At 32.4% G+C, this 461,373-nt stretch carries 407 protein-coding genes, 11 tRNA genes and 1 riboswitch (2 of these 419 running past the window's edge); of the genes, 225 read left to right on the top strand and 193 right to left on the bottom strand.

The annotated features are described in order from the left end of the window. Positions 1-453, top strand: partial view of an AraC family transcriptional regulator gene (locus tag H8K90_RS04620; RefSeq protein WP_186844752.1) — the 3' portion only. It extends 426 nt beyond the left edge of the window; only the last 453 of its 879 coding nucleotides appear in the window; its start codon lies off the left edge, out of view; its stop codon occupies positions 451-453. 15 nt (positions 454-468) lie between these two features. Continuing rightward, a complete protein-coding gene (locus H8K90_RS04615; protein ID WP_186844751.1) occupies positions 469-642 on the top strand; it encodes a hypothetical protein in 174 nt (57 codons plus the stop codon). 1 nt (position 643) lies between these two features. Here the strand turns inward: H8K90_RS04615 and H8K90_RS04610 are convergent, their stop codons facing one another. The 4 genes from H8K90_RS04610 to H8K90_RS04595 all read right to left on the bottom strand — a co-directional run bounded on the left by H8K90_RS04610 (position 644) and on the right by H8K90_RS04595 (position 3,601). Next, positions 644-1,306, bottom strand: coding sequence for an HD domain-containing protein (locus H8K90_RS04610; protein WP_186844750.1), 663 nt, complete (start codon positions 1,304-1,306; stop codon positions 644-646). A 9-nt stretch (positions 1,307-1,315) separates the two neighbouring features. Beyond that, positions 1,316-2,296 (bottom strand): acyl-ACP desaturase, encoded by a 981-nt coding sequence (locus H8K90_RS04605; RefSeq protein WP_186844749.1) that lies wholly within the window; start codon positions 2,294-2,296, stop codon positions 1,316-1,318. Positions 2,297-2,315: 19 nt separating this feature from the next. After that, positions 2,316-3,053 (bottom strand): lysophospholipid acyltransferase family protein, encoded by a 738-nt coding sequence (locus tag H8K90_RS04600; RefSeq protein WP_186844748.1) that lies wholly within the window; start codon positions 3,051-3,053, stop codon positions 2,316-2,318. Positions 3,054-3,190: 137 nt separating this feature from the next. Then, complete coding sequence (locus tag H8K90_RS04595) at positions 3,191-3,601, bottom strand: BrxA/BrxB family bacilliredoxin (RefSeq protein WP_186844747.1); 411 nt, start codon at positions 3,599-3,601, stop codon at positions 3,191-3,193. A gap of 203 nt (positions 3,602-3,804) precedes the next feature. On the opposite strand from H8K90_RS04595, the gene H8K90_RS04590 reads away from it, so the two are divergent. From H8K90_RS04590 to H8K90_RS04580, 3 genes are all read left to right on the top strand, one after another. Next, complete coding sequence (locus H8K90_RS04590; protein WP_186844746.1) at positions 3,805-4,590, top strand: TerB family tellurite resistance protein; 786 nt, start codon at positions 3,805-3,807, stop codon at positions 4,588-4,590. A 70-nt stretch (positions 4,591-4,660) separates the two neighbouring features. Then, a complete protein-coding gene (locus H8K90_RS04585; protein ID WP_186844745.1) occupies positions 4,661-5,203 on the top strand; it encodes an RNA polymerase sigma factor in 543 nt (180 codons plus the stop codon). Positions 5,204-5,214: 11 nt separating this feature from the next. Then, the gene (locus H8K90_RS04580) at positions 5,215-6,972 is read left to right on the top strand and encodes a hypothetical protein (RefSeq protein WP_186844744.1); all 1,758 of its coding nucleotides are present in this window, start codon (positions 5,215-5,217) and stop codon (positions 6,970-6,972) included. A gap of 103 nt (positions 6,973-7,075) precedes the next feature. Here the strand turns inward: H8K90_RS04580 and H8K90_RS04575 are convergent, their stop codons facing one another. The 6 genes from H8K90_RS04575 to H8K90_RS04550 form a co-directional block, all read right to left on the bottom strand. Continuing rightward, on the bottom strand, positions 7,076-8,236 hold the full coding sequence (locus tag H8K90_RS04575) for a metal ABC transporter permease (protein WP_186844743.1): 1,161 nt from the start codon (positions 8,234-8,236) through the stop codon (positions 7,076-7,078). Further along, positions 8,229-9,356: a metal ABC transporter permease gene (locus H8K90_RS04570; RefSeq protein ID WP_186845260.1), complete on the bottom strand. Its 1,128-nt coding sequence runs from the start codon at positions 9,354-9,356 to the stop codon at positions 8,229-8,231. The genes H8K90_RS04575 and H8K90_RS04570 overlap by 8 nt, the downstream gene beginning before the upstream one ends. Positions 9,357-9,676: 320 nt before the next feature. Beyond that, entirely contained in the window at positions 9,677-10,474 is a 798-nt protein-coding gene (locus tag H8K90_RS04565) for a metal ABC transporter ATP-binding protein (RefSeq protein ID WP_222611307.1), read from the bottom strand. 45 nt (positions 10,475-10,519) lie between these two features. Further along, the gene (locus H8K90_RS04560) at positions 10,520-11,425 is read right to left on the bottom strand and encodes a metal ABC transporter solute-binding protein, Zn/Mn family (protein ID WP_186844742.1); all 906 of its coding nucleotides are present in this window, start codon (positions 11,423-11,425) and stop codon (positions 10,520-10,522) included. Positions 11,426-11,428: 3 nt separating this feature from the next. Then, complete coding sequence (locus H8K90_RS04555; protein WP_186844741.1) at positions 11,429-12,235, bottom strand: transporter; 807 nt, start codon at positions 12,233-12,235, stop codon at positions 11,429-11,431. 71 nt (positions 12,236-12,306) lie between these two features. Then, a complete protein-coding gene (locus tag H8K90_RS04550) occupies positions 12,307-12,882 on the bottom strand; it encodes a metal-dependent transcriptional regulator (RefSeq protein WP_315970265.1) in 576 nt (191 codons plus the stop codon). Between the two features lie 167 nt (positions 12,883-13,049). On the opposite strand from H8K90_RS04550, the gene H8K90_RS04545 reads away from it, so the two are divergent. Next, complete coding sequence (locus tag H8K90_RS04545) at positions 13,050-13,487, top strand: hypothetical protein (protein WP_186844740.1); 438 nt, start codon at positions 13,050-13,052, stop codon at positions 13,485-13,487. Between the two features lie 179 nt (positions 13,488-13,666). On the opposite strand, the gene feoB is transcribed toward H8K90_RS04545, so the two are convergent. The 3 genes from feoB to H8K90_RS04530 all read right to left on the bottom strand — a co-directional run bounded on the left by feoB (position 13,667) and on the right by H8K90_RS04530 (position 16,741). Beyond that, positions 13,667-15,766 (bottom strand): ferrous iron transport protein B, encoded by a 2,100-nt coding sequence (gene feoB / locus H8K90_RS04540; protein ID WP_186844739.1) that lies wholly within the window; start codon positions 15,764-15,766, stop codon positions 13,667-13,669. Continuing rightward, on the bottom strand, positions 15,759-15,992 hold the full coding sequence (locus H8K90_RS04535; protein ID WP_186845258.1) for a FeoA family protein: 234 nt from the start codon (positions 15,990-15,992) through the stop codon (positions 15,759-15,761). Before H8K90_RS04535 ends, feoB begins: the two co-directional genes overlap by 8 nt. A gap of 74 nt (positions 15,993-16,066) precedes the next feature. Beyond that, positions 16,067-16,741: an SCO family protein gene (locus tag H8K90_RS04530; RefSeq protein ID WP_186844738.1), complete on the bottom strand. Its 675-nt coding sequence runs from the start codon at positions 16,739-16,741 to the stop codon at positions 16,067-16,069. A gap of 193 nt (positions 16,742-16,934) precedes the next feature. On the opposite strand from H8K90_RS04530, the gene rseP reads away from it, so the two are divergent. Together rseP and H8K90_RS04520 are read left to right on the top strand one after the other, a co-directional pair. Further along, positions 16,935-18,278, top strand: a complete 1,344-nt coding sequence (gene rseP, locus H8K90_RS04525) for an RIP metalloprotease RseP (RefSeq protein WP_186844737.1) — start codon at positions 16,935-16,937, stop codon at positions 18,276-18,278. Between the two features lie 95 nt (positions 18,279-18,373). Further along, positions 18,374-18,447 (top strand) — tRNA-Asn (locus H8K90_RS04520). 47 nt (positions 18,448-18,494) lie between these two features. Here H8K90_RS04520 and H8K90_RS04515 read toward each other — a convergent pair. Genes H8K90_RS04515 through H8K90_RS04505 form a run of 3 tightly spaced genes read right to left on the bottom strand, consistent with a single transcriptional unit; the run spans position 18,495 to position 22,457 of the window. Continuing rightward, a complete protein-coding gene (locus tag H8K90_RS04515; protein WP_186844736.1) occupies positions 18,495-20,996 on the bottom strand; it encodes a TonB-dependent receptor in 2,502 nt (833 codons plus the stop codon). Next, positions 20,980-21,885, bottom strand: coding sequence for a FecR family protein (locus tag H8K90_RS04510; RefSeq protein WP_186844735.1), 906 nt, complete (start codon positions 21,883-21,885; stop codon positions 20,980-20,982). The genes H8K90_RS04515 and H8K90_RS04510 overlap by 17 nt, the downstream gene beginning before the upstream one ends. 53 nt (positions 21,886-21,938) lie before the next feature. Then, on the bottom strand, positions 21,939-22,457 hold the full coding sequence (locus H8K90_RS04505) for an RNA polymerase sigma factor (RefSeq protein ID WP_186844734.1): 519 nt from the start codon (positions 22,455-22,457) through the stop codon (positions 21,939-21,941). Between the two features lie 116 nt (positions 22,458-22,573). On the opposite strand from H8K90_RS04505, the gene H8K90_RS04500 reads away from it, so the two are divergent. The 3 genes from H8K90_RS04500 to H8K90_RS04490 all read left to right on the top strand — a co-directional run bounded on the left by H8K90_RS04500 (position 22,574) and on the right by H8K90_RS04490 (position 25,565). After that, complete coding sequence (locus H8K90_RS04500; RefSeq protein ID WP_186844733.1) at positions 22,574-22,801, top strand: hypothetical protein; 228 nt, start codon at positions 22,574-22,576, stop codon at positions 22,799-22,801. Between the two features lie 263 nt (positions 22,802-23,064). Then, positions 23,065-23,244, top strand: coding sequence for a hypothetical protein (locus tag H8K90_RS04495; protein ID WP_186844732.1), 180 nt, complete (start codon positions 23,065-23,067; stop codon positions 23,242-23,244). A 371-nt stretch (positions 23,245-23,615) separates the two neighbouring features. Next, positions 23,616-25,565, top strand: coding sequence for a hypothetical protein (locus H8K90_RS04490; protein ID WP_186844731.1), 1,950 nt, complete (start codon positions 23,616-23,618; stop codon positions 25,563-25,565). A 65-nt stretch (positions 25,566-25,630) separates the two neighbouring features. Here the strand turns inward: H8K90_RS04490 and H8K90_RS04485 are convergent, their stop codons facing one another. Beyond that, the gene (locus tag H8K90_RS04485; protein WP_186844730.1) at positions 25,631-26,584 is read right to left on the bottom strand and encodes an NAD-dependent epimerase/dehydratase family protein; all 954 of its coding nucleotides are present in this window, start codon (positions 26,582-26,584) and stop codon (positions 25,631-25,633) included. A 158-nt stretch (positions 26,585-26,742) separates the two neighbouring features. On the opposite strand from H8K90_RS04485, the gene H8K90_RS04480 reads away from it, so the two are divergent. Both H8K90_RS04480 and H8K90_RS04475 read left to right on the top strand, forming a co-directional pair. Beyond that, positions 26,743-27,267: a hypothetical protein gene (locus H8K90_RS04480; protein WP_186844729.1), complete on the top strand. Its 525-nt coding sequence runs from the start codon at positions 26,743-26,745 to the stop codon at positions 27,265-27,267. A 103-nt stretch (positions 27,268-27,370) separates the two neighbouring features. Further along, on the top strand, positions 27,371-29,440 hold the full coding sequence (locus tag H8K90_RS04475; protein ID WP_186844728.1) for a M13 family metallopeptidase: 2,070 nt from the start codon (positions 27,371-27,373) through the stop codon (positions 29,438-29,440). A gap of 70 nt (positions 29,441-29,510) precedes the next feature. Here H8K90_RS04475 and H8K90_RS04470 read toward each other — a convergent pair whose 3' ends face one another. Next, on the bottom strand, positions 29,511-30,218 hold the full coding sequence (locus tag H8K90_RS04470; protein ID WP_186845257.1) for a hypothetical protein: 708 nt from the start codon (positions 30,216-30,218) through the stop codon (positions 29,511-29,513). 183 nt (positions 30,219-30,401) lie between these two features. After that, positions 30,402-31,211 carry an NAD(P)H-binding protein gene (locus H8K90_RS04465; protein ID WP_186844727.1) on the bottom strand — a complete coding sequence of 270 codons (810 nt, stop codon included), beginning with the start codon at positions 31,209-31,211 and terminating at the stop codon, positions 30,402-30,404. 114 nt (positions 31,212-31,325) lie between these two features. Between H8K90_RS04465 and H8K90_RS04460 the strand changes: the two genes are divergently transcribed. Continuing rightward, positions 31,326-31,811 (top strand): CBS domain-containing protein, encoded by a 486-nt coding sequence (locus H8K90_RS04460; protein WP_186844726.1) that lies wholly within the window; start codon positions 31,326-31,328, stop codon positions 31,809-31,811. Here the strand turns inward: H8K90_RS04460 and H8K90_RS04455 are convergent. Continuing rightward, on the bottom strand, positions 31,808-32,158 hold the full coding sequence (locus tag H8K90_RS04455; protein WP_186844725.1) for a hypothetical protein: 351 nt from the start codon (positions 32,156-32,158) through the stop codon (positions 31,808-31,810). The two genes, H8K90_RS04460 and H8K90_RS04455, sit on opposite strands and share 4 nt — an antisense overlap. A 133-nt stretch (positions 32,159-32,291) precedes the next feature. Then, positions 32,292-32,747, bottom strand: a complete 456-nt coding sequence (locus H8K90_RS04450; RefSeq protein WP_186844724.1) for a DinB family protein — start codon at positions 32,745-32,747, stop codon at positions 32,292-32,294. An 83-nt stretch (positions 32,748-32,830) separates the two neighbouring features. On the opposite strand from H8K90_RS04450, the gene H8K90_RS04445 reads away from it, so the two are divergent. The 3 genes from H8K90_RS04445 to H8K90_RS04435 are packed head-to-tail and all read left to right on the top strand — an operon-like array spanning position 32,831 to position 35,205. After that, entirely contained in the window at positions 32,831-33,187 is a 357-nt protein-coding gene (locus H8K90_RS04445; RefSeq protein ID WP_186844723.1) for an arsenate reductase family protein, read from the top strand. Continuing rightward, complete coding sequence (locus H8K90_RS04440; protein ID WP_186844722.1) at positions 33,177-34,070, top strand: DMT family transporter; 894 nt, start codon at positions 33,177-33,179, stop codon at positions 34,068-34,070. The genes H8K90_RS04445 and H8K90_RS04440 overlap by 11 nt, the downstream gene beginning before the upstream one ends. A 1-nt stretch (position 34,071) precedes the next feature. Beyond that, positions 34,072-35,205: a peptidogalycan biosysnthesis protein gene (locus H8K90_RS04435; protein ID WP_186844721.1), complete on the top strand. Its 1,134-nt coding sequence runs from the start codon at positions 34,072-34,074 to the stop codon at positions 35,203-35,205. A gap of 3 nt (positions 35,206-35,208) precedes the next feature. Here the strand turns inward: H8K90_RS04435 and H8K90_RS04430 are convergent, their stop codons facing one another. After that, positions 35,209-35,688 (bottom strand): acyl-CoA thioesterase, encoded by a 480-nt coding sequence (locus tag H8K90_RS04430; protein ID WP_186844720.1) that lies wholly within the window; start codon positions 35,686-35,688, stop codon positions 35,209-35,211. A 133-nt stretch (positions 35,689-35,821) separates the two neighbouring features. Here H8K90_RS04430 and H8K90_RS04425 point away from each other — a divergent pair, with 133 nt between their 5' ends. From H8K90_RS04425 to nadD, 3 genes are all read left to right on the top strand, one after another. Then, on the top strand, positions 35,822-36,679 hold the full coding sequence (locus H8K90_RS04425; RefSeq protein WP_186844719.1) for a YicC/YloC family endoribonuclease: 858 nt from the start codon (positions 35,822-35,824) through the stop codon (positions 36,677-36,679). Between the two features lie 38 nt (positions 36,680-36,717). Further along, positions 36,718-37,308 carry a guanylate kinase gene (gmk, locus tag H8K90_RS04420; protein ID WP_186844718.1) on the top strand — a complete coding sequence of 197 codons (591 nt, stop codon included), beginning with the start codon at positions 36,718-36,720 and terminating at the stop codon, positions 37,306-37,308. 96 nt (positions 37,309-37,404) lie between these two features. After that, the gene (gene nadD, locus H8K90_RS04415) at positions 37,405-37,983 is read left to right on the top strand and encodes a nicotinate (nicotinamide) nucleotide adenylyltransferase (protein ID WP_186844717.1); all 579 of its coding nucleotides are present in this window, start codon (positions 37,405-37,407) and stop codon (positions 37,981-37,983) included. Between the two features lie 125 nt (positions 37,984-38,108). Here the strand turns inward: nadD and H8K90_RS04410 are convergent, their stop codons facing one another. Genes H8K90_RS04410 through H8K90_RS04400 form a run of 3 tightly spaced genes read right to left on the bottom strand, consistent with a single transcriptional unit; the run spans position 38,109 to position 40,312 of the window. Next, positions 38,109-38,468, bottom strand: a complete 360-nt coding sequence (locus H8K90_RS04410) for a YraN family protein (protein ID WP_186844716.1) — start codon at positions 38,466-38,468, stop codon at positions 38,109-38,111. Between the two features lie 55 nt (positions 38,469-38,523). Next, complete coding sequence (locus H8K90_RS04405) at positions 38,524-39,285, bottom strand: HEAT repeat domain-containing protein (RefSeq protein ID WP_186844715.1); 762 nt, start codon at positions 39,283-39,285, stop codon at positions 38,524-38,526. A gap of 1 nt (position 39,286) precedes the next feature. Then, entirely contained in the window at positions 39,287-40,312 is a 1,026-nt protein-coding gene (locus H8K90_RS04400) for a S66 peptidase family protein (protein ID WP_186844714.1), read from the bottom strand. Positions 40,313-40,394: 82 nt separating this feature from the next. On the opposite strand from H8K90_RS04400, the gene metG reads away from it, so the two are divergent. The 5 genes from metG (at position 40,395) to H8K90_RS04375 (ending at position 51,422) form a co-directional block, all read left to right on the top strand. Beyond that, the gene (gene metG, locus H8K90_RS04395) at positions 40,395-42,479 is read left to right on the top strand and encodes a methionine--tRNA ligase (protein WP_186844713.1); all 2,085 of its coding nucleotides are present in this window, start codon (positions 40,395-40,397) and stop codon (positions 42,477-42,479) included. 1 nt (position 42,480) lies between these two features. Beyond that, positions 42,481-43,920, top strand: coding sequence for a hypothetical protein (locus H8K90_RS04390; protein WP_186844712.1), 1,440 nt, complete (start codon positions 42,481-42,483; stop codon positions 43,918-43,920). A 104-nt stretch (positions 43,921-44,024) separates the two neighbouring features. Further along, positions 44,025-46,460 carry a hypothetical protein gene (locus tag H8K90_RS04385; RefSeq protein ID WP_186844711.1) on the top strand — a complete coding sequence of 812 codons (2,436 nt, stop codon included), beginning with the start codon at positions 44,025-44,027 and terminating at the stop codon, positions 46,458-46,460. A gap of 78 nt (positions 46,461-46,538) precedes the next feature. Further along, positions 46,539-48,986, top strand: a complete 2,448-nt coding sequence (locus tag H8K90_RS04380) for a hypothetical protein (RefSeq protein WP_186844710.1) — start codon at positions 46,539-46,541, stop codon at positions 48,984-48,986. A gap of 57 nt (positions 48,987-49,043) precedes the next feature. Continuing rightward, positions 49,044-51,422, top strand: coding sequence for a hypothetical protein (locus H8K90_RS04375; RefSeq protein ID WP_186844709.1), 2,379 nt, complete (start codon positions 49,044-49,046; stop codon positions 51,420-51,422). Positions 51,423-51,429: 7 nt separating this feature from the next. On the opposite strand, the gene H8K90_RS04370 is transcribed toward H8K90_RS04375, so the two are convergent. Genes H8K90_RS04370 through H8K90_RS04360 form a run of 3 tightly spaced genes read right to left on the bottom strand, consistent with a single transcriptional unit; the run spans position 51,430 to position 55,176 of the window. After that, positions 51,430-53,712: a TonB-dependent receptor plug domain-containing protein gene (locus H8K90_RS04370; RefSeq protein ID WP_186844708.1), complete on the bottom strand. Its 2,283-nt coding sequence runs from the start codon at positions 53,710-53,712 to the stop codon at positions 51,430-51,432. Next, positions 53,696-54,604: a FecR family protein gene (locus H8K90_RS04365; protein WP_186844707.1), complete on the bottom strand. Its 909-nt coding sequence runs from the start codon at positions 54,602-54,604 to the stop codon at positions 53,696-53,698. Before H8K90_RS04365 ends, H8K90_RS04370 begins: the two co-directional genes overlap by 17 nt. 47 nt (positions 54,605-54,651) lie before the next feature. Continuing rightward, positions 54,652-55,176, bottom strand: a complete 525-nt coding sequence (locus H8K90_RS04360) for an RNA polymerase sigma factor (RefSeq protein ID WP_186844706.1) — start codon at positions 55,174-55,176, stop codon at positions 54,652-54,654. A 104-nt stretch (positions 55,177-55,280) separates the two neighbouring features. Between H8K90_RS04360 and H8K90_RS04355 the strand changes: the two genes are divergently transcribed. The 6 genes from H8K90_RS04355 to H8K90_RS04330 all read left to right on the top strand — a co-directional run bounded on the left by H8K90_RS04355 (position 55,281) and on the right by H8K90_RS04330 (position 59,107). After that, the gene (locus H8K90_RS04355) at positions 55,281-56,351 is read left to right on the top strand and encodes a hypothetical protein (protein ID WP_186844705.1); all 1,071 of its coding nucleotides are present in this window, start codon (positions 55,281-55,283) and stop codon (positions 56,349-56,351) included. A 27-nt stretch (positions 56,352-56,378) separates the two neighbouring features. Next, positions 56,379-56,864, top strand: coding sequence for a hypothetical protein (locus H8K90_RS04350; protein WP_246457510.1), 486 nt, complete (start codon positions 56,379-56,381; stop codon positions 56,862-56,864). Positions 56,865-56,945: 81 nt separating this feature from the next. Further along, positions 56,946-57,326, top strand: coding sequence for an OB-fold protein (locus H8K90_RS04345; RefSeq protein WP_186844704.1), 381 nt, complete (start codon positions 56,946-56,948; stop codon positions 57,324-57,326). Between the two features lie 2 nt (positions 57,327-57,328). Next, positions 57,329-58,180, top strand: coding sequence for a DUF5777 family beta-barrel protein (locus H8K90_RS04340; protein ID WP_186844703.1), 852 nt, complete (start codon positions 57,329-57,331; stop codon positions 58,178-58,180). A 12-nt stretch (positions 58,181-58,192) separates the two neighbouring features. Then, a complete protein-coding gene (locus H8K90_RS04335) occupies positions 58,193-58,552 on the top strand; it encodes a hypothetical protein (protein WP_186844702.1) in 360 nt (119 codons plus the stop codon). A 6-nt stretch (positions 58,553-58,558) separates the two neighbouring features. After that, on the top strand, positions 58,559-59,107 hold the full coding sequence (locus H8K90_RS04330; protein ID WP_186844701.1) for a YceI family protein: 549 nt from the start codon (positions 58,559-58,561) through the stop codon (positions 59,105-59,107). 57 nt (positions 59,108-59,164) lie between these two features. Here H8K90_RS04330 and H8K90_RS04325 read toward each other — a convergent pair whose 3' ends face one another. From H8K90_RS04325 to H8K90_RS04280, 10 genes are all read right to left on the bottom strand, one after another. Beyond that, positions 59,165-60,262 carry a slipin family protein gene (locus H8K90_RS04325; protein ID WP_186844700.1) on the bottom strand — a complete coding sequence of 366 codons (1,098 nt, stop codon included), beginning with the start codon at positions 60,260-60,262 and terminating at the stop codon, positions 59,165-59,167. Positions 60,263-61,115: 853 nt separating this feature from the next. Further along, positions 61,116-61,188 (bottom strand) — tRNA-Phe (locus H8K90_RS04320). 132 nt (positions 61,189-61,320) lie between these two features. Next, positions 61,321-61,391: transfer RNA gene (locus tag H8K90_RS04315), tRNA-Gln, on the bottom strand. An 83-nt stretch (positions 61,392-61,474) separates the two neighbouring features. Then, a tRNA-Leu gene (locus tag H8K90_RS04310) sits at positions 61,475-61,548 on the bottom strand. Between the two features lie 4 nt (positions 61,549-61,552). Continuing rightward, positions 61,553-61,625, bottom strand: a tRNA-Leu gene (locus H8K90_RS04305). Positions 61,626-61,631: 6 nt separating this feature from the next. Then, positions 61,632-61,704 (bottom strand) — tRNA-Lys (locus tag H8K90_RS04300). Between the two features lie 5 nt (positions 61,705-61,709). Continuing rightward, positions 61,710-61,781: transfer RNA gene (locus tag H8K90_RS04295), tRNA-Val, on the bottom strand. A 5-nt stretch (positions 61,782-61,786) separates the two neighbouring features. Continuing rightward, positions 61,787-61,858, bottom strand: a tRNA-Glu gene (locus H8K90_RS04290). 6 nt (positions 61,859-61,864) lie between these two features. After that, a tRNA-Asp gene (locus H8K90_RS04285) sits at positions 61,865-61,937 on the bottom strand. Between the two features lie 211 nt (positions 61,938-62,148). Next, a complete protein-coding gene (locus H8K90_RS04280; protein WP_186844699.1) occupies positions 62,149-62,733 on the bottom strand; it encodes a tetratricopeptide repeat protein in 585 nt (194 codons plus the stop codon). A gap of 840 nt (positions 62,734-63,573) precedes the next feature. Between H8K90_RS04280 and H8K90_RS04275 the strand changes: the two genes are divergently transcribed. The 13 genes from H8K90_RS04275 (at position 63,574) to H8K90_RS04215 (ending at position 78,095) form a co-directional block, all read left to right on the top strand. After that, positions 63,574-64,098 carry a ferritin gene (locus H8K90_RS04275; RefSeq protein ID WP_186844698.1) on the top strand — a complete coding sequence of 175 codons (525 nt, stop codon included), beginning with the start codon at positions 63,574-63,576 and terminating at the stop codon, positions 64,096-64,098. Between the two features lie 81 nt (positions 64,099-64,179). Further along, positions 64,180-64,356 carry a hypothetical protein gene (locus H8K90_RS04270; RefSeq protein ID WP_186844697.1) on the top strand — a complete coding sequence of 59 codons (177 nt, stop codon included), beginning with the start codon at positions 64,180-64,182 and terminating at the stop codon, positions 64,354-64,356. Between the two features lie 384 nt (positions 64,357-64,740). Then, a complete protein-coding gene (locus H8K90_RS04265) occupies positions 64,741-66,234 on the top strand; it encodes a sodium/pantothenate symporter (protein ID WP_186844696.1) in 1,494 nt (497 codons plus the stop codon). Continuing rightward, positions 66,227-67,732, top strand: a complete 1,506-nt coding sequence (locus H8K90_RS04260; RefSeq protein WP_186844695.1) for a class I adenylate-forming enzyme family protein — start codon at positions 66,227-66,229, stop codon at positions 67,730-67,732. The genes H8K90_RS04265 and H8K90_RS04260 overlap by 8 nt, the downstream gene beginning before the upstream one ends. After that, a complete protein-coding gene (locus tag H8K90_RS04255; RefSeq protein ID WP_186844694.1) occupies positions 67,729-68,673 on the top strand; it encodes an alpha/beta fold hydrolase in 945 nt (314 codons plus the stop codon). Before H8K90_RS04260 ends, H8K90_RS04255 begins: the two co-directional genes overlap by 4 nt. After that, positions 68,670-70,085: a hypothetical protein gene (locus H8K90_RS04250; RefSeq protein WP_186844693.1), complete on the top strand. Its 1,416-nt coding sequence runs from the start codon at positions 68,670-68,672 to the stop codon at positions 70,083-70,085. The genes H8K90_RS04255 and H8K90_RS04250 overlap by 4 nt, the downstream gene beginning before the upstream one ends. A 171-nt stretch (positions 70,086-70,256) precedes the next feature. Then, the gene (locus H8K90_RS04245) at positions 70,257-72,752 is read left to right on the top strand and encodes a TonB-dependent receptor (RefSeq protein WP_186844692.1); all 2,496 of its coding nucleotides are present in this window, start codon (positions 70,257-70,259) and stop codon (positions 72,750-72,752) included. Positions 72,753-72,763: 11 nt separating this feature from the next. After that, complete coding sequence (locus H8K90_RS04240; protein ID WP_186844691.1) at positions 72,764-73,546, top strand: alpha/beta fold hydrolase; 783 nt, start codon at positions 72,764-72,766, stop codon at positions 73,544-73,546. Continuing rightward, positions 73,539-74,309 (top strand): 3-hydroxybutyrate dehydrogenase, encoded by a 771-nt coding sequence (locus H8K90_RS04235; protein WP_186844690.1) that lies wholly within the window; start codon positions 73,539-73,541, stop codon positions 74,307-74,309. The genes H8K90_RS04240 and H8K90_RS04235 overlap by 8 nt, the downstream gene beginning before the upstream one ends. 124 nt (positions 74,310-74,433) lie before the next feature. Continuing rightward, positions 74,434-75,276, top strand: a complete 843-nt coding sequence (locus H8K90_RS04230) for a helix-turn-helix domain-containing protein (protein WP_186844689.1) — start codon at positions 74,434-74,436, stop codon at positions 75,274-75,276. Positions 75,277-75,655: 379 nt separating this feature from the next. After that, positions 75,656-76,204, top strand: coding sequence for a carboxymuconolactone decarboxylase family protein (locus H8K90_RS04225; RefSeq protein ID WP_186844688.1), 549 nt, complete (start codon positions 75,656-75,658; stop codon positions 76,202-76,204). A 28-nt stretch (positions 76,205-76,232) separates the two neighbouring features. Further along, positions 76,233-76,616 (top strand): cupredoxin domain-containing protein, encoded by a 384-nt coding sequence (locus H8K90_RS04220; protein WP_186844687.1) that lies wholly within the window; start codon positions 76,233-76,235, stop codon positions 76,614-76,616. 147 nt (positions 76,617-76,763) lie between these two features. After that, positions 76,764-78,095, top strand: a complete 1,332-nt coding sequence (locus H8K90_RS04215; protein WP_186844686.1) for a T9SS type A sorting domain-containing protein — start codon at positions 76,764-76,766, stop codon at positions 78,093-78,095. Positions 78,096-78,200: 105 nt separating this feature from the next. Here H8K90_RS04215 and H8K90_RS04210 read toward each other — a convergent pair whose 3' ends face one another. The 13 genes from H8K90_RS04210 to H8K90_RS04150 form a co-directional block, all read right to left on the bottom strand. Further along, positions 78,201-78,860, bottom strand: coding sequence for a methyltransferase (locus H8K90_RS04210; protein WP_186844685.1), 660 nt, complete (start codon positions 78,858-78,860; stop codon positions 78,201-78,203). Then, entirely contained in the window at positions 78,857-80,377 is a 1,521-nt protein-coding gene (locus H8K90_RS04205; RefSeq protein WP_186844684.1) for a B12-binding domain-containing radical SAM protein, read from the bottom strand. The genes H8K90_RS04210 and H8K90_RS04205 overlap by 4 nt, the downstream gene beginning before the upstream one ends. Further along, positions 80,377-81,051 (bottom strand): FkbM family methyltransferase, encoded by a 675-nt coding sequence (locus tag H8K90_RS04200; RefSeq protein ID WP_186844683.1) that lies wholly within the window; start codon positions 81,049-81,051, stop codon positions 80,377-80,379. Before H8K90_RS04200 ends, H8K90_RS04205 begins: the two co-directional genes overlap by 1 nt. Before the next feature lie 9 nt (positions 81,052-81,060). Beyond that, positions 81,061-81,888, bottom strand: a complete 828-nt coding sequence (locus H8K90_RS04195) for a class I SAM-dependent methyltransferase (RefSeq protein WP_186844682.1) — start codon at positions 81,886-81,888, stop codon at positions 81,061-81,063. Then, positions 81,885-83,021 (bottom strand): lipopolysaccharide biosynthesis protein, encoded by a 1,137-nt coding sequence (locus H8K90_RS04190; RefSeq protein ID WP_186844681.1) that lies wholly within the window; start codon positions 83,019-83,021, stop codon positions 81,885-81,887. Before H8K90_RS04190 ends, H8K90_RS04195 begins: the two co-directional genes overlap by 4 nt. Continuing rightward, a complete protein-coding gene (locus tag H8K90_RS04185; RefSeq protein ID WP_186844680.1) occupies positions 83,014-84,063 on the bottom strand; it encodes a glycosyltransferase family 4 protein in 1,050 nt (349 codons plus the stop codon). Before H8K90_RS04185 ends, H8K90_RS04190 begins: the two co-directional genes overlap by 8 nt. Before the next feature lie 17 nt (positions 84,064-84,080). Continuing rightward, positions 84,081-85,520: an ArnT family glycosyltransferase gene (locus H8K90_RS04180; RefSeq protein WP_186844679.1), complete on the bottom strand. Its 1,440-nt coding sequence runs from the start codon at positions 85,518-85,520 to the stop codon at positions 84,081-84,083. 4 nt (positions 85,521-85,524) lie between these two features. Continuing rightward, positions 85,525-86,271, bottom strand: coding sequence for a class I SAM-dependent methyltransferase (locus H8K90_RS04175; protein WP_186844678.1), 747 nt, complete (start codon positions 86,269-86,271; stop codon positions 85,525-85,527). After that, on the bottom strand, positions 86,271-87,659 hold the full coding sequence (locus H8K90_RS04170) for a B12-binding domain-containing radical SAM protein (protein ID WP_186844677.1): 1,389 nt from the start codon (positions 87,657-87,659) through the stop codon (positions 86,271-86,273). The genes H8K90_RS04175 and H8K90_RS04170 overlap by 1 nt, the downstream gene beginning before the upstream one ends. A gap of 3 nt (positions 87,660-87,662) precedes the next feature. Continuing rightward, entirely contained in the window at positions 87,663-88,445 is a 783-nt protein-coding gene (locus tag H8K90_RS04165) for a class I SAM-dependent methyltransferase (RefSeq protein ID WP_186844676.1), read from the bottom strand. Next, positions 88,438-89,901 carry a B12-binding domain-containing radical SAM protein gene (locus H8K90_RS04160; RefSeq protein WP_186844675.1) on the bottom strand — a complete coding sequence of 488 codons (1,464 nt, stop codon included), beginning with the start codon at positions 89,899-89,901 and terminating at the stop codon, positions 88,438-88,440. Before H8K90_RS04160 ends, H8K90_RS04165 begins: the two co-directional genes overlap by 8 nt. Then, the gene (locus H8K90_RS04155; RefSeq protein ID WP_186844674.1) at positions 89,894-90,799 is read right to left on the bottom strand and encodes a nucleotidyltransferase domain-containing protein; all 906 of its coding nucleotides are present in this window, start codon (positions 90,797-90,799) and stop codon (positions 89,894-89,896) included. The genes H8K90_RS04160 and H8K90_RS04155 overlap by 8 nt, the downstream gene beginning before the upstream one ends. Positions 90,800-91,027: 228 nt before the next feature. Continuing rightward, positions 91,028-91,360 carry a single-stranded DNA-binding protein gene (locus tag H8K90_RS04150; protein ID WP_186844673.1) on the bottom strand — a complete coding sequence of 111 codons (333 nt, stop codon included), beginning with the start codon at positions 91,358-91,360 and terminating at the stop codon, positions 91,028-91,030. Between the two features lie 334 nt (positions 91,361-91,694). Between H8K90_RS04150 and H8K90_RS04145 the strand changes: the two genes are divergently transcribed. The 5 genes from H8K90_RS04145 (at position 91,695) to H8K90_RS04125 (ending at position 95,972) form a co-directional block, all read left to right on the top strand. Next, positions 91,695-92,645, top strand: a complete 951-nt coding sequence (locus tag H8K90_RS04145; RefSeq protein ID WP_186844672.1) for an SDR family oxidoreductase — start codon at positions 91,695-91,697, stop codon at positions 92,643-92,645. Positions 92,646-92,672: 27 nt separating this feature from the next. After that, positions 92,673-93,185 (top strand): hypothetical protein, encoded by a 513-nt coding sequence (locus H8K90_RS04140; RefSeq protein ID WP_186844671.1) that lies wholly within the window; start codon positions 92,673-92,675, stop codon positions 93,183-93,185. Between the two features lies 1 nt (position 93,186). Next, entirely contained in the window at positions 93,187-94,098 is a 912-nt protein-coding gene (locus H8K90_RS04135) for a helix-turn-helix domain-containing protein (RefSeq protein WP_186844670.1), read from the top strand. A gap of 128 nt (positions 94,099-94,226) precedes the next feature. Next, positions 94,227-94,604 carry a DUF2200 domain-containing protein gene (locus tag H8K90_RS04130; protein WP_186844669.1) on the top strand — a complete coding sequence of 126 codons (378 nt, stop codon included), beginning with the start codon at positions 94,227-94,229 and terminating at the stop codon, positions 94,602-94,604. A 120-nt stretch (positions 94,605-94,724) separates the two neighbouring features. Continuing rightward, positions 94,725-95,972, top strand: a complete 1,248-nt coding sequence (locus H8K90_RS04125; protein ID WP_186844668.1) for a cation:proton antiporter — start codon at positions 94,725-94,727, stop codon at positions 95,970-95,972. Here H8K90_RS04125 and H8K90_RS04120 read toward each other — a convergent pair. Continuing rightward, positions 95,969-96,688, bottom strand: a complete 720-nt coding sequence (locus H8K90_RS04120) for a DUF3298 and DUF4163 domain-containing protein (protein ID WP_186844667.1) — start codon at positions 96,686-96,688, stop codon at positions 95,969-95,971. The genes H8K90_RS04125 and H8K90_RS04120 overlap by 4 nt on opposite strands. Positions 96,689-96,807: 119 nt before the next feature. Here H8K90_RS04120 and H8K90_RS04115 point away from each other — a divergent pair, with 119 nt between their 5' ends. After that, a complete protein-coding gene (locus H8K90_RS04115) occupies positions 96,808-97,947 on the top strand; it encodes a cystathionine gamma-synthase (protein ID WP_186844666.1) in 1,140 nt (379 codons plus the stop codon). Between the two features lie 87 nt (positions 97,948-98,034). Here H8K90_RS04115 and H8K90_RS04110 read toward each other — a convergent pair whose 3' ends face one another. Next, positions 98,035-98,850 carry a THC0290_0291 family protein gene (locus H8K90_RS04110; protein WP_186844665.1) on the bottom strand — a complete coding sequence of 272 codons (816 nt, stop codon included), beginning with the start codon at positions 98,848-98,850 and terminating at the stop codon, positions 98,035-98,037. 221 nt (positions 98,851-99,071) lie between these two features. Here H8K90_RS04110 and gdhA point away from each other — a divergent pair, with 221 nt between their 5' ends. The 4 genes from gdhA (at position 99,072) to H8K90_RS04090 (ending at position 106,111) form a co-directional block, all read left to right on the top strand. Beyond that, positions 99,072-100,415 (top strand): NADP-specific glutamate dehydrogenase, encoded by a 1,344-nt coding sequence (gdhA, locus tag H8K90_RS04105; protein ID WP_186844664.1) that lies wholly within the window; start codon positions 99,072-99,074, stop codon positions 100,413-100,415. A gap of 125 nt (positions 100,416-100,540) precedes the next feature. Then, positions 100,541-102,928 carry a type IX secretion system anionic LPS delivery protein PorZ gene (gene porZ, locus H8K90_RS04100; protein ID WP_186844663.1) on the top strand — a complete coding sequence of 796 codons (2,388 nt, stop codon included), beginning with the start codon at positions 100,541-100,543 and terminating at the stop codon, positions 102,926-102,928. A 3-nt stretch (positions 102,929-102,931) separates the two neighbouring features. Continuing rightward, a complete protein-coding gene (gene recO, locus H8K90_RS04095) occupies positions 102,932-103,651 on the top strand; it encodes a DNA repair protein RecO (RefSeq protein ID WP_186844662.1) in 720 nt (239 codons plus the stop codon). A gap of 24 nt (positions 103,652-103,675) precedes the next feature. Next, positions 103,676-106,111, top strand: a complete 2,436-nt coding sequence (locus H8K90_RS04090; RefSeq protein ID WP_186844661.1) for a TonB-dependent receptor — start codon at positions 103,676-103,678, stop codon at positions 106,109-106,111. Positions 106,112-106,188: 77 nt separating this feature from the next. Here H8K90_RS04090 and H8K90_RS04085 read toward each other — a convergent pair whose 3' ends face one another. Beyond that, a complete protein-coding gene (locus H8K90_RS04085; RefSeq protein ID WP_186844660.1) occupies positions 106,189-111,762 on the bottom strand; it encodes a choice-of-anchor D domain-containing protein in 5,574 nt (1,857 codons plus the stop codon). Between the two features lie 210 nt (positions 111,763-111,972). On the opposite strand from H8K90_RS04085, the gene H8K90_RS04080 reads away from it, so the two are divergent. Beyond that, positions 111,973-112,443: a regulatory protein RecX gene (locus tag H8K90_RS04080; RefSeq protein ID WP_186844659.1), complete on the top strand. Its 471-nt coding sequence runs from the start codon at positions 111,973-111,975 to the stop codon at positions 112,441-112,443. 173 nt (positions 112,444-112,616) lie between these two features. On the opposite strand, the gene H8K90_RS04075 is transcribed toward H8K90_RS04080, so the two are convergent. The 6 genes from H8K90_RS04075 to H8K90_RS04050 form a co-directional block, all read right to left on the bottom strand. Next, positions 112,617-113,108, bottom strand: coding sequence for a DUF6646 family protein (locus tag H8K90_RS04075; protein WP_186844658.1), 492 nt, complete (start codon positions 113,106-113,108; stop codon positions 112,617-112,619). 156 nt (positions 113,109-113,264) lie between these two features. After that, positions 113,265-114,125: a cupin-like domain-containing protein gene (locus tag H8K90_RS04070; RefSeq protein ID WP_186844657.1), complete on the bottom strand. Its 861-nt coding sequence runs from the start codon at positions 114,123-114,125 to the stop codon at positions 113,265-113,267. A 74-nt stretch (positions 114,126-114,199) separates the two neighbouring features. Beyond that, positions 114,200-114,673, bottom strand: a complete 474-nt coding sequence (locus tag H8K90_RS04065; protein WP_186844656.1) for a hypothetical protein — start codon at positions 114,671-114,673, stop codon at positions 114,200-114,202. A 146-nt stretch (positions 114,674-114,819) separates the two neighbouring features. Further along, positions 114,820-116,253 (bottom strand): flotillin family protein, encoded by a 1,434-nt coding sequence (locus H8K90_RS04060; protein ID WP_186844655.1) that lies wholly within the window; start codon positions 116,251-116,253, stop codon positions 114,820-114,822. A gap of 43 nt (positions 116,254-116,296) precedes the next feature. Then, positions 116,297-116,932, bottom strand: a complete 636-nt coding sequence (locus tag H8K90_RS04055) for a hypothetical protein (RefSeq protein ID WP_186844654.1) — start codon at positions 116,930-116,932, stop codon at positions 116,297-116,299. A gap of 397 nt (positions 116,933-117,329) precedes the next feature. Then, entirely contained in the window at positions 117,330-119,150 is a 1,821-nt protein-coding gene (locus H8K90_RS04050; RefSeq protein WP_186844653.1) for a TonB-dependent receptor plug domain-containing protein, read from the bottom strand. A 70-nt stretch (positions 119,151-119,220) separates the two neighbouring features. On the opposite strand from H8K90_RS04050, the gene H8K90_RS04045 reads away from it, so the two are divergent. Continuing rightward, the gene (locus tag H8K90_RS04045) at positions 119,221-120,717 is read left to right on the top strand and encodes an aminotransferase-like domain-containing protein (protein WP_186844652.1); all 1,497 of its coding nucleotides are present in this window, start codon (positions 119,221-119,223) and stop codon (positions 120,715-120,717) included. Here the strand turns inward: H8K90_RS04045 and H8K90_RS04040 are convergent. Beyond that, the gene (locus tag H8K90_RS04040) at positions 120,707-121,123 is read right to left on the bottom strand and encodes a putative signal transducing protein (RefSeq protein WP_186844651.1); all 417 of its coding nucleotides are present in this window, start codon (positions 121,121-121,123) and stop codon (positions 120,707-120,709) included. The two genes, H8K90_RS04045 and H8K90_RS04040, sit on opposite strands and share 11 nt — an antisense overlap. A 129-nt stretch (positions 121,124-121,252) precedes the next feature. Here H8K90_RS04040 and H8K90_RS04035 point away from each other — a divergent pair, with 129 nt between their 5' ends. From H8K90_RS04035 to H8K90_RS04015, 5 genes are read left to right on the top strand one after another with little or no spacing between them, the layout of a single operon-like run. Further along, positions 121,253-121,762, top strand: a complete 510-nt coding sequence (locus H8K90_RS04035) for a DUF2975 domain-containing protein (protein ID WP_186844650.1) — start codon at positions 121,253-121,255, stop codon at positions 121,760-121,762. 31 nt (positions 121,763-121,793) lie between these two features. Further along, complete coding sequence (locus tag H8K90_RS04030; protein WP_186844649.1) at positions 121,794-122,354, top strand: DUF2975 domain-containing protein; 561 nt, start codon at positions 121,794-121,796, stop codon at positions 122,352-122,354. A gap of 3 nt (positions 122,355-122,357) precedes the next feature. Then, a complete protein-coding gene (locus tag H8K90_RS04025) occupies positions 122,358-122,882 on the top strand; it encodes a DUF2975 domain-containing protein (RefSeq protein WP_186844648.1) in 525 nt (174 codons plus the stop codon). A gap of 2 nt (positions 122,883-122,884) precedes the next feature. Then, entirely contained in the window at positions 122,885-123,472 is a 588-nt protein-coding gene (locus tag H8K90_RS04020) for a DUF2975 domain-containing protein (protein ID WP_186844647.1), read from the top strand. A gap of 2 nt (positions 123,473-123,474) precedes the next feature. Next, entirely contained in the window at positions 123,475-123,681 is a 207-nt protein-coding gene (locus H8K90_RS04015) for a helix-turn-helix domain-containing protein (RefSeq protein ID WP_186844646.1), read from the top strand. A gap of 11 nt (positions 123,682-123,692) precedes the next feature. Here H8K90_RS04015 and H8K90_RS04010 read toward each other — a convergent pair whose 3' ends face one another. The 3 genes from H8K90_RS04010 to H8K90_RS04000 are packed head-to-tail and all read right to left on the bottom strand — an operon-like array spanning position 123,693 to position 128,690. Continuing rightward, entirely contained in the window at positions 123,693-124,424 is a 732-nt protein-coding gene (locus H8K90_RS04010) for an SOS response-associated peptidase (protein WP_186844645.1), read from the bottom strand. Between the two features lie 24 nt (positions 124,425-124,448). Next, complete coding sequence (dinB, locus tag H8K90_RS04005; RefSeq protein WP_186844644.1) at positions 124,449-125,666, bottom strand: DNA polymerase IV; 1,218 nt, start codon at positions 125,664-125,666, stop codon at positions 124,449-124,451. A gap of 3 nt (positions 125,667-125,669) precedes the next feature. Next, positions 125,670-128,690: a DNA polymerase III subunit alpha gene (locus H8K90_RS04000; RefSeq protein ID WP_186844643.1), complete on the bottom strand. Its 3,021-nt coding sequence runs from the start codon at positions 128,688-128,690 to the stop codon at positions 125,670-125,672. Between the two features lie 76 nt (positions 128,691-128,766). Here H8K90_RS04000 and H8K90_RS03995 point away from each other — a divergent pair, with 76 nt between their 5' ends. Then, positions 128,767-129,537 (top strand): XRE family transcriptional regulator, encoded by a 771-nt coding sequence (locus H8K90_RS03995; RefSeq protein ID WP_186844642.1) that lies wholly within the window; start codon positions 128,767-128,769, stop codon positions 129,535-129,537. Between the two features lie 136 nt (positions 129,538-129,673). Here H8K90_RS03995 and H8K90_RS03990 read toward each other — a convergent pair whose 3' ends face one another. Together H8K90_RS03990 and H8K90_RS03985 are read right to left on the bottom strand one after the other, a co-directional pair. After that, positions 129,674-130,633: an OmpA family protein gene (locus tag H8K90_RS03990; RefSeq protein WP_186844641.1), complete on the bottom strand. Its 960-nt coding sequence runs from the start codon at positions 130,631-130,633 to the stop codon at positions 129,674-129,676. A gap of 10 nt (positions 130,634-130,643) precedes the next feature. Continuing rightward, positions 130,644-131,405 (bottom strand): exodeoxyribonuclease III, encoded by a 762-nt coding sequence (locus H8K90_RS03985; protein WP_186844640.1) that lies wholly within the window; start codon positions 131,403-131,405, stop codon positions 130,644-130,646. A 201-nt stretch (positions 131,406-131,606) separates the two neighbouring features. Here H8K90_RS03985 and H8K90_RS03980 point away from each other — a divergent pair, with 201 nt between their 5' ends. Both H8K90_RS03980 and H8K90_RS03975 read left to right on the top strand, forming a co-directional pair. Then, on the top strand, positions 131,607-135,035 hold the full coding sequence (locus tag H8K90_RS03980; protein ID WP_186844639.1) for a hypothetical protein: 3,429 nt from the start codon (positions 131,607-131,609) through the stop codon (positions 135,033-135,035). A 125-nt stretch (positions 135,036-135,160) separates the two neighbouring features. Next, positions 135,161-135,694 (top strand): DUF3575 domain-containing protein, encoded by a 534-nt coding sequence (locus H8K90_RS03975; protein ID WP_186844638.1) that lies wholly within the window; start codon positions 135,161-135,163, stop codon positions 135,692-135,694. A gap of 84 nt (positions 135,695-135,778) precedes the next feature. On the opposite strand, the gene H8K90_RS03970 is transcribed toward H8K90_RS03975, so the two are convergent. Together H8K90_RS03970 and H8K90_RS03965 are read right to left on the bottom strand one after the other, a co-directional pair. Beyond that, the gene (locus H8K90_RS03970; protein ID WP_186844637.1) at positions 135,779-137,317 is read right to left on the bottom strand and encodes a glycine--tRNA ligase; all 1,539 of its coding nucleotides are present in this window, start codon (positions 137,315-137,317) and stop codon (positions 135,779-135,781) included. Positions 137,318-137,379: 62 nt separating this feature from the next. Next, the gene (locus tag H8K90_RS03965) at positions 137,380-138,264 is read right to left on the bottom strand and encodes a hypothetical protein (RefSeq protein ID WP_186844636.1); all 885 of its coding nucleotides are present in this window, start codon (positions 138,262-138,264) and stop codon (positions 137,380-137,382) included. A gap of 79 nt (positions 138,265-138,343) precedes the next feature. On the opposite strand from H8K90_RS03965, the gene H8K90_RS03960 reads away from it, so the two are divergent. Then, positions 138,344-139,012, top strand: a complete 669-nt coding sequence (locus H8K90_RS03960; RefSeq protein WP_222611305.1) for a ComF family protein — start codon at positions 138,344-138,346, stop codon at positions 139,010-139,012. A gap of 55 nt (positions 139,013-139,067) precedes the next feature. After that, positions 139,068-140,684 carry an Ig-like domain-containing protein gene (locus H8K90_RS03955; protein ID WP_186844634.1) on the top strand — a complete coding sequence of 539 codons (1,617 nt, stop codon included), beginning with the start codon at positions 139,068-139,070 and terminating at the stop codon, positions 140,682-140,684. Here H8K90_RS03955 and H8K90_RS03950 read toward each other — a convergent pair. The 3 genes from H8K90_RS03950 to H8K90_RS03940 are packed head-to-tail and all read right to left on the bottom strand — an operon-like array spanning position 140,668 to position 143,138. Then, positions 140,668-141,450 carry an amidohydrolase gene (locus H8K90_RS03950; RefSeq protein WP_186844633.1) on the bottom strand — a complete coding sequence of 261 codons (783 nt, stop codon included), beginning with the start codon at positions 141,448-141,450 and terminating at the stop codon, positions 140,668-140,670. The genes H8K90_RS03955 and H8K90_RS03950 overlap by 17 nt on opposite strands. Before the next feature lie 4 nt (positions 141,451-141,454). Then, positions 141,455-141,943 carry a hypothetical protein gene (locus H8K90_RS03945; protein WP_186844632.1) on the bottom strand — a complete coding sequence of 163 codons (489 nt, stop codon included), beginning with the start codon at positions 141,941-141,943 and terminating at the stop codon, positions 141,455-141,457. A gap of 52 nt (positions 141,944-141,995) precedes the next feature. Further along, positions 141,996-143,138, bottom strand: a complete 1,143-nt coding sequence (locus H8K90_RS03940) for a methionine aminotransferase (RefSeq protein WP_186844631.1) — start codon at positions 143,136-143,138, stop codon at positions 141,996-141,998. A 44-nt stretch (positions 143,139-143,182) separates the two neighbouring features. Here H8K90_RS03940 and H8K90_RS03935 point away from each other — a divergent pair, with 44 nt between their 5' ends. Beyond that, positions 143,183-143,944 carry a hypothetical protein gene (locus H8K90_RS03935; protein WP_186844630.1) on the top strand — a complete coding sequence of 254 codons (762 nt, stop codon included), beginning with the start codon at positions 143,183-143,185 and terminating at the stop codon, positions 143,942-143,944. A 12-nt stretch (positions 143,945-143,956) separates the two neighbouring features. Here H8K90_RS03935 and H8K90_RS03930 read toward each other — a convergent pair whose 3' ends face one another. Both H8K90_RS03930 and ahcY read right to left on the bottom strand, forming a co-directional pair. Beyond that, on the bottom strand, positions 143,957-144,460 hold the full coding sequence (locus tag H8K90_RS03930; RefSeq protein WP_246457507.1) for a DUF1569 domain-containing protein: 504 nt from the start codon (positions 144,458-144,460) through the stop codon (positions 143,957-143,959). A gap of 73 nt (positions 144,461-144,533) precedes the next feature. Continuing rightward, positions 144,534-145,850 carry an adenosylhomocysteinase gene (ahcY, locus tag H8K90_RS03925; RefSeq protein ID WP_186844629.1) on the bottom strand — a complete coding sequence of 439 codons (1,317 nt, stop codon included), beginning with the start codon at positions 145,848-145,850 and terminating at the stop codon, positions 144,534-144,536. Between the two features lie 130 nt (positions 145,851-145,980). Here ahcY and H8K90_RS03920 point away from each other — a divergent pair, with 130 nt between their 5' ends. The 8 genes from H8K90_RS03920 (at position 145,981) to H8K90_RS03885 (ending at position 153,454) form a co-directional block, all read left to right on the top strand. After that, positions 145,981-146,607, top strand: coding sequence for a 4'-phosphopantetheinyl transferase family protein (locus tag H8K90_RS03920; protein WP_186844628.1), 627 nt, complete (start codon positions 145,981-145,983; stop codon positions 146,605-146,607). A 118-nt stretch (positions 146,608-146,725) separates the two neighbouring features. After that, positions 146,726-147,463, top strand: a complete 738-nt coding sequence (locus H8K90_RS03915; RefSeq protein ID WP_186844627.1) for a geranylgeranylglyceryl/heptaprenylglyceryl phosphate synthase — start codon at positions 146,726-146,728, stop codon at positions 147,461-147,463. Positions 147,464-147,506: 43 nt separating this feature from the next. Then, positions 147,507-147,767 carry a hypothetical protein gene (locus H8K90_RS03910; protein WP_186844626.1) on the top strand — a complete coding sequence of 87 codons (261 nt, stop codon included), beginning with the start codon at positions 147,507-147,509 and terminating at the stop codon, positions 147,765-147,767. After that, positions 147,751-148,383: a nicotinamide riboside transporter PnuC gene (gene pnuC / locus H8K90_RS03905; protein WP_186844625.1), complete on the top strand. Its 633-nt coding sequence runs from the start codon at positions 147,751-147,753 to the stop codon at positions 148,381-148,383. Before H8K90_RS03910 ends, pnuC begins: the two co-directional genes overlap by 17 nt. Beyond that, the gene (locus H8K90_RS03900; protein WP_186844624.1) at positions 148,344-148,904 is read left to right on the top strand and encodes an AAA family ATPase; all 561 of its coding nucleotides are present in this window, start codon (positions 148,344-148,346) and stop codon (positions 148,902-148,904) included. The genes pnuC and H8K90_RS03900 overlap by 40 nt, the downstream gene beginning before the upstream one ends. A 5-nt stretch (positions 148,905-148,909) precedes the next feature. Further along, positions 148,910-150,466: a DUF4301 family protein gene (locus H8K90_RS03895; protein WP_186844623.1), complete on the top strand. Its 1,557-nt coding sequence runs from the start codon at positions 148,910-148,912 to the stop codon at positions 150,464-150,466. A 2-nt stretch (positions 150,467-150,468) separates the two neighbouring features. Then, positions 150,469-150,873, top strand: a complete 405-nt coding sequence (gene arfB, locus H8K90_RS03890; RefSeq protein WP_186844622.1) for an alternative ribosome rescue aminoacyl-tRNA hydrolase ArfB — start codon at positions 150,469-150,471, stop codon at positions 150,871-150,873. 346 nt (positions 150,874-151,219) lie between these two features. Further along, positions 151,220-153,454: a TonB-dependent receptor gene (locus H8K90_RS03885; protein ID WP_186844621.1), complete on the top strand. Its 2,235-nt coding sequence runs from the start codon at positions 151,220-151,222 to the stop codon at positions 153,452-153,454. Here H8K90_RS03885 and H8K90_RS03880 read toward each other — a convergent pair. Further along, entirely contained in the window at positions 153,451-153,888 is a 438-nt protein-coding gene (locus tag H8K90_RS03880) for a hypothetical protein (RefSeq protein WP_186844620.1), read from the bottom strand. The two genes, H8K90_RS03885 and H8K90_RS03880, sit on opposite strands and share 4 nt — an antisense overlap. Positions 153,889-154,028: 140 nt before the next feature. Here H8K90_RS03880 and greA point away from each other — a divergent pair, with 140 nt between their 5' ends. Continuing rightward, the gene (greA, locus tag H8K90_RS03875; protein WP_186844619.1) at positions 154,029-154,502 is read left to right on the top strand and encodes a transcription elongation factor GreA; all 474 of its coding nucleotides are present in this window, start codon (positions 154,029-154,031) and stop codon (positions 154,500-154,502) included. Positions 154,503-154,618: 116 nt separating this feature from the next. Then, positions 154,619-155,011, top strand: coding sequence for an HIT family protein (locus H8K90_RS03870; RefSeq protein WP_186844618.1), 393 nt, complete (start codon positions 154,619-154,621; stop codon positions 155,009-155,011). On the opposite strand, the gene H8K90_RS03865 is transcribed toward H8K90_RS03870, so the two are convergent. Next, the gene (locus tag H8K90_RS03865; RefSeq protein WP_186844617.1) at positions 155,008-155,364 is read right to left on the bottom strand and encodes a hypothetical protein; all 357 of its coding nucleotides are present in this window, start codon (positions 155,362-155,364) and stop codon (positions 155,008-155,010) included. The genes H8K90_RS03870 and H8K90_RS03865 overlap by 4 nt on opposite strands. Positions 155,365-155,399: 35 nt before the next feature. Next, positions 155,400-156,560 carry a sensor histidine kinase gene (locus tag H8K90_RS03860; RefSeq protein ID WP_186844616.1) on the bottom strand — a complete coding sequence of 387 codons (1,161 nt, stop codon included), beginning with the start codon at positions 156,558-156,560 and terminating at the stop codon, positions 155,400-155,402. Between the two features lie 280 nt (positions 156,561-156,840). Here H8K90_RS03860 and H8K90_RS03855 point away from each other — a divergent pair, with 280 nt between their 5' ends. The 3 genes from H8K90_RS03855 (at position 156,841) to aat (ending at position 159,039) form a co-directional block, all read left to right on the top strand. Continuing rightward, the gene (locus H8K90_RS03855) at positions 156,841-157,710 is read left to right on the top strand and encodes a flavin reductase family protein (protein WP_186844615.1); all 870 of its coding nucleotides are present in this window, start codon (positions 156,841-156,843) and stop codon (positions 157,708-157,710) included. A gap of 44 nt (positions 157,711-157,754) precedes the next feature. Continuing rightward, positions 157,755-158,132, top strand: a complete 378-nt coding sequence (locus tag H8K90_RS03850) for a DUF3127 domain-containing protein (protein WP_186844614.1) — start codon at positions 157,755-157,757, stop codon at positions 158,130-158,132. Positions 158,133-158,415: 283 nt separating this feature from the next. Further along, positions 158,416-159,039 (top strand): leucyl/phenylalanyl-tRNA--protein transferase, encoded by a 624-nt coding sequence (gene aat, locus H8K90_RS03845; protein WP_186844613.1) that lies wholly within the window; start codon positions 158,416-158,418, stop codon positions 159,037-159,039. A gap of 16 nt (positions 159,040-159,055) precedes the next feature. On the opposite strand, the gene H8K90_RS03840 is transcribed toward aat, so the two are convergent. Then, on the bottom strand, positions 159,056-159,625 hold the full coding sequence (locus H8K90_RS03840) for a DNA-3-methyladenine glycosylase I (RefSeq protein ID WP_186844612.1): 570 nt from the start codon (positions 159,623-159,625) through the stop codon (positions 159,056-159,058). A gap of 79 nt (positions 159,626-159,704) precedes the next feature. Here H8K90_RS03840 and H8K90_RS03835 point away from each other — a divergent pair, with 79 nt between their 5' ends. Continuing rightward, positions 159,705-160,322 carry a thioredoxin family protein gene (locus tag H8K90_RS03835; RefSeq protein WP_186844611.1) on the top strand — a complete coding sequence of 206 codons (618 nt, stop codon included), beginning with the start codon at positions 159,705-159,707 and terminating at the stop codon, positions 160,320-160,322. A 46-nt stretch (positions 160,323-160,368) separates the two neighbouring features. Here the strand turns inward: H8K90_RS03835 and H8K90_RS03830 are convergent, their stop codons facing one another. The 6 genes from H8K90_RS03830 to H8K90_RS03805 form a co-directional block, all read right to left on the bottom strand. Next, entirely contained in the window at positions 160,369-161,145 is a 777-nt protein-coding gene (locus tag H8K90_RS03830) for a hypothetical protein (protein ID WP_186844610.1), read from the bottom strand. 41 nt (positions 161,146-161,186) lie between these two features. Further along, positions 161,187-161,882, bottom strand: coding sequence for a tRNA pseudouridine(55) synthase TruB (truB, locus tag H8K90_RS03825; protein WP_186844609.1), 696 nt, complete (start codon positions 161,880-161,882; stop codon positions 161,187-161,189). A 71-nt stretch (positions 161,883-161,953) separates the two neighbouring features. Next, complete coding sequence (locus H8K90_RS03820) at positions 161,954-162,745, bottom strand: undecaprenyl-diphosphate phosphatase (protein ID WP_186844608.1); 792 nt, start codon at positions 162,743-162,745, stop codon at positions 161,954-161,956. Positions 162,746-162,798: 53 nt separating this feature from the next. Then, entirely contained in the window at positions 162,799-163,062 is a 264-nt protein-coding gene (locus H8K90_RS03815) for a DUF3098 domain-containing protein (protein ID WP_186844607.1), read from the bottom strand. Positions 163,063-163,106: 44 nt separating this feature from the next. Beyond that, positions 163,107-163,466 (bottom strand): hypothetical protein, encoded by a 360-nt coding sequence (locus H8K90_RS03810; RefSeq protein ID WP_186844606.1) that lies wholly within the window; start codon positions 163,464-163,466, stop codon positions 163,107-163,109. 158 nt (positions 163,467-163,624) lie between these two features. Then, positions 163,625-164,503, bottom strand: a complete 879-nt coding sequence (locus H8K90_RS03805) for a cell division protein FtsX (protein WP_186844605.1) — start codon at positions 164,501-164,503, stop codon at positions 163,625-163,627. A 236-nt stretch (positions 164,504-164,739) separates the two neighbouring features. Between H8K90_RS03805 and H8K90_RS03800 the strand changes: the two genes are divergently transcribed. The 7 genes from H8K90_RS03800 (at position 164,740) to H8K90_RS03770 (ending at position 171,943) form a co-directional block, all read left to right on the top strand. Then, complete coding sequence (locus H8K90_RS03800; protein ID WP_186844604.1) at positions 164,740-165,294, top strand: porin family protein; 555 nt, start codon at positions 164,740-164,742, stop codon at positions 165,292-165,294. 131 nt (positions 165,295-165,425) lie between these two features. Then, positions 165,426-168,281 carry a leucine--tRNA ligase gene (leuS, locus tag H8K90_RS03795; RefSeq protein ID WP_186844603.1) on the top strand — a complete coding sequence of 952 codons (2,856 nt, stop codon included), beginning with the start codon at positions 165,426-165,428 and terminating at the stop codon, positions 168,279-168,281. Between the two features lie 76 nt (positions 168,282-168,357). Then, positions 168,358-168,648, top strand: coding sequence for an outer membrane protein assembly factor BamE domain-containing protein (gene bamE / locus H8K90_RS03790; protein WP_186844602.1), 291 nt, complete (start codon positions 168,358-168,360; stop codon positions 168,646-168,648). A gap of 26 nt (positions 168,649-168,674) precedes the next feature. Next, positions 168,675-168,977 carry a DUF6370 family protein gene (locus H8K90_RS03785; RefSeq protein WP_186844601.1) on the top strand — a complete coding sequence of 101 codons (303 nt, stop codon included), beginning with the start codon at positions 168,675-168,677 and terminating at the stop codon, positions 168,975-168,977. A gap of 220 nt (positions 168,978-169,197) precedes the next feature. After that, the gene (gene ald / locus H8K90_RS03780) at positions 169,198-170,298 is read left to right on the top strand and encodes an alanine dehydrogenase (protein WP_186844600.1); all 1,101 of its coding nucleotides are present in this window, start codon (positions 169,198-169,200) and stop codon (positions 170,296-170,298) included. Between the two features lie 110 nt (positions 170,299-170,408). Beyond that, the gene (locus tag H8K90_RS03775; RefSeq protein ID WP_186844599.1) at positions 170,409-171,098 is read left to right on the top strand and encodes a zinc metallopeptidase; all 690 of its coding nucleotides are present in this window, start codon (positions 170,409-170,411) and stop codon (positions 171,096-171,098) included. Between the two features lie 119 nt (positions 171,099-171,217). Beyond that, positions 171,218-171,943: a Bax inhibitor-1/YccA family protein gene (locus H8K90_RS03770; RefSeq protein ID WP_186844598.1), complete on the top strand. Its 726-nt coding sequence runs from the start codon at positions 171,218-171,220 to the stop codon at positions 171,941-171,943. A gap of 64 nt (positions 171,944-172,007) precedes the next feature. Here H8K90_RS03770 and H8K90_RS03765 read toward each other — a convergent pair whose 3' ends face one another. Both H8K90_RS03765 and H8K90_RS03760 read right to left on the bottom strand, forming a co-directional pair. Further along, complete coding sequence (locus H8K90_RS03765) at positions 172,008-173,552, bottom strand: Rne/Rng family ribonuclease (RefSeq protein ID WP_186844597.1); 1,545 nt, start codon at positions 173,550-173,552, stop codon at positions 172,008-172,010. Between the two features lie 318 nt (positions 173,553-173,870). Continuing rightward, positions 173,871-174,161, bottom strand: coding sequence for an HU family DNA-binding protein (locus H8K90_RS03760; protein ID WP_008270198.1), 291 nt, complete (start codon positions 174,159-174,161; stop codon positions 173,871-173,873). A 134-nt stretch (positions 174,162-174,295) separates the two neighbouring features. On the opposite strand from H8K90_RS03760, the gene mutY reads away from it, so the two are divergent. The 4 genes from mutY to gldD all read left to right on the top strand — a co-directional run bounded on the left by mutY (position 174,296) and on the right by gldD (position 177,850). Beyond that, the gene (gene mutY, locus H8K90_RS03755; RefSeq protein ID WP_186844596.1) at positions 174,296-175,336 is read left to right on the top strand and encodes an A/G-specific adenine glycosylase; all 1,041 of its coding nucleotides are present in this window, start codon (positions 174,296-174,298) and stop codon (positions 175,334-175,336) included. A gap of 80 nt (positions 175,337-175,416) precedes the next feature. Beyond that, positions 175,417-175,863: a single-stranded DNA-binding protein gene (locus H8K90_RS03750; RefSeq protein WP_186844595.1), complete on the top strand. Its 447-nt coding sequence runs from the start codon at positions 175,417-175,419 to the stop codon at positions 175,861-175,863. 21 nt (positions 175,864-175,884) lie between these two features. Then, complete coding sequence (locus H8K90_RS03745; RefSeq protein WP_186844594.1) at positions 175,885-177,198, top strand: gliding motility-associated protein GldE; 1,314 nt, start codon at positions 175,885-175,887, stop codon at positions 177,196-177,198. Between the two features lie 82 nt (positions 177,199-177,280). Beyond that, positions 177,281-177,850: a gliding motility lipoprotein GldD gene (gene gldD, locus H8K90_RS03740; protein WP_186844593.1), complete on the top strand. Its 570-nt coding sequence runs from the start codon at positions 177,281-177,283 to the stop codon at positions 177,848-177,850. A 72-nt stretch (positions 177,851-177,922) separates the two neighbouring features. Here gldD and H8K90_RS03735 read toward each other — a convergent pair whose 3' ends face one another. The 8 genes from H8K90_RS03735 to H8K90_RS03700 all read right to left on the bottom strand — a co-directional run bounded on the left by H8K90_RS03735 (position 177,923) and on the right by H8K90_RS03700 (position 189,659). Next, on the bottom strand, positions 177,923-179,596 hold the full coding sequence (locus H8K90_RS03735; RefSeq protein ID WP_186844592.1) for a choice-of-anchor J domain-containing protein: 1,674 nt from the start codon (positions 179,594-179,596) through the stop codon (positions 177,923-177,925). An 11-nt stretch (positions 179,597-179,607) separates the two neighbouring features. Next, positions 179,608-182,184, bottom strand: coding sequence for a TonB-dependent receptor (locus tag H8K90_RS03730; protein ID WP_186844591.1), 2,577 nt, complete (start codon positions 182,182-182,184; stop codon positions 179,608-179,610). A gap of 162 nt (positions 182,185-182,346) precedes the next feature. Then, entirely contained in the window at positions 182,347-183,993 is a 1,647-nt protein-coding gene (pgi, locus tag H8K90_RS03725) for a glucose-6-phosphate isomerase (protein ID WP_186844590.1), read from the bottom strand. Next, the gene (locus H8K90_RS03720; RefSeq protein ID WP_186844589.1) at positions 183,993-185,309 is read right to left on the bottom strand and encodes a peptidoglycan DD-metalloendopeptidase family protein; all 1,317 of its coding nucleotides are present in this window, start codon (positions 185,307-185,309) and stop codon (positions 183,993-183,995) included. Before H8K90_RS03720 ends, pgi begins: the two co-directional genes overlap by 1 nt. Before the next feature lie 12 nt (positions 185,310-185,321). Beyond that, entirely contained in the window at positions 185,322-186,254 is a 933-nt protein-coding gene (locus tag H8K90_RS03715) for a tryptophan 2,3-dioxygenase family protein (RefSeq protein ID WP_186844588.1), read from the bottom strand. Between the two features lie 3 nt (positions 186,255-186,257). Continuing rightward, a complete protein-coding gene (locus H8K90_RS03710; protein WP_186844587.1) occupies positions 186,258-187,052 on the bottom strand; it encodes a DUF3108 domain-containing protein in 795 nt (264 codons plus the stop codon). A gap of 196 nt (positions 187,053-187,248) precedes the next feature. Continuing rightward, positions 187,249-188,409, bottom strand: coding sequence for a 4-hydroxyphenylpyruvate dioxygenase (gene hppD / locus H8K90_RS03705; protein WP_186844586.1), 1,161 nt, complete (start codon positions 188,407-188,409; stop codon positions 187,249-187,251). A 92-nt stretch (positions 188,410-188,501) separates the two neighbouring features. Then, on the bottom strand, positions 188,502-189,659 hold the full coding sequence (locus tag H8K90_RS03700; RefSeq protein ID WP_186844585.1) for a homogentisate 1,2-dioxygenase: 1,158 nt from the start codon (positions 189,657-189,659) through the stop codon (positions 188,502-188,504). Positions 189,660-190,374: 715 nt separating this feature from the next. Here H8K90_RS03700 and H8K90_RS03695 point away from each other — a divergent pair. From H8K90_RS03695 to H8K90_RS03685, 3 genes are all read left to right on the top strand, one after another. Beyond that, positions 190,375-190,611 carry a hypothetical protein gene (locus tag H8K90_RS03695; RefSeq protein WP_186844584.1) on the top strand — a complete coding sequence of 79 codons (237 nt, stop codon included), beginning with the start codon at positions 190,375-190,377 and terminating at the stop codon, positions 190,609-190,611. A gap of 99 nt (positions 190,612-190,710) precedes the next feature. Then, entirely contained in the window at positions 190,711-191,442 is a 732-nt protein-coding gene (locus tag H8K90_RS03690; RefSeq protein ID WP_186844583.1) for a GLPGLI family protein, read from the top strand. Positions 191,443-191,468: 26 nt separating this feature from the next. Beyond that, positions 191,469-194,192 carry a TonB-dependent receptor gene (locus H8K90_RS03685; protein ID WP_186844582.1) on the top strand — a complete coding sequence of 908 codons (2,724 nt, stop codon included), beginning with the start codon at positions 191,469-191,471 and terminating at the stop codon, positions 194,190-194,192. Between the two features lie 57 nt (positions 194,193-194,249). Here the strand turns inward: H8K90_RS03685 and H8K90_RS03680 are convergent, their stop codons facing one another. Continuing rightward, positions 194,250-196,487: a patatin-like phospholipase family protein gene (locus tag H8K90_RS03680; RefSeq protein ID WP_186844581.1), complete on the bottom strand. Its 2,238-nt coding sequence runs from the start codon at positions 196,485-196,487 to the stop codon at positions 194,250-194,252. Positions 196,488-196,509: 22 nt separating this feature from the next. Further along, positions 196,510-198,309 carry an excinuclease ABC subunit UvrC gene (uvrC, locus tag H8K90_RS03675; RefSeq protein ID WP_186844580.1) on the bottom strand — a complete coding sequence of 600 codons (1,800 nt, stop codon included), beginning with the start codon at positions 198,307-198,309 and terminating at the stop codon, positions 196,510-196,512. Between the two features lie 85 nt (positions 198,310-198,394). On the opposite strand from uvrC, the gene rimK reads away from it, so the two are divergent. From rimK to H8K90_RS03660, 3 genes are all read left to right on the top strand, one after another. Next, positions 198,395-199,270, top strand: coding sequence for a 30S ribosomal protein S6--L-glutamate ligase (rimK, locus tag H8K90_RS03670; protein ID WP_186844579.1), 876 nt, complete (start codon positions 198,395-198,397; stop codon positions 199,268-199,270). A gap of 61 nt (positions 199,271-199,331) precedes the next feature. Next, complete coding sequence (locus H8K90_RS03665; protein ID WP_186844578.1) at positions 199,332-200,300, top strand: succinylglutamate desuccinylase/aspartoacylase family protein; 969 nt, start codon at positions 199,332-199,334, stop codon at positions 200,298-200,300. Next, a complete protein-coding gene (locus H8K90_RS03660) occupies positions 200,297-200,860 on the top strand; it encodes a 5-formyltetrahydrofolate cyclo-ligase (RefSeq protein ID WP_186844577.1) in 564 nt (187 codons plus the stop codon). Before H8K90_RS03665 ends, H8K90_RS03660 begins: the two co-directional genes overlap by 4 nt. Here the strand turns inward: H8K90_RS03660 and H8K90_RS03655 are convergent. The 12 genes from H8K90_RS03655 to panC all read right to left on the bottom strand — a co-directional run bounded on the left by H8K90_RS03655 (position 200,814) and on the right by panC (position 213,170). Then, positions 200,814-201,479, bottom strand: coding sequence for a lipoprotein signal peptidase (locus H8K90_RS03655; protein WP_186844576.1), 666 nt, complete (start codon positions 201,477-201,479; stop codon positions 200,814-200,816). The genes H8K90_RS03660 and H8K90_RS03655 overlap by 47 nt on opposite strands. 62 nt (positions 201,480-201,541) lie before the next feature. Continuing rightward, on the bottom strand, positions 201,542-202,219 hold the full coding sequence (locus H8K90_RS03650; RefSeq protein WP_186844575.1) for a DUF4097 family beta strand repeat-containing protein: 678 nt from the start codon (positions 202,217-202,219) through the stop codon (positions 201,542-201,544). A 50-nt stretch (positions 202,220-202,269) separates the two neighbouring features. Beyond that, positions 202,270-202,653, bottom strand: a complete 384-nt coding sequence (locus H8K90_RS03645; RefSeq protein WP_186844574.1) for a TraR/DksA family transcriptional regulator — start codon at positions 202,651-202,653, stop codon at positions 202,270-202,272. Positions 202,654-202,658: 5 nt separating this feature from the next. After that, on the bottom strand, positions 202,659-206,063 hold the full coding sequence (gene ileS, locus H8K90_RS03640; RefSeq protein ID WP_186844573.1) for an isoleucine--tRNA ligase: 3,405 nt from the start codon (positions 206,061-206,063) through the stop codon (positions 202,659-202,661). A 190-nt stretch (positions 206,064-206,253) separates the two neighbouring features. Continuing rightward, positions 206,254-206,832 carry a Crp/Fnr family transcriptional regulator gene (locus tag H8K90_RS03635; RefSeq protein ID WP_186844572.1) on the bottom strand — a complete coding sequence of 193 codons (579 nt, stop codon included), beginning with the start codon at positions 206,830-206,832 and terminating at the stop codon, positions 206,254-206,256. Between the two features lie 115 nt (positions 206,833-206,947). Continuing rightward, positions 206,948-208,306: a DNA repair protein RadA gene (radA, locus tag H8K90_RS03630; RefSeq protein WP_186844571.1), complete on the bottom strand. Its 1,359-nt coding sequence runs from the start codon at positions 208,304-208,306 to the stop codon at positions 206,948-206,950. 61 nt (positions 208,307-208,367) lie between these two features. After that, complete coding sequence (locus tag H8K90_RS03625; RefSeq protein WP_186844570.1) at positions 208,368-208,520, bottom strand: hypothetical protein; 153 nt, start codon at positions 208,518-208,520, stop codon at positions 208,368-208,370. Next, positions 208,507-209,718 (bottom strand): alpha/beta hydrolase, encoded by a 1,212-nt coding sequence (locus H8K90_RS03620; RefSeq protein ID WP_186844569.1) that lies wholly within the window; start codon positions 209,716-209,718, stop codon positions 208,507-208,509. Before H8K90_RS03620 ends, H8K90_RS03625 begins: the two co-directional genes overlap by 14 nt. Positions 209,719-209,796: 78 nt before the next feature. Continuing rightward, a complete protein-coding gene (locus H8K90_RS03615; RefSeq protein ID WP_186844568.1) occupies positions 209,797-210,945 on the bottom strand; it encodes an alpha/beta hydrolase in 1,149 nt (382 codons plus the stop codon). A gap of 44 nt (positions 210,946-210,989) precedes the next feature. Continuing rightward, on the bottom strand, positions 210,990-211,949 hold the full coding sequence (locus H8K90_RS03610; protein WP_186844567.1) for a lysylphosphatidylglycerol synthase transmembrane domain-containing protein: 960 nt from the start codon (positions 211,947-211,949) through the stop codon (positions 210,990-210,992). Between the two features lie 5 nt (positions 211,950-211,954). After that, complete coding sequence (panD, locus tag H8K90_RS03605) at positions 211,955-212,305, bottom strand: aspartate 1-decarboxylase (RefSeq protein ID WP_186844566.1); 351 nt, start codon at positions 212,303-212,305, stop codon at positions 211,955-211,957. A 13-nt stretch (positions 212,306-212,318) separates the two neighbouring features. Next, positions 212,319-213,170, bottom strand: coding sequence for a pantoate--beta-alanine ligase (gene panC / locus H8K90_RS03600; protein ID WP_186844565.1), 852 nt, complete (start codon positions 213,168-213,170; stop codon positions 212,319-212,321). Positions 213,171-213,280: 110 nt separating this feature from the next. Here panC and H8K90_RS03595 point away from each other — a divergent pair, with 110 nt between their 5' ends. The 9 genes from H8K90_RS03595 to H8K90_RS03555 all read left to right on the top strand — a co-directional run bounded on the left by H8K90_RS03595 (position 213,281) and on the right by H8K90_RS03555 (position 226,249). Then, positions 213,281-214,093, top strand: a complete 813-nt coding sequence (locus H8K90_RS03595; protein ID WP_186844564.1) for a glycogen/starch synthase — start codon at positions 213,281-213,283, stop codon at positions 214,091-214,093. A gap of 8 nt (positions 214,094-214,101) precedes the next feature. Next, positions 214,102-215,817: a DUF4270 domain-containing protein gene (locus H8K90_RS03590; protein ID WP_186844563.1), complete on the top strand. Its 1,716-nt coding sequence runs from the start codon at positions 214,102-214,104 to the stop codon at positions 215,815-215,817. 10 nt (positions 215,818-215,827) lie between these two features. Continuing rightward, positions 215,828-217,675 carry a glutamine--fructose-6-phosphate transaminase (isomerizing) gene (gene glmS, locus H8K90_RS03585; protein WP_186844562.1) on the top strand — a complete coding sequence of 616 codons (1,848 nt, stop codon included), beginning with the start codon at positions 215,828-215,830 and terminating at the stop codon, positions 217,673-217,675. Positions 217,676-217,849: 174 nt separating this feature from the next. Beyond that, positions 217,850-220,666 (top strand): TonB-dependent receptor domain-containing protein, encoded by a 2,817-nt coding sequence (locus H8K90_RS03580; RefSeq protein WP_186844561.1) that lies wholly within the window; start codon positions 217,850-217,852, stop codon positions 220,664-220,666. A 23-nt stretch (positions 220,667-220,689) separates the two neighbouring features. Next, positions 220,690-222,255 (top strand): SGNH/GDSL hydrolase family protein, encoded by a 1,566-nt coding sequence (locus H8K90_RS03575; protein WP_186844560.1) that lies wholly within the window; start codon positions 220,690-220,692, stop codon positions 222,253-222,255. 191 nt (positions 222,256-222,446) lie between these two features. After that, positions 222,447-223,955 carry a F0F1 ATP synthase subunit beta gene (atpD, locus tag H8K90_RS03570; protein ID WP_186844559.1) on the top strand — a complete coding sequence of 503 codons (1,509 nt, stop codon included), beginning with the start codon at positions 222,447-222,449 and terminating at the stop codon, positions 223,953-223,955. A 107-nt stretch (positions 223,956-224,062) separates the two neighbouring features. Then, positions 224,063-224,356, top strand: a complete 294-nt coding sequence (locus H8K90_RS03565; protein ID WP_186844558.1) for a F0F1 ATP synthase subunit epsilon — start codon at positions 224,063-224,065, stop codon at positions 224,354-224,356. A 347-nt stretch (positions 224,357-224,703) separates the two neighbouring features. Then, positions 224,704-225,741: an aldo/keto reductase gene (locus H8K90_RS03560; protein WP_186844557.1), complete on the top strand. Its 1,038-nt coding sequence runs from the start codon at positions 224,704-224,706 to the stop codon at positions 225,739-225,741. A gap of 13 nt (positions 225,742-225,754) precedes the next feature. Further along, the gene (locus H8K90_RS03555) at positions 225,755-226,249 is read left to right on the top strand and encodes a hypothetical protein (protein WP_186844556.1); all 495 of its coding nucleotides are present in this window, start codon (positions 225,755-225,757) and stop codon (positions 226,247-226,249) included. A gap of 2 nt (positions 226,250-226,251) precedes the next feature. Here the strand turns inward: H8K90_RS03555 and H8K90_RS03550 are convergent, their stop codons facing one another. Next, positions 226,252-226,722, bottom strand: a complete 471-nt coding sequence (locus H8K90_RS03550; protein WP_186844555.1) for an Lrp/AsnC ligand binding domain-containing protein — start codon at positions 226,720-226,722, stop codon at positions 226,252-226,254. A 63-nt stretch (positions 226,723-226,785) separates the two neighbouring features. Then, positions 226,786-228,150, bottom strand: a complete 1,365-nt coding sequence (locus H8K90_RS03545) for a saccharopine dehydrogenase family protein (protein WP_186844554.1) — start codon at positions 228,148-228,150, stop codon at positions 226,786-226,788. Between the two features lie 70 nt (positions 228,151-228,220). Between H8K90_RS03545 and H8K90_RS03540 the strand changes: the two genes are divergently transcribed. Together H8K90_RS03540 and pckA are read left to right on the top strand one after the other, a co-directional pair. Beyond that, on the top strand, positions 228,221-228,610 hold the full coding sequence (locus H8K90_RS03540) for a DUF423 domain-containing protein (RefSeq protein ID WP_186844553.1): 390 nt from the start codon (positions 228,221-228,223) through the stop codon (positions 228,608-228,610). A 65-nt stretch (positions 228,611-228,675) separates the two neighbouring features. Beyond that, positions 228,676-230,292 (top strand): phosphoenolpyruvate carboxykinase (ATP), encoded by a 1,617-nt coding sequence (gene pckA, locus H8K90_RS03535; RefSeq protein ID WP_186844552.1) that lies wholly within the window; start codon positions 228,676-228,678, stop codon positions 230,290-230,292. Between the two features lie 73 nt (positions 230,293-230,365). On the opposite strand, the gene H8K90_RS03530 is transcribed toward pckA, so the two are convergent. Both H8K90_RS03530 and H8K90_RS03525 read right to left on the bottom strand, forming a co-directional pair. Next, positions 230,366-231,115 carry a uroporphyrinogen-III synthase gene (locus H8K90_RS03530; protein ID WP_186844551.1) on the bottom strand — a complete coding sequence of 250 codons (750 nt, stop codon included), beginning with the start codon at positions 231,113-231,115 and terminating at the stop codon, positions 230,366-230,368. Positions 231,116-231,131: 16 nt separating this feature from the next. Further along, on the bottom strand, positions 231,132-231,782 hold the full coding sequence (locus H8K90_RS03525; protein ID WP_186844550.1) for a DUF4271 domain-containing protein: 651 nt from the start codon (positions 231,780-231,782) through the stop codon (positions 231,132-231,134). Positions 231,783-231,930: 148 nt separating this feature from the next. Here H8K90_RS03525 and H8K90_RS03520 point away from each other — a divergent pair, with 148 nt between their 5' ends. From H8K90_RS03520 to H8K90_RS03510, 3 genes are read left to right on the top strand one after another with little or no spacing between them, the layout of a single operon-like run. After that, positions 231,931-232,653: a polyprenol monophosphomannose synthase gene (locus H8K90_RS03520; protein ID WP_186844549.1), complete on the top strand. Its 723-nt coding sequence runs from the start codon at positions 231,931-231,933 to the stop codon at positions 232,651-232,653. Between the two features lie 8 nt (positions 232,654-232,661). Beyond that, positions 232,662-234,005: a dihydroorotase gene (locus H8K90_RS03515; protein ID WP_186844548.1), complete on the top strand. Its 1,344-nt coding sequence runs from the start codon at positions 232,662-232,664 to the stop codon at positions 234,003-234,005. 1 nt (position 234,006) lies between these two features. Then, positions 234,007-234,483 carry a DUF4296 domain-containing protein gene (locus tag H8K90_RS03510; RefSeq protein WP_186844547.1) on the top strand — a complete coding sequence of 159 codons (477 nt, stop codon included), beginning with the start codon at positions 234,007-234,009 and terminating at the stop codon, positions 234,481-234,483. Here H8K90_RS03510 and H8K90_RS03505 read toward each other — a convergent pair. Further along, positions 234,449-235,468: an NAD-dependent epimerase/dehydratase family protein gene (locus H8K90_RS03505; protein ID WP_186844546.1), complete on the bottom strand. Its 1,020-nt coding sequence runs from the start codon at positions 235,466-235,468 to the stop codon at positions 234,449-234,451. The two genes, H8K90_RS03510 and H8K90_RS03505, sit on opposite strands and share 35 nt — an antisense overlap. A gap of 139 nt (positions 235,469-235,607) precedes the next feature. Here H8K90_RS03505 and tyrS point away from each other — a divergent pair, with 139 nt between their 5' ends. Continuing rightward, positions 235,608-236,918 carry a tyrosine--tRNA ligase gene (tyrS, locus tag H8K90_RS03500; RefSeq protein WP_186844545.1) on the top strand — a complete coding sequence of 437 codons (1,311 nt, stop codon included), beginning with the start codon at positions 235,608-235,610 and terminating at the stop codon, positions 236,916-236,918. 168 nt (positions 236,919-237,086) lie between these two features. On the opposite strand, the gene H8K90_RS03495 is transcribed toward tyrS, so the two are convergent. Both H8K90_RS03495 and H8K90_RS03490 read right to left on the bottom strand, forming a co-directional pair. Further along, positions 237,087-238,067, bottom strand: a complete 981-nt coding sequence (locus tag H8K90_RS03495; protein WP_186844544.1) for a LuxE/PaaK family acyltransferase — start codon at positions 238,065-238,067, stop codon at positions 237,087-237,089. Positions 238,068-238,211: 144 nt separating this feature from the next. Continuing rightward, the gene (locus H8K90_RS03490) at positions 238,212-239,954 is read right to left on the bottom strand and encodes a T9SS type A sorting domain-containing protein (protein ID WP_186844543.1); all 1,743 of its coding nucleotides are present in this window, start codon (positions 239,952-239,954) and stop codon (positions 238,212-238,214) included. A 230-nt stretch (positions 239,955-240,184) separates the two neighbouring features. Between H8K90_RS03490 and H8K90_RS03485 the strand changes: the two genes are divergently transcribed. After that, positions 240,185-240,871 carry a response regulator transcription factor gene (locus tag H8K90_RS03485; RefSeq protein WP_186844542.1) on the top strand — a complete coding sequence of 229 codons (687 nt, stop codon included), beginning with the start codon at positions 240,185-240,187 and terminating at the stop codon, positions 240,869-240,871. Next, positions 240,871-241,914: a sensor histidine kinase gene (locus H8K90_RS03480; RefSeq protein ID WP_186844541.1), complete on the top strand. Its 1,044-nt coding sequence runs from the start codon at positions 240,871-240,873 to the stop codon at positions 241,912-241,914. Before H8K90_RS03485 ends, H8K90_RS03480 begins: the two co-directional genes overlap by 1 nt. Here H8K90_RS03480 and H8K90_RS03475 read toward each other — a convergent pair. After that, entirely contained in the window at positions 241,897-242,655 is a 759-nt protein-coding gene (locus tag H8K90_RS03475) for a glycosyltransferase (protein WP_246457503.1), read from the bottom strand. The genes H8K90_RS03480 and H8K90_RS03475 overlap by 18 nt on opposite strands. 405 nt (positions 242,656-243,060) lie before the next feature. Between H8K90_RS03475 and trmB the strand changes: the two genes are divergently transcribed. From trmB to H8K90_RS03440, 7 genes are all read left to right on the top strand, one after another. Continuing rightward, positions 243,061-243,735, top strand: a complete 675-nt coding sequence (gene trmB, locus H8K90_RS03470) for a tRNA (guanosine(46)-N7)-methyltransferase TrmB (RefSeq protein ID WP_186844540.1) — start codon at positions 243,061-243,063, stop codon at positions 243,733-243,735. Between the two features lie 3 nt (positions 243,736-243,738). Next, the gene (locus H8K90_RS03465; RefSeq protein ID WP_186844539.1) at positions 243,739-244,368 is read left to right on the top strand and encodes a LysE family transporter; all 630 of its coding nucleotides are present in this window, start codon (positions 243,739-243,741) and stop codon (positions 244,366-244,368) included. Positions 244,369-244,451: 83 nt separating this feature from the next. Beyond that, positions 244,452-244,781: an MGMT family protein gene (locus H8K90_RS03460; protein ID WP_186844538.1), complete on the top strand. Its 330-nt coding sequence runs from the start codon at positions 244,452-244,454 to the stop codon at positions 244,779-244,781. Between the two features lie 241 nt (positions 244,782-245,022). Further along, on the top strand, positions 245,023-246,162 hold the full coding sequence (locus H8K90_RS03455; protein ID WP_186844537.1) for an Mrp/NBP35 family ATP-binding protein: 1,140 nt from the start codon (positions 245,023-245,025) through the stop codon (positions 246,160-246,162). Next, entirely contained in the window at positions 246,163-246,402 is a 240-nt protein-coding gene (locus H8K90_RS03450; protein WP_186844536.1) for a NifU family protein, read from the top strand. Between the two features lie 66 nt (positions 246,403-246,468). Beyond that, complete coding sequence (locus tag H8K90_RS03445) at positions 246,469-247,524, top strand: NAD(P)/FAD-dependent oxidoreductase (RefSeq protein WP_186844535.1); 1,056 nt, start codon at positions 246,469-246,471, stop codon at positions 247,522-247,524. Next, positions 247,524-247,859, top strand: coding sequence for a 2Fe-2S iron-sulfur cluster-binding family protein (locus H8K90_RS03440; RefSeq protein WP_186844534.1), 336 nt, complete (start codon positions 247,524-247,526; stop codon positions 247,857-247,859). The genes H8K90_RS03445 and H8K90_RS03440 overlap by 1 nt, the downstream gene beginning before the upstream one ends. 1 nt (position 247,860) lies before the next feature. Here the strand turns inward: H8K90_RS03440 and H8K90_RS03435 are convergent, their stop codons facing one another. The 5 genes from H8K90_RS03435 to H8K90_RS03415 all read right to left on the bottom strand — a co-directional run bounded on the left by H8K90_RS03435 (position 247,861) and on the right by H8K90_RS03415 (position 252,151). Next, positions 247,861-248,757: a metallophosphoesterase family protein gene (locus H8K90_RS03435; RefSeq protein ID WP_186844533.1), complete on the bottom strand. Its 897-nt coding sequence runs from the start codon at positions 248,755-248,757 to the stop codon at positions 247,861-247,863. 105 nt (positions 248,758-248,862) lie between these two features. Further along, complete coding sequence (locus H8K90_RS03430; RefSeq protein ID WP_186844532.1) at positions 248,863-250,041, bottom strand: acyl-CoA dehydrogenase family protein; 1,179 nt, start codon at positions 250,039-250,041, stop codon at positions 248,863-248,865. A gap of 113 nt (positions 250,042-250,154) precedes the next feature. Beyond that, the gene (locus H8K90_RS03425; protein WP_186844531.1) at positions 250,155-250,868 is read right to left on the bottom strand and encodes a tRNA1(Val) (adenine(37)-N6)-methyltransferase; all 714 of its coding nucleotides are present in this window, start codon (positions 250,866-250,868) and stop codon (positions 250,155-250,157) included. A 97-nt stretch (positions 250,869-250,965) separates the two neighbouring features. Beyond that, a complete protein-coding gene (gene rimM, locus H8K90_RS03420) occupies positions 250,966-251,490 on the bottom strand; it encodes a ribosome maturation factor RimM (protein WP_186844530.1) in 525 nt (174 codons plus the stop codon). Between the two features lie 145 nt (positions 251,491-251,635). Further along, positions 251,636-252,151 carry a 30S ribosomal protein S16 gene (locus H8K90_RS03415; RefSeq protein WP_186844529.1) on the bottom strand — a complete coding sequence of 172 codons (516 nt, stop codon included), beginning with the start codon at positions 252,149-252,151 and terminating at the stop codon, positions 251,636-251,638. A gap of 313 nt (positions 252,152-252,464) precedes the next feature. Between H8K90_RS03415 and H8K90_RS03410 the strand changes: the two genes are divergently transcribed. The 5 genes from H8K90_RS03410 to H8K90_RS03390 all read left to right on the top strand — a co-directional run bounded on the left by H8K90_RS03410 (position 252,465) and on the right by H8K90_RS03390 (position 260,167). Next, entirely contained in the window at positions 252,465-253,754 is a 1,290-nt protein-coding gene (locus H8K90_RS03410) for a DUF6252 family protein (protein WP_186844528.1), read from the top strand. Between the two features lie 196 nt (positions 253,755-253,950). Next, positions 253,951-254,400 (top strand): ferritin-like domain-containing protein, encoded by a 450-nt coding sequence (locus H8K90_RS03405; RefSeq protein ID WP_186844527.1) that lies wholly within the window; start codon positions 253,951-253,953, stop codon positions 254,398-254,400. A 116-nt stretch (positions 254,401-254,516) separates the two neighbouring features. Beyond that, positions 254,517-254,966: a ferritin-like domain-containing protein gene (locus H8K90_RS03400; protein WP_186844526.1), complete on the top strand. Its 450-nt coding sequence runs from the start codon at positions 254,517-254,519 to the stop codon at positions 254,964-254,966. A gap of 174 nt (positions 254,967-255,140) precedes the next feature. After that, positions 255,141-259,526, top strand: coding sequence for a DNA polymerase III subunit alpha (gene dnaE, locus H8K90_RS03395; protein ID WP_186844525.1), 4,386 nt, complete (start codon positions 255,141-255,143; stop codon positions 259,524-259,526). Between the two features lie 62 nt (positions 259,527-259,588). Continuing rightward, positions 259,589-260,167, top strand: coding sequence for a hypothetical protein (locus tag H8K90_RS03390; protein ID WP_186844524.1), 579 nt, complete (start codon positions 259,589-259,591; stop codon positions 260,165-260,167). 292 nt (positions 260,168-260,459) lie between these two features. On the opposite strand, the gene H8K90_RS03385 is transcribed toward H8K90_RS03390, so the two are convergent. From H8K90_RS03385 to H8K90_RS03375, 3 genes are read right to left on the bottom strand one after another with little or no spacing between them, the layout of a single operon-like run. After that, entirely contained in the window at positions 260,460-260,894 is a 435-nt protein-coding gene (locus H8K90_RS03385) for an SRPBCC family protein (RefSeq protein ID WP_186844523.1), read from the bottom strand. After that, positions 260,887-261,216 carry an ArsR/SmtB family transcription factor gene (locus H8K90_RS03380; protein WP_186844522.1) on the bottom strand — a complete coding sequence of 110 codons (330 nt, stop codon included), beginning with the start codon at positions 261,214-261,216 and terminating at the stop codon, positions 260,887-260,889. The genes H8K90_RS03385 and H8K90_RS03380 overlap by 8 nt, the downstream gene beginning before the upstream one ends. Then, a complete protein-coding gene (locus H8K90_RS03375) occupies positions 261,206-261,631 on the bottom strand; it encodes an SRPBCC family protein (protein WP_186844521.1) in 426 nt (141 codons plus the stop codon). Before H8K90_RS03375 ends, H8K90_RS03380 begins: the two co-directional genes overlap by 11 nt. A 283-nt stretch (positions 261,632-261,914) precedes the next feature. Here H8K90_RS03375 and trxA point away from each other — a divergent pair, with 283 nt between their 5' ends. The 8 genes from trxA (at position 261,915) to H8K90_RS03335 (ending at position 268,166) form a co-directional block, all read left to right on the top strand. Next, positions 261,915-262,232, top strand: coding sequence for a thioredoxin (gene trxA / locus H8K90_RS03370; protein WP_186844520.1), 318 nt, complete (start codon positions 261,915-261,917; stop codon positions 262,230-262,232). Between the two features lie 68 nt (positions 262,233-262,300). Next, positions 262,301-263,230, top strand: coding sequence for a DUF58 domain-containing protein (locus tag H8K90_RS03365; protein ID WP_186844519.1), 930 nt, complete (start codon positions 262,301-262,303; stop codon positions 263,228-263,230). Between the two features lie 75 nt (positions 263,231-263,305). Next, positions 263,306-263,379: transfer RNA gene (locus H8K90_RS03360), tRNA-Asp, on the top strand. A gap of 269 nt (positions 263,380-263,648) precedes the next feature. Continuing rightward, a complete protein-coding gene (locus tag H8K90_RS03355) occupies positions 263,649-263,966 on the top strand; it encodes a hypothetical protein (protein ID WP_186844518.1) in 318 nt (105 codons plus the stop codon). Between the two features lie 109 nt (positions 263,967-264,075). Next, the gene (locus tag H8K90_RS03350; protein ID WP_186844517.1) at positions 264,076-264,624 is read left to right on the top strand and encodes a hypothetical protein; all 549 of its coding nucleotides are present in this window, start codon (positions 264,076-264,078) and stop codon (positions 264,622-264,624) included. A gap of 458 nt (positions 264,625-265,082) precedes the next feature. Next, the gene (locus tag H8K90_RS03345; RefSeq protein ID WP_186844516.1) at positions 265,083-265,250 is read left to right on the top strand and encodes a hypothetical protein; all 168 of its coding nucleotides are present in this window, start codon (positions 265,083-265,085) and stop codon (positions 265,248-265,250) included. Positions 265,251-265,442: 192 nt separating this feature from the next. Then, the gene (locus H8K90_RS03340; RefSeq protein ID WP_186844515.1) at positions 265,443-267,404 is read left to right on the top strand and encodes a tetratricopeptide repeat-containing sensor histidine kinase; all 1,962 of its coding nucleotides are present in this window, start codon (positions 265,443-265,445) and stop codon (positions 267,402-267,404) included. 93 nt (positions 267,405-267,497) lie between these two features. Next, the gene (locus H8K90_RS03335; RefSeq protein WP_186844514.1) at positions 267,498-268,166 is read left to right on the top strand and encodes a response regulator; all 669 of its coding nucleotides are present in this window, start codon (positions 267,498-267,500) and stop codon (positions 268,164-268,166) included. Positions 268,167-268,420: 254 nt separating this feature from the next. On the opposite strand, the gene H8K90_RS03330 is transcribed toward H8K90_RS03335, so the two are convergent. After that, positions 268,421-268,918, bottom strand: coding sequence for a DUF456 domain-containing protein (locus H8K90_RS03330; protein WP_186844513.1), 498 nt, complete (start codon positions 268,916-268,918; stop codon positions 268,421-268,423). Positions 268,919-269,142: 224 nt separating this feature from the next. On the opposite strand from H8K90_RS03330, the gene H8K90_RS03325 reads away from it, so the two are divergent. The 4 genes from H8K90_RS03325 (at position 269,143) to H8K90_RS03310 (ending at position 272,844) form a co-directional block, all read left to right on the top strand. Then, on the top strand, positions 269,143-269,499 hold the full coding sequence (locus H8K90_RS03325; RefSeq protein WP_186844512.1) for a BlaI/MecI/CopY family transcriptional regulator: 357 nt from the start codon (positions 269,143-269,145) through the stop codon (positions 269,497-269,499). Between the two features lie 2 nt (positions 269,500-269,501). After that, the gene (locus tag H8K90_RS03320; protein WP_186844511.1) at positions 269,502-271,097 is read left to right on the top strand and encodes a M56 family metallopeptidase; all 1,596 of its coding nucleotides are present in this window, start codon (positions 269,502-269,504) and stop codon (positions 271,095-271,097) included. Positions 271,098-271,116: 19 nt separating this feature from the next. Beyond that, positions 271,117-272,250: a tetratricopeptide repeat protein gene (locus H8K90_RS03315; RefSeq protein ID WP_186844510.1), complete on the top strand. Its 1,134-nt coding sequence runs from the start codon at positions 271,117-271,119 to the stop codon at positions 272,248-272,250. 117 nt (positions 272,251-272,367) lie between these two features. Further along, entirely contained in the window at positions 272,368-272,844 is a 477-nt protein-coding gene (locus H8K90_RS03310) for a hypothetical protein (protein WP_186844509.1), read from the top strand. Between the two features lie 44 nt (positions 272,845-272,888). Here the strand turns inward: H8K90_RS03310 and H8K90_RS03305 are convergent, their stop codons facing one another. Genes H8K90_RS03305 through H8K90_RS03290 form a run of 4 tightly spaced genes read right to left on the bottom strand, consistent with a single transcriptional unit; the run spans position 272,889 to position 276,676 of the window. Further along, positions 272,889-273,626 carry a Bax inhibitor-1/YccA family protein gene (locus H8K90_RS03305; RefSeq protein ID WP_186844508.1) on the bottom strand — a complete coding sequence of 246 codons (738 nt, stop codon included), beginning with the start codon at positions 273,624-273,626 and terminating at the stop codon, positions 272,889-272,891. A gap of 13 nt (positions 273,627-273,639) precedes the next feature. Continuing rightward, entirely contained in the window at positions 273,640-274,503 is an 864-nt protein-coding gene (locus tag H8K90_RS03300) for a hypothetical protein (RefSeq protein WP_186844507.1), read from the bottom strand. A gap of 53 nt (positions 274,504-274,556) precedes the next feature. Further along, on the bottom strand, positions 274,557-275,708 hold the full coding sequence (locus H8K90_RS03295; RefSeq protein ID WP_186844506.1) for a glycosyltransferase family 2 protein: 1,152 nt from the start codon (positions 275,706-275,708) through the stop codon (positions 274,557-274,559). Continuing rightward, entirely contained in the window at positions 275,708-276,676 is a 969-nt protein-coding gene (locus H8K90_RS03290) for a lysylphosphatidylglycerol synthase domain-containing protein (protein ID WP_186844505.1), read from the bottom strand. Before H8K90_RS03290 ends, H8K90_RS03295 begins: the two co-directional genes overlap by 1 nt. A 189-nt stretch (positions 276,677-276,865) precedes the next feature. Here H8K90_RS03290 and H8K90_RS03285 point away from each other — a divergent pair, with 189 nt between their 5' ends. From H8K90_RS03285 to H8K90_RS03180, 22 genes are all read left to right on the top strand, one after another. Next, positions 276,866-277,504, top strand: coding sequence for a cell envelope biogenesis protein OmpA (locus H8K90_RS03285; RefSeq protein WP_186844504.1), 639 nt, complete (start codon positions 276,866-276,868; stop codon positions 277,502-277,504). A 4-nt stretch (positions 277,505-277,508) separates the two neighbouring features. Continuing rightward, a complete protein-coding gene (ruvC, locus tag H8K90_RS03280) occupies positions 277,509-278,063 on the top strand; it encodes a crossover junction endodeoxyribonuclease RuvC (protein WP_186844503.1) in 555 nt (184 codons plus the stop codon). A gap of 64 nt (positions 278,064-278,127) precedes the next feature. Beyond that, positions 278,128-279,852, top strand: coding sequence for a leucine-rich repeat domain-containing protein (locus H8K90_RS03275; RefSeq protein WP_186844502.1), 1,725 nt, complete (start codon positions 278,128-278,130; stop codon positions 279,850-279,852). Beyond that, entirely contained in the window at positions 279,853-280,986 is a 1,134-nt protein-coding gene (gene hemW, locus H8K90_RS03270; RefSeq protein WP_186844501.1) for a radical SAM family heme chaperone HemW, read from the top strand. After that, positions 280,983-281,732: a cyclase family protein gene (locus H8K90_RS03265; RefSeq protein ID WP_186844500.1), complete on the top strand. Its 750-nt coding sequence runs from the start codon at positions 280,983-280,985 to the stop codon at positions 281,730-281,732. The genes hemW and H8K90_RS03265 overlap by 4 nt, the downstream gene beginning before the upstream one ends. Before the next feature lie 47 nt (positions 281,733-281,779). Then, complete coding sequence (locus tag H8K90_RS03260; RefSeq protein ID WP_186844499.1) at positions 281,780-282,388, top strand: DUF4230 domain-containing protein; 609 nt, start codon at positions 281,780-281,782, stop codon at positions 282,386-282,388. Then, positions 282,385-282,744 (top strand): MmcQ/YjbR family DNA-binding protein, encoded by a 360-nt coding sequence (locus H8K90_RS03255; RefSeq protein ID WP_186844498.1) that lies wholly within the window; start codon positions 282,385-282,387, stop codon positions 282,742-282,744. The genes H8K90_RS03260 and H8K90_RS03255 overlap by 4 nt, the downstream gene beginning before the upstream one ends. Positions 282,745-282,879: 135 nt before the next feature. Further along, on the top strand, positions 282,880-283,254 hold the full coding sequence (locus H8K90_RS03250; RefSeq protein WP_186844497.1) for a hypothetical protein: 375 nt from the start codon (positions 282,880-282,882) through the stop codon (positions 283,252-283,254). 134 nt (positions 283,255-283,388) lie between these two features. Then, a complete protein-coding gene (locus H8K90_RS03245; RefSeq protein WP_186844496.1) occupies positions 283,389-283,799 on the top strand; it encodes a response regulator in 411 nt (136 codons plus the stop codon). Next, the gene (locus tag H8K90_RS03240) at positions 283,799-284,338 is read left to right on the top strand and encodes a heme NO-binding domain-containing protein (RefSeq protein WP_186844495.1); all 540 of its coding nucleotides are present in this window, start codon (positions 283,799-283,801) and stop codon (positions 284,336-284,338) included. The genes H8K90_RS03245 and H8K90_RS03240 overlap by 1 nt, the downstream gene beginning before the upstream one ends. Then, a complete protein-coding gene (locus tag H8K90_RS03235; RefSeq protein WP_186844494.1) occupies positions 284,338-286,296 on the top strand; it encodes a PAS domain-containing sensor histidine kinase in 1,959 nt (652 codons plus the stop codon). Before H8K90_RS03240 ends, H8K90_RS03235 begins: the two co-directional genes overlap by 1 nt. Before the next feature lie 2 nt (positions 286,297-286,298). Further along, positions 286,299-287,432, top strand: a complete 1,134-nt coding sequence (locus H8K90_RS03230) for an FIST signal transduction protein (RefSeq protein WP_186844493.1) — start codon at positions 286,299-286,301, stop codon at positions 287,430-287,432. After that, on the top strand, positions 287,432-288,496 hold the full coding sequence (locus H8K90_RS03225; RefSeq protein WP_186844492.1) for a sensor histidine kinase: 1,065 nt from the start codon (positions 287,432-287,434) through the stop codon (positions 288,494-288,496). Before H8K90_RS03230 ends, H8K90_RS03225 begins: the two co-directional genes overlap by 1 nt. Further along, complete coding sequence (locus H8K90_RS03220) at positions 288,483-288,800, top strand: Hpt domain-containing protein (protein ID WP_186844491.1); 318 nt, start codon at positions 288,483-288,485, stop codon at positions 288,798-288,800. Before H8K90_RS03225 ends, H8K90_RS03220 begins: the two co-directional genes overlap by 14 nt. Positions 288,801-288,809: 9 nt before the next feature. Next, complete coding sequence (locus tag H8K90_RS03215; protein WP_186844490.1) at positions 288,810-289,520, top strand: LytR/AlgR family response regulator transcription factor; 711 nt, start codon at positions 288,810-288,812, stop codon at positions 289,518-289,520. A gap of 313 nt (positions 289,521-289,833) precedes the next feature. Further along, positions 289,834-290,331 (top strand): CAP domain-containing protein, encoded by a 498-nt coding sequence (locus H8K90_RS03210; protein ID WP_186844489.1) that lies wholly within the window; start codon positions 289,834-289,836, stop codon positions 290,329-290,331. Positions 290,332-290,541: 210 nt separating this feature from the next. Beyond that, on the top strand, positions 290,542-293,142 hold the full coding sequence (locus H8K90_RS03205) for a DUF6923 family protein (protein ID WP_186844488.1): 2,601 nt from the start codon (positions 290,542-290,544) through the stop codon (positions 293,140-293,142). Positions 293,143-293,338: 196 nt separating this feature from the next. Further along, positions 293,339-293,848, top strand: a complete 510-nt coding sequence (locus tag H8K90_RS03200; RefSeq protein WP_186844487.1) for a hypothetical protein — start codon at positions 293,339-293,341, stop codon at positions 293,846-293,848. A gap of 193 nt (positions 293,849-294,041) precedes the next feature. Next, entirely contained in the window at positions 294,042-294,428 is a 387-nt protein-coding gene (locus tag H8K90_RS03195; RefSeq protein ID WP_246457499.1) for a DUF6326 family protein, read from the top strand. A gap of 208 nt (positions 294,429-294,636) precedes the next feature. Next, entirely contained in the window at positions 294,637-295,110 is a 474-nt protein-coding gene (locus tag H8K90_RS03190) for a Crp/Fnr family transcriptional regulator (RefSeq protein WP_186844485.1), read from the top strand. An 82-nt stretch (positions 295,111-295,192) separates the two neighbouring features. Beyond that, positions 295,193-295,603: a DoxX family protein gene (locus H8K90_RS03185; RefSeq protein WP_186844484.1), complete on the top strand. Its 411-nt coding sequence runs from the start codon at positions 295,193-295,195 to the stop codon at positions 295,601-295,603. Positions 295,604-295,803: 200 nt separating this feature from the next. Next, positions 295,804-296,949 (top strand): tetratricopeptide repeat protein, encoded by a 1,146-nt coding sequence (locus H8K90_RS03180; RefSeq protein ID WP_186845282.1) that lies wholly within the window; start codon positions 295,804-295,806, stop codon positions 296,947-296,949. 144 nt (positions 296,950-297,093) lie between these two features. Here the strand turns inward: H8K90_RS03180 and H8K90_RS03175 are convergent, their stop codons facing one another. Then, positions 297,094-299,154 carry a tetratricopeptide repeat protein gene (locus tag H8K90_RS03175; RefSeq protein WP_186844483.1) on the bottom strand — a complete coding sequence of 687 codons (2,061 nt, stop codon included), beginning with the start codon at positions 299,152-299,154 and terminating at the stop codon, positions 297,094-297,096. Between the two features lie 227 nt (positions 299,155-299,381). On the opposite strand from H8K90_RS03175, the gene H8K90_RS03170 reads away from it, so the two are divergent. The 3 genes from H8K90_RS03170 (at position 299,382) to H8K90_RS03160 (ending at position 302,270) form a co-directional block, all read left to right on the top strand. Next, a complete protein-coding gene (locus H8K90_RS03170; RefSeq protein WP_186844482.1) occupies positions 299,382-299,663 on the top strand; it encodes an STAS domain-containing protein in 282 nt (93 codons plus the stop codon). A gap of 30 nt (positions 299,664-299,693) precedes the next feature. Continuing rightward, positions 299,694-300,953, top strand: coding sequence for an oligosaccharide flippase family protein (locus tag H8K90_RS03165; RefSeq protein WP_186844481.1), 1,260 nt, complete (start codon positions 299,694-299,696; stop codon positions 300,951-300,953). Between the two features lie 111 nt (positions 300,954-301,064). Beyond that, positions 301,065-302,270, top strand: a complete 1,206-nt coding sequence (locus tag H8K90_RS03160; RefSeq protein ID WP_186844480.1) for a glycosyltransferase — start codon at positions 301,065-301,067, stop codon at positions 302,268-302,270. A 232-nt stretch (positions 302,271-302,502) separates the two neighbouring features. Here H8K90_RS03160 and H8K90_RS03155 read toward each other — a convergent pair whose 3' ends face one another. The 3 genes from H8K90_RS03155 to H8K90_RS03145 are packed head-to-tail and all read right to left on the bottom strand — an operon-like array spanning position 302,503 to position 308,317. Continuing rightward, on the bottom strand, positions 302,503-304,017 hold the full coding sequence (locus H8K90_RS03155; RefSeq protein ID WP_186844479.1) for a glycoside hydrolase family 2 TIM barrel-domain containing protein: 1,515 nt from the start codon (positions 304,015-304,017) through the stop codon (positions 302,503-302,505). Beyond that, positions 304,011-305,228 (bottom strand): hypothetical protein, encoded by a 1,218-nt coding sequence (locus tag H8K90_RS03150; protein WP_186844478.1) that lies wholly within the window; start codon positions 305,226-305,228, stop codon positions 304,011-304,013. Before H8K90_RS03150 ends, H8K90_RS03155 begins: the two co-directional genes overlap by 7 nt. Beyond that, the gene (locus H8K90_RS03145) at positions 305,228-308,317 is read right to left on the bottom strand and encodes a hypothetical protein (protein WP_186844477.1); all 3,090 of its coding nucleotides are present in this window, start codon (positions 308,315-308,317) and stop codon (positions 305,228-305,230) included. Before H8K90_RS03145 ends, H8K90_RS03150 begins: the two co-directional genes overlap by 1 nt. Before the next feature lie 182 nt (positions 308,318-308,499). On the opposite strand from H8K90_RS03145, the gene H8K90_RS03140 reads away from it, so the two are divergent. The 5 genes from H8K90_RS03140 to H8K90_RS03120 all read left to right on the top strand — a co-directional run bounded on the left by H8K90_RS03140 (position 308,500) and on the right by H8K90_RS03120 (position 312,677). After that, positions 308,500-309,684 (top strand): response regulator, encoded by a 1,185-nt coding sequence (locus tag H8K90_RS03140; protein WP_186844476.1) that lies wholly within the window; start codon positions 308,500-308,502, stop codon positions 309,682-309,684. A 42-nt stretch (positions 309,685-309,726) separates the two neighbouring features. Next, a complete protein-coding gene (locus tag H8K90_RS03135) occupies positions 309,727-310,212 on the top strand; it encodes a glycosyltransferase (protein WP_186844475.1) in 486 nt (161 codons plus the stop codon). A 9-nt stretch (positions 310,213-310,221) separates the two neighbouring features. After that, positions 310,222-311,187, top strand: coding sequence for a type I phosphomannose isomerase catalytic subunit (locus tag H8K90_RS03130; RefSeq protein ID WP_186844474.1), 966 nt, complete (start codon positions 310,222-310,224; stop codon positions 311,185-311,187). An 87-nt stretch (positions 311,188-311,274) separates the two neighbouring features. Further along, positions 311,275-311,850 (top strand): PhnA domain-containing protein, encoded by a 576-nt coding sequence (locus H8K90_RS03125; protein WP_186844473.1) that lies wholly within the window; start codon positions 311,275-311,277, stop codon positions 311,848-311,850. Positions 311,851-312,350: 500 nt separating this feature from the next. Next, a complete protein-coding gene (locus H8K90_RS03120) occupies positions 312,351-312,677 on the top strand; it encodes a hypothetical protein (RefSeq protein ID WP_186844472.1) in 327 nt (108 codons plus the stop codon). A 107-nt stretch (positions 312,678-312,784) separates the two neighbouring features. On the opposite strand, the gene H8K90_RS03115 is transcribed toward H8K90_RS03120, so the two are convergent. From H8K90_RS03115 to H8K90_RS03090, 6 genes are all read right to left on the bottom strand, one after another. Continuing rightward, the gene (locus tag H8K90_RS03115; RefSeq protein ID WP_186844471.1) at positions 312,785-313,255 is read right to left on the bottom strand and encodes a YybH family protein; all 471 of its coding nucleotides are present in this window, start codon (positions 313,253-313,255) and stop codon (positions 312,785-312,787) included. Positions 313,256-313,297: 42 nt separating this feature from the next. Next, a complete protein-coding gene (locus H8K90_RS03110; protein WP_186844470.1) occupies positions 313,298-314,398 on the bottom strand; it encodes a DUF4407 domain-containing protein in 1,101 nt (366 codons plus the stop codon). Positions 314,399-314,513: 115 nt separating this feature from the next. Continuing rightward, entirely contained in the window at positions 314,514-318,059 is a 3,546-nt protein-coding gene (locus H8K90_RS03105; RefSeq protein WP_186844469.1) for a M56 family metallopeptidase, read from the bottom strand. 2 nt (positions 318,060-318,061) lie between these two features. Then, positions 318,062-318,427: a BlaI/MecI/CopY family transcriptional regulator gene (locus tag H8K90_RS03100; RefSeq protein WP_186844468.1), complete on the bottom strand. Its 366-nt coding sequence runs from the start codon at positions 318,425-318,427 to the stop codon at positions 318,062-318,064. A gap of 92 nt (positions 318,428-318,519) precedes the next feature. Beyond that, on the bottom strand, positions 318,520-319,674 hold the full coding sequence (locus H8K90_RS03095) for a hypothetical protein (RefSeq protein WP_186844467.1): 1,155 nt from the start codon (positions 319,672-319,674) through the stop codon (positions 318,520-318,522). A gap of 96 nt (positions 319,675-319,770) precedes the next feature. Continuing rightward, positions 319,771-321,159 carry a dipeptidase gene (locus H8K90_RS03090; RefSeq protein WP_186844466.1) on the bottom strand — a complete coding sequence of 463 codons (1,389 nt, stop codon included), beginning with the start codon at positions 321,157-321,159 and terminating at the stop codon, positions 319,771-319,773. Positions 321,160-321,267: 108 nt separating this feature from the next. Between H8K90_RS03090 and H8K90_RS03085 the strand changes: the two genes are divergently transcribed. Further along, positions 321,268-321,349 (top strand) — tRNA-Leu (locus H8K90_RS03085). A 215-nt stretch (positions 321,350-321,564) separates the two neighbouring features. Then, a complete protein-coding gene (locus tag H8K90_RS03080; protein WP_186844465.1) occupies positions 321,565-321,747 on the top strand; it encodes a hypothetical protein in 183 nt (60 codons plus the stop codon). Here H8K90_RS03080 and H8K90_RS03075 read toward each other — a convergent pair. From H8K90_RS03075 to H8K90_RS03065, 3 genes are read right to left on the bottom strand one after another with little or no spacing between them, the layout of a single operon-like run. Then, positions 321,733-322,005 (bottom strand): hypothetical protein, encoded by a 273-nt coding sequence (locus H8K90_RS03075; protein ID WP_186844464.1) that lies wholly within the window; start codon positions 322,003-322,005, stop codon positions 321,733-321,735. The two genes, H8K90_RS03080 and H8K90_RS03075, sit on opposite strands and share 15 nt — an antisense overlap. Before the next feature lie 16 nt (positions 322,006-322,021). Next, positions 322,022-324,463, bottom strand: coding sequence for a DUF4982 domain-containing protein (locus H8K90_RS03070; RefSeq protein ID WP_186844463.1), 2,442 nt, complete (start codon positions 324,461-324,463; stop codon positions 322,022-322,024). Continuing rightward, positions 324,456-325,616, bottom strand: a complete 1,161-nt coding sequence (locus tag H8K90_RS03065) for a glycoside hydrolase family 53 protein (RefSeq protein ID WP_222611304.1) — start codon at positions 325,614-325,616, stop codon at positions 324,456-324,458. Before H8K90_RS03065 ends, H8K90_RS03070 begins: the two co-directional genes overlap by 8 nt. Before the next feature lie 84 nt (positions 325,617-325,700). Here H8K90_RS03065 and H8K90_RS03060 point away from each other — a divergent pair, with 84 nt between their 5' ends. Genes H8K90_RS03060 through H8K90_RS03040 form a run of 5 tightly spaced genes read left to right on the top strand, consistent with a single transcriptional unit; the run spans position 325,701 to position 331,445 of the window. After that, on the top strand, positions 325,701-326,699 hold the full coding sequence (locus H8K90_RS03060) for a GntR family transcriptional regulator (RefSeq protein WP_186844462.1): 999 nt from the start codon (positions 325,701-325,703) through the stop codon (positions 326,697-326,699). A 3-nt stretch (positions 326,700-326,702) separates the two neighbouring features. Further along, positions 326,703-327,605 carry an aldose 1-epimerase gene (locus tag H8K90_RS03055; RefSeq protein WP_186844461.1) on the top strand — a complete coding sequence of 301 codons (903 nt, stop codon included), beginning with the start codon at positions 326,703-326,705 and terminating at the stop codon, positions 327,603-327,605. Between the two features lie 3 nt (positions 327,606-327,608). Beyond that, on the top strand, positions 327,609-329,255 hold the full coding sequence (locus H8K90_RS03050) for a solute:sodium symporter family transporter (protein WP_186844460.1): 1,647 nt from the start codon (positions 327,609-327,611) through the stop codon (positions 329,253-329,255). A 2-nt stretch (positions 329,256-329,257) separates the two neighbouring features. Further along, positions 329,258-330,406, top strand: coding sequence for a galactokinase (galK, locus tag H8K90_RS03045; RefSeq protein WP_186844459.1), 1,149 nt, complete (start codon positions 329,258-329,260; stop codon positions 330,404-330,406). Between the two features lie 7 nt (positions 330,407-330,413). Next, complete coding sequence (locus H8K90_RS03040; RefSeq protein ID WP_186844458.1) at positions 330,414-331,445, top strand: UDP-glucose--hexose-1-phosphate uridylyltransferase; 1,032 nt, start codon at positions 330,414-330,416, stop codon at positions 331,443-331,445. A gap of 84 nt (positions 331,446-331,529) precedes the next feature. Here the strand turns inward: H8K90_RS03040 and H8K90_RS03035 are convergent, their stop codons facing one another. From H8K90_RS03035 to H8K90_RS03020, 4 genes are all read right to left on the bottom strand, one after another. Next, positions 331,530-334,403 (bottom strand): alpha-amylase family glycosyl hydrolase, encoded by a 2,874-nt coding sequence (locus H8K90_RS03035; RefSeq protein ID WP_186844457.1) that lies wholly within the window; start codon positions 334,401-334,403, stop codon positions 331,530-331,532. A 70-nt stretch (positions 334,404-334,473) separates the two neighbouring features. Continuing rightward, positions 334,474-335,862, bottom strand: coding sequence for a SusE domain-containing protein (locus H8K90_RS03030; RefSeq protein WP_246457497.1), 1,389 nt, complete (start codon positions 335,860-335,862; stop codon positions 334,474-334,476). Positions 335,863-335,879: 17 nt separating this feature from the next. After that, entirely contained in the window at positions 335,880-337,436 is a 1,557-nt protein-coding gene (locus tag H8K90_RS03025; RefSeq protein WP_186844456.1) for a RagB/SusD family nutrient uptake outer membrane protein, read from the bottom strand. A gap of 10 nt (positions 337,437-337,446) precedes the next feature. After that, positions 337,447-340,524, bottom strand: a complete 3,078-nt coding sequence (locus H8K90_RS03020; protein WP_186844455.1) for a SusC/RagA family TonB-linked outer membrane protein — start codon at positions 340,522-340,524, stop codon at positions 337,447-337,449. Positions 340,525-340,795: 271 nt separating this feature from the next. Here H8K90_RS03020 and H8K90_RS03015 point away from each other — a divergent pair, with 271 nt between their 5' ends. From H8K90_RS03015 to H8K90_RS02965, 11 genes are all read left to right on the top strand, one after another. Beyond that, on the top strand, positions 340,796-341,842 hold the full coding sequence (locus H8K90_RS03015; RefSeq protein WP_186844454.1) for a LacI family DNA-binding transcriptional regulator: 1,047 nt from the start codon (positions 340,796-340,798) through the stop codon (positions 341,840-341,842). Between the two features lie 131 nt (positions 341,843-341,973). Next, a complete protein-coding gene (locus H8K90_RS03010) occupies positions 341,974-343,344 on the top strand; it encodes an MFS transporter (RefSeq protein ID WP_186844453.1) in 1,371 nt (456 codons plus the stop codon). Positions 343,345-343,350: 6 nt separating this feature from the next. Continuing rightward, positions 343,351-344,007 (top strand): beta-phosphoglucomutase, encoded by a 657-nt coding sequence (pgmB, locus tag H8K90_RS03005; RefSeq protein ID WP_186844452.1) that lies wholly within the window; start codon positions 343,351-343,353, stop codon positions 344,005-344,007. Between the two features lie 42 nt (positions 344,008-344,049). Further along, entirely contained in the window at positions 344,050-346,356 is a 2,307-nt protein-coding gene (locus H8K90_RS03000; protein ID WP_186844451.1) for a glycoside hydrolase family 65 protein, read from the top strand. Positions 346,357-346,397: 41 nt separating this feature from the next. Further along, positions 346,398-348,365: a glycoside hydrolase family 13 protein gene (locus H8K90_RS02995; RefSeq protein ID WP_186844450.1), complete on the top strand. Its 1,968-nt coding sequence runs from the start codon at positions 346,398-346,400 to the stop codon at positions 348,363-348,365. Beyond that, positions 348,365-349,336, top strand: a complete 972-nt coding sequence (locus H8K90_RS02990; protein WP_246457495.1) for an alpha/beta hydrolase — start codon at positions 348,365-348,367, stop codon at positions 349,334-349,336. The genes H8K90_RS02995 and H8K90_RS02990 overlap by 1 nt, the downstream gene beginning before the upstream one ends. Before the next feature lie 44 nt (positions 349,337-349,380). Beyond that, positions 349,381-351,813, top strand: coding sequence for a TIM-barrel domain-containing protein (locus H8K90_RS02985; protein WP_186844449.1), 2,433 nt, complete (start codon positions 349,381-349,383; stop codon positions 351,811-351,813). A gap of 5 nt (positions 351,814-351,818) precedes the next feature. Beyond that, a complete protein-coding gene (locus H8K90_RS02980) occupies positions 351,819-353,702 on the top strand; it encodes an alpha-amylase family glycosyl hydrolase (RefSeq protein WP_186844448.1) in 1,884 nt (627 codons plus the stop codon). Between the two features lie 5 nt (positions 353,703-353,707). Then, positions 353,708-355,378 carry an alpha-amylase family glycosyl hydrolase gene (locus H8K90_RS02975; protein ID WP_186844447.1) on the top strand — a complete coding sequence of 557 codons (1,671 nt, stop codon included), beginning with the start codon at positions 353,708-353,710 and terminating at the stop codon, positions 355,376-355,378. Continuing rightward, positions 355,375-357,495, top strand: coding sequence for a glycoside hydrolase family 97 protein (locus H8K90_RS02970; protein WP_186844446.1), 2,121 nt, complete (start codon positions 355,375-355,377; stop codon positions 357,493-357,495). Before H8K90_RS02975 ends, H8K90_RS02970 begins: the two co-directional genes overlap by 4 nt. Positions 357,496-357,602: 107 nt before the next feature. After that, on the top strand, positions 357,603-359,981 hold the full coding sequence (locus H8K90_RS02965) for a GAF domain-containing protein (protein ID WP_186844445.1): 2,379 nt from the start codon (positions 357,603-357,605) through the stop codon (positions 359,979-359,981). Here H8K90_RS02965 and H8K90_RS02960 read toward each other — a convergent pair. Beyond that, positions 359,971-361,242: a Pycsar system effector family protein gene (locus H8K90_RS02960; protein ID WP_186844444.1), complete on the bottom strand. Its 1,272-nt coding sequence runs from the start codon at positions 361,240-361,242 to the stop codon at positions 359,971-359,973. The genes H8K90_RS02965 and H8K90_RS02960 overlap by 11 nt on opposite strands. Before the next feature lie 182 nt (positions 361,243-361,424). On the opposite strand from H8K90_RS02960, the gene H8K90_RS02955 reads away from it, so the two are divergent. The 8 genes from H8K90_RS02955 to H8K90_RS02920 all read left to right on the top strand — a co-directional run bounded on the left by H8K90_RS02955 (position 361,425) and on the right by H8K90_RS02920 (position 372,443). Then, positions 361,425-362,987 (top strand): protein adenylyltransferase SelO, encoded by a 1,563-nt coding sequence (locus H8K90_RS02955; RefSeq protein ID WP_186844443.1) that lies wholly within the window; start codon positions 361,425-361,427, stop codon positions 362,985-362,987. Between the two features lie 23 nt (positions 362,988-363,010). Further along, on the top strand, positions 363,011-363,736 hold the full coding sequence (locus H8K90_RS02950) for a flavodoxin family protein (RefSeq protein WP_186844442.1): 726 nt from the start codon (positions 363,011-363,013) through the stop codon (positions 363,734-363,736). Between the two features lie 11 nt (positions 363,737-363,747). Beyond that, entirely contained in the window at positions 363,748-364,029 is a 282-nt protein-coding gene (locus H8K90_RS02945) for a DUF427 domain-containing protein (RefSeq protein WP_186844441.1), read from the top strand. A 3-nt stretch (positions 364,030-364,032) separates the two neighbouring features. Further along, on the top strand, positions 364,033-365,253 hold the full coding sequence (locus H8K90_RS02940) for a bifunctional alpha/beta hydrolase/OsmC family protein (RefSeq protein WP_186844440.1): 1,221 nt from the start codon (positions 364,033-364,035) through the stop codon (positions 365,251-365,253). A 2-nt stretch (positions 365,254-365,255) separates the two neighbouring features. Then, positions 365,256-366,422 (top strand): ergothioneine biosynthesis protein EgtB, encoded by a 1,167-nt coding sequence (gene egtB / locus H8K90_RS02935; protein WP_186844439.1) that lies wholly within the window; start codon positions 365,256-365,258, stop codon positions 366,420-366,422. After that, positions 366,423-367,364 carry an L-histidine N(alpha)-methyltransferase gene (locus tag H8K90_RS02930; RefSeq protein WP_186844438.1) on the top strand — a complete coding sequence of 314 codons (942 nt, stop codon included), beginning with the start codon at positions 366,423-366,425 and terminating at the stop codon, positions 367,362-367,364. It abuts the gene before it with no gap. 75 nt (positions 367,365-367,439) lie between these two features. Further along, on the top strand, positions 367,440-371,144 hold the full coding sequence (locus H8K90_RS02925) for a metallophosphoesterase (RefSeq protein ID WP_186844437.1): 3,705 nt from the start codon (positions 367,440-367,442) through the stop codon (positions 371,142-371,144). 9 nt (positions 371,145-371,153) lie between these two features. After that, entirely contained in the window at positions 371,154-372,443 is a 1,290-nt protein-coding gene (locus tag H8K90_RS02920) for a DUF2254 domain-containing protein (RefSeq protein ID WP_186844436.1), read from the top strand. Here H8K90_RS02920 and H8K90_RS02915 read toward each other — a convergent pair whose 3' ends face one another. After that, positions 372,444-373,253 carry a hypothetical protein gene (locus H8K90_RS02915; RefSeq protein ID WP_186844435.1) on the bottom strand — a complete coding sequence of 270 codons (810 nt, stop codon included), beginning with the start codon at positions 373,251-373,253 and terminating at the stop codon, positions 372,444-372,446. It lies immediately after the preceding gene. Positions 373,254-373,336: 83 nt separating this feature from the next. On the opposite strand from H8K90_RS02915, the gene H8K90_RS02910 reads away from it, so the two are divergent. Then, positions 373,337-374,554, top strand: coding sequence for a BaiN/RdsA family NAD(P)/FAD-dependent oxidoreductase (locus H8K90_RS02910; RefSeq protein ID WP_186844434.1), 1,218 nt, complete (start codon positions 373,337-373,339; stop codon positions 374,552-374,554). On the opposite strand, the gene H8K90_RS02905 is transcribed toward H8K90_RS02910, so the two are convergent. Then, positions 374,521-376,809 (bottom strand): response regulator, encoded by a 2,289-nt coding sequence (locus tag H8K90_RS02905; RefSeq protein ID WP_186844433.1) that lies wholly within the window; start codon positions 376,807-376,809, stop codon positions 374,521-374,523. The two genes, H8K90_RS02910 and H8K90_RS02905, sit on opposite strands and share 34 nt — an antisense overlap. 116 nt (positions 376,810-376,925) lie before the next feature. Between H8K90_RS02905 and H8K90_RS02900 the strand changes: the two genes are divergently transcribed. The 7 genes from H8K90_RS02900 to H8K90_RS02870 all read left to right on the top strand — a co-directional run bounded on the left by H8K90_RS02900 (position 376,926) and on the right by H8K90_RS02870 (position 382,994). Continuing rightward, complete coding sequence (locus H8K90_RS02900) at positions 376,926-377,468, top strand: DUF1697 domain-containing protein (RefSeq protein WP_186844432.1); 543 nt, start codon at positions 376,926-376,928, stop codon at positions 377,466-377,468. A 5-nt stretch (positions 377,469-377,473) separates the two neighbouring features. After that, positions 377,474-378,574 (top strand): diphosphomevalonate/mevalonate 3,5-bisphosphate decarboxylase family protein, encoded by a 1,101-nt coding sequence (locus H8K90_RS02895; protein WP_186844431.1) that lies wholly within the window; start codon positions 377,474-377,476, stop codon positions 378,572-378,574. A 34-nt stretch (positions 378,575-378,608) separates the two neighbouring features. Then, positions 378,609-379,538: a mevalonate kinase family protein gene (locus tag H8K90_RS02890; RefSeq protein WP_186844430.1), complete on the top strand. Its 930-nt coding sequence runs from the start codon at positions 378,609-378,611 to the stop codon at positions 379,536-379,538. Between the two features lie 211 nt (positions 379,539-379,749). After that, positions 379,750-380,652 (top strand): geranylgeranylglycerol-phosphate geranylgeranyltransferase, encoded by a 903-nt coding sequence (locus H8K90_RS02885; RefSeq protein WP_186844429.1) that lies wholly within the window; start codon positions 379,750-379,752, stop codon positions 380,650-380,652. A gap of 1 nt (position 380,653) precedes the next feature. After that, positions 380,654-381,601: a carbon-nitrogen hydrolase family protein gene (locus tag H8K90_RS02880; protein WP_186844428.1), complete on the top strand. Its 948-nt coding sequence runs from the start codon at positions 380,654-380,656 to the stop codon at positions 381,599-381,601. 42 nt (positions 381,602-381,643) lie between these two features. Next, positions 381,644-382,483 carry a pseudouridine synthase gene (locus H8K90_RS02875; protein ID WP_186844427.1) on the top strand — a complete coding sequence of 280 codons (840 nt, stop codon included), beginning with the start codon at positions 381,644-381,646 and terminating at the stop codon, positions 382,481-382,483. 130 nt (positions 382,484-382,613) lie between these two features. After that, positions 382,614-382,994: a hypothetical protein gene (locus H8K90_RS02870; protein ID WP_186844426.1), complete on the top strand. Its 381-nt coding sequence runs from the start codon at positions 382,614-382,616 to the stop codon at positions 382,992-382,994. Between the two features lie 29 nt (positions 382,995-383,023). Here the strand turns inward: H8K90_RS02870 and H8K90_RS02865 are convergent, their stop codons facing one another. Then, positions 383,024-384,037 (bottom strand): transglutaminase domain-containing protein, encoded by a 1,014-nt coding sequence (locus tag H8K90_RS02865; RefSeq protein WP_186844425.1) that lies wholly within the window; start codon positions 384,035-384,037, stop codon positions 383,024-383,026. A 91-nt stretch (positions 384,038-384,128) separates the two neighbouring features. Continuing rightward, entirely contained in the window at positions 384,129-384,566 is a 438-nt protein-coding gene (locus tag H8K90_RS02860) for a carboxypeptidase-like regulatory domain-containing protein (protein WP_186844424.1), read from the bottom strand. Positions 384,567-385,026: 460 nt separating this feature from the next. Here H8K90_RS02860 and H8K90_RS02855 point away from each other — a divergent pair, with 460 nt between their 5' ends. From H8K90_RS02855 to H8K90_RS02825, 7 genes are all read left to right on the top strand, one after another. Further along, entirely contained in the window at positions 385,027-386,496 is a 1,470-nt protein-coding gene (locus H8K90_RS02855) for an arginine decarboxylase (protein ID WP_186844423.1), read from the top strand. An 8-nt stretch (positions 386,497-386,504) separates the two neighbouring features. Continuing rightward, positions 386,505-387,446, top strand: coding sequence for an agmatinase (speB, locus tag H8K90_RS02850; protein ID WP_186844422.1), 942 nt, complete (start codon positions 386,505-386,507; stop codon positions 387,444-387,446). Further along, a complete protein-coding gene (locus H8K90_RS02845; protein ID WP_186844421.1) occupies positions 387,436-388,410 on the top strand; it encodes a deoxyhypusine synthase family protein in 975 nt (324 codons plus the stop codon). Before speB ends, H8K90_RS02845 begins: the two co-directional genes overlap by 11 nt. After that, positions 388,410-389,939 carry a bifunctional GNAT family N-acetyltransferase/carbon-nitrogen hydrolase family protein gene (locus tag H8K90_RS02840; RefSeq protein WP_186844420.1) on the top strand — a complete coding sequence of 510 codons (1,530 nt, stop codon included), beginning with the start codon at positions 388,410-388,412 and terminating at the stop codon, positions 389,937-389,939. Before H8K90_RS02845 ends, H8K90_RS02840 begins: the two co-directional genes overlap by 1 nt. A 43-nt stretch (positions 389,940-389,982) precedes the next feature. Next, positions 389,983-390,309: a hypothetical protein gene (locus H8K90_RS02835; protein WP_186844419.1), complete on the top strand. Its 327-nt coding sequence runs from the start codon at positions 389,983-389,985 to the stop codon at positions 390,307-390,309. Between the two features lie 74 nt (positions 390,310-390,383). Next, positions 390,384-390,797 (top strand): VOC family protein, encoded by a 414-nt coding sequence (locus H8K90_RS02830; RefSeq protein ID WP_186844418.1) that lies wholly within the window; start codon positions 390,384-390,386, stop codon positions 390,795-390,797. Positions 390,798-390,949: 152 nt separating this feature from the next. Then, the gene (locus H8K90_RS02825; RefSeq protein WP_186844417.1) at positions 390,950-391,294 is read left to right on the top strand and encodes a hypothetical protein; all 345 of its coding nucleotides are present in this window, start codon (positions 390,950-390,952) and stop codon (positions 391,292-391,294) included. Positions 391,295-391,309: 15 nt separating this feature from the next. On the opposite strand, the gene H8K90_RS02820 is transcribed toward H8K90_RS02825, so the two are convergent. Next, the gene (locus tag H8K90_RS02820; RefSeq protein ID WP_186844416.1) at positions 391,310-392,722 is read right to left on the bottom strand and encodes a mannosyltransferase; all 1,413 of its coding nucleotides are present in this window, start codon (positions 392,720-392,722) and stop codon (positions 391,310-391,312) included. Between the two features lie 83 nt (positions 392,723-392,805). On the opposite strand from H8K90_RS02820, the gene H8K90_RS02815 reads away from it, so the two are divergent. Next, the gene (locus H8K90_RS02815; protein WP_186844415.1) at positions 392,806-393,234 is read left to right on the top strand and encodes an SRPBCC family protein; all 429 of its coding nucleotides are present in this window, start codon (positions 392,806-392,808) and stop codon (positions 393,232-393,234) included. A 91-nt stretch (positions 393,235-393,325) separates the two neighbouring features. On the opposite strand, the gene H8K90_RS02810 is transcribed toward H8K90_RS02815, so the two are convergent. The 4 genes from H8K90_RS02810 to H8K90_RS02795 are packed head-to-tail and all read right to left on the bottom strand — an operon-like array spanning position 393,326 to position 398,481. Continuing rightward, on the bottom strand, positions 393,326-394,759 hold the full coding sequence (locus H8K90_RS02810; protein ID WP_222611325.1) for a cellulose synthase family protein: 1,434 nt from the start codon (positions 394,757-394,759) through the stop codon (positions 393,326-393,328). Positions 394,760-394,815: 56 nt separating this feature from the next. Further along, entirely contained in the window at positions 394,816-395,505 is a 690-nt protein-coding gene (locus H8K90_RS02805; protein WP_186844414.1) for a glycosyltransferase family 2 protein, read from the bottom strand. A 32-nt stretch (positions 395,506-395,537) separates the two neighbouring features. Beyond that, positions 395,538-397,118, bottom strand: a complete 1,581-nt coding sequence (locus H8K90_RS02800; RefSeq protein WP_186844413.1) for a 4Fe-4S binding protein — start codon at positions 397,116-397,118, stop codon at positions 395,538-395,540. A gap of 13 nt (positions 397,119-397,131) precedes the next feature. Further along, positions 397,132-398,481 (bottom strand): NAD(P)/FAD-dependent oxidoreductase, encoded by a 1,350-nt coding sequence (locus H8K90_RS02795; RefSeq protein ID WP_186844412.1) that lies wholly within the window; start codon positions 398,479-398,481, stop codon positions 397,132-397,134. A gap of 93 nt (positions 398,482-398,574) precedes the next feature. On the opposite strand from H8K90_RS02795, the gene H8K90_RS02790 reads away from it, so the two are divergent. The 4 genes from H8K90_RS02790 to H8K90_RS02775 all read left to right on the top strand — a co-directional run bounded on the left by H8K90_RS02790 (position 398,575) and on the right by H8K90_RS02775 (position 402,264). Further along, complete coding sequence (locus H8K90_RS02790) at positions 398,575-399,582, top strand: glycoside hydrolase family 113 (RefSeq protein ID WP_186844411.1); 1,008 nt, start codon at positions 398,575-398,577, stop codon at positions 399,580-399,582. A 204-nt stretch (positions 399,583-399,786) separates the two neighbouring features. Beyond that, entirely contained in the window at positions 399,787-400,992 is a 1,206-nt protein-coding gene (locus tag H8K90_RS02785; protein ID WP_186845249.1) for a POTRA domain-containing protein, read from the top strand. Between the two features lie 78 nt (positions 400,993-401,070). Beyond that, complete coding sequence (locus H8K90_RS02780) at positions 401,071-401,802, top strand: metallophosphoesterase family protein (protein WP_186844410.1); 732 nt, start codon at positions 401,071-401,073, stop codon at positions 401,800-401,802. A gap of 3 nt (positions 401,803-401,805) precedes the next feature. Further along, positions 401,806-402,264, top strand: a complete 459-nt coding sequence (locus H8K90_RS02775; RefSeq protein ID WP_186844409.1) for a hypothetical protein — start codon at positions 401,806-401,808, stop codon at positions 402,262-402,264. Here H8K90_RS02775 and H8K90_RS02770 read toward each other — a convergent pair whose 3' ends face one another. The 9 genes from H8K90_RS02770 to H8K90_RS02730 form a co-directional block, all read right to left on the bottom strand. Next, positions 402,265-403,056 (bottom strand): TIGR04283 family arsenosugar biosynthesis glycosyltransferase, encoded by a 792-nt coding sequence (locus tag H8K90_RS02770; protein WP_186844408.1) that lies wholly within the window; start codon positions 403,054-403,056, stop codon positions 402,265-402,267. Between the two features lie 97 nt (positions 403,057-403,153). Continuing rightward, entirely contained in the window at positions 403,154-404,080 is a 927-nt protein-coding gene (locus H8K90_RS02765) for a DUF547 domain-containing protein (protein ID WP_186844407.1), read from the bottom strand. A gap of 5 nt (positions 404,081-404,085) precedes the next feature. Next, the gene (locus H8K90_RS02760; protein ID WP_186844406.1) at positions 404,086-404,994 is read right to left on the bottom strand and encodes a sterol desaturase family protein; all 909 of its coding nucleotides are present in this window, start codon (positions 404,992-404,994) and stop codon (positions 404,086-404,088) included. A gap of 205 nt (positions 404,995-405,199) precedes the next feature. Next, positions 405,200-406,168 carry an arsenosugar biosynthesis arsenite methyltransferase ArsM gene (arsM, locus tag H8K90_RS02755; protein WP_186844405.1) on the bottom strand — a complete coding sequence of 323 codons (969 nt, stop codon included), beginning with the start codon at positions 406,166-406,168 and terminating at the stop codon, positions 405,200-405,202. Between the two features lie 76 nt (positions 406,169-406,244). Further along, a complete protein-coding gene (locus tag H8K90_RS02750; RefSeq protein WP_186844404.1) occupies positions 406,245-407,057 on the bottom strand; it encodes a purine-nucleoside phosphorylase in 813 nt (270 codons plus the stop codon). A gap of 13 nt (positions 407,058-407,070) precedes the next feature. After that, positions 407,071-407,679: a TIGR04282 family arsenosugar biosynthesis glycosyltransferase gene (locus H8K90_RS02745; protein ID WP_186844403.1), complete on the bottom strand. Its 609-nt coding sequence runs from the start codon at positions 407,677-407,679 to the stop codon at positions 407,071-407,073. Then, positions 407,672-408,163, bottom strand: a complete 492-nt coding sequence (locus H8K90_RS02740) for a rhodanese-like domain-containing protein (RefSeq protein ID WP_186844402.1) — start codon at positions 408,161-408,163, stop codon at positions 407,672-407,674. Before H8K90_RS02740 ends, H8K90_RS02745 begins: the two co-directional genes overlap by 8 nt. 38 nt (positions 408,164-408,201) lie before the next feature. Further along, positions 408,202-409,263, bottom strand: a complete 1,062-nt coding sequence (gene arsS / locus H8K90_RS02735) for an arsenosugar biosynthesis radical SAM (seleno)protein ArsS (RefSeq protein ID WP_186844401.1) — start codon at positions 409,261-409,263, stop codon at positions 408,202-408,204. 84 nt (positions 409,264-409,347) lie between these two features. Beyond that, positions 409,348-409,683: an arsenosugar biosynthesis-associated peroxidase-like protein gene (locus H8K90_RS02730; protein ID WP_186844400.1), complete on the bottom strand. Its 336-nt coding sequence runs from the start codon at positions 409,681-409,683 to the stop codon at positions 409,348-409,350. A gap of 186 nt (positions 409,684-409,869) precedes the next feature. Here H8K90_RS02730 and xdhC point away from each other — a divergent pair, with 186 nt between their 5' ends. The 3 genes from xdhC (at position 409,870) to H8K90_RS02715 (ending at position 412,234) form a co-directional block, all read left to right on the top strand. Further along, positions 409,870-410,649 carry a xanthine dehydrogenase accessory protein XdhC gene (xdhC, locus tag H8K90_RS02725; RefSeq protein WP_186844399.1) on the top strand — a complete coding sequence of 260 codons (780 nt, stop codon included), beginning with the start codon at positions 409,870-409,872 and terminating at the stop codon, positions 410,647-410,649. An 86-nt stretch (positions 410,650-410,735) separates the two neighbouring features. Beyond that, on the top strand, positions 410,736-411,743 hold the full coding sequence (locus H8K90_RS02720) for a hypothetical protein (RefSeq protein ID WP_186844398.1): 1,008 nt from the start codon (positions 410,736-410,738) through the stop codon (positions 411,741-411,743). Then, positions 411,740-412,234 carry a nucleoside-triphosphatase gene (locus H8K90_RS02715; RefSeq protein ID WP_186844397.1) on the top strand — a complete coding sequence of 165 codons (495 nt, stop codon included), beginning with the start codon at positions 411,740-411,742 and terminating at the stop codon, positions 412,232-412,234. Before H8K90_RS02720 ends, H8K90_RS02715 begins: the two co-directional genes overlap by 4 nt. A 51-nt stretch (positions 412,235-412,285) precedes the next feature. On the opposite strand, the gene H8K90_RS02710 is transcribed toward H8K90_RS02715, so the two are convergent. From H8K90_RS02710 to H8K90_RS02665, 10 genes are all read right to left on the bottom strand, one after another. Further along, the gene (locus H8K90_RS02710) at positions 412,286-412,804 is read right to left on the bottom strand and encodes a hypothetical protein (RefSeq protein WP_222611303.1); all 519 of its coding nucleotides are present in this window, start codon (positions 412,802-412,804) and stop codon (positions 412,286-412,288) included. Beyond that, entirely contained in the window at positions 412,782-413,198 is a 417-nt protein-coding gene (locus H8K90_RS02705) for a hypothetical protein (RefSeq protein WP_186844396.1), read from the bottom strand. Before H8K90_RS02705 ends, H8K90_RS02710 begins: the two co-directional genes overlap by 23 nt. 21 nt (positions 413,199-413,219) lie before the next feature. Next, positions 413,220-415,553 carry a xanthine dehydrogenase molybdopterin binding subunit gene (locus tag H8K90_RS02700; protein ID WP_222611302.1) on the bottom strand — a complete coding sequence of 778 codons (2,334 nt, stop codon included), beginning with the start codon at positions 415,551-415,553 and terminating at the stop codon, positions 413,220-413,222. Then, positions 415,546-416,955, bottom strand: coding sequence for an FAD binding domain-containing protein (locus H8K90_RS02695; RefSeq protein WP_186844395.1), 1,410 nt, complete (start codon positions 416,953-416,955; stop codon positions 415,546-415,548). Before H8K90_RS02695 ends, H8K90_RS02700 begins: the two co-directional genes overlap by 8 nt. A 238-nt stretch (positions 416,956-417,193) precedes the next feature. Next, the gene (locus H8K90_RS02690) at positions 417,194-417,667 is read right to left on the bottom strand and encodes a nucleoside deaminase (protein WP_186844394.1); all 474 of its coding nucleotides are present in this window, start codon (positions 417,665-417,667) and stop codon (positions 417,194-417,196) included. 93 nt (positions 417,668-417,760) lie between these two features. After that, positions 417,761-419,215: a membrane dipeptidase gene (locus tag H8K90_RS02685; RefSeq protein WP_186844393.1), complete on the bottom strand. Its 1,455-nt coding sequence runs from the start codon at positions 419,213-419,215 to the stop codon at positions 417,761-417,763. Between the two features lie 41 nt (positions 419,216-419,256). Beyond that, positions 419,257-420,504, bottom strand: a complete 1,248-nt coding sequence (locus H8K90_RS02680) for an NAD(P)/FAD-dependent oxidoreductase (protein ID WP_186844392.1) — start codon at positions 420,502-420,504, stop codon at positions 419,257-419,259. A 69-nt stretch (positions 420,505-420,573) separates the two neighbouring features. Continuing rightward, on the bottom strand, positions 420,574-421,581 hold the full coding sequence (locus H8K90_RS02675) for an alpha/beta fold hydrolase (protein WP_186844391.1): 1,008 nt from the start codon (positions 421,579-421,581) through the stop codon (positions 420,574-420,576). Positions 421,582-421,654: 73 nt separating this feature from the next. After that, on the bottom strand, positions 421,655-422,953 hold the full coding sequence (locus H8K90_RS02670) for an O-acetylhomoserine aminocarboxypropyltransferase/cysteine synthase family protein (protein WP_186844390.1): 1,299 nt from the start codon (positions 422,951-422,953) through the stop codon (positions 421,655-421,657). Between the two features lie 121 nt (positions 422,954-423,074). After that, a riboswitch (SAM riboswitch) is annotated at positions 423,075-423,198 on the bottom strand. A 139-nt stretch (positions 423,199-423,337) separates the two neighbouring features. Next, on the bottom strand, positions 423,338-424,888 hold the full coding sequence (locus H8K90_RS02665; RefSeq protein ID WP_186844389.1) for a hypothetical protein: 1,551 nt from the start codon (positions 424,886-424,888) through the stop codon (positions 423,338-423,340). A 145-nt stretch (positions 424,889-425,033) separates the two neighbouring features. On the opposite strand from H8K90_RS02665, the gene H8K90_RS02660 reads away from it, so the two are divergent. From H8K90_RS02660 to H8K90_RS02640, 5 genes are read left to right on the top strand one after another with little or no spacing between them, the layout of a single operon-like run. Then, positions 425,034-426,209: a 2-isopropylmalate synthase gene (locus H8K90_RS02660; RefSeq protein WP_186844388.1), complete on the top strand. Its 1,176-nt coding sequence runs from the start codon at positions 425,034-425,036 to the stop codon at positions 426,207-426,209. Beyond that, positions 426,210-427,595 carry a 3-isopropylmalate dehydratase large subunit gene (gene leuC, locus H8K90_RS02655; protein ID WP_186844387.1) on the top strand — a complete coding sequence of 462 codons (1,386 nt, stop codon included), beginning with the start codon at positions 426,210-426,212 and terminating at the stop codon, positions 427,593-427,595. It abuts the gene before it with no gap. Next, a complete protein-coding gene (leuD, locus tag H8K90_RS02650) occupies positions 427,595-428,185 on the top strand; it encodes a 3-isopropylmalate dehydratase small subunit (RefSeq protein ID WP_186844386.1) in 591 nt (196 codons plus the stop codon). The genes leuC and leuD overlap by 1 nt, the downstream gene beginning before the upstream one ends. 9 nt (positions 428,186-428,194) lie before the next feature. Then, a complete protein-coding gene (gene leuB / locus H8K90_RS02645) occupies positions 428,195-429,313 on the top strand; it encodes a 3-isopropylmalate dehydrogenase (protein ID WP_186844385.1) in 1,119 nt (372 codons plus the stop codon). 5 nt (positions 429,314-429,318) lie between these two features. Beyond that, complete coding sequence (locus H8K90_RS02640; RefSeq protein WP_186844384.1) at positions 429,319-431,901, top strand: phosphoenolpyruvate carboxylase; 2,583 nt, start codon at positions 429,319-429,321, stop codon at positions 431,899-431,901. Positions 431,902-432,011: 110 nt separating this feature from the next. On the opposite strand, the gene H8K90_RS02635 is transcribed toward H8K90_RS02640, so the two are convergent. The 4 genes from H8K90_RS02635 to H8K90_RS02620 all read right to left on the bottom strand — a co-directional run bounded on the left by H8K90_RS02635 (position 432,012) and on the right by H8K90_RS02620 (position 436,246). Beyond that, positions 432,012-433,250, bottom strand: a complete 1,239-nt coding sequence (locus H8K90_RS02635) for an ammonium transporter (RefSeq protein WP_186844383.1) — start codon at positions 433,248-433,250, stop codon at positions 432,012-432,014. Between the two features lie 4 nt (positions 433,251-433,254). Then, entirely contained in the window at positions 433,255-433,593 is a 339-nt protein-coding gene (locus H8K90_RS02630; RefSeq protein ID WP_186844382.1) for a P-II family nitrogen regulator, read from the bottom strand. A gap of 297 nt (positions 433,594-433,890) precedes the next feature. Next, positions 433,891-435,198: an ammonium transporter gene (locus H8K90_RS02625; protein ID WP_186844381.1), complete on the bottom strand. Its 1,308-nt coding sequence runs from the start codon at positions 435,196-435,198 to the stop codon at positions 433,891-433,893. 28 nt (positions 435,199-435,226) lie between these two features. Continuing rightward, entirely contained in the window at positions 435,227-436,246 is a 1,020-nt protein-coding gene (locus H8K90_RS02620) for an outer membrane beta-barrel protein (RefSeq protein WP_186844380.1), read from the bottom strand. Positions 436,247-436,688: 442 nt separating this feature from the next. Between H8K90_RS02620 and gltB the strand changes: the two genes are divergently transcribed. Both gltB and H8K90_RS02610 read left to right on the top strand, forming a co-directional pair. After that, positions 436,689-441,203, top strand: a complete 4,515-nt coding sequence (gene gltB / locus H8K90_RS02615) for a glutamate synthase large subunit (protein WP_186844379.1) — start codon at positions 436,689-436,691, stop codon at positions 441,201-441,203. A 4-nt stretch (positions 441,204-441,207) separates the two neighbouring features. Continuing rightward, positions 441,208-442,671, top strand: a complete 1,464-nt coding sequence (locus H8K90_RS02610) for a glutamate synthase subunit beta (protein ID WP_186844378.1) — start codon at positions 441,208-441,210, stop codon at positions 442,669-442,671. Between the two features lie 56 nt (positions 442,672-442,727). On the opposite strand, the gene argH is transcribed toward H8K90_RS02610, so the two are convergent. From argH to ilvC, 15 genes are all read right to left on the bottom strand, one after another. Next, a complete protein-coding gene (argH, locus tag H8K90_RS02605; protein ID WP_186844377.1) occupies positions 442,728-444,002 on the bottom strand; it encodes an argininosuccinate lyase in 1,275 nt (424 codons plus the stop codon). A gap of 95 nt (positions 444,003-444,097) precedes the next feature. After that, entirely contained in the window at positions 444,098-445,159 is a 1,062-nt protein-coding gene (locus H8K90_RS02600) for a M20 family metallo-hydrolase (RefSeq protein WP_186844376.1), read from the bottom strand. Continuing rightward, a complete protein-coding gene (gene argB, locus H8K90_RS02595; RefSeq protein ID WP_186844375.1) occupies positions 445,156-445,932 on the bottom strand; it encodes an acetylglutamate kinase in 777 nt (258 codons plus the stop codon). The genes H8K90_RS02600 and argB overlap by 4 nt, the downstream gene beginning before the upstream one ends. A 74-nt stretch (positions 445,933-446,006) precedes the next feature. Next, the gene (locus H8K90_RS02590) at positions 446,007-446,942 is read right to left on the bottom strand and encodes an N-acetylornithine carbamoyltransferase (RefSeq protein WP_186844374.1); all 936 of its coding nucleotides are present in this window, start codon (positions 446,940-446,942) and stop codon (positions 446,007-446,009) included. Between the two features lies 1 nt (position 446,943). Then, positions 446,944-448,071, bottom strand: a complete 1,128-nt coding sequence (locus H8K90_RS02585; RefSeq protein WP_186844373.1) for an aspartate aminotransferase family protein — start codon at positions 448,069-448,071, stop codon at positions 446,944-446,946. Continuing rightward, positions 448,068-448,868, bottom strand: a complete 801-nt coding sequence (proC, locus tag H8K90_RS02580; RefSeq protein ID WP_186844372.1) for a pyrroline-5-carboxylate reductase — start codon at positions 448,866-448,868, stop codon at positions 448,068-448,070. The genes H8K90_RS02585 and proC overlap by 4 nt, the downstream gene beginning before the upstream one ends. A 116-nt stretch (positions 448,869-448,984) precedes the next feature. Further along, positions 448,985-449,968: an N-acetyl-gamma-glutamyl-phosphate reductase gene (argC, locus tag H8K90_RS02575; RefSeq protein ID WP_186844371.1), complete on the bottom strand. Its 984-nt coding sequence runs from the start codon at positions 449,966-449,968 to the stop codon at positions 448,985-448,987. Between the two features lie 50 nt (positions 449,969-450,018). Continuing rightward, a complete protein-coding gene (locus tag H8K90_RS02570) occupies positions 450,019-451,200 on the bottom strand; it encodes an argininosuccinate synthase (RefSeq protein ID WP_186844370.1) in 1,182 nt (393 codons plus the stop codon). Continuing rightward, a complete protein-coding gene (locus tag H8K90_RS02565) occupies positions 451,193-451,822 on the bottom strand; it encodes a GNAT family N-acetyltransferase (RefSeq protein WP_186844369.1) in 630 nt (209 codons plus the stop codon). Before H8K90_RS02565 ends, H8K90_RS02570 begins: the two co-directional genes overlap by 8 nt. Positions 451,823-452,249: 427 nt before the next feature. Then, the gene (locus tag H8K90_RS02560) at positions 452,250-453,842 is read right to left on the bottom strand and encodes an NADP-dependent glyceraldehyde-3-phosphate dehydrogenase (RefSeq protein ID WP_186844368.1); all 1,593 of its coding nucleotides are present in this window, start codon (positions 453,840-453,842) and stop codon (positions 452,250-452,252) included. An 11-nt stretch (positions 453,843-453,853) separates the two neighbouring features. Beyond that, positions 453,854-455,152 (bottom strand): threonine synthase, encoded by a 1,299-nt coding sequence (gene thrC, locus H8K90_RS02555; RefSeq protein WP_186844367.1) that lies wholly within the window; start codon positions 455,150-455,152, stop codon positions 453,854-453,856. A 9-nt stretch (positions 455,153-455,161) separates the two neighbouring features. Then, the gene (locus H8K90_RS02550) at positions 455,162-456,082 is read right to left on the bottom strand and encodes a homoserine kinase (RefSeq protein WP_186844366.1); all 921 of its coding nucleotides are present in this window, start codon (positions 456,080-456,082) and stop codon (positions 455,162-455,164) included. A 3-nt stretch (positions 456,083-456,085) separates the two neighbouring features. Continuing rightward, positions 456,086-458,533: a bifunctional aspartate kinase/homoserine dehydrogenase I gene (gene thrA / locus H8K90_RS02545; protein ID WP_186844365.1), complete on the bottom strand. Its 2,448-nt coding sequence runs from the start codon at positions 458,531-458,533 to the stop codon at positions 456,086-456,088. 17 nt (positions 458,534-458,550) lie between these two features. Further along, positions 458,551-459,819, bottom strand: coding sequence for a threonine ammonia-lyase IlvA (gene ilvA / locus H8K90_RS02540; RefSeq protein ID WP_186844364.1), 1,269 nt, complete (start codon positions 459,817-459,819; stop codon positions 458,551-458,553). A gap of 80 nt (positions 459,820-459,899) precedes the next feature. After that, positions 459,900-461,373: the 3' portion of a ketol-acid reductoisomerase gene (gene ilvC / locus H8K90_RS02535; protein ID WP_186844363.1), read on the bottom strand. The gene runs 26 nt beyond the window's last position; only the last 1,474 of its 1,500 coding nucleotides appear in the window; its start codon lies off the right edge, out of view — the gene reads right to left on this strand; its stop codon occupies positions 459,900-459,902.

The raw sequence follows: 461,373 nt of genomic DNA, 5'->3' as shown, positions 1-461,373 counted from the left end.
AATGAAAAAGAAGGCTTTAAAAAGATATTAATTTTATTAGAAGTGTTACATAGTTTAGCAAAAGCAGAGGATTACACACTTTTAAATGCAGATGGTTTTGCTTTTGAAACTGAACCACAAGACAGTGCTAAAATTGACATTGTTTTTAAGCATGTTAACGAAAATTTTAAAGAGCATATAAGTTTAGATGAAATAGCAAACAAGGTAAGTATGACGGTTCCGGCGTTTTGTCGTTACTTTAAGAAGGTAACAGGTAAAACATTTACAAAGCTTGTTAATGAGTATCGTATTGTACATGCAACCAAATTACTTTCAGAAAGCCACATGAGTATTGCAGATGTTAGTTTTGAATGTGGTTTTAATAATTTTTCGCATTTCAACAAACTGTTTAAAGAATTCACAGGTAAAAGCGCTTCTAAATATAGAGGTGAGTTAATGAAAATGGTACAATAATTAATTTTGGTACATATGGAAGATAAAATTGAAATAACAATTGCGTATTACACCCAAAAAGGTAAAAATATAATAGATACTGTAAATACTAAGAACAATTTAACTCCCGATGAAATTATTCATTATGGAGAAGAAATGGCTGCAATAGAGTATAAATTAACAGCTCTAGAAATAGCGAAAGAAAATTAGTCTATTTCTTACCTTCCCATTCTGCAAAAAATTGCTTTAAAAAACCTTCCATATACTTATGTCTATCTAAGGCAATACGCTTACCAGTTTTAGTGTTCATTTGGTCTTTAAGAAGTAACAATTTTTCATAAAAATGATTAATTGTTGGTGCTTTAGCCGTTTTATACTCGGCTTTTGTCATATTGAGGTTTGGCTCTATTTCAGGATCGTACAAGGTTCTGTTTTTAAAACCACCATAATTAAAACAACGTGCAATACCAATAGCTCCAATAGCATCTAATCGGTCTGCATCTTGTACCACTTCCATTTCCTTGGATGTAAAAGAAGGACTTAGATCAAAGGAATTTTTAAAAGACATGTTTTCAATAATTTGAGTTACATGTTCTATGATTTCGCTATCCACATTCTGCTTTAAAAGAAACGCGCTAGCCTTTCTTGGGCCAACAGATTCGTCTCCATTATAAAATTTTGGGTCTGCAATATCGTGCAACAGTGCTGCTAAAGAAACCACAGTAAGGTCAACAGATTCGTTTTTAGCAATTAGTAAAGTATTCTTATAAACACGCTCTATATGAAACCAATCATGGCCACCTTCGGCATTTTTAAGTTCAGTTTTTACATAGCTGATGGTCGCTTCTATGAGTTGAGATTCTGGGGCTTTCATTTTAAATAGTTATGCAGGATCTACCCATTTAAATTGAAACGAATTTTCAGGAATTTTAATACGTTCAGATAAGCGATACATCCTTGGAGGTAATTTCATTAAATACTCTCTAGCTTTTTCAGCTTCTTCATTTAAACCAGTTATGTTACCAATATCCCAACGCTCAATTAATTTTTGAAGAATATCTACATAGTCGGTAGACGTATAGACACCAATACGTTGTGCCGTATTAGAAAATTCTTCGAAAGCAGTGCCAATTTTATCGCCAGATTCTCTTAAAAAGTGTGCTGGCATAGCGATTTTTCGTTTCATCATATCATGAAAAGCCATCATCATTTGGCTTGGATCTACAGCAAAAATGCGCTCAACAAACTCCGAATAAGCATGATGGTGACGCATCTCATCTCCAGAAATAATTTTACACATTTTAGCCAATCGTTTATTTCCTTTATTCTTAGCAATTTTAGCAACACGATTATGAGAAATATAAGTAGCTAATTCTTGAAAGCTTGTGTAAACAAAGTTTTTATATGGATCTCTATCTGTACCAATATCATGTCCATCTGCAATAAGATATTGAGTGGTTTTTTCAATTTCTTTCATGTTAACACGTCCAGAGAGGTATAAGTACTTATTGAGTACATCTCCATGTCGGTTTTCTTCACCAGTCCAATGTCTTACCCATTTAGACCAACCATTTGGTTCTACTTGGTCAACACCTTCTACATCCATAAGCCAAGATTCGTAACTAGGCAGAGCTTCTTCTGTAATCATATCACCAACCAAAACCACCCAAAAATCGTAATCTAATTCTTTAGAGAGCTCTCTAATTTCACGTACATCTTCAAAAAAAGACTCTTTTGTAGAATCTGGTAAGAAATCGGTAGGTTGCCAAATGGTATCAATAGGAATTAGGTATTTTTCTATAAGAGATTCTACATCCTTTTCAAGATGTTTCATCACTTCTAATCTTACATTTTTCAATGACATGCTGATGGTGTTATAATGGTTAAACCTGAATAGCTTCTACTATTGTATTTTCAACCTGTTGAAGTAATTCAGTTTTATCAGTAAAGTTAGCTAATTCTAAAGGTTTATGTACTGTAAATTTAATATGATTTCCTATTCCCATAGGAAATTTGCCATAGCGTAGCGTTTTCCAAGAATTATTTACTGTTATCGGTACTATTAATGCTGAAGGAATTTTTTTCATTAATACCTGAAGTCCTTTAGTTTTAAAAGGTCTAGGTTTACCATCTTTACTTCGTGTACCCTCTGGGAAAATAACTGCAGCCCTATTTGTTGATTCAATGTATTCACCAAACTCCATCATAGCAGGTAAGGCTTGTCTCGGATTTTTTCTATCTATTAAAACAGAGCCTCCATGACGTAAGTTATAAGACACACTAGGGAAACCTTTCCCTAATTCTTTTTTTGCAACAAACTTAACATGATGTTTACGCATGTACCACATAATTGGTGAGATGTCGTACATACTTTGGTGATTTGATACTATAATTAATGGCTTATTAGTAGGTATGTTATGCGTATTGTTAAACGAAATACGCGTACCTAAAATATTAAGGCATTTCATTAAACAAAACTGCAAAGCATCTACACTTATCTTATGCGCTTTGTATCCAAACACATTAAAGCAAAACCATTGTATAGGATGAAATATTACCAATGTTAGGCCAAAGCAAATGAAATAGAGGACTGTAAGAGGATAAGCTAATAGTTTTCTCATTTTGTAAAAATATGAAAAGTGAAAACATAAAAAAACTGTCACTTTGAGCGTAGTCGAAATGTCTTAAAAATGTTTCTCGACTTTGCTCAAAATGACAGTGAGGTTTAATTAAAGTAGATTATTTTAACCTAAATTTTTTAGCAATGTTCATTATAAGCGTCCATAAGGTTTTCTGAAATTAATTCAGCCGGACGACCTTCAATATGGTGACGCTCTAACATGTGTACTAATTCTCCATCCTTAAATAAAGCCATACATGGCGAACTTGGAGGAAAAGGAATCATATATTCTCTTGCTTTATCTGTAGCTTCTCTATCTACACCTGCAAAAACAGTCACTAAATTTGTTGGACGTTTTGCATTTTGTAAACTCATACGAGCTCCAGGTCTAGCGTTTGCTGCTGCACAACCACATACTGAATTTACAACTACTAAAGTCGTTCCTTCTTTTGCTATAGCATTATCTACAGCATCTGCTGTATGTAATTCTTCAAAACCTACGTTGGTTAAATCCTCACGCATTGGTTTTACTAATTCTGCTGGATACATATTTTTTCTTTTTAATTAATCTTTATTGCTCCGATAGTTATCGAAATGCAAAGATAAGGGAAAAAAGTAAGCCATTATTGGTATTTAGTAAGCAGTTTGAATTGTACTATCTCTATTTTCTATAGTTTGAATTGAAACAAATCATAGATTTTATCTACTAACAAATAGTATATTTGAATTTCAATACATAATTAAGAGAATACATGAGTTTTGCAAAATGGGTAGGAGGTGCAATTGGATGGTCTTTTGGAGGCCCAATAGGTGCCATAATTGGATTAGCAATTGGGAGTTTTGTTGATAATTTATCTGGTAACGGAACACCTTTGCTAGGTGAACGCCAAACAGGAAGACAACGACGAGATCCATATCGTCAAAGACCAAGACAAACAAGACAACGACCACAAACACAATCTGGAGATTTTGAAGTGAGTTTACTCATTTTAGCATCTATAATTATAAAAGCAGATGGCAAACAAGATCAGCGCGAATTAGATTTTGTACGTCAGCAGTTTACAAATATGTATGGCAAACAAAGGGCTAATAATGCTTTTGAACTGTTTAAACGCGTTAGTAAACAAAACGTTTCAATGCGACAAGTCTGTTTGCAGATTAAGCAGATGATGGATCATGCCTCACGCTTACAATTACTTCACTTTTTATTTGGTATAGCAAAGTCAGATGGCCATGTGGCAGAATCAGAATTACGTCAAATATATACCATGTCTGGGTATTTAGGCATTAGTAATAAAGATTATGAAAGTATTAAGGCAATGTTTTACGACAGTACTAATAATGCCTATAAAGTTTTAGAAATTAACAAGTCTGTTTCAGATGATGCCGTAAAAAAGGCCTACAGAAAAATGGCTAAAAAATACCATCCAGATCGTGTTGGGCATTTGGGTAAAGAGCATCAAGAAGGTGCAGAAGAAAAGTTTAGACAAGTACAAGCTGCGTATGAACTTATTCAGAAGGAGCGTGGGTTTAAGTAGAAAACTAAAATTATTTTTAAAATTTAGGTGACCTTTTTGTAAAACAACCATTAATAAGTAAACCACTCTTATGAGCGACGACAAAATAATGGGACTTTTTAAAAATGGTCAACGTGATAAAGCGTTTAGAGAGTTGTATAAACTCTATCCACGCATAGAAAAACTTATTCTTTCTAAAGGAGGCACAAAAGCAGACGCCAATGATGTGTTTCAAGAAGCACTAATTATCCTTATTAGAAATCTCGAAAAAATAGATTTTAAATTAACGGCTTCATTTTATACCTATCTCTATTCGGTATCTAGATTTGTATGGAAGGACACTCAAAAACAATTTTCAAAGCAAGAATTACAAAACTTACAAAGTGAAGACGTTTCCATACTTGATGCTATTTTAGAAGAAAAGAAATACAAATTAGCAGAACATGCGTTTCGCAAATTAGGAGAACGATGTCAACAACTACTACAACGATTTTACCTTAAGAAAATGACCTTTAAGGTCATTGCTGAGGAGATGCAATTTAAAAGCGAAAAAGTTGCAAAAAATCAGAAGTATAAATGCTTACAAAAAGCAAAGGACATCTACAGAAATCAATTAACAACGGTTCAATCTTAATTTAGGAAATCATGGAAAATTATATAGATTTAATAAACGCGTATTTAAATAAAACACTTTCGCAAGCTGAAGTATTAGAGTTTGAGAAGAGACTTCAAATTGATTCTGAATTCACATCTATTTACAAAGAACATATCGTTTTTTTAAACGGAATTGAACGTGTCAACATAATTGAAGAAATTAGCAAGGCTAAACAAAACTATATTAGAGCTAAATGGCTGAAATATTTTGGAATCACAATAGGAATCCTATTAATTTCAATTTTGGCATATAGCATAATTACAAAATCTAAAAATGTAGAAAATTCAATTCTTCCTGCCAATAATATTATTGAGTTTGTTTCTGATTCAATTGAAACAGAAAGTGAGGATAAAGTGAAAATTCCTATAGATACAATTTCAATAGAAAATGTAATATCTAAACCCAAAGTAAATATTGTATCAAAAAAAGAAGTGGTGGATACAATTTTAATAAAAGATGATTTTGAGTCTGTTAATTCTACAGAAATGGATATAATTTCTTTTCTAAAATCAGTTGAGCAAGCACCTCAAAGTATTTCAATAAACAGCGAAGAAAATTTTGAAATGACCCTAAAAGAAGGTACAAAAATTTCTATTCCTAAGGATGCTTTTATTGATGTAAAAACAGGGAAATCAGTCTCTGGAGAAATAGATTTAAAGATTAAAGAATACTATAAACTATCAGATATATTGTTGGCAAATTTAAGTACAAAATCTGATGATAGATTACTAGAAACTGGAGGAATGCTTTATATAGAAGCTAATAAAAATGGTTCAAAATTAAAGTTGAAACCAGAAAAGGAGTTACGTATCGTTTTCAACAATAGAGGAAAGGAAAATATGCAACTTTTTGAAGGCGAAAAAATAGACGATAATATTAATTGGGTCTTAAGTAATGAAGTAGAAACTAATGTGACAGATGAATTAATAGGGGAGTTTGAAGAAGTTAATCCTGTTGCAGTATCATTAACAGAAGTTCCATTTCAGATTAAAGATATACCGACATATAAAGGATGTGAAGAAAAAACCAACGATTGTACACTCAATAAAATTAGAGAACATGTGTCTAGAAAATTTGATACAGATATCATTGAAGAATTAAATATCTCAGGTCGAAAACGTATAAGTACAATTATTAAGTTTGATGAAAAAGGTAATGTATTTGAAGTAGTGACTTCAAATCTAGAGCCATTACTAGAAGAAGAAGTCAATAGAGTTTTAATGGATTTGCCTCAAATGATACCTGCAAAAAAGAATGGTAAAGCTATTGCTTCACAACTTTTATTACCAATAACTTTAAGTGACGGAATTGATGAGTTAATTGGTGTTAAATCTGATAGTGCAACAATAGTTTTGAATTCAAAATTAGGAGCCGTTGACAATGGTTACACGCTTAATTCACCAAAATTAGGCTGGATAAATTGCGACCGTTTTGTGAGGAGCAAAAAGAGAAAAATTAAGTACAAACTAAAGATTAAAGATGCTGAAGGCGCAAATGTGAAAATGATCTTTAAGTCAATTAGTTCTGTTCTGCCTAGTAAAAGAATTAATGAAGACTATAGTTTTGGTGAAATTCCTTTAGATGAAGATGTTATTCTATTGGCAATTAAAAAGAAAGGTGAAAAACTTTTTATAGGAATGAAGGATGTAACAACTAAACAAATATCTGGAATAGATTTAGATTTTAAAGAAGTTACAGCAGAAGAACTAAAGAATGAATTGATAAAACTAAACAAAGCGTTTGAATAAGATTCTTCACTTCGTTCTGAATGACATCAGCTTCATGTTTTGTCATTCAGAACGAGGAACGAGTGAAGATTCTATCATCATATTCATCAATCAAAAAATACGCTTACCCTCTAAATAAAAAGAAATCATCTTTCATATCCTCAATCTGCCCATCTTCGTTGGTGATGATATAATCAATAGCTTTTGACGTAAATTCATCACCTTTTTCTGTGAGTGACACAATGTTGTTGTCAATATAAATCATATTGTTCTTCTGTGCTAAATCGAGAACTGTTTTTGCACGTACTTTTTGCCAATTAATGTGCTCTCTAAGGTGATTGACGTGGCGTTCTTCAACTTCATCATGATTTTTTAAGTGTAATAAAAAGGTCAATAAAGACACTTCTATACGTTGTTGACGTTCTCTATACATCACAGCGATAATGCCCTTTGTTGGCGCAAATAAATAGACCAATAAAAACACAAGACCAAGTACAGTTGTAATTGAACCAGCTATTGATGCATCTAGCAAATGTGCAACCCAATACCCAGAAATGGCGCTAAAAATTCCGAAACCGATAGCAAACCCAAGCATTTTCTTTAAATCTGTAGTTAAGAGATAAGCTGCTGCTGCTGGTGCAATCATTAGCGCTACAACAAGAATAGCTCCTACAGCATCAAAAGCTCCCACAGTTGTAACCGAAGACACAGACATTAAGCCATAATGAATAATGGCTGGTGAAAACCCTAAGGAAGCCGCAAGCCCTTTATCGAACGTACTGACTTTTAATTCTTTAAAAAACGCGATTAATAAGGTTATTGTAATGAGTAAAATAGTACCAACAATCCATAATGATTTTGGACCAACATCAGTTCCGCCAATCAGTAATCTATCAAAAGGAGCAAAAGCGAGTTCACCAAGTAAAACCGCATCGACATCTAAGTGTATATCATTGGCATTTTTAGCAATCATAATTACACCAATACTAAATAGCGCAGGAAACACCAAGCCAATTGCAGTATCTTCTTTAACCAACCCTGTTTTTTGAATATATTCAACTAAAACCACAGTGATGATACCAGTTAAAGCCGCTAAAAGAATTAGTAAAGGTGAATTTAAATCGTGCGTAATAAAAAAACCAACGACAATGCCTGGTAAAATGGAATGACTAATGGCATCGCTAATCATAGCCATTTTCCGTAGTACTAAAAATGTACCAGGAATAGCACAAGCAACGGCTACCAAACTAGCAATAAGTTGTATTTCAAATTGTGCATTACTCATCTTCAGTACTTTGTTTTGTATATAAATTTGCAGCCGTATCGAAACCAACTTTAGTTAAACTCCACATATTACCTTGAAGTTTTACATAATCTTTCTCCACTAATTTTTGAAGTGTAGATTTTGTGTAGCCTTGAAAATTATTGAGAAGTTTTATAGCATGAGGATGCGAAATATCTTCATGAGTTTCTGCAATATGATGCATAAACGCTAATGTTTTATGTAATTGTAGATCGCGTCGGTTTTTGATAAAACGAATTTGTTTAAATAACAATCCTCGACTTGGTGAAAATATAAATGAAAAAACAACGAAGACTCCAGCAACAAGCACAATGACAGGACCTGTAGATAAGTTGTTTTGAGTGGCACTAATAGCAGTACCAAAAACACCAGAAAACGCTCCAAATATCGCAGCCAAAAAGACCATAACAGCCAAACTATTTGTCCATTGTCGTGCGGCTGCAGCAGGTGCTAATAGCATGGCGCTCATAAGTACAACACCAACAGTTTGAAGCCCTAAAACAATAGCCAAAACAATAAAACTTGTGATAAGAATATCAATGGTTTTGGTATTAAATCCAAGGGTTTTAGTGTAGTCAGCATCAAATAAGAGGATTTTAAATTCTTTCCAGAACGTTAACATTACGATGAGACAGATTCCAGTAACTATTGCCATCATCCAAACATCACTTTCTACTAAAGTTGCAGCTTGTCCGAATAAATACTTATCTAATCCAGCTTGATTAGCATTTGGCAGTTTTTGAATAAAGGTTAGTAAAAGCATTCCAAATCCAAAAAACAAGGACAAAATGAGACCAAGTGCTGTGTCTGATTTTAAATGCGTTTTTGTAATGATTCCTCTTATCCAGAAAGTGCCTATTAAACCACTTACTAATGCACCTAAGAGTAACGTATTACTGTCTTTAGCTCCAGTAATTAAAAAGGCTATAGCAATGCCTGGTAAAGCAGCATGAGAAATAGCATCACCTAGTAAACTTTGTTTTCTAAGTACTGCAAAACTGCCAAGCATACCACAAACGGCACCTAAAATAGCAGTGCCTAAAGTGATAGTTCTTAGTGTGTAGTCTGTGAAGACGAGTTTTATGTATTCTGTTATGTCTATAATACTCTAATTTATGTCATTGCGAAGCTAACTTTTTTGTTAGCTGTAGCAGTCTGTTATATATTATTACGTTCATTTTGTCTTGATACAAAACGAACCAAAAAATCACTATCAAAATTAGGAAATTGCTAAAGCAACATTCACTTTCAGAACTTCGTGCTTAAGGCTTCGCCTTGCATCTTCGTTCTTTCGTTCATTATTTCTGAATTTTGATGATTTGCGACTATGTCGAAATTTGGGACTCGCATTTTTACTAACTATATTGATTTTTTATTTAACTGAGTAAGCTCTGCTAACTGTGACTGAACACTGCCAACTATTTACTCTTGTATACTCACTTTATAATTAATACCGTAAGTTTTAGTTAAGTTATCATCATTAAAAATATCTTTAACTGGTCCTGTGGCAATTTTTTTCACGTTTAAAAAGGTAACCCAATCAAAATATTCTGGTACGGTTTGTAAATCGTGATGCACAACTATTACTGTTTTACCAGCTTTTCTGAGTTCCTTTAATATATTAATGATGGCAATTTCAGTGGTGGCATCTACACCTTGAAACGGTTCATCCATAAAATAGATAGATGCATTTTGAACCAACGCTCTTGCTAAAAAAATACGCTGTTGCTGGCCACCTGAAAGCTGACTGATTTGTCGGCTTTTAAAAGCTAACATGCCTACTTTTTCTAAGGCTTCTAATGCTGCTTTTTTCTCTTTTTGTCCTGGTCGTTTTATCCAACCGAGACTACCATAAGTTCCCATCATAACGACATCTAATGCTGTAGTAGGAAAATCCCAATCCACACTTCCTTTTTGAGGTACGTAAGCCACTAATTGGCGTTGTTTTTCGTAAGGTTTGTCATAGATAGTTACGCTTCCAGCAATAGGTTTTAAAATACCTAAAATAGCTTTTATAAGGGTTGATTTCCCTGCTCCGTTAGGTCCAACAATAGCCATTAGGACTCCTTCTGGAATTTCTAAATCAATATCCCAAAGTACTGGTTTGTAGTTGTAAGCTACGGTTAAATCGTCAACCTTTACTGCTATCACTCCTGCGGAAGCAGGAGTTCCATGAGCTGAATTATTATTTCTTATATTTTCCTTTAATTCTTTTTCCATTTAAGATTAAACTCTTTTTGGTGAGATTCCTGCCTACGCAAGAATTTATTGCAAAGCACTAACTATAGTCTTGATATTATAACGATACATACCGACATAAGTACCTTCTGCCGTACCAGCATTACCAAGTGCATCTGAATAAAGTGTACCTCCAATAACCACATCATGACCTTTAGATTTTACAGCTGCTTGTAAAGCTTCAATGGTACGTTTTGGGACTGAACTTTCAATAAAAATCGCTTTAATTTTTTTGTCTATAATAAATGCTGCCAGTTTTTGAACGTCTTGTACTCCTGCTTCAGTAGCAGTAGATAATCCCTGTAACCCTACAACTTCAAAATCGTAAGCCTTTCCAAAATAATTAAAAGCATCATGCGCTGTTACTAGTATTCTTTTTTCTTTTGGCAGTACATCAACGACACCTTGCACATCTTCGTCTAATTTATTTAAATCTGCTAAGTAACGTTTTTCATTTTCTCTATACTTTTCAGCGTTTATAGGATCTTTTTCAGATAAGACTATAGTAACTTTTTCTACAAATTGCTTGAAGAAGTTAATATCAAACCATACATGTGGATCATAGTTTGAAGCAAAATATTCTGAGACAATAAGTTGCTTTTTATTAATTTCGTCGGCCAGTGCAATAGTTTCTTTATCGCTATCCATTTTTTCAAAAATTTCTACAAGTTTTCCTTCTAGATGTAAACCGTTGTAAAAAATAACATCTGCATTTACTAGTTTGGTTACATCTCCCTCACTGGCTTTATATAAATGCGGATCTACGCCACTACCCATTAAGCCTTCTACATTGATATAATCACCACCAATATTTTTAACTAAATCTGTAATCATTGTAGTTGAAGTTACTACATTAAGTTTGCCGTTGCTTTTAGTTTCATTTTTACAACTAAAAACAAATAATATAGCTAATAATAGTATTCCTTTTTTCATCTTTTAAATTTGTTTTCTTTTCATTCTATAACTTAATCCCATTCCTAATAATAAATCCTGACCTTCGGTTATACTTGTTCCGAAGTAAACATCAAATTGTAAATCGTTACAAGTTAGGTATGTGAAACCAGCATCCCAATAATGATTAGCAGAATTATCTTCTGGTAAATCACCATATAACTCGGCATAAAAGCCGAACTTATCTGTAATGCTATAACCATAAGCTAATGTATAAATTGCTGCTGCTTCTGGTGAATCATTTCCCCATTGTGCGCCAATATTGTAGCCTAAACTCGATTTTTCACTTAATGTATGAGATAAAGAAAATCTAAAATCTACAGCAGTAGTTTCTGGTCTAAAATCTGTAGAAGCACTAAATACAGGAAACACATGACCAATAAGTGCGATTTCTGGCATACCATCTTTTTCTTCCGCGATATCAATTTTTACACCAAAAAGAAGAGGTGAAAGTCCACTTGCCACGTTATCTAATTTATTACCATTTACTTTTGTTGTGCCTTCTACAAAATCCCATCCTAAGCGTAATTCGAGGTTATCTAGGATTCCATAACGAATAAGCATAGTGTTATAAGTATAGTTTTCAGATTTTATATTATTCTTTTCAAATGATTCGTATAGTCCACCAGTTTCAAATTGAAGTGTACCTTTTCCAACAGTTGAAGAAGCTTCAGTTGCATCTGGCCTATCTGTAACTATAATGTCATTATTATCCGTCTCTTGCGCAAAAGAGAACATTACTGAAGTAATTAGTACGATACTAAATACTATTGGTTTGTTATTTAACTTCATTGACATAAATTAAGGTTGTAAAATCTTCGTTTAATAATATGGTATTATTGTTTACTGAAAGCTCAGTCATTTTATTTTTTTTTGAATTGCTTAGAGATTTTTACTTCATGACCATATTTTAGTTTGTGATGCGCACAGAACTCAAAGAATTCTTTATCGTCACTCATTAATCTTGATATAATATATGTTTTACCTTCTATAGCATTAGAAAGTGAAACAGAGGTATCTTTAGTTGTAATTTCTCCTTCTGCATTTGGAATTGGATCTCCATGAGGATCAAATTTAGGATGCCCTAAATAAGCGCTTATTTTATCAGCTAAAAGGTCTGATGTTTGATGTTCCAAAAGCTCTGCTTCTCTATGAATATCGTGAAGGGACATATCGAACATTTTAAATAAAAAAGCTTCCCATAGACGATGTTTCCTTACAATATTCATAGCCATCTTTCGACCTTTATCCGTAAGCTGTAATTCTTGATACTTTTGGTAATGCAATAGATCCTTTACGGCTAACTTTTTTGCCATGTCTGTTGCTGCTGCATTAGATATACCAAGTTTTTTAGCAATATTTCCTGGCTTTGTATCTTTAGCATCGTGAGAATTATTGTTGTAAATAGCTTTTACGAAGTTTTCAATAGCAACTGACATTTTTAATAGCTTTAATTAGATTTTAAGTATACTTAAAAATTTTTCAAATGTAACTAAAAAAATTAATACTCAATTCATTGAATTGTATTTTTGTAACATTGGCATTTATTTGGCGTCCTTAAAAAGTAGATGAATTAGCTTTATACAGATATTAAAAAACAACTATTATGAAATTTAACTTATTAGTGTTAATGTTCTTTTTCGCATCGCTTTTATATTCATTGAATGCGCAAGCTCAAGTAATAAAAGATTCTTTAAGTATTACTAAGGTTGTTGGTTACCAACAAAAAGTTGATTTTAAAGATTATGAAGTTAAGTTTAAAAAAGTAATTACGGATTCACGTTGCCCTAAAAATGTAATGTGTGTAAGAGCAGGTGAGGCAGATGTATTAGTTTCAATATATAAAAACGGTAAGTTTTTAGAAGACAAAACAATAAGAATTGATGCTAGCGGATATGTTATGGAATCTAACAATTTAGCCTTTAATGCCAAAGATTTTAAAATTTATGGCTTTGCTTTATCACCTTATCCAGAAGGTGTGAACGATATTATAGTTGAAGAGTATCGGTTAGAAGTAGTTTTTAAGTCGAAACGGTTAGAATAATTAGAATGAGATTCCTTTTTTTTCAAAGGAATTAATTAGTGACAACCACATCCATCATCACTTTCGCAGGCGCTGGATGATTTTACTTTTTTAGGTTTCCAGACAAATTTTCTTACTAAGAAAAGTAAGGCTATAGCCAAGGCAGAAAAAACTAATATGTTTTGAATAATTGTATTCATCTATTTTAATACTTGAAAAGCTATTAATGCTACAATATAAGCAAAACCACTCATAATTACCAATTGATACATTGGCCATTTCCAAGAGTTGGTTTCGCGTTTTACAATTGCTAATGTACTCATACATTGCATAGCAAATGCGTAAAATAATAATAATGAGATTCCGGAAGCAAAATTAAATAGTGGTCCTCCTAAAATTGGATTTACTTCACCAGCCATTCGGTTTTTAATCGTTTCTTCTTCGTCGCTACCAACACTATAGATGGTTGCCAAAGTACCAACAAAAACTTCGCGGGCTGCAAAAGAACTTACTATGGCAATACCGATTTTCCAATCGTAGCCTAAAGGCCTTATTGCAGGTTCAATGGCGTGTCCAGCAATTCCTATAAACGAATGCTCTAATTTATGAGATTCTATTTTTTGGTTTAACTCATCTTCGCTTAAATTTTCTGTTGCGTATTGCTCAGTTACAATTGCTTCTGCATTATTAAAATTTTCACCAGGTCCATAAGATGCTAAAAACCATAGTACAATTGAGATAGCCAGAATAATTTTACCAGCTCCAAATACAAATGATTTTGTTTTTTCGAGTACCGTAATTGCCACATTTTTAAACATTGGAAGTTTATAATTAGGCATTTCTACAACAAAGAATGTTTTGCTTTTTATTTTAAGAATCTTATTTAAAATCCAAGCAGAACCCACTGCTGCACCAAAACCAATGAGGTATAGTAACATTAATGTTAATGCTTGATAGCTAAGACCATAAAATCGACCTTCTGGAATAACTAAGGCGATAATAATTAAATAAACAGGTAATCTAGCAGAACAGGTTGTAAACGGTGTTACTAAAATGGTAATGAGGCGTTCTTTCCAACTTTCTATATTACGTGTAGCCATAATAGCTGGTATGGCACAAGCAGTACCAGAAATTAAAGGGACTACACTTTTACCACTAAGTCCAAATCGTCGCATTATTCTATCCATAAGAAATACCACACGACTCATATAGCCACTTTCTTCTAGAATAGAAATAAACAAGAATAGAAAAGCAATTTGAGGTATAAAAATAACAATACCACCAAGGCCAGGAATAATACCTTCGGCTAAAAGACTTGTAAATGCACCTTCTGGCATTACACTTTTTGTCCACTCACTTAATGACGCAAATGTGCTATCTATAAAATCCATTGGCACACTAGACCAATCGTATATAGCTTGAAAAATGGTTAATAAAATGACGCCAAATATTAGGTAACCCCAAACTTTGTGTGTTAGGATTCTATCGAGTTTTATTCTTAAATCTTTAGCAGTTTTTAGATCTATAGTTTGCCCTTTTTTTAGAGTGTCATTGATAAACTGATAACGTTTTATTGTTTCTTTTTGTTGAAGACGTTTTAAATCGCGTTCAGATTTTGTTTTAAAATCTGATACGGCATCAATGGTTTTTCTATCTGTTTTTCCAAAATTTACATCTTGTGTTATAACCAACCAAAGTTTATATAATAATTGATTAGGAAATGCTTTTCTTAAGTTATCAAAGTAGGCTTCATCAATAGTAGATGCATTTAAGCAAGGTGTTGTTGAAAGTTCCTTGTAATTGGTAATAAGTTCTTTTAACTCATTTATACCATTATTCTTTCTTGTGCTTATTAGTGCAATTTTAGTTTCGAGTTGTTGCTCTAAATATTCAATATCTAACGAAATACCTTTATAAGCCATTCGATCAGACATATTAATTACTAAAATAGTAGGAATCTCTAGATCCTTAATTTGTGTAAAGAGTAGAAGGTTTCGCTTTAAGTTTTCAACGTCACTAACTACTACAGCTACATCTGGGAAATCTTTATCATTTTTATTAAGAAGTAATTCAATGACTACATTTTCATCTAGAGAAGAGGCATTTAAACTATAAGTACCTGGTAAATCAATAATATGTGCTTTTAGACCTCGAGGTAATTTGCAAATTCCTTCTTTCTTTTCAACCGTAATACCAGGATAATTACCAACTTTTTGATTTAATCCAGTAAGAGCATTAAATACAGAGGTTTTTCCGGTATTTGGGTTTCCTATTAAAGCAACATTAATTTGCTTACTCATCTATAGTTTCTATTAATATATGAATAGCAGTCTCTTTTCTAATTGCTAAATGCGACCCATTAATGTTGAGGTACATAGGATCTGCAAAAGGAGCAACTTGTACAAGCTCTACAGAGTTTCCTGGTAAACAGCCCATTTCTAGGAGTTTTAATGGTATAAGATTTGAAGACACATCTTTAATAATGCCTTGTTGTCCGCGTTTTAAATCTGCAAGTGTCAAGCCTATTCTTATTTAGATTGATTTTAAAGAAGCAAAAGTAAGCTAAAATTTTAAGTGGTTAAAACCATTTTTAGAAGAATTTAATATTCTTCTTTTAAAGTTTCAATATCATCAAGGAGTTTATCGATATCTTCTGGTTTTGTGCCATCGTAAAACCCTCTAATTTGACGTTTTTTGTCAATAAGCATAAAGTTTTCGGTATGTATCATATCGTATTTATCACCATTACCATCTGTTTTTACTGCTAAGTAACTTTTTCTTGCTAATTGATAGATTTGTTTTTTGTCTCCTGTTACTAAATTCCATTTTTTGTCTATTACCCCTTTTTCTAGGGCATACTTTTTTAGTTGAGCCACACTGTCAATTTTAGGAGTCACAGAGTGAGAAAGTAACATTACATCATCATCATTAATTATTTCTTTTTGAATTTGATGCATATGATCTGTCATTATGGGACAAATAGTTTGGCATGTTGTAAAAAAGAAATCAGCAACATATATTTTATTTTTGTAAGTGTCTTGCGTTACGGTTTCACCATTTTGATTCACTAAACTAAAATCTGCAATCTTGTGATATTTTTTTTGATACTGAATGGTACTATCTACCAATTCTTCGCTTACCATTGCAGGCTGATAAATTGGCAAAGGCTTCTTAACGTTTAAAATATTGTAAATTATAGCAATGATTACAATACACAAAATTGAAAAGAAAATTCCGAAGTTTTTATAACCTTTAAAAAATGAAAGAAATGACATTATTTAGGTGTTTTACAATTGAATTGCAAAGGTACGATTCAGGCCTATTTTCTATTGCATTTTTAACACAAATATGAAGGTTTTGCCTTAAGTTTTATAAAACCATGTTAAAAATAAATCGATTAGAAATACAATTATTTTCTAAATGCCTTTAAAAGGTTACTTTTGCGAATTGAAATTTGAAAATGATTACATGGAATTTATTATAAAAATATCTCAATTCTTACTTAGCTTATCCTTACTAATTGTACTGCATGAACTAGGTCACTTTATACCTGCAAAGCTTTTTAAAACTAAAGTTGAAAAATTTTACCTCTTTTTTGATGTAAAATATTCTCTCTTTAAAAAGAAAATAGGAGATACTGTATATGGTATTGGTTGGTTACCTCTTGGTGGTTATGTAAAGATTGCAGGAATGATTGATGAGAGTATGGATAAGGAGCAAATGGCACAGCCTCCACAACCTTGGGAATTTCGTTCTAAACCAGCTTGGCAACGTTTAATTATTATGCTTGGTGGTGTAACTGTAAACTTTATTTTGGCATACGTTATCTATGTAGCAATATCTTTTGCATATGGCGACTCTGATGTAAAGGTAGAGAGCTTAAAAGATGGTTACTGGATAGACAATCCTGCATTATTAGATATAGGTTTTAAAACAGGAGATAAGGTTTTAGCCATTAATGACACGCCTATTATAAATGATTCTGATATTGGTTTTAATCTAATAAATGCCGAGTCTATTACTATTAACAGAAATGGTGAAGAAAAAATTATTGATTTACCAGAAGATTTTTTAGGGCAATATTCAGCAAGTAAAAGTAAAAGGAATTTTGAATATAGAATCCCTTTTATGGTCGGCGAAGTAGCGGATACATCATTAAATGTAAAGAAAGGGTTAAAACAAGGAGATGTTATATCTAGTATTAATGGTAAGCCGTTAAAATATTTTGATCAGTTAGATGAAGTTATCGATGGGGCAAAAAACACCACAGTTTCTGTAGAAATTTTAAGAGAAGATAATTCTAAAGTGACTAAAGAACTTTTACTTGATGATGAAGGTAATTTTGGAATAAGACCTTATAATAATCCATCTCGATTTGAAGAGTTAGGTTACTATAATATTTTTAGAAAGGAATATACTTTTGGAGAAAGTTTTGGGGCAGGAGGTCGAAAATTTACTAAAACGATTACTAATTATTTTGATCAGCTGAAAGCAATTTTTAGTCCAAGCACAGGAGCTTACAAAGGTTTAGGTGGTTTTAAAGCTATATACGATCAATTTTCACCAACATGGAGTTGGCCATATTTTTGGGGCTTAACAGCATTTTTATCTATTATGTTAGCCATTTTAAACTTACTTCCTATACCAGCTTTAGATGGTGGTCATGTAATGTTTTTACTTTATGAAATGATTTCTGGACGTAAACCAAGCGAAAAGTTTTTAGAGCGTGCTCAAGTGGTAGGATTCTTTATTTTAATTGCGCTAGTGCTATTTGCAAATGGTAATGATATTTTTAAAGCGATTACTAATTAAATAAATTTATAATTGAAATCTCAAAAAAATTAATTTTCATATTGTAGAGATTAAAAAATAATTTATATTTGCGCTCGCTAATGCGAAAATAACCTTCCTCTTTAGCTCAGTTGGTTAGAGCATCTGACTGTTAATCAGAGGGTCCTTGGTTCGAGCCCAAGAAGAGGAGCAAACAAAAGTTCAACAGAGATGTTGGACTTTTTTTGTTTAAGCTATTTAAAAATATAGTCTAAAGACAATATTAGAAGTAATACCTAGAGAATATCTCGAAAACTGAGTGGCACTAATGTTATTTACTCTATAATAGTTGTTTATAGTATTCTCTCTATCTTCAATATTCCAAACAGAGGCACCAATTTCTGATCTAAATGTTTTATTAATCATAAATTTATATAAAGCTGAAGCATCAATACGCATATAATCAACCAAACGTTCATTGTTAGCTTCGTCATAATTTACTTCATTGTCTATTACTTCATTATCTGCTAATGGTATAGAAGTAGGTTTTCCAAGTCTATAGTTTAAACCTGCAGATATATTCCAACGATTATTACTATAAGTTGTACCAAAGGTGAAAGAATGTGTAATGTCGAAATTACTTGGAAACTCAATTTCTTCAAGATTTTCAAAAGTATACGTATTGTTAATGTAAGAATAGCTTAACCAACTGCTTAGGTTTTTAAATTGTTTTCTAAATAACAACTCAAAACCATAAACGTCGTAGCTGCCTTTTTCTCTAGCCGATTCGTATTTAGTAGTAAAACTTTGGCTTTGTGTTGTAATGCCATCTACAGTCTTATAATATGCCTTAGCATCAAATAACCAGCCTTTATTTTTATATAAAAGCCCAATGGATGCTTGTTTACTTCTTATAATTGGTATTGTATCATTATCGGTTAGTTGCCAGCGCCTTTTTTCAATACCTAAAAAATCGTTTTGAAAATTAATAATCTGTGATGTATTTTGATGTTTATACTCACCAAGTGCTTCAATTTCAAAGTTTTCACTTATGGCTTTACGTATGCTAAATCTTGGTTCTATTAATAGTTTTTCATATTTGGTGATATAATTGGCGCGTATTCCGCCTCTAATTGAAAAACTATTATTATTAAACCACGTTTGTAAAAAAGCTCCATGCTCTCTTAAAACTTCTTCGTCGCGCCTAACAAATCTTGGTTGGTCAATATCATTGAGATTAATAACTTCAGTTTCGGTAAAACTGTATCCTAGTTTATGTTGCCATAAGTCAGTTTTAAATACATTTTCAAGCTTTAGACTTGTTTCTGAAACCCTGTTTTTTTGCAGAAAAAGTTGTCCGGCTAAAATGTCTACATTTTTTGCTTGTAACTCGTAGTCGCTGTTGTAAATATTAAAAGTAGAATTGAATTTATTAGACCATTGTCTTTTGTAATTAAATCCAAAGGCAAGGCTATTTTGAGAGACGCTACTTTGTCTTGTTCGCGATATATCTTCAACATTAGCAGTTTCATTAAAACTTAGATCATTACTGGCTAAGGTAAAATTGAGTCTTATTAATTCCTTGTCTGAGAGTTTATGTAGCCATCTTAATGAGGCATCATAGAAATTAAAATCTTGATTAGAATTTGTAACTTCCGAAGTGTTTTCTTCTGCTTCAGTATTTTGTGTAATTCTATTAAAATAGACATCGTATGTTGGTGTTCTTACAAATTCGTCTAATGATTTTCTAGAGGCAACTTGGAGAGAAGATTTTTTACCCAAAGGGATATTAGAAAACAATTCTGCATTTAAGAAATTGGCACCTATAATACCTTCAAAATCAGTATTTAATTTACTTTCGGTTTTCATATGAATTGTTCCTGAAACACCATCATTTAAAGACACATCAGACCCGTTATTAATAATACTAGCAGTTTGGGTCATTTGAGGATTAAAACTAGATATGAGACCAAAAAAATGACCAGTTTGGTACATCTTTATGTCGTCCCAAAGTATAAGATTTTGATCGTTAGAACCACCTCTAATATTTATGTTAGACACGGTTTCATCTACACTTAAAATGCTTGGCAATGCTTGTACGGTTTGTAGTACATCAGATTCTATTAAACCAGGAAGAAGACTAAATTTATCATAATCTACAGATGTGGTCCAGTCTTGCTCAATGTCAATACCTTTTACTAAATAAGCATCAATTAAAACAGCACTTATTTGCTCGTGTTGCTCTAACATATATAAGGATCCGCACTGTTCTAAATTAAAGTATTTTACTTCTCTTTTAATGGTTTTAAAACCTAAATGTTTTACAGTTAATAATTCTTCTAAGGAATTTAATTCGAGTTCAAAATAGCCATTATCATCTGTAATGCTATATGCTGAAATGCCATTTATTGTTGCGCCTGGTATAGGTTGCTGTAAAGATGCGTCTTTAATATAGCCACATAGCTTTATAGGCTTAGAAATTGTTATAACTAGATTACTAACTCTTTTAAAAACTAAATTGGTTTGCTTTTCTAAGTTTGCAATTTTTGAGGATAGCTTTAATTCTGTAGGCGGAGGAAATACTTTTATATCACTTATATAGCTACTTTCATAATTAAAAGTAATAATATGTAAAGTGCTTATTTCATCTAATACCTGCTTTAAAGGTAATTTTTTATCAGTTTCTTGTCCATGTATAGAAATGCTTGATAATAGCAGTATTAATAAAATAGGTATGTAACACTTAATTTTTATTTGCATTCCTTATAATGACTTCCTTTTCGGATAGTTTGAAAGTCAAATTAAGGGGTTGTGTTACGGATTTCAAAGCATTTTCAAGATTATTATGTTCAAAAGCGCCATTAAAGTATAATTTTACATCAGAATTATAGATAACTTTAATGTTATATCGCTTTTCTAACTCACTGAAAACATCAGTTATTATAACATTATCAAAAACACTCATGTTTTTTATCCAATAAGGTTCTGCAATTACGATATCAGTTTTTGTAGATTTTCCTGCTTTTAAAACAAATTCAGTTCCTGCAGGTACTTTTATCTCTGTATTATCATAATTTACACTTACTAACCCTTCGTAACAAGTAACTTTAAATAAACTATCTCTTGATACTACATTAAACTCTGTGCCTAAAACACTTACAGTACCTTGATCAGTTTTAACATCAAAACGTTTTCCTTTTTCTACATCAAAATAAGCTTCTCCACTAAGGTTTAGTGTTCTGGCTTCATCCCATTTAGAGGAGTTATATTCTAATTGAGAAAACTGATTTAAGTTTACAATTGAATTATCTGGAAGTGTTATAATTTTATTTTGGGCATATTCTGTACCAAATGTCTCAATCGTATCTTTGTTTAAAATTGAAAAAACAGCAAAACCTACTAGCAGTGCGGCTGCAATACTAGAAATGGTTTTCATCCAATTAATAGAGATCACTTTCTTTTCTGTAGTTAATAAACTTTCTAATTCATTAAAAGGTGCAACTTTAGCATTTTTATTTCCGCTATAAAGTTGAGCCTCTTCAATTATTTCGTTATATAAATTAGCGTCATCTAAAGCTTCAAAGGATTTTGCCTCTGCTTCAGATAAATCATTATTTAACCACTTTTTTACTAAATATTCTTTTTCCATTATATACTATTCTATACTTAAAACAATTGAAATTAGAAATGTCCCAAACTTTTTTAATTTAATTCTTCTAATTCGTTTTTAAGCTTGTTGAAAGCCGCATAAATTCTATGTTCAGCTACTTTTTTTGTAATACCTAAAATTTCAGCAACTTCTTTATGAGTTTTACCGTCTACCTTATTGAGAAGAAAAGCAGCACGTTCTTCTTCTTTTAATTTTGATAATACAAGTTCAAATCGTTTTGAGAATTCTTTTTTGCGTAAAACAAACTCTGGTGACTCATTAGTATAATCTTTTGGTTTTACTCCTCGATGTTTAAAAACTACTTTTTGATGTTTCACTTCATTCAACATTAAATTGTTTGCGATAGTGTATAAATAAGATTTTGTAGTCTCAGGAGTCACTTTTGCACAGTTTTCCCAAAGTTTAATGAAAGCTTCTTGGGCTTTGTCTGCCGGATTTAATAAATCACCGTACTTATATAAAAGGATATTACTTAAAGTCTGTGCATACTTTTCATAAAGTTTTGAAAACAGCACTTTATCACAGATGTTTTTGTGCAGGGATTGCGACATTGATTTGGGCTTTTTTATTTCTAAAACGTAAGATAAATAAAAAAACAATAATTTTCTTGGGACATTTTAAATTTCGGTTGTTTTAATAATATAACCTCAAATTAATCCTACCTATTATGGAAACAAGTTTAAATATTGCGTTAATCGAATTAAAATTGAGCCAAACTAAATTTCGTCCAAGCCTAAGCGAAGTTTTAAACGAATTAAAAAAGAAAGAAGCTAGATGTTACCAAACTAAGGTAATTTCGATTTCAGAAACTATAATTAATAAGTCTTCTAAAAAAATTAAAAAATTAAAAACTAACTCTTCTACTGGTTTATTGGGAAGACTTCTTACAGCATAGATCTATTTAATATAAAAGCATAATTAATCCAACCCCTCAATTAATGCTTATAGTTATACATCTTATTAATAAATTTTATAAAGCTGTGTAAAATGCATCATTATGAAAATTAGATAGACTACTTAATTTATAAGCATTATTTTAAAAATAATGTCTCAAGAGTGCAATTGTTGTGTAGGGTGTAAATAAAAAGACAATTAATTCTTGGGACATTTTTATTTTAAGTTGTTTTAATAATATAACCTCAAATTAATCCTACTATTATGGAAACAAGTTTAAATATTGCGTTAATCGAATTAAAATTAAGCCAAGTTAAATTTCGTCCTAACCTAAGCGAAGTTTTAAATGCTTTAAAAAAGAAGGAAGCTCATTGTTACCGCTCCAAGGTAATTTCAATTTCTGAGGCTTTGCCTAAAACCCAACTATTAACAATTAGGATTTAGGTAGCCATCTTTGGATCAAATAGATCAAATTCTTACATCATAATTGCTACTTATAAACAAGTTTCACTTAAATCCCCAAACCAATGACCTACAGCTTAGAAATACAAAAAACGACAGATTTATTACTTTCGCTAACATCGATCAAGCAAAAGGAAATTAATTTATACAAGCATAAATTAATAGAATTACAGGAGCAGATGCTTAATGACAACGGTAATTCTATCATCGAATACAGGTATAATTTAACTAAGATGCGCTTTGATCAACTTACTAAAACAACAAAAGGTTTGAGAAGACTGGAGCAAAAAATCGAACGATTTAAATATTAAAATAGAAGATTAAAACTTACATTGTCAACAATATTAGTGATTATGAAAATTAAATTTAATGGTTACATTCTTATTTTTTGCATTCTACTTTTAACATTAATGTTTTCATGTAGAACGGAAGACGATTTAAGTATTGATCCTCCAGAAGAAGCAACGATTGTTCCAAATTCTACAATTGCTAACTTAATGGCTCGAGTGGCTGCTAATGATGGTTCTCAGGATAATATTATAGACCACGCAAGTAATTTATTAATACAGCTACCAATAGCTGTAGAAGCCAATGGCGTTGAGCTAGAAATTATAGATGCTAATTCTTATAATGAAATAGAAAATATATTTAGTTTAAGTACTGAAGATATTGATGAGGTCGTTATATCATATCCAATTACTGTTATACTTCCAGATTACTCAACAGTAGTTGTTAACTCAGATACTGAGTTAGATAATCTTAGAGATTTAGATTACGAAAATGATGAAGATATAGAATGTATAGATTTTATATACCCTATAATCATCGCAACATATGATGAAGAAAACGAAGCAATAGATTCAATAATTCTCAATAATGATATTGAGATGTACGCTTTTATTGAAGATTTAGAGACACTAGCCGTAGTTTCTCTAAATTTTCCGGTTACTATGTTATTTGCAAATGAAACCACACAAGTAGTAAACGGTCTTCAAGAACTAGAGGATGTTATTTTAGCTGCCGATAATACTTGTGATGAGGATGACGAAATATACGATGAATGTGGTTCTAATAATTATACAATAACCGAGCTCGAAACTATTTTCGAGGAATGCTCAGACTGGACTATAGATGTATTAGAAATAGATTACGATGACGTTGTAAGTACAGTTGTTGGTTATGTATTTACTTTCAACAACGACGGAACGATAACAGTTGTTGAAGGTGTAAATATGTTCAATGGAACTTGGTCGGCTTCTGGCAACGAGGGTGAAGTAACTGTAATGGTTAATATAGATGGTTTACCAATTGTAAACGATACTTGGGATTTATGTTTCATAGGTACAGAACCTAATGACATAAAAGTTGAATTAAGATCAGGAGCAAATAGAATGAATTTTGTAAGTGATTGTGAAGATATTATTGAGTTTTGCGATAATCCACAAGTCATAGCATTACCATATAGAATGGTTGATGTAGCAGGAGAGTTTTGCCTAGAAATATCAGAGACAGTCCTGTATTTTAATTCTTGGGGAATAGATGTTATGGAAATTAATGGTGTGGATTTTACGAATCAATGGGTACACACTTCTCATCCAAACTTCCCAGAGCCTGTAAATGGTAAATATTATGTAAGCTATACAGCATCCAATGTAACCGAATCTGGAGTAGATATAGGTACAGTTTTACCAAATCATATATCCTGTGTTAATCCTACTGAAATTAGTATACCATTTAGTTTTGATGGTGCTGGAGATTTCTGTTGGGTAACAAGTGAAGATATTGTATCTATAATTTCATCAGATGCAACTATTGTTGAGGTAAATGGTGTAGATATTACTAATGAAATGTTAGATATCAACTCAGTTAATTTTCCAGAAAAAATAGATGGTAAGTACTTTATAAGATATGAATCTTCTTTAGCTTCAGGTCATTTTGAAGCAGGCTTAGATCTCATAGTGACTCCAAGCGACCTTGAGCTAGCTTTTGAACAATGCCAGACATGGAGAGTAAACCAGATATCTATAAACCTGCTCGACCTTTTAAGTATTTATGTAGGACATGAGTTTACATTTAATAATGATGGTACAGTTGAGGTTACAAGTTTGTTATTCAATTATAATGGAACATGGGAAATAACTGGAACACAAGACACCGAGCAGTTTTTAACAATTGCTATTCCTGGATTACCTGATTTTAGCGATACATGGACTGTAGATAGTGTAGGTTTAGGGTCAGACCCAATGACTATTGCATTAAGCTCTGGAACTAACACCTTGGTTTTTGAAAGTGATTGTAATTAGTTAATAGCAAGCCAACGTTTTAAAAGCGTTGGCTTTTTTTATATTTTAAATAGCGGCTAAAATAATTACGAATTATATTTCTTTCTCAATTGTTTTAACATCTCAAAAGTCATGTCTTTGAGATTATAATCATGTTGCCAATTCCAATCGTTTCTAGCCACACTATCGTCAATAGAAGACGGCCAACTATCTGCAATATCTTGTCTAAAGTCGGGCTTATATGTAATTGAAAACTCAGGCATTTCTGTTTTAATACTTTTATAAATGTCTTCTGGTGTAAAGCTAATAGCAGATAAATTATAAGAAGATCTAATAGATAAATTTTCAGATGGAGCTTGCATTAAATCCGTTGTCGCTTTAATAGCATCCTCCATAAACATCATGGGCAAACTTGTATTTTCAGATAAAAAGCATTCGTAATTACCTGTTTTAATAGCTTCATGATAAATTTCTACAGCATAATCTGTTGTGCCTCCTCCTGGCATAGCCTTGTAACTTATAATACCAGGATAGCGAATACTGCGCACATCTACATCATATTTTTCATAATAATATTCGCACCAACGTTCACCAACTTGTTTGGTAATTCCATAAACTGTTGTTGGCTCACAAATGGTATGTTGAGGTGTGTTTTCTCTTGGAGTAGTTGGGCCAAATACGGCAATACTACTTGGCCAAAAAACTTTATCAATAGTTTTTTGCTTCGCTAAATTGAGCACATGGAATAAGGAATTCATATTTAAATCCCACGCTTCCATTGGGTATTTTTCGCCGGTAGCACTTAATAAAGCGGCCATTAAATAGACCGTTTTTACATTATTAATTTTACAACAATCCTTTATAGCATTATAGTTTTTAGCATCAATAATTTCAAAAGGGCCAGAATTTACGAGCTCAAGATTTCTAGTATTAATATCGCTAGCTATGACATTATTAACACCGTAAATATCTCTTAATTTGGTTGTAAGTTCAGTGCCAATTTGCCCACAGGCTCCGATAACTAATATTTTTGAAGACATATATTAAAATTAAAATATCCTCAAAAGTAGTGAGAAATTAGTCATACTAATATTAAAATTTTTAGAAAATGTTATAACAAATTTTAGTCATTTTTTAGGAAATAGAAAATGTTTTGCTACGTTCTTTAAAGTATATTTACAGTCAAATTAAGTAACCCATGAAGATTGGATTATACGTTTTAAGTATTGTTTGTTTATTGCTTATAGGTTGTGGAGATGAAAAAGACTCAACACCATTGGTAGAAACAACAAATAAAAATCAAAAGCCAGCTATTACTTCAAAAGCGATTGAGGATTTTGATTATACAGATTATGCGCTCAGTCCAGAAAGTGAAGAGGCACTGGCAAATTGGGAAAAGTACCAAGAATTAGCAATTCAAATCGGCTATTTAAAGAAGGCAGATTTATCATTTTTTAATGGTGAAATTGAAGATTTAAAAAAGTTTATTGACCAATTTAAAACAGAAACCCCAAAACAATTACTTACAAACTCAATTATATCTAGAACAGCAATTTTAGAAACTATGCTTTTAAAATTAAATGAAAATCTAACGCTAGAAAACATAGATGATAAGTTAAAACTGCTTAGTGTTAGAGAATTGTTAGTGGCATTTTCTAATCTTAACTATCAGATAAACAAAAAGTTAGAAAGTGATATTTTTAATGAAATTCAGCCAGAATAATCGTTTTAACAGCGTCTTAAAGTTTTGTTAAGATGTAACATTAATAAGAATACACAGTCTTATTAATAATTACATTTAATTCGAATTAATCAAAAACCACATTATGAAAACCAATCTTAGTCGCGTACTAGCGATATCAGGTTTGGCTTTCTTTACTATTGTAGGATGTAAAGATGAAGCCAAAAAAGACACTGCCATGGCAGAAGAAAAAATTCCAGGAATTATATTGGAAAACATGGATACCACAGTAGATCCAAAACAAGATTTTTACAATTATGTTAATGGTAGTTGGATGAAGACTACTAAAATTCCAGACGACGAATCTGGTTGGGGAGGTTTTAATGTACTTCGTAAATCAACTCGGAATGATGTGTTAGATATTGTTAGAACTTCAAAAGAATTAGGAGTTTATGAAGAAGGAAGTGATCAAAAAAAAGCACTTCTATTTTTTGAATCAGAATTAGATACCATAACAAGAAACGAGCTAGGAACTAAACCCTTGGAGCCTTTATTAAATGCAATAGATGGTATTAAAAACCTTGGAGATATGCAAACTGTGTATGCTAAAACTATAGGTGTGGATGCTCCGTTTTTTGGACTTCAAGTATTCCCAGACATAAACAATAGTAGTATTTATGCGCCATACATTACACAAGGAGGTTTAGGGTTACCAGATCGAGATTATTATGTATTACAAGACCAAAAATCTAAAGAACGTCGTCAGCAATATGTGGATCATATTACGAGAATGATGCAGTTTATAGATTACAATGAAACTGAAGCAAAAGAGGCTGCTGAGATGATTTTAGAAGTTGAAACAAAATTAGCAGAACCACAATTAGACAAAGCAGAAAGAAGAGATTTCAGCAATCTTAATAACCCTCGAACGATTGAAGAATTATCAGAGCTTACACCTGCGATAAACTGGAACAAATTTATCTCAGAAATGGGTGTTGAACAAAAACTAGATACGGTTTATGTTATTGAGTTAAAGTATATGGAAGCGCTACAAGATATATTAACTTCAACACCAATAGAAGATATTAAAACCATGATGAAGTGGAATACGCTAAATGGTAACGCGAGCTTTTTAACTACAGAAATTGAAACAGCAAACTGGGAATTTTATAGTAAAGCATTAAGAGGAACTGAGACACAAAGACCAGCGCAGGATAGAGCCATGGATAACGTAACAGGAAGAGTAGGTGAGGCTATTGGTAAACTGTATGTAGATGCAAAATTTCCTCCAGAAGCTAAAGAAAAAGCCGAAAAGATGATTGCTAATGTTATTACTGCATTTAAAGCAAGAATTGATAAGCTAGATTGGATGACACCAGAAACTAAGAAAGAAGCAATTAAAAAGCTAGACAAATTTACTGTTAAGATAGCATATCCAGACGAGTGGGAAGATTACTCTGAATTAATGATTAAAGAAGGAAATAGCTACGCAGAAAACATGTTGGCTTATGCTGATTGGGGTTTAAAAGAATCACTGGCAGATCTCGGCCAACCTGTAGATAAAAAAGAATGGGGAATGCCTCCACAGATGGTAAATGCTTATTTTAATCCATTAAACAATGAGATCGTTTTTCCTGCGGCAATTTTGCAACCACCTTTTTACAACTATACAGCAGATGAAGCTGTAAATTACGGAGGAATAGGTGCGGTTATTGGTCATGAAATTTCACATGCTTTTGATGATCAAGGTTCACAATTTGATAGTGATGGAAATTTAGTTAATTGGTGGACTCCTGAGGATTTAAAAGAATTTAAGAAAAGAGGTGATAAGCTTGTAGAGCAATATTCAGCTATTGAAGTATCTGATAGTTTGTATATAGATGGTCGTAACACATTAGGTGAAAATATTGGAGACCTAGGAGGTGTTTTAGGAGCCTATGATGGTTTGCAATTATATTTTGAAGAGAACGGAAGGCCAGATGACATAGATGGTTTTACTGCAGAGCAACGTTTCTTCATGTCTTGGGCTACAGTTTGGAGAACTTTAAGCAGACCAGACGCATTAGAAACTCAAATTAAGACAGATCCGCATTCTCCAGGAATTTACAGAGCAACACAACCACTTAAAAATATTGATGCTTTTTACGAAGCCTTTGATATTAAAGAAGGTGATGCCATGTATTTAGCACCAGAGAAACGTGTTAGAATATGGTAAATCAAGAATTTACATAAATAAAAAAGCAGCTCAAAGAGCTGCTTTTTTTATACTTAAAAATAAGTTTTTATTAATTCTTTTTTGCGGCTGCAGCTTGTTGTGCTTTTTGAGACTCTAAAGCTTGTCGGCTTACTTTTGCTAAATTAAAATTAGGGTCTATAGCTAAAGCATCATTCATTAATTTTAAAGCAGCATCGATATTAGCTGTTTTATTTTCAGAAAATGTTAGCAAACCTTTTAAGTAAAAAAGAGCAGCTTTCATTGATGTTTCATAAGGCTGTTGTGTTTCATAAAATGCACGTTTCATGTCATCTTTTACATTAGCCATGGCGTAATCAATATTTAGTTTAGCTCCTGGCAAATCGTTGGTCTGAATTTTCATATCAGCCATTTCGTATGCTAAATACACATTTGGTGTACGAGAATATAATACTTCGTAATGCTCTAACGCCATTTTTGGTTGATTAAGGTTTTTTAATGCTAAAGCTTTTACTTCTACATTCATATCAGAATCTGTAGCATTTTTTTCTACACCAATAGTGTTAAGAGCCTGCATATATTGCCCTTCTGAAAGGTACATATATGCTAAAGTATCTTTTCGTGCTACTGAAGGTTCTAAAACATCGAGATGAGTCATGGCATTAATAACACCTTGTACATCACCTTGCTTTTTCATTTGTTTATAATAAGCTTCGTAGTGTTTTTTTAATTCTGCATTTGTCTGAGCAAAAACACTAACTGAAAATAGCATAAGAACTGCAATTGTAATCTGTTTCATTTCTTTTAATTTATTGTTTTTCATTTGTAAAATGGTGTTTTCGTGCAAGCTATAGTATGTATTAAATAACCTTTATAACGAAATGTTCATTTTGTTTTATTCTTACTTAATTGATATTTCAAAAAAAATTGATGGGCTAAGCTATAAAAATTAATAGATAATGGTGTTAAAATCTATTAATTTCTATGGTACTTGCTTAAAAGTGTAATTCAAAAGCTGTACCAAATTGTTACTATCTATTACTTTTCCTTTGCTTTTTTCTTTAATATTGAACTCTACCAATTGTAAATTATGGAGTTTACAAAAGTTAGAATAATAAGTTTTTTTATCTGGATGAATTGGGTAAACAGCATTTAACTCAATTCCCCATAAGTTGTTTTGAATAAGTAAACCAATGATATTAATACAATCTACTTTATGTATTAAATTAATAGGTGCATTAGCATTTAAAACATTTGTTTTACCAGCTAAATACCTAGCTGGATGACGCTCATCATCAAACAAACCACCAAAACGTAATATTGTTGTATTAAAGTTAGGATTACTTTTTAGTAACTGTTCAATTTCGATTAATTGTTTAGCATTATCTGAGCTGGCATTAGGTAGTACTGTATTAGTAATAATAGGAAAATGATATTCATCTTTAAAAACAGATGTAGAACTAATATAAAGTATATTTTTTACGTTTTCATTTTCTAAAGCTGTTACTAAATGTTTTATTTCTTTAACATGATTTTTTGATGGGTTTTTTCTTAATCCAGGCGGAATATTAATAATAACAGTGTCACTTTTAGCTAAAAAATCTCGATAATTACCAGAAATACCTTTTTCATTTAAAAGAATTAAGTATCCTTCTATTTTATGTTTTTTTAGAGATTCTAATTTGGTTTTAGATGTTGTAGAACCTTTAATAGCATAATTATTTGCTATTAAAAACTTGACTAAGGGTAGGCCTAACCAGCCACAACCAATAATACTAATTTGTTTAATCAATTTAAAAGGTAAAATATTCTCGTTAAAAATACGGAATATAAAGACTATCTAATATTTCATTTTGTTAAGCAATTAATTTTCAGTAACTTTAAGATTAACTCTAAATTTAATGCTATGGGAATAAAAAGTTTTCAAGGTGCACGTAAGCAACAAAATGTAGCGTCATCGACATCGCTAAAAGTTAAAGATTATATGACAACTGAACTTATAACGTTTAAGGCTAACCAGTCTATTCAAGAAGTTGTAGAATCATTAATTAAAAATAAAATATCTGGTGGACCTGTAGTAAATGATAAGCAAGAGTTAGTTGGCATTATATCTGAAGGTGATTGTCTAAAACAGTTAAGTGAAAGCCGTTATTATAACATGCCATTAGACCATGATAATGTAGAAAAACGAATGGTTACAAATGTGGAAACTATTGATGGAAATATGGATGTTTTTGATGCTGCAAACAAGTTTTTACAATCTAAAAGACGTCGTTTTCCAATTGTAGAAAATGGAAAACTTGTTGGGCAAATTAGCCAAAAGGATATTTTAAAAGCAGCGCTTCAGCTGAAAGGTGAAAATTGGAATAGCACAACCAAAGGTGGTGCTTAATCATCTCGTTTTACCAATGCATAGTAGTCTCCTTCTAAGGGTAAATAACCTTGGTCGTATACAAAATAGTATATTGTGCCAGCCTTGGTGGTATATATGCTTGTAAAGTAATTAAAGTCAAAACCTTTTTCTATCAATTTTGCTCTAGAGCATTTGGTTTTTTTATTAGGATTTAGTTGTTCTAAGATTCTATAATTTTTTCTAAGTCTGTTATTGGTATTTCTAATAAGGTTTTTAGAATCCTTATTTATACGATTATTGTAGGCATTTCTACAACTGTCACTGCAGAATTTTTTATCAATTCTACCTCTAATTTTCTCACCACATTCTGGGCATTGTCTATTCATAATTAAACGTTTAAAATAGGAAGATAATTAGCCCAATAAACCAACATGTGCCTATTGGTTCTATTTTTTTAATGCTTTATAGAGGCTTTACTTCATGAGAAGTACAAGTTACAAAATATACGTTTACAAACGCTTACAGTGACTTTCTAATTGCTAAAATATATCCTAAATGAATCCCTTCATGAAAATTATTAAAATCAATAGCTTCTTCAACATTACTTAGAATACTTTTTGTAGTAACTGTATACTGATTGTAAATCTGAAAAATTTTATTGTCGTAATCTTCTTTTGTTTTTTCTATTGTAGAGAATAACAAACCTTTTATTGTATCAACTTCGGCTTCAGACAGATCGCGTTCAGTTTTGGTACCTTTTCTAAAAGCGGCCACCATTTCATCAGAAACAATCATAGGTAAACCAGATAAATTATAAACTAGTAATTGTTGAGTTACAATAGTGTGAGCAATATTCCAGATGATGTTGTTGCTAAACCCTTCAGGCACTTTATTTAATTCTTCTAAAGTGTGATTTTCAATAAAACTCTTTAATAATTTTCTGTTTTTAATAGCAATGTCAAACGACCAATCCATAAGATGATATTTTTAATAAATGTATCCAAAAATCTTTTTAAATACGGTTACTTTGTAATTTCAAAAATATATAGATTTCTAATATGAAAAAAATATTCTATTTAAGTACTTGTAATACATGTATGCGTATTATAAATGAATTGAATTTACCGAGTGATTTTGAACTTCAAGATATAAAAACCAGTATAATTACCGAAGCTCAAATAGACGAAATGAGAGGTTTAACTGATAGTTACGAAAACTTGTTTAGTAAACGAGCAAGATTGTATAAAGAGCTTGGTCTTAAAGACAAATCACTGACTGAAGATGATTATAAAAATTTTATATTAGAACATTATACGTTTTTAAAGCGACCAGTAATAATATACAACAGTAAAATTTTTATTGGTAATGCAAAGAAAATAGTTGAAGCTGCTAAACTTGCTATACATGAAAAGTAGAAGTTTCGCCATTTTTGCCGTTTTTATGGTTCAACTTTTATATGGACTAAATTACACTATTGCAAAAACGGTAATGAATGAAAATTACATTAAACCATTTGGTTTTGTTTTATTGAGAGTGGCTGGTGCAACAGTATTATTTTGGGTTTTGAGTTTATTTTTACCAAAACAAAAAATTGAAAAGAAAGACTTTTTACGACTTTTCATTGCAGCACTTTTTGGTGTTGTCATTAATATGCTTTTCTTCTTTAAAGGATTAGAATTTACATCGCCAATACATGCTTCTGCTATAATGACTATAACTCCAATTATTATTTTGGTTTTATCTGCGTTCTTATTAAAAGAAAGGGTAACCAACCTTAAGATAGTTGGTGTAACATTAGGTTTAATAGGAGCATTAATTTTAACCATATATGGTAAATCTGCTAGAACAGGTGATAATGTTCCTTTAGGAAACTTAATGATTTTTTTAAATGCTATTTCTTATAGTATATACATTATAATGATAAAGAAATTAACTGCGAAATATCACCCTTTTACTTTTATTAAATGGTTGTTTTTGTTTGGCTTAATTATACTTGCCCCATTTGGTTACAACGAATTACAAGAGGTGCAGTGGCATACTTTTACCCCTTATATTAGTTATTCTGTTTTATTTGTAGTTATTGGTGCAACTTTCGGTACTTATCTTTTAAATCCATTAGCATTAAGTAGATTGAAAGCATCAACTGTTGGTATATTTATCTATCTTCAACCTGTAATTGCAGGACTTTTTGCTCTATATGTTGGAGCAGATTTTATAGACGTACTTAAAATTTGTGCTATGCTCTTAATTTTTGTTGGTGTATATCTTGTGACTTTAAAACCCAGAAAAACAAGCTAATTTGTTTTTAAGCTCTAAAATATTTAAAACCGTAGATGCTATACCGCAATCTTATTGGAATAGTGTAAGTTGTTGTACAAATGTTTATTATTCTCCAGAGTTTTTAAAAGCCTTTGAATTGGCAAATACTGATATAGAATTTAACTACATTTTTATACTTAAAGGCAAAGAAGCAGTAGCTTTTGCAAATACGCAAATTGTAACTATTGGAGTCGAAACTATTACCAAAAATATTAGAATGTCGGCTAAGCTAAAACGGATTGTAAACAATATGTTTTGTAATAATCAAATCCGTGTACTTTTTTGTGGCAACGTATTTTTAAGTGGAGAATATGGTACGTTCTTAAAAGATGGTGAGCCCAAAGTTGAAACGTTTAGAGCAATAGCGGAAGCTGTAAAACAGCTATATAAATCTACTAATCGACTAAAAACAATTTTCGTTAAAGATTTTAAAAACAAATCACTTCATATTACAGATCATTTAAAGTCTTATGATTATGCCTCTATGCAAGTAGAGCCCAATATGATTATTACGTTAAAGCCAGAGTGGCAATCTTTCATGGATTATACAGATGCTTTAAAATCTAAATATAGAGTAAAAGCCAATAGAGCTGATGCAAAAAGTGAAGCTTTAGAAACTAAATTCTTTACTGTAGCAGATATTAAAACACACAGAGATGAACTTCAAGAGTTATATCAAAACACAATTGATAATGCCGATTTTAATGCACAAGTATTAAACCTGGACACTTATGTGCATCTTAAAAATACGTTTATAGATAAGTTTATTGTTAAAGGTTATTTTTTGGATGGTAAACTAGTAGGTTTTTTGTCTGCAATGCAAAATGAAACGAACTTAGATGCTCATTTTATTGGTATTGATTATTCAAATAATAAAGAGTTTGCCATCTATCCTAGAATATTAAATGACTATGTTAGACTTGGTATTGAAGCAAAATCTGCTCGGATTAATTTAGGAAGAACCGCTTCTGAAATAAAAAGTACGCTTGGTGCAGAGCCCGAAGCATTAACGTGTTATTGTAAACACAAAAGGTATATTCCAAATCAGATATTAAAACCTTTTATAAAGAACGTTAAGATTAAAACTTTTAAACAGCACAAGCCGTTTAGATAGAGATTAAACCGTCAATGGCTTGGGTCTTACTCCATGTTTTCTAGTATCTTCTTTTGTAAGTGTTTTAAAACTTTCAGATTTTGGAAATTTTTGAGCCAATTCTAATAATGGTTCTGGTAAACTAGTTAGTTTTCTTGTCTTTAAATCTATCCAAGCACCTTGCATTTCGCAATAGGCTAAATTTTCACCTTTTTGGTTATAAAAATTATGTTCAAACATAAAAAGCATTCCATCTTCACTTAAACCAGAAACCTCAATAGTTACAGTTATTGGTGCTCCAATAAAAGATTCTTTAAAATAATACATGTGTTCGTAAAACACCACAGGACCAACATTATGCTTTCTAATTTCTGGCATAGAAAACCCTTGGTCTCCAAAGAAAGACATCCTTGCATGGCTCATAAAATTAGTATATGCAGAATTTGCTAAATGACCATTAGCATCAACATCACTCCAACGAATTTCAAACTGTTTTTTATACATCGTATTTCTTTAAAATTTTCTTGGCAAAGTTAAGAAAGAACTTTAGGCGTGCATATTAGTTTGAAAAAAGTTTATTACAGATTTAAAACCGTTCATTTTTGTACCTTTGCGCAACTTTAAAAGTTACATTTTAATGATACAATCCATGACAGGATATGGGAAATCTGTACTTCAGCTCCCAACAAAAAAGATATCCATAGAATTAAAATCACTGAATAGCAAAAGTCTAGACCTTAATGCACGTATGCCATCAATGTATCGTGCTAAAGAACTAGAGGTTCGTAAGCTTATTGCAAAACATCTTAGAAGAGGTAAAGTGGATTTTTCGCTTTATGTAGAAATAACAGGAGAAGACACCAGTTCCAAGATCAACAAAACAGTGGTTAATGAGTACATTAAACAGCTTAAAGATGTAGTAGATGGTGATGCAACAGAGTTGTTAAAAATGGCAATTCGTTTACCAGATGCTGTTACCACTGAGCGTGATGAAATAGACGAGGAAGAGTGGGCAGCAATTAGTAAAGAAATTAATGATGCCATAACTAATATTGTTGCTTACAGAAAAGATGAAGGAGCTACGTTAAAACAAGATTTTACAGATAGAATTGCTACATTAAGACGGTTATTACAAGAAGTAATAACAATGGACCCAGATCGTATTGACGGTGTAAGAGCACGTTTAGAAAAAGGTATAGCGGATATTAAGGAAAAGGTAGATGAAAATCGTTTTGAGCAAGAATTGGTTTACTACATAGAAAAGTTTGATATTACCGAAGAAAAAGTAAGACTAGATAATCACTTAGATTATTTTATTAAGAGTTTAAATTCGGATGATTCTAATGGAAAAAAACTTGGTTTCATTTCTCAAGAAATCGGAAGAGAAATCAACACAATTGGCTCTAAATCTAACTATGCACCAATGCAAAAACTCGTTGTACAAATGAAAGACGAGCTCGAAAAAATTAAGGAACAGTTATTGAATGTACTCTAATTAGTACAAATTATTCAGTAAATAGTAAAAAAGTAATTGTGTCAGAAATAACAAATAAAAAACAAGGCAAACTTATTGTGTTTTCAGCACCTTCTGGTTCTGGTAAAACAACTATTGTTCGTCATTTACTCAAGCAGTCAGAGCTTAATTTAGAATTTTCTATTTCTGCTACGTCTCGCGAAAAACGTGGTAATGAAGTAGATGGTAAAGATTATTATTATTTATCATTAAAAGAATTTAAAAACAAAATTAAAAACGACGAGTTTTTAGAATGGGAAGAAGTTTATAGAGACAATTTCTACGGTACTCTAAAAACTGAAATTGAGCGCATTTGGGCTAAAGGGAAACATGTTATTTTTGATATTGATGTTTCAGGCGGATTACGAATAAAACGAAAATTCCCAGAACAAACTATAGCTATTTTTGTAAAACCTCCAGATTTAAATGAATTGGTGAGACGCCTTAAAGATAGAGGTGAAGAAAGTGAAGAGAAAATAAGTATGCGTGTAGCAAAAGCACCAGCAGAATTGGCAACAGCACCGCTATTTGATGAAATTGTATTGAATGCAAATTTAGATGAGGCATTAGAGAATGCTTATAGATTGGTATCAGAATTTATCAAAGAATAAAATAAACTTGTTATTCCTGCGGAAGTAGGAATCTAAAAGTGATTTTATAGCAAATATTAAATAGATTCCTGCCTCCATAGGAATGACTAAAACAAAATGAAAATAGGTCTTTATTTCGGAACATTTAATCCCATACATGTTGGGCATTTAACTATTGCCAATCATTTGGCTGAGCATAGCGATTTAGACCAAGTTTGGTTTGTAGTAACACCACAAAGTCCTTTTAAGAAAAAAAGTAGCTTATTAGATAATTATCAACGTCTAGAGATGGTGTATCGTGCAACTAAGGATTATGCTAAGCTAAAATCTAGTGATATAGAATTTGGTTTAAAACAACCTAATTACACTATAGATACTTTAACTTATTTATTTGAGAAATTTCCTGAGCATGAGTTTGCTTTAATTATGGGTGAAGACAACCTAAAAAGTTTTCATAAATGGAAAAATTATGAGCTTATTTTAGAAAATCATAGTATCTATGTTTACCCAAGAATTTCTGAAGGAACAATTGAAACTCAATTTGATAATCATCCAAAAATTCATAAGGTAGATGCACCTATTATGCAGTTGTCATCCACCTTTATAAGAAAAGAAATTAAAGACGGAAAAAACATTAAACCCATGTTGCCAGAACATGTTTGGGAGTATTTGGATGAAATGAATTTTTATAGGTAACATTCTTGCGAAGGCAGGAATCTCATGTTTGTTTACTATAATTCTAAATTGAAATTGTTTTTTAAGTTAATGAGATTCCCATTTTGTACCTCCGCTAAAGCTTCGGCGACACGTGGACATGGGAATTAAAAATGATAAAACGCATTTTCTAAATGCTCAATTTCATATCCTTTTCCTTGTTTTACAATGGCAATGATATCAAATCTAACCTCGATGTCTAAGTCATTCTCAGTTACGTACTCATCTACTGCTTTTACTAAGTTTTTAATTTGCTTAGGCTTTACAAAATCTTGTGGGTTTCCAAAGTCTACGGATGATCGTGTTTTTACTTCAATAATAGCAAGAATATCATTCTTTTGAGCTATAATATCAACTTCGGCTTTATCAAAACGATAATTACGTTCAACTATGTCGTAGTTCTTCTCAATAAGAAAATCTACAGCGAGTTGCTCGCCTTTTTTACCAAGTTCATTATGTTGTGCCATCTTGTTCCTACAAAAGCAGGAATCTTATTCATCCTGCATAAAATATTTAACTTAGTTAAGCTTTATAATTAGCATCAATATAAGCAATTGCTTCTTGTTGTGTTAAAACCGCAAACTTTTTATAACGGTTATGTACATCTACAATTTCATCTAATGCGTTTTGCACTAACTCTTTATTTTGCCATTTATTAAGATGCGTAACTACAGTTTTTAAACAACCACGTTTATAGGCTATTTGACCAAGAACGTGAATAAGTGTATCAGAAACACGTTTAGCGTTATCAACTTCGAGCTCTTTTAAAAGTGGTAAAATATCCTGAGGATGAGTTCGTCCTCTTAGTTCAATACCATGGCAAATCTCTCTCCTAATTTCTTTATTTTCATGATTAAGATAGGTTTTTACCCAAGCTAAAACTGGTACAGGATTTCGCTCTCCCATTTTTTTAATAGAACCAATTACAGCATTTCTGACACGATGATGGCTATCAAACAAACCAATATCCATAAATGTTTGAATCTTATCAAAATGAAATTTACCAATTTCACCGGCTGCATTAACTACAGTTTGCCTAATTAATTCGTCTTCAGATTTAAATAGACGCGTTAATACTGAAAGAATCTTATTTTGCAAATGTGGTTGCGCGTAGAAAATTTTGCCAATAGCTAAATAACCTGTTTTTCTAATATAAGTGTCATCGTCTGAAAAGTATTTTAGAATATTATCTGAAGTATTATTCTCTAAATCATTTTCAATTCGTTGATTAATTTTTTCAACAAGTTGGTTGCGTTCTTCTTTCGTAAGGTCGTAGAACGCCATTTTAATCTTTAAAGATCACTGAAGAACCTTCTTTTTTAACTGATAATTCAACAGTTTTACCTAAAAACAAAGCTCTGTTATCTTTCTCATGTCCTGCAGGCATATTGAATGCAATTGGGAAATCATATTCGGACAAAGCATCTAAAACAAGTTGTTCTATTGAGGTGCCCCAAAGGGTAGTATTTTTTCGCATTTTACTCATGCCACCAACAATAACCCCTTTACAGTTTTCAAAGTAACCAGCACGTTTTAAACTTTGTATCATTCGATCTATATGATATTTGTACTCACCTATTTCTTCAATAAAGAGAATTTTACCAGATAAATCTATACTAGTTTCTGAGCCTAACATAGTATGTAATAATGTTAAATTTCCACCAACCAATTGCCCTGTTGCGTTACCCTCTCTATTAAAAGAAGAGCCTTCTATTTCGTAGTTTGTAGCACCATTAAACAATGCATTTTTAAAAGTTTCTACAGGTTCTTTAATTTCTTCTAAGTCATCCGTTAAACTCAAACACATTATAGCGTGTATGGATTCAAAACCTTTATTATGTAGTTGATTGTGTAATGCTGTAATATCAGAATAACCAATTACCCATTTAGGGTGTTCTTTAAATTTTGTGTAGTCTAATTTATCTAAAACTCTAACGGTTCCGTAACCTCCTCTTGCGCACCAAATAGCACTAATCGATGGGTCGTCCATGGCTTCTTGAAAATCTTCAGCACGCTCTTCATCAGTACCTGCAAAATGATTGTTATCATTAAATACATTTTTACCAACAACAACATGCAATCCCCAACTTTTCAACAATTCTGTAGCCTGTTCAACACCATGTTCTTTGTTTTTTAATCTTCCGGAAGGTGCAACAATGGCAACTGTATCTCCTGCTTTTAAATATGGTGGTTGAATTAATTTAGATGTCATTTCTGAAGTATTATCTGTGTCTTTTTGAGCGATTACTTGTTTGCATGCAGCTAAGCTAATTGCAAAAATTAAAGTAAATATAGAATGTTTTAAAATCATAAAAAGCCTTTTTGTAAATGTACATTTTTTTTCTAAATCGCCTTTATATTGCGTACTTTTGTCCCCTTAAAAAACCGAAGCCATGTCGAAAAGATATACCATAACAGCAGCATTACCATACACAAACGGGCCAATTCACATTGGTCATTTAGCTGGTGTATATGTGCCTGCAGATATTTATGCACGTTATTTAAGACTAACAGGTAATGATGTTGCTTTTATCTGTGGTAGTGACGAACATGGAGTACCTATTACAATTAAGGCGAAAAAAGAAGGTGTTACACCGCAAGATATTGTAGATAAATACCATGCGATTATAAAAAAATCGTTTGAAGATTTTGGAATTACTTTTGATAATTACTCGCGTACCTCTGCAAAAATTCATCACGATACAGCCCAAGAGTTTTTTAAAACACTTTATAACAAAAATGAGTTTGTAGAAGAAGTAACAGAGCAACTTTACGATGCTGAAGCCAATCAGTTTTTAGCAGACCGATTTGTAATTGGAACTTGCCCTAAATGTAGCTACGAAGAAGCTTATGGAGATCAGTGCGAAAACTGCGGAAGTAGTTTAAATGCCACAGATTTAATAAATCCTAAATCAGCCATAACAGGAAATGTTCCAACCTTAAAAGAAACAAAACACTGGTTTTTACCTTTAAATAAACACGAAGATTTTCTTAAAGAATGGATACTAAAAGGGCATAAAAAAGATTGGAAACCTAATGTTTACGGACAGGTAAAATCTTGGATAGATGATGGTTTGCGACCAAGAGCAGTAACTAGAGATTTAGATTGGGGAATTCCGGTACCAGTAGAAGGAGGAGAAGGCAAAGTACTTTATGTTTGGTTTGATGCTCCTATTGGTTACATCTCAGCAACAAAAGAGTGGGCTGCAAGAGAAGGAAAAAATTGGGAAGACTATTGGAAAGATGAGGACACCACTTTAGTGCATTTTATTGGTAAGGATAATATTGTATTTCACTGTATTATATTTCCGTCAATGTTAAAGGCGGAAGGGTCTTATATTTTACCAGAAAATGTACCTGCCAATGAGTTTTTAAATCTTGAAGGCAATAAATTATCAACCTCCAAAAATTGGGCAGTTTGGTTACCAGATTATTTAATCGATTTTCCTAATCAGCAAGATGTATTGCGTTACGCATTAACTGCAAACGCACCAGAAACTAAGGATAACGATTTTACATGGAAAGATTTCCAGGCCAGAAATAATAATGAATTGGTAGCTATTTTCGGAAACTTTATTAATCGTGTTGTGGTGTTAACCAACAAATATTATGATGGAGTAGCGCCGAGTCCATCAGACTATTCAGCTATTGATGAAGAAACTTTAGCTGCTGTAAAGGCTTATCCTGCTGTAATTTCTAGTTCTATTGAGCGTTACCGTTTTAGAGAAGCCTCTCAAGAATTAATGAATTTGGCTAGACTTGGTAATAAGTATTTAGCAGACGAAGAACCCTGGAAAACTATAAAAACGGATGAAGCTCGTACAAAAACAGTAATGTTTGTAGCGTTACAAATAGCCTCAGCTTTAGCTGTCTTATCCGAGCCATTTTTACCATTTACATCGAAGAAACTAAAGTCAATTCTTTGTCATTCTGAACTTGATTCAGAATCAACTTGGGATGATATCTCTACAAAAGAAGTGTTACTACCTAAGTCTCACCAAATAGGAAAAGGAGAATTATTATTTTCTAAAATTGAAGATTCTGAAATCCAGAAGCAACTAGATAAACTAGAAGCGAGTAAAAGAGCCAATGAAGCTGCAAAAAAGGTGGTGGAACCTCAAAAGGAAGAAATCACATTTGAAGATTTCACAAAACTAGATATTAGAGTCGGTACAATTTTAGAAGCCGAAAAAATGCCAAAAACCAAAAAACTTTTAGTCTTAAAAGTAGATACTGGTATTGATACACGTACTATTGTTTCTGGTATTGCAGAAAGTTTTAAGCCTGAAGATGTTATTGGTAAACGCGTTACAGTCTTAGTCAATTTAGCACCAAGAAAGTTACGTGGTGTAGAAAGCCAAGGGATGATTTTAATGACTGAAGATGAAGGTGGTAATTTGGTGTTTGTAAATCCAGATACTTCGACTTCGCTCAACACAGATATTGATGGTGTTTCTAATGGGTTGCAGATAAGTTAAGATGAGGTTAATTCTACGCATTGTTTTATTAATTTGTAGTTTTTCACAGCCTTTATTTGCTCAATCCGAATGGTTTTCAATTAACACAAATGAACGTTCAGCTGAAAGGAATTTCCAACAAGTTTTTCAAATTGTAAATGAGGAAGCCAATGAGTTTGTTACTTTTTTTCAATATTCTAACTTCTTTGTAGCCTATTTACACAATACAGAAGGTGAGTTGTTAAATACCTTTAGTGCTAAAGCACTTCCAAAATACAAGAATAATTATATCGGAGCTTCAATCAATGGAGGTGCATATACCATGTTTTTTCAAAATGATTATGGCAATAGGTTTAGCGCTCTAACTATTGACTTTTCGACTTCAGGTTTTGTGTTTGAAAACAAAATTGATATCCTATCTAATATTGAATCGGTTATTGGTACATTTGAGTATAAGGCTCATATCTATATTCTTACTTCAGTAAAACGCTCTTCTATTTTAAAGCTCCATAAGCTCAACAATCATAAAGATTATACTGTAGAAACATATGATTTTTCAAATGAAAAAATTGTATCTCCAAGAGGTTTTGATATTTCGCTTAATCATCTTTTAGATAGCGGGTATGATAGGCACAAAGCTTCATTAATTGAGAATAATGAACCAGGTTCGTTAGAAGAATCTTCTAAAAAAAACAAGTTATTTTTAGATAATAACAAACTAATACTAACAAATGACTTTTATAATACCTCAACAAGTTACATCTCTATAAACCTAGAAAATGGTAATTCTGAGCTCATAGATTTCCCCAAACCATCTTTTGATAAGAAAGACAGAGGAAGCGAATCAAATTCTTTTGTTTTAGACAATCACTTATTTAGTTTATATGTTACTAAGGAAAAACTAGATTTTTCGATTTATGATATTGATTCTAAATCTATATTAAAGTCATTAACCGTAACAGAAAACGATTCTATTACATTTAAAAATTCACCAATAATATTAGAAAGAGGAGAATTTGATAATTATAGAGAATTAGATAAAACAAAGCAATTTCTTAGAAAAGTATCTAACTCTAATGCAGGACTCTTTATTTATAAACAAGAGAATAAGTTCATAATAACTTTAGGTTGTAGTGAAACAAAAGAATCCTCTAGCCAATTTACATTTGTTGGTGGTTTTTTTGGAGGCTTAGCTTTTGGTATTACAACTGCAATTTTAACACCTTCATATTACTCTTATACTCGTACAAAATCTACCAGAATAGAGTGTTTATTTGACAATGAATTTAATAGTATTAATGGCACTATTCCGGATAATAGTTTTGATAGAATAAAAACTTATATCGATGAACTTAATGATATCAAATTAAGGTTTAAGTCAATATTTAAAATTGATGGCAAATATATTTTAGGTTATTTTGATAAAGAAAAAGGTTTCTATAATTACATTTTAATCGATTAATAATAAATATTTTCGAGTTAAATTCTAGTATTCTTTACTAAACCAAAGTTAAATTAGTATGTTTTTTACCTGATTTTTGCTAAGTTTATAGTAAATCAGCAATTATGAAAACTATCTACTCACCACGTTATTACCGATTTACTTTCATTATTTTTTTATTAAGCACGTTCCTTATTAGTGCGCAAGAAGATTCAGAAATATTAGAATATTACGAAGAGTATACAGATGCTGCTAGAGAGGTTGTGTATATGCACTTAAACAAGTCCACGTACATTTCTGGAGAATCTATTGGTTTTACAGCTTATGTGATGGATAAGAAAGATAAAAAACCATCACTACTTACCACCAACCTTTATGTAAGTATTGAGGATGAAAATAAAAATATACTTAAGCAAAAATTAATTAAAGTAACGGACGGAGTGGCTTCAAATACATTTGAAGTTGATTCTGTTTTTGCTTCAGGATATTATAATATTAAAGCCTACACCAATTGGATGCTTAATTTTAATGAACAAAATTTTTATGCCGAATCTATAAGAATTATCAATCCCGAAAATGAAGCCTATGTAGAAGAAACTGTTATAGATAATGCCATTGACGCACAGTTTTTACCAGAGAGTGGGCATTTGCTTAATGGAGTTATAAATAACATAGGTGTAGTTATAAAAGATAATCTTGGTTTTGGAATTTCTAATGCTAAAGGAGAGGTCATAGATAAAAATAATGAAGTATTATCCTCTTTTGAAACCAATCAATTTGGTATTGGCAAATTTCAGTTATTAGCAGACAAGGAGAATGCATATAAAGTAAACATCAAAAAGGCAAACAAGGGTTTTAGTATAGACTTAAACCAAACCATAGAAGAAAAAGGCATAATTATGTCAGTTAAAAGTTTAAAGTCCAAGATTTTTGTGTCTTTAACAACTAATACAGAAACCTTAGAAAGCGTAAGGAATAGAAGACATACTTTAATGATTCATAATGGTGAAAATTACGATATTATGGATATCTATTTTACAGATGAAACTGTTGTTACAAAAGCAATTGATTACAGTAATAGTGCATCTGGAGTAAATATTCTTACACTATTTAATGAAAATGATGAGCCTATAGCGGAACGATTATTTTTCAATTATGAAGGTATTAATGTCTTAACTTCTAGTGATATTTCTGCAACCCGAAGTCGAGATTCTGTGACTGTAAAACTTAACTTTAAAGACATAGACCCAACGATTAACAACTCATTGAGCGTTTCTGTTTTACCAAATGAAACGGAATCCTACAATAAGCATAATAATATTGTCTCTTATACATTTTTGCAGCCATATATAAAGGGAACAATAGAACAAGCTAAATACTATTTTACAGATGTTAGTGCTAAAAAGCAATACGAGTTAGATAACTTATTATTAACTCAGGGTTGGAGTAGTTACGACTGGAATCAGATTTTTAACGATGAATACAATCAAACTCACAATTTTGAGCAAGGTATTAGACTCAAAGCAAATTTACCTAGTAATGTTGCAAAGGGTCCTGAAAATAATTATTTAATGCATGCTATTAGTGCTGAGGAACCAAGAATATTTGAACTTAAAGAAGGTGAAAATAGTTTTATAGTAGAAAACTTATTTCCTGTTGGACAAGACCAAATTAGTATGTCTAAAATGACAAAGGTAAACGGACTTATTCCTGCTGCTCTTTACTTTCAATCTTTTCCGAATTCTATTCCTACTTTAACAACAGATTTTAAAGTATTAAAACCTAAACTCGATTATAAAATTTCGGAAAGCCTTACTAGAGGAAATAAAATTTTAGAAAATAGAACGGGTGAAGTACAAAGATTAGACGAAGTTGTAGTAAAGACAAGATTAGATAGAAAAAGACAACGTATTGAAAAATTAAGCCAAGGACGTTATGGAAAAGTAGATATTGTAGAAGAAGAAGATCGGTTACTCTTTAATACTTTAGGCAGTTATCTAAATTACAAAGGCTATAATGTAAATGAAAGTGGAGGGCAGTTTATTATAACAGATCGTTTAAGTGCTTCTGGAGGTAGACCTGGATTTGGTGAAGGAGAAGCCAAAGTGCTTAGTCCAACTATTTACCTTGATGATATGCAATTAGTTGATACCGCAATTTTATCTCAATATTCTTTAACTAATATAGATTACATTGAAATAAACAGACAGGGTCTTGGTGAAGGTCTTAGAGGAAATAATGGATCAATTCGTATTTATTCTAATCCAGCAATATCAGGTAGTTATAATAATCAAGATAGTGTGCAACAATTTAAATTGCCTTTAGTTTTTAGTGTAGATAAAAAATATTATGCACCTAAATATAGAAATACTGGTGATGATTTTTTCAAAGCTTACGGGGTTTTAGATTGGAAACCAGAATGTTCTGTTGATAAAAATGGCGATATCGTTATTAAGTTTTCTCAACCAAGAATTCCAGTTACATTATATATAGAGGGTGTTGCCAATGATGGTTCGTTCGTTTTTGAAGAGAAGACCATATCATTGAATAAGAGTTTCTAAAATTGTAAAGAATGGTTTTGGTATAAATTTTGATGCTTACTTATAAGCTATCAATTATTAATCTCAAAACCATTAATTATGAAAAACTCTACTCTTTTTTCAGTTTCAAAATTAGTTTTCTTTATTACTTTCTTAAGTTTTAATCTATTAACTGCCCAAGAAGACCCAATTGATATATTAGACAGTTACGAAGATTACACTTCAGACGCAAGAGAAGTTGTCTATGTTCACCTTAATAAATCGACTTATATAAAAGGTGAAAGTATTGGATTTACAGCCTATGTGCTCGATAAAAAAGATAAAAAACCTTCATTGGTCACTACCAATCTTTATGTAAGTATAGAAGATGAAAAGAATAATGTTCTACAAAAAAAGCTACTCAAGGTAGAAAATGGTGTCGCCTCTAATATTATTGAGTTAGATTCTAGTTTTACTTCTGGTTACTACACGTTTAAGGCTTACACAAATTGGATGCGGAATTTTAACGAGCAAAATTATTTTATAGAATCTGTAAGGATAATTGATCCAAAAGCCGAAGAATATTTAGAAACTGCAAATGTAGAAAATGCTATTGACGCACAATTCTTGCCAGAAGGTGGTCATTTACTTAATGGTGTAATTAACAATGTTGGTGTGGTTTTAAAAGACTCTAAAGGATATGGAGTGGCTTCTGTAAAAGGTGAAGTAAGAGATCAAAAGGATAACCTTGTTACACAATTTGAGGTCAACCAATTTGGTATAGGTAAGTTCCCTTTATTGGCAGAGATAGGGAATAGCTACAAAGTAAATCTAAGCTATCTTAACAAGGATTACAGCTTTACATTAAATGAAAAGATAGAATCTATTGGTGTTACCATGTCTCTTGTAAATCATAAAAACAAAGCTATTGTTTCTTTAACAACTAATAAAGAGAGCTTAAAGCATATTAAAAACAAACCTTACAGCCTTACAGTACATAATGGTGAAAAAATTGAAGTTTTAGATATCGTATTTAATAATCAATTGGATATTCTAACTGTATTTGATTTAGAAATGTTAACTCCTGGAGTTAATATTCTTACATTATTTAATGAAAAAAATCAGCCTATCATAGAACGTTTGTTTTTTAATTATAATGGTATTGACGTAATAACATCTAGTAATTTATCGGCATCTAAGGCAGGTGATTCTATTACAATGAAACTGAATTTTAAAGATATCAGTGCTCAACAATTTAATAATCTTAGTGTTTCTGTTTTACCTCAAGAAACGAAATCTTATGGTAGGCATCATAATATCTTATCATATACTTATTTGCAACCTTATGTAAACGGTACGATAGAACAGGCCAAATATTATTTTACAGATATAAGCCAAGAAAAGCAGATGGAATTAGACAATCTTTTAATCACGCAAGGATGGAGTAGTTATGATTGGCAACATATTTTTAAACCGGCAGAATACCTTACTTACCCATTTGAGCAAGGATTTACGTTAAGAGCAAATGTTAATAAAGAGGTAAGAGGACCAAGCAGTAAATATATGTTACATGCCATTGCTGATCAAGAACCTAAGTTGTTTGAAGCTAGCGAAACAGATAAAACGTTTATTTTAGAAAACATTTTTATTTCTGAAAAAGATAGTATGTTTTTATCAGAAGTAAAGGCTAAAGATTTGCTTTCTCCTGCTAAGCTGTATTTACAATCATATCCTAATGAGATTCCTTTTCTTAATACAACTAAAAAAGTATTAAATCCAAAGGCAGATTATGCAACTTTAACGGGTTTAAAAAATAAAGTGATATTTGAAAACTTAAATAACATTCACGAATTAGATGAGGTAGTTGTAGAAACTGAATTAGATAAAATTAGGGTAAGAATGTTAGAACTTGGCCAACATAGCTATGGTAGAATTAAGATACCTACTCAATTAGATAGGCTTAATTACTATACTCTTGGGGCGTATTTAGCACAGTCTAACCTGAGTGTTTCGGATGGACTTGGATCTTTTTCTGCCAGCTTTAGGAGGAATGATAGAGGATCATTTGGAGGTAATGGAGTCGAAGGTGAAGCAGAAAATGGTAGATTATCTAATACGGGAGCTTTAATGTTTTTGGATGGCATGCAGATTATGGATACTTCTATATTTTCACAAATGCCAATGAGTAATATAGATTATGTAGAATTAGACCCTTCAGGTTTTGGTATGGGTATAAGAGGTAATCAAGGTGTTATAAAAATTTATACACTACAAGGCAGTGCATATAAATCTGTAAACAGAGAGACTGCCCAAAAATATAGCCTTCCTTTAACATTTAGCGGAAAGAAAAAGTTCTACGTACCAAAGTACAGATACTATAATGATGATTTCTACAAAGGTTATGGAACAATATCGTGGAAGCCAGAACTTGTAACAGATGCTAATGGAGATATTAGTATTAAAATAAAACAACCAGAAGTACCAGTAACCTTATATATTGAAGGTATAGCTAATGATGGATCCTTTATTTTTGAAGAAAAGACGATATCATTGAATAAGAGTTTCTAAAATTGTAAAGGGTGTTTATTTACATGCAATCAATTATTAATCTCAAAACCATCAATTATGAAAAACTCTACTCTTTTTTCAGTTTCAAAATTAGTTTTCTTTATTACTTTCTTAAGTTTTAATCTATTAACTGCCCAAGAAGACCCAATTGATATATTAGACAGTTACGAAGATTACACTTCAGGCGCAAGAGAAGTTGTCTATGTTCACCTTAATAAATCGACTTATATAAAAGGTGAAAGTATTGGATTTACAGCCTATGTGCTCGATAAAAAAGATAAAAAACCTTCATTGGTCACTACCAATCTTTATGTAAGTATAGAAGATGAAAAGAATAATGTTCTACAAAAAAAACTACTCAAGGTAGAAAATGGTGTCGCCTCTAATATTATTGAGTTAGATTCTAGTTTTACTTCTGGTTACTACACGTTTAAGGCTTACACAAACTGGATGCGGAATTTTAACGAGCAAAACTATTTTATAGAATCTGTAAGGATAATTGATCCAAAAGCCGAAGAATATTTAGAAACTACAACTGTAGAAAATACTATTGACGCACAATTCTTGCCAGAAGGTGGTCATTTACTTAATGGTGTAATTAACAATGTTGGTGTGGTTTTAAAAGACTCTAAAGGATATGGAGTGGCTTCTGTAAAAGGTGAAGTAAGAGATCAAAAGGATAACCTTGTTACACAATTTGAGGTCAACCAATTTGGTATAGGTAAGTTCCCTTTATTGGCAGAGATAGGGAATAGCTACAAAGTAAATCTAAGCTATCTTAACAAGGATTACAGCTTTACATTAAATGAAAAGATAGAATCTATTGGTGTTACCATGTCTCTTGTAAATCATAAAAACAAAGCTATTGTTTCTTTAACAACTAATAAAGAGAGCTTAAAGCATATTAAAAACAAACCTTACAGCCTTACAGTACATAATGGTGAAAAAATTGAAGTTTTAGATATCGTATTTAATAATCAATTGGATATTCTAACTGTATTTGATTTAGAAATGTTAACTCCTGGAGTTAATATTCTTACATTATTTAATGAAAAAAATCAGCCTATCATAGAACGTTTGTTTTTTAATTATAATGGTATTGACGTAATAACATCTAGTAATTTATCGGCATCTAAGGCAGGTGATTCTATTACAATGAAACTGAATTTTAAAGATATCAGTGCTCAACAATTTAATAATCTTAGTGTTTCTGTTTTACCTCAAGAAACGAAATCTTATGGTAGGCATCATAATATCTTATCATATACTTACTTGCAACCTTATGTAAACGGTACGATAGAACAAGCCAAATACTATTTTACAGATATAAGCCAAGAAAAGCAAATGGAATTAGACAATCTTTTAATCACGCAAGGATGGAGTAGTTACGATTGGCAACATATTTTTAATACAAATCCATCTTTAAATTATCCTTTTGAGCAAGGTATAACGTTAAAAGCTAATATTCATTCTGAAAATAAAGCATCAGAATCAATATACATGATGCATACTTCAAATATAACTCAGCCTCGTTTTTTTAAAGTTGAAAATCTAGAATATAATTATTTCTATATTGACAGTCTATTTCCCGTGAAATCAGAAAGACTGTATTTATCAACATTTGATAAAAAAGAGATCATTCAGCCACCAAAATTATATCTACAATCAACACCGAATGAAATACCTCATTTGTTTTCTCTAAGATATGGTCTTAATCCAAAAGATAACTATACGATAGCTACAGATTTGAACAAAAATGTAATGCAATTTGAAAAGATTAATAGAGTAGAAGAATTAGATGAAGTTATAGTTAAAGGGGAGTTAGATAAGAAAAAAATACGATTAAAGGAACTAAGCGAAAATGCTTTTGGAAGAATAACGATTATAGATGAAAATGAAATAACACAACATATGTTTTTATCTCGCTTCCTACAATCAAAAGGCTATATAGCAATAGACGTTCATGACGCTTCAGTACTTTTTGTTACAAATCGTAGTTCTTTTAATCCACCACCAGCAATATTTGTAGATAATTTTCGTGCAAATATGAATGAACTCTACTTGTATTCTATGGACCATATTGATTATATTGAGATTGAAAAAAATGGTACTTACGGGAGAAATTATGGAGCTATAAAAATTTTTACTTATCCTGGCTCTAGAAGAGAAAATAATAGAAATAAGAAATTAGAGTTTAAGTTCCCTTTGACATTTACTCCAGAAAAAAAGTTCTACGTACCAAAGTACAGATATTATAATGATGATTTTTATAAAGGTTATGGAACAATAGCGTGGAAGCCAGAACTTGTAACAGATGCTAATGGATATATTAGTATTAAAATAAAACAACCTGAAGTACCAGTAACCTTATATATTGAAGGCATAGCAAATGATGGGTCCTTTATTTTTGAAGAAAAGACCATATCATTGAATTAATTGAGCTTTAAAAATTAACTCTAAATATTACATTAGGAGTAAGCCCCAGAGACTGTTGCTTTATCTCATTAACAACACCATCATTAAGTCTATAGAAATTATTGATGGTGTTTTTTTTATCTAAAAGATTCCAAATTGAAATACCAAGGTTAGCATTAGTGGTTTTAGATAATTTAAAATCATACAAAGCAGAGACATCAATCCTTAAGTAATCCTCTAATTTTTCTGAATTAGTAGCATTGTAATTGATTTCATCATTATTAATTTCAATACCATTAATAGGGCTGGTTTTAGGTCTGCCAGAATTCCAGTTTATACCTGTGGATATTTTAAGTTTTTCTGCAGTATAATTGGTTCCAAGTGTAATGGCGTGTGTAACATCAAAATTGCTAGGAAAAGAATGTTCTGGTAAAGACTTAAAGGTGTATTTGTTATCCATATAAGAATAACTTAACCACGTATTAAAATTATTCAACTGTTTTCTAATTATAAAGTCTAAGCCTTTTACGTTGTATTCACCATCAGTTTTTACAAACTCATATTGGTTTTGAAACCCTTGGCTTTGCGTTGTAATACCTTTTACTTTTTTATAATAACTCTCTGCGCTTACTAACCATCCACTTTTATTAAATGAAACACCAACTGAAGCTTGTTTACTTTGTATTACAGGTATATCATTATTGTTAGATAATTGCCACCTACGTTTTTCAATACCTAAAAAATCATTTTGAAAATTGATAATTTGAGACGTATTTTGGTGTTTAAACTCGCCTAATATTTCAAACGAAAAATTTTGAAGAAATTTATGAGAAAAACTCAATCTAGGTTCAAATAAATGCTTTTTAAATTTATCAATATAATTATATCTTAATCCAGTAATTAAATTCGTATTTCTGTCTTTAGATTTATAAGAAATTTGGGAAAATACACCATGTGTTCTCACCACTTCAGATACTAATAATCTAAAAAGAGGATTATCTACATCATCTAAATTTGTGACTTGAGTTTCAACAAAATGATAACCATTTAATAGACTTAATCTGTTATTAATGTTATAATATATCTTTAGTTTTAGGCTAGTTTCAGATACCTTATTTTCTTGAAGAAATCGCTGCGCATCCAAAACATTAGCATTAATGGATTTTAGTTTATAATCTGTTTCATAACCTTCAAAAGTGGTTTGCCATTTACTATTCCATAGTTTAGAATAATAAATAGCACCAGCAATACTATTTTGCTTTAAACTACTCTCTCTAGATTCTTCATTTATACTTTCGTTAAAGACTAATTCGTTAGCAGCATTAATAAAGTTTATTCTTAATTCTTCTTTATCATTTATTATATAAATCCAACGTAAGGAAGCATCGTAAAAATCAAATTGTTTATTAGAATTAACAATGTCCATTGCATTGTTTTCTACTTCGGTATTTTGAGATATGCGTTCAAAATAATTGTTATAGGTTGGTGTTTCAGTAAAATCACTAATCGATTTTCGGGTTGCAATCTGTAGTGAAGATTTTTTGCTAATTGGTACATCAACAAATCCATTAGCATCTATAAAATTAATACCTATATTTCCTTTAAAGTCTTTATTAATGAATTTTTCTGTTTCCATAGCAATGGTACCAGAAACTCCATCTGTAAATTCTGTAGTAGTTCCATTTTTTGTTAATGAAACGCGTTGTGTTATTTGTGGATTAAACATAGAGATAAGACCAAAAAAGTGACCAGATTGATACATTTTAATGTTATCCCACAAAATTAGATTTTGGTCGTGTGTGCCGCCTCTTATGTTAATATTTGAAACGGTTTCGTTAATACTTTGTATGCCTGGAAATGCTTGTACTGCCTGTAATACATCCGTATCTATTAATCCTGGTAAAATATCAAAATCTGAAATATCTATTTCAAAAGAACCATTGTTCAACTTATTAATTCCTTTAACAATATAGCCTGCAACTGTAACCTCAGAGAGTGTTTGAAGCTTTAAATTGTTTGAATTAGAGATTATCAAAACTACATTATCATTTGCTAAAATAAATTCTAAACCCGTTTTTGCTTCTAGGTATCTTAATGCTTTTTTTAGTGTGTAATCTTTTGATGGTGCTATAATATCTGTGTTAAGAATCGCTTCCTCAGCATAATTAAATTGAACATTAAACTGTCCTTCTAAAGACTTTAAAATTTGAGACAAGGATGTTTTTTTATCAGTCTCTTGGGCATTTACTTTAAGAGAAAAGATGAAGCTTATAAGGATTATAAATAGATAATGCCTAATTTTTATTGCCATGAATTAGAACTTGCTTTGGTGAACTAATTTCAAAAGTTAAATTCATTGGTTTTGTAATAGATATAAGAGCATTTTCTATATTGTCATTTACAAACACACCTGTAAAAACCCTAGACAGGTCTGTATTTTTAAATAACACTTTAATGTTGTACTGACGCTCTAACTCATCAAAGACTTTTTTTAGAGGAACTGATTTAAAGCTACTTCTGTTATTGGTCCATTGAGGTTCTAAATCTATTGTTTTACTTTGAGTAAACTTTTTGTTTAAGATACGAAAAGTTTCACCAGCTACTAATTGCTCAGTAATTGTATCTGAAGTTACCTTTACAATCCCTTCAAAACACATAATTTCAAAATAAGCTTTTCGAGCTTTTACATTAAATTCAGTACCTATAACAGTTACAGTTCCGTTTGGTGTAACCACATCAAATGTTTTTCCTTTTGCTACTTTAAAGTACGCTTCTCCCTCAAGATTTAAACGTCTTGTAGTATTCCATGTATCAGAATCATAGGTTATTTTAGAATCAGCATTTAAAATCACTGTAGATTGGTCTGGTAAACTAGTTGTTGTTTGCTGTGCAATCAATGTTTTTACTTCAACAATATCTGAATTGAAAAAGGTAAAATAAACACCAAAGCCTATAATCAAAGCTGCGGCAATACTAATAAATGGTTGTAGCCAAGTTAAACGTTTAACAGGTGTTTTATTTTGGTAATTGGCTTTAAAGGTTTTAAAATCTTCTGCTTTAGAAAATTGAGAGGCTTTAAAATGTTTGGCTTTGTCAATAATATTTTGATTTATTGCATAGTCTGGTTGCTTACTAAATGCATCTTTTTCTGCATCTGTAAGTTCATCATTTAACCATTTTTTTAATAAATCGTTTTCAGTCATATATAGTTTACCTAGTTATATAACAACTAAGGTCTTAATTCTCCTTATTATTTTATTTTAAAGCCTTCGAGTTCTTTTTTAAGAATATTAAACGCACTGTAAATTCTATATTCTACAACCTTTTGAGTGACACCTAAAAGTTCTGCTATTTCACTGTGTTTCTTTCCTTCAACTTTACTCAATAAAAACGCCACGCGTTGTTCTTCTTTTAAATTAGAGAGTATTTTATTGTATTTTTCTAGGTATTGTTCTTGCTCTAAAATAAATTCTGGGGTTTCATTATTATGATTCTTAGGATTTATTTTCCGATGTTGTAATACAACTTTCTGGTGTTTAATCTCATTTAGCATCATATTATTAGCAACAGTAAACAAAAATGATTTGGCTTTAGTTAAAGTTATTTTTTTACAATTATCCCATAGCTTTATAAAGGCATCTTGTACTTTATCTCTAGGATTAAATTGTGCACCGTATTTGTAGTATAGAAAATCATGAACATCGTCAGCATGCTTGTTATAGATGCGCTCAAATGTTGCTGCTTCGCAAATATTTTCGCTTAATTTTTTTGGCAAGAGTTAATTGTTTGGTTAAAGATATTGAAATATTTTTTTTAAAAATATCAGTAGTTTTAAAAACTAAGTTGTTATATATTAAATGGCAACAAATTAAAGCTATTATGACTCTTAGAACTTATTTATTACTGTCTCTTTTCATTGGTCTTACTTTTACGTCATGTAGAAAAGAGGAAAGAGAATTTGTTCAAGCTCCAGAAGATGAAATTCTAGGGCCAGATTCTAGTATTTCATTGTTAATACAAAGAACAGTATCTAATGATGGTTCGCTAGATAATATAGTGGATAGAGCTAATTGTTTTGATATTCTTTTTCCTTATTCTGTTAATGTAAATCAACAGTTTTTAACTATAAATTCTTTTAACGATTTAGAGACAGTTGAGTGTATACTAGATGAAGATGAAGACAATACAGATACCTTAGATATTGTATTTCCAATAACCATAATACTATCCGATTTTTCAGAAGTAAACATTGCTAGTACAAGTGAGCTAAATAATTATATAAATAATTGTAATGGCGAAAATGTATATGACGATGATATTGAATGCATAGATTTTCAGTATCCAATAATAGCCTCTATATTTAATACAAACAATGAATTAATTGATACTATTACTATAAATGGTGACAATGAACTCTATGAATTTTTAAACGATATAGACGAAAATGATATTGTAACAATAGAGTTTCCTATAACTGTTATTCTATCAGACAATTCTGAAATTATAATAAATAATCTTATTGAGTTAGAGACAGCAATAGAAAATGCTGAAGATGCTTGTGATGAAGATGATGATTACGATTATAATGATGATGATTGCGATAATTGTACAATTACTCAAGTAGAAGATTTACTTGTAAGCTGCACTAATTGGGAGGTAGATAAACTAAAACGTAATGATATCGATTACGATGATACTTATGATGGGTATGTTTTTAACTTCTTTAATAACGGCACTATGTCAGTTAATTGGAACACTACAACTGTTAGCGGAACATGGGTTGCTAGTGGCTCCGGAAATAATTTAGAAGTAGTAATAAATGTGCCAAGCCTACCTTTATGTAATGCCAATTGGATTTTACATGAAGTTGAAAATTGCTCTGCCGAAACCAAAATAGATTTAAGAGTAGGTGACGATGATCGTATTCGATATGAAAATAATTGTAATTAAATATTTATAAACCTAAAATACGTAATAATGAAAAAATCAATTTTTTATAGCATTTTATTAATGGTTAGTTTTTCACTAATGTCTTTTACCTGCTCATCAGACGATGATGGAAGTAACCAAAATGATAATTCGGAAGAAATTAATCTAATTGAAAACAATGTTGAAACTGGAACTTGGAGAATTACGAGTTATATAGATTCAGGTCAAGATGAAACCAACGATTTTAATGGTTATAATTTTTCATTTAATACGGACGGAACTGTAGTAGCTACTAACGGAACAACAACTTACACAGGTAGTTGGTCTGTAACTAATAGCAGTAATAGTAATGATGATAGTAATAACGACGACGATATTGATTTTAATATTTCATTCCCAGTACCAGACACCAATAATTTTGAAGATTTAAATGACGATTGGGATATAACTTCCCATAGTGAAACGACTTTAAGTCTAATTGACATCAGTGGAGGAAATGGAGGAACCGACACTTTAGTTTTTCAAAAAAACTAAATAAAGAAGAAAACCTACTCATAAATGGCTTTACTAAATAGAATTTTAGCACATTTTAATATTAACTAAAAGCGAAACTAAATGCGTAAAAAACTAATCATTCTTAGTGCTATAATAGTAGCAGCAATCATTAGCTACAATTACATCTATCAAGATCATAGAGATATTGAAAGTGAAAGTGCTGAGTTTGTAATATCTACAGCAGAAATTTCAAATCAATTTTCTGAAGATGCTTTAGCTTCAGAGCAAAAATATTTGAATAAAACCATTGAAGTTTCTGGCACAATTTCAGAATTAAACACCAATGAAATTACTATAGACGACAAAGTCTTTTGTCAATTCTCAAACCCAATTTTAAATTCCATTAATGTAAACTCGAAAATAAAAGTTAAGGGTCGTGTTATTGGATACGATGATTTATTAGAACAAATAAAGTTAGACCAATGCACAATTATAAAATAAAAATGAAACACCAATTGTTATTTATAGCATTCTTATTTTGCGCATTTACACATGCTCAAGAGGACTTATTAGATGAAATAGATACAGATTCTGTTATAGATAATTACGCTACAGCTGCCTTTAAAGGTTTAAAAATCGTGAATTTTGAATCCACAAAACTCGTTGCAAAAAAAGAATTAACTTTTATCGTTTCGCACCGTTTTGGAAGCATAGAAAATGGTTTTGATAGTTTTTTTGGACTTGATGATGCCGTAACACGACTCAATTTTGTTTACGGTTTAACAGATGCTATAAATGTTGGAGTATCTCGCAGTTCGTTTCAAAAAATATATGAAGCTTCTGCAAAATACAGACTAGCAAGACAGCAAGAAAACGGCTTTCCATTTACCATAGTTGGATATAATTCTATTTTAATAAATACAGCATTAGAAAAAGAAAATTTACCAAAGTTAGAATTTAGGGATCGTCTAGGATATACAGTTCAACTACTGATTTCCAAAAAAGTAAGCACAAATTTGTCGTTGGAACTTGCTCCCACATTTTTTCACGACAATTTTGTGGCTTATGACGAGCAACACAACTCACAATATGCTATTGGATTTGGTGGTAGACAAAAACTAGGAAAGCGATGGTCTATAAACTTAGATTATGGTTGGCATCTTAATAGAGCTGACGATTCACCTTTTAAAAACCCCTTGTCTATTGGTTTTGATTTTGAAACGGGAGGTCATGTTTTTCAGATGCATTTTTCTAATGCTCAGGCTATGAATACTAATGGGTTTTTAGGACAAGCTACTGGTGACTGGAGTGATGGTAATATCTATTTTGGCTTTAACTTAAGTCGTGTATTTTAAAATCTAAAAATTATGAAACGTATATACCTAATATTCCTTTTAATTATAAGTTTTTTTTACAGTTGTTCTTATAATAGCGAAGATGATTTAACAAAAGATATAATTGTTGACGTTGTTAATTATGAAGACAACATTAAAGCAATAATAGATACCAATTGTATTGGTTGCCATAGTAATCCACCAGTAAATGGTGCGCCAATGTCACTAACAATTTATAATGATGTAAAAAACGCAGTAGAGAATAGAGGCTTAATAAGTCGTATAGAATCAACCGATTCTGGATTTGGTATGCCTTTTGGAGGACCAAGATTACCGCAAAATTTAATTGACCTTGTTATTCAATGGGATGCAGAAGGTCTAATAGAAAATTAAACTATTATGAAAAAGATCACATTTTTATTACTTGTATTATTCAGTTTAAGTGCTATAGGACAAACCAAGTATCTAACTAAAACTGGAACACTTTCATTCGAAGCTTCAGTGCCTTCATTTGAAGAAGTTGCGGCAAAAAATGAATCGGTTACTGCAATATTAAATACCGAAAATGGTGAGTTTGCAGCGCTTGCTTTTGTAAAAGCGTTTCGTTTTAAAAATGCCTTAATGGAAGAGCATTTTAATGAAAACTATGCGGAATCAGATAAGTATCCCAAAGCCACATTTAAAGGTAAAATAGTAAGCTTTGATTTTGATACTTTAAGTGAAACTGATAGTTATTCACATATTGATGGCTCACTGACCTTTCATGGCGTTACAAAACAATTTAATGGCATTCCACTAACTATTAAAGTTAAAGACAACAACATTGTTATAACTGGAAGTTTTAAGGTATTAGTATCGGACTTTGATATTGAGGTACCCAAGATTGTTGCTAATAAATTGTCTAATGAGGTTGAAATAGATTTTAATTTTGAATTGGTTAAAAAATAGAATTTTATTCTAAAATTAAAAGCGCAAGTCAATAACTTGCGCTTTTTTTACACCCACTTATTTTCCAGAGAAAATCTCCTTTAATTGTGTTACCATATTTCCATTACCTGAGACTGTAATCTCGCCAATTTTCTCAGCTATTTTTTCCACATATTCCATCTCCTTTAGCTTGTACAGCATGTCATTCTCTTCCATCAACTTTGCCGTATTTAGCAAGCTACGTGTAGAAGCTGTTTCCTCACGTCTCATAATAACATTAGCTTGTGCTTTCTTTTGAGCGACTAAAACTTGGTTCATGATATCTTTCATTTCACCAGTTAAAATCACATCTCTTATACCGCAGTTTAGTACGGTTACACCTAATTTAGTTGCACTTGCCTTTACGTCTTCAAATACGGCCTCAGCAATATTTTCTTTACGTTCTAACAATTCATCTAAAGTGTATGCACCAACATAAGCACGCAAAACTAATTGCATAGTGATGTATAATTGCTTTTCGTAATCCTTGTTATCTAAAAGCGCTTTTTCTACATCTGTAACTTTGTACTGTGTGTAAAAGTTGATACGGATAGCTGCCTTATCTTTAGTTAACAATTCTTGTCCTGCAATTTCTAATTGTAACTGACGTAAATCTGCTTTTGCAATTTTAATAGAAGTGTCATTTCTCCAGAAACGGTATGTACCACCTTCTAAAGTTTTGGTATATACATCATCTACTAAAAGCACTGCTTTTTCGTAAGTTGCGACTTCAAATGTTCTGATGTATTTATTCACTTCTAATTTGCTAAATAGCGATTTGTCTAATTTTTCTGTAATGTAAATTTTACTTAAATCTACACGCACATAATCGCGTTCAATTAGTCCTTTCCAGTACACATAACGATCAGCGGTTAGAATAGATTTAAAATTTCCTTTTTCGTATAGAAAAACGATTTCTCCGTCCTTTACCTCAATAACATCTAGCATATTAGCTAAAACCTCATCTTTCAATAAGATTTCTAATGCTACTGGTGCTGTGAAAATTGCACTCAAATCATACGTTAAAACACGCTTATTGAGCCCTAGCCAGTGTAATCCTTGAGTAATTACCTTCACGTAATCTCCTCTTTTGAATACTAAACCTACTTTTCCTGCATTAATTCTTACTCGTAACATTGTTTTTGTTTTTAAAATTAAACATTAGTGTTTGCCAATTAAGGCGGATTGGTAATTCTTGTAACGGACGGATTACCAGCTTCAAAAATCACTGACGAGCTCAATAATTTTTGAAGTATATTTTTTATTCTATTTTCTTTTTAAAAAATAGCAGATTGCAAATCATCTCTTCCGTACGGAAATACTCATAGTAAAACCATCCACAATTAGTGCAATGACATTTTGCTGAAAAAGGTATCTTATCGATGTGTCTTTCAAACTTTATATCAAAGCAGTAACTACTTTTAAGATTACAAATCAGTAGTTCTGGAACATCTAAAATTGCTCTTTTACTGTCATTCCTGCCTTTCGTCTTAGCTCAAGACAGGCTTCAACAGGAATCTAAAGCCAATTCACAATCCACCATTTTTGTCATTTTTATTGAGCAGTGTGACGGACTGCTTGGCTATCAGTTTTACAAGATGATAAGCTTTGGTGTTGATGGATTATAAGTCCATAACCTACGTTAAAAGCGTAGTGCTCTAACCTAACTGAGCTACAATAGCCATGGATATTATCCAAGCTAGAGATCGGATTCGAACCGACGACAGCTACGATCTATTGCTTCACCGCTAAGCTACTTCCCCATTTTTTTATTATCTTTTGAGGGGAAGGTGGGATTCGAACCCACGTACATAGAACTGGTGACTATTTTTTGGTTAATAGTCAAAACCTTCAAGTCTAGTTGTATATAAAACCATAATGCATCTCTGCAACGAATTATACAATAGTGCTATACCGAAACACCCAACAAGACCAGCTTGATATCATTTCCTGCGTAGGCAGAAATATTTTCAACGAACTATTTCATTTGTGGAACAGACAGGATTCGAACCTATATCGCCAGATCTTCAATCTGGTGCATTGACCAACTTTGCTACTGTTCCGGTTTTAGTGTCTATTAAGATTAGTTCGTTTCATTTCTACTTAAATAAATAAGTACTCATGAATGCTTTGCATTTCGAACTTGATCCTAGAGGATATACCTCTTGTGCTAGCCATTACACTATAGACACCAGATAACCTGATAGGATTCGAACCTATAATACAAGAATCAAAATCTTGAGTGTTACCATTACACCACAGGTTATTATTGTAAGCTTAATAAGATTTGAACTCATACCTCAAAGTCCGTAGCTTTGAATGCTATCCATTACACTATAAGCTTATTCGTACTCCACCCAAGATTCGAACTTGGACTTTTCGGCGTTTAAGACCGTTGCCTCTCCCAATTGGGCTAGTGGAGCATTGTACAGGAAGAGAGATTCGAACTCCCAGTTTCTCGATTCTAAGTCGAGTGCGTTTGCCGTTTCGCCATTCCTGCAAATTGTTGAGGTATTAGGACTTGAACCTAAATCACCCGAGTTAAAAGCTCGGTGCTTTAACAATTAAGCTACACCTCAATTAGTTGAGATAATAGGAATCGAACCTATGACATTCACGATGTAAGCGTGACGCTCTTCCACTGAGCTATACCTCATTTTGTACTCCGTAAGGGAATTGAACCCTTAATTCCTGATAGAAAGTCAGGCGTCTTAACCATTTGACCAACGGAGCATTTCGCAGTACCGACGAGATTCGAACTCGCAACTTCTCGGGAGACAACCGAGCACTCTAGCCATTGAGCTACGATACTATTTGTGGGAATTGAAAGATTCGAACTTACTCAACCAGAGGTAACAGATTTACAGTCTGTCTCAGCTCTCCAACGCTGACGAATTCCCATTAAAAAGGTCATCTATTCACTGTCATTTCGAGCGAAGTCGAGAAAATGCATTTTTTTGTTTTTAATACATTTCGACTACGCTCAATGTGACAGTTTTTATATAAATTCTCCTTTCTTTTTATTACAATAAATTATTTAACCGATTCTGAAACCAACTGTTTTTAACTTCAGTTTCAGCTTCTTTTTTAACCTGATTTTCTATGATTCTATTTTCATTGGCTTGAATCTTTCTCTTCTTTTTAACTCGAGATAAAACAGTATCAACAAAACTTATAAAATCATCATTTAAGGCTAATTGCTTTGCGTCTTTAAGGACTTTTTCAGCATCTTCATATTTAGCGATACTTTCGTATAACTGTCCTTGAGTTAAAGCGATACTTGCTCTATCAATTCCTTTTACGGTTTTGGCAAAATCAATTAATCTTTGCGCTTCTTTAAAATCGTGATTATTAATTAATAACCGTATGTAATCCGGATACACATCTGGTATATTCAATCGACTCGCTAAAGCTGTTTCAAAGTACTTTTTTGCCGTTTCATTATCACCCAATTGCTCGTAGTGCACTTTTGCCATTAAATGCAAGGCTTTTACATTTTCTGGGTCGTAAGACAAAGCGTAATTTAATGCCTCAACTGCTCTTTCTAATTCCCATGGATAGGCTTCAATGGCTCTAAACAAATGGATGTTATGTAAATTATTTTCCATGATATATTAATTCAATTGATTATTACTGTTTTAAAATGCAACACCATTTGGTGGTGCTCTTAAAACTGTTCAGATTGATGTATTCTTAAATTTTTTGAAATAAAAAATCCGAAACAGTTTGTTTGCTTCGGATTTTTCTCTGGGAAATAAATTATCTACAGAAAATACCGAAGCCTTGTAAATGACTCGAGGTCATAACTTAAATTTTGAAATGCTACTATATGCTTTAGCATGGCTTCTTGTTTTTTTATTAATTATGTTATTGCGAATTGTTTAATTCTGCGATGCAAATATAAAATGTAATTTTTGAAAATTCCAAATAAAAAAACAATTTAATTAATTGATTTTTAGTTAGTTATATTGTTTTTAAGCAAGGAAATTCCTGTCCGCTTTATGCAGATGTTTGAAGGTTTTTGGCAAGCGTCTGTCTCCCAATTGCTTAGTCTTCAATACGTGTTATTTTAGTTTTTAAAGTCTAGTTTCAAATTTTTCTAATTTTTTTCATAAAAAAAGCGCCCAACTTCTTGGACGCTTGTACTATTTATAGTTTTTGTGTTTAAATCATATACAATTAATGATTAAAAATAGATACATAACGTCCTTGTCGTTGAAATAATTCAATGCTATTTCCACGATAATCCCACTGACACATCAGTGATTTTGGTGCTCTATGTACCATTGTTTTTCTCATTAGTGTTGCAAATATGCTATAAAATATGGGTAAAATCAAAATTCTAACTCAAATTAGATTAAATCTGAATTACGCTCCATAGGCAACATCGCGCTTTGAATAGTTTTAGAATAAAGCTGATTGTCTGTATCTTTGGTAAAAAAGGAATTATGTTATCAAAATCAATAGAAGCTGCATTAAACAAGCAGATACGTATAGAAGCCGAATCGTCTCAGGTATATCTTGCCATGGCAGTTTGGGCAGAAGTAAAAGGATTAGAAGGTATTTCTAACTTTATGTACGACCAATCTGATGAAGAACGTGAGCATATGCTAAAATTGGTAAAGTTTATTAACGAACGTGGTGGACATGCACAAATATCTGAGCTTAATGCACCAAATGTTACGTTTAAGTCTTTCAAAGAAATGTTTAAAAAACTATTAGAGCACGAGGTTTTTGTATCCGAAAGCATTAATGAGCTTGTTCATATTTCACTTGAGGAAAGAGACTATGCTACACACAATTTCTTGCAATGGTATGTTGCCGAGCAAATTGAAGAAGAAGCTATGGCAAGAACGATCCTTGATAAAATAAATATGATTGGAGATGACAAAGGTGGCTTGTATTTGTTTGATAGAGATATACAACAACTTACAGTAAGCTCTGCTGCTCAGACACCTGGCGCTGGAATTTAAGTGTTAAAGTTTATTTAGAATTAATAAAAATAACTATTTTTGTTGCCGAATTTAAAGATCCCAATCCATAGGGAACTGCAAATGGGCAAAAAAAAGAAAAACAAAAAACTAAAAGAAGAACGAATTAAAGTTCTTCAAACTTCTGGTTTTGATGCTTTAGGTAAAGTAAAATCCAAGTGCTGTAAAAAGTACAAAAAGGCAGAAAATAAGCGCTGTAAAAAATGCCCTTGCTTTGATCTTCTTAAAAAAGTTGCCTAAAGTTTTTAGACTTGTTTTAGAAATTTCCATCGTTTTAAGCCTATTCGTTTAGATTTTATTCAACATTCAAATATAGTATATGTAATAGCGAAACTATTTCTAAGAACGGTTAGTTACTCTTTTAATTTTGGCCAATTTGATATCTCATTTAACCTTCTTAATAGATACAAACCAATGTAATGAACGAAGCATCATAAAAGTATTATAAAAACTATCCCAATTAATTTACGTAACAATAAGTCGCACTTCTATTTTATTTATATAAATTAGTATTTACTATAAAATAAACTCAATATAACTCAAAAGTCACACCTGTATAAAATAAAATAGTAAGGACTAGAATTATTTAAAGTTTGTTATTTGTTTTAAAGACTAATAAAAACAATGATAGCATCAGACAAGTTAGTGACGTATATGTGGATTTTATTAGCAGTTTATGCTGCTGTAATATTATTTTTCGTCATTAGAGGCGCTCGTAAAAACACGAACATAAAAGATTATGCCGTTGGCAATATTGGCTTTCCATCTTGGGTTGTTGGTTTGTCCTTAGCAGCTTCCATGACAAGTGCTGCCACCTTTATTATAAATCCTGGATTTATTGCACTTTATGGTATTTCTGGAGTTATTTCTTTTGCTATTGTATTGCCAACTGCGGCATTTATTTCCCTAATTGTTTTTACAAAAGGCTTTGTTAAACAAGGGAATGCAGTAAAGGCTACAACTATGGCACAATGGATAGGCAAACGATATAAAAGTAAAAGTTATGCCTTCTTCTTTGGTTTTATTGCACTGTTATTAATTACATTTATTGTACTTATTAATGTAGGACTAACACAAGTAATTTCAAAATCACTAAACGCAGAACCGTTTTACGTACTTATGGCAATTACTGCTTTTGTATTTGGGTATATGATGTTTGGTGGTGCAAATTCTATGGTTTACACCAATACCATCCAAGCAATAATAATGTGTATTGTAGCTCTAATATTAATAGGATCTGGTTCGGAATATTTTGCAAATGGTGTTACTGGTTTTATGGATAAACTAAACGCAATTGATCCTAATTTAACAAAATCTACGAACCCATCGAGTTTCTTGTTTAGAGATTATTTTGAAATTATATTAACCCAAATTGTTATTGGTGTTGCGATTGTTTGTCAACCACATATTATTACCAAATCCCTATTACTAAAGGATTCCAGTAAAATTAATTCCTATCTATTTAGTGGTATTGCTTTTATGATTGTTTTCTTTTTAGTTGTTATTGTTGGCCTTTATGCTCGTATCAGTTTTCCAGATTTTATGGTAAATGGTGAGAAACTACGAATGGATGAAATTATTCCAACCTATGTAGTCACAAAGTTCTCGGTGGCTGTTGGTTTAGTTATTGTGGTGGGTTTAATTTCCGCAGGTTTATCTACTTTAGAAAGTTTAATTCAATCTTTATCTATAACTATTACTTCAGATATAATTAATCCTCTATTTAATGATAAATTTACTGAAAAGACCATAACCATAAATAAAGTGGTTATAATAGTTTTAGGTATTGTAAGCTTTTTATTAAGCTGGGAACAGATAAAAAACCCTAACGTTAGTGTGGCAATTTTCGCCCAAAATGGGGTCTATGCCTACTTCGCCGCTGCTTTTGTACCTGTTTTATTTGGCACATTTTTAAAACATGTTTCAACCCGATCTGTATTTATTGCTAGTATTACTGCTATTGTAGTGCATTTTGGAATTTATTATGGCAGATTGACGCCCTACATGCAAGAACCAGTAAATAATCCTGGTGTTTCAGCTGCAATAGGAATTATCACATCTTTAATTGTTGGTTATATTATATTTAAAATAGATTCAAAAAAAGTAGAACGTGGATAGGTTAGATTGGACAGCTAAATGGGCAGATTACACTCCCGATAAAGTCGCTATTACTTCGTATGATGCTAATAAAAGCTATACTTATAGCGAATTACATATCTATGCCAATCGTTTAGTTAAAAAATTTACAGAATTCCATCTCGAAGAAGGTGATAGAATAGCAGTTTTAGCAGATCATGGTTTAGAGTACATGGTTCTGTTTGTTACATGCCAGCGAATGGGACTTGTTTTGGTACCATTAAATTACAGACAGTCTGTTAATGAAATATCTAAATTGGTTGTTGATTGCACACCAAGTTTATTTATTTATAATAACAATCACAAAGACAAAGCAGAACAATTACCAATTCAGAATTTAAACATTTCAACTTTTGAAAGATTATCTAATTATTATGAAACTTCTGGATATTTAACAACTCAAACTTTTCAGATTAAAGAAGATAACCCGTTATTCATTTTCTATACATCTGGCACAACTGGTACACCAAAGGGTGTTGTTTACACCAATAAAATGTTATTTTGGAACAGCCTAAATACTTCCATGCAACTCGGCATTACATTCAGAGATTCTACCATAAATACATTACCGCCTTACCATACCTCTGGCTGGCATGTTTTCGTAACACCATTATTACATAAAGGAGCACATATAGGCATGTTAGAGAAATTTGATGCCGAAAAAATATTGTGTCTCTTAGAGCTCAATAAGACCACTTTATTTATGGCATTGCCAACTATGTTATTGATGATGCAAAAAACACCTGTTTTTAAAGATGTAAATCTTAGAAAGTTGCGTTATATTATTTCTGGTGGCGAAAAAGTGCCATCAGAACTGGTTAGTTTTTGGAAAAAAGAGAAAAACATTTTTATTAGACCAGGTTATGGATTGACAGAAGCAGGACCAAGCATTACGTCATTACACCATGAAATGACAGAGCTTAAACCTAATTCTATTGGAAAACCTAATTTTTATTTAGATATAAAAATTGTGAATACTAATGGAGAAACTGTAAAGCCATATGAAGTTGGCGAACTCTGTATAAAAGGAGATATCGTTACTCCAGGATATTGGAATAACTCAGTTAAAACAAGTAATAAAATTAAGAAAGGCTGGTTATTCACAGGCGATTTTGCCTACAGTGATAATGAAGGCTTTTTATACATAAAAGGTCGTAAAAATGACATGTATATTTCTGGAGGTGAAAATATCTATCCTCAAGAAATTGAAACACAATTAGAACAGATAGAAGCCATAAAAAAAGCGGTTGTTTTAAGTGTTAAAGACGACAAATGGGGAGAATGTGGTATAGCCTTTGTAACCTCAACAAATAAAGACCTTTCGGTTACTGAAATACGTGAAGAATTAAAAAATAATTTGGTAGCTTTTAAACACCCAAAGTACATTTTTATACTAGACGAAATTCCAATAACCAGTGTCGGGAAAGTATCTCGAAAAAAACTCAATAAATATTTTAACGCTTTAAAATCCCAACAATGAAACGATTTGGAATAGTATTATTAATTCTTTTTTTTAACGCTACACTATTTTCTCAAAACACTAAAAAACCAATGAAAGAATTACTTTCAGATTATAATTTTAAAACCCATGCCATAACTATTGACAGCTTGGAAATAAACTATATAAAAGAAGGCAACAATAAAATCACACTTTTATTTGTGCATGGTTTAAGTAGTAATTCTGATGCTTGGTCTAAAAATATCGCCTCACTAAAAGATCAATATACATGCATTGCTTTAGATCTGCCTGGATACGGAAAATCATCTAAACCTGATGCTGTGTATACACCTTCCTTTTTTGCTGAAGTTTTGTACAAATTTATAGAAAAACTTCAGCTTAAAAATGTCGTCTTAGTTGGTCATTCCATGGGAGGCCAAGCCAGTATAAAATTTGCTGCAGCTTATCCTAATACTATTGAAAAATTAATTTTAGTTGCTCCTGCAGGTTTAGAGCAATTTACAGCAACTAATGCAACATTTATGAAGGGTTATTTTTCGCCAGAAATGGTTAAAAACACAACCGATGCACAAATTGAAAAAAACTACGCACTTAATTTTCATACCATACCAGAATCGGTTTCAAAAATGATTGAAGACCGAAAAAAAATAAAAGAAGCTTCAGATTTTGAAGCACATTGTGATGCTATAGCAAACAGTATTTCGGGCATGTTAGATGAACCTGTTATTAAAGATTTAGAAGCCATTTCTCAACCAACCTTAGTAGTGTTTGGTGATATGGATGCACTGATTCCTAACCGTTATTTTAATCCAAAGCTAAGTGTTGAAGATGTTGGTAATGTAGCTAAAAAGTATATAAAATCTGTAAAGGTGAAGTACATAAAAGATGCTGGACATTTTGTTCAATATGAAAAACCTTCAGAAATTAATATGCTCATTCAGCAATTTGTCGATGCAGAATGAAAACAAAGCTTAAAAAATTTACAGAGTTTAGTAAAACCATTTTACCTAATGAAGCCAAATATCTAGAAAATAGATATCAGTTTACGGACTCTGAAAAACGCAATATAATTTCATTAGTTATTGCTAATGCTTTATCTCAAAACAAACCTGTAGTTTTTGATTCTACAATTGATAAACGAAAATATTCCTATATAAAAGATTGGATTGAGAAAAAACTTGCAAGCATAGATGTAGATGCTACAATTGCATGGATTATGTCTTTAAATAAAAAAATCCTAACAGATGCTATTGCTTCAAACGAAGAAAAAGACTTTTTAAATTATATTTCATCCTATAAAAATATTGAGTTCAATTTTCAGAATTTATATGAGCTTGCTAAGGAATATAAGTCTTATCTATTAGTAAGAATGCGCTACAAAGACCATGATGTCGTAGCAGATTTTATAGAAACATACAAAACTAAGTACGCAGAAGCCAAAGAGATAAAAGATAAACTCTACAAGGCAACTACAGAAATTACTAATCAATACACCCGAAATAATAACGAAACAAAACATTTAGAAACGTGGTTACTCGACGTTTTTAATGATAAAAATATAGATGGCAAAAACAGATATCAGGCATTTGTTTTACTCGCTTTTATGTACACCAATTATAACGAGAACGATAAGCTAAAAGTTATTTTTAACCAAATTGATTATTATTTCAGTGAAGGTGAAATGTACTCTAGACGTTTATTATCTAATTATTATGCAAGCCGAGTATTGCTTCACTCTAAACAAGATGAGTTTGAAGAAGCTGAATTTTATGGTTATTTATCTATAAGGCAAAAGAATAATGATGCTCTAATGTATCTAAATAATTTGGTTGCCATTTTATTGAGAAATAATAAACCAGAAGGTGCTTTTACTTTATTAGAACAGCATCACGATCTATATAAGGAGACTCATAATTACCATCAAAAAATAGGCTATTGTTCGTATCGCGTGCGTGTTCTGTCTGAACTTCAAAAACATAAACTTGCTGAATCTACTGCAAAAACCTTTTTAAAAAAATATAAAAATGAAGTCTTAAACCATCGCTGGCATCATTTTTTTACCTCATATATTAATGTATTGATAATTCTTGAAAAATATGAGGAAGTTTTAAAGCTAGCCTCAAAGTTTAACCTAATTGAAAAGGAAAGTGAACGGCAAAAACAAAACAACTATGTTCCAAATATTTTTTGGAGTATTTCACTTTCAAGATATATGGAAGGACAAATAAATTCTAATCGTTTATTAGAAGAAATTAAGGCACCACTTAAAGCGATTCATCCTACAAAAAACCAAAAACAATTAATGATTAAGGTCATCGATAGACTTTCAAACAATTTACCCGAAGCCTTTTTAGAGCTAAAGTCGCACATCTAATAAAGTATAGCAAAATCGACCCTTTTCAGCTATTAAACTTCAAATTATATCTTAAAAATTTAAGAAAGTCACACTTAAAAGCTTTTCCTTTTAATTGTCTTTATTTTCAATTTCATAATAGATTGCTCTACAAACTAATAAATAAACTAACTTAATCAATTGTCTTATATTATGAAAAAACTATTCTTTTTACTTACCCTCATTAGTTCTTTTAATATTTACGCTCAAGATACCGGAAGTATTAAAGGAATTATTACCGAAGTAAACGGTATGCCTTTATCTGGCGCTACGGTTTATATTAAAGCCTTAGACAAAGGAACTGTAACAGATTTTGATGGCAATTATATTATTGAGAACATAGCTCCAGGCACCTATGATGTCTCAGTGTCTTACCTTGGTTACGAAACTTCTATACAAAGCGTAACAGTTACAGCTGGGAGTGCTACTACGCTCAACACTTCTATAAAGGAATCTGATACGGTTTTAAACCAAGTTATTATTACGGCAAATAAGCAACCGCAAAAAATAACCGATGTACCTGCCACTGTAAATGTAATTAGTGCAAGAGATATTGAAGAATTTTCGAGTTTTAATATTGGAGAATTAGCCTCTAGACAAAAAGGTGTTGACTTTGTAAGAAGTGGTGTTTTAGGTACTGGTATTAATATAAGAGGATTTAATTCTGCTTTTAATTCTAAGAATTTACAAGTTACAGATGATAGGCTTTCAACCTTAATAGCTACGGGTTTACCAATGGGTTCATTTTCTACTGTTACTAAAGATGATATTGCGCGTGTGGAAATATTACTAGGTCCTAATGGAACGCTTTATGGCCCAAATGCTCATAACGGACTTGTTAGTACCATAACTAAAAATCCGAGACGTTCAGAAGGAACAACATTTGCAGTTGGAGCAGGAAACCAAAATGTTATTACAGCTAGATTAAGACATGCACAAGTTATAGATGAAAAGTTTGCTTATAAATTTCATTTTGAAAGATCTCAAGGAACAGAGTTTAATTATGTAGATAGTGTTTATGTGGGCACAAACGCTTATAAAGAATTAGATTTAGATCGCGATTTTGATTCACAAAAATATGGTGCTTCATTATTCTACAAACCAACATCGAGTTCAGAAATTTCTGGATATTATGGACATAGTAACAACAACAATATAGGTATTACTAGTGCAGGTAGAAATCAGATAAAAGATTGGAGCATCGATGTAGCACAATTAAAATATGTGTCTAAGCATTTCTTTGCAAATACGTATTACACATGGAGTAAAACAGACAAAACCTATGCAATGAACCAAAGAACTCAAAACTATGTTTCGTTTATAGAAAATGGATTTTCAGAAGAAGAAGCAAGAGAACGTTCTTTCACCGAACAATGGTTTCAAACTGGTGCAAACCAAGGAGAAGGTATTGCATTACAAAGAGGTGCTCTGTTCAAAGACGACTCGCAACGATTTAATGCAGAAGCTCAGTACAATAATAATTGGGGAAATTTTTATGCAACCGTTGGTGCTCAGTATCAGTTAGACATGGCAGACTCAAAAGGCACTTATTTACTAGATGAGGATGGCATAGACTTAGACCAAACAGGTATCTATACACAGTTAGAATATAAAATGGAAGATTCTGGATGGGGCTTTTTATTTGGAGGACGTGTAGACAATCATGAGTTATATGGCTCTAACTTTATTCCAAAGGTGGCAATAACTAAAAAAATGAATAATGGAACCTTTAGAGTAACCTATGGTAAAGGTATTGCCGTACCATCGATTCTTAATCTTAAAGGTAATTTATTTGGAGGTTTAGTTCTCGGTAATGGTGAAGGTTTTACATTAACTGATGGTACAAAAATTCAGAAGTTAGATGTAGAGACTATTAACTCGTACGAAATAGGTTATAAAGGTCAGTTATCTGATAAATTATTCATAGATGCTAATGCTTATTATAATCAATCCGATAATTTTATTAGTCCACTACGTAATGTAGCTGATGCCGCAAATGGTAACTTTGTAACACATGTTGGTGACAAACCAATAGGCGATGTTGTTCCAGGTTCAGACGGCTCATTTGTACTAACCTATTTAAACTTTGGACATGTAGATACTTATGGTCTAGATATTGGACTTAACTATTACTTTAATAACAATTTAAGAACATCGTTTAACTACTCTTACTTTGATCGCGATTTAGATAAAAATGATCTTGATAATGATGGAAATTTAGATGGCCAAGTACTAGAAAGTGAATTGCCAATTAATACACCAAATCATAAATTTAGCTTAGGATTTCATTACAATAAAGGAAAATTTTATGGAGCAATTTACGGAAGATATGTACAAAAGTATGATTTCTTCTCTGGTATAAATGTAGCTGCTGAAACACAAGATCAAGATGGTGACGGAGTTAACGAAATTGTTGAAAATGCCCAAGTTGGAAGAACATGGAACTACGGTCAGTTAGGTGGATTTACAGTAGATGCAAACGCAGGTTATAATTTTTCGGACAGCTTATCTTTAGGTCTTAATATTACAAATTTATTTAACGCAGAAGTTAGAGAATTTGTTGCTTCTCCAGTAATAGAAACTTTAGTGTCTTTTGAATTGAAGTATAAAATCAACTTCTTTAAAAACAAAGCTCCAGAAAATAACTAAGCGTCTTAACCATGCCAATATTACAAGTTAATACTATAGAACTTGATTATGAAGCTTATGGAGAAGGACAAGTACTTCTATTGCTTCATGGATTAGGATCAACAAAAAAAGATTGGGACGCACAAGTTCCATTCTTTTCAAAAAATTACAAAGTCATCGCTTTAGACCTCAGAGGACATGGTAATTCTACTAAACCAAAGTCAGATTACGGTGTAGAATTAATGACTGAAGATGTCAAACAGTTTTTAGACCAACTTAATATTAAAAAGGCAACTATTGTTGGTTTTTCCATGGGAGGAGCAGTCGCTTTTGAAATGGCAGCTAAACATCCTGAATATTTAGACAACCTAGTTATTGTAAATAGTGGACCAGATTTTAACAATATGGGAGAAATAGGTGAAGAACTTTTACAGAGTAGAACACATTATTTAGAAACTAAAGGTTTAGCTCAATTAGCTAAAGAAATTTCGTTTAATATGTTTCCTGAAGATCACCAAATAGAATTAAGAAATCAATTTGAAGAGCGTTGTAAAAACAACGATTATAATGCCTATTACAATTCTTTTGTAACCTTAATGGCTTGGGGTTTGGGAGATCGAATAAAAGAAATTTCTACTAGAACACTTGTTGTAGCATCAGACATGGATTATACACCTGTATCATTTAAAGAAGACTATGTACAAAAATTGCCAAATGCTAGTTTAAGTGTTATTAAAAACTCAAGACACGGAGTGGTTATAGATCAACCAGAGGCATTTAATCTCGAACTTCAAAAATTTTTAAACCATGAATAAAACCGTTCTTATTACAGGAAGCACAAGTGGTATTGGTCTAGGAATTGCAAAGCAATTTGCTAAAGAAGGCTATAATATTATGTTTCATGGCTTAGAGAAAAATGGACCTGAAATAGCCGAGGAAATTGGAGATAAGCATCGGATAAAAGTTGCCTTTTCTAATGCAAATTTATTACAATCCAAAGCTATTGAAGCATTAATAAAAAAAACCATTGAAACTTTTGGTGCGCTTCATGTATTAGTAAATAATGCTGGCATTCAATATGTTTCACCAATAGAAGATTTTCCAAATCAGAAATACGAAAATATTATAGCCATTAATATGAATGCTGTGTTCTACGCTTCAAAAGCCGCTTGGAAACAAATGAAATCTCAAGAGTTCGGAAGGATAATTAATGTGTCTTCTGTACATGGCATTAGAGCTTCAGAATTTAAATCGGCATATGTTACGGCTAAACATGGAGTAATAGGTATGACGAAAGTACTAGCTTTAGAAGGAGCTCCATTCAATATTACTTGTAATGCTATTTGTCCTGGATATGTAAAAACTCCATTGGTTGAAGGCCAAATAAAAGATCAGGCCAAAGCACATCAAATGACTGAAGAAGAGGTGGTTGAAAAAGTGATGCTAAAAAAACAAGCCGTAAAACAATTTGTACCTGTGCAAGCCATTGCAGATATGGCAATATTTCTTGCTAAAGAAAGCTCTACAACTATAACAGGTACTTCATTTGCTCTTGATGGTGGTTGGAGCGCTCAATAATTATATGTTTTTAAAATCAGGCGTCAGAAAAAATTAAGTGTTAGTCAAAGTTTTCTGGCGCCTTTTAAATTATAAAATTTAAATTTATTTGTAATGTCTATGCCATAAATGAGACTTAGTGGCTATGATTTATACATTTAAAGAGTTTTCTACCAACGCCATTTTTAGTATTGGTAATGAAGGGGATTTAAAGTCGTTTAGTAAAGCTAAACAGACCGAATTTTATACTTTTATTTGGTCTAATTCTGATGCTATTGAAATCATTATAGATAGTATTCCTTTTACAATTAAACCTCATAGTATTTTAGCACTTACTCCAATTCAGTACTTAGAATATATAAAAGGTAATGATGCCATTGTTTATCAATTTAATAGAGAATTTTATTGTATTAAAGACCACGACCAAGAAGTAAGCTGTGCTGGTATTTTGTTTTTTGGAAATACTAATATTCCTGTAATTCATTTAAATGACACTGAGCGATATAAATTTAAAACGCTTCATGATGTGTTTATAGATGAATTAGAAACCGAAGACAATATACAAGCAGAAATGCTTAGAATGTTAATGGCAAGATTTATTATTAAATGTACACGGTTATTAAAGACTAAAGAAGGTATAGTTGAAACTCCTAAAAGCTCTAAAGTAGATTTACTGCGTGAGTTTAATTTTTTGGTAGAACAGCATTTTAAAACTGAGCATAGTGTAGCTTTTTATGCTGAAAAATTGTTTAGATCACCAAAAACATTATCTAATAATTTTGCTAAACTTAATAGAAGTCCTTTACAAATTATACACGAGCGTATTGTTTTGGAAGCAAAACGATTATTAACCTATACAAATAAGACGGCAAAAGAAATTGCCTTTGAAATTGGTTTTGAAGACCCTTCGCATTTAAGTCGTTTATTTAAAAAACATACATCTTTAACTCCATCTAACTATAAAAAAGGTCTTAAAACTAATGGTTAGGAAAAATTGACAAGCTCTTGGGCAATTTTACTATTCTTTAACTTTATCTCTTGCGTCATCTTTGCATTGTAATATTAAAACAATAACAAGATGAAACTTAAACACAAATCAATATTCAATCTCATTGAAATATTTAGAAGAAGCCCTAAACCAATAACAAACACAATTGTTACTAAAACATATTGCGAGCATAAATACATCCATGATTTTTATTGTGATGCTGAAAGGCCGCATATAAGCTAAAAAATTGCAAAGGGAAAAAATGACAAGCCTAAGGGAAATATAATCATTCCATAAGTTTCTTATCTGTCGCAACTTTGTATCAACAAAAAATAATAACAAAACGCTGAATAAAAATTCAGAATAAAAATTTAAAATTATGAACACATTTAATGTACCAACAAGAGAAGACGTAAGCACAAACAATCAAGCAATTTTTGACAACCTTAATAAAGGTTTAGGTTTTGTGCCAAATTTATATGCAACTTATGCGCATAGTGATACAGCATTAGAAAACTACTTAAACTTTGCAAATGCTAAAACATCTTTGTCTGCTAAAGAGAAAGAAGTAGTAAACTTAGCTGTTAGTCAAGTAAATGATTGTATTTACTGCCTTTCTGCTCACACTGCAATTGGAAAAATGAATGGTTTTAGTGATGAACAAATCTTAGAATTTAGAGCTGGTTTTTCTTCAGATAATGCAAAACTTAATGCTTTAGCAAAATTGGCAAAAAACATTACTGAAAATAGAGGAAAGACAGATGAAGCGGTATTAGAAAACTTTTTTAATGCTGGTTATACCAAAGGAAATTTAATAGATACTATTTCTTTAGTAGGTGATAAAACTATTTCTAACTATGTACATAGTACAACTAAAGTTCCTGTAGATTTTCCAGTAGCTCAACCGTTAGAAACTGAAACAGTATAATAATAAATAAACTATAAATTTTAACATTATGAAAAAAATCATTTCAATATTAGTAATTGCATTAACCTTTACATTAATTGGTAATGCACAAGACAAAATGAAAGCTAAAGCTACAGTTGTAACTTTAGAGCAAACTAAAGGAGAGTTTACTCAAAAAGAAATTACGTTAAAAGAGGGTAACTACATTTTTGAAATCTCAAATAACAATGTAGGTCATAAAGTAGGATTTGTTTTAGTACCAAAAGGCAAAGATGCCTCTAAACCAGAAAATCATATATCAACAGCTTATGTTACCAAAGCTGTAGAGAATAACACCAAAGAGACTAGTAAAGTAACAACATTAGCAAAAGGTGAATATGTGTATTTCTGCCCATTAAATCCTACGCCTCAATATACGTTAATTGTAGAGTAGCTGTTTTATAAATTATAGAATAATAGATTGTAGTAGAAGAGCGACATAAATTTTATGTCGCTCTTTTTTATGCATAAAATAGTAAGTTTATGAGATTTTGTAGACTAAGAACATTAACTTTAAGTCCTAACTAAACACTAATATATAATGAAGAAAAATTACAAGTTTAAATTTTTTAACAAAAAGAGGATAACCGTTTTTGGGTTATCCTTATTATTTGTTCTGTCATCTTTTATACAAGCTCAAAACTCTGAAATTGAAGTGATTGATTTAGATTGGGACGTTTGTAGATATTATCCAAGTCCTAACAGTCATAAATCTTCTATTAAAGTCCCTAACTATATTAGACAAAAAGTCATTAATGGTGGAGGTGGTTGCTCTACTTTTATTGTAAACTATAATGGATTTACACCGCAAGCACAAGCTGCTTTTCAACAAGCTGTAGATATTTGGTCTAATTTATTAGAATCGCCTGTGCCTATTAGAGTATTTGCTAATTTTGGACCCTTAGGTGATGGCGTACTGGGTGGTGCTGGTCCTGATGGATTTATAATTAATGTTCCAGGATTTCCAACAAATATGGCTTTTGCTTCTGCGCTTGGAGAGCAACTTATAGGTGAAGATTCCGATGGTCCTTCAGGGACTTCTAATGATATTGTAGCAACTTTTAGTAGTACTGCAAATTTTTATTTTGGTTTAGATGCTAACCCTCCTGGAGGGCAGGTAGATTTTGTATCGGTTGTATTACACGAACTTGGTCATGGTCTAGGTATTCTTGGATTTGGCAGAGTACCAACTGATGTTGACGGTAATCCAGATCCAGATCCACCAGTAGTTGGAGCCCTTAGAAACAGTGGTTTTATAACTCCTTGGGACCAATTTATTGAAAATGGAACACCAGCTCCAATAACAAGTTTTACAGATCCATCTGCGGCTCTACTTTCTGAATTTACAGGGAATAACTTATTTTGTAATGGACCAATTGCTACCTCTCAAAATGGAGGTGTAAAACCATCTACTTATGCACCATCAACATTTAATGGTGGTTCTAGCTATAGTCATTGGGATGAATCTACATATTTTGCAGGTCATCCTAATTCTTTAATGACTCCTTTTATTGCGCCAGGTGAAGCTATACACAACCCTGGATTAGTTACCCTTGGTTTTATGGAAGATATGGGTTGGTCAATTTGTGGTGGTTCGCTTAGTACAGAAGAATTAACATTAGAGTCAATTGAAATAAGTCCTAATCCTTTCAGTTCGTCTTTAACGATTAAATTTATTAATGGTAATAACGACGATTATAATATTAGTATAATTGACATAAAGGGAAGAGTTATTTTAAATGAGATAAAAAACTCAATGGATGGTTCAATAGTTATTTCTAATTTAGATCAATTAGAAAATGCCATTTACTTTTTAGAAATTACCAATAAGAATAACGGAGCTAGTATTACAAAACGAGTAATTAAAGATTAGTGTATCTGAATGGTCTAGTTTCTTACAAACTAAAAAGAGCAACCAAATTTGGTCGCTCTTTTATTTTTCATTGATGTATCGTTAAAGATCAGTTTAATTAAAAATTTAGATTGTAATAATTCTATAAATAAAATTCTTTTCAGCTATGGTTGTTCTTTCTAATTCTATTTCTAATTTTAAATGATTTTTAAAAGCTATGTCTTTAATCTTATCTATGTTACAGTCTTGAGACAAGATCATTATTACATTTTTGTCTTTTCTTTGAGATAACTGTTTAAAAAGATCTTCAAAATATTCGAAATATTCCCCACAAAACCATGCTTTTTCTTTAACATCCTGTGGTGATTTTGGATAATATGGCGGATTAATAAAAATGTAATCGAAATTAGAATTTGTTATTGCTTTAAACAAATTTGAATTAATAATTTCTATTACTAAATTGTTTTTAATTGAAGCTTCTTTTAATGCAGTTAATGCACTTTCATTAATGTCTGATGCTGTTACTATAGCTTCTTTTTTTGAAGTATATAAAGAAATAATCCCAGAGCCACAACCTAATTCTAAAACTGTTTTACCTTTCAGTTCAATTTGACTTATATAGTCTAAAAGTATTTTGGTGCTAAAGGTGTAATGAGGTGGAAAAACACCTGGCATCACCAAAACTTCAACACCTTCGTAACTAAATGGCCTAGGTTTTGAGAAATACTTTTCTGTTCCGAATTTTAGTAATGGGTGCGATATCTTTTTTAGTAGCTTTCTAATCATTCTGAATAAAATCCTTCAATTTCTGGTTGTCTATATTTCCAAATTTTATGTAATGCTTTAATCTCATAAGGGTATTTGTAAATTCCTGATTTATAGCGTATTTTAGAGATGACTCTTAGTAATTTTTTCTTAACCCCTTTAATTCTAAAATCTGAAGCTGTTGGGTAATAACCATTTAATACCGTTTCAAAATTCATAATGCGATCTACCATTTTTGGTGTTAGCCATGGTGTTAATGGATTTTTTCGTAAATCGAAATTTTCCCAAGCAGGATCTAACCAATCATCTAATTTTTTAGGAAAACTAAAACCCGCCTTTTGAATTTGCTCATAAAGCTCTGAACCTTCCGTGGCTACAGGACTGTATAAATAAATAATGATTTCAGCATTTGGATTTATCTCCTTTATTTCTTTTATAAACTTGATGTCCCACTCAATTTGTGCCATCACTTGTTCTGGTGTATCTGCTGGCATTCCTAATACAAAAGAAAACTCAGGAATAATACCAATTGGATATAAACGCGCTGCAAAATCTTTTATCCCTTGCCCTGTCTGCGTACCTCCTTTATTCATTTGTTTAAGGATCTCGTCGTTTCCAGTTTCTGCACCGAGAAAAATCATTTTACAACCGGCTTCTTTCATTAGTTTTAGGTCGTCATCCGAGTACTTATTAATAGTATCTATACGACCTTCGCCCCACCAAGTTATTCCGTCGTTTTTTATTAGTTCGGAAAAAGCAACAACGCGTTTTCTTGATGTAAAGAAGTTGTTGTCATGAAACTCTATAGCATCTATGCCATAGTTGTCTTTAAAGTATTTGACATCATTGTAAACTGTTTTGGCTGATTTAGCTTTCCAACGCCCATCATAAATAGGCACCACTGCACAAAATGAACAGGTAAATGGACAACCTAAACTAGAATGATAAGAAAGCGTTTTATTACCTAAAAATGTGCGGCTTAAATAACCTTCTAAATCGTAAAATGAGTTGAGATGTTTATAAGGTAGCTTAGGCAGACTATCTTGTTCTAGAAGTTTTTCTTTTTTGGTACGTATAATGGTGCCATCAGCTTCTAAATAAATTAGATTCATAATGTTTGTTAATTCTTCTAAATTACCTGTTTCTAAGGTGTCTAATAAATGAGGAAACGTAACGTCTCCTGGGCCATTAACAATAAAATCTACATAAGGTGCTTCTATAGAAACCTTATACTGATTTGAAGCAAAATAACCACCCCAAATGGTTATTGCATTTGTATAGTTATCTTTTATTTTTTTTGTAAATGGAATAGCTTGTTTCAGTTGAGGTCCTGGCATCACAGTAGAACAAAAGTATTTAAACTCGCCTGTATTAAAATAATTAGAGATGGTTTGCCATGGGTCTTTTTCTAAATTACCATCTACAAATACATAATCGTATTTGCCATGTATAGAGGCACCAACTTGTAAAATAGAATTGGGTATTCTATGTTTACCGTTTGCACTTTTAGGATTGAAAATGATGATTTTATTGGCCATTAATTATTCAATTTTGCAAAAATATTGCCATGAAGATTTTTAATGTTCATTGCATTAAGTTGTGTTGTTATTTCTTTAGCTGACATCCATTTTTTGGAGCTCATTTTTATTTTTTCATTGAGTACATAGTTAAAAGTATAAACTCCTAAATTTTGTATCTTAGATATGCATAGTATTGTTTCCTCTATAAATCCACCAGTAAACTCAAATTCAATAATTGGAATCTTATAATTTAGATTTATTAAAATCTCGTATTCGTAGCCTTCTGCATCAATTTTGCAGAAATCCGGAATTCCATACTTTTCGATTTGCGAATTTAAAGTTACAACTTTAACGGTCTCTTTTTTATCCCAATAGCTATTTTCGGAAGTAAAATAGGTTTTAAATTTATTAGATAATGTTGCTATTTCAATATGGTTACCTACGTGTAAATCTAATTCACCTTTTTTAGACCCAATTGCTATTTTATTTAATTTAAAATTGCGGTGTGTTATTTTTTGTAATGCTTCATGGCATTTAGTTTGAGGCTCAAAGGCTATAACTTTAGCTCCTAAGGATAAAAATAATTTACTCTTAATTCCTAGATTTGCTCCAACATCAAAACATAGGTTGTTTTTACCAATTAGTTTTCGGTAAAAAAGCAGACTTTTATATGATTTAATGAATTGTAGCATATAGTCTAATTAAAGATTTGAGTTAAAGTATATCCCAAAATAAATTTTAGGTCTTTTAGGAAAATAATGCTTTAAAATATTTTTTAACCGATTATAAGGATTGAGTTTTATATCACTTTTTTTTAACCATTTTTTATCTTTATAATCTAAAAACCCTTTAGATTGATTATAGAATAAAGGAATATTATAACGTTTTTTAAACTCTAAATTTTTTGATTCAAAATGTTGCTTAATTAAAGTTGGATTTTTGTAAATAGCTAATCCTGTAAAAATGATTAGACCATTAGTACTTAATAATTTTTTTGCATCATTAAATACAGTGTCATGATTTTGAAAGAATGCCCAATTTCTATTAAAGATAATGAGGTCAAATTTCTTTTCAATTCTATATAATTCATCAGCTTGCATTTGCAATAATGTGAATTTTGTATTGTAATGGATGTTAGTTTTTAAGCCATCAAACGCGTCATCAAAAAAATTAATTCCAGTTAGGTTATGGCCTTTTTTTGTAAGGTAATTACATAACCACCCATTCCAAGAACCAACATCTAGAATCTCTAAATTTTGTTTGTTGCCGATGGTTGCATCAATTATTTTTACATCTTTTTGCCTCTCTTTCCATTCAGTTGTATGTATAGAAAACGGAAGATTTTTATACAAAGTGTTATCTGTAATTATTAGATTTTTCGTTTTTCTGTAATCTTGAAAGGCATTCAAAAAATAATTTAATTTTTCTTTTTCGTCATCCGATATAATGGAATAATAACCATTAGAGTAATAGTTTTTCAATTCATCTAGTGAACAATATTGATCATTATTTGGATGGAGTATTTTCATTTAATTAACTTTAATTTATAAAAACACAAAAAGCTACATTGGTTTATAAACACGCTTATTATAGCTCCCATTATTCCCATTTCTTGAATTAAGATATACGTAAGAATTAAGTTTAATATAGCGTTTATAAAATTGATTTTTAGAATAGAACTTTCTTTTTTATTTCTGTAATACATTATAATATCTACAATAAAAAAATAAGTAGGAATTGAAGCTAAACCACCTAAGATATAAAATTTAATAGGTAAGTTTAGAAGTGCTATTTTTTCTAAAATAAGCCATAGAGCAAAAGTACATATGGCTACTATCGGAAATGAAATTAAAGCCAACATTCTTTTAATTTCAGCAATTGATTTTGCAGGAAGTCTATACAAATGCTTATTAAAAGGTAAAATAATTAAGTAGGATAATGATTGAATTAATAAGAAAGCCGTAATTGCAATTTGGTATTCTGAAATTTGAGCTTTTGTCATTGTAAAATTAACGATATACAAGTCAATTTTTGAAGCAACCCAACCACTCAAACCAAGCATGAAAAACCAAAATGAAGCTTTAAATTCGATGGATGAAATTTTAAAATAAAAATCCTCGTTCCATAACTTTAGAGCAATAATTACCCATAAAAACTTAAATAAAAAAGTGATACAATACAGCTTTAAAAATGTTTCTAAGCTAAAACTTTTAAAGTAAAAAATACTACTTAAAATTAGTGAGAAAGCAATTAATTCTGCTATAAACTGTGCACCAAATTTTTGATGGTATATCACCAAACTTTCTAAGGCGTTATACGAATGCATAAGTACTACTAGGATAATACTCCAACAAGCAATGTTTAATGGAAAAAATAATAATAGTAATAATGCTAAAGGTAATAAAAGGCTTCTGCTAAAAAAATTAGAATAAAAAGCGTTATAGACTTTAGAGGGTTGTTGACTATATTTTCTAATTAAATAATCTTTGTTTCCCCAACTAATAATAAACACAATTAAAAAGACGGATAATAAAACGTTAATCATCGTTCCCCAATCTTCTTTTCCATAATATTTAATAGCAAAAAGAGCAATTAAAAAATTGAACACAGGGCCAGAAAATCCTCGTATTGTATTTATTCCTATTAGTAATAATCTATTCATTATACAGTTTTAAATAGGATTGAATACAATTGTTCTTCTCGGTTAAGTAAACACGTTTTTTATCATTTATTGGTTCATTGAAAAAGGATTTTAAAGTCCCTAACATCTCTTTGTTTGAGGTGCAAATTTTCCATTCGGGCAAGGGTTCTGCGATACCAACATTAAAAGAAACAACCTGCAAGCCTGAGTGTAAAGCTTCTAAAAACACAAACCCAAAAGACTCATAAGTACTAGTATGCAATAAAACTTTTGCTTGTGCCATTTTTTTAAGAACGTCTTGTCTTGGTAGTTTACCAGTAAGGTTAATAATGGCATTTAGCTCTAACGTTTCAATTTGTTTCTCTAGGGCAGCACGCATGGTTCCTTCTCCAATGATTTCAACTTTAAGATTGGGATTTGTTTTAGCTAAATCGGCAATAATTTTAACAAAAAGTGAATAGTTTTTAACCTCATTTAATGAACCAACACCCAAAATATCAATGGTACTTTCTTGTATAACTGGAAAAGATGTGGTGTCTAATTCCCAAGGAATAATCTTAGATTGTAACTTATAATTATTAAACAATGTTGCCTTATGATTTTCAGAAAGTGTCACAATTTCTACATTAGTTTTCATTAAGGCTTTTACATATTTATTGCCAAGATTGGCATCTTGTCCCATCACTGTAGAAATATGCTTAATATTATGCTTTTTTGAGAATTTAGAACCAATTAGAGAACATTCTCCAATCCAAAAACTATGTATAACTGTTATAGGATTTTCTATATGAAGTTTTAAAAGAGTCCGCATGGCTTTTCGCCAGATTAAGAGTTTTTTTAAATGTTTGTTTTTACCATTTAGCGGAATAACATCTATACCATTCCAATGATAAGTGTTATTAGAAAATGGAAATTGAAATGCTAATAAACTCATTTTAGTATTTGGTAGCGTAGCTTTTAGACTTTTTAGATACACTTGTAGCGCTGGTATTGTAGTGCTATCAGTTTTAGATTCTGCAAAGCCTGGAGTTAAAAAAACGATATGTGTAATTTTCGATTTCAATGCTGTTTGTAACTTATTTAATTCTTGTTTTTTAGTTCATAAAGCTTCCAACCTTCTGGACCTTCTTTTATTAATTTTAATCTATAGTTATCTTCCATGTTTTTCCAATTTAGCATTGGGTTTTTATCTTTCCACTGAATCCTAAATTTATTAGGATTAAACAAAACCATAGCATTAGAGTTAAAGTTACTATAGCGTTCAATCCACATGTTTTTGTAGTCAAAATTTAATGCTCTGCCTTTTAAGGCAATATCAATATCAAAACTGTAAAGTGTTTTGTTTTGGTAAGGTTTCATTAGAGTTACAATTCGTTTTTCTAATTGATTTCTATGATAAAAAGGTCGAAAAACGTAAATGCAAAGTGTAATTTGAATTAATAAAATAAATAGAAAAGTACTATTTCTAATTTTTTTTCGTGCTGAGAATTTATGGAGTAAAGACTGAAAAACAGGAAATAATAAAATTAAAATTAAACCAAAATTTAGAACTAAAAAACGAGAGTTCTGAAAAGGAATTCCAGCTAAAAACAAACTGTATAATAGGTACGAAATCAGTATTGTTTTATTTGGTTTAAATTTCAATTTTTTAAAAGCTATGGCAGCTAATAATACAATACCAATAATTAAAAATTTTGGATGATAGGCATTGTAAAAGGCATAGAAAATGTTGGGTAACTTGTTATAAGATGTGCCATCAACGGTATTAAATTCTGACTTAAAAAAGTTTAAAAACGACCATTGCTGCAGCCAATCGTGATTTAAAAATCCAGAAACATTATCACTTCTAATATAAAAATGAGGAATACTTAATATACCTAAGATGATTAAAATAGGAAGAAGATGTACAAGTTGACGTTTATGTTTTAATAATTTAAAAAGTATTAAAAACCCAAAAGGAACGAGAACAACAAAACTTGCATAACGTGTCATAATTGCTGATAGCGCAAATACAGCTGCATAATATAAACTCCTAGTTACACTTTGTTTATTAAATTTTAAGGCATGATAGATTGCTAAAATTATAAAACAAGTGGATAATAGATCTGACATTATAACCACGCCAAAAACAAAGATGGAAGGAGATAAAATAAAAAACAGAATAATAAAATGAAGTGCATATTCTGTATTGTCATAGAGGAGTCTTATGATTTTAAAAAGATAAATTGAGCTAATTATTGAGGCAATAAGGGTTATAGAACTTAATGTTATGGTTATATTTCCAAACACAAAATTTGCAATTGCTCCAAATAAAGGGTAGTACAATGGCCAAAAATAATCGCCCGCAGATTCACCACCATTTAACGCATTATATAGCGCATTAGAGTATCTTAAATATTCGTAAGAATCTTGTCCATATAGACCATCAAAACCTAAAGCTCTAGTAAACATCAATAATAGAAAAGGTACTAAGGTTAGTACCATATAAGGAGATATTATATTGTTCGTTTTTAAATTCAAATGATTATTGTTTTATAAAGCGTATCCAAGGAAAAGGTGAGTCCTTTTTATTCAAAATTTTATTTAATAGTTTGTGTTTATTAGTGTATAAATGTTCAAATTCATCAAGGTTATCAATCGAGTGATGAAAATAGTGTGATGCCATTTCTGGGAAACCAAGTTTATTATAGTAATTTAATGTTCTTTGTTTGGCTTCAGTAATTTGTGATGCCTTATAAAATGGACTATCTATGATATGAATTTCTCCATTAGGTTTTAAAAACATTTTTAAAGTTGAAATTAACTTCCTAAAATCTGGAAAATATTGAACACAACTGTTTAGGGTAATAATATCGAACTGCTGTTTAAAGCCAGATTCTTTTTTAAAAATATCACAATAAACATACTGTAAGTTTTGTCTTTTAAAAACACGAGCTGCTTGTTCTAATTCATTTCTATTAACATCTAACCCAATAACTTTATTTTTTTCAGATACATTAGAGATTGCATTAGTAAACCAACCATTTCCACAGCCAACATCGAGTATGTTTAGAGCTTCTTTTTTTGAATCTATATAATTTATAAATCGTTCAGTAGATTTAACTCTAAATTCCCACTCGTTTCGCTTTAATTTTGGCAATAATGCAACTTCTTTATCTGTAAGAATACGCTGTTCCTTTTGTCTAACAGCGATGTAAACATCTGAAAAAGAGTTAGTCTCTTCAGTGATATATACAACATTGTTTTTTATATGTAATTGACTGAAATCCATTATCCTTTATATAATTTCATCCCAGTTTGTGCTATAATAGATTTTGTTTTTAACTTAAAAGAGGTCAATAAATTTTTGTTTCTCCCTTTTAGAATTTCTTTATTAAAATTCACCTCATTCACAATTCGCCTCACCGCATAATCATAAAATTTACGAGAATAGGTTCTGGTAAAGTCAATATCTCTATCTGTTGAGGTGTCCCAGTTTGGTTTAACAGTTATTTGGTCTTCAATTTCATTATAAAGAGATGTACCTTTTATAGGATAAGCCACAGTAATTGTAAAATGTGTTGGATTTGCTGCCTTTAGATAGGTAATGGTTTCATTAATATCTTGTTCATCTTCACCAGGATAGCCAACCATTATAAAGGTGCCAGTTTCCATACCAATTTCGTTGGTTTTCTTAATGGCAGATTTTACAACATCAACATCGACACGTCTATCCATAGCATCGATAATTTTTTGAGATCCACTTTCTGCTCCAATCCAAATTCTGAAACATCCAGCTTCTTTTAATAGTTGTAAAACTTCATCAGTTAAACGCTCTGCTCTTGTAATGCATTCAAAAGGAATAGTTGCATTTTGTTTTAAGACTTCCTCATGGAATTCTTTTATCCACTTATGACTTACGGTAAAAACATCATCTACAAACCAAATGCTATCCGTATTATAGGTTTGTTTTAACATCAACATTTCAGCGGCAACCATTTTTGCAGGTCGTCTTCTGTAGCTTTGTCCATAAACTGCTGTGCTGCACCATTTACAAGTATAAGGACAACCTCTTTGAGTGCTAATTGTCATTGAACTTTTACCATGATGCGTTTTCCATGTACTTAAATATTTATCTACCGGAATTGCAGCTCTATTAGGCAAAGGCAATTCCGAAAGATCTTTCATTTTAATTCTAGGTGGTGTTTTTACAACGCTGCCATTTTCTAAATATGCAATACCTGTAATTTTGCTAAAATCGTTATTTTCTTTAATAGCATTATAGAGCTCTAAAGTCGTTTGTTCTCCTTCGCCAATGATTAGAAAATCTACTCCAGTATTGAGATAGTTTTCACAATTGTAAGTAATATCTGGACCACCTAAAATCAGTTTTGGGAAACCGTATTTCTTTTCTGTTTTTAGAATTTTAACCAGTTTAATAACATTAATTTTTGTCATTAAGTTGGTATAAATAGCAACAACTTTGGGTTGTTTTTCTTCTATAAAAATCAGTTGTTCTTCTTTTGAATAAAATGTAGAATCATAGAGATGATTTTCTACGTTATTTTCATTTAAATAACCAGAAATATAAAGTAAACCTAGCGGAGCATAAGGCTTCATTACAGCCTGTTCTTTGGCATCTTCGTACAGATAATATGCATGTGTAAGTACAATGCTCATTAGTTATTTTTTTGTCAGTTCTATTAAATAATGATCTGCATATTTAGCCCAAAAAGCGCTAGTAAATGTATTATCTAATGCTTTAAAAACGGATATTATTGGTTGTTTTGATAAAAATGAATTTTCAAGATAAGACGGAGGAATTGATAATCCTATTGGTTTCACCTTTACAGTATTGAAATGTGATTTCGCTAAATCTATAATGTCGTTAGGATTATGATACCAAGTTTCTACATTAACACCGTCAACATTGGCAAATACACGTCCTGATGTGTTTCTTCTTTTGGCATTTTTTAAATCACCTTTTAGCGTATAGTAAGTTTGTTCCCAAAGGCAATGCTTAGGCATAATTACTAAAATAATTTTACCATTAGCGTGAAGTAATTGCGAAGCTGAATAAAAAAATGTCTTTAATTCAATTTGAGACAAGCAGTTTAAACCACCAAAATTTGAAAATATAAGGTCAAACTTTCTGTTAAAAGAGGTTTCATCAATGGTATTAATATCTTGAATTTTAAAACTCAAGTTTTTTGAATGTGTCTTTGCTTTTGCCACTTTAATCATACCTTCAGAAATGTCTGTAGCTAAGATATGATGCCCTAATTTGGCAAATTGAATAGCATCTTCTCCAGTTCCACAATTGAGCTCTAAAATAGAAAGCTTCTCTTTTTGATTAAGAAGAGGATTTAGATATTTATATACCATACGACGCTGTGCTTTACCAATGTTAGAAAAGGTAAATGCAGAATCGTATTCTACAGAAGCTATATCAAAACCATTAACCATTAGAGAGTTCCATATTTTTAAGTTGCAGTTTATCTAAAAAAGCAGAAGGTAAATAATAACCTAATAATACTATAGATCTCAGTTGTTGCTTAGATAATTTAAATGGATGTTTAATACCATTTTTTAAGTTTTCAAATGCTTGACTTTTTCTATATTCTTTATGCACATAACGCTGAAGTTTTTTATAAAATGCAGAGCTGTATGTACCTTTAAAAAGCATTGCTAAATCGTCAGAGTCTGTCCAATTGGCTTTTAGTTTTAAATCATCTTTTACTTTATCATAAAACTTTGTTCCAGGTAGAGGATAAGACACGGAAACACCAATATTATCTGGCACCAATTCTTTAATCATAGCAATGGTTTTAGAAATATCTTCTTTGGTTTCTCCTAAATATCCAAACTGAATAAAGAAAGCGACTCTAACGTTTTTTTCTTTTAGTAATCGTGTGGCTTCATAAATCTGTTCAATGGTTGTGTCTTTATCCATTGCATCTAAAATGGCTTGTGAGCCACTTTCTGCACCAACCCACACTTCTTCTAATCCGCTTTCTGCTAAAGCATCAATAGTGTCTTCTTTTAATAATAAATCAACACGACTTTGAATGTAATAAGAGATTGAAAGCTCTTCTTTTTTAAGTTCTTTATTAAAATCCTGAACCCAATTTGGTTTCAATCCAAATATGTCATCACACATCCAAAAACGATTGACTCCATAAGTTTCTGAGAGGTATTTTATATGTTTTGTAATGTATTTTGGTGAATGCGAATTATAACGGTTGCCGTAAATTGGTTTTGCACACCAATTGCATTTAAAAGGGCAACCACGAGTAGTGGCAATATTTAATGTAAACTTATTTCCGCCACTAGTCCAAATGGCTTTATAAGCATTAATATCTATCAAATCCCATGCTGGTATTGGAAGCTCGTCTAAATCTCGTAAAACAGGTCGTTGCGGATTTTTTTTTATACTTCCGTTTTGATAAAAAACAAGTCCTTTAATTTCAGAGGTATTAGTATTATTTTCTAGCGCGTCAACCAATTCTTTTAAAGCTATTTCACCTTCTCCTTGTATTATAAAATCTGCACCAGCATTTAAATACTTTTCATAATGATCAGTAGAATCTGAGCTGCAAACAATCACCTTACAGTTAAGTTGTTTGGCAATTTTAATCATCTCAAAAGCAGCATCGCGCATTGTTGTTAAACACATTTTAGTGAGGTAATTAAAACCATCGTCATAAAGCACAAATGTTTTAGGCTTCTGAGCTTCTAAATAAGGTTGTACAGCTTGTGGATTGTCTAATAGGTTAGCATCAAAAACACCAACTTTATATCCGTTTTCTCTTAAATACGAAGCAGCATATAAAGTGCCTAGTGGAGGATATGGAGTTTTATTGTTCCATTGTTTAGGATCAAATTTGTAGTAATATGAGTGTGAGAATACAACATCAAGCATTTTCCATAGTTAAGTTAAGATTATATGCTTTGTTTTTGTCGTCGTAACGTTCATTTAGTTTACCAATAACTTTGGTTTGAAAATCCTGAGGATGATGTTTTGAGACATCATTCGTCGATTTTAGAGCAATTTCAAATTCTTTTTTTCTGAGGTGCTTAAATTTAGATTTCCACTTTTTTAAAGTCAGTTTTTTGAGATAAAGATTTAATTTATAACCCAATTTATTTGTAAATAAGAATTCTAAAGATCGACTCCAAATTGGTTTTTTAAAACTTTCTGAAAGTAGCTGAATATTAATGGTTCTGTTAGGGTAGAAATCTAGAGCCCATTTATTTTGGGCAACAAAGACATTAAAAACAGTTTTACCATAAATAGGAATCAGCGTTATTAACTCTGTAGCAGTAAATTTATTTTGTTCAGCTATTTTTAGATGGTCAGAGCTTATAAAATAATTGACGCAAAAATATTTTTTAGAATTAAATAAAAACAACTTTTTAAACAAGATTAGAAGCGTCCTTGCCAACCATAAATATTTTGGTTTCGTGATAATGAAGAAGTCAATATCACCATCATCATCATAATACCCTTTTGATAATGCACCAGAAACAGAAACAGATTCTATAAATGGAAAAGACATAATCAGTTTTCCTCGTTTTAAGGCTTTTGGCATTATATGTTCTGCCATTATATTACCGTTTAATCGCCTTTGCACTAAAGAAGCATCATTGACATCGGAATAGTAATTGCCAAACTTAAAAACGATATTATTATTAATTAAATCTTGTAGTTGGTTTTTTATATCTTCTATGTTTTTTTCGGAAGAGAATGAAAACACTTCTTCTAAAGTTAGAGGATATTTAAAGATTGAAAAGTATATTATGACTTTTAGGGCGTTCATATATAAGTAGTAATTTTCAATAAAAATAAGTTTTAATTATTATACGATGAAGTTAAAATAAGACTTACTTTAGACTGTTTTAGTTTTTTTTGATTCTTTTATATAGAACAACTCAACTTTAAAAACTACTGAATAATAAAATAAAAATCATCAATTTATTTATCTAAAACAAAAAGAGCAACCTGTAAATTAGGTTGCTCTTTATATTTACTTAAGAAAAGTATACATCTACTTTCCTAACATTAAAAGCTCACTACAAACCACTTCCGTAATATAACGTTTTATACCATCTTTATCTTCCCAAGAGCGAGTGGTTAACTTTCCTTCAATAGCAACTTCTTTACCTTTAGTAATATATTTTTCTACGATTTGGGCTGTTTTTCCCCAAGCTACAATATTGTGCCATTGGGTGTCCGTTACTTTTTCGCCTTGTGCATTTTTATAGCTTTCGTTTGTTGCTATTGCAAATTTTGCTAAAGTTTTGCCCGATTCAAAATTGGTGATTTCTGGATCATTACCTAAGTTACCAATCAACTGTACTTTGTTTCTTAATGTGTTCATGTTTTCTAAATTTTATGTGTTAAACAGTTAATACTATTGAACCTTCATTGATTCAACACTGCAAAGATGTGGCAGCATTCAAATTTTATTCGGTAGTTACCTATTTAAATTCGTTTGTAAATATTTGTAGTCGTTTGTACATGAATAAAGTGTTGTGTTTATTGGCTTTTATTAAGTTGCTGTATTTTTTGTTAAATGTTTATAAAATCAATTGATGTAAAATTATAACCGACTAAAAAGTATATAACATTCGAAAATCTGTGTAAGATATAATCAAGCCTTCACTTCTATCTTTGTCCTATTCTTTTTGAAAATTTAAAATAAATAAGCAATTATGAGTACAAATCAATTCGGTAAAAATGGGTGGACACCTAATAGAATTAAAAACTTAAACGGTAAAACCTTCGTTTTAACTGGTACAACAAGTGGTACGGGTTTTGAAGCCGCAAAAATTTTGTTGGCTAAGGGTGGAAAAGTGGTGATGCTTAATCGTAATCCAAAAAAATCCGAAGCTACAATAGCAACATTGCAACAAGAACTTGGTAGTGCAATTAATGTTGTTAATATCCAAATGGATTTAGCATCTCAAGCTTCGATAAAAATTGCTGCACAAAAAGTACTTAAAACTGTATCGCAAATTGATGCTTTAATATTAAATGCTGCAATTGCACAAGTACCTAAACAAACATTTACGGTAGATGGTTTTGAAAGCCAAATGGGTGTTAATCATTATGGTAATTTTTTATTACAAGCATTACTATTCCCTAAAATTGAAGCCTCAAACGGACGAATTGTTACTGTAGGAAGTATGGGATATAACTTAGGTATTAAAACCATTCAGTTTAATGATTTAAACTGGGATAAAAACTACAATCCTAACGGTGTGTATAGTCAAAGTAAATTGGCACAAATAATGATAGCTTACAAGCTACAAGACAAACTAAAAAAGGCAGGTAAAAATAATGTAAAAACTTATGCATGTCATCCTGGTGCTTCTAGTACGTCTCTAATAAAAACTAACGGTAGCTTATTAACACGATTTGTTTGGCAAATTATGAAACTAACGCCAATGGTACAATCAGCCGAAAAAGGTGCGTATCCAGAATTAATGTGTGCTACAGAACCAGATTTAGATCAGTCAGGTTTTTACGGTCCAACAGGACGAAATTATTGGACAGGACCAGTAGGCGAATGTAAATTAGAGCCACATGCCAAAGACCAAGCCGTAATGGATAAACTTTGGACTGTTTCTGAAGAAGCAGTAGGTATAAAATGGAATGTTTAAATTTGAATAAACCAACACGTTAATACAATGGATATACTTAAAATAGCAACCGATTGGGCAAAAGCCGAAGTTTTTTCAACACGATTCTTCATTATTTTTGCTATTGGATTTTTAATAGCAAGTGCAGGATTTTGGCAATTAGGAAAAACCGAAATAGCGAAAGCCTATATATTTCCTACTTTAATAGCAGGAGCTATGCTTTTAACTATTGGCCTTGGGTTATTTTACACCAACAAATCGAGAATAAAACAATTTGAAACAGCATATAACAATAACGCTGTTTCTTTCGTAGAAGCAGAACTTAAACGTGCCGACAGTACTTTAAATGAATACAAAACCATAGTATTTAAGGCCATTCCAATAATTATTGCTGTTTGTGCCTTAGTTATAATTTTTTTGAATACACCCATTTGGCGAGCAAGTATGATTACAACTATTGCAATGTTAGTCGTTATTTTATTAGTTGATGGTACAGCACACGGTAGAATAGATGCTTATAATAAACAATTACTATTAATAAAAAACGAATTGAAAAAGTAACATGCAACATTTTAAAACACTATCAGCGTATATAGATTACCTAAACCTTCCAGGTTCAGAACATCCAATGCTAAGTGTGTTTTCTGCTATTGGTGAAGGATTTTTGCCTTGTCCAAAAGAAAGTTCACCACCTATTACTAACGACTGCTATTCTATAAGCTTGAAGAAGATTGTAAAAGGCGATTTAAATTACGGTCGAACAAAATATGATTTCGCCAATGGTTCTTTAATTTTTATAGCTCCAAGGCAAGTATTGCAATGGGATAATGCTGTGGTGTATAAACAGAAAGGTTTTTCAATAAACTTCCACGAAGATTTTATCAAAGGAACAGAATTAGCACAACAAATTAAGAAATATAGTTTCTTTTCCTATTCAGCAAATGAAGCTCTACATCTATCTCCAAAAGAAGAAAAACAGATAGAATCTATTGTAAAAAATATTGAAATAGAATATCAAAACAATCAAGACGAATTTAGTAAAGATATCATCATTTCACAGTTAAGCACACTTTTTAAATATGCTAATCGTTTTTATGAGAGACAATTTTTAAACAGAAAAGAGCTTTCTAATAATTTGTTGGAGCAATTTAATCTTCAATTATCTGAATATTTTGAATCAGGGCAATTAAAAGAAAAAGGTATTCCGAGTATTGAACACATTGCTAATAAACTATCGGTTTCTCAACGTTATCTTAGTGAAACACTAAAGAAAGAAACAGGGAAAACTACAACCGAGCATTTGCAATTACATTTAATTAATGAAGCCAAAAACATTTTATTGCAACCAAGTAAAAGTATTTCGGAAGTGGCATATGAGTTAGGGTTTGAGTATCCACCTTATTTTTCAAGATTATTTAAAAAGAGAGAAGGTATTAGCCCTACGGAATATAGGGAAAAGTATCGAATGAATTAAATAAGTAGAAATCTTCACTTTAAGTTTTTTCAATTTTTAACTATCTTTCCGTAAAGTCAAAAAAATATCTTTTAGAAATTTTCTGTGAAAGTTATATTTCTGGACGAGACAATTAAAGTCAATTAGTGATGAAAGTTACAGCCAAGAAAAATGAGCAAGTTGCAAAAATGATATTTGCATCTATTTACCCACATTATCTTAACAGAATAGTGAAAAATGGAAGGACTAAGGAAGAGCTTAACCAAGTAATAGAATGGCTAACCGGATTTAATGAAGAGAAATTACAAGAGCTTATTGACAAAAAGGTAACATTTCAAACATTTTTTCAAAAGGCCAAAATGCATCCCAACGCTCACATGATTAAAGGAGTTGTTTGTGGATATAGAATTGAAGACATCGAGGATGAATTTATTTTATATAAGCAATGCAGACAGATGGAAAAGCTGATTGATGAATTGGCAAAAGGTCGAAAAATGGAGAAAATTTTACGAGTTGAGAAGAAATAATATTTCTGTAGTCACTCTAAATTTTAAATGTAAGAAGCCAATAATAATTAATAATAAAATCTAATAAAGTATATATTAAGGTTATATTTTTGTCATCTTAAAATCATTACTATAATTAAAATGGATTACTACTCAATAGCAACTATATTAATTGTTTTATCAGCGCTCTTTGGTTATATAAACGTTCGGTTTTTAAAACTGCCAATAACTATTGGTCTTATGCTAATTACTATTGTTTTTACAGTAGTTTTAGTTGGCATAGCACAATTTGATGACACCTTACTTATTAGAGAACGAGAATTTATTAGCATGATAGATTTTGAAACCGTTCTACTAGATATAATGCTTAGTTTTTTGCTGTTTGCTGGTGCCTTACACACCAATTTTAATCAACTAAAAATTCAAAGAGGACCAATTTTAGCGTTTGCTACTTTGGGTGTATTAGTGTCTACTTTTTTAGTAGGTATTGTAATGTTTTATGTTTTACAATGGATGAGCTTAGAGGTTAATTTTATCTATTGTCTATTATTTGGTGCTTTAATTTCACCAACAGATCCTATTGCGGTACTCGGAATTCTTAAAAAAGCAGGAGCTCCCAAAAAACTAGAAACTAAAATTGTTGGTGAATCTTTATTTAATGATGGTGTAGGTGTGGTAGTATTCTTAACCATTTTTGCAATTGCAGCAAAGCCAGATGCTGCTATTGAGTTTTCGGATATAGCTACATTATTTGGGCAAGAAGTTATAGGCGGAATTGTCCTAGGACTTTTATTAGGTTGGATAACCTATCGTCTTATGAAATCTATAGACAATTACGAAATTGAGGTCATTTTAACCCTAGCAACAGTTATGGGAGGTACTATGTTGGCGCATGAGTTACATTTGTCTGCACCTTTAGCCATGGTAACAGCAGGACTTATTGTTGGTAACGATACAGTGAGAAATACAGCAATGTCTGAAACCACAGAAGCATACGTTGATAAATTTTGGGAACTCATAGATGTACTGTTAAACACTATTCTTTTTGTAATGATTGGTATGGAAATGTTAGTGCTTACTTTAGAAGGAAAATTTATTTATGCAGGTCTGTTAGCAATACCAATAATCTTAATGTGTCGTTATATCTCACTTTGGCTACCAATAAAGTTCTTTTCTAAACGCCTAGATTTTGTGCCTAAAACAAATTTAATAATGACTTGGGGAGGTTTACGAGGTGGCATTTCTATAGCATTAGCACTTAGTCTAACTCAAGAAATGCATAGAGAACTATTTTTAGTTATTACATATGTAGTTGTAGTAGTATCTATTGTAGGGCAAGGTTTAACGGTTGGACCTATTATTAAAAAATTGACAAAAAAAATAGATTAATTAACCTTTAAGTAGGATTCTATTTCTGTATACGGAATGGCAAATTCGGTATAACCTTGATCATAAGAAGCCACCTCATAAACATTATATAACATTACAAGACCTTCGTCGCTAAACCCAATATTTTCAGGTAATTGAAAAGGTTTTCCAAAAAAGAAATCTTCCATTTTCATATTTTCATCTTCGGTTTCTAGCGATTTTATAAAATGAGCTTTAGCTATTGTTTTAAAAGCAGCTATATCTTCAATAATATTATTTAAATTTAGAATTTCACCAGTTTTAGCATTTAGGTTGAGAAATCTTATTTTGTCATTACCATGTGCGCCACCTTTAAACTCGTATGTGCTAACAGCTAAAGTAATTACATCTTCAGATTGATAGGTTTTTTCAGTTTCAATATGGAGTTCCCAAATAGGTTCATTAGAATCCGGAAAATCTTTTTTAAAGTTGATATATTCTAAGTTAAAGTCTTCTAAAACTGCTTTGAGATTTGTTTTTTTAGAAGCATCGCTCAGTGTCGTAAGTATGGTTTTTTCAATATTAAAATTTATGGTTTTACCTAATTCATTAGTTTCAATAGCATTGTCGTAGGTAGCAGATATATCTGCCTCAAATTTTGAGTCTATTGAGGTGGTTTCAAAAGTTACTGGCTTAAATTCTGTACTGCATGAATTTAAAACCAAGATAAGAACTATAAAAGTGATTATTTGCTTCAATTTTAATGAGGTTTTGTTAAACATTCAATAAAGGTATTGTATAGATTTGAATAGAACGAATTATCCGTTAAATTAGTTGTTCTTAAAATTCATTTAGGGCACTTTAATTTTTAATTAACATGAAATTCAATACAAAAACCATACATGGAGGTCAAGAGCACGATCCGGCTTATAGATCTGTAATGCCTCCAATTTATCAAACCTCTACGTATGCACAATCAACACCTGGTGGACATAAAGGGTACGAATATTCTAGAACACACAACCCAACACGTAACGCTTTGGAAAATGCTTTTGCAAGTATAGAAAATGGCAATTATGGTATGGCTTTTGGTTCTGGTTTGGCAGCAATCGATGCCATTTTAAAATTACTAAAAACTGGTGATGAGGTCATTTCTACAAACGATTTATATGGAGGCACCTATCGATTATTCACCAAAATTTACGAAGATTTTGGTATTAAGTTTCATTTTATAGGAATGGAAAATGCAGAGCGTATAGAAGATTATATTAACGACCGCACAAAACTGATTTGGGTTGAGACGCCAACTAACCCAATGCTAAATATAATAGATATCGTAACTACATCTAAAATTGCTAAAAAACATAAGGTTCTTTTAGCAGTTGATAATACGTTTGCCACTCCATATTTACAACAGCCTTTAGACTTAGGAGCAGATATTGTAATGCATTCTGCTACTAAATACCTTGGTGGTCATAGCGATTTGGTTATGGGTGCTTTAATTGTAAATGATAAGGAAATAGCAGAACGTTTATTTTTTATTCAGAATGCAAGTGGAGCTATTTGTGGACCTCAAGATTCGTTTTTAGCACTAAGAGGTATAAAGACCTTACATATACGTATGCAAAGACATTGCGAAAACGGTAAGACTGTAGCAGAATATTTAAAAAATCATCCTAAAATTGAAAATGTATATTGGCCAGGTTTTAAAAATCATCCAAATCATGAGATTGCAAAATCTCAAATGACTGATTTTGGTGGTATGGTTTCTTTTACAACTAAGGGAAACAATTATGATGAAGCTATAAAAATAGTAGAAAACCTTAAAATATTCACTTTAGCTGAATCTTTAGGTGGTGTAGAATCTTTAGCTGGTCATCCAGCAAGTATGACACATGCTAGTATACCTAAAGAAGAACGTGAAAAAACAGGGGTTGTAGATTCGCTAATTAGATTAAGTGTTGGAATTGAAGATGAGGCAGATTTAATTGCAGATTTAAAACAAGCCATCGGATGATTTATTTTAATAAATGATGGAACAAAAAAGACCAAATCTTGTCGATTTGATCTTTTTTTGTATGTTTTATTTTAAAGTTTTCTAATCCTAATCTAAGTAGTAAATGTAACCAAGATTAAGCCACACTAACCAGTCTTTAGACTTATTTGAGGCCAATTGGTGGTTTAGACCATCTGTCCAATCACTAAAAAAGTATTGAAACCTTAAATCTATCATTAAATCAGAAAGTATATTTAGCTTATATCTTGTACCAATACTACTTACAATAGACCAAGTAGAACCATTGGCATCATCTATAGAGCCTGGTTCCCATCTTGAATAAAAATTATTTGGGTCTTCAATGTTACCAACATCATTAGGATTTAGAGGATCGCTGCTTACATAGTTTGTATATACGTTTGGACGGTATGATACATAATGTGCGCCTAAACTTACAAATGGGGAAAAAGAATATACACCTGCAGAAAAGGCTCTAATACTTAATGGATAATATTCTAATTGCATACCAATATCCCAGTTTTCTGCCTCACCAGTATGTCCTCTTAATTTATCTGCCTCTGCACTAGTTTCACTAGGGTCCACAAATTCTCCAAAATGTTCAAGTTTAGTTTTATTCCACGAGATTTCAGTCCTTAATTTAAAATGATCATTAAAGTATTTGTCGGTAGTATAACAGTTACAATCTGCACGATACGCAAAGTTTATATAGTGCACAATCCCAATACCAATACCTGCGTTTCCAGAATTAGTTTCAAAATCTGAGCGAACACCAAAATCAGATTGGTATGCCACAGGTCCAAAAATAACACCCACCTCATGAGAAAAGCCTAATTGTGAGTAGCTATGTTGCATTGATAGTAGCAATGCAGAAGCAATGAATAATCTCTTTATGTTTATTACCATCTAAATTCTAAATTAATTGATATGCTTACCGAGCAAATATATAAAAACTCGACGAACTACCAAATAAAACGGATAAAATGCACATTTTATTATTTTTTTAATTTTTAAGGAATTTTAGTCATGAAAAAAATTTATTGAGAATATATAAAAAATAAATGGTTATTTTTATAGATAATGTATCTTTGTACCCAATAAATCACAATTTCTTAACAATAATATATATGAAAGATAAAATTGACGCTTTTTTAGATCTTGTAAAGGAACGAAATGGTCATGAACCAGAATTTTTACAAGCCGTTCAAGAAGTGGCGGAAACGGTTATTCCTTATATCGTAAAACACGATATATATCATGGAAAGAACATTTTATTACGAATGGTTGAGCCAGAACGCTTAATTTCTTTTCGTGTTTCATGGGTAGATGATAGTGGTGAGATACAGGTTAATAGAGGTTATAGAGTTCAAATGAATTCTGCTATCGGACCTTATAAAGGCGGATTAAGATTTCATCCAACTGTAAATGCAAGTATTTTAAAGTTTTTGGCGTTTGAGCAAGTGTTTAAAAACTCTTTAACAACATTGCCAATGGGTGGTGGTAAAGGTGGTTCTGATTTTGATCCTAAAGGCAAATCAGATAACGAGATTATGCGTTTTTGCCATGCTTTTATGACAGAACTATATAGACATATTGGCCATAATACAGATGTTCCTGCAGGAGATATTGGAGTAGGAGCACGAGAAATTGGATTTATGTTTGGTATGTATAAGAAGCTAAACAACACATTTACAGGGGTTTTAACAGGAAAAGGACAATCTTGGGGTGGATCTTTAATTAGACCTGAAGCTACAGGATACGGAAACGTGTACTTTGCCGAAAACATGTTAAAAACTAAAAACGACTCTTTTAATGGAAAACGAGTTGTAATTTCTGGTTCTGGTAATGTTGCACAATTCGCTGCTGAGAAAGCTATAGAATTAGGTGCAACTGTTTTAACTTTATCAGATTCAGGAGGTTATATTGTTGATGAAGATGGAATTAATACTGAGAAGTTGGAGTATGTAATGGATCTAAAAAACAATAGAAGAGGTAGAATTAGTGAGTATGTAACTAAATATCCATCGGCTAAATATGTAGAAGGAGAAAGACCTTGGTCAGTTAAATGCGACATAGCATTACCATGTGCTACTCAAAATGAGTTGAATGGAGATGAAGCAAAAATGTTAATTGACAATGGTTGTATTTGTGTATCTGAAGGAGCAAATATGCCTTCAACACCAGAAGCAATGCATGCATTTCAAAAGGCAGGTATTTTATTTGCACCAGGAAAAGCATCTAATGCAGGTGGTGTAGCTACTTCTGGTTTAGAAATGAGTCAAAACTCATTACGCCTTAGCTGGTCTAGAAAAGAAGTTGATGAAAGATTAAAAGATATTATGGAAGATATTCATGATTCTTGTGTAAAATACGGTAAAAACGATGACGGCTCTATAGATTACGTTAAAGGTGCAAATATTGCAGGTTTTGTTAAAGTAGCTGACGCTATGTTGGCACAGGGAGTTATCTAGTAGATTAACTTCAATATATTAAAAAGCTTCCGGAATTTTTTCGGAAGCTTTTTTTTATGACATAATATATGAATCCCTTAATATTATCGTTACTATTAAATATCTTTGAACAAACAAATTTATTAATGCATAAAACTGTTTTTAAAACTTTTATACTTGTTTTTAGCTTGTCTATTTCTTGCTATAGTCAAGAAGTTTCATCTCTCTGGCAAGGTCATTTTTCTTATAATAATATTGTTGACGTAGTTAAAGGCGAAAATAAAATTTATGCAGCTGCTGAAAATGCCGTTTTTGAATATAATGTATTAACATCCGAGTTAAATACTATTTCTACTGTTGAAGGATTGTCTGGTGAAGAAATTACTACCATTTATTACAGCGACGTATATCAATATCTACTTATTGGCTACGAAACGGGTTTAATTGATGTGTATTCTGAAACCGACGAATCTGTTTTAACCGTTGTAGATATTATTGAAAAACAGAATATTCCACCTACAAATAAACGTATTAATCATTTCTATGAGCATGAAGGTTTGATTTACATATCAACAGACTATGGTATTTCGGTCTATAGTTTAGATGGATTAGAATTTGGGGATACTTATTTTTTAGGTAATGGAGGGTCTCAAATTACAGTTAATCAGGTATCTATTTTAAATAATGAAATTTACGCTGCCTGTTTAAATAGTAATGGAATAAAAAAAGCGGATTTAAATAATCCTAATTTAATAGATTTTATGCAATGGCAGACGGTTATTGATGGTGACTATTATACAATGAGTACAATAAACAATAGAGTGTACTCTGTAAGGTCTAATAGAGCACTTTATCAAATTGATGGAGCTTCAATAAGTGTATTATTTTCATTACCACTATTACCACTAGACGCCGAATTAACCGATTCTAATTTAATTTTTTCAACATCAAATACGGTTTATGTCTATAACGAAAACATACAATTAATTAATAGCTTTCAACCAACTGCAGATTTTAACACCAACTTCACTTCAGCTGTTGTATTAGATGAGTTCATATATATTGGTACTGAAGATTTTGGTGTGTTAAGTACTCAGATTACTGATAACAGTTCTTATATAGACATTAAACCTAATGGTCCTTTATTTAATAGTGCCTATAGAGTTAATACAGATTCTGAAACTGTTTGGGTCTCTTATGGTGATTACTCAGCCTCTATTAATCCAGATCCACTCAGAAGCCGAGGATTGAGTTATTTTAAAAATGAAGAATGGGAAAACATACCATTTGATAGCGTTTTAGGAGCTAGAAATTTATCAGAGATTTCAGTAAATCCCTTTAATTTTAATCAAGTATTTATTAGTGCGGTAAATGATGGTATTTTAGAGATTAATGATTTTGAGCCAACGGTTCTGTATAATCAAGACAATAGTGGATTAGAGTCTTTGTTTAATCCAAGTGTACCAAATACAGTTAGTATTAGAGTCACAGATTCTGAGTTCGATACCAATGGGTTGCTTTGGTCCGTAACAAGTAGAGTAGATAGAGCGTTAAAATCTTATGATCCAAATACGGGTAATTGGCAAGGTTATAGCTTTTCAAGTTTAATAGAAAATCCTTTATTGGACGAAATTGGTTTTTTTGAAATTGAAATAGACAATAATGGAACAAAATGGATTGGATCTTATTCTAATGGCTTATTAGCTTATAATGAAAATATTGCAACCGACCCATTACGGAATATTAGCACAGAGGCACAGAATATACTACCATTTACAAGATTTACAGCTTTAGCATTAGATGATAGGAACCAACTTTGGATTGGTACTACAAAGGGATTGAGAGTATTATTCAATACTTCTGGTTTTTATGATGATCCTAACCCAAGTCTTAATCAAATTATTATCTTAGAAGATGGTATTCCTAAGGAGTTATTAGAAGGCCAATCTATTACAGATATTGAAGTAGATGGCTCTAATAATAAATGGGTAGCTACTGTAGATTCTGGTGCGTTTTATTTTTCTTCAGATGGTCAAAATACAATCTATCATTTTACAGCAGATAATTCGCCATTACCATCTAACCGAATAAATGATATTGCTTTAGATCCAAATAATGGATTTGTCTATATCGCCACAACAAGAGGTTTAATGTCATTTAAAGCAGGTGGCTCTAAACCAGAAGACACTTTAGAAAACGCTTTTGTGTATCCCAATCCTGTACGACCAGAATATAATATACTTGGGTTTACGGATTTAAACGATATTAATAAAGGTGTTAAAGTTAGTGGTTTAACAGATCGTGTAAATATTAAAATAACTGATATTGAAGGTAACCTAGTTGCCGAAGCGCAATCTAATGTTAACCAACGCTCCTCTAATGTCAATTATAATTTTGCTATTGATGGAGGTACAGCAATATGGAATGGCAAAAATTTAGCGAATTCTGTTGTTAGAAGTGGTGTATATCTTATTATGATTTCAGATTTAGATTCTTTTGAAACTAAAGTATTAAAGGTTTTAATCGTTAGATAAAAGATGCTGACAACCAATAATAGTATCGTTCTTTCTAAGTTAAAATACAGAGACTACGACCTTATTGTTAAGTGTTATACCCAACAAAGAGGAGTAGTTAGTTATATTTTAAGAGGTGTTCTAAAATCTAAAAGAGGAAAAACAAAAACGGTTTATTTTCAGGTTTTATCTCAACTTCAAATTGAGGAGAATTATAAACCCAATCAATCACTTCATTCCATAAAAGAAGTAAAGCTAAATTATATTTATAAAAGCCTTCATACTAATATTTTTAAAAGTGCCATTGTTTTATTTTTATCCGAAATTCTTTCAAATGTGCTTAAAGAGGAAGAGAAAAACGAAGATTTATTTAATTACATAGAAACAGCCCTTCAATATTTAGACAATGAAGATGATTTTTCAAACTTTCATTTACTATTTCTTTTAAAGCTAACACGTTATTTAGGATTTCAGCCCGAAAACTTAAATGATAGCTATCCATATTTTAATTTAGAATCTGGAGTTTTTGAAACTGTAAATCAAGGAATCTATTCTGTTTCTGGCGTAAATTTAACACTGTTAAAACGCCTGTTGGGCACAAATTTTGATGCATTAAATTCTATAAAGATTAATGCAAAACAACGACAAGAGTTTTTAAATATGTTATTGCATTATTTTGAATTACATTTGGGCAGTTTTAAAAAACCTAAATCATTACAAGTGCTTAACGATGTTTTTCATTAAGCCAACTTTTAAGAAACGATTTTAATGACGATTAGCATAAAAGTGAAGTACAATATCATTTTAAGTATTTTTTTATTCCTCTTTTTGCAGTTAAGTTTTGCACAAACCGTTACTGTTTTAGATGAAGAAACTAATGAGCCAATTCCTGGTGTAGCGTTATATAATTTAAAAAAAAATAAATCTTTAGTAACAGATATAAACGGAAAAGCACCTTTAGATATTTTTAAAACTAATGAAACAATATTTTTTCAGAATTTTCTTTATGAAAAATATCAACTTAAAAAATCTAAACTTGCAAAGCACAACTATATTGTTTATCTCAAACTTAAAGTAGAAGGCTTAAACCAAATCGTAATTTCTGCCTCTAAATTTGAACAAAGTAAACGCGATATACCTCAAACCATAGTTAGTTTTGATGCTAAACAAATTGCCTTGTCTAATCCGCAAACTAGTGCAGATTTATTAGAAAACTCAGGTAATATTTATGTTCAAAAAAGCCAATTGGGTGGTGGAAGTCCAATGATTAGAGGTTTCTCAACAAACCGACTTTTATTATCAGTAGATGGTGTGCGCATGAACAATGCCATCTTTAGAGGAGGTAACCTTCAAAATGTAATTTCCATAGACCCTTTTGCCATAAAAAATACCGAAGTTACTTTAGGTGCAGGTTCTGTAGTATATGGTAGCGATGCTATAGGAGGTGTAATGAGTTTTTATACAAAAAAACCACAGTTATCATATAAAGATGAAATATATCTAAGCGGAAATGCATTGGTAAGATATGCTTTAGCAAATAAGGAAAAAACAGGTCATTTCGATGTTAATCTTGGTTATAAAAAATGGGCTTTTTTAACAAGTGTTAGTTATACAGATTTTGATGATTTAAGAATGGGCAGCAATGGTCCTGTAGATTATATAAGACCAGAATACGTAGTTAGAGAAAGTGGTGAAGATGTTATTGTTAAAAATCCTAACCCTTTGGTACAAACGCCTACAGGTTACGATCAGATAAACCTAATGCAAAAGGTTAGATATGAACCGTCAGACAACCTTAATTTTGATTTAGGATTACATTATTCTACAACCTCAGATTATTCGCGCTATGATAGATTAATAAGATATAGAGATGATAACCTACGTTCTGCAGAATGGAATTATGGACCACAGAAATGGTTTATGGGAAACTTACAGTTAACCAAGTTAAGTAGTAATTCTAATCTTTATGATAAGATAAAAGCAACCTTAGCTTATCAGAATTTTAAAGAGAGTAGAGAGGATAGAGATTTTCAATCTGTAATAAGAGCTGTTAGAGCAGAATCTGTAGATGCCATTTCGTTTAATGTAGATTTAGAAAAGGGTTTTAATACTAATACAAGTCTTTTTTATGGTATAGAATATTTGCATAATACAGTAAGTTCAGAAGGGCATGATGAGAATATTGATACGAATGATAATACCTTAACTGTAACCAGATATCCAGATGGTTCTACTTGGCAATCTATAGCAGCATATGCGAGCTTAAAGCATAAACCAAATTCTAAATTTGTATTTCAGTCCGGACTTCGTTTTAATCAGGTTATTGCAAAAGCAGATTTTACAGCTAATAATGTGTTTTTAAATCTTCCTTTTGATAATGCTGAGGTCAATACAGGAGCACTAACTGGTACAGCCGGTATTACTTGGTCGCCAAGTGATATGATGCAGTGGAAACTAAATGCTTCAACAGCATTTAGAGCGCCAAATATAGATGATATAGGAAAAGTATTTGATAGCGAACCTGGTTCTGTAGTTGTACCTAATAAAGATCTTAAAGCAGAGTATGCTTATAGTGGTGAGTTGGGTTTAAAACTAAATTTTAATAATAAAGTTATTTTAGACTTAGCAACGTATTATACTTTTTTAGATAATGCCTTAATCCGAAGAGATTACGAGTTAAATGGTGAAACAGAAATGATGTACGATGGAGAACTAAGTAATATACAGGCGATACAAAACGCTTCTAAGGCATGGATTTATGGATTTGAAACTGGTTTAGAAATCAACTTTTCTGAACACTTAAAATTACGTTCTCAGTATAATATTATTGGTGGTACGGAGGATAATAATGGAGTAGAAGAACCTGTAAGACATGTCGCTCCGAGTTTTGGACGTACCCACTTTATCTGGGAAAACCATAAGCTATTATTAGATGCTTTTGTAGTTTATAACAACGAGCTTTCTTTTAATCAGATGGCTCCATCAGAAGCCTCAAAAGATTACATCTACGCATTAGATAGCAATGGAAATCCTTATGCACCATCATGGCATACGCTAAATTTAAGAACACAATATAAGTGGAATGATAATTTAAGTGTAACAGCCAGTTTAGAAAACATAACAGACCAGCGTTATAGACCGTATTCTTCTGGGATATCAGCGGCAGGTAGAAATTTAATACTTGCTTTAACTTATACCTTATAAACGCCATTAAAGAGTTTAAAAAATGCCAATTCATTTTACACTTATAAAAATCTTTTCAGAATCTTAAACTCTAAAACTTAACGCTGTTTTATAGCTTTTTTGGTAATCACTTGTCCATTAGATAATGCTACATTAGCAATATAGGCTGCGTTACTAAGTCTAGATAAATTATAAACTTCAGTTGAATTATTACCTCGTAAATTATATATCTGTCTTCCTGTAATATCTATAATCTCTACGTTAGTTATTGTAAGGTTAGCGCTTACTTTAAACAGTACATCGCCATTTGCTTGCTCAATTATAGTTAGCTCATTTGCGTCTATTAGATTATCATCAATGGAAAGTGCAGATGGAGTAAATACAATTTCGAAACGATCATTAAATTCTCCCGTTTCAGAAGTGAACGTGTAATTATTTAGAGTAAGATTTTGTGTTATGTTAAGAAGATCATCTCTTAAGTATATTGTGTTTTCTGTCATAAATGCTCCTTCGATTTCATGAATTGAAATTGAATAAATAGTAGGTACATCTATGGTTGTATTAAATCCAAGGGGAATAACTTCTTCAAGGGTTAAACTATTTGGGTCTTTACCTTGTATAGCAAATTTCTTATCTATAGAATCATCTATTAGAGAATAAATACCAGAGTAAAGTTCAGAAGACAAGTTTTTATACGCATCGTAATAAGCACCATCATCACTATCAGTAGCGCCATCAACATAAGCAACTAAAATTTGATTGAAAATGCCATTATCGGAAGTTAAATCTAACCAAAGTCTGTTAGCTTCATTGGTGTTGGTACCTCTAAAGAATTGATTGTTATTAGCTGTAACACGCATGCTGTTATTAAAAACCACATTGGCTGTATGTATGTTACCACCAATTGGAGTAGCTGTTGCTCCATCGTCCATAGAGACAAAGAAACCTTGCCCAGAAGGAATAAATCTATTTGGAGTAACGCCATCTCCTCCTGCAGTTTGCCCAGAACCATTAATAATGGCATAATCACTTTGTGCGAAGTTGAAATTTTCGTTTCCATTAGCATTTCCATCGGCAGCAGTGTTATGCGACCATAAGAATATTGCTCCATTAATAGGACTACCAGATACATTATTATCTATCGTAGAAGCATTCTGAGATAAAAATCCATCTGTACCATCAATTGCTATGGCTGAAGGATATGGGTTGCCAATAAAATTCCAATTATTATCATTGAGTTCATTATCATTTCTATAAATAGGAATGTTATAAACACCATTATGAAATGGACCTTCAAATGTGTATATATAACGTGCAGGTATAAATCCAGTTGGGTTATGAGTTGCTGCATAACCAACACCAGACTCCATTACAGTAGAGCCATTTACATACTGCCAATCATTAGCATCATCATCAATATCATCTTGTCCTAAAACTGTGGTGTTATCGTTATTAGTTTCTTCGGTAGAATCTCTAAAATTTTGTCCACTAAAAGAAAATATTCGAGTAGCGTTTGCTTCAAATAAACCTTCATTAATTACTTCATCAACAACAGGAGAACTCCAATAGGTATATTCTAAATGCGATGCTAAAGGAGCCGTTTCTTTTTCAACACTAATTTTAGTTTTGTCTGTTAAAACATCACCAAGTATAGACGCGCTATCGTCAATCTGAACAAATGATCCATCTGTTTTTACTACAATATTGCCATTTACTGTAAGATCGTTATCTACTAATACATAGGTGTTATTTTCGATAGTTAAAGTGCTCCCATTATTTACAATACATTGGCAAGCTTCAAAACTGGTTTCACCATTGGTGCCCACGCTAGTATCATAATTTGCATCTATTATAGCAACCTTATCTAATGCTGGTAGAGAAGACCAGTTAGTGCCATCCCAAACAGTTGTAGTTACTTCAAGTTTTACAGCATTACTGGCTTGGTAGCAAGTTGCAGAATTTTCTCTTACTTGACAGTAAAATTGATACCCATTATAAGCAATAGGATTTATAATATCTAATGTTGTACTTGTTACATTATTAAAATCTACATTATTAGGTACAACAACAAAAGTTGAAGCATTAGGTGCCAAATAGTACCACTGATAAGCAAGAGAAAAACCGTTTGCAACTCCTTCGGTAGCAGTTATAGATAATTGAATGGCCGAAGTACAATCAAAAACTGGTGCATTTAACACAGATACAGTTGGCGGTACACCAAGCGAAAAATCATAAACACCAAAATCACTATAATCAGAATCACCACAAGTAGTCCAATCAATCTCATCCCATTGAGATAAATCAAAAGTTGTAGATGGTAATGGAGTGGCTGTATTTTGTCTTCTATAATTAACACCATCGCCATTTATACCAAGTCCATTTGCCCATGTACTACTGCCTAATTCTCCAAAGACATCAATTGATGTTGCTGTAGTGCTATTATAAAGTTCAAAAGCATCAGAACTATTATTATCAAAGTTAATACCACCTGCACTGTTAAAAGATTGGTGAGGTAATCCTCCAGCTAACCCGTTACCCGATAGGTCACAACTGGTTGTACCAACACTAATTACATGAATTCCACCAGGTGCTAAAACACCGGTTAAATTCGCTGTGGTAGAAGGAGTTCCACTTCCGTTATTAAATATTCTTATACTGTAGTCGCTTAAATCTATATTTGAGGCAGTACCATTAAAGATCTCAATTATAGAAGAACTACCACTGGTTGCATCAGATACTTCACTTATAAATAAATCGGAAGGCACAGTTGCAGCAGCAGCAGTTTCGCATCCGCTAATAACGGTATCAATAACATCAAAAGAGCTATTAGAAGAACAACCTGTTGAAAAATCAACTACAATATTAGCGTCAATAGCTCCAGCAGGCACTAACACCACTAATTCTGTTGCGTTAGAAGACACTACAGGCATTGCTAAGCCGTTAATGGTTGCAGTAGCACCAGTTAAGTCTGTAGCAGAAGTAATGGTGACTTCGGTATTTTCTGGTCCTTCTGTTGGCCAAATAGTACTGGTAAGTACAGTAGAACACACTGCAGTTCCTTCAATATCAAATTCGTATGGGTTTTCGTCACTATCATTGTTTACAATACGTACTGTGGCTGTACGTGTACCATCAGCGGTTGGTGAAAATTCAATTCTAAATTCTGAATCGGCTAAAGACCCAACAGTTGCACTTGGTTGTAATGTAATATTAAAATCACCAGGATGCGCACCAACGAGTTCTACTCTAGGTGCACCTGATAACGTAAGTGTTGAGGCTCCAATATTTTCTACAAAATAAGATTTTTCAGGTGAAGTAGCTCCCACATTAGTTGAACCAAATAATGTATTGTTTAGACCATAAGGTGCATTAAAACCATCTTCAATAGTAATATTGTTACCCTTTATATTAATCTCAGCATTTGCAGGTTGTGTAATAATTATGTTGTAATCCTCAACTTCTCCATCATGTCCTGTTTCACAAGGAGTTGGTGGGTCAATTGGAAAGTCTGTATCGTAATATTTTGTAGAAATACGCATTCTAGTAACTGCAATTGCAGCGTTGGTTGGTATTTCAATTGCTAAAGGACTCGCATCTGTAGAACCATTTACTGCGTTATAAGCAAGACCCAAATCATAAGCTTCGTTTGAATCTGAAAAATCACCATCGTTATTCCAGTCAATCCATGCCATAGTTGTAGTTGTAAATGCACCATCTGTGTTTACACGAACATCCAAATTATAAGTTTCCCCTAGCGTTACTGTTGTTGAAATTGATGTATAATCTGAATAATCATTATCAGCATTTGAAGAAGGATTGTCTATAGTGTTAAATTCTACATTATTTATTAATGTTAAATAGCCATCTGTTCCATCTCCACTAGATGCACAATAGGTCAATGAAGGTACAGCACATACTTCTACGCCAGTTGTCCACGTTGTACCTCTTCTTATAAAAGCTCTAAAACAATAGTTAGTGCCATTGGTTAAACCCGTCACAGCTACCACATTTCCCGTCCCTTTATAAACGACTTGGTTAGCTCCAGCATAATTAGGATTTGCAGTATAAGCAGATCCATCGCCAGTTGGTGTAAATGCAACCGCACCTTGATTTGCTACAATAAGTATTTCATCCCAGCAAGAAATTGGCGTTGGGTTGAGCCAGTTTAAAGTCACTTGATTGGTAAGAGGTGTAGGCACAAAATTTCTAATGTCTCCTTGTGCAATTCCTTCTTCATTGCTTCCTGCAGAAGCACCATTAGACCAGCCTGTAAGCGATTCTCCATTATAGGCAAAAATTCTAAATGAATAGGTAAGATCTTCAGTTAAACCAGTTACGGTAGCAGTTGTGCCATTTCCTTTGTAAACTACTTTTCCTAAAGATGCAAGAGTTTCAAAAGGTGCAGCATTATAATTGGCATTAGCGGTAAACGTACTTGCATCATTTGTTGGTGCTGATGGATCAGTAGTACCTTCTAGTGCAAATATTATATAACCACCTGTTGGCGGAGTTGCAGGATTATTCCAAGATAAAATTACCGAAGTATCTTCAAAACAACCTTCTAAATTTTGAGCGTTAGAGGGTGAACTATTTGTAACATTTAAAGTCGCAGAATTAGAATTTGTAGAACCACAAGCATTGGTTAAAATACATCTGTATAAGTTACCATCCATAGCTGCAGACGTTGCACCTGTGGTATAAGAATCTGTCGTTGCACCAGTACCTCCTGTAACATTATTCCAGATGGTACCTCCATCCGTTGAAACTTGCCATTGGTAAGAAGAGGTATCACCAGATGTAACATTAAAAGTAGCTGTATTTGGTATTTGTTCTGTTTGGTTTGTTGGTTGCGTTGAGATTGTTGGAATATTAATACCTGTACCATCTAAATCCATTGTAGAACCAGTTGCGTTGTCACTGGTAACAGTTAATGTTGCAGTTTGTGCACCAGTTGCAGTAGGTGTAAATGTAACATCGAAGGTTGCTGTAGCTCCAGGTAAAATAGTTGTGTTAGAGAGAGGGCCAACTACAAATTGAGCATCATCTGAGGAAACAGCTACATTTAAAGCTGTAGTAAGAGCAGTTGTATTGGTTATGGTATAAGTTTGTGAAGTTGTCGCAACAGAAATACAGCTTGAACCATGATCTGTTGTACCAGATATTGTTAGATCTGGTGTAGTTGCTGGAGTCCAAGAAACGTCATCTATTACTATTTGCCTTGTGCCCACTGATCTGAATTCAATTAAAACAGCTCCAGTTTCGTTTACAGTAACAGTTCTAGAATAGTCAGGTCCTTCAGCAACAAGTGTATGAGTTTCATATAAATTACCACCAACATAGATTTCTATTGTTCTATCAGCAGCAGTTCCACCTGTAAAATATGAAGATATTGTATAATTTAAATCTCCAACACCATTTGCATCTGAAGTAGCTGAAACATTTCTTGTCCCACTACTACTAAAACCGATTGTTCTTCCAGTTATATTATATGTAGTAGTAACTGACCTTGCTCCATTATATGTCCAAGTGACACCATTATCACCAGTATATGTACCGTTTCCATAACCTCCACCAGGAGCATTTAAATTAGAAAAACTTTCTGAGCCTTGCCCATAGCCAGACACAACAAAGCATAGGAATATTATAAAAATGAGGGAGTATTTCTTTTTCATATAGGATTAATTAGCTATTAATCTATTACAAAGATATGTTAATATCTCTGTAAATCAAGGCCTTGTAAGATACGTTTTTATTAACAAAACGTTATGATTTGGTCTAAGTTTTCCACAAAACTCAAAATATTTCGTTGAAGTGTAAAATGACTTTTTAAGTGATTAAAAAAAACGTCTTTTACTCTGAGATTCTATTGTATTTTTGAAATCATGGATTTTAGCAAAACATACACGGTTGAGGAAGCGCAAAAAAAACTTGAAAATTATTGTGCTTATCAAGAACGTTGTCATAAAGAGGTACGGACAAAGCTAAGAGATATGAAGATGATTCCTGAGGCCATAGATAATATTATGGTACACTTAATTGAAAATAACTACCTCAATGAAGAACGGTTTGCTAAAGCTTTTGTAAGTGGAAAATTCAGAATTAAAAAATGGGGAAAAAACCGAATAATAAGAGAACTAAAATTTAGAGAAATTTCTAAATACAGTATTGATGTTGCTCTTAAAGAAATAGACCAAGAGGCTTATTATACAACCTTAGATGAGTTAACGAAAAAACGTATAGACCAAGTGAAAGAAAAGAACAGCTTTAAGAAGAAAAAGAAGGTAGCAGATTACTTACTTTATAGAGGTTGGGAAAGTCATTTGGTATATGAAAAACTTAATGAGTATCTATAAAAAAAGCCTTTCCAACTTCTTGAAAAGGCTTTTTTAAATATTATAATTTCTGTACTGTCGCTATTTTTGTTTTGTCGTCCTGAACTTGTTTCAGGATCTAAAAGACAAAAAGCGTTAATGACATATATTTTATACTCAATATGCGCTTTGTTACAGTGAGTTTTATTAGGCAATTACAAATTAAAAACAGCACCTATGTTTAATACAAACTGGTTGTATAGGTAATATCCAATATCTGTTTTGTCGTTACTATATTTTGCTAAAGGAAAAGTAGCTTCAGAGTATATACCAAATCCTTCAGAAAAGAAATAACGTGCGCCAACATGACCTCCAAAATTCTTTAAGCTTAAGCTAAGACCAGGATAAAAATCGAAGTTTTCGTCTATATTTAAAACATTTCCTAGGTTAGCATTAAAACGTGCTTTTAAGTCAAAACGATCACCAAAATCTGCATCAACATCTCCATTAATTCCTAAGGCGTAAGATGAAGAGATACCAACAGACATATTTTCACCTAATCCGTAATCGTAACTTACATTTATACCTGTAGCACCATCTTGAAAGTTTGCTCCAACCTGAAATTTAGTATCATCTTTACCCTCAAAGGCTTGTGCATTTACTAAAGACATTGAAATTAGTGCTATAACTAAAAATAAATTTTTCATGTGTTTGTATTTATTGTTTTATTAAAGACACATGCTGTTAGCTATTAGTCACTTTCTTATGTGATATTGCTTTTAACATGCTCGTGTCATTATTTTTTATGTTCTAAAATTTGAGATGGCAAATATATTATAAGTTTTTAAAACACAGTAACTTTCCTAAAAAGTCTTATGTGTATTGGTTATGGCTTTTTCGTTTTTCCAATCTATCCATTTTTGACCTTTTATACGACGCATTAAATTATCGTAATTACGCATTAAAAACAGGTTATATATTGCTTTACTTAAATTTTTTGGATTTCTGGCAATAGCTCTAAGACTCATTGAAAAACCAGGTGTAATATAGCGCATATAATGCCAATAGCCTTCTGGCATATATAGTATTTCTCCATGGTTGAGGTTACAAACCCAACCTTTGGCTTGTTTTAAGGCAGGCCATTTTTTTAAATCTGGATTATTAAAATCGATATCTTCTCTAGTAATGAGAGAATGAGGCACTTTATATAAATATTTACTTTGTTTTTGATCGAAGAGAATACATTGTTTTTTTCCTTCAAAATGAAAATGAAAAATATTAGCCAAATCGATATCGTAATGCATAAAGGTGTGCGAATTTGTGCCACCAAAAAATAGCATTGGTAACCCTTTCATTAACCTTAGTCCAAAATCTGGAAATTTATAATCGTTTTGAAGTTGCGGAACTTCCTTTAAAATATTCCAAAGAAAAATACGGTATTTAGTAGGCTCGCGTTTTAATAAATCTACATATTCGCTCATTTTCATTGAGGCATGCGCTTCATTAAAACCATCTTTATAATCTACAGGTCTATCATCGTAAAGCGGAACGGTTTTATCACCAGCCACTTCTTTCATATAGTCTAAGCTCCATTTAGTATACGCAGGCCAGTCTTCTATATAACGTTCTATCACCACAGGCTTTTGCGGTTTAAAATAGTGCTTTATAAAATCGCCTTTCGTGATAGTTTTAACACGAGGTATATCTTGAAGATTTAATTGCAATATCCAAATGTTTATTTGGTCAAAGTTAATAAAACGTTACTAAAAGTTGATTATTGTAACTCAGTAATTTTAGGTTAGAGCCATTTAGTTTCCCGTTCTGTAGCGTCTAAAATATCAACATTTAAAATAGATGCTATTTCTTTAGCTTTCTCAAATGCCTTGTCAATATTATAAGTGTTAAAGGCTTCTATTTTTTGATTGGTGTTGTAAAATAAGTTGAGCTTAATAATTTCGTTAGTAACATTAGCTTCAGCTGATAATTGCCTTAAGGTTGTAGTTTCATTGGTTTTAAATACCGACACATATTCTATTTCCGGAATGGGTTTCCATGTTCCAAAATTAAACCCTAAAATAGATTTTACTTCTCGGTATTTTTGATGTTTAAAATCGAATTCTGAGCCTTCTATTAAAAGAAGAAATATGCCAACACCTATAGAAATAAAGCCTTTAAAACTTGAAAAAATTGAAACGATTCCTACACCAATGGCAATAGATCCTAAGATTATTTTCCAAATAGGAAGTTTTCTTTTGAAGGTGAATTTTTCCATTGAATATTATGAAGAAGTGTTTATTTATAATTGAAATTTTATAGCCTGTCATTTTGAGCGTAATCGAGAAACCGTTAGATTCAATGTAGCTAAATCTTATATTTAAAATAAGACATTTCGACTACGCTCAATGTGACAGAAGAGGTTTATTTCTCCTCAGACTTTTCAATCTTAGCATCTTCTGCTTCAATCTCCTTTTTGTCTTTACCTTTTAAGTACTCAGGTAAATCCATACCAGCCATATTAAACATTTCTTGTAATGGTGGTACTGATTTGTACATGCCAGATAAGAAGTTAGCGGTTGACGATTTTCCGTCTTCTCCATTACTTCCATTATCCCAAACCGTTACTTTATCAATTTTAATGTTCTTAATAGCATCAGATTGTATTTGAACAAGCTCTGGTAATTTATCAGCAATCAGTAACAATACAGCATCTCTACTGTCGTTGCCAGCAGCTTTTACTATTTCTTGTAAACCAGCAGCTTGTTTTGTTAATACTTCAAACTGACCTTGTGCTTCGGCTTGTGCCTTAAATAATATTGCATCTGCTTCACCTTTTGCTTTTCTTCTAATGCGCTCCGCTTCTGCTTCTGCATCAATTTCTACTTTACGTTTATCAATTTCCGCAGGTACAATAACATCGGCCATTTGAGACGAACGCTCACGTTCTGCTCTTGCCGTTTCTGCTTCTTGTTCTGCAGCATAAGACTCTTGCAAAGCTTTAGCACTTTGTACTTTTTCTGCTGCAATTGCCACACGCTCAGCTTCGGCTTCTCTTTGACGACGCAACGAATCTGAATTAGCAACAGCAATCTTAGCTGTGTTTTCTCCTTCTACGGCTTGTGCGTTTGCCGCAGCAACTTGTGTTCTTTCATCTTGTACAGCATTAGCCTCACCAATAGATCCATCTCTGGTTTTTTCGGCAACCGATTTACGCGCTGCGTTGATTGCATGTGCAGCAGCTTCTTTACCTAGTGCTTCAATATAACCAGACTCATCAACAATATCTGTAATGTTTACGTTGATTAGTTTTAAACCAACTTTCTTTAATTCTGATTCTACACTTGCAGAAATATTAGTTAAGAATTTATCTCTATCGTTATTAATTTCTTCAATATCCATCGAAGCAACTACCAAACGTAATTGACCAAAAATAATTTCTTGTGCTAATTCTTGTATTTCGTTTTGTCCTAATCCCAATAAACGCTCAGCAGCATTCTGCATAATACCTGGTTCTGTAGAAACACCAATGGTAAAACGCGATGGTACATTAACACGAATGTTTTGTTTAGATAAGGCATTTACCAAGTTTACTTCGATAGAAATTGGCGTTAAATCCAAAAACTCATAATCTTGAATCACTGGAATAATAAATGCGGCACCACCATGAATACACTTGGCAGATTGACCTCCTCCAACTTTTCCGTAGACTACTAATATTCTATCGGAAGGACAACGTTTATAGCGTTTTATTAGGATGATTAAGGTTACAATTATAAATAGAGCAACGAAGATAAATAGCATTGGGCCTCCAATGCCTTCTACGCTAAAACCGTCTTGTATACTGAGTAATTTCATAGTGTAAATTTTTAAGGTTAGTATTTAGTTATATATATGTTTATTAGTTATTTAAAAGGTGGTTATCACCAGATTCTAATTGCTCGTGTTGAGCATTAGACGCTTCTATGGGTTTTCGGGTTTGGTCAACAATGAGAATTCCATTAGAAGTGACATCGACGACTTTTATGATGGTTCCAGATTTTAATTCGGTTAACGAATCCGTTAATGCATCTAGCTCTCGCATAGTTCCTTGCACACTAACACTTACTTTCCCCATTCTTGAGCGATCTGCTCCAATAGTTAAATAGACTTCGCCAACTGCATCAATAGCATTTTTATAATTTAATGTACCACTATCAGCTAGTTTACTAATAAAGTAAAATAATGCCGCCATAATAACCATCATTAACAAACCACAAATTATAGATATAATTATGGTTATTGGTGTAGAAAGGCCTGCATCAATACAAGCAATACCACTCCAGCCAAAAATGGTAAAAAAGCCAACAAGGTTTTTAAAAGAAATAAATTGAAATCCAGCACTAGCATCCATATCAGTATCTAGATCTTCAATGCCATCCGCATCTCCACCAGTAAAAGCCATTATCATAACTACAGTAAATATTAGCGAACCAATGATGGCAACTAGCCAATATACTTTGGAAAGAAATTCTAAATTTGAATACCAATCTGCCATAACTTTTAGATTTAAAATGCGTTAATAAATATACAACCATTGTAAGATAAATCAATCTTATTTTTGAAAGTAAATCGGACACAGAATCATCACCAATAAAGACGTAATTATCTTGGTTTTTATGAATTCTTTTTTGGACGTGAATTATCCAAATTAGGAATGTCAATGTATTGTGATGGTTGGTTTAAGTACGGTCGTTTATATACTTTGTATCCTCAAAAAGATTTTTGAGTTGAGACCCACTTTCAATATATCAGTAGCAAATGAAGGAAATTTGTTACAATATTTATAAAAATTATTTTTGTTGAATAGGCTCGTCATTCCTGCGAAGGCAGGAATCTGTTATTCTTTATACAGACAACTATAAAGTGGATTCCTGCCTTCGCAGGAATGACAACTATTTAAAACTATAACGCAATCCAAATAATACATTACTTGGTGGCATTGCTGTAAAACCAGACTCTATATAGTCTGCATCAAAAATATTGCTAGCCGTTATTGTGAATTCCATTTGTTTTAATCGATATACCAGCGAAGCATCCCAAACATTGTAAGTTTGTCCTGTAGTACGTTCTGCGTATTTGTAAACAATGTTTTGGCGCATGTTTTTAAATAATTGAGTACTCAATCTTGTTGTGTACTGATGTTTTAAAGTATTTAACGAATAGCGCGATAACTCTTCATTCTGTTCTAAAATATTGTCATCTAAATTGGCATAACCAAATGCTAAAGTTTGTGTATAACCACTTATTTTAAAATTATAGGCAGCATCAAATTCGAAACCTTGTGTGTTAACTTCAGTGATATTGGTCGCAGTAAATACAGTTTCTGTTGTATTTGGTCTTATATAATCTATTAGGTTTTTAGCATCTCTATTAAAAATCGCTAAACTTGCTCTAAGTTTTGGAGAGGTGTATTTTATACCTATTTCTTGTGCAAATGCTTCTTCTGGTTCTAAATCTGAATTACCATTTGTACGAGGATCGCTATAATATAAATCTGTGTACGTCGGTATTCTATAAGTGTAACCAATATTTCCGTAGGCTTTTAAATTGTTTGTAATGTCATAACCAATATCTAAACCAGGAAATGCATGAAATTTAAAATCTGAAAAATAAGTAACTGCAACACCAGGAGTAATATCTAATGTATTATCTAAAAATGAAAAGCGATGCTCTAAAAATAGATTGGTCATAAAGCGATTGCGGTTTCCTAAGTTGTTACTTCTTAAATATATTTTTGATACGTCTATTCCAAATCCTGTAATTCCTAATTCGGATGTGTAAGAAGCATTTGTTTCTGCGCCTATTTTATCTGAAATATGAAAGTTTCTAAAGAAATTAGGTTCAAAACGTTTTAACAAGAACATATCTTGATTACGTTTCCAATACACTCTAGGCTGTATTTTTAACTTATTCTTTCTAAATGTTGTTGTAAAAGCGATAAGACTATTTTGAGTTTCTTCGTATTCATTCCAATCTGGATTGGTAGTGTAGAAGTTTTCTGCTCCAAACTTACGTTCAGAAAAGGTTGTAATCATTTCAATGGGTTGTTGTTTTTTATTGAAAACACTTTTTATAAAATAATTAGAATTGTCGTAGTCTGAATTGTTTCGATAACCATTAGAAGTAACTTTACCAATATGTATTATATGAGAAGAGTTCTCTAGTTCTGTTCCGGCAGTAACATTACCATTTAATTGTCCAAAAGAACCAGTTTCAATATTGGCAGAAAGGCTATTATTTAAATGCTTTTTAGTCACAATATTAATGGCTCCTGTAAAGGCATTTTGCCCAAAAACTCTTGCTGCAGGACCTTTTATTATTTCTATGCGTTCTATAACTTCAATTGGTAATGCAGCATTCATAGTATGATGTCCAGTTTGTGCATCATCCATTTTAATACCATCTATTAATAGAAGTGTTTGATCAAATCCACCACCTCTTATATATAAATCTGCTTGACTACCACCAGTTCCACGACGTCTTATATCTACGCCTGCGACTTGTTGTAATAAATCGGCAACATTTACAGCAGCACTATTTTTTATATCTGTAGCAGTAATAATATTTATCGTTCTAGAATTCTCTTTAAATGGTAGATCTATACGTGTCGATGTAATTGTAACAGAGTCTAACTTTTGCTGCGGTGCATCTTGTGCATTTAGTTGTAAAGCAAAAACTAATATAAAAGCAATAAGGCTGTGTATTTTTTTCATTGTATAATTAAATATGAAGTTGCAAAAATCGTAACTTTCCGGACGATTATAATAGTCCACTTTTAAAACAATGAATAGTCCGGTTAATGATATATTAAAACAGCTTATAACATTTGACAAAACGTTAGTGCAACCTGTGTACATTCAAGTAGCGCAACAAATTATAAATGCCATTCAGCGTAGATATCTATCTAAAGGAAATAAGTTACCAGGAACAAGGACTTTAAGTCATTTATTACATATACATAGAAATACTGCAGTAGCTATTTATGACGAGTTAGCATCACAAGGTTGGGTAGATATTATTGCCAATAAAGGAACTTTTGTTATTGTGCCAGAACAAACCACAGCAAAGATAAAGGCGACCGGTAAGTCCATGAACGATGCTTATACATATCCTAAAGAAGCGGGTTTTCCATTTCAAAACTCATTTCATTTGGCATCAACACTACAAGAAACTACTGCAAAGTATATTATAAATGATGGTAAGCCAGATTTAAGATTACATCCTACACATCAATTTTCTAGATGGTACACAGCAGCTATGAAACGTAAGTCATTAGTGCATCATTGGAATAGGTCTTCTAGTTCAACCACTTCAAATTTTAAAAGTCAGCTTTGTAATTACTTAAATGCAACTCGAGGTTTTCATATAAATCCAAATAATATACTTAGTACTCGAAGCACAGAAATGAGTCTTTATATTGTGTCTCAACTTTTAATAAAACAAAATGATGTGGTCTTGGTGGCGCAATTAAGTCATTATGCATCTAACACCATTTTTCAAGAAGCAGGTGCTACTATAAAAACAATTCCTGCAGATGATGAGGGACTAGATGTAGATTACATAAAAAAACACTTTATTAAAAATAGCATTAGATGCGTTTACGTTTGTGCAAATAGACACTACCCAACCACTAAGACTTTGAGTGTAGAAAGGCGTTTGCAACTTTTGCAATTAGCAAAAACCTATGGCTTTGCTATTATTGAAGATGATTTTGATTATGATTTTCAGTTTGAAGGCTCGGCAATGTTACCTATGGCCACAGCAGATGCTGATGGTATGGTTATTTATTTAGGTAAAATGGGACAGTCCTTATTTACAAGTTTTCAAATGGGAATAGTGGTAGCACCCGAAAACTTAATTTCTGAAGCTAATAACTATTTAAACTTACTCGATGAACACGGAGACATTATACAAGAGCAAATGTTATCTGAATTAATTTCTGAAGGTGAAATTTATAGGCTACTTAAAAAGAACAACTTAATTTATAGACAGCGTCTCAATTACATCTGTAAACAATTAGAGCAATATTTTGATGGAATTATTAACTACGAAAGGCCTTCTGGTGGTTTGGCTATTTGGTTGCAGTTTTGTGAAACAATTTCTTTGGTAAGACTTGCCGAAGAGGCCGAGAAGTTAGATGTCTTTCTGCCAAAAACAATTCTTTACCAAGATAAAAACACTTGTGCTATTCGTTTTGGTTTTGCGCATCTAAACTTAGAGGAAATAAAAAATGTAGTCATTAAATTAAAAAGTGCTTATAACCATGTTTCTATGCTTTAGTAGTAATTACGGTATCGCAATTATCACATTTGTATTGATAACGTGCACTAATTGGTAAAGTACCTGTAATGAAACCTATTATAAAAGAGAAAAAAGATTTAAAGCCCGTTATTGTAGAATAAAGATTGACGTGGTTTTGTTTGCAGTTAGGGCAAGTTATTGCGTTTCCATTATCATCTACAGCATAGGCTTTAATAGATTGTAATATAGATCTGGCTTTTTCTTCGTCTTTAGCTAGCACCTTTAATTTTACACCACCAATAGCTTGACTAACCAAAGGATCTGTATCTATTGTAATGTTATCTCTAAGAAAAACTTCTATACCATCTGCTTCTAATCGTCCTTTTACAATTTGAGCTTCGGTGGAATAGGGGAATCTGGCTATGGTAACAAAAGTGTCTTGCATATATCAAAGATAATTAGAGCTATTGAGTTTTAAAAACGTAATAACACAGATTGTAAAATTACTCTTTTTCAATAAAAAATTATTGTTTATCAATAATTTTTATATATTTGTTATCGTAAAACGATAATTATGAACTCTGCAAAGACACTTTATGCGATACTAAATGTTATTATTTTTCTTTTACTAATCGGTATTGGTTTGGGAATTTTTGTTTTAGCAATGGTTCTATTTGGGGTAGAACAGGATTTGATTGGTTTAAAACACAATGCATTAGTTTTTAAAACTGAGAGAATGCTGTATGTTTTTACCTTTTTAGAGCTTGGGGTTTATGCTGCTTTTGTTGTGGCACTTTGGAGATTAAGAAAGGCGACAAAATTGTTATTAAAAAATGATTTTTATAATGGTGAACTTATAAAAAGCATGTTTAATTCTGGCAAACTCATGGTGCTGTCTTCAATAGCTTTATGGCTTATTGATGAGATCGGCAATATGTTTTATAAACGGCAAGTTGTGCTTGGGTTAAGTGAAAAAACATTGGTCTATCTGTTAATAATTGCAATGGGATTGTTTTTAATGCTAATGAGTACAGTTCTTAGAGAGACCAAGGTTATAAAAGAAGAAAATGATTTAACGATATAATCACATCTCAATTCCATAAAACAATAATTATATGACTACAATTAGACTATTAAAAAACTTAATAAACATACTTTTCTGGGGAATGATTGTGTTTTCTGTGTTAAGCTTTATTCTATTTATAATGCTTCTATTTTTCCCAGAATCACTTCCTAGAATTTTTCAACCTTTTGGGATGTTCTTTAACGGTAATTTTCCTTGGCAATTATGGATTGTTCAATTCTCTAATATTTTAGGCTTTTTACTTTTTATAGTTTCTATTTATTATCTAAAAAAATGTATTAATCCATTGGAAGAGCAGAGGTTTTATTCTGATGAAGTTATAGTGAACCTAAAAAAGACTGGACGATTATTTATAATAATTACTATTGTCACTACTCTGTTGAGAATAATAGGATTATTTGTATTTAATGATTTAACCAACAACATGATGGTTGGTTCTAAATTAGGTACTTGGGCAATGTTAAGTTCAATTGCTTCTGCTATAGGTTATGTTAACTTTTTTCTTCTAATTATTGGATTATTTCTATTAGTATTTAGTACTGTTTTTAATAATGGAAAGCTATTGAAAGAAGAAAATGACTTAACGATTTAAATTATGAAAGACAATACAAAAATTCTAACCATTATAACTTATGCTATTTTGTTAGGTGCAGTTTCTGTGCTTCTAAATGACTTACGCGAGTTTGATTTTAATCAATTTGAAAAATTTCAGAATTGGGCAAAAACAGCAGACAAACGTGAAAACTGGTTCACTTCAAAAAATGCTATTGAATGGAGTTATTATACTATTAGTGCTGGGCTTTTCTTCTGGAGAGGTTATTTAATATATGGTTGTAGTTATTTTTTGTCCATTTTAAAAGAAGTTGAAAACGGTAATTATTTTAGCGATAAGAATATTAAATACTTTAAAAAAATTGGAAACATCTTTATCAGTTATACAGTAGGTGTTTTAATTCTTAGATTTTTATTGACAACAATTAATGGCTCAACGTATAAGTTTTTTAATGAACTCAAAGGAGAGTTTACTTTTTTAATTCCTGCAGGATTGGCTTTTTACATTTTGGCAGAAATTTTTGAAAAAGGGAAACAAGTAGAAGAGGAAAACGAATTAACTATATAATTATGACTAAAAACACATTACTCAACATCGCCATTTTACTGTCAAGATTATTAAAAGCCATTGTAATTATTGCTGCTGTGGCTATTACTAGCTTATTCGTATATGCTCAAATCGATAAAGAAACTTTTGCGGAAAAAGAGATTGAATTAAGTGCTAATCCAAGTATTATGCGTGTTTCATATATAGAATCAAATGTTTGGAAAGATGATACTACAGATACTGAATTTGATCTGAAACCTTATACTTTTACGAAACTAAATACAGTATCGTTGTATATAAACTATTTTAAAATTCTTGTTGTTGCGGTTTTACTGTTTCTAATAATTAGGGCTTTCGAAACTATTATACTATCTGTAAAAACTTTAAATACCTTTAGTAGAAGTAATGCGAAACTATTCAGGCAGATTGGTTTATATGTTGTTTTTGTGACAATTCTGACGAGTTATACGGTTCTTCGATTCGAAAATGGAGATCAAACATTGACACATTTATCATTAACTCCAGTAATTTATACGCTTTTGTCATTTATAATGGCGGAGATTTTTAAAGAAGGTGAAAACTTGAGAGAAGAAAACGACCTAACGATATAACCATGCCAATAGTAGTTAACTTAGACATAATGTTGGTGAAACGAGGCATGAAAAGCAAAGAACTTGCTGAAATCATTGGTATAACCACGGCTAATTTGTCGATTTTAAAATCTGGGAAAGCTAAAGCGATGCGGTTTTCTACTCTAGAAGCCATTTGCAAAGCCTTAGACTGTCAGCCTAGTGATATTTTAGAGTATGTAGAGGACTAACTTTTATAGAATTAGAAGAGTGTATTCTTTTGTACTTCTTCAATAATATAAGGTTTGTTAGTGTCAATACCTTTTTTGTAAAAATCATTACTAACTGGGTGTGCACTAAATTGTTTTTTGCTTATACCTGTAGCCATTAGTTCATTTATTTGTTGATTGCTCATGCCTTCGTCTAACCAATCTTCAAAATAATGAGGGTCTAAAATTAAAGGCATTCGCTTACCTTTATTATGTACTTCCATAAAAAAGTCATTAGCTTCTGTAGTTAAAATTGTAGCACTTAATGTTTTATCATCAATTTCGTTATAAAGCCCAGCAAATAAAAACACCTCGCCTTTAGGATTGGATTTTGATGGTTGATAACAGAAATAGGGAATCGCTTTTCCGTTTTCGTGATGTGGTTCAAAAAAACCATCGGCTAAGATTAAACATCTCTTGTTTTCTGCACTATCGCGATAAGTTGGTTTTTCAAAAATACTTTCTGACCTGGCATTTAGTGTATTACTTTTTTTTCTAAAAACCTCGGGATTGTGTATGGCCCAATCTGGTATTAATCCCCAACTTGCATCCGTGATAATATCGGGTTGATCCATCTTTATAATCTGTAGATTACCATGTGTAAATCCATTGAGATGAAAATAAGGTTGGTATGTAGATTGAGCGTCAAACTTTACATTAATTTGATTGCGCAGTTCTTTTTCAATTTTTTCGCGTTCTTTTCGTAATGCTGTAGAATAACACATACCTCTAATTTAGTAAAACAATTTTTATTGACGTCTATTTGCTAATAAAGGAGGTGGTTCTCCAGTAAAAGGATTCCAACGACTTATAGATTTAGCTTCCATACCAGCAGCACTCATTACAGCTCTATCTCCATAACGTTCGCGCATTTTGTCCATAGCATTGCTGAGGTTAAGGTGCATTTCGTCATCCTCAAATAAGTTGATTTGATGTCCTCCTTCTACCAAATGGCTAAACCTTACGCCTACAAGACGTACTAATAATCTACGGTTATATAGTTTTTTAAATAAACCTAATACCACAGGAATGATAGTATGATCCATGGAGCTATAAGGAATGCGTTGCTGTTGTGTGTAAGTCTGAAAATCCGAATAACGAATCTTAAACGTTACGCAAGCTGTTAATTTATTGCCACGACGTAATTGATATGCCAAATTCTCTGTCATAGCAATTACTAAACCTTTAAGTTTGGTAACATCTGTGGTGTCTTGTCCAAAGGTACGTTCGGTAGAAATAGATTTGCGTTCGTGATACTGAATCACAGGACTGTTATCTATACCATTTGCTTTTTTCCAGATGACTAAACCATTTTTTCCAAGAACTTTGTGCATTAATTCCATGGGCATTTCTTGTACTGTTTTTATGCGTTTAACTCCCAAATCGCATAACGATTTATAAGTTACATTACCAACCATAGGAATTTTTTTTACCGAAAGCGGAGCTAAAAATGTTTTTTCGGTGCCAGAGAGAATTCTAATTTCATTGTTGGGTTTAGCTTCTCCTGTCGCAATTTTTGAAACCGTTTTATTTAGCGACAAACCAAAAGAAATAGGTAAACCTGTTTCTTTAATAATACGTTGACGTAGTTCTGAAGCTAGTTTATGGCAGCCAAAAAACTTATCCATTCCGGTGAGATCTATATAAAACTCGTCAATAGATGTTTTTTCATATAAGGGTACACTCTCTTTTATAACGTCTGTAACATTATTAGAAAACTTGCTGTAAATACCAGAGTTTCCTCGTAAAATAATAGCCTCAGGACATAATTGTTTGGCCATACGCATTGGCATGGCAGAATGAATACCAAAAGTTCTGGCTTCGTAACTACAAGACGCTACAACACCTCTGTCGCTTGTGCCACCAATGAGTACAGGTTTTCCGATAAGACGACTATCTAGTAGACGTTCGCAAGACACAAAAAAAGTGTCTAAATCCATATGTACTATTGAGCGATTAGTATTCATTTTTTATACATGCGTCTTTTTAAGATCATTAAAACTTCTTTTCTTCTGAAATGTTGGATTTAAGGATTTTATGGAATAACGAGGGTCTTCGATAATTGCTAATCTTTCAAATTTTGAAACTTCTATACTAACACAATCAAACTCTACCATTACTTTACCTGTAATTTCATAAATACCTTTTCCTCTAAATGGATATTTAGCAGCAATAGGAGGGAAGTGTACTGTGTCTAAAAAGTCACCATCGCGATCTAAAAATGTTCCGAAATACATGCGTTTGCCATTAGAGGTACTAGTAGGCTTAGTTGTAATTAGGTACCCTTCAATTTTTATATATTTCCCTTTTAATTGTGCTAAATGCTTTGCGCGTAATTGGCTAGTAGATTCTTTTTCTAATAAATGAAACGGATTGCATAACGGAAAGCCTAATAATTCAATCTCATCGAATGCATTTTCTAAAGCTGTGCTTGGCAACTCTGGTGTATTATAATTAATACGCTCTGTTTTAAATAAGGTTACTATATCCTCTAAAACTACAGTTTTACTAATTTTTAAATGCGCTTCCCATAGTAGTTCACGTTTATTAATTAAGGTAAAACGAAAGGCATTAATTTTTATAAGAATTGAAATTTGCTCAATAGATATTGGTACACGTTCTATAAAGTCATCTAGCGATTTAAAAGCACCATTATTGTTACGCTCATTAAGAATACGTTGCGTGGTATTAGACTCAAAAGATTGTAAAAACATAAAACCTAGATAAATGGTTTTACCTTTAATTATTGCATGATTATATGAGTTATTAATACAAGGCGCTTCAATAATGCCATTATGCATTCTGGCTTCATGGATATAGAGTTCTGTGCTATAAAAGCCGCCAAAATTATTAATGGTAGCAGTCATATATTCCAATGGGTAATACGCTTTTAAAAATAAGCTTTGATAGCTCTCTACAGCATAAGATGCAGAGTGTCCTTTTGCGAAGGCATAGCCAGCGAAACTTTCAATCTGTCTCCATATTTCTGCAACCAAATCAAAAGGTTTTCCATCTTTTTTACAATTATCAAAAAATTGTTGTTTTACTTTTAAAAACTCTTCGCGAGATCTAAACTTGCCAGACATACCTCGACGTAACATGTCTGCTTCGCCAAGTGTGAGTCCGCCAAAATAGTGTGCCACCTTAATCACATCTTCTTGGTATACCATAACACCATAAGTTTCTGGCATAATACGCTGTAACACAGGGTGTGCTTCTTTACGTCTTTCGGGATAACGATAACGCAAAATATACTGACGCATCATACCACTTTTAGCAACACCTGGTCTAATAACAGAACTTGCTGCTACTAAACCTAGATAGTTATCTACCTGAAGTTTTTTTAATAACATACGCATAGCAGGAGATTCTACATAGAAGCAGCCAATCGCTTTTGCATTTCTTAACAGGTCTTTTATACGTTCATCTTCCTTAAAACGCTTAATATTATGAATATCGACTGGTAGCTGGTTAGTATAGTTTTTATTAATGATATCTACAGTATCTTTAATTTTTCCTAAACCACGTTGACTTAAAATGTCGAATTTATATAAGCCAATATCTTCTGCAACCACCATATCAAACTGTGTTGTTGCAAATCCTTTTGGAGGCATAAATGTGGCACAGTAATAATGAATGGGTTTCTCGGAAATTAAAATACCACCTGCATGAATCCCTAAATAGTTAGGAAAACCTTCAATATATTGGCTGTACTTAAGCACAAGTTGCGAGAGTCTATCTAGCTGTTGCACATTAAACTTACCTTTAGTTAGCAGATCTATTTCAGATTTAGGCAAACCAAATACTTTACCCAATTCGCGTACAGATGCTTTAAACTTAAAGGTGTTATAAACTGTGATGAGTGCTGTATGCTTAAAGGTTTTAAAGATAAACTTGGTGATATCATCTCTATCTTTCCATGAGAAATCAATATCAAAATCTGGTGGATTTTGACGAAATAGATTAATAAAGCGTTCAAAATATAAATCGAGTTCTATTGGGTCTACATCAGTAATTCTCAGTAAGTAAGCAATAATGCTATTAGCACCACTACCACGACCTACGTAGTAATAATCTTTACTACGTGCATATTCTAAAATTTTCCAATTGATTAAAAAGTAGGATACAAAGTTTTTTTGTTTAATAATATCTAGTTCTTTTTCAATACGCTTATAGATTTTCTCTTCAACATTTTCGCCGTAGCGATAATTGATACCATCATAGGTTAATTTTTCTAACAATTGATAGTCCGAAGTTTCGTTTTCGGTTAAGCATTTCTGGTTTTTAGGTTGAATGTTTTTAAAGTCAAAGTCTATAGAGCAATGGTCTAAGAGTTGCTCAGTATTATTTATAAGTTTTGGAAAATCAGAATACGTTTCGCACAGTTGGTTATATGGTAACATTATGTCATCTTCATACCCTTCTTCAGATTTTGACAGTTTGCTTAACAGGGTGTTATTATCAATAGCACGTAATAAGCGATGTGTGTTAAACCCTTTTTTATTTTGAAATGAGACCGTTTTTAGTACTACTAATTTTTCTCTAAATCGATTCCATTTTGAAAATTTTAAATGGTTGAGGTCTTTTGGAGAAATGCCTAAAAATTCATTGGGTTTTAATTTGAAATCTTTCCCTTTTTGATAAGGGTAAATAACAAAACAATCATTTAAAATAACATCTGGTCGCTCAGGAATTTTTAAATCGTTATTATGAAGAAATGTAGATAGGTAACTATTTATATTTTCAAATCCGTAATTGTTTTTGGCAATGAGAATAAATTCTTGCTGTGCTTTGTTTCTAAAGTCAACACCAAGAACAGGTTTTATCTTGTACTTTTCTGATAGACGCACAACATCTAAGCATGCTGAGGTTGTATTAATATCCGTTAGTGCTAAAGTTTGCACACCATTTTCTGAAGCAATGGCAAGCAATTGCTCTGGTTTTATAGTACCATAGCGAAGGCTGTAATATGTGTGACAATTTAAATACATAGGATTAACAAAATTAGCTACTATATGTAGTTTTAATTGCTTACATTTGTAGTAAATATTGTTAAAATTAATTTCATTGAAACCTATACAAGCTAATATAAAGCACCTCAGATCTTTAAAGAAAATATCGCAAGAGCGTTTTGCAGACGAACTTAATTGGACACGTTCTGTCGTTGGATCTTACGAAGAAGGAAGAAGTGAACCACCAATTGAGCGTCTTATAGATTTATCTAATTATTTTGATATTCCTATTGATATTTTGGTTAGAAAAGATTTACGAAAAGCAAAAGACACCTCGTTTATAGAAGTAGGGAATAAGCGCGTACTTTTCCCTGTAACTGTTAATGAAGATAATGAAGATTTAATAGAAATTGTACCAGCTAAAGCTTCTGCTGGGTATTTATCTGGTTACGATGATCCGGAATATATAGAGCAGCTTCAAAAAATAAAACTACCCTTTCTACCAACTGGTACACATAGAGCGTTTCCTATAAAAGGAGATTCTATGTTACCTGTAAAAGATGGTGCCTTTATAGTGGCAAAATTTATGGAAGACATTGTTGATGTAAGAAATGGGCGCACTTATATTATCTTAACTAAAGATGATGGTTTGGTTTATAAGCGGGTTTATATTCCTGAAGGAGACACTACAAGTTTATTGTTAAGTTCTGATAATAAGTCTTATCAACCATATTTAGTTAAGCGTGAAAATATTTTGGAACTTTGGGAATTTACGTGTTGCATCAACACCCAAGAATACGATGAAAAGGAATTGAAACTAAGTAGTATTATGATGCTGTTTCAGGAGTTGAAAGTAGAGTTGGAAGCGGTAAAGCAAATACAATAAAAAAACGAAAAGCAGTGTCACACAATTACCTATATAAGTTTTAAGTAAACTGCGGATTCTTCCCTGCTAATCGTAATTAAAATATAAATACTGTAAAAAAGTATAAAACAAGTATTTAAAAAAGTGTAATACTTTTTTAAATATCATTTAACAACTTAGAAATTTCATCTAATTTAGGCGTTAATATCACCTCAATACGTCTATTTTTTGCTTTACCTTCTACTGTATTATTAGATGCTATTGGTGCATATTCTCCACGACCAGCAGCAGTTAAATTTTCAGGATTTATAGAATTATTTTCTCTAAGAATATTTACAATGGCTGTAGCTCGTTTTGTAGATAAATCCCAATTACCACTTAGTTGTCCATTACCTGTGTAAGGATCGTTATCTGTATGTCCTTCAATTAAAATGGCAATATCCGGATTTTCAGCAAGGACACTTCCTAGTTGTTGCACCGCTTTACGGCCTTCTGATCCAACAGACCAACTTCCAGACTGAAATAACAATTTATTTTCCATTGACACATACACTTTTCCATCGCGCTGTTCAACAGTTAAACCTTTACCTTCAAAGTTAGTTAAGGCTTTAGAAATAGCATTTTTTAACGCTCTCATGTTGGCATCTTTTGCAGCAATAACATTTTCTAATTCTGCAACACGTTGAGAACGATTTTCTAGTTCTTTCTTTAAAGTATTAAGGCGTTCATTTTCTGTAGCAAGTGCTTGTTCTTTTGCTTCTAGTTGTGCTAATAACTCTCTATTCTTTTTAGAATTTGCAGCAATAGAAGCAGAACTATTTTCTTCTAAAGCTTTGTAAGAGGCTTTTAAAGCATCTAAATTAGATTTAGCAGCAGCATAATCACCTTGTAATTTGTCGCGTTGTGCAACAGCGTCATCATAAGCAGATTGTAGCTGGTTTAAATCGTTATTTAGTTTGATTTTGTCGTTTGAAAGTGTTTCAACTTCATCAGATAAACTACGATTTTCTTTTTTTAGATTGGCATATTTATCTTCAAGGTCTGTGTATATTTTTTTAGAAACACAAGAGGTTAATATAGTAAGAGATAATACTATTAATGAAATTTTTTTAATCATGATTTAGGTTTTAAAATTTGAGTTCTAATAAAATTGGACAATGATCACTGTGCACAGCTTCAGTGAGTATAACGCTTCGTTTTATTTTTTCTTGTAAAGGTTCACTAACCATTGCATAATCTAATCGCCAACCTTTATTGTTTGCTCTAGAGTTTGCTCTGTAACTCCACCAAGAGAATTCTTGTTTTTCTGGATGTAAATATCTGAAACTATCAATAAATCCGCTATCTATAAAATTACCTAGCCATTCGCGTTCTTCTGGTAAAAACCCTGATACTCCTTTCATTTTCGGATTATGAATATCTATCGCTTCATGACAAATATTATAATCACCACAAACGACTAAGTTTGGTTTTTCCTTTTGCAAGTTGTTAAGATAATCGTGGATTAAATCCATATATTCAAACTTATGAGACAATCTAGCATCATTTGTTCCAGAAGGTAAATACATACTCATAATAGAAACATCATTGTAATCTACTCTTAGGTTTCTACCTTCAAAATCCATAGATTCTATGCCTGTACCAAATTCTATATGATTAGGTTCTGTTTTACACAAAATGGCAACTCCACTATAACCTTTTTTTTGAGCACTAAACCAATAATTGTATTTGTAACCGGCTTCAGTAAACAAACTAAGGTCTAGTTGCGCTTCCATAGCTTTAATTTCTTGAAGACAAATTACATCGGGATTTGTAGCTTTTAACCAATCAATAAACCCTTTGTTTATAGCGGCTCTAATACCATTTACGTTGTAAGAAACAATTTTCATATCGTCATTTTCGGATTAACTGCTAAATTAAATAATACTGTACTTTTACACTATAATTTTATACTGCTTTTAACGATAAAATATTTAAAGCTTAAAACAGTTATTATTCTACATGAAACATCAAGTAAAAATTTTGAATTTTATATCCAATTATATTATGGATGTTCCATCTGTTCGATTTAAAAAAATAAAAATCATCAGATGAAAAATACACTACTTTTTCTATTATTTATATGTTCCTTTTTGGGCTTTTCTCAAAAGCAGCATAGTAATATTAGACACAAAAAAGTAGTTGTTAAAGATTCTATTACAATTGATTCTGTAAGTATTAATCCATTTAGATTTGTTGTTAAAACCAAAGATAATAAGGTTATAGACTCTACATTATATACTGTTGATTTTGCAAAAGCACTTTTACGTTTTAAGCAACCAATAGAAATTGATACTATAAAAATTGAATATTTACGCTACCCTAATTTTTTAACCAAAGTATACAAACAGTTAGATGATAAGGTTATTGTTAATAGATCATCAACAGAATTGCAGCAATTGTATAAACTCGAAAACTCAAACAAACAAAATACATTTACACCTTTTGATGGTTTAACCACATCAGGAAGCATCTCTAGAGGAGTCACAATAGGCAATAATCAAAACTCGGTTTTAAATAGCGAATTAGATTTACAAATTTCAGGTAAGTTAAGCGATAAGGTTTCGCTAAGAGCCTCTATACAAGATGCTAATATTCCCTTGCAAGAAAGTGGCTATTCTCAACGATTAGATGAGTTTGATCAAGTATTTATTGAACTATTTAGTGACGATTGGAATATAAGAGCTGGTGATATAGATCTAGTCAACACTAATAGTTACTTCGCTAATTTTTCTAAACGTGTGCAAGGGCTTTCGGTTAATGCTAAATTAAGCGAAAAAATGTCTGTTTTTGCATCTGGTGCTTTGGTAAGAGGTCAGTTTACAACCACTCAATTTACAGCACAAGAAGGTAATCAAGGACCCTACAAATTACGAGGTCCGAATAACGAATTGTTTGTACTCATCGTTTCTGGTAGTGAAACTGTTTATGTAAATGGTGTGCCTTTAGAGCGTGGTGAGAATAATGATTACATCATAGATTATAACGCAGGTGAAATTATATTTAACTCCACATTTCCTATTACTTCCGAAATGCGAATTACTATAGATTACCAATTTAGTGAGCGTAATTATTCTCGATTTACAATTTTTGGTGGAGGAAGTTATAACACAGAAAAATTAAACTTAAATGTTTCTGTGTATTCTGAAAGTGATGCAAAAAACCAACCATTGCAACAAAATTTATCTACCGAGCAGACTCAGATTTTGGCAGATGCTGGTGACGATACGAGTTTAATGGTTGCCCCATCTGCAACTGCAGAGTCGTATTCTGAAAACCGAATTTTATATCGAAAAGAAATTTTAGGAGCAGAAGAAATTTTTGTGTTTTCCCAAAACCCAGAAGATGATTTATTTAGTGTGCGTTTTACGCTGGTTGGTACAAATCAAGGAAATTATGTGTTGAGTAATGATAATGCGGTTTCAAACATTTTTGAATATGTAGCACCAATTGCTGGCGTGCCTCAAGGAAACTACGAACCAATTACACAATTAGTTGCTCCAGAACGATTGCAAATAGCAGTACTAAATGGTCGTTATAAACCAACTGAAAAAACAAACCTGTTTTTTGAATTGGCAGGAAGCAAAAATGATGCTAACCTATTTTCAAATATTGATGATGATGACAATGACGGTTTTGCAGGAAAATTAACGTTAAAACAAAACCTAATTAAATCGGACAGCTTATGGAATTTATCTGCATTAGTAGATGCCGATTTTATTCAAGAAAATTTTAGAACCATTCAACGTTTATATAGAGCAGAATTTAATCGCGATTGGAATCTAGATACACAACAAACCAATCAAATGAATCTCAATTTTGGCGACCAGTTGCTATTAACTTCTGGTTTGCAATTATCGCATTTAAAAAAAGGAACAGCAACTTACAATTTTGAACATCTTAATTATTCTGAAGATTTTAATGGAAATAGACATAATGTGTCTACAAACCTGCGATTAGGTAATTTTAGTATTTTTTCTAATTCAAGTTTTTTAGATAGTAAAAGCACTATAAATCGTTCAACATTTTTACGATCTTTTAATCGCCTAGTTTATGGTAAAAACAATAAATGGGCTGGTGTAAAATTTACAACTGAAGATAATGAACAACGTGCAATAGCAACCGATTCTTTAACACCTTTAAGTCAAAAATTTAAAGCTTATGAGGCTTTTGTTGGTATAGGAGATAGCACCAAAGTATTTACAGAAGTTGGTTATATCAAACGGTTTAATGATAGTTTAAGAGCTAATACAATAAAACGTGTAAATAGCTCAAACACATATTATTTAAAATCACGACTGATTCAAAATAAAAACACCAATCTTCAATTATTTGTTAACTACAGAGATTTAAAATCTGAGGACGAAACATTACAAGATGAGCAAAGTTTAAATAGCAGGTTAAGTTACAATCAGAAATTATTTAATAATCTCATCCTATGGAATACTAATTTTGAAACCAATTCTGGGACCTTACCACAACAAGATTTTACGTATGTTGAGGTAGAAGCCGGACAAGGAGCATATACATGGATTGATTATAACGAAAACAGTATACAAGAGCTTAACGAATTTGAAATAGCTCAATTTGCAGATCAAGGTAATTATATAAGAGTGCTTTTACCAAATCAGATTTTTGTGCGTACACATCAAAATCGATTAAGCCAAACGTTGACGATTAATCCACAGCAATGGAGTACCTCAGAAAACAAGACTAAAAAGTTCTTTTCGCATTTCTATAATCAAACATCATATTTAATTGATAGAAAGATTAAACGCGAGGGTAATAATTTTAATCTTAACCCATTTAATGACGATGAAGAAAATCAATTAGCACTAAATAATAGTGTACGTAATGTACTATTTTTTAATAGAGGAAAACAAGGCTACACAACATCCTACACCTTTTTAACAAACACCAGTCGTAATCTTCTCTCAATTGGTTTTCAAGAAAATAAATTAACCAATCACCAACTTAATTTTAATCATAAGTTTGCAGTTAATTGGTTAGCAAATGCCTTAGCTAGTTTTGGGAGTGATAAAAGCTTAAGTGAAAACTTTGCTAACAGAAATTATAACATTGATGAAACTAGATTTCAACCAAAATTATCTTATCTATTTAATGAAAACGCACAGTTTGATGTGTTTTATCAATTCACTTCAAAAGAAAATACCATAGATAGCTTAGAGTCATTAACTCAGAATAATTATGGTGTATCATTTACTTATAATAATGCACAAAAAATCGCCTTAACAGGTGAGTTCAACTTTTTTGAAAACACCTACGAAGGCAATCCTAATACACCTGTAGCATATCAAATGCTAGAAGGGCTTCAGCCAGGAAAAAACTTTACGTGGAGTTTGTTAGCACAAAAGAAACTAACCAAATTTTTAGATTTAAACCTTAATTATTTTGGGCGAAAAACAGAAACTTCAAAGACAATTCATACAGGTACTGTTCAACTAAAGGCTTATTTTTAAATACTCACTCAAACGAGCGAAATAGACAAATTAAGTTAATTCTTACGCAACCTTTATGTTTTTATCACATCTATGTGGTATAATTGTTGTGTCAATTAAAATCTTAATCAATTAAACAATCTATTATGAAAAATTTCTTTTTAGCACTTTTTATGTTTTGTTCAATTTTTACGCTTACAGCTCAAGAACAAGACTCTAGAGATCATTTAAATATTAAAAAAAATGAACTTAAAGCCAATGGGTTATTCTTAGTGATTGGAGCTTTAGATTTTAGTTATGAGCGTCTCATTAATGAGGAGTCTGGGTTTGGATTAAATGTGGTAGTGCCTTATGATGAAGATATTAAAGAGAGTTTAGAATATTTTATATCTCCTTATTATAGATTCTATTTTGGTGATAAATATGCAGCAGGATTTTTCTTAGAAGGATTTGGAATGTTAAATTCTACAGAAAGAGATTTCGATTTCTTCATTGAAGAGGATGAAAGAGAATATGTAACGGATTTTGCTCTAGGAATTGGCTTGGGAGGAAAATGGATAACTAAAAGCGGATTTATTGGAGAAATAAATTTTGGAGTTGGTAGAAACATATTTAAATCTGAAGAAACAGATATTGACTTTGTAAGTAAGTTTGCAATTACAGCAGGCTATAGATTCTAAGGATATTTTACTAAATTAAAAAATCCCAAACTTAAAAAGTTTGGGATTTTGTTTTTATAATATTTTTTTCGAAAGAAATGTTTATTACATCTTCATCAGCCAATGTTTAACATCAACTTCTGCTTTTATAATAGCTTTTAAATCTTCAATCTTTACACGTTTTTGATCCATTGTATCTCTATGACGAATGGTAACGGTGTTATCCTCTAATGTATCGTGATCTACTGTTATACAAAAAGGTGTTCCGGCAGCATCTTGTCTTCTGTAGCGCTTACCAACAGTATCTTTTTCTTCATAAATTACATTAAAATCCCACTTTAAATCATCTACAATTTCTTTTGCGACTTCTGGTAACCCATCCTTTTTAACTAAAGGAAATATGGCTGCTTTTGCAGGCGCTAATACAGCAGGTAATTTTAATACAGTACGAGTTTTACCATCCTCAAGTTCTTCTTCTTCAAGAGAGTTTGAGAATACAGCCAAGAACATACGATCTAGACCAATAGATGTTTCTAAAACATAAGGAGTATAACTTGCATTTTCTTCGTGATCAAAATACTGTAACTTCTTTCCAGAATACTCTTCGTGTTGTTTTAAATCAAAATCTGTACGAGAATGGATACCTTCTAATTCTTTAAATCCAAATGGAAAATTAAATTCTATATCTGTAGCGGCATCAGCATAATGTGCTAATTTTTCATGGTCGTGGAAACGGTAGTTATCCTCTCCTAAACCAAGGGATTTGTGCCATTTAAGACGTGTTTCTTTCCAATAATCAAACCATTCTTTCTGTGTACCAGGTTTAATAAAGAATTGCATTTCCATTTGTTCAAACTCGCGCATTCTAAAAATAAATTGTCTTGCAACAATTTCGTTTCTAAAAGCTTTACCAGTTTGTGCAATTCCAAAAGGAATTTTCATTCGTCCTGTTTTCTGTACATTTAAGAAATTAACAAATATACCTTGAGCCGTTTCTGGTCTTAAGTACAGGTCCATTGCAGACTCTGCTGATGCACCTAATTTAGTACCAAACATTAGATTGAATTGTTTTACATCTGTCCAGTTTTTACTTCCTGAAACAGGGCAAACAATCTCTAGGTCTAGAATAAGTTGCTTAAAACCTGCTAAATCATTTTCTTCTTGTACTCGAGTTAACTCAGTAGTTATATCATCTATTTGCTTTTGGCGACGCAGTACGTTGCCATTTGTAGCTCTAAATTCTTCTTCATTAAAAGCATCGCCAAATCGTTTTTGTGCTTTAGCGATATCTTTATTTATTTTCTGAAGAATTTTTTCTCTATGCTCTTCAACCAAAACATCTGCTCTGTATCGTTTTTTAGAATCCTTGTTATCAATTAAAGGATCATTAAAAGCATCGACGTGGCCAGAAGCTTTCCAAGTGGTTGGGTGCATAAATATAGCAGCATCAATACCTACAATATTATCATGCATTTGCACCATGGCTTTCCACCAATAGTCGCGTATGTTTTTCTTTAATTCTGCTCCGTTTTGTGCATAATCATACACTGCACTTAGTCCATCGTAGATTTCACTACTCTGAAATACGTAACCATACTCCTTAGCGTGAGAGATTACTTTTTTGAATTTGTCTTCGTTTGCCATGCTGCAAAAATAAAAAACCGCTCTAATTAACAGAGCGGTTTGTTGAAAATTATGTTATAAGTCTATTTTAATTTTATACTTGTACTACCAAGCTTAATGTTTTTATGAAAAACATTGACAAAATAATAACCTTTTAAAAAGGGTTTATCTTCATCTTCTGCTACAACTGCAGTACAGATTTCTAAATTTTCATTATTATAATTAATAACTTCTTTTTTACTATAGATTAATGAAGAATTACCGAATGTAACCTCTCCTTTATCTGAAACCACATTGCCATCTGGACTCAATATCTGTATGTAAATATCTTTTTTACCTTTTTCTGTTAAAGGATTTTCAGAAAGCGTAATACATACATCTATGGCATTGGCACGCCTTGCTTTTTCCGTAAATCGTTTTTTACCAGATTTTAATTTGTAAGCCTGTGCTTTTAAATTACTGGCTTTTAATATTGCAGCTATGTCTATTGTTTTATTTAAGGAATCGTTTGCTTCTTCCAACTCATTTATAGCAATAGTTTTCTTTTGTATAGTGTTTTGAGCATAGCGCTTTTCTCTCTGTAATTTTAAATTGGCAGAATTTAAAGAATCAATAGTATTAAGTAATAATTCTCCTTTAGATTTTAAAATTATAAGATGATTTTTATATTTAGTGATAATAGATAAATCACTTTTTAGCATGCGTAAGGAATCTAAAGTATTCTTAGTTTCAAGTTTTGCTGCTTGAAGCTGAGAATCCATAAAATCATAATCTTCATTAAGTTCGTCGTAACTAACCAACATCTCAGATAGTTCATTTTCTATCAAAGATTTTTCTTGTTTTAGAAACTCTTCGTAAGATTTAATCGATTTATAATTTGTAAAACTATAAATACCTAAACAAGTTAAAACGACCAACAAAGAACCTATAATTAATCTGTAGTTAAATATGTGAGGACTAACTATCATTATTAATTTTCTTAATTTAATGCGAAATTAGAGCTATTTAAAGTGTAATTTTATTTTAATCGATTAAGTGATAATAAATTTGTTAAACATATTCTTTCCTGCAGTTTGTGAGGCATGTAGCACTGTTTTAAGCGATAATGAGACAGTAGTTTGTACGTCTTGCAGACATCAATTACCAGTCACCAATTTTCATTTTAATGATTCTGAAACGGTAAAGAAAATAGTTTATGGACGTGTGCAGCTCGAAAATGCAACAGCATTATTACACTTTTCTAAAAAAGGAATTGTACAGCAATTATTACACAATTTAAAATATAGAGGTCATGAACAAATCAGTGCATTCTTAGGAAAATGGCTAGGTGCTGAGCTTAGCACAATTAAGGCTTATAAAGATGTAGATGTCGTTATACCAGTACCACTATATAAAACCAAATTGCGACAACGAGGGTACAACCAAGTTTCTAAATTTGGAAAAGAAGTTGCTAATGCACTTAATGCCAATTATAATGATACTGTTTTAGTAAAGACTAAATCGACTAAAACACAAGTTTTTAAAGGACGATTAACCCGTTGGAATGATGATGGTGCGCTATTTTCTATTACTGAAAAACAATCCTTAAAAGGAAAACATATTTTGCTTGTTGATGATATTATTACAACTGGTGCAACAGTAGAATCTTGTGCTTCTGTTTTGTTAAAAATTGATAATATTAAGTTAAGTCTTGTTACAATGGCAATTGCAGATTGATTTTTTCGTTTCTTACAAAGAAAATTGTTTCTTTGTGCTAAATCATTTAGAGTAGATGCGTTTATCTTTAATGCGAAATTTAAGTTTTGTTTTTATTGCCCTAATTATTGTGAGCTGTGCTAATCGTGGTACACCAACTGGTGGTGAAATAGACGAAGTTCCACCAGTAATACTAAAAGAAGTTCCTGAAAATTTTTCTACTAATTTTAAGGGTGATGAAATTACAATATATTTTGATGAGTATGTTAAAATAAAGGACTTACGAAAGCAACTTATTATTTCACCTCCTATGGATACAGATCCTATTGTAACTCCTATGAGTGTTGCTAGTAAGTACATTTCAATAAAAATTAAGGATACTTTAGAAGCTAACACGACTTATGCTTTTAATTTCGGTGAAAGTATCGTAGATAATAATGAAGAAAACCCTTATCCTTATTACCGTTATGTGTTTTCTACTGGAGATACCATTGATTCTTTATCCGTAAAAGGTTTTGTGGCAGATGCCTTGCTAGAAGAACCAGATACGTTTATTTCTGTGATGTTATATGATGTAGATTCTACTTATACAGATTCTATTGTCTACAAAGAAAAACCGAGATATATTACTAATACACTAGACAGTCTTACAAGTTTTAGTATTGAAAATATAAAAGCAGGAACCTATAAATTGGTTGCATTAAAAGATAAAAACGGTAATTACAAATTTGACCAAAAAGCAGATAAAATAGGTTTTAATGAAAGTTATATAACAGTGCCAACAGACTCAACTTATAAATTGACGTTGTTTAATGAAGATATAATTTTTAAGGCATTTAAGCCTAAGCAAGATGGTGAAAAAAGACTTATATTTCCTTATGAAGGCGATTACAAATCTATGCGCATTAAAGTGTTGGGTGATACTCCTGAAGGCTATCAGACTAGAATTATTAAGGATAAAACAACCGATACTTTATATTATTGGTACAAACCAAAATTTGAAATTGATACCACATTTTTCATCGTCAGTAACCAAAAATATGTAGATACTTTTAAACATCGCTTTAGGTCTTTAGAAGGAGATTCTTTAAAAATTAAAGCTATAGCAACAGGAACCTTAAATTTTGATCAAGACTTTACTATTGAGGCTAATATACCTTTAACTAAGATTGACACCTCAAAAATTAAATTGATGGATAAAGATTCACTGGCTGTAGCATATACTGTAGAATACGATTCGATTTTTAATCGTTACAAATTTCCTATTGAGAAGGAAGAAGGTCAAAAATATTTTTTTGAGATGCTTCCTGGAACATTTACTGACTTTTATGAAGGAACTAACATAGATACCCTTAGTTATGCTTTACGGACAAAAATGAAATCGGAGTACGGTAATCTTAGAGTGAATCTTAGAAACGCTACATTTCCATTAATTGTGCAATTAGTTAACGACAAAGGTGTGGTGATATATGAAAAGTACACCACTGAATCTACAGTTATAGATTTTACAGATATTTCGCCTAGACAATATGGATTACGTGTTATTTTCGATGAGAATGGAAATGGAAAATATGATACAGGTAATTATCTTTTAGGTATTCAACCAGAACGTGTAAGCTACGCACCATCTGCTAATGTTCCGGAGATAAGATCGAATTTCGATCAGGTTATTGAATTTACGCTTCTAGATTAAAACGATCTTTATCATTCAAAAAATTAAGTTTTTCTCTATATTTTTTGATGTGTTCTTTTTCTAAAATAACAATTTCAGTGGTTTCTTGGTTTTCTACTATAGTATCTATGCGATGTCCTAAAACATCATAGGCTGCAGAATGTCCGGAATATTCATATTTGTTTCCATCTAAACCAACACGGTTTACACCAACACAATAAGACATATTTTCTATTGCTCTCGCTTTCAAAAGTGCATTCCAAGCACTAACTCTCACCTTAGGCCAATTAGCAACATAGAGCAATAAATCATAGTTTTCTACATTTCTTGCCCAAACCGGAAATCGTAAATCGTAACAAATTAATGGGCAAATTTTCCAGCCTTTATAATCAACAATAACCTTTTCTGTTCCGGCTGTATAAACTTTATGTTCACCTGCTAATGTAAACGTATGGCGTTTATCATATTTAATAATATTACCAGAGGGTTCTACAAAAACTAAACGATTATAAAAGATGTCGTTTTCAGAGATTACCAAACTTCCTACTATAGCAGTTTGCTTTTCTTTGGCTTTAATCTTTAACCAGCTTATGGTTTCACCATCCATAGTTTCAGCAACTTCAGATGCATTCATGGTAAAACCAGAGGTAAACATTTCTGGTAAAATAATAAGATCAACACTAGTTGTAATAGCATTGATCTTATCATTGAGTAAGCGTCTATTTTCTGTTGGGTTTTCCCAACTTAAATGTGTTTGTATTAAAGCAATGGTTAGGGAGTTGCTCATGTATCTACATTTTACGTTTAGCCTTTTCTAACTTTTCAGTCATTTTTTCAAGTTTTTCAAGCCACTTTCTTTCATCTTCTGGAGATAATTTTCCTTTCTTTTTTAGCTTTTCGTACTTTTTTTGATTTTTCTTTAGGTTGCTCTGTGCTTTCTCAAAATTCTTCTGAAGTTTTTCTTTCTTCTTTAATTCCTTCTCTGCTTTCTTTTGAGCTTTTTCAGCCTTTTTTTGAGCTTTTTCTGCTTTTTTCGCCTCTTTTTCAAGCTTTTTCGCCTCTTTTTCTGCTTTTTCTGCAGTTTTTAGTTTGGCCGTAATTGCAGATGCTTCTTTTAAAATAGCTTCTTTTTCTTCAATATTTAAAGCTTCAGTAACGTCTTCTCCGTTAAGAAAGATTTTCTCTTTTTTAACCTCGTAAGTTTTTCCATCTTTTTTTACTTCTTGAGCAAATGATGTTAGGGAAAAAGCTAGTAATAAAAGTATAATATAATTTTTCATTGTTTTTGTTTTAACGTTCTCTTATAAGACACAGAAATGTACAAAAAGTAACTTAAATTTTACATAATATTTCGGAAGCTTTAACTAATGTCTCATCAGTTTTTGCAAAACAAAAGCGCAAAACTTTATCATCTTTATCGTTCTCATTAAATATTGAAAGTGGAATAGAGGCTATTTTAAATTCTCTAGTTAAGCGTTTGGCGAAATCCAGATCATATTCATCAGTAATATTAGAGTAATCTAATACCTGAAAATAAGTCCCTTTTGAAGGTGTAAACATGAATCTTGATTCCGAAATCAAGCTTAAAAACAAATCGCGTTTTTTCTGAAAAAACCTATTAAGACCTAAATAAGTATCTGAATCTTGCATATAATCTGCAATGCCTTTTTGAGCAGGATGATTAACAGAAAACACATTAAACTGATGTACTTTTCTAAACTCAATCATTAAATCTTCAGGAGCACAACAGTATCCAATTTTCCAACCTGTATTATGAAATGTTTTTCCGAAGGACGCGGTAATGAAACTGCGTTGTTTTAAATCTTTAAATAAGCATGCACTCTGATGCTTTTCTCCATCAAATATTATATGTTCATAAACTTCGTCACTCAACACTATAATATTAGTGTCTTTGGTTAAGTTTTGAAGTTGGAGCATATCATCCTTAGACCAAATCGTTCCGCTTGGATTATGAGGCGAGTTAATCATAATCATTTTGGTCTTGCTCGTTATTTTAGAGGCCACTTCTTCCCAATTGACTTTATAACCGGGAGCAGATAATTGAATTGGGATTGTTTTTCCACCATTAACTTCAACAGCAGGTTGGTAACAATCGTAAGCAGGTTTAAAAATTATAACCTCGTCATTAGGTCTAATAAAAGCTGAAACGATCGAGTAAATGGCTTGTGTTGCGCCAGCTGTAACTGTAATCTCTTTTTCTGGATGATAGGTAGATTTGTACAGCAATTCATATTTGTTAGATATAGCGATACGTAAATCTAAATTACCAGCCATTGGTGCATATTGGTTGTAGCCATTATTCATCGCATCAGTAACCAAATCATTTAGTTTTTGAGAACTCGGATAATTAGGAAACCCTTGAGACAAATTCAGAGCTTTATATTCATTCGCTAAAGCACTCATAACGGTAAAAATTGTAGTGCCTACGTTGGGTAATTTAGATTGGTGTTGCATAGATTTAAAGATACTAAATCCTTGGAAGTTTCGTTAAGGTTAATATGTCAAAAATTTCTTTTCTAATTATACTGCTTTTTGTTTTTGGATGTCATTCTGAAAAAGAAAAGGAAATTGTCTCTATTAAAGTTGAAGCAGAAAAAACAGTAGAGGAACCTGAAAAGTTTAAAATGGATTCTACAAAATTAGATATCAATTTTAAGCCTAAAGGGAATTACCAATCTCTAAAGTCTGAAATAAAAACGGATAAGGTTTATTTTAAGAATTTGTATCAAACGAATAAAGTGAAGGCTATTGATAGTGTTTCAAAATATTTGTATTCAAAATTATTAAATGATATTGTACCACATTGGTATGAAACACCTTGGGATTTTAATGGTCATACCAATAGACCTAATAATGGAGAAATTGCATGTGGATATTTTGTGTCAACTACGCTAAAACATTTGGGATTTAATCTCAATAGATATAAAATGGCGCAAGCTGCTGGTTTAGATGAAGCAAAACTTTTGCAATCTAAAGCTGAACTTAAAATATATTCGAGTGTTTCGTTTAAGGAGTTAAAAGCGAAAGTAAATAAAGTATACTTAGACGGAATTTACTTTGTTGGTTTAGATAACCACGTTGGTTATGTATTAATAAAAGATAAAGAGCTTTACTTTTTACATTCTAGTTATTGTGATAATAAAGTAGTTATTGAGCTTGCAGAAGATTCACCTTGTTTTAGGTCTAACCTTTATGTGTTTGCTGAGGTTACAACGAATAGAGGATTGATTAAGAGTTGGGTTTTTAGTGAGCAACTATAAATTCCTTAGAGGTTAAGGTTTTAAAATATCATCAATAATTTTTAAATGATGATGAGTATGCAGCTCTAAAAAACGATGCACTCTTTTTGTGTTAATGTTTCCAAATAAAGGGTGTTTAAAAAATGCGTTTTTATCTAAATCTTGCAGTGTTTCAATATTAGACTTAGCAAGCAGAACCTGTGATCTTAAATCTTCTTCTAAAACAACTTCTGGCGGTTTTACATGCTTTGGTGCTTTTGCTTTTCCACGTGGAAAAAAGCCTATTGTAAAAAAGAATTTTCCTAAAAAACTGAAATTATTTTTATACAATTCAGGGTCTGAAGTTTGTAGTGCTTTAGCAACATTATTAATCACTTTAAGACTGTGATCTACTTGCCAACCAATTGTACTTTTAGATACTTTTGGATTAGCAGTTTCATGTTTAGGTATATGATTTTCTAATTGATTAATATAACTGGTAATACGTTTATTTTTCTCCATTGCATCTAAATTGATACGTAAAATAAGTAATCCCAAACATTTCTGCTTGGGATTTGATATTTAATTTTTGGAATTTAGACTAAGAGATTCCTTTTTTCAAAGGAATTTGTTAGTATCTATAATGCTCAGGCTTATAAGGACCTTCTACAGTTACTCCAATATATTCTGCTTGGTAAGGAGCAAGTTCAGTAAGCTCAACACCAATTTTTTCTAAGTGTAATTTAGCTACTTTTTCATCTAAATGCTTAGGTAACATATAAACGTCGTTTCCGTAAGCATCAGCATTATTCCAAAGTTCAATTTGTGCCAAAGTTTGGTTTGTGAATGAGTTACTCATTACAAAACTTGGGTGACCAGTTGCACAACCTAAATTAACTAAACGACCTTCAGCTAAAATGATAATATCTTTACCATCAATAGTATACTTATCAACTTGTGGCTTAATAGTATTCTTAGTATCACCATAATTGTCATTTAACCAAGCCATTTGGATTTCGTTATCAAAATGCCCAATGTTACATACTATTGTTTTGTCTTTCATTGCTTTAAAATGCTCTGCTCTAACAATATCTTTATTACCTGTAGTTGTAATAACAATATCAGAATTTGCAACTACTGTTTCTAGTTTCTTAACTTCAAAACCATCCATTGCTGCTTGTAAAGCACAAATTGGATCAATTTCGGTAACTGTTACAATACTACCAGCTCCTTTAAAAGACGCTGCAGTTCCTTTACCAACATCACCATAACCACAAACCGTTACACGTTTACCAGCTAGCATAATATCTGTTGCACGACGAATAGCATCTACTGCAGATTCTTTACAACCGTATTTGTTATCGAACTTAGACTTAGTAACAGAATCGTTTACATTAATTGCTGGCATTGGTAATGTTCCATTTTTTACACGTTCGTAAAGTCTGTGAACACCTGTAGTCGTCTCTTCAGAAAGTCCGTTAATACCTTCAGCTAAATGAGGATATTTATCTAAAACCATATTTGTTAAATCACCACCATCATCTAAAATCATGTTTAATGGCTTGCGATCTTCACCAAAGAATAAGGTTTGCTCAATACACCAATCAAACTCTTCTTCAGTCATATCTTTCCATGCATACACAGCAGTACCAGCAGCAGCAATTGCAGCAGCAGCCTGATCTTGCGTTGAAAAAATATTACAAGAACTCCAAGTTACTTTAGCACCTAAAGCTTGTAATGTTTCAATAAGAACAGCTGTTTGTATAGTCATGTGCAAACATCCTGCAATACGAGCACCTTTTAAAGGTTGTTCGTTTTTATATTCTTCACGTAAACTCATTAAACCTGGCATCTCTGCTTCGGCTAATTCTATTTCTTTTCTTCCCCAAGCCGCAAGCGACATATCCTTTACCTTATTTGGTACGTAAGCAATTGTTTTTGAACTCATATTCTTTTTTATCTTTTTTTAATTTATTCACCTTTGGGTTTATGGCTTAAATAACTAAATTCGCTATATTAAAAAATGCCAAATTCGCCTTAGGCGATGCAAAGATAATCAATAGGATTCAGAATATTAAATGCCACTGTATAAATCCATTAGTGTAAACTCACAAACTACTGTTAAAATCTGGAAGATCGACGAATCTTATGATGATTTAATAGCACCTTTAGATTTAAAACCACAAAGTTTAGAACGTGTTTTAGGCATGAAAAGCGAATTGCACCAACGCGGATTTTTGAGTGTGCGTCATTTACTCCATGAATTTGGTTATACAGACCAAGATCTATATTATGATGATAACGGTAAACCGCATCTTAAAGATGGTAAGTATATCTCTATAACGCATTCGTTTACCTTCTCTGGCGTAATTGTAAGTGACAATGAAGTTGGTATTGATATTGAAAAACAACGTGATAAAATCAGTATTATAGCTCACAAATTTGTGGATTACGAATTTAATTATTTAAACAAAAATGCTGAAGATTATATTCGTAACCTCACTGTAATTTGGGGAGTTAAAGAATCACTTTATAAGCTATTTGCCACACCTGGTATGTTGTTTAGAGAACATTTTTTAGTGATTCCTTTTATGTTACAAGACGGCGAAACTGTAGCATGGATTGATTACAAAGGCAAAAAATATAGATACAATACAGGTTTTTTGGAGTTTGAAGGATTTACTTGTGCTTATGTGATTCCGTGAATTACAATTGAGAATAAAGAGTAGAGAAAATAGACGTAAAAGTTGGTTAGATTATTGAAGAGGAATTTGAATTTGGGTTTTTATACTTGGAATTTAATATCATAGGTTAATAAATAAAGTGAAGTTAAAGAAAGTTAACATATTAAAATCAATAAAGACTACAAACAGAAATTTGGCTGTTTTAATAGATCCAGATAAGATGAACATTGAATCTGTTTCTAGTTTCGTTCCAAAAATTAATCAATCCATAGCAACACATATTTTTGTTGGTGGCAGTGAAGTAGATGAAGGGCTTACTGAAACTTTAGTGATTGAAATAAAAAAGCATACAAAATTACCAGTGGTTTTATTTCCTGGTGATGTGATTCAGATTACAGATAAAGCCGATGGGATTTTGTTTTTGTCTTTAATTTCTGGGAGAAACCCTGATTATTTAATAGGTAAACATGTTGAGGCTGTTTCAAAATTAAAAGGTTCAAATCTGGAGGTGATTCCTACAGGCTATATTTTAATAGAAAATGGAAAGGAAACTTCGGTAGAACGCGTAAGCCAAACCAGACCATTGAAGCGAAATAACATAAAGGCTATTATAGATACAGCAAAAGCTGGTGAATTATTAGGTGTGCAACTCATCTATCTCGAAGCAGGTAGTGGAGCAACACATGCTATTGAACCTAAAATAATTCAAAAAGTAAAAGAAGATCTCAATATCCCACTAATTGTTGGAGGAGGAATTAGGTCAAAGACGGAAATTGAATTAGCCTACAACTCAGGAGCAGATTTAGTAGTAATAGGAACTGCTTTTGAAGAGAATAAAAACTTCTTTAGAGATATAACAAAGGATCAAAATAATTAAGTATAACAGTTTCTTCCCTCTAGGAAGATTAAGATGGGCTTTTATGAAAATATCAATAGAACTAACACTTACACCACTTAAAGACGATTACGAACCGCACATTATCGACTTTATAAAAGCATTAAGAGCTTCAGAATTTACGGTGTTAGAAAATCCCTTAAGTACCCAAATTTATGGTGATTATGATAAGTTAATGCCATTTTTAACTCAAGAAATCAAAAAGTCATTTACAGATATAGACATTGCAGTATTACAAATGAAACTCGTAAAAACAGACCGAAGCGACTATGAACCTCATTTTTGATTTTCTTTTTGGTCAATATGCAGAATACCAAACAGTAGATATTGTTTTAGAAATTATAGCTGTAATTTTCGGTTTTCTATCCGTTTGGTTTTCTAAGCAAAACAAAATTTGGGTGTTTCCCACAGGTATGATAAGTACCGTAATCTTTGTGTACCTTTTGTTAAAATGGGAATTGCTTGGTGACATGATGATAAACGGCTACTACTTTATTATGAGTGTTTATGGTTGGTTTGTTTGGACCAGAAAAGTAGATGAATCTCATGTAACTCCCATTTCTAAAACTACACTCAAAGAGAAGCAAATAAGTATTTTAATCTTTATAGCTACGCTCCTATTTGTATTTGTTGTTTATAAAACTTTTGATAAATGGACCGGTTGGGTTGCCTATGCAGATACACTTACAACAGCAATATTTTTTGTAGGTATGTGGCTTATGGCGAGACGTAAAATTGAAAATTGGATATTTTGGATTATTGGAGATATCATATCAGTACCTTTATATTTATATAAAGGATTCACTTTTACAAGTTTTCAGTATTTTGGATTTACAATAATTGCCATTTTTGGATATTTAGCATGGAAAAAGCACTTAAACAACAGCCAAGTAACTGTATAAAAGTAGTATTGTTTGGTCCAGAATCTACTGGAAAAACAACATTATCTCGTCAGTTGGCAAGACATTACAATTCGGTTTGGGTGCCAGAATATGCAAGAGAATATCTTCAAAATAAATGGAATAATGAGCGCAAAACCTGTGAACCAAAAGATTTATTGCCAATAGCAGTCGGACAGATGAAACTCGAAAATGAATTGGCTCAAAAAACGGACTCCGTTTTGATTTGTGATACGGACTTGCTTGAAACTAAAGTATATAGCGAAGCCTACTACTCAGGTACATGTGACCCGATTTTAAATGCACATGCTCTAAAAAATACCTACGACCTTTATTTTTTAACCTATATTGACACGCCTTGGGAAGCTGATGACCTCAGAGATAAACCCAATGAAAGAGAACGCATGTTCAAAGCTTTTGAGTCGGCATTAAAAACTAATAATAGACCTTATGTTTTATTAAAAGGGAATAAGCAAGAGCGACTTAAATTAGCTATAGAGCATATTGATAACCTACTACAATAAAAGAAATGAGTTTTACTAAAAAAGACCTAGATCAAATTAAAAGAAAAGGGTTAACTGTACAAGACGTCGAATCCCAAATCGAACTTTTTAAAAACGGAATACCTTTTACAAACATTGCAGAAGCAGCGACTATCAATAATGGTATTACCGCTTTAGATGATAATCTTATAAGGGAAGCTACAGAGCATTTTGAAGCCCATAGAAACGAAAAAAAGCTTATAAAATTTGTGCCTGCATCTGGTGCAGCAACAAGAATGTTTAAGTTTTTGTTTCAATTTATAAAAGAGTATAATCCTCAAAATGAATCTATAAACTCATATATTAATAAAAACAAACTTAGAGATATGTCTTTGTTTTTAGTGGGTTTAGAAAAGTTGCCATTTTATGATTTGGTATTAGATCATTTAAAATCTAAGCATATAGATTTTAGTACACTTTCTAATAGTGAAAAAATATGGCATTTTGCGCAAGCAATGTTGGATGAAAATGGATTAAATTATGGGAATTCGCCTAAAGGATTATTACCATTTCATAGATATAGAAGTAGTCACATTTCAACAGCTTTTGAAGAGCATTTATATGAGGCAGCTTTGTATGCCTCTGTAAACAATAAGGCGGAACTTCATTTTACAATTTCAGAACGTTTTAAAGATAAATTTGACGAAGAGTTTAAACGTATTGAAGAATATGTAGAAAGTGGAACAGGAGTTTCTTTTAATATTTCATTTTCTTACCAACAAGAATCAACGGATACTATTGCTGTAACGATTAAAGATGAGCCATTTAGAGAAAGTGATAATTCTTTATTGTTTAGGCCATCTGGTCATGGAGCTTTGTTAAAAAACCTTAATGCTTTAGATGCAGATATTATTTTTGTGAAAAACATAGATAATGTTGTTGTTAAATATTATAAAGAAGAAGTTGCTAAGTACAAACAAGTTTTAGCAGGTATTTTATTAAAACTGCAAGCCAAAACCTTTGAGTTTTTACATTTTTTAGATGCAAACAATCCTAAAGAAGTCGATTTTAAGGCCATTGAGGATTTTCTAAGTGAAGAAATGAGCATAAAAATATCGAGTGAGTATAAAAAATATACAGATTATTATAAGATTGAGTACTTGCGAGAAAAACTAAATCGCCCAATTCGTATTTGCGGAATGGTTAAAAACGAAGGTGAGCCCGGAGGTGGACCTTTTTGGGTAAAGAATAAATATTCTAATCAATCACTTCAGATTGTTGAATCTGCTCAAATTAATTTAAAAGATAAAAAACAAAAAGAGCTACTTAAAAACGCTACACATTTTAATCCGGTAGATTTAGTTTGTGGAGTAAAGAATTATAAAGGTGAGAAATTTGATTTAGAGAAATACGTAGATCGTAATGCAGCGTTTATTACAATGAAAACTAAAACAGGAAAAGATCTTAAAGCTTTAGAATTACCAGGACTTTGGAATGGTAGTATGGCTTTTTGGAATACTATTTTTGTTGAAGTGCCTATCATAACATTTAATCCTGTAAAAACGGTTAACGATTTACTAAAAGCACCACATCAAATTAAATAGTTGTGGATGTAAAACTGCTTAAATCAGAATTGACTTATAAATATGTGCGAAGCTCTGGCAGTGGTGGGCAAAACGTAAATAAAGTATCCTCTAAAGCTGAACTTTATTTTAATGTTGAGACTTCTCAAGTCTTTAATGATGACGAAAAGCTAAAACTAACCGAATTTTTTAATAACCGATTAAATAAAGATGGTGTATTGGTATTAGCTTGCGATGAAAGTCGCAGTCAGTTTAGAAACAAAGCTATAGTAACTCAGCGTTTTTTAGAATTAATAGATGAAGGTTTAAAGGAAGAAAAAGAAAGAAAATCCACTAAAGTTCCTAAGGCTGTGAAGCGCAAACGCCTAGCTAGCAAGCGAAAAAACTCAGAAAAAAAAGCCAATCGTAAAAAACCAGATATTGATTAAATAATTCATCAATTTTCATTTGCCATTCTTTATTTGTAGACTATCTTTGCAGCGTTCTCAAAAAAGGGGTGCCTATTATCGGCTGAGATCATACCCATTGAACCTAGAACAGGTAATGCTGTTTAGGAAGCGAGCGTAAAGAAAATGTCCACTGGACATTTTTAGCGAGTGCGATAAGATAATCAATGTTGGTTTTTTCACTTCTGAATCTTGATATGTGTAATTATACATTTAAGATTTTAAATTGAAAAACAACATTTCCTTTTAGTACAAGCATTAGGCTCAAAAAATTAATTATTAACCAAGAATAATTACCTCTTTTTATTCGATTATAAACAATAGTCGTATGAAAATTTTATTCAGCAATCTCTCAAAAACAAAACGAAGGAGATTACCATTTTTCATTTTATTATTAAGTATTTGTTCAACTTATGGACAAGAAAAACAACAAGACTCAACAAAAGTTGAAAAACTAGACGAAGTCTTAGTAAAAGCAGTTCGTGTAGATGCTAAATCACCAATTACACACTCTAACGTTACTAAAAAGCAAATTGCAAAACGTAATTTAGGGCAAGACATTCCTATATTACTTAATTTTTTACCATCAGTAGTTACCACAACAGACGCAGGTGCAGGAGTAGGTTATACAGGTATTAGAGTAAGAGGTGTGAGCTCACAATCTACAAATGTAACCATTAACGGTATTCCTTATAACGATGCAGAATCATTAGGCACATTTTGGGTTAATTTAGGAGATTTTGCTTCTTCTGTTGAAAGTTTACAATTGCAACGTGGTGTAGGAACTTCAACAAACGGTTCTGGTGCATTTGGTGCAAGTATTAATGTGTTAACAGATGCTGTTTCTACGGATGCGTCAGGTGAAATTTCTAATTCTTTTGGAAGTTTTAACACTAGAAAACATACGGTAAAATTTAGTACTGGTTTAATGAACAATCATTTTGAGATCGCTGGCCGATTATCTAATATTGTTTCAGATGGTTATATTGATAGAGCCTCTTCGGATTTAAAGTCGTATTTCTTGCAAGGATCTTATATAGATGACAATACCTTAATCAAAGCGATAACATTTAGCGGAAAAGAAGTGACGTACCAGTCTTGGAACGGTTTAGAAGATTTAGATAAATTAGAAAATGACCGCACTTTTAATACTGCAGGAATGTATGAGGATGATGAAGGAAATATTCAATTTTATGACAACGAAGTAGATAATTACAGTCAAGACCATTACCAATTACACTGGAATCAGCGTTACAACAATAATTGGTCAACAACACTCGGCTTAAACTATACGTATGGTCGTGGTTATTTTGAACAATACAAGGAAGATGAAGACTTTGCAGAATATAATTTAGAAGAGATTACGATTGGTGGAGAAACTATTAATACTACCGATTTAATTCGTCGTCGTTGGTTAGATAACGATTTTTATGTGTTTAATGCTAATGCTAACTATAAAGACGATAATCTAAATTTAATATTTGGCGGTTCTTATAGTCATTACGACGGAGATCATTTTGGTGAAGTAATTTGGGCAGAATATGCTAGCCAGACAGAAATTAGAGATCGTTATTATGACGGAAATAGTAAAAAGAATGATTTGTCTTTTTTCAGTAAAGCAAACTATAGATTAAATGATAAAGTAAGTCTTTATGGTGATTTACAAGTTAGAAACGTTACATACAAAACTAAAGGAACAACATCAGATCTTGTAGAATTTGTTGTAGATAAAGATTTTACATTCTTTAATCCAAAAGCTGGTATAACGTATGATTTAAATACGGATAACAGTTTATATTTCTCTTATGCCAGAGCGAATAGAGAACCAAATAGAACCGAGTTTGAAGAAAATGTAAATATAAAACCAGAACAACTTAATGATTTTGAGTTAGGATGGAGACACAGAAAAGGCAATTTTTCATTTAATGCAAATGTTTACTATATGCTTTATAATGAGCAATTAGTGCTTTCTGGAAGACTTGATGATGTCGGTAACCCAATACGTATTAATAGTGGTGAAAGCTACCGTTTAGGTTTAGAGTTAGAAGCTATAATCCCTGTGACACCTCAATTAACATTTCAGCCAAATATGACGATAAGCTCTAATAAAAATAAAGAAACCTTTAGAGAATTTGATGGTGAGTTGCAAAATTTGGGTAAAACAGATATTTCTTTTTCACCAAATTTGGTTGCTGCCAATGCTATTGTTTTTGAGCCAATTGAAGACTTACAAATGGCATTATTAAGTAAATATGTTGGCGAACAGTTTATGGGTAACACTGAAGCAAAAGCCTCAAAGTTAGATAGTTATTTTATTAACGATTTTAACGTGAGTTACACGTTGTCTTTTCGAGGGAGCGAGGAATCTCAACCAGTTTTCGATTCTATAGTATTTACAGGTTTAGTCAATAACATTTTAAATGAAAAATATATTTCAAATGGATATTACTACACCTATGATGATACTTGGTCTAATCCTGGTGAAGTTTCAACTATAGAAGGAGCTGGTTTTTATCCGCAAGCAACTACTAATTTTTTAGTAGGTGTGACGTTAAAGTTTTAATTACTAACCAAAAAAGTATTGTTTCCTATATCCTCAACCCTGTATGGCTGTAACGTACAGGGTTGTGTGTTTCCTTCAAAACCAAAACCTGTAATGAGGCTATATTCATTAGCATCTTCGCAACCGCAAACCACGATATCGCCAGTGCCAGAATCTGTTAACGTAGAGCATGCAGTGGGTTGGTGGCTAGGATCTGCTGCGTCCCAAGCATATAGTGTAGATTGGTTTGCGCGCCATAACCAAATTCCATTATTTCCTTGCCCTGATACATAGACTCCATTACCAGTAAATTGTAGTTGGCTAAACTGTGGTAAATTGGTGTTTACAGTTAAGTTAACACCAGCATCAAATAGGAAGTTGCAATTAGTACCATCGTCACTTTTATTACAAGTTAGTAGCAGCAAAGAAATTAATAGAATAAGTGTTTTTTTCATCTTCAAATTTTGAGTTGCAATTTACAATTAATTCAACTATACCGTAAATAATTTGTATATTTGCATAGTAATCTCGTCAGCGCGAGATTTTTTTTATGCTGAACTTACTTCGGCATCTTTTGATAATAAACGAACGAATTATGAGTAAAGTATCTTATTACACAGCTGAAGGTTTAAAAAAGCTTAGAGAAGAACTAAGTCAATTAAAAGATATAGAACGTCCAAAGGCGTCACAGGCTATTGCAGAAGCAAGAGATAAAGGGGATTTAAGTGAAAATGCAGAATACGATGCCGCTAAAGAAGCGCAAGGTATGTTAGAAATGAAAATTTCTAAAATGGAAGAAACTTTAGCCAATGCTCGTGTTATAGACGAATCTCAATTAGATACCTCTAAAGTTTTAGCTTTATCGATAGTAAAAATAAAAAACCAAATGAATGGTATGGAAATGACCTATACTTTGGTTGCAGAAAGCGAGGCTGATTTAGCTTCTGGTAAAATTTCTGTTAATTCACCAATTGGTAAAGGCTTGTTAGGTAAATCTGTTGGAGATACTGCAGAAATACAAGTGCCTAATGGAACAATGAAATTTGATATTTTAGAAATTTCTAGATAAAAATTACTGGTCGCTGAGCGTAGTCGAAGTAACCAATTACTATAAAACATTTTTAGTAAACTAAAAGATTCCTTTCTCAAGGAATCTTTTTATCTTTATGAGATATTCTTCAACCTATGGCTACACTTTTTACAAAAATTATTAATGGGGAAATTCCTTCCTACAAAGTAGCAGAAACAGAAGATTTCTATGCCTTTTTAGATATCAATCCAAATTCTAAAGGGCACACGCTTTGTATTCCTAAAAAAGAGGTTAATAAAATTTTCGATTTAGACGAGGCAACATATTTGGCATTAATGCAATTTTCTAGACGAGTAGCTTTAGCTATAGAAAAATCTGTGCCATGTGAGCGTATTGGGATGTCTGTTATTGGTTTAGAAGTGCCGCATGTACATGTTCATTTAATTCCATTGCACACTATGGAGAATGCCCGTTTTACGCATAAAGAAAAACTAGAAAAGGAAGAGTTTGAAGCTCTGGCTCATAAAATAGCTTCAAATTTCAACTAAAATGAGAGTACTCCAGTTGAAAACAATATAATACCAACTAATAACAGTACATCTACTATTATAATTAACCAGGCTAAGGGTTTTAATTTAATGGATTTTGGTTTAGGTTGTAAGGCACGTTTTTGATACTCAACAACACTTTCTATATCATCAGTCCACTGAATTGGGAAAATTTCAGTATTACAATTAATACATTGCATTTCATTAATTATATCTGCTGTAATAGCTTTGTAAAATGAATTTTCTGTAAGCTTTTGTTTAAACGTGAGTTCTATACCATCGTTAGAATAACATTCTGGACAGTTGTTACTTATTCTGGTTTCTTTTAAAGTGAAATATCTAGACGAACTCATGCTCAAATTTAAAATAAATTTTTGATAGTTGAATTTTATGCCTGTTTCAAAGCAATCTGAATGGTTGTTCCTTTCCCAATTTCAGAAGTTAAGACTTTTATTTTACCGTCATGATAGTCTTCAATAATTCGTCTAGCTAAAGATAAACCAAGTCCCCAACCACGTTTTTTAGTCGTGAAACCAGGTTCAAAAATTTTAGTGAAGGATGATTTAGGAATCCCTTTTCCGGTATCAGAGATGTTAATAAAAACTTGCTTTTCTTTTTGCGTGAGCTCTAGCTTTAAATCGCCTTTACCTTTCATGGCATCTATAGCATTTTTAACCAAGTTTTCAATGGTCCAACTATAAAGTTGCTCATTAAGATTAATGTCTATTTTATTTTCAGGTAAAATTATTTCAAAATTAATAAGTCTAGATGATCTCGATTTTAAATAATCGTAAGATGATTTTGTTGCTTCAACTATATCAACTTTCGCTAATGTTGGAGTAGAACCAATTTTACTAAAACGTTCCGTTATGGTTTGTAAACGGTCTATGTCTTTTTCAATTTCTACAATATAATCTGGATTAATTTTTTCGGACTTTAATATTTCTGTCCAGCCAACGAGTGATGATAATGGAGTACCAATTTGGTGAGCAGTTTCCTTTGCCATACCTGTCCAAAGTTTATTTTGTTCGGCATTTTTAGAGCTTCTATAAAAGAAATAAACAACTGCTGCAAATAGTAGAATTATTAGTAATAAAGCTAATGGGTAGTATTTTAATTTGTTTAAAACTGGTGAGTTTCCGTAATATATAGTTTGGGTAATTTTTTTATTAAGTTCAACTTTTATGGGTGTATTCTCATTAGAATATTTGTTAATGAGTTTATTTATTTTAACAGGATCTTTTAATAATTCTTCATCAATATTTATCGAAGTATTTACCGATCCATCAAAATCAATTATTAGCATTGGTGTACTCGTAGTCATAGCTGTTAAAACATGAGATGTTACACTGTTTACATCTTTGTCCAAGTCATCAATATTTCTTAACACATCTTTCTGAGCTACAGAGAATGTTTCAATTTTAATACGTTCTTCGGCTTTAAACTTTTGGAAAAATACATACGTATTCCATAGAATAAGCGAGACAATAATAAATGAAGAAACAATAATAATCCAACGGATTACATTTCGGTTTAAACTCATGGTCATTGGTCAGTGCAATTTCTTTTAAATATACTAAAACGTATAGATTAATGGGATTTACAAGTAGTAATTTTTTTCTTAATGAAGGCGAAATTTTCAAGCATAGCATTAGCTATGATTTAAAATTTAAACGTACAGAAAGAAGAAAAGAACAAGTGTAAAAACTGAAAAGCTATTCGTTTTAGTATACAATGCAAAACTGTTAATAATATTGTACGCTAATGTTCATAAAATAGTTTCGCTAGCGACCTAATATAATTATATTTGTTGAAAATCAGTTGACTACATGATTTCATTAGATCCAAAAGACCTTTCTACAGGCAAATTACATGGCTATTTATTAAGTGCTATAGCACCAAGACCCATTGCTTTTGCGAGTACTATAGGTGCTGATGGTAGTCCTAATTTATCACCTTTTAGCTTTTTTAATGTCTTTAGTGCTAATCCACCCATACTCATATTTTCTCCAGCGAGACGTGTTAGAGATAATACAACAAAACACACTTTAGAAAATGTAGAAGTGATAAAAGAAGTGGTAATTAATGTAGTAAATTATGATATAGTGCACCAAATGTCTCTGAGTAGTACAGAATATCCCAAAGGAGTTAATGAGTTTGAAAAGGCGGGATTAACGATGTTGCCTTCGGATAAAATAAAGCCATTTAGAGTTGCAGAATCTCCCGTACAATTTGAATGTAAGGTTAATGAAATTGTACACTTAGGTAACGAAGGTGGCGCAGGAAATTTAGTGATATGTGAAGTCGTTAAATTGCACATAGCTAATGAGGTAATGAATGCAGATGATACTATAAATCAAGAAACATTAGATCTTGTAGCAAGAGCTGGAGGTAGTTATTACAGTAGAGCAAATAAAGGCTTTTTTGAAATACCTAAGCCTTTAAAAACTAATGGAATAGGCGTAGATAATATGCCAGATCATGTAAAAAATAGCATGATTTTAACAGGAAATAATCTCGGAATGTTAGCAAATGTTGAGTCGTTACCAAACGAGGACGATGTAAATAAATTTGTTTTAGATATTAGTGAACGCTATCCTGATATTAAAACGGCATCGCATAGAGAAAAACATAAATTAGCTCGAAATTATTTGAGCTATGGAGACGTAGAAAGTGCATGGAAGTTATTACTTTCGTAGTCTCAAAAAAACACAAATATTTAATAATTATAGATTAAGCAAAAATGGAAGTACAAGGACGTATTAAAATGGTAGGTGAGACGCAAACCTTTGGTAGTAATGGGTTTAGAAAAAGAGAAATTGTAGTTACTACAGAAGAGCAATACCCTCAGCATATTATGGTTGAGTTTGTTCAGGATAAAACAGATTTATTAAACAATTACCAAGTAGGACAACAGGTTAAAATTAATATTAACCTAAGAGGAAGAGAATGGGTAAACCCACAAGGTGAAACTAAATATTTTAATTCTATTCAAGGATGGAGAATTGAAGCTTTACAGCCAGAAGCTGCAAGTGGAGATATGCCACCTGTACCACCAACAGAAGCTTTTGAACCTGTTAGTGATTTAAAAGAAGGAGATCACGATGATTTACCATTTTAAGGGTAAGCTCTAAACGATATTAAAAAGACTTGTTTTATTTAAAACAGGTCTTTTTTATGTTTTGTGATAAGCTAATAAATAAAAAAAGTCCTGATGGTTAATCAGGACTTAGTATTGTGGTTTTAGGTTTGACCTTCACTAATAAACTTAAAAAAAAGCAATGATGAACAAAAATTTATTTCATAAAGGCCAAGTCAAATATCAATAAAATTATTATACTATCAAAATAGAAACTCGTATTTAACAGCAAAAATGTTAAAAAAATGTTAGAGCAACTTAATTTATGCACTTCTTAACTCAAAAAATAGAATTTCCTGATGTCTCAGAAGCCTCTGTTGACGGACTTTTAGCAGTTGGTGGTGATTTATCCGCAGAGCGTTTGCTATATGCCTACCAAAATGGCATCTTTCCGTGGTTTGAAGCTACTGAACCTATCCTTTGGTGGTCTCCAGACCCTAGATTTGTATTATTTCCTGAAGATTTAAAGATTTCTAAGAGTATGAAACAAGTACTTAATAAGAAATTATTTAAAGTTACAGAAAACAAGGCATTTGCAGAGGTTATAGAAAATTGTGCCAATGCAAAGCGCGAAGGCCAGTTAGGTACTTGGATTACTGATGAAATGATTATTGCATATATCAAACTACACAAGTTAGGCTACGCCAAGTCAATAGAAGTTTGGTTAGATAAAGAATTGGTTGGTGGTTTGTACGGTGTAACTATAAATGATACTATTTTTTGCGGTGAAAGTATGTTTGCTAAAGTAAGTAATGCGAGCAAAGTTGGTTTTATAACCTTAGTACAGAATTCTAATTACAAATTAATCGATTGTCAATTACATACAAATCATCTTGAAAGTTTAGGTGCCAAACATATTTCGCGATCTGAATTTTTAAAATATTTATAAGTATCTTTTTTCAAATTCACACTTCATTATATCTAAAGCAAGACACTTCGTGGTCATTAACCATACCTGTCGCTTGCATGTGCGCATAAACTACGGTTGAACCTACAAACTTAAAACCTCGTTTTTTTAAATCCTTACTTATAGCATCACTCAATGGAGTATTTGCTGGAGCCTCTTTATAATTTTTAAGTTTGTTTCTAATAGGTTTTCCATCGACAAAATTCCATATATATTTTGAAAACGATCCAAATTCCTCTTGAATTTTCATAAACGCCTGAGCATTGGTAATGGTTGCTTTTACTTTGAGTTTATTTCTAATAATGCCAGTATCTTGCAGTAAATTGTCAACTTTAGCTTGTTGATATTTGGCAATTTTTTTATAGTTGAAATCATTAAAAGCGTTTCTAAAATTTTCGCGTTTTCTTAAAACTGTAATCCAACTTAAACCTGCTTGAAACGTTTCAAGTATTAAAAATTCAAATAGTGTATCATCATCAAAAACAGGAACTCCCCATTCTTCATCATGGTAGGCTTCGTAAAGTGGATCACCAACACACCAACCACATCTATGCTTTTCGTCTTTCACTATGTAAGTTTTTCAAATTTATTCTACTAAGGTAACAATTGTCATAAAATTAGTGACCATTCAACTTTAAATTTGCATTATGGAAGTATTAGAAAAACATATGATAAACGATATAATTTTAACCAGCTTACAGAAAAGTATTAATTACCAAGATTACCGTAAACTAGTTGCGCAATTAGTGGAAGAACATTCCACCACAGGAAATGAAAAAACTGAAGCTTTAGTCAATTATACAATGCTCAGCGATAGACGTATGAAGCGTTGGGATAAGACGGTTAAAATTTCTGATGAGATAAAGGCAAAAGTTGAAAGCTTTTCTAAAAAAGTAACCTGGTTAGTTATTACTGAGAGTTGGTGTGGTGATGCGGCTCATATAATGCCAGTAATTAATAAAGTAGCTGAGCTTAACGACCATATTGATTATAAAATTGTAATGCGCGATGAAAATGACGCGCTTATGAATCAGTTTTTAACTAATGGTGGTAAAGCGATTCCTAAATTAATTATGATTGATAATGAAACTAATACTGTTGTTAATACATTTGGTCCAAGACCAACTGTAGCGACGAATTTAGTAAATGCTTATAAGGCCGAACATGGTCAGCTAACACTAGAGTTTAAAGAAGATTTACAGCGTTGGTATAATAAGGACAAAGGACAATCTACGATTGAAGATTTAGTAAATTTATTGTTTTAAAGTACTTTTTGAATTGGTTACTGAGCCAAGTCGAAGTGAGTTGAGGTTAACTTTTTCCCCTAAACAAAAAGGTAATCGTACCTATTTGATCTTTTTTATCTGAAGTACTAAACTGCACATTTTTAGCATATTCAATAGCATGGTCTATTAAACATTGATTGTCTGAATTTGAAGAGCCATTTATATAAGCATCATAGACATTACCAGAGCCTTTCACTTTAATGGTAACTACAATTTTACCACCATATTCACATAAATAACGTGGTGTTTTGTAATAGGTCAGTGTTCGTCCTTTTAAAGAATAGGTTAATGTACTTTTAGACTTAGCATGCTCATCGGCTTGTTTTTTGTTTTCTAAACGCTTATTTAACTCGTCTTGTAGCTTTTTATAAGACTTCGTTTCATCAGAATTTAAAGCATAGGCGTTACTATTGGCATAAGATTTATTAAGGCTTGTTTCTTCTTGTACATCATTTGCTTTTGCTTCTTCCAAGGCTTTTGTAGTACGTTCAAAGTCATTTGAGCTAACGGTTTTAAAGTTACGCATCATGTTTTTGTATTCCTGGTCTTCGTTAAACGCTTTATTTGTAGAAGGTCCAGTTAAATCTTCAAATTTCTGAAGTTCCTCTTCGGTTAGCTCAGGCTCAGGTTCTAGGAGGTAATAACTTTCTGTGATTAGTTTTCCTTTCTGCTTTAGCTGAATACTAAACAGGCTAAAAACTACAATTCCGGTGAGAAGAAAAGTAATGATTAGGGCTTTATGTCGTTCAATAAAATGCAATAAAAAACTGTTTTCGTTACCTAAGATATACGAATATAACAACGAAATAGTTTAAAAAACAATATTAAACCCCTGTTAAATGATTATTTTGAAGGTAATTTTTCTATAAAAACTTCAGGAGTTAAGGCATTATCCACGCTAAAATCGCCAATACGTGTACGACGTAATTCTGATAAGTGTGCACCAGAATTTAAGGCTTTCCCGAAGTCGTGAGCTAGTGATCGAATATAGGTTCCTTTACTGCAAACCACTCTAAATTTTAATTCTAAATCAGAAATTTCAGTAATTTCAAATTCAGTAATTTCTACTTGTCTCGATTTTATTTCTACCTCTTCACCTGCTCTTGCAAATTCGTATAAACGTTTACCGTCTTTTTTAATAGCAGAAAATACAGGAGGAAATTGATCTATTTTACCAATGAATTGTTCGGTAGTTTTATGAATTAACGCTTCTGTAATATGTTCTGTTGAAAAGGTTTGGTCAATTTCGGTTTCTAAATCAAATGATGGAGTAGTGCTACCTAAAACAAAAGTCCCAGTATATTCCTTTTCTTGACCTTGAAAGGTATTGATTTGTTTAGTCATCTTACCAGTGCAAATCACTAATAAACCAGTAGCTAAAGGATCTAACGTACCAGCATGCCCAACTTTAATTTTCTTTATAGAATAGGCCTGTCTTATAGCCCAACGTAATTTGTTTACCGCCTGAAAAGAAGTCCAAGTAAGGGGTTTATCTATTAAGAGAACTTGTCCGTTTTTATAATCTTCTTCGGTTTTCATTGTACTCATTTATACGTTTAGAATTTTAGTGAAAATTAATTTTTTAACGCATTGAAAACGTATAAAGTGCATTATAAAAATGACCAAATTATAGCAGTAATACCAACAATTACGCAGTAAATAGCAAAATAAGATAGCTTACTCTTTTTTACTAAGGATATCATCCAAGTACATGCAAACAGACCAGCGACAAAGGCAGCAATAAATCCAATACTTAATGAAGTAAAATTAGAAGCATCATACGTGAGTTCTCCACCCAAAACATCTTTCGCTATTTTACCGAAGATTAAGGGTACAACCATTAAAAACGAAAAACGAGCCGCTTTAGTTTTATCATTTCCAAGTAAAACAGAAGTGGATATTGTAGCACCAGAGCGCGAGATGCCAGGTAACATGGCGATAGCCTGAGATATGCCTATTATAAAAGCATTAGAAAAAGACACTTTTTTTTGAGTGTCTTTGGCTTTATCGGCTAAAAATAATAGTACAGCGGTTACAATTAGCATACAACCTACAAGCATAATATTACCTCCAAAAAGCTGTTCTAATTGTTCTTCAAAAAAGACTCCTATAATAACTGCAGGAAGCATAGAAAGTGCAATTTTAGAAACAAATTGTAGGTCTTCATTCCATTCAAATTTTAAAATTCCTTTTAAGATTAAGAGAATATCTTTTCTAAAGACAACCATAGTACTTAATGCAGTGGCAAAATGTAAGACCACAGTAAACATTAAGCTTTCTTTAGGTACAGAATTGTCACCGAGTATAGCTTTTCCTAGTTCTAAATGACCACTCGAGGATACAGGTAAAAATTCTGTAAGACCTTGAATAATTCCTAAAATAACAGCATCTAAAATTTCCATGAGACAGTATCAATTAAGTTTTTGATACGTTGCAAAAATAAGTAAAATGAGATTTATTTTTTTGAATCTTTATTAGGGTTTAAAAGAATGGCATATACTTGAATACCAAAACCTATAAGAACAAGCGTTGGAGCTAAACGAATACGTCTCCAGCTAAAAATAGATTCATCAAAAACATTTGGGTCGTCACTTCCGCCTCCTGCCATAAGAATAAAGCCAATAGCAATGAATGCTAAACCAATAAACAACCATTTGTAATTCTTCTTACCGAAAATAAATTCTGCCTTGTTGTCTTCTTTACGTTTTTGTTCTCCCACGATAATTTAAATTATAAGTCCTACTAAGCATTTGCGAAGTAGGATCAATTAAATTCTGTATAAATAATCTCATCACCTAAAGCTAATTGCGAAATATGCTTAGAAGTAATTCCGCCTAAAACTTTAGCTAAATGCAAAGTAACGGTTTTATTTAAAACTTTTGCGTTAAGGGAATCTAAATTTAAGCCTTGTTCTAAACCTCTGTTAATGTAATAAAACTCAGTACTGTCTTTATAAAACACAATATCCTTGACTCCTCCTTCTTTGATTTTGGTCACCTTAATAGCCAAAACAGTACACTTTTCTGGTTTTGTATTTTGTATGATGCAAGATTTTAACATCAAAAAGATTAGTATAATTACTATAATGGTAATACCAGCAATTATTGTGGTTGATTTTTTCATGCTTGGCGGTTTGCTTTGAAAACGAATTTTAAAGAGAAATTATTGTATTTAATTTTAATCAATAATTTATCATACTGTCTTCAATTTTTAAGCACGATTTTAGTATTTAATGGAATTGCTGAAGTCCTAAGAAGATAAGGGTGACATTTCGCTTATATCTAATAATACAACTGATCTGTCTTTAAATTTAAGAAGCGTTGTGTTGCAATAAACGTGCTAATCCAGGTAATAACAATCCCTAAAAGAAAAATACCAACGAACAAAGCAATTATCATTATTGTATTTCTTAGTAATTCTAGCTCAGGGAATGTAATATCTAAGTAATATAATACTACTGCCATACCTATTAGAGCAACAAGAGCTCCTATAATACCTAGTTGCACACTTTTCCAAACAAAAGGCCTACGGATAAATGTTTTAGTAGCGCCAACCATTTGCATGGTTTTTATAATGAATCGCTTAGAATAAACAGCCAAACGAATAGAACTATTAATCAATAAAACGGCAATAAGGGTAAATAAGCCACTGATGATTAACACCCAAAACGAAATCTTTTTAACATTGTCATTCATCAATTCCACCAAATCATTATCATAACGGATTTCTTCAATAAAGGCTTTGTTAGTTAGACTTTCGGTAATTTCTGTTAACTTTTCGGTAGTAACAAAATCAGCTTTCAAATGCACGTCAATTGAATTTTTTAAAGGATTATACCCCACAAAATCCATAAAGTCCTCACCTGTATCGGCTTTCATAATATCAGCAGCTTCTTCCTTAGAAACATAAAGTGCTTCCTTGGTGTAATCTGCCATGGCCAAACTCTTTTTCAATTGGTTGACTTCGACTTCTTTTGCCGTATCATTTAAATAAATCGTCATTACAACTTGTTCTTTAAAGTGATCCGCTACTTTTTTAGAGTTAATAACTAACAAGCCTAAACAACCTAAAAGAAATAAAACTAAAGCAATACTTATTACTACAGAGACATAAGATGATATAAGTTTTCGTTTTTGATACTTGTCAAAAGATGATGCCATGAATAAATGCTAATTTGTGCTGTAAAAATATAAAAGAATTTGCTTATCTAGAGTATAACAACGTCTAAGTTTTAATAGTGTTGTGATAGTTTTAAAATTAGGCCTTTAAAATTAATTTTAATCATAATATTTAACAATAAGATTAGACCGTTATAATTAATTTAGTTGTTTTTAAAAAAAAGTTGGCATAGCTTTTGAATAACTCATCGAATATCAATTTATAAAACCTAACAATTATGAAAAAATTTTTATTTACAATCGTAGCAATTTTTGGATTTTCAACATTATTAATAGCTCAAGATGTTGATTTTGGTGTAAAAGCCGGACTTAATATTTCTAACTTTACAGGTGGAGATGCCGACAGAAATAGTCTTACCAGTTTCCATGTTGGTGCGATTGCAGAAGTTAAACTAAGTGACAAATTTTCGCTTCAGCCAGAATTATTATATTCAAGACAAGGCTCTGAAGCAAATGATGCTGTAAAAGTGAAAGTTGATTATTTAGCCATACCTCTTATGGCAAAATATTATTTGTCTGAAAAATTTAGTTTAGAATTTGGACCTCAAATGTCATTTTTAATAGATGACAAAGCAGAGTTTAACGATAGCTCAATTCCGGATGCTGAAACAGATGCTGCTAGTTTCGATTTTGGTTTAAATGCTGGTGTTGGCTTCAATATTACTGATAATCTATTTGCTCAGGCAAGATATAATTACGGAATTACTACTGTAGTTGAAAATCCCGATATTAAGAATAGTGTATTTCAGTTATCATTAGGCTACAAGTTCTAATTACAAATTAACATATTTAAAAAAGCACCTTAAATCTAAGGTGCTTTTTCAGTTTAATAACTTCTGCAAGTTATAGGCTATTTAACTAGTAAAGTTTAAATTTGTGCCATTATTACAAGGAAAAACAAACAATGAGGTACGATTTCAATCAAATTGAAAAAAAGTGGCAAGACTACTGGGCAAAAAACCAAACGTTTAAAGCATCTAATACAAGCGACAAACCAAAATATTATGTTTTGGATATGTTCCCTTATCCATCTGGTGCAGGTTTACACGTTGGGCATCCATTAGGTTATATAGCAAGTGATATTTATGCACGTTATAAGCGTCACAAAGGTTTTAATGTGTTACATCCTCAAGGTTATGATTCTTTTGGTTTACCTGCTGAGCAGTATGCGATACAAACAGGTCAGCATCCTGCGGTAACGACAGAAGCTAATATAAAAACCTATCGTCGTCAATTAGATCAAATCGGTTTTTCTTTCGATTGGAGTCGCGAAGTACGTACTTCAAATCCTGAATATTACAAATGGACGCAGTGGATCTTCATTCAATTGTTTGAATCTTGGTATAACAATGATGCTGATAAAGCTGAAGACATTAAAACTTTAGTTTCAAAATTTGAAACTGAAGGAAATGCTACTGTAAATGCTGCTTGTGATGATGATATAGAAATCTTTACAGCAGAAGAATGGAAAGCGTTTTCGGATGTTGAAAAGCAAGAAATTCTTTTAAAATACAGATTAACGTATTTAGCAGAAACAGAAGTCAATTGGTGTCCTGCACTAGGAACTGTTTTAGCTAACGACGAAATTGTAAATGGTGTTTCTGAGCGTGGAGGTCATCCTGTGGTTAGAAAAAAAATGACCCAATGGAGCATGCGTATATCTGCTTATGCAGAACGTTTATTGCAAGGTTTAGATACTATTGATTGGACAGATGCTTTAAAGGATATTCAGAAAAACTGGATTGGTAAATCTGTTGGAGCAAGTGTGACTTTTAATGTAAATGGACACGAAGAGGTTATAGACGTTTTCACCACAAGACCAGATACTATTTACGGAGTCTCATTTATGACGCTAGCTCCAGAGCATGAGTTAGTATCACAAATTACAACCGAAGCCCAAAAAGCAGAAGTCAAAGCTTATATTGAAAAAACAGCCAAACGAAGCGAACGTGATCGAATGGCAGATGTAAAAACCATTTCGGGTGTCTTTACAGGCGCTTATGCTGAGCATCCATTTTCTAAAGAACCAATACCAATCTGGATTGGCGATTATGTACTAGCAAGCTACGGAACAGGTGCTGTAATGGCAGTACCATGTGGTGACCAGCGCGATTATGATTTTGCGAAGCACTTTAATATTCCGATTCCAAATATTTTTGAAGGCGTAGATATTTCTGAAGAGGCCTATGCCTCAAAAGACAACGTAAAGATTGCTAATAGCGATTTCCTTAACGGTATGAACTATAAAAAAGCATCTAAACGTGCTATTTACGAACTTGAACAATTAGGACAAGGAGAAGGCAAAACCAATTACCGTTTGCGTGATGCTGTATTTTCTCGTCAGCGTTATTGGGGAGAACCATTCCCTGTATATTATGTTAATGGTATGCCGCAAATGATTGATAAAGCACATTTGCCAATTGTTTTACCAGAAGTAGAAAAATATCTACCAACCGAAGAAGGAGAACCACCTTTAGGACGTGCTGATGTTTGGGCTTGGGACACAAATACAAACAAAGTTGTAAGCAATGACCTTTGTCATTCCGCCATTGATGAGGAATCCACTGAGGACAACGGAATTTACCCTTTAGAACTCAACACCATGCCAGGTTGGGCAGGCAGTTCTTGGTACTTTTTCCGTTATATGGAAGAAGCAGCCAATAGAGATGGCGTTTTTGCTAGTGAAGAGGCTTTGAAGTATTGGGAAAATGTAGATTTATATATTGGAGGAAGCGAACACGCTACAGGTCACTTACTCTATTCTCGTTTTTGGGTAAAGCTTTTAAAAGATAGAGGTTTTGTAAATGTTGAAGAACCTTTTAAAAAGCTGATTAACCAAGGGATGATTTTGGGAACTAGTGCTTTTGTTTATCGAGAAGAAAATTCAAATGCATATTATTCAAAAGGACTTATTGATGGGAAGGATGTTCTACCACTTCACGTAAAAGTACAATATATCAATGCTTCTGATGAGTTAGATATTGAAGGTTTAAAAAGTGATGGAGAATTTGGTGAAGATTTTAAAGAAGCAGAATTTATTTTAGAAGATGGTGTTTATAAAGTAGGTAGAGACGTTGAAAAAATGTCCAAATCCAAATACAACGTGGTTAATCCAGACCAAATTGTAGAAGATTACGGAGCAGACAGCCTAAGACTCTACGAAATGTTCCTTGGTCCTTTAGAGCAATACAAACCATGGAATACAGCTGGTATTACAGGTGTACATAATTTTCTTAAAAAACTTTGGAAGCTTTATGCAGATGATAATGGCCTAAAAGTAGATGATGCCGAGCCAACAAAAGATAACTTAAAGACGTTACACAAAACTATTAAGAAAGTACAAGAAGATATTGAGAATTTTTCATTCAACACCTCAGTTTCAACCTTTATGATTGCAGTTAATGAGTTAACAGCACAGAAATGCACTAGTAAAGCTATTTTAGAACCTTTATTGGTTTTAATATCCCCTTACGCTCCTCATATTGCAGAAGAGTTATGGGAACAGTTAGGGAATAACCAATCTATATCTACGGCTCCTTTTCCAATATTTGATGAAAGTCATTTAGTAGAAAGTAGTAAAAACTACCCGATATCTTTTAATGGTAAAATGCGTTTTACACTAGAGTTACCAATGGATATGAGTAAGGATGATATTGAAAAAACAGTCATGGCACACGAGAAAACCATTGCACAATTAGATGGTAGAACACCAAAGAAAATTATTGTTGTTCCTGGTAAGATTGTAAATATTGTAGGATAAGCGTATGAGGTTAAAGCTAAAGAGAAATGATAAAATAGGGTTATTTTTCTTTGTAGCTTTTATAATAAGTTCCTCATTGCTCTGGCTATTCGAAGAACGATTTAGTAAAGAACAATGGAGAAGCCAGCCTACAACACGATATAAGATGGTCGATGATATCATTGAAAGTCAACTGCTCATAGGTAAAACCAAGGATGAAGTTATTGTGCTTTTAGGAAAACCAAATACCAGTTCTACAAATCAGCAAGATGTTTTTGTGTATAGAATAGGTAAATCACCAAGTTTTTTTGAATCTAAAAGAGAACAACTACTTATTGTTTTTGAGAATCAACTTGTAACTAAAGTAACGACAGCAATAGAAGAATAATTAAGACTATTAAAAATAAGTATAAAATGAAGCATCTAATTTTGGCATGTACGTTATTGTTAGTCGTAGCATGTGCAAATCTTAAAAAAACACAAATTGTTGAAGTGTCTTGTGGACAATGTCAATTTGGTTTAACGTCTCAAGAAGGCTGTGATTTAGCAGTTCGTATAGAAGATAACGCTTATTTTGTTGATGGGGCAGATATTGATGATTTCGGTGATGCGCACGATAAAGAAAGTGGGTTTTGCGAGGTTATTAGAAAAGGCGAAGTAGAAGGAGAAGTGGTGAATAATCGTTTTAAAGTTAGTGCTTTAAAAATGTTAGATTGATTCGTCTAAGAGTCAATTTCAAAATCATTTTATCGAAATAATTTTACATTCGTCTAATATCATATTGACCTGAAAATCAATACTATTTTCAATAATTTTTAAAATAAAGTCTTCAAAATATTAATTCCGCAAAAATGACTTCAAATTAGCCATCAAATTTGGAACAACAGATTTATTAATAGTAATTTCCGACTGCTATTAACCTTTAAATCTATTTTACATGCAAATTGGAGTCCCAAAAGAAATCAAGAATAACGAAAGTCGAGTAGGTATGACACCTGCTGGAGTATTCGAACTTATTAAAAACAATCATACGGTTTACGTACAAAAAGACGCTGGTTTTGGCAGTGGTTTTTTCGATGAAGATTATAAAGATGTTGGTGCAACGGTTTTAGACACTATTGAAGAGGTCTATGCTGCTGCAGATATGATTGTAAAAGTAAAAGAACCTATTGCTGAAGAATATCCTTTAATTAAGTCGCATCATGTAGTGTTTACTTATTTTCATTTTGCTTCTAGCGAAGTTTTAACTAAGGCGATGTTAAAGAGTGAAGCGGTTTGTATTGCTTACGAAACTGTAGAAGATAAAGATGGTTCTCTGCCACTATTAACACCAATGTCTGAAGTTGCTGGTAGAATGGCCATTCAGCAAGGCGCAAAATATTTAGAAAAACCTATTAAAGGTCGTGGAGTATTGTTAGGTGGTGTTCCTGGTGTACCTCCTGGTAAAGTTTTAGTACTTGGAGCAGGAATTGTTGGTATTCAGGCAGCAAAAATGGCTGCTGGTTTAGGGGCACATGTTACCATTATGGATATTAATATGAAACAATTGCGCTATGTAAATGATGTAATGCCAAGTCATGTAGTTACAGAGTTTTCTAGCGAATATAATATTAGAAAACGTATTAAAGATCACGATTTAATTATTGGAGGAGTCTTAGTAAAAGGAGCAAAAGCACCAAAATTAATTACTAGAGATATGCTCAAAGACATGCGACCAGGAACTGTTTTGGTTGATGTAGCGGTAGATCAAGGTGGTTGTATCGAAACTACCAAAGCAACAACGCACGAAGATCCGACATTTATTATCGATGATGTGGTACATTATTGTGTGGCTAATATGCCAGGAGCTGTACCTTATACCTCTACGTTAGCTTTAACTAATGTGACTTTACCTTATGTATTACGTTTAGCAAATGAAGGCTGGGAAAATGCCTGTGCAAAAGATGAAACCTTAGCAAAAGGACTCAATGTTGTAAAGGGTAAAATAGTCTATGAAGAAATTGCTGAAGCCTTTAATTGGTCTGTTGATGCCATGTAAACTGCATATGTGACATATAAAATATGACATAAGCCAAATTTTAGTTCTCAACTTTAATTTGGCTTACTATTTGCTATCTTTATAGTAATAAATATTAAATTTTTATTGATATGATGGGATATTATATTATTGCAGGAGCAATCTTCTTAGTAAGTTCTTTTGTAAGTAATAAGTTAAAAAGCAAATTCGATTATTACTCTAAGCTTAATCTTAGAAATGGGATGAGTGGTAGAGAGATTGCTGAGAAAATGTTAGCAGATAATGGTATAACAGATGTTGAGGTCATCTCTACACCTGGTCAATTAACGGATCATTATAATCCAGCAAATAAAACGGTAAACCTTAGTGAAGTGGTGTATAATCAACGTAATGCTGCGGCTGCTGCAGTAGCAGCACACGAGGTTGGACATGCCGTACAGCACGCACAAGCATATTCTTGGTTAAAAATGAGATCTGCTATTGTACCAGCAGTTGGTATAAGTAGCAAACTGTCTAATATTGTAATTATGGTAGGTTTAGCGTTGTCTGTTGGTGGCTCTGTATTGGGTTCTAATATATTCTTAATAGGTATTGCATTGTTTGCAATGACAACACTATTTACCTTTATTACATTACCTGTAGAATATGATGCGAGTAATAGAGCATTAGCTTGGTTAGAAAACAAGAATATGGTAACGCAAGAAGAACAAGCAGGTGCAAAAGATGCATTAAAATGGGCTGCAAGAACGTATTTAGTTGCCGCATTAGGCTCTTTAGCGACCTTACTTTACTTTATTAGTATCTTTTTAAATCGAAGATAATTCTAATAAAATATTTTAAAATAAACTCATTAAGAATACAAAAAGCTCTGATTAGTCAGAGCTTTTTTTGTTTAGTATAAAGAAATTACTTACTTTGAAATAACTAAATCAATCTAATTATGGAAAATCAATTACCTGATCAACCAGATCAGTTCCCAGGAAAAGTTATGGTAGGAAGCCTTTCAGATGTTGAACGTGCTGCTTTTTACAGAAAAACCTATTCGCATGTAGCAGGTGGAGTGCTTGTATTTATTCTTTTTGAATATCTTTTATTACAGAGCGATACTATAGTAGAATTTATGCTTTCAATGACTGAAGGTTATAAGTGGTTACTTATGCTAGGTGGTTTTATGTTTGCCACTAACTATGCCGAAGGTATGGCATTACGAACATCGGATAAAAATATGCAGTATCTAGCTTATGGTATTTATATCTTTTTTGAAGCTTTAATTTTTGTTCCACTTATAGCCATAGCTGCTTTTTATATGGAAACTGGACCAGAAATTCTAAACCAGGCTGCAATAGTTACTTTAGCACTATTTACGGGATTATCTGCTGCTGTTTTAATTACTAAAACAGACTTTTCGTTCTTAAAGACAGGTTTAACCATTGGTTTCTTTATTGCTATAGGTTTAATAATAGCAGGAACTTTATTTGGTTTTAATCTTGGTTTATGGTTTTCAATGGCAATGTGCCTATTGGCAGGTGGTTCTATTTTATACCAAACCTCTAATTTGGTAAGAAAATATGGAGTTGAAGATTATATACCTGCTGCACTTGGATTATTTGCATCTTTAATGTTATTATTCTGGTATATTCTAAGAATATTTATGTCTAGGGATTAAGACTAAAAAATTATAAAAAACAAAAAGCCCAACTGAAATTTCAGTTGGGCTTTTTTAATAGATATTATTTGATTTTGTTACCATCTTTATCAAAAAAATGGTATTCAAGATAAGTGTAAGCATCTCTAGGTAAAACTTTTACCCATTTTTTGTGTTCAAAAAACCATTTTGAACGTGGTGATGGAAACCCTTTGGTTAAAAAGGCTGCTATAAAAGGATGTGCATTTAGAGTTACCTTTTTATAGTCTTTTTTGAAAATTCGTTGTAGATCTTGATTAATGCGCTCGACCACTTTAATTGGTGCTTCGATTTCATCTCCTCCTACGAGATTAGGATTTTCTTCTTTTGTTTTAATATTGCGTTCTGGCCTAACGCGCTGTCTGGTTATTTGTACTAAACCAAATTTACTCGGCGGCAATATTTTGTGTTTTGCTTTGTCGTCTTTCATCTCATCTCTGAGAAAATTGTAAAGCTTTTTTCTGTTTTCAGCACGGCCCATATCGATAAAATCGATAACGATAATGCCTCCCATATCACGTAAACGTAATTGTCTGGCAATTTCTGCGGCTGAAATCATATTAACTTCTAAGGCAGTGTCTTCTTGGCTCTTTTCTTTATTAGAACGGTTACCACTATTTACATCTACAACATGTAGTGCTTCGGTGTGTTCTATAACTAAATAAGCGCCTTTTGCCATAGAAACGGTACGACCAAATGATGTTTTTATTTGGCGTTCTATACCAAATTTTTCAAAAATTGGTACTCCGTTTTTATAATGCTTTACTATAGACTCTTTTTTCGGTGCAATTTGTTGCACGTAATCTTTTACTTGTATGTATAATTCTTCATCATCTACAACAATACCAGAGAATGAATCATTAAAAATATCTCTCAAAATAGAGGATGCTTTGTTCATTTCTCCCAATACTTTTGTTGGGTGATGTGCTTTATACAATTTTTTACACATTGCTGTCCATCGATCCAGCAAATTCTGTAAATCACTATCTAGCTCGGCAACTTTTTTGCCTTCTGCTACAGTACGAATAATAACTCCAAATCCTTTTGGTGTAATACTTTTAACAAGTCTTTTTAAACGGTCTTTTTCTTCTTGCGATTCAATTTTTTGAGAAATTGAAATACGATTAGAAAAAGGTACCAAGACAATGTATCTACCAGCAATAGATAATTCTGAACTAATGCGTGGTCCTTTTGTAGAAATTGGTTCTTTTACTACTTGTACTAAAATGGATTGATTAGACTTAATCGCATGCGCAATTTTGCCATGCTTGTCTAAATCTTTTTCCTTTGGAAAGTCTTTGAGTGTATAATCTCTTAATTTCCCTGTGCTTACACGTTTAATGAATTTTAAAAGAGAAGGCAATTGCGGTCCTAGATCATGATAGTGTAAAAAACCATCTTTCTCGTACCCTACGTTAACAAACGCAGCGTTAAGACCAGGCATAACTTTGCGAATTTTAGCAATAAAAATATCGCCTACCGCAAAGTCATTATCCTCTTCATCTTTATGTAATTCAATAAGTTTTCCATCTTTTAATAAGGCAAAATCAACAATATCTGAACTCGATCTTACGATTAATTCTTTGTTCATAATGTTAATTTAAATCTAGCTCTTCATTGAGTTAGATGGATTTTACTAAATTATTTGACACAGGATGTCCCGATTATTATCGGGATTCCAGCAAATCCTGATATACTCTATTAAATACATCGGATTCTATATCAAAGAACGTTTTTTTAAAACTGAAAAAAGTAGTTATAAAACTACTTTTAACAATTTATTTCTTTTTGTGACGATTAGCGCGTCTACGTTTTTTACGCTTATGCGTCGCTACCTTGTGTCTTTTTCTTTTTTTACCACTTGGCATAATAAATAATGCTTTTTAATTAATATTTTCTTTTAAATGCTTTAGTTTACTTCAACATTAGATTTTACTCCTTCTAAAAATACTTTAGCAGGCTTAAAAGCAGGTATGTTGTGAGCAGGTATTTTTATTGTAGTATTTTTTGAAATATTACGACCAGTTTTCTCTGCTCTTGTTTTAATAATAAAACTTCCGAAACCTCTTAAATATACGTTATCTCCGCTCTCTAAAGATGTTTTTACTTCTTCCATAAAGGTTTCTACTGTAGCTTGTACATCTCCTTTCTCAATACCTAACTTGTCAGATATTTTAGCTACTAAATCAGCTTTTGTCATTGTTATTAGTTTTAGGGTTACTATAAATTCTAAGGGATGCAAATATATGTAATTTAATTACAATAAATCAAACGTAATTAATTAAAATTTAACACGATAAAGATTTAATTTTGTTTCATCATTTAAAAAACGCAATGAATTTTAAAAAAGAACTAATTAACTGGTACTCAATTAATAAGCGCGAATTACCTTGGAGAGCTACGCAAAATCCATATTATATTTGGCTTTCAGAAATCATATTACAGCAAACACAAGTTAAGCAAGGTTTACCATATTATAACGCATTTGTTAAGCAATATCCTTCTGTTTTTGACCTTGCAAATGCATCTGAAGAGGCTGTTTTAAAACTTTGGCAAGGGCTTGGTTATTATTCTAGGGCACGTAATTTACATACCTCAGCAAAATATATAGCTAATGAGCTTAATGGTGTATTTCCTAATACATATAAAGATTTACTAAAATTAAAAGGAGTAGGTGATTATACAGCTAGTGCCATTGCTTCTATTTCTTTTAATGAAGTTGCCGCTGTTGTTGATGGAAATGTTTACCGTGTATTGTCTCGTTATTTTGGAATAAATACTCCTATAAACTCAACGGAAGGAATAAAAGAGTTTAAAGCTTTAGCTTCTTCTTTAATAGATACAGAACAACCTGCATCTTATAATCAGGCTATAATGGAATTTGGCGCGAGGCAATGCAAACCTCAAAGTCCGGACTGTAATATTTGCCCAATTAATGATGGATGTATTGCACTTCAAAAGAATTTAGTGAATGCGCTTCCTGTAAAATTGAAGAAAACTAAAGTAACAACTAAATATTTTAACTTTTTGGTTTGCATTGATAAGGATAAAAATATCCTTTTTGAAAAACGAAAACAAAAAGGTATCTGGCAAAATCTATATCAATTTCCATTAATAGAATCTAAAAAAAGCTTAGCTGCAGAGGATTTTCACCTACTAAATTTAGAAAGCACAGTTTTAGATTCAGTTGATTTTGATTATGCACTATATAATGAAGCTGATAAAGTGCATAAGCTTTCTCACCAACACCTTTATACAAAGTTTTGGATTATTGAAGTAGAACAGCTTCCTGAAACAGCAATATCTATAAAGTCTCTTAAAAAGTATCCGGCTCCTGTACTTATTAGTAGCTTTATAGAAGAATTCAACTTTTGAGTCCTAAAGAAATCACATTTTTTTATTACTTTTAATGGAGTACTTTCAAAAAGACTAACTTTACCAAAAATTAAATAATTATGTCGGGAACATTAAATAAAGTAATGCTAATTGGGCATTTGGGTGATGAAGTGAAAATGCATTATTTTGATGATAAAAATTGTGTTGGTCGTTTTCCATTGGCAACTAATGAGACTTATACAAATAAACAAACCAACGAACGTGTCTCTAATACCGAATGGCATAATATTGTGGTGAGAAATAAAGCGGCCGAAATCTGTGAAAAGTACCTTACTAAAGGGGATAAAGTTTATATTGAAGGAAGGATAAAAACAAGAAAATGGACCGATGACAAGGGTATGGATCGTTATTCTACAGAAATACAGTGCACAGATTTTACATTTTTAACTAATAAAAATGAACAGCCTAATACGCCACAAGCTATTCCACCTCAGAATAAAGCGGAATCACAACAACCAGCACCAAATACTGCTGTGCCAGATGGTGATGATGATTTACCATTCTAAATAATTTAATCTAATTGCATCTTGGATCCAGAACCCACGATTTTATTTTCTTATCTAATAGTTACTAATACATCGTTTATTGCAAGTATTATATTGCTTATTATATTACTTGTATGTTCTGCTTTAATTTCTGGTGCCGAAGTCGCGTTGTTTTCTCTAACTAAATCTAATATTGATGAAGGGTTAGATAACAAATCGGTAACCATACAAATCATTGCTAAACTCTTAGAGCGTCCAAAAAAGTTATTAGCGACCATATTAGTGGCAAATAATTTTATCAATATCGCTATTGTTTTATTGTTTGCTTATATAGGTGAAACATTGTTTAAGGATGTTACAAATACCTTACTAAGATTTTTATTAGAAGTTGTTTCTGCGACATTTCTTATTTTACTTTTTGGAGAAATTATTCCAAAAATTTATGCGAGTAGAAATAGTGTTAAGTTTTCTTCATTTATGGCAAGGCCATTAAAAGTGTTAGATGTATTATTTTCCCCTCTAAGTTTACCAATGCGATATGTAACTATTCAAATTCAGAATAAGTTTGGAAAACAGCGGTCAAATCTAAGTGTAGATCAATTGTCTCAGGCTTTAGAACTCACCAATGACCAAGATACCACGCAAGAGGAACAGAAATTATTACAAGGTATTGTATCCTTTGGGAATACAGATACTAAACAAGTAATGCGACCTCGTATGGATTTATTTGCATTAAACATTGATACTCCTTTTGAAACTATTATTAAAGACATTATTGATAATGGGTATTCTAGAATTCCTGTATATGAAGAAAGTATTGACACTATTAAAGGTGTACTTTATGTAAAAGATTTATTACCTCATCTTAATAAGAAAAAGTTTAATTGGACATCTATATTACGCGAACCCTTTTTTGTACCAGAAAATAAAAAGTTAGACGATTTAATGGTAGAGTTTCAAACAAAAAAGGTGCATTTGGCTGTTGTAGTAGATGAGTATGGTGGTACATCTGGTTTGGTGTCTTTAGAAGATATTATTGAAGAAATTGTAGGAGATATTAGTGACGAATATGATGATGAAGATTTAATATTTACAAAAATTGACGACAATAATTATAGCTTCGATGGCAAAACTCCTCTAAAAGATGTTTATAAAATAGTAGGCTTAGAAGAAGAAGCAGAAGATTTTGAAAGCAGAAAAGGTGAAGCCGAAACATTGGCCGGTTTTGTTTTAGAAATTTCTGGGGGTTTTCCAAGAATTGGCAGTAAAATAAATTTTAAAAATTACGTTTTCACAATAGAAGCCTTAGAACGTAAGCGCATTAAACAAATTAAATTAACATTATTAGATTTGTAAACTCTTACTATAGATAGAAATCTAATGATAATGGTATTTCTTCTGTTGCAGGGAATAAACACTGAGATAAATTCAGCATAAAATGAAAAAAATAGTTTTACCAATATTAAGCCTCTTTTTATTAGGATGTGGTGATGATCCATTGCCAAAGCCAAAAGGCTATTTAAGATTAGATTATCCGGATGCTAAATACGAAGCAGCGAGTATTCCGTTACCTTTTTCTTTTGAGAAAAACACATTAGCTGCTCCTATAAGTTCTGTAAAATCCACTTCTGAAGCTAAAGGAATTGATATTAAGTATCCTTCTTTAAAGGCTACTATTTTTCTTACCTATAAAGATGTTAAGGCTAATAATTTAGATAATCTTTTGCGAGATACACAAAACTTAACGCAAAAACACACCATGAAAGCCGATGAAATTTCTCAAAAAGAATTTTTACGCCCTAATGATAACGTATATGGTATGTTATATGAAATTGGAGGTGATGCGGCATCACAGTCGCAATTCTATGTAACGGATAGTATAAGTCACTTTGTAAGTGGTTCTTTATACTTTTATGCTAAACCTAATTATGATTCTATTTATCCAGCATCAGAATATCTAAAAAACGATATCAAACGTATTATGGAAACCATTAAGTGGAAGAATTAAATATAATTATTAAGAAAAAAAATGCTCATCAATTTTGATGAGCATTTTTTTTATAACGTGGTTATAGTTTGCTTAGTTAGCAACCCATTCTCCACCAGTTTTTATAACACTTAAATCTTCAGTAGCGCTACTTCCAATATAGACATCGTAAGTAACAATATACTTTTGATCTTCTGCTGCGGTTGGATCTAAATTGTCTAAAACGATTCCAATTGCAGTTAACATCATATCATCATCCCAGTTAGTACTACCACCAGTTCTGTTAAAATTACCGAAGCTGTCTAAGTTTCCTGCTGCTGCTTCAAAACCTGGTTCAGTTAATAAAGTCGCTGCAACCAAACTGTAGTCAGAACCTACTAAAGTATATCTTATAGTATTGTCTGGTACCCAAACGCCAGCTTCCTTACCAAACTGCAATGTAGTAGCTATTGTAGATTCATAAGCATCCCAAGCACCATTAACCGAAGTGTATAGATTACCTCTTCTTTGTGCTCCTGAAGAACTAGAGAAGTAATCATAGATTACTAATAACTCTTCATCTTCTTGACCATAAGGGAATGTTAATTCTAAAAATGTTGGTAAGTAGTTGTTTGGTGAAACCGAACTACTAAAGTTGTTATACTGACCTGGTTGACCAGAACCTTCTCCCATTGAATCAAAATCTGCAGAGCTTAAGTAATAAACACCTTCTACTGCTTCCCATGATCCACCAGAATACATAAAATATTCACCTTTAGAGTTTGTATCTCCAGTAGCACCTAAAGTTTTAATAGCCATACTTTCGATTCTCCATCTTGCAGCATCACCTTCATCAACACCTACAGTTGCAGGATCGTCACCTATTGACGTGTATTTAAAAGCAATATTAATCATTTGACCATCATATGCAGAAAAATCGTAATCTTCAGATGTTGTCATATCTCCTGTTGAGGAATTAGCAAGTATAATTTCATTCCAAGTTGCTGCTAAAACATCATCGGTGTAATCTGTAGATACTAAAATTTTAACTAATGAAGCATCTCCAGCAAATTGTATTTGCTGAGTGATTTGAAATTTTAAATTACTTTCACCATCTAAATCAATAGAAGGAGAAACTAACCACTCTACATTTGAAAATTGGTCACCAAAATAACCGTTACCTTGAACATATCCAGATTGTGAAGTCCAAACATCATCAGCACCTGATTCTTGAACAATACTCCAACCTTCTAAACTTCCAGCAAAGTTGTAATCTACAATATTAGCTAAACCAACCACTGGATCTTCAACATATTGCTTATACTTAGCTAAAACAATTTGTCCTTCTGTTGGTGAAGATACTTGAGCATCTAGTACAGCAGGAATAGCGTCCGTTGCATTAACATCTGGATAAAACCCAAAAGCATCACTTCCTGTTGAGGCGTAATCTGAATTTGAAAATGAATAAATGTCAGATCCTGTTAAGTCGCTAACACCTTCGGCGTTTCCTAAATATAAATTGTATCCTACATTAACTGAAGAACCATTTCCCCAAAATGGGTATTTTTCTGATAATAGTTGTGGAATAGAATCTTTAGCTTGTTGTTCTGAATCAAAACTACCAAAACCTAAGCTTAACGCATCGTAATCATCATCAGTTAAAGTATAGTCCGTAGTACCTACAACTGGATCTTCTTGTGAGTCAACATCATTATGAATGTCTTCTACAGGATCACAGCCAGTAAAGGCTATGCCTACAAAGGCTAATAAATAAATTAATTTTTTCATATTACTTTTTTTTAAAATTTAATTGTTGTACCGAAACTAAAAGTTCTTCCGAAACCGTAATAAACTAATGCGTTTTGAGCATTTGATCCAGAACCATCTAAGGCATCTGCAATATACGTTGTGTCGAATACATTGTTTAATCGTGCTGTTAACGATGCATCAAAGTTTCCTAATTTAAAACCATGAGTAAATGCTGCGTCAAAAACACCATAAGCAGGTACTTTCCAAGCATCTTCTCTAAAATCAGGGTCATTACGATCACTTGGATCAAAATCTGCATATAAATTATCGAAATAATTATAATCTACTGTAAATCTTGTTTTATCCGTAAATTTGTAACTCGCACCAACAGCTAAAGTTGTTTGTGCAGCATCACCTACATGTAAATCTTCAATGTATAAATCTAATGTTTCAACAACTTCTTGTTCTTCATTTAATATTTGAACATCTGTTACATCATCTTCCCATCTCCAGTCTCCTAAAGATACCATACCTGTAAGGTTTAATTTGTCTGTTGCTCTATAAACAAAATCAATTTCTATACCTTGGTGTATTGCATTAATACCTAATATGTTAGCAAAGCCTGTTTCATCTTCGTTTAATTGAAAACCTATAGTTTCTGTTCTATCTCTCCAAGTCGTTCTATATAAGTTAACGTTAGCAGATAATTTCTCACCTCTAAATCCGTAACCTAATTCAAAACTTAAAATCTTTTGGTTTTCAGCATCAGCATTAATTTCTTCATTATTAAAGTTTGGGAAAACAGCATCAAAATCTGGTGCTTTTTCAAAATAACCTAAATTAACAAATACGTTATGGTTTTCTGTTAATCTATAGTTAGCACCACCTTTAGCGCCAAATCCGAAGAAGTTATAACGATCAGTTTCTCTTAATGGATCATCTGGTGTATATTGAAAATAATCAACTCTTTTGTAAGATGTGTTAGACGCAGATAATGAAACAAACGTATTAAAGTTTTCGTTAACATCGTATTCTGCTTGAGCAAAACCACCTAACCAGCCAACTAGTCCGTCGTTATAATAAGACACTTTATCACCAACTCTAGAAACTCCAGAAGGGTTGTTAACATTGTCTTCGTTAATAATAAATTGTCCACCTAATAAATCAGTTACTTCTCTAAAGTGAATTCCTTTGTAGCTTCTAAAGTCTAAACCACCCAAGAAAACCAAGTCATCTGATAAATCTGTTTTTAAAGTCGATAAAACACCATACCAGTTATGGTCATTTCTTGACGCTCTTAATGCAGCACTAGAACCGTTAGCTCCATGAGCAATATTTTCTTCAACAATTCTATCAAAATCTAATGGACCAAACTCTCCAATACGGTAATCTGCACTTGTAAATTTAAATCTTGCATCTCCTTCAAAACCTGGAGTCTCAGCATCACTACCAAGAGTTCCACCTCCACCACCAGAACCAAATGAAGCATAAGCTGCAGTCGAAATACTTGTGTTGTCACTTAAATCCCAGTAATGGTTTAATGAAATTTGTGGTTTATGGTAAAAGTTATCTTCTATAGATGTTACTTGACCATTTTTATAACCCCAATCAGAGTTATATTTAATTCCATCTTCACTATTTCTGTAAGTTTCAATAGTATGTCTGTTTTGTCTTTGTCCATGACGTTGTTTAGCGCCAAAAGCAGTAAATGATAATTTGTGTTGATCATTTATTTCTTTAGATACGTTAAGGAAATATGAAACAGCATTAAATGATGTTCCTCTTACATAACCATCACCATCAGTTTTAGCTGCAGATACTGTAGCTGCAAAACCATTATCCATTAAACCTGTTGAATAAGTTACACCATATTTTCTGTAACCATCGTTTCCTATAGCTGCCATAACATTACCACCTTCTTCAACATCGGTAGTTTTAGTTATAATGTTAATAGTTCCACCAACAGAAGGTACAGCAACCTTAGCAGCACCAAGTCCTCTTTGTACTTGCATAGAGCTTGTAACATCTCCTAAACCAGCCCAGTTACTCCAGTAAACAGCACCATTTTCCATATCGTTTACAGGAACACCGTTAATCATAACTGCTACGTTTTCTGAGGTAAATCCACGTAAGTTAATACGTCCATCACCATAACCACCACCAGATTTAGTAGCATAAACACCAGGTGTAGATTTTAGCACTTCAGGAAATTCTTGAGTACCTAACTTTAATTGAATTTCAGACGCTTTTACCGTAGAAACAGCTACTGGCGTTTTTCTATCAACTGCTACAGAAGCAACGATCATAATTTCATCTAATCCCACATCGCTAGACATTAAAGTAATAGTACCTAAATCAGTGTCTCCATTAAAAGCGATTGTTTGAGAAACATAACCTACATAAGAAATTACAATTTCACCAGAACTTGAATTTGTTGTGAGGGTAAAATCTCCATCGAAATTTGTACTTGCACCGTTACTAGTTCCTTTTTCTAGTATGTTAGCACCAGGAAGAGGTGAATTTAAATCACCATCTATAATCTTACCTGTTACAGTACTCTGAGCATAGATAGCCGTTGAGAACAATGTCAAAACAGCAATGCATAAAAATTGATTAAATTTTTTCATATAAAATTTAAGTTAATTGATTTAATTAATTGACGCAAAATTACATAATACTTAATCTGTTATATTAAGTTAATGTTAACAATTTCGCGATGCGAAGTTAATTATAGAATTACTAAATTCTATGCGTGCATAATGAATTTTATTAAAACTTTTTAACAGTTATTAACAATTTTTCTTAAAAAAAGTTAACAAGCTTTGCGTAGATGCATCGTGATTAGAAGAAGATGCATCTTCTGAAAGTTCTTTTAGTATAGATTTAGCTAATTGTTTACCTAGCTCAACACCAAATTGATCGTAGCTGTAGATGTTCCAAATGACACCTTGTACAAAGATTTTATGCTCGTACATTGCTATTAATTTTCCTAAACTTTCTGGAGTTAGCTTTTGGATTAACAATGATGTTGTAGGTTTGTTTCCTTCAAATATTTTGAAAGGTGTAAGGGTTTTAATGTCGTCTTCTGAAAGGTTTTGGCCATTAAATTCAGATAGTACTTCAGTCTCAGTTTTGCCATTCATTAAGGCTTCTGTTTGAGCGAAATAATTAGACATTAATTTATTATGATGCTCTTTATTGCCATGTAATGATTTTATATAGCCAATGAAGTCTGTTGGAATTAGCTTTGTTCCTTGATGTATTAATTGAAAAAAGGCATGTTGTGAGTTGGTACCTGGTTCTCCCCAAATTATTGTTCCGGTTTCATAATTAACTCTTTTTCCAGCTCTATCAACACTTTTACCATTACTTTCCATGATACCTTGTTGTAGGTAGGTTGCAAATTGATTTAAGTATTGTGTATATGGGATAATTGCTTCGCTTTCAGATTTAAAAAAGTTATTATACCAAATAGTTAATAGGGCAGAAGTCACAGGAATGTTATTTTCAAAACTTGAAGTTCTAAAATGCTCATCCATTTTATGAGCTCCCTCTAATAGGCTTTCAAAATGGTTATAACCTAAAGCTAAGCTTATAGATAAACCTACTGCACTCCAAAGTGAAAAACGACCTCCAACCCAATCTTTCATTGGGAAAATATTGTCTTCATCTATGCCGAAGTTTTTTACGCTTTCAATGTTTGTAGATACGGCGACAAAGTGTTTAGAAACGGCTTCTTGTGGTTGAGATTCTAAAAACCAAGCTCGTATTGAATTGGCATTAGAAAGGGTTTCTTGTGTTGTAAAGGTTTTAGAAACAATAACAAAAAGTGTTGTTTCTGGGTTGAGATTCTTAATAACTTCATTATAATGGTCTCCATCTACATTACTTACAAAGTGAGTGTTTAAGTGGTTTTTATAATATTGAAGAGAATCTACAACCATAGCTGGTCCAAGATCAGAACCTCCAATACCAATATTTACAACATCAGTAATTGCTTTACCCGAAAAACCTTTATGATCTCCACTTACTATTGAGTTTGTAAAGTTTTCTATTTTTTTCTTTACTTCATGTACTTCAGGAATCACATTTTCGCCATCAACAAAAACTTTAGCATCCTTTGGAGCTCTTAATGCCGTATGCAAAACAGCTCTACCTTCTGTGGCATTTATAATATCTCCTTCAAAATATTTAGAAATAGCATCTTTTAAATCTAGTTCATTTGCTAAATCATACAATAAATCTAAAGTTTCTTTTGTGATTCTGTTTTTTGAAAAATCGACATAAAAGTCATCCCATTCAACAGTTAAATCCTTAGCTCTATTTGCATCAGCAGTAAATAAGTCTTTAAGATGTTTTGATTTTATAGTATCAAAATGAGATTGTAATTTTTTCCAAGATGCTGTGGTAGTTGGGTTGGTTGCTTTTAATGCCATTATTGTATGTCTGTAATTGGACTTTCTGTTATTGTATTTTCTGGATTGATTGGTTCTGCTTCTAAGAAGAAGATGTTATCTAATCGCTGCTTTATTGGAGCTATATATTCTAGATACTTCACTTTAAGACTATCTGATATTGGTTTAGCTTCTGGTAATTTTTGCTTAAAGGGATCTACCTGTTTACCATTTTTCCAGAAACGGTAACAAACATGTGGACCACCTGTATTACCAGTCATACCAACTTTACCAATTATGTCTCCTTGTTTTACAAAATCTCCTTTTTTAACTAATCGTTTACTCATGTGGAGATATTGTGTTGTATAAGTGTCATTATGCCTAATTTTTACATATTTTCCATTTCCACCACGTCTAGTAGATTCTATTACAGTACCATTTGCTGTAGCCATAATTGGTGTTCCTATTGGTGCCGCAAAATCTGTTCCTTTGTGAGGTCTAACTTTGTAACCATATACCGCAATTCTGCGCTTTAGATTATAACGAGATGAAATTCTACTAAATTGAACAGGAGCTTTTAAAAACGCACGTCTTAGGTTTTTAGCATCTTCATTAAAGTAATCAATGATGCCTTTAACAGAATCGGTTTCAAACTCAAAAGCATATAATGAATCACCATTGTGTTCAAAATAAGCAGCTTTTACATTATGTACTCCTGCATAAATACTGTCATCTATATATTTGTCTGTGTAGATTACTTTAAAGCGGTCTCCTTTTTGAAGTCTTCTAAAATCTATTGTCCATGCATAAATATCATCTGCCATTTTATAGGCTAATCTTTGACTAAGTCCTTTTTCTTCTAGTGTCTTAGAAATACTACTCTCTATGATTCCTGTTGCTGTTTTTTCTACATAAGTAATTGGTTTTTTACTTGTGTAAGCATGAATAGAATCCTTGAATTTGATGACAACATATTTTTCTTGGTCTGGTTGATAAATAAATGTCTCTGGATGTGGAAGACTATCATTTACAGATTCTTTTGAAAATAATAAAGTGTATGGTTTGCCTGGATGAAGCTTTCTTATATCGAAGGTGTCTTTTGCTTTTTCAGCAATATTAAAAATTGTAGGATACCCCACATTATTACGTTCTAAAATTTCACCAAAGCTATCACCACTTTTTATAGTATCTCTTTTTACAACGTAATTGTTTAAATCGAATCCAAACTCTAAAATCTTTTCTTCTTCAACAATTTCGGCAATTTCATTTTCGTATTCTTTCACTGCCGAACTATCATCTTTGCAAGCATAGATACTTGTCATAATAATGGCAAATGTAATTAATCGTTTTAACTGCATTAATTAAGCTAATTATAAATTATTTCCCCAATTTTTTATTTCTTCGTCACTCCATAATTCTGGAAAAAATATACGTTTCTGATATTTTGGATGCATATATTTCTTCCAGTCACTTCCTCCAGTAGCTTCACCATCTCCAATGCCACTTTCAATATAATGACGCGCTGCATTATAATGTGCCATTACCCAAGTTACATTAACAGTATAATCGTAATGACGCATGGCTTTCACTAAATCTGCGTCTTTTTGATCTTCTAATGGTAATTCTTTAAAACGTGTCCAAAGGTTTTTAGTATTGTAAGTTTCCATAAACCTTAAAAACTCGTCTTTATATCGTTTTTCAAAATTAACTAAAAGTGTAGATTTTTTTCCTGTTTTATGATCTTTTCCTGCGGCCTGCCAATATAAATGCTCAAAAGCGTGCGTAAAAGCGGTATCTCTATCAATATCTTTTCTAAATCTATAATCGATAAGGTTGATGAGTTCTGTAGAGGCAAATTCAATCAATCTATATTGAGCACTCTGAAATCCGCTTGCTGGAGTTAAGGTGTATCTAAACTTCATGTATTGTTCAACTTCCATTCCTTCTCTCATGATATTGAAAGAAGTTGTTAACATATCAAAATAGCGACTAATGCGCATTATTTTGCTTTCAAAAAAGGTAACATCTATATTTTCTTTTTCAGCTACTTGAGAAATTTCCCAAAGTATCATTTTAAAAATAAGTTCGTTGATTTGATGATAGGCAATAAACACCATTTCATCTGGAAGCGTAGTCCGTTGAATTTGAAGATTCAGCAATGCATCTGTTTGTATGTAATCCCAATAAGTAATCGGCTTGCTGTAAAGCAAGCCGTATAAATGATCATCTGTATCTTGGTCTATTTTGGTGTACTTCTCTTGAAGCTCTTTTAAAATATCGTCGTAATTAGATTGATTTGACATAAATTAATCTTCAAATTCTATTTTTAATGAATGTTTTAAGCCTTTAAACTCAACAAGATCTGCTCTCAATGAGCCAACAGCTAAATCGGCTTTAATTTTCAAAGGTATTTTATTTTTGTCGGCACTTATCCAAAGGGTTAAACTTTCTTCTTCTTTAAATACACGACCAGCCATTACATAAGGTCTAAATTTAAGGGTCTTTACTTTTACATCAGAACCATTGATGTCAACTTTAATGGTTTCTTTTCCTAAATACTTAAGTTTAAAACCATAGTTTTCTTCATCAAAAAACATATTTGTTTTTATTTCATCCCCTTTTCTTAAACTTGCAATATCTATGTTGTTTCTTAAATAGTAATACATAGAAACCATATCCTGCACGTCTTGTTCAGTAGTTATGGTTTTTACCTTTTTCTTTTTTTTATTAAAGACCTCGGCTTTTCTGTTTTTTTGGTCAAAGTTTATTTCTATATCTTTAGTATGACCGCCTTCATCTATTTTTCTAATAAATCTATAAGGCACACCTGTTTCTTTATCAAAATAGCTTTCGTAACGGTCTCTTACTTTGAAAAAGGCATTAGCAAGGCCAGTTGTTTTTCCTTTGCCCACAACATGAAAAACGGTTTTTCCATTTAATTTTTTCTCATCAACATTTAATGTGGCTTCACCTGCTTTTAGCCAGCCACTATAACTCATTCTAAATTTAAACCATTCTCCGTCTCCAAATGCAGATTCTTTCTGCACATTAGGAGCTTGTAATCCTACAAGGAGCAATATTATTGTAAATAGATGTTTCATAACCTTATTGTTTGTAAATGTAATTAATGTAACGCATAATTAGTGTTACAATTTTCTTAAATACAATTACTATTCCAAATATATTAAAAGATTAAAAAACAAGCGAAAACCTAAGTCGACTTCGCTATTTAATTCGATTAACACACACTATTAAGGATTACTATTGTTAATGCTGAATCAACTAAACATATTACTTTTATAATGTACCTCTCTTAGCTTGTTCTCTTTCAATAGATTCAAACAATGCCTTAAAGTTGCCTGCTCCAAAACCACGAGCTCCCATACGTTGTATGATTTCAAAAAACAAGGTTGGTCTATCTTCTACTGGTTTTGTGAATATTTGAAGTAAATAGCCTTCTTCATCAGCATCTATCATAATACCAAGAGACTTTAATTTTTCTATATCCTCTCTTAGTTCATGGCTAAATTCTTCTAAACGCCCAGGTACTGCTCTATAATATTCTTCAGGTGGTGTTGATAAAAACTCTACACCATTTGAGCGCAATTGCGACACAGTTTTTATAATATCATCAGTCGCAACAGCGATATGCTGTACACCAGCTCCTTCGTAAAAATCTAAGTATTCTTCAATTTGAGAACGTTTTTTACCTTCTGCTGGCTCGTTTATTGGAAATTTTATACGTCCATTTCCATTAGACATTACCTTACTCATCAAGGCTGAATATTCTGTATGAATTTGTTTGTCGTCAAAGGATAAAAAGTTTTCAAATCCCATAACATCTTCGTACCATTTTACCCAAACATTCATTTGATTCCAACCTACATTACCAACCATATGGTCTATGTATTTTAAACCTGCAGCTGGTGGATTATAATCAGATTCCCATTTCACAAAACCAGGTAGAAACGCTCCATTGTAGTTTTTACGTTCTACAAACATATGTACGGTTTCACCATAGGTGTATATGCCTGCTCTTACGACTTCACCATGTTCATCTTTTTCAACAACTGGTTCCATATAAGATTTTGCACCTCTAGATGTTGTTTCTTTATAGGCTTGTTTAGCATCTTCTACCCAAAGCGCAACTATTTTAACTCCATCTCCATGTTTTACAATATGGTCGTTTATTGGTGATTTGCTATTTAAGGGTGTTGTTAGCATCAATTTTATTTTGTCTTGTGTAAGTACATAACTTACAGAATCTGTAGAGCCAGTTTCTAGTCCTCGATATGCGTGCGATTGAAACCCGAATGCCGTTTTATAAAAATGTGCTGCTTGTTTTGCATTACCAACGTAGAATTCTACATAGTCAGTTCCTAGAAGTGGCAAAAAATCTTGTGCTCCTTCAAATATTTTTTCTAAACCGTAGTTTACTGATTTTATTTCTTTTGACATATTTTAATTATTTGTCATTCCTGCGAAGGCAGGAATCTTGTTTGTTATTTTTATTTCTTTCATGAGATTCCTGCCTTCGCAGGAATGACAGTTTACTCTAACCAAGACTTAAAATAATCCTCATCAGCAATTTTCATTGCTTCTTCTGTTACTTTTAATGGTTTAAACGTATCTACCATAACAGCCAATTCATCTGTTTTTACTTTACCAATACTTCGTTCCATAGCTCCAGGATGAGGGCCATGAGGAATGCCTGCTGGATGCAAGGATATATGACCTGCATCAATATCATTTCGGCTCATAAAGTCTCCATCTACATAATACAAAACCTCGTCACTATCTATATTACTATGATTGTAAGGAGCTGGTACAGCTAACGGATGATAATCGTACAAACGCGGTACAAAACTGCATACCACAAACGCATCGGTTTCAAAAGTTTGATGCACTGGAGGCGGTTGGTGTACACGACCAGTAATAGGTTCGAAATCGTGAATTGAAAACGCATACGGATAATTATAGCCATCATAACCTACAACATCAAACGGATGTGAGGCATAGACCATATCAAAAATGTCGTCTTGTTTTTTTATCTTAATTAAAAAGTCACCTGATTCATTATAAGTTTCTAGTTCTTGTGGTTGGCGTAAATCGCGTTCACAAAATGGAGAATGTTCTAATAATTGCCCAAACCAATTACGGTAACGTTTAGGTGTGTAAATGGGTCTGTAAGACTCAACGATGAATAAACGATTATCTTCTGTATCAAAATCTAGCTTATAAATGATACCTCTTGGTACTAATAAGTAGTCTCCATATTTAAAATCGAGATTACCAAGCATAGTTCTTAATTTTCCTGTGCCTTTATGGATAAAGATTAATTCGTCTGCATCTGTATTTTTATAGAAATAATCTCTTGTAGATTCTTTTGGTGCTGCTAATATGATATTACAATCGCTATTAGTAAGCACTATTTTTCTACTCTCTAAATAATCGTTTTCTGGTTTTACTTTAAAACCATGTAAACGGTAGGATTGCATATTATTAGCCTTGGCTACTTTTGGTGCAACACTGTATTGTCTTTTTATGTCTTTGACTTGTGTAGGTCGTTGCTCATGGTAACTGTTGGTGGACATACCATCGAAACCTATGGTTCCGAATAACTGCTCGTAATAAAAAGTGCCGTCGGGCTTTTTAAATTGTGTATGACGTTTTGGTGGAATTTTTCCTAATTTATGATAGAATGGCATCTTGTAAAATTGTTTATTCGTTGAATTGTTTATACGTTTATTTGTATGAAACGAATTGATTTTAAAGGTAATTAAAAAATAGGAGATTTCTGCTTTACGCTTCCGTTAAAACTTTAGCGAATGTGGACACAGAAACTAGAATGTATATCTATTCTGGATTCCTTTTAATAAGGAAATGAAGGTGAAGTTTTATGTTTTGCCAGAAGGGTTTCATGTTTCACAAAGTTGAGAAATTTTAGTTTAAAACCAAAACTTATACTTTAAATTCAATTTAATACAAAAAAATTATTGTTAAACTCCAAATGTAAAATTGTTAAAGTTTAGGTTTTGTGTATCAATTAATTACGGAAAAACCGTAATTAAAATTTTTTTAGAAAATTCTCACATTTCCTTTGGTGCTTTTTTTTTTTTTTTTTTTAAATTTATGGTGTTGAAAGTAAAGTTTAGAGTAATTTAAGAAGTCGCTCTTTACAATATAGACAACAAAAATGTTAACATATAGCTTGCGCAGGCTTTTTTATTTTAATCCCTTAAGAATTTTATTGATAGCGCAAAAAAGGACTTCTAATTAAATGACTTCTGCTTCTCATGCCCTTATGTGAGAAAACAAATGACTTCTAAATTTAAAAGGTTTCTATTCCCTATGGTTTAGGGAGAAATTAATTATTAATCAACCTGTCTTTGAAAAGTATGATGGGTTAAAAACTTAAAAATTATGAAGAATTTATGTTTATCTGCGATATTAGTATTTGCTATATCATTTTCGTTTGCGAACAGTAATACTGAAACTAAAACTACAAATAATAATTTTGAAAATACGCTTTTAGACCCAAATGATTGTGGTGGTTGCATCGCTTATGCGGACTCTAGAGATGATGGGAGTGATAGAACACTTAAGAAATGGTCAAAAGACTTAAATGATTGTAGAGCCAATTCACCTGAGTGTCAATAATTAATAGCAGATTTTGTTTAAAATCGTTATCTCAATAATGAATTACCATTTAGATTAAAATTTCTAAATGGTAATTTTTAATCAATAAAAGTCCTCAATATGAAAAAAATTTTAATATTAATATTTCTAATCTGTAATTGCGCTTTGGCACAAGAGCATGGCCGCATAACCTATAAAGCTTATTTTGCTAAATCAGAAGCAACTGAGGAACTACGAGAAAAGGACATAATGCGTTACCAAGAACGATTGGATGAAGAAATGATGGCTAAAATGTTAACGTTCAATCTAGATTTTAATCCATCAGAATCGATATTTTACTTAGGAAATAGTTTAATTTCTGAACACGAAAACCAAGAAACTAAAGAATACGTGACAGGTTTGTTTTATGGCTTTGACAATCTCTACATCAATAAAGATGAGGATTTATTGCTGGAGCAACTTTATTACGCTTTCGGTACCATATTAAAGTCAAGAAAAGCCAGTTTTGTAGAATGGAACTTAACGTCTGAAACCAAAACAATCAGTGGCTATAAATGTTTTAAAGCCACGTATACGTATATACAAAAGTGGAGAGGCAGGGAGTTTCCCTGGGAAGTTATTGCGTGGTATTGTCCTGAAATACCTGTACAACTAGGTCCGTTAAGGTATAGTGGTCTTCCTGGTTTAATTTTAGAATTGTCTGAAGATAATAGAGGTTATGTAGTTGAAAGTATAGATTTCTTTGAGAAAGCCAAAGAAGTTAAAATTAAAAAACCAACTAAGGGAGAACTTTTAACCGAAGAAGAAATCAATAGAAGGCACGAAAAAGCCAAAGAGCAATTAAAAAACTAAAAATATAGTGCTCTGCCACAAATTGCATGAATGATCGTTTTTTAAACTTAATAAGAAAACCTAACCTATCTTTTAGACTAAACAGAACATTAAAAAAAATATTCTTATTATCGGTTTGGTTTTCTTCTGTGCATCTAAACTCACAGATTTTAACTGGAACAGTTAAGGACTCCCTCAATAACGTTTTACAAAATGTAAATATAATTGCAGAACCAATACAAGATGATTACAGTCTAAAATTTGCAATTACCGACCATTTAGGTAGATATAAATTAAATTTAGAAAAAGAAGTTTCTTATAAAATCAGTGTTTCCTACATAGGTTTTAAAAAAGAAGAACTTCAAATACTAGTAGACTTCAAAAAGAAAGAATACCATTTTGTTCTAATAGTAAAAACAGAAACTCTCGACGAAATTATCATTGATTACAAACCTACGCCGATTTTAATAAAAAAAGATACGATTACTTATAAAGTAAGCCAATTTACTAATGGTAAGGAATTTAAAATGATTGACATTTTAGAAAAACTACCAGGTTTTGAGGTAGAAGCCGATGGAACTGTTAAAGTACAAGGTAAGGACGTATCAAAAGTATTGGTTGAAAACAAACCTTTTTTCGGTGGAAGCACAAAACTAGCTATAGAAAATATACCTGCAGATGCTCTAGATAAAATAGAAGCCATTGATAACTTTAACGAAGTAAATTTTCTAAAAGAAGTGTCAGATAGCAATGAGCTTATTGTTAATGTCAAACTTAAAAAAGATAAGAAAAAATTTATTTTTGGTGATTTAGAAGCGGGAGCAGAAGTAGCTAATGACAATGGGTTTTACATATTGCACGCAGCTCTATTTTCATATAGTCAAAAAAAAAGTTTGAGTTTTATTGGAGACTTAAATACCGTTGGAAGTCGTTCATTCTCATTTGAAGACCTCATGCGTTTTCAAAATATAAAAAGCAATTATACAACTAAAAGAAATCGAACAAATAACCTTTTAAATGTGGGAGGTGAAAACACAGATGTTATTGAAACAAAATCTCAATTCGGTGCTATAAACTTAAGTTTTGATTTAAATCCTAATGTACAAGTAGAGACCTATGGAATAATTTCTAAACGCTCAAACAGCAGCCTACAAGAAAGCGATATACAGTACTTACAAAACGATATATTTAGAACTGAAGAACGAACATTTGCTATAAGAAATGACGAAATATTAGCCATAGGAAATCTTAAAATCAATAAAACCTCTACCTCTAATTCTAGGTTAATCTATAATGGACAATTTCAGTTAGTGAAACCAAATAATAACAACGTCCTAGAATCTGTTTTAGACAACCAAATGAGGTTGTTTGAAAACAATGAAACCACCAATAATAGCAGGGTAAATCAATTTTTGGAATGGCATAAAAAATTCGATAGCAAAAATATAACCTCAGTAGTAATTGACCATAGTTACGAAGACAAAGCGATTGAAAATGATTGGAACTCTAATGTACCCATATTAAATTCATTTGTCACTTATCAACCTGATGACATCTACAATCTTTTACAGTTCAAAAACTTTACTAACAACAATATAGATTTTTTGGCAAAACATTATCTGGTTCTAAATAATTTAAATCACATTTATATAAATATTGGAAACAGTTTAGATGTAACGAAATTTGAAACTCTAGATCAACAACGATTAAATGATGGTAGCAACGTCAATCTTTTCACAGATGAATTTAGTAACCAAATTAGATATACTCTAAATAATTTTTATTTAGGATTGGAGTATAAATTAAAAATCGGAAAATGGGAAAACAAGTTCTCTGTTTTTAGCAATTTCTATAGTTTAAATTCTAAACAAAGAAACACTTACAAAATAAACACAACCTTACTAGAGCCTATATGGAACAGCCAATATGATTTTAACCCAAGAGATAACATAAAATTTGAATATAAATTTTCAAACAAGTTTCCTCTAGCAAATCAGCTATTAGAGCAATTTAGCATACTTAACTACAATTCAATTTATCAAGGGAATGCATTGCTAAGAAATGAAAGGTTTCACAATGCTACTTTAAATTACACCAAAAGCAACCTTTACAAAGGCTTGATCATTTATGTTGATGCAATTTATAATAAAAAAATACGTAGTATCAGAAACAGTATTCAATTCATAGACATAGATAATCTAGTTACCCCAGATATCGTCGACACACCAGAAATCAATGCAAGACTATCTGGCGCTATTGAAAAGCAAATAAATAAATTCAAACTTTCATTTAGACCAACTTTTACCTGGTCAGAATATTTACAAGTTGTAAATGATGAAAGCACTTTAAATAACAGGAACAGACAAAGCATGACGTTAATGTTGAGAACGGCAGATAAAAAACTACCTAGAATAAGTGCTAAATACACAAAATCCTTTTCTCAGTTCAGTGGGTTAAGTAACACTTCTCTTGAATCTGATAGAATATATCTAAGTGCCAATATCGATTTCCTAAATAATTTTACATTTAGTACTAATTATGAAATGACATCCAATAAAAACCAAAACAATCAAACTAATAGCTATCAAATTGCGAATGCGTCTGTTGTTTATAAGAAAAAAAATAACCCTCTGAGTTTTGAGCTTTCTGCTAAAAACTTTCTAAATAACGATGTTAAAATCGACAACAGGTTTTCAGACGTTTTAATTTCAAATCACAGGGTCTTTACGCTTCCGAGAATTGTAATGTTAAGTATAAGATATAAGTTGTAACTAAATACTGAAACAGTTCAGCACAAGCAAGTTCAGCATCTCAAAACAATCGTTTTGTTAAAACCAAAATCCAAGATTAAAAAACCAGTAGCCATTACCAGTATCTGGTGAGTAGGTATATTTTCCTTCTAATGGTCCAATAAGAGTTTCTAAGGAGTAACCAATAGCATAACCACTATAGTTTGGTGAGGAAAAAAACTGACCTGTCTCAAAAAGTCCGTCATCTATATTTGCAAAATTCGCAGATAATAGCATATGATGCTTTTTAAAAATCTCATAGTCTAATGTGAATGTGGCTTTTACGAAGCTATCACCTGATAATGCTAAATAATCATAACCGTAAAACGAAGAGAAATTATTTATATAATTATTGGCATAACCTCCAAGCCCAAAACCTAAAGTAGTGGTAGAACTTTCACCAATTTTAAACCCTCCACTTGTTTCAGTTTTTAGAGCTACGTTATCACTAAAACTAAAGGCATAACCAATATCTGCCTTTGCTATTGAAAACTCTTCAAAATTGGGATTAAAGTTTGAAGCATTTAAGTATAAATGAAAATCTCCATTAAAGTAAAATCCTTTTTTTGGAAAATAAGGATCATCATAATCATCGAACTTTAGATTACCAAAAAGACTAAAATATCCTGTGTTTTCAAAGGTAACTTCGTCATCTTGATCTTCCTCGAATAATGTTTCTGAAGTTATTTTAAGTCGTTTGTATTCTGCACCGACACGTAAGGCAAAATCTTTTCTAAATATTGTTTGTACGTAAAATTGATTTGTAAAATCTTCAAGTTGAATGTCTATTTTGTTTAATCCTGTTAAAAGAGGTGAATCTTCATCTAGTGCTAGTAAAGGATTTATGTTTTTATGAAATTGATTAAACATAGATTTTACACCAATACTAATATAGTAACCTTTATCTATAAAGTAATCAAAATTATATCTTGAGTTGTCACCTAGAATTAAATCTAAGGAAGCAATGTCATTATTAAAAAGTAAGCGTTTTTTTGTTAGATTAGCCAGTGCGGCACTTTTATATAAACCATCGTAATGTACACCAAGTCTTAAAAAAGTAGTTGTTTCGGACTCTTTTATTTTTCCTAATAAATTATAACCATTGTTATCTGCACTTGGCTCGATGTAATATCTAAAAGTGTCAAAATTATTGGTTGCTATTAAACTATTTATACCTTTTTTAAAGTCTGAATAACTTATATTTTCATCTTCTTTAAATTTTAATTTACCCAATAGATAAGATCTTGTATATCTTTCATTTCCTTTTATATTTATTGAGTTTATTTTAATACTGTCTAAAGTTTTAATTAATGGTCTTTTAAAGGCTGAGACTTGCTGATTTCTTATATTCAGTAATTTAGGCATATTGGCTCTTGCTGCAGCTTCGCCATTAGCAATAATATCACCACCTTCATTAAACGATATCACCGAAAAATTTGTAATATCTGGTTTTATATAAATATCAGTTAAAGGTATTTTATTCTTCATCGCGTTGATAGTGCGGTAATTATTAATTTGCGATAAAATATCTAAAGCAGATATTAAAGATTCTTTATCCTTTAAATCATCTTGAACGTCTATTCCTATAATTATATCCATTCCTTTGGCACGTAATTCTTCTACAGGGAAATTATTTGTAACTCCTCCATCTATTAGTATCTTATCATCAATAATTACAGGTTGAAATAAAGATGGTAATGCTCCACTCGCAGTTACAGCTTCAGCTAGTTTTCCCTTATCCATTATTATAGATTCTCCAGTTTCAATATCTGTTGCAATGCAGAAAAAAGGAATAGGTAGTTTGTCAAAATCTCTAATATCATTAACGGGAAGCATTAATTGATACAATAAATTATATACATTTTGGCCACGAGATAGGGCAGAAGGTAAATTGATTTTAAAATTATCGAAAGGCAGACTAACTGCGTATTTTTCAGCGTTTTCACGTTCGTAAAACGGTTTTGATGCTCTTGGAAAATTGTCGTTAATCAACTCATCAAAATCTTGAGTATTAAACATGGCTTCTAACTGTTTGCCAGAATAACCAGTAGCATACAATGAACCAATTATTGCTCCCATACTTGTACCTGCGACATAATCTATTTTAATACCAAGGCTATCAATAACTTTTAGGGCACCAATATGCGCAAATCCTTTTGCACCACCACCACTTAATACTAATCCTACTTTAGGTTTGGAATTAACAGTGTCGTTTTGCGCTTTTAATGGAAAAAACGAAATAATAAATAAAATTAGTATTAGATTTTTTGTTTTCATTTTGAAAACCTAGTAGGTTGATTTAGGGTTGTTCTTTATGATAATAATTATAAATCTTATTTGCTCGAGATACACCAACTACTGCTTCTAATTCGTCTAACTTAGCATTAGCGATTCGTTTTACAGTTTTAAATTGTTTCATTAAATCTACAATTGTTTGCTCACCAACTCCAGATATGTTTTCTAACTCTGTGGTTAATGCACTTTTGCTTCGTCTGTTTCTATGGTGCTCAATACCAAAACGATGCGCTTCATTACGTAATTGTTGAATAATTTTTAATGTTTCACTTTTCTTGTCTAAATATAGTGGAATTGGATCATCTGGGTAAAATAATTCTTCTAAACGTTTCGCAATTCCGATAATTGCAATCTCTCCTCTCAAATTTAAGGCATCTAAGCTTTTTAAAGCAGAAGATAATTGCCCTTTTCCGCCATCAATAATAATTAGTTGTGGCAAAGGTTGTTCTTCCTCAAGTAAACGTTTGTAACGTCTGTAAACCACTTCTTCCATAGAAGCAAAATCATCTGGACCTTCAACTGTTTTAATATTAAAATGACGATAATCTTTTTTACTTGGCTTACCATTTTTAAAAACTACACAAGCCGCTACCGGATTTGTACCTTGTATGTTAGAATTATCGAAACATTCTATATGTCTTGGTTCTTCAGTTAAACATAAATCGGCCTTCATCTGTGCCATAATACGATTTGCATGACGATCTGGATCTACAATCTTTATTTGTTTTAGTTTATCCATTCGGTAATACATAGCATTACGTCTAGATAAATCTAAGATACTTTTCTTATCACCAAGTTTAGGGATTGTTATTTTAAGTTCATCTCCTAGGTTAACGGCAAATGGCACATAAATTTCTTTTGAGTTAGAATTAAAACGTTGCCTTATTTCGGTAATTGCTAATTCTAATAAATCTTTATCGGTTTCTTGAAGTTTCTTTTTTATTTCAAGCGTGTGCGACCTAATAATTGAGCCATAACTTAGTTGTAAAAAGTTAACGTAGGCATAGGTTTCGTCGCTAATAATAGAAAACACATCCACATTACTAATCTTTGGATTAACAATGGTTGACTTGGCTTGGTAATTTTCTAAAACTTCTAATTTTTCTTTTATTTTCTGAGCATCTTCAAACTGCATGTTTTCTGCAAACTGCTTCATTTGTACCCTAAATTGTTGAAGTGAATCTTTAAAGTTTCCTTTTAAAATTTCTCTTATAGCAGTAATATTGGCGTGATATTCATCTTCAGTTTCATAGCCTTCACAAGGACCTTTACAGTTTCCTAAATGGTATTCTAAGCAGACTTTATATTTTCCGGCTTCAATTTTTGCTTCAGATAAATCGTAATTGCACGTTCGTAATTGGTACAATCCTTTTATTAAGCCCAAAAGTGTTTTTACAGTTTTCATGCTTGTGTATGGTCCAAAATATTCTGACCCATCTTTAAAAACTCTACGTGTAGAAAAAACTCTAGGAAAACGTTCTTTTTTAATGCAAATCCAAGGGTAAGACTTATCATCCTTAAGCATTACATTGTACTTAGGTTGATATTTTTTAATAAGGTTATTTTCTAGTAGTAAAGCATCATTTTCAGTTTCTACAACGATGTGTTTTACAGAAACAATATTTTTTACTAAAACTCTAGTTTTTCCGTAATTATGATGTTTAGTAAAATAACTGCTTACACGTTTCTTAATATCCTTGGCTTTACCAACATAAATTAACTTTTCATCAGCATCAAAATATTGATACACACCAGGTTGATGAGGTAAGGTTTTAATTTGTATGTCTAAGGTTGTTTCTGGCATCTATTCAAAGGTAAATAAAAGTTATAAGTGTTTAAAGTTTGACTAACTCTAAATACTTATTAACTTTAGCACTTTAAGTATTATTATGAACATTGTTATCCTCTCTAGAAACGAAAACCTATATTCTACTAGACGCCTTATTGAAGAAGGTGAAAATAGAGGGCATGAAGTTGAAGTAATTGATCCTTTAAAATGTGACATCATTATTGAAAAGGAAAAGCCTACAATTTATTACAAAGATCGTTATTTAGATTATGTGGATGCAATTATACCAAGAATTGGAGCTTCGGTTACATTTTTTGGTTGTGCAGTTGTAAGGCAGTTTGAAATGATGAATATTTTCACCACTGTAACCTCTGATGCTATTCTAAGAAGTAGAGATAAATTAAGGAGTTTTCAGCGTTTATCTAAAGCCGGAATAGGAATGCCTAAAACCGTTTTTACTAATTATTCTCGTGACGTTGTAGAGGTCTTAGAGCATGTTGGTGGACCACCTGTTATTATAAAATTACTAGAAGGGACTCAAGGTTTAGGTGTTGTTTTAGCGGAATCTAAAAATGCTGCTGAATCAGTTCTTGAAGCATTTAGCGGTTTACAAGCTAGAGCCTTAGTGCAAGAATATATTAAGGAAGCAAAAGGAGCAGACCTAAGAGCACTTATTGTAGATGGACAAGTAGTAGGAGCAATGAAACGCCAAGGACGCGAAGGTGAATTTCGTTCTAATTTACATAGAGGCGGAACTGCAAATTTAATTAGACTTTCTGAAGACGAATTAAAATTAGCCATTAAAGCAGCGAGAGCATTAAAACTGCCTGTTTGTGGAGTAGATATGTTACAATCTGCTAGAGGGCCTTTAATTATGGAAGTGAATTCTACTCCAGGATTAGAAGGTATTGAAGGTGCAACGCAAAAGAATATAGCAAGAGCGATAATTACTTATATAGAAAGAAATAGAAAATAGACTCTTTTGCCCAACAGTGAGAGTCCCTTCCTTCTGGGAAGGTTAGGATGGGCTTATTTATATGAGTGAAAAAGAAGTATTACATATACTAGGTGAAAGGATAGCATTAGGTGAGAGTGCCAAAGTAAGTTTTAATGTTGCTAAATTACACACACAAAATACTATTGATGTTCCTGTAATTATAGAGCGTTCTAAAAAACCTGGACCAACAGTTTTAATTACTGCAGGTATTCATGGAGACGAAGTCAATGGTGTAGAAATAGTGCGCCAGATCATAGCTAAAGGCATTAATAAACCTAAAAAAGGAACAATTATATGTATTCCGGTAATTAATGTATTTGGTTTTATACACATGGATAGAGAATTTCCAGATGGTCGCGATTTAAATCGTGTTTTTCCCGGAGGAAAAGGTGGTTCTTTGGCAAGTAGAGTGGCTCATAAACTGATGACAGAGATTGTACCTCATGCCGATTTAATTTTAGATTTTCACACAGGTGGAGCAGATCGTTTTAATGCAGCACAGGTACGTATTGTAAAAAATGAAATTGTTCTAGATGAATTAGCACAAGTCTTTGGCGCACCATTTATTTATTATTCTAAAAACCTAAATAAGTCTTTCAGAAATTCATGCTACAAACTTGGTATTCCTATGCTTTTGTTTGAAGGCGGAAAATCCTTTAATATAGATAGTACAATTACCAATACTGGTGTTAATGGAACAAAACGAGTATTACACCATTTAGAAATGCTTGGTCGCAAGTTTAAGGTTTCTAAGCCGAAAAAAAATTGCGTTAAAATTAGTGATAGTAAGTGGATTCGCGCCAATCATTCTGGTATGTTTAAAGCTGATGTTGCGGTAACTACTCAGGTTAAAAAAGGGGATGTTTTAGGTCATATCACAGATCCTTATGGGAGCTTTAATCATTTTGTAAAAGCACCAAATGATGGTTATATTTTTAATGTAAATGAATCACCTATTATTTACCAAGGTGATGCGATTTTTCATATTTCTACAAAGCTTGAATCGTGAAAAAATCTGAACTCAGAAAAAAATACAAATCGCTTCGCAATGCTTTGTCAGAAGAGCAAATTGAAAATGATAGTTTCGCTATTGCTAATCAATTATTGAAGTTAGATGTTTGGGATAAATCCTTTTATCATATCTTCTTAACTATTGAAGAGCAAAAGGAAATCAATACCGATTACATTTTAAATATTCTATCCGGAAAAGATAAAAATATCATCATTTCAAAAAGTAATTTTGAAGATTACTCCATGACACATTATCTACTAACAGATAATACAAGAATTAAAAAAAACGACTATAATATTCCTGAACCTGTTGATGGTATAGAAATACAAACCTCACAATTAGAAGTGGTTTTTATTCCGCTTTTGGCTTTTGATAAAGTAGGAAATAGAGTGGGTTACGGTAAAGGATTCTACGATCGGTTTTTAGCGAATTGCAAACTAGAAACGATTAAGATTGGATTATCGTTTTTTGAACCTGAAAATGAAACTTTTGAAGCTACAGAAGATGATATTAGATTGGATTATTGTGTGACTCCGGAAGAGGTGTTTCAGTTTTAGGGAATTCCTTAAACGCCTTTTTATTAAAAACAATCAATATTCCAATACCAGTACTAATAGCAATATCAGCTACATTAAAAACAGGATCGAAAAACGAGAAATATTTGCCACCAAACAAAGGCAGCCACTCTGGTAAAGTGCCATTCCAAATGGGGAAATGTAGCATGTCTACTACTTTTCCATGAAAAACACCAGCATAGCCACCTTCTTCTGGTAAAAATGTTGCTACTTGTAAATGACTATCATTAAATAAAACACCGTAAAACACAGAATCTATAATATTACCTAATGCACCAGCAAAAATAATAGCGATTGCAAAAATTAACGTTTTAGACTTCTGCTTCTTAGTTACATCTACTAACCAAAACGCAATACCAGTTACAGCAACAATTCTAAATAAGGTTAAAATAAGTTTAGCTGATTTATCTGAAATAAACGTAAAAAAATCACTCAACTTGGTGCCCCAAGCCATACCATCATTTTCTACAAAAACTATTTCAAACCAAGAGAATACACCAATATCTTCATTGAGTTGAAAATTTGTTTTAATATAAATTTTGCTGATTTGGTCTATCAGCAAAATGATAATAATTATAAGAGAAGCTTTTTTTAAAGACATAATATTTCCCACGAAAGTGGAAATCTTTTTAATATTAAACTAAGTATGGCAAAAGTAACAGATTATTCCTGTTTAACAACCGTAATATCTCCATTAATGGTTTTCAAATTCCAGATGGAATCTGATGCTTTAAACTTCGTTATGCTAACCTTACCATGGTTAGAGTTTGCATTAACTTTAGCATTCTTAGTTACAACGCTAATATTACCATCAAAGGTATTTACGGTTGCAAGATTTGTATTTCCTTTTATTGTACAGTAGCCCTGTAACAATTCTATGGTAAGCGTATTGTAATACCCCTTTAAATCTACAGAACCAACATCACTTTTTATATTAAGTATTAAATCTTCAGGAATTTCAAGATATAAAGTAGCAGCTATAACTTTATGTGCGTTCCGTTTATCATCAGGAATATCGTCAAAAGAAACAAACGCTAAACCTAAAGTAAGCTCGTTACTCTCTTGCTTCGTAACTATTTGATAGTTATTTTGATACTCACCATCTAGTATTGACGAAATTGAAATTACATCTGTTTTAGTTGTCATAACTGATATATTGAAAATTTGATCTCCGTTGATGGTAATGGTTTCAATATGTTCTGCAGATAATTGTTTTTGAAGCTTATTTTGAGAATTTAAAGCGCTACAGTTGAGTAGTATCATTAATAACAAAAAAGACCCTTCAGGTTTTATAAACCTAAAGGGTCTGTAAATTTGAAAAAATTTTAATTTTTGTATCATAAGATTCCTGTTTTCACTTCGACTATGCTCAGTGACCAAAAAGGAATTTGTTACTTCTGCATATTTTTAGCTTCAATACTCAACGTAGCATGAGGTACTAATTTTAGACGCTCAGGATTTATTAATTTTCCTGTAACACGACAAACACCATAAGTTTTATTTTCAATTCTAATTAAAGCATTTTTTAAATCTCTAATAAACTTTTCTTGACGAATAGCTAATGCAGAATTAGATTCTTTACTCATTACTGCACTACCTTCATCAAACGCCTTAAACGTTGGTGATGTGTCTTCAGTACCGTTATTATGATCGTTCATGTAGGCACTTTTAATTAATTCTAAATCGTGCTCTGCTTTATCAATTTTTTCTTGAATTAAAACTCTAAACTCTTCTAATTCTTTATCCGAATATCTATTTGAAGTATCCTTTGCCATAGTTTTTAATGTTTTTTAATAAACAGTTTGGTATTTACTTCATCAAAAGCAATTTCTATACCATTGTTTAAAGTGTCTATAATTTTTAAATCTTCAGTTAATGTTTCTGACTTAATATAGTCCTCATTAGAAGCAATTGCTGCATCTATTTGCGGATCGTTTTGAAGTTGTACATCTATTTTGTCTGTAACTTCAAATCCAGAATCTTTACGTAAGTTTTGAATACGATTTACGAGCTCACGAGCAATCCCTTCATTACGTAACTCTTCGTTGATTGTAACATCTAAAGCTACTGTTAAAGCACCTTCATTAGCAACAAGCCAGCCTTCAATATCCTGAGATGTAATTTCCACATCATCAAGGCCTAAAGTAATATTTTTTCCGTTTATTTCAACGTCTAAACTACCTATTTGTTCGATTTTTTTAATGTCATCAGCAGTAAAGGTGCTTATTGCACTGGAAATCAACTTCATATCCTTACCAAACTTAGGGCCTAAGGCTTTAAAATTTGGTTTTATTTGTTTCACTAAAATATCTGAGGCATCTTCTAAAAGTTCTACTTCTTTGATATTTACTTCGTGTTTTATTAAATCTGAAACCGCTTCAATTTCTTCCTTTTGTTGTTTGCTATCTACAGGAATCATTATTTTTTGAAGTGGCTGACGTACTTTAATCTTCTCTTTAGCTCTCAACGATAATACTAACGAAGATATTGTCTGTGCATTCTCCATTTTTCGTTCTAAGACTTTATCAATCGCTGTTGTGTCTACTTTAGGGAAATCGGCTAAATGCACACTTTCAAAACTTTCTTTATTAGTCACTGCATTTAGATCTAAATACAAACGATCCATAAAGAAAGGTGCAATTGGTGCGCCCAACTTAGCAATGGTTTCCATACATGTGTAAAGAGTTTGATATGCTGAAATTTTATCCGCTTGGTAATCACCTTTCCAAAAACGTCTTCTACTTAATCGTACGTACCAGTTACTTAAATAATCTTGAGTAAAGTCTGAAATTGCTCTTGCAGCTTTTGTTGGTTCATATGCTTCATAAAACTTATCAACCTTGCCTATAAGTGTATTTAATTCTGAAAGAATCCAACGGTCTATTTCTGGTCGTTCATTTAGTGGAATATCAGCTTCACTATAATTAAACCCATCAATATTGGTATAAAGCGTGAAGAATGAATAAGTATTATATAATGTTCCGAAGAATTTTCTGCTTACCTCAGTAATACCTTCGCTATCAAACTTTAAGTTATCCCAAGGATTGGCATTACTAATCATGTACCAACGTGTGGCATCTGCACCATATTTAGACAAGGTTTCAAAAGGATCTACAGCATTTCCTAAACGCTTAGACATTTTTTGTCCGTTTTTATCTAAAACCAATCCGTTAGACACTACATTTTTATAGGCTACCGAATCAAACACCATAGTTCCGATAGCGTGAAGCGTATAAAACCATCCACGTGTTTGATCAACACCTTCTGCGATAAAATCTGCTGGAAATGCTTCTTTTTTATCTATAAATTCTTTGTTCTCAAATGGATAATGCCATTGTGCATAAGGCATAGAGCCAGAATCGAACCAAACATCTATTAAATCACTTTCGCGTTTCATTGGCTGACCTGAAGGTGAAACTAAAACGATTTTATCGACTACATTTTTATGTAAATCGATTGACTCGTAGTTTTCTTCAGACATATTACCAACTTCAAAAGCAGCAAAAATATCTTCAGACATTACGCCTGCTTCAACAGACTTTGCCATTTCAGCTTTTAATTCTGCAACAGAACCTATACATAATTGTTCTTTTCCGTCTTCTGTTCTCCAGATTGGCAATGGAATGCCCCAGAAACGCGAACGCGATAAATTCCAGTCGTTTGCATTTGCTAACCAATTACCAAAACGTCCAGTTCCTGTAGATTCCGGTTTCCAATTAATGGACGTGTTTAATTCATGCATTCTGCCTTTTACATCCGTAATTTTTATAAACCAAGAATCTAATGGGTAGTATAAAATTGGCTTATCAGTTCTCCAACAATTTGGGTAACTATGCTTATATTTTTCAACCTTAAAGGCTTTATTTTCTGTTTTTAACTTAATGGCTAGCTCAACATCTACTGAACGTTCTGGTGCTTCGCCATCATTGTAATATTCGTTCTTTACATACTTACCAGCAAATTCGCCTAATTCTGGTCTAAACTTACCTTGTAAATCTACTAATGGTACTAAATTACCATTCTCATCTTTTACTAAAAGCGGTGGAATTTCTGGTGTAGCTTGTTTTGCAACCAAGGCATCGTCTGCTCCAAAGGTTGGTGCTGTGTGTACAATACCTGTACCATCTTCAGTCGTTACAAAATCTCCAGAGATGACTCTAAATGCGTTTTCAGGATTATCGTTGGGTAACGCGTATGGCAGTAACTGTTCGTAAGTAATACCAACTAAATCATTACCAACAAATTCTTTAACGACATAAAAAGGAATCTTCTTATCGCCTTCTTGGTAATCTATTAATTCGGGTTTAGTTTTAACTTGTTTGTATTTGCCATCAAATTGTTTGTTGACTAAGTTCTTAGCTAAAACCACATTCATTGGCCTGAATGTATATTGATTGTACGTTTCAACTAAAACATATTCAATCTTTGGACCTACAGTTAAAGCTGTATTACTCGGAAGCGTCCAAGGTGTCGTCGTCCATGCTAAGAAGTAAATATCTCCTTCATTCTGAAGAAAATCTGGCAACGAATCTTCATTAGCTTTAAACTGCGCTACAACTGTTGTATCTGTAACATCTTGATACGTTCCTGGTTGGTTGAGCTCATGTGAACTTAAACCAGTACCTGCTTTAGGTGAATACGGCTGAATGGTGTAACCCTTGTAGATTAAGTCTTTTTCGTAAATCTGCTTGAGCAACCACCAAACAGACTCCATATATTTAGATTTGTAAGTAATATATGGATCGTCCATATCTACCCAATAGCCCATTTTTTGAGTTAGGTCGTTCCAGATATCAGTATAACGCATCACAGCTTTTTTACAAGCTTCGTTATATTCTTCTACGGTGATTTTTTTACCGATATCTTCTTTGGTAATTCCTAGTTCTTTTTCTACTCCAAGTTCCACTGGTAAACCGTGCGTATCCCAACCTGCTTTACGTTTAACCTGAAAACCTTTCATGGTCTTGTAACGCGGAAAAATATCTTTAATAGCACGAGCTAAAACGTGGTGTACACCAGGTAATCCGTTGGCTGAAGGTGGTCCTTCAAAAAACACAAAAGGTGGCTTACCTTCTCTGGTCGTTACACTTTTTTCGAAGATGTTATTTGCTTCCCAATAGTTGCCAATTTCTTTCGCAACGTTCGGTAAGTTAAGTCCTTTATATTCAGGGAACTTTGTACTCATGTCATCAAAATTCTTATAGAGTCGCGAAATTAAGAATTTCTGTTTAAAGGATAGTGTTTATCATAAAAAAAAGCAAACGATATACGTTTGCTTTTTTTTGATAGGGATATTTTTGCTATTAATGTTAATTTATAATAAATTAATCTAGGACAAAAATAACTTGTATAGATTGATTATAAATTAACATATGTTAATAGTCTTTCATTTCTTTTCTAATCCTACTTAACTGAACTGGAGAAATATTTAAAAATGACGCAATTTGATATTGTGGAATTAAGTTATCAATATTAGATATCTGCTTCTTTAGGTTTAAGTATCTTTCGGTGGCATTTAATGACATATTTTCTAATTGCTTAATTTCATACATAATAAATACATATTCAAGTATTCTATTATATAAATTACTGATATCAATATTCGTTTTAGATAGTTTAGTAAACTTTTCAAAATCAACTTCATAAATAGTAGATTCGACTAAAGCTTCATAGCAGAGTAAAGATGGTTCATTTTTTAGAATAGAAGAAAAAGCACCTACGAAACCAATTGGTGTAAAAATATTTTTTGTTATTTCTTTTCCTGATTCTAAAGTACAATAGGCGCGTATTAATCCCGAAGTTAAAAAGGCCATTTTATTACTTTTTCCACCTTGTTTAACTATTTCTTCTCCAATTTTTAATTTGCGTATTGAAGCTAGATCTTTTAGAATTAAAAACGTCTCTTTAGAAACATGGAATTTTGATTTTAAAAAATCAAAGTTAGGGTTGTCCATGAATTAAAAATTTCCAATTAATCTCGAAATTCTTAAATTCTTTTTATTGTACCTAATAATTTCTGTGAAGACACAATTAAGAGGGTTATTATGAGAATTTTGAAAAGAGTAATAGTTAAACCAAAAACCCGACCAAATCTTCAATTTTAGAAATCAGTTGAATTTTAATAACTGTATTTTTTAAGGCTATTTTATTGTATTTAGAAACAAAAATAGTTGAAAAGCCTAATTTTTCAGCTTCGAGAATACGTTGTTCTACACGTTGCACTGGTCGTATTTCACCAGACAAACCGACTTCGGCAGCGAAACAATAATCGCTTTGTAAAGCGACATCTTCGTTGGAGGATAAAATGGCGGCAACAACCGCTAAATCAATCGCAGGATCATCTACAGTGATACCTCCAGTAATATTTAAAAAGACATCTTTTGCTCCCAAACGGAATCCTGCACGCTTTTCTAAAACAGCCAATAACATGTTTAGGCGTTTGGCATTAAAACCTGTAGCAGAACGTTGAGGTGTTCCATACACTGCTGTACTTACTAATGCTTGTACTTCTATCATTAGTGGTCGCAATCCTTCTAACGTCGCTGCGACAGCATTTCCAGAAAGTTCTCCATCTTTTTCTGAAATTAATATTTCTGATGGATTAGAAACTTCTCGCAGCCCAGAACCTTGCATTTCATAAATACCTAGTTCATTAGTTGAACCGAAACGATTTTTGTTGGCTCGTAGAATTCTGAATACATGATTTCGATCTCCTTCAAACTGTAAAACGGTATCGACCATATGCTCTAAGATTTTTGGTCCTGCAATGTGTCCATCTTTAGTAATATGACCTATCAATAAAACGGGAGTAGAAGTTTCTTTAGCAAATTTTATTAATTCCGTGGTGCATTCTTTTATTTGAGAAATGCTACCTGCAGACGATTCTATATAATCACTATGCAGTGTTTGAATAGAATCAATAACCACAATATCTGGCTCTAAAGCTTCTATTTGCTTAAAGATATTCTGAGTTTTTGTTTCGGTAAGGATGTAACAGTTATTACTATTTGGGTTAATACGCTCAGCACGCATTTTTATCTGTTTCTGACTTTCCTCACCTGAAACATAAAGCGTTTTGTACTCTAATTTCAGTGCAATTTGAAGTAACAATGTACTTTTTCCTATACCTGGTTCTCCTCCTAAAAGTGTCAATGAGCCATTAACCATGCCTCCACCTAACACACGATTAAATTCTGCATCTTGCATATCTAAACGTGCTTCTTGTGAGGTGTCTATTTCATTAATTAATAATGGTTTTGAAACTCGTTTTGAATTTGCTGTTGGTGTTTTCCAGTCGCTTTTCTCAGGTTTTTGAATGACCTCCTCTGCAATGGTATTCCATTCTTTACAAGAGGTACATTGCCCTTGCCATTTGGCATACTGACTACCACAATTTTGACAAAAAAAAGTTGTTTTTACTTTAGCCATACTTATGTTCCGTATTAACGGAAATCTCCTAATTTATAAATATGGTAAAATTAAGATAATTTTAGTTGATGTCTTTAAACCAACTTACAATTGCTAAAATCTTTAGAGTTGCTAATTTTGAAGGTAAATTAGAAAACAACAATGTTTTTGTTTTTCTATATAAAGCTTCAAAGAAGTAATCAGTAGATACGGTCTTTTTTTTAATTTTCTTCATTTTCCTCTTCTTCTAATTCTTCTAAATCCTCTAACTCTTCATCATCGACATCTACTACTAAAGCCAAAGTAAGTTCTTCAATTTTAGCGGCTATATAGTCCTTATCTATATTGGTTGCATCATTTAATACTAATGCAGATTCATATAGTTTTTTTGCTTTCTTTATTTTACCTAGCATTTCTGCAGAATGTGCTATATAATAGGTGCCTAACATAGTCTCAGGAAATAATTTATTAGCTAATTTCCCTAGTTTATTAAGTGACTTATAATCTTCTCGTTGTTCTGCCACTTTTGCTACTTTTTCTAACTCTACTTCGCTAATTTCTTTTGTAATGCCGAACAGTTTTTCAATTCGTTTGTATCTGTCAATTAAGTAGTTGTCTAAAGTGCCTTCGTAATTAAATACTTTTTCTTCTAATTCTTTTTCTCTTAGTGGATTGTAAATCTCAAAGATTTTATCGAAGGACCTAGCAATTGCGCCTGTAACTAAAGTGTAATGTGTTTCGCCTTCAAAATCATCAAAATAATAGGTGATGTTTTGATTTTCGACTTCGTTTATGAGTGCATTTGTAGATAAAATGTTTTCACGTATCTCAGGAATATCTTTTTCCGAGGTTGCCATATAGTAAAAAATATCCTCCTCAATAACTGCTAATCGTTTAGATACAAAATTTCTTAATGAACCAACAAAATCTGGACTAATACTAACATACGCCTGAAATAAAGGTTTTTCTTGAAATAAATAAGAGTTTATAAAACTACCCATTATATCATGTCCAACAGCAACTCTAAATTTACTTGTGTTGTATTTTTTATCTATATAAGGTAATAGTTCGTTAGAAATAAATTCGTGAAACCTTAGGCCAGAATCCATAGGTAAACCAGTAAGAGCCTCGTAATGGCTATCGTATTCGCGTTCACCACCTTGCATAATACCAACTACAATAGAACTTGGCATATCATCAAAATAGGTCTGAAAATCGACTTGTCCTGCAACAGGTTCAAATAAATAATCAGCATCAAATACAACAATTACAGGGTATTTTATTTCTGATTCTGGATCGTAACCTTGAGGAAGTTTAATTTTTAGTTTTCTAACTGAATTAAGACGTTCCGAAGGGATTTCTTCGTAAGATACTTGTGCATGGGTTGATAGATAAAACACACAAGTAAGAACTATTAAAATAGCTTTTCTCATTATTAAGTAGGTTTAGTTTTGGGACACCAAACATACTAAAATATCGTTAAATTGTCAATTTTTTTCGATGAAATGCATTTAATTATCCATTTCTTCTTGCATGTCATATATTTTTTCAAGCAGAACTTCTTTATCAATAAACTGAGAAGGTTCTAATAGTAAGCCCGATTTGTAACGTTGTAAAGCTTTTTTAATATTACCCTCTTTTTCGTGATACATGCCTAGATAATAAGCACTTAACATGGATTCTGGAAACTCTTTCTTAACTAGTTTAGATAATTTTTCTAATGATTCTAAATCATCTTTTGACTTACAAGCCGCTGCAATGGCTCTAATATCATTCTCAATTAATTTTTTTTCGAATCCATAGAAATATTCTATGTCTTCATATTTTTTTATCAGATAATCGTAAGGAGTACTTTCTGAAGTTAATAATTGTTCCGTGTATTCTTTACCATTAATTGGCTTGTAAAAGGCAAATATTTCATTTAATGCCTTTGGTATGCCTCTGCCAACTAAAGAGTAATGGTTGGCATCTTCAAAATCATCGAATTTATAGAAAAGTTTATCGTTGTCAATTGTTTTTATAATTGAATCGTTCTTTATAATTGAGGTTCTTAAGGATTTTACATCAGCATCTGCTGTAGCCATATAATAAAACGTTTCTCTGTTTAATACAGATAAACGTTGTTTTAATCGATTCATCATTTCAGGAGCTAAATCTGGACTTAATGCAATGTAAGATCTAAATAGAGGAACATCTTTAAATAAATAATAATTAATAAAGTTAGCACCTAAATCATGGCCTACTATTATTCTAAAATCAGAGGCCTTGTAGTTGTCTTCAATAAATGGTAATAATTCTGCTGCCATAAATTCATAAAAGGCTGCACCATCATGCGCAGGGAAAAAACTTTCGTCATCATAAAAGAAATCATCTTCTCTTGTATTTCCTTGTTTAATGCCTACTACAATACAATCTGGTATATCTTCCCAATAAGCTTGGTAGTCTATATTACCAGCCACTGGCTCAAACAAATAGTCTCCGTCTAAAACTATAATTAAAGGATAAGTACGCTTATCTTCTGGATCGTAATTTCTTGGCAGTTGAATTTTTAATTCGCGTTCACCTTCAAGCTTATAAGAATCAATTGTTTTATAAATCGCTTGGGCTTGGATATTAAGTGCTATAAAGCTAAATATAAGTAGATTGTAAAAATTCTTCATTGTTATTGTATAAGCTAAAAATTAAAGCAAGTTAAAAAATATTTCTATACGGTTGTTTTCTTTCTGTTATAGATTGGAAGGTAAATTAAAGACAGACCACCAAATATTATAATTATCAAAGTTTGGGTTGACCACATTATCCAACCAAAAGCTCTACTCGGATCTTCAGCCATATTAAATAATAAAAAGGCTATAACAACTGCTTCTGGAAAAGAACCAATACCTCCGTTAGTAGCCGCAATACTGAAACTTGCAAGTATAAACCCAATTAAAATTGCAGCAAAAGAGATATTTTGCAATTCTGGAAGCGCAAAAGTAGTTACATAGAACATTATAACATACATAGACCAAATGAAAATAGTATGGAAAATAAATGCCCATTTCTTTTTCATTTTAAAAATACTTAAGGCTCCTTCAATTAATCCAGAAAGGAATCCTTTTACTTTTAAAGCAAATTTTGAATTACTTTTCTTTATGAAAAAGTAAATTGCTATTCCGATTAATAAAAAGAATATAACTGCAATCATTAGAGATGTTGGATTAAATTTTTTTATGAAAAAGTCATAAATAAATTCGAATTCTAACAATAGTGCAATAGCAATTATTAAAAGTAGCATTATTGTATCAGCGACACGCTCCGCAACGATGGTTCCAAATCCTTTATCAAAAGGTATATCTTCATAATTTGTTAAAATTGTAGCTCTAGCAATTTCACCAGCTCTAGGTATGGTAAAGTTTATAAGATATGCAGAATACACAGCCATAAAACTATTTGTAAAATTAGGTTTATAGCCTAAGGGTTCTGCCATATAGAGCCATCTATAGGCCCTAGATGCATGACTTAAAACACCTAAGACAACGCCAAGAATAATCCAACTATAATCAGCATCTTTAAAATATTGAACTAGTGTGGAAACCGAAATTTGTGATAAAGAATACCACACTAAAATAACTCCTAAGAGTAAGGGTAAAACAACTTTTAGGATGGATTTTGGTTTACTCAAAAATTTTACTTTAGAAGATTTGTTGCTTCGTCTGGAAAAACCAAAGATGGCTTAAATACTTTAGCATCTTTAATATCCATGAATGCGTAGGTAATAAGTATTAATGTGTCACCAACAGCAACTTTTCGTGCTGCTGCACCATTTAGTGTGATTTCACCACTATTGCGAGGTCCAGGAATACAGTACGTTTCTAAGCGTTCGCCATTGTCATTATTAACAATCTGAACTTTTTCTCCTTGAATTATATTGGCAGCTTCCATTAAGTCTTCGTCAATAGTAATACTTCCTATATAGTTTAAGTCGGCACCTGTAACTTTTACACGGTGAATTTTAGATTTTACAACTTGAATTTGCATGAGGCAAAGATAATTAATTTAAGGCGATATTATCTATTAGTCTTATATCACCTGCATATACAGCGATAAAGGCTCTATACGTCTTTTTTGTTGATTTTCGTTTTACTGGCTTTAAGGTTTGTGTATCTGCAATTATAAAATACTCTAACTCTAAAAGTGGTTGTTTTTTAAATTGCTTTTCAACCCATTCCGTAACATATTTAGCACTTTTTGTGCCAAACTTTACTTTGGCAGATTTTAGTGTTTTGTATATAAAAGGCGCACTATGCCTATGCGCTTCTGTCAGTCTTGTATTTCTAGAACTCATAGCTAAGCCATCTTCTGCTCTATGTATGGCACAGCCAACAATTTTTACAGGTAAATGATGTAGCTCAACTAACTTTTTAATGATTTGTAATTGCTGAAAATCCTTTTCACCAAAATAAGCAAAATCTGGTTTAACTATTTCTAGTAAACGCTTTACTATGGTTCCAACTCCATCAAAATGGCCATCTCTAAAAGCACCTTCCATTTCATGTTCTAAACCATCAAAAGTGAATGATTGTGATTTTATATGTTTTCCATAAATATCCTTTACAGTAGGAGCGTAAACGATTATAGATGTATCACTCACGGTTTGTAAAAGGGAAATATCTGCGTCTAAAGTTCTTGGGTATTTAACTAAATCTTCTTGATTGTCAAACTGAGTAGGATTAACAAAAATGCTAACAACAATCAAATCATTTTCGCTCAACCCTTTTTCCACCAATGATAAATGGCCATTATGTAATGCACCCATTGTTGGAACAAACCCAATAGAGTTTCCTTTTGCTTTTACGGCATCTAAATGATGCGATAATTCGGTTTTATTAAGGAATTTTTTCAATGCTATAACAAAAAATTAACGTGTGCAAACATAATATTTTACTGGCAATCTGCGTAAATTTTTGTAATTTTGCATGTTTTTTACTCTTAATTTTCAAAAGTAGCAGATTTATGAAAGATAAACGAATATTGTATGTGTCCTCGGAAGTTGTACCATATTTACCAGAAACGGAGATTTCTTCAATGTCATTTGAAGCTCCAAGAATGGTAAACAAACAAGGAGGTCAAATACGAATATTTATGCCTCGTTTTGGTAATATTAATGAGCGAAGACATCAACTACACGAAGTAATTAGGTTGTCTGGTATTAATTTAGTTATTAATGATTTAGACATGCCATTAATTATAAAAGTGGCTTCAATACCAAAAGAACGTATTCAGGTTTATTTCATAGACAATGAAGATTATTTTAAAAGAAAGGCAACTTTGACCGATGAAGATGGTAAATTATTTTCAGATAACGATGAGCGTGCTATTTTCTTTGCTAAAGGAGTAATTGAAACTGTTAAAAAATTAAATTGGGCTCCAGACATAATTCATGTTAATGGTTGGCTTGCATCCTTATTACCGCTATATCTAAAAGAGTTTTATAAAACTGAACCTTTATTTACCGAAAGTAAAATTGTTACCTCTGTGTACAATCAAAGCTTTGAAGGTACGTTAGATAAAGACATGTTATCTAAAGTGAGTTTTGATGGGTTAGATGTAGATGCAACAAAAGCTTTAGAAAAGCCAGATTACATTAATTTAATGAAAATTGCTATTGATAATTCTGATGCGATTATTAGAGGCTCAGAAGAATTACCAAAAGAACTAGATACTTACATAAATGACTTAACAAAACCTGTTTTAGATTTTTATTCTGTAGAAGAATTTGCAGATCCATATACAGAGTTTTACACAAATACTGTTTTAAACGGTTAATACTACCTATGAAAAATAATAAATTTGCCCTCCAGATTGTCGCATTCGGTTTAATAATATTGAGTTTTATTGCCTGTGATAAAGACTTCGCAACTTTAGAGTCTGACCTTATTAATGAAGGAAATGCCACAAATTTTGATATAAAGAAAGATAGCTTTAATATCATTGCATTTACACAAGCATTAGGACCTGTACAAACTAATGGTCTTGGACTTAATACTTTGGGTATTTATGATGATACTTATGGTAGAACTACTTCAAGTTTTTTAACACAAGTTAATGCATCTACATATGATCCCGTTTTTGGCGAAGGTGTTTCTATAGATTCAGTTGTTTTAACCATACCATATTTCAGCACAATTACAGATATTGATGAAGATGAAAATTTAATCTACGATGTTGATTCTATCTTACCAGAACCATCGGAGGGTGTTTATAAGCCAATTAGGTTACGTCTTTTTGAGAACAACTATTTTATTAGAGATTTCGATCCAAATGGCGAGTTCAATGAAAGTCAAGATTACTTTTCTAATAAATCAGCATCAGAAACAGAAACTATATCCGATGCTGCTTTAGAAGGAGAGGAAATAGGTTTTGTAGAATATGATGATGAAGGTAACATTACACCTGTTGATAATATAATTGATATTAATGAAGAGGGTTATACACTAACTATAATAAACGATGAAGATGAAACTGAAGTTTCTCAAAGACTTTCGCCAGGTATTAGAGTTAAGCTGGATACTACGTTTTGGCGAAATAAAATTATTAATAGAGAAGGAGAAACTGAGTTAAGTAGTCAAAACAATTTTACTAATTATTTTAGAGGTCTTTATTTTAAAGCAGAGCCTGTAGACGATGACGGAAGTTTTTTAATCCTCAATGTAGGTGCTCAAACATCTAACATTATTATTTATTATACAAGGTTAACAGCTTCAACAACTGATGATCCTGATGAAACCGAACAAGGAACCTATCAATTAAGTTTTGGTCCAAACCGAATAAACTTTATGGATAACGAATTTACATCTCCAATTGAAGATGGAGATTCCGAAACTGGTGACAGTAGAATTTATTTAAAAGGTGGACAAGGTTCGCTAGCAAGAATAAAACTTTTTAATGGTGATGATACAGATGATGATCCAGAAATGAATGCTTTCGAAACCTTTAAAAACACTTTCGTTGAAACTGATGAAGATGGTAATTTTGTAAAGTCCAAAAAACTAATAAACGAAGCCAATCTTATTTTTTATGTTGACCAAGATATCGTGCAAGATGGCGAACCAAATCGCATTTATTTGTATGATATAGAGAATAAAACACCTTTGTTCGATTATTTTGCCGATCTAGGTAGTAGTAGTTTACCTTCGTTTTCGAAAATTAATCATCTTGGACCATTACAACGTGTTGATGATGAACCTAATGGTAACGGTATTAAATATAAGTTAAAAATTACCGAACATATTAACGACCTACTTATAAGAGATTCTACTAATGTAGATTTAGGTTTGGCCGTTTCTATTAATGTAAATCTAGAAGAATCATTTGCTCAAAGAAAAGTGCAAGATGCTGATGATTCTGAGTTTACATCGCCAATAAGTTCTATTATTACACCTAGAGGAACTGTATTACATGGTAATACTTCCGAAGACGAGAGTAAAAGAGTGTATTTAGAGATTTATTACACTTGTCTAAATGAGGATGATGATTGTAACCAAAACTAAAAATTAACCTATGTGTGGAATTGTCGGGTATATTGGCCATCGTGAGGCTTACCCAATTGTAATTAAAGGACTTCAAAGATTAGAATATCGTGGCTATGATAGTGCAGGTATTGCGCTATATGATGGTACTAATATAAAACTTTCAAAAACCAAAGGTAAAGTATCTGATCTTAAAGAAAGATTAGAAAGCGAAATATCAACAGATGGAACCTTAGGAATAGGGCATACACGTTGGGCTACTCATGGAGTGCCAAACGATGTTAATTCTCATCCTCATTACTCAAACTCTGGGGATTTAGTCATAATTCATAACGGAATTATTGAAAATTACGATTCTTTAAAAAAGGAGTTAATAAAGCGTGGTTATACCTTCAAATCAGATACAGATACAGAAGTATTAGTGAACCTAATTGAAGATGTAAAGAAAAACGAAAACATTAAACTTGGAAAAGCTGTTCAGATTGCTTTAAACCAGGTTGTTGGTGCATTTGCGATTGCTGTTTTTGATAAAAACAAGCCTAATGAAATTGTTGTTGCCAGATTAGGTAGTCCTTTAGCAATTGGTATTGGCGAAGATGAATTTTTTATTGCTAGTGATGCATCACCTTTTATTGAATATACCAAAAATGCTATCTATTTAGAAGATGAAGAGATGGCAATTATAAGAAGAGGTAAGAAAATAAAAGTTAGAAAGATTAAAGACGATTCGTTAGTAGATCCTTATATACAAGAACTTCAACTTAATTTAGAACAGATTGAAAAAGGTGGTTACGAACACTTTATGCTTAAGGAAATACACGAACAACCAAATGCTATTTTTGATACCTTTAGAGGACGACTATTAAGTAATGAAGCCTTGGTAAAGTTAGCTGGTGTTGAAGATAACATGAAAAAATTCTTAGCTGCAGACCGTATCATTGTAGTTGCTTGCGGTACGTCTTGGCATGCTGGTTTAGTTTCGGAATATATTTTTGAAGATTTAGCAAGAATACCTGTAGAAGTAGAATATGCTTCAGAGTTTAGATATAGAAATCCAGTTATTACAGAAAAAGATGTTGTTATCGCTATTTCACAATCTGGTGAAACAGCAGATACTTTAGCTGCTATAAAACTGGCAAAATCTAAAGGAGCTTTTGTTTTTGGTGTTTGTAATGTTGTTGGTTCTTCTATTGCTAGAGAAACTGATGCAGGTGCATATACACATGCTGGTCCAGAAATTGGTGTGGCATCTACAAAAGCATTTACAACTCAAATTACGGTTTTAACTCTAATGGCTTTACGATTAGCCAGAGCTAAGGGTACAATCTCTAGTTCAGAGTTTAGGCATCATTTAATAGAACTTGAAACGATTCCAAGTAAAGTTGAAAAAGCGCTTAAATCCGATGCTTATGTACAAACTATTGCCGATATATATAAGGATGCAACAAATTTCTTGTATTTAGGTCGTGGATTTAATTTCCCAGTTGCTTTAGAAGGTGCATTAAAATTAAAAGAGATTTCTTACATACATGCAGAAGGTTATCCTGCTGCAGAAATGAAACATGGCCCAATTGCTTTAATTGACGAAAATATGCCAATTGTTGTAATTGCTACAAAAAAGGGTCATTATGATAAAGTGGTAAGTAATATTCAAGAAATAAAATCTAGAAAAGGTAAAATTATTGGTATAGTTACCGAAGGGGATAAAAGTGTAAAAGAGTTGGCAGATCATGTTATCGAAGTGCCAGAAACTATAGAATGTCTTACTCCTTTATTAACTACAATTCCTTTACAATTATTATCATATCATATTGCTGTGATGCTAGATAAAAATGTAGATCAGCCAAGAAATTTGGCAAAATCTGTTACTGTAGAGTAACCTTTTAGAATTTCTAAAATCTTATTTTAAAGCCTCAAAATTGAGAATCTCTCATTTTTGAGGCTTTATTTTTCCAAAAAAATGCTATGCATGCATAATTTTATGAGAATTTATTATCGAATTTTCATATATTTAATTAAATTGCTCATCTAATAAATTAACTAATTCTCTAAAATGAAAACAATCTTAAAGCTTTTCACAATGCTTTTTTGTGTGGTGTCTTTTGCACAAACCACGGTAAAAGGTAAAATTACTGACAATACTGGGCTTCCCTTACCTGGAGCAAATATTGTAGTAGTAGGTACCACTTCTGGTACAATTACGGATTTTGATGGTAACTATACACTTGCAGTAGATCAAGATCCACCATTTTCAATTCGTATAAGTTATACAGGTTTTGAACCGCAAACCGTTGAAGTCACTTCAAACAATCAAACTATTGATGTGTCTTTAAAAGAAGGAAACACGTTAGATGAAGTCGTAATTTCCGCTTCTCGTACACCAGAAAGAATTTTCGAGTCTCCTGTAACGGTTGAACGTTTTGGTTTAAAAGAAATTAAAAACACAGCCTCTGCTGATTTTTATGGAGGTTTAGAAAGTCTTAAAGGTGTTGATATTAATACTAACAGTTTAACATTTAAGTCTATAAACACAAGAGGTTTTGCCACTTTTGCAAATACAAGATTTGTTCAATTAGTAGATGGTATGGATAACTCTGCACCAGCACTTAACTTCCCTTTAGGAAATTTATTAGGGATGACAGAAACAGACGTTTTAAGTGTAGAGCTATTACCAGGTGCTTCTTCGGCATTATATGGTGCTAATGCATTTAATGGTATTTTATTTATGCGAAGTAAAAGTCCTTTTGATCATTCTGGTATTAGTGGCTATATAAAGAGAGGAATTACGTCTCAAGAAGCTGCAGGTAATAATGATTACACAGATTTAGGTATTAGAATGGCGTATAAGTTTAGCGAAAAATTTGCAGCTAAAGTAAACTTTGGATACTTAAAAGGTACAGATTGGTATGCTACAAATTATGATGATAAGGATATGCCAGGTGGAACTCGTGAATCTAATATCAATTATGATGGTGTAAACACATATGGTGATAATGTAAGTACTAATATACATGTTGCTTCAGGAGGATTAGGTATAATTCCAAATGTAAGCGTTAGTAGAACGGGTTATAGGGAAGAAGATTTAACTGACTACAGTGCAGAAAGTGTAAAAGCTGATTGGGGATTGTATTTCCGTCCATGGGAAAATGATTTCGAAATTCAGTATGTAGGTAAAGTAGGTACAGGTTCTACCATTTATCAAGGAGCACAACGTTATAGAATTGATGGTTTTTCGTTACAACAACATAAAATAGAAGTTAAGAATGATGATTTTTTCGTTAGAGGATACATTACTTCTGATAAAGCAGGTGACACCTATGTAATGGATGTTGCTGCGCCAAATATATTGCAAGCATGGAAATCGCACGAAGATTGGTTTGGCGATTATATTCAGACATATGCAGGTGCCGTTTTAGGTGGTGCTTCAGAAGCACAAGCACATGTTGCAGCTAGACAGGTTGCGGAACAAGGAAGACTTGAGCCAGGTACACCAGAATTTCAAGAAGTTTTCGATCAAGTAACTAGTGATACTAATTTCTTAACAGGATCAGCATTTAAAGATAATTCTAAAATTTATCACGCCGATGCAAACTATAATCTTGGTGATTTAGTTGATTTTGCAGAAATACAGGTTGGTGGTTCTCATAGAACTTATAGGTTAAATTCTTTCGGAACAATTTATACTGATGCTACCGGACCAATTACTTATTCTGAATTAGGATTATACACCCAATTACAACGCTCTCTAGAATTGAATGAAAATCTAGAATTAAAATTAACAGGTTCGTTGCGCTATGATAAGTCAGAACTTTTTGATGCATTTTTATCACCAAGAATCTCTGCGGGTTTAACAGTAAATGAAAACCATAATTTTAGAGCATCATTCCAAACTGGGTTTAGAAATCCAGATACACAATCTTTATACATTGGCTTAGAAACTGCTTTAGGTACATTGATTGGTGGTGCGCCAGATAATGGAGATCGCTATGTAAGAGATTATGGTGTAAGCCCTTTTGCTCAAAACAACTTAGGTGTGCCAAGTACAATTTCTCAAGCGGCTTCTGCTGCCTATAATAATTCATTATTTGCATCTATAGGAACAGGTTTGTCAAATCATTCTGGTGGTAATGGAAGTAACTATATTGCTAACTCAGACTATGTAAAGCCAGAGCAAGTAAGTTCTTTTGAATTAGGTTATAGAGGTAAAATACAAGATTTTATTATTGATGCTTCTGCTTATTATAGTTCGTATCAAGATTTCTTAGCTGGTGAAGGTGTTATAGCGCCATTTTACGGTGATGTATCAAATTTTGATTTAACAGGTTACGATCCTAATAATCCTGCTACTGTTGCTGGTTTAAACTCAGACACTCAACAAATTTTAGCTGCATTGCAAAATGGGGATTTTCAAGCGTACCAAACCAATACAAATTCTAGCGAAAAAGTGAATTCTTATGGTGCTGCCATTCAGGTTTCTACAAAAGTGTTTGATGGCTTTGATTTAAGTGCTAACTACACTTATGCTAAATTAGATTTTGATGTAAAGAAGAATCCAGACTTTAGAACTAATTTTAATACACCAGAACATAAAGTAAAAGCATCTTTTGGTAAAACTGATTTGTTTAAAAATGTAGGCTTTAATGTATCTTGGAGATGGAGTGATAATTATTTCTGGGAAGCTTCTTTTGGTGATGGTGATGTTCCTGCATTTCATGTATTAGATGCACAGGTTAACTTTAGAATACCAGGTTTAAAATCTGCTTTTAAAGTTGGTGCAACTAACTTATTACAAGATGAATATTTTACAGCATTTGGTACTGGTTATATAGGTTCACAGTATTATGTGTCTTGGACTATTAATAATTTATAATAATGGAAAAGAAATTATTTAAAATGAAAAAATTAAAATATATAGTGTTATCATTACTTACCTTAAGTATGATAGGCTGCGAGAACGAACTCGTTCAAGATCTTAGAGATAGAACTAACCCATCTGGTGATGATTCTCCTCTACCAGAATTAACAACAGGGACTGCAGATTTCTCAAACTATGTAGCAGTTGGTGCTTCCTTTACTGCTGGTTTTACTGATAACGGATTGTTTATTGCTTCGCAAGAAAATTCATTTCCAAATATCATTGCTGATAAATTTGCAAATGCTGGAGGTGGAACATTTACTCAACCTTTGATGAATGATAATTTTGGAGGACTTATATTAGCTGGGAATCCAATTATTAGTCCTGTAACAGGTGAAAGATTGTTTAGTGAGAGATTAGTCTTTGGTGGTGCAGGTCCTGTTCCATTACAAGCTGTGAATCCTGCAGCAATGTCAACTACAGATTTTGCTTTAAATAATCCAACAGGTCCATTTAATAATTTAGGTGTTCCAGGCGCAAAGAGTTTTCACTTAGTTGCACCTGGTTACGGTAATATTTCAAACTTTCCAGCTGCGGCTAATCCATATGCTATAAGATTAACTGGTAGTACACCAAATGCTTCAGTATTAGAATTAGCAATGACTCAAAACCCAACATTTTTTACCTTATCTGAAATAGGTGGTAATGATGTTTTAGGTTATGCAACTACTGGAGGTGATGGCAGTAATCCTATTACACCAACTTCAACATTCGATGCTGCTTTAAATGCATTAGTAGGTGGTTTAACTTCTAATGGTGCAAAAGGAGTTATTGGAAATTTACCAAACATTACAAGTTTATCACACTTTACAACTGTGCCACATAATCCTATTCCATTAGATGCTGCAACAGCAGGTTTTTTAAATAGTGCTAGTGCTTATGGAGCATATAATGCTGGTATTGTGCAGGCATTTGCGTTTTTAGTTGCTAATACACCTATGACTCAAGAAATGGCCGATGCAGAAATAGCTAAACGTACTATAACCTTTGCTGAAGGTGAAGGCAATGCTGTTGTTATTTTTGATGAAAATCTAACAGATTTAACAGCTATAAATCCTGCTTTAGTAAGTATGCGTCAAGCTACAGCAGATGATTTATTAGTTTTACCTGCATCAAGTTTTATTGGTACACAAGCTGTACCTGGTAATCCTCAAACTGTAAATGGTGTAGCTATACCATTAGACGATAAATGGGTTTTAACACCAGAAGAGCAAGAGGAAATTGCTATTGCTACTGATGCTTACAATGCAAGTATTTCTGCTATAGCTAATGCTAACGGTTTAGCGCTAGTTGATTTAAATGCAATATTAGAGCAGGCATCAACTGCGGGAATTGCCTTTGATGGATATAATTTAAATACCGATTTAGTTTTTGGTGGTTTAGTGAGTTTAGATGGTATTCATCTTACTGCTAGAGGCTATGCTTTAATGGCAAATAGCTTTTTAGAAGCTATTGATGCTACATATGGTTCTAACTTTGCGGCTTCGGGTAACCTAGCAGGTGCCAGTGATTTTGGCACAAATTATTCACCATTACTACAATAAATAAGTCGTAGATTATACAATTAAAAGTGCGTTCTAATAGGGCGCACTTTTTTTATGTAAAAACCTAACTAAAATGACTTTTATTTTTAAATAAAACTATATCTTTGCAGCGCGAAAAATGCATCTACTCAATGAGTTTGAGAAAGTCGTTTTTCGTATTTAAACTATTGCAAAACAAAAACATATAAGTAATGTCAAAAGTTACAGGTAAAGTTGCACAAATCGTAGGCCCAGTTATCGATGTAGAATTCGCTGCTGGTGCAGAGCTTCCTAAGATTTATGATTCGTTAGAAATTAACAACCAAGATGGTTCTAAATTAGTATTAGAAGTACAATCTCACATTGGTGAAGACACTGTGCGTACTATTGCTATGGATTCTTCTGATGGTTTAAGTAGAGGAACAGAAGTTCATGCAACTGGTGCTCCTATCCAAATGCCAATTGGTGAAGATGTTTACGGACGTCTTTTTAATGTAATTGGTGATGCTATTGATGGATTAGGTGATTTGCCAAAAGCTGGTGAAGCAGGTTTACCAATTCACAGACAAGCTCCTAAATTCGAAGATTTATCAACGTCTACAGAAGTTTTGTTTACTGGTATTAAAGTTATTGATTTAATTGAGCCTTATGCAAAAGGAGGTAAAATTGGATTATTTGGTGGTGCTGGTGTAGGTAAAACAGTATTAATTCAGGAGTTGATTAACAATATTGCAAAAGGTCACGGTGGACTTTCTGTATTTGCAGGAGTTGGTGAAAGAACACGTGAAGGAAACGATTTACTTCGTGAAATGTTAGAGTCAGGTATTATTAAGTATGGTGATGACTTTATGCATTCTATGGAAGAAGGTGGATGGGATCTTCAAAAAGTAGATAAATCTGCAATGAAAGATTCTAAAGCAACTTTCGTATTCGGACAAATGAATGAGCCTCCTGGAGCTCGTGCTCGTGTAGCACTTTCAGGATTAACTATAGCAGAGTATTTCCGTGATGGAGCTGGTGATGGACAAGGAAAGGATGTATTATTCTTCGTAGATAATATCTTCCGTTTTACACAAGCTGGTTCTGAGGTATCTGCATTATTAGGTCGTATGCCTTCTGCGGTAGGTTACCAACCTACATTAGCAACGGAAATGGGTGCGATGCAAGAGCGTATTACGTCTACAAAGAAAGGTTCTATTACATCTGTACAAGCGGTTTACGTACCTGCAGATGATTTAACGGATCCTGCACCAGCAACAACGTTTGCTCACTTAGATGCTACAACTGTATTATCACGTAAAATTGCTGAGCTTGGTATTTATCCAGCGGTAGATCCATTAGATTCTACATCAAGAATTTTAACGGCTGATATTTTAGGTGATGAACATTATGATTGTGCACAACGTGTAAAAGAGTTATTACAACGTTATAAAGAATTACAAGATATTATTGCTATTCTTGGTATGGAGGAATTATCTGAAGAAGATAAAATGGCTGTAGGTAGAGCAAGACGTGTACAACGTTTCTTATCTCAACCTTTCCACGTAGCTGAACAGTTTACAGGTATACCAGGTGTATTAGTAGATATTAAAGAAACAATAAAAGGTTTTAACATGATTATGGATGGTGAATTAGATCACTTACCAGAAGCTGCATTTAACCTTAAAGGTTCTATTGAAGAAGCTATTGAAGCTGGCGAGAAGATGCTTGCTGAGGTATAACTAAAGTAAGTACTGAACTTGTTTCAGTATCTCAATCTCAGATTGAAATTAGAACAAATAATAAAATGACCCTGAGCTAATTTCAGGGTAGTTAAACAGGTTTAACTATGTATTTAGAAATTGTATCACCAGAAGCTACTTTATTTAGTTCAGAAGTTGATTCTGTAGTTGTACCAGGTGTTAACGGTGAGTTTGAGATGTTAAAAGATCATGCACCAATTGTATCTATATTAAAAAAAGGTACTATTAGAATTAACACACATACACAGAGTCATTTAGTTTTTGACGAATTACATGCAGATGTTGTTCCTCATAACGATGACAAAAAGGTATTAACTTTAAGTATTAATTCTGGTACTATTGAAATGAAAGATAATAAACTAATTATTTTAGCGGATTAATAAATCATTCAATATTTATATATAAAAACGCGAAGTATTATACTTCGCGTTTTTTTGTTAAAGCTTTTAATCATATTTGTAAGTATTTGTTGAATAGTAAATTCCTTATTTAAAAGTTACTTATAACTATTTTATTTTTCTGACTCTTAACTTTTTTCTAGAGTGACAATTGTTTTTAAAATTAGGGCTTTAGAGTTTCTAAAACCTCACAGGTCTTCTTATTTTTGTATTTTATTTTGATGGACTGAGCAACTATAAAATGAAATTATAGTTTTAAGTGCCCATAAAAAGATCAATAAAAAAGACGATTAGTTTAATCAAAAAATTCAGTATACGCTAAAATTATTATGAAATACACAACTCTACCCAATACAGATATAAAAGTTAGTAAAATTTGCCTAGGTACCATGACGTGGGGAAACCAAAATACTCAAGACGAAGGTTTCGCTCAAATGGATTTAGCTTTAGATAATGGTGTTAATTTTTTTGATGTTGCGGAATTATATCCTGTGCCAGCAAATGCCGAAACTTATGCGGATACTGAACGTATCATTGGTAATTGGTTTTCTAAAACAGGTAATAGAGACAAAGTGGTTTTAGCTACAAAAATAGCTGGACCTGGTGATTATACAGCTCATATTAGAACTACAGGTTTTAGTAAAGAAGCACTTAATGAAGCTGTTGATAATAGCTTAAAAAGATTACAAACGGATTATATTGATTTATATCAATTGCATTGGCCCGAGCGTCAAACAAATACTTTTGGTGTAAGGGATTATAAGCATAATCCAAATGACAAATGGGAAGATAATTTTAATGACATTCTTCACAATTTAGACGAAATCATTAAATCTGGAAAAATAAGACAAGTTGGGATTTCTAATGAAGGCGCATGGGGAACAATGCGTTATTTAGAAGAATCCAAGGTTGATAATTTGCCAAGAATGATAACTATTCAAAATGCTTATTCCTTATTGTGTAGACAGTTTGAAGGGGATTTAGCCGAAGTTGCTCACAGAGAAAATATAGGCTTATTAGCATATTCTCCAATGGGTAATGGAGTATTGTCTGGCAAATATATAAATGGGACAGCTGCGGATAACGCTAGGTTAAAATTGTTTCCTAGATTTGCGCGCTTTAGTAATGAACAATGCACAGAAGCAACAAAGCGTTATATGAAAATTGCTGAAGATAACAATATGACTATTGCACAAATGTCTTTAGCTTTTGTAAATGAACAACCCTTTGTAGCGAGTAATATTATTGGTGCGACAAGTATTGAACAACTAAAAGAAAATTTAGATAGTATTAATCTTACATTAACTGAAGATGTAATGAAAGCTATTAATGCTGTGCATGCTGAGATACCAAACCCTGCTACATAATTCATCTTTAATTTTGGAAGAATTAGAATTCAAATATAGGTTGATAGAATCTTCAAAGAAACTGATTGAATTTACGGAAACATTAGTCTTTAATTCAATTTCTAAAAATATTGAATATTTAATTGAGCTAAATTCTAGAATGGTAAGCAACCATTTAAATAGTAGTGAACTAGAAAAACTAAAAGAAATTAATATACTTAAAGATAAACCTCAATCTATTGAACAAGTTATAAGTGTTTTATATAATTCAGGTTTAGTGCCTCTATGGATAAATTCTGAAGTTTATCGATCGACAAATCACAAGACTATTATAAGGCTTATTTGTTCAAGGCGATTTCGTATTGAAGAGGATTTAAATAGTTTAGTCAATAAATTTCCTCCATTTCATATAGTAGTTCCTTTACCACCATGGGGAAAAGAAGGTGTGAAATTTAATGTTAATTGGAGGCATCAGTATTTAAAGCGCAAATGGTATGCTCTAATTTGGAAATTAAAAAATAGAAAGTGATATTAAATCTTAATCTGTCGATTAATCTGCTGCTGTAAAGAAATAAAAGTTTCAGTCCTCGATACACCTTTTATGCTTTGTATTTCAGAATTGAGCACGTGCATTAAATGCTCATTATCTTTGGATAATATTTTAATAAAGATACTCCAATGACCAGTAGTGTAATGACACTCTATAACCTCAGGAATTTTTTTTAATTGTTTAACAGCTTCTGGATTACTAACTGCTTTATCTAGGTAGACACCAACAAAAGCCATAGTTGTATAGCCTAAAACTTTAGGATTAATAATAAACTTAGAACCAGCTAATAGGCCAGATTTTTCAAGTTTTTTAAGACGTTGATGTATTGCTGCACCAGAAATACCAACATTACGTGCAATTTCTAGAATTGGAGTTCTGGCATCTTCCATCAATGCTCTAAGTATCTTTTTATCAATACCATCTATATAAACTCCTTTATCATTAACCTTCATGTCTATTTTAGTTTAAATTCGAAAGTTAAAAATAAGTAAATGATTTCAATTTGAAATTTTAGCTTAAATATTAAGAGGATTATATCCTAAATAAGGAACTTCTTTCTCATTAAATATAACACCATACGTTTCTAATTCTTCTAAAATAGGAGTATAAACCTCTTTAGTAATAGGAATTTGTACTCCTGGTGTCTTTATTTTTCCATTTAAAATAGCAAGAGTTGCAATAGCAACAGGCAATCCAACTGTTTTTGCCATTGCAGTGTATGTTTGATCTTCACCAAGAGCAACCATAGTAGCATCGATTTGATGTTTTCTACCATTAAGTTCGTAACCAAACTTATGATACATTACAATCATATCTTTATCGTCTTCACTTAAGGACCAACTATCCATTAATATTTTCTGAAGAATTTGTGCTGGTGTAGCTTTATCTAATTCCACCATTTTATTAGAGTTAAAAAGATCTAACTCTAAAAATTTATCCCAAACAATATCATCCTGGTCAATCTTTAGTGCATGTCTAAATTTAAGCTCCACAGAGTCTGTTGGGCTGTAAGGTAAAAAAGCATTTACAAAATCGCGATAACTCATATTTGCACTATCATCAATGGTATAACTATCATCTGTCATGCCAAGTTGTACAAATACATTCCAAGCACGACTAAAACCAACGCGTCGCATGGTGCCTCGATACAAAGTCTTTATTTGATCTAAACCATAAACATTTTGATATTTTAGAGAATCTCTATTTGCATAAGCTTCAAAACGACCATAGTTTTCAACTTCCAAAAATTCAGTACGTCTAAATAATCTGTGATATGGAATATATTTAAACTGATCTTCTTGTAAAAATTTTGCGGCACCTCCTTGGCCAGCTACAACAACATTTCTAGGGTTCCATGTGAATTTGTAATTCCATAGATTATTATCACTTTCTGGAGCAACTAAACCTCCTGTAAACGATTCAAACAAGATCATTTTACCGCCTTTATCTCTAATTTTGTCAATTACTTGCATAGCACTCATATGGTCAATCCCAGGATCTACACCAATCTCGTTCATAAAAACCAAATTATTTGCCCTTGCGTCATTATTTAAAGTCTGCATATCTTCACTTACATAAGAAGCCGTAACCATGTGTTTTTTATAAGTAATACAATCTTTTGCGACTTCTATATGAAAACGTGCCGGAAGCATAGAAACCACTATATCCGCATTTTTTACAGCTGTTATTCTAGATTCAGAATTAAATACATCTAAATGAATAATATCTGCCTTAGAATTTTCACCAACTAACTTTTTAGCGTTTTCAACATTAAGATCTCCTATGGTAATATGTAGTTTTTCAGATTGAGACTTATCTAGTAAATATTTTATGAGATATGATGCTGATTTTCCAGCACCAATGATTAGAATCTTTCGCATTATAACTAATTTTGTATAGCACGAATGTAGTAAATACATAAGCCATTAAAAACCAAAACCAAACTTTAATATGAACAAAAATTTATTAATTACTGGAACTATTTTAGGAATTTTAGGAATAATTTTAGGCGCTTTTGCTGCACATGGCTTAGAAAAATTAGTAGATGCTGATGCAATTAAAACTTTTGAAACAGGTGTACGTTACCAAATATACCATGCCTTTTTTCTTTTAATTTTAGGTGGTACATATTTTGTAGATCTTAAATTAAAAAAAATCATTTTATACCTTGTAGTAGTTGGAGTGATTTTCTTTTCAGGTTCTATATATGGGCTAGCTACGAACGAGCTCTCAGGCTTTGATTTTGAGACTATTGCAATAATTACACCTATTGGTGGTTTATCGTTAATATTGGCTTGGTTTGTTATGTTAATCGGTTTTATAAGAAATAAGGTCGATTAATGCTATTCTGCACCGTTGTTTTAAAATAAAATGATAATTTTGTATCCTAAAACAACACAAAAATTATGGTAAACCATACACAATCAACGAAAACGATTTCGTTAGACCAATACGGTATAAAAAATGCTAAGGTCAACTATCAATTATCTTCAGAGCAACTTCATGCTGAAACAATCGCAAAAGGCCAAGGTGTAGAAGCTTCATCGGGTGCCTTAGCTGTTAACACAGGTGAGTTTACAGGGCGTTCACCAATGGATAGGTTCATTGTAAAAGATGACATTACCAAGGATAAAATTTGGTGGGGAAATATTAACATTCCGTTTGAGAGTGATAAGTTTCAAAAACTATATGACAAGGTTGTCGATTATTTATCTGAAAAAGAAGTTTATGTTAGAGATAGCTATGCTTGTGCAGATGAGGATTACAAATTAAATATCCGTGTTATTAATGAATATCCATGGAGCAACATGTTTGCTTATAATATGTTTTTACGTCCTACGGAAGACGAATTAAAAAGTTTTACGCCAGAATGGACTGTGGTTAATGCACCAGGTTTTATGGCAGATGCTGAGGTAGATGGTACACGTCAGCATAACTTTGCTATTTTAGACTTTACTCGTAAAATTGCTTTAATAGGGGGAACGGGTTATACAGGCGAAATTAAAAAAGGAATCTTCTCAGCTTTAAATTTTATACTTCCAGTTTATAAAAATACCTTACCAATGCACTGTAGTGCTAATGTTGGTAAAGATGGTGATACGGCAATTTTCTTTGGATTATCTGGTACAGGAAAAACGACATTATCAACCGATCCAGATCGTAGTTTAATTGGAGATGATGAGCATGGTTGGACTAATGAAAACACGGTTTTTAATTTTGAAGGAGGTTGTTATGCTAAAGTAATTAACTTATCTCAAGAACAAGAACCAGAAATATTTGCTGCAATTAAAAAAGGAGCTATTCTAGAAAACGTAATTATGGATGATAACGGTAATGTAGATTTTGCCGATACATCTATAACACAAAATACAAGAGTAAGTTACCCAATTTACCATATAGATAATATTAGAAAACCATCTATTGGTAAAAACCCTAAGAATATATTTTTCTTAACGGCAGATGCCTTTGGTGTTTTGCCTCCGATTTCAAAATTAACGCCAAACCAGTCAGCTTATCACTTTATTTCTGGTTATACAGCAAAAGTCGCAGGTACCGAAGCTGGTGTAGTTGAACCAGTACCAAGTTTCTCTGCATGTTTTGGTGCGCCATTTATGCCATTACACCCGACTAAATATGCTGAAATGTTGAGTAAAAAAATGAAAGAAGCTGGTGTTAATGTTTGGTTGGTTAATACAGGTTGGACAGGTGGTCCTTATGGTGTAGGTACACGTATGAAACTTAAGTACACTCGTGCCATGATTAATGCTGTACTTAATGGAGATTTAGGAGCATATACCTACGAAGATTATCATATACACTCGGTATTTGGTGTTGCACAACCAAGATCATGTCCAGGTGTACCAACAGAAGTATTAAGCCCTAGAGCTACATGGAATGATGATGAAGCTTATTATAAAACAGCATTTAAATTATCAAATGCTTTTAGAGAGAATTTTAAGAAATTTCAAGATGATGCTAATGAAGATATACGTAGAGGTGGGCCTCAACGTTATGCTTTCTAAGTGAAAAGTGATATAAATAAAAAAGCGATTCTAAATTTAGAATCGCTTTTTTTATATTGTTATAATGTTGAAACTACTTCCCTTTATTTACAGCATCAATATACTTTTTTAATGCCATAGTCATAGAAGGAGTTTCTGGTGTTGGTGCAGAAATATCTACACGCAATCCCTTTTCTTTAACTGCTTTTACAGTTGTATTTCCGAATACTGCAATACGTGTATTTTTTTGTTCAAAATCTGGAAAATTGTGAAACAATGATTCTATACCAGAAGGGCTAAAAAACACTAATATATCGTAATAAACATTTGCCAAGTCAGATAAATCACTTATCACCGTTTTATAGAATGTAGCTTGTTTCCACTTAACAGCTAACTTATCTAAAGTTTCGGGTATAATAGGTTTAACTTTATCTGTAGTTGGCAATAAAAAGCTTTCGTCCTTGTATTTTTTAATTAATGGAGATAATTCTTCAAAAGTACGTTTACCAACGTAGATTTTACGTTTTCTGTAAACAACATATTTCTGAAGATAATAAGCAACAGCTTCTGATTGGCAGAAATACTTCATTGAATCTGGCACTTTAAAGCGCATTTCGTCTGCTACTCTAAAGAAATGATCCACAGAATTTCTACTAGTAAGAATAATTGCGGTAAACTTACTAAGGTCTATTTTTTGTTGTCTAATATCTTTTGAGGAGACACCTTCTACATGGATGAAGGGTCTAAAGTCTACTTTTACTTTTTGCTTTTCTTGCAAATCAAAGTACGGAGAGTTCTCTATTTTAGGCTCTGGCTGTGATACTAAAATTGTTTTCACTTTCATACGTATCCCTTTTGTTTTAAGCGTTATACTCCCTAATTACCTTATATAAAAGAACATAAGGTCCAATTTCGAGAGCGCAAAGATACAATAAAAAATAGAAAAAATTCGGATTTATTAATTTTTGATAGCTTTTAAAAGAAGTTAGAAACCCTATGAGGTTAATAAGACAAACTAATGAAAATGCTGAGATTATAATAGCTTCTATTGAAATATTAGAATATAATAGAAATAAATTAGCTAATAAAAATACAATACCAGAATAATTTTTAAACGTGGTTTTCTGAAATAAATAATCGTCAATTAAGCTGTCTATCTCAAAAAGACTGCCAATGAGGCGTTCTAGAAGTGTTTTTATAATGATGATTGTAGAAACAGCGAAAAGTAATTTTAAGAAAGAAATTAGCTCAAAAGGAATAGGAGAAATAAAAGTAGAATACGCAAAATGCGCAAAAATACTAAAGGACAATGCTAGGTTTATAAATAGAAAACTATCAAACTGATCTATAAATTTTTGGTCCTTGGTATAAATTTTTAAATACTTAGAATTACCAATAACAGACAAAAAATCATTAAACCGAAGTGTGTTTAAAAATTTTGCAGCAACAATTGCAAACAATCCTATGATTGTAAAAATTGTAAACCACTCGTAAGTAATGAAATTTCGCATAGGGCTAAATTAAAAATAAAAATAGGCTTAACATAATATGTGTCATTCATATCTATCAAAAAAGTTAATTACGTTATATAATCCATTAAAAACTTTACTTTTGTTTCAAATTAAAGAAGCGCATTAAAGCGAAATTAAAAGTGAGTGAATGTCTGATGCCATTGTTATAATACCTACCTACAATGAGATTGAAAATATAGAATCAATCATTAGAGCTGTGTTTTCGCAACAAAAAGATTTTCATGTTTTGGTGGTAGATGATAATTCTCCAGATAAAACAGGAGAAAAAGTTAAAGCATTACAAGTAGAATTTAAAGACCAATTATTTTTATTAGAGCGTAAAGAAAAAAACGGTTTAGGTGTTGCCTATATTTCTGGATTTAAATGGTGTTTAGAAAAAACATATCAATATATTTTTGAAATGGATGCCGATTTTTCGCATAATCCAGATGACTTAATAAGATTATACAATGCTTGTGCTATTGATGGAGCTGACATATCTGTTGGTTCGCGATATGTAAAAGGAATAACAGTAGTTAATTGGCCAATGATGCGTATTCTATTATCTTATGGAGCATCAAGATATGTAAGGTTGATAACCCGAATGAAAGTTAAAGATTCTACCGCTGGTTTTGTGTGTTACAAGAGAGCTGTTTTAGAAGCCATTAATTTAGAAAAAATAAAATTTGTGGGTTATGCATTTCAGATTGAAATGAAATTTAAAGCCCATAAAAAAGGATTTAACATTGTAGAAATACCTGTTATATTTAAAGATAGAACCAAAGGGAAATCAAAAATGAGTGGAAGTATAATTTCGGAAGCAATTTTTGGTGTTATTAGTTTAAAATTGAAAAGTTTATTCGCTAAGTAGAAAGAAAGATGAAGCAAAATACCCTCATAAAAAATGCAAAGATTGTCAACGAAGGCAAAATTGTTGAAGGAGACATTCTTATTGAAAATGATATCATAAAAAAAATAGACATTTCAATTAGTGTTAAGTCTAATGATTTCAGAGTTATTGATGCAGAAGGTAATTATGTGTTACCCGGAATGATCGATGACCAAGTTCATTTTAGAGAACCAGGTTTAACGCACAAAGCCAATATAGAAACAGAATCTAAAGCAGCATTGGCTGGCGGTATTACTTCTTTCATAGAAATGCCAAATACCAATCCGCAAACTACAACAGTAGAAAAATTAGAAGAAAAGTTTGCTATAGCTGCAAAGACTTCTCATGCTAACTATTCGTTTATGTTTGGAGGTACCAATAACAATTTAGACGAAATTTTAAAGGTGAATCCTAAAACTGTGGCAGGGCTAAAATTGTTTTTAGGTTCTTCTACGGGTAACATGTTAGTGGATGACCCAAAAGTTATAGAAAAAATATTTTCTAGTACCGATATGGTAATTTCAGTTCATTGCGAAGATGAAGCTACCATTAAAAAGAATCTAGCAAAATATAAAGCTGAGTATGGTGATGATATTCCTATGGAAAAACACCCAATTATTCGTAGCGAAGAAGCGTGTTATTTATCATCATCAAAAGCTATTGAATTAGCTAAGAAAACAGGTGCAAGATTGCATGTGTTTCATCTTTCTACAGGAAAAGAAACGAAACTATTTTCAAATAAAATTCCATTAAAAGATAAAAAAATAACAGCTGAGGTATGTATTCATCATTTATGGTTTTCTGATGAGGATTATGCTAAAAAAGGTAGTCATATAAAATGGAATCCTGCGGTTAAAACAGCTAAGGATAGAGAGCAACTCTGGAAAGCACTTTTAGACGATAGAATAGATGTTATTGCAACAGATCACGCTCCACATACTATTGAAGAGAAAAGCAATCCATATACAAGTGCACCTTCAGGAGGTCCTTTGGTACAACACGCTTTAGTTGCTTTGTTAGAAGCGCATCATCAAGGGAAAATTCCTATTGAGAAGATTGTAGAAAAAGCATGTCATAATCCAGCAATATTATTCGATATTGAAAAGCGTGGCTATTTAAGAGAAGGCTATTATGCAGATTTGGTTATAGTAAATTTAAATAGTCCTTGGACGGTTAATAAAAGTAATATTTTATACAAATGTGGTTGGTCTCCTTTTGAAGGTAATACCTTTAAAAGTAGAATCACTCATACCTTTGTTAATGGAGAATTGGCATATTACAATTTTGAAGTTTTAAACGTTAAAGCTGGTAAACGATTAACTTTTAACAGATAATATGTTTAAGAATATAATTGTCATATTAATTTTATGTTTTTTAATTATTGCTTGCGATGATTCAAAAAGTATAAAAAAGCCAGATAACCTTATCGCTAAGGAAACGATGTCTGATATTTTGTATGATTTATATATTATTAATGCTGCTAAAGGAGTAAATAGAAAAATATTAGAAGCAGAAGGTTTTATGCCAGAAACCTATGTGCTTAACAAATACAATATTGATAGTACACAGTTTTCAGATAGTAATACTTATTATACTTTTGATAATGAAGTTTATAAAAGTATTATTGATAAAGTAAGAGCTAGATTAGAAAAGGAAAAGAAAACTTTTGAAGATATCAGGGAGAAAGAAGCACAATCCGTTAAAAAAAGACAAGATTCTTTGAGTGCTAAGCAACGAATTCGAAGAGATTCTATAAATAAATCAAAACTAAAAGACTCTATTGTTTCAAGTCTTTCAAAAACAGTTCAGTGATTTCTTTAATAGATGTATCTATGGTTTTAAATTGAAATCCTAAAGCGTTTTTCAACTTAGAATTATCATATTTTGTAATTCTTGAAACAGATTTTGCAGTTTGTTTAGACAATTGTCTGCGTTTGCCTAAAAGTTTATGTTGCAACCAATCTAATCTCCAAACGATGGCTAATAACCATGGTTTAGCTTCTTTCTTTGGTGGTTGTACACTTAAAGCATTTGCTGTTTTAGTCTGAAACGCTTTAAAACTCAAGTTTTCAGATACTAAAATAAAGCCTTCATTAGTTATATCACTGATCATAAGCTGATGCATAGAATTTACAACATCCCAAACATCAACATATCCAGTAATTCCTTTTACATAGTAACGCATGCCTTTATAAATCTTTTTAAATAAATTTCCGCTACTGCCACCATTCCAATAACCTGCACCTAAAATTATACCTGGATTTATTATTACAGCATTTAAACCCTCTTGGGTACCTCTCCACACTTCAAGTTCAGCTCCGTATTTTGTTATGGCATATACATTATTATCATCCTCAGGATTCCAAGCCGTTTGCTCATCAACTAATTTTTTAGGATCACTATTATGCCCAATAGCAGCAACAGAACTTACGTAGCATAATTTCTGTACATTATTACTTATACAGAGATTTACAATATTTGCAGTTCCTTCAATATTAATCTTTCTTAAGACTTTATATTTATCGGGTTCAAAAGATACAAAGGCAGCACAATGATAAACATGTGTTATGTCTTTAAAGGCATTTTGTAATTTAGGAATATTATTAATATCTGCTTCAACCCATTCAATTTTATTAAATAAGTTTTCAGCATTTTCCGAAAAATAAGAGAATATATGTTTAACACGCCTCAATGTTTTTTCTCTTCTATAAATAGCGCGTACATGCGCATTGCTACTAATTAATTTAAAAAGTAAATGAGAGCCTACTAAACCTGTTCCACCTGTAACTAATATCATCCGTAATTTTGTCTTAAACCATAAATTGGTTGTTGAGCATATCCGAAGTAAATTTACGCTTTTTTAAAATTGCTTTTTGGCTTTTGTCTTTTAAAGCGGAAACATATCTTTGCGTCAATAAATTTTGAAATAAGTAATAATGGCAAACAAATTTGTAGAAGATTTAAGATGGAGAGGAATGGTGCATGATATAATGCCTGGCACTGAGGAGCAATTAGACAAAGAAATGACAACAGCATACATTGGTTTTGACCCAACATCAGATTCGCTGCATATTGGTAGTTTAGTGCCTATAATTTTATTAGTGCATTTAGAAAAAGCTGGTCATAAACCCATTGCTTTAGTTGGTGGTGCAACAGGAATGATTGGTGATCCATCTGGAAAAAGTGACGAACGAAATTTGTTAGATGAGACAACTTTGGCTCATAATGTTGCCGGTATAAGAAATATTTTGTCTCGTTTTTTAGATTTTAATTCTAACGAAAAAAATGCTCCAGTTTTAGTAAACAATTATGACTGGATGAAGAATTTTAGTTTCATAGATTTTGCGCGCGATGTTGGTAAACGCATCACCGTAAATTATATGATGGCTAAAGATTCTGTAAAAAAACGTTTAAGTGGAGAAGAAGGTAGTGTAGGTATGTCTTTTACTGAATTTACTTATCAATTGATTCAAGGTTACGATTTTCATCATTTGTACAAAACTATGGGTTGCAAATTACAAATGGGTGGAAGCGATCAGTGGGGAAATATTACCACAGGAACGGAGTTGGTAAGACGTATGCACGATGGTGAAGACCAAGCAAAAGCATATGCAATGACTTGTCCTTTAATTACCAAGGCAGACGGTTCTAAATTTGGTAAAAGTGAAGGAGGAAATGTTTGGTTAGATGCTAATAAAACTTCGGTGTACAAATTTTATCAATTTTGGTTAAATACAACTGATGAAGATGCTGAAAAATATATTAAGATCTTTACATTTTTAGATAAAGAATCTATTGAAAATTTAATTGAAGAGCATAAAGAAAATCCTGGTTTTAGAGCTTTACAAAAGCGTTTAGCTGAAGAAGTTACAACGTTTGTGCATAGTAAGGAAGATTATGAAAATGCAATTAAAGCATCTAAAATTTTATTTAGTAAAGATTTTAAAAACGAGATAAGAGAGTTAGATGAGAATTTGTTTTTAGATGTGTTTGAAGGTGTAAAACAAGCCGAAATCAGCAGAGCAGAATTTGATGAAGGTATTGATATGATTGGTGCTTTGGCTGCCAAAACTAATTTTTTAGGCTCCAATGGTGAAGCCCGTAGAGCATTAAAAGAAAATGCAATTGCAGTTAATAAAGAAAAGGTTAAAGAAGATTACGTATTAACTACAGAAGACTTAATTAACGATAAGTATATTGTAATCAGTAGAGGAAAGAAAACTAACTTTATTTTAAAAGTGGTTTAAATAAAATATAAGTGTTTATATAGACCTGTCTAGTTATTACTATCAGGTCTTTTTTTTGCAAAAAAAGTGCCCAAAATCTCTTTTGGGCACAATCTAACCAATCAATCAACTATTGAAAAAATCTTTCTTTTTCAAAGTACTTATTAAGTCGTAATGAAATTAATTTCCTTACAATGCCATTAAATTACAACCTCTAATATCAGAGTTGTCAAATCTTCCTATAATCTCAAACGTACCATTTTCAGAAACTTTACCTAAGTCTTGTGTGGCAATAAATGAGCAAGAGTTAATATTAGCAAGGTCAATAACATTAATACCTCCAGTTTTATTAGCTTGTTGCATATTTAGTGCATCTTCAGTGTCTCTTGTTAAAACCTTCATCCAAGGAGGACACTTAAAAATACCATTACCGTTAGAATACGCCTGACTTAAAAGTTCTGTCATGCCATATTCACTATGTATTTTATTAACACCAAAACCAGATTTGAGGATATGATGTAATTCTTGGCGTATAATTTCTTTTCGTCTGCCTTTCATACCACCAGTTTCCATTACTATGGTATGGTTTAAATTAAACTGAAATTGTTCAACCATATCTAATAAAGCAAATGAGACACCAATTAATAAAGTTTTTTGTTTTCTGTTTTCAAGATGATTTAGTGTATTAGCTAATTCTTTAAGATTTTTGAGGTAAAATCCACTTTCAGGTTGTTTAGATTTTACAATTAAATCATTAGCCATATATATTAAAGAAGAACCTTCACGTTCTAAATAAGAAGGAAGTAAAGCTAAAACCACGTATTCTTCAATATTGCCATAAAAATGCTTAAAACCTTCTAAATAGCTTTCTTCATAAATCTTTATATCAGTTACTAGATGTTTACTGGTTATACTGCCTGTTGTACCAGAACTGGTAAAGGTTTTTTCAACTTTAGTATTGGAAGATAAAATCTCATGAGACTTAAAAAATTGTATAGGAAGAAATGGAATATCTTGTATGTTTTTTACATCTGCAGGATGTCTGTAAAGTAAATCGCAAAACGAACGATAAACTCCATTATTTTCAAATTGAAACTTAAAGACTCTTAAAGCCAAGTCCTCAAATGCAGCATCGGATTTTATATTAAAAATTGCTTTAGGTGCTTTCATAGTATTAGCTCAACTTAAAATTCTGGTTAGCATATTATAATTTCATTTGGCTGCTGAGCGTAGTTGAATTACAAAAGTATGTAAAATAAAAAAGCGTTGCTTGATATTTTCAAGCAACGCTTAGTATATAATTAAGAATTCTACCTATTTAATCACTAGTTTTTTAGTGATAGAAGCATTATTCTGAGTAATCTTTACAATGTAAATTCCACTGTTTAAATCAGATACATTTAAAGTGTTATTGCTAAGTACTTCATTTTTTACTTGCTTACCTAAAATGTCAAATACTTGCACATTCATTACTTCATTATTCGATGATATAATGTTTACAAATCCTGAATTTGTTGGATTTGGGTAAAGAGAAAACTTATTATTGTCAAATTGGTTAGTTGATAACGTAACATCGCTAAAATTTTGAGAAATCACTAAATTATCAACACGAATAGTTTCGTTTTCATCAGAATCTGATTGTCTAAGTGCAAAGGCATCTACAGAAGTACCAGGATCAGCTCTATCTTCTCCTAAGATTGAAGTGTCACCTTGAACGGTAGCATCAATCCAGAGTTGAGCTATATTAGTGTCTTGGTTGTAACCAACTATTGCTCTATAAGTAGTATCATAAGTAAGGTCTGTTGCCCACGTTGCATCTGCAGTGCTCTCGTCTGAAGCAATTCCGACAGTGAAATCGCCAGCTCCAGAAGGAGGTACAATATCAAAACGTGCACTGAAACCACTTGTGCCTTGCATAAAATGAGCAAAGTATTCGTAATCTGTTCCTGCATTACTATATGGTGCTCCCAAGTCATCAACAGAAAAATCAAAAGCATAATATACTACACCAGAAACTGGTGTAAATTGAATATTAGCATCTTCGCTTGGAGCTCCATGTTGTACAACTGCTTGTCCAGAAGCAATTAATAAATCTCCAGCATTTCCACTGTGATTGCTCCATCCGCCATTAGGTACAAGACTTCCATCAGCATAAGTGAAATCATCTGTTAATGGTAAAGTATTTGTAGGCTCACAAACAGGACTTACAACAGTACTGCTTAAATCACAAAGCGCACCGTCCACAACTGAAATAATCACATCTGTACCTTCAGCAATGCCTGTAACCGTGATTGTTCCTGCTGCATCAGTTGATGGATCACCAGCTGTTAAATCAACAACACCAGAATCTGATGCTACAGTGTAGGTTGAGGTACCACCACCTGTAAAGTCAACCGTTGCAGTATAAGTATCTGTTCCAGTTGTAAAGGCATCACAAGTTGCAGAAGTAGCTGTTAAACTTAACTCACAAACAGCTGTATCATTAGATGCTCTAAAGGTTGGTGCTTTTGTTTCGTAAGCTGTACCTGCAGCGTTTAATTGCAAAGATTCAGTTGCATTAGCTCCATTAGCACTTTCGTCCCATTGAACAGTTTCACCAAATCCAGAAAGTAATTCAATATCATCCGAATCATTAGTGCTATATACAATAACATCAATAAGATTTGTAGTTGTTACACCAGTACCATCAGGAAAATTAGCAGCTGAGTCTTGGTAAATAGCAATTGCATCTGGTCCGTTTTGTACGTATCCAGATCCTCCTGGAGGTAATTCTATATCGCTACCCGAAACTAGAGATGTATTTGCTAAAATAAAGAAGCCATTGGCATCTGTTGTTTTTCCTGTTAAATCCCAAGTTCCATAACTTAAATCGTTGCTTCCATTAAAAAACACAACAATATAACCATCTAAAGAAGTATTAGGTGCAGCTTTTAACTCAACGAATTCTTCTGTGTCAGATCCAGGTGTATCTACATCAATTTCATTAATTACAACTTGCCCAAAGGAAGAGGCAACTGTAAACATTAAAGTGAATAATAAAAAGTAAAGTTTTTTCATAATTGAATTTTAAAAAATTAGACTATAAATATACTAACTAATAGTTAATATTTATAATGATAATTATGAAGAGTACTCTTTTTTACAATAAGTTAACATAACTTTTTTTAATAAGTTTTAATAGCTATGATTTAGATTTTAATGTTAGGTAATTGTTATCAATTTAATATTATCACTAAGTTGAAGAAGATATATTTTATATTTACGAAACTTTAAAAAAACATATTAAAGTGAAAAAAAAGGATATTAAAATATTGTTGGTAGATGATGAGCCAGATATTTTAGAAATTGTAGGTTATAACTTGTCTTCTGAAGGTTATCAAGTTATTACAGGTGAAAATGGTGTAGAAGCTGTTGAAAAAGCAAAGAAACACAAGCCGCATTTAATTATACTAGATGTTATGATGCCAGAAATGGATGGTATTGAAGCATGTGAACGTATAAGAGAGCACTCTGATTTAAGCGGTACCATTATTACATTTTTAACAGCTAGAGGAGAAGATTATTCTCAAGTTGCTGGTTTTGATGCGGGTGCAGATGACTACATAGCAAAACCAATTAAGCCTAAAGTTTTAGTTAGTAAAGTAAAAGCATTGTTGAGACGTCTTAAAGATGATAATAGTTCTACAGATGCTATAGTTAAAATAGGTGATTTAATTATTTACAAAGAAGAATATAAAATTACTAATAAGGGTAAAGAAATTACTTTACCTCGAAAAGAGTTTGAATTATTATCTTTGCTAGCAACTAAGCCAGGTAAGGTTTTTAAGCGTGAAGAAATTTTAGACAAAGTTTGGGGAAATGAAGTTGTAGTTGGAGGAAGAACTATAGATGTGCATATTAGAAAACTTCGCGAAAAGATAGGAGATAAGTCTTTTAAAACCGTAAAAGGTGTTGGTTACAAGTTTGTAGACTAATGCAAAAAAAGAACCTAAAGAAAACATATAAATTCGCATTGCGTACATCATTATATGTAACAATGTTTACAACACTCCTCGTGAGTGTTTTTTTATATTACTACCATACATTTAATTGGCAACTTATTTTGTTCCCTTTACTTTGTTTTCCATTATGCTTTGCTATTGTACAATATAGGGTAGAACGTTTTATTTATAGACGTGTTAAGAAAATATACGACGACCTTACCCTTTTAGAATCTACAAGCCTAAGACAGCAACCCATTACTACTGATATGGGTACACTTACGCGCGAGATCGATAAATATGCTAAAAACAAGAAAATTGAAATTGAAACTCTAAAAATTAGGGAAGAGTATCGAAAAGAATTTATTGGTAATGTTTCGCACGAATTAAAAACTCCACTATTTACTGTACAAGGCTACATCTTAACGCTTTTAGATGGTGCAATGGATGACGAAAAACTGAGAAAAAAGTATCTCAATAGAGCCAATAAAGGTGTAGAACGATTAATATATATTATTAGAGATTTAGACATGATTACTAAACTAGAGGTTGGTGATTTAAGTTTAAATAAAGAAGAATTTGATATTGTTGAATTAGTTAAAGGTGTATTTGATCTTTTTGAAATGAAGGCAGCTAAAAAGCATATCACCTTAACTTTCGATATCGATTATTTAGAACCAATAATGGTATATGCAGATAAAGAACGCATACAACAAGTTCTAACAAATCTTATTGTAAACTCTATTAAATATGGTAGAGAAAAAGGAACTACAGAAGTTAGTATAGAAAACCTTATAAAAAATAAAACGATTATTAGAGTAACTGATAACGGTGAAGGTATTGATAAATCAAATCTTCAGCGCTTATTTGAGCGTTTTTATCGTGTTGATAAAAGTGGATCTCGCAAAGAGGGAGGCTCTGGTTTAGGTCTTTCTATTGTAAAACATATTATTGAAGCTCACGAAGAAAAAATATATGTAGAAAGTGAGCTGGGTGTAGGTAGTGAGTTTTCTTTTACGTTAGAAAAGACCAAATAACTTTTTATAGTTTATTTCGTATGCCTGATGCTCAAAGCCACTATAGTTTTTAATTTCTGAAAGCTTTTTGATATCAAATTCATCTTGATTGCAAAATGGCGCAATTCCTTCAACTTCTAGTTTTTTTGCTAAGTATTCTTGTTCAAACTGACCTGGTGTAGGTATAAAAAAGGCTCTTTTTTTTAACTTTGCTAAATCCATTATAGTCGTATAACCAGACCTACTTAAAATAGTTTCACTTTCATTAATAACCAATTCAAGTTCTTTGCTCGTCATAAAATTATAAATAACCATTTTATCAATAACCTCTCTTTGTTGTTCAGCTTCAATTTTACCTTTAATAAATAATACACTTCCTTTAAAGTATTTTAAGTCGTTTAAAAGTTTTTGTTCTAAGAATGTGCGTTGTGGCTCAGGACCAGAAAGTAAAACAAGAAGTTGGTATTTAGTTTTTACATCATGTTTTTTAAATCGAGATAGTGGCCCTAAATATTTTACGGATGACACAAAGTTTTCAACATGGCCTAAATCTCCACTCAAATTAAAAGTACCATTATGATCTGGTACCCAACATTCATTAAATTTAGATATTATTTTTTGATGTAGTTTACTACTCAACCAAGTTGTGTTTCCGCTTAAAACGCGTAATTGATGCGTTACAAATACCGAAGGTATAGCTCTGTTTCTTACTCCAAAACGATTATCAGAGATAATACCAGATAGACCTTCTGTTTTTATCAAGGTTTCAACTAGTTTCTTTTCTTTTTTAATAGTTTTTAAAAGATGTGGTGAATCTTTAATAAGTTTTAATTTAAAGTTATTTGCTTTTTTGGAATAAGTAATATTATATGAAGGGAGCGCTATAGCTTTAAGCTTTGGAAATTCTTTTTTTAATAATTCTAAAGCTTCACCATCGCTCGCAATTACAGGCTCAAAATGATGCTGTATTAATGCATTTATAATAGGAATACAGCGCGTAGCATGGCCTAAGCCCCAATTTAAGGGAGCTACTAAAACCTTTTTTTTGCTTTTAATTTTATCCAGTACCTTTAAATTTTAGATAAGGTTGTATTAAACAAAGATAAACCTAAAATGTTTCCTTAATTTTACCGAATTATTAATAAAAAAATCAAATAGACTTAAACGGTGGGAAGTAAAAATAAACTTAAACGCTTTAAAGAGAACGAGACCTTTGCTAATGTGTTTCAGCCAACAAGAGACGAGTTGGTTAAAGAAAACTATCAGTTAAAAGGTAAATGGAAAAAAGAAGTGTTTAAAAATAATAATCCATTAGTTTTAGAGTTGGGATGTGGTAAAGGCGAATATACCGTTGGACTTGCTAAGCGATATCCCGAAAAGAACTTTATTGGTATTGATATTAAAGGCGCTCGATTTTGGAGAGGAGCAAAAACAGCAATTGAAGAAAATATACCGAATGCAGCATTTATAAGAACTCAAATAGAACTTATTGAGCATGTTTTTGAAGAAAACGAGGTTGATGAGATTTGGATAACTTTTCCAGATCCACAAATAAAATATCAGCGTACAAAGCATCGTATGACTAATCTACAATTTTTAGAGCGTTATAAAAAAGTAATAAAACCAGGTGGTCTTATGCACTTAAAAACTGATAGCGAATTTATGCATGGCTACACGCTAGGTTTGCTTCATGGTTTAAATTATGAGGTATTGTATGCTAATCATAATGTCTATAAATTAGAGGGTAGCCCTGAAGAAGTTACTGAAATACAAACCTTCTATGAAAATCAGTATTTAGAGAAAGACAAAGCAATTACGTATATTAGATTCAAAATCAACTAAAGTTTGAGTATCACCATTATTTTCTTCCTAGGACTTATTGTTGCACTTGTTGGTGTAATTCCGCCAGGATTACTTAACATGACAGCCGCAAGAATAAGCCTAAAAGAAGGAGCTGCACGTGGTATAATGTTCTCAACAGGTGTGTCTATAATTGTATTTGTTCAAACTTATATTGCGGCAATTTTTGCAAGATATTTGTCTAATAGACCAGATGTAGTTGAAATTCTTCAGCGAGTTGCCTTTGTTATTTTTGTACTAATTACTATTTATTTTTTAATGTTAGCTTCAAAACAAAAAGAAGCTAAAGCAAAGACCGAAATTAAAAGCAAACATGGACGTTTTTTGCACGGTATGCTTTTATCTGCACTAAATATATTTCCCATTCCATATCAAGCCTATATGACGATTACTTTAGCTTCATTTAAGCTAATGGATTTTGAACGCACAAGTATTATTACTTACGTTACTGGTGCATCAATGGGAACTTTCGTTGCATTATATTTTTATATTTTCTTTTTTGATAAGATAAAAGATAAAAAAATTACTTCGCAGAAGAGCATGAACTATAGTATAGGCATTATTACTGGCCTTGTAGCACTAATTACATTTATAAATATACTAATGGAATTGTAATGTGAAGCATTTTGAATTTTCATTTTTAATAAATGTTACTCTTTTATGTTCCATTTAATAAAAGAATAAATAGACAAGAACAAATGAAACCAGAAACGCTAGGCTTTTTTGAAAAGGTATATGAAGTAGCACGTTTGGTTCCTTATGGTAAAGTGACAAGCTATGGAGCCATTGCAAAATATTTAGGTGCAGCGAAGAGTGCGCGTATTGTTGGTTATGCAATGAATGGCTCTCACGGAAAAGATGTGCCAGCTCATAGAGTAGTAAATAGAAAAGGCCTCCTAACAGGTAAACATCATTTTGAAGGCACAAATCTAATGCAGCAACTTTTAGAAAGCGAAGGAATTGAGGTAGTCGATAATCAAATTCAAAATTTTGAAACGGTTTATTGGGATCCTGCTAAAGAACTATGAATTACCATTCTTAAGGCAGTTAAAATCTATTTCAGTATAGTTTTCTTTTTTTAAAACCCAACTCCGTATCCTTATATAAAAACTAAATCCATCCATTATACAATTCAATTCTAACCCTTCAAAATTCAAACTTTTAGCAGTATCTTTGCATTTAGAATAAATCTTAATAAGAACATAATAGAATGTCAGGTTGAGCGCAGTCAAAACCTATTTTTAGACGTTCTTTATATAAGTAAAACATATGAAGCTGAATAAGCAAGATATATTAAAAGCATTAAAAACCATTACAGCACCTGGTGAAGGAGAAAACATGGTAGATAGTGGAGCAGTAACTAATGTTGTTACTTTTGCCGATGAGGTGATTGTAGATATTACAATAAAAAATCCAAGCCTTCAGGCAAAAAAGAAAACAGAGGTTGAAATTTTACAAACCATACATAAAGAGGTTTATGAAAAGGCAAAAATAAAAGTAAATATAAAGGTAGATGCACCTGCAAAACCAACTACAAATGAAATTAAAGGGAATCCAATTCCTGGTATTCAAAATATCGTTGCTGTAGCTTCTGGTAAAGGTGGTGTAGGTAAATCTACAGTTACAGCTAACTTAGCAGTGACCTTAGCTAAAATGGGTTTTAAAGTAGGTGTGTTAGATGCAGATATTTACGGTCCATCTATTCCAATTATGTTCGATGTTGCCAATGAGAGACCACTGTCAGTAAATATAGCTGGTAAATCTAAAATGAAACCTGTAGAAAATTACGGTGTTAAAGTATTATCTATTGGGTTTTTCACAAAACCAGATCAAGCAGTTATTTGGCGTGGACCAATGGCATCAAAAGCTTTAAATCAAATGATATTTGATGCAGCTTGGGGAGAGTTAGATTTTTTATTGCTCGATTTACCTCCAGGAACTGGTGATATTCATTTAAGTATAATGCAAGCACTTCCTATTACTGGATCAGTTGTAGTAAGTACACCGCAGAATGTAGCTTTAGCTGATGCAAAAAAAGGTGTTGCAATGTTTCAGCAAGAAAGTATCAATGTACCAGTTTTAGGCATTATAGAAAATATGGCATATTTTACACCAGAGGAATTGCCAGAAAATAAATATTATATATTTGGTAAAGAAGGAGCAAAAAATTTAGCTGAAGACTTAAGTGTTCCATTTTTAGGGGAAATTCCGATAGTACAAAGTATAAGAGAAGCAGGCGATGTTGGGAGACCAGCAGCTTTACAAACGGCAACTCCAACTGAAGAGGCATTTGAAACAATAACACGAAATGTGGTTCAGGAAGTAGTGAATAGAAATGAAGATTTACCTGCTACGGAGGCAATAAAAATTACAACAATGGCAGGTTGCTCTGCTGTAAATAAAAAGTAAATGAGCGCAGAAGAACTTAAAATAAACGTAGAAAAAGCATTAGACGAAATTCGTCCGTTTTTACAAAGCGATGGTGGTGATATTAATCTGTTGTCTATAGATGAAGGAAAGTTTGTAAAAGTGCAACTTGTTGGAGCATGTACATCTTGCAGTGTTAACCAGATGACTTTAAAATCGGGTGTTGAAATGACGATAAAAAAATATGCACCTCAAATTGAAAGTGTTATTAATGTTGAATAATTAATGTGACTTTTGTCACATTTTAGCTAGAATTACATTAGTAATTTTGTTTCCAATTCTTAATTCATGATTACAACAGATATACTTATAATTGGTGCTGGACCAACGGGATTATTTGCCGTGTTTGAAGCAGGTCTTTTAAAGTTAAAGTGCCACTTAATTGATGCTTTGCCACAACCTGGAGGACAATGTTCTGAGATTTACCCTAAAAAACCTATTTACGATATACCTGCCTATCCAGAAATTTTAGCTGGAGATTTAACTGATAAATTGTTAGAACAGTGCAAACAATTTGAGCCAGGATTTACTTTAGGAGAGCGTGCAGAAACTATTGAAAAACAAGATGACGGAAGTTTTATCGTTACTACGAATAAAGGAACTCAACATAAAGCACCTGTTGTAGCAATTGCAGGAGGTTTAGGTAGTTTTGAACCACGTAAACCATTGTTAGAGAATATTGTAGACTTCGAAAATAAAGGTGTAGAATATATTATAAAAGATCCTGAAATTTATAGAAATAAGAAGGTGGTTATTGCTGGTGGAGGTGACTCAGCATTAGATTGGAGTATTTTCTTAGCAGATGTAGCATCTAGTGTAACATTAGTGCATAGACGAAATGAATTTAGAGGTCATTTAGATTCTGTAGAAAAAGCTCAAGAACTTAAAAACGCAGGCAAGATTAAATTAATAACTCCAGCCGAAATCACAGCTATAAACGGAAATGGTATGGTAGAAAGTGTTGAGGTTACCAAAAAAGACGAAAACCCAATTATACTTGAAACGGACCATTTTATTCCACTATTTGGATTATCTCCTAAACTTGGACCTATTGCAAATTGGGGACTAGAAATAGAAAAAAATGCAATTAAAGTTAATAACGCTTTAGATTACCAAACCAACATACCTGGAATTTTTGCTATTGGAGATGTGAACACCTATCCAGGAAAATTAAAATTAATACTTTGTGGTTTTCATGAAGCAACATTAATGTGTCAGGCAGCTTATCAAATTATTAATCCAGGAAAGCGATATGTTTTAAAATATACAACAGTGAGTGGTATTGATGGTTTTGATGGTACACGTAAAGAAGCACCAAAGGCTGTTGTTAAAAAAATTGAGTAGTGGAACAAAACGATATTAATATTACAATCATAGACAGAGAAGGTGTAAAACATCAAATTGAAGCGCCAACTGATATGGCTATGAATTTGATGGAGATTGTTCGTTCATACGAATTGGCTCCAGAGGGAACAATTGGTGTTTGTGGTGGTATGGCGATGTGCGCATCTTGTCAATGTTATGTTTTGAGTGAAACTGAATTGCCAGAAATGCAAGACGATGAGGAAGCGATGTTATCTGAAGCTTTTTATGTAAAAGACAATTCAAGGTTAGGTTGCCAAATACAAATGACTCCTGATATGGAAGGTTTAGAAGTTGAGTTGGCTCCTGAAAGTTAAATTATTCCGTCTTATAATCAATCAAAGGAGTAGGTCCTTCCAACAAAAAACGGTCAATCTTTAAAGTCCCATCATCAGTAGTTACAATTTGCCATTTTATAAGTGAAATTGCTCCATTTTCAATCTCAATACCTGTTATACTTCTAGGGTGTACACAACTACCATCATTAAAAAAAGCTATATCACCAGGCTCAGGAAAACGTGGTCGGTGCGTATGTCCCACAATTGTAATAAGATTATTGTTTGCAATAATCCACTTTTTAGTTCTGCGCTCTACCTTTATTAATTCTTTGTAGTTTTTTGCAGGACTTGTTGGGTCTGCAATTCCCATAACATTTAGCGGTTTCCATAATACTCTAACCATAAAGCGACTCCATTTCCAGAAGAGATAATTCCACCAATCGGCTTGATGGCCATGGGTTAAAAATAATTCTTGGTTAGTTTCAGTATATTGTAAAACAATACCTTCATGATATTTAATATTGCAGAAAAGTTCTTCGTCATTTCCTGTTTTCGGATCAAAATAGGTGTTGAGATGTTTATCAACATAATCTTGATTTCTGTAGACCATATCATGGTTACCCCAAATCATGTGTAAGCGTTCTTCATCATGAAACTGCTTCATTAACATGTACACATTTTTATGGGCGTTTAATATCGATTCAAACGATAAGTTTTCCCAAAGCTCGTCACCATCTCCAAGTTCGCAATATTGAAAACCTTGGTTGTAATAATGTTTTAATGCATGGAAATAAATATTTCTGTTATTGGCAAAATCATCTGCAAAACTATTGTCACCACGATGACAATCACTAAATAAAATAAATTTAGAGGTATCGTTAAACGAAATTCGCTTCGCATTTTTAAAGGCACGATCTAATCTAGTTTTTGAAGACATAAAGTAAATGTAAACAAAAAATGCCTCTCAGTTGAGAAGCATTTTTATAATTTTTATTTCAGCATCAATTACATCTTACAGTAATAATGAAATGAAATTTTATCTCTATTTAAAGGCATTTAAGCCAGTGACATCTAATCCTGTTATTAATAAATGAATATCGTGTGTACCCTCGTAAGTAATCACACTTTCCAAGTTCATAGAGTGTCGCATTATGCTGTATTCGCCAGATATTCCCATACCTCCAAGCATCTGTCTGGCTTCTCTAGCAATATTTATAGCCATTTCTACATTATTACGTTTTGCCATAGATATTTGCGCTGAGGTTGCCGTGCCAGCTTCGCGCATAACCCCAAGTCTCCACGCCAATAATTGAGCTTTAGTGATTTCGGTAATCATCTCTGCTAATTTCTTTTGTTGCAGCTGAAATTGACCAATAGGCTTTCCAAATTGCATACGTTCTTTTGAATATCGTAATGCAGTATCATAGCAATCCATTGCAGCTCCTATGGCTCCCCAAGCAATACCAAAACGTGCAGAATCTAAACAACCTAATGGTGCTCCAAGTCCAGATTTATTTGGTAATAAATTTTCTTTTGGCACTTTTACATTATCAAAAATCAGCTCACCAGTGGCAGAAGCTCTTAGTGACCATTTGTTATGTGTTTCTGGTGTAGAGAATCCTTCCATACCACGTTCCACGATTAGACCGTGTATGCGTCCTTCTTCATTTTTAGCCCAAACGACTGCTATTTGGCAAAAAGGAGAATTGCTAATCCACATTTTAGCACCATTTAAAAGATAATGATCTCCCATATCTTTAAAATTGGTAACCATACCACCAGGATTGCTGCCATGATCAGGTTCAGTTAAACCAAAAGAACCAATCCACTCACCAGAAGCTAATTTTGGTAAGTATTTTTGGCGTTGTTCCTCATTACCATATTTCCAAATAGGATACATTACTAAAGACGATTGTACTGAAGCTGTACTCCGTACGCCAGAATCTCCGCGTTCAATTTCTTGCATTATTAACCCATAAGAAATTTGGTCTAATCCAGCTCCACCGTATTCCACAGGAATGTATGGTCCAAATGCTCCAATTTCAGCTAAACCACCAACTATAGATTTAGGAAATTCAGCTTTTTGTGCCGCTTCTTCAATAATAGGGGATACATCGCGTTTTACCCATTCTCTTGCTGCATCGCGCACTAATTTGTGCTCTTCAGTAAGTAATTCGTCTAAATTATAGTAATCTGGTGCTTCGAATAAATCTGGTTTCATTCTGTTTTTTTGATATTTATACCTTCTAGTTTTAAGAATTTAATAAAATAGAAGGTGTTATTTTACAAGTTTAACAAAAGTAACGAAATCGTTATCATTGCCCAACAATAGAATTACATTTTAAGATAAAAATCTTTGGTAAGGTTAATGTAATCCTCTGTATATTGATGTCTGGCAGTTTCGATCACTAAATCCGAAGTTTCAATTTCGGTTTCTTCGAATGAAAATTCAATTAAACTTCTTTTAAATTCTGAATTAGGATTACCTTTTACATGAAGTGAACGCTTAACGGATAAGCCTATTTTTGAAGCTAAATCAATAAATTTTTCTTCCTCCTTATTTGGAATGACAACTGCAAAAACACCATTTTTCGATAGTAAATTTGCAACTGCATAAATCAAGTGTTCAAAAGGCATTGCGTCATTAAAACGAGCTAAATCTCTTGCTTCATTATCTGTTTTATAATCTTCTGAATAAAATGGCGGATTGCAAATGATAAGGTCAAATTCATCATCAACTTCTTCAACAAACTCTAAAAGGGAAGCGTGGTAACAAAAGAGACGATCGGCCCATGGTGAATTCTCAAAATTTTCTGAACATTGCTCATAAGCTTCAGCATCAATTTCTAAGGCTTCTATGTTTTCTGCGAGGCTTCGTTGTGCAATCATAAGGCTTAAAACACCTGTGCCTGCTCCAATATCTAATACATTAAAGGGATTGTGCTCAACAGACGTCCATGCTCCAAGCAACACTCCATCAGTACCAATTTTCATAGCACAACGGTCTTGGTTAATAGTAAATTGCTTGAATTGAAATGGCTTGCTCATAGTTTTGTCATTCCTGGGAAGACAGAAATCTGTTCTATATTAAAGGATTTGTTTTTTTTACAAAGATTCTGAAACAAGTTCAGAATGACAACAAATATTAAAGATATAAATCAATCAAGCCTTCAGGAGTGTTTACCTCAATGATTTTATGTTCTCTGTCCACTTTAGAAATAAATTCGTCATTCATTGGAATTAATATTTCAACGCCATCTCTATCCACTTCAAATAAGGCCTGTGCTGTAGAATCATTAATGCCTTTTAAAATACCCACCTTTCCATATTTTTTATCTGTAATTGTAAAACCAATCACTTCATGAAAATAAAATTTATCGCCATCTAGTTTTGGTAATAAATCTAATGGAAGATATAATTCGGTTTTTATTAAGGCATCGGCATCAGCTTCCGTATCGACATCTTCAAATTTAAGACGTAATAAATCAGATTTATGTAATTGAGATGCTTCAATGAAAAAGGGTACTAAATTACCTCTTAGATCAATAAATACGGCGTCTAAATTATCATATAAATCGGGCTCATCAGTATCTAGTTTAGCTAAGAGTTCCCCTTTAAAGCTGTACTTCTTTACAATTTTGCCTAAATAAAAACAATCTTCTTTCTTCATCTCTTAATACTTCTGTTTGTTTAAAGGTAGTCGAGAACTGTCAACATCTAAAAATTAAACATCTCGACTACGCTCGATGTGGTAGTTTTAAATAAAAAAACCCTGACGATTATCGTCAGGGTTTAAAAGTATAAAAATAAATTTTTTATTCTTCTTCGTTTGTTGCTGTTGTTTCTTCAGTTGCAACATCTTCAGCTACTTCTTCTTCAACAACTGGCGCAGCTGCAGCAATACGCGCTTCATTTACTGCTTTTTCAGCTTCTAGTGCTTTAGCTTTTGCATCGGCATCTGCTTTAGATAAACCATCAGCTTTAGCTTGAATTTTTGCAGCTTTTTCTTCTAACCAAGCATTAAATTTCTTTTCTGCTTGCTCTTCAGTTAAAGCTCCTTTTCTAACTCCACCAGCTAAATGATGTTTTAGCATAGCACCTTTATAAGATAAAATTGCTTTAGCAGTGTCAGTTGGTTGTGCACCATTTTGTAACCATTGTACAGCTCCATCAACATTTAAATCAATAGTTGCAGGATTTGTGTTTGGATTGTAAGCACCTAGTTTTTCTAAGTATTTACCGTCTCTTTTTGCGCGAGAATCCGCGGCTACGATCCAGTAATAAGGTTTTCCTTTTTTACCGTGTCTTTGTAATCTAATTTTTACAGGCATAATAATTAATTAGTGAGGTTCTCGACCTCTGTTATTAATGAGGGCGCAAAGATAATATATTTTTTTAATTTTCAACACTTTAATTCGTGTGTTTCTTAGGTTTTAGTTATATGCTTTAGTTTAGACATGCTTAGTGCCATAATAATATAGTTGTTTTGTGATTAAGTATTTAAAAAAAGGAAGATTCACTTTAACTAAAAGAATTCCATTTTAACTAAAACAGTAATGAAGATAGGCTAAGTTTTAAAAATTATTATACTTTTGGTATTCTTGTTTCGTTAAATAAGAAGCACAGACAAATGATCTTTAAGCAATGAAAAAATTAATCCTCTTCTCCCTTATTTTAGCATTATTTAGTTGTGGTGACGAAGTTGAATTTAATACACCTGCATTTCAAGGTGATAGAGAAAATCAACTTTGGAGAGCTAAATCATTTTCAGCAAGTATTGCACCAAATGGTTTTTTAACCATTAAAGGAACTAATAATACCGAAATTGTAAACCTTAGAGTGCCTTCTGTAATAGAGGCTACTTTTATAGTTGGCAACAATATTGATGTAATTGAGGCGGAATATATCGATAGTTTCGGAACATCATTTTCCACAAATAATAAACCAGACGAAAGTGTTTCAATTTACCCAGAATTAGGTGAAATTGTTATCGAAGAAATAGATTATGCAAACGAAACGTTTACAGGTACTTACAGGTTTTTGGCCTTTGATGCTTCTGGATTAAATTCAGTTGGCTTTACCAACGGAATTTTTTATAAAGTACCATTGGTTTTTGGTGAATTTCCGACTAACCCAGTGACTTGTGAAGATGCAGAAATGGCTGCAGAAGCTGCCTTGTTGGCTTATGAAGCTACGTTTTCTTCGGATTTAGATTTTGTAAACAACACTGCTTTTGAAGCTGCTTGTATGGCATATAGAGAGGCACTAAATAATCAACGTGCATATTGTGGAGATGCTGATGGAGCTTTGCAAGCTATAATAGATGCTTTAGGTGATTGTCAAATTTCTTGTACTCAAGCTATTGCTAATAGCAACGAAGCAGAATCACAATATGTAACAGCAACTATTGGTAATTTTGATGAAAAATGTGCACAATATCAATTATATCTGCAAGAACAGATTGCAATTTGTGGAGATCCAAATGGAAGTATTCAGGCGAAATTAGATAGTATAAGTTGTAGTGATGATGATGGAGATGGAGTGCCTAATGCTTTTGAAGATTTTAATGGTGATGGTGATCTTACTAATGACGACATAGATGGTGACGGAACACCAAATTATTTAGATACTGACGATGATGGGGATGGTATTTTAACTGCTGACGAGGCTGTTGATGCTGATGGTAATCCTATAGATACAGATGGTGATGGTGATGTAGATTATTTAGATAATGATGACGATGGAGATGGAGTGTTTTCAATTTACGAAACAGGAGATACCGACGGAAATGGTGTCGCAGATTATTTAGATAATGATGATGATGGCGATACAGTTTTAACTATAAATGAAAATGCAGATCCCAATGGTGATGGTAATCCAGCTGATGCTATAGATACAGATGCTGACGGAACACCAGATTATTTGCAAGCATAATACTAACTATTACATAGTAATGAAAACGCCACTTTAAACAAGTGGCGTTTTTTTTTGTTAAATAGTTATAAGTCTTTGTTAAAAATGTTAATAGGTTCGAAATTCTCTATGTTATCTGCTATATTAAAATGTGTTGATGTGAAACAATACGCATCCCAAAAGAAAGTATTGAGATTTAAAAATGTAAAAGATAATTATGAAGTATTCAAAAGAAATTTCAAATAAGTTAAATGAATTATTAGTAAAGAATTATGATGCCGAAAAAGGGTATTTAAATGCTATTGAAAATGTTGATAACGATCGTCTAAAAATGTTTTTCAAAAGAAGAGCATCAGAAAGAAGTGAGTTTGCAAAAGAGTTAAGAACAGAGATATTGCAATATGGCGAAATTCCAGAAGATTCTGGCAGTTTTAAAGGTGCCATGCATAGAAATTGGATGAGCTTAAAATCTACATTTTCTTCAAATAATGAAGAATCGATTTTAGAGGAAGCCATAAGAGGTGAGGAATCTAGTTTAGAAGTTTACAATGATTTACTACAAGAACGCAACTTGCCACCATCAATTGATAGCTTGTTAATTAAGCATAAAAATGCGATTCAAGCTGCCATCAATACCGAAAAGGTGCATGAGGAAGTTTTGAGCTAATAATTAAGTGAATTAAAGTAATTTTTGGTAAACAACAATTCAAGATTACAATAAGATGATAAATGATACGCATCTATAAAATATAGGTATCAAAAATTTTAAAAATGAACAAGAACATGAAGTACGAGAAAAAAATATCAGACAAACTAAACGAGTTGATCGAAAAAAATATGAACGCTAAAGATGGTTACGAAATGGCCATCAATAAAGTGAATAATAGTGAAGTGAAAAAATTCTTCAAAAATAGAGCAGAAGAGCGCGCTATATTTGTTAAAGACTTGCGAAGCGAAGTTTGGAGCAATGGTGAAATCCCAGAAAATTCAGGGAATATAACAGGAGAATTACATCGAAATTGGATGGCTCTAAAAGCAGCATTATCTTCTAATAATGAAGATGCAATTTTAGAAGAAACCATAAGAGGTGAAAAATCGAGCTTAGACGAGTATAATGAAATTCTCAACAAGAATTTAATACCCGAAAAAGTATCTAACATCTTGAGAGAGCAACGAAATGCTATTGAAGCCACTATCGCAAAAGCGAAAAACTTTGAAGTTATATTATCATAGATAGAATAGATTAGTTGAAGAGAAAAACCACACGAAAGTGTGGTTTTTTTATGTTCAAAACTGTTTATAACTTCATTTCAAAAAAGAACAGATTCTTCGTAATTTTATCTGCTAACTTTATCATGTCCCTTTCCTTCTGAATAGGGATTTAGGGATAGGCTTATAGACTCTTTTATGTACTTAATATTCGATACCGAAACCACAGGATTGCCAAAGCGTTGGGATGCACCAATTACAGATACAGATAATTGGCCAAGATGCATACAGATTGCTTGGCAGTTACATGATGCAATGGGTAATTGTATTGAGCATCAAGATTATTTGGTGAAACCAGAAGGTTTTAATATTCCTTATGACGCTGAAAAGATTCATGGTATTTCTACAGAATTAGCACAAGAAAAAGGGGTACCACTATCCGAAGTTTTAGAGAAGTTTAATGCAGCTCTATCAAAAACCAAATTCGTGGTCGGACAAAATGTAAAGTTCGATTTAAATATTATGGGAGCTGAGTTTGTACGCGAAGATGTAGCAAATCCGCTTCAAGAATTACCCGTTTTAGATACTTGTACCGAGCATACAGCAAATTTATGCCAAATTCCTGGAGGTCGTTATGGTAAATTTAAATTACCAACCTTAACAGAGTTACATCAATTTTTATTCAACAAGCCATTTGCCGAAGCGCATAATGCTACCGCAGATGTTGAGGCAACTACACGTTGCTTTTTCGAATTAATAAGAAAAGAACAATACACTAAGGAGCAGCTAGATGTACAGCCAGATTATTTTCAGAAGTTTTCTGAAGAAAATCCAGATACCATTCAACTTATAGGTTTAAAGCATATTAATCTAAAGCGCGAAAGTGCAAAGATTAATGAACGCCTGCAAAAAGAACAGACGGAATCCATTACAACGTCGACCAATAAGGAAGCGGTTTCAAAATTAGCTGAGGTCGATTTTGTACATCTACATAATCACTCTCAGTTTTCAATTCTTCAATCTACTATTAGTATTAAGGATTTAGTTGCGGCTGCAGCTAATAAAAACATGCCAGCCGTTGCGTTGACCGATCATGGTAATATGATGGGAGCTTTCCATTTTGTGAGTGCTGTTGGAAATCATAATAAAAAAGTAAAAGCGCAACATGCCGAAGCTGAAGAAAATGGTGAAGAGAAAAAAGGCAAACTTATTAAGCCTATTATAGGTTGTGAGTTTTTTGTTTGTGAAAATCACAAAGACAAAACCCGAAAAGATAATGGGTATCAAATTGTATTAATGGCCAAAAATAAAAAAGGCTATCACAATTTGGCAAAATTATCATCTGCAGCATTTACAGATGGATTTTATTATGTGCCAAGAATAGATAAAAAACTTATAGAGCAATATAAAGAAGACCTTATTTGCTTAACAGGAAACCTTTATGGTGAAGTGCCAAGTAAAGTGTTAAACGTTGGTGAAAACCAAGCAGAAGAGGCTTTACTATGGTGGAAAGCAACCTTTCAAGACGATTTGTATATTGAATTAATGCGTCACGATCAAGAAGACGAAAATCGTGTGAATACGGTATTGATTCAATTTGCTCATAAGCACAATGTTAAACTTGTTGCAACTAACAACACCTATTACGTTGAACAAGAAAACGCCAACGCACACGATATTTTGTTGTGTGTAAAAGATGGGGAAAAACAAGCAACACCAATTGGTCGTGGTCGTGGATATCGTTATGGTTTACCAAATCAAGAATACTATTTCAAGTCTTCGGAAGAAATGAAAGCCTTGTTTAGAGATGTGCCTGAAGCTATTGTAAATATTCAAGAGGTTGTTGATAAAATTGAACCTTATGAGTTGGCTCGAGATGTATTACTGCCTGCTTTTGATATACCAGATGAATTTAAGCATGAAGAAGACGAAAAAGATAATGGTAAACGAGGAGAAAATGCCTATTTAAAGCATCTCACTTACGAAGGAGCAAAAAAGCGCTATGGTGAGATTACTCCAGAAATAAAAGAACGTCTCGATTTTGAGTTGAGCGTTATTGAAAACACTGGTTATCCTGGTTATTTCTTAATTGTAGAAGATTTTATTCGCGAAGCCCGAAAAATGGATGTATCCGTTGGTCCTGGTCGTGGATCTGCAGCTGGTTCTGTGGTTGCCTATTGTTTGTGGATTACTAACATTGACCCAATTAAGTACGACCTGCTTTTTGAGCGTTTCTTAAATCCAGATCGTGTAAGCATGCCAGATATCGATATTGATTTTGATGATGAAGGTCGTGGACGAGTTATGCAATACGTTATAGATAAATATGGAGCTAACCAAGTAGCACAAATTATCACGTACGGTACAATGGCTGCAAAATCGTCGATTAGAGATACAGCTAGAGTTTTAGATTTGCCACTTGGTGATGCAGATCGCATTTCAAAATTAATTCCGACGATGTCTAAACTCGGAAAGATATTTGGTCTTTCTGAAAAAGATTTAGCTAAAAAATTCAGAGCAGAAGATTTAGAAAAAGTCAACGAACTGCTTAATATTTCTGATGGTGAAGATTTGCAAGCAGAAACCGTAAACCAAGCTAGAATCTTAGAAGGTTCGGTAAGAAACACAGGTATTCATGCATGTGGTGTTATTATAACTCCTGGTGATATTACTAATTATGTTCCGGTTTCTGTAGCTAAGGATTCCGATTTGTATGTGACGCAATTTGATAACTCTGTCGTAGAAAGTGCAGGTTTATTGAAGATGGATTTCTTGGGATTAAAAACCTTAACCTTAATTAAAGACACGGTTAAAATTGTAAAGGCAAGACATGGCATTGAACTCGATCCGGAGAATTTTCCGCTAGATGATGTAAAAACATACGAATTGTTTCAACGCGGTGAAACGGTTGGAGTCTTTCAGTATGAATCTCCTGGTATGCAAAAACATATGAAGAATCTGAAGCCTACGGTTTTTGATGATTTAATTGCTATGAATGCCTTGTATCGTCCAGGTCCTATGGAATATATCCCAAGTTTCATTGCTAGAAAACATGGAGACGAAGAGATTGTGTACGATTTACCAGAAATGGAAGAATACCTTAAGGAAACTTATGGTATTACAGTATACCAAGAGCAGGTAATGCTACTATCTCAAAAATTAGCAGATTTTACCAAAGGTGAAGCCGATGTATTGAGAAAAGCTATGGGTAAAAAACAAATCGCGGTTTTGGACAAGATGAAACCAAAATTTATTGAGCAAGCCGGAGCTAAAGGTTTAGATAAAGACAAACTAGAAAAAATATGGAAAGATTGGGAAGCCTTTGCAAGTTATGCCTTTAATAAATCGCACTCTACATGTTACGCGTGGATTGCTTATCAAACGGCCTACTTAAAAGCGCATTATCCAGCAGAATATATGGCAGCCGTTTTGTCTAATAACATGAACGACATTAAATCAGTAACATTTTTTATGGAAGAGTGTAAGCGTATGCGCTTACCTGTTTTAGGACCAAGTGTTAATGAAAGTTATTACAAGTTTTCGGTAAATAAAGATAATGCGGTTCGTTTTGGAATGGGAGCCATAAAAGGTGTTGGACATGGAGCTGTAATGACGATTGTAGAAGGTCGTAAAGAAGGTGGTAATTATAAATCTATTTTCGATTTAGCGAAGCGTATAGATTTGCGTGCTGCTAATAAAAAAGCATTTGAAGGTTTAGCCAATGCTGGTGGTTTTGATTGTTTTGAGGATACACATAGAGCACAATATTTTGCGCATGATGGTGATGGTATTACCTTTTTAGAAAAAGCGGTTAAATATGGTGCAAAACATCAAGAAAATGAAAACTCCGCTCAGGTAAGTTTGTTTGGGGAAGCTAGTGACGTACAGATTGCAGAACCACAAGTACCGCCTTGTGAAGATTGGGGAACTATGGAGAAGCTATCTCGCGAAAAAGAGGTGGTTGGTATTTATATTTCTGGGCATCCTTTAGACGATTTTAAAATTGAAATGAAAACGTTTTGTAATGGAGTGATTTCTCATTTTAATAATCTAGATGCTATTTTAAATAGAGAAGTGACCTTTGGAGGAGTAGTTACAGATGTTCAGCATAGGGTAAGCAAACAGGGTAAAGGATGGGCTTTATTTACTATTGAAGATTATACAGATAGCCATGAATTTAGAATTTTTGGCGAAGATTATTTAAAGTTTAGACACTTCTTTGTAGTTAACTCATTTGTATATGTAAGAGCTTTTGTAAAAGAAGGTTGGGTAAATAGAGATACAGGTAAAAAAGGGGAACCAAGAATTCAGTTTAATAGTTTTCAGTTGTTACACGATGTTATGGATACGTATGCTAAAAAGCTATCCATACAGCTTAATATTAGAGATTTAGAAAAAGATACAATAGCAGTGTTGCACGACTTAATTAAATTCCATGAAGGCAGCCAAACCTTAAATTTTGTGGTGTATGATAATGCTGAAAAAATAAAAGTGCAAATGCCTAGCCGAAAAAATAAGGTGAAGATTTCTCAAGAGCTTTTGCATGAGTTGAAGGAACATGATGTGAGGTATAAGTTGAATTAGAATGTTGAAAAACATGCGTATATTATTGTTTTATGTACAATTAGTGTAAACTTTTGTAAGAAATGAAAAAAAAGAAATCGAAAGAAAAAAAGTCCAAAAGAACCAATAAGAGGAATTGGCCGTTGATAATTTCGATTTTTGCATTTATTGTAAGTTTTGGACAATTGATTTTCACATATCCTGTAGTTTTAAAGCAGTTTGAAAAAGTTGAATTAAAGGCTGTTGAATTTGATATTGAAAAACCAATTGACGACAATTATGTTCGAACTTCTTTTATGATAATTAATACTGGGGCCAATACAGCGAAAAATGTTGAACTACATTTAAGAGTCTTAAAAAATGATAAAATTCTATTCGTACCAGAGGTTTTTAATCTTGCTAAAGATGATACGAAAGACGGAATTGCTAGAAATTTGATTTTTAAGTGTGAAGATATAGTGCCTGGTGAAAAAGTCAGGTTCTTTATTCATTCTGACTTTAGTGAATATTTAGAAACAAATTCACTTGACACTCTTTATTTCAATAAACCAGTTACTAGACCTGAATTAAGTTATGGTCCTTATATTACAATTTTAAAGCATTCTTTAGGTAAAGTTCTATTTGAAAGACCAACTGATTTAACTCTGTATGAATTAAAATAAAAAATGTCACATTACACTTGTATTATTAATTGCTTGTTCGCTGTCTACCTAAGAAAACCGCTACACATTTTCTATTAAGCTTCCTTCTCATCCAAATAACCACCTAATATATCCAGAGAATCATCCCAAAATTGCGAATAGAATTGCATCCATTTGTTGACCTCTTTTAGAGGTTTTGAGTTTGCGTAGCAAAATTATTTTACGTTTTACACCCCTAAAGTCCCCTCAAGGGGTGTTCTCTAAGAAGTAACTTTTTTAAATTAAATAACAATCAATTTACTGAGTTATCAAATCACTTCTTTTCAACAAAAGCTTTCAATTTTTCTGTGATAAACATATCCCAAGTCCTAGAGCACACATCGTAGCAATCGATTTGAGGTGTAAGACCAGTTTGATGAAAACTAATAGTTGTTTTAGAATCCTCTTCTTTTATTTGCCAATGTAAAATGTGCCCAATCCATTCTTTATTAAAATCGGGTTCGCCAGCGATACATTGCCAAACTAACTTAGTATTTGGAACAAATTCTAAGATTTTGAACGTCCACCAATAGCCATTGTCAAAGGTAACAGTGAATTGTCCATCAGTTTTTTGTGACGACTCACTGGTCTGTGACCACCAAAGATGAATGTTCTCGGTTAAAGCATTAAATACAGTTTTGGCGTTAGATTGCACCATAATCTGTTTTTTATAATCTGAATGAGATTGGTGTTCAGTTTTATTAAGCATCTTTTTTGGTTTTTAGGTAGTTGTCTAAATTATCTAAAGAATCATCCCAAAACTGAGCATAAAACTGCATCCATTTATTCACTTCTTTTAAGGGTTTTGGGTCTGCGAAGCAGAAGCGATTTCTACCATCTTCTTTCATTTGTACTAATCCAGCATCATTTAAAATCTTAATGTGTTTGGTAACACCTTGTCTGGTCATTAAAAACTGATTTGAAATCTGCGTAATAGACAATGCTGAGGTAGCGATTACTAAGGCGTGAAAAATATCACGCCTTGTTGGATCTGCAATAGCTTTAAATAATTTGGTGATATTATCTTGCATTGACTTCTTCTTTTAAATAAGTACTTAAACCATTGATACAATTATCCCAACCACCATTAAAACTCTCAAACATAGCAATGGCAGTGTCGCCAACGTAATTTTCAATGCCAGAATGTTCTAGATAGAGTTTTGTAGCATTGCCAAGGTTTTCTAGTTTCCAAGTAACTTTTGTTATGGCTGGTGTGTCTTTTACTATCCAAGTATAAGTTAAAGTGTACGGATTTGCTTCTAGTACTTCGCCTATTATTGCTGAGCAGTTTTTTTCCGAAGAATTGAATACATATTTATATCCAACTTCTGCTTTAAAGTCAGCTTTAAGAAACCATGCTGAGATTTCTTCTGCATTTGTAATGGCATTCCAAATCTGATCTATTGAATGATTAAATACCTTTTCTTTTGTGATTGTTTTGTTCATAATGTTCGTTTTTTGATTTATATGCAACTTTACGGTTGCTAAATTAAACAAAATATTTTAATATGCAACTAAAAAGTTGCGTAAAGAATTTTGCATTCAATAATAAATTACTATTCTCACCCTTTGGGTTGTGCTGTTTTAAAAGGAATATGTATCGTTAATAGTGTTATAATCAAATCAAATACTGCCGATGTAAGGTTTAGTAAAAATTTTGACTAATTTTGCGTACTTATCTACCAATAGGTACATTAACTGAAGTAGAATATAATAAATAATAAATATTATGGCATTAGAAATAACAGATGCAACATTTGAAGAAACAGTATTAAAGAGTGATAAACCAGTAGTAGTTGATTTTTGGGCTGCTTGGTGTGGGCCATGTCGTATGGTTGGGCCAATCATTGACGAAATTAGTACAGAATACGAAGGTAAAGCTGTAGTTGGTAAAGTCGATGTAGATGCAAACCAAGAATTTGCAGCTAAATATGGTGTAAGAAACATACCTACAGTTTTGGTATTTCAGAACGGAGAAGTTGTTGGTCGCCAAGTTGGTGTAGCGCCAAAAACAGCTTATGCTGAAGCTATCGACGCTCTTTTATAGAAATATACTCTAAAAGAAATGATAAAAGGTTTGTCTATACGGCAAACCTTTTTTAGTTTCGGTAACTAATGGATTTACAACAAGAACTCAATAAAACAGGAGGTTTTAAAAACCTAGAATTATTAGCCAAGCAAGTGGTGGAAGGCTTTATTGCTGGTATGCATAAGAGTCCTTTTCATGGGTTTTCGGCGGAGTTTGCTGAGCATAAGATTTATAATCAAGGAGAAAGTACCAAGTACATAGATTGGAAATTGTATGCCAAAACGGACCGATTATATACCAAGCGCTATGATGAGGAAACTAATTTAAGATGTCACCTTATTGTAGATAATAGTAGCTCTATGCATTACCCAGAGTCTGCTAGTACATCTGTTGATAATCTTAATAAAATTGCATTTTCGGCATTAGCAAGTGCTTCTTTAATGCACATTCTAAAAAAACAAAGAGATGCTGTTGGGTTAAGTGTTTATAGTGATACGTATGATTTTTATTCTCCAGAAAAAGGGAGTGAGCGTCATCATAGAATGTTATTAAACACCTTGAGTGAAGTCGTAGTTTCTAAACCAGATTCAAAAACGACTGAGACCTACCAATATTTGCATCAAATAGCAGAAAAAATACACCGTAGATCTTTAATTTTTGTGTTTACAGATATGTTTCAAACTTCAGAGGACGATGAAAAGTTATTTGAAGCCTTAAGGCACTTAAAACATAATAAGCATGAGGTGGTATTATTTCATGTCTTTGATAAAGCAAAGGAACTCACTTTTGATTTTGATAATAGACCAAAGCGATTTATAGACGTAGAAACAGGTGATTATATTAATTTATATGCCGATAACATTAAAGAAAATTACGAAAAAGCAGTAAAAATGTACTTTAATAACCTAAGATTAAAGTGCGGGCAATATAGAATTAAGTACGTTGAAGCAGATATTAACGCTGGTTTTAATAATATTTTGACCACCTACATGATTGAACGTCAAAAATTTATTTAGTAATTCTTCTTTTTTTTAGATTTTTGTTTGCCAAATTAAAAATGCAATGTATATTTGCCCTCGCAATTAAGCAACGGTCTGGTAGTTCAGCTGGTTAGAATGTCGCCCTGTCACGGCGAAGGTCGCGGGTTCGAGTCCCGTCCAGACCGCAAAAATTGTAAAACTAAAGCTTCAAGAAATTGAAGCTTTTTTTTAAGGCAATTGTAAAATGTTGTGTTGTTCCAAGAGAAATCTTGGAGTAGTAGTGAGATTCTCGATTAAATTGAGAACTTACCAATGAAAGGCTTTCCTTTTTTCTGATAAAGAAAATTGGGATGCTTTTTTGTTTTGTACAGTTAATTTTTATGGTTTTGTGAATTAAATACTTGATATAAAGTAATTTAGGTTATTTTTGTTGTGAAATCATAAAATATTAAAAATGCCTAGAATAATCGCCCTTGGAAATGTAAGAGCTGACGGAACGATTTACAATGCAACACCAGGAATAACTATTGATACAGTTAATAATGTGTTTGATGAAAACATGTATAGAGTTCAACTTCCAGAAGGATTAGTGTTACATGATAACTATATTATACAACTGACACAAGAGTTTGTTGAGACCGATCAACAGGCTTACGAAAGTACATCCATAGGATATATTTTTCGTCGTGAAAATGGTTTTACTGTTGGTATATCAACCCGTTTTTCAAGTTATCTTAAAGGTAACTGGAGTTTTGTTCTATATGATTTATAACGTCTGAAACTTTAGTGAGTAATTGCAATTTAAATAAATTGAGATGCTTTCTTGTATTTATAATATTCGTTTCATTTCTGCGTTCCTTGTAAAGCATATTAATTAAATCATGAAGTTTATTGTTTTTCTTTTCCTTATAACTCGATGTTATTTTTCCTATGGCCAACACAGTGATAGGCTTGCGAGTCTTATTGAAAACTTAAAGCATAGTGATTCTTCATTTATAGAAAATCATTATTCTAATGGCTCTATAAAAGGCAAAGGTGCTTACTTATATTATGATATGCCAGAGTACACCTATTCTAAAAAAGCAGGTTTATGGTTAGAGTATTATGTTAGTGGTGAACTTAAATCTGAATCCGTTTATGATAATTTGGGTAATTTATTGAGCAAAACATTGTACGATTTAAAGGGGTCTATTTCTAGTGAAGTGACTGCAACTTTAATCGATTTAGATATTTCAGACCCTAAAGATTATTTTTACAGAAATGATGAGGTTTCAACTACTTTTGGAATAAAGAATTATAAATATGGAGCAGCTATAGATGAGATTTATCTAAGAGAAATAGGTCTTGTTACGGGTGGTAAAAGAACAGGTGTATGGAAAATATTTGATCAAAGAGGAAGATTGGAAAGAGAACTAGACTACGACAAATAAATCTACTTTATTAAATATTTATACAAAAAAGGCTTTCAATTTTTTTCATGGTTTTTCTAAGCTGTTTTAGAGGTTCCTTCTATATAGATAGATTAGTATGCTTTTATGTTTTAAGTAGGTTTTGGTTAACTTTTTCTTTAAAAAAACGAAGTTTTCAACACGTTATAAACAATTACATGTATTTAAACGGTAAAAAATGTATTTTATCGATAATCTTTTTGTCTTCATTATAAATAATTATATATTGCCCCTCCTTCTTAAGACCTCAAATCGCTTAATAAGGAAATTTTAGTCCATTTTACTATTAGACTAACCATAGTCTAAAAACGTCCCTCGTTTATTTTAGTATAGTTTTAGGTATAGCCTAAGATAGTTAATTGTCCATTCCCTTCCCTCAGCGTAACGTTTATGTTACATTTTTGACGTTAATTATTTATTTAAACCCTAAAATAGACTATATGAAAACCCTTAAAATTACTTTAGCACTAGTTGCTGTACTTGTATTAACTGTATCTGGTGTACAATCTGACAAGGTTGTAAATGATCAACCTACTTATGAAGCTAAAAGCAACTTTGATTTATTAGCAACTAGCAAAACGAAAATAAAAAAGCCAGGTAACGGATAAATATATTATATAAAATTAAAAGTTTTTAAGCCCTTATTAATCAATAAGGGCTTTTCTAATTATATTAATTCTTAATTTTAAATATTAATTCTTAGTTTTAAAGTTTGATTCATTTTAATACAATAAAGATTGTCTCGTCTATTAATCTTTTTTATCCTATTTACATTTTGCTTTAAGTCGCAGGGTCAAAATATGCTCTCCGAGTATAAAAAGATTAAAGAATATAGGGAACTTTCTGAGGATGGTAGTGTGTCTTTAGAAGAACGATTAGTGTTCGCAAAAAAGGCTGTCGAACTCTCATTGAAAACAGGTAAGGATTCAACTATATTGTTAAGCAATCGAAAGTTGTCTTTTATATATCTATTAAAAGATGATTATGGTCCTTTTAGAAAATTAAATCATACTAATTTAAAATTAGCAATCAAGTTAAATGATTCCATTGCATTAGCTTACAGTTATAACAATTTAGGGTTTTACCATCATCAAGACTTTAAGATAGATAGTGCTTTTTATTATTATTCCAAAGCTTTAAAACTTTTTGATAAGTTAAAAATGGGAGAGGATGAATATGGTGTGCTCACTAATATTGCTAATATTCAACAAAGAGAGAAAGATTATGTAGGTTGCGAAGAAAGTGCTATCAAAGCAATTAAAATCATCAATACTTTTCCAATAAATGAAAGTCGTTTAGACTATCTCTGGATCTTAAATAATCTCATTGGAGTAGTTTCTTTAAAATTAAAGTCATTCGATAGAGCTATAGAATACCATAATAAGGCCTTGAATAATGCTAAGGAAATGGATAATGGTTATTATAACGAACTGTATTCAAAAAATAATTTAGCTGAAGTATATAAAAATAAAGGTGATATAGATAAGTCTATTGAGTTATATCAATATGTGATAAAGCAGCGAGAACAGTATTTTAAAGATGATCCTTCCTTTTATGCTATTACACTGGCAAATTTGGCATATTCAAAATCGTTAAGAAAAGATAAGGATTTAAGTAAAATAAGATTACAGTTCTATGAAGCTAAGAATATCAGTGATACACTACAAGATGAACTTGCTAAAATTGGCGTAGCTATTGATTTATCGAGGTTTTATTCGTCATTAAAAGAAGGTGATTCAGCAATTTTTTATGCAGAAAAAAGTCGACGAATATCTGAGAATATAAATAACAATGAATTATTATTAGAATCGTTTCTCATTTTATCTAATCTCAAGAAAGGTGAAGAAGCTAATGTTTATCTAAAAAAATATATTAAATTAAGTGATAGTCTTTTAAATAATGAGCGTAATGCCAGGAATCGGTTTGCTAGGTTAGAATTAGAAACAGATGAACTAGAAGCTGAAAACAAACAAATATCCAAAGAAAATCTCTACTTACTCATTCTTTCAATAGGACTTCTCTTAACAGCAATACTTATATATATTCTTATTTCCCAACGTGCAAAAAACAGAAAATTAAAACTTATTCAAGTTCAACAAAAAGCTAACGAAGACATTTATAATCTTATGTTGGGGCAACAAGATAAAGTAGATGAAGCTAGAGCTAAAGAAAAAATTAGAGTGTCTAAAGAATTACATGATGGTGTTTTAGGTAGATTGTTTGGTACCAGATTAAGCTTAGACAGTATTAATTTTAAAGATGGCAAAGAAGCCATGATGACTAGAGCAAATTATATTGGTCAACTAAAAACTATAGAAGAGGATATTCGGAAAATATCGCACGAATTAAACACTGATTTTGTTTCTGGATCTGGATTTATGGATATAGTTACAGAGTTAATTGAAAACCAAGTGCAAGCGTATGGTTTAGAGCACGAGTTTAATTATACTGATGATATTAGTTGGGATTTAGTGACCAATAAAACTAAGATAAATATTTATAGAATCATCCAAGAATCTATGCAAAATATATATAAGCATGCAAATGCAAATGCTATTAAGATTAGCATTTCATTAGAAAAAGACGTAATTTGCTTAGATATCATTGATGATGGAGATGGCTTTGATACTTCAAAAAATAGAAAGGGCATCGGTTTAAAAAATATGACGTCTCGTGTTGAGGATATTAATGGAAGTATCTCTTTTACATCTCAATCTGGCAATGGTACAGAAGTTAATGTTAAGATTCCCTACACAAACTAATCAACATGACCCGAGCGCAAAACATTTCAATATTTATTAAGATATGTTTTTGTGCAAATAGCATGTGACGATTAAAACCATAAATAATATCACATGAAACATATTAACATACTCATGGTAGATGATCACCCAATAATTATTGAGGGCTATCAAAACGTATTAATGGCAACCAAAGAAGACGATCAAACTCTTCTAATTGATACGGCAAATAATTGCGATACTGCGGTTATAATGCTAAATCGTGCTTCTAAAGAAAAACCATATGATGTTTGTTTTTTTGATATCAGTTTACCAGCATCCGAAGATGGAAAATACACCTCAGGTGAGGATTTAGCTCTATTGGCAAAAAAAATATTACCCAATTCTAAGATTGTTATTTTAACTATGTTTAATGAATCTTTTAGAATTCATAATATTATAAAAGAAATTGATCCAGATGGATTTTTAATAAAAAGTGATTTAACATCTATGGAGTTAGCTGATGCATTTCAGCAAATTTTAAAATCACCTCCTTATTATAGTAGTACTGTAAATAATTATGTAAAAAAGACATTTACAAGCGAAATATATGTAGATGATATTAATCGCAAAATCTTACATCTATTGTCTCAAGGTATAAAAACTAAAAGTTTAAGCGAATATATTCCGTTATCTACCAGTGCCTTAGAAAAAAGAAAGAAGCAGCTTAAATTGTTGTTTTCTATTAACGACGGTAAGGACGAAACTCTCTTACAAGAAGCGAGAGATAAAGGGTATTTATAAAAATCCTTTAGAAAAATTCAGTTTTTTTGACTTAAAAAAACGCTTGAAACTATTGCTATAGTTGAATATTACGGTTTTTCCGCAATAAGTTTGCGGTTTTACCACAACACAAAGTTGTTGCACTATCTTATATTTACAGCAGTCAACAAGAATTAATTAATCCCTTTTTAAGTAATTGTTGAGTTAATAGCAAGAAAATGAACCTAGTCACATTATTTGTGACTAGGTTTTTTCTTTTCTAATTAACTCGGTTATTAGAACCAGCTGGCATTATGCTCTGATAATTTCGCGATAAAAAAGCCCAAGAAGATTACGGCCACTATAAATTTTAAAAAGGTTGAGGCTATAAAGCCTAAGAATGAGCCAAAAGCCGCTCTCAAGGCCTTTTGTATATCGTTTCTATGAATCATCTCACCAACTAATGCACCAACAAAAGGTCCAATTATAATTCCGAAAGGAATAGGGGAAAGTAATCCAATTACTAAGCCTATAGTAGTGCCAACCATTCCAGATTTACTACCACCAAAACGTTTTGTGCCTATAGCAGGAATAATATAATCTAATACGTATATTAATATAGCGACTAAAAGTGTAACGATTAAAAAGGTGTTACTTAATTCTACGCCATCTGTAAAATGTAATACTAAAAGACCAGCCCAACTGGTGAGTGGTCCAGGTAAAACAGGTAAAAAGCTACCTACAATACCTAATATCATTAAAAGTAGTGCTACAATGACTAAAAAAATTTCCATATAAATAATTAAGAATTCATTTATAGGACGCAATAAGTAATACAAAGTTACAATTTTATAACTAAAACATTAGTTTAAACTAATTTTTTAGTTATATTAGCATAATGATTTAGTTAAAATAAATCATTATGCGTATCCTGAACTTAATTCAGGATCTCAAGATTGGTTAACCTAAAAGGATTTTATTAAATAATAATAAGATTCTGAAACAAGTTCAGAACAAGATGAAGCAACTTACAAAAGCAGAAGAAGAGATAATGCAAGCCTTATGGCAATTAAAAAAGGCCAATGTTAAATCTGTGATTGAAATATTACCAGAGCCTAAACCAGCCTACAATACGGTGTCTACAATTGTAAGGATTTTAGAAAGTAAAGGTTTTGTAGATTATGAAAAACAAGGGAAAGGGCATGTCTATTTTCCTATTGTAGCTAAAGAATCTTATAGTAATCAATCTATTAATAAACTGGTAGATAATTATTTTCAAGGGTCTTTTAAAAGTATGGTATCCTTTTTTGTTCAGAAAAATGATGTGGATACTAAAGATATAGAAACCTTGTTAAACGAAATCAATAAAAAATAGCCATGTTACATTATATCATACAAATTATTGCGTTTCAGACTATCTTTTTGTTGGTGTACGACCTGTTTTTAAAGCATGAAACTTTTTTTAACTGCAATCGCTTGTACCTTTTAGCAACAGCGATAGGTTCGGTAGTATTGCCATTTATAAAGTTGGATATATTTAGTGAAGTAACTTCAAAGGATTTTGTAATTCAATTACCCGAAGTTATTATTGGTGAACTAACATCAGTAACGGCTTTAGATACAGAAATCGCATTACAGGCAGGCATAGTTTTAGATCAAGCTTCTACACCATTATGGCAAATTATATTAGCGTTTGGTATGTGCTTATCTATGGGATTTTTTGTGTTTAAACTACTAAAGTTGTATTGGATGAAATATCAAAATCCAAAGCGCTGGAAAGGAAATGTGTTAATTGTAAAAATTCTTAGAAGTAATGCCGCATTCTCATTTTTTAATACTGTTTTTTTAGGTGAGCATATTTCTAAAAATGAGAAACAAACAATTTTAAAACACGAGTTGATTCATGTAGAAGAAAAGCATACCATAGATTTATTGTTTTTTGAAGTATTGCGAGTTCTACTTTGGTTTAACCCATTAGTATATATGTATCAAAGTAGAATTAAAACCTTACACGAGTATGTAGCAGATGCCAAAGCCATAAGACAAAATGGTAAGAAAGATTATTACAAGAGTTTGCTTAATCAAGTGTTTGAAACAAATAATATATCATTTACAAATACATTTTTCAATAAATCATTAATTAAAAAACGAATTATTATGTTACAAAAATCAAAATCTAGAAAACCCAAACTATTAAAATATGCACTTATAATTCCTGTAGTTTTTGGGATGTTGTTTTACATTTCGTGCGAAAAAGAAGCCATTAGTACTATAGAAAATGAGGCTCTTAATTTAGCGCAATATTCTTATACGATGCCACTAAAAGGCGGAATGACAGATAATGTAAAAGAAACACACAAAAAATATGAGGATTTTTTAAAAGCCAATTCTGATTACGTGAGTTGGGGAGTTGCTAATTCTAAAGAAGGAACTATGAGCTATTCTATTCATCATAAAAGTGAGCAAGTGCCAGAAGGATATGACGAGGTTGGAGTTTCTTTTCCCGATGGACAATCTTATACAGCTTACATGAATTTTAAGTTTTTTCCTAATACAGGTGATGTGGTAGAGGAAGTACAGGAATTAAACCCTAGAGATTATGATAATGCATCTGAAGTGCCATTTAAAGTTATTGATCAAGTACCAACATTAACAGAATGTGAAAATTTAGCAGATAATGTAGAGCGTAGAAAATGTTTTTCAAACACGATTAACAAGTTAATAGCTAAAAATTTTAATACAAACCTAGCTAATACACTTGGTGTAAACGGGAAACAAAGAATTTTTGTGCATTTTAAAATTGATGAAAGTGGAGCTATTTCTGAAATTAAAGCAAGAGCTGCACATCCAAAATTAGAAGATGAGGCAAAACGCGTAATTAGATTACTGCCTCAATTTATTCCTGGTCAGCATAATGGTAAAGCTGTTACAGTACCTTATTCTTTACCTATTGTATTTAATATACAACCCTAAATAATATTTAATTAAGTAGATGAAAAAAGTCTTTTTAACTCTTATTTTACTAATTCAATTTAATGCCGAAGCTCAATCTTCGGCATTGACTGTTGCCGATGATTTATATGCCAACGGCAATTACACCAAAGCCATTGAGACCTATAAACAGCTTAAGAACTTAGATGAGGTTTACGATAAAATAGCAAAGGCTTATATAGCCATTGGTAATTATGGTGAGGGCTTAGTTTATTACGAAAAAGCAATAAAAGCTAATGAAAACAATCTATTAATTAAGTATGAATTCGCCAAGCTTTTAACCAAAACAAAAAAGTATGATGATGCCAATCAGATGTTTACTGATTTAATCGTTTTAGATAGTGTAAACCCAAATTACCATTACGAGTTAGGTGTGGTTTTAGAAAAACAAAGAGATACTTTGGCTTTACAAGAATTTAAAAAAACGTTTAGTTTAGACCAGACGCACCAAAAAGCAATTTTTAAAATAGCTAAACATCATCTTATTAAGCGAAATTTTGAATTAGCACATCAATTTATAGACAAAGGCCTAGAAAGTTATGCCAATAATGTAGAACTAATCAGTCTAAAAGCGCAATCCTACTATCATCAAGAGTTTTATACACATTCGGTTGTGTGGTTTAAAAAACTGTTAGAATTGGGTGAAAAATCTGAGTTTATTCACGAAAAATTAAGTTTAAGTTATGCGCATAATTCAGATTACGAAGATGCTATTTACCATAGAAAGCAAGCTTTAAAGTTTAATCCTAATGATGCTAATGCGCTATTTGTTATTGGTACTTATTATGAAAGCCTTAGCAATTTTGAAAAGGCTGAAGAATATGTTGCAAAGGCTTTAAAACTACAAGATGTGTCACTTTCTCATGAATATCAACGCTTAGGCACGATTTATAATCGTCAAAAAAAATATGAGAAAGCCATAAAAGCTTTTCAAAAAGCCATAAAAGAAGATCCTTCTAATATAATGGCAGAATTCTTTTTAATACGAACAAAAGATGAGTATTATGCAGATACAGATTCTAAAATAAACTTATACGAAAACTATATTAAGAAGCATGAAAAAAGCCCTTTTAGGTTATATGCTCAAAGAAGATTAAAAGAACTTAAAGAAGAAAAGTTCCAAGAACAAGATTAATTTTTTTAATAACAAATAAAACTATTACACCAGTCTTTATTCTAGTTTCTAAAAGCAAAGCGGTCTTATATCTTTTTTAGATAAAATATTGTACTTTTCGGTATCAGAATTATAGTAATGAATCGAATTGTTTTTCTTTTAATCTTTCTTTTTGCAACATCTTGCAATTATTTTGAAAAGAAAAAAGTGCATCCTGAAGATTTACTTGAGGAAGAACTTCAAACTTTTAATTGGAATGAGGTTGATACGTACCCAACCTTTAGTAGTTGCGATTCTATTACCGCAAAAGAAGATGTTAAAATTTGCTTTCAAAATACATTGATTAGTAATGTCAATGAATTTTTTGCAGCTCAAAATATTGCCGTTTCTGAGGATGTTAATGATACGATTAAACTAAAAATTATTATTAATAATAAAGGTGTTTTAGAGGTAGAATCAATACAAAAACAACCAGAAACAGCGCTTCAAATTCCTGAAATAGATAGTTTACTTAGACAAAGTTTAAAGGGAGTACCAAAAATATATCCTGCAATAAAAAGAGGGCAACAAGTTACTACAGCTTTTGAATTACCTGTAATTGTAAAGATTAATTAATTATCTCAGTATTGGTCACTGAACGAAGTCGAAGTGAGTCGAAGCTAAAACCGAATAGCAAACTTTTGCATTAATCGTAACACTTCAATATACAACCAAATTAGTGTAGCTAAAAGTCCCCAAGTAGCAATCCATTCTTTATGTTTTGGTGCTTTATTTTTATAGCGTTCTATATAATCGAAATCTAAAAGTAGTGCAAAGGACGCGACTATTGCTGCTAAAACATTAAAAGCAATAGCAAAGTTAGATGTGCCCCAAATGTAGGGTTTGATGCCAAAAAAGCTTAAAATCCAAGAAATAAGATATACAACCATAATACTTACTGCAGCCGTGATAATTACACTTCGTAATTTTTTAGTAACTACAATAATCCGTAATTGATATAGCAAGAGCATTACAAAAAAGGTGACAATTGTAACTCCAATGGCTTGGTAAGGTAGTTCGGGGAAATTACGGTGTGCATAAGCCGAAAAACCTCCTAAAAAGCAGCCTTTGGCTATTATATAAAGTGGTACTAAAAAATGTGCCCATTGTTGCCGAATAGAAATTAAAACACTGATGACAGCAGCACCTAACATTCCGCCAAGTGTAAACCACCTTACAGATATGCCATTTTCATTAAGTCTCCAGATGTAGGCTGTAATAGCTGCAATAATTAAAATGCCAAAGATGGATTTTATAAAAATACCCGCAACCGTCATTTTTTTAGCAGAAGATTTACCATCATCCCAAAAATAGCCGTTAAAAACAGGGTTAGACGTTCTATAATTTCGTAAACTCATTAATGTGCTCTAACTATAAATTAAATTTATAACCTAAAGCAATATCAGTAGAAAAATTACCTTGGTTATCTAAAAATACAGCAAATAATTCACTGTAAACTAAAGTAATATAGCTATTTTTTCCAACTTTAATATCTGAGCCAATACCAAAAATAATTGGGGCATCAAATGCGGTTTCATTTGTGCTAATTTTCATGCCATTTTCATCTATAAAAGTAGATTCTGTAATGTTAACAGTTGCTAATTTTACTTGTCCGTAAATATTAAACTTGGGTTTATTTATAATTCTATAACGATAACCTAATGAGAATTCGCTAGTACTATAATCAAACTTTTTAGCTTCAAAAGCATGTCTCGCTTGTAAAAATCCAGAATGTCTAGGCATTTCATCTGCTTCATACAATTCTAATTCAACACCAATAAGCGGAGTTTTTACGTTGTTAGAGTTACCAACAAAGGGATTATTTGTAATACCAGCAGAGAAGCCAAGTCTAAATTTTACTTTAGATTTATTTACAACCGAGTCGTAAGACGAATTAAATGAAGCATTATAACCATCTATAAAAGATTTAAGATTGTATAATCTAAATTTCAGATTTCCTACAGGTAAACCATTTGTAAGTTCGGTTAAAGTAGTTTTATACTCTTCAAGATAAGTTTTGTAGGTGTCTTTTGTGTTTTTTAATTCGGTAATGTTTCCATTTTCGGTTCTAACGAAGTAGCGATAATTACCATTAAAAGTATTCCATAGTAAATCTAGTTGACCTTCAACTTCAGTTTTTAGATTTAAATTTTCACCATTAATAGTGTAGTTTTCTTGACTATAATTAACCTGAAATGTAAAACTTATAAGAATAAATAATAGGATCTTTTTCATGTAAGGATAGGGAATTGGTTAATGTAAAGCTATCAAAAATATTTGATGAAGCATTATTTCTTCGACGTTCTACCTTTCCAACGGTATGATTTAAAGAAAGATAAAAAAGCTATGCCAACATTAAAAAATGGATACACAAAACTCGATAAGAGAAAAGATAGTAGTAAAGTCTCTTGTTTAAAAAATCGAGAGGTTTTAAACAATAACAAAAAGTCAATGCTAAATTTGATTATAAATAAAGCCGCAGCAAATTTTACTAACATTGCATTAAAAAGAACTAAAGGAATAAAAGCTATACAGACTAAATTTCCTAAGAAAACAATTAAGCCTACTAATTTAGCGAACCAATTTTTAAGATTGCTGGTTTTTGATGCCCATCGCAATCGTTGCTGAATTAAGTTTGAAACTGACGAAGCAGGATTGGTTTTTACAACAGCTTTTTGAGATTTAAGATAATGGATCTTCTTAGAATCATGTTCAATAATTTTTTCGAGCAAAAATATATCGTCTCCACTAGAAATATTGTCATTGCCATCAAATCCGTTAATCTGCAGAAATAAAGACTTACGATAACAGAAATTTGCACCATTACTTAGAAATGGTTTTTTAATTCCAAAGCCACCAATAGTAGCACCTTGTAAGCTTAAAAAATCCAAAGTCTGAAAACGATTAAGAAAAGAGTTACGACCATAATAGGTCACTGGTGCAACGATACAATTTGTGGTTGTAGTTTGAATGTATTCATCAAAAGCATCTAACCAATATTTTGGCAAAATACAATCGGCATCAGTAGTGATAATCCAATTAAATTTTGAAGCCTTAATGGCCGTGGTTATGGCATCTTTTTTTGGAGAGTTTGAAGTTCTTTTATTCTTAATAATCCTTATGTTGTCAGTTCGAGTGAAATCCTTTTTTAAGGATTTTGTATCGAGAACTTTTTCAATTATTGCAATCGAGTCATCTTCAGAATCATCATCTACCAAAATAATCTCGAACATTGACTTCGAATAGTTCAATTTTGAAATAGAAGTTAGTAATCTCGGTAAATTTTCAGCTTCATTCCTAAACGGAATCACAATAGAAAATTTAGTCTTAGAAGGTAGATCTTGAAGTTTAAAAGTCTCTACTTTATCAAAACCAAAAGTAAATACACCTATGAGAAATAAGTATAAAATTATGATTGTAATAACACTATATAGAATCATTAATCTAGTTGTTTTGGTAGTTTAAAATTCAACACAAAATAACTTCCAAATACACTCGGAATCGCAAAATTTAATAACCACATAATTGTAATAATAGATAAAATGGTAAGTTCGTTCACTTGGACGTAGCCAAATAAAAATACGGCTACACTTCCTTTTATAATTACATCGAAGATTGAAATAGATGGCACTATTGAAGCTATAAAATACATGCTTGTTATTACTACCATTGCTTTAGTATAGTCTACATCTACACCAAATAAATTGAGTAAGTAATAAAATTGAAATGAAAAAATTAAGTAACGAATTAATGAAAATACAAAGGTTGTAAAATGTGTTTTAGAAGGTAGTTTTTTTATATAGTCGCTAACACGTCTAAAAGAAAATCCTTTTATTTTAAAGCGTCTATGTTTAACTCCTATAATTGCAAATAGACCAATTATAACAATTAAGAACAAAAATTTGGTAACTCTATAATAGTTAACATCTATTTGATATCGATTTACAAAAATGATAATGCCAATTAGTCCAAAAATAGTAGTTATGGTCATTTGTGCCAAATTACTTAATAGGTTAAGCAAAACAATTTTTGTTCTATGCTGTTTGGCATAATAAACGGCTTTAGCACCATAATCTCCAATACGATTTGGTGTAATTAATGACGCAGTTAATCCTCCTAAGCTTTGTTCTAAAGCAGATCTAAATGAAATTTGTTTAATGGTCTTTACTAATTGTTGCCATTTTAAAATTTCAAAAAACCAGTTAAAAAGGCTCAAAAAGATTAAAAAAATGATGTTTTTGGCTGAAAACGTGTTATTTTCTTTTAAAAACGCAATAAATTCATTGAATTGTAAATTCTCGTTTTCTGCTAATTTTGAATAAATAAAATAAAATGCGCCAACAACTATGCTCAACTTTATAAGTACAAAGAAGAATTGTTTAGTTTTGTATGGCACATTGTAATGCATATTGAACTTGTCTTAACTTTTTGTTTTTAACCGAAAATGAGAAGAAATTTATTTAGATGAAACTATATTAGAAAAGCATAGCTAGCTACACTTGAAAAAATAGTTGAAATATGGGTAAATTTAAGCCATTTTTTAGGGAAAAGAAAGAGTGAAGATGAGTTCATAACAAATTAAACTAAAAAGTAACAGATGCAGCAATATTTAAAACAATACCTTCTCTTTTTTACTATCGTTTTTATATCACTAAATAGTAATGCTCAGTTTAAAAAGACCAGTAAATGGAAAGCCTTATTTGCAGCTGGTATAAATTACCCAACTACGGATGGGTTTGTAAGTGGTTCTTATGCGCAACCTATCAATTTTCCAACAGTAAATTTAGGTGTTCAGCATATGCTAAAAAGTAATTATGGGGTAAAATTAGATTACGGATTTAATCGCTTTAAAAGTGATAAAGACACACCAGATTTTAAGATAAATTACTCACGTATTAACGCTCAATTTGTTTATGACCCTTCTGGATTTATTGGCTTTTTACCCAATCGTCTTAGAACTATTTTGCATGCTGGTCCTGGTATATCGTTTGTAAAACCATTAGCCAATCTCAAAGATAATAAACAAACGTATATGAACCTTTTAGGCGGTTTAGAGGTACATTACGCAATTAACGAAAAAGTATCTATTTACACAGATGTTGCTTATATATATGGTTTAACATCATTAGATAAGTACGATCCTGTTATAAGTGGTTTAGGTGCTTTTAATGGTAGTGTTTTTAACCTTACCTTTGGTGTAGCAGTTTCATTAAGTGGCTGTCAGTTTTGTGATTGATTAGATGAGTAAAGAAAAGATTATTTTAGGCATAGATCCTGGAACTACTATTATGGGTTTTGGACTTATAAAAGTGGTTAACAAAAAAATGGAATTTATGCAACTCAATGAGTTAATGCTAAAAAAGTACGATGACCATTACCTTAAACTTAAACTCATTTTTGAACGTACTGTAGAACTCATTGATACGTATCATCCAGATGAAATAGCGATTGAAGCACCATTCTATGGTAAAAATGTGCAGAGTATGCTAAAACTAGGAAGAGCACAAGGTGTTGCTATGGCAGCCGGTTTATCTCGCGAAGTGCCAATTACAGAATACGCACCTAAAAAAATTAAAATGGCAATTACCGGAAACGGAAACGCTAGTAAAGAACAGGTTGCTAAAATGTTACAAGGTATGTTAGGCTTAAAAGAACTACCCAAAAATTTAGATTCTATGGATGGTTTAGCAGCTGCTGTTTGTCATTTTTATAATGAAGGTAGAGTAACAATAGGTAAAAGTTATAGTGGTTGGGGAGCTTTTGTAAAGCAAAATGAGAATCGAGTTAAGAAGTAGTTTTATGGTTTATTTGTTTAATCATTGATTTGTCATTCCTGCGTAGGCAGGAATCTATTTAATTATGAAATTTATCAAGTTCCTTTTTTTGTGTTTGGCATTTTCTTCTTGCTCAAAATTTTTAAGTGATGAAGAACTTAACAAAAAGTTTGATGAAGCCTATACAAAAGAAGATTGGTCTAGTTCAAGAACTTTGATAGATGAGGTTATAGAACGACAACCAGATAGTATTGGAAATTACTTGTTAAGAGCTATAATCATTTCGCACCTTCCTCAAAGAGATAATGTGCAAATAGTAAAGGATTTAGATATTTATTTAGATCAATACCCAGGTGATGATGCCATAAGGGTATTTCGATTTCAATCTAACTTTTTACAACGTAACCATATTGAAGCATTAGCTGAAATAAACAGGTTAATTGAAAAAAAAGGAAAGAATGCTTTTTTATTAACTTGGAAAGCCAATGTTGCTTTTTCTGCCAAAAAGTTTGTTCTGGCTGAGAGGGCTTACATGGAAAGACTCTATTTTCCTGGGCTTAAGGAAGAACTGAAAAACATCTATTATTATTGGGTGTTGTCCAAGTATTTTGGAGGTAATACCGAAAGTGCACTATGGGAGCTAGCAGCAATGCAAGACCGAGGTTTTGAAACTGATCATGAGCTGATGAAACGTATTGAAAAAGAAGAGCTAAAGTTTGAGGATTATAACGCATTTGTAGTCCCTGAATCTAAATTTGCAGATATTTATGAAGCTATAAATAGTTATTGTCCAGATTTAGATATTTATCAAGGAGAAGGGTATCACAGATCTGGCTTGCTGAGTCAGTTTTTTTATCTTAACAAACAAACAAATTTAGATTCTCTTTTAATTAAAAAGGATGAAATCTATGCTTTAAATCTTAGTAATACTGAAATAAAGGTATTACCAGAACAGCTGTTTCAATTTAAAAATCTTCAATATTTAAATCTATCAAGTAATAGATTTTCGGATAGAGAAAAACTGTTTGATGATTTAGCGAAGTTACCTAACTTAATTATTTTGGAGTTAGATAGATGCTATTTAAGAGCTTTACCAGATAATATTAATAAGCTTACTAATCTTCAAATGTTAAGCTTAACCTTTAATGATTTTAGGACTCTAAATGAAAATATAGGTGAGCTAACTAATCTAAAGTATTTAAACCTTGGGGCAAATGGAAAACTAAGAGAATTGCCGTCATCAATAGGTGACTTAAGATGCTTGCAGATGCTTGATATTTCACCAAATGGATTAAGAGGTTTGCCAGATGAATTAGCTAATTGTAATCAATTAATAAATATTGTTGGTAACGCTGGCACACTAAGAAATTTGCCATCTCAAATAGGAGGTTTGGTTAATTTAAAATATGTGAATTTAGGAGCTAACAAAATCACCAAACTTCCATTTGATATTGGGCAATTATTAACCTTAGAACATTTATCACTTGGTAGTAATGATATCAAAAAGCTGCCAGCATCTTTTTCTGAATTAAGTAATTTGAATTTTTGTGGCTTGTCATATAATAGGTTAAATACTTTTCCTAATGAAGTGTTAGAGTTGGACAGTTTGCAAACATTATGGTTACATAACAATGTATTCTCTGAAATACCTAAAGAAATAGGGAATTTACCTAATTTAACCCATTTACTGGTTGATCACCAAATTATTTCAGATGCTAATATTGAAGCCATTAAAGCTGTCAATCAAGAATTGAGAGTTATACGACATGACACTCGAAAATTAGTGAGAGGACCAAAACGAAAAAACTAAATGTCCGGCATCTACATCCACATACCATTCTGCAAGCAAGCATGCCATTACTGCGATTTTCATTTTTCAACGTCATTAAAAAAGAAAGATGAACTTATAAATGCCTTAACTAAAGAAATAGAACTTAGAAAAGACGAATTCAAAAACACAACCGTTGAGACCATTTATTTTGGTGGTGGAACTCCAAGTTTATTGACAAATGACGAATTACAGTTTTTGATTGATTCGGTTTATAAAAATTATAAGGTCTCTAGCCATCCGGAAATCACACTTGAAGCCAACCCAGATGACCTATCGCCTAAACGAATCCACGACTTAACGACTACACCAATAAACAGACTAAGTATAGGTGTTCAATCCTTCTTCGAAGGAGATTTAAAACTCATGAATCGTGCACATAATGCACAAGAAGCTAAAGCGTGTTTAGAAGAAGTTACAAAACACTTTGATAATATCTCACTAGATCTAATTTACGGCATTCCAGGTGCAACCAATGAGCAATGGTTACAAAATATTGAAACCGCTCTAAGTTTTAATGTGCCACATATTTCGAGTTATGCCTTAACGGTTGAGCCAAAAACCGCCTTAGCTTCCTTTATAAAAAAAGGTATTATTGATAATGTAGATGATGAGCAAGCCCATGAGCAATTTCATTTATTAAAAGATAAGTTAGAAGCTTCCGGATTTATACATTACGAGTTGTCTAACTTTGGGAAAGACGGTTTTTTTAGCAAAAATAATTCAGCCTATTGGAAAGGAAAATCTTATGTAGGTATTGGTCCATCTGCACATTCTTTTAATGGAAAACAACGTGGCTGGAATGTGAGAAACAATTCAAAATACATCGAAGCGATTCATCAAAACAAATTGCCAATAGAAATTGAAACTTTAACTAAAACTGACCAATACAACGAATATGTGATGACAGGTTTGCGAACCATTTGGGGAGTTTCCTTCTCAAAAGTAGATAAAGACTTTGGTGTAACTTTTAAAAATTACCTAATTGAACAATCAGAAATTTTTATAAATCAACAATTATTGTATATTGAAGGTGAGCATTTACGCGTCACAAAAAAGGGACAATTTTTATGTGATGGTATTGCTTCTGAACTGTTTAAACTTAATTTATCTTGATCACAACAATACAATACAATTCTAGAAAATTAAAAATAGATTTATCGCAACCTCTTGATATTTCCATACCATTAAAAGGGAATGCTCCTAATGTTAATGCATGGTATATTGGACCTCCAAAAATAGCTCCAGAGGTTATAGATGGTGAGACTATTAGTGTGGCAGATGGTGCAGTTGTAAATTTTAATACAATTACCTTTAATCCGCATTCTCATATTACACATACTGAAACGGTTGGTCATATTACTGAAAAAGTATATTCAATAAATAAACATTTAAAACAGTTTTTCTTCTTAGCAGAAGTTGTTACTGTTGCGCCAGAAAAATTGGGTGATGATTATGTGATTTCTAAAAAACAACTGCAATTTGCTTTAGGTAATAAAAAGCGTGATGCTGTTATCATAAGAACGTTACCAAATACCAAAGAAAAAAAGTCGCGTCAATATTCTAATACAAATCCAACATATTTAATGGAAGATGCTGCTATTTACCTCAGGACAAAAGGTGTTAAGCACTTGCTTATAGATTTGCCAAGCGTAGATAAAGAGCAAGATGGTGGAGAACTTTTAGCACACAATGCCTTTTGGAACACCAAAGGGAATTTGAGATTAGACGCTACCATTACGGAGTTTATTTATGTGTCTAATAAAATTGATGATGGTTGTTATATGCTTAATCTACAAATAGCACCGTTTGAAAACGATGCTTCACCTAGTAAACCAATTTTATATAAAGTAATAGAATAATACCATGTGACTAGTAAGACCATCTGGTGTCACATAGATAAAGACATATGGAGACTTTTTTTATAATTATAATAAGCATTTTAGTAACCTTAGGTTTGGTTACCATATATAAACAATGGAAAACAAAACAAATTACAAATGCACAATCTATTATTCTGTTAGATAAAATAAAGCGCGTTTGTAAGTTTATAACAGTAGAAGGGGATTTTGCTGAAATTTATCATTACGAAGACGTTAAAGAAAAATTCTTAAAACTAATTTCTAGTAAGAAAAAAGCATTAGTGGTTATTAATGCAAAAGCCCATGTTGGATTTGATTTGAGTAAAATACAAATGAACTCTAATTCTAAAAGCAAAACAGTTGTTTTATCCCATTTTCCTCAGCCAGAAGTATTGTCTATAGAAAGCGACATTAATTATTACGATAAGTCCGATGGTATGTTTAATAAGTTTGAAGCTTCAGATTTAACCGAATTGCATACTAAAGCAAAAGAACATATTATGGATAAAATTCCAGAAAGTGGCTTGTATAATGTAGCTAAAGTAGAAGCTTTAGAGGCTATTCAGCTCATAGAAAACTTAGTACAAACTATTGGTTGGAAATTGGACTATTCAGCCTTAAAAATAGAAGGAGAAGAAAAGAAGCTTTTAAAATGAACATAGAAGACTACAGAAACTATTGCATGGCTAAAAAGGAAGTGACCGAACACTTTCCTTTTGATAACGATACCTTAGTTTTTAAAGTTTGTAACAAAATGTTTGCTTTAGCCTCTTTAAAACGATGGGAAAATGGGGAAGCCTTTATTAATCTAAAATGTGATCCTGAATACGCACAAGAGCTAAGAGCAGCGTACGATAGTATAAAACCAGGCTACCATATGCATAAGCAACAATGGAATAGTGTTTACATTCATACAGGCGAATTATCTCCAAAGTTAATAACAGATTTAATTGACCATTCTTATGCTATGGTTGTTAAAGGATTGCCTAAAAAGCTGAGAGATAGTATTTAAGATTAACGGAAATTCTAGTTAAAGAAACTTTTACTCTAATCGTCGTCTCAAAACGTTTACTCATCGAAAAAGAGCTTTTTTCACTTAATGTAACCTGTAGTTTTGTGGTGTAATTAATCATTTAACCTCAAGACGATGAACACATTATTTATTTACATAATATTTTTTCTAGGCCATGTAGCAGTTTACTTTTACTATAGAAATAGTTTTATAAATACTACAGATGCAAGTAAAAATACTAAGACTAAAAATTCTCACTTATCAGTAACAGATGCTAAAAATTCAATAAAAAAAGCAAATAGTATTGTTGATAATAAGCAAATGCTTTTACAGAAAAACTTAAAGCAATTAGAGTTTATTTCTGAGTTTGAAATGTATTTAGAAGAAAAAACACTTAAAAACTTTTCAATAGAGTTTCTTCAAGAATTTGAACAAATCAAAATTGAAGCGCAGCTATCAACATTAAAAACTACAAACCAGCTAAATAATAGTGTAAAATTGGCTGCTTAAGTCATAATTTTAGCATTTACCATTCGTCGACACTTATCTGCCATCCGTCGACACTAAATTACAATTAACCGAATTAAAAGATTGATGCGCTCTTATTCAACTAATTTGGCTTCTTAAATGTAAACCAGTTATTAATGAAAACCCTTAACATATTATTAATAGAGGACGACATGATTGAGGTAATGAAGCTAAATAGAACCATATCTTCATTGCAACTAAATCATAAAATTATAGAAGCTAATAATGGGGAAGATGCACTTAAAATTTTAGAACAAAAAGATGTGCTTCCTGATATTATTTTATTAGATTTAAACATGCCAAAGATTAATGGTATTGAATTCTTAGGAATTTTAAAAAATGACGAGACCTTAAAGTATATTCCAACGATTATACTTACAACTTCTAACAATCAAAAAGATTTATTGGAGTGTTATAAAATTGGTGTAGCTGGTTATGTATTAAAACCTCTAAAATATGAAGATTATATGACCAAAATTGAAAAATTATTGGCATATTGGAGCATTAACGAATTAATAAAAGTATAATGAAAGGTATTGTATTTACTGAGTTTTTAGAGTTAGTAGAAGATAAGTTTGGATTAGAAATGGTAGATAAAATTATTTCGAGTTCAGAGTTAGAGTCAGAAGGAGTTTATACTTCTGTTGGCACTTATAGTTTTTCAGAAATGTTACAATTACTTCAGCATTTAAGTGAAAATACGGGTATTTCTATTGATAATTTACTTTTAGTATACGCAGAACATTTTTTTGGTGTTATAGAAAAAAGTTATCCAGGTCTTTTAGCAACTTATAAAGATCCGATAGAAATGATTTCTTCTATTGAAAATCATATTCACGTAGAAGTTAGAAAAATATACCCAGACGCAGAATTACCTACTTTTGAGGTAATTGAAAAAACCGATAAGTATCTTATAATGGATTATACTTCTAGTAGAGCCATGCATCATTTTGGGCTTGGTTTAATGAATAAAACATTCGAACATTTTAACTCTACAGCTACCATAGAATTAGAAAAAATTAAAGAAGACGGCACCAAGGTAAGGTTTGTGATTAATAAAAATTAATGGATCAGAACCAAGTTGAGATATTAAAACGGGCTCTAGATAGAGAGAAAAACGCTCGGAAAGCAGCCGAAAAAATCCTAGAAGAAAAATCAAGGGAACTCTACTTCACATCTCAAAAACTTGAAAATTTATTAAACGAAAAATCATCAGAATTACAAGGCGTCTTCGAAAACATAGTAGACGCTTATGTGGTTATAGATCTTAATGGAAAGATTTTAAAATTTAACGAAGCTGCCACTAAGTTGTTTGGTTATGATATTGATAAAGAAGGTGTTAATGTTGCTAAATTAATACATAAAGATGATTTTCAATATGCCGAAGAATGTTTTAATAATTTACTGTCTCATGGCTTTTTTAAAGATTATGAAACTAGAGTTTATACCAAATCAAAGGAAGTTAAATGGGTACATGTAAATGGAAGTATTGTTTTTGATAAAGACAATAAACCAGTTGCAGCTCAAGGTATTGTTAGAGATATTACAGAAGAAAGAGCATCTGCAGAAAAACTAATAGAATCAGAAAGTAGATTAGCGACGTTAGTTTTAAACCTCGACAGCGGTATTATTCTAGAAGATGAAAATAGAAATATTGTTCTTACCAATACAAAATTCTGTGAACTTTTTAAGATAGACGCACAACCATCGGATTTGTATGGTATGGATTGTGCCACTGCCTCAGAAAAAAACAAAGTTTTATTTAAAAATCCAGAAGGCTTTATACAACGTATGCAATCCATTGATAAGGCGAAGGAAACTGTTATAGGCGACGAACTAGAAATGTTAGATGGCACCATATTAGAGCGCAATTATATGCCAATTAATATTGGAGATAAGTCTAAAGGTTTTCTTTGGACTTTTACAGATGTAACATTAAAACGTACATATCGTAAAAGATTAGAGGCACAGAGGCAAAAATATTTTAGCATTATTGCTAATATGAATTTAGGATTGGTTGAGGTTAATAACGATGATGAAATATTAATGATTAATCAGAGTTTCTCAGAAATGTCTGGTTATAAAGAAGAGGAATTATTAGGTAAGAAATCTAGAGAAATTTATCCTATAGAAGACGGTTCAGAAATTATTGCCAAAGAACATGAAAAAAGAAGGAGAGGTGAGTCTAATTCTTACGAGCTAAAGGTAAAAACAAAACAGGGAGATATAAGGTATTGGCTAATTAGTGGAGCTCCAAATTTTAATTTAAATGGAGATGTTGTTGGTTCTATTGGCGTTCATTTAGATATTACAGAACTTAAAGAGTTAGAGCTTCAAAAAGAAAAATTACTCATTAAATTAGAAAAGAGTAATGATGAATTGCAAGAATACGCGCACATTGTCTCTCACGATTTAAAATCGCCTTTACGAAGTATAGATGCCTTAGTAAGTTGGCTAAAAGAAGATAATAAAGGGAAATTAGATGAAATGAGTTTAAAGAATTTTGAACTCATAGAAGCGACTTTAGAAAAGATGGAACAACTAATTACAGATGTATTAGACTATTCTAGTGTTGGAGCCGAAAAAATTGAAACTGAAGCTGTTGATTTAGATAAAATACTCTCAGATGTAATTACCATTCTATATATTCCAGAGCATATTAATATAAATGCTATTCATCCGTTGCCAACCTTAAAAGGAGATGCCATTAAGTTACAGCAGCTATTTCAAAATTTAATTAGTAATGCTGTTAAGTTTATTGATAAAGAAGAAGGTATAATAACAATAGATTTTGAAGATTTAAAAAGTCATTATAAATTCTCTATACAAGATAACGGAATTGGTATTGATAAGCAGTTTCACGATAAAATTTTTAAAATATTCCATACGTTAAATAAAAGTAAAGATTCCACGGGAATAGGACTATCGATCGTTAAAAAAATTGTCGATTTACACGAAGGTCAAATTTGGTTAGAAAGTCAGCTCAACGTAGGGACTACATTTTATTTTACACTTAAAAAGTAAGCATGAAAATAGTACAATTAGTAAAACAAAATAATAAAGATTGGACCTATGTTGGTGACAATCAAAAACTAATAGAACCTTTAGTTATTGTTTTTGGAAATCGTTTTCTTTTAGAAGATCCTTCTATTTATGAGGAAATTAAAGTATTGTTTCCAGATGGACATATCGTATTCGGTTCAGCATGTGCAGAAATTTCATCGAGAACAGTAAATGAAAATAGCATTACCATTACTGCTATGGAGTTTGAAAAAAGTAAGTTTATCATTAAAACTAGTAATGTATTAAATGCTGATTTAGATAGTTTTAAAACTGGTAATGATCTTATTAAACAATTTCCTTCCGAAGGGCTTAAATACGTTTTTGTTGTGTCTGAAGGTAGTTTTATAAATGGTAGTCAGCTGACACAAGGCATGAGCACAACCAACAATGAAAATCTATTAATTACAGGCGGTTTATGTGGTGATGATACCCGTTTTGAAAAGACGCTAGCATCTTACAATGAAAATCCTAAAGAAGGAGAATTAGTCGCAGTCGGTTTTTATGGTGATACGTTAGAAATTACGTTTTCAATACATGGTGGTTGGACGCCTTTTGGTCCAGAACGTACAGTAACAAAATCTGAAGGTAATACACTATACGAGTTAGATGGTTTGCCTGCGTTAGATTTATATAAAACCTATCTAGGAGAAAAAGCTAAAGATTTACCAGGAGCAGCCTTATTATATCCCTTAAATGTAAAATCTGAAGATGAAGAACAATCTATAGTGAGATCTATTCTTAATATTAATGATGAAGAAAATGCCGTTATTTTAGCAGGCGATATAAAGCAAAATTCTAAAGTGCAGTTAATGATGACTAACGTAGATAACATTGCAAATGCTTCAGAACGTGCTGCAAGACAAGCGTTAGAATTTAGACAAAATAAACCAGACATTGCCTTTCTAGTAAGTTGTATAGGAAGAAAGTTAGTACTAGATCAACGTGTAGAAGAAGAGATAGACGAAGTCATAGAAATTCTAGGAGAAGGTACTGCTGTAAGTGGTTTTTATTCTTACGGCGAAATTGCACCATTTCATGGAGAAATGGCATGTCAGTTACATAACCAAACGATGACAATAACATTAATAAGTGAATAATGAATTCATTACTTAAACGTCAATTACGAAAGTATTTAAGTGAAGAATTAAAATCTAGTGAAGAATTAAAAACATTTCTTGCCGCTGTAGATCGTTCCTACAATAATTTTGATGAACAATCGGCAATGATTCAAAGGGCTATGTCCATTAGTTCCGATGAATTATATAGCGCTAACAGAAAATTGCAAGCGGAAGCTAAAGAGCAAAAGGAATTAATTGATAAACTAAAAGAAGTTATAAATACGCTTAAGTTTTATAACCTTAAAGATGATGAAAAGGCTAACGCTATTGAATTAACAAGTTCTGATTTGGTTGATTTTATAGATAACCAAGCCAAGGAGATTATTGAAATGAATAAGCAGAAAGAATCTCTGTTAAACGAACTTGCTTATCAAAATCAAGAGCTTAGTGATTATGCACACATGGTTTCTCACGATCTTAAATCACCTCTTAGAAGTATTGATACGTTAACAGCGTGGTTAAAAGAAGACTATAAAGATGTGTTCGATGCTAATGGAGAAAAAACATTAGGTCTCATTAGAACTAATGTTGAAAAAATGGATACCTTAATTAACGGTATTTTAGAGTACTCTACGATAGGAAAAAATCAAATTGAGGTTTATGATGTAGATATCAATAAGTTAGTAGACAATATTTTATCAATTATACAGGTTCCGGAGCATATTTCAATTACGAGATCAGCTTTACCAATCATAAAAGGTGATAAATACAGGTTACAACAATTATTTCAAAACTTAATAGGCAATGCAATTGCCTATAATGATAAGGAAAATGGAACAGTTGAAATAAATGCAGAGGACAAAGGAAAGTTTTGGGAGTTTTCTATAAAAGATAATGGAAAAGGTATTGAAGAAGTGTATTTTGAAAAAATATTTAAAACTTTCGAGAAGCTAGACAACAATGGAGTGTCAACAGGTATTGGCTTATCTATAGTAAAGAAAATTGTAGATTTATACGGTGGAAAAATTTGGTTAACTTCAAAACTAAATGAAGGCACAACTTTCTACTTTACTTTAAAAAAACAACCCAATGGAACAGCCTAATTTATCTTATATTAACAGTATGTCTGGAGGAGACAAAGCTTTTGAAAAAAAGTTAATAGACATTATTAAAGGAGAGTTTCCAAAAGAGAAAGATGTGTATTTTAAGAACGTAGCGGCTGAAAACTACAAGCTTACAGCGGATAATGTGCATAAACTTAAACATAAAATTAGTATTTTAGGCCTCGAAAAAAGTTATGATGTGGCTGTTAATTATGAGAATAATCTCATAAATGGCAATACAAATGGAAGAATTGAATTTGAATCTATTCTTCAAATCATAACAGACTTTTTAGAGACCTTATAAGATTATTTTATGAATTGTATTATTATAGATGATGAAGCTACCGCTAGAGCTATTATTGGACAATTGTGTACTAATGTGCCTAGTTTAAATGTACTTGAAGATTTTCCTAATGCGCTTCAGGCTATAAAATATTTAAATCAGAATGAAATTGATTTAATATTTTTAGATATACATATGCCAGATTTTACAGGTTTCGATTTTATAGATACAATAAAAAATCCTCCAAAAATTATTCTTACTACTTCAGATCCAAATTTTGCTATTCAAGCTTTTGGATACGATTGTATTGTAGATTATTTAGTAAAACCAATAACACCAGAGCGCTTTAAGAAGGCCATTGCAAAAGCAGAAGCGATTAAGCCTTCTGTTGCAAAATCAAAATCTTCTAGCCAAGTAGAAACCACTTCAGGTAATGATTTATATGTTAATATAGACCGACGCTTAATTAAGATAGATATACCAAGTATTTATTTAATTGAAGCTAAAGGTGATTATATACATGTAAAAACTGAAGATAAAAACTACACTGTACATTCTACACTTAAGAAAATAGAAGAAAAATTACCAGATAGTTTATTCCTAAAAATTCATCGCTCGTATATTATTAATGTCGATAAGATTATTGATATTGAAGACAATAGCGTATTGATTAAAAAAGACGTTATTCCTGTAAGTCGTTCTAACCGACCAGAATTAATGAAGCGATTAAACCTGCTTTAAATTCTTAAAAACCATTCACCGACACTAAACGGCATTCTATCTACGCTAATTCCTTGATACAACGAAATAAAAAGAGAGAAGGGCTGAAGGTGTTTACTTTTATACTGTAATCATGTTAGTATGGTTACTGATTAATAGCTGTTTTTGAAGGCAAAAGAGAAATCTTTTGCCTTTTTTGATGACCAAATGTTGTTTGTAAATAATTTATCTACAGGTATTTACCATTCGTCTATACTTTAAAATAGACTAATCGAAAATTAAAAAATAAAGGAGGAGTTCGAAATAATTTTGTCATGAAATTAAATCCATCCTCATGAAAAACTTAACTTACTTTTTTGCTGCTTTAATCCTTAACTTATCCTTATTTTCTTGTTCCGTTGAAGAAGACAGTGCAGTCTCAAACAATTATAATACTGAACATATTATTGTTGAGTATAACCAAATCGATTACGAGATTGTAGAGCTCATTAATGCTTACAGAATTTCAAAACATCTAAACCCGCTTAATATCTTAAATGAAGCTTCAAAAGAAGCTATTGTACACAATCAATATATGATTGATCAAGGCACACCGAGTCATGATTATTTTCATCAAAGATCTCAAAATTTAATCAATACTGTAGATGCAAAAAGTGTATCAGAAAATATAGGCTTTGGATTTTCTGGTGCAGAGTCTGTGGTGTCGGCTTGGTTAAATAGTAATGGCCATAAGCAAAATATTGAAGATCCGGAAGTTACTGATGTTGGTATTTCAACAAAACAAGATGAGAATGGAAAAAATTATTTTACAAACATTTTTGTAAAGCTATAAAACCATTTTACTTAACCCTTATTTAATTCCTTGTTGTTAGAGGTAGAAGCAGATGCTTTTACCTCTTTTTATTTTAGCTCAAAATCAACAAAAAACCATTCGTCGATAGTAAAGTGCTATCCAACTTCATGGTTTTGGTGTCAAACGAAAATTAAAAAATAAAGCTTGATTATCAGGTAGTTTTGCTTCAGAATCTAATAAGATACCAAAATGATGAAATTTTACAATTTTAAAAATCAATTACTGTTTATTGCTCTCACATTATTGAGTGTCAATAGTAACGCACAAGATATTCCATTTAATTGCGATTATAATGCTTACTTATTTCAAAATAATGATGTGTATGCTATTGATTTAGCTTCTGGTAATTCTTATCAAGTAGCTGTAGATGTTACACCAGGAAATATAAATGCTGCAGCCTACAATCCTGCGGACGGTTTTATTTGGGGCTCGTTAACGTCGCCGGCAAAAACCATTGTTAGAATTGGTAAAAACTTTACAACAACATCCTTTTATATTGATGAGTTGCCAACAAGCAGTAGATATGTTGGAGATGTAAGTGCAGATGGTATTTATTATTTAAAAGGTGGAGGAACAACCTATTACAAAATAGATTTAGATCCAGAATCAGCAAATTATACACAACACCAATCTACAGAAGCGTTATCTCAAAACATTAATGTACACGATTGGGCTTTTAATGCCGTAGATGGTCAGTTATACACAGTAGAAAAAGGCTCCAATATTTTATATCGCATCAATCCTAATAATGGACAAGTGTCAGCATTAGGAGTAGTGCCAATCTTATCAGGATTAAACTACACCTATGGTGCTGTTTATTTTGATGCGGATGGTCGTTTTTATGTATCGGCAAATCAAACAGGAACTATTTATGTTATACAAGCCGTACAAGATTTAGATGGTATAAGTTTAATAGATTCTAATCTATTTGCCTTTGGACCTTCAAGTTCTAGTAATGATGGAGCACGTTGTCCAACAGCACCAGTTTTGCAAGAAATCTGTGATAATGGTATTGATGATGATGGAGATGGATTAATTGATTGTGAAGATCCTTCGTGCTCAGGATTTGGAATGTGTGAGGTTATTCAACCTCCGACATCGAGTTCTAATTCTGGTGGATTAGAAAGTAATAACAGGCTATCTGAGCAAATCAATACACGTAATTTTAACAGAGCAAAATCTGGCTATAAATTCAACACTGCCAAAGCTAAGCGTGTTTTAAAAACGGCTGATTATGCTAAAAACAATCCTAATGCTGACTTTACGTTACAAGATTTTGTACCACTAAATAGTATTAACGAAGATGAAGCGATTGAAGCTTCACCAACAGACTTAGTAAATATTACAAATGCTACTGAAATCTATTCGGTAGATTACTTAAAAGGAGGAACTTCAGTAGCCTCAGTCCTAGCTTTAAAAACAGAAAATGGTGTCTACGAACATACAAAATACATCTGCGATCGTTTATTAGGTGCAGAGTTAATCTCAGTTTCTACAATAGACATTAACGAGCAACAATTTATAAAGTCAATTATTAAAAACGAAGATGGTACTTACGAATTTGTACTTAGTTTATCTGCAAAATTGGTAAATAATGACACGAATTTCGCTGTAGAAAGCCATTGGAATTTAGATCAGTATCAAGAAAATGTAACCTTTTATAATTTTCAGATATGGTCTAATACTATCGATGACTTATACACTTTAGGACAAGAGGTTTTAAATTTATTAGAGATAGAAAAACCAATTTCATCCTACAACAATTCTACACCACCAACGGTATTTGTAAGAAAAGGCAGTTACACTAATGGAGGCTTAGATTTACAAATTATAAATACCAATGCCACGCAAAGTATAACGCTAGAAGCTGGTTACAGAACAACAGAAACAACAGATTTTGGCAACTTAAATGCTACTATCAATCTTAATGGCAACTACATTACAAATGTGACTGTAGATACAGGAAACTTATTTGATATTGGTTTTAGAATAGGAGATGGAGTAGCAACACCAGACGATTTATTTATGTCTGATGGTCCTTGGGGAATTGATGCCTCACAAGACGGAACAGAAGTTACAAGTTACAATGTATCTACAAATACAATCGATTTTGAAGCATTAGATTTCCCAATAGAACGAAATGTAGATTTTAGAGCCACAACCAATACCTATGTGGCTACATACAGAGCTTTAACGCCAAGATTTAAGGCTGTAGATTTAACGGATTACAACAGTTTTAATTTAAGTGCAAAAGGCACAGGTAATTTAGAAATCACTTTTGTAAAAGAAAGTATTACTAATTGGGAAGAGCAGTTTAAAACAACAATAGCGCTCGGTAGTTCATTACAAGATTACACGATTAATATAGATAATTTACAAAACAATCTTGGTGAAACCGCTAATCTCAATGATGTGGTAACACTAGTATTTACAATGGTATCAGAGGATGGCAGCTCAGTATCTAAGGCAATGTCTTTGTATAACTTGTATTTTTCTCAAACCAGCGCGCTTACAGTAGATGAATATACGCTAAACAATACAACGTTAACGGCATTTCCTAATCCAATGTCTTCAGAAACAGCAATACAATTTACAGCCAACCAAAATGAAACAGTACAACTAGTGATGTACAATCAGTTAGGTAAGCAAGTGTTTGCTACAACCTATAACGCTAAAGCAGGAAAAAATAGCATTACCGTAAACAGAGGGAATTTAAGCTCAGGCTTATACTTCTGTAAAATCGTTAGTAGTCAGTTAAAAATTAATCCCGTAAAACTGATTATTAATTAACCCTAATTAATACCTTAGGCATTAGGCAAAAGAGCAATCTTTTGCCTTTTGTTTTTTACGGTGATTGCAGTTTTATAGGTATATTTATAGCTCAATTTCTAATATGAATTCATTGCATTTCACTAACTTTGGATTACGGCGAAATCATATCTGACTTTCCGCAACAAACAATACACAAAAACACGTTGCCCACAACATGAAAATCAGAAATCTCAAATATTTATTAATCGGAATTATATTTTTATTAGGATACCGATTTTTCACTTATCCGAATTTTAAAAAAGTAAAAACCGAATTGAGGGAAAAGTATGCTGACTTTTCAAACGGAACAGACGAAGATAGACTGACTTATAAGGCAGATGTTTTAAAAGAACAAACAAACGGAATTGAATTTCCTCAAGCTGAATTAGGTTCTGCTAAAATTTATGGCAAGTTTTTTTCAGCCGACCAAAAGCTGAATTTAACACAAGCAAAACAATTGACTGAATTACTGAACGATTCTTCATCTTATCGGTGGGGAGAAATAGGAACATTTATTAGTTATAAAACAATTGTTTTTTACGATTCTGAAAAAAATGTAATTGGAATTACAGAATTAGATTCTGACTTAAGACAAACCTACTCAACACCATCGACAACTGCTATGAAATGGGGAAACTTATCAGATAACGGATTAAGAAAACTAAAAAAGATAATAAGTGAATAAAAAATACTGTGAGCAACAACGTGTTTAATTTAGTTGCTTAACCACGCAATTATCCATTCACAAAACCTTTGGCAACAAACAAAAAAATAAACTAACTTTAGAATTCAGGCAACCATTTAAAAAGATTTTACGTCTATATAAATACAAACGGATTTGAATTGTTAACTTAAAGTATATGTTAGAAAACCCGAAAATGAATATCAAAATAAAACTTGCTTCTTTATGGGCTTCAGGAACTTTTTGTTATTTATACGGAGATTATTTTGAACTCTACACACCAGGAAAAATAAACAGTTTACTTACAGGTGAAAATGTGTTAGATAGTCCCACCAAATTATTAATAGCCTCAATGATTTTGGCAACTTCATCAGTAATGGTGGCACTTTCAATTATACTAAAACCAAAAATAAATCGCGTTCTTAATATTGTATTTGGAATATTATTTACAGTAATGATGTTATTCATTGGCTTCAATTCAAATACAGAATGGTATGGTTTCTATATGTTTTTAGCATTTTTAGAAAGTATTATGACTGCATTAATTGTTTGGTATGCTTGGAAATGGCCTAAAGAAAAATGAATACTTTAAGGAAAAAGTTTGAACAAATTAAGAAAAGAATAAGAGCCAATTGCTAACAATATGTTTAATTAATGGCTTTGGTTGTTGCCTATATTAAAAATTTCCGTGCAATTTTCTTTCGTTCGTTTTTGTTTACTAAATTAGTTTATTTAGCACCAAATTAACCATATACAATCGCGTTGTATACCATTTAAATAAATCTTAATAATTGAAAAAAATAAACGCAAAAAAAGGAACTCTTTTACAACGAAAAGGAGACATAAGCTCTAAGGTTTATCTTGTTGAGAGTGGTTTGTTACGCAGCTATACAATTGATGAAAAAGGGAAAGAACATATTTATATGTTTGGACCTGAAAACTGGTTAGTTGCGGACAATTGTGAACCCAATACACCTTGTCAATTATTTATAGATGCTATTGAAGACACCATAATAAATGTCGCTACAAAAGAAGAATTACTAAAAGAAGGTCCAGACCTAAATGCCTTGTTAAGACGTTTAGATACTATGCAAAATAGAATTATAATGTTAATGAGTTCAAATGCAAAAGAAAGGTATGAGCATTTTACTAAAACTTACCCAAACATTATTCAAAGAGTTCCACTAAAAATGGTAGCCTCTTATTTAGGAATTACGCCAGAGGCGTTGAGTCGTGTTCGACATCAACTTTCTAAAAAAAAATAAGCTAATGTCATTTCTTGATGTACATCAATGCATAGCCTTCTTGTAACTATGACTTTTGTACCGTTAATAAAAGAAAATTAAAATGACAAATCAGAAAAACAACAAAGCAATTAATATAGCTTTATGGACTGCACAAGGATTATTAGCTGTAATGTTTATAATGGCAGGTATTATGAAAACTACTCAACCAGTTGAAGTTTTGGCAGAATCGCTTCCATGGGTAACATCCACGCCTTTAGGATTGGTTAGGTTTATTGGTATTAGCGAATTATTAGGAGGATTAGGTTTATTAATCCCATCTATTTTCCGTTTCAAACCATATTTAACTGTTTGGGCAGCTTTAGGTCTTGCATTAGTAATGGTTTTAGCCGCAGTATTTCATGCGTCAAGAGGTGAATTTTCAAGTATAGGAATGAATGTTGTGCTCATCGGTATTGCACTTTTTATTGCTTGGGGAAGAAATAAAAAAGCACCTATACTTGCTAAAAATTAATAGTAAATCAATAACTGCATAAATTGCGTAAGCTGAATAAAAGCGGCATACAATAATGTATAAAATTAAAATCGGTTTGGGTGAATACTCAAACCGTTTTTGTGTTTAATTAGTATATTGCTACTTAAAAGTGGATGTATTTTATCCGCTACTATTCTTATACTAACACGTTTTACATTATTATAACAAACCACTAACCAATGATAAAATTCTTTAGAAAAATTAGGCGCAATTTACTTTCAGAAGGAAAAACAGGTAAGTATTTTAAATATGCTATTGGAGAAATTATACTTGTTGTCATAGGAATTGTTATTGCACTTCAAATTAATAATTGGAATGAAAATAGAAAGAGTAATAATATTTTAAAGAATTATTATTATCAAATATTAACAGACTTGTCCAAGGACTACAATCGTATATATTATGATTTATATGCTTTGGAAACTGATTATATTGAACCATATAACGAGTTTATAAAGGATTTACCTTCCCAAAGAAATGCCGAAGCGATTATTTCGAGTTCTAGTATACTTGAGTACAGGACTACTGCATATACTAACTTCAACACAACTACTATAGAAACCTTACAATCCACTGGTGATATAAAATTAATACCTACGGACATTAGAAATAAACTCATAGAATTAAAGAATAACCAAGACATGTCTTATAAGGCAAGTAATATTAATTATGATAATTTTTTAAAAGAAATAAGTAGAGCTACAGCCTTAGGATATAATCCAGATCTTTTTCCATTAGATGGTAAACAAAAAGTGCCAGAGGAACTTTATAAAGATTTAAAAATAGAAGATAATTATTCGAAAATTGCTCTCATAATAGTATCGTCTTACTTTGTTAAAAACTTAGGTGAACTAGATACTTTTAGGCAGTTAAAATCTATACAAGAAGAAATAAACAGTCTCTTTATATCTATAAATGAAGAATTAGGCAACCCTTATAAAGATATTGAAAGAGTAAATAGTGAATATAAATCATTAATTAAACTGATTTATACAGGGAAAACAGTTGATGATATTATCGCTGTAGTAAAGGAGCAGGATAGAGAAAATCCCGACTATGACATTTCAGAACGATATATGAATTTTTTAGGTTATTATTATTTAAATACACTAAAGCAGCAAGAAGATGCCTTAAAAATTTTTAAACTCAATATAGAATTGTACCCAGAGTCTTGGAATCCTTATGATAGTTATGGTGAGGGCTTATTGCGCAGTGGAGATAAAGAAAACGGAATTAAATTTTATAAAAAATCACTTGAATTAAATCCTGATAATGAAAATGCAATTAAAGTATTGAAAGAGTTAGGAATAGAAGTATCTAAATAGCCTGTAAATTTATAGAATTAAATAAGAATTATTAAAAGAAGGTAGAACAGTAATTTATAGCTATTGTTCTACCTTTTCATATTATCTAAAATCTTAAATTTTTTTAAGACTGGTGTGCATTGGTAATTAGCCTAAATAAAATTTTTAATTTCTAATTACAACCTTCTTCATAAACTGCCACTTAAAACGTAAACCTATTTCAGTAAAGGTAAAACCAGCTGCAGTTGCCGATGCAATATTACTGCGCGTACCATATACATTTAGTAAGCTACGCTCAGAGAATTTGTAGCCAAATGCAGCTTGTATTCTATAAGCAGTTTGCTTTGGGTCGCCTTCAATAAATTGGTAACCAAAAGCAGCCGTTGCATTGTAGAACCATTCTTTTGGTTTGGCAACAGCTTCGTCTTTTATAAGATTAATAAATATTTCGTAGGCATTAAATTTTTCTGGGCTAAAGTATATAGTTGGTACTTGGTCTTTAAAAGTGATGTATTGGTAATTAAAACCAACTTTTAAAGATGGCTTTGGTAATAGATTATAATAAAGGGATGTAAACAATAAGTTTCTGGTATTGCCATCATTTTGCGAGGTATGCATTAATTGCGTAAACCAGCCTAAATTAAAGTTGGTGCCCAAATTATAGTTTACATAATAGTTGTTTTGTACCAATTCTCTATCTAGTAAATCGGCATTAAAACTTTCAATTTGTCGTTTGTAGCCAATATCTAAAGTCTGTAGTTTAAAGGATTTAATATTAAAAGACACATCTGTTAACAGTTGTGTGTAATCAACCGTTTCTGCTTGCGCTGAAGTCATACCAGCAGTTCCTTTAAAAATAATACTTGGTAAGAGTTTGTACGATAAGCCTAAAGATAGATTACTAGATGTAGCACTATTATCAGTAACCGTATTGTTTGTGGTTCTGTAATTGTAATTGCCTAGTACTGCAAATTTAGTAGACAAAGGAAATACCACATTGTTATTGGTAGAAAAGGCCTTGTTATCTCCATTATCATAAGTGTGCGAAACCTTAGATTCTAATGAAGGTGCAAAGCTATAGTTTAATTTACTAATAAAGTTAACAGCATCTTTTTGGTTGTCGTAGAACTTTAATGTGTTTTCTGCTGAGGTATAAGCCTCATCTGTATAACCTAACGCTTTTAAAACATTTGCTTTACCAAGGTTACCATCAAAAGAGGTACTGTCGTTTGCTAATATTTGGTTGTAATCGCTTAAGCTCTTTTTAAAATTACTTTTATAAATATTCAAGGTAGCACGTAAGGATAAAACCCAGTTTTGGTTTGGGTAGTCTGTTACTAAACTATCAATTAGAGTAGTTGCTGCTTTATATTTCTTATTCCAGATTAATGCTTGTGCATAACGTTCTGTCGTTTGTTGCTCAGTTGTTTTATCTGTAGTGGAAGTTAAACTTTGATAAGCTTCAGTACTGATGCTTAAAGCCTTTTTTTCTTTACCATTTAGGTGTTCTACTAATGCCAAACCGTTTTGGGCTATAATTTTGTGTTCTGGTTGCTCAGCTAACCTTTGGTATGTTGCTTTGGCATCATCGAGTTTATTCCAAATAAGATAAAGATTGGCTAAGTTTAATAAGGTGTCTTTATCATCATTAAACAATTCTAGATTATTAGTTAACAGTAGTTCGGCTTTATCATAGTTCTGTGCTTGTTGGTTTTGGTAGGCATAACCTAAATAGATATATTTTTTAGAGGTTAATGCATTTAGATTACCAGGTGACACTTCTAATGCTGTATTTACAACGGTAATAGCAGTTTCGTATTCTTTAAGATTAGATAAAGTGTTGGCATAGCCTAACTGTGCGGCAAAACTCTTTCGATCTTCTTTTACTAAATCTTGGTAATAACCTTTAGCAGCAGTAAAGTTGCTATTCCATAATAAGGATTCTCCGTAATTTAATTTTACTTCAAAATCATTTGGGTAATCTGCAAGCAACTCCGTAAAAAGTGCGTTGGCTTGTTCGGGTTTGCCATTAAGTCCTATAGCACGACCATAACATAAACGTGCTGTTTTGTTATTTGGATAGTCTTTTAATACGGTATTAAAAAACGATTCGGCTTCGGCATATTTACCGGTTTCTAAATAGGTGAAACCTTCTTTCATGTTTTGAGCCGTTGCACTAAAAACGATAAAGAATAATCCGATATTAATAAGTGATTTTAAAGTCATAATCTCTGTTTGTTTAACTAATTGCAAGTTACGGAGGTATACTGCTTCATTCATCTACAGCAACCTGCCATCCATCGAAATAGAACGCACATACATGGAAATACGGAAGATATTTGTGTCAGATTAACGCCCTTTCTGCGTTGAAATTTGTAAAAAAAGAGCAGTCTATTGCGCTTATTTCAACGTAGAAAGGCCAATTATAAATAACCATTAAAAACAACAAAATTATGGCACTTACAATTAAAGAAAATCACGGAGTATATTCAGTAGTAGGATCACTAAATGCGACCACTGCGACTAACTTTCAAATGTATTTTGAGAACATATTAAACACATCAGATACATTAACAATTGATATCGGAAACATAGAAGAAATTAATACAAATGGTATTAACGCTATTAAGACATTATATGTTAATGCTAAAACTACAGATAAACATTTATTGATTATCGGTAACGTTTCAGAACACATCTACAACAGTTTGCAAACTATAAAAATAGCTGCATAACAATTTCTATTAATATTTAAACGAGACATCATGCAATTATTAGCAAGCTTAAAAACAAGAAAATTAACACCAGAGCAACTCTTTATGATCAGTGTTTTGGCTGTCAATGGAGGTAACTATTTATACAATCTTATTTTAGGTCGTGTTTTAGGACCAACACAGTTTGCTGATGCAGCAGTGCTCATCACATTTTTATTGGTACTCTCATTTATTGCAATGACGTTTCAGTTAGTAACTGCAAAATTCTCGGTATTGTTTGAAAATGAATTATTCAAAAATTTTATTGCTAAAGTTTACAAACAAGCATTTTGGGTAGGTCTTTTTTTAGGAATACTAATTGTAGTGTTTGCTTCAAATCTTCAGGCTGTTTTTAATACTACATCATCAACTATGTTTGTCATTTTTGGTTGTGGAGTTCCACTTTATTTTTTGATGAGTGTTAATCGAGGTACGTTTCAAGGGAAGAAAGCTTACAAATCTTTATCTATTACCTATCAAGGTGAAATGCTAAGTCGATTGCTAGTAACATTAGGTATCATTTTGGTATTAAATATAAAAACGTCTGCAGTAATTGCCATTGGGATTTTAATCTCGTTTGTATTCGGATTGTTTCCTTTTAAAGCCAAACAATTTAGTTTTAAAAAATCAGAACCTTTAGAAGCTACATACAGTAGACAAATTAAAAACTTCTTTTTGCTAACGGCTTTTTATGAGTTAACACAGATCATTATTAACAACAGTGACATACTATTAGTAAAACATTATTTTGAATCTTACGAAGCAGGATTATACGCTTCACTCGCATTGATTGGTAGAATAGTGTATTTCATTGCTTGGATGTTTGTAATGTTGCTGTTGCCAGCCGTTGTAGAATTAAAGAAAGAAGGCAAGGAGACGGCTTCAATCTTATTTAAATACGTTGGTTACATAGCAGGTATATCCTTTATCATTGTTTTAGGTTGTTTACTATTACCAGAGCTCATTATAAACATACTTTTTGGTGAACAATATTTAGCTATGGCGCCTTTATTATGGAAATATGCCATTGCTACGTCCATGTTTGCCATCTCTAACATATTTGCATACTACTACTTGTCTTTAGATAAATATATACCAGTTATTATTTCTGGTGTCTTTGGTATGCTGCAAATGCTTTTAGTGGTTTTTTATCACGATAATTTAGAGCAAGTTGTATTAATGCAGATCATAGCAATGGCTTTATTATTAGTGATTCAAATAGGCTTTTTTAAGCTTGAAACAAGAAAACAAAAAAGGCTTAATCTAAAGTAAATTTCCACTCGTCTACAGTAAAAGTCGTCCTATCGAAAGTAGCTAAAGATTAGGAATTTAAAACCTCAAATTTGTACTGTAATTAATTAAAACATTAAAAATCCAAAAATTATGAAACTAGCAATTGTAACAGCATATCCTCCAAGTAAAGTCACTTTAAATGAGTATGCTTACCATTTAGTAAAACAGTTTAGACAAAAGGAAGACGTTACAGAATTAATCTTATTAACGGATCGTACAGAAGGTAAAAAAGATTTAGAATTTACTGAAGATGGATGCAAGATTACCGTAAAAGAATGTTGGTCATTCAACAGTTACAAAAATTTGTTCTCTGTAACAAAAGCCATTAATCATACCCAACCAGATGCTGTGTTATTCAACCTTCAGTTTATGAAGTTTGGTGATAAGAAAATTGCAGCTGCTTTAGGTTTAATGCTACCATTAGTATGTAAGCTAAAAAAGATTCCTAACATCGTTTTATTACACAACATTCTTGAGGAAGTTGATTTAGGAAGTGCTGGTTTCACCTCTAATAAATTAATGCAGAAAATCTACGGGTTTATTGGAACATCCTTAACAAAGTTAATTTTAAAAGCAGATGTAGTGGCAGTAACAATGCAAAAATATGTTGAGATTTTAGAATTAAAATACCTTAAAACTAATGTGAAATTAATTCCTCACGGAACCTTTGAAATCCCTGAAGAACCAGATTATACACTTCCTTCAGGCCCATTAAAAATTATGACTTTCGGAAAGTTTGGAACCTATAAAAAAGTAGAGGGAATGATTGAAGCTGTTGCGCTTGTAAGAGAGAGAACTAACTTAGAATTAGAAGTTGTAATTGCTGGAACAGATAACCCAAATGTACCAGGATACTTAGCTAAAGTACAAGAAGATTATAAGCATATACCAGATGTAAGATATACAGGTTATGTTGAAGAGGATGAAGTTCCAACCTTATTTAATGAAAGTGCAGTGGTTGTATTTCCATACACTTCAACTACTGGAAGCTCTGGAGTTTTACACCAAGCAGGAAGTTATGGTAAAGCTGTTGTGATGCCAGATTTAGGGGATTTAGCTTTACTTATCCAAGATGAAGGCTATAGAGGTGAATTTTTTGAACCAACCAGTGTAGAAAGCTTAGCTAATGCTATTGAAGCCATTGTTATAAATGAAAGGTATAGATTAGAGCTTGCTAGAACTAATTATAAAGCTGCAACAGCACACCCAATGTCACAGATTGCAGATATGTATTTAGAAGAATTTCAAAATATTATAGAAAGAAAATCTAACCGTTCTGCTGTATTTACAGCATAATAGCTAAAAAAAACTCAGCTAAACAGTAGTAATCTGCCTACTCAGATTGAACCTACACTACTGTTTAGTTTTAAAATCGAAAATGACCCTTTTTGCCCCAAACTAATTAAACACCTACTAAGTATTAGAATCCCTAATTCTAATAAATATGAATGCAGAACCGAAGAATCTTTTAGGATTAAATTGGTTAAAAATAAAGATTCTTCACTGCGTTCTAATCGATAGTAATACATTAATTAGAGATGTATTTAAAAGACGCCTTTTTTGCCCCATTTTTATCTATGAAACCAAAATGTTTTTGAGCATTTTTTCGCCACGGAAGTTTACCTACGACTTCTGTTGGTATTTCAGTGAAATCGTAAAGTGTCCAAGACATAAATTGTAAACCATGAGTTGCAATATGCTCTTGGATTTTTTTATGATAATTAGCTTGGTCTTCGTCTGATGCTCCAAAGGGTTTCCAAAAACCTGAGTAGGATGACAATCCAAATTCTTGAAGTACTAATGGTTTATCTGGTATGTCATTTTTCATGGATTTAATGGCTTCGTCCAAATCTTCTAAGTCTTCGTAATAATGAAACGATACAAAATCTACTTTGTCTTTAAGTATCGTAGCACTTTGTGTATTAGACCAACCAATAGTTACAGGATGAGTGTCGTCTACTGATTTTACCAAATCAATCATATTATCTAACCATGCAATGACATTCTCTTTTCCTCTAGATTCAAAATCTAAATTGGGTTCGTTTTTAATATCCCAAGCTAACAATGCATTATGGTCTTTTACGGCATCTACAATCGTTTCAGCATGACGTTGATTTAGTGTCCAACTCATAACTGAATAGTCACCATAAAAATCAAATAAGGTTAAGACCACTCCTAAATTATATGCTTCAGCTACGTCTAAAGTTTGTTTAAGTTTCTTTAGCTTTTCTGTATGGACATGTTCTTTTCCAAAGTCGTCATATTGTACAAAAAGGCGTACTGAATTTAATCCTGCGTCTTTAATAATTTTAAAGTCTTTTGAAATGATATCTGTAGAAAATGCATCTCCAAACATATCCCAAGGATTGGCTTGTGGATAGTAATTAATGCCTTTAATATTTAGACTATCAACAGATACTATTTTTGGATTGTCATTAGTTGGTTCAGTTAATTCTTTGACCATATGTCTAATTCTCCAAAAACCATCTTCGAGTAAAAACACTATTTTATAACTTGATGTTTCTTTGATTTCTAAAACCAATGAATCGGCTTTAAAAATGCGCTTGTATTCTATAACATTTCGGTCAGTAATAACAGCTAACTGACCGTCTTCACTAAAAAATTCTAATGTTGGATTATGTCTTAAAGTAGTTGCTTCAATTGTAGTGTTTTCGGCTTTATTTAGTTCAATGAAACTATATAAATTCTCTCTAGCACTATCTGTGTAGTAATCTTTTATTCCGGCAGTTTTATTGGTATTGTAAGCAATTTGTTTTACATACCAAGCATCTAAATAATTGCTCTGTATTGTATTTAAGGTTTGGTCATCGATTGATCTACCTTCATTTTGAATAGGTTCCCATTCTACCTTAGGCAAATATTGTTCTATTTTCTGAATTTCGGTATGCAGCATAGTACTTCGATCAGCTCCTGTATTTAAATAGCTGAATACTGCGCTAACACCATAAATGATTAGGGCAACAATCATAATGTATGAGGCAATTAATATGGTACGTAGTATGTTTCTATTAGGACCTACCATAGTTTCTTAGAGTTGAATTCTTTTGTTAATCCTGCTGTTGAAATACTAAAGTTATAGTCTCCATCTTGGTAAATGGCTGGCTTTAATTTAAAGGTCACATAACCATTAAAAGAAGTTTTTGTTAGGGTGTCAATCAGCTGGTTGTCTTTGTAAATATTCAATTTTACATACAATCCATCAGGAATCATTTGTTGCATAAAACTTTGTAATGGGCCAATAGTTATGGTTCTATTGTTATCTTCAAAAGCAACTTCAAAATCTTCAATTACTTGTTTGTAGTTAAGCGAAATACTATTGCTTTCAGACATACTATCTACATATGCTGTAATTTTCCAGTCATCGGCAAAATCTGGATGGATCATTTTCGCAGTTGCAACACCGTTAATGGTTGTTCCTGTGGTTTTTAAAATATTTTGTTTTTGATTCTTGATGAAAAATGTTACAAAAGTGCCGTCACTCACCACGTTGTTTTGCTTGTCTTTTATAATTGAAGTCGAAAATGTTGTAATCTGGTTACCATCTGCGTAATCATGTGGTCGTGCAGCAGATATGGTAAAATCAGTTGGAATTGCAGCAGCGACATTAATGGTAAATTCTTTAGAATTAACTCCTAAACTCTCAGAAGAAATTAACATACGTCCACTTTCTTTTTTAGAATAGATATTTTTAAATGCAATTAGATTATTGGTGTAAATAGCTTCACTTTCTTCAGAATCTAAAAATTGATGTTTCGCATTCACTAAGGTGTTTTGTGGAACAGGATTATCTAAAGAGTCTGTAGGAATTACAACCAACATGGTATAATCTGTTCCGCCAGCTTCAATACTTGGTGGACCAATATAAGTTTCCATTGTAGCAACTTCTGCTTTTGGCTGAATGCTAAATTTTCCTGAAAGTGCATTGGTGTTATGCAATAATTTCCAATTAACAACTCCAGTTTTTTTGCTCATATTTTCAGGAATTAGAAACTCTAAAGTTTCGTTCTTTATTGTGGCAGAAATTAATGTGGATCCATAGCTGTTAGAACAATAGAGTAGTGGTTTGTCATTTTGAGAAGCAGAGAATTTTAAAACTATAGTTTGCCCAACTTCAAAGTTTGTGTCTGTTGATAACAACTCAATTTTAGTAGCACTTTCATTTTGTTGCACCATAGCAAATGATGATACTAAAATCAAACCGAAAAGAAACAAATATGTTAGTTTTAATTGCATTAATTAGGACTTCCGATATAGGTGTTAATTTCTATTTTAATATAACTAAAATCAGGATGCTCAATTGGTTGTAATTGCGCATTCGTATGATTTATTATTCTGTTTGGCACTATTTTATTTGAGATAGCTTCATTTGGTAAGCCGTTTACAAAAATGTTTTTCATGCTATGATTGATGATTTTTACTTTTCCATTGTTCAAAATGGTGTATTCAAAATCTTGTTTGCGTTGCTGTCTAACTCCTTCTTTTACAAATAAATGGTCAACCCATACCAAATTTTGGTTTTCATCATAATAGGAGATTAGTAGCTGAGGTATGGTAATTTCTTGAATGCCACTATTAAACAAGTTACCCTGAATGGTTTCCTCATTAATGTCAATAGCACTTAAAACCACATTTTTATACAGGTCAGAACCAGACACATTTCCTGCAACTTGCAAGTTAAATTTGGTAGGTTGTTCCTCAAATTCAACAGGTGTAAATTCATCTGGATTAAAAGTATCGGGAATAGAATCTTTAGTTTTAGACCAGGCAATACCTTCAAAATTAATCCTAAAACTACTAGATTCTTTAGGCATTAATTTATGCTTTACATGGTATTTGGCGTTATACGTTGCGAGTTCTTTGTTAGCATCGTTGTACAAAGTGCCTTTTAAAATAACATCTGCAGGCACATTGTCTATATTTTGTACTTCGCCAACAATTGCATAGCTACCATCATATTGAACTAGTTTGGCTGAAATAACTTCTAAAACAGGTTGTTTTAAAATATCTTCGTGATGCGTTTGTTCTGTTGTAATACGACGTCTTCCTTGGTTAAAATATTTTGTGGCGTTTGCCGAATAGAGTTGATCTGGTGGTAAATCGTTATTTAAATCATCTGGTTGTAAAAACCATTTCCCTTTAATTTTAGATAGTGTTTTGTAATCAACTTTTTCAATTTTTTCTAAAGGTGTAATCCATTGGCTTGTCACTTTTGCAGAGACAGTACTATCATTATACTTGGTAATCTCTGTTTCTATGGCATCCATTTTGGCATAACTACTCAATAAGCCATCAGTTACAGATATCTCTAACATGTATTGTGCAATTGGAATATTACTACTTGGGTCGATTAAGCTATGAGCTTTTACAAATTCTTTAAAATCTAAAGCGTCATAATAAGCCATTATAGCATTTTCAGGACTACGTTGCGAATCGTTTTTTAGGTAAAATAAATAAATGCCATAAAACACAACGATGGCTAAAATTACTGACCAAAGATGTGTGATTCTTAAAACATTTCTATTGAATTTTTTATAAGAAATGGAATACTTTAAAAAATCTGGTATAGGCTTAAAACGTGTTTTTAGCATATTAACCCATAGCATTTGTATGTTTAAAATGAACGCAATTAACACGGTTAAAAATGGTACAATTCCCCAATGTAGTTTTAACCACTTGGCAACATCTTCTTTAGGTAAAATTTCAGATACAGGAGGAATGTTTAGACGTTCCCAAACCATAATTCCGTTTTCTAATTGCCGTAAACGTTGCCAGCCACAGAAGTAAAGTATTGGGTCGTAAAACTTATCGTTTGAGAAGATGTACTTGAGATTGTACTTTTCTGGTGTGGTTAAAAATTGCTGAAGTGAACCAATGCCTGCAACACCCTTAAACTTTGAATTTTCTAATCGTTCAATTGGTCGTGTTGTTAGTTCGGGTAAGCGTCTTGCAGAATGATAGTTTCCATCAACAGTCATAGCATTAGTTTGTGCACTAAGCCAAGCCATTTGGTCGCCAAAACCAAGTGTTAAAAATCGCCATTTATCGTGGTCATCTTGATTTAAGAAATTCACAATTGGTAACATCTCTATTTTTTGCGGTTGCGACGGTCTAAAGTAATTTAAGCTCATGGTGAATACAACCATAAAGACAAACAAACCTGCTAAGATTCCGCCAATAATTCTGTGGTAAACAGCACCAAATTTAGATTGTATTAATTCTTTTAAATCACCTTGAACAAAACGATAGGTAAACTCACCCATCAACGGAATGGACAAGATTGATGCCCAAAGTGTAAAACGGTCTAAGGTTAAAATATTAAAAGCGGTTTCACCTAGCATTTTTAGTGGAATAGGCGTTGTGCCACCTGTCCCTAGAATAAAACATATAGTTACAGACAGCCCAAAAAACAAATAACGCTTGCTATAATATCTATAGAAAATGTATGGAAGTAATACCAATAAAATGCCCCAAGGAATTAAAAAGAAAACCAAACCAGAAGAGGTGATTTCTAAGAAATTGTCACGCGATCCATGTGGAATTGGCACCTGAGTAATTGGGTTCGCTTTAGAGTTGAGCCAATACGGAAAAATACAGCCTATTATTAAAACTAAAGACAACATTCCGAAACTTACAATTCGTTTAAAGAGCTTAAGAAACGTATGCAGAAACAATTTGAATGTGACTTCTTTCATGCTGTTAACTTGCTCTCTAGACACGTCCATTATTACCATGCCTATTAAAGGAAAGATGAAAAATACCATGCCAAATATTGGCGTAACATGATGTGAAGTCACGGTAACAGCAATTAGAGATAATGAAGTTGCTAAATACCATTTCTTGCCTGTCTTTAACCATAGATAAATTTCGGGCAAGGCATGCATTAACACAGAGACACCAACGATACTTGGTAATTGACCAAAAATATGCAAGGTTTCTACAAACGAGGATGAAAACACAGCCAAAACCGAGGCATAACCAGCAATGGTTTTATTCCCTGTCATTAATAAGGAGAACCGATACGTTCCGGTAATGAATAGTATAATGGCGATTATAGCCACACTAAACATTCCAAACTTTAAACCACCAACCATAGAAAGTAATCCTATGGATTGATGAACTAACGGAGGATAACTCTGTACTGTAAAGCCAGTGTACCACTCGTAGTTCCAAGGTTCAAACCAACTATTAGCATAGTGGTCTGCAAAGAATAAATGGATTAAGGCATCATAAGTAGTTTCCAAAGTAAAGAATATGGAACTGCCATGAAATGCCAAGCCTAAAAGTAGCGCAGAAATTAAATATTTATTTGAGGTTTCCTTCATTAAAAGCCTAAGCTATATTAACATGGTAAAGATATATAATTTAGATAGTGGTTCTATTTTTAATTAACTACAGCAATCTACCATTCGTCTACACTAAATATTAGGTTCGGCTAAATTTAAATTTTAAGGTCTTCTTCTCTAGTACTTTTGAACTGTAAATAACAAACAAAATAGTATTTAACATGAAAATTTTAGCCATAGACGACCAACAATTAGTTCTACTTCCATTACAAAAGAGATTGGTAGAATTAGGTTACGAAGTAAACATCGAAACCGATGCTTCTAAAGGATTAGAATTATATGATTCTACACAACCAGATTTAGTTATTGTAGATATTAATATGCCAGGAGTTTCTGGATTAGAAGTGGTAAAATATATTAGAAATACAAAAAATGCTGATACACCAATAATGGTACTTTCTGGTAATACTAAAGATGATACCATCACTCAAGCTTTTGAACTTGGTATAGATGATTACATGAAAAAGCCTTTAAGCTTGAACGAAATTAGTGCGCGTGTAAAACGATTAATAGGTGTCCCAAAATCAGAAAACAGTGTCGCTAAGAGTAATGTAATGATTCAGCAACGTTGTGTTGGTGTTGTTATTCCGTGTTATAATGAAGAAGAACGTTTATTAAGTGATGAGTTTTTGACTTTTGTTAATGAAAATTCTGGTTATCATTTGTGCTTTGTAAATGATGGTAGTAAAGACAAAACTTTAGAGGTTTTACATAAGTTACAACAGGGAAGAGAAGATTTTATCACAGTATATGATTGTGAAAAAAATGGTGGAAAAGCTGAAGCGGTTCGTTTAGGAATGTTACATATGGCTCAAAAAGAAGACTTAGACTACATCGGTTTTTTAGATGCCGATTTATCTACAGATTTAGCAGATTTTGATGATTTAGTAAAGACTATAGAAACTTCAGATTTTAAAATAGTAAGTGGATCGCGTATCTCTAGAATGGGAGCGAACATTACTAAAGAATCTGCACGAAAAATAATCAGTTTAACCATCAACTTCATTATAAGAAAGATCTTAAAAATGGATTTTAAAGACACACAATGTGGTGCAAAAATTTTCCATAAAGATGTTATTGATATTGCCTTTGGCGAAAAGTTTGTTACACAGTGGATTTTTGATGTAGAAATCTTTAAAAGAATGAGTATTCACTTCGGATTAAAACAAGCAAAAGCAATGTTATGTGAGCAACCATTAAAACGATGGATACATGCAGATGGTTCTAAGTTGTCTATGAAAGATTCTGTGAAAATTATATTTCAATTAGGACAAATAGCTTGGGTTTACGGAGGAAAAAAGCAAGCTGAAAAAACAGAAGTTTCAAACAACTTAAAAGTAGCCTAATCAAAACATTTTACTAAATCCCAAATCCCAAATCCCTACATCATGAAAACAGGTATTATTATAGTATTTCATAACAATGAAAAAGAAATGGACACTACTTATTTTATTGAACAAATTAAACAGATTTCAAATATAGAGTTCTGTCTGGTTAACAATGATAGTAGAGATAATACTTATGATTTATTGCGGGATGTAAGAGATGAGTGTAATAATGTCTCTGTAGTTAATGTGAGAAAATTTAAGTCAGACATGGCAGCGGTAAAAGCAGGTGCAAGATTTATGTTTAATGAATTCAACTTAAAGTATTTAGGCTATGTCTCGGTTAATAATTTAAATATCAAGGAACATGGGTTAAATGGTTTAATTGAGCTAATAACAGAAAATCAAAACGCTATATTAAATTTTAAAATTAGCTCATTAAAAAAGAAGCAAACCTTGTTTCAGAGCATCTACTCACTACTAGATTATTTAAAAAAAATTATAGAAGATAACCATTTTATAAATCTTCAATTTCAAAGAAATATTTAAACAAATAGCATGAAAGCATATCCAATAAAATTCGCGCCTATATTAAAAGAAAAAATTTGGGGAGGTGAAAAACTTTCTAAGATTTTAAATAAAAAAACCAATTTAAAAAATGTTGGCGAAAGCTGGGAAATCTCTGGTGTAGAAGACAATATTTCTGTAGTTGCCAACGGACCTTACAAAGGAGCGTCCTTAAATGACCTTATTAAATCCCATAAAAGTGATTTTTTAGGAAAAAAGAATACTGACACCTTTGGAGAAGAATTTCCATTATTAATCAAATTTTTGGATGCTAAAACCAATTTATCTGTACAAGTACATCCAGATGATGAAATGGCAAAAGCACAGCACAATTCTTTCGGAAAAACTGAAATGTGGTATATAATGGATAGTGATGAAGGTGCCGAAATTGTATTGGGTTTAAAAGATAATGACTTAGATAAACATGTGTTAGGAAATATTAATGCATCAAATGTTGGTGCTATTTTTAATACAGAACAAGTAGAACAAGGTGATAGTTATTTTATACCAGCTGGGAAAATACATGCTATTGGTGCAGGTGTTTTAGCAGCAGAAATTCAACAGACAAGTGATATTACTTATCGCGTGTACGATTGGGATAGAACTGATACAACAGGTGCTCACAGAGAATTACATACAGAAGCTGCCATAAAAGCGACCAAATTATTTGCGTCTAATGGAAAGAGTAATTATAAATTAGAGGCAAATAGTACAAGTAACTTAGTTGATTGTGATTTTTTTACTACAAATATTTTTGAAGTTAATTCAATTCAAAAAAGAGATTATAAATCTTTAGATTCTTTTGTGATTTTTATGTGTGTTGAAGGTACAGCAGAAGTAACAGTTAATAATCTAACGGAAACTTTAACTATGGGAGAAACCATTTTAGTACCTGCAAATACAGATTCAGTAGCGTTTAAGTCTAAAAGCGCAAAACTACTAGAAGTATTTATATAATTTAGTTTAATGCAATTGTGAAAGCCTTTCTTAAAAATTGATTAAAAGTCTTAATTAATTTTACATTTGTAGTATACTATTTTTATTATGTCATTAGAAAGAGAATTAAAGCAACGTAGTGGCTCTAAATGTGAGCTTAGCGGAAGTGAAGAAAACTTATCTGTATACATTATTCCAGATGTAAAAGAAAACGGATTAAAAACAGCATTATATGCATCTAAAACGTGTATTGAACAGATGAATAATGCAGATCTCATTGATCCAAATCATTGGCGCTGCTTAAACGATAGTATGTGGAGTGAGCATGATGCTGTAAAAATTATGGCATGGAGGATGCTTAATAGAATTAAGGCAGATTGGACACAAGATTTACTAGGCATGATGTATATGGAGGACGATGTTTTAGAATTAGCAAAAGCATCTGGAGATGGTGAAGATGATGAAAACAAGTTAGTCCATAGAGATGTTAATGGTGTCGTTTTAGAACATGGTGATTCCGTAGTACTGATTAAGGATCTTAAAGTAAAAGGTTCTAGTATGGTAGCCAAACAAGGAACCGCAGTTAGAAATATAAGATTAGACCACGAAAATGCGGAATATATTGAAGGTAAGGTTGATGGTCAACTAATTGTAATCATTACTCAATACGTTAAGAAAACTTAATCTTAATTCTTCTTATTAAAAAAGTTGAAGCTTAGCGGAATCATAAATACTAAAAACAAGTAGCGACCTGTTACTAACCCATAAATGGTGATAGAAGCTAAGATTATCATGATTATAACTTTATAACTGTATTTCATTTGTTTTAATCTAATGTATAATACTCATATAATTTATACTTCAAAAGTAAAATTCTTTTTATTTAACCATCTAGTTTGGTCCTATTTATATAATAATTAACACCTAAGTTTTTAGACATTATAAAAGCTCATTTGCATAGTTCTTGTATTACCTTTTGTAATTTTATATAGCTTTAAAAATGTGTTGTTTATCGAAAAAAAAAACAGACTTTTTCGTATAATCTAATCTATATTACCCTTTATCGATTTTATGTGTATCACTCAATGATATGTTAGATATTGAGGTCATCCCTCTAAATAATAGCACCCGAATTACTGATTAATAGCCCTGAATTAGTATGAACGTTTTTAACACTATTTATTATGGATTTACAAATTACAAACTACAACAATCGTTTTCAAATTAAAGGAACTCTTAATAAGATGAACCTGAAAACATTCAATTCGCATTTCGCTAATATTTTCGATAAATTAGATGAGATATTATTGGATATAGAGCGTGTAGAAAGTATAGATAGAGCAGGTGTAATGGCTTTAGCCAGACTTCATAATGAATCTATTACCAAATCAAAGCGATTATCTATTATAGGATTTGGATGCAAAGAACTTTACGAGCATTTTAAATCTGAAGAGCCAGTACAAGAAACAGAAGAAATTGTTGTTGCAACCAATACAATTGTTGCTGCATAAATTAATCCATTAAATATTTTTATAAAGTGTTTTCAAGGTATCTATGGTGATAGATAGATATCTTGAGGCACTTTTTTTAGTTTATTTTGCTTTAGTTGTAGAATAATCTAGCAAGACATATCTGCAACGATTTTCCATTCACCATGTAGCTTCTTAAAGATAATAATGAAGACACCATCTGCATCTCCAACCTCGCGTTTTAAATGATATTCTCCCATTACCCAGTAATTATCTCCTTCAATTTTGGAAACATCATTAATCACAAAATTAAGTGTACCGCTTTCTGCTTTTGTAGGATACCCTTTTTTATAATTATCTAAAGTGTTTTGCCAACCTTTAGTGAGTCCATTGCTACCGTAAAATTTAAGAGAGTCGCTTTTCCAATAGCCTTGCATAAAGCCTTCTAAGTCGTGATTGTTCCATGCAGTTTCTTGTGCTTTCATTACCAATCGAATGCCTGCTTCTGCGTCTGCAATACTAGATGTTGTTTTGCTATTTTGTTCAGTAGTAACATCTGCTTTTACACTGATGCAGCTTACAAATAATAAAGCAATTATGGTAGTATAAATAAGTCTCATACGGTTGAATTTTAATTTCAACCTAAAAGTAAGAACTTAAAATTAAAGTATTCCCTTCTGCTTCTTTAAAAAAGCATCTGCCTGGTGTTGCATTAATTCTCTCGCTTTTTTGCGCTTGTAGTTCATTACCTCTTCTTCATCAGCGATTTCATTATAAACTTTATTATTGATATCGTTATCAGTTTTTACAAGCAATTTGCGCTCTGCAACCTGTTGTGTTGTCCAGGCTTTTATAGCGGTTTCTTGGTCTTCTAATTTAAAATCAAATTCACCCTTTGGTGATAATAATTTTGCAATGATAGGTGAAGTTTCAATCGCTAAAAACAGCAGAAAAATAAAGAACGACGGTAACCAAGGTAATTCTCCTAAAGCAGTAACTCTAGCCATTAAACCATCAAAATTATCAATAATAGGTTGTGATTCTGCAACATTGGCTGTGTAATCACCTTGAAGCGAAGCAATTTGAGCTTCTATCGCAGCTATTTTAGCTTTGTTATCCGTTTTTAATTGTTGTAATTCGGCAAAACCAGCATCGTGCTTGTCGCGTTTTTCTTTGTAAACAGGGCCTTTACCTAAAAGTTTTGTCCCAGCTGTACCTTCTGCCTCAGAAATGTAAGTATCGTATAAGGCATTAACTTCAGTTTCCTTAGTATCAATTTGAGACTGTAAACCTAAAATCTGGCTTTCTAACTCAGCAATTTCTGGGTTAAACTGTTCAGCGATTTGGTTTTGATTCGCTAAGGTTAATTCATTTTTTTGCTCTAATAAAACTTGATTAATTTCTTTTTCAAAAATCTTAAGTTCTAAAGGTTTAGAAATGACAACCGCAATGATAATGGCTAAGAAAATTCTTGGAGTGGCTTGAAGAATTTCGTCTATAACATTATCTCTTTTCTTAATGGTAGAAACAATATAACGGTCTAAATTAAAAATGAGTAAACCCCAAATTAGTCCGAAAAATATAGAAGAATACAGATTGTCGAAAACGGTATAAAGTGCATAACTGGCTGCAATAGTTGCCATAAGAGCAGTAAAGAAAACAGTAGCACCAATACCTGCATATTTGTTCTGTTCGCCAATAGAACAGTCGTCTAAAATATCAGTATCTGCACCAGAACAAAGGATGAAGAATTGCTTTAACATAAGAAGTTTGATTTTTGATTGATTGTCTATTAGAACGCTAAATGTTGTGTTTTGTTACATTTTTAACGAAAAAAGCCTCTTAAAAAAGAGGCTTTTATTTTTTAAGACAGAAAGATCAATCTATTATTTCAATAACTAAAGGTGAAATTTTAGAGTCACCCTTGTATTTAATGTCAAACAAGGTTATATAATCTCCGGTTTTAACATTAGAAAGATTTTTTATAGTCTCATCTGTAATAGTGTTACCAGTTATGTGCTGAGTTTTGATTCCTGGAATTTTAAATTTGAAACTAATAATTTCTTTACTTGGTAATGTGAGTTTTAGATTTTTAATATCGTCTAATTTCATACTCAATTTCCCAGTTTTAATCTTTTTTCCATTAATAATTGGAAGTATGTTCTTTTGTTTTTGAGAAAACGGCTCTCCAACTTTCCCTTTAACACCAATATGAATTGGTCTTTTGGATATATAAACTAAAGGTTTGCCATCGGTTCCCTTTTCGTTTGCGTTGATATTGAGTTTGTTGTTTTTCTTTATTAATGCAATAGCTTCATCAGATGAGATTGATTTTCCCTCATTAAAGAATTTAGCATTGGCTTTTGCCATTCTAATAACAAAATCTAGAGTAGATTCTGATTTACTTGGAAAGCCTTTGACAGTTATGGGTTCTAAGTCGTCGGGTTTACTTGGCGCTGGATATTTGTTTTCTTCTTTATTATTTTTTGCAGGATAGCCTTTGACAGTTTTCTCTTTTAATTGTTGTTTTTTAGGTGCTGGCGGCGTCGGCGGTGATGGAGGAATTTGACCTAAAGTTGTTTCGTCATTATCATCAATATATTGATAAGAGACATCACCTGTTTTTATTTTCCACGGACTGTTTTTTGAGGTGTCAATTTTTATTGGTTCATTGATAATTTTCTTTTCTTTAGCTTTAGCTTCTTCTAGCGATAACCCTGAATATAAACTGAAATGTTTTGAAGAAAGATTTGATTTTGCCATATTTTCATTGTAAGACATAGAGCTATTCCAAATTTCTACCTCTCTAAGTTTCTTTTGAATAGTTTTTGCAATATCTAAGCTTGTATTTTTTTCTAATATAATCGATGCCATTACATATTTTCTATGATCATCTTTTGCTAAATGCTGGTTCAGTTTCTTAACCTCATTATTAATGTCGCTAACTGTGGTTGTCCTTCCATTCAATTTAATTTGATTGTTTTTATCAATAAAGATTTCTATTGGTTGAATTTCTTGAGCGTTAGGACCTCCTTTTGATTTGTTAGGTGCTGGTGGAGGAGGTGGAGGAGGTGGAGGAATCTGTGGAAAAGGCTCTGCATTTTTGCGTTGCTCATCTGTCATTAGGTTCTTATAGATATTTATATAGCGTTCTGCATTTTTCTGTTTAATAATAGGATACGCATAAGATTTATTTGCTTTAGCTTTTTTTATAGCAACATTTATTTTCTTAGCCCATGCGTTATATTCTGCAACTTGTTTTTTTGTAGCTTTTTGTTGTTTTGATTCTTCTGGTTTAAAATCATCAGGATCAAATATTAATACTTGTCCGTTATCCACATTAAGATTAGCTAAGTTTTCGCCAATAGCATTCATAATCTTGTCTAAGAAGTTTTTGTGGATTTGTCTTCCATCAGCTTCCAATATTATTTCAGACTTTTTAAATTTTGTAATATCATTAAAGTCTTTCTGAATTGTTTCTATAGATGTTGGTTTATTATTTAGAAATAAATTTTTGTCTTTATCAATATATAAAATAGGTATTTCTAAATAAGATTGATGTGTTTTTTTGATAACATCAGTTGAAATCGGAGTAGGAGACTTAAGATTGTGTTTCTGAATTATTTCTAGTGGAAATCGCTTGTAATTATATGAAAGAAATTCGTAAGTACTTACTATCTCCATAGTTTTTTCTTTTCTTCTATTTTCAAGTAGACTTAATTTGTTTTCATAATCTTCTGAAATTTTACGATACTGTTCTATCATTAAATTGAGGAAGAAGTCATATGCATTTTTAGTTACTAGATTGAGAACAGACTCTTCTTTCATTTTTGCTAGTTCTGAAATTGGTGTGTAAGAAAATGTAATAAAGTCCGAAGCTTTAAATTCTTTTAGGTCGTCTCTTGAAATATAATTACCATCGACTTTAATGATGTATTTTTTAGAGTTTTTAGCTTCTTCAAAATGAGATTTTGTAACATCAATTCTTGTATATGGAATTGGATCTACATAAACCCATTTTATTTTGTCTTGATAGTTTAATTCATTAAATCTTTTTTTAACATATTGACCATTTTTATTTTTTACTTTAAAAAATTGTTTTGTGTAATAGTTTTCTTCGGCCCTTTTTTCTAGATTATTTTCAATTTCTTCAAACTGTATGGATGTAGTATTGGTCATACCCTTATAGTTGATTGCTTGTTTTTGATTCTCAGGCAAAGAAAAAGCAAGGTCTATCCATGCAGTTCCCTTAATGCCGCTTAGTTCTACGCCATTATTATTGGATTGAATTGAAAACGTAAATTTATCTGTCTCCAAAGTCTGCCCGTTTGAAAAACCAAAATCATTTATAATATATGGTTCTGAGCTAGGTTCTAGTATCAAATGACTCCATCTGCATCCGTTTTCACACCTAAGTTGTATTGTGTTGCCATTTTTTTCTACTGTGACTAAAAATTGATTAGACTCAGTAGCTTCATTAATATATAACATATTAAGGTTATCTGCTTCTTTTAATTCCTCTTTAATGGCTGAAACAATATCCGAATTCTCTTTTTCAACATATTCCTTTTCAGCAAAAACGTAAAAAAGAATAGCAATTATTGGAAGCAGCAATAAACTGCTTAACCAAATTCTGGTTTTTGATGTGTTTGTTTTCATAACTGTAAATCGTTTTTTGATGGATGAATAATTAATAGCACTCGATAATTGGTAATCTTGAGTACTTGATGAAAATTGTAATAATATATTTTGATAGGTTTTAGTATCAGAGCCTTGATTTAAAACTGCCTGATCTGCCAAAAACTCATGATTTAACTTAATATGATGTTTCAAAATGTAGATAAGAGGATGAAACCAAAACACAATTTGAAGCAATTCAATAACGATAATGTCTAAGCTATGTAACTGTTTGGCGTGCGTTTCTTCATGAAGCTGTACTTCTCTTGGTATGCTATCTGTTTTATAAGTCGATTTATTAAAGAAAATATACTTAAAGAAAGAATGCGGAATACGACACTCCTCGAGCAAAACGTAAATAAATGAACGCTTTGTTATAGTTTCATTATTAGAAATGCGCTTATACATTTTGAATAAATTTAGTGCAAAACGAATGGTAAATAACAAGACACCAAATCCATAAAGCATCCAAAGTATCGTTTCTAAATCCATAAAAGGAGGCTCTTCCTGTGGCATTTCTACAAAAGAAGATTCCATAGGCAGATACATTTGTGACATTTCAAATTCTGTAACAACAGGTTCTATATAACGGGTAATAGTCAATGCCGGAATAATTAAGGCTAAAACCACTGCAGATAGCAAGTAAAAGCGCTTAAAACGATGCATGTTTTGACGCTCTAAAAACAGAACATACACTAACCAAAATACTGCTAAACATGCCGAAAATTTAAATAAGTACGTTTCCATATCTACTTGTTTTTAATTTCGGTATCAATTATTTTTTTCAGGGCTTCTAACTCTTCTTTACTCAAGTCTGTTTTACGCGTAAAGAAAGATGCAAACTGTGATGCACTGTCATTAAAAAAGGTTTTAATGAGGCCGTTTACATGTTTAGAGAAATAATCTTCTTTTTTAACTAAGGGATAGTATTCTCTAGATTTTCCGTAGGTTTTATAATCTACAAACCCTTTGCCAATCATGCGTTTTAGTAGTGTTGCAACAGTTGTTGTGGCAGGTTTTGGTTCTGGGTAAATTTCTAGCAAATCTTTCATAAAAGCTTTGTCGAGCTTCCAGAGGTATTGCATTAATTGTTCTTCGGTTTTAGACAACTCCATATTCTACAGATTTAGAATTAACTCTACAAATGTAGAATTAAAATTTGAATTCTACAAGTGTAGAGGTTTAAATTTATTGATATAAGATGGCTTTAGTGATTAAAAGGTCGTTCATTAATCCAATGAAAACCTCTTGATTTTAAAGGAAAATCTTCAAGATTTTTCTTTTTGAGTATCACTTCAATAGTATCACTAACTAGGTGTCCTCTCAATTTTAGAAAATTATTGTTTTTGTAAATATAATTGATATTAAAACTATCAATTTCCCTCCCTTCTAGATACATTGAAATAGTCTGTTTTGTTGTATCTGCTTTAAAATTGTAGTGTAAGATTTTGTCGTCTATAGTTCTTATTATAGCTTTTCTTTTATTTTCTATTACCAAATAACGCCATCTTTCAGTAGCAGTAAGTAATGGTTTTATGGTGTCTTTATTTTTAATGAATATTTCGGTTTCCCAAATGCCATAAAGATGAGGTTTATGATTTTTGTCACTAACATTTAGTTCTCCTAAATAACCTAAAATACATGCCGTAATTAAGATTATAGGAACAAGGATTTTTTTTAATTTATCAATTGTTTTATGGTAACTATCTGATGTAATAGGATGGTAGTAGTTATAACTTTCAGTTGCTTTATTTTTAATAAAAACAGACGAAAAACGCCTTATATCCGTCATAAATATTACAAAAGCCATTAAAATAAGATGTATAGAAAAGAGCTTAACAGGAATGTCAAACATCATATTCATCATGGCAACTTGCAACATTACTCCAATAATAATAAATGAACCTAAAGTTGTGGTCCGTCTTGGGATTAAAAGTAATCCTCCTATAATTTCCAAAAGACCAGCAAACATTCCAAAACCTTTAGAATATCCCATGTAGGTCCATGCTAAACCCATTGGAGAAAATTCGCCCAAAGGTTGAAGAAGACGTATCAATGAAGGACTACGAAATTGAATTTGAAAGACTTTTACAAACCCATATAGTAACATTGCTCCGATTAAGAATACTCTTAAAACGACTATAAACCAATAGAATAACTTGTTATAACTTAGTTGTTTTTTACCTAAAATAGACCAAATGAGAGTAGCAACAATTGCAGTAAATACATTTACAAATAGAGTGATATAAGCATAAGAATTATCTCCACTCCCAAAGCCACTGACTTCAAAATCATAAGTTATATTAAGAATATGTATGCCAATCCAGCGAAATAGCCCTTCAAAAAGACCAGCTAAAAACATTAGGAAAATGTACAGAATAAGATAACAGAATATAAATCTAAAAGCTAATTTGCTTTTGAAGCTCCAGGCGTCTTTGAATTCTTGGCTAAGTAACATCTATTTTTTTAACTCTGTAAAATATTTATAAAACCAAGGAATAGTCTCAATGCCTTTTAGGTAGTTCCACACTCCAAAATGTTCGTTTGGTGAGTGAATAGCATCGCTATCTAAACCAAAGCCCATCAGTATAGTTTTGCTTTTTAATTCTTTTTCAAAAAGTGAAACAATAGGAATACTTCCTCCACTGCGTTGCGGAATTGGTGTTTTTCCAAAGGTTTGCTCATAAGCTTTAGAAGCCGCTTTATAACCAACACTATCAATTGGTGTTACATAACCTTGTCCTCCATGATGTGGTTTTACTTTAACGGTAACTCCTTTAGGAGCAATACTTTCAAAATGAGTTTTAAATAATTCTGTAATCTCTTCCCAATCTTGATGTGGTACCAAACGCATCGATATTTTGGCAAATGCTTGACTTGCAATGACCGTTTTTGCACCTTCACCTATGTAACCTCCCCAAATTCCGTTGACATCTAGTGTTGGTCTAATTGAATTTCGCTCATTGGTTGTGTAACCTTCTTCACCATAAACGGCATCAATATCTAAAGATTTTTTATAAGCCTCTAATGAAAATGGTGCTTTTGCCATTTCTGCACGTTCTGCATCAGATAGGTTTTCAACTTTATCATAAAAACCAGGAATGGTAATATGATTATTTTCATCGTGAAGCGACGCAATCATTTTGGTTAATACATTAATTGGGTTGGCCACAGCTCCACCATATAAACCTGAATGTAGATCTCTGTTTGGACCTGTTACTTCAACTTCAACATAACTCAGTCCTCTTAATCCTGTCGTTATTGATGGCACATCTTTAGCGATCATGCCAGTATCAGAGATTAGAATGACATCATTAGCTAATTTCTCTCTGTTGTTAGCTACAAAGATGCCTAAATTGGCACTACCAACTTCCTCTTCACCTTCAATCATAAATTTTACGTTGCAAGGCAATTCATTGTTAGAAGTCATATATTCTAAAGCCTTAACATGCATATACATTTGCCCTTTGTCATCACAAGCTCCACGAGCAAAAATAGCACCTTCTGGATGAAGTTCCGTTTTTTGAATCACAGGCTCAAATGGTGGTGAATTCCATAAGTCTAAAGGGTCTGGTGGTTGTACATCATAATGCCCATAAACTAAAACAGTAGGTAGATTTTTGTCTATAATTTTTTCACCATATACAATAGGGTAACCATCGGTTTTACAAATTTCTACATGGTCGCAACCCGCATTTTCGAGACTTATTTTAATAACTTCAGCAGTTTTTAAGACATCACCTTTGTATGCAGAATCGGCGCTAATAGAAGGAATTTTTAATAATTCTATAAGCTCGTTTAAAAAGCGGTCTTTATTATCGTTAATGTAAGATTGTATAGATTGCATATTATGTGTTTGATTTATAACAAAAGTAAGAAAAACATAAAGGATAAATTTCTTAATTATTTACTGTTTGAATATTCAAACTATTGTTTATCTTTGCAGTCCTTATTTGCAGGCGTGGTGGAATTGGTAGACACGCTAGACTTAGGATCTAGTGCCGCGAGGTGTGAGAGTTCGAGTCTCTCCGCCTGTACAATAAAAATTAAAGACTTTAATGTTATATTAAAGTCTTTTTTGTTTTTAATAAACTAATTGACAACGAGAGTTTTAATCCAAAGTAGTATAATCAAATCTTTTGTATTAACTGCGATAATCTAACATACATATATGGTAAATCAGTAATACTCTAATTAGATATTTCTATAGAAATTTGCAATAGATATATTAATTACATATTAGAATATAAAGATGAAAAATATAAATCATAACCCAACCGTTTGGCAAACTTTGCCATTCTCATTATATAATATTGATGACCTAAAGAAAAGTGACAGTAATCTTTTTAAGTATATAACACGTAAAATGAAAGTGTTTTGTAAAAAAGGAAGTTCTCAATTAGCATTTTACTTAACTCGATTATGTACTTTGTAGACTATTAATGACGAGATCCCAATCAGTATTGAAACTCCTCAGGGGTTCAAGGATTTGTAAGCCGATTACATTATTAAAACTATCGCAAATCCCTGTTATGGGTTCTATCGCAATTAAATTTGGCAGATTAGTTGTATAAAATTGTAAAAAATATTCTTTTGAAGAAGATGTCATGGTCATTCTATATTGAGGTGTATTGTGTTTTCTATATCGAGATAATCTAAGATTTTCAATTTTTGTTTTAGTGAGTTTATACATTGTGAAAATGATAAATTTAATGAACTGTTTTTAATGATATTTTACCTGTTTTTAAGCCTTTCCCTGTAACTTTTAGTTCTATTTCGCCAGCTTCTTCAGTGGATTCTACAAGGACGACTAATTTACCACTAAATAATTTCATAGTCGGTAAATGAAATAATTCTAATGAGGTGGCATCTCCATTACAGGCTGCTTTAAATTCGCCATTTCCTTTTACTTTAAAGTTGAGTTGATTGGTTGCAGTCGGACATGGTATTCCATTTTTATCAACTACAGAAACTGTGACGTAAGCTAAATCTTCACCATTCGCTTTTATGGTTTTAACATCAGAGTCTAACAAGATTTTATGAGGTTTCCCTGCAGTTTTTACTTCTTTTTCTGCAACAGGATTTCCATCGTCATCTAGTGCAACAACTTTTAATATTCCTGGTTCGTATTTTACGTCCATCCACATTAAGCGATAACGGTTTTGAGGTGTATGGTTAGTTTTCTTTTGAATTCCTAAGCTTTTACCATTTAAAAATAATTCTGCACTGTCATAACTTGTATAAACAAATACTGGTGTGATTTCTCCTTCCCGTCCTTCCCAATTCCAATGTGGCAATAGGTGTAGCGTTTCATCAGTTGTATTCCAACGACTTCGGTATAAGTAGTAACGATCTTTTGGTAAACCTGCTAAGTCATTAATTCCGAAGTAAGAGCTACGCGATGGCCAAACTTCATCATATGGTGTTGGTTCTCCGAGATAGTCAAAGCCTGTCCAGACAAACTCACCAATAACCCAAGGTTTATCATCTTGTAATACAAAATCATCATCTGGTAAATTAGACCAACTACAATATTCCAAATCATAGGACGATGATTGAAAATCATCATAAGTCTTCATACTAGCCTTTTCTACAGGAAATTTGTAAATACCACGTGAGCTAACAGTTGAAGCTGTTTCTGAACCTAATAGAAAACCTTGCGGAAATTTTTCATAAGCCTCTTCGTATAGGTGTACACGGTAGTTAAGCCCAGGAACATCTAATAGTGCTCCAAACCCAGACTCAATAGTGGCTTTTACCTGATCCATACCAACAGTAACAGGTCTAGTAGGATCTTCTCTGTGAAAAATATCTTGTAACCATTTGGCACGTTTTACACCTTCAGTGCCCCATTGATCTGGCACTTCATTACCAGAACTCCACATGACAATTGATGGATGATTTCGTGTTGCATGCACTAAATTAACCACGTCTTTTTCTGCATATTCATTAAAAAAACGGTTGTAACCATTCTTTACTTTTGGTTTTGCCCATTCGTCAAAACTTTCTGCTAAAAACATAAAACCCATTTCATCACACAATTCTAATTGTTCTATGGAAGGCATATTATGTGAACTTCTTATGGCATCACAACCCATATCTTTTAAGATCCGTAATTGTCTGCGTAAAGCAGATTTATTTACAGCTGTACCAATTGGTCCTAGGTCATGATGTAAACAAACACCTTTAAATTTGCGTACTTCACCATTTAGACTAAAACCTGTTTTTTGATCATAATTTATACTGCGAATACCAAAGCGTTTAGATACTTCATCTGTTAATTTACCATTAACGTATAATTTTGAAACTGCTGTGTATAAGTACGGCGTTTCCGGACTCCATAGTTTAGGATTTTTTACGGCTAAATTTTGTTCAAATTCATTGTTGAATAAAGCATCAGTTTCATTAGAAGTAATTATCTTTCCCTCAGAATTAAAAATAGTAGTTACTAATTTTAAATTCTCTCCTGAAACTTTAGTTTTAATATTAACCTTAGCTAAGTCTTTTGTTATAATAGGCGTAGTAATAAAAGTTCCCCAATGCTTAATGTTAGATTTATCTTTTACAATAACCTGAACTTTTCTGTACAAACCTGCTCCTGGATACCATCGTGAGGATAACCCAACGTTAGTCAGTTTTACCGCTAAAGTATTTATGTTTGTGTCGTTTATATAATTTGTAATGTCGAAATAAAAATAGCTGTATCCATATTTCCACTCTCCAACTTTCTTACCATTTAAGAATACTTCTGGCTCGCTCATGGCACCTTCAAAAAGAATCAATACTTTTTTATCTTTATTGAAGTTTGAAATTGAAAATTCATTTCTATACCAAGCCTCACCAATATAAGGAAGTGCACCAGTTCTACCTGTCTTTTCGGTAGCCACTTTTTCACCATTTTGCTCAATTGCGACTTTCTGAATATCTACTTCTTTATCAAAAGGTCCTTTAATTGCCCAATCGTGAGGAACGGTTACAGTTTCCCAATTAGAGGTATTGAAATTAGAAGTTATAGCTTCAGGGTGATTTCCTTTACTAAATTTCCAACCTTTTTTCAAAGTAATAACTTCTCTGGTTTGAGCCTCAGATAAAAATGCTCCACAGATAAGAAAAATAAAAACTAAAAGTGAATTAAGATGATATTTAGTCATTTAGTGAAGCATTATAAAATTGTATACCAAGGTTTGCTTGGTTGTTATTATCAAAAAGAGTAGCATTATCCCAATGAGAGCCTTGCGCCCATAGTGTAGAACAATCTGTAGAAACCCAAGCTGGTTCCCAATACACTAGACCTTGACCACCAGCATTTTCTATGACTAATTTAAGTTGATTTAGGTAATCTAATTGTCCTTGTTGTGAAGCAGGATAACCATCAACAAGAGCATCGTTTCCTAATATATTATTTGCGCTGTCCGCATTATCCATCGTAAAAGGATAGGCCGTTTCTACAATCATTAACTTTTTGTTGTATGTATTGATAAGTGTTGTGAGTGGTGTTTGTACTTCATTTAAAGAATAATCAGACCAAATTGGATAATACGATAAGCCTATCCAATCAAAATCTGTAACACCGTTCTGTGTAGCTTGCTCAAACCACCAAAGTCCATTTTCTGGTTGTGCTATATGGAGCATCACCTCAATGGTTTCATTTTTATCTTCAGCAATGGTTCTAACCGCTTCTATACCTTTATTTATTAAATGAGAATTTCGAGCCCAATCAATTGGCCAGACCAAATCACCGTCTTGTAAAATCATTGGATTAATTTCATTACCAACTTGTACAATATTTGGAGACAATCCTTCATTAGACAATTCTAACAATGTATTGTATGTGTAGTTGTAAAGTAAATTTCCTAACGCTTCGGTATTATCTATTTGGTTAATCCAAGCTGCTGGTATTTGTTGTTTAGAAGGATCTGTCCATGTATCTGAATAATGAAAGTCTAAAAGAATATGCATACCTTGATTCTTTGCACGCTGTATTGATTTTTTTACATCTTGTAGGTTAGAGTAATTGGTCCAAGTAGGATTATGCCAAAGCCGTAAACGAACAAGATTAGCACCTTCGTTTTTAAAAATAGCATACGTGTCTTGTACGTTACCAGCTCTATTTTTGTATATGGCACCACAATCTTCCATTTCGTTTACATAAGATAAATCTGCACCAAAGTAAAATGATATTGGTGTTTCTGCTTCATTATTATTGTCAGAATTACTACCTGTGCATGCGTATATAGACGAAATAATTAACACTGTTATTATTAAGCTAGCAATTTTGTGCATTCTGAATTTAGAATTTATCATAATAGACTATGTTTTTTTGCTAATTTAATAAATAATTTTACTGACACCTACCAGTACCTACCAGTTTTTATATATATTTGTTTAATGGGTATAATTAATATTGATAATAAGTTAGGTATTCCTAAGTATAAGCAAATAATTCAATCTGTAGAAATTGGTTTAGAAGAAGGTACTTTAAAAAAAGGTGATAAACTGCCCTCAGTAAATAGTATTAAGAATAAGTTTTCACTTTCTAGAGATACTGTTTTTATGGCTTTTGGTGAGTTAAAAAAAAGAGGGATTGTTGAAGCGGTTACAGGCAAAGGATATTATATAAAGAGCGAAGATATTAAGATAACCAAGAAAGTGTTTTTGCTTTTTGATGAGTTGAATGCTTTTAAGGAAGATTTGTATAATGCTTTTTTAAATGCTTTTGGTGCAAATTTTCAGGTAGATATTTTCTTTCATCATTTTAACGAAGCAGTTTTTAGAAAGCTTGTTAATGATAATATTGGTAATTATAACTACTATGTTATTATGCCAGCAAATTTTACTAATGCTATTAATGTAATTAAAGAATTGCCTAAAGACAAAGTGTTTGTTTTAGACCAAACCAATACAACATTAAAGGAATATGCTTGTGTTTTTCAAAATTTTGAAAAGAATGTACATGATGGTTTAAAGGTTTTAGAACCTAAATTAAAAAATTATACCAAAGTTATTTTTGTTCACCCTAAATCGTATCAACCCAAAGGAATACTAGATGGCTATAGGCAATTTTTCGAATTTAGTTCTATTAAAAATCAAGAAGTTTTTGGTTTGGATAACTGTGTTCCAAAAAAAGGTGATGTTTATTTTGTTTTAGATGATCGGAGCTTAATAGTATTAATAAAGAAAGTTCAGATTGAAAATTTAATAGTTGGAAAAGATGTTGGTATAATAGCATATAATGATTCGCTCTTAAAGGAAATTGTAGAAGGTGGAATTACCACAATATCAACAAACTTTGCTTTAATGGGACAACGAATGGCTAAAATGATTTTAAAAGAAAAGTTTGCTCAACTAGAGAATCCAAACGAGATTGTAATTAGAAAATCACTATAGGTTGTGTATAAGATAGTAGAAGAAAATACGGAGTTAGATTATGTGGTTTTAAGTAATCGCGATTCTAGTACTACGGCTAGAGTTTGTTTGAATGAAGGTGGTCGTATAACTAAATTGCTTGTAAACAGTATAAAGGTTATTAGTGGTACTCCATCAAATTACAAAAAAGATTATGCATCGGCCATTCTTTTTCCATTTGCTAATAGGATAAAGCATGGAGAATATGTTTTTAATAATAGTAAGTATAAGTTAGTTTGTAATGAAGAGGCGAATAAAAATGCTATACATGGATTAGTTTATAACAAATATTTTAAAGTTATTGATAAGGATATTAGTACTGATTTTTGTAGCATAACTCTTAGATATATTGAAAAAGATGGTTGTGAAGGATTTCCGTTTAAATATAGTATAACTGTAAAATACACTTTAAAGGAAGAAAGTCTTTTATTAAAAATAACCATTAAAAATGATGATGATAAATCATTTCCGTTTACCCTAGGATGGCATCCGTATTTCTTAAGTTCAAATTTGTTTAATAGTAAATTATCGTTTAGTAGCAATGCGAATTATAAGTCTAATAAACAAGGAATTGTAATTGGTAAAGAAGATTTAAAAGAAGAAATGCCAATGCTTTTAAAGAATCGAAAGTTTGATGACGCCTATGTTTTGCAATCGGATTTGGTAAAATTTATAACACCTAATTATCAACTTCAGTTAGAGTCCTCTGCGGAACATAACTTTCTTCAAATATATACACCAGATTTATCAGATAGAATAGCAATTGAGCCTATGACTGGTGTTTCGGATAGTTTTAATAATAACATTGGAAAACAAATTATTTGCTCTAACGATGATTATAGCATCGAATGGCAAATTAAAATTATAACTAATACCTTAAATAACTAAACTATGCAGTTCTTAACATTTATCGGATTTACAGTAATAGTTGCAATTATTTCTTATATAAAAACAAGAAAAACAGAAGAGTCTTCTACCGATGGATATTTTCTTGGAGGTCGTAGTTTAACAGCTGGAGTAATAGCTGGATCTTTATTGCTGACCAATTTATCTACAGAGCAAATAGTTGGCCTAAATGGGTCTGCTTACCAAAGTGGGTTGTCTGTAATGGTTTGGGAAACTTTAGCGGCAATAGCTATGGTTGTAACAGCAATCTTTTTATTACCTAGATATTTAAAGGGTGGATTAACTACTGTACCTGGGTTTTTAGCAAAACGATTTGATGTTACTACAAAAACATTAACCTCAGTTTTGTTTCTATCTGGTTATGTAGTTGTGTTACTTCCAGTGATTTTATATTCGGGTTCTTTAGCAATTAGTGGTATGTTTAATATACCAGAGTTATTGGGAGTTTCGCATACCCAATCTATTTGGATTTGTGTATGGGGAATTGGTATTATTGGATCTATTTATGCTGTTTTTGGGGGTTTGAAAGCTGTAGCTATTTCAGATTCTATTAATGCAATTGGGTTATTAGTTGGAGGAGTTTTAATTCCCGTTTTTGGTTTAATGATGATTGGTGATGGTAATCTCTTAGATGGGCTTTCTACCTTAACAACAGAAAACCCAGAGAAATTTAAATCTATGGGAGGAGCAACAGATCCTGTTCCGTTTTATACCATTTTTACAGGGATGATGTTGGTACAATTATTTTATTGGGGAACTAACCAACAAATTATTCAAAGAGCACTTGGTGCTAAAAATTTAAAAGAAGGTCAAAAAGGATTATTATTGGCTTCTTTTATAAAAATATTAGGTCCAGTTATAGTTGTTTTGCCAGGCTTAATCGCTTTTCATTTATTTCAAGGAAATTTAGAAACGGCAGATAGCGCATATCCAATGTTAGTAAATAAAGTACTTCCTAGTGCTTGGGTTGGTTTCTTTGCAGCCGTATTATTTGGTGCCATATTAAGTTCTTTTAATAGTGTTTTAAATAGCTCGGTGACGTTATTTGGAATTGATGTCTACAAACAGCACATTAATAAAAATGCTGATGAAAAAACTGTAGTTAAGTATGGTAAACTCTTTGGTATTATTTTGGCAATTGCTGCAATGTTTATTGCACCATTAATAGCTAACGCAGGCAGTTTGTTTGATTACCTACAAGAAATAAATGGCATCTATAGTATTCCTATCTTAACTATTATTGTAGTTGGTTATTTAACTAAACGTGTACCAGCAATTGCAGCTAAAATAGGTTTAGTTTCAGGGTGTTTATTATATATTCTTAGTCAGTTTATACTACAACCTTATTTTATAGATAAAGCAATAGAAAATGCTAAAGCATCGGGAGTTACTGACGCTGCATCTATAGCGTTAATAAAAGCTCAAGCTTATCCTCATTTCTTAGATGTTATGGCAATTTTATTTCTACTTAACGTAGCAATAATGCTATTTATAGGGAAGTTGAAACCTAGAAAAGAAGTCTTTGTTCACAAATATACTGAGCAAGTAGATATTACACCTTGGAAGTATGTAAAACAAGTAGGTGTCCTAATCTGTATAATAGTAATTGGAGTTTATATTTATTTTGCTTAAGTATGAGTAAAAAACTAATAAATAAAGTAGAGAAGAGCTTTATATCAGAGTTTAACACAAACCCATTGATGATATTTTCTCCAGGAAGAATTAATCTAATAGGTGAGCATACCGATTATAACAATGGCTTTGTGTTTCCTGCGGCAATTGATAAAGGTATAGTATTAGCTATTGAGAAAAGTGATAATAATTATTCTAAAGTTATCTCTATTGATATGCATGAAGAGTTGATACTTAACCTTAAAAATCTAAAAAAAATAAAAGAGAATACTTGGAAAAATTACATTATAGGAGTAATAGCTGAAATTCTGAAAAAAGGAAAAGAATTTACTAACTTTAATTGTGTTTTTGCAGGTAACATTCCTGTAGGATCTGGCTTATCTTCCTCAGCTGCATTAGAAAATAGCTTAGCGCTTGGTTGTAATGAGCTCTTTAATTTAGGATTAAGTAAAAGAGAACTCATACATATATCTCAAAAAGCAGAACATAATTACGTAGGTGTAAATTGTGGTATCATGGATCAATATGCGAGTATGTTTGGAAAACAAGGCCATGCTATATTTTTAGATTGTAAAACGTTAAATTCTGAATTGGTTCCTGTACATCTTACGGATTATGAAGTTATTCTAGTTAATAGTAATGTAAAACATGCTTTAGCCGAAAGTGGTTATAATGATAGATATGCTGTTTGCCAGAAAATAATTAAGCTCCTCAATAAGCCATCACTTAGAGCGGTTTCTATTGAAGAGTTAAATACTTTAAAAGCTAAAATTTCAGAATCAGATTATAAAAAAGGTTTGTATGTTCTTCAGGAAAATGAAAGAGTAGTTGCATGTAAAAATGCTTTAAAGGATAATGATATAAAAAGTGTAGGTGAAATACTTTTTCAGTCACATATAGGACAAAGTAAAATGTATGATATAAGCTGTGTTGAGTTAGATTTTTTGGTAGAAACAGCAAAAGAAAATGACTCAGTTATTGGATCTAGAATGATGGGAGGTGGCTTTGGTGGTTGTACTATTAACCTGGTTTTAAAGAAAGATTTACAAGATTTTAAAACAAAAGTTTCAACCAGATACAAAGAGAAATTTAATAAAGATTGTAGTATTTATAAAGTTAAGCTTGGCGATGGTACAAGAGTTATAAAATAAAACTAGCATGGAAGACTATTTACAAAATTTATCACATAAGCGTTTTAATATATTAACTAATGAATGGGTTTTAGTATCACCGCATAGAACCAAACGTCCTTGGCAAGGACAAGAAGAAGAATTGCCAAAGGCAGAAAGACCAACTCACGATTTAAATTGCTACCTATGTGCAGGTAATACACGTGCCAATGGGGAAGTAAATCCTAATTACGAAGATGTATTCATTTTTAAAAATGATTTTGCTGCTCTAACTAAAAATACTGAAGACTTTAAATTAGACCAAGGACTTCTTATGGCTGAGACTGAAAGCGGTATTTGTAAAGTGGTTTGTTTTAGTCCAGATCACTCTAAGAGTTTAGCCCAAATGTCTATTAAAGAGATAGAAAAGGTAATCTATGCTTGGCAGCAAGAATATAAAAATTTAGGTAAAGAAGAAGGCATTAATTATGTGCAGATATTTGAGAATAAAGGAGAAGTTATGGGTTGTAGTAATCCTCATCCACATGGTCAGATATGGAGTCAAAGCTCTTTGCCAAATGAGGTGGTAAAAAAAGATAAAAGTCAATATAGTTACTTTAGTAAAGAGAAGAACTCATTACTTGGAGATTATTTAAAACAAGAATTAAAACAAAAAGAGCGTATTATTTTTGAAAACAGAGCTTTTGTTGTTTTGGTTCCATTTTGGGCAATATGGCCTTATGAGGCAATGATTATTCCTAAAATGCATCAAACAGATATTTATCAGATACCAATTTCGGAGACTATTTTATTTGCAGAAGCTATTTCAGTTATTACAAGAGTTTACGATAAATTATTTAATTGCTCTTTTCCATACTCTAGCGGTATTCATCAAGCACCGACAAATGAAAGCTCTAATAAACATTGGCATTGGCACATGAGTTTTTACCCACCATTATTGAGAAGTGCAACAGTTAAGAAATTTATGGTAGGTTATGAAATGTTTGGAAGTCCACAGCGAGATATTACAGCAGAATTTGCAGCAAATGTTTTAAGAGATATTGCAAATAAATTGTTCTAATTATTAACCTTAAAGAAACTACTTTATTAAAAAAAAAGAGCCTCTCGATGAGAAGCTCTTTTTTGCTCAATTAACACTTAATAATTAGAGCTTAACTAACTTGGTTGTTTTCGTTTGACTGTTGTTTTCGTTTTCTATTTTTACGATATACATCCCTGAATTTAATGAGGAAATATCAAATACGTCTGTTCTTGTAAAATTACCTTTATAAGATTTTACCAACTTGCCAGTTAAATCATAGATTTCTATATCTGAAACGTTTGTATTAACACTGAAGGATGTACTTGATGGATTTGGATAAATTGTAAACCCATTTAATTCTTGGTTATCTATACTTAAAACATTAGAAGGTTGATTTCCTAGAATTCTAAATTGACCTGCAGGTATAGAAATTGAACTTGTAGAGTTTGACACAGTTGTATTACCAGTGGCATCCATTAAATCGTACCAAGTTGAGGTAACTCCACTTGGAAAGTTTGTGTTTACAGTTTGAGCATTTACATCAAAATTTGCAAGAATGATAACATTCTTTAATTCTGTAGCAGGAAGCGAATTATCAAACACTTCAATTCTTGGAGTATAGTCTCCAGAAGTTATAGTGTAATCTCCTTCAAAAACAGGTTCTTCAATTTTTAATTTATGCAGTTTAGACCAGTCTTCATAAATTTGACCTCTTACTGCATCAGTTAACCAGTTATTTGTCCATTGAGGTTGAGGTTTTGTATCTAATTTACAATCTCCATCAGAGCCTCCAGGTTCGTTAACAACTCCATTGTTACAAGTAAAAATAGAGTTCTCCATACCAAGTTCGCCAAAATGCCAAATCATTTTTGGTCCTGGCACCATTACAGAAACGGCTGCTAAGGCAGACATTCTAGATAATGCTGTGTTTAAATCTTGTACATTATGAGAAGCGTTACTAGTATTTCCATACTGTAAATTCTTATACATAAGTCGTTCTTCATCATGACTTTCAGGATATCCAATTACTCTAGGGCCATTAAAACCTGTATGACCTTTATGACCTATACGATTAATGTTTTTATCACCATTTTGACCCATTGTCAATTCGTTATAAGGATGCGTCATAATTCCCCACATCATTACGCCTTTACCTTCATCTAAACGATAATTAGCCCATTCTTTTTCCTCGTTATCAGAGCCTAAATGTTCAAAAATAGCATAGTGATCTGCATCTAGAGACCATGAATAATCAACATATTCTTTTAAAATATCTACACGATCTTGCTGGTAACTATTGGTACAGCCTTCATTGTTTTCACAGTTTTGGGTAAATCCTTTGGTTAAATCCCAACGGAATCCATCAATATTAAATTCTTCAATCCAATGCTTTACAACACGCTTTACATAATCTTTAGTTCTTGGGTTAGAATGATCAAAATCACTACCAACACTATAGCTATGTTGAGCTGTTGTATTAAAATAAGGATTCTCTGTGCTTGGATCTCCCCAGCCATCATTATCTGGGTCACTCATCCACATACGTACCATTGGATTTCTACCAAAGGCATGATTAAGTGCAATATCTAATATAACCGCAATACCGTTTTGATGACATACATCTACGAGTTCTTTAAATTTCTCTTCTGTACCATAATATTTATCTAAAGCCATATGGAAAGAAGTGTTATAGCCCCAACTTTCATTACCTTCAAATTCCATTACTGGCATTAATTCAATAGCATTAATGTTTAAATTTTTAAAGTAATCTATTCTATCAATAACATCTTGGTAGTTTCTATCGGCATCAAAATCTCTAACTAAAAGTTCATATACTATTAAATCTTCTTTTTTGGGTTTTACAAAATTAGTAACCTGCCAATTATATGGTGTTTGTCCTGTTTGTAACACAGTAACTTCACGCTCTTGACCTGCAGGATATGCTGGTAAGTTTGGATATGTTGAAGCAGGAATATAAGGATCATCAAAAGGTGATAAAACAAGAGTAGAATAAGGGTCAGCAACTTTTACTAAAGTTGGTGAGTTAGCAATAGGAGTTTCATCTACAACCCAATACTGATAGGTTTCAATTTGTCCTGGTGTTAAGCCTGTTATTTCAATCCAGAATTTATTATTTCTAGTTGGATCTTTTTTCATGGCATAACTTGAGCTAGGTTGGTAATTGTTAAAGCTACCAGCAACATAAACAAAGTCCTTACCGGTAGCATACAATACTAATACGGCTGTATTATCATCAATATAAGTAATACCATCTTGATAATCAGTGGGCATAATATCAATAATAGAACCTGGATCTACTATAACGCTAAAAGATTTGGTAATTGTGGTTCCATTCAAAACACTAACTAATTCGTAATTTTTATTTTCAGTGATATTAACATCTGTATATGAGTAAGCATTGGTTGAGCTATTTGTATTTATGATAGCACCATTTGCGTAAAGGGTATAGTTAGCATTTCCGCCAATATTAGTTGCAGAAATATCTAAATTATCACCAGAGTTTATAATTGTAGTTTCATTACTTGGCGAAGTTAAATTAACTTGAAATGTGCCTACTTCAAAGAAAAAATCTTGACAACCACTTGCTTTAAATTCTTGAGAGCCATCCTCATTTCTAAAGACCATTCCCATTTGAGTTGCATTGCTAGCCTGAGTAGAAGTAGCAGGATAATAATTTTCGGGCACAATGGTAATTGAATAAATACCACCTCCTTGGTTGGTCATTTCTCCAATACCATCATCTTGTCCCCAGTTTCCTGTTACATAAGTCCAAGGGTTAGCAGTACTTCCGATACCAGAGTGCATATACACTTTATTAGGATTGCTAAGTCCATCACAGTCGGTTGCAGTACTATTAATATCTACTGTAATGGTAATACTTTCGTTAACTTCAAACGGATTTGGAGATATAGTAACTTGGCTAAAGGATAATAATGTAAAACTTATAAATAATAAGGATAAGTAAAACTTTTTCATAAGCAATATTTTAAAAAAAGGGCTGATTAGTATCAGCCCTTTTAGGTTATAAGGGATTATTAAATCCTAATTATTGTATTTTGTTAAGTTGGTATGTACCGTTGGCAACATCCATCCAAACGCGGTATAAACCTGCAGTAACAGCAATATTATCTCCACCAGCATCAAGTGTTCCGTCAGCACCTGTATCACCAAAATCAGAACTCCAATCGTTGTTAACTCTAAATTTAATTTCACCATCTACAAGAGTAGCAATATCACCATAATAGATGTCTGGTTGTATTTGTGTTAATGTAAAATCTGGTCCTCCATTACCCCAATCATTATAACCAGAACCTACTATTCCCCATGTATCAGCTGCTACAATGGTATAGGTATTGTCATTAAAATTTAAACTAATTGAATAATGACCTGCAGTAACAGCAATATTATCTCCGCCACCATCTAAAGTTCCATCAGCACCATTATCGCCAAAATCAGTAGTCCACTCATTGTTTTGTCTAAATTTAATTTCACCATCTAAAAGTTGAGCATCTACTTTAAAAGTATCTGTTGTATAGTCGTAATAGAATTTGGCATCAGGTCCACCGTTACCCCAATCATTAAAACCAGAACCAACTATACCCCAAGAAAAAGCTTCCATTGTGTATGTATTGGTATTTAAATCTAAGGTTATCTTATAATCTCCCGCAGTTACAGCAATGTTTGCTCCACCAGCATCTAAAGTACCATCAGCACCATCATCACCAAAATCATTTGTCCATTCGTTATTCTCTCTAAACTTTACTTCTCCATCTATAAGAGTTACGTATGCAACAAATACATCAGTTTCACTTGTTGTATAGAATTGTCCATCAGGACCAGCATTTCCCCAATCATTATAACCAGAACCAACAACTCCCCAAGTTGCAGGCATAATTCCGCTACCACCACCAGAAGTTTGTTCCTGCAATTCTACATTAAGTCCTTTAATATTTGAGTAAGATGGTAAACCATTATCACCAACAACAGCCATTAATCTAAAATAGATCATACCTGTATTAGGTTCTGCAGAATCAGGATCATTATCTAAACCAGCTACTTCTGCAAGAGCAAGCATTTGTCCTACAGTGACAGGTATTTCATTTGCTAATGGATTAGCAGTAGTGCTTCCTAGGTCGCGTAAAGATGGTTCTCCAGCTACATCTGGTGTATAATCTGAGAAGTCTGCCATTGTTGCGCCTTGAAGATAATAGGTGATATTTGTTGGTACACCAAAGTCAGCACTATTCCATGTGAATCTCTCAGCTAAGTTATTTGGTACTGTTGCATTTAAAACATAGTTTTCTAAAAACGATGTATTGAACTCAATGCCTTCTGCTTCATTAGCTACAAACTCTAAATCGTCATCTGTTTCACATGCTGTAAAACTTACAACTGCGATAAACGTTAATAGTATAAATTTTAGTTTTTTCATCATTATTAATTTTTTGTTAATTAGTATCCTGGGTTTTGAGTTAGGTTTGGATTAGCTTGAATTGCTGTAGCCGGAATTGGGAACAATTTGTAATTATCTGAAATTGCAGAACCGTTAGCAGTACCACCTTTCCAAGGCCATATGTAGCTGCCACCTGTAAATTTATTAAAACGTATTAAATCTGTTCGTCTCTGACCTTCTAGATTAAGTTCTCTTGCACGTTCATCTAATATAAAGTCTAAAGTTAAATCAGACATTGTAATTGCGCTTGCGTTAGATCTTGTACGCACATCGTTAACATAATTTACTGCGTCGCTCATAGAAGTATTTGATGCACCTCTAAGTGCTAATTCTGCATACATTAAATAAGCATCTGATAAACGATAAAAAGGAAAATCAGTTGAAGAAAAACTAACGGGATTGCCATTTCCGTCTGATGCTGTATTTCTAAATTTAGTAGATGGGAAACCATCAGTCCATTCTCTATAGTCATTCATTTCAAAGTTATGACCATCGGTCCAGAATAAGCTAGCCCTTACATCATCAGAATCAGCCAATTCAGTTGCACTATTACCAAATAAGCCGTACCAGCTTTTAGTCGCTCTATGTCCTGTCCAACCCTCTGCTGCGCCAAATTGAGACAATGGCATTGTATCTGCACTCAAATTACCATTAACAATATATGTTGTATTTCCATAACTTTGACTGGTTAATGACTCTGCTAATAAAGGGAATATAACTTCAGGTGAACTGTCATTATCTGAAGAAAAGATTCTTACAAAATTAGAATCTAACATATATCCACCTTCATTGATAACTTTATTTACATAAGTAGCTGCATCATCCCATCTTGGTGTACCAGTATAAACCTCAGCATTCATATATAATTTAGCTAAAAGCATATCTACAACATAGGTATTGGCTCTACCATAATTAGATGTTGGTCTTATAACCGGCTCAATAGCCAGTAATTCTGATTCAATATAGTCAAATAATTCTTGTCTTGAAGCTTCCGGTAGAGGATCAGACTGTCCAAAATTTAATTCTGTTGCAAGTACTCCTTTACCAAATACATCAATAATATTATAGTAAGCTAAAGCTCTTAAAAAGCGTGTTTCTGCTACAATATTCTCTTCATCTGGAAAATCTGCAATATCTAATGCTTGTAAAAAGTTATTACATTGTGGAATTGTGTAATAAGCTCTATCGTAAAATAATCTGAAGAACTTATTATTTCTATCCCAATTTGATGTTGTTGTTAATTGATCTAATCCATCATCTCCCCATCTATTTTTCATAGCATCAGACGTGAAATCTTGAAGATTGATAATGGCTCTTAAAAAAGCACCTTCACCAGCATCTGGACTAACAATGTCCGAGCTTCCCGGACCACTTGGGCCAGTTAAAGCAAAAGAAGCGTACAATCTCGATACTAAACCTTCAACCGCATTTGGGTCAGAGGCTAATAACTCTTCTAAGGTAAGTTGTGTGATTGGTTTTGTATCTAAGTCGTCCGTACAAGACGAGTACATACCCAACATGGCAATACCTAATAAAATTAAAATTCTTTTTTTCATAATATTTTTTTTAAAAATCTATATTAACACCTAATGTATATACTGTAGGTCTTGGATAAAAGTTTCTATCTATACCACCGAAATTTTCTGGGTCTTCACCAGAATAATCGGTAATTAAAAATGGGTTAGTCACTGCTCCATAGACTCTTAATGAACCGTCTTTAATTAAATCACTAAAACGGTACCCTAAAGCTATGTTGTCGCATCTTAAAAATGTTGCATCTTCTAAATAGTAATCTGAAAACTGAATGTTTCCATTTACATTTTCAATAACAGGGTTTGCAGAACCATCGTAAAAATTTAAAACATTCGTTAAATTATTTTGGCTCGAAAATGTAGCACTGTCTGTCCATCCATAATTAAGTTGAGCAAAATTATAGACATTACCACCAATTTGACCTCTAAAACTAGAGCTTAAATCCCAGTTTTTATAGTTTACGTTAAGATTAAAACCATAGGTCCAGTTAGGTGCAACTTGCGTGTAGTAACGATCATCATCCGTTATTTGATTATCACCGTTTAAATCTACAAAGGCATTTGGTATAGGATTACCTTGAGCATCATATACTTGTTTAAATACATAAGCACTTCCTGCTTGTTCACCAACGGCATGTCTAAGTAAATCTGCACCAGTACCTCTTAAAGTACCACCTGCATTAATTGTTGTTAATCCATTTAGATCAGTAACTTCTGTATTATTATAAGATATATTTCCTCCTAAACTAACCGTAAGGTTATCATTATCAATAGGAGTTATATTAAGGTTTAATTCAAAACCTTCACTTTCAGTTTCTCCAATGTTATCAATAAATGAGTTTGTAAGTGCTTGCCCTGGTGGTACAGGTGCTTGTGCTAAAAGGTCTGTTGTATTTCTTTTATAAATATCAAAAGAACCAGAGATTAAACCTCTATTAAACAAGTCGAAATCTAATCCAACATTAAACGTAGTCGTTTTTTCCCAAGTTAAATTTGGGTTAAACGGCTGAGCTGAATATAATGAGGAATTTGGAAAATACTGACTATTGGCATCTCCTGCCAAAAACAACGGAATAGAAGGATAAAAACCTACGACACCTGTTATATCTTGTTGGCCAGTTTCACCCCAACCTAATCGTAGTTTTAAAGCATTAAAGACTTTAGAATCTTCTAAAAATGCCTCTTCATTAATTTGCCATGCTAAAGCTGCTGAAGGAAAATAACCCCAACGATTTTCTTTAGTAAACAAAGAGGAAGCATCTGCTCTAAAAGAAGCAGTGAATAAATATCTATCTAATATACTAATGTTACCTCTTGTAAAATAAGACTGAAGATTTAATACATTATAATATCTAAAATTAGGATTTGCAGGGTTAACAACACGTTCTCTTTGTCCTGAATTTAAATTATATTGAAAACGATCTTGGTTACCATCGTTTTTAAAATTCTGATAAGAGTAACCTGCTTGTATATCGTACTTATCTATAAAACTATCTGTAAGAACTTTAGTGTATTGTAAGAAACCATCTAATGTAGTATTAGTTATCTGTTGGTTTTCTCTATAATTAACACCAGGATTAAATAAGAAGTTGGTGTTTATGTCAGTGTTGTTTGAGTCAAATTGATACGTCTGAAATGAATTTTCGGTAAAACGTTCTTCTATTTTAGATCCCGAAGCATCTAAACCTAAATTTACAACTGCTCTTAGTTCAGGTAAAAAAGGCATTGTATAATCTAGCTCTACATTACCAAGAAATCTATAAACATTCTCAGGTCTTTCTCGCTGTTCTAATTGAGCCAACGGATTAGATTGTAAAATTCTTCTGAACGTATTGTTGTCGTCAAAAGTGGTTAAATAGTATCCACCAAACCTATTATCTGAAGATCTATCAAAAACAGGTTTTGTTGGATCAAATGCTAAGGCAGCACCAATAGCACCGCCAGCATCAATGGCATTTTTAAAAGCAAAAATACTTTTCGCATTTAAATCTATTTTAAGATTGTCGTTTAATAATTTTGGAGACAATTTAACAGACATTGTTAATCTTTCGTAATTATCGTTTTTTACCACACCTTCTGCATACGTATATCCAACCGATCCACGGAAAGGTATTTTATCAAAAAGGTTAGCTCTTGCGCTAAAATTTGTGTTAGATGTAGTAGCCCTTCTAGTTATGGCGTCTCTCCAATTTGTACTATAAATATCTCTTCCATTTAAGGTTTGACTAACAGACTCATTAGATACTATTGAACCAGCTGGAACACCTAATTGGTCAACTCTTGTTGGATGATATTCTTGAATAAATCGCGTATATTCAGATCCTGTCATAACATCTAAGCCATCTCCTACAGAACTTACTGAATAGTCTGTAGAGAAAGTGTATTTAGGGGCACCAGAGGTTCCTTTTTTCGTTGTTATAATAATTACACCATTAGATGCTCGAGATCCGTAGATTGCTGTAGCAGAGGCATCTTTCAATATAGAAAAACTTTCTATATCATTCGGGTTAACAAGTGTTAACGGGTTAGAAACACCAGCAGGATTGTCATTACCAATTGGTACACCATCAATAACAATTAATGGATTGTTTTGAGCATTTAAGGATGATCCACCACGAATTCTAATATTCGGAGCAGCATCTGGAGAACCACCAGCAGTTGTGATACGTACACCAGCGGCTTTACCATTAAGTAATTGGTCTGTTGAAACAATAGCACCTTTGTTAAAGTCTTTAGATGAGACTACATCTACAGATCCTGTTGCGTCTTCTTTCTTTACAGAGCCGTAACCAATAAGAACGACCTCGTCTAATTGAGAAGCATCTTCTTCTAGTGCTACATTTATTGAACTTTGGCCAGTAAAGACAATTTCTTGTGTAGTATAGCCAACATAAGAGATCACTATAGTTTCACCTTCAGTGACTTCAATTGAATATTTACCATCGAAATCTGTAGCAGTTCCTCTGGCAGTACCTTTAATAATGACATTTACGCCAGGTAAAGGCATTGCGTTCGCTTTATCTGTGATTGTACCAGTGACGGTCGATTGAGCCATCAGTGTTGCCGGTACCATAATAAGACAGAATAGTAAAGCATTTAAGAATGTTTTCATACAATGTTTTTAAATTAATTGCTTAGTTAATTAGTTTATATTTTCACTTCTTGGGCTAAATCTATGTAAAATTAATGTGTTTAGAATGTTAATTTATTGTGTGAGAGCAACGAAAACGTTTTCGTGTTAAAAACTTTTTCTATAATGAGAGATTGAATAGAAAAATAATGAAATAATGAGGTTTTTTCAATTATAAGTAGTTAAAATTAAGAATACAAGAATTCTCATCCCCAATTTTTGACTTATATTCGCCCTTTACTTAATGTTAATTATGAAACGAAAAATAACCCTTAAACAAATTGCTAGAGAACTAGATGTTTCTATTTCTACAGTGTCTAAAGCATTAAGAAATAGTGTCGAAATAAGTGATGATACTAAGCAAAAAGTTCAGGCTTTTGCTAAGCTTTATAACTATCGCCCTAATAATATTGCGTTAAGTCTTAAGAATAGACGTACAAATACAATTGGAATTATAATACCCGAAATTGTGCATCATTTCTTTTCTAAAGTGATTAGAGGTGTAGAGCTTGTTGCAAATAAACGAGGTTACAACGTTATTGTAGGATTGTCTAATGAGTCTTTTGCTAAGGAGGTTATTAATATGGAAATGCTTGCAAATGGCAGTATTGATGGTTTCATTCTTTCAATGTCTAAAGAAACTTTACAACAGCAAGATTATCATCACTTTAATGAAACAATGAGTCAAGGCATGCCTATTGTAATGTTTGATAGAGTGGTGTCAGATGTTAATTGTGATAAGGTAATTGTTGATGATTTTAATGGTGCAAAAAATGCTGTTAAGAAGCTAATTAATAATAAATGTAAATCCATAGCTCTAATCACTACTAAAGATTATGTGAGTGTGGGCAAACTTAGAACGCAAGGGTATTTAGAAGCTTTAGAAGAATCTAAAATGATACCGCAATCGGAGCTCATTTTAAAAATAGATGATAGCCTAGATTACGAGGTGCATTTAGAAAAGCTCGAAGCCGAAATTGAGCAGCTGTTTAAGTCTAATGAAAAAATTGATGGTGTTTTTGCTGTTAACGAATTGTATGCTTTATCTGCCATGAAAGTAGCAAGAAAATTGGGTCTAGATATTCCAAATGATATTCAAGTAATTGGGTTTACAGATGGAGTGTTGTCTAAGCATGCAACACCGAGTCTTACTACTGTAAGTCAGCATGCACAACAAATGGGAGAGAAGGCAGCAGATCTATTAATTAATAAGTTAGAAAGTGAAAATGATGAAGAAGAAGAGCGCTTTCAAACATTAGTTATTCCAACAGAATTGATTGAGCGAGAATCTACTAAATAGATTTTTTTTATTGCTATTTTAAAATATTATATATCTTTACGCCATAATCAAAACTTATATTTTCACTTCTACACATAAGTTTTGATAAGCTAAGCTTGTCAGAATAGTATTAATTTAAAATATACTATTTCATGAAAAAGCGTATTCTCGGATTCTGGGAAATTTGGAACATGAGTTTCGGGTTTCTAGGTATTCAATTTGGTTTTGCTTTACAAGGAGGCTTTATGTCTCGAATATTTCAAACACTAGGTGCTAGTAAAGATGAAATCCCTATGCTGTGGATTGCAGCTCCTTTAACAGGCTTACTCGTGCAACCTATTATTGGTTATATGAGTGACCGAACTTGGAGTCCAAAATGGGGCAGAAGAAAACCTTATTTTTTAATTGGTGCTATACTTAGCACAATGGCCTTGTTTTTTATGCCTTATTCTCCAGCGCTTTGGGTTGCTGCAGGCTTTTTATGGGTTTTAGACGCTTCAATTAATATTTCAATGGAGCCTTTTAGAGCTTTAGTAGCTGATAAACTCGTTGAATCACAAAGAACCTATGGGTTTGTTGTTCAAACTTTAATTATTGGAATAGGAACATGGATTGCAAGTAATTTGCCATGGCTAGTTTCCGAAATGGGCGTAAGTGATTCAGCTGCTTTAGGTGTAGTGCCTAACTCAGTTAAAATCGCTTTTGCTATTGGTGCTTTTGTCTTTTTAGCCAGTATACTTTATACTGTATTTACAACTTCTGAATATCCTCCTGAGGATATGGAAGAATTTGAAAGAGAGAAAAAGAAGAAAAATAGCTTTGTATCCGATATTGTAAATAATGTTGGTAATATGCCACTGACCATGAAAAAATTAGGTGTTATCCAGTTTTTTAGCTGGTTTGCATTTTTTACCATGTGGAGTTTGGCTAATCCTGCATTAACAGAGCATGTTTTTAATACTCCAGCTCCAGTTGAATCTGCCTTCGATATGGCAGATAGTATACAGAAAGCCGCATTTGATACTGCTAATACAGCTTTTCAGAAATCTTCAAATTTAGTCGGTTCTGCAATGGGAGTATATGGATTGTCCTCAATGGCTTTTGCATTACTCTTAGTATTATACACAGCTAAACGAAACATAAATAGAAAATATGTCCATATGTTTTCTTTGTTTTTAGGAGGTTTAGGTTTTATTTTAATGAACTATGTTTCTCCAGAGCAACTTAAATACTGCTTTATTCTTATTGGTTTTGCTTGGGGAAGCATTCTTTCTATGCCTTATGCTATGCTCTCTAGTTCAGTAGATCCAAAAAAGATGGGAATGTTTATGGGTATCTTCAATATGTTTATTGTTATTCCACAAATTATTGCAGCATTAGGCGGAATAAATTTTGTCTCGAATTTGATAGGTGAAGAAGCAATAAACGCAATGACTATTGCCGGAATTAGCCTTTTAATTGCCGGACTGTGTAACTTATTAATTACAAATAAAGCAGCGATTTCATATCAATCTACAGAATAATATTAAATGAACAAAAAAGGATTCATATTCGATTTAGATGGTGTCATTGTAGACACTGCAAAATATCACTTTTTAGCCTGGAAAAGATTGGCTAAAAGTTTAGATATACATTTTACCGAAGAAGAAAACGAACAGTTAAAAGGTGTAAGCCGAGTGCGCTCATTAGAAAAAATATTGGCTTGGGGAAATAAAACTATTTCTAAAGATCAATTTACAGAACTTATGAGCAAAAAAAACGAAGAATACTTAAGTTACATAGCCGAAATGGATAGTAGCGAAATATTATCAGATGTTCCTAGAGTATTACAATACTTAATAGAAAAACAACAACCTATTTCTCTAGGTTCTGCAAGTAAAAATGCAAGAGTAATTTTAGATCGTGTAGATTTAAGAAAACATTTTGATGCTATCGTAGATGGTAATGATGTTAGTAAAGCAAAACCAGATCCAGAAGTGTTTTTAATAGCAGCTAAACTATTAAACATAGATCCAAAAGATTGCATTGTTTTCGAAGATTCCGTTGCTGGAGTTACTGCAGCAAATACAGCAAATATGGTGTCAATAGGTATAGGTAGTAAGGATGTTTTAGGACACGCAGATTACGTATTCAATGATTTTACAGAAATCTCAGACGATTTTTTAAACGAGTTAATAAATAATTAAAGATATAGACTTATCACAGATAAGTCACCAATAAAATTTAATATGAACCTAGATTATATCATACCAAATCCTTGGTCTATCATAGAAGAGGGTTTTAATCCAGATCAAGTAAAAGCATCCGAAAGCTTATTTAGTATCGGAAATGGTGCTATGGGACAACGTGCTAATTTCGAAGAAACCTATTCCGGACCAACATTCCAAGGCAGTTATATTGCAGGTGTTTATTACCCAGACAAAACAAGAGTTGGTTGGTGGAAAAATGGTTACCCAGAGTACTTTGCTAAAGTACTAAATGCACCAAATTGGATAGGTATAAACGTACTAGTAAATAACGAGCAACTCGATTTGTTTACCTGTAAAAGTGTAAAAAAATTCCGCAGAGAACTAAACATGAAAGAAGGTTGGTTATCTCGTAGTTTTATTGCAACACTTCAAAATGATATTGAAGTTGAAGTTTTTACTAAACGATTTTTAAGTTTAGAAAATGACGAAGTAGGTGCTATAGATTTTAATATAAAACCTCTAAATGCTGATGCTGTAATTACGTTTCAACCGTATTTAGATTCTGGTATAACAAATGAAGATACCAATTGGGATGATAAGTTTTGGGACACCTTAAATGTAAGCCACGAAAATAATCAGGCTTTTATTCAAGCAAAAACCATGAAGACAGATTTTTACACCTGCACGTTCATGGAATCTCAGGTATTTATAGATGGTAAATCAGTTTTAATTGAACCAAACATCAAGGCGGATGCTAATTTAGCTTCGTTCAGTTATAAACATCAGGTAAAACAAAACGAAACCTATTCCATTCATAAATTTGGTGGATATCTTGTAGATAGAAATCATAGTAAAAATGATTTTGTAAAAGTCGCGAAGTCGGTGCTAAAAGAAGCCACAGAAACTGGTTTTACTGAGTTGTTGAATAATCAAAAAATGGCGTGGGCAAAAATCTGGGATATGTCCGATATAACCATAGACGGAGATGTTAAAGCTCAACAAGGTATTCGTTTTAATATTTTTCATTTAAACCAAACCTATCTTGGTACAGATGCTACTTTAAATATTGGACCAAAAGGGTTTACTGGAGAGAAATACGGAGGTAGTACCTATTGGGATACAGAGGCCTATTGTATACCTTTTTATATGGCTACAAAGGATCAAAGTGTGGCACGAACGCTTTTAACGTATAGATATAAGCATTTAGATAAAGCTATAGAAAACGCACAGAAACTTGGTTTTAAAAATGGCGCTGCCTTATATCCAATGGTGACTATGAACGGCGAAGAATGTCATAACGAATGGGAAATTACTTTCGAAGAAATTCATAGAAACGGAGCCATTGCTTTTGCTATTTTTAATTACTATAGATATACAGGAGATTATAGTTATATACCAGAAATGGGATTAGAAGTTCTTATAGGTATCGCCCGTTTTTGGCATCAAAGAGCAACATTTTCAACAGACAAAAACAAGTATGTAATTCTAGGTGTTACTGGACCAAATGAGTACGAAAATAACGTGAATAACAACTGGTACACTAACTATATAGCACAATGGTGTATAAATTATGCATTAGAGAATATAGATAAAGTAAAAGAGGGATTTGAAGACGACTACAATAGAATCTCTGGTAAAACAAAAATCTCTCACGAAGAATTAGCACAATGGAAAAAGGTGGCTGACAACATGTATTTTCCATATTCAGAAAAGCATAATGTGTACTTACAACAAGATGGCTTTTTAGATAAAGAATTAATTACGGTTGAAGATTTAGATACATCTCAGCGACCTATAAACCAAAAGTGGTCTTGGGATCGAATACTTCGTTCACCATATATTAAACAAGCAGATACACTTCAAGGCATGTATTTCTTCGAAGATCAATTTACAACAGAAGAGTTAGAGCGTCATTTCGATTTCTACGAACCATTTACTGTGCATGAAAGTTCTCTTTCACCTTGTGTTCATAGCATACAAGCGGCAAAGTTAGACCGAATGGATCAAGCTTATACCTTTTATTTAAGAACTTCACGATTAGATTTAGATGACTATAATCATGAGGTACATGAAGGTTTACATATCACTTCAATGGCTGGTACATGGATGAGTATTGTAGAAGGTTTTGGTGGCATGCGTGTCAAGAATGATACCTTAACTTTTGAGCCGAAGATTCCAGAACAATGGGAAGGATATTCCTTTAAAGTCAATTTTAGACATCAAATTTTAAAAGTGAGTGTTAATCATAACGAAACTCATTTTGAATTAGAAGGTGATACCGATTTAGAAATAAGAGTTAATGATAAATTAGTAACGATTTCACCAAACAATATGGTAACCGTTTAATAGAGTTGATTGCTAATCAAAAACATTAAAATAGTTTACGTATGAAACATATAAAAAGAATACTAACAGCTTTTGTGCTAGTTATTTTAATGTCGTGTAAGGAGAATACATCTAACTCTAATGAAGCTTCGTCTTCAGATTCAACTTTTGTAGAAGCCAATGCTATTGAACGTATAGAACCACCAAATTGGTGGGTTGGTTTTAAAAGTGACAGTTTACAACTTTTGGTCAAACATCCCAATATTTCTGATTATACACCGAGCATTTCATATTCGGGTATTTCAATAGAAAATGTTTCAAAAGGAAATAACAGTAACAACTATTTGTTTATAAACCTTAAAATTTCTGAAAAAACTAATGCTGGTAGATTTAATATTAAATTTAAAAATGATAAGGATGAGGAACTAGTAGCAACCTACGAATTAAAAGAACGACTTAAGCCTGCTGAAGACTATATTGGTTTTAATAGTAGTGATGCAATATATTTAATCACACCAGATCGTTTTGTAAATGGCAATGCGACTAACGATACTCCTTTGGGCATTGAGGGTAGTCCTAAAATGTTAGAGCAAACTATTAGTAGATCCGATGATTATGCAAGACATGGAGGAGATATAGTTGGAGTAACTAAGCATGTTGATTACATTTATGATTTAGGATTTACAGCTGTTTGGCCACAGCCTTTATTAACAAATGATATGCATCGAGGATCATATCATGGTTATGCCATTACTGATTTATATGAGATTGATCCACGTTTTGGTACGTTACAAGATTACCAAGAATTATCCGAAACATTAAATAATAAGGGTATGAAGCTTATTATGGATCAGGTAGCCAATCATTGTGGATTAGAGCATTGGTGGATGAAAGATTTACCTTTTAAGGACTGGGTTAACCATCAAGATAATTTTGAAAAAAATAGAGATAACTGGAATAACTCTTACACCATAAATTCTAATCACAGACGTACTACAAATCAAGATATTTATGCGTCTGAAGCTGATAGAAAGGGAAATAATGAGGGTTGGTTTGTGGCGACAATGCCAGACTTAAATCAACGAAATCCTTTTATGGCCAATTACATTATTCAAAATAGTATTTGGTGGATTGAGACAGCACAGCTTGGAGGAATTAGACAAGATACCTATCCATATCCAGACAAAGATTTTATGAGTGATTGGGCTGGAGCTATAATGAACGAATATCCAAATTTTAGTATTGTAGGTGAAGAATGGAGCTACAATCCATTACTTATTGGATACTGGCAAGAAGGTGCAAATAATAAAGATGGATACGATTCTAATTTAAGGTCAACTATGGATTTTGCAATGCAAAACTTAGTAGTTGAAGGTGTTAAAGAACAAGAATCGTGGGATAAAGGTTTGGTTAAAATTTATGAAGGTCTAGCTAACGATTTTCATTATGCTAGTCCAAAAGATATTATGGTGTTTCCAGATAATCATGATATGAGTCGCATTTTTACACAGATGGAAGGTGACATTACAAATACAAAAATGGCCATGGCAACCTATGCAACAATGCCAAGGATTATGCAAATGTATTATGGTACCGAAATTTTAATGAATGATTTTGAGAAACCTGGTGATCATGGTCTAATCCGAACAGATTTCCCTGGAGGTTGGGAAGGAGATGCTGTTAATGCATTTAAAGGTGAAGGTCTATCAGATGCTCAAAAAGATATGCAAGACTTTATTAAAAAATTGTTTAATTATCGTAAAGGCAGTAAAGCCATACATGAAGGTAAAACGACGCACTTTGCACCTTTTGTTGGTACTTACTTTTTGTATAGAACGCTAGGTGATGAAACAGTGGTACTTATACTAAATAAGAATGAAGACCCTATAACAATTGATCTCAATTATCAGTCTGAAATAGGGCTGAAAGGCAAAACACTTAAAAACATAATTACAGGTGAAACCAAACTCTGGGGAGATGTAATTGAATTAAAATCTAAAGGTGTAACCATACTCACAACAAAATTATAATGATGAAGAATTTATGCTACGCTATAGTTTTATTGGCATTGTTTTCGTGTAAAAACGAAACAAAACAGGTTGAAGAGGTTAAAACTGATACCAACTTATCCGATATTAAATTTCAACATTTAAAATCCGTAAATCTTTATAAGGGCGAAATACAGCGCATAGATAGTTTTCCTTCAAAATATATAAAACCAAGATCTGTTGATGTTTGGTTGCCAGAAGATTATGTAGAGTCAAAAGATTATGCCGTTTTATACATGCACGATGGACAAATGTTGTTTGATGCTAAGACAACATGGAATAAGCAAGAGTGGAAGGTAGATGAATGGGCTTCAAAACTAATGGAAGAAGATAAAACGAGGGATTTTATAGTTGTAGCAATACATAATATACCAGAAATCCGTTGGCAAGATTTGTTTCCTCAAAAAGCATTTAATTTTATATCTGAAAGTATTAAAGATTCTCTAGTCGATATTGCAGGTAAGAAGAACATTAAACTAAATGGTGATAATTATTTAAAATTTATAGTAGAAGAATTAAAACCACAAATAGATAAAACATATTCAACTCATGCAGATGTTGAAAATACTTTTGTGATGGGTTCAAGTATGGGAGGTTTAATGTCGATGTATGCCATTTCAGAGTATCCAGAAATATTCGGTGGTGCAGCTTGTTTATCTACTCATTGGGTTGGTGCTATGCCAATGGTAGATAATCCATATCCAGATGCTATTTTTAAATACATGGAAGCCAATTTACCAAAAGCTAGTGAACACAAATTGTATTTCGATTATGGCAACAAAACGTTAGACGAACATTATCCGCAATACGCACCAAGAGTTGACGAAATTTTAAAAGCAAAAGGCTATACAGAAACGAATTCTAAAAATCTATTTTTTGAAGGTACAGACCATTCAGAAAACTCTTGGAACGCAAGATTAGATCAGCCGTTAATCTTTTTATTAGGCAAATAGTTTGTCATTCTGAATGAAATGAAGAATCTCAACATCAAAGCATCATGAGAACACTCAAAATTTTTATAGCACTTGTATTTATCACAGTTGTCTCTTATGGGCAAAATCCAAATAGAGTGTTCAAAAGTATTTCTAAACATAAGGATTTTGTTGAGGTTATTACAAATGATGGAATTTATAGGTTTAAACCTTATGGAAACGAAATAATAGAAACGTCATTTATCCCAAAGGGTGAAACTTTTAATCCAGATTCTCATGCTGTAGTTTTAAAAACGGAACCAGTTAAAATGGAAATCGTTGAAACTTCCAATTTAACTGAAATTAAAATGTTAGATATTTCTGTGAAAATAGTACATGCTCCTTTCCAAGTATCTTATTATTACGAAGGGAATCTACTTACTTCAGAAAAGCAAGGCTACTTCAAAAGCAAGCACCAACCTATGGATATGGTTAAAGGAAATATCGTTGCTGATTCTACTGAAAAAATAGAATTCAATCTCACCAAAGATGAAGTTCTTTATGGTGGAGGAGCAAGAGCCTTGGGAATGAATCGCAGAGGTTATCGTTTGCCATTGTACAATAGAGCGCACTATGGTTATGAAACACATTCAGAATTAATGAATTTCACTCTTCCATTAGTTTATTCTTCTAAAATGTACGCCATCCATTTCGACAATGCACCTATTGGTTATTTAGATTTAGATAGTAAAAAGAATAACACCTTAACTTACGAAACCATTTCAGGTCGAAAAACCTACCAAATCATTGCAGGAGACGATTGGGAAGAAGTCGTTGAGAATTATGTGGATTTAACAGGAAAACAACCAATGCTACCTCGTTGGGCACTGGGTAATTTTTCAAGCCGTTTTGGTTACCATTCGCAAGAAGAAGTAGAAATGACGATTGATAAATTCAAAGAAGAAGAAATTCCGGTTGATGCCATCATTCTAGATTTATATTGGTTCGGAAAAGACATTAAAGGCACCATGGGAAATTTGCAAGTCTTTAGAGATTCATTTCCAGATTTTGAAGGCATGGTAAAACGTCTCAACGATAAAGGAGTAAAAACAATTACTATCACAGAGCCTTTTGTTTTAACCACTTCAAAAAAGTGGGATGAAGCCGTTGAGAAAGATATTCTAGCAAAGGATTCTATTGGAAATCCAGCGACATACGATTTCTATTTTGGCAACACAGGCATTATTGATATTTATAAATCCGAAGGAGAACAATGGTTTTGGAACATCTATAAAGATTTAGCCAATAAGGGTATTGCTGGAGTTTGGGGAGATTTAGGAGAGCCAGAAGTGCATCCAAATTGGGTACAACATCATTCAGGAAGCGCAGATGAAGTTCATAATATTTACGGACACGATTGGGCACGTTTAATTCATGAAGGTTACAAGCGCGATTTTCCAGATACAAGACCATTCATTTTAATGAGAGCAGGTTATTCTGGCTCGCAACGCTACGGAATGATTCCATGGTCGGGAGATGTCAACAGAACTTGGGGAGGCTTGCAATCTCAACCCGAAATTGCACTACAAATGGGTATGCAAGGTTTGGCCTATATGCACTCTGATTTAGGCGGATTTGCAGGAGCCAATTTAGATGATGAACTTTATGTACGTTGGTTGCAATACGGAGTTTTCAATCCAATCTTTAGACCACATGCACAAGAGGATGTACCAAGTGAACCTGTGTTTAGAAGTGAAAAAGCTAAACGATTAGCCAGTTTTGCCATTGCGATGCGTTACAAATTATTACCATATAACTATAATTTGGTGTACGAAAATCATAAATATGGAAAGCCGTTAATGCGTCCTCTGTTGTTCGAAGAACCAAGCAATCCAGAATTATTCAATTATTCAAAAACCTATTTATGGGGAAATGATATTTTGGTCTCGCCAGTTTTAGAAACAGGTAAAAAAGAGCAAGAAATTTACTTCCCAAAAGGTTCAAAGTGGTTTGATATCGAAACCGATAATATTACTGAAGGAGGCACAACAAAAACCGTTCAGTTGCGAGAAGATTTTATTCCGGTTTATGTGAGAGCAGGTGCTTTTATTCCATTAACTGATATGGTTCAAACTACCGAAAATTATGATGATAGTACATTTCAATTACAATACTACCACGATGATTCCGTAAAGCAATCTGAACGAGAATTGTATTTTGATGATGGAAAAACTGCTAACCCAATAGGGAACGAAGCCTTTCAGATTTTAAAGTTTGAAGCTGAGCAAAAAGGCAATTGGCTAGTAATTGAGTTTGAAGCTAAAACAGGAAAAAACTATGCAGCCACAACAAAAAAAATTGCTTTAACAATTCATAATATTCTGAACAAGCCGAAGAAAATTAAAGTTGGAAATAAAAAGGTCGAAGGTTCATATAATGCTAAATATAAAACCTTAACAATTGATGTGTTTTGGGATACTTCAATAGAAAAAGAAATCAAAATAAAACTTAAAAAATAAGCCTAATGAACACTAAATTTCTAACTTGTTTAATACTCGTTTTTGCCATGTTCATCGGTTGTAAAAACGAAGTCAAAGAACCAACGGTTCAACCAGAAGAAATTAAAACGAATATGAAGAAAAAAGAAGTCGTTTATCAAGTATTTACAAGACTATTCGGAAACACAAATACCACCAACAAACCTTGGGGAACATTAGAGGAAAATGGAGTTGGGAAATTCAATGACTTTACGGATAAAGCACTTTCAGAAATCAAAGATTTGGGAGTTACACACATTTGGTACACAGGAGTTCCGCATCACGATGTCATTACGGATTATACCAAATTCGGCATTTCAAACGATGATCCAGATATCGTAAAAGGTCGTGCTGGTTCTCCTTATGCAGTTAAGGATTATTATAATGTGAATCCAGATTTAGCTGTAAATGTTGAAAACAGACTAGAAGAATTTGAAGCTTTGATTGAGCGTTCGCACAAAGCTGGCTTAAAAGTGATTATTGATATTGTACCAAATCACGTTGCACGTAACTATCAGAGTTTATCAAATCCAGAAGGAGCATCAGATTTTGGCGCAGAAGACGACAAAACAAAAACGTACGACGTTAATAATAACTTTTATTACAATCCAGGCGAAGCATTTAAAGTGCCAGAATGGAAACACGGTTACCAACCTTTAGGTGGTGAAACACATCGTCTTGCAGATAGTAAGTTTGAAGAAGTGCCAGCAAAATGGACAGGAAATGGATCAAGAGCATCACAACCTGATATGAGTGATTGGTACGAAACCGTAAAAGTAAATTATGGAGTATCACCAGATGGTAGAAAGGATTTTGATGAATTACCAGAAGGTTTTGATAATGAAGACTACAAAAAACATTTCGAGTTTTGGAAAGATAAGACTGTACCTAGTTCATGGAAGAAATTTAAAGATATTGCATTTTATTGGACAGCAAAAGGCGTTGATGGTTTCCGTTACGATATGGCAGAAATGGTGCCAGTTGAGTTTTGGAGCTATTTGAACTCGCACATCAAAATGAAAAATCCAGATGCCTTTTTATTAGCTGAGGTTTACAACCCAAGTCTTTACAGAGATTACATCCGTAAAGGAAAAATGGATTATTTGTACGATAAAGTTCAGTTGTATGATACGTTAAAACACGTTATGCAAGGTCACGGAAGTACAGATAACATTCCACCAATTTTAAATGAGTTGAGCGATATTGAGCACAATATGCTTCATTTTCTAGAAAACCATGATGAGCAACGTATAGCAAGTCCAGATTTTGCTGGTAGTGCAGACAAGGGTAAACCAGCAATGGTCGTTTCGGCAACGTCATCTACAGCGCCAACCATGATTTATTTCGGACAAGAATTTGGTGAACCAGGAGCGGAAGATTTAGGCTTTGGAGATCCAACCAGAACTTCGATTTTCGATTATGGTTCAGTGCCATCTCAAGTACGTTGGGTTAACGATAAAAAGTTTGATGGAGGTCAATCCACAGAAGCAGAAAAAGAGCTTCGAGATTTTTACAAACGTTTATTGAATTTCACCATTAATAGTTCGGCATTAATGGGCAATTATCAAGATATTCAACATTATAACCATCAAAATACAGAATGGTATAATGATAAGGTGTTGTCCTTTGTTCGTTGGAGTGATGATGAACGATTGATTGTTATTTCAAATTTCAACGCAGAGAACACTTATGGATTCGAATTACAATTGCCAAAAGATTTAGTTCAAAAATTAAAACTTCAAGATGGTGAATACGAAGTAAAAGATCAATTATACAACACTTATACTTCGACGTTAAAAGTTGACAATGGCAAAGCCGAAGTGAGAATCGACATAAAACCTCTAGAATCATTTATACTTAAAATTAAGTAAGCGATATGAAAAAAATAATAGTACTAATTTGTATTTGTTTTATGGCATTCAACTGTAAGGACACAACAAGCTCAGAAAAACAAGATCCAATTGTAGATAAACCATTCGTTTGGGAAGGTGCAAATCTCTACTTCTTATTAACAGACAGGTTTAATAATGGAGATACCTCTAATGATGTTAATTTTGATAGGACTCTAGAAACTGGAAAGTTACGAGGGTTTAAAGGAGGTGATATAAAAGGCATCACACAAAAAGTAAAAGAAGGTTACTTTACAGATTTAGGAATCAACGCCATATGGATGACGCCTATCGTAGAGCAAATCCATGGTGGTACCGATGAAGGCACAGGAGTTTCATACGGTTTTCATGGCTATTGGGCAAAAGATTGGACCAGAATAGATCCTAATTTTGGAACTAAGGAAGACTTACATGCCTTGGTAAAAGAAGCGCATGCTAAAGGTATTCGTATAGTTTTAGATGCGGTAATAAACCACACAGGTCCTGTAACTGAAAAAGACCCTGTTTGGCCAGAAGAATGGGTGAGAACTGACAAGCAATGTACATATGATAATTACGAAAACACAGTAAGTTGTACTTTGGTTGCTAATCTTCCAGATATTAGAACAGAAAGTAATGAAAATGTAGAATTACCTCCTCAATTAGTAGAAAAATGGAAAGCGGAAGGTCGTTATGAGCAAGAAGTGAAAGAGCTTGATGAATTCTTTGAACGTACGGGTCATCCAAGAGCACCTCGTTTTTATATCATGAAATGGTTAACCGATTATATTACTGAATTTGGGGTAGATGGTTATAGAGTAGATACTGTAAAACATACCGAAGAATATGTTTGGCAAGAGTTTAAGAAGGAATGTGATTATGCGTTTGCTGAATACAAAAAGAATAATTCTGAAAAAATATTAGATGATAATGACTTTTATTTAGTTGGCGAAGTTTATAATTACGGAATAAGTGGTGGTCAGTTTTATGATTTTGGTGATAAGAAAGTGAATTACTTCGATCCTGCTAGTTTTCATAGTTTAATCAATTTTGAATTTAAGTGGAATTCAAAAGAATTGGGTTATGAAGCACTTTTTAAAAAATATTCAGATTCTTTACATGGTAGTTTAAAAGATTTTGGAACATTAAATTATTTAAGCTCTCACGATGATGGTAGTCCGTTTGATGCTGTGCGTAAAAAGCCATTTGAAACAGCAAATAAACTTTTGTTATCACCAGGAACATCACAAGTGTATTATGGTGATGAATCCTCACGTTCACTTGTTGTGCCAGGAACAGAAGGTGATGCTACATTGCGTTCCTTTATGAATTGGGATTCCATTGCAAAACGACCAAGAACAAAAGAAGTCTTAAGTCATTGGCAAAAATTAGGTAAATTTAGAGCAAATCATCCGGCTGTTGGAGCAGGTGCACATCAAATGATTACGGAGCAGCCATACTATTTTTACAGAAGTTACCAAACTGAAGATTTTAAAGATTTAGTAGTTATCGGTTTAGATTTAGAAATAGGAGAAAAAATTATTGATGTCTCTAAAATTTTTGAAGAAAGAGTAAGGTTACGAGATGCTTATTCTGGCAAAACTGCAACTGTAGAAAATGGTAAAATAACAATAGATTCAGATTTTAATATTGTACTAATCGAAAAAGATAAATCATGAAAATTAAATTCATACCTCTACTTATAATTGCTGTGTTGTATTCTTGTACAAAGGAGAATGCAAAAATTCTGGACGTGTCATCACCTAATAAGGAAGTTGAGGTCAATTTCAATATCAATAAAGAAGGCAAACCATTTTACACTGTAAAGTTCAATAATAAAACAGTTGTAGACACCTCGTATTTGGGTTTCGACTTTAAGGATATCGAAGGTTTTGATAAAAACTTCAAAATAAACAATACGTCAACATCATCTTTTAACGAAACATGGCAAATGCCTTGGGGAGAACAATTAGATGTAGTGAACAACTACAACGAGTTAAAGGTAGAGCTTCAAGAAAATAATGAAACTGCACGTTTAATGACTCTTGTTTTTAAAGTGTATGATGATGGTATTGGCTTTAGATATGAATTCCCTGAACAAGCTAATTTTAAGGGTGATGTATACGTTAATGATGAACATACAGAATTCAATCTTACAGAAGACTACAAAACCTTTTGGATTCCTGGCGATTGGGATATTTACGAGCATTTGTATAATACAACTAAGCTTTCAGAAATAGATGCTTTACAATTCGCTAATCATAAGAATTTAGCGCAAACTTACATTCCAGAAAATGCGGTGAATACACCTGTAACGATGGTTGGAAGTGATGGCACACATTTAAGTTTTCATGAAGCCGCTCTAATCGATTATTCTGGTATGACCTTAAAAGTGGATACTGAAAATCTTAATTTAAAAAGCAACTTGGTTGGTTCAGAAAATACAGATTATAAGGTGAAGAAGACCGTTCCTTTTAATACACCATGGCGAACCATTCAAATTTCAGATAATGCATCAGATTTAATTGAGTCTAAACTTATAGTTAATCTCAACGAGCCAAATAAGTTGGGTGACGTTTCTTGGTTTAAACCTGTGAAATACACAGGAGTTTGGTGGGAAATGCACCTTGGCAAATCCTCTTGGGATTATGGTATGACACAAGATATGAGCACATGGACAGATGGTGGAAAATCACATGGAAGACACGGAGCAACTACTGAAAACGTTAAGAACTTTATTGATTTTTCAGCTAAAAACAACATCGGAGGTGTTTTGGTTGAAGGTTGGAATACTGGTTGGGAACATTGGATTGGTTTTGAAGATCGCGAAGGTGTTTTCGATTTTGTAACTCCATATCCAGATTACGATATTGATGAAGTGACACGTTATGCCAAAGAAAAGGGTGTGGAAATCATTATGCATCACGAAACCTCTGCCGCTACAGAGACTTACGAAAAACAACAAGATACTGCTTATGCGTTAATGCAGAAATATGGTATGCATGCCGTAAAATCGGGTTATGTTGGTAAAATTTTACCTAAAGGTGAATACCATCATGGGCAATACATGGTTAATCAATATAATAATGCAGCGATTAAAGCGGCTAAATATGAAGTGGCTGTTAATGCACATGAGCCAATTAAAGCCACAGGTTTACGAAGAACATATCCTAATATCATTTCACGAGAAGGCCTTAGAGGACAAGAATTTAATGCTTGGGCAAGCGATGGAGGTAATCTGCCAGAACATTTACCAATTGTAGCTTTTACACGTATGTTATCTGGTCCTATTGATTTTACTCCAGGTATTTTCAATATAAAATTCGATGAGTATAAAAAAGATAATCAGGTTAATACAACAATAGCTCAGCAATTAGCACTTTACGTAGTAATTTATAGTCCAGTGCAAATGGCAGCAGATTTAGTAGAACATTATGAAGCTAATCCAAAACCACTGCAATTCATTAGAGATGTAGGTGTGGATTGGCAACAAACAAAAGTATTGAATGGTGAGGTTGGTGATTATGTTACTATTGCTAGGCAAGAACGCGGAACAGGCAATTGGTTTGTTGGAGGTATTACTGATGAAAACGCAAGAACTATAGACCTAACTTTTGATTTCTTGGATGACAACCAAAATTACGAAGTTATCATTTATAAAGATGGTGAAAATGCGCATTGGGATAATAATCCGTTAGATATTACTATTGAGAAAATAGATGTAACTAAAGGTTCTAAATTGTCAGTTAATTTAGCCGAAGGTGGTGGTTTTGCGATGAGCTTAATAAAAAAATAGTTCTTTTTTAACAGTTTGGCTTGTAACAAAGCAAGATGTTAGTTAGTCTATATAAATGCGACTAAGCGTAATATTTGTAACTTTGCAGAATACTCAAGCTAATCATATTGGACATAAACGATAACATAGAATCCCCATTTGTTCTAAAAGTAAGTTTTAACAAGCTCTTAAATCAGTACGAAAGTTTAATTCGTGCAGATAATGATTTTATAGCGGCTAATGCACGTCGTGTTCTTGAGATTGCTGAGAAAAATCCAATACTAAGAGATGGTTTTAGCAATTATGATTTGTTTAAAACTTACGAAAAAGAGATAGAAGGTATTCTTCAAGATTCATTTAGTCCTATATTAACTAAAAATGAAATTAAGACGGCTTCAATACCCTTCCATAATTTTATTTTTAATTCTTCAGAACGGTTTAGATCTATACTAAAAACTGCAGGTGATGATTTTGAGTTGCAAATGAAGAATTTACCAGAAGATCAAACTTACATTATAGCATGTACTATAATTTTGGATTTTTACTATGGTTATAATCTTAATTTTAAGCGACCGTTTTTTTACGAAATTCCAGATGCAAAAGGGATAACACGCTATTATAAAATTCTCTACAATGCAGATTTTACAGAAATTTATCCAAAGAAAAATACGCCAAAAATTACGCAAGAAGATTACGACGAATTATTAGATAATTTTGAGAATATTGACTTGTGGAAAGAAAAATTTCCTCCAAATAGTTATGAGTTTAAAGGTTTTGTGATTTCAAATATTTTTGATGTTACTGACGATCAATCCATTTCAAATATTAAATCGTCTTTAATAGGTGAGGATAAGCGCAAAGATGAAAGCTTTATGAAAAGCTTCTATGACATCTTTCGGTCTTTATTTGGTTTAAAAAATATAGAAGTAGGATTTTCAATATATAACCATCAAGAAAATACTTTTGAACGTGTTTACGGAGTAGGAATGAATAGTTTTTTACTTAATGATTTAGAAAGTAAATATTGCCATGATGCCTTATGCGAATGGTCGTACAATAGATTGTTAAATGAGCATAAGTATTTTTCAGTTTCTGATGTAGATAGATCATTTAAACTTTCCGAATGTAAAGCTCCACATGTAGATGTGTTGCATGAGCAAGGTTATAAGAGTGCTATTTTTGCACCAATAGCAAATGATGATGGCTTAATGGGAATACTAGAGATTGTCTCAAAAAAGCCAAAAGTTTTAAATAGTATTAATGCAAATAAATTGGCAGATGTCATGCCATTTATCGTATCTGCTGTAGAACGCTCAAAAAATGAAGAAGAAAATTTAATTGAGGCAGTAATACAAAAAGAATGCACTTCTATTCACTCTAGTGTACATTGGAGATTTGTTCAAGAAGCAAGAAATTACATCAAAACCGAAATGAGTACCGGTGAAAAACCAACATTCAAAAAAATAGCATTTGATAATGTTTATCCTTTATTCGGACAAATAGATGTAAAAGGATCATCGAGTGCCAGAAATTTGGCAACTCAAAAGGATATAGCTCTACAACTTTCATTGGTTGAGAAAATATTAGAACAAACTATAGAAGAGAAAAACTTACCTATTTTTGAGCAGATTAAGTATCAGGTCTTAGAGTTCAGTTCTGGGTTAAAAGATAATTTTAAAGTAGATAGTGAGCATGGAATAACTACTTTTTTAAAAGAAGAGGTTAAGCCAATTCTAGAGCTTATTGGAGAAACTCAGCCATCTGTGAAAGCCGATGTGGAAGATTATTTTAGTAAAATAGATACAGATTTAAATGTTATTTATTTCTATAGAAAGCATTATGATGATACAGTTAAGTTAATTAACACAAATATGTCCTCCTTGCTAGATGAGAAGCAAGTTGAAGCGCAACAAATGTATCCTCATTTCTTTGAACGTTTTAAGACCGATGGTGTTGAACATAATATGTATATAGGTGAATCTATAACAAAGCAAGATAGCTTTAATATGATTTACCTCTATAATTTACGATTATGGCAGTTACAAGTTATGTGCGAGATGGAGAATGAATACTATCAAAATCAGAATGAGTATCCAATAGCCTTAGATGTTGCATCTATGATTTTAGTTTTTAATCAGCCTTTATCAATACGATTTAGAATGGATGAAAAACGTTTTGATGTAGATGGAACCTATAACGCACGTTACGAAGTTGTAAAAAAACGTGTGGATAAAGCTTACATTAAGGGTACCGAAGAGCGTATTACTCAAAAAGGAAAACTGACTATTGTGTATTCGCAAAAAGAAGACGAAATAGAGTATACTAGGTATATTAAATTTTTACAATCTAAAAAAGTTTTAAATACCGATTTAGAATATTTAGAACTAGAAGATTTACAAGGTGTAACTGGTTTAAAAGCTTTACGCGCAAGCATACTTTATCACGAAAGTAACGATGATAAAAATTTCTATACCTATGATGATTTAATGGAGACTATTAAATCTTAAAATTTTCATCGAAATTTTGCTGTTCTAAGTTATAAGAGGTTTGATCCGTGTTTGGTAATACATCTTGTATTTCAATACCAGGGTTGTTTTTAACCGCTATTCCAAAAGATATTAAAGATATTATTATACCAATCATAAATACTGTATAAGTGATTCGTAATAGCCTATACTTGCGTTCTAACACCTTTCCAAGAAAATATAAGTCCTTGGTAAGCGCTTTATAAATGTAATCTTTGTCTTGTACTAATTCTTTAATTGCCCATTCAAATTCATCTAATTCCATTTTATGAAAATTACCAAAAAAGCTTAAATTCACCTTTTGGTTTTTAACATCCTCCTTAGTGAATTCACCGCTAGTTACATTTGGTCGTGTTGCTATAATTGAAAGAATCATTGAAATAACACAAAACAAGGTGAAGATTACCGTTGGCCAAGTTAAATAAGGGTTAGTATCTAGTTTAGAGATTAAGTTAGCTAAAACCACCGAAATAATAATAGCATTTACGGATAACAATATGTTTGCCTTTGTATCGGCAATGTCACTTAATTTTATATGGTTTCTTAGTGCTACTCTATAAAATGTTTGTACACCACGCTCCGGACTTTCATTCTTATACTGTGCCTTGTATTTGGCCTTTATTTTTTCAATGTCGAGTTTCTTTTTCTTCTTTTTCTTGTTGTTCATTAATTTGGCTAAGTTTTTTTCTTTTCTAGGTTGCCAATTTTTTAAAGCATAATCTGTATAAAACTGATGTTTCTTCGTTAGTACCTCAATATTTTCAGTTCTCCATTCAGTAGGAGAAAAAGTTTTTCTTCCTTGTAGCTCTAATTCTTTTCTTAAAAATTCGCTCGCCTCATTAAAATACTTCTTGCCAAAATGAGATGCATCTGCATCTCTAATTATTCTTTCCAATTGATTATTTGGCTTTGCATCAAATTTTGTAGCCATAATACAATCCATTACAGACTTAATTATGTCTTTGTCAACTTCTTTTTTATTTAGAAATTCAGTAGCTAATTTTACACTTTCCTCCTCATGATTATCACATCCTTTTACATAACCTATATCGTGTAATAATGCCGTGAGTTCTAATATTTCGGCTTCTTTTTCTGTAAGATCTGAGTTTTCTATGATTTCTCTAGTGCTTTTTAATACCCGTTCTGTATGTGTGTAATTATGATAAATAAAAGTATTAGGAAGCTCTTCTTTTAAGAGGTCGAAAACAAACTCTTGTGTTTCTTCAATTAGAGACTTTGACATAGATGTTTTTATATTTTATAATTAGGTCTAAATTACGAAAAATACAAGACTTAACATTCTATTGTTATAAAGACAAATATTGAAGTTGTATTTTTATAAAGTCGACAAGTTGTAATATTTATAAGTCTTTGTCGACAAAGTGATAACAACATTTCAGAGACTAGAACCACTTATTTCATTATATGAAATTACAAATATCAGATACTTTTAATAAAGTATTACCTTCAGATTCCAACACAACTAATGCCAGACGTCAGGTATTTGAGGCAACCCATTCTTATGTTAATCCTAAAACACCTACAAAACCAAAGATAATTCATGTCTCAAAGGAAATGGCAAATACCATTGGTTTAGATGAAAGTGAGATTAATTCTAAAGAATTTTTAAGCGTGTTTTCTGGTAGTAAAGTATATCCTAAAACAAAGCCTTATGCTATGGCTTATGCAGGTCATCAATTTGGTAATTGGGCAGGACAGTTAGGTGACGGAAGAGCAATTAATTTATTTGAAGTTTTAGAAAACAATAAAAGATGGGCAGTTCAGCTCAAAGGCTCAGGTGAAACACCTTATTCTAGACAAGGAGATGGTTTAGCGGTTTTGCGCTCATCGATTAGAGAATATCTATGTAGCGAAGCCATGTTTCACTTGGGCGTGCCAACTACAAGAGCTTTGAGTTTAATGTTATCTGGTGACGATGTGCTGAGAGATATGCTATACGATGGCAATGCAGATTACGAAAAAGGAGCTATTGTTGCTAGAGTTGCACCAACCTTTATTCGCTTTGGTAATTTTGAATTATTTGCAGCACGAAAAGATTTAGATAATTTAAAAAAGCTAACAGATTATACTATAAAATACTTTTATCCAGAACTTGGAAAGCCTTCAAAGGAAACCTATATAAAGTTTTTTGAAACTGTTGCTAATCGAACTTTAGATATGATTATCCATTGGCAGCGCGTTGGTTTTGTACATGGTGTTATGAATACAGATAACATGTCCATACTCGGTTTAACTATTGATTATGGACCTTATGGATGGTTAGAGGGTTTTGATTTTGGCTGGACCCCTAATACAACCGACAGGCAAAATAAACGCTATCGTTTTGGCAATCAGCCCAATATTGGACTTTGGAACTTACTGCAATTAGCCAATGCACTGTATGCTTTGGTGGAAGAGGCTGAACCTTTTGAAACCATATTAAATCGATATCAAAAAGATTTCGAAGAGAAATCACTAGATATGATGCGTTCTAAAATAGGGTTGCATCTAAAAGATAATAACGATTTAAAGCTTATGACAGATTTAGAAGATTGTTTATTGCTCACGGAAACTGATATGACTATTTTCTTTAGAGAATTGGCAAATTTTAATATTAAGAATTCAGAAAATGGTATAAGTATTATAGCTAAAGCCTTTTATCAACCAAATGAGTTAAAAGATATAGTTATAGAGCAATGGAATTCTTGGTTTAAAGCTTATCATCGTAGGCTAATGAAAGAGAACTTGTCTGATATGGATAGAAAACAAAAAATGAATTTGGTAAATCCTAAATATGTGCTAAGAAATTATATGGCTCAGCTAGCTATCGATAAGGCTGATGAAGGAGATTATAGTTTGGTTGATGAATTATTTCAACTTCTAAAAAAACCATATTCTGAACAGCCAAAATTTGAAAAATGGTATGCAAAACGACCAGAATGGGCAAGACATAAAGTAGGATGCTCAATGTTGTCTTGTAGTTCTTAATTTTTAACTTAAAAAAATAACCAATGGATTTTTCAAAACTAAAAGTATTATATGTCAACTGTACCTTAAAAAAATCACCTGCAGTGAGCCATACCGAAACTTTAATGGAGGTTTCACAAAAAATTTTAACAAAGGAGAATGTCTCTTTTGATATGGTTAGACCTATAGATCATAATATAGCACCAGGAGTATATCCAGATATGAAAGAACATGGTTGGGATAAAGACGAGTGGCCAAGTCTTTATAAAAAAGTAACCGAAGCAGATGTTTTAATAATAGGGACACCAATATGGCTAGGAGAAAAATCATCTGAAGCGCAAAAACTAATAGAACGTCTTTACGCAATGAGTGGTGAAACCAATGAAAAAGGTCAGTATATATATTACGGTAAAGTTGGTGGATGCATGGTAACAGGTAATGAAGATGGTGTTAAGCACTGTGCAATGGGTATTTTATATGCGCTGCAACATGTTGGATACTCCATTCCACCTCAAGCTGATTGTGGTTGGATAGGAGAAGTAGGTCCAGGACCAAGTTATGGTGATAAAGAGTGGAAAGGAGAAACAGTTAATCCGCCAGTTGGGTTTGATTCAGAATTCACAAATAGAAATACAACCTTTATGACATATAATCTATTACACTTAGCAAAATTATTGAAAGAAAATAAGGGTTATAGTAACTATGGTAATTCTCGAAAAGCTTGGGATAACGGGTCGCAATGGTCATTTGAAAATCCAGAATACAGATAGAAAATTTAGATATGAAAGCAATTTGGAACCATAAAATTATTGCAGAAAGCAGAGATACTATTGTCATTGAAAACAATCATTATTTTCCGCATGATAGTATAAACAAAGAATTTTTTAAACCAAGCGAAACACATACGGTTTGTCCTTGGAAAGGTACAGCGTCTTATTATACGATCACAGTAGATGGAAAAGAAAACGTAGATGCAGCATGGTTTTATCCAGAGGTTTCAGATTTAGCAAAGGGTATTAAAAATAGAGTCTCTTTTTGGAGAGGTGTTATCATTGAAGACTAAAATATGAAAAGTGCAAAACTAAAAATAGCAAACAGAAAAGGATTAACGTTAAATGCTTCGTTAGAACTTCCTGCAAACCAAAAACCAAACTACTACGCCATTTTTGCCCATTGTTTTACATGCAGTAGTAATTTAAAAGCGGTAAAAAATATAAGTAGGTCGTTAACTCAAGATGGATTTGCAGTTGTTCGGTTTGATTTTACTGGTTTAGGGAGAAGTGAAGGAGAATTTGCTGATAGTCACTTTTCGGCCAATGTAGAAGATTTGTTAGACGTACATGCTTATATAACACAGAATTATGAGGCGCCAGGATTATTAGTTGGTCATTCCTTAGGTGGTGCAGCAGTACTATCTGCAGCTGCTCTAATAGATGCTGTTAAGGCTGTGGCAACTGTTGGTGCACCTTCAACAGTAGGTCATGTAAAGCATTTGTTTTCGCATCAAATAGATCAAAAAGATAAAGGAAATGTAGAAGTTAATATAGGTGGAAGACCATTTGTTATTAACCAAGATTTTGTTGAAGAATTTGACAAAACCGATTTACCTGCTACTGTAAAAAGTTTACGAAAGCCTTTATTAATCTTGCATTCTCCATTCGATAAAATCGTAGGTATAGAGAATGCAGAACAACTATACCATAACGCTCGTCATCCTAAAAGTTTTGTGACTTTAGATAATGCAGATCATTTATTAAATGATGAAAAAGATAGCATTTACGTAGGAGAAATTATTGGTACTTGGGCAAAACGTTATTTTCCAAAAATTGAAAATGTTATGTTAAGTACAGAAGGTGAACAACTGGTTGGTCATTTAAATATAATTGAAGATAATTTTACGACTTCAATACAAACGAAGAATCATTCATTAATTGCTGACGAACCAGCAAGTGTTGGAGGAAGCGATTTTGGGCCATCTCCGTATGAATACTTAAATGCGGCATTGGCAGCCTGTACAGTAATGACCTTAAAAATGTATGCTGAACGAAAAAAATGGGATCTACAAGAAGTATTTGTCTATATATCTCACTCTAAAAAGCATAGTGACGATTTACAATTGGTTGTAGATAAACCTAAATATTTAGACCATATTAGTAAAAAGCTAAAATTTGTAGGTAACTTAGATGCTACCCAAAAAGAACGATTAAAAGAAATTTCTTCGCGATGTCCTGTTCATAAAACAATTGCCAGTGAAGTCATTTTTGAAACCAATATAATTCAAGATTAATAGTGCGACCCAATACAGTTAAATCCATTACCCGAAATCATTTTTTAGAAGTTAGACATCAAACAGAGTTAATTTGTAAATCTCTAAAGCCCGAAGATGTTTCCATACAGCCAGCAGTATTTGTATCTCCTCCAAAATGGCACTTGGCTCACACAACTTGGTTTTTTGAGCAATTTGTTTTATCGAACTATAAATCTAATTATAGCGTATTTAATAATGACTATGCCTATTATTTTAATAGTTATTACAACAATGTAGGTGAACGTGTAATACGAGCAAATCGAGGGAATATGACACGTCCAACTTTAGAGGATGTACTGCGTTATAGAACATATGTAAATAATCATCTCGCGGAGTTTATTGAAGAAGGAATTTCTGATGAAATTTCAGATGTTATAGAAATAGGGTTGCATCATGAGCAGCAACATCAAGAATTATTAATCTATGATATAAAATACATTTTTGGTAATCAACCTTCATTTCCTGTTTTAGATTACAACGTACAGTTACAGTACGAAAATAGGGAACAAGAATTTTTAAAAATTGAAGAAGGAATTTATCATATCGGACATAATGCAGATGATTTTTGTTTTGATAACGAATTAGGAAGACATAAAGTTTATTTGCATGATTTTGAGATTTCTAACCGTTTGGTAACTAATGCAGAGTTTATAGAATTTATAGAAGCTGGTGGATATCAAAATTTTAATTTATGGCATGCTGATGGCTGGGAGTTTGTTCAGAATAACAATTTAAAAAGACCTTTATATTGGCATAAGGTTAATGGCAAATGGATGCATTATACATTAAATGGTTTTGTTGAAGTAAATGGAAATTTGCCGGTTTGTCATATGACGTTTTATGAAGCCTTTGCATATGCACAGTGGAAAGGTATGCGTCTACCTACTGAGTTTGAGTGGGAAGTTTCATCAAATAAATTTAATTATGGGCAACTTTGGGAATGGACCAATAGCGCTTACTTACCATACCCTAATTACACAAAAGTAGAGGGTGCACTTGGGGAGTACAATGGTAAATTTATGGTGAACCAAATAGTATTACGAGGTGCTTCGGTAGCTACAGCCAAAAAACACAGTAGATCAACGTATCGTAATTTTTTTCAAGCAGATATGCGTTGGCAATTTTCAGGAATTAGACTAGCAAGATAGATGATAGATACTTTTGCACAAGATGTGCTAAATGGCTTAACTGCCAACAATAAATACTTGTCATCTAAATATTTTTATGATGACAATGGAAGTCGCATATTTCAAGAAATAATGAATATGCCAGAATATTACCCAACAAATGCGGAGTTTGAAATACTATCAATGCAATCCAAACAAATTATTGAGGCCTTAAAATTTATTGGACCTTTTAATATTGTAGAGTTAGGTGCTGGTGATGGTTTTAAAACCTTTAAACTTTTAGAATATTTGGTTAGTAATAACGTTGACTTTCATTATATCCCAATTGATATATCTCAAGAGGCAATTGATATGCTATCTACAAGGCTGAAAAAGAAACTACCAAGCTTAAAAATTCATCCAAAAGTGGGTGATTATTTTAAAATCTTAAAAGAGAATCGTAAGAGTGATTACCCAAGTTTGTTATTGTTTTTAGGTGGCAACATTGGAAATTATAAAAAGGAAGAGGCCATAGATTTATTGGGATTGATACATAAAAACATGAAGATCGGAGATAAACTCTTAATAGGTGTTGATCTTAAAAAAAATCCGATTATAATACATAATGCGTATTACGATAAGCATGGTATAACAAAACGTTTCAACCTTAATTTGTTATTGAGAATCAATAGAGAGTTAGGTGCCGATTTTAAAATTGATGATTTCGATTTTTATTGCCATTATAATCCTATTACTGGTGATGTAAAGAGTTACATAATTAGCCTAACAAAGCAAACAGTTTATATAAAAACTTTAGATAAACATATTACGTTCGATTACAATGAATTAATATGGACCGAGCTTTCTAAAAAATATAGTCCAGACGAAATTAGTAACTTAGCAAAAGCATCACATTTTAAACCGATTACAAATTTTTTAGATTGCAAGCATTATTTTGCAGATAGTCTTTGGGAAAAAATGTAGATGGATTAATTTCTTTAGCAGTAGAGTTAAAACTTAAGGTAATATCTAAATACCTTTGCCACACAAAATTGTAGTATGAAAAACACTTACAAAATAATTACCCTAACATTTCTTTTAATTCTATTTAATGCTTGTGCAACTTATAAAGTACAGTATAAAAATGAAGCTGATAAATCTAATGTTTTACCAGATAAAGAAATAAATAAAAAATTCTATCTCATTGGTGATGCAGGTAAATCTCCTGAAGGAGGGATGTCTAAGGCGTTAACTGCATTTAAAAATCATACAGCAAATATAAAAACCAAGGATGATTATGTGATTTTTCTCGGGGATAATATATATCCTGCAGGTTTACCTAAAAAAGATAAAAAAGGTAGAAAAAATGCAGAAAACGCATTAAATGGTCAAATAAAAGCAGTTAAAGATTTTGATGGAGAAGTTCTTTTTATTCCGGGTAATCACGATTGGTATGCAAACGGATTAAAGGGTTTAAAGCGTCAGGAAAAATATATAGAAGAAGCTCTTGGGAAAAATACGTTTCAACCAGAAAATGGATGCCCTTTAGAGAGTATAGACGTTAGTGATTCAATTCAATTAATTGCTATTGATACACAATGGTATTTAGAGAATTGGAATGATAACCCTACAATAAATGACGAATGCGAAATTAAAACAAGAGATCGTTTTTTTGAAGAATTAGAAGGAGAACTTAAAAAAGCTCAAAATAAAACTATTGTTTTTGCAATGCACCATCCTATGTACACTAATGGTGTTCATGGAGGTTATTATGCGGCTGAGAAACATTTATATCCAACTCAAAGTAAAATACCTGTACCAATTTTTGCATCTTTAATTGCACAAATAAGAACACAGGGAGGTGTGTCAATTCAAGATCGATATAACGAGCGATATAATAAATTAATGAAGCGCTTAGAAACGCTCGCTTTTGAGTCAGAGAACTTAGTTTTTGTTTCTGGGCACGAGCATTCTCTTCAGTATATCGAAAATGAAAGAGTTAAACAAATAGTTTCGGGATCTGGAGCTAAAGAATCTGCAGCACAATTAAGCAATAATGGCTTGTTTTCATATGGAAAGCAAGGTTTTGCAGAAATAACAATATACAAAGACGGAAGTAGTTGGGTGGCTGTCTACGGCGAAGAAAATGGACAAGCAAAACGACTATTTACCAAGGAATTATATGAGCCTACAAAAGAATATGATGTTTCTAATTTACCAGAAAGTTTTCCACAAGAAATTAAAGCGTCTGTATATGAAAAAGAAGAGACAGATGTTTCTGGTTTTTTTGAGTCTGTTTGGGGAGACCACTACAGAGAGGTATATAGTACAAAAATCACAGCTAAAGTTGCTACTTTAGATACTTTATATGGTGGTTTAGAGATTGTAAGAGCTGGTGGTGGACACCAAACGAGATCTCTACGATTAAAAACAAAAGACGGTAGAGAGCTAAATATGCGAGCCTTGCGTAAGAGCGCTACTCAATATCTTCAGACAGTAATGTTTAAGGATACTTACATTCAAGATGAATTTGAGAAAACAGCCATAGAAGGCTTAATACAAGATTTTTATACAGCTGCACATCCTTATGCATTTACAGTTGTACCAGATTTGTCTGATGCTGCGGAAATATATCATACCAATCCAAAAATCTACTTTATTCCAAAACATAAACATTTAGGAAAATACAATAATGATTATGGCGGAGAACTTTACATGATAGAAGAACGCCCTGAGGAAAATTATGCAGAAGAGAGAAATTTTGGATTTGCTGATGATATTGAAAGTACGCACGATATAATTGAAAAAATTCGTGAAGATGAGAAGTATAAGATTGATGAGAATGCTTATGTAAGAGCACGTCTTTTTGATATGCTTATTGGAGATTGGGATCGACACCAAGATCAATGGCGTTGGGCTCAATTTGATCAAGAAAATGGAGACAAATGGTTTCGTCCTATACCGAGAGATAGAGATCAGGTATTTTCTAATTTCGATGGAGCTTTATTAGATGTAATGAGAATCATTTCAGGATCTACAAAACAATTGCAAGTTTATGACGAAGAGCTTAAAGATTTAGAATGGATGAATGCTGCAGGTGTAAAATTAGATAGAGTTATGGTACAACAATCTAGTTTAGAAACTTGGTTAAAACATGCACAATTTTTAGAAGAAAATATTACAGACGATGTTATAGAAAAGGCCTTTTCTAAAGTTCCAAAAGAAGTGCAAGACGAAACGTTAGATGATATAAAGAGTAAGCTTAAAGGAAGACGTGCTAAACTTAAGAATATTGCAAATAGATATTATAATTTTTTAAACGAACTGGTTATTCTAACAGGTACAGACAAAGACGATTATATTGAGGTTAAAAGAATAAGGAATAATGAAACACATGTTAAAATTTCAAGGATAATAGATGGTGAAAAAGGCGAAGTAATTGTCGATAAAACGTTTCATAAAGACATTACAAAAGAACTTTGGATTTATGGATTGGATGATAAAGATGTCTTTGAAGTTACAGGTAAAGCAAATAATTTAATCTTTACTAGGTTAATCGGTGGGCAAGAAAATGACACCTATATTATTAAATCTGGTAGAAGAGTTAAAGTGTACGATCATGAGAGTAAACCGAACACTATAAAAGAGAATAAGGGAGGAACCATTAGATTAACAGATGTTTATAAACTTAATCTTTTCGATTTTCAAAAAAACATAGTTAATACTAGTGTTATAACTCCGGCAATTGGGTTTAATCCAGATGATGGTGTTTCATTAGGTTTACAATTTGTAAAAACCAAAAATGGGTTTCAACGAAATCCATTTTCTCAACAGCATCGTTTTAAGGGTGGTTATTTTTTTGCAACCAGCGGTTTCTCGCTCGCTTATGATGGTGAATTTGCAAACATTAAAGATGATTGGAATTTACACGTTGGAGGATTATTTACATCAGAGAACTTTACAAATAACTTTTTTGGTTACGGAAATGAAACTGTCAATAATGATGACGACCTAGATTTAGATTACAATCGGGTAAAAACGAGTATTTACATGGCAAAAGCAGGCATTATCAAAAAAGGGAGTTTCGGTAGTGACTTTGGAGTAAGAGCAATTTTTGAAGCTATTGAAATAGATGAAACACCAGATCGGTTTATCACGGATTTTGCTTCTTCTTTTGAAGATTTTTACAGCAGACGCATCTTTGGTGCAATAGAAGCTGAGTATAAGTATGCCAGTTTTGATGATAAGATTAATCCAACTCGTGGAATGACTTTTTTACTCAATGTTGGCGCAAAAACAGAATTTAAGGACACTGAAAATACGTATGGATATATAAATTCTAATATTGGGTTTCATAACACTTTATCGCGTAATAGAAAGTTAGTTTTAAAAACAGATTTAAGAAGTCAGTTTAGAATTGGCGACGACCTAATATTTTATCAAGCTGCCAATATTGGAGGTAAGAATGGATTAAGAGGTTTTAGAACAGAACGTTTTACAGGAAAGAATTCATTAGTAGGTAGTGCAGATGTGCGTTATAGCTTCAATTCGTTTAAAACTAGCACATTGCCTCTTCAAATTGGAATTTTTGGTGGATTTGATGTAGGAAGAGTTTGGTTAAAAAATGATCTTTCGGATAAATGGCATAACGATTATGGAGGTGGATTTTGGGTAACTGCTGCTGAGAGTCTTTCAGGGACGTTTAATTTATTTAATAGTGTGGAAGGATTGCGTTTTTCTTTCGGTTTTGGATTGAATTTTTAGTCAATTTAAATGAAGAAACTATACCATAATACACTAGAATATTTCTACAAATTAGAAAGCAGAATTGCCTTTTATCCAACATTACTTAGTTTAGCTGGTATAATCTTTGCTTTTCTTATGATTTATATTGAGAGCAAAGGAATTTCTGGCTATTTGGTTGAAAAGGCGCCATTTTTAGTTGTGAATGACACAGAGACAGCACGAACATTACTTACAACTTTTATTGCGGGCTTAATATCAATAATGGTCTTTAGTTTTTCAATGGTAATGATATTACTCAACCAAGCATCTAGCAATTTTTCGCCTAGAGTACTTCCGGGTTTAATTTCTAATAGTAGACATCAGATTGTTTTAGGTATATACAATTCAACACTATTTTATTGCATATTTACTTTGGTAAGTATAGAACAAGATGGAGATAAATATCAATTACCAGGATTTTCAGTGTTGTTAGGTATTTTAGGTATGAGTTTATGTCTTTGTGCTTTTATATATTTTATTCATTCAATATCTCAAGAAATACAGGTTAATAATATAATGAGGCGTATTTTTAATACAGCTAAAAAACGACTTGTTGATCTCATTGAGGAGCAAAATCAAATTAGTACTGATTTTCCTGAAACAGACAAATGGGCTTTTTTAAATTCTGTCGAATCTGGATATATACAGGATGTATCTATTCATACAATTGCAGCTATTGCTGAGGATGAAAATTTAAAATTTGAAATCATTCCTGTGAAAGGAATTTATAATTTAAAGGGTTCTCCAATTATTAAATATAATGGAGATATAAATGATGAAATTAAAGAAAAGCTATTAGCCTCATTTCACTACTCTCAAAGTGAACTTATTGAAGATAATTACGTCCTCGCATTTAAGCAATTAACAGAAATCGCTGTTAAGGCAATGTCACCAGGTATAAATGATCCAGGCACTGCTATAAATGCCATAGATTATATTACTGAATTGTTTTTATTAAGAATTAAAAAAAATGATAATAGTTTTATTTATGATTACAGAGGCATTGCCAATGTTTCTATAAATGCTTTTAGTTTTAAAGATTTAATTTACAATACAATGAGTTCTCTCAGAACCTATTGTAAGCACGATAATATTATTGTTCAAAAATTGATGCAAATGCTGTCGTTATTGCTGAAATCAGAAACTTTTGCTCGCGTTGATTATAAGAATAGCTTAAAAAAGGAGATAGACAATCTTTACGAAGATGCTACAAATAGTTTAAAGAATAGTGAAGATTTAAATCGGCTAGATTTAGCTTACCAAAATATAACATCATAATTACTTTAAATAAAAACTATAAATATTACCTCCTTCGCTACCATTACGTTCGTCAGTAATGATAATAGTAGAATCAGATTTAAAACAAAGACCTTCCTTTTGCGAATTATGATCAAACTTTTTTTCAGTTATATCACCAGAGAAAAAATCATCACTATCAAAGTCGGATAATTTCCATAATTTGTCATGGTTAAGTAAAACAATAGTTTTGCCGTCTTTACTGATATCAGCTGAAGTAATCTTATTATTTTTTCCTTTCAAATTAAAATCAGATTTAACAACAGCTTTATGTTTTCCTATTTCATTTGGTACTTTTAATACAATGAACTTTTTAGTTTCTTTACTAATAATATAAAAGGAATTATTATACAGAAAAAAAGCTTCAAAATCTTTTGATTTTACCCCTTTGGGTGCGGTAAACTCTATAGTTTCTACTTCGGCAGTATTATTACCTAAATCTTCGTTATTGACTTTTAATATTCTAAAGTATTTTCGTTTTCCGTTATTATTACCAAAATCACCTATGTACAGGTTGCCAAATTCATCAGATGTTAAGTCTTCCCAATCAATGTTGCTTGCATTAGTTATATTAATATTTCTTATAATTTTACCTCTTTCATTTAGTCCGTATAATTCGCTATCATTGCCAGAATCTTGTATAGTCCAAATCAGGTCAGATTGCGAAATAATTTCGGCAGCGGAAGCTTCGTCTATACTATTATTAATACTACCTTCAATTGTTAATTGCCCATGAGATTGACAAGAGTTTGTAATAAGAAACAGAAATATTAGTCTTTTAAAGTATATCATTGTAGTTTTATTGTTTCTTAAGAATAAGAATTGATGCAAGTAAAAGCAAAAAAATAGTCATAAAATCTTCTTAAATCAAAGTATTGCAAAAACGAAAAGATATTATAATTGTTGGAGGTGGAGCTGCAGGCTTTTTTGCAGCCATAAATATTGCCGAGAAGCAACCTGAGTTGTCTATTGCTATTTTAGAGCGTGGTAAAGAAGGCCTACAAAAAGTGAAAATTTCTGGAGGAGGTCGTTGCAATGTAACACATGCAGAATTTATCCCGTCAGAATTAATTCTAAACTATCCAAGAGGAGAAAAAGAGTTATTAGGACCGTTTCATACATTTATGACAGGTGATACCATTGCTTGGTTTGAAGAACGAGGAGTGCAGTTAAAAATTGAAGATGATGGTAGAATGTTTCCGGTGTCAAACTCTTCTCAAACAATTATTGATTGTTTTTTAAATGAAGCAAAAAAGCACAATGTTGAGGTGCTTTATAACCACTCCGTAAAATCTATTAATGCTAGAGAAAATGATTTTCTAATAGACACGTCTCAAGGTATTATTGAATGTGATAAGTTAGTTGTTGCCACAGGGAGTAATCCTAAAATGTGGAGCGTATTAGAAGATTTAGGACATACCATTGTAAAGCCTGTGCCATCACTTTTTACGTTTGATATAAAGGATAAACGCATTAAGGATGTTCCTGGTGTGGTAGCAAAAGATGTTGTAGTAAAGGTATTGGGTACTAATTTAGTTTCAGAAGGTCCTTTATTAATCACACACGTAGGTATGAGTGCGCCAGCCATTTTAAAACTTTCTGCCTTTGGTGCTGTTGATTTAGCAAAACTCAATTATAATTTTGAAATTGAAATTAATTTTATTCGCCAAGAATTTGAAGATTGTTTAGAGATACTAAAAGATTTTAAACAAGACTTAGCTAAGAAAACAGTTTTAAATTCTGCACAATTCGATTTGCCAAAACGCCTCTGGAAACAATTAGTTGTTGCCTCTAACATTAACGAAACAGAACGTTGGGCAGATATTAATAAACAACAATTAGAAAATTTATCGCATCAATTAACACAAGCTATTTTCCAAGTTACAGGGAAAAGTACTTTTAAAGAAGAGTTTGTTACAGCTGGTGGTGTAGACCTAAAAGAGGTGAATTTTAAAACCTTTGAAAGCAAACGTATTCCTAATTTATACTTTGCAGGTGAAGTGATAAATGTAGATGCCGTTACAGGTGGTTTTAATTTTCAGAATGCTTGGACAGGAGCTTACATTGTTTCTACAGCCATAGGTTGTTTATAATAATTTTCGTTACCATTATTATGCGATAGTATTATTGCCTTAAAATCATCGAAAATATATGGCTTAGTAATGATTTGGTTGATGCCAATTTCTTTAGCTTTTAATGAAATTTCATTAGAATTCAGTGCCGTTAAAGCTAATATTGGAATTTTAGAATTAAACATTCTTATGTGTTTTGTTACTTCAAAACCGTCCATTCCCGGCATGTTAATATCCATTAAAATTAGGTCAAATGCTCTAGCTCTTACCATTGAAATGGCTAAACGGCCATTGGATGTTGTTTCGCATGTATAGCCATTAATTTTTTCAATATTTTTTTTCGTGATTAACAAGTTAATCTTATTGTCATCAACGATTAAAACATGCATGTTGTTTAAATTTGAATCAATGGCAATAGGTTTTTTAAGTTTTAATGAGAGAGCAATATTAAATTTTATTTCAAAGAAAAAGGAACTGCCTTTACCAGATTCTGAGACAAAATCTATATCAGAATTATGGCTTTTAAGCAATGTCTTAACGATTGATAGGCCGAGACCAGAACCACTACTATTTTTGTGTAGAAAGGTCTTGTTTTCAAAAGCATTAAAAACTATTTCTCTATGTTCTTCCTTTATGCCAATGCCAGTATCATTAACTTCAAATTTTAATGTCACATCTTTTTCGCTTCGTGCTTTTTCAAATACATTTATACTAACCTGTCCCTTTTGCGTATACCTAATAGCATTATAAACAAGATTAATTAGTATTTGACTAAAAGCTACTTTATCAATTAAAATATGCTCATTTTCATTAGAGGGATCAATATGAGTAATTAATTTAAGCCCTTTATCTTTAGCAGAAACTTTAATTGTACTAATAACATGATTAATAATGTTTTCTATTTTATCTGGCTTTAGTCTAAGATTTTTCTCTTCAAATCTTAAGCGGTTGGCTTGTAATATATTATCTACAAGTATAGATAAGTAGTTGCTAGAAGATATTAAAGACTCTAAATAAGATTGCTGTTTGTTTTTATCTGTTTCTTGTTCTACAAGTGTTGCTAATCCTGTAATTCCGTATACAGGTGTGCGTAATTCGTGACTTAAAATCGAAAAGAATTCTTGTCTATCTTTATCAATAGCAACTAATTTTTCATTAGATGCTTTAAGTGCTTCATTAACTGCCTGGCTGTTTCTTTTAGCTTTAATATAGAAATAAAATATTGCTAAGGTTATAATTAGTAAAAACGTTGTAAATATGGCGATAATAAGCATGGCCTTAGAGGTCTTTGCATCTTTTTTCCTTATCTCATTGGCGAGATCTAACTTTTGTTGTGTGTTTATAATTTTGTAGATGAGTTCACCATTTCTAGCATTTCTTTTTTCAAAGTCGCCTAATGCATTGTATTTGTAAGAATCAGATTTTAAAAGGAATAAATTGGCTGAATCTAAATTCTTTTTAACATCCGAGTAATAAAGGTATTTGTAATAATTAAAAGTTCCGAGTTTACGAAACGCGTCAAAATCATCTTCAAACGCTAGTTTTAGTTTTTCTTCGTCAATGGAAAATAATCGCTTATAGCTTTCGGCTTTATATGCCGAAGATTTTACATGTGCAATAGCATTATTAAACTTGTATGAGTATAATAGTTTGTTTTTTAGACCTTCCTTTTCTTTATCTTCTGAAAAATTTAGACTATCAAAATCAATGTTTTTAATAGCGTCAATTGCAAACTCTGTTTGCTCTAAAAGCTCATCATTTAGCCTAGAATAATAACTTTTTTTAATTAAAAAGTCTAAATTCACAAAGTATAGCTCGGTATTTAAGCGCTTAGAAACTTGCTGGGCTTTTGGATAAATACTATCAAATTTGCTATAGTTTTTAGAAGATAAATACGTGTTAACTAAACCAGATAAAACAAGATTTTCGCCTAAACTGTCATTGATAGATTGATAAATGTCATAAGCTTTTAAGTGATAACTTTCAGCATTTTTATAATTAGACATTTTGGTTAAGACCTTGCCTAAAGAATAATAAGCTTTGGCTTGCGTGGATTTTAAATTATATTTTCCAGAAAAACTAATCGCATCATTAAGAAGCAACGTTGCTTTGTAAAGACTATCATTTTTTACAAGTCTATTTAGTGCTTTGTTATCAAAAGTACATGACAGCGTGCTATCATTAACCTTTAATAATCCATCTTGTCCAAAAACAGAGAGACTACTAAAAACAATTAAATAGAAGCTTATAATTTTGTTAGATTTGGGGAATCTCATAAAATATAAATGCTATTATCTCGGGCAATATATGACATTTAATCGTTAGAAAAGCGTATTTGGTCGATAAAATAACTAAATGTAATGAAATTATTTAAGCAAAATTTTCAAAATGTATGAGTAATAAAAAGCTATTTGTTCTATTTCTTAGAGGAATTAATGTTGGTGGGCACAATAAAGTGATAATGGCTGAACTTAGAGAAATACTTACTAAAGCCGGATTAATGAATGTAAAAACTTACATTCAAAGTGGCAATGTTGTCTTTGAAACTTTAGAACAAAATAAAAGCAAATTAGAAAATAAAATTTTTAAAGAAATATATTCTCATTTTGGATTCGAAGTCCAAATATTGTTAAAAACTAAAGAAGAACTAGAAATTATTCTTAATAATTGTCCATTTCATAAAGATAAGAAAGAAAGCAGTTATTTTATAATGTTTAAGGAAGTACCAAAGAAGGAACTAATAGCTGAAATTTCAAACCAATCATTTCCGAATGAAGAATTTATAATTACTGAAAATTGCATTTATATATTTTATGCATTAGGTGCCGGTAAAGCAAAATTAGGTGTAAACTGGTTTGAGAAAAAATTAAACGTAAAAGCTACAGCCCGAAATTACAGAACAATGCTAAAACTCTTATCTTTGTCAGATATTTAGAATCAATGATAGAGAAAGATTTTATCCTTAAATCATATGCTTCAGACATTAAAGGAGGCAAAGTAAAATGGGAATCTCCAAGTAATATCGCTTTAGTGAAATATTGGGGAAAAAAGGAACATCAAATTCCAGAAAATCCATCAATAAGTTTTACACTTTCGGATTGTAAAACAATAACTGAAGTAACTTACACTAAAAAAGAAGGGAACGATTTTAGCTTCGATGTGTTTTTTGAAGGTGAAAAAAATGAAGCCTTCAAACCAAAGATTCAAACCTTTTTTGAGCGTATAGAATCCTATGTGCCATTTTTAAGAGATTATCACTTTAACATTAATACTTCTAACACATTTCCGCATAGTTCTGGTATTGCATCTTCTGCTTCAGGCATGAGTGCTATTGCTTTGTGCTTAATGAGTATTGAACAAAAATTAACTGATACTGTCATTCAGAGTGAAAGCGAAGAATCTCAAGGTTATTTCAACCAAAAAGCATCCTTCCTAGCAAGATTAGGCTCAGGGAGCGCATGCAGAAGTATTGAAGGCGAATTGGTGGTTTGGGGTAATAATGAAAGTACCGAAAGTTCAGATTTATACGGAGTAAAGTATAAAGGCGAAGTGCATCAAAACTTTAAAAATTACCAAGACACTATTTTACTGGTGGATAAAGGTGAAAAGCAAGTGAGCAGTACAGTTGGGCATAAGTTAATGTTTGGCCATCCGTTTGCAAAAGAACGTTTTGCCCAAGCACATGATAATTTAGCTACGTTAACATCCATTTTAGCTTCAGGAGATTTAAATGAATTTGTGAAAATTGTTGAAAGTGAAGCTTTAACGCTTCATGCAATGATGATGACAAGTATGCCGTATTTCATATTAATGAAACCAAATACCTTAGAAATTATCAATAAAATCTGGGCTTTTAGAGAAAAAACCAATTCTAATGTCTGTTTTACTTTAGATGCAGGAGCTAATGTACATGTGTTGTATCCTGAAAGTGAAAAGGAAACTATACTAGAATTCATTAAAAATGAATTGGTTAGCTATTGTCAAAATGGACATTATATTTGCGACCAAATAGGTAAAGGAGCAAACCAAATAGGATTTTAATACGTATATTTGTTAAAGTAATTGCTTAAAACACATGAAGGGACCACTATTTTATTCTAAAATTCTTTTATTTGGAGAATACGGAATCATTAAAGATTCTAAAGGCTTATCAATTCCATATAATTTTTACAATGGTGCTTTAAAGGTTGATGAAAATCCAACACAAGAAGCCATAAATTCTAATGAGAGTTTAAAGCGTTTTGTCGCTTACTTAAGCAAATTAGACAAAGACTTAGTGACTTTTGATATCGATACATTACAAAGTGATGTAGATGGTGGTATGTACTTCGACTCTTCAATTCCGCAAGGTTATGGTGTAGGCAGTAGTGGTGCTTTAGTAGCTGCTATTTACGATAAATATGCATCAGATAAAATTACAGTGTTAGAGAATTTAACACGCGAAAAGTTATTGAAATTAAAAGCGATTTTTTCTGAAATGGAATCGTTTTTTCATGGTAAATCGTCAGGTTTAGATCCTTTAAACAGTTACCTGAGTCTTCCAATTTTAATAAATTCTAAAGATAATATTGAAGCAACTGGTATTCCATCGCAACAAACCGAAGGAAAAGGGGCTGTATTTTTATTAGATAGCGGTATTGTTGGTGAAACGGCACCAATGGTGAGTATTTTTATGGAAAACATGAAAAATGAAGGTTTCCGTAGTATGCTAAAAGACCAGTTTATAAAGCATACAGATGCTTGTGTAGATGATTTCTTAAAAGGAGATATAAAATCATTATTTAAAAACACAAAACAATTGTCTAAAGTGGTGTTGAATAATTTTAAACCGATGATACCAAAACAGTTTCATGAGCTTTGGAAAAAAGGCATTGAAACTAACGACTACTATTTAAAATTGTGTGGCTCAGGTGGTGGAGGTTATATTCTTGGGTTTACTGAGAATATTGATAGAGCCAAAGAAGCTCTTAAAGGCCAAAAGTTGGAAGTTGTTTATAATTTTTAAAATATGGATTTAATAGTACCTGAGTTTGGTCTGATCTTTTGGGCAACGTTTATTGTTGTATTGTTATTTAGTTTAATTTGGGTTGTGTATAGAATTTATAAAGCGATTATTTCAAAGAAATAATATACCAAGTCATGTTGCCAAGAACGATGAAACTATAATTCAAACCTGTATGGTTTTTAAAACCTGACAGGTTTTTTTAATTTTAGCTATGCTTACAAGACGACAAAAACATATTCTTCTTAAATTTTTTAGTTTGTTTTCTGTTGTTAGAGGTTATAACATTCTTATTGTTGTTATTGCTCAATATTTAGCTTCAATCTACATTTTTGCTCATAATAAACCTGTAAAAGCTGTACTTTTTGATATTAATTTATTGATGCTGGTATTAGCATCTTCAGCGACAATTGCAGCAGGTTACATTATCAATAATTTTTACGATTCTGAAAAAGATTTAATAAATAGACCCAGAAAAACGATGATCGATCGGTTGGTGAGTCAAAACACCAAACTGTCTTTTTATTTTGTACTTAATTTTCTGGCAGTTGTCTTTGTAAGTTATGTGTCATTTAAGGCAGTAATTTTCTTTTCACTATACATTTTTGCCATTTGGTTTTACTCACATCGTTTAAAAAAACAACCTATTACAGGAAATATCGTTTCAGCCATACTTAGTGTAACACCGTTTTTTGCCATTTTCATCTATTATCAAAATTTTGAATTGGTCATTTTTGCCCATGCCATTTTCTTGTTTTTATTGATATCGATGCGAGAACTCACCAAAGATCTCGAAAATTTAAAAGGAGATTTAGCATTAAATTATAGAACAGTACCAGTAGTATATGGTGAAAAACTATCTAAAACAATGCTAACAATTATGACTGTTTTAACCATAGTCTCAGCAGTAGCATTGATCTTATTTTTTAAAATTGGGCATATGTACTACTTCTTTTATTTAAGTATTGTTTTGCTTTTACTTTTTTTAGGAATTCTCTGGAAATCGAATAAGAAAAATCATTATCTTTTACTACACAACATGCTTAAATTTATAATTGTAGCTGGAGTATTTTCTATTTTATTAATTGATGTATCTATTGTTTTAAACCGAATTTAAGATGAACACAAGCTTAAAAATAGCCATGGCACAAATAGCACCAGTTTGGTTAGATAAAAGTGCTACACTGCTTAAAATTGAAAATTCTATACAAGAAGCTGCAAAAGAAAATTGTGAGCTCATTGTTTTTGGTGAAGCCTTATTGCCAGGATATCCTTTTTGGCTGGCATTAACAGGTGGAGCAGAATGGGATAAAAAAGTAAATAAAGAGTTACATGCACATTACGTCAATAATTCCATTTGTATAGAAAAAGGAGAACTAGATGCTGTTTGTCAATTAGCTAAGCAACATAAAATAGCCATTTATTTAGGCATTATGGAAAGGCCAATAGATAGAGGTGGTCATAGTATATACGCATCTTTAGTATATATAAACGAACAAGGTGATGTAAAATCGGTTCATAGAAAATTACAACCAACCTATGATGAAAGGTTAACATGGTCACCTGGCGATGGTAATGGCTTACAAGTACATCCTTTAAAGGCATTTACTGTTGGTGGTCTCAATTGTTGGGAAAACTGGATGCCTTTGCCACGTACAGCTTTATATGGTCAAGGCGAAAATCTACATATTGCAGTTTGGCCAGGAAGCGATCACAATACCAAAGATATCACACGTTTCATTGCTAGAGAATCTCGCTCTTTTGTAGTTTCAGTGTCTAGTTTAATGTTTAAAACAGATTTCCCAGAGAATACGCCACATTTAGATGCTATTCTTAAGAATGCACCAGATACTTTGGCTAATGGTGGTAGTTGTATGGCAGGACCAGATGGTGAGTGGATTATAGAACCTGTTTTAAATAAAGAAGGTCTAATAATTAAAACTATTGATTTTAATCGCGTGTTAGAAGAGCGTCAAAATTTTGATGTCGTTGGGCATTATTCAAGGCCAGATGTAACTAAACTTACTGTAAATACAGAAAGGCAAACTACTGTAGAAATTAAGTAGTTAATGTTAACTATTGTTATACCTTTGCAAAAAATTACAATTATGAGCAGAAATCAAGACAGCAGAGGAAAAGGAAAGACTTCGGGAAGAGGAAATGCTAATAGCAAAAATAAAAGTTTTGCCAGAGGGAATGCTCCATACAAGAAAAAGGCAAAACCTAATGCAACCTCAAATTCAGATGAGATTCGTTTAAATAAATATGTTGCTAATTCTGGCATGTGTTCGCGTAGAGAAGCAGATGAAAATATTGCAATCGGTCTTGTATCGGTAAATGGTAAAGTAGTAACAGAAATGGGCTATAAAGTTAAGCGAACAGATGAAGTGCGTTTTGATGGCCAACGTATAACACCAGAAGCCAAAGTCTATATATTACTAAACAAACCAAAAGGGTTTGCTACAACAACTGCAGAAGGTAAAGGCAGAACGGTTATGGATTTAGTAGCCAATGCTACAAATGCTAATATTAAACCAATAGGCCGTTTAGGTAGAAATTCTTTAGGTTTATTATTGTTTACTAACGATGACAAGGTGGTTCAGAAATTTACTAATTCTAAAAATGGTGTTGCTAGGTTATTTCAGGTAGAACTAGATAAAAACTTAAAATACGAAGATCTTAAAAAGATAAAGGAAGGATTTAAAGTTGAAGGTAAATTAATTTCTGTAGATGATATTAGTTATATAGAAGGTGAACCCAAAAATAGAATAGGTTTAAAAATTAAGAATACAGGAAACACTATTCTACGTACAATTTTTGATGCTTTTAACTACGATATTGTAAAAATAGATTGTGTAGCCATTGGTCATTTAACCAAAAAAGATATTCCTAGAGGACACTGGAAGCATTTAACTGAGCAAGAGATAAATACGCTGAAGATGCTATAATCAGTAGCCTAAACCCAATAAACCTTATTTTTAAATTCTTACCGTTCATCGAATAAATATCACATTTAGTCGGTGGTGTGTTTATTTTATATATGTTTGTAGTCCCAAATAGAATATAAAATACCTACTTATGAAAAATGTAAGACTCATTTTTGTGCTTTTACTTGTAGTAAATTGTACACCAGACACATCTGATGTTGATACATTAGATACTTCTAATATACAACCAGAAGTGCAAAATTGTATTGACGACTTACCTAAAGTTAGACTGACTAATAATGGCACACGTAGCTTTGAATTTATAGTTTACGGTCATGATTACAGTACTTTACACACACAGAATTTAACTGCTTCTTCAGATAGTGGTTGGGTAGAATTGCCGAATAATGATGTTATTATTGTTGCAACTAATAATATTGATTATGGGCAAAAAATCCCTATTAATCTAGTGCTTTGTGATAATATAGAATTTGAAATAGACACTAATAACGTCTTAATACTTTCAGATTAAGGCTTTTTTTTTTTTGCAAAACAATAACATTAGCTTTTAACCTTAATAGTGTAAGTTGAAATTAAGTCATCTTTAATATAAAGATGAACATCATAAAACCCATTTGTTTTAAATTGATGTTTTATTATTAACGACTTTTTTTTAATTGAAGCTGACGTTGGTTTTGTTTTCCAATTATTAAAACCACTATCAATCAGAAGGCTAATGTCTTCTGGTTTAGTGGTTTTGCTAAGTTGGTATTTAAAGGTAATGGTTTGATACTTTTTAATAACATGATGCATTAGCTTTGGTGCAATATGAAGTTCTAAGTTTTCGTATGCTTTTCCATATATAATAGGCGCTGTTAAAAAGGCTTCAAAAGTTGGAATGTCCTTATCCATAAGCCACCATTTTGGGTCGTCAGGAAAATGATTAACCGCAAATAGTTTTGGATTGGCCAAAAAGAAGCCATCGTTATAATTAAATGTAAAGCGGTTAGTTTCGGGATTAGGAATACCACTTGCCCATGTTGGGTCGCACAGATACCATTTGTTATTTAATTTAATAGCATTCCATGAGTGGTTTGGTAATTCTAAATTTTCAATGTCTGTTGTGCTTACTCTACCATAACCCTGTACAATTTCACATTCTAAATTAGCCAATTCAGCAAGTGTTTTTACCAAATAAGCATAACCTGTACAAATGGTTCTTTGATCTTCTAAAAGTGTTTTAAAAAGCTTTTTACGGAAGTTGTTATTCCATGTATTAAACTTAATACTATCGTCTTTAAAACGTTGGCGTTTACGTTTATTCTTTAAATATAAGCTGTAATCATTGGCTATGTTGTTACAAACCCATTTATAAATTGCTCTAAATTTTTCTACATCTGTAGTTAAAGGTGACGTCAGCTTATTAGACAATTCTGGTAAATTATATAAGCCTTCATCTTTGCATTCTAAAGCAATACTATCAGCTTTTTTAAAATTAATTGTTTTAAAATCAGAAATCTGTGCCTGTAAGTGTAAGGTGAAAGTAAAGAGTAATATGAGAGAAACTGTTTTCAAATAATAAAAATTAATGTTACTTAGATAGAGCGTAGTCTAGAATCTTTTCATAGAATCTCAATTACGCTCCACCAGATATAAGCTCATATTTTTAATTCTTTTTACGTTTAGATTTATAGGGCTTATTAGAATCTAAAGCGCCAATCATTTCTATTAAATCTTCAGTTAAAACAAGTTTAATAAATGAGGTTTTGTCATTTATTTCTATTTCTTGCTTTTCGTAGCCTAAATAACTAAAAAGTAAAATGTCACCTGTTTTTAGTTTTTTAGGAAAGGTAAATTCCCCTTTTTCATTAGTAGTAGTACCAATTTTAGTTCCTTTAAGAGTAATGTTTACATTGTTAAGAGGCTGTGTGTCATCGCTTACGATACCCTTTATAGTACGTTCGTTAATGGAGGCTTTGGCTGCTGAATTCATTTTTGTTTGCCCATAAACAGGATTAAAAGCTACAAGCGTAAACAACATAAAGACAATTAAACCAAAAGTTTTAAAGGTTTGTGTTTGCAATAATTTTAATTGTGTTTTCATAATATAGTATGTTTTGTTTACATCTAAATTAAGAGCTTAATATAAAGATATAAAATAGGTTTGAGTAATCACAAGTATCTATTGAGTGAAGTGATCTTTCAAATTAGTAACAAGACTTTATTTATTTTCAAAAAAAAATAAAAAAAAGTTTTGCGTATTAAAAAAAGATATACATTTGCTTCGCTTTTTTAGCTGAACAAATTGAAACGTGTTTTTACGTTCGGGTTTTTGAAAATTAGGAAGTCATATTCAAAAACAGCTTATAAGATAAGTAACCGAATTTTAGAGCTAACTTCCGCAAATACCATTGCTGCCAGTCAGCACATCTACGGTTTTGTACCAACTACACAGAGCCAAATTCAAGTATGATATAATATTAAGTTAACTCACAGGATACTTAAAACATATTATTTTACATCTAAATATTTCGCATTAGCGAAAACCTTTTTCACATTTTATAATGAATACAAAATACATTGATCTTATCGATCAATCCTTTGATTTTCCTCAGCCAGAATTTAAGCTAGAAGAAAAAACATTACAATTTCATGGTGTTAACCTTATGGAATTAATTGAAGAATATGGTGCACCATTAAAATTCACCTATTTACCACAAATATCTAATAATATTCAACGAGCTAAATCGTGGTTTGCAGATGCTTTTAAGAAGCATAATTATAAAGGTAAATATAATTATTGCTATTGTACAAAAAGTTCGCACTTTAAACATGTTTTAGATGAGGCTTTAACCAACGATATTCATATTGAAACCTCTTCGGCTTTTGATATTGATATTGTTAGAAACCTCAAAAAAGAAGGCAAAATCACCAATAACACTTTTGTGTTAAGTAATGGTTTTAAACGCGAACAATATGTCACTAACATTGCAAATTTAATTAACGATGGTCATAAAAATTGCATACCTATTATAGATAATTATGAGGAAATAGATTTACTCTCTCAAGAGATAAATGGGAAATTTAAAGTGGGTATTAGAATAGCTTCTGAAGAAGAGCCAAAGTTTGAGTTTTATACATCGCGTTTAGGAATCGGCTATAAAAATATAGTGCCATTTTACAAAAATCAGATTCAGAATAATGAAAAAGTAGAACTAAAAATGCTTCACTTTTTTATTAATACTGGCATTAGAGATAATGCATACTATTGGAATGAGCTTACTAAATGTTTAAAAGTGTACACAGCTCTAAAGAAAATTTGTCCAACTTTAGATAGCTTAAATATTGGAGGTGGTTTTCCTATTAAAAATTCATTGGCTTTCGATTTTGATTATGCCTATATGGTAGACGAAATCGTTAACCAAATTAAAACAGTTTGTGAAGAGGAAGAAGTAGCTACTCCAAACATTTTCACAGAGTTCGGAAGTTTTACAGTTGGCGAAAGTGGTGGTGCTATATACAAAGTGTTATATCAAAAACAACAAAACGACAGAGAAAAATGGAATATGATTAACTCATCTTTCATTACAACTTTACCAGATACTTGGGCAATAAACAAGCGTTTTATAATGTTGCCAGTTAACCGTTGGCACGAGAGTTATGAACGCGTTTTATTAGGTGGCTTAACCTGCGATAGTGACGATTATTACAATAGCGAGCAGCATGTTAATGCTATTTATTTACCAAAATACAATAAGGAAAGACCATTATATATTGGCTTTTTTAATACAGGTGCTTACCAAGAAACCATTGGAGGATTTGGTGGTTTGCAACACTGTTTAATTCCCTCACCAAAACACATATTAATACAAAGAGATGCAGACGGTAACCTCTCAAAAAAAATATTTAGCGAACAACAAAAAAGTGAAGACTTACTTAAAATTTTAGGCTACAATGAGGCAAGCCAGAGTCTCGATTTTCAAAAAAACGGAAACTCTAATGGCAAGTTACATTTAGCTGATAATAAATTATAATTTAGAAAATGAAAACTAAAACGTATGCTGGTATTCCAGAAGAATTATCAAAATTAGAAACTTCTAAAATTGTTTTAATTCCAGTGCCATATGATGGTACAAGCACTTGGCAAAAAGGTGCCGATATAGGACCTGATGCTTTTTTAAATGCTTCAGAAAATATGGAGCTTTATGATATCGAAACAGATACCGAAGTGTATAAACAAGGTATTTATTTAGCAGATGCTGTGACTGAAAACAGTTCTCCAGAAGCTATGGTAGAAGCTGTACACCAAGCAACAAAAAAGTACATTAAAAAGAACAAGTTTGTGACCATTTTTGGAGGGGAACATTCTATTTCAATAGGTACTATTAGAGCATTTAATGAGATGTACGAAAACATCACTGTTTTACAATTAGATGCGCATGCAGATTTACGTGAGTCTTATGAAGGTTCTAGTTGTAACCATGCTTGTGCAGTTTACGAAGCAAGCCAAACGACCAATTTAATTCAAGTGGGTATTCGTTCTATGGATGCAATTGAAAAAACGGTAATGGATGAGGACAAAACTTATTTTGCACACGAAATGGCACAAGACGATTCTTGGGTAGACTCTGCAATAGATCAGATGACAGAAAATGTATTTATTACAATAGATTTAGATGCCTTTGATCCTTCCATTATGCCAAGCACAGGTACACCAGAACCAGGTGGTTTATTATGGTACGAAACGCTAGATTTTTTAAAACAGGTTTTTGAAGAGAAAAATGTTGTAGGATTTGATATCGTTGAGCTTTGCCCAAATAATACAGATAAATCTTCAGACTTTTTAGCAGCAAAATTATATTATAAAATGTTGAGCTATAAATTTCAAAATGAAGAAGCTGAAGATGATTTTGAAAGCAATTTTAATGATTCGTCAAACAGCGTAAACAAATTTTCTAAATATAATAATGAAGATGACTACTAAAGGACACATATCACAGTTTATAGAAAAATACTATTTGCATTTTAATGCAGCGGCATTAGTGGATGCAGCAAAAGGTTACGAAGCGCAATTAAATTCTGGATCTAAAATGTTAGTGTCTCTTGCAGGTGCCATGAGTACTGCAGAATTAGGAAAGATATTTGCAGAAATGATTCGCCAAGACAAAGTGCAAATCGTATCGTGTACAGGTGCTAACTTAGAAGAAGACATCATGAATTTGGTAGCTCATAGCCATTACAAGCGTGTGCCAAATTACCGAGATTTAACTCCACAAGACGAATGGGATTTGTTAGAAAAAGGATTAAATCGTGTTACAGATACTTGTATCCCTGAAGAAGAAGCATTTAGACGTATACAAGAACATATTGTTAAGATATGGAAAGATGCCGAAGCTAAAGGAGAACGTTATTTACCACACGAGTATATGTACAAGTTATTATTGTCTGGTGTATTAGAAGAGCACTACGAAATAGATTTAAAAGACTCTTGGATGTATGCGGCAGCAGAAAAGAATTTGCCAATTGTGTGTCCTGGTTGGGAAGACAGTACAATGGGTAATATTTTTGCAAGCTACGTTCTTAAAGGAGAGCTGCAAGCTAGTACTATGAAGTCTGGTATTGAGTACATGACGTTTTTAGCTAATTGGTATACCGTAAATTCTAAAAATGGTATTGGCTTCTTTCAAATAGGAGGCGGAATTGCTGGCGATTTTCCAATTTGTGTAGTGCCAATGTTATACCAAGATATGGAGCGTACAGATACACCATTTTGGAGCTATTTCTGCCAAATAAGTGATAGTACAACAAGTTACGGATCGTATTCTGGTGCTGTACCAAATGAAAAAATAACTTGGGGAAAATTAGATATTAATACACCTAAGTTTATTATAGAAAGTGATGCAACCATAGTGGCTCCGTTGATTTTTGCTTATCTCTTAGATATGTAATGGAAGATCATAAAATTGAAAATATAGAACTTAAGTTTTTAACGGTTGATGATTTTGAGGAATTAAAATTAGCAACCTTAGAAGCTTATGGTGGTGTTTTAGATTCCTATTGGAAAAAGCACCATATAGAACGATTAACTTCCATTTTTCCGCAAGGGCAAGTTGTTATTAAAATAGATGGCAATATTGCAGGTTGTGCTTTATCTATTATTGTAGATTATGATAAGATAGAAGACAATCATACCTATGCAGATATTATTGAAGGTGATCGTTTTAAAAACCATGATGAAGATGGTGATGTTTTATATGGTATAGATGTTTTTATAAAACCAGAGTATAGAGGTTTGCGATTGGGAAGACGTTTGTACGATTATAGAAAAGAAATTTGTGAAAATTTAAACCTAAAAGGAATTGTTTTTGGTGGCAGAATGCCAAATTACCACAAGCATAAAGATTTAACTCCTAAAGAATATATTGAAAAAGTAAAACGTAAAGAAATTCACGATCCTGTTTTAAATTTTCAAATTTCAAACGATTTTCATCCAATAAGAGTTATTAAAGGCTATTTAGAAGGAGATACAGCGTCTAGTGAATATGCAGTTTTAATGGAATGGGATAATATCTATTATACCAAAAAAAATAAAAAAGCGACTAGCGTAAAATCTGTTGTTAGATTGGGCTTAATTCAATGGCAAATGCGACCATATAAAAACTTGGACGATTTAATGCAGCAAGTAGAGTATTTTATAGATAGTGTTTCTGCTTATAGATCAGATTTTGCATTATTTCCAGAGTTTTTTAATGCTCCGTTAATGGCAGAGTTTAATCAAATGCACGAGCCAGATGCCATTAGAGAATTAGCAAAGTACACCAATGTTATTATTGAGAAATTACAACAACTATCAATCTCATATAACATTAATATTATTTCTGGTAGTATGCCAGAATTGGTAGACGATAAATTGTATAATGTAGGCTATTTATGTCGTAGAGATGGTAGTTTAGAGCGTTATGAAAAAATCCACGTAACACCAGATGAAGCTAAGGTTTGGGGAATGCAACCAGGAAATAAATTGCAAACCTTTGAAACCGATTGTGGTAAAATAGGTATACTTATTTGTTATGATTCTGAGTTTCCTGAGTTGTCAAGATTATTATCAGATGAAGGCATGGATATTCTTTTTGTTCCGTTTTTAACAGATACTCAAAACGGATATTCTAGAGTAAGATTATGTGCACAGGCGCGAGCTATTGAAAATGAATGCTATGTAGCCATTGCTGGTAGTGTAGGTAACTTACCTAATGTAAATAACATGGATATACAATATGCGCAATCTGCTGTGTTTACTCCGTGTGATTTTTCATTTCCAAGTAATGGTATTAAAGCAGAGGCGACTACAAATACAGAAATGATATTAGTAGCAGACGTAGATTTAAGTCTTTTAAGGGAGTTGCATTCATTCGGAGCAGTAAAAAACTTAAAAGATCGTAGAAAAGATGTTTACGATGTTATTCGTGTAAAAGAATAAATATTATCTTTAATCAATAATTAGCTCCGATAAAAATTAAAAAATGAAACCAAAAGACGCACATTTAAAAAGAGTCATAGTTGATTTTAAAAAACTAACACCAGAAATTTTAGCACTCTTAGTGGAAAAATATCCACATGGCTATGATGATGGACACATTGTGTCATTTAAAAATGCCAAAAATGAAACCGTTGAAGCTGTTGAAGTAACAACTGAAGATACTAAGTACCTAGTAAAAGTAAGTACTAAGTTAGAAGTAACAATGGAGAATTACGATGAAGATGATTATGAAGACTTTGATGATGATGATCCAGATGCAGTTCAAGATCCAGATTTAGAGCCTGGAGCAGAGGATGAAGATTTTGACTAAATCAAAATTAATACGTTAATAATATTTTGTAATTTGTTGTTATTTAAAAAGATAGAATTTTAAATAGTAGAATTATGGAAACATCATTTCATATCTCATTACCTTGTTTAAATGTAGAAGACACTAAAAACTTTTACATTAATTATATTGGAGCTTCCGTGGGAAGAACTAGTGAAAATTGGATTGATATAAATTTATTTGGTCATCAGTTAACATTTATTAAGGCCGAAAAATTTAATTTCAATAGCCCAAATTATGTATTTGAAGGTAAGTTATTACCATCTTTTCATCTTGGTGTTATTGTAAATGAATCGACATGGAATGGTATTTACAACAATCTTAAAGAGCATCATCTAGATGTTGTAAATAAAACAACTTTTCTGCAGGATAAGTTAGGTGAACATTCTTCATTTTTTTTAAAAGACCCTAACGACTATATGTTAGAGTTTAAGAATTTTAAAACGACTAATGATATTTTTAAATCTTAACTAAAGATTTTCGATAAAAAGCAAGACTAAAAATTATTGATTATACCACGTGTAATTCATTCTTATGAATTTACTAAAAGAGCTTCCGGACTTGTTGTGGTAAAATTCCGAGGAAAACAATTTTAATTTTCAACGTTTAAATTTTATCAATAATGAAAACAAAATCATTAGCAATAATAGGTGTTTTACTTTTTTCTTTTTTAGTATTAACATCGGCAAAAAACATTCAAGACAAACAAACATTTGAAGGTGTATATGACGGTAAAGAAGACTACGGTTATAACTTTATAGGCGTAAATGAAGATGGAGATGAGTACACAATGACATTTCATGAAATTGGTTCTGAATTATTAAAATCTTTCGATTTAAATTCTGAGAAACTAATAGGAACTAAGTTTTCTGTGACTTATACTACCATAATTGAAACAGAAGAGGATGAAGATGGTTACGAAGAAGAAACAGAAACAAATACCATTGTAGCTTTAAAAAAGCTATAAAACTTAAGCCAGCTCTTATGAGTTGGCTTTTTTATTTATTTTAGTATTACGTATTTCCCATAAAAAGACAGTAAATACAATTAAATATTCCAACCCAATTACCCATAAGTTCTCTGAGTTAGAAACATTAGAATACGCCAAATAACTTAGAATAATTACTACTGACCAAACCAGCGGAAATTTATAATTTGTAAAAACACAGAGTATTACTAAGGTAGCAATATACCAAGGATGTACTGTTGTACTCAAAAACAAATAACATGTAAAAGCTAGTAAAATTGAAGTTGTTAATTTGGGTATAGTGTTAGCCTTTTTAAAGAATGAAAAACTTAAAATAATTAATAAAGAAATCATTGGTAAAATCTTTCCTATTATAGCAATTTCGTTATAACCATTAATTGCATAGCCAAGTTCTCTTGCTAGATAATAGATGCTTGCATTAAACTCAAAATTACCAAACCAAAGTCCAACAGTTTTAGAGTAATTATTAATAAATTCCATTGAGAAAAATGGAATAAAAAGTAAAATTGTTGTGACGCCAACTATGGCGTAAAATGCAAATAGATTAATCAAGCCAATGTAAGGAACTTCAGTATTGTCATCCTGAACTTGTTTCAGGATCTCAATTTTATCACGATTAACAAACCACCAAAAAAACACAGGTAAAAACATCAACGGAATGAGTTTCACAGATATAGAGCAAGCCATAACCACAGCAGCCCATTTCCATTTCCCAGAATGTAATAAATAGAGACTCCAAACCAGAAAGAAAATCATAACGCCTTCAAAATGGAGATTGCCTGTAAGCTCTATAATAATAAAAGGATTTAAAATGTACCAAAAGATCCTGTTTGAAGGTAATTTAAGACGCTCTAAGAGTTTTTTTCCAAAATAAAGGGTTCCTATATCAGCGACAATAATTATAACTCGCATAACAACGACTGAGCCTAAAATACTTTTGCCAGAAAATAATGCAGCTAGGTAAAAGCAAAGTTGATTTAATGGAGGGTAATTAGTAAAGTGAGATGCGCTTAGCTCACCCATACCATTATATAATTCTTGTGCCTGCGCTACGGGAAATTTACCGTTTTGAATAAATGAATCTGGGGTGTAGAGATAAGGATTCAGTCCTTCTAAAATCATACGACCATCCCAAATAAAGCGGTAAAAATCTTGAGATAAATTTGGAATCGCAAACAAAAACAAAAGACGGAGTAGAATAGCGACAACCACTAACAATCGAGTATAAAAACCTGAAGTTTTTATAATTTGAAAAGCAAATACAAAAAGTGCCAGATACAATAACAAAAGCTTTAAAGTATCTGTTCTAATCAAATCATAAGCAAACGACACATAAAAAATACTACTCAATAAAATAAATAGTACTGGTGTTTTATGATATTTAATTAAGTTGCTAAGTCCAAGCATAAAATCAAAGATAGAATTATTTAGAACTGCAGTATAGTCGCTTAAAAAAAGATTAATAACTTTAATCGAATAAAACTAAAGCTATGAGCCATTCTATTTACTTCAATTTTATAATTAAAAGCGACAAGTTGAGTGTTTATAATGCAATAACAGAACCTGAACAACTTGAAAAATGGTGGCCTTTAAAATGTTCTGGAATTCCTAAAATAGATGAAACGTATAACTTTAATTTTACAGATGAATACAATTGGTATGCTAAGGTCGTCAGCTGTAAACAAGATGACCATATTCATTATAAAATGACTAAATCTGATGCCGATTGGGATCCAACAACATTTGGATTTAAACTAAAGGAAAAAGAAAATGGGACCTGTCTTAATTTCTTTCATGTAGGTTGGCCAGAATGCAACAATCACTATAAACATTCATCCTTTTGTTGGGCGATGCTGCTAAAAGGCTTAAAAGATTATTTAGAAAAGGGAATTGTTATTCCGTTTGAGGATAGGTCATAGCACTAATTCAATTTCTCTCGTAAAGGCTTAGAGTCGCAAAGTGTCTGAAAAATTAGTGATAATTAGTGAAATTCGTGTCTAAATTTACCACCTAAACTTTAGAGCTCAAGGATTTAAAAAATACAAAACCAAAACCTATAAATAGCATAAGGTGAAAAGGGAACAAACCGAAATCTCCTCCTTGGTCGCCAACAATAAATGCGCTATACATACCAAAGCCAAAATAAAGCATTAAGATTCCTTCGATTATAACGTTTGGCGAAAGGTTTTTGCGTAAATATTTATTGTTTTTCCAGTTGTCTTTATACTTACTGAGATTAAATTTTGGTGTACGAACAAACTCACTACGTTTACCAGCATGGCCTTCTAATACTGCAATAGAATTATGAAGTGAAAAGCCCATGGCTATTGAGAAAAACGTAAAGAACATACCAATGTAACCAAAGAACTTTTTAAAGCCACTACCATAAATACTTTTGTACATAAACCAGTAGCAAACAAAGAAAATAATGGTACTCATTACAAAGAAACTCATTATGTAGAAATAGTTTCGTAAGTGCGCATATTCATTCTTAATATAAAGCATAGGAATACTCAAAATAGCAACCGTAAATATGCTTAAAAACATGGTGCTATTTAGTAAATGCAGTAGACCATGTATTTTTGTTTTTGTCGAAATATTTTTTGACTTAATAACACGCTTCAACATTTTCCTAAAGTTTTCTGCGCCACCTTTATTCCATCGGAACTGTTGCGAACGCGCAGCACTAATTACGATAGGTAATTCTGCAGGAGTTTCAACATCTTCAAGATATTTAAATTCCCAGTTCTTTAATTGCGCTCTATAACTTAAGTCTAAATCTTCAGTTAGTGTATCTCCTTCCCAGTTACCAGCATCAATAATACATTCCTTTCTCCAAACTCCTGCTGTACCATTAAAATTGATAAAATGACCTTTACTATTTCTGCCAACTTGCTCTAATGTAAAGTGAGCATCTAATGCAAACGCTTGTATTTTGGTGAGTATAGAATAGTTTCTATTAATATGTCCCCAACGGGTTTGTACAACACCAATCTTTTCGTTTTTAAAGTAGGGAATAGTGCGTTTTAACCAATTAGGATTTGGTAAAAAATCAGCATCGAAAATAGCAATAAATTCACCTTTTGCTATTTCTAAACCTTCTTTTAAAGCACCAGCTTTAAAACCACTTCGGTCCGTTCTTGTGATATGACTAATATCTAATCCTGTAGCCGCTAATTTTTCTACATGTGCTTTGGTAGTCGCAACGGTTTCGTCTGTTGAATCATCTAAAACCTGAATTTCTAATTTGTCTTTCGGATATTCAATTAATGCAATATTGTCTAACAAACGCTCCATTACATACATTTCGTTGTAAACAGGAAGTTGAATTGTTACGTAAGGAATTTCATTAGGGTTAGAAAAGTCGAATTTAGCACACTTTTCTCTCTTCTTTTTTGAAGATAAATAATTGTAAAGTAAGTTCAGTTGTGCCAATGCGTACATAAATATAAGCACTATGGCAATGGTGTAAATTACAATAATTGTATACTGAAGGTAAATCACTTAAAACTATATTTAAAAATCCATGTCAAGATTTTTATGCCTGCAAAGATAGCACCTTTTATCGTTCCTGAAACTTTTGAGACGCCAATTCTGTTTCTATAATTAACAGGAATTTCTTTATAGCTTAATTTTTGCTTCAAGGCTTTTAGCTGCATCTCTACGGTCCAACCATAGGTTTTGTCTTCCATTTTAAGCCCCAATAGCTTATCATATTTAATAGCTCTAAATGGACCTAAATCAGTAAATGTGGATCTAAAAAAGATTCTCATTAAGCTAGTTGCTAGCCAATTACCAAAAATTTGTGGCTTAGTCATAGAGCCATCTTCACGAAGTTCTTTTACACGTGCACCAACAACAAAATCAATATTGTCTTCTAGTATTGGTTCAACTATTTTTGTTAATTCTTCAGGATAATCACTATAATCTCCGTCCAAAAAAACGACTATGTCTGGTTTATTTTTTTGTTCGGCAATATATTCCATACCTTTTAAACAAGCATATCCATAACCTTTTTGCTTTTCAACTAAAACCGTTGCACCAGCATTCTTAGCATTAATTTCTGTGTTGTCTGTTGAGTTGTTACTTACAACAATAACTTCATCTACAATAGATGGAATGTCTTTTATAACAAGAGGGATAGACTCCGCTTCGTTATAAGCAGGAATGATAACTTTTATATTGGGCATTTAGTTAGTTTGAAGGTGCAAAAGTAAACTTCTTATTTCTGATTTACCAAATCCATAAGGTCAACATCATTTCCTAATAAAATTTCAGTCGGATTAATACGACCTTTTTCTGGGCCATTTTCTAATTTTAAAACACCTCTTGGACACACAGCACTGCAAATACCGCATCCAACACAACTCGATCGGATAATGTTTTCACCTTTTTGCGCATAGGCTCTTACATCAATACCTTGCTCACAATAGGTAGAACAATTTCCGCAAGAAATACACTGTCCTCCATTAGTTGTAATTCTAAATCTTGATTTAAAACGTTGTACAAAGCCTAAATATGCAGCAAGTGGACAACCAAAACGACACCAGACACGATTTCCAAAAATAGGGTAGAAGCCAGTACCAATTACGCCTGCGAAAATAGAACCGATTATAAGGCTATAAATATTTTGCACGGTTGAAGTTTGAATACCCAAAACAGTTCCAGATTCTGTAAAGAAACTATATAAGGTCATGCCAGTCATTACAACGACAAATACCAAAACGGCATGGATTAAATACCGTTCTACCTTCCATGCAAATAAGGATTTATCCGAATGTTGTCTGTAAGGATCACCAAGAGTTTCTGCCAAGCCACCACAGCCGCAAACCCAAGAACAGTACCAGCGTTTGCCAAAGAAATACACCATAACTGGTACAATAATTAAAGTCAAAACAATTCCCCAAACCAAAATAAAAATTCCGATACCTCCATTGTTGATGAGGTTCTTTAAATTCCACTGAAAAAAGAAATCGTAATCTAACGGGAATGCATTTTTAAAATCGTAATACGGCATTTGCAGTCTTACCATTATTTCTGGGATTAGAAACGCAAATACAATCTGAAAAAATAAGACTGAAGTGGTTCTAAAAACCTGATAAATATTATGACGATATTTAATATACATACGTACAGCCATAACTGTCATCACTACACAGTACATAAAACCATATACAAACCAATGACCAGCAGGATTTCCACTTAATGCTTCACTAATAGGATCGACTAAAAGTGTCCAATTAGTAGCATATTCCGAAGCAAAATAAAGCACCAAATAAAACGACACCAAAAAAATGAAAACCATCCAGCCAATCCAACCACGATTTGTGGCACTTTCATGATAAATACCATCATTTTTTATGCCTTTTGCCCCAAGCAAAATAACGTTAGGTAAAATAAACATTAGAGCGCCAATGATGCCTAATCCAAAGGTTAAAAACCACACCAATCCTTTGTTATTCGCAATAAAGCCATTGGCAGATGTTTTACCAATCATTGCTGCCATATCGCTAGACTTGGTGTATATTTTTTTATCCCATTCCTTATTTTTAGTATGTGCTTCATTAGCATTAGAAATAGCCTTAGAAATTTTTGGAGATAAGGTTTGCATCCCATTAAAATCCTTGCCAACAACTTCAGATTTAAGTTCATTGATAAAAACCTCGCTTTTAATATTCTGATTGCTTATTATGGTATTAAAATCAGTTTCGTTTAGGTTAAAGGTTCCTAAAAGCGGTAAGGCTGTGAAAATGCCTAACCCAATTAAGAAAATAACCAATCCTATATGTTTAATTGCTTTCATAAATCTATTTCAATTAGGCTTTGCTAAAAATGCGTTTCCAGCTTTTTTTATGTGTTGTAAGATTGGTGTTAAATTCGGTGTTGAATTGTTTTATAATATCACTTTCATAAGCTTTATAAAATTCAGGATCAAAATTGGCATCCTTGAGATAACTCATTACATGGTTGACATCTCTTTTTTCCGTAAGCCATCGGTCAAAAATTTCGTGACGCATTCGTATTCCGAAGGTATTTATGCCTAAAAATTCATTGGTGTCTTTATGAAAAGCGACTGTAATACAAATGTCCTCTTTTGGGTGTTTCCAATGAAAATGTTGTTCATAATCTGGTCGTCCTTTACTGCCATGAACCCAACCGTAAGTCTGATATTCGATATCTAAAAATTTAGCAGAATTAAACCAATGGCCTGGTTTGTATGCAATTCGGTTGCCGCAAATGGTTTGTGCTAAAGTCTCGCCCATCATACGACCTGTGTACCAAACGGCTTCAATCGGTCTTCGGTTTCCAATGGCTTCATGTTGCTCAGCACAATCACCAATAGCATATACATCTGGTATATTGGTTTCAAGAAAACGATTCACTTTTACACCACGACCTGTTTCAATTTCAGAATCTTTAATAAAATCAATATTTGGTGACACTCCTGCTGTTAAGCCTACCACGTTACAAGTGAGTTCTTCGCTAGTTTCTTCAATAATTACAGATTTAACGTTTCCGTTTTCGTCCGATTTTATTTCTTTCAAATTGGTTGAAAGTCTTAAATCTATATGATGATGCTTTATATGTTCGTTTATCATTTGGCTTTCTCCTTCTGGCAAAACACCATTCCAAAAACTAGATTCACGCACTAAAAAGGTCACAGGAATCTTTCTGGAATTTAGCATTTCAGCAAGTTCAATTCCAATTAATCCACCACCTACAATCACGGCACGTTTACAAACTTCTTTACTAGGTGCTAGTTTTTCAAGATTTTCTAGGTCTTGTTTGTGGTACATGCCCAAAACACCGTTTAAATCTTGTCCTGGCCAACCAAATTTGTTAGGTTTACTTCCTGTTGCAATCACTAATTTGTCATATTGCAGAGTATCACCATCCGCAAAATGCAAGGTTTTAGATTTGGTTTCAACCGTTTTTATGTAGCCTTTTTTCAGTTCTATTCTATTCTTTTTCCAAAACCAGTTTTCGTAAGGTTGGGTGTGCTCAAACTTCATGTGTCCCATATAAACATACATCAAGGCTGTTCGCGAGAAGAAGTAATCGGTTTCGGCAGAAACAATGGTAATTTTTTTATCAGATAATTTTCGGATATGCCTAGCGAGTGTAACGCCAGAAATTCCATTACCAATAATAACAATATGCTCCATAAATTTTAGTTAGTTACCCTTAAGTCGAAGGTTTTTTAAAAACCTTAACAGCGATAAATGAATTTCCTTTAAATTTAGGCATAAATTTATAGTATGAGATATTTTTGCTATGCTCTTTTAGTTTTCATTTTGGTAGGTTGTGCTGCGACTAAGTATGTACCTTCAAAAATTAATGGAGTAAGTTTTGTAGCAGCTGGTAATGCCGTAGATAGCACGCATACGCAACCTGTGGCAAATATTTATGCTAATGCTGCTGCAGTAATGCCCTTTGGGTTTATTAGAGATAAGAGTCATCCTGAAATTATACATAGCACAAATCGTCAGTGGTTTGGTGAAACCAAAGCTGGAGTAAAACAATATATTGAAGCATTGAGAAAGCACGATATGGCTATTATGATTAAGCCACAATTGTGGTTAAGACATGGCGAGTTTACAGGTTTTTTAAAAATGGAATCTGAAGCTAATTGGAAAATTTTAGAAGAGACGTACTCTAGTTTTATTTTAAAATTTGCTGAACTAGCCCAAGAGACAAATGCGGAAGTATTTTGTATTGGTACAGAGCTCGAGGAATTTATTAAAAACAGACCAGATTATTGGCACAATCTAATTAAAGAAATTAGAACCATTTACAAAGGCAAACTAACTTATGCTGCCAATTGGGATGAGTTTTGGCGTACATCATTTTGGGCAGAACTAGATTATATTGGTATAGATGCTTACTTTCCTGTTAGTGACATGCAAACTCCAACGGTAGAAGACTGTATAAAAGGTTGGGAAAAGCACAAACCAGGTTTAAAGGAATTTTCAGAAACGTTAGATAGACCAATTCTGTTTACAGAATTCGGTTACCGAAGTGTGGATTATACAGGTAAAGAACCTTGGAGATACGACCGTTCTATGACTTCTGTGAATCTCGAAGCTCAGAATAATGCCACACAAGCTTTATTCAATGCCGTTTGGAAAGAAGATTGGTTTGCTGGTGGTTACTTATGGAAATGGTTTATCGATCATGATAGGGTTGGTGGTTTAGAGAATAATCAGTTTACTCCTCAAAATAAGCCTGTTGAAGAAATTATTAAAGCCCATTATAAAGTTAATTAATGAATATTTAAGTGGAAATACAAACAAAGCTTATGTAATTTATTATTTAACTATTCGTCTAAAGGTGAAATTTATAAAAAATATCGATTTTTAAATTCACGCCTTTTGAGAAAGTTTCGACTTAATATTCATTCATCTTTAAAACAAAATATTTTATTTTTTCTATTATTTGTTGTGACTTTTAGTTAGGCTCAAGACAAAACTATTTCCGAAGTCATTATAGAAGGTAATAAGCGTACGAAGACAAGTTTTTTAAAGCGTTTAGCCTTCGTTAAGGAAGGATCAGTTTTAGATTCTAGTAAAATCATTTCAGATGTGAGACGATTTAAATTATTGCCTTCAGTAGCAAGTGCAACGTACAGTATTAATGATGTAGAAATAGATAGAGTAAAAATAATCTACACAGTTGTTGAAAATTTTGCCATTATTCCTGGGCTAAATGTTTCTCAAGATAATAACGATGACATAGCATATCGTACATCAATTTTTGATTTTAATTTTCTTGGACAAAATCAAATTATAGGAGGCTTTTATAGCAAAAATGTCTTTAATTCTTATGGTGTATTTTGGGAAGCGCCTAATCTATTTAATCGTAAATTGGGTATTGGTATAAATTATCAGAATAATATTTTACAAGAACCTATATTTCTAGACAATAACAAAGATGTGAATTATAAATATAATAGTAAAGCCTTTGAGATACGTGCTATGTACGAGCACAACTTTAAAAACCGCTTTGAGTTAGGTATTAATTTAGCAAATGAAGACTATGACTATTTAGAAGGGGATTTAAATGCTGAAATCCCTGAACAATTAGGAGTAAAAAGGATTTCTGTTGTTGGTGAATATGAGTTTAATAATATTACTAATTCTTATCAGTATGTTGAGGGTTTTAGGAGCATTTTTACATATAGCTTTACTTTAAACTCAAAAGGGGATAACAATCTATTAAAGAATTTTTTTATTGGTAGAAATGACTTCGAATATTTTAAGCGTATTGGTACTAAAGGTAATTGGGCAAACCGATTACGTATAGGTTATGCCACAAATAGCAGTACACCGTTTGCCCCTTTTGCATTAGATAATCAGTTGAATATTAGGGGCGTGGGAAATACTGTAGATCGTGGAACGGCATCAATAGTCTTAAACACAGAATATAGGCAAACGTTATTAGAAAAAGGTTGGTTTGCAATGCAAGCAAATGCGTTTGTAGATGCAGGTACTTGGCAAGAACCAAATGGCAGTATAGATGATTTAATTACAGGAGAGTCTGCTACAGTTTTTTCTGGTTTGGGTCTGCGTTTTATACATAAAAGAATTTTTAATGCGGTTTTTAGAATAGATTATGGTTTTAGTTTAGGCAAGAAAGCCAATAATGGTATAGTATTTGGAATTGGTCAATATTTTTAATTTAGACTATGTCAATGTCTAATTATAGTTATATAGTATATTTTTAAAATTAACTTTGTTGATAAAAACAAAATTAAAATGAGAACACTAGCCATTGGCGATATACATGGAGGATTACAAGCATTAATACAAATTGTGGAACGTGCAAAAATAACACCTGATGATCAACTCATTTTTGTAGGAGATTATGTAGATGGTTGGAGTGAATCAGCACAAGTTATTCAGTACTTAATAGAATTATCTAAAACCAACGAATGTATTTTTATAAAAGGCAATCACGATGTGTGGTGCGAGCAATGGTTGGCGTTTGGAGATATAAATGATGTATGGTACCAACATGGTGGTAAAGAAACCATAGAGAGTTATAATAGTTTTTCAAAAGACGATAAACAAAAGCATCTCGATTTTTTTGAAGCTATGCCTTTATATCACCTTGATGAGAAGCATAGATTGTTTTTGCATGCAGGTTTTACGTCGATGCATGGAGTGGAAAAAGAAGTAAATAAACAAATATTTTATTATGACAGAACCCTTTGGGAAATGGCTTTAACCATGGATAAACGTATTGATAAAGATTCTGTAATTTACCCAAATCGATTAAAACATTACAAAGAAATTTATATTGGTCATACTCCAACTATAAATTTTGGTAAAATGGAACCAATGAATGCTATAAACGTTTGGAATGTGGATACTGGTGCTGCTTTTACTGGTAAAGTATCTGCTATCGATATTGAAACTAAAGAAGTTTTTCAAAGTGATGCATTACCTATGTTGTATCCCAATGAAATGGGAAGGAATAAGAGGTAGCCTATGAAAATTATTCAATTTTTGTTAATTCTGTTTTTGCTTTGTAGTTGTCAAAATGGTATAACAGAGGATAATTATAAAATCCTAGATTTAGATTTTGCAAGAGAACAAATAAAAAATTTTCCTCTTGCCGAAGGAAAAACTAAAACCTTTTTAGATGATTCTGAAGTTAGTTTGACCATAGAAAATTTAGAGACAAGTTTAAAAAGTTATAATAATAAAATGAAAGATAAGAGTAACAAGATAGATATTGATGATTATAGATTTTTTATTATTCCTATGCTTACAGATAATAATGAAAAAGAAATTCTTATTTATTCATATAGATTTCAGCCGCAAAATGATTGGTATGAACTAAGAGATTGGTTTATGGTATTTGATGGAGGGAATAATTATTTTAGGACAATTATTAATTTAACTAAAAAATCCGCAGGCCGAATAAAACCTAATGGTGAAGCATAACTAACACAGATGCTTCCTGTAATAAGCACATAAATCATCTGCAGAAGCACCAAACCATTTTCTTACATAGATACTCCAATAAAGATATTGAAGTTTCCAAATACCATGTTTTCTATACATCCGAGCTGAAGTTGTTAGTTTTTTATTTATCACAACAAATTCATTTCGATTATAGAGTTCGTTAATCAAAATATTGTCTTCATATATAGCATAATGTTCATCATAACCACCAATTTCATCAAATAGAGCACGAGTTATAAATTGACTTTGGTCACCACCTCTGCAAGCACGCCAAGAGAATTGGGTTAACCAACTTGCTAAACGTAACCACCAATGATTACTGTCAAACTGCATTCTAAAGCAGCCAGCATTGTTTCCTTTTTTAACTTCATTTATAATTAATGTATCATAACGTTGCGGTGGGAATGAATCGGCATGAAGAAAATACAAAATCTCTCCTTTAGCATGTTTTGCACCAAGATTCATTTGTTTGGCTCTTCCTTTTTCTGAAGAAAATAGTTTAATGTCAGTTCGAGTGAAATTCCTTTTTTGGAATTTTGTATCGAGAACTTTTAGGTAAGCTTCTCGATATAATTCTTCACTTTGTTCAGAATCACTCGAAGTGACGAAACCACTAACAATTTTCTGTGTCCCATCAGTGCTACCTCCATCCACAACTATAATTTCTGAAATAGACGCTAACGACGCATTGTCAATTAAATGAAAGAGTACATCTTTAATTGTTTTGGCTTCGTTTAAAACGGGTATTATTATAGAAATCTGGTGCTTCATGCTTTGTCATGCTGAATTTATTTCAGCATCATTAATATAATGAGATTCTGAAACAAGTTCAGACATCGCAGTTTCGACGTAGTCAATGACAGTTTATCTATTCATTCAAATCCCAATTGTAATCTTTATAACTCTTTTTGGCAGAGTCTGAAATTATAACTGTTGAATATTGATTTAAAAAATCTATTAAACTTCCTTCTTGTTCAAAATCTTTCTTAAACCATTTAAAGATTTTTGACAATTTAAGGTTGTTTTGAGAGATGTCGTTTTTAGTAGAGTCTGCTAAAAATTCTTTAGTTGCATTACTAAGCTGTTCTTCTAAATTTGAAGCAGTAAAAGCTTCATTTTGAATTTTTGGACAAGAAACAGAAGCGCAAACAATAGCAAAATGAATTCTTGGTTCGTCCATTTTACGTAAAATATTATGCTCAATATCATTGAGGTTTAACCACTTATGTCCAAATTGCCATAGGCGTTGATCCCAAGGATCTTTAATGTCTTTTATGCTTTTTGTAGGATAATTTCTTAGAATTAAATCTATTGTTAATGCATTATAGGCGTTAATCCAATAGGCGAGTAGTTCGTCTTTTGACCTCTCGGTTTTTGAATTAACTTTTTCATATGAGATTTGAAGTACTTTTATATATCCTAAAAGCTTACTATGGTCTTTTTTGAAACCATTATAATTTACATTACCATTTTCTGAAACGTACAATTCTAATAACTCATTCCATAGTTGGTGTTCAGTTAAGGTTCTTTTAGATAAATTTTGGTGAAAGTCTGTTTTAGTAGTGTCTAGACTACTTGTTTCAGGCTCTTTCTTAACTACAATTATAAAATCACCTTTAGTTAAAGATGCAATTGAATCTTGAGTTTTTTTAACTTTAGGTGCTTCAACCACATCAGAAACTTCAGTTACAATAGCAACTTCATTTGTTGATTCTGGTTGCGATTCAGCTATTTTTTTTGTGCCGTAACACGATGAAATAAAAAGTAATAGAATTAAAACAAAAGAGTATTTCATGGTAATTAGTTCGATTTATCAGACGCCTGCTTTTTTGAGAATGCAGGATACAATTCCTGACTCACAAAATCCTTAGGAAATGTTTCATCACCTTCAAAACCTAATTCAATATCTCTGCCATCATATGGTACAAAATTGGTTTTAAAGATGTAATCCCAAAAACTTAATGTTAGTCCGAAATTAACACCATACCTTACATGTTCTGGTAAACCCTTAGCGTGATGCCAAATGTGCATCTTCGGATTATTGAAAATGTATTTTAAAAACCCATAATCCCAACCTAAGTTAGCATGGTTGAGGTGGCCAATTGCAATAGTAAAGAAATACACAATAGCAAAGTCATGAGCGTCAAAACCACCTATAATTGCAATAGGAATATACAAGAGAGATTTGTACACCACAGGTTCCATCCAATGGTAGCGTAAATGTGCAGCAAAGCCCATTTCTTTTACAGAGTGATGCACTTTGTGGAAATTCCATAGCCATTCAAAACGATGTAATAAGCGATGTGTATTCCATTGTACAAAATCTGAAACAATGAAGAAGATTAAAAGTCCTGACCATTTTGGTAATTTACCCAAGTCAAACAACTGAAAACTAGAAACCGACAAGCCAACAACTCCCAACATGTCATTAAATAATTCTGAAACAGTATTAGATAATGCTATCAGCACAATAAGGTTGAGCAGAAAGAAATTAAAGAACATATAAAAGGTGTCTAACCAAAAATCCTTTCTAAAAATAGCTTGACCTTTACGCCAAGGGAAAGCAATTTCTAATATCCAAACCGCAAGTGAAATGATAATAAGACCATAAAAAAAGTTATCCCAATGATTAATGTCAATGAGTTCATATTTCAGATAATTCCAATAATCTGAATAGGATTTTTTTATGATGTCTATGTATTTTTCCATCTCATACTTCTGCGAATGCAGAAGTTTTTTTTTTTTTTTGTCATTCCTGCGAAAGCAGGAATCTATTATTAATTATCAGTCAGGTTGAGCGCCTGTCTGCCGACAGGCAGACAGGCGAAACCTAAATAGCTTATTTATTTTACTAAAGATAACATATCAATTTTATTTAATGAGATTCCTGCGAAAGCAGGAATGATAGCACTATTTAACAACAACCTCCACCATCATAATGAAACGTAGATTCTGAAAAATAAATATCATCTCTGCCCAAAGCTTGTAACGCTCCAGCTGTTTTATCACAAATTGCTAAAGGTTGATTTTTTAATAAAACATGCCCAGCTTTGTCATCAAAATAATCTTCGTCACCATAATAGATGGCTGCTTTACCAGTAAAAACACATGGTCCATCTGCTGGCATTGGGTCTTTAATAGCTGCAACTTCTATAGATTCGATATAGATTAATTCGTCTGTTGGATAATTTTTAGGATCTAAAATTCGGTAAGGTTTACGTGCTCTAATTTCAATAGTCCCAAAACCAGCATCTGTTAATGCTTTTACGTATTCTGCAATAGGTAAACTTCCACTTAAACAAAGTGCTCGCAGTCTATCATCATTACGCAATGCGTCATTCATTGGTTGCTCACACGTTGGATCACTCATTACCAAACGGCCATGTGGTTTTAATACACGATACATTTCGGCAATAGCTTTCTTTAAATCATCTGCTTTAAAAATATTGAATAAGCAATTCTGAGCCGCCACATCAATGCTATTGTCTTCAACTGGAAGATTCATGGCATCTCCTTTTTTAAGCTCAACAAATTCAGACTTAAACCAATCGTTTTGTTCTTCAGCTTCTTTAAAGTTTTTGCGAGACGCTTCAAGCATTTCATCAACCACATCTACACCAATAACACCACCTTTTTGTCTGTTGAAATACGAAAATTGTAACAATTCCATGCCACCACCAACACCAACGTATAGCATTTTAGGATTATTGGTTAAATCGCGTGCATGGACTGTAGAACCACAACCGTAGTTCATCTCTTGCATTATTCTTGGAATTTTTAATCCTGGTAATTCCCAAATCGGATTTGTGGTACAGCATAAACCAACATCTGGTGTTAGTGCTGCTTCTTTGTATAGGGTGTTTGTGGCTTCTAAGTAACTCATTTTTATTAGTATTTAGTATAAAGTGTTAAGTATGAAGTAGTATGGTAACGAATTACTCTACACTTCATACTTTACACTAGATACTTTTTATCAATTCTTTAAATAACGTAATCATATCAGGCTCAGCCTTACCAGCCATAGCAATAATTTCTGCAATGTCAACTGGCTTTAAATTATCCGGATCGCATTCGTCAGTTAAAACCGAAACTGCTGCTGCTTTTAATCCTAAGTGGTTTGCAACAATAATCTCTGGTACTGTACTCATACCAACAGCATCTGCACCAATAGTTTTTAACATTCGGTATTCTGCTCTGGTTTCAAGTTGAGGTCCAACAACTGAAGCGTAAACTCCTTCGTGTAATGTAATGTTGTTTTTATTGGCGATGCTTTTGAATTTAGAATTGATTTCTAAATCATAAGGTGCACTCATATCTGCAAATCGTTCGCCTAATTCGGAAACTCCTTTAAATGCTAATGGTGAACCTCCTTGAAGATTAATATGATCATCAATGAGCATTAATTCTCCTTTTTTGAAATCTAAATTAACAGCACCTGCAGCATTAGAAACCAATAAGGTTTTAATCCCTAATTTTTCCATAATACGGACAGGAAAAGTAACATCCTGCAACGTATAACCTTCATAAACATGAAAACGCCCTTGCATAACCACCACTTTTTTTCCTTCTAAAACTCCATAAATTAATTTGCCTTTATGAAACTCTACCGTTGCGGTTGGGAAATTTGGAATGTGGTTATAACTTGCTTCGGCAATGATTTCAATTTCATTAATAAGTTTCCCTAAGCCAGTACCAAGTATGATACCAACCTCTGGGTTTTCAAAACCTTTACTTTGCAAATATTCGGTGCTTTCTTTTATTTGTTTAATCATTGAGTTGTTGTATTTATTCTTGTAATTTTTTATTCGATTTATAGAAATCTGAAGCAATTAAATCTTCATACGTATCAATATCATTTAACGTCTCTAAGGTACTCACTGTAACCTTATTGTTGTGTAACTCTTGTAACGTTTGTTCTAATAAATTAGACTGACTCCAGGGTTTATTAGTAAAAATTGAGGAGTACATTTTAGATAAACCAACTAAATAATAACCACCATCTTCTGCAGGTCCGAAAACCACATCACTAGAGGCTAAAGCTTCAATGCCTTTTTTAATATGAGTTGAATTTATATCTGGTAAATCAGATCCAATTAACACAATTCGTTTGTAACCAGATTCAAAACCATCTTTAAAAGCATTGAGCATGCGTTCGCCTAAATCGGCACCACTTTGAACGGTTTTAAATTCATTTTGCCACTTCGTATCCACAACAGCATTAGAAAAATAAATGCGTTTATCAATGTCTAATGCTTCAGTTGCTTTTTCGGTTATTTTCACTAGTTCTGAATACACTTCAAACGCACCAAAATCTCCAATAGTTTTAGCTAATCTGGTTTTTACAGTTCCTAATTTTATGTTTTTAACAAACACAATTACAAGTGCATCAGTCATAGATTTTATTTCCTTTTAAAAGCCATTGGCTCCATTCTTTTGAGAAGGCATGAACATCGTCAGTTTCACCTTTATCATTGTAAATTTTGAAGTCGTTATTCTTCCATTCAAAAATACCACCAAATAAATTAAAAACATTGGTGTAGCCAGCTTTTTCAAGTTGTTCGGCAATGTCTTCAGATCGAATGCCTAAAGAACAATACACAACTATAGTTGTTGATTTGTCTGTAATTTGATTGGTAACGGTTTCAATTTTAAAATCATCATAACCAACATGAATTGCATTCTGAATATGACTCGTTTCAAATTCTATAAGCTCTCTAGAATCCAATAAAATGGCTTCCGTTTTTGGCATGGCCAATTCGTGTACAGAGATGTAAGGCACACTTTCAGTATTGTGTTTTTTCAACAGTTCTGAAATAGAACTTTGAGCGAGACAAATGCTCGAAAAAAATAAGAATATATATAGCGTTTGTTTTTTCATATTTTTAGTTTTCCCCTCTGGGGAACTAAAGGGGCTTTTTATGCGACGCTTCCTTGACAACTACTACCTGCACCAGCTGTACAACCATAACAATGTTGGGAAATAACAATATTTCTACCTTCAAGCAAATCTTCATTGTATTCTGAAATGTGTTTCACTTTACTATTTACAGGCAATTCTAACATTTGGTTAAAATCGCAATCAAACAAATAGCCATCCCAACTTACTGAAAGCGTATTGGTACACATCACGTTTTCTACTGCTGCTGGATTATAGGCTTCAACAAGTGAATACATATAATCTTCATAATTTTCAGATGCAATTAAGTAGTCTAAAAATCGTGAAATTGGTAAATTAGTAATCGCGAATAAATTATGAAATTGAATATTAAAATCATCAAGCAATGCTTTCTTGAAATCCTTTTCCATTGATGCTTGGTCTCCAGGTAAAAAAGCACCTGAAGGATTATAAACCAAATCTAATCTTAAATCAGAATCTGGCATGCCGTAACCGACAGCATTTAATTCTTGCAAAGCCTTAATGGATTTATCAAAAACACCATCACCACGTTGTTTGTCTGTTTTTCCACGTGTCCAGTGTGGCATTGAGCTTACGACATGCACATTATGTTTTTTAAAGAATTCTGGTAGGTCGTGATATTTTTTGTTCGCACGAATAATAGTCAAGTTAGAACGCACAATAAAATCTTTGATGCCTGCTTTGGCAGCTTCTTCCACAAACCATCTAAAATCTGGATTCATTTCTGGTGCACCACCTGTTAAGTCGAGTGTATGTGCTCCAGTGTTTTTTATCACTTCAAGACATTGACGCATCGTATCGCGAGTCATAATCTCTTTTCTGTCTGGACCAGCATCGACATGGCAGTGATCACAAACTTGGTTACACATATAACCAACATTAATTTGAAGTATTTCTAACTTTTTAGCTTTAAGTGGAAACTGATTCGTTTCGGAAATTTTGTTTTTAAACGTGGGCAATTCACCATTTTGAAAAATTCCATTAGATAAAATCTCAAGTTGTCTATTACTTTGTGCTAAATCGCTTCCTTGTTTTTTTAGGGATTTGGTTGCTGTCGCCATCAATCTGTTTCGGGTTTGTTATGCTTACTTAATTATTACTTATAGGTTTTCCCCTTAGGGGAAATGTCCGTAGGACAATGGGGATTACCCATCTAACTTATTCACCTTGTTCATCATTTGCACTCCATGTACCAAAGTAGCTCCACTTTTTATAGCCGCGCCAACATGTATAGCTTCCATCATTTCTTCTTTAGTAACACCTCGTTGAAGTGTGTCTTTAGTATACGCATCGATACAATATGGACATTGTTCTGTATGCGAAACAGCTAATGCAATCAGTGATTTTTCTCTTGCGGTTAATGCACCTTCTTCAAACACTTTACCATAATAATCAAAAAACTTGTTGCCAAGTTCTTCATCCCATTCCGTTATATTTCCAAATTTTCTTAGATCAGCAGGATCGTAATATGTTTTTGACATGAATTATTTTTTATAATTTGTATAAGAAATCAATATAATACTTTTTGTCGAAGTTAATTCTTGTAGATTACATAAAAGCTATTTTTTTTAATCTAAAATTCCTTTATTATTAAATATCAACATTTAGCAGAGGCTTGTAGCTTGTCTCAAAAAAACCTTACTTTTAATTCCTCTTTTCGATTTAAAATGAAGAACTGGATAGAAATTTTATCTGAATTCAAAAAAAAACAGCAACCTGTTGCGCTTGTAACTGTTACAAAGTGTTATGGATCAACTCCATGTGTTTTAGGTTCGCGAATGATAATTACAGAAGAGAAAGAACTTTTTGGAACTATTGGAGGAGGAAAATTAGAATTTTTAGCCATAGACCAAGCCATTAAGGCACTTCAGGAAAATAAAATCATTGAATCTGGTTACACATTAGGACCAGAGTTTGAACAATGCTGTGGAGGAAAAGTTGAATTTATAATAGAACCCATGAACCAATCACCAGAATTATTCTTATTTGGAGCAGGACATATAGGTCAAGAAATTGCCAGCCTATTAGTAGGTACACCATTTAAAGTCAACCTTATCGATTCGAGAACCGATTGGTTTTCAGAAAAGGAATTAGATCCTAGTATTAATCCTTGTCAGGTAAGTGAGATAGATTTTAAAACCTTTAGGGATGCTGTAAAATGGGGCAGAAACTGTTACGTCATTGCGTTGACTCATAACCATGCTATTGACTTTGATATTATTTCTATGGCTTTGCAAAACGAAACCAAATTTTTAGGGTTAATAGGAAGTAAAACTAAGAAAGCAAGATTCCATAATATGCTAATTAAAGAAATGGGAATAGAAGACGGAATGAAAAATGTAGTTTGCCCAATAGGTTTGCCAATAGGTGGAGATACGCCAAAGGAAATTGCAATTAGTGTTGTTGCTCAGCTGTTGCAGGTGCATTATCAAGGTTTGAAGAACTAGTTGTCACACTGAGCGCAGTCGAAGTGCATATGAAAAATGAAGTAGAATAAACCCTAAAGAGATTCCTGCCTTCGCAGGAAGTTAGTATGAAAAACAACAAATCCATCATAGACAAATTAACCGCACTTTGGGCACTTAACGAATCTGGTTTAGGTGGATTTCTACACGTTTTTAATACACCATTTACAGGATTAATTGTTGGTGGCATTGCGATTTTGCTGATTAGTTTAATCGCTTATTATGCTGAAAATAAATGGCAAGCCATATTAAAAGCACTCGTTATTGTACTAATTATAAAAATGGCAGTAAGTCCATACTCTCCTTTTGGAGCCTATATTGCTGTTAGTTTTCAAGCCCTATTTGGTGCGTTTTTGTTTTCAAATTTTTCTTGGAAAGGTTTGACATTGATGATTTTTGGGATGGTGACGTTTTTAGAATCTGCACTTCAAAAATTATTGATTCTCACTATTGTTTATGGTACAGAATTATGGGAAGCTGTCAATATTTATGGTGCTTGGGTTCAGAAAAAATTAGATTTTGTTTCAGAAACATCGACCACGTCATTTTTAGTGATCTTATATCTTTCGGTTTATGGTGTTTGTGGGATTTTAGCAGGCATATTCATTAAAAACATTATTAAAATTATAGCCAGTAAAAAAGAAGAAGATTTCTATTTAGAACCTCAAGCTATAGAACCTAAAAATCAGAAGAAAAAAGTGGCATTCAGAACCAAAGTTATTTGGGTTTGGCTAATCACAGTTGCTGTAATTGTATTAGCATTTTCATTGTTTGGTGGTGATTTATTTGGGTGGCAAAAGGCAGTGTATATTTTGTTGCGAAGCTTTTTAATTTTAATGCTTTGGTATTTAGTAATTGGTCCATTTTTATTAAAAGTGATTCGAAAATATTTGAATAAGAAAGAATCGCAATACAAGGAAGAGATTACCAATGCCATGGATTTGTTTCCGTATTTCCGACAGATTTTGGCTTATACTTGGAAAGAAACAGCCAATTTAAAAGGATATAACAGATTCAAATACTTTATAGCGAATAGCATTTCTAATTGCATTCATTTTAAATTGCCTTCGGAATGATTTATATCCTCACTGGCAACATCAGAACAGGAAAAACAACTGCTTTGTTAGAGTGGGTAAGTGGTAGAACAGATATTGATGGATTATTGTGTCCTGATGGCGACAATGGAAAACGCTATTTTTTGAAAATTGAATCTCAAGAGAAATTTGAACTTGAAGTTGAATCTGAATCTGAAAAAACGATTGCCATTGGACCTTTTCAGTTTTTGAAGTCTGCTTTTGAAGAAGCAAATAAATACTTACTAGAAGCTAATGAGAGAAGAGATTTTAAATATTTAATTATTGATGAATTAGGTAAACTAGAATTGAAAAATGAAGGTTTAAATCATGCCGCTGAAATTTTGATTCCACAATATGTTATGAATGAATACTTTCATTTAATAATTGTGGTAAGGGAATCATTGATTGAAGAAACTTTAAAACACTATAATATTTTTAAGTATAAAATTATAATGAAAGATGATTTGAAATCTTTATCATTCCGCACCTAATGCGGAATCCATTTTGAACCTTGAAGAGATTCCTGCCTTCGCAGGAATTTGTTAACTAAAAAGCGTCTCACTCAAAGCATAATAAATAGCCATTAGAGCAGAAAAAATAGCAGACCCTAGAAAACGCCATTTTAGTTTAAAGCGATTTTGAATGATATAATTCGCAATAAACGAAATCAAAATGTTTGCTAAAAATGACCAAAACGCAATCTCTAATAAGTTCCATCCAATAGCTTCAAACTGACCTGAAAATAGTTTAATAAAAAGTAAGTGTCTCGCAATCCACAACGGATTAAAATAAGCTATAGCTAAACCTGTCTTTACTAATGTGGCTTTAATGCCATTTAGAAATTGGGTCTTTTTTACAATCCAGTCGAAGTAATTTGGGATTTCAAAAGCGTAAAACGTTGCTCCAACTAACATCATTCCCAATAAACGAGTTAATGAAAATTCATCTAACAAAAGTACAGCAATGGTATCACCGGCACTGTAAATAAGTGCGCCTTTGAGGATGTTTTGTTTTTTGTAGTGTAGTGCGATAGTTTTTTTATTTTGTGTATAATTTTTCAATTAGGGAGTAGTTGCCAATTACAAAGTGTTCTAAATATTTTAAGGATTTATCAAAGCTATTAGACCAAACGTCATCTACTACCATTTTTTCTTTTTCACCTAATAATCCAAATAGAATTTTTACTTTTTTAGGGCGATTATACCATAATGAGAATTCTAATTTTTTGGTGTTATCATAATTAGCAGTTAGGCAAAAGCTCTTTTCATTTGTAAGACTAGTAAAATCTAATGAAGGGCTATAGCAAACATCTCCTTCATTTAATGAATCTAAAAGTTCTAGTTTTTCAACCCAAGGATATTCTTTGGCAATCCTTAAAACTTCATTACCAGAGATGGGATTGTCTCTATATTCAATATTTTCTTTTTCTGGATGACAAATAGAATATTTAAACATTTTGTATTTGTTGCGATTTAATTATTTCTTTTGACTTTCATATAAACTCATCAGAACCTTCTCAGGTGTCATTGGTGCATGAAATTTTAAATCATAGTTTGGATTAAACGCCTTTATCGCATTCTGAATTGCAAAATAAGCTCCGATACCATACATTAGAGGTGGTTCACCTACAGCTTTAGATTTCAATATTGCTAATTCGTGACCCTGAGTTTCTACAGGAATCACTTCCACGTCTTTAGGTACCGAAAATATATCAGGAATCTTATAGGTTGATAAGGCATTCGACAATAAGCGACCTTCATCATTATAAGCAATCTCTTCCATCGTCATCCAACCAATACCTTGTGCCAATGCACCTTCAACTTGACCTAAATCAATGCCTTCACTCATGCTTTTTCCGTAATCGTGAACAATCTTTACACTATCAAATTCATACGTGCCTCGAGTACAATCTACGGTAACCGTTGTGATTGCTGTTCCATACACATGATAAGCAAAAGGGTGACCTTTTTCTTTGGTTTTATCGAAGTGAATTTCTGGTGTTGCGTAGTGTGCATTTTCGGTTAAAGCCACACGTTTTAGCATCGCTTTACTAATAAGTTCTGTCCAAGTTAAATCTGTTTTTTTGTCATTAATATAAACCACTTCATCTTTAAAAGTAATATCTTTTTCTGAGGTATTTAAGTCTTCTGAAGCCACTAATTTTAAACGTTCTACCAAAGCATTACAAGCCATCAATGTTGCTTTTCCGTTTAAATCTGCTGTTGAACTTGCAGCAGAAGGTGAGGTGTTGGCAACACGAGTGGTATTGGTGGTTTCAATCTTAATTTTTTCAATAGGAATCGAAAATACATCAGCAGCAATTTGCATCATTTTAGTATTCACTCCTTGTCCCATTTCCACAGCAGCTGTGCTAATGCCAACACTGCCATCTAAATAAATATGAACCAACGCACGAGCATGATTCATTGGTGTATTGGTAAACGAAATACCAAAACAAATAGGCATTAATGCGATTCCTTTTTTAAAGCTCGAATTATTAGAATTGAAATCTTTAACCTCTTGTTCTAATGCATCTAAATCGTAAATGGATTTAGCAGAATTCCAGCTATTTTTAGCTTCTACTTTTTTAGCAATTTGTCCATAAGAAAACGTGTCGTTTTCATCCAATAAGTTAGCTTCTTGAATAGCTCTTGGATGCACACCAATTTCATTTGCAGCTTTTGCTATGGCTGATTCTATAACAAACATACCTTGAGGTCCACCAAAACCTCTAAATGCCGTATTTGGAGGTAAATTGGTTTTGCAGCTCAATACTTTTGTAGTGACGTTTGGTACAAAATAACTGTTGGTGGCATGGAATAATGTTCGCTCTGCAATAGCAGGAGATAAGTCTGCTGCTGCTCCTGAATTCTGAAGAAATTCAGCCTCGTAAGCTAGTATTTTTAGATCTTTAGATAATCCGATTTTATATGAACTTTCATAAGGATGACGTTTGCCTGTCATGCGTAAATCGTCATGTCGATTCAATATTAATTTTACGGATTGGTTTAAATGATACGTTGCCAAAGCTGCCATCACAGCCCAAGGAGTCGCTTGGTCTTCTTTGCCACCAAATCCACCACCAAGACGTGTGACATCAACTTCAATTTTGTGCATGGCAACACCCAAAACGCGTGCGACTGTTTTCTGAACAGCAGTTGGTCCTTGAGTAGATGAGGTAATTTTTATATTACCATTTTCCATCGGTTCTGCGTAAGCTCCTTGTGCTTCGATGTATAAATGTTCCTGACCGTTTGAGAAGGTTTCTCCTTCAAAAATATAGTCACAGTTTGTGAATGCTTTTTCGGAATCACCTAAGCTAAAAGAACGTGGTGCATTAATAAAGCTGCCTTTTGCCTTAGCTTCTTTTGCTGTTGTAATGACTGGTAAATCTTCAATTTCAATGTCGATTAAACCTCTTGCTTTTCTTGCAATAAATTCGGTTTTAGCAACAATTAAGGCAATTGGCATTCCCCAAAAATGAACATCCTCTTCGGCAAATAAAGGTTCGTCTGCAATGATGCCGCCAATTTCATTTTGACCAGGAATATCTTTGTAAGTAAAAATACGTTCGACACCTTCTAATGCTTCTGCCTTAGAATAATTGATATGCTTTATTTTTCCGTGTGCTTTTGGTGAATCAAAAACCACTGCGTGAAACGTACCTTGTCTAATATTTACATCGTCAACATACAAGGACTCACCTCGAACATGTGTGTAAGAATCAAGGTTTTTAATGCTTCGTTTTAATGATTTTGAAACCGCATCTAACTTTGTGTTGAGCTCGTTATTGGTCTTGTTTTTATGCATGTTGAACAAAATCGTTTAAAGTGAATTGCTTTGGAAATAACGCTGTAAAATGCGCAAAGAACAATTGTCTTCCTAACAGACGCTTATAGTCGCTTGTGCCACGAACATCACTAATTGGACTGATTTCATTTTGAAGTATCTCGTTAGCTTCTAGTATCGTTTCTGAATTCAAAGTTTTTCCTACTAAAAATGCTGACGTATCGTGTAAATATTTCGGAATTGCGGCAACTCCTCCAATCGACACATTGGCCTCTGTAATAGTTCCGTTTTCAACGTTTATACTTAAGGCAGAATTCACGCTGGCAATATCTAAATGGGTGCGTTTGCAAACTTTTTCGAAATTGAAAAATGAGTGCACTGTTGGTAACTTAAAGCTAATAGCTTTTAAAAGTTCTCCGTCTTTTAAATCGTATGTCTTATAATCCTGAAAGAAGTTTTTGAGCGCAATTGTTCGCTCTTTATGTTTTTCATTGATAATGGTGATATCGCTATTTAATGCCAAAAAGAAAATGGTCATATCTCCAATAGGCGACGCATTCACAAGATTTCCGCCAAGTGAAGCCATATTTCTAATCTGTTCTGAAGAGACTAATTTTAAATGCTTTTTTAGGTTTGGAAAAAACGTGTTGAGTTCGGTGTGATTCCATAAATCGGAAACTGTAGCGTTGGTTCCGATGGTGCAAATTCCATTTTCAATTTTGATACCTTTTAAATAATCCTTTTCAGCAATAAGATGCACATCGTTATCTGCTAAATGATCCGCTTGTTGAACGTATAAGTCAGTTCCGCCAGAAACATACTTTCCTTTAGGTTGGTTTAAATCGGCAATTTCAATGTCCTTTAAACGTTTTGGAATACTTTCAAAATACGCTGGAATAAAATCATTTTCAACGAGCCAATTAATAGAATTTTGTTTTTGATGCTCTAGTTTTTCAACCACTTGATGAGCCGCTTTTTCAATCGCTTTATAACCTGTGCATCGGCAAATATTTCCACTAATAGCATCTAAGGCATTGTTGTAATTGTATTCTGAATTTGATAACGCAAAACCAGTTAAAGCCACCACAAAACCTGGTGTGCAAAAGCCACATTGCGTGGCGTAATTGGCTTTCATAGCTTCTTGAGCTGTGGTTAGTTTGTCTTTAAGGTTTGTGCCTTCAACCGTGACGATATGTTTGCCATGTGCATTGCCTAATGGTGAAATACAAGAGGTGATACTTTGGTAATTAATCCTGTCATTCTCTAAAGTGCCAACTAAAACGGTACAAGCTCCACAATCCCCTTCACGACAACCGATTTTTGTTCCTGTAAGACGTTGCTGGTAGCGCACAAAATCCAAAAGGGTCATTCCAGAGTTTTCTGGAGTTGTAATGGTTTTGTTATTTAGGATGAAGGTTATCATATTTATTTTAGTTTTTCTTGTTCATTTTGTCTTGAAACAAAACGAACCAAAAATTCAAAACGATTTATTAGGAAATTGCTAAAGCACCATTCGCTTTCAAAGCTACATGCTTGAAGCTGCGCTTCGCAGTTCCGCTTTTTCGCTCTCTATTTCTGAAAATCGTTGCTTCCGACTATGTCGGAAATTGGGACTTGAATTTTTACTAAATTCTCTGTTTAACCCAAATTTAGTTTTTTATTTAATATTCAGTTTTATCTTCTTTCTTACTCCATTCCTCAAATGGTTCTAAAGCAATTTCTCGAGCTAATTGTTCAAACGGAATACTTCGTTTTTCGTAAGGTAATGGAATTTCCTTGTAAATAAACTCGTCATCAAAACCAATATTAGCAGCATCTACTTGGTTGCTTCCGTAATACACTTTATCTGGTCGTGCCCAATAAATAGCTCCTAAACACATTGGGCAAGGTTCGCAAGAGGTGTAAATTTCGCAACCATCTAATTGAAACGAATCTAGATTTTTACAAGCATCTCTAATGGCTGTTACTTCGGCATGTGCTGTTGGGTCGTTGGTTGAGGTAACTTTGTTATTGCCTCGACCTACAATTTTTCCGTCTTTAACAACGACGCAACCAAATGGGCCTCCTTCATTGTTGTTCATGCCTTTTAATGCTGCGTTAACAGCTTCTTTCATGAATTTTTGTTTATCTGTCATATTCTTTTTTTCTTTTTAAACCCATCCCTAGCCGTTTCGTCGCTAAAGCTATGAAGCGTCAGAGACCTTCCAAAGAAGGGAACACAAAATACGTTATTTGAAATTGCGTTTTAGAAATTCATCTGCATTTATAAATAGTAATCGATCTATAATTTCTTGAGCTGAAATCTTATTTTGCGTTTTCAAATTACCACCATTTTTATCGAGATAGTCTTGGGCTTTTTCAATTAAATACGGTTTTATAGTTTCAATATTTTCTGCTGTCCAAAGTCCTTTTATCGGATTTACAATACCATCAAAATCAGAGCCTATTGCGACAGTTTCCCAACAAAATAAATCATTTTTGTTCAGAATTTCGGCAATATGCTGAACTTGATTCCAGATTAATTCTGATTTGTTTTTATAACGACGTTTCTTGCTTGGCCAGTAAATCCGAGAACTGCGAATTGCACTTTTGCTAGCAATACGTCGTTCATCTAACTGTAATCCAAAAATACCTTTAGATTTTGCAATTCGCAAGATTTCCAAATCATAAAAGTTAATATCTACATCACTAAATGCTTTACTGAGTTTAGTATCTGATGCTTTCCATTCTACAATAGATCGCTTTCCGTTAACAGCTCCATGACTCACAATAATTGGTATATTTTCATTGGCATATTTGGTTTCTAATAATTGATAATAGGTTTTTCGAGACGCAGTACTCATGTGTTTTACATCAATAAGTATGCGTTTGTTTTCGGAATTATCTAATAGTTTGTCAATGACTTTAAAACCCAATTCTGTGATGTCTGAGTTAAGTCCTCTATTTTGTTGTTTCTTTATTAAACCAATACCAATGCTTCTGGCATGACCACAAATTTCATTGTAAAAATGGTGTGCCAAGGTGATGAAAAATGGTCTGTGTTCCCAGTTTTTTACTAGGTCAATATGGTTTAAAACGGTCGTTTCAACTGCTGTGTTTTTATCTCTGTCTAGTCCTGTTTCAAAAGCATGAGCACCTTCAATGGTATTGACTAAACTGATGATTTTACGGTCAGTAGTTGAGGTGTTAATGTTGTTTTCAATATCAGAATAACTATTAACCAATCGATAGGTATAGGTAACTCCATCTATGATTTGTGCCATATTATGCAATTGCATATAGTAGGCATATTCATCTTTTAAATCTTGAAAATAACTCGAATGATTTCTTAAGTTGTCAATACGTTTTTGACTTACACCAGCTGCTAAATTCACTAATAAATCTGGAATAAATTTGAAGCCTAACATTTTGTCTTTCAGAAAATGTTTTTCGAAAGGGTAGAGGGAAATAACAGCAACATTGCAGCCTGCTTTTGCGAGTGCAGTTAAATCTGTTTGCGTAAATTTTGTTAGTGTTAGAACTCGGTTGACTTGTCTTTCTAAAAAATTAGGTGGACTATAATGCCAAATAGAATTTTTACGACCACTGTTTAACCTGTTTTGTTTTGGTGGTTGGTATTTAAAACTCTTGCCATAAGGTTTTAATGAAGGATGGCAATGTAAATCGATATAAGATCTGCTCATAGTCTAGCTAATTATGACCACGAAAAGATACTTGTTTTTTGTTAGAATTTTCTATCTGGATGAAATGGATTTAAATCAAGCGACGTCTTTTTTTCTGAAATAATCTCAGAAACTAAAAGCCCAGTTGCAGTTCCCATACTCCAGCCCATCATAGCATGACCAGCAGCAATAGTTAGATTTTTACATTTTGAAGATTTACCAATATATGGTAATCCATCAGGAGAAACAGGTCTTAAGCCACAAGCAGCATCAGCTTTTTCTTCTTCAGAAATCTTAATATTTGGGAAATATCTGCTTGCAGCATTGGCAATGGCTTCAACGCGGTTTTTGTTGATTTTGTGGTTTATTCCTGCGATTTCCATTGTGCCAGCAAAGCGTGTAAAACCGTTCATTGGAGTTACAGCGGTTTTGGCTTCGGCCAGAATTGCCGGTAAAGTAATACCATTGGATTGAGAGGTGTTGATGCGATAGCCTTTTCCTGCTTGCAACAATAAGTTTAGCTCTAATTTTTTGCTTAGTAACGCACTCCAAGAACCAGCTGCTAAAACAAATTCATCTGCTACTAAGGTTTGTTTATCGGTTTGTACAGAAGTGATGCTTTGGTCGCTTACTGTGATGTCTATAACTTTTTCATTAGGATAGAAATTTACTCCTGCATTTTTTAGATATGATTTCATATCGTTCATAAATTCGTGAGGAGTAGAATGGTGGTCGCATTTATAATAGATAGCTCCAATAGCATTTATGTCTACATTGGGTTCAAGTTCTTTTATTTCAGTAGGATTAACTTCTTTAGCGTCTAAACCCAATTCTACAGCCATTTTAGCCATTTCTAATTCCTCATCGAGCATTTTTTGAGTTTGACACAACATTAATAGACCTTTCTTTTCGTACTGTGATGTAAATTGTTCTGAGGTTTTTATCTCTTCGTAGATTTTTTGACTTAACACCGAAATATCTCGAATTACGGGAGCTGATTTTTTAACATGATTGGAGTTACACGATTTATTAAAAGCCCAAGTCCATTTTATAAAATCTGAATCTAATCGCGGTTTTATATATAGAGGACTAGAAGAATTAAACATCCATTTAATGCCTTTCTTCATCACACCAGGTGCTGATAATGGGATGATATGACTTGGCGATAAATATCCAGCGTTGACATAAGACGCACCAGCATCTAGATTAGATTGGTCAACAACAGTGACGTGATGTCCTTCTTTTTTTAGGTAATATGCAGAGCATAAACCTATGATTCCTCCGCCAATTACAATAATTTCTTTTTGCATATTGTACTCTCAATTTCGAAACTAAAAAACAAGTTAAGAATGTTTTTTTGATTTAGATGGCGCAAGGTCTTATGCTACATGTTTTTCTAGATTCTTATTAGGAATTTTTTCTACTTTAAATACTGGTTTCAAGAATTTCGCGAGCTGATCAAACTCTATTAAAAAAGCATCATGTCCATGAATAGATTTAATTTCATGAATATAGATATTGTCCTTTTTACTTTTTAGTTCAACATAGTCATTCCAGTTTTCTTCTGGTTTAAAAAACAAATCTGAATTTATAGTAATAATATGAATGTTTGAAGTAATCCTAGAAGCTACTTCCAAAAAACTTCCTCTTTTGTCAGTTATATCTATTGTTCTTAGAATTTGATTCATCATTTTATAGGCTGATAGATTAAAACGATTATTTAAATTATCACCATGATAGTTTAACCAAGATTCTATATTAAATAGCGCGTTGTCTTTTTTTGTTCTATCAAATTTTTGTTTTAAAGACTCTGGAGTGCGATATAAGGTCATGGCATGCATCCTTGCATCTGCCAATGGTTCTTTAGAATGATTTAAAATGGCGTCTTGGATATGGCAATTGGCAATTAGCCAATCCGTAGATTTCCAATCTGTAGCTACTGGAATTAAATGCTCAATTAAATTTGGTTTTAATGCAGCTAATTCCCAAGCAATTCCGCCACCAACAGAACCACCTATTACAGCAAAAAGTTGTGTTATTTTTAATTTTTCTACGCCTAAGGCGAACAATTTTGCAATATCACGAGCAGTAAAATCTTTATAGTTTTCAATGAGATTTTCAGATTTAGAATCGAATCCATTTCCTGGAATATTAAAGGCTAAAATAGTATAGGTTGCGGTGTCAATACATTTGTTAAGTCCAATTAAATCATTCCACCATCCGTTTTCACCAATAATAGTAGAATTGCCTGTTAGAGCATGATTTACTAACACGATTGGTGCGCTGTGTAATGGTTTGCCAAAAACTTGATAAGACAAATTTACACTTGTGCTTTTACCAGATTCTGTTTTATAATTAGAAATATTTATGTATTGCAATTTTTCCATTTCAAGAATTAAAATATTAAATAGATGCCTTCTATATAAAAGGCATCTATTACTAAACAAAACATGTTAAAGGCTAATTTTGAAGGGCACTTTTCTGTTTAACAACAGCAAAAGCTTCCTTTAAATCTGCTTTTAAGTCTTCTATATTTTCAATGCCTACAGATAAACGGATTAAATCTTTGGTAACACCTGTTGTCTCTTGCGCTTCATCACTTAATTGCTGATGCGTGGTACTTGCCGGATGGATAATTAAAGATTTTGTATCTCCAATATTAGCCAATAATGAAAATAGTTTGGTGGTATCTGCGATAGTTTTCGCAGCGTCATAACCTCCATCTGCACCAAACGTAACTATACCACTTTGCCCTTTAGGTAAGTATTTTTTAGCAAGACTGTTATATTTGCTAGTCTCTAATCCTGGATAATTTACCCATTTTACTTCTGGCTGCTCTTGTAACCATTTCGCTAGTTCGAGCGCATTTTCACTATGCTTTTTTATACGTAATTCTAAAGTCTCTAAACCTTGGATAATTTGAAACGCATTAAATGGACTCAATGCTCCACCATAATCTCTTAAGCCTTCAATTCTAATCTTGGCAATAAATGCAGCTGCACCAATAGCTTCGCTATATACTAATCCATGATAACCTGCTGATGGTTCTGTGAATTCTGGGAATTTTCCGTTGGTCCAATCAAAAGTACCAGCATCAATTATAACACCACCTAACGACGTTCCGTTGCCATTGATGTATTTTGTTAAAGAATGAATTACAATATTTGCTCCATGCTCAATTGGGTTGAGAAGGTAAGGAGTTGCTACTGTATTGTCCACTATTAATGGTACTTTATGTGCCTTTGCTTCTTTAGAAATTGCTTCTAAGTCTAAAACATCTAGCTTCGGATTTCCAAGAGATTCAACGAAAAAAGCTCTCGTGTTTTCTTGGGCTGCTTTTTCAAAATTTTCTGGATTAGATGGGTCTACAAATGTTGTTGTAATACCATGTCTAGGCAAGGTTACACTCAATAAGTTGTAGGTTCCTCCGTATAAACTGCTAGATGCCACAATGTGATCTCCAGCTTTTAATAAAGTTAAAAGGGTAGTTGAAATTGCTGCTGTACCAGATGCTGTGGCTACTGCTGCTATTCCGCCTTCTAATGCTGCTAATCGTTGTTCTAAAATGTCGTTTGTAGGATTATTTAATCTTGTGTAAATAAATCCTGGAACCGATAAATTGAATCGTCCTGCTGCATCATCCGAATCATCAAAAACATAAGCTGTAGATTGATAAATAGGAACAGCTCTTGTGCCTCCAGTTTGATTGGTGTCGTGTCCTGCGTGCAACGCTTGAGTTGCAAATTTTTGTGTACTCATTTTTCTAAGATTTTGAGTTAATAAATGATTAAAACAAAAGCCAAATAAGCCTCGTTAGAAGCGTACTTAATAAGAAAAATGTTAAAAAGAAATTGCTAATTACAGATGGGTAATTAGTCTTTAGTTATCTATCCGAAATTGCAAAAAATGACTTGCGCATTCAAGTAGAATTTAGCACCTTCTTAGTAAATCTAAGGGTTGCTAAGGCTTCATCGAGTCTATCTCTCCGCCTTTCTTGATAACATTTTCGGAAAACTAGAAATTTGAATTTAAAGTTTCCCTTTCAGTAAGTGTTTGAACTTTGTGAGTACAAATATTGCGACACAAAAATTTAATTTCCAAATTTATTTTAATTTTTATGACTTTTTTATGAGATTCGAAAAATCAAGGCGCATATTTTGTTAAATATTTAGTCTTAATTATTTGGCCAACAGGTTGGTTTTCAATTTTACTTTCTAGCCAAGAGATAATGTCTAAATAAAGGAAAGCTCTTCGCTCAAAAGGATGATCTTCATAAACTTTAAGGCGTTCTAATAAATCTTTGAAAGCATTTTTTAAATCATGTGGGTAAATATCTTGAAGTCCTCTAATAAATTTTATCATTTCTTTTTGCACCTCATGTAATTCATTCATTTTTATTAGGAATTTATAAGTGCTTCTTAAAAGTGTTTCTAAATGGTAATCTAGGCCTGCCTCGTAATGAGCAACAAGATTTAGTACTCTTGAAAAACATAGTAAATCCTCACGCATGGATAATGATTTGTTGGAGATAATTTTATCTAAATATTTAATACATATTTTGTTATTTCCAACTCCAAAATGCATACTCGCAAACTTGTAATAAAAAATCATTTTATGATGTGGATCAATACGTGAATCGTACAAAACAAGTTCTTTTTCGATTTTTGGAATCAATTCTAAACCGTCTTCAAAACTACCATCAATAAAATATTGATTGATATTATGAAAATTGGTATACAGAAAAACTAGTGCCGAAACATTTTCATCTTTGTTAAACTTAGTGCTGTTTACTGTGGATTTAAAATGTTCTAGCTTTTTTACAAATTTTGGTTTGTTTCTAATAAAAAATATAGATTCTAAAAGATAGTTGTTGCCTTTTAGGTAAAACACTGGGTTGAGGTTAATCATGCTTGGGTTTTGATGAAAAAGATCTACCCATTTCGATGCATATTTATAACAATTCAGAAAATCTTGCATTAAAAAACTGTACCATAAATAGGCCTTGTACAACCAAAGTTTTTCTCTAAAACCAACATTACTCATTTTAAATTTAGGAAGTCTTCCATTAAAGTACTTAGTAATCATTTGGCTCTCTTCTTCATTTTTTACATAACCAGTTTTTAAAATGATACTGTAAAGTTGTAATGATAAATTAGAGAGTTTACTGGCAATAACATTTAGTGCGCTCAGCTCTTTGGCTTGTATAGCTAATTCGTCGGCTCGTGTATTAATACTTCTGGTAATATACTGTGCTTCAATGATTTTTTCGAGTTCAACGATTTCAAAAGCTAAGTTTTTTTCTTCATTTACAATGGCTAAATCTTTGGCTTTATCTAATATTTTTAGACTTTGTTTGTATAAGCCTTTATGGTATAAAATGGATGCAAAATCGAGCTGTTCTCTAATTTGAGATCGTATATTTTGATGCGAAGGATTTAACTTAAGACTTATTAAAATCTGCTTATATAAATGCGCTTTTACATTGGCAATTTGCTGTTTTTTTACAATTCCACTTTTTATAATTAATGCTTCATTGTAGGATTTTGATTTGTCTAAAAGGTTAAAAAGTTTTAAAAATTTAGAATCAGAATTAACACCAAGCCTCCCAACATAAAGTTTAAACTGTCTTTTTTCAGACTTGGTTAATGACTTTACAAGAGAAAATAAATTATCTTTTTGGTCTTTAGTTGTCAATTTAAAATAGGCTTATAGTGTTAAAAATCAATTAATTGTATCGCAAATATGCTTTTGAACATCGTAAAATCAAATGAATGATAAGTGATTAAAATAAATTCAAAATATAAATTCGTAAGACAATACTATAAATATATTTTGATATATGTCAAATAACAATATACAAATCTTCGATACAACACTTCGCGATGGAGAGCAAGTTCCGGGTTGTAAACTCAACACAGATCAGAAAGTTGTCATTGCAGAGCAGTTAGATGCGCTAGGAGTTGATGTCATTGAAGCAGGTTTTCCAGTCTCTAGTCCTGGTGATTTTAAATCTGTGGAAGCAATTTCTAAAATAGTAAAAAATGCAACGGTCTGTGGTTTAACTAGGTCTGTAGAAAATGATATAAAAGTTGCTGCAGAAGCATTAAAGTATGCTGTAAAACCAAGAATACATACAGGTATAGGAACTTCAGAATCGCACATAGTTCATAAATTTAAAACAACACAAGAAGATATTTTAGAGCGTGCATATGCTGCAGTTAAATACGCCAAGTCTTTTGTGGAAGACGTTGAGTTTTATGCAGAAGATGCGGGCAGAACAGATAACGAATATTTAGCTAGAGTTTGTGAAGCTGCGATTAAAGCAGGTGCTACTGTTTTAAATATTCCTGATACAACAGGTTATTGTTTACCTAGTGAATATGGTGCTAAAATAAAATACTTAAAAGAGAATGTTAAAGGCATAGAAAAGGCCATTTTATCTTGTCATTGCCATAACGATTTAGGTTTGGCAACTGCTAATTCTATAGAGGGTGTGATTAACGGAGCACGCCAAATTGAATGTACAATAAACGGAATTGGCGAGCGTGCTGGTAACACGGCTTTAGAAGAGGTGGTAATGGTATTAAAGCAGCATCCATATCTTAAATTAGATACAAATATTAATACATCTATGCTTTATGGAATGAGTCAACTTGTTTCAGATAGTATGGGTATTTATACACAGCCAAATAAAGCTATTGTTGGTGCAAATGCTTTTGCTCATAGTTCTGGTATTCATCAAGATGGTGTAATAAAAAATAGAGAAACTTACGAGATTATAGATCCTAAAGATGTAGGTGTTACTGAATCTGCAATAGTATTAACTGCAAGGAGCGGAAGAGCTGCATTAGCTTACAGAGCTAAAAATGTTGGTTACGAACTAACTAAACTTCAGTTAGATGATGTGTATGCAAATTTCTTAAGTTTTGCAGATAAAAAGAAAGAAATCAATGATAACGATATCCATCAAATTATTGAAACTAGTAATGTTTACCAACAAATAATTTCAGCTTAAATGTCTAAGAAAACACTATTCGATAAGGTCTGGGATTCGCATGTGGTCAGTAGTATTGAAAATGGTCCGCAGATACTTTATATTGATAAACATTTAATACACGAAGTAACAAGTCCACAGGCTTTCAATGAATTGGAAGAACGTGGAATTCCTGTTTTTAGGCCTAATCAAATTTTAGCCACAGCAGATCATAATACACCAACATTAAATCAAGATCAACCAGTTAGAGATGCTCTGTCTAGACAGCAACTAGAACAATTGTCTAAAAACTGTGAAAAAAACAATATTACATTATATGAGTTAGGACATAAGTATAATGGGATTGTGCATGTAATGGCTCCTGAGTTAGGAGTGACACAACCAGGCTTGACCATGGTCTGCGGTGACAGTCATACATCAACTCATGGTGCCTTTGGAGCTATTGCATTTGGTATAGGAACAAGCCAGGTAGCGCAAGTTTTTGCGAGCCAGTGCTTGTTGCTTACCAAACCCAAAAGTTTAAGGGTTACCGTTAATGGAAAATTAAAGAATGGCGTCTTACCAAAAGATGTCATTCTTTATATCATCTCAAAACTAGGTACTAATTCTGGCACCGGATATTTTTGTGAATATGCCGGAAATGTTTTTGAAGAGATGAGTATGGAAGGTCGTATGACCGTCTGTAATATGAGTATTGAAATGGGAGCACGTGGTGGCATGATTGCGCCAGATGAAACGACTTTTGAATATGTAAAAGGAAGAGAATTTGCACCAAAAGGTGAAGATTTTGAAAAGAAAGTAGCCTATTGGAAAACCTTACCGACGGATGAAGGAGCACAATTCGATAAAGAATATCATTTCGATGCGGAAGACATTGAGCCAATGATTACCTATGGAACCAATCCTGGAATGGGAATTAAAATTTCTGAAAACATTCCGGTTGATGAAAATCCGTCCTTCAAAAAATCACTAGCTTATATGAATTTTGAAGCTGGTGAAAGCCTAATTAACAAACCTATAAATTTTGTGTTTATAGGAAGCTGTACCAATTCTAGAATTGAAGATTTTAGGGTAGCTGCAGAATTTATAAAAGGAAAGAAAAAAGCTGATAATGTAACTGCATGGTTAGTTCCAGGTAGTAAGCAAGTGGAGGCTCAAATTATAGAAGAAGGTTTAAAGACTGTTTTTGATGAAGCTGGATTTGAATTGCGTCAACCAGGTTGTTCTGCTTGTTTAGCGATGAATGATGATAAGATTCCTCAAGGTGAATATTGTGTGTCTACTTCTAATAGAAATTTTGAAGGACGACAAGGTCAAGGCTCCAGAACCATTTTAGCAAGCCCATTAGTTGCAGCAGCTACAGCTGTTGAAGGAAAAATAATTGATATTACAAAACATTTAAATTAATGGAAAAGTTTACAACACTAAATTCTAGAGCCATTCCATTACAAATTGAGAATGTAGATACAGATCAAATTATTCCTGCACGTTTTCTTAAAGCCACTGACAGAAAAGGATTTGGGGATAACGTATTTAGAGATTGGAGATATCATAAAGACGGAACGGTTAATACTGATTTTGTTCTTAATGATTCAAGATATACTGGGAGCATTTTAGTTGCTGGTGATAATTTTGGTTGTGGATCGAGTAGAGAACATGCAGCTTGGGCAATTACAGATTATGGATTTAAAGTGGTTGTGTCTAGTTTCTTTGCAGATATCTTTAAAGGAAATGCTCTGAATAATGGCTTGTTGCCTGTTCAGGTTTCAAAAGAATTTTTGCGTGACCTGTTTCAGCAAATTGAGTCCAATCCACAAACAGAATTAGAAGTTAACCTTGAAAAACAGACTATTTCAGTAAAAGATTTAGATTTATCTGAAGACTTTGAAATAGATACTTATAAGAAAACATGCATGATTAATGGATATGATGATATCGATTATCTAGTCAATAATAAAGAACAAATTGAGGCTTTTGAAGCTCAAAAAATATACTAATTAGTACAAATGAAATTAAATATTGCAGTATTGCCAGGTGATGGTATTGGTCCAGAAGTAACAAATCAAGCAGTGAAAGCTCTTAAAGCTATAGCTTCTGAGTTTAATCATGATTTTAAGTTTACAACAGCAGATGTTGGTGCAATAGCTATAGATAAGCACAACGACCCATTGCCAGAAGAGACTTTAGATTTATGTAAATCTACAGATGCCATATTATTTGGTGCTATTGGTCATCCTAAGTACGATAATGATCCTTCTGCAAAAGTACGTCCAGAGCAAGGACTTCTTAAGTTAAGAAAAGAATTAGGTTTGTATGCTAATATTAGACCTGTAAAAGCGTATCAAACGTTATTGGATAAATCACCTTTAAAGAAACATATTATTGAAGGTACAGATATTAGTATCTACAGGGAGTTAACAGGTGGAATTTATTTTGGTGAAAAACAATTAAGCGAAGATGGTAATGTAGCTTCAGATTTATGTGCTTACTCAAAAGCAGAAATAGAACGTATAGCACATTTAGCATTTCAGGCAGCTCAAAATAGAAGTCATAAAGTAACTTTAGTTGATAAAGCAAATGTTTTAGAAACATCTAGACTTTGGAGAAAAGTAGTAACTGAAATTGCTAAACAATACAAGGATGTTAAACTAGATTTCTTATTTGTAGATAACGCAGCCATGCAAATGATATTAAATCCAAAACAGTTCGATGTTATTTTAACCGAAAATATGTTTGGAGATATTATTAGCGATGAAGCTAGTGTTATTGGTGGCTCTATTGGTTTGTTAGCTTCGGCATCGGTTGGTGATAAATATGCCATGTTCGAGCCAATACATGGGTCGTATCCTCAAGCAAAAGGAAAAGGAATTGCCAATCCTATTGCGTCAATATTATCTGCTGCAATGTTATTAGAACATTTTGGTCTTTATAATGAAGCAGAATTGGTTAATTTAGCTGTTGAGAAATCATTAAAACTAAATATATCAACACCAGATATCAACGCAAAATACGATAATGTAACTACTGGTAAAGTTGGTGAATTTATAGAGGATTTTATTTACAATCCTAAAGACACTAATATGAATTTTACCAATATTCACCTAGGTCAATCGACCATTATATAAATTAAATGCCTACACAGCCAAAGCTTACTCGATTCAATCAAAACGTATTATCAAAATATCAGATATACAACAGTATATTTATGACCTTACCTTTTGATTCTGTAACTAAAACAGGTGCGTTACTGCCTTTGTTTCATGAAACATGCCAGAAAGGATTTGCTAATAAAGATAATCCTACAACTATAGTTGAAACATTTTTTAAAAAATACCAAGCTAGGCGATCACCTCAAAGTCAGATTAATTTACTGTTTCGATTTATTCAATATATAGAACGACAAGTCGTTTTATTCGATGCTATAGAAGATGCTGCATTTCCTGTTGTAAATAACATGGATGGTATTGGTACGTTGCGTAGTTTAAAAGAATCTGTATCAAAAGAAAATAAGCTCGAAACACTGAGGAAATATCTAGAAGAGTTTAAAGTTCGTATTGTACTAACGGCGCACCCAACTCAGTTTTATCCAGGTTCAGTTCTAGGAATTATTACAGATTTAACAGAAGCTATTAAAGAAAATGACTTATTGAGAATAAATGATTTATTGGCTCAACTGGGTAAAACACCATTTTTTAAACATAAAAAGCCTTCGCCTTTTGATGAAGCGGTAAGTCTAATTTGGTATTTAGAAAATGTATTTTATAAATCTTTTGGAACCATATACGATTATATTCAACAAAATATTTTCGACGGCAAACAGATTGAAAATGATATTATAAATATAGGATTTTGGCCAGGTGGAGATAGAGATGGTAATCCGTTTGTAACTCCAGAGATTACATTGAATGTAGCAAAACGATTGCGAGAAACTGTAATTAAAAATTACTACAGAGATGTTAGGCGCTTAAAACGTAAGTTAACATTTCAGGGTGTAGAAGAGAGGATGTTGGTCATAGAAAAAGAGCTTTATAAAATTATTACTAACAAAAATTCTAATTTAACAGCGGATAATTTTGCTGAAGAATTAAAGGTTGTTAAAAGTGTAATTGTTAAAGAACACCAATCACTTTATGTAAATGAAGTAAATAGTTTATTAAATAAAATTCACTTATTCGGATTTCATTTTGCAAACTTAGATATACGTCAAGATAGTCGTAAGCACCATCAGTTTTTTACTGATATGGTAAAGTCTTTGATTAAAAGTGGTAGTGATATTTTTCCGAAGGATTATTTTGATTTATCAGAAAAAGAGCAAATTAAAATTTTATCTAAAGTTAAAGGTGAGGTTGATTTATCCTTAATAAAGGATGAAGAAACTTTAAAAGCTTTAAATACAATGAAAGCGATTAAAACCATTCAAGGAACTAATGGTGAGAAGGCAGCAAATCGTTATATTATAAGTAATAACCAAACAACGCTTAATGTAATGCAATTGTTTGCTATGTTGAAGTTGGTTGCTTTTCAAGATAAATTAACCGTAGATATAGGACCACTTTTTGAAACCATTACAGATTTAGAAAATGCACCAGGAGTAATGGAAGAGTTATATTCAAATCCAGAATATGCTGCACATTTAAAATCAAGAGGGAACAAACAAACCATTATGTTAGGTTTTAGTGATGGTACTAAAGATGGTGGTTATTTAATGGCTAATTGGGCAATTTATAAAGCCAAAGAAAACTTAACTAGAGTATCTAGAAAATATGGAATAAAGGTTATTTTCTTTGATGGTCGTGGTGGACCACCTGCGCGTGGTGGTGGAAAAACTCATAATTTCTATGCCTCTCTTGGGCCAACAATTGAAGATAAAGAAGTGCAATTGACCATACAAGGGCAAACGATTAGTTCTAATTTCGGAACGTTAGAATCTTCTCAATATAATTTAGAACAGTTAATAAGTTCTGGTATTCATAATAGCTTAAGTGATTCAGATTTAAGTATGCTTCCTGAAAATAGAGAGGTAATGACCGATTTATCTGAACGTAGTTATAAAGCCTATTCAGATTTTAAGGCGCACCCTAAATTTATTTCGTATTTGGAGCACATGAGTACTTTAAAGTATTATGCGAAGACGAATATAGGAAGTCGACCATCTAAACGTGGTAAATCTGAAGGCTTAGTTTTTGAAGATTTAAGAGCGATACCGTTTGTTGGTTCTTGGAGTCAATTAAAGCAAAATGTACCTGGCTTTTTTGGAGTAGGTACAGCCTTAAAACATTATGAAGATTCAGGTGAATTTGAAAAAGTACAGAAGCTTTTTAAAACTTCAAATTTCTTTAAGACTTTAATTGAAAATAGTATGATGTCCTTATCTAAATCATTTTTTGATTTAACAAGATACATGGCAGAAGATCCTGAATATGGTGAATTTTGGACTATTATTTATAATGAGTACGAAACATCAAAACATCTCATTTTAAAATTAACTGGCTATAAAGAGTTAATGCAAGAAGAGCCAGCAGGTAAGGCTTCTATTGCTGTTAGAGAATCTATAGTTTTACCATTATTGACCATACAGCAGTATGCTTTAAAAAAGATACAAGAACTTGAAAAAGCTGGAGTAAAACCAGATGATGAGCAAATGAAAATTTTTGCGAGCATGGTGACTAGGTCTTTGTTTGGTAATATTAATGCTAGTCGTAATTCAGCTTAACAAATTATTCAATCTTTATTATTATTTAGAATAAAAAACCTCTAAGAAATTTCTTAGAGGTTTTTAATTAACAATTTATATTTAATCAATTAAATTTTCAATATTTAATTTTAATGCTCATTTAATCTAAAATCTGGATAAGCATCCATACCATGCTCGTGAGCGTCTAAACCTTCTAATTCTTCTCTTTCAGAAACTCGTATTCCCACAGTTTTCTTAAGTGTAAAGAGTATAATGAAAGCAGAAACAGAACAAAATACAGCAATAGATCCAACACCTATAAGCTGTGAAATGAACTGGTCTACACCAGCTAAACCACCAAATAAACCTACTGCTAAAGTTCCCCAAATACCACATACTAAATGTACGGCAATGGCACCAACAGGATCATCTAGTTTTAATCTGTCAATTAACGATACAGCAAATACGATTATGGCTCCAGCAATTGCCCCAATAATTATAGCATCCGTTGGACTCATTTGATCTGCACCAGCAGTAATACCAACAAGACCACCTAATATACCATTAAGAAACATTGTTAAATCTAAATTCTTATAACGTATAAAAGATACAAGAGCTGCAATAACTCCACCTGCTGCGGCTGCTAAACATGTGGTTACTAGAGTTAATGATGTTAATTCTGGATTTGCAGACAATACAGATCCTCCATTAAAACCAAACCAACCTAGCCATAAGATGATTACACCAGCAGTGGCTATAGGGATGTTGTGGCCAGGAATAGCTTGTAGTTTTCCGTCTTTGAATTTACCAATTCTTGAACCCAATAGACATACTGCTACTAATGCAGCCCAGCCGCCAACAGAGTGTACTAGTGTTGAACCTGCAAAGTCATAAAATGGAGTATCTCTTGTTTCTAAGAAGCCACCTCCCCAATCCCAAGATCCAGCAATAGGATAAACAAGGCCAACGTATATAATTGCAAAAACCATAAAGGGCCCAATTTTCATACGTTCTGCAACAGCTCCAGAAACAATAGTTGCAGCTGTTGCTGCAAACATACCTTGAAATAAGAAGTCTGTCCAGTAAGTATAACCTTCATTGTAAGAAAGATCTAAAGCGCCTTCTGCCATTGGTGCATCCAAACCAAAACCTGCGAAACTTAAAATTCCCCAATCACCAGATTCAAAACCTGGATACATAAGGTTGAAACCTACTAAGCAATAGAGTAGTAATCCAACCGTGATAATGAACATATTTTTAAATAATATGTTTATAGTATTCTTTTGACGTGTCAATCCAATTTCTAAAAATGCAAAACCTAAATGCATAAAGAAAACGAGTGCTGTACAGATCATCATCCATACATTATTTATTGTAAATGTTTCCATGATTTTATTTTAAAGTTTGTCCTCCTTTTTCTCCTGTTCTTATTCTGTATACCTCCTTAACATCAGAGACAAATATTTTACCATCTCCAACATCGCCTGTAGAGGCAGACTCAATAATTGTTTTAACTGTAATGTCTTCAAAATCGTCATTAACTACTATAGATAAGTAGCGTCTTTGAATGTCGCTTGTGCTATAAGAAACACCTCTGTAAACATGGCCTTCTTTTTCGTTGCCTAGTCCGGTAACATCCCAATAAGAGAAAAAATTTACACCTACTTCATGAAGTGCTTTTTTTACTGTAGAAAATTTAGATTTTCTAATAATTGCTTCAACTTTTTTCATTGTATTTGTTGTTAGTTATTAGTATTTAATACAAAAAGGGGTATTAAATATGAGTCAATTTCCGCCAAATCTATGTAATATTAACCTATACCCATAAAAAAATGGGGCTAAAATGTAATTTTTGTGAATTTATAAATTTAACCCCCTAAAAATTTAGGTATAATTTGTAAACATTATGTTTTTATGAAAAGCTTTTAAAAGCAAAAACCTTCAAAGCAAAAGCTCTGAAGGTTTTCTCTAACAACTAAATAATACAATCAATTTTAAAATTTATTTGCAAGTATTATCGTTTGGTGATTAGCCTCTATCTCGTTTTCCTGGGTAAGCAATTTCCCCATGTTCAGAAAGGTCTAATCCTAATTCTTCTTCTTCTTTTGTTACTCGAAGTCCCATGGTAGATTTTAAGACTTTAAGGATGATGAATGATAAGACGATTGACCAAACTGCATATGCAACAACACCAATGGCTTGTGAGCCAAGTTGACTGAATCCACCACCGTTAAATAGTCCAATTCCCGTTTCACCATCAATTCCCCATAATCCAATAACTAGGGTACCCCAAGCTCCAGCTACTCCATGTACAGAAGCGGCACCGATAGCATCGTCTATTTTTAATTTCTTTTCAATAAATTCTATTGAGAAAACAACTATTATTCCACCGATTAGTCCGGCAAATACAGCGCCAATAGCAGACATATTTCCGCATCCAGCAGTAATACTAACTAGGCCTGCAAGTGCGCCGTTTAAAGTTTGTGGAAGATTTGGTTTTCCGTACCATATCCAAGTGGTAACTAATGCTCCTAATCCACCTGCAGCGGCAGCTAAATTTGTGATTAATACAACATTTGAAGCTCCGATTGCGTCGGCACCACCCCAAGCTAATTGTGAACCACCATTAAATCCAAACCAACCTAACCAAAGGATAAATACCCCTAAGGTTGCTAGGATTTGATTGTGTCCTGGGATCGGATTTACTTTTCCGTCAACATATTTACCTATTCTAGGCCCAACCATAAAGGCAGCTACTAATGCAGCCCATCCACCAACAGAGTGAACAATAGACGAACCAGCAAAATCAATAAAACCTAACTCGGTTAACCAACCAGAACCTTGCCATTGCCATCCACCAGCTATTGGGTATATTAAAGCTGTCATTACAACAGAAAAGATCACGTAAGTTGAGTATTTTGTACGTCCCGCAATTGCTCCAGATACTATTGTTGCAGCAGTCGCAGCAAACATAGTTTGGAAGAATAAATCTGCGCCTTCCCCTTGCATAAGACCACTCCAGAAGAACCATCCATTTGAGGTGTCTCCGTACATTAAAGAATAACCAACTAACCAGTAGGTGAGGGATCCTACACAAATATCTAGTAGGTTTTTCATGGCGATGTTTGCGGCATTTTTAGAACGTGTCATTCCTGTTTCTACTAATGTAAAACCAGCTTGCATGAAGAATACTAAGATACCTGAGAGAAGCATCCAAAGCATTCCTAAATCTCCGTTAATTGCACTTACTGCATCTTCAACGTCTTTTGTGGTTGCTGCTACTGTATCTTGTACAACGGCTAGATTTGGGAGTAGGGCTAAATAATTATCTATCATAATTAATTGGTGTTAGTTAGTATATGTTTTAGAAGGTGTAGATTGCTGCTAATGTAAATGCAGCTAAGCTACTTGAGTCTTCGCCGTCAGCATCAAAGAAAGCTGCGTCGTTATTACTCCAAGAGTCTAATCTAATTTCTGGCTTTATAATTAAGTTGCTTTCTACAGTGTAGCTACCTGTTAATGTTGCTGCAAATACACTTGGTAAATCGTCATCGATATCTTTATCGTGAAGTCCATAGTATTCAGCTCTTAAGCCAATGCTAAAGTCATCGGATGTAGCAAGTTGTGGGTATAGGGCAGCGCCATAAAATCCACTTCCGTCATTGTCATTGTACGCAGCATTAATTCCTAAGAAAAAGTCATCAGAAACATCAAAGCCGCCTGTGTAATCAACTTCGAATCCTAAGCCGCCATTGTTGCCACTGTCGTAATATAAATTTAAAAATTGCCCTTTATAGCCTAATTGAGCTCCAAAAGAGTACTCTCCAGTCGTAGATGTATTGTTAGTGTCCCAAGGATTCATAACGGCTAACATTAAACTGAAATCGTCAGATAAAGCAAAATCAGCTTTTAAACCAACATGAGAAAATGGTCCGCTAGAGAATAAGTAAGATGTACTATAGTTAAAGTTTGCTGCTGGAGCAATTACTTCGTAGCCTAAAAACGTGTTGAAACGACCGAAAGTTAAGGTAGTGCTTTCAGAAACATTCCAGTATGCATAAGCTTGGTTTACAATACCATCAACGATATCATTGCTAAAAGTAGCGCCTGCTCCTCTTGGTCCTGTAACTAAATCTAAAACTGCACCTACTTTACCGCTTTCGTAGCTTGCAATTATATTACCCATACCTAAGGCAAATCCTGTTTGATCAGCAAAAGCAGTTCCAAAAGATTGTCCTGAATCATCAGAGGCTGTTAGGTAAGTCTGGTAATAAGCATCTACACTTCCGCTAAGTGTAAATTTTTTCTCAGTAGTTTCTTCTGCGTCTTGTGCTGTTAGAACTATTGAGGTTAACAGTAATGTTAGAGTTAAAAATTTTTTCATAATGTAATAATTAAAAATAGTTAGATTCGGATCAAATCTAGGTAAAGTTATTTTAGACCCTATAAAAAAATGGGTATAAAATGTAATTTTTATGAATATTTTATTTTATACCCCCTAAAATTTAGGGTTTAAATAATTTTAAGTTAATAATTGTCATTTTAATAATTGAAAATTTTAAAATTTTGTTAAAATTCTTAAAAGCATAAATACTTTTTAAAGTGTTGTTGTTTTCGAAATCGTTTTCGCAATAAATGCTAATATTTATTGAATAATTCTCATTGATTAATTGGTAGTATATACTGAATTTATTGCCATATTTTCAATTAAAATGCTCTTAATTATCGATATGAAAAAAGTGATTCCGTCTTTTTTTTAATTGAACATTACAGCATATCTTTCAGTGATAATAAGGTGTAAAAAACCTTTAAATTTTTCTGATATTATGTTTAAGAAACAAGGACTTTACTCACCAGAATTTGAACACGAAAATTGTGGTGCAGGATTTATATGTAATTTAAAAGGAGAGAAAACAAATCAAATTATACATGATGCGCTAGAAATTCTTGTAAAATTGGAGCATCGAGGAGGTGTAAGCGCAGATGGAAAAACAGGTGATGGTGCAGGGTTATTAATTGATATTCCTCATAATTATTTTAAGCGTGTTTGTGGCTTTAAAGTTCCTGTTAAAGGGAAGTATGCTGTGGGTATGGTTTTCTTGCCAAAAAACAGAAACCAATATAAGTTTTGTAAAGATACTTTTGAGAAAGAAATTATTGCGCAAGGCCTTACAATTATTGGTTGGAGAGAGGTTCCTGTAGACTCTACACAACTCGGTGAAATAGCCTTGGCTTCAGAGCCAAATATTGAGCAACTTTTTGTTGGTAAATCTAACGAAGTTTCAGAAAAAGATTTTAATGCAAAACTCTATGCAGCACGTAAGATTACAGAGCATACTGTTAGGAAATCTAAGATGTCTCAAAGCTCTTATTTTTATGTGTCTAGTTTATCAATGAATACACTTATATATAAAGGTATTATTATGCCAGAAGATATAGGTCGCTATTATAAAGATTTACAGGAGGACGATTTGGTAACAAGATTGGCTTTAGTGCACCAACGTTTTTCTACCAATACAATGCCAACTTGGGAGTTGGCTCAGCCATTTAGATTTATGTGTCAGAATGGAGAAATTAATACGCTTCGCGGGAATATAAGTAGAATGCGAGTGCGAGAAGAAATTATGAAAAGTGATGTCTTCGGTCCGCAAATCGATAAATTATTCCCAATCATATTACCAGGGAAATCAGATTCTGCATCTATGGATATGGTAGTAGAATTATTAACACATACAGGACGATCTTTACCAGAAGTAATGATGATGATGATTCCTGAAGCTTGGGAGAAACACAAAACCATGTCACCTGAACGTAAAGCTTTTTACGATTATAATGCCTGTATTATGGAGCCTTGGGATGGACCTGCTTCTGTACCTTTTACGGATGGTAATTATATAGGTGCACTTTTAGATAGAAATGGATTAAGACCGTCGCGTTATACGGTTACAAAAAGTGGCAAGCTGATAATGTCTTCAGAAATTGGAGTCGTTGACATCGATCCAGAAGATGTAGAAAGCCATGGCCGTTTAGAACCTGGTAAAATGTTTTTGGTAGATATGAACCAAGGACGTATTATTAATGACGAAGAAATAAAAAGTAAAATTGTTCTAGAAAGACCTTACCAAGAATGGTTAGACAAAACAAGATTACATCTTAAAGATATTCCATATACTGGTGAAACTTGTCCGATTGAAACTTTGGATATTAAAACAAGACAGCGTCTCTTTAATTATACATACGAAGATATTCAAGAAGTAATTACACCAATGGCTCAAAAAGCTAAAGAGGCTTTGGGTTCAATGGGTATCGATACCCCTTTAGCGGTTTTATCAAATAAACCACAGTTAATTTCTAACTACTTTAAACAATTATTTGCTCAAGTAACTAATCCACCATTAGATGGAATTAGAGAAGAAATTGTTACCGATATTAGTTTGTCTTTAGGTAAGGATAGAAATATTTTCAGTATTACCGAACGCCAATGTAGAAAATTGAAAATTCAGAATCCGGTAATTTCAAATGATGATTTAGCAAAAATCAGAAACATTCAAGTGGAAGGTTTTAAAGCCGAAACCGTAGAAATGTTATATCAAAAAGACAGAGGACTAAATGGTTTAGAAGATGCTTTAGATGGTATAATTGTTCAAATTGAAAAAGCCTTATTACGAAAAACGAATATTATTATTTTATCAGATAGAGGTGTAAGTAAGGAAATGGCACCAATACCACCTTTGTTAGCTTGTTCTTATGTGAGTCATCAAATGAACCGTTTACGTAAGCGTTCTTATTTTGATATTATTATTGAATCTGCAGAACCTCGTGAGCCGCATCATTTTGCAACTTTATTTGGTTATGGCGCTTCTGCTGTAAACCCATATATGGTTAACGAAATTATCAGAATGCAAGTGACAGATGGTTTCATTACAGATATGGATGAGCAAAAAGCGGTTGATAATTTTAATAAAGCCATCGGAAAAGGAATTCTTAAAGTAATGAACAAAATAGGAATCTCAACCTTGCGTTCTTACAGAGGTTCTCAAATTTTCGAAATTGTTGGTTTCAACTCACAATTCGTTGAGAAATACTTTCCATATACAGCCTCAAGAATTGAAGGTATTGGGCTTTATGAAATAGAAAAAGAGATAGACAAACGCTACCAACATGCATATCCAAGTAATGTTTTAGATAAACGTTTAGGATTAAATATTGGTGGAGATTACAGATGGAGGCGAAATGGAGAAAAGCATTTGTTTAATCCAACTACAGTAGCAAAATTACAACAAGCGGTTCGTTTAAGTGATCAAGCAAGTTATGATGTTTATGCAAGAACTATAAATGAACAATCCAAAAATTTAATGACCATTCGTGGTTTGTTTGAATTTAATAATATAGATCCTATTCCCATTGAGGAAGTAGAACCTTGGACGGAAATCGTGAAACGTTTTAAAACAGGAGCGATGTCTTATGGGTCTATTTCTCGTGAAGCTCATGAGAATTTAGCCATTGCCATGAATAGAATTGGAGGTAAATCTAATTCTGGAGAAGGAGGAGAAGATAGAAGACGTTTTCAGCCAGATATTAATGGCGATAGTAGAAACTCAGCCATAAAACAAGTAGCTTCGGGACGTTTTGGTGTTACTTCTCATTATTTAACCAATGCAAAAGAGATACAGATAAAAATGGCGCAAGGTGCTAAGCCAGGCGAAGGAGGTCAATTGCCAGGTGAAAAGGTATTGCCTTGGATTGCAGCAGCAAGAAATTCAACCCCTTTTGTTGGTTTAATTTCGCCGCCACCACATCACGATATTTATTCTATAGAGGATTTAGCACAATTAATTTACGATTTAAAAAATGCTAATCGCGATGCAAGAATTAACGTAAAACTAGTTTCAGAAGTTGGTGTTGGTACCATCGCGGCTGGTGTTGCAAAAGCAAAAGCAGATGTAGTACTTATCGCTGGTTATGATGGTGGAACAGGAGCATCGCCTTTAACATCACTAAAGCATGCTGGTTTACCTTGGGAACTTGGATTGGCAGAAGCACAACAAACCTTAGTACTTAATAATTTAAGAAGTAGAATTGTTGTTGAGTGCGATGGACAATTAAAAACAGGTAGAGATGTTGCTATAGCGGCATTATTAGGAGCTGAGGAATTTGGTTTTGCCACAGCACCATTGGTAGCTTCAGGATGTATTATGATGCGTAAGTGTCACTTAAATACGTGTCCTGTTGGTATCGCAACACAAGATAAAGAGTTGCGTAAAAACTTTAAAGGCACACCAGAACATGTTATTAATTTCTTCTATTATATAGCTGAAGAATTGAGAAGCATTATGGCAGAATTAGGGTTTAGAACTATGGCAGAAATGGTTGGTCAGACGCATAAAATTAATGCCAACAAAGCCATAAGTCATTATAAAGCTAAAGGTTTAGATTTATCTTCAATTTTACACAGGCCAGAAGTGTATAATCAAATGACGGTTAAAAATACTGAGAAGCAAGAGCACAATTTAGATAATGTTTTAGATTTCAAAATTCTAAAAGATTCGCATCGTGCTTTATATCGAAAGGAACAAATGACATTATCTTATCCTATAAAGAATACCAATAGAACCGTAGGAGCGATTGTAAGTAATGAGATTTCAAAAATTTATGGTCATTTAGGGTTACCTGAAGATACCCTAAATATCAATTTTGAAGGTTCTGCCGGACAAAGTTTTGGAGCATTTGGAGCACACGGATTAACGTTTAATCTTCAAGGAAATACCAATGATTATTTAGGTAAAGGGTTATCTGGAGCTAAGCTAATTGTTAAGAAACCTGAAAAAGCAGATTTTAAAGCAGAAGATAATATCATCATTGGTAATGTGTGTTTATTTGGTGCAGTTGAAGGACAAGCTTATATAAACGGAATTGCAGGAGAGCGTTTTGCTGTAAGAAATTCTGGTGCCACTGCAGTTGTAGAAGGAGTAGGAGATCACTGTTGTGAGTATATGACTGGTGGAAAAGTAGTAGTTCTTGGTAAAACAGGACGAAATTTTGCTGCTGGTATGAGTGGAGGAATCGCTTATGTGTATGATCCAGAAAACAAATTTAAAAATGGTTTGTGTAATACTGAAACTATAGAATTTGAAAAAATTATTAAGAAAGATGCAAACGATTTAAAATCTATAATAGAGAAGCATGTAAAATACACTAACAGTGATTTAGGGAAGTCTTTATTAGCAGATTGGGAAACAAGCTTAAAGCATTTTGTACGCGTTATGCCTACAGAATACAAACGCGCATTAAAGCGTTTAGAGACAGAAGAACAAATGGTTGAAGAATTAGAAACAGTATAGGACAATGGGAAAAGTAACAGGTTTTAAAGAATTCGAAAGAAAAGATGAATCATATAAGCCAGTAAAGGAACGTGTAAAACATTATAATGAATTTACAGTGCCTTTAAAGGAAAAAGATTTAACCGAACAAGGGTCGCGTTGTATGGATTGTGGAATTCCGTTTTGTCATAGTGGTTGTCCGCTTGGAAATCTAATTCCAGATTTTAACCATATGGTGCACCAAGGCGAATGGCAAAAGGCGTCTTGGATTTTACACTCTACAAACAATTTTCCGGAGTTTACAGGACGTTTGTGTCCTGCTCCATGTGAACAAGCATGTGTATTAGGTATTATTGAAGATCCAGTTTCTATAGAAAATATTGAAAAAAATATTGTTGAACGAGCATTTAAAGAAGGATGGATAAAACCACAACCACCAAAAGTAAGAACAGGAAAAACTATTGCTATCGTTGGTTCTGGTCCTGCTGGATTGGCAGCTGCACAACAATTAAATAGAGCTGGTCATACAGTTACTGTTTTTGAACGTGACGATGCTATTGGAGGTCTATTGCGTTATGGTATTCCAAATTTTAAAATGGAAAAAGGCATCATAGATCGTCGTTTAGCAATTCTAGAAGCTGAAGGAATTACGTTTAAAACCAATGTAAATGTTGGTGTGAATTATGATGTTGAGGAACTGAAACAGTTTGATGCTGTTGTGCTTTGCGGTGGAGCAACTGAACGAAGAAGTTTGCCAACACCTGGTATTGATGCAGATGGAGTAGTGCAAGCTATGGACTTTTTAACACAACAAACTAAGGTTGTTTTCGGACAAAAAATAAAAGATCAAGTATTAGCAACTGGTAAAAACGTGATTGTTATTGGAGGTGGAGATACAGGAAGTGATTGTATTGGAACATCTAATCGTCAAGGTGCAAAATCAGTAGTGAATTTTGAAATTATGCCAAAGCCGCCAGGACATCGTTCTCCTACAACACCTTGGCCTTATTGGCCTTTGCAGTTAAAAACATCTACATCTCATAAAGAGGGTGTAGAGCGTAACTGGTTGATAAATACAAAAGAGTTTGTAACTAATGCTAAAGGAAAATTAACAGCCTTAAAAACGGTGAATGTAGAATGGGAAATGGTGCCAGGAGAACGTCCTAAGTTAATTGAAATCGCAGGTACGGAGAAAACTTGGAAATGCGATTTGGCATTACTGGCTCTTGGTTTTACTGGTCCAGAAAGTACGCTAGCCGATAAACTAGGTTTAGACAGAGATGTACGTTCTAACTACAAAGCAGCTTACGGTAAGTACCAAACTAATATTCCAAATATTTTTACAGCAGGAGATATGCGAAGAGGACAATCTTTAATCGTTTGGGCAATCTCAGAGGGAAGAGAAGCAGCAAGACAAGTTGATATTTACTTAATGGGAAAATCAGATTTGGCTACCAAGAATGAGGAAGGCGATTTAGTCGGAATTTAAAAACACATTCATATTTAATTATAAAAAGCATCTATTTTTAGATGCTTTTTTTCTTTTTAATTTGGAAACTTCTTTCGAATATCATCCAAACACAAATTATGAATACTTCCAATATGTGAATGTTCTTTTCCTAAATCGGGTTGATATGTTCCAGCTTGTACTTGGCTTCCAATTTTTTGATAAGCTTCTCTAAAACTCATACCTTCAACCACTAAATTATTGATGCTATCTACTGTAAATAAGTATTGATATTTTTCATCGTTGAGGTCAATATCCTTTACTATGATTTGCTGAATGGAATACGTAAAGATGTCTAAAATATCTTTTACATCTTCAAACGCATTGATGATGTTTTCTTTCAACAATTGAAAATCTCTATGGTAACCACTTGGTAAATTGTTGGTGATGAGTAGCATTTCAGAATGTAAAGCCTGAATTTTATTACACTTGCCTCGAATTAATTCAAACACATCAGGATTCTTTTTGTGTGGCATAATACTGCTTCCTGTAGTTAACTCATCTGGAAACGTAATAAACCCAAAATTCTGACTCATATACAAGCAAATATCCATAGCAAAACGAGCCATAGTATTGCATAGTCCACCTAAGGCACTAGCAATAGCACGCTCGCTTTTTCCTCGGCTCAATTGTGCCGCAACCACATTGTATTTTAGTGTAGAAAAACCTAGTTCTTTAGTAGTAATATTTCTATCAATAGGAAATGAACTGCCATAACCTGCAGCAGAACCTAAAACATTTTGGTCTGTAATTTTTGAAACGGCATTTAAAACATAAACATCATCAATTAATAATTCCGCATAGGCAGAAAACCATAATCCAAAAGAGGATGGCATCGCAACTTGTAAATGTGTGTAACCCGGTAAAAGTTTCGTTTTATACGTTTCAGCAAGGCCTAAAAGTGTATCGAAAAACGTCTTCGTTTTGTCATTTATGATTTGTAAGTTTTCTTTATAGTAAAGTTGTAGCGCTACTAAAACTTGGTCGTTTCTAGAACGTGCAGTGTGGATTTTCTTCCCGACTTCGCCTAAAGTTTTTGTGAGCTCATGTTCAATTTTAGAATGTACATCTTCAAACGACTCTTCAATAGTAAAAGTGCCTTCTTCAATAGAGTCTGCTAAAACCTTTAAACCTGATTTTAATTGCTCTAATTCATCAGAAGTTATAATTCCGATACATTCTAACATAATGGCATGCGCTAAAGAGGCTTGCACATCGTATTTTGCAATATGCATATCGATTTCACGGTCGTTACCAACGGTAAATAATTCTATTTTTTTATCTATTGAATAGCCTTTGTCCCAAAGTTTCATCTTTTATTCGTTTTTGTCATTCCTGCGAAGGCAGGAATCTATTTTTAAATTTCAGTTTGTGTGTGGATTCCTGCCTTCGCAGGAATGACAGCAATTTATAATACCTTTTCCAACAACTTAATATACAAATCAACGCCTTCCTCAATCTCAGCTAAATAAATAAACTCATCTGCTGTGTGCGAACGTGTGCTATCTCCTGGTCCTAATTTTAATGATGGACAAGTTAAAACAGATTGATCAGAAAGCGTAGGCGAACCGTAAGTTTCTCGTCCTAATTCAATGCCTGCTTTTACTAAATCGTGATTAATTGGAATTGAAGACGAATTTAATCGCAAACTTCTTGGTGTAATACTTGTACAAGGTGATTTCTTTGTCAAAATATCAGCAATTTCTTTGTTAGAATATTTATCATTCACACGTACATCAATCACTAAATCCACTTCAGCAGGCACAGCATTGTGTTGTTTACCTGCATTGATTTGTGTAACAGTCATTTTTACATCTCCTAAAACTGGTGATTTTCTCTCGAACTTATAATCCTTAAACCATTTTAAAACATCAATAGTATTGTAAATTGAATTGTCATTATTAGGATGAGCAGCATGGCTGGCTGTTCCTTTTACTTTAGCATCAAAAACTACCAAGCCTTTTTCTGCAATTGCCAAATTCATCAAGGTTGGTTCACCAACAATAGCAACATCCACTTTAGGAATGATCCTTAACATACTATTCAGTCCGTTTGGCCCACTGCTTTCTTCTTCCGCAGATGCCACAATGATTAAATTATAGTTGAGGTCTTTTTTGTCGTAAAAATAGGTGAACGTTGCAATTAAAGAGACTAAGCATCCACCTGCATCATTACTACCTAAACCATATAATTTGCCGTCTTCTACAATGGCCTTAAAAGGGTCTTTTGTGTAGCCGTTATTCGGTTTTACAGTATCGTGATGTGAGTTTAATAATAAGGTTGGTTTGCTGTCGTCAAAATATTTGTTGGTAGCCCAAATGTTGTGATTGTTCCTTTTAAAAGGCACATTGTGAGTTGTAAACCAATTTTCAATGAGCAAAGCGGTGTTGTCTTCCTCCGATGAAAAAGACTGCGTTTCTATCAATTGCTTTAACAAAGCAATAGCCTCTTGGGTTAGTTTTTGAATCATTGTGTTATGGTTGTGTGTTTGTTTGTTGTATTGAAAAGCATGTCTGATTTTCCGATACAAACTTTTTGAACATTTTGATTTATAGCATGAAAGCAATTATCTAACTTAGGTAGCATGCCTTCGAATATGATATTGTTTTGTTTTAATGCTTTGTAACTTTCTGTGTTGATGTTTTCTATCACTGAAACCTCATTTTCAACATCTTCAAGTACACCATTTTTCTCGAAACAATAATACAATTCTGTGTTGAAAATTGAAGACAGACCAATAGCTAATTCTGAAGCAATTGTATCTGCATTCGTGTTTAATAATTGTCCGTTTTCATCATGTGTAATTGCACAAAAAACAGGTGTGATGTTATTATTTAATAATACTTCTAAAGCATTTGTATTTACTTTTTTTACATCGCCAACAAAACCGTAATCGATGGTTTTTATAGGTCGTTTTTCTGAAACAATAGTATTTCCGTCTGCACCAGAAAAACCAATAGCATTACAATTATTGGCTTGTAATTGTGCTACAATGTTTTTATTGATTTTACCAGCATAAACCATAGTTATTATGTCTAAAGTGTCTGCATCAGTAATACGTCTGCCTTCGTTCATTTGCACAGGAACGTCCATTCGTTCGGCCAATTTTGTTGCCAATTTTCCACCTCCATGCACCAAAATTTTAGGACCAGAAATGGTTGCAAAATCTTTTATGAATGTAGCCAATGCTTCTTCATTATCGATGATGTTTCCACCTATTTTTATGACTTTTATTGTTTTCATCCCATCCTAACCTTCCCAAAGGGAAGGGAATTTTATAGTTTAAGACCTGCAAGGTTTTAAAAACCTACGAGGTCTTATAATTTTTCTAAAATCTGCTTCAATACTACTAGCGCAGCATATGTTCTATTATTCGCTTGTTGAATGACTACGGATTGTTCGCTATCCAAGACAGCATCTTCAACTACAACGTTTCGTCTTACAGGTAAACAATGCATAAATTTTGCCTTGCCTAACTTAGCTTTTGTCATCATCCAATTTTCATCTTGATTGAGTACTTTCCCATAATCCTTATAACTGCTCCAGTTTTTTACATACACAAAATCAGCATCTTTTAAGGCTTCTTCTTGGTTGTAATTTATTGGTGTGTCTTTAGTAATTGCTTCATTTAATTCGTAACCTTCAGGATGTGTGATGGTGAAATCTACTTCCATTCTTTGCATCATTTCTACAAACGAATTTGCAACCGCTTGAGGCAATGCTTTTGGGTGTGGTGCCCAAGATAGGACCACTTTTGGTTTCACTTTTTCAGTGAGCTCAGTAATAGTAATAGCATCTGCCAACGCTTGCAAAGGATGTGCTGTGGCACTCTCCATATTTATTACAGGAACTGTGGCATATTTTTGAAAGCTATTTAGCACATATTCCGATTCGTCCTTCGCTTTGTCTTGTAACGTAGGAAAGGCTCTCACAGCAATAACATCTGCATATTGTGAAATCACTTGTGCCGCTTCTTTAATGTGTTCAGATTTGTCCATATTCATTATGGTGCCATCTCCAAACTCTAAATTCCAGGCGTCATTGACGTTTAAAATCATGACCTCCATACCTAAGTTTTTTGCTGCTTTTTCGGTGCTTAATCGGGTTCTTAAACTCGAATTAAAAAAGAGCATCACTAAGGTTTTATGCTTTCCTAAATCTTGAAATTCAAAAGGATTCATTTTTAATAAAATGGCATCCTTAATAGTTTCAGAAAGGTTAGAAATGTCTTTTATTTTGGTGTAATTTTTCATTCTAAACAAGTTCTTTTTCTAAAGCTTCAAAAAACACATCAATATGTTTCTTCTGAATGGTTAATGGCGGAAGTATTCTAATTAGATTAGGATTTTTAGCACTTCCAGTAAATATATGATGGTCAAAAATCAGTTTTTTACGAAGTTCTGCAATGGGAAAATCGAACTCTAAACCAAGCATTAATCCTCTTCCTTTAATCGACTTTAGTTTTGGTAATGGCTTCGCTTTTTCTTGAAAATAATCCGAAATACGTTTCGCATTTTCCATGAGTTTTTCTTCCTCTAGAACTTCTAAAACTGAGAGCGTTGCAGCACAAGCCAAATGATTGCCGCCAAAAGTGGTCCCTAATAACCCAAATGACGCTTTAATGGATGGGTGAATTAAAATACCACCAACGGGAAAGCCATTTCCCATGCCTTTGGCAATTGAGATAATATCTGGAGTAATATTATGCTTTTGGAAAGCAAAAAAGTCACCAGTTCTACCAAAACCCGATTGCACTTCGTCCGCAATTAAGTCGGTATTGTATTGTTTACAGAGCTTATCTAGTCCTTGATAGAATTCCGTTGTACTTTGGTCTAAACCTCCAACTCCTTGAATAAATTCTACAATTACAGCACAAGTTTCATTCTGTTTTAAAATGTTTTCAACGGCATCTAAATCTCCTAATTCTACAAAATCAACCAGTTGTTGTGCGTTTATTGGTGCCACAATCTTCGGATTGTCGGTTGCTGCAACTGCTGCAGATGTTCTACCATGAAACGAATTTTTAAAGGCTAAAACTTTCTTTTTGCCATTGTGGAATGACGCTAATTTTAAAGCATTCTCGTTAGCTTCTGCACCAGAATTACATAAAAATAATTGGTAGTCTTTACAGCCAGATAAAGCTTCAAGTTTATCAGCCAATTCGACTTGCATCGGATTTTGAATGGCATTACTATAAAATCCTAGTTTACTAACCTGATTAGAAATTGCAGAAACATATTTTGGATGCGAATGTCCTATAGAAATGACTGCGTGTCCACCATATAAATCTAAATATTCCACATCTTTATTATCGTAAACGTAGATGTCTTTGGCACTTACTGGTGTAATATCGAAAAGTGGGTAAACATTAAATAAACTCATATTTGCTCTTCTTTAATGTTATTGATTTTATTAAACGAAGCGACCATACCTTGGATTAATGACGAGCTCAATCCTTTGTGTTCCATTTCGTTTAATCCTTGAATTGTACAACCTTTTGGTGTAGTTACTCTATCAATTTCTTCCTCAGGATGATTACCATTTGTAATTAATAGACTAGCAGCTCCTTCACTAGTGTACATCGCTAATTCTTGAGCTTCCTTAGCATCAAAACCTAACTGAATTGCAGCCTGTGTTGTCGCTCTGATTAATCGCATCCAAAAGGCAATACCACTTGCGCATACTACAGTAGCAGCTTGCATTTGTGATTCTGGTATCGCCAACGTATGTCCTAATCTATTGAAAATGGCTTCAGCAATTTTAATGCGTTTTTCACCTTTTGTATTACTACACATACATGTCATAGATTTACCAACTGCGATTGCTGTGTTAGGCATTGCTCTAATGATAAATTGATTAGACCCAACGATTTTCTCAATTTTAGGAATTAAAAAGCCAGTTATTGTACTAATTAGTACATGATTTTCTGTTAGTAATGGCTTTATGTCATTTAAAATTTTCTCAAAATGCCTTGGCTGAATAGCAAAGATTATAATGTCAGAATTTTTAACTGCTTCAGCATTATCTGTTGTTAAATGCACATTTTTATAGCCTTCCAAATCTTGAATATCGTTCAAGTTCCGTTTGGTTAAGTAAAGTGTGGTTATAGCGTTGTTAGTGATGAGTCCTTTTGCGATGGACTTTCCTAAGTTTCCTGTTCCTATAATTGCTATTTTCATATTGTTCTTTATTGTCATTCCTGCCTTTCGTCTTCACTCAAGATGGACTCTGGCAGGAATCTATTTTTTGTTTTAGACCTGCTAGGTTTTTAAAACCTGCAAGGTCATCACGTTTATTAAAAATAATTCGCCTTTAATTGTAAACCTTCCGTTTCTTCAAATCCAAACATTAAATTCATATTATGAATTGCTTGGCCTGATGCACCTTTTAATAAATTATCGATGACACTGGTAACTAATAATTTCCCTTCGTGTTTGTGTAAATGAAGGATACATTTATTAGTATTTACAGCTTGTTTTAAATGAATGTCTTCATCTGAAACAACAGTGAAGGCAGCATCTTTGTAAAACTCATTATATAATGTTTTTGCGTCTTCAAGTGAGCCTTTGTATTTGGTGTAAAGTGTTGCGAAAATCCCTCTTGAAAAATTTCCACGATTTGGCATAAAGTTGATATCAGACTTAAAATTTAATTGCAATTGGTTTACCGTCTGATAAATTTCTCCCAAATGCTGATGTGTAAAAGCTTTGTAATGCGAAAAATTATTATCTCTCCATGTAAAGTGTGTTGTTGCAGATAATGAAGTGCCAGCTCCTGTTGCACCAGTAACAGCATTAATATGAACATCGTTTTGTAAGACTCCAGCATTTGCTAATGGTAGTAAAGCAAGTTGTATTGCTGTAGCAAAACAACCAGGATTTGCAATATACTTAGCTTTTTTAATGGCATCTTTATTGAGTTCTGTTAAACCATAAACGAATTCTTTTCCTTCAAAATTCTTATTAGCAACTAATCTAAAATCGTTACTTAAATCAATGATTTTAGTGTGGTCTGAAAATGTATTTTTTTCTAAAAAAGCAGTTGAATTTCCATGACCTAAACACAGAAATAATACATCCACATCTGGATTAATTTTACTAGTAAATTCTAATTCAGTAGAGCCAATTAAATCTTGATGTACTTTATATATTTTGTTATCTGCATTAGATGTACTGAATACAAAATTGAGGTTGGTTTTGGGATGGCTGAGTAATAATCTAATTAATTCTCCAGCCGTGTATCCTGCTCCTCCAATGATTCCTATTTCTAATTTTTTCATAGTAATGAATTTTGAGACCTGCTAGGTTTTAAAAACCTGCAAGGCCATTCTTAGTTATTTACCTGCTGATAAATTTTATTCTGGTTCCCAACTATTTTAATGAATCCTTTAGCTTCGTCTGCTGTCCAACCTTTATTTTCTTCACCATAGCTACCGAATTTTGCACTCATTAAATCGTGTTTAGAAGAAATACCATCTAAATCGAAATGATAGGGTTTCAAGGTTACAAATACATCACCAGAAACTTTACTTTGGCTACTTTGTAAAAAGGCTTCCATATCTCGCATAACAGGATCTAAATACTGACCTTCATGTAAATGCATACCGTAAAAGCTAGATAAATAATCTTTGTGCTGTAGTTGCCATTTGGTTAACGTATGTTTCTCTAATAAATGGTGTGCTTTGATGATAATTAAAGCTGCTGCAGCTTCAAAACCAACTCTACCTTTTATACCAACGATAGTATCACCAACATGAATATCTCTTCCGATTGCATAAGCTGAAGCGAGTGTGTTTAGCACTTCAATATTTACTTCAGGATTGTTTTTCACACCATTTAATGCTACTAATTCACCTTTAGAAAAGGTAAGCACTACTTTTTCAGGTTCGCTATGTTTTAATTGCGAAGGAAATGCAGATTCTGGCAAAGGCTTATTAGAGGTTAAGGTTTCAGAACCACCAACACTAGTTCCCCAAAGTCCTTTATTAACAGAATACTTGGCTTTTTCCCAAGACATATCAATTCCGTTTTCTTTGAGGTAATCAATTTCTTCTTGTCTGCTTAGACTTCCATCTCTAATTGGTGTTATAATCTTAATGTTTGGTGCTAAGGTTTGAAAAATCATATCAAAACGCACTTGATCGTTTCCAGCTCCAGTACTTCCGTGTGCAATAAATTCGGCATCAATACTTTTTGCGTATTCAATAATCTCGATGGCTTGAATAATTCTTTCAGCACTTACAGATAGAGGATAGGTGTTGTTTTTAAGCACATTTCCGAAAATTAAATACTTAATTACCTTTTTGTAATACGATGCGATAGCATCAATATTTTTGTAGGTAGACACTCCCATTTTATATGCGTTTTCTTCAATGGTTTTTATTTCTTCATCAGAAAAACCACCTGTATTCACACTAACTGCATGAACATCATATCCTGCTTTACTCAAACTTACTGCGCAATAGGATGTGTCTAAACCACCGCTATATGCTATAACTAATTTCTTACTCATCTTTTTTATCTCTTTTAAGAAACATAGATTGCTTCAAATTTTTCAATCTTGTCCATGTCTTTTTATCATATTTGTGTTCGTGTGGTTTTGAAGTTTCAATCTTCGTAGGATCGTATAACATACCAGTACATAAGCACATTTTTTGCTCAGTTCTCGTTAAAACGTCAAAATTTTTGCATGTTTGACAACCCTTCCAAAAAGATTGGTCGTCTGTTAATTCTGAAAATGTAACGGGTTTATAACCGAGTTCGCTATTCATTTTCATAACAGCTAATCCTGTGGTAATACTAAAGACTTTAGCATCTGGAAATTTTGTTCTTGAATGTTCAAAGACCACTTTTTTAATTTTCTTAGCTAGTCCTTGATTTCTAAAGTCTGGATGTACAATTAAACCTGAGTTAGCAACAAACTTACCATGACTCCAAGCTTCAATGTAGCAGAAGCCAGCAAATTTATCACCTTCTAAAGCGATGACAGCATTACCATTTTCCATTTTGGTAATGATATATTCTGGTTGACGTTTAGCAATGCCAGTACCTCTTACTTTTGCAGCTTCGGCAATGGTTTCGCAAATAGTTTCTGCGTAATGACTATGTGATTTATCAGCAATAACAATTTTCATTGTAACTGAGTTTTTAAATTAAAAAATGTGATTTTGTTTTTGAAAGTAGAACCGGACACACCAAAGTTCCTTAAATAATAATGTACCCTTACGGGCGACGATTGCGTACACAGCGTAATGTGTTTCTTGTTGAAACGGGTAGTACTAAATCTAAAGTGGAAAATATGTTATTTGAATTGTTCAATGTAAATAAAATAAAAGATTAACTAAATGGTTTAAAGCGGTTCCATTAGCGACGTCGCCTGCGTGATAACAAACGTGTGGGTCTTTCTATTTTATTTCTTTGACTTAACATAAGTACAAATTTAGAATTATTATTTTATTCAAACTCAAATAGTCATTATTTTTTAAAAGATTTACGAATTTCATAATTCTTATAAATAAAAACTGTAAATATTTCATTTATAAAGGATTTGATACCTCTATCTTAAAGAATATAGTCTGTGCTTACAAAATTAGAAGCTCTAGAATTTAGTAAATCCTTAAGGATAGCATTGTTGTAATCATTGTCTTTTGAGGCTACAAATGTTCTTATTGAAAATGAGCGTAAAGCATCATGTACACTTAATGTTGCTACAGCTGAATCTTTACGACCTGTAAATGGATATACATCTGGTCCACGTTGACATGAGCTATTTAAATTAACACGACATACTAAATTCACTAACGTATCAATTAGTGGTGCGAGCGTTTTTGTATCTTTCCCAAACAAACTCACTTGTTGCCCGTAATTAGATTCTGCCATATCATCTAAAGGTTCTTCAATATCGCTAAATGGAACCACAGGAATTACAGGTCCAAATTGTTCTTCTTGAAACACGCGCATGTCTTTTGTAACAGGATATAAAACCGCTGGAAAAATATAATTATCCGTTGTTTCTCCGCCTTTAGCATTAATCACTTTTGCACCTTTTTCAGTAGCATCGTCTATTAAGTCTTGAATATAAGCTGGTTTATCTGGCTCTGGTAATGGTGTTAATTTTGCTCCATCTTCCCAGGGGTTTCCAAATTTGAGTGTATCTACCTTAGCAGAAAAACGTTTATTGAATTCTTCTACAATAGCTTCATGAACATATAAAACTTTTAGAGCTGTGCAGCGTTGTCCATTAAAGGACGTAGTACCTGCAATACATTCATCTATTGCAAGATCTAAATCTGCATCTGGCAGTACAATGGCAGGATTTTTTGCTTCTAGTCCTAAAACTAAACGTAATCTGTTACTTTTTGGATGTTGATTTTGTAAAGCATTAGCTGATTTACTATTTCCGATTAAAGCTAAAACATCTACTTTACCAGATTGCATAATTGGTGCCGCAACTGTTCTGCCACGACCATAAATAATATTTACAACACCTTTTGGAAAGCTATCTCTAAATGCTTCTAATAATGGCGAAATTAATAACACACCATGTTTTGCAGGTTTAAATATGGCGGTATTTCCCATAATTAAAGCTGGAATTAATAACGCGAAAGTTTCATTTAGAGGATAATTATAAGGTCCTAAGCATAATACAACACCTAATGGTCCTCTTCTAATATGTGCATTAACACCTGAATTTTTTTCAAATTTTGCACTATCTCGATCCATTTGTTTGTAATCTTCAATGGTATCATAGATATACTCAACAGTTCTATCGAATTCTTTTTCTGAATCTGGTAAATTTTTACCAATTTCCCACATTAATAATTTAACAACTTCGGCACGCTTTGTTTTCATTTGTTCAACAAACTTTTCCATGCAAGCAATCCTGTCTACCACTTTCATCGTTGGCCATAAACCTTGACCTTTGTTATAGGCTGATACCGCTGAGTCTAATGCTATTAATGCTTCTTTTTTTCCTAAAGTTGGTATCGAACCAAGAAGTGTTGGTTTGTAATCTTCTGTAGATGAGATTGTAGAAAACACATTCGAAGTTTCTCCTCTCCATGGTATTAATGCACCATCCACCAAATATGTGTCTTGATTAACTAATTTATTAATTTGAAATTGCTCTGGAATATTTGATTGAGAAAGACTCATAATATTTAATTTTAATTAAGTAAATAACTTTTTAGTTGCTCGTAATTAGAGATGTTGATGCTATGTTTTTTATTGTGTAATACGGCTTCTATTTGTGAGGGCATTTTAATCTTAATAGCAATATTTTTAGGCATCACATCTAAAAATTTTATAGGATGTGCTGTTTCTAAAAATATACCATGCGATTTTTTTTCTTTAGCCAAATGTTGTTTTAAAGCTAAATACCCAATTGCTCCATGTGGATCTGCGATATAATTGTTGTTATTATATAATGTGTTTATAGCTTCAGTTGTTTCTGCATCATTGTAACTATATCCAGAAAGGTTGCTTCTGAGTGCTTCTAAATCATTATTATGTAATTCTTCAATACGAACAAAATTACTAGGAGCACCAACATCCATAGCGTTAGAAATAGTCTGTACTGATGGTTTTGTGTTGTAATTACCAGTTTTTAGATATACAGGTACTATATTATTTGCGTTAGTGCCAGCAATAAAATGATGAATTGGTAACCCAAGTTTTTGAGCCATCATACCAGCACAAATATTTCCGTAATTACCACTTGGTACAGAGAATATTAGTTTTTTATTGCTAGATTTTAATGCTTTATAAGCAAAAAAGAAATAGAACATCTGTGGTAGCCAACGTGCAATATTTATTGAGTTTGCAGAGGTTAGTGTGCGCTTACCATTATAGGCTTTATCTAAAAACGCTTGCTTTACCATAGCTTGGCAATCATCAAAGGTGCCATCAACTTCTAAGGCAGTAATGTTTTGACCTAATGTAGTTAATTGCTTTTCTTGAATATCACTTACTTTACCACTTGGATATAAAATGGTAACATCAACACCATCCACTCCCAAAAATCCGCTAGCTACAGCACCTCCAGTATCTCCAGAAGTTGCTACTAAAACCGTTACTTGTTCTTTTTTGTCTTTATCTTTATTGAAATAGCCTAAACATCTTGCCATAAAACGCGCTCCTACATCTTTAAAGGCCATTGTTGGACCATGGTATAGTTCTAATGCAGAAATATTACTTTCGACTTCAACAACAGGAAAGTCAAAACTTAAAACATCTTTTAAGATAGCTTTTAAATCGCTTTCAGGAATTTCGTCACCTACAAATTGTTTAATGGCTTCATAAGCAATCGACACATTATCTAAAGTTTCAATATTTTGAAAAAAATAATCTGGCAGTGCTTTTATATACTTTGGAAAATAAAGCCCTTTATCTGGTGCTAACCCTCTAACTACAGCCTCTTTAAAAGAAACGTCTTGTGCTTTATGATTTAAACTAAAATATTTCAATGTTCTTATTTATATAATTTTAGTGCCTAGTTTACTAATTTTAGACACATAGATATTGTAATCAATTCCCGAATTTTTATACACCATGTCCATAGCTTCCGCTACGTTATTTGCAATTTCTGTACTCTTGCTTAATGCAAAAATTGACGGTCCAGAACCCGAAATGCTTGCACCCAATGCGCCACTTTTTAGAGCTGCATTTTTAATAGTATCAAAATGAGGAATTAAATGTTTTCTTTGAGGTTCGGCTACATGATCTACTAGAGATCTGCTAATTAAATCAAAGTCATTTGTGTGTAATCCACTTATTAAGCCACCAACATTTGCCCATTGCGCAATTGCTGTTTTAATAGGGATTTCTGACTTTATAACCTTACGAGCATCTTCTGTCTTAATTTCAATTTGTGGATGAATTATAGTTGCTGTTAATTCAGAAGGTGATGGAATCTGTATAATATCCAAAGGATCATAATTTCTAACTAAAATGAAACCTCCATATATGGCTGCCGCAACATTGTCTGCAATTGCAGAACCACATGCTGTAACTTCACCTTGCATAGCAAATTTTGTAAGTTCTAAGTTAGAATATTTATTATTTAGCAACTGATTTACTGCAAAGGCAGTTCCAGCAGCACTAGCAGCACTACTACCTAAGCCACTTCCAGGTTTAAAATTTTTAAAAATCTGTATATCTACGCCAAAATCAGCATCACTGTCTTTTAACATATTTAGAGCTACAACTCCTGCTACATTTTTGTTTGCTTCAAAAGGTAATTTAGCACCTTCAATTTTTGAAATTGTAACCGTTTTAGAATTGGTTTTTGAAAAAAACATTTCATCACCCAATCCTTGTAGTGCAAATCCCATAGCGTCATATCCACAAGATACATTAGCTACCGTTGCTGGCGCAAAAATTTTGACTTTATCCATTATTTAATTTCTACCTAAAGTAATGATATCTGCAAATAATCCTGAGGCAGTAACTTCCGCGCCAGCACCAGCTCCTTTTATTATTAAAGGTTGTTCTGGATAGCGTTCCGTGAAAAATAAGACAATATTATCTTTACCTTCTAAATTATAGAAAGGATGATCTTTATCTACCTCTTTTAGGCTCACTTTTGCTTTTCCATTATTGAACTCTGCAACATATTTTAACTGACAATTCTTGTTTTGAGCTTTATTATATATAGTTTCAAAATGTGAAGCTTGTTTCTCTAGAGTTTTATAAAACTCAGCTACTGACTTAGCTTTTAAGCTTTCTTTTGGAAGAAAAGATTCGTTTTTAATATCTTTTAAATCCATTTTAAATCCTGCTTCTCTAGCAAGAATTAATATTTTTCGCGCTACATCTACACCACTCAAATCTATTCTTGGATCTGGTTCTGTATAGCCTTCTGCTTGCGCTTGTTTTACCACATCATAGAAGCTATTATTTTCATTGAAATTATTGAAAACAAAGTTTAAACTACCAGATAAAACCGCTTGTATTGATGTAATTTTATCACCAGAGTTAACTAAATTATTTAAGGTATAAATAATTGGTAAACCTGCACCTACGTTAGTTTCAAATAAAAGTGAAGCATTGTATTTTCTTGATAATTCTTTTAATTCTTGATAATCAGAATACTTTGAAGAACAAGCAATTTTATTACAAGCAATTACAGAAATACTTTCCTTTAAATAATCTTTATATGTTTTTGCAACTTCTTCATTGGCAGTAACATCAATAAAAATACTGTTGCTTAAGTTAAGGTCAGTAACTTCTTTAAAAAATGTATCGTGAGTACGTGTTTTTCCTTTTTTAATTAATGTATTCCAAGAAGAAAGGTCAATACCATCCTCATTAAATATCATCTTTTTAGAATTACTTATCCCGATTACTTTTATATTAAGTAATAAGTTTTTTACTAAGTAATCTTGTTGTTGTTTAATTTGATTAATTAAAATCTGACCCACATTACCAACTCCAACAATAAATAGGTTTAATGTTTTTACTTGCTTTTCAAAAAATCTATTATGTAATGTGGTTAAAGCTTTTTTAATATCCTTATGTGCAATTACCGCAGAAATGTTTCGCTCTGAAGCCCCTTGTGCAATTGCCCTTACATTTACATTGTTCTGTCCCAAGGATTTAAACATTCTACCGCTTATCCCTTGATGGTTTTTCATATTGTCCCCAACAACGGCCACTACAGCTAGTTGGTCTTCAACTAATAAAGGTTTAATTTTTTTAAGAGATAGCTCATAAGCAAATTCCTCATCTACCATCTTCTTTGCATGTTGCGCATCGTTACTGTAAACACCTACACAAATTGAATGTTCTGATGAGGCTTGAGTAATTAAAACAACATTTATTTCAGCTATTGATAATGCAGAAAATAAACGTTTTGAAAATCCTGGAACACCAATCATTCCATTACCTTCTAAGGTCAACAATGCAATATTTTCAATATGACTGATTCCTTTTACAGGTCCATTAGTATTACTCGTTTTTTTCTTAATTAAAGTTCCTTTTGCTTTAGGCTCAAAAGTGTTTTTAATATAAATTGGAATATTCTTTTGTAAAGCTGGTTGAACTGTTGGTGGATATAAAACTTTAGCACCAAAATGAGACAATTCCATAGCTTCTTGATATGAAATCTCTTCAATTGGAAATGCTTGTTTTACTAATTTTGGATTAGCCGTAAACATACCACTGACATCTGTCCAAATTTCTAAGTCAGATGCTTTTAATGCAGAAGCAATAATTGCTGCTGTATAATCTGAACCTCCTCGTCCCAATGTTGTTGTATCTCCATGTTCATTTCTAGAAACAAAGCCAGGTAGAATTATGACTTTAGCTTTATTTGAGTTAAAATATGAAGCAATATTTTTATTAGTAAGCTTGGTGTTTACAATAGCTTTTGTATGCGTGGAATCTGTAACTATAAGTTCTCTACTATCCTTTAATTCTGAAAGTTTAATTTTATCTTTAAGTTTTTCAGATATAATATAAGACGATAATAACTCACCAAAACTCAATATTTTGTCTCTTGTTTTATTCGAAAACTCGTTGATTAAAAAAATACCATGTAGAAGATTTTTGAGTTCTTCTAATTTAGCTTCTACATTTTTAGAAACATCTTTTGCTCTTGCTATAGAAATTAGAAGCTTTACCGTTTCTAAATGTCTAGCCTTTATATGATCGAAAGTTGTAATATAAGTTTCGTCTTTTAAAGAAGCAAAAGTACCTGCCTTTATGAGCTCGTCTGTAATACCGCCTAGCGCAGATACAACAACAGCGATATTCTGTTTTTTAGACTCTGATATTAGGATTTCAATAACCTTAGATATATTCTCTGCATTGGCAACTGATGTGCCTCCAAATTTTAATACTTTCACAAACTTTTTTATTTTTCTTAAATTAAAAATTCGAATAAATCAGACTTATCATTTAGGTATTCCCCAAAAAAATTATTCTGCTTCATTTTGGTTATTAAAGGTTCTAAATCACTTGTGTTTTTAAGTTCAATGCCAACAACTGCAACATCATTTTCTCTATTTGCTTTTTTTGTGTATTCAAAATGAGTAATGTCATCTGTAGGACCTAATATATCCACTACAAAATCGCGTAAAGCACCAGCGCGTTGCGGAAATTTAATGATAAAGTAGTGTTTTAGATTAGCATGGAGTAGGGCACGTTCTTTAATTTCTGCCATACGTGTAATATCATTATTACTTCCACTAATTACACAAACTACATTTTTGCCCTTTATTTCGTCTTTAAACTGTTCTAATGCAGAAAGGCTTAACGCACCAGCAGGTTCTACAACAATGGCGTCTTTATTATATAGATCTAAAATGGTTTGGCATATTTTACCTTCATCTACAGTAACAACACGATGAAGCGTTTCTTTACAAATAGCAAAGCTTAAATCTCCAACGCGTTTTACAGCGGCTCCATCTACAAAATTATCAATAGATTCTAATGCTGTGTTTTCATTAGCTCTAATAGAAGTCAGCATTGCCGGAGCACCTTTTGGTTCTACACTAATAATTTTGGTTTGAGGTGAAAGAATTTTAAATACTGAAGACAATCCTGCAGCTAAGCCACCACCACCAACCGGTACAAAAACATAATGTATTGGATGTGTTTTAGCCTGATCAATAATTTCTAAACCAACTGTGGCTTGGCCTTCAATAACCTTTTCATCATTAAAAGGGTGTACAAACGTTTTGTTATGTTCTTCACTTTGTTGCATTGCAGCATAATAAGCATCATCAAAAGTATCGCCTACTAAAACCACATCAACATAATCTTCACCAAACATTTTTACCTGTTCAATCTTTTGATTTGGTGTTGGTGAAGGCATAAAAATAGTGCCTTTTATTTTTAATAGTTTACATGAAATAGCCACACCTTGTGCATGATTGCCAGCGCTTGCGCACACAATTCCGTTTTCAACCTGACCATTATTAAGTGATGAAATTTTATTATATGCTCCTCTAATCTTATAGGAACGCACCTCTTGTAAATCTTCTCTTTTAAAATAGATATTCGCATCAAAATGTTTTGAGTAACGCGTATTTTTTATCAAAGGAGTTACAGAAGCAATACCTTTTAGTTTTTCGGCAGCGGTTTCAATTGCTTTTAACGTTGGTCTGTATGTGGTTTTGATTTCTTTCATCTTTAGTTCCCACGAAAGCGGAAATCTCTTTACTTTAAATAGACCTGTTAGGCTTTCAAAACCTAACAAGTCTGAAATATTTATGCTAAAACAGCCTCTTTTGTGTCTTTAGATTTTATTACTTTCATCGCTGTCATTGCGGCACGTAATCGTTGGCCAACTGCCTCAATTGGGTGGTTTCTAATAGCATCATTAACTGCAATTAATTCAATATTATCAACTCCGTTAGATGATGCATATGGTTTTCCAATTATAGAGGTGTCTACAGTTTTCATAAAATCAGTTAATAATGGCTTACACGCATGATCAAACAGATAACAACCATATTCTGCTGTGTCAGAAATTACTCGGTTCATTTCAAATAATTTCTTTCTAGCGATGGTGTTAGCAATTAATGGTAGCTCGTGTAAAGATTCGTAATAAGCAGAATCTTCAATAATACCAGCTGCAACCATAGTTTCGAAAGCTAATTCTACACCAGATTTTACAAAAGCAACTAATAATACGCCATTATCAAAATATTCTTGTTCAGATATATGGTCGGATGTTAGAGCTGTTTTTTCAAAAGCAGTTTCACCTGTTGCTGCTCTCCACGTCAATAAATTAACATCATCATTAGCCCAATCTTCCATCATCGTTTTTGAGAAATGACCAGAGATGATGTCGTCCATATGTTTTTCAAAAAGTGGACGCATAATGTCTTTTAGCTCTTCCGATAATTCATAGGCTTTTATTTTTGCAGGATTTGATAAGCGATCCATCATATTAGTAATGCCTCCATGCTTTAATGCTTCGGTAATGGTTTCCCATCCAAACTGAATTAATTTTGCAGCATAACCTGGCTCAATACCTTCTTCAACCATTTTGTCAAAAGATAGAATAGCGCCTGTTTGTAATAATCCGCATAGAATGGTTTGTTCTCCCATTAAATCAGATTTTACTTCTGCAATAAATGATGATTCTAAAACACCAGCTCTATGTCCTCCAGTTGCTGCTGCATATGCTTTAGCTTGTGCCCAACCTTTTCCTTCAGGATCATTTTCTGGATGTACTGCGGTTAATGTTGGCACACCAAATCCGCGTTTGTATTCTTCCCTAACTTCGGTTCCTGGGCATTTCGGTGCCACCATAATCACAGTTAGATCTTCTCTAATTTTTGTGCCTTCTTCAACAATGTTAAAACCATGAGAATAACTTAATGTTGCTCCTTTTTTCATTAAGGGCATCACAGCTTTCACAACATTAGTGTGCTGCTTATCAGGAGTTAAGTTTAATACCAAATCTGCTGTTGGAATTAACTCATCGTAAGTACCAACATTAAACCCGTTAGATGTTGCATTCTTATAAGAATCTCGTTTTTCATCAATGGCTACTTGTCTTAATGCATATGAAATATCTAATCCAGAATCGCGCATGTTTAAACCTTGGTTAAGGCCTTGTGCACCACATCCTATAATCACGATTTTCTTCCCTATTAATGCATCTACACCATCTTCAAATTCTGAAGCATCCATAAAACGGCACTTTCCTAATTGCTCTAATTGTTCTCTTAAT

Source organism: Winogradskyella echinorum (assembly GCF_014297365.1).
Lineage (GTDB): Bacteria > Bacteroidota > Bacteroidia > Flavobacteriales > Flavobacteriaceae > Winogradskyella > Winogradskyella echinorum.
Note: the sequence above shows the minus strand (reverse complement) of the source record. Positions and strands in the feature narration are given on the sequence as shown.

Excerpts from the sequence above, each read along its gene's own strand:
- H8K90_RS02840 (WP_186844420.1), top strand. The coding sequence starts at position 388,410 with ATGGAAGATCATAAAATTGAAAATATAGAACTTAAGTTTTTAACGGTT.
- H8K90_RS03170 (WP_186844482.1), top strand. The coding sequence starts at position 299,382 with ATGGCACTTACAATTAAAGAAAATCACGGAGTATATTCAGTAGTAGGA.
- H8K90_RS04250 (WP_186844693.1), top strand. The coding sequence starts at position 68,670 with ATGAAAACAAAGCTTAAAAAATTTACAGAGTTTAGTAAAACCATTTTA.
- H8K90_RS03135 (WP_186844475.1), top strand. The coding sequence starts at position 309,727 with ATGAAAACAGGTATTATTATAGTATTTCATAACAATGAAAAAGAAATG.
- H8K90_RS03380 (WP_186844522.1), bottom strand. The coding sequence starts at position 261,216 with ATGCAAGATAATATCACCAAATTATTTAAAGCTATTGCAGATCCAACA.
- H8K90_RS03215 (WP_186844490.1), top strand. The coding sequence starts at position 288,810 with ATGAATTGTATTATTATAGATGATGAAGCTACCGCTAGAGCTATTATT.
- H8K90_RS03760 (WP_008270198.1), bottom strand. The coding sequence starts at position 174,161 with ATGACAAAAGCTGATTTAGTAGCTAAAATATCTGACAAGTTAGGTATT.
- H8K90_RS02975 (WP_186844447.1), top strand. The coding sequence starts at position 353,708 with ATGAAAAAAATAATAGTACTAATTTGTATTTGTTTTATGGCATTCAAC.
- H8K90_RS03285 (WP_186844504.1), top strand. The coding sequence starts at position 276,866 with ATGCAGCAATATTTAAAACAATACCTTCTCTTTTTTACTATCGTTTTT.
- H8K90_RS03970 (WP_186844637.1), bottom strand. The coding sequence starts at position 137,317 with ATGGCAAACGAAGACAAATTCAAAAAAGTAATCTCTCACGCTAAGGAG.
- pnuC (WP_186844625.1), top strand. The coding sequence starts at position 147,751 with ATGAACCTCATTTTTGATTTTCTTTTTGGTCAATATGCAGAATACCAA.
- panD (WP_186844566.1), bottom strand. The coding sequence starts at position 212,305 with ATGCAAATTCAAGTTGTAAAATCTAAAATTCACCGTGTAAAAGTTACA.
- H8K90_RS03665 (WP_186844578.1), top strand. The coding sequence starts at position 199,332 with ATGAGTGAAAAAGAAGTATTACATATACTAGGTGAAAGGATAGCATTA.
- H8K90_RS03030 (WP_246457497.1), bottom strand. The coding sequence starts at position 335,862 with ATGATGAAAAAACTAAAATTTATACTATTAACGTTTATCGCAGTTGTA.
- rimM (WP_186844530.1), bottom strand. The coding sequence starts at position 251,490 with ATGAAGAAAGAAGATTGTTTTTATTTAGGCAAAATTGTAAAGAAGTAC.
- H8K90_RS02960 (WP_186844444.1), bottom strand. The coding sequence starts at position 361,242 with ATGTCAAAGTCTCTAATTGAAGAAACACAAGAGTTTGTTTTCGACCTC.
- H8K90_RS03330 (WP_186844513.1), bottom strand. The coding sequence starts at position 268,918 with ATGGAAATTTTTTTAGTCATTGTAGCACTACTTTTAATGATATTAGGT.
- H8K90_RS03290 (WP_186844505.1), bottom strand. The coding sequence starts at position 276,676 with ATGCATTACAATGTGCCATACAAAACTAAACAATTCTTCTTTGTACTT.
- tyrS (WP_186844545.1), top strand. The coding sequence starts at position 235,608 with ATGGCAAACAAATTTGTAGAAGATTTAAGATGGAGAGGAATGGTGCAT.
- aat (WP_186844613.1), top strand. The coding sequence starts at position 158,416 with ATGCACTTCTTAACTCAAAAAATAGAATTTCCTGATGTCTCAGAAGCC.
- H8K90_RS04405 (WP_186844715.1), bottom strand. The coding sequence starts at position 39,285 with ATGGCGTTCTACGACCTTACGAAAGAAGAACGCAACCAACTTGTTGAA.
- H8K90_RS03750 (WP_186844595.1), top strand. The coding sequence starts at position 175,417 with ATGTCGGGAACATTAAATAAAGTAATGCTAATTGGGCATTTGGGTGAT.
- H8K90_RS03275 (WP_186844502.1), top strand. The coding sequence starts at position 278,128 with ATGAAATTTATCAAGTTCCTTTTTTTGTGTTTGGCATTTTCTTCTTGC.
- H8K90_RS02590 (WP_186844374.1), bottom strand. The coding sequence starts at position 446,942 with ATGAAAAATTACACCAAAATAAAAGACATTTCTAACCTTTCTGAAACT.
- H8K90_RS04355 (WP_186844705.1), top strand. The coding sequence starts at position 55,281 with ATGACTCTTAGAACTTATTTATTACTGTCTCTTTTCATTGGTCTTACT.
- H8K90_RS03375 (WP_186844521.1), bottom strand. The coding sequence starts at position 261,631 with ATGAACAAAACAATCACAAAAGAAAAGGTATTTAATCATTCAATAGAT.
- H8K90_RS04065 (WP_186844656.1), bottom strand. The coding sequence starts at position 114,673 with ATGGAAAAATTCACCTTCAAAAGAAAACTTCCTATTTGGAAAATAATC.
- H8K90_RS02765 (WP_186844407.1), bottom strand. The coding sequence starts at position 404,080 with ATGAAATACTCTTTTGTTTTAATTCTATTACTTTTTATTTCATCGTGT.
- H8K90_RS04020 (WP_186844647.1), top strand. The coding sequence starts at position 122,885 with ATGACTAAAAACACATTACTCAACATCGCCATTTTACTGTCAAGATTA.
- H8K90_RS02705 (WP_186844396.1), bottom strand. The coding sequence starts at position 413,198 with ATGTTTAAATATTCTATTTGTCATCCAGAAAAAGAAAATATTGAATAT.
- H8K90_RS04325 (WP_186844700.1), bottom strand. The coding sequence starts at position 60,262 with ATGTTACGAGTAAGAATTAATGCAGGAAAAGTAGGTTTAGTATTCAAA.
- H8K90_RS03590 (WP_186844563.1), top strand. The coding sequence starts at position 214,102 with ATGAAAAATAATAAATTTGCCCTCCAGATTGTCGCATTCGGTTTAATA.
- H8K90_RS03850 (WP_186844614.1), top strand. The coding sequence starts at position 157,755 with ATGGAAGTACAAGGACGTATTAAAATGGTAGGTGAGACGCAAACCTTT.
- proC (WP_186844372.1), bottom strand. The coding sequence starts at position 448,868 with ATGAAAATAGCAATTATAGGAACAGGAAACTTAGGAAAGTCCATCGCA.
- H8K90_RS03320 (WP_186844511.1), top strand. The coding sequence starts at position 269,502 with ATGTTACATTATATCATACAAATTATTGCGTTTCAGACTATCTTTTTG.
- H8K90_RS02915 (WP_186844435.1), bottom strand. The coding sequence starts at position 373,253 with ATGATATACTTTAAAAGACTAATATTTCTGTTTCTTATTACAAACTCT.
- H8K90_RS04195 (WP_186844682.1), bottom strand. The coding sequence starts at position 81,888 with ATGAAAATACTCCATCCAAATAATGATCAATATTGTTCACTAGATGAA.
- H8K90_RS03345 (WP_186844516.1), top strand. The coding sequence starts at position 265,083 with ATGAAAACCCTTAAAATTACTTTAGCACTAGTTGCTGTACTTGTATTA.
- H8K90_RS03460 (WP_186844538.1), top strand. The coding sequence starts at position 244,452 with ATGAAACCAGAAACGCTAGGCTTTTTTGAAAAGGTATATGAAGTAGCA.
- H8K90_RS03800 (WP_186844604.1), top strand. The coding sequence starts at position 164,740 with ATGAAAAAATTTTTATTTACAATCGTAGCAATTTTTGGATTTTCAACA.
- H8K90_RS04280 (WP_186844699.1), bottom strand. The coding sequence starts at position 62,733 with ATGGAAAATAATTTACATAACATCCATTTGTTTAGAGCCATTGAAGCC.
- H8K90_RS04275 (WP_186844698.1), top strand. The coding sequence starts at position 63,574 with ATGTTATCAAAATCAATAGAAGCTGCATTAAACAAGCAGATACGTATA.
- H8K90_RS03150 (WP_186844478.1), bottom strand. The coding sequence starts at position 305,228 with ATGCAATTAAAACTAACATATTTGTTTCTTTTCGGTTTGATTTTAGTA.
- H8K90_RS03255 (WP_186844498.1), top strand. The coding sequence starts at position 282,385 with ATGAACATAGAAGACTACAGAAACTATTGCATGGCTAAAAAGGAAGTG.
- H8K90_RS02565 (WP_186844369.1), bottom strand. The coding sequence starts at position 451,822 with ATGAAAATTGTTATTGCTGATAAATCACATAGTCATTACGCAGAAACT.
- H8K90_RS04330 (WP_186844701.1), top strand. The coding sequence starts at position 58,559 with ATGAAAAAGATCACATTTTTATTACTTGTATTATTCAGTTTAAGTGCT.
- H8K90_RS04380 (WP_186844710.1), top strand. The coding sequence starts at position 46,539 with ATGAAAAACTCTACTCTTTTTTCAGTTTCAAAATTAGTTTTCTTTATT.
- H8K90_RS03390 (WP_186844524.1), top strand. The coding sequence starts at position 259,589 with ATGAAAAAAAAGAAATCGAAAGAAAAAAAGTCCAAAAGAACCAATAAG.
- H8K90_RS03125 (WP_186844473.1), top strand. The coding sequence starts at position 311,275 with ATGTCATTAGAAAGAGAATTAAAGCAACGTAGTGGCTCTAAATGTGAG.
- H8K90_RS02820 (WP_186844416.1), bottom strand. The coding sequence starts at position 392,722 with ATGCTTGGACTTAGCAACTTAATTAAATATCATAAAACACCAGTACTA.
- argC (WP_186844371.1), bottom strand. The coding sequence starts at position 449,968 with ATGAAAAAATTAGAAATAGGAATCATTGGAGGAGCAGGATACACGGCT.
- H8K90_RS02700 (WP_222611302.1), bottom strand. The coding sequence starts at position 415,553 with ATGCATAAAAACAAGACCAATAACGAGCTCAACACAAAGTTAGATGCG.
- H8K90_RS03895 (WP_186844623.1), top strand. The coding sequence starts at position 148,910 with ATGAGTTTTACTAAAAAAGACCTAGATCAAATTAAAAGAAAAGGGTTA.
- H8K90_RS02660 (WP_186844388.1), top strand. The coding sequence starts at position 425,034 with ATGTCAAATAACAATATACAAATCTTCGATACAACACTTCGCGATGGA.
- H8K90_RS02690 (WP_186844394.1), bottom strand. The coding sequence starts at position 417,667 with ATGACAGATAAACAAAAATTCATGAAAGAAGCTGTTAACGCAGCATTA.
- H8K90_RS03445 (WP_186844535.1), top strand. The coding sequence starts at position 246,469 with ATGATTACAACAGATATACTTATAATTGGTGCTGGACCAACGGGATTA.
- H8K90_RS03235 (WP_186844494.1), top strand. The coding sequence starts at position 284,338 with ATGGATCAGAACCAAGTTGAGATATTAAAACGGGCTCTAGATAGAGAG.
- H8K90_RS02675 (WP_186844391.1), bottom strand. The coding sequence starts at position 421,581 with ATGGAAAAATTGCAATACATAAATATTTCTAATTATAAAACAGAATCT.
- H8K90_RS04490 (WP_186844731.1), top strand. The coding sequence starts at position 23,616 with ATGAAAATTAAATTTAATGGTTACATTCTTATTTTTTGCATTCTACTT.
- H8K90_RS02600 (WP_186844376.1), bottom strand. The coding sequence starts at position 445,159 with ATGATTCAAAAACTAACCCAAGAGGCTATTGCTTTGTTAAAGCAATTG.
- H8K90_RS03325 (WP_186844512.1), top strand. The coding sequence starts at position 269,143 with ATGAAGCAACTTACAAAAGCAGAAGAAGAGATAATGCAAGCCTTATGG.
- H8K90_RS03065 (WP_222611304.1), bottom strand. The coding sequence starts at position 325,616 with ATGATAAATTCTAAATTCAGAATGCACAAAATTGCTAGCTTAATAATA.
- H8K90_RS04515 (WP_186844736.1), bottom strand. The coding sequence starts at position 20,996 with ATGCAAATAAAAATTAAGTGTTACATACCTATTTTATTAATACTGCTA.
- H8K90_RS03025 (WP_186844456.1), bottom strand. The coding sequence starts at position 337,436 with ATGAAAAAAAGAATTTTAATTTTATTAGGTATTGCCATGTTGGGTATG.
- H8K90_RS02920 (WP_186844436.1), top strand. The coding sequence starts at position 371,154 with ATGAAGAAACTATACCATAATACACTAGAATATTTCTACAAATTAGAA.
- H8K90_RS02995 (WP_186844450.1), top strand. The coding sequence starts at position 346,398 with ATGAAACATATAAAAAGAATACTAACAGCTTTTGTGCTAGTTATTTTA.
- H8K90_RS03250 (WP_186844497.1), top strand. The coding sequence starts at position 282,880 with ATGAACACATTATTTATTTACATAATATTTTTTCTAGGCCATGTAGCA.
- H8K90_RS02845 (WP_186844421.1), top strand. The coding sequence starts at position 387,436 with ATGACTACTAAAGGACACATATCACAGTTTATAGAAAAATACTATTTG.
- nadD (WP_186844717.1), top strand. The coding sequence starts at position 37,405 with ATGAAAATAGGTCTTTATTTCGGAACATTTAATCCCATACATGTTGGG.
- H8K90_RS02925 (WP_186844437.1), top strand. The coding sequence starts at position 367,440 with ATGAAAAACACTTACAAAATAATTACCCTAACATTTCTTTTAATTCTA.
- rimK (WP_186844579.1), top strand. The coding sequence starts at position 198,395 with ATGAACATTGTTATCCTCTCTAGAAACGAAAACCTATATTCTACTAGA.
- H8K90_RS02980 (WP_186844448.1), top strand. The coding sequence starts at position 351,819 with ATGAACACTAAATTTCTAACTTGTTTAATACTCGTTTTTGCCATGTTC.
- H8K90_RS04560 (WP_186844742.1), bottom strand. The coding sequence starts at position 11,425 with ATGAAAAAAGGAATACTATTATTAGCTATATTATTTGTTTTTAGTTGT.
- H8K90_RS04600 (WP_186844748.1), bottom strand. The coding sequence starts at position 3,053 with ATGAGAAAACTATTAGCTTATCCTCTTACAGTCCTCTATTTCATTTGC.
- H8K90_RS04470 (WP_186845257.1), bottom strand. The coding sequence starts at position 30,218 with ATGAAACAGATTACAATTGCAGTTCTTATGCTATTTTCAGTTAGTGTT.
- H8K90_RS04575 (WP_186844743.1), bottom strand. The coding sequence starts at position 8,236 with ATGAGTAATGCACAATTTGAAATACAACTTATTGCTAGTTTGGTAGCC.
- H8K90_RS03835 (WP_186844611.1), top strand. The coding sequence starts at position 159,705 with ATGGAAGTATTAGAAAAACATATGATAAACGATATAATTTTAACCAGC.
- H8K90_RS04080 (WP_186844659.1), top strand. The coding sequence starts at position 111,973 with ATGGATTTTAGCAAAACATACACGGTTGAGGAAGCGCAAAAAAAACTT.
- H8K90_RS03855 (WP_186844615.1), top strand. The coding sequence starts at position 156,841 with ATGATTTCATTAGATCCAAAAGACCTTTCTACAGGCAAATTACATGGC.
- H8K90_RS03700 (WP_186844585.1), bottom strand. The coding sequence starts at position 189,659 with ATGCCATTCTATCATAAATTAGGAAAAATTCCACCAAAACGTCATACA.
- H8K90_RS02550 (WP_186844366.1), bottom strand. The coding sequence starts at position 456,082 with ATGGATAAAGTCAAAATTTTTGCGCCAGCAACGGTAGCTAATGTATCT.
- H8K90_RS02760 (WP_186844406.1), bottom strand. The coding sequence starts at position 404,994 with ATGGAAAAATACATAGACATCATAAAAAAATCCTATTCAGATTATTGG.
- H8K90_RS03730 (WP_186844591.1), bottom strand. The coding sequence starts at position 182,184 with ATGAAAAAATTTAATCAATTTTTATGCATTGCTGTTTTGACATTGTTC.
- H8K90_RS03075 (WP_186844464.1), bottom strand. The coding sequence starts at position 322,005 with ATGTATAAACTCACTAAAACAAAAATTGAAAATCTTAGATTATCTCGA.
- ilvA (WP_186844364.1), bottom strand. The coding sequence starts at position 459,819 with ATGAAAGAAATCAAAACCACATACAGACCAACGTTAAAAGCAATTGAA.
- H8K90_RS03315 (WP_186844510.1), top strand. The coding sequence starts at position 271,117 with ATGAAAAAAGTCTTTTTAACTCTTATTTTACTAATTCAATTTAATGCC.
- H8K90_RS04030 (WP_186844649.1), top strand. The coding sequence starts at position 121,794 with ATGACTACAATTAGACTATTAAAAAACTTAATAAACATACTTTTCTGG.
- H8K90_RS03050 (WP_186844460.1), top strand. The coding sequence starts at position 327,609 with ATGCAGTTCTTAACATTTATCGGATTTACAGTAATAGTTGCAATTATT.
- H8K90_RS03955 (WP_186844634.1), top strand. The coding sequence starts at position 139,068 with ATGCGTTTATCTTTAATGCGAAATTTAAGTTTTGTTTTTATTGCCCTA.
- H8K90_RS02640 (WP_186844384.1), top strand. The coding sequence starts at position 429,319 with ATGCCTACACAGCCAAAGCTTACTCGATTCAATCAAAACGTATTATCA.
- H8K90_RS04050 (WP_186844653.1), bottom strand. The coding sequence starts at position 119,150 with ATGAAAAAAATACACAGCCTTATTGCTTTTATATTAGTTTTTGCTTTA.
- galK (WP_186844459.1), top strand. The coding sequence starts at position 329,258 with ATGAGTAAAAAACTAATAAATAAAGTAGAGAAGAGCTTTATATCAGAG.
- H8K90_RS04115 (WP_186844666.1), top strand. The coding sequence starts at position 96,808 with ATGAAATTCAATACAAAAACCATACATGGAGGTCAAGAGCACGATCCG.
- H8K90_RS03550 (WP_186844555.1), bottom strand. The coding sequence starts at position 226,722 with ATGAAGGTTAATGATAAAGGAGTTTATATAGATGGTATTGATAAAAAG.
- H8K90_RS04350 (WP_246457510.1), top strand. The coding sequence starts at position 56,379 with ATGAAAAAATCAATTTTTTATAGCATTTTATTAATGGTTAGTTTTTCA.
- H8K90_RS03880 (WP_186844620.1), bottom strand. The coding sequence starts at position 153,888 with ATGAAAAAAACACTTATTCTATTAATTTCTTTGCTGCTACTAACTTGT.
- hemW (WP_186844501.1), top strand. The coding sequence starts at position 279,853 with ATGTCCGGCATCTACATCCACATACCATTCTGCAAGCAAGCATGCCAT.
- H8K90_RS04450 (WP_186844724.1), bottom strand. The coding sequence starts at position 32,747 with ATGGATTGGTCGTTTGACATTGCTATTAAAAACAGAAAATTATTAAAG.
- uvrC (WP_186844580.1), bottom strand. The coding sequence starts at position 198,309 with ATGCCAGAAACAACCTTAGACATACAAATTAAAACCTTACCTCATCAA.
- H8K90_RS03035 (WP_186844457.1), bottom strand. The coding sequence starts at position 334,403 with ATGAAAAAGTTTTACTTATCCTTATTATTTATAAGTTTTACATTATTA.
- pgmB (WP_186844452.1), top strand. The coding sequence starts at position 343,351 with ATGAACAAAAAAGGATTCATATTCGATTTAGATGGTGTCATTGTAGAC.
- H8K90_RS04240 (WP_186844691.1), top strand. The coding sequence starts at position 72,764 with ATGCCAATATTACAAGTTAATACTATAGAACTTGATTATGAAGCTTAT.
- H8K90_RS03575 (WP_186844560.1), top strand. The coding sequence starts at position 220,690 with ATGAAAAAATTAAAATATATAGTGTTATCATTACTTACCTTAAGTATG.
- radA (WP_186844571.1), bottom strand. The coding sequence starts at position 208,306 with ATGGCTAAAGTAAAAACAACTTTTTTTTGTCAAAATTGTGGTAGTCAG.
- mutY (WP_186844596.1), top strand. The coding sequence starts at position 174,296 with ATGAATTTTAAAAAAGAACTAATTAACTGGTACTCAATTAATAAGCGC.
- H8K90_RS03530 (WP_186844551.1), bottom strand. The coding sequence starts at position 231,115 with ATGAAAGTGAAAACAATTTTAGTATCACAGCCAGAGCCTAAAATAGAG.
- H8K90_RS04335 (WP_186844702.1), top strand. The coding sequence starts at position 58,193 with ATGAAACGTATATACCTAATATTCCTTTTAATTATAAGTTTTTTTTAC.
- H8K90_RS03060 (WP_186844462.1), top strand. The coding sequence starts at position 325,701 with ATGGGTATAATTAATATTGATAATAAGTTAGGTATTCCTAAGTATAAG.
- H8K90_RS03900 (WP_186844624.1), top strand. The coding sequence starts at position 148,344 with ATGGAAAAAGCACTTAAACAACAGCCAAGTAACTGTATAAAAGTAGTA.
- H8K90_RS03350 (WP_186844517.1), top strand. The coding sequence starts at position 264,076 with ATGAAGTTTATTGTTTTTCTTTTCCTTATAACTCGATGTTATTTTTCC.
- H8K90_RS02560 (WP_186844368.1), bottom strand. The coding sequence starts at position 453,842 with ATGAGTCTTTCTCAATCAAATATTCCAGAGCAATTTCAAATTAATAAA.
- H8K90_RS04220 (WP_186844687.1), top strand. The coding sequence starts at position 76,233 with ATGAAAAAAATCATTTCAATATTAGTAATTGCATTAACCTTTACATTA.
- H8K90_RS03655 (WP_186844576.1), bottom strand. The coding sequence starts at position 201,479 with ATGTCTTTAAAAAAAGCTTCTCTTATAATTATTATCATTTTGCTGATA.
- H8K90_RS03510 (WP_186844547.1), top strand. The coding sequence starts at position 234,007 with ATGTTTAAGAATATAATTGTCATATTAATTTTATGTTTTTTAATTATT.
- H8K90_RS02625 (WP_186844381.1), bottom strand. The coding sequence starts at position 435,198 with ATGATAGATAATTATTTAGCCCTACTCCCAAATCTAGCCGTTGTACAA.
- H8K90_RS04510 (WP_186844735.1), bottom strand. The coding sequence starts at position 21,885 with ATGGAAAAAGAATATTTAGTAAAAAAGTGGTTAAATAATGATTTATCT.
- H8K90_RS03195 (WP_246457499.1), top strand. The coding sequence starts at position 294,042 with ATGAATATCAAAATAAAACTTGCTTCTTTATGGGCTTCAGGAACTTTT.
- H8K90_RS04055 (WP_186844654.1), bottom strand. The coding sequence starts at position 116,932 with ATGGCAGATTGGTATTCAAATTTAGAATTTCTTTCCAAAGTATATTGG.
- H8K90_RS04040 (WP_186844651.1), bottom strand. The coding sequence starts at position 121,123 with ATGCAAGACACTTTTGTTACCATAGCCAGATTCCCCTATTCCACCGAA.
- H8K90_RS03295 (WP_186844506.1), bottom strand. The coding sequence starts at position 275,708 with ATGATTCTATATAGTGTTATTACAATCATAATTTTATACTTATTTCTC.
- H8K90_RS04225 (WP_186844688.1), top strand. The coding sequence starts at position 75,656 with ATGAACACATTTAATGTACCAACAAGAGAAGACGTAAGCACAAACAAT.
- H8K90_RS03710 (WP_186844587.1), bottom strand. The coding sequence starts at position 187,052 with ATGAAACATCTATTTACAATAATATTGCTCCTTGTAGGATTACAAGCT.
- H8K90_RS03645 (WP_186844574.1), bottom strand. The coding sequence starts at position 202,653 with ATGGCAAAGGATACTTCAAATAGATATTCGGATAAAGAATTAGAAGAG.
- xdhC (WP_186844399.1), top strand. The coding sequence starts at position 409,870 with ATGAAGAACTGGATAGAAATTTTATCTGAATTCAAAAAAAAACAGCAA.
- H8K90_RS04085 (WP_186844660.1), bottom strand. The coding sequence starts at position 111,762 with ATGAAAAAGAAATACTCCCTCATTTTTATAATATTCCTATGCTTTGTT.
- H8K90_RS02780 (WP_186844410.1), top strand. The coding sequence starts at position 401,071 with ATGAGAACACTAGCCATTGGCGATATACATGGAGGATTACAAGCATTA.
- H8K90_RS03495 (WP_186844544.1), bottom strand. The coding sequence starts at position 238,067 with ATGAAAGCACCTAAAGCAATTTTTAATATAAAATCCGATGCTGCATTT.
- argH (WP_186844377.1), bottom strand. The coding sequence starts at position 444,002 with ATGAAACTTTGGGACAAAGGCTATTCAATAGATAAAAAAATAGAATTA.
- H8K90_RS04530 (WP_186844738.1), bottom strand. The coding sequence starts at position 16,741 with ATGTCATTTCTTTCATTTTTTAAAGGTTATAAAAACTTCGGAATTTTC.
- H8K90_RS02800 (WP_186844413.1), bottom strand. The coding sequence starts at position 397,118 with ATGAAAGCAATTAAACATATAGGATTGGTTATTTTCTTAATTGGGTTA.
- H8K90_RS03400 (WP_186844526.1), top strand. The coding sequence starts at position 254,517 with ATGAAGTACGAGAAAAAAATATCAGACAAACTAAACGAGTTGATCGAA.
- H8K90_RS04495 (WP_186844732.1), top strand. The coding sequence starts at position 23,065 with ATGGAAACAAGTTTAAATATTGCGTTAATCGAATTAAAATTAAGCCAA.
- H8K90_RS04255 (WP_186844694.1), top strand. The coding sequence starts at position 67,729 with ATGAAACGATTTGGAATAGTATTATTAATTCTTTTTTTTAACGCTACA.
- H8K90_RS02745 (WP_186844403.1), bottom strand. The coding sequence starts at position 407,679 with ATGACTGATGCACTTGTAATTGTGTTTGTTAAAAACATAAAATTAGGA.
- H8K90_RS03180 (WP_186845282.1), top strand. The coding sequence starts at position 295,804 with ATGATAAAATTCTTTAGAAAAATTAGGCGCAATTTACTTTCAGAAGGA.
- H8K90_RS04270 (WP_186844697.1), top strand. The coding sequence starts at position 64,180 with ATGGGCAAAAAAAAGAAAAACAAAAAACTAAAAGAAGAACGAATTAAA.
- porZ (WP_186844663.1), top strand. The coding sequence starts at position 100,541 with ATGCATAAAACTGTTTTTAAAACTTTTATACTTGTTTTTAGCTTGTCT.
- H8K90_RS04205 (WP_186844684.1), bottom strand. The coding sequence starts at position 80,377 with ATGGCCAATAAAATCATCATTTTCAATCCTAAAAGTGCAAACGGTAAA.
- H8K90_RS04440 (WP_186844722.1), top strand. The coding sequence starts at position 33,177 with ATGAAAAGTAGAAGTTTCGCCATTTTTGCCGTTTTTATGGTTCAACTT.
- H8K90_RS03735 (WP_186844592.1), bottom strand. The coding sequence starts at position 179,596 with ATGAAAAAATTAATTTATTTATTAGCCTTTGTAGGCATAGCCTTTACT.
- hppD (WP_186844586.1), bottom strand. The coding sequence starts at position 188,409 with ATGTCAAAAGAAATAAAATCAGTAAACTACGGTTTAGAAAAAATATTT.
- H8K90_RS03525 (WP_186844550.1), bottom strand. The coding sequence starts at position 231,782 with ATGCGAAATTTCATTACTTACGAGTGGTTTACAATTTTTACAATCATA.
- leuB (WP_186844385.1), top strand. The coding sequence starts at position 428,195 with ATGAAATTAAATATTGCAGTATTGCCAGGTGATGGTATTGGTCCAGAA.
- ald (WP_186844600.1), top strand. The coding sequence starts at position 169,198 with ATGCAAATTGGAGTCCCAAAAGAAATCAAGAATAACGAAAGTCGAGTA.
- H8K90_RS04175 (WP_186844678.1), bottom strand. The coding sequence starts at position 86,271 with ATGGATTTCAGTCAATTACATATAAAAAACAATGTTGTATATATCACT.
- H8K90_RS03010 (WP_186844453.1), top strand. The coding sequence starts at position 341,974 with ATGAAAAAGCGTATTCTCGGATTCTGGGAAATTTGGAACATGAGTTTC.
- dinB (WP_186844644.1), bottom strand. The coding sequence starts at position 125,666 with ATGAATACTAATCGCTCAATAGTACATATGGATTTAGACACTTTTTTT.
- arsM (WP_186844405.1), bottom strand. The coding sequence starts at position 406,168 with ATGAGTTACTTAGAAGCCACAAACACCCTATACAAAGAAGCAGCACTA.
- H8K90_RS03945 (WP_186844632.1), bottom strand. The coding sequence starts at position 141,943 with ATGAAAAATTATATTATACTTTTATTACTAGCTTTTTCCCTAACATCA.
- H8K90_RS02750 (WP_186844404.1), bottom strand. The coding sequence starts at position 407,057 with ATGATTAAACAAATAAAAGAAAGCACCGAATATTTGCAAAGTAAAGGT.
- H8K90_RS04210 (WP_186844685.1), bottom strand. The coding sequence starts at position 78,860 with ATGATTAGAAAGCTACTAAAAAAGATATCGCACCCATTACTAAAATTC.
- H8K90_RS04170 (WP_186844677.1), bottom strand. The coding sequence starts at position 87,659 with ATGAGCATTGTACTTACACATGCATATTATCTGTACGAAGATGCCAAA.
- H8K90_RS03820 (WP_186844608.1), bottom strand. The coding sequence starts at position 162,745 with ATGGAAATTTTAGATGCTGTTATTTTAGGAATTATTCAAGGTCTTACA.
- H8K90_RS03950 (WP_186844633.1), bottom strand. The coding sequence starts at position 141,450 with ATGAGCAACTCCCTAACCATTGCTTTAATACAAACACATTTAAGTTGG.
- H8K90_RS02810 (WP_222611325.1), bottom strand. The coding sequence starts at position 394,759 with ATGTACGCATTGGCACAACTGAACTTACTTTACAATTATTTATCTTCA.
- H8K90_RS02895 (WP_186844431.1), top strand. The coding sequence starts at position 377,474 with ATGATAGAGAAAGATTTTATCCTTAAATCATATGCTTCAGACATTAAA.
- H8K90_RS04365 (WP_186844707.1), bottom strand. The coding sequence starts at position 54,604 with ATGACTGAAAACGATTTATTAAAAAAATGGTTAAATGATGAACTTACA.
- H8K90_RS03100 (WP_186844468.1), bottom strand. The coding sequence starts at position 318,427 with ATGGAGTTGTCTAAAACCGAAGAACAATTAATGCAATACCTCTGGAAG.
- H8K90_RS02885 (WP_186844429.1), top strand. The coding sequence starts at position 379,750 with ATGCTTACAAGACGACAAAAACATATTCTTCTTAAATTTTTTAGTTTG.
- dnaE (WP_186844525.1), top strand. The coding sequence starts at position 255,141 with ATGTACTTAATATTCGATACCGAAACCACAGGATTGCCAAAGCGTTGG.
- H8K90_RS03355 (WP_186844518.1), top strand. The coding sequence starts at position 263,649 with ATGCCTAGAATAATCGCCCTTGGAAATGTAAGAGCTGACGGAACGATT.
- H8K90_RS03430 (WP_186844532.1), bottom strand. The coding sequence starts at position 250,041 with ATGAAACCAGATTTATTCGAAGCACCAGATTACTATAATTTAGACGAA.
- H8K90_RS03240 (WP_186844495.1), top strand. The coding sequence starts at position 283,799 with ATGAAAGGTATTGTATTTACTGAGTTTTTAGAGTTAGTAGAAGATAAG.
- H8K90_RS02940 (WP_186844440.1), top strand. The coding sequence starts at position 364,033 with ATGAAAAGTGCAAAACTAAAAATAGCAAACAGAAAAGGATTAACGTTA.
- H8K90_RS03405 (WP_186844527.1), top strand. The coding sequence starts at position 253,951 with ATGAAGTATTCAAAAGAAATTTCAAATAAGTTAAATGAATTATTAGTA.
- H8K90_RS03185 (WP_186844484.1), top strand. The coding sequence starts at position 295,193 with ATGACAAATCAGAAAAACAACAAAGCAATTAATATAGCTTTATGGACT.
- H8K90_RS04590 (WP_186844746.1), top strand. The coding sequence starts at position 3,805 with ATGAGTTTTGCAAAATGGGTAGGAGGTGCAATTGGATGGTCTTTTGGA.
- H8K90_RS03650 (WP_186844575.1), bottom strand. The coding sequence starts at position 202,219 with ATGATACAAAAATTAAAATTTTTTCAAATTTACAGACCCTTTAGGTTT.
- H8K90_RS03120 (WP_186844472.1), top strand. The coding sequence starts at position 312,351 with ATGGATTTACAAATTACAAACTACAACAATCGTTTTCAAATTAAAGGA.
- H8K90_RS03975 (WP_186844638.1), top strand. The coding sequence starts at position 135,161 with ATGAAAAATTTCTTTTTAGCACTTTTTATGTTTTGTTCAATTTTTACG.
- H8K90_RS03015 (WP_186844454.1), top strand. The coding sequence starts at position 340,796 with ATGAAACGAAAAATAACCCTTAAACAAATTGCTAGAGAACTAGATGTT.
- H8K90_RS04140 (WP_186844671.1), top strand. The coding sequence starts at position 92,673 with ATGGATATACTTAAAATAGCAACCGATTGGGCAAAAGCCGAAGTTTTT.
- H8K90_RS02635 (WP_186844383.1), bottom strand. The coding sequence starts at position 433,250 with ATGGAAACATTTACAATAAATAATGTATGGATGATGATCTGTACAGCA.
- H8K90_RS02585 (WP_186844373.1), bottom strand. The coding sequence starts at position 448,071 with ATGAGTTTATTTAATGTTTACCCACTTTTCGATATTACACCAGTAAGT.
- H8K90_RS04605 (WP_186844749.1), bottom strand. The coding sequence starts at position 2,296 with ATGTCATTGAAAAATGTAAGATTAGAAGTGATGAAACATCTTGAAAAG.
- H8K90_RS04580 (WP_186844744.1), top strand. The coding sequence starts at position 5,215 with ATGGAAAATTATATAGATTTAATAAACGCGTATTTAAATAAAACACTT.
- H8K90_RS03000 (WP_186844451.1), top strand. The coding sequence starts at position 344,050 with ATGAACCTAGATTATATCATACCAAATCCTTGGTCTATCATAGAAGAG.
- H8K90_RS03455 (WP_186844537.1), top strand. The coding sequence starts at position 245,023 with ATGAAGCTGAATAAGCAAGATATATTAAAAGCATTAAAAACCATTACA.
- H8K90_RS03425 (WP_186844531.1), bottom strand. The coding sequence starts at position 250,868 with ATGAGCAAGCCATTTCAATTCAAGCAATTTACTATTAACCAAGACCGT.
- H8K90_RS03860 (WP_186844616.1), bottom strand. The coding sequence starts at position 156,560 with ATGACCATGAGTTTAAACCGAAATGTAATCCGTTGGATTATTATTGTT.
- H8K90_RS03200 (WP_186844487.1), top strand. The coding sequence starts at position 293,339 with ATGAAAATCAGAAATCTCAAATATTTATTAATCGGAATTATATTTTTA.
- ileS (WP_186844573.1), bottom strand. The coding sequence starts at position 206,063 with ATGAGTACAAAGTTCCCTGAATATAAAGGACTTAACTTACCGAACGTT.
- H8K90_RS03580 (WP_186844561.1), top strand. The coding sequence starts at position 217,850 with ATGAAAACAATCTTAAAGCTTTTCACAATGCTTTTTTGTGTGGTGTCT.
- metG (WP_186844713.1), top strand. The coding sequence starts at position 40,395 with ATGTCGAAAAGATATACCATAACAGCAGCATTACCATACACAAACGGG.
- H8K90_RS04375 (WP_186844709.1), top strand. The coding sequence starts at position 49,044 with ATGAAAAACTCTACTCTTTTTTCAGTTTCAAAATTAGTTTTCTTTATT.
- H8K90_RS04200 (WP_186844683.1), bottom strand. The coding sequence starts at position 81,051 with ATGCTACAATTCATTAAATCATATAAAAGTCTGCTTTTTTACCGAAAA.
- H8K90_RS02620 (WP_186844380.1), bottom strand. The coding sequence starts at position 436,246 with ATGAAAAAATTTTTAACTCTAACATTACTGTTAACCTCAATAGTTCTA.
- H8K90_RS02930 (WP_186844438.1), top strand. The coding sequence starts at position 366,423 with ATGATAGATACTTTTGCACAAGATGTGCTAAATGGCTTAACTGCCAAC.
- H8K90_RS04595 (WP_186844747.1), bottom strand. The coding sequence starts at position 3,601 with ATGTATCCAGCAGAATTAGTAAAACCAATGCGTGAGGATTTAACCAAC.
- H8K90_RS03145 (WP_186844477.1), bottom strand. The coding sequence starts at position 308,317 with ATGAAGGAAACCTCAAATAAATATTTAATTTCTGCGCTACTTTTAGGC.
- H8K90_RS03805 (WP_186844605.1), bottom strand. The coding sequence starts at position 164,503 with ATGGCATCATCTTTTGACAAGTATCAAAAACGAAAACTTATATCATCT.
- gldD (WP_186844593.1), top strand. The coding sequence starts at position 177,281 with ATGAAAAAAATAGTTTTACCAATATTAAGCCTCTTTTTATTAGGATGT.
- H8K90_RS02795 (WP_186844412.1), bottom strand. The coding sequence starts at position 398,481 with ATGGAGCATATTGTTATTATTGGTAATGGAATTTCTGGCGTTACACTC.
- H8K90_RS04565 (WP_222611307.1), bottom strand. The coding sequence starts at position 10,474 with ATGGAAAAAGAATTAAAGGAAAATATAAGAAATAATAATTCAGCTCAT.
- H8K90_RS03245 (WP_186844496.1), top strand. The coding sequence starts at position 283,389 with ATGAAAACCCTTAACATATTATTAATAGAGGACGACATGATTGAGGTA.
- H8K90_RS03365 (WP_186844519.1), top strand. The coding sequence starts at position 262,301 with ATGGATTTACAACAAGAACTCAATAAAACAGGAGGTTTTAAAAACCTA.
- H8K90_RS02570 (WP_186844370.1), bottom strand. The coding sequence starts at position 451,200 with ATGAGTAAGAAATTAGTTATAGCATATAGCGGTGGTTTAGACACATCC.
- leuD (WP_186844386.1), top strand. The coding sequence starts at position 427,595 with ATGGAAAAGTTTACAACACTAAATTCTAGAGCCATTCCATTACAAATT.
- H8K90_RS03300 (WP_186844507.1), bottom strand. The coding sequence starts at position 274,503 with ATGAAAAAGATCCTATTATTTATTCTTATAAGTTTTACATTTCAGGTT.
- H8K90_RS04265 (WP_186844696.1), top strand. The coding sequence starts at position 64,741 with ATGATAGCATCAGACAAGTTAGTGACGTATATGTGGATTTTATTAGCA.
- H8K90_RS02715 (WP_186844397.1), top strand. The coding sequence starts at position 411,740 with ATGATTTATATCCTCACTGGCAACATCAGAACAGGAAAAACAACTGCT.
- H8K90_RS03595 (WP_186844564.1), top strand. The coding sequence starts at position 213,281 with ATGAAAGATAAACGAATATTGTATGTGTCCTCGGAAGTTGTACCATAT.
- H8K90_RS02670 (WP_186844390.1), bottom strand. The coding sequence starts at position 422,953 with ATGAGTACACAAAAATTTGCAACTCAAGCGTTGCACGCAGGACACGAC.
- H8K90_RS04545 (WP_186844740.1), top strand. The coding sequence starts at position 13,050 with ATGAAATTTAACTTATTAGTGTTAATGTTCTTTTTCGCATCGCTTTTA.
- H8K90_RS03450 (WP_186844536.1), top strand. The coding sequence starts at position 246,163 with ATGAGCGCAGAAGAACTTAAAATAAACGTAGAAAAAGCATTAGACGAA.
- H8K90_RS04615 (WP_186844751.1), top strand. The coding sequence starts at position 469 with ATGGAAGATAAAATTGAAATAACAATTGCGTATTACACCCAAAAAGGT.
- H8K90_RS03920 (WP_186844628.1), top strand. The coding sequence starts at position 145,981 with ATGCCACTGTATAAATCCATTAGTGTAAACTCACAAACTACTGTTAAA.
- H8K90_RS04015 (WP_186844646.1), top strand. The coding sequence starts at position 123,475 with ATGCCAATAGTAGTTAACTTAGACATAATGTTGGTGAAACGAGGCATG.
- H8K90_RS03095 (WP_186844467.1), bottom strand. The coding sequence starts at position 319,674 with ATGTTTTTAGCTGGTCTTTTTGAAGGGCTATTTCGCTGGATTGGCATA.
- H8K90_RS04215 (WP_186844686.1), top strand. The coding sequence starts at position 76,764 with ATGAAGAAAAATTACAAGTTTAAATTTTTTAACAAAAAGAGGATAACC.
- H8K90_RS04035 (WP_186844650.1), top strand. The coding sequence starts at position 121,253 with ATGAACTCTGCAAAGACACTTTATGCGATACTAAATGTTATTATTTTT.
- H8K90_RS03140 (WP_186844476.1), top strand. The coding sequence starts at position 308,500 with ATGAAAATTTTAGCCATAGACGACCAACAATTAGTTCTACTTCCATTA.
- pgi (WP_186844590.1), bottom strand. The coding sequence starts at position 183,993 with ATGGCATTAAAAGCAACCAACCCAACTACCACAGCATCTTGGAAAAAA.
- H8K90_RS04025 (WP_186844648.1), top strand. The coding sequence starts at position 122,358 with ATGAAAGACAATACAAAAATTCTAACCATTATAACTTATGCTATTTTG.
- H8K90_RS04430 (WP_186844720.1), bottom strand. The coding sequence starts at position 35,688 with ATGTATAAAAAACAGTTTGAAATTCGTTGGAGTGATGTTGATGCTAAT.
- H8K90_RS02770 (WP_186844408.1), bottom strand. The coding sequence starts at position 403,056 with ATGAAGCACCAGATTTCTATAATAATACCCGTTTTAAACGAAGCCAAA.
- leuS (WP_186844603.1), top strand. The coding sequence starts at position 165,426 with ATGAGGTACGATTTCAATCAAATTGAAAAAAAGTGGCAAGACTACTGG.
- H8K90_RS03680 (WP_186844581.1), bottom strand. The coding sequence starts at position 196,487 with ATGAAAACAAAAAATCTAATACTAATTTTATTTATTATTTCGTTTTTT.
- H8K90_RS04370 (WP_186844708.1), bottom strand. The coding sequence starts at position 53,712 with ATGGCAATAAAAATTAGGCATTATCTATTTATAATCCTTATAAGCTTC.
- H8K90_RS04410 (WP_186844716.1), bottom strand. The coding sequence starts at position 38,468 with ATGGCACAACATAATGAACTTGGTAAAAAAGGCGAGCAACTCGCTGTA.
- H8K90_RS02680 (WP_186844392.1), bottom strand. The coding sequence starts at position 420,504 with ATGCAAAAAGAAATTATTGTAATTGGCGGAGGAATCATAGGTTTATGC.
- H8K90_RS03865 (WP_186844617.1), bottom strand. The coding sequence starts at position 155,364 with ATGAGTTCGTCTAGATATTTCACTTTAAAAGAAACCAGAATAAGTAAC.
- speB (WP_186844422.1), top strand. The coding sequence starts at position 386,505 with ATGAAAACTAAAACGTATGCTGGTATTCCAGAAGAATTATCAAAATTA.
- arsS (WP_186844401.1), bottom strand. The coding sequence starts at position 409,263 with ATGGCGACAGCAACCAAATCCCTAAAAAAACAAGGAAGCGATTTAGCA.
- H8K90_RS03965 (WP_186844636.1), bottom strand. The coding sequence starts at position 138,264 with ATGATAGTTAGTCCTCACATATTTAACTACAGATTAATTATAGGTTCT.
- H8K90_RS03310 (WP_186844509.1), top strand. The coding sequence starts at position 272,368 with ATGAATCGAATTGTTTTTCTTTTAATCTTTCTTTTTGCAACATCTTGC.
- H8K90_RS03435 (WP_186844533.1), bottom strand. The coding sequence starts at position 248,757 with ATGTCTTCAAAAACTAGATTAGATCGTGCCTTTAAAAATGCGAAGCGA.
- H8K90_RS04455 (WP_186844725.1), bottom strand. The coding sequence starts at position 32,158 with ATGAATAGACAATGCCCAGAATGTGGTGAGAAAATTAGAGGTAGAATT.
- H8K90_RS02950 (WP_186844442.1), top strand. The coding sequence starts at position 363,011 with ATGGATTTTTCAAAACTAAAAGTATTATATGTCAACTGTACCTTAAAA.
- H8K90_RS03080 (WP_186844465.1), top strand. The coding sequence starts at position 321,565 with ATGAAAAATATAAATCATAACCCAACCGTTTGGCAAACTTTGCCATTC.
- H8K90_RS04090 (WP_186844661.1), top strand. The coding sequence starts at position 103,676 with ATGACGATTAGCATAAAAGTGAAGTACAATATCATTTTAAGTATTTTT.
- H8K90_RS02775 (WP_186844409.1), top strand. The coding sequence starts at position 401,806 with ATGAAAATTATTCAATTTTTGTTAATTCTGTTTTTGCTTTGTAGTTGT.
- H8K90_RS03505 (WP_186844546.1), bottom strand. The coding sequence starts at position 235,468 with ATGATATTAGTTACAGGTGGAACAGGTTTAGTAGGCTCTCATTTACTT.
- H8K90_RS03260 (WP_186844499.1), top strand. The coding sequence starts at position 281,780 with ATGGAGACTTTTTTTATAATTATAATAAGCATTTTAGTAACCTTAGGT.
- H8K90_RS02685 (WP_186844393.1), bottom strand. The coding sequence starts at position 419,215 with ATGAGCAGATCTTATATCGATTTACATTGCCATCCTTCATTAAAACCT.
- H8K90_RS03340 (WP_186844515.1), top strand. The coding sequence starts at position 265,443 with ATGCTCTCCGAGTATAAAAAGATTAAAGAATATAGGGAACTTTCTGAG.
- H8K90_RS03985 (WP_186844640.1), bottom strand. The coding sequence starts at position 131,405 with ATGAAAATTGTTTCTTACAACGTAAATGGTATTAGAGCCGCTATAAAC.
- H8K90_RS03385 (WP_186844523.1), bottom strand. The coding sequence starts at position 260,894 with ATGCTTAATAAAACTGAACACCAATCTCATTCAGATTATAAAAAACAG.
- H8K90_RS03620 (WP_186844569.1), bottom strand. The coding sequence starts at position 209,718 with ATGAGAAAAGCTATTTTAATAGTTCTTACTTGTGTGTTTTATCTATCA.
- H8K90_RS02740 (WP_186844402.1), bottom strand. The coding sequence starts at position 408,163 with ATGAAAAAACAAACGCTATATATATTCTTATTTTTTTCGAGCATTTGT.
- H8K90_RS03205 (WP_186844488.1), top strand. The coding sequence starts at position 290,542 with ATGATGAAATTTTACAATTTTAAAAATCAATTACTGTTTATTGCTCTC.
- gltB (WP_186844379.1), top strand. The coding sequence starts at position 436,689 with ATGTTTAAGAAACAAGGACTTTACTCACCAGAATTTGAACACGAAAAT.
- H8K90_RS03565 (WP_186844558.1), top strand. The coding sequence starts at position 224,063 with ATGTATTTAGAAATTGTATCACCAGAAGCTACTTTATTTAGTTCAGAA.
- H8K90_RS04585 (WP_186844745.1), top strand. The coding sequence starts at position 4,661 with ATGAGCGACGACAAAATAATGGGACTTTTTAAAAATGGTCAACGTGAT.
- H8K90_RS03220 (WP_186844491.1), top strand. The coding sequence starts at position 288,483 with ATGGAACAGCCTAATTTATCTTATATTAACAGTATGTCTGGAGGAGAC.
- atpD (WP_186844559.1), top strand. The coding sequence starts at position 222,447 with ATGTCAAAAGTTACAGGTAAAGTTGCACAAATCGTAGGCCCAGTTATC.
- H8K90_RS02900 (WP_186844432.1), top strand. The coding sequence starts at position 376,926 with ATGAGTAATAAAAAGCTATTTGTTCTATTTCTTAGAGGAATTAATGTT.
- H8K90_RS03690 (WP_186844583.1), top strand. The coding sequence starts at position 190,711 with ATGAAAAAAATTTTAATATTAATATTTCTAATCTGTAATTGCGCTTTG.
- H8K90_RS03160 (WP_186844480.1), top strand. The coding sequence starts at position 301,065 with ATGAAACTAGCAATTGTAACAGCATATCCTCCAAGTAAAGTCACTTTA.
- H8K90_RS04125 (WP_186844668.1), top strand. The coding sequence starts at position 94,725 with ATGGATTACTACTCAATAGCAACTATATTAATTGTTTTATCAGCGCTC.
- H8K90_RS03155 (WP_186844479.1), bottom strand. The coding sequence starts at position 304,017 with ATGGTAGGTCCTAATAGAAACATACTACGTACCATATTAATTGCCTCA.
- H8K90_RS04190 (WP_186844681.1), bottom strand. The coding sequence starts at position 83,021 with ATGAATAGATTATTACTAATAGGAATAAATACAATACGAGGATTTTCT.
- H8K90_RS03785 (WP_186844601.1), top strand. The coding sequence starts at position 168,675 with ATGAAGCATCTAATTTTGGCATGTACGTTATTGTTAGTCGTAGCATGT.
- H8K90_RS02870 (WP_186844426.1), top strand. The coding sequence starts at position 382,614 with ATGAAAAATGTAAGACTCATTTTTGTGCTTTTACTTGTAGTAAATTGT.
- H8K90_RS02695 (WP_186844395.1), bottom strand. The coding sequence starts at position 416,955 with ATGATAACCTTCATCCTAAATAACAAAACCATTACAACTCCAGAAAAC.
- H8K90_RS03410 (WP_186844528.1), top strand. The coding sequence starts at position 252,465 with ATGAAAAAATTAATCCTCTTCTCCCTTATTTTAGCATTATTTAGTTGT.
- H8K90_RS04230 (WP_186844689.1), top strand. The coding sequence starts at position 74,434 with ATGATTTATACATTTAAAGAGTTTTCTACCAACGCCATTTTTAGTATT.
- H8K90_RS04390 (WP_186844712.1), top strand. The coding sequence starts at position 42,481 with ATGAGGTTAATTCTACGCATTGTTTTATTAATTTGTAGTTTTTCACAG.
- H8K90_RS03490 (WP_186844543.1), bottom strand. The coding sequence starts at position 239,954 with ATGAAAAAACTTTACTTTTTATTATTCACTTTAATGTTTACAGTTGCC.
- H8K90_RS03715 (WP_186844588.1), bottom strand. The coding sequence starts at position 186,254 with ATGTCAAATCAATCTAATTACGACGATATTTTAAAAGAGCTTCAAGAG.
- H8K90_RS02905 (WP_186844433.1), bottom strand. The coding sequence starts at position 376,809 with ATGAGATTCCCCAAATCTAACAAAATTATAAGCTTCTATTTAATTGTT.
- H8K90_RS04485 (WP_186844730.1), bottom strand. The coding sequence starts at position 26,584 with ATGTCTTCAAAAATATTAGTTATCGGAGCCTGTGGGCAAATTGGCACT.
- H8K90_RS02985 (WP_186844449.1), top strand. The coding sequence starts at position 349,381 with ATGAGAACACTCAAAATTTTTATAGCACTTGTATTTATCACAGTTGTC.
- H8K90_RS04400 (WP_186844714.1), bottom strand. The coding sequence starts at position 40,312 with ATGATTTTAAAACATTCTATATTTACTTTAATTTTTGCAATTAGCTTA.
- H8K90_RS02720 (WP_186844398.1), top strand. The coding sequence starts at position 410,736 with ATGAAAAACAACAAATCCATCATAGACAAATTAACCGCACTTTGGGCA.
- H8K90_RS03940 (WP_186844631.1), bottom strand. The coding sequence starts at position 143,138 with ATGCAACACCAATCTAAATTACCCAACGTAGGCACTACAATTTTTACC.
- H8K90_RS03020 (WP_186844455.1), bottom strand. The coding sequence starts at position 340,524 with ATGAAAACATTCTTAAATGCTTTACTATTCTGTCTTATTATGGTACCG.
- rseP (WP_186844737.1), top strand. The coding sequence starts at position 16,935 with ATGGAATTTATTATAAAAATATCTCAATTCTTACTTAGCTTATCCTTA.
- H8K90_RS04060 (WP_186844655.1), bottom strand. The coding sequence starts at position 116,253 with ATGAAATTACTCAGTATACAAGACGGTTTTAGCGTAGAAGGCATTGGA.
- H8K90_RS02815 (WP_186844415.1), top strand. The coding sequence starts at position 392,806 with ATGAGCCATTCTATTTACTTCAATTTTATAATTAAAAGCGACAAGTTG.
- H8K90_RS04460 (WP_186844726.1), top strand. The coding sequence starts at position 31,326 with ATGGGAATAAAAAGTTTTCAAGGTGCACGTAAGCAACAAAATGTAGCG.
- leuC (WP_186844387.1), top strand. The coding sequence starts at position 426,210 with ATGTCTAAGAAAACACTATTCGATAAGGTCTGGGATTCGCATGTGGTC.
- H8K90_RS03105 (WP_186844469.1), bottom strand. The coding sequence starts at position 318,059 with ATGGAAACGTACTTATTTAAATTTTCGGCATGTTTAGCAGTATTTTGG.
- H8K90_RS04135 (WP_186844670.1), top strand. The coding sequence starts at position 93,187 with ATGCAACATTTTAAAACACTATCAGCGTATATAGATTACCTAAACCTT.
- H8K90_RS03910 (WP_186844626.1), top strand. The coding sequence starts at position 147,507 with ATGAAAATATCAATAGAACTAACACTTACACCACTTAAAGACGATTAC.
- H8K90_RS02880 (WP_186844428.1), top strand. The coding sequence starts at position 380,654 with ATGAACACAAGCTTAAAAATAGCCATGGCACAAATAGCACCAGTTTGG.
- H8K90_RS03765 (WP_186844597.1), bottom strand. The coding sequence starts at position 173,552 with ATGAACAAAGAATTAATCGTAAGATCGAGTTCAGATATTGTTGATTTT.
- H8K90_RS04165 (WP_186844676.1), bottom strand. The coding sequence starts at position 88,445 with ATGGTTAATGGTTTTGATATAGCTTCTGTAGAATACGATTCTGCATTT.
- H8K90_RS04130 (WP_186844669.1), top strand. The coding sequence starts at position 94,227 with ATGAAAGTTACAGCCAAGAAAAATGAGCAAGTTGCAAAAATGATATTT.
- H8K90_RS04505 (WP_186844734.1), bottom strand. The coding sequence starts at position 22,457 with ATGTCGCAATCCCTGCACAAAAACATCTGTGATAAAGTGCTGTTTTCA.
- H8K90_RS03625 (WP_186844570.1), bottom strand. The coding sequence starts at position 208,520 with ATGAAGAAAATTAAAAAAAAGACCGTATCTACTGATTACTTCTTTGAA.
- H8K90_RS03695 (WP_186844584.1), top strand. The coding sequence starts at position 190,375 with ATGAAGAATTTATGTTTATCTGCGATATTAGTATTTGCTATATCATTT.
- H8K90_RS04550 (WP_315970265.1), bottom strand. The coding sequence starts at position 12,882 with ATGTCAGTTGCTATTGAAAACTTCGTAAAAGCTATTTACAACAATAAT.
- H8K90_RS03110 (WP_186844470.1), bottom strand. The coding sequence starts at position 314,398 with ATGTTAAAGCAATTCTTCATCCTTTGTTCTGGTGCAGATACTGATATT.
- H8K90_RS03175 (WP_186844483.1), bottom strand. The coding sequence starts at position 299,154 with ATGACTTTAAAATCACTTATTAATATCGGATTATTCTTTATCGTTTTT.
- greA (WP_186844619.1), top strand. The coding sequence starts at position 154,029 with ATGAGTAAAGTATCTTATTACACAGCTGAAGGTTTAAAAAAGCTTAGA.
- H8K90_RS03775 (WP_186844599.1), top strand. The coding sequence starts at position 170,409 with ATGATGGGATATTATATTATTGCAGGAGCAATCTTCTTAGTAAGTTCT.
- H8K90_RS02830 (WP_186844418.1), top strand. The coding sequence starts at position 390,384 with ATGGAAACATCATTTCATATCTCATTACCTTGTTTAAATGTAGAAGAC.
- H8K90_RS04235 (WP_186844690.1), top strand. The coding sequence starts at position 73,539 with ATGAATAAAACCGTTCTTATTACAGGAAGCACAAGTGGTATTGGTCTA.
- H8K90_RS03115 (WP_186844471.1), bottom strand. The coding sequence starts at position 313,255 with ATGAGACTTATTTATACTACCATAATTGCTTTATTATTTGTAAGCTGC.
- H8K90_RS03540 (WP_186844553.1), top strand. The coding sequence starts at position 228,221 with ATGAACAAAAATTTATTAATTACTGGAACTATTTTAGGAATTTTAGGA.
- H8K90_RS02890 (WP_186844430.1), top strand. The coding sequence starts at position 378,609 with ATGAAGGGACCACTATTTTATTCTAAAATTCTTTTATTTGGAGAATAC.
- H8K90_RS02630 (WP_186844382.1), bottom strand. The coding sequence starts at position 433,593 with ATGAAAAAAGTTGAAGCAATTATTAGAAAATCTAAATTTTCTACAGTA.
- H8K90_RS02610 (WP_186844378.1), top strand. The coding sequence starts at position 441,208 with ATGGGAAAAGTAACAGGTTTTAAAGAATTCGAAAGAAAAGATGAATCA.
- H8K90_RS03230 (WP_186844493.1), top strand. The coding sequence starts at position 286,299 with ATGAAAATAGTACAATTAGTAAAACAAAATAATAAAGATTGGACCTAT.
- H8K90_RS03615 (WP_186844568.1), bottom strand. The coding sequence starts at position 210,945 with ATGAAGAATTTTTACAATCTACTTATATTTAGCTTTATAGCACTTAAT.
- H8K90_RS03305 (WP_186844508.1), bottom strand. The coding sequence starts at position 273,626 with ATGAGTTTACGAAATTATAGAACGTCTAACCCTGTTTTTAACGGCTAT.
- H8K90_RS04145 (WP_186844672.1), top strand. The coding sequence starts at position 91,695 with ATGAGTACAAATCAATTCGGTAAAAATGGGTGGACACCTAATAGAATT.
- H8K90_RS03685 (WP_186844582.1), top strand. The coding sequence starts at position 191,469 with ATGAATGATCGTTTTTTAAACTTAATAAGAAAACCTAACCTATCTTTT.
- H8K90_RS03225 (WP_186844492.1), top strand. The coding sequence starts at position 287,432 with ATGAATTCATTACTTAAACGTCAATTACGAAAGTATTTAAGTGAAGAA.
- H8K90_RS04445 (WP_186844723.1), top strand. The coding sequence starts at position 32,831 with ATGAAAAAAATATTCTATTTAAGTACTTGTAATACATGTATGCGTATT.
- ahcY (WP_186844629.1), bottom strand. The coding sequence starts at position 145,850 with ATGAGTTCAAAAACAATTGCTTACGTACCAAATAAGGTAAAGGATATG.
- H8K90_RS04110 (WP_186844665.1), bottom strand. The coding sequence starts at position 98,850 with ATGGTAATAAACATAAAGAGATTATTCATTGCTTCTGCATTGCTACTA.
- H8K90_RS03515 (WP_186844548.1), top strand. The coding sequence starts at position 232,662 with ATGAAGCAAAATACCCTCATAAAAAATGCAAAGATTGTCAACGAAGGC.
- H8K90_RS03720 (WP_186844589.1), bottom strand. The coding sequence starts at position 185,309 with ATGCAGTTAAAACGATTAATTACATTTGCCATTATTATGACAAGTATC.
- H8K90_RS02805 (WP_186844414.1), bottom strand. The coding sequence starts at position 395,505 with ATGCCCAATATAAAAGTTATCATTCCTGCTTATAACGAAGCGGAGTCT.
- H8K90_RS03070 (WP_186844463.1), bottom strand. The coding sequence starts at position 324,463 with ATGACTAAATATCATCTTAATTCACTTTTAGTTTTTATTTTTCTTATC.
- H8K90_RS03090 (WP_186844466.1), bottom strand. The coding sequence starts at position 321,159 with ATGCAATCTATACAATCTTACATTAACGATAATAAAGACCGCTTTTTA.
- pckA (WP_186844552.1), top strand. The coding sequence starts at position 228,676 with ATGGTAAACCATACACAATCAACGAAAACGATTTCGTTAGACCAATAC.
- H8K90_RS04480 (WP_186844729.1), top strand. The coding sequence starts at position 26,743 with ATGAAGATTGGATTATACGTTTTAAGTATTGTTTGTTTATTGCTTATA.
- H8K90_RS04425 (WP_186844719.1), top strand. The coding sequence starts at position 35,822 with ATGATACAATCCATGACAGGATATGGGAAATCTGTACTTCAGCTCCCA.
- H8K90_RS02945 (WP_186844441.1), top strand. The coding sequence starts at position 363,748 with ATGAAAGCAATTTGGAACCATAAAATTATTGCAGAAAGCAGAGATACT.
- recO (WP_186844662.1), top strand. The coding sequence starts at position 102,932 with ATGCTGACAACCAATAATAGTATCGTTCTTTCTAAGTTAAAATACAGA.
- H8K90_RS02730 (WP_186844400.1), bottom strand. The coding sequence starts at position 409,683 with ATGTCAAAAACATATTACGATCCTGCTGATCTAAGAAAATTTGGAAAT.
- H8K90_RS04555 (WP_186844741.1), bottom strand. The coding sequence starts at position 12,235 with ATGAAGTTAAATAACAAACCAATAGTATTTAGTATCGTACTAATTACT.
- H8K90_RS04345 (WP_186844704.1), top strand. The coding sequence starts at position 56,946 with ATGCGTAAAAAACTAATCATTCTTAGTGCTATAATAGTAGCAGCAATC.
- H8K90_RS04045 (WP_186844652.1), top strand. The coding sequence starts at position 119,221 with ATGAATAGTCCGGTTAATGATATATTAAAACAGCTTATAACATTTGAC.
- H8K90_RS03040 (WP_186844458.1), top strand. The coding sequence starts at position 330,414 with ATGGAAGACTATTTACAAAATTTATCACATAAGCGTTTTAATATATTA.
- H8K90_RS02835 (WP_186844419.1), top strand. The coding sequence starts at position 389,983 with ATGAAACCAAAAGACGCACATTTAAAAAGAGTCATAGTTGATTTTAAA.
- H8K90_RS03165 (WP_186844481.1), top strand. The coding sequence starts at position 299,694 with ATGCAATTATTAGCAAGCTTAAAAACAAGAAAATTAACACCAGAGCAA.
- H8K90_RS02990 (WP_246457495.1), top strand. The coding sequence starts at position 348,365 with ATGATGAAGAATTTATGCTACGCTATAGTTTTATTGGCATTGTTTTCG.
- H8K90_RS03990 (WP_186844641.1), bottom strand. The coding sequence starts at position 130,633 with ATGATTAAAAAAATTTCATTAATAGTATTATCTCTTACTATATTAACC.
- H8K90_RS02790 (WP_186844411.1), top strand. The coding sequence starts at position 398,575 with ATGAGATATTTTTGCTATGCTCTTTTAGTTTTCATTTTGGTAGGTTGT.
- H8K90_RS02875 (WP_186844427.1), top strand. The coding sequence starts at position 381,644 with ATGAGCAGAAATCAAGACAGCAGAGGAAAAGGAAAGACTTCGGGAAGA.
- H8K90_RS02955 (WP_186844443.1), top strand. The coding sequence starts at position 361,425 with ATGAAATTACAAATATCAGATACTTTTAATAAAGTATTACCTTCAGAT.
- H8K90_RS04610 (WP_186844750.1), bottom strand. The coding sequence starts at position 1,306 with ATGAAAGCCCCAGAATCTCAACTCATAGAAGCGACCATCAGCTATGTA.
- truB (WP_186844609.1), bottom strand. The coding sequence starts at position 161,882 with ATGAAAACCGAAGAAGATTATAAAAACGGACAAGTTCTCTTAATAGAT.
- H8K90_RS03870 (WP_186844618.1), top strand. The coding sequence starts at position 154,619 with ATGGCTACACTTTTTACAAAAATTATTAATGGGGAAATTCCTTCCTAC.
- H8K90_RS02860 (WP_186844424.1), bottom strand. The coding sequence starts at position 384,566 with ATGAAAACACAATTAAAATTATTGCAAACACAAACCTTTAAAACTTTT.
- H8K90_RS03545 (WP_186844554.1), bottom strand. The coding sequence starts at position 228,150 with ATGCGAAAGATTCTAATCATTGGTGCTGGAAAATCAGCATCATATCTC.
- H8K90_RS02855 (WP_186844423.1), top strand. The coding sequence starts at position 385,027 with ATGAATACAAAATACATTGATCTTATCGATCAATCCTTTGATTTTCCT.
- glmS (WP_186844562.1), top strand. The coding sequence starts at position 215,828 with ATGTGTGGAATTGTCGGGTATATTGGCCATCGTGAGGCTTACCCAATT.
- H8K90_RS03480 (WP_186844541.1), top strand. The coding sequence starts at position 240,871 with ATGCAAAAAAAGAACCTAAAGAAAACATATAAATTCGCATTGCGTACA.
- H8K90_RS04500 (WP_186844733.1), top strand. The coding sequence starts at position 22,574 with ATGGAAACAAGTTTAAATATTGCGTTAATCGAATTAAAATTGAGCCAA.
- H8K90_RS03335 (WP_186844514.1), top strand. The coding sequence starts at position 267,498 with ATGAAACATATTAACATACTCATGGTAGATGATCACCCAATAATTATT.
- argB (WP_186844375.1), bottom strand. The coding sequence starts at position 445,932 with ATGAAAACAATAAAAGTCATAAAAATAGGTGGAAACATCATCGATAAT.
- H8K90_RS04010 (WP_186844645.1), bottom strand. The coding sequence starts at position 124,424 with ATGTGTTATTCTACAGCATTACGAAAAGAACGCGAAAAAATTGAAAAA.
- ruvC (WP_186844503.1), top strand. The coding sequence starts at position 277,509 with ATGAGTAAAGAAAAGATTATTTTAGGCATAGATCCTGGAACTACTATT.
- H8K90_RS02825 (WP_186844417.1), top strand. The coding sequence starts at position 390,950 with ATGAAAACAAAATCATTAGCAATAATAGGTGTTTTACTTTTTTCTTTT.
- H8K90_RS04000 (WP_186844643.1), bottom strand. The coding sequence starts at position 128,690 with ATGTATTTAAATTGTCACACATATTACAGCCTTCGCTATGGTACTATA.
- H8K90_RS02970 (WP_186844446.1), top strand. The coding sequence starts at position 355,375 with ATGAAAATTAAATTCATACCTCTACTTATAATTGCTGTGTTGTATTCT.
- H8K90_RS03935 (WP_186844630.1), top strand. The coding sequence starts at position 143,183 with ATGTCAAAAATTTCTTTTCTAATTATACTGCTTTTTGTTTTTGGATGT.
- H8K90_RS03560 (WP_186844557.1), top strand. The coding sequence starts at position 224,704 with ATGAAATACACAACTCTACCCAATACAGATATAAAAGTTAGTAAAATT.
- H8K90_RS03810 (WP_186844606.1), bottom strand. The coding sequence starts at position 163,466 with ATGAAAAAATCAACCACAATAATTGCTGGTATTACCATTATAGTAATT.
- gdhA (WP_186844664.1), top strand. The coding sequence starts at position 99,072 with ATGAAAGATAAAATTGACGCTTTTTTAGATCTTGTAAAGGAACGAAAT.
- H8K90_RS03980 (WP_186844639.1), top strand. The coding sequence starts at position 131,607 with ATGAAAAATACACTACTTTTTCTATTATTTATATGTTCCTTTTTGGGC.
- feoB (WP_186844739.1), bottom strand. The coding sequence starts at position 15,766 with ATGAGTAAGCAAATTAATGTTGCTTTAATAGGAAACCCAAATACCGGA.
- H8K90_RS04475 (WP_186844728.1), top strand. The coding sequence starts at position 27,371 with ATGAAAACCAATCTTAGTCGCGTACTAGCGATATCAGGTTTGGCTTTC.
- H8K90_RS03770 (WP_186844598.1), top strand. The coding sequence starts at position 171,218 with ATGGAAAATCAATTACCTGATCAACCAGATCAGTTCCCAGGAAAAGTT.
- H8K90_RS04160 (WP_186844675.1), bottom strand. The coding sequence starts at position 89,901 with ATGCTTGATGTTGTATTCTCACACTCATATTACTACAAATTTGATCCT.
- trxA (WP_186844520.1), top strand. The coding sequence starts at position 261,915 with ATGGCATTAGAAATAACAGATGCAACATTTGAAGAAACAGTATTAAAG.
- H8K90_RS03635 (WP_186844572.1), bottom strand. The coding sequence starts at position 206,832 with ATGGACAACCCTAACTTTGATTTTTTAAAATCAAAATTCCATGTTTCT.
- H8K90_RS04385 (WP_186844711.1), top strand. The coding sequence starts at position 44,025 with ATGAAAACTATCTACTCACCACGTTATTACCGATTTACTTTCATTATT.
- H8K90_RS04155 (WP_186844674.1), bottom strand. The coding sequence starts at position 90,799 with ATGAACGCCCTAAAAGTCATAATATACTTTTCAATCTTTAAATATCCT.
- H8K90_RS04150 (WP_186844673.1), bottom strand. The coding sequence starts at position 91,360 with ATGAACACATTAAGAAACAAAGTACAGTTGATTGGTAACTTAGGTAAT.
- H8K90_RS03415 (WP_186844529.1), bottom strand. The coding sequence starts at position 252,151 with ATGCCTGTAAAAATTAGATTACAAAGACACGGTAAAAAAGGAAAACCT.
- H8K90_RS04245 (WP_186844692.1), top strand. The coding sequence starts at position 70,257 with ATGAAAAAACTATTCTTTTTACTTACCCTCATTAGTTCTTTTAATATT.
- H8K90_RS03210 (WP_186844489.1), top strand. The coding sequence starts at position 289,834 with ATGAAAAACTTAACTTACTTTTTTGCTGCTTTAATCCTTAACTTATCC.
- H8K90_RS04340 (WP_186844703.1), top strand. The coding sequence starts at position 57,329 with ATGAAACACCAATTGTTATTTATAGCATTCTTATTTTGCGCATTTACA.
- H8K90_RS03885 (WP_186844621.1), top strand. The coding sequence starts at position 151,220 with ATGAAAATTTTATTCAGCAATCTCTCAAAAACAAAACGAAGGAGATTA.
- H8K90_RS04075 (WP_186844658.1), bottom strand. The coding sequence starts at position 113,108 with ATGAAAAATTTATTTTTAGTTATAGCACTAATTTCAATGTCTTTAGTA.
- H8K90_RS03520 (WP_186844549.1), top strand. The coding sequence starts at position 231,931 with ATGTCTGATGCCATTGTTATAATACCTACCTACAATGAGATTGAAAAT.
- H8K90_RS03130 (WP_186844474.1), top strand. The coding sequence starts at position 310,222 with ATGAAAGCATATCCAATAAAATTCGCGCCTATATTAAAAGAAAAAATT.